We start from the raw sequence: 455,392 nt of genomic DNA, 5'->3' as shown, positions 1-455,392 counted from the left end.
GCCGGAACCGCAACCAGCGGCGTGCCACGATCCTGCTCGGTATCCTTCATGGCAATACGCTGAACGCTGTCGATCGCGCCGCCTTCGAAGTCCGGCGGGACCGAGAAGACAAGTTCGATCAGATGACTTGCCGGCAGTGACGCATCGGTATTGCGCTTGAACGTGACCAGCGCCGTCAGACCACGACCCGGAATGTTGATACGCGCCTGAACGGTCGGTTCCTGGCGGCCGTTTTCACCCGGCTCGTTCTGAAGCGACCATGAAACATTGCCTTCGACGGCGGTCGGAGCCGGCTGACCGAGACGCTCTTCGTAAAGAAACATCTTTTCGCCGCTGACGGCAGCCGTATCGGCCGGGTTGACGGCAGGCGCATTTGCAGCCGGCGTACCACCTGCAACCGGTGCCGCTTCATTTGGCGTTGCGGCCGGTGCGCCAGGAGGGCTGTTGAGCTGGGCAACCGACTGGCCACCACCCGAGGCTGGCGGACCACCGGCACCTTCGTCGACTTCAGTGCCGTTCGACAGCAGGCGCTGCGTGAATTTCTGACCGGCCGCGGTACCGTCGGCCGCAGGCGGTGTCGTACCGTTCGCGGCCTGACCATTGGCAGGCGTCTGCGCCGGTGCCGTGTTGCCACCTGCCGGCGGCGTCTGGCCAGCCGGCGGCGGCGTTGTCGCCTGCTGCGTAGGCTGCGTTGTGTTCGTGCCCGAGGTCTCGGATCCGGTAACGCTTCCGATCAGCTCATCGACCGCATCCCAGTTGGACCACGCCACGTAACCGCCACCACCAACGATGACGAGACCGAGGACGGCAAGAATGAGCGGACCAAAGCTGCGCTTCGGTTTTGGCTTGGCGCGATACGGACGCACCGGCGGCGGCATCATGTCATCATGAAGCTCATCGTCCTGCGTCGCCGGCGCCGTTTCGGCAGCAGCGGCGGCCGCCTTGTTGTAGCCGATCAGCTCTTCGAGATCGTTCCATGGATCGGGATCGGCAGGCTTTGCCTGTCCGGTCGTCGCAGCGGCGGCAACGCCTGCGGCACCGATGGCAGCAACGCCGGGAACGGCTGCCGCATCCGGTTGGCCACGAAGATATTCCGCGAAGGGATCGTTGTCGTCGGGGAAAGCCTGCGCCGGTGCGGCATCGGTCTTCGAGCCGAATTCCGGCAGTTCCGATACCGAAGGCATTCTGGCATCGGCAGCGGCGTTGACCGGCGTTTCGAAATGCGCGTCAAAACTCTCCGCCGCAGGGCGGTCGTCAAACGTCCGCTCGCCAAATGCTGCCGGGGCAACATCGTCCGAATGGCGCGGCAGCTCGACAGGATTGGCCCAGGCTTCAGCCGAGGACAGATCGGGACCGTTGTTAGGCTCAACGGCCTGGAACCAGCTTGGTTCTTCGGCTTTTGCAGGCGTCTCGGCGAAATCCGCCATCGGCTCCACAAGGCGTGACGTCGCATGCTGGGTGTCGCGCTCGCCACCGAAATCCTGCTCGTGAACCTCGTCAAGCGGGCGATGCGGCGCATCCGGATCTTCCGGCCAGATCGAAGTCTGCTCCGGGAAAGTCGGCGCATGGGAAGGGATCAGGCGATCCTGATCATCCGCATAAGCGACAGTTTCCGGAAATTCCGGTTCGCGACGAAACGGTGGTTCGTCGGGATAAGGTGCGGCAACCGGCTCTGCCGGCTCATCCCAGCGTGGGATTTCGGCGGGCGGCACCGCAGCTTCGTACACATCGTCGCGGCGCTCGTCGGCCGTGGCGTCATGTTGAGCGTAGGGCTCTGCGCGGTCTTCCTCGACCGGCGCATCGTAGCGATCCGCATCAGCATAGGCATCGACAGCAGGCGCCGGCTCGTAAACCGGCGGTTCATACGCGGCAGGCTCGTATACAGGCGGCTCGTAGGCATCGTCTGCCCGCTCGGCATGCTGATAGGCACTGTCCGAATAGGACGAAGCGGCATCATCCACGATCGGCGCGGCGGCCGGCTCAGGCTCGCGAACCGGATCGACGGTTTCCTGCGCAAATGCAGCCGGGGCCAGAACGGGCGCGTCAGCCGGCTCCGATGCCGGCAATGCTTCCGCATGCTCGGCCTCGACGGAGGTGATCGCCGCTTCCAGCTTGTCCATCTGGCGGCGGAGCATGTCGTCCGACGGGCGCGGCTTCATGTTCTCGAGCTGCCGCTGAACAGCACCGCGCGCCTTGTCATACACCCGCAGCCGCATCTCGGGAGTATTGTTCGCCAGACCGTCTACGGTCCGGCGAATAACCGCTACAAAATCAGCCATCGATACTTTCTCTTGATCACCGACCGACAAGGCCCGCGTGAAAGATGTGTCAAACTAGGATATTAGTCCTCAAACGGGTCCGTCACAAGTATGGTGTCGTCCCGCTCCGGACTGGTGGAAAGTAGGGCGACGGGCGCGCCGATCAATTCCTCGACCTGACGGACGTATTTGATCGCCTGCGCCGGCAGATCGGCCCACGAACGGGCGCCGACAGTCGACTCTTTCCAGCCTTCCAGCGTTACATAGATCGGCTCGACACGGGCCTGTGCAGCCTGGGCTGCCGGCAGGTGGTCGATCCGCTTGCCGTCGAGCATGTAGCCGACGCAGATCTTCAGTTCTTCCAGACCATCGAGCACGTCGAGCTTGGTCAGCGCGATGCCGGTAATGCCGTTGGTGGCAACCGACTGGCGCACCAGTGCCGCATCGAACCAGCCGCAACGACGCTTGCGCCCCGTGACGGTGCCGAATTCATGGCCCTTTTCACCCAGGAACTGGCCGATTTCATCGTTCAGTTCGGTCGGGAACGGACCTTCGCCGACGCGGGTCGTGTAAGCCTTGGTGATGCCGAGGATGTAACCCAGCGCACCCGGACCCATGCCCGAACCGGCAGATGCCTGACCGGCAACGGTGTTGGACGAGGTAACGAACGGATAGGTGCCGTGGTCGATGTCGAGCAGCGAGCCCTGAGCACCTTCGAAGAGAATACGCGAACCCTGACGACGCTCCTTGTCGAGCAGTTCCCACACGCTTTCCATGAAGGGCAGGATGCGGTCAGCCACGGAGGTCAGTTCCTCCATGATGTCCTTGTGCTCGACTTCGGCAGCGCCGAAACCGCGACGAAGCGCGTTGTGATGGTTGAGGATACGCTCGACCTTGGCTTCCAGCGCATCGGTGTCGGCCAGATCCATGACGCGGATGGCGCGACGGCCGACCTTGTCTTCATAAGCCGGGCCGATGCCGCGACGGGTGGTGCCGATCTTGGTGCCGCTATTGGAGGCCGCGTCTTCGCGCATGCCATCGAGTTCGCGGTGCAGCGACAGAATCAGCGTCGCATTTTCAGCGATTCGCAGATTGTCCGGGGTCACGATGACGCCCTGCGCCTCCAGACGGCCGATTTCAGCAATCAGCGCATGCGGATCGACCACGACGCCATTGCCGATAACGCCCTTCTTGCCCGGACGCACAACACCCGACGGCAACAGCGAAAGCTTGTAGCTGACGCCGTCAATGACGAGCGTATGGCCGGCATTGTGCCCCCCCTGGAAACGGACAACAATATCCGCGCGCTCAGAAAGCCAGTCGACAATCTTGCCTTTGCCCTCGTCACCCCACTGGGAACCCACTACCACGACATTCGTCATTTCACGATATCCTGCCTTGCGGCGCAAGCCGTTGCGCCTACTCAAACCGGCGCATCTATACTGTGCCGATCCGCGGAAAGCGACCGCTTTATCAACGTGCTTGTGGTTTTTACGTGACAAATCGCCCGCGGGGCCGATAACTGCACGGCCAAAACGACCGGAAGGCAGCGCACTTGCCGGACATTCACGGAGGACGCGCGTGCACGGCAGGGCCTATCTTTTTCTGATCATTGCTACGCTTTGCTGGGGTGGAAACGCCGTTGTTGCCAAGCTGGCGGTCGGCCATATCAGCCCGATGACCTTCACTTTCTTCCGCTGGATGGTGGCGGTGATGGTGATTCTCGCCATCTCGCTGCCGCAGATCAGGAAGGATTGGCCGGTCGCGAAAAAACATCTTCCGGTGCTGATCTTCCTCGGCGTGGTCGGTTACACTTTCTTCAACGCCCTGCTCTATTCCGCCGTGCATTATACGACGGCGATCAATGTCACGATCGAGCAGGCAGCCATCCCCTTCCTCATTTTCGTTGCCAATTTCGTGCTGTTTCGCATCCGCGTCTCTGCCGCACAGATCTTTGGCTTCTCCCTGACACTGGTCGGCGTCGCGCTGACCGCCGCGCATGGCGATCTCAGCACGCTGGTGGCGCTGACGGTCAATTATGGCGATGGCCTGATGATTTTTGCCATCATCGCTTACGCCGCCTATACGATCGCACTGCGCTGGCGCCCGCCGGTGGACTGGCGCACGCTGATGGCCATTCCGGCATTGGCCGCTCTCGCCTCCTCCGTGCCGTTGATGGCGTGGGAATATCAGGCCGGAAACCTGCTGCTGCCGGACCTTACCGGCTGGGCCGCAACCCTCTATACCGGCCTCTTTGCCTCGCTGGTGGCGCAGATCCTCTATATCCGCGGCGTCATCGAACTGGGCGCCAACCGGGCCGGCCTGTTCATCAACCTCGTGCCCGTGTTCGGAACACTGTTGTCGGTGGCCATCCTCGGCGAGCAGCTTTTCGCGTTCCACATCATCGCGCTGACGCTGGCGCTCGGCGGCATTGCCATTGCGGAACGCTGGAAGCCGAAAGAGACGGCGGCGGCCTGATCTATTCGATCGGGTATTCGAACCCGTTCAACAGGTCGCGAACGGCGGCGGGCGCGTTTCGGTACTTTTTCTTCAGCCCGTCGAGGCGGGCATCCGTGCCACGGCAATAACGGTCGAGTGCTGCCTCGATCTCGCGTCGGCGATCGGCATCATAAGGCTCCTCGCCGCGAAAATGATCGCAGTTTTCCCGCTCGCTCACAAAGGTCTGCACGTCGGACGGCAGCGAGGCGGCCGAAACGGGAACGCTGGCAATCAGCACGATGCAGGCGGACGTCAGACGAAGCATGTCGGGTCTCCCCCATGACAGCGCCTGACGAAAAACCTCAGTCGCTGTGCTTGTTGCGAATGCGCCGAACCGTCAGCCAGATGCCCAGCACCACGAACGGCACTGCCGCGCCCGTCAAGGTTTCCGGCGCGATATGCACGCCGAGATTATGCGCGAATTTTGCCAGATATCCCACAAGACCGATGACGTAATAGGAAATCGCCGCGACCGACAGGCCTTCGACGGTCTGCTGCAGGCGCAATTGCAGATGCGCGCGCTTGTCCATCGAGGCAAGAATTTCGGTGTTGAACTTCTGCAGATCGACATCGATCCAGCTGCGCAGAAGCGCGGTGGCGCGCGTCAGCTTGCGTGACAGGTTGGCCTGACGCTCCTCCACCGACTGGCAGGTACGCATGGCCGGCGCCAGGCGGCGCTGCAGAAAACCTCCCAACGTTTCCGAACCGGGTACTGCCTTTTCACCCAGCGTCGAGACACGGTCGAGCACGATATTGTTGTAGGCGCGGCTGGCACCGAAACGATAAAGGCTGAGCGCCGCGTTTGCTTCCAGTTCAGCGGCCAGCGCCGTGATTTCGGCCAGCATGCTGTCGGCCTCGCCGCGCGCATGCTGTTTCATGCGCTGGGTGATGCCGGTAAACTCCGCCTCGATTTCGCGGATTTCCGGTGACAGGTTTTGCGCCAGCGGCAGGCCCATCATGGCCAGCGTCCGGTAGGTCTCGATATCGAGAATACGCTGGGCCAGCATGCCGCGCGCCGCTTCCGTCATGCCGTGATCGAGGACGAGAAACTTTGTCAGCCCGTCGCCATCCTGACGGAAATCGGTGACGACAGTGGCCTGCCCATCCGCCACCACGCTCTGACAGAGACTGGTCTGATCGAAACCGACGATGACGTCCGTCATGTCCTCATGCGAAGGGCGAATTTCGATGCGCACGCCGGAGATGAACGCGCCAGGTGCTGCAAACCGTGCGCCAAAAGGATTGACCGGAATTTCGGCGCCGAATGTGGCGGGTGCCGGCGTATCCCAGAAATAGGTGGAGAATTCCGTGTGCCGCTCCCAGCGCAGAGTGCCGCTTCCCCAGGTCATGGTGTGGTGGCTGGTATCGGGCGCCGGCGCCGGTATGCCCTGCCCCAGCGACAGTTCGGCCAGGATTGCCTGATCGCCTGCAAAATTTTCCTCGGTCAGGAAGGCGACCTGAAAGATCACCCGCGGCAGGGGCAAAAGCGTGTAGGGCCGCGAATGGATTTCCCCGAGCGCACGCGCCCGAACATCTGCAACCGGAAACGAAAAACTGCGCTTCGACAAATACCTGGCTCCCCGACTGTGCCCCATCGGCCAGTTCTTGACCTTGGCTATTATCAAATCACGGGGCTGACGCGAGGTGACGCTTTGCCGCAGAAAAATAACATTGTCCTGCTCTTCACAGAACCGCGATCTCAACAGGCAAATCACCCGCCGCCGGATTACGTAAACTTTTCATTAAATTTTAAGGAGCATCACTTTTCTCATGACCCGAGTTTCTGCGATGCGTATTGCGTTTTTCATCGCGCTTTTGGCTCTGACCGGCTGCGCCAGTGCGCCGAGCCGGATCAACAATGCCTGCGCCATTTTTGACCAAAGAGACGGCCTGTTCAACAACTGGGCCCGTGACGCCAAGCGCGTCGAGCAGGAATTCGGCGTGCCGGTTCCGGTGCTGATGGCAACGATCTATGTCGAATCCAGTTTCCAGCCCTATGCCAAGCCGCGCCGCAAATACGTGCTCGGTTTCATTCCCTGGGGCCGCATTTCTTCCGCTTACGGTTATGCGCAGGCGCTCGACGGCACGTGGAAAACCTACCAGAAGGACACCGGCCGCTGGAATGCCCGCCGCAGCAATTTTGGCGACGCCGTCCATTTTGTCGGCTGGTACCATAACCGCTCGAGCCGCCTGAACGGCATCGCCCGCACCGACAGCCGCAACCTCTATCTCGCCTATTATGCCGGCCATAAAGGGTATGAACGCGGCCAGTTCACCACAGCGATCCGCGGCGCGGCGCAGAAATCAGCCAACATGGCGCAGCGTTACGAAGCACAGCTGCGCCAGTGCGGCTACTGATTACCGGCTGACCGTGATGCGCGTATTGGCGAGCCCGTGACGGCTCGTCAGCGCAAAAAAGGCGGCAGCGTTTTCCGGATGAAGGCGAATGCAGCCATGCGAGGCGGGTCGGCCCAGCCGTTTTGTCTCGAACGTGGCATGCACCGCATAATCACCATTGAAGAAAACCGCGTAAGGCATTGGCGCATTATCGTATTTGCGCGAGCGATGATTCTTTGAGAGCCATTTGGCCGACCAGCTACCCTGCGGCGTGACATAGCCTTTGCGCGCCGTCGACACCTTCCACTGGTAGCGGACGGAGCCGTTTTCGGAAACGGTCATCGTCTGCGTGGACAGGCTGATATTGGCGATGAGATTGGAAGCCGCTGCAGGCTGTAGCGACATCAAAAGGGTGACGATCGCACCCGAAACAAGCATGCGCATGAATTTCCCCTTCGCTCCAGACCCGGATGCGTGCCCCCGCACCACCCGCAAAGGGATTAGAATTTATAATTCAGCGCGATGTAAATGGAATTCGCCCGGAGCAACCGGAAATCAAGAAATTCAGCAAATGAATTTTGAATAACTATTGCAGATTTGCAGCATATTTTACGAATAAGCTTGGGAGCTCCACGTAAAAACACCCTTTCGGGCATTTTGATTGCTTGGGTGCCATGAAAAAAGGACGCCAAAACATGACGCCCTTTCACGTATCAAGCCCCATATGGCTCGAAAAACCGCTTCACCGCCTCGATCTCGTTGGGGCGGATTTCGTGGCTGCCGGGGTGCCATTCAAGCTCCACCGTATCGCCTTGGCTGCGGAGATACTCGGCAAGCCCGTTGGTCAGCGGCACCGGGCAGATCGGATCGCGTTCACCGGCGGTGATCAGCACGCGCGCCTGCGCATCGCCCGCCCTCGCCTTCGGCTGGAAAGGGATCAGCGGATGCATCAGCGCCCCGGCATCAAACAGGCCGGGCTGCTCGATCATCACATTGGCGAGAATGTTGGCGCCATTGGAAAAGCCGAGGCCAAGCACGTTGGATGCGCCATATTTCTCCTTGTTGGCAGCCACGAACTCGCTCATCCGCGCTGTCGCACGCGCCAGATCGACAAGGTCATAAACGCCTTCGCCCGTCCGTCTGAAAAAGCGGGGCGCGCCGTGTTCCGAAACATCGCCAAGCGGCGAGATCACCGTCGCCTGCGGCAGCAACCGGCTGCCGAAATCGAAAAACTGGTTCTCGTCACCGCCTGTGCCGTGGAAGACGAAGAGGATCGGTGCACCCGGCGCGCCAGCGCGGACACGATGCAGATAATTTTCAGTGCTCATCGTAAAATTCCTCTCAATGTGGAAGCCGGGGCCGCCAGCCATCACCGGCGGCTCCATCAAGGGCGTGTCAGCCTTCCAGCGGCTCCAGATGCTCTTCCAGCGTCTTGCGCAGATGCGCATGCTGGCTCGGCAGCTTCAGTGCTTCGCCGAGATGGGCGGTATCCTCGTCGCGGTCGAAGCCCGGTTCATTGGTAGCGATCTCGAACAGCACACCACCCGGCGTGCGAAAATAGATCGCCCAGAAATAATCGCGGTCGATCACCGGTGTCACCTGATAACCGGTGTCCATCAGCGCCTTGCGCACTTCGAGCTGCTTTTCGCGGTTCTCAACGGCAAAGGCGATGTGGTGAACCGAACCGGCGCCGAGACGAGCATTGGAAATGTTCGGCATGGTTTCGATGTCGATGAAATCGGCGCCATTGCCGCCGGGCAGGCCAAGCCGCAGCACGCCGTCCTTGTTGTCGACTTGGCTGTAACCCATGAATTTCAGAAGCTCGGCCGTCGCTCCTTCATCACGAAGGCGCAGCGAGGCCGAATGGAAGCCACGGATCGCATCGTCGGCGCCGACACCATTGCCGGTGAACTGTGCGCGGGCATCGTCCTTGACCTCCACCAGTGCAAAACCATCGCCATCGGGGCCGGCAAAATGCAGGCGCTTTTCGCCGAATGCTTCATCAGCCTTCAAGCCTTGCGAACCGGCCTTGGTGAGACGATCGGTCCAATGGCCCAGCGAACCTTCCGGCACGGAAAACACGGTCGTGCCAACTTCGCCGGTGCCCTGACGGCCCTGAGCGATATGCGGAAACGGGAAATAGGTCATGACGGAACCGGGCGTGCCGACCTCATCGCCGTAATAGAGGTGATAGACATCGGGCGCGTCGAAATTGACGGTCTTCTTGACGCGGCGCAGGCCAAGCGTGTCGGTGAAAAACCGGTTGTTGGTGCGGGCGCTGCCAGCCATCGAGGTGACGTGGTGAAGCCCTTTGATCTGGTCGAGCATGGAAATATCCCTTCTCTGAAGGGTTCGTCTGAACCCGTTTGATGCAGGGAAGATGGTTGATGGATCGCAATTTGGATAGAGGATCGGGTTCGAACGCATTGTTCGATAAATGACGACGGAAAAGATCCGTCGTTCACTGAAGCGCCATCAAACGCTGTCCGGCAATTGCCAGTCCACCGGATCCTTGCCGATCGACAGCAGATACTCGTTGGTCTTGGAAAACGGTCGCGAACCGAGAAAACCGTTATGCGCCGAGAGCGGCGACGGATGCGCCGATTTCAGCACCAGATGCCGTTCCTGATCGACAAAGGCCGCCTTTTTCTGGGCGTAGGAACCCCAGAGGATGAAGACCACGCCATCGCATTCGTCGTTGACGGTGCGGATGACGGCATCGGTGAACTTTTCCCAGCCCTGACCCTGATGGGCGGCGGCCTTGCCCTCTTCCACCGTCAACACGCTGTTGAGCAGCAGCACACCCTGCTCGGCCCAATGCTCGAGAAAACCGTGTTTTGCAGGCGGGGTATCAAGATCGGCCTGCATTTCCTTGTAGATATTGACCAGCGACGGCGGTGTGCGCACGCCCGGCTTCACGGAAAAACACAGGCCATGCGCCTGCCCCGCACCGTGATACGGATCCTGCCCGAGGATCACCACCTTGACCTCGTCGAGCGGGGTCAGGTCAAGTGCGCGAAAATACTCTGAACCCTTTGGAAAGATACGTTTTCCCGCCTGCTTTTCAGCGACGAGAAACTGTTTGAGATCGGCCATATAGGCACTGCCGAATTCCTCTTCGAGCGCGAGCTTCCACGTCTCTTCGAGCCTGATGCCGGTGTCCGCCATGGCCGATCCTCCCTGTTTACTGAAACCGTCCGCCGCGCTGGATGACTTCGGTCTTGTAGCCATCCGGATCGGTGACGAAGAAGAATTTCGCGAACGGCTTTCCGTCCCGCGGCATCTCCACCAGCTTGCCGACGGTGAGGCCGAGATCGGTGAAGCGCTGGTATTCCGCCTCGATGTCCGCAACCGTCACCGCCAGATGACCGTAACCATTGCCCAGCTCATAGGCTTCGGTCTTGCCGTCATTGACGGTCAGTTCCAGCTCGAAACCGGTTTCCGGGTTGGAAAGATAGATCAGCGTGAAACCGTCAAAGGGCACGCGTTCGGCAATCGTCAGGCCAAATGCCTTCTCGTAAAAATCGACCGACCGCGCCTCTTCGAGAACGCGGATCATCGAATGCACCAGTTTTGCCATGAATGAAAATCCTCAAGTCAGTATGTGGTTGCTGCGCGAATGCCAGTCCCAGGCGGACCGGATGATATCGTCCAGCGTATATTGCGGTTCCCAGCCGAGCACGGCCTTGGCCTTGTCGTTATTGGCGACGAGCGTGGTGGAATCACCATCGCGGCGGCCGACATATTCCACCGGAAACGGCTTGCCGGAAACAGCCGAAATCGCGCCAAGCAGCTCTTTCACGGTCGTGCCGGTGCCTGTCCCCAGATTAAGCTCGACAGTCTCGCCACCGGCCAGCAGATAATCCACCGCCCGCACATGCGCATCGGCCAGATCCAGCACATGGATATAATCGCGCACGCAGGTGCCGTCGCGTGTGTCATAGTCATCGCCAAACACCTTGAAGCCCTGACGGCGTCCGAGTGCGGCCTCGATGGCGAGCGGAATGGCATGGGTTTCCGGCGTATGCCATTCGCCGATGCGGCCTTCGAAATCGGCGCCTGCCGCATTGAAATAGCGCAGCATGACGGACTTCAGGTACTTGTAGGTGCCGTAATCCTTGAGCGCCTGCTCGACGATAAATTTCGTGCGGCCATAAGGGTTTATCGGCGCCTGTTTGTGCGTTTCATCCATCGGCACCGAATCCGGCAGGCCATAGGTGGCGCAGGTCGAGGAGAACACGAACGCTTTTACGCCGGCATCCATGGCGGCCGACAGCAGCGTCAGCGCGCCGATGACATTGTTGTCGTAGAAGGCGACCGGGTTTTTCACCGATTCCCCCACCTCGATCAGTGCCGCGAAATGCAGCACGGCATCCGGCTTGTGCTTGGCAAACACCTCATCCAGCCGCGCGCGGTCACGGATATCGCCCTGTTCGAGCGGTCCCCATTTGACGAATTCGGAATGGCCATTGGAGAGATTGTCGAAGACGATCGGCTCATAACCCCTTTCCGCCAGAAGCAGGCAGTTGTGCGAACCGATATAGCCGGCACCGCCGACCACGAGCACTTTCTTCTTCGACATCGACACCTCGAGTTTTCAGGTTGCAGTGTTGCGGCGCAATATAATGAGCAGGACTCAAATATCCAGTACCGCCTCCCCCTTCACAAAAGTGGAGATTTGCGGAAAGGAATTGCGACCTTTGATGCAAGCGCATATCGTCGCGCCCGATTGGAAACAGGATTTTGGAATGCGCATCGTCTTTCTCTGTCTCGGATGGTTTTTCGTCGCGCTCGGCGTGATCGGGGCATTCCTGCCGGTCATGCCGACGACACCGTTCCTGCTGCTCGCCGTTGCCTGTTTTACCCGCTCATCGCCACGGTTGGAAGCCTGGCTCCTGAACCATCCGACCTTCGGCCCGCCGCTCAGGAACTGGCAGGAACATGGCGGCATATCACGCCGCGCAAAAATCATGGCCATCTGTCTGATGGCGGCCAGTTATGTCGGCTTCTGGTTCGGCAGCCATCCGGCGCCGTGGCTGGCTGTACTGGTTGCCGTCATCATGCTCGGCTCATCCGCCTTCATCGTCAGCCGGCCCGACGGCCGTGCCTGAACAAAAAACCGAAATCACTAGAGGAGATAATCAATGTATATCGCCATGAACCGCTTCCGTGTCGTCCCCGGTTTTGAAGAGACTTTTGAGGGCATCTGGAAGAACCGCGAGCGCCACCTCTCCACCTTGCCCGGTTATCTCGAATTCCACATGCTGAAAGGCCCGAAGGCAGAAGACCATACGCTTTATGCCTCGCACACCGTCTGGGAGACCCAGGAGCATTTTGTCGCCTGGACGAAGTCGGAACAGTTCCGCGCGGCCCACGCCAATGCCGGCGCCAACCGTGGCAAGGTCGAATATCTCTCCGGCCCGCATTTCGAAGGTTTTGAAGTCATTATCCACGAAGACAAGACCGGCGCCCGCGCCGAAGTCGCTTGAGGTCTTTTCACATGGACGCCCAATCCGAAAATAGCACCGAGCGACGCGCTCGCGCCTCTGCCGCCCTTGCCGCCAAACCCGATGACATGGTCGAGACGATCGCCACCGAAGCACGGGTGACGCCGGCCGAAATCCTCGAACTTCTGCCGGAGGGCGTCGCCGTTACCGCGCCCAAGGATGCGTTCGATTCAATCTGGACCGAGCTCACCACCTGGGGCGAAGTTCTCTATGTCGTGCAGACCGAAGATGTCGTGGTGGAAGCTGCGGGCGCATTGCCGGTGGGATCCGAGAGCCATGGCTGGTTCAACATCCACAGCGACAGCCCGATCGGCGGCCATATCAAGAAGGATAACTGCGCCGGCGTCAGCTTTGTGGACCGCGCTTTCCACGGCCGCCGCTCCTGCTCCGTATGGTTGATGAACAAGAAGGGCGCGGCCATGCTGAAGATCTACGTCCGCCGTGACGAAAATCGCGAGCTGAAAAGCGAACAGCTGGCAAAATTCGAAGCCCTGCGCGACAGCTACAAGGCTTGATCCGAAAAGATCTCCACCCGGCTTCCAGAGATTGGGCCGGGTGGGCGATCGCAATCGCGGTTCACATCGCCGGCACCCATTTCCACAACACGGCTTCCCGCCGTTCCGGATAATATTTGAACTCGCATTCGAATTTTCGGCCATAGGCTTCCGCTGCCTTCAGCGCCGCTTCGCTTGGCGGGTTCATGCCGGTGCCCGGCGCAAACCAGTCCTCCAGAAGATCGTCGGGAATATATACCCCCACCCTCAATGGCAGGATCTCCAGCGTCTTGGCGAGCTCATCCGGCGGCATCGCGTTCTCCATCGAAAATCTCCGGTCAAATGGCGAATGACGGGAGGTTACCGGATCAAACGACAATCAGGAAGGGCGATGCTCCGGCTTGCCCTTGTGTTTGGTCGCGGCAAGGTCGCGCAGCTCCTTTTCGGTCATGGATTTTTCCATCTCCTTCGAAGCGCCCTTCAAATCCTTTTTGGCTGTGTCGCCGCGCTTGGCGGACAGGGCCGCACCGGCGGCCTTCTGTGCTTTCGATACTGCCGGCATTTTTGAAACTCCCTTTTGCTCGACGCCACATGCGCCATTCCACCTAACCGGCAGATGTCACCGGAAGTTCCGAAAATCGACCGGCTTGGAACCACAGCCAGCCGCACGTGTTGTCCTGTCGACGCATGAAACCCGAAAGGCCAAAATCATGGACAACGATCAGGACAAGAAGCTCGACCAGTCGATCGAACAGGAAACCCTCGACACCACCAACCCGCAAGCCCTGCGTGAAGCGGCAAGGCTCGGCACGATCGACACCTTCCTCGTCAAATCCGACCTCGAGGATGCCGACCAGCGTGAAGGCACGGACGGTGACGATGGTCGCCCCAGCCCGCTAGCCAATGCCGACAATCCCGAAAAGTAACCCGAGCTTGCCCGCCGCTTTCGGGGAACCGAAAGCGGGTAGACGGGTTGTCCCGCGCAACCATTCTGGAGGAAACGCATGAACGCCCAAAAGAAGGCCGTGCAGGATCAGGCGCTGGCAGACATTCGCGACACCACCCCGGCGTCGGAGACAAAATCCGCTCCGCCACGCGGCGAACCGCGCGTGTCAGCCGATGAAAGCGCCGGCAACGAAATGAACATCGAGGCCAAGGCCTCACCAACTTTGGCGGACGCCGAAGCGGAAGCCTTTGCGGCGGAAGCCATCGAAGAGCTTGTCGCCTGCCACATCCCGTTTCTTGTCGCCGGCACATTTGCCGTCAGTGCCTATACCGGCATATCGCGGCCGACCAAGGATCTCGACATTTTCTGCAAGGCCGGCGACTACGCTCGTATCCTTGCCCATTTCAAATCCAAGGGCTTTGAGGTGGAAGTGGAGGACGATCGCTGGCTCGGCAAGGTCAAGCGCGGCCGGCATTTTCTCGATGTCATCTTTGCCGGCTCGAACGGCACAATGCCGATCGGTGATCTGTGGCTCGACAATGCCCGCCAGATGGAGATGCACGGTCACAATGTCCGCGTCATCGCCCCGACCGAACTGATCTGGTCCAAGTGTTTCGTGCAGCTGCGCCACCGCTACGACGGCGCCGATGTCGTGCATGTCATCCTGAAAGCCCATGACCAGATCGACTGGGAACGCCTGCTCGGCCATATGGAGGTGCATTGGGAGGTGCTCTTGATCCACCTCCTGAATTTCCGTTGGATCTACCCGACCGAGCGCGACAAGGTGCCGGAATGGCTGATGGACGAGCTGCTCGACCGCCTTGCCGCCCAGCGCCAGCTCCCGCCCCCACAGATGAAGATTTGTCGAGGCCGGATGTTCTCGCGCATCGATTTCGAGATCGACGTCAAAGAATGGGGTTTTGCCGATGTGGGTGGCGAAGGTGACCTCCGCGACGAAGCCCAGGAAGGAGCACTGCTGTGACAGACGAAACGATCCACCAGAGCGCCAACAATCCGCCGCAGGACCTGCCCGAGGCTGAAGCCGCCCATAAGCCGCTGCGTGTCGCCGCCGTTGCCGATCTGCATGTGAAGGAAAGCGGCAGCCAGTCCTACCGGGAACTGTTCGCCGAGATTTCCGGCAAGGCCGACGTTCTCGTGATGGCCGGCGATCTGACCGATCTCGGCAAACCGAAGGAGGCGGAGCTTCTGGCCGCCGACCTGCGCAGCTGCACCATCCCCGTCGTAGGCGTCCTCGGCAATCATGATTACGAATGCGGTTCGGTCGAGGAGGTGAAGGAAATCCTGAAGGATGCCGGCGTGCATCTACTCGAAGGTCAGGCTGTGGAAATCGGCGGCGTCGGCTTTGCCGGGGTAAAAGGGTTTGCCGGCGGTTTCGGCCGCCACATGCTCGGCTCCTTCGGCGAACCGGCGATCAAGGCCATGGTGGCGGAAAGCGTGGAGGAATCCATGCGGCTGGAAAATGCACTGCGGCAGGTGCGTTCGCACCGCGCGCTGGTGGTGCTGCATTATGCCCCGATTGCCGAAACCGTGGCCGGTGAACCGGAAGCCATCTACCCCTTCCTCGGCTCGTCACGGCTGGCGGAAACCATTGACCGTTTTCCGGTCACCGCCGTCGTACATGGCCATGCCCATCGCGGCACCTATGAGGGCAAGACGCCCGGTGGCGCGCCGGTTTACAACGTAGCCGCCCATATCGAAAAGCCGACCGGACGCCCTTACGCGCTGCTTGAACTGTAACGGCAGCAATTTTAGCAAAACCCTTCGGGACGACGGGAACCCGAAGGCCGGATGGCCCGTTGAGGGCGTCATGATCACATGGGGATTTTGATGCCTGCAACCGACATCACTGCCAAGAATGACAGCGAATTCCGAACCTTTCCAAAGACATGGGGCGCCGAATATGTCGCCGCCGGAGAGGTGCGTTTTCGCCTCTGGGCACCGGGCCAGAAAGAGGTGCAGCTACGCCTGAACGGCGAGGACACAGCGATGTCCGCAAGCCAAGATGGCTGGTTCGAAATCCTTGCCACCGGCGTCGAACCGGGTGCCGAATACCAGTTCGTGCTCGATGACGGCCTGGCCATCGCCGACCCTGCTTCTCGCGCCCAGAAGGGCGACGTGCACGGCCCTTCCCTCGTCATCGACCCGACCGATTACCCCTGGCACACGACCGGATGGAACGGCCGCCCCTGGGAAGAAGCCGTCATCTACGAACTGCATATCGGCACGTTTACCGCTGGCGGCACCTTCCGCTCTGCCATCGAGCGCCTGCCCTATCTCGCGAAGCTCGGCATCACGGCTGTCGAAATCATGCCCGTCGCCCAGTTCGGTGGCACCAGAGGCTGGGGGTATGACGGCGTGCTGCTTTACGCTCCCCACAGCGCCTATGGCCCGCCGGAGGATTTTAAGGCCTTTGTCGATGCGGCCCACCAACATGGGCTGATGGTGCTGCTCGACGTCGTCTACAATCACTTTGGCCCGGACGGAAACTACCTGCCCGCTTGTGCGCCGGAATTTTTTCATCCCGACACGCCTACCCCATGGGGCGCGGCGATTGCCTATGACAAACCTGCCGTGCGCAGCTTCTTCCTCGAAAACGCGCTTTACTGGCTGGAGGAATTCAACCTCGACGGCCTGCGTTTCGATGCCGTCGACCAGATCCGCGATGACAGCGAAAAGCATTTTCTGATCGAGGTGGCGGAAACCATCCGGGCGGAAAATCCCGGCCGCCACATCCACCTCACCACCGAGGACAATCGCAACATCACCAGCCTGCACGAACGCGGCGAGGATGGCGCGGTGCCGCATCACACTGGCGAGTGGAACGACGATTTCCACAATGTCATCCATGTCATCGCGTCCGGCGAGACCGATGCCTATTACAAGGATTTCGCCAAAAATCCGCACAAACATCTGGCCCGCGTGCTGGCCGAAGGGTTTGCCCATCAGGGCGAAGTCGCGGCCTCCACCGGCAAGAAACGCGGCAGTACCAGCACCCACCAGCCACCCACGGCTTTTGTCGATTTCATCCAGAACCACGATCAGGTCGGCAATCGCGCGCTCGGCGAGCGCCTGCTGACCTTGGCCGGCGAAGACAAGGTGAAGGCTCTCATGACCGTTCTTCTGCTCTCCCCGCATATCCCGCTTCTGTTCATGGGCGAGGAATTCGGCGAAGACCGCCCCTTCCTTTTCTTCACGGATTTCCATGGCGATCTGGCAAAAATTGTCCGCGAGGGCCGCCGCAAGGAATTTGCCGGCCATGCCGGTTTCCGCGAGGGCGAAGGCGACACGTCCGACATCCCGGACCCCAACGCCAAAAAGACATTCGACGCCTGCAAGCTCGATTGGGACAAACTCGAAAAGGACATCGGCCGCAACTGGACCGGTTTTGTCGAGGACATGCTGACCCTGCGGCATGAGAAGATCGTGCCGCTTCTGGGCGAGGCACGCGGCCATGCCGGCAAAGTGCTGAGCGTCGAAGGCGGTACCATCGCCGTCAGCTGGAAGCTCGGCGATGCCACCCTGTCGATGGCCGCCAACCTTTCGGACGAAGCGGCACAACAGCCGCAACTCGCCGGCAAGATCATCCACGAAACCACCAGCGGCAAGGCCGGCAACAGAGCCGGCGCCAATGACGGGCTGCTGCCGCCCTGGAACGTGGTGGTGACGATCGATGGCGCGGAGGGCTCGGAATAATGGCTCTGCCCACCTCCACCTATCGCCTGCAATTTCGCAACGGCATGACATTCGAGCGCGCCACGGCGCTGGTGCCGTATCTGAAAACTCTCGGCATCAGCCACCTCTATGCCTCGCCGATCTTTACCGCCACCAGCGGCTCCACCCATGGTTATGACGTCACCGATGCCAACGAGATCGATCCCTCGCTCGGTGGCCGCGAAGGTTTCGACACCCTGTCGGCCGCCCTCAAACAGGCCGGCCTCGGCCTCATCCTCGATATCGTGCCCAACCACATGGCCGCCTCGCTGGAAAACCCGTGGTGGCGCGATATCATCGAATGGGGTGCCGACAGCACTTACGCCCGCCATTTCGATGTGGACTGGGCACTTCCGCTGACCCTGCCCTTCCTCGGCGACGATTTCGATACGGTGATATCGCATCTGTCCATCACCGCCGATGCGCAGACCGGCTGTCTGGCGCTTGCCTATTACGACAGCCGCTACCCGCTGCATCCATCGAGCTACGCCGCCGTGCTGGGCGGCATCGGTCTGCCGGTCGCAACTGAGATCGCAGCCCTCGCCGCAAAGGCGTCCCCGGAAAATGCGGGGGATTTCCACGCCAGCGTGCGTGCTCTTCTGTCCACCGGCAGCAAGGCCAGTTTCAGCCCGACCGATACGATGGCGCTGGCATCCGTCCTCGAAAAATTCTCCGCCGATCCCGATAACCTGCGGAAAATACACGATCTTCAACCATGGCGACTGACCTCGTGGCGCACCGCCGCTGACAGCCTCAGCTATCGCCGTTTCTTCGAGATTACCGGCCTTGCCGGCCTTCGCGTCGAAGATGACGCGGTGTTCGAGGATGCCCATCGCCTTGTGCTCGACCTCGTGCGCGACGGCACCGTCGATGGCCTGCGCATCGACCACGTCGACGGTCTGGCCGACCCGAAGGGTTATCTCGACCGGCTGCGCGAAAAAATCGGCCCGGACACCTATCTGATCATCGAAAAGATCCTCGGCTATGGCGAGGAACTTGCCGCCGACTGGCCGGTTTCCGGCACCACCGGTTACGAATTCATCGCCGAACTCACCGATGTGACGACCGACGGCGCGGGCCTGAAATCGCTCGGCCAGACCTATGACCGCCTGCGCGGCCGTCCCACCCACATCGTCTCGGAAGTCCGCGACGCCAAGGGACTGATGTTCGACCGCAATTTTGCCGGCGAGGTGTCCACCCTGCTGCGGCTGGCAAAGGAACTCGGCACCTCTATCGGCGGCACGGTCCAGGTCGCAGATGACGCCTTGCGCACGGCGCTGCGGGAGATCATGCTCGCCTTCCCCGTTTATCGCACCTATGGCACCGCAGACGGCCTGCCGGATGCCGACAAGAAGCTGTTGTCAAACGTTCTGGAAGACGTGCGCCGCAATGAGAGCGCCAATGACGACGCACTGGCCTTGCTGGAACGGATCATCCTCGGCGACGTGTCGCCCGCAGAGGCGGAAAAGGCCACCACATTCCGCATCCGCCTGCAGCAGCTGACCGGGCCGCTGACGGCGAAATCCATCGAGGACACGCTGTTCTTCCGTATCAACCCGCATCCGGTTCTGAACGAAGTCGGCAGCGAGCCTTATCCGCGCGATTACGGTCTCGAGCATTTTCATGCCGCCATGCAGGCACGGCTGCAAAGCCAGCCTTTTGGCCTGTCGGCCAGCTCCACCCACGATACCAAACGCGGCGAGGATGCACGAGCCCGGCTGCATGCGCTGACCGAGGCGCCGGACCTGTTTGCCGAAGCCGTCACCCGCTGGCGCGGCCTCAACGCCGCACATATCCAGTCGTTGACCGATGGCGCAGCACCCGAACCGGCGATCGAATGGCTGTTGTATCAGGCGCTCGCCGGTGTCTGGCCGGCCGAACTTGGCCTGCATGATCACGATGGTATCGAGGCATTGCAGGAGCGCTTTCTCGGTTATGTCGAAAAGGCATTGCGCGAGGCGAAACTGCGCACCAACTGGGGAGACCCGAACGAGGCCTATGAAAAGGCCATCGCCGATTATGCGCGCGGCCTGTTCGCCAACCGCATCTTTCTCTCAGATTTTATCACCACCATGCAGCCCTTCTGGTCGGCGGGCGCCGTCAATGGCATCACCCAGACGCTGATCAAGCTGGTCGCACCCGGCATTCCGGACATCTATCAGGGCAGCGAGACACTCGATCTCAGCATGGTCGATCCCGACAATCGCCGCGTGCCGGATTTCGCGGCGCTGGCCGAACAATTGTCGGCCACCACGCATCTTCCTGTCACCGATGAGGACTGGCTGAGCGGCGCCCTGAAACAGCAGATCATCGCTCGCGCGCTGCGCCTGCGCCAAAACAAGCCAGCGCTTTTCGGCAAGGGAAAATACATCGCCCTCAACGCCAGCGGAAAGCGCGCCCGCAACATCGTCAGCTTTGCCCGCGCCGATGATGCCGATGCGATGGTGCTGATCGCGCCCCGCCTCGTGCTCAGCGCCTTCGCCCACCACCCCTCACCCGCCGGCCTGCCATCGGTGATGGACGGCTGGCACGAGACGATCCTGCCGCTCGACGGAAATCTCGCCAACCGCCGGTACCGTGACCTGTTTTCCGGACGCACGATCACGGCCGGCGAAAAGCTTTCCGTTGCTGAAGCGCTGGCCGGCCAGCATTTCACCCTTTTGGTTGCCGAGGATTGATCCGCGGCACCAATCCTTGGGCCCAGAACGCAAACAGGGCGCCGATCCAGCCGATCGGCGCCCTGTTTGATTCCGTGTCCTAACCGCTCCAGGTGTCAGGCAATGCCGACGAAGGACAGGACGGCGAGAACGATGACCACGGCTCCGACGAGCCAAACGATGCTGTTCATGATGATTTCCTTTCCTTTTTTAAATCAGGTGTTTGGCGGCTTATGCAAAACCAACCAGATTGAGAACGGCGATGACGATGACGACGGCGCCGACAAGCCAGACGATGCTGTTCATGATGAAGTCTCCTTTTTATTTGTTGTGAAGCGAACGGTTTAAGGCGTGAAAAGGTTCCGCTTTTGGGACACTGTCGAAAGCCTTTGTTTTTAAGGCTTTCCGTATCCCCCGGATCAGGCGCCCGGCGTCGCCATGCCATCACCGCGGCGCAGCTTGCGGATCTGTTTCATGACCCTGATCGAACTCGACGCGCGCGTGGCAGACCCTTGCGAACTGCTGGAGATGACCCGCAGCATGTCTTCCGCCTCGTCCACGGAAATCGTGCCGCGCGAGGCCAGTCCGTCGATCAGCAGCATCAACGCGCCTTCGACGGCGAGTGCACGCCGCTGGTGTTCGTTTTCGATGACTTCCGCATCCGACATGATGTGCTCCCTGATTGCACGAGACGAATGAGTTGAGCGACCGCTTTGTTCCGTCTCGGGCCAGCGAAAGCTGGAAATCAGGGAGATTTGGGAGCATCAGCCGCATCGCGCCGTGCCAGCTCGCCCTGTTGCGCCTTGTAGAAATACTGGCTGGCCACCAGCCAGCCTTTCAGCGGCCGCAGTGGCGGTATGCAGGTGAGCAGCATGAAGGGAAGCGAGGTGAACAGGTGGACCCAATAGGGTGCCTGCAGCGCCACCTCGATCCACACGGCCAGCGCCACGCTCGGCACGCAGCCGAAGCAGATAACGAAAAAGGCCGGGCCATCGGCCGGATCGGCAAACGAATAATCCAGCCCGCAGACTTCGCAATCGGGGCGCAGCGTCAGAAACCCGTTGAACAGATGTCCCTTGCCGCAACGCGGGCAGCGGCCGCGTATGCCGGTTTCGAATGGCGGCAGTGGCGTATAATGCCGCTCGTCGGTTATCTCTCCCACCATGACGGCATTCCTCCCGCGCGCATGACTTGACGATTGCAACTATCGCCGAATGCACGCGAGGAGCAAGTGCTGGACCGTGAGGCGCGGCAATCTGCCCCGCCTTGTCGCGGTTTCAGGCGCGAAAAATGAACGACGCGCCGATGGCGATCATGGCAAAACCGATGACATGGTTGATGGTCAGGTTTTCACCCAGCCAGAACACCGAAAAGCCGGCGAAGACGATGAGGGTGATGACCTCCTGGATCGTCTTCAGCTGCGCCGTCGTATAGACTTCCGAGCCCATGCGGTTGGCCGGCACGGCTAGGCAATATTCGAAAAAGGCGATGCCCCAGGATGCCGCGATAGCGATCCAGATGGCGCTGCCCTTGTGCTTGAGATGGCCGTACCAGGCGAAGGTCATGAACACGTTGGATGCGACCAGCATGACAATGGGCCACACGGCAGCAGGGCTGAGCGAGAAAGGCATGGAAGACTGTTCCTGTGGAGACGGAAGGGTGTGGACAATGGACCGGGCGTTGGCGGCGCTCAAGCGGGCTCTGCCGTCATCCCATGGAAAAAGCCCCGCCGGGTCGGCAGGGCTTCATCGAACGTCATAGGAGCCGGGATCAGATTTCCGGGCAACCACGTTCATTGGCGAAGGTGATGCGGTCAGGACCACGACGGGTCATACCTTCGACGGTGATGCTGCGACGGGTGACGCGGGTCACTTCGGCATCGCGCAGACCGGATTCGCGGGCGGCACGGCGGGCATCGCGTTCGCTGCAGCCGCCAGCACGGCGGTCATCGCGGCGGTCGTAACGATCACGGTCGCGATCCGGCACGACCGGGCGAATGCCATCGGGGCCGATACGCAGCTGCACGTCCTGCGCCTGTGCGGTGGTGACGGCACCGGTCAGGGCGCCTGCGCTGATCGCCAGCGCCAGACCGGCGGTCGAAATGAACTTCAGCATTTGCTCCTCCTTGGCGCCGCCCCATCCTGAGCCGGTCGCACACAATTGTCTGACGGCGGAGAAACGCATACTCACGCTTTTTTGTTCCAGCTTGAGCGCACAGGACGTGAAATAAAAGCTGATACAATGAAGCAAAAGACAAGTTCAGAGCGTCTTGAACATGACCTCAGAAGATGTTGGCAAGTGTTTTGGCTGAACGATCAGAGTTTTGCCCTGTGGCCCGCAAAAGTTTTTGGCGGCGGCGCGGCTTCATGAACCTTTGCCAAGGCCTCAAGCCATGTTGCCAAGCCCTCCGGAACCTCTTCGTTTCCGGCCTCCAACGCCTCGATCCAGGAGAGATCGCATTGCAATGCTGAAGCGATATTGATGGGCGTCCAGCGAATGACACGCAGACATTCGTTGAAGCGTTTGGAATTCATACCGGTTTCGAGCTCCCCTTATGATGCTGGACAGGATGCACGGAATCGCACGCCTGCCCTGCAAATTAGGGATAACACTGCCAGACAGGGCCCAAGGATGCAATCAGCAGCGCCCGAATTCGTGATGACAATGATAGTATGAAGAAAATTTGGTAGCGGGAAACATTCAGTGACTGAAATGCGTCGCCGGTTGGCGCAGCCGTTGATCGAGGAAACGACCCGCTGGTCATTATTTTCCAAAGCGGAGAAATAGTGAATCTGGACGGGGCCGCATCGTCATTTCAGGGCGATCAGGTCTATCTGCTTGCCATGCTTTCCATCCGCAGTGAGGCGCTTGATGTCCAACTCCTGTACCGGTCCCGTGTTGAGATAAAACCGCGTAAAGTGGCGCTTTAGAATCTCTTCGAGTGCCGCAAGTCCCTCTGCCTTCAGTATCGATGGCGTTACTTCAACGCAAAGACCCTGCACGCTTTCCGCAAGGTGGCGCTCTGCTCCCCGCAAAACGTGAACCTCGTATCCTTCCGTGTCGATCCAGAGGAAACTTGGTACCGGTTCGATCGCATCATCCAGCCGAACGATCTCGACCTCTTCGCCGCCATCTCCATAATCTCGCATGAACGAGTTCATGCCGGTGCTTCCCCGGTTGAGATGGATCGTGAGGCGACCGTTTTGATCGCCGACAGCCTGATGGCGAATATCGGCTTCGATGGACGCGAGATTGTGGGTGAGCAAATGGAAATTCCGGCCAACCGGCTCGAATGCCACGATATCACGAAAGCCAGCTTCATAAGCGTTCAGACATGAGGTCCCGATGTTTGCGCCAATGTTGATGAAACGAACATCGCGTCGCGGGTAGATATCAGCAAGGGTTTCGAACAGGTCGAACTGGAAATGGCCATGTCTCAAAACCGATTCCGGGATGCTTTGGCCGTGAACATCGAGCAGGACAGGATATTTTCCGAGATATCGAAACCCGAGCGTATCGATACCGGCCGAAATGCAGCCGGTGACCACCAGACCGGGATCTATCGTGCCCCTCTGTTTCCAGAGGCGCGTGAGATAACGATCTCGCTTTGAAGGGAAAATAAGCGCCTTGAGAAGATTGAAATTCATGTCTGCATGCCCCCATACACTGACGTACTGGTCTCATAGCGAGGGGCTAGGCATGTGTCATCCGCTTATATCCGTTATCCGAAGGCTATGGCGGAAACCACGAAAAGGCGGCTCGACACTTTCGTGAACCAAAAAACCTTGTATGGATCGGATGTAAAGAAAGGGAAATTTGGTAGCGGGGGGCGGAATTGAACCGCCGACCTCAGGGTTATGAATCCTGCGCTCTCACCAACTGAGCTACCCAGCCACACCGGTTGGCAAGATCGTTTTCGATCGTCCCGCCGTTTGATGTGCGGCTTATAAGACCCGTGTCACCAAAGTGTCAAGCAGGCTTTCGGCAAAAATTCGGGGAGACTAGGATCGTTCTTTCCTCCCCTGCCGATAAGCCCGGATTTCAGGCCGCAACAGATGTGGACAACAATGCCTTCAATGCCAGTTCCGCCTCGGCCGCGCGTTCCGACCGTTCGATGAAGCCGCCGCCATAAACGCGCGAATCGGCACCTTCGCCGGAATAGAGGACGCAGGCCTGCCCCGGCGCGACACCCGCTTCGCCGATGGCCAGATCGACATAGATGCCGTTTTCATCGGCACGAAGCACCGCCGGTGCCGGCGGGCGTGTGGAGCGCACCTTGGCAAAGCAGGCAAAACCGTCCGCCGCGTCGGCGGCAAGCGAGCCGTCGCCGATCCAGTTCACGTCGCGCAGGTAGACGCGGTGCGTATCGAGCGCTTCCTTCGGGCCGACGATGACACGGCGCGAGCGGGCATCGAGATAGACCACGTAAAGCGGTTCGCCGGTGGCGACACCGATGCCGCGGCGCTGGCCGATCGTGTAATGCAGGATGCCGTCATGGCGGCCGAGCACGCGGCCGTCCATATGGACGATATCGCCACCCAGCGCCGCATTCGGCTTCACCTTGTTGATGATATCCGCATATTTGCCGGCCGGCACGAAACAGATGTCCTGGCTGTCGGCCTTCTTGGCGACGACGAGGCCCATTTCTTCGGCAAGTTCGCGCACCTGTGCCTTGCCCATGCCACCGAGCGGAAAGCGCAGGTAATCGATCTGCTCCTGCGTGGTGGCGAACAGGAACCAGCTCTGGTCGCGATCGGCATCGGTCGGGCGATAAAGCGCGCGGCGGTTCGGATTTTCCGGCGAAGGATTGAGCGCCGAGCGAATGTAATGGCCGGTCGCCAGCGCATCGGCACCGAGTTCGCGCGCCGTCGCCAAAAGATCGGCGAACTTGACCGTCTGGTTGCAGGCAACACATGGGATCGGCGTTTCGCCCATTGCATAGGCTTCGGCGAACGGATTGATCACCGCATCGCGAAAACGCTTTTCGTAATCGAGCACGTAGTGCGGAATGCCGAGCGTTTCGGACACACGGCGGGCATCGTCGATATCCTGTCCTGCGCAGCAGGAGCCGGCACGGTGGACGGCAGCGCCATGGTCGTAAAGCTGCAGCGTGATGCCCAGCACGTCATAACCCTGCCGCTTCAGAAGGCCGGCCACGACCGAGGAATCCACGCCGCCCGACATGGCGACGACAACGCGCGTGTCTTCCGGCCTCTTGTCAAAATCCAGCGTGTTCACGAAACTCTCTCGATATGGTTTGGCGCTCGAATGGGAGCGGCTGATGTTTGCCGGGATGCGGGATCGACCGCAACCGGGCTTAATTTCATCTGCCGGATATAGAAAGGAATGCGTGTCTGCGCAAGACGAGCCGGCGCGGGGCAGTCTGGCGGCATATGCAAGGCTGCTTTTGCCTCCGGAGTTCGGATGGCAGTGGCCTCACCTCAATCGCCCTGCCCGTCATCCGTCCAGTAATGGGCAACGATGTTCTGCTGATTGCGGATGAGATGGCCGGCAAGAACCGGATCACCGCCCGTCATCGTCTCCGTATCGGCACCGCACAGAAGCAGAAACATCTTCTGATGCACCACGGCGGCGAAATATTCGTAAGGTGGCGGAGCAAGCGTCGGATCACCGGCCGGCCACTCCCCGGCGGCTTGCTGCGTCGCCTCTTCCAGTGCCCTCTGGACCGCCACCGTCAGTCCTTCGCCGACACGCTGAAGGGTATCGGCCACCTGCCGTTCGGCCGGCGTGACGACGGGACAGGAATTGCTCATGTGACGATCTCCCACCAATGCGCATCAGCCTGCGCCCGCAAATGATGACAGGAGATTGTGTCGGCTTTGGGCTGGCAATGTTTCAACGCGCCGGCCAGGTCCAGGCAGGCGCGTCGATCCCTTCTGCCACAGTCTCACCAAGCACCTTGGTCAGCGTCACCATCAGAGCGCCGCCATCAGCGCCCAGTTCCGACACCAGTTCACCGGCATGGGACACGACGATCATCTGCGAGCGCTTGCAAGCCTGCGCGATCAGGCGGGATAGAGGCGCAAGCAGGCTCGGATGCAGACTGGTTTCAGGTTCGTTCAACACCATCAGGGCTGGCGGCCGGGGCGTCATCAAGGCCGCCACGAGCAGCAGATAACGAAGGGTGCCATCGGACAGTTCGCCGGCCGATAGCGGCCGCAACAGGCCCCTTTGCCGCATCAGAAGCTCGAAGCGGCCGCGATCCTCGATGATTTCGACGGAACTGCCGGGAAAGGCGTCCTCGATGGCGTCGTGGAAAGCCGAAACATCACCGATTTCCAGAATGGTGGCGACGGCGGCCGCCAGATCGGCACCATCGGACGACAGGACCGGCGTTCTGGTGCCAACCTGCACCTGACGAACGGGCGCCTGTGGGTCGGTGCGGAAATGATCGTAAAAGCGCCAGCCGTTCATCTGAGCGCGCAGATAAAGAAGCTCGGGCAGGTTTTTCGGATCGGCCGATTGCGTCATCATGCTTTCGAACGAAGCCAGATCATGCAGCAGCACCTGCCGCTGGGCACTTGCCGACAATGCGGTGACGACCGGGCCTCTGCGTTCCGCGAAAACGTTGCGACGGCTCAGTTCCTCGCCCGCCCAGACCGCCTCTGCCTTTATTTCGGGATCGAGCGCAAAATAGACTGGCGGCGGCGGTGATGGCATCGGCGGCGGCGGCAGACCCAGATCGATCGCATAACCGTAATCTTCCGAGGCAAATCCCAGTTTCAGCGCCACCGGATTTTTCCGCATCGTCCCCTGCACGGGCACGCTGCCATCCTTCATGCCGCGTGAAAAAGCCTCCGGCCCGGCCCAGATCGTTGATTGAAGCCCACCTTCTGCCGCAAGCGATGCGATGGCCCGCCCCTGCGCAACATCGCTAAGCAGTCGCAGGGCGCGATAAAAACTCGACTTTCCCGCGCCGTTTGCACCGGTAACGACAGTGAGCTTTTCGAGTGGCAGAACGAGGTTGCGAAGGGAGCGGTAGCCCGAAATGGCGATGGTCAGGATCATGCGCCAAAACTGTCACGGATTGCCAAGGCAAGGCAAGCACTCCGAAGCGCCGCTATTCCCCTCACGCCCGCCTGTTCGCGCCAACCTCCTCAGGCCTCTGCGCCGAATGCCGCAAAAGCACCGCCGCGGCATCGCGATCGACCGCCTTGGAAAACAGGTAACCCTGCCCCAGCGCGCAGCCGAGATCCATCAGCTGCACCGCCTGCGCATTTTCCTCGATGCCTTCCGCCACCACGCGGATGCCGAGTTTTCGGGCGATATCGATGATACCCTCGACGATGAAGGCAGCCGGATCGCGCGGGCGCAGTCGGTCGGTAAAGGATTTGTCGATCTTGATGATATCCACCGGCACCGTCAGCAGATGCGTCAGCGAGGCAAACCCGGTGCCAAAGTCGTCGAGCGCGACGCGCAGGCCGCTTGCCCGCAGACGTCGGATCTCGTCGCCGATATCGAACCCGCCCTGCCCGAAATAGACGGATTCGGTGACTTCGACGATCACGTGTTTCAGCGGAACGCCGGCATCGGCGAACACGGTGCAGATGCGCTCGTTGAGATTGCCGCCGGCAAGGTCGGCAGCCGACAGGTTGACGCCAACATGTTGCAGCGGCAGCCCCTCGTCCAGCCAGACGCGCATGTCGCGTGCCACCTGCTCCAGCATGCGCTGGGTGAGTTCGGCGGCCACCTGCGCATCCTTGGTGGCTTCGTGAAAATGCCCGGCCGAAACGATATCGCCGCCCGGCGTGCGCATGCGGGCCAACGCCTCGAAACCGACCACCCGACGCGTGTCGAGCCGCACGATCGGCTGGTACCAGGCATGCATGCGGGCCTGCGCCAGCGCCAGCCCGACATCGCGGATGGCACGGAAACGGCGGGTGATGGCGGTGCCCAGCCCCTCGGAAAACTGCAGATACTGGCCGCGGCTGCGCTCCTTGGCATGGTAAAGCGCCAGATCGGCATTCTGCAGCACGGTGTCGGGCGTCTCGTCCTCGCCGGCAAGCGCGCCGCCGATCGTGGCTTTCGGGAAAACCACATGGCCGGCACAATTGCAGGCCGCGGACAGTGCCGACAGGATGTCGCTTGCCATCCTCTCCAGATCATTCGGAGCATTGCCCCGATAGACGATGATGGCGAACTCGTCGCCGCCGAGCCGGAATGTGCTGTCCGGCCCGCCAAGGGCCGATGCGCGGCTGGCAACCGTCTGGATCAGGCCATCGCCGGCGGCATGGCCAAACGTGTCATTGGCCAGTTTGAGATTGTCGATATCGACGAGAAGGATGCCCCATGGGCTGATGGCATTGTCGAGTCCTGCCAGCACCTTGTTGAAACGCGCCCGATTGGGAAGGCCGGTCAGCGCGTCGGTATAGGTCAGCCGCTCGCGTTCCATCACCCGTTCGTTGCGCTCTATGGCGATCGAGCAGAGATGCACGCAGGCCTCGACGATCTGCTTTTCGGTTTCGTTGGGGCCGCGGTTTTCGCGAAAATAGAAGGCAAAGGTTGCCGCCACCCTGTCGCCCACCATGATCGGCGAGGACCAGCACGCAACGAGACCAAGCGGCAGCGCCAGAAACTTGAATTCACTCCAGCGCGGATCGGTGGCAATATCATCGACGACAACAGGCTGGCCGATAAAGGCGGCGGTGCCGCAGGACCCGACCGCAGGGCCGATCGGATGGTTATCGACAGCCGCGGAAAAATGCGGCGGCAGCGACGGGCCGGCCAGCGGATGCAAAAGCCCTTCCCGGACGGAAAGAACCGAGCACACGATATCGGGGGCGATCACCTCCACCTCGCGGCACAGAAGATCGATGGTCTTTTCGAGCGGCTCACCGCGCGCGATCATTTCGAGAATGGCATTCTGCAGTTCAAGGATCATGATGAGGCCCGGATAAGACGCAACCCCTGTGTAAATCACCGAAATTGCTAGGGCCTTTTATATATCGCTAAATTCTAATCTAACGTTTACGGGGCCGTTTCATAAGAAAACCCGGAAAGCGGGCTGCGCTGTCCGGGTTGGGTCGTTTTTTGTCTCGTGGACGGCAGCCTACCGCACTATCTGCACCGTCTGCGCCAATGCCTTGAACACCGGTCGAGCGGCACTCATGGCCGCACGCGTCGTGGCGCAGGAAAGCGTGATGCGGCCGGTCGGCGTATCCGTGAAGGCGGCGTAATGCAGCACGTTTTCAAAATCAGGGCCGGATGTCGGCGCCGCGACGATCTCGACCGCCTTTGCATCCTTCATGTCGATCGTCTGCGTGTCCTCGATCACCTTGCCGGCCGTTTCCAGCTGGCTGCGCAAGGTCGTGCCCAGTTCGCCGAACATGGCATCGCCATTGAGCTTTTCCTGGGACCAGCCGTAACGCGGATGATCCTTTGCCCAGGCACGAAAACCGAGTTGGCAAAGCGCCGATCCCGGAGCATTGGGAATGCGATCCGGCGCGGTGCTGATGAGATTGTACTTGACCGTTTCCGTACCCGGTGGATCGACCTTGCCGGTGCTTTCCAGCTCCGCCGGCGTGGTGAAGGTCAGGCCGGTTGCGTCATCCTTGGTGGTTGGGTTCGGCAGGATCATTTCCATGCGGATCGGCACCACCACCTTTTCCGTTTCGCCCGTCATGTCGGGAGAAAAGGCGGTAACCGGCGAACTCCGAAGGATGGCCTGTCGGGCGCCTTCATCGACCTGCGGCACGCCGGAACTTTCCTGGACGACCACATCCGTGATCGTACCGTCCCTATGCACGACAAAGGCGATCTTGGCCGTGTGGAGGCCGCTGACGCCCTTGATCGGACGGGGAAGACGCACGCCGCGCTGGATTTTTCGAGAGATAGCGGAAGCCCATTCCTGTTTGCTGGCAGGCTGCGGCTCCGGCCGCGATCCCTTGGTCTGCGCCATCACGCCGGTTGCGGCGCACAGAAGCGCCACCAGCAAAAGTCCCGTCCGTTTCATGTCATCCCCATGCATGCGATATGTCCGGCGAAAACTAGCGTCTTTGCCTCATATTTCAAGCGGATAAAGGAGATGGGGATGCGTTGGATCAGCCGCGCTTGTTCATGTCGCGAACGACCCAGCGGAAGAAGAAATAAATGGCAGCAGACGCAATGAACAAGGGAAAGAGATTGTGGATTGTATCCATCTGCAAATATCCGGCGGATGCCCGAGGATTCGGGACTGTGGTGACAATGCACGAAAACCATTAATTGCAAATTAAGTAAATACTGAACTGTTCGCAGACGCAGCAAAAGTCTGTGAAACCCAAAAATGGTTCTGCCGCCCATCGACGAAATGCACCGCCACCGTCCGCAGCCATGCCGGGGAGCCCTGTTATACGCCTGCAAAAGCAGGCATAATGGACGTTTGATCCCTGTTTTCGTTTGCCCCATGGAGTTTTGATGTGAGCGTCGCCTTCACCAAGGAAGAAAGCGCCGAGACGGCCGCCGAAACGTTTTTGCCCGAGCGGCCGATCTCGCAACACGCTAACCTCGTCACCGAGGCGGGGCTGAAGGCGCTGGAAAGCCAATTGGCAGACGCACGCGCCGCCTATGCCGCGGTGGAAAATATCGATGACGTCAACGAGAAGCGGCGCCAGACGGCCGCCCCCTTGCGCGACATCCGTTATCTGTCCGAGCGGCTGCGCACGGCGCAACTGGTCCCTGCCCCGGCCTCCACCGACGCCGTTGCCTTTGGCAGCCTCGTCACCTTCGAGCGTGACGATGGCCGGGTACAGACCTACCGCATCGTCGGCGAGGACGAAGCCGACCCGAAGGCCGGCTCGATCTCGTACGTCTCGCCGGTGGCGCGTGTTCTCCACGGCAAGACAGTGGGCGATGTGGTGACGGTCGGCGGACAGGAACTGGAGATCGTCAGGATCGGGTGAACCTCAGTTCTGAAATGCATGCTGGCGAACGCCGTCCATCACAGCGGCGCCATTGGCATTGGCTACCCCTTCCGCCCGCACCCGCGGCAGAGCGGCGGGATAATCGCGCTGGATGAAATCGATGATCTTTTCACGCATCTCGCAGCGCATGTCGAAGGTTTTTGGCGCGCTGGGGGCGGAGATCAGGATGCGGATCTCCATCACGCTTTCCTTGAAATCGGTCACCTGCACATTGACCACCTTGCGGTCCCAGATTTTTGATTCGTTGGCAATTTCCTCGACCTTTTTGCGGATGGCCGAGACCGGCACCGAATAATCGAGATATATCATCACCGTGCCGATCAGCGCCGAACCTTCGCGGGTCCAGTTCTGGAATGGTGTCTCGATGAAATAGGAGAGCGGCAGGATCATCCGTCGCCAGTCCCACAGTTTGACCACCACATAGGTCGAGGTGATCTCTTCCACATTGCCCCACTCGCCTTCGACGATCAGCGCATCATCGATGCGGATCGGCTGGGTGATTGCGAGCTGTATGCCGGCAAAGATGTTTTTCAGCATCGGCTGCAGCGCCAGACCAAGCACGATACCGGCGACACCGGCCGACGCGAGAACGCTGACGCCATATTGCTGCACGGCCGGAAAGGTCATCAGCATGGCGGCAATCGTCAGCGTCACGATCATGAAACCGCCGACCCGCTCGCCGATGCGAGACTGGGTGACATGCGTGCGGGCCAGAAGATTGTCTTCGGCATCCAGCTTGAAGCGACGCAGATAGATCGTCATCCAGATATGCAGCGCCGCCTTGGCTGACCAGCCGAGCACGAGGATGAATCCGAGCAGCAGAAGGTGGCGTATGAAATTGGCCGGTCCCGGCGCAAGCGGCGCGATGGATGCGGCAAAGGACAAGGTGAAGGTGAGGATGGCCAGCTTCAGCGGCCGCTTGCCGCGTGAGACGATCGAACGCCAGAACAGATCCTTGTTTTCCACCACGCGCGTAAAAATGCGGAAGGCGAGACGGTGGATCGCCAGCCCGACGAATACGGCGACGACGAGCACGCCGATGCTGACCACCCAGTTTGGCAGCCAATCGGTATAGGCGCGGAAATCAGCGATAAATTGGTCCATCCCTCCCAGCTAGGGTGCATTGCAGCATAAAAAACCCCGATCGCGAAAATTTCACGCATTTGTCAGCACCGGGGCGAACCGATTGCGTTTTTACCCGTTGGGAGGGAAAGGAAGGAGAAAAGCATGGTACAGACACTGGCAAACCAGCCGCCCGAGCAGACGCGCGGATCACAGCCCAGTCAGACACAATGGCACGATGACTTTTATCTCGGCCGCTTTCTCGCCGCCCAGCAGGCGGTGTATCCGAACGTGCTCGAAGAACTGCGCGACGGCTTCAAGCAGAGCCACTGGATGTGGTTCATCTTTCCGCAGGCAAAAGGGCTTGGGCGCTCGCCGATGGCGCAGCGTTATGGCATCGCCTCGCGTGCCGAAGCGGAAGCCTATCTCGCCGACCCCATCCTGGGAGCGCGGCTTGCGGAATGCACGCAAGCGATGCTGTCCCATCCGGGCCGTTCCGCCCATGACATTCTCGGCTCACCCGACAACATGAAATTCTGCTCGTCGATGACGCTGTTTGCAGAGGTCGCAAATAAGGGCTCGCCTTTCGAGCAAGCCCTTGAAGAATTCTGCGATGGCAAGCGCGACGAACGCACGCTTGCCTTTCTCAATTAGGTGAAGACCTCTCCGGGGCGCTTATGCGCCCTGGATGGCCGACAGCTGCCATTCGCCCGCGGTCTTGCGCACGAAAGTCCAGACCTCGACCGTTTCGGTCGGGGTATGTTCATCACCCTGAACGACGGCGCCGGTATTGCGGTCACGCATGACGTCGATGCTGGAGTAACGCATGGCAACGGTTGCGTATTCCTGACCGTTTTCGCGCCAGGCTTCCGAAAGGTCACCCTGCAGAAGCTGAATGTCCTTGACGTCGTTCTTGACACCGGCCGTGGCATTTTCACCGAGTTCTTCGGCGAGATAGGACATGGCTTCCGGTGTCGTCAAAGCGCGCAGCTTGGCATAATCTTCGGCGCCATAAGCACCCTGCACGTCCTGCAGCAGCTTTTCGAACTGTGTCAGGTCACGGTCGGTGATGCCTATTTCGTCGGTATCCGAACCTGCCTTGCGCGGCGCAGCCGTTGCTGCAGCCGCCGCAGCACCGCCACCCATGGTCGGGATGCGGAAGCCCGGCTGACCGCCGTTGCCGCCAGCATTGTTGCCATTGCCGCCACGCGGGGCGTCATGGGCATTGCGCTGCGAACCGTAACCACCGGCCGGACCGGCCGGCTGCTGGCGACGTGCGAAGAAGCGGAAAGCCAGCATGGCGAGACCGGCGATCAGGGCGATCTGCAGAAGCATGCCCATGAAGCCTGCCATGCCGCCAAAGCCGTTGCCCATCATCATGCCGAACAGGCCGCCAAGGGCCAGACCGCCGAGAAGACCACCGGCCATGCCACCGAACATGCCGGGACGACGCTGCTGCTGGGCAGCCTGCGCGCCGGCTGCGCCGTTTGCAGGCGTTGCGGCGTTCTGCTGGGTGTTGGGGGTCATCGAACGGTTGATGCCTGTTGCGGCACCGGGAGCGGTATTGGTGGTGGCGGGCGCGGAATAGGTGCGCGAACCACGGCTGCCAAAACTGCTGCCGCCGCGACGGGCTTCAGCAAAATCCACGGCAACCAGCGAAACCGCAACGCCGAGAGCGGCGACTGCGAACACATGCTTGAACCGCTGAATTTTCGATAACATCAAACTCTCCTTCCGATCGCACAATTGCGATCTGTCCCGCATCATATGGCGATGGCAGACTTGCAATGTTAGAGGCGCCACCGGAATTTCCCGTGATCGTAGATAGTCAACAGATCGGGAACCGCCAACTGAACTTCACTCACATGGATGTGATAAGGCAGCCGAACTATTTGATCGGGCGGGAGAATTTACGGCCAAGTCTATTTCGGAGCCGGCCAGGCCGACAGCGCCTGATCGGCCACGGCCCGCAGCGTTTCGCGGCTGAAACCGGCCTTGGCCTGCACCGCCATGCCGTGCAGAATGGCCAGCAGGAATGCTGCAAATGTCTGGGCACTGGCAGCCTGCGGCAAATCGCCCTCCGCCTTTGCCCGCTCGAAACGTTCGACCAGCATCGCCTCGCCTTCCGCACGCGCCTCGATCAGCGCCAGCCGCACCGGCTCCGCCTCGTCAGAGCCCGCCAGAACACCGTTGATGCCGAGGCAACCCGTGTGTTCGGGATAACGGGTGTTGAGATCGATGGCGTTGTACAGGATATGCGCGGCAACTTCGCGCGCCGTCGGCAGAGCCAAGGCGACCGGAATGTAATCGAGATGGTGCTCGTAATAGCGCACCAGCACTTTTTTGAAGAGCGCCTCCTTGTTGCCGAAAGCGGAATAGAGCGCAGGGCGTTCCACGCCGGCCGCTTGCGTGAGGTCGGCATAGGACGCCCCCTCATAACCCTTGCGCCAGAAAACGCACATGGCGGCATCCAGCGCTTTTTCAACATCGAATTCGCGATGGCGTCCCATCAGTTCGTGCCAATCCATTTCATAACGACCATTATTAAAACGCTTGACGCTCTCTGTCAAATTTCATACCGATCGTTACGCAATGACCGTTATGAAATTTAAATCAGGGCCTCGTCCCGGTTGAGAGAAGAGAGAACGAACATGTCGAATTCATTGAAGGGCAAGGTGGCGCTGGTGACTGGCGGATCGCGTGGTCTTGGCACCGTCATTGCCGAAACGCTGGCCGATCTCGGCGCCGATGTGGCGATCACCTACGTCGCCTCAGCGGAAAAGGCCGAGGCGGTCGTGGAGAAGCTGAAGGCAAAGGGCGTGCGTGCGCTGGCAATCCAGAGCGACCAGGCCGACATGGCGGCCGCAAAGCCGTTGATCGAAAAAGTGACCGCGCATTTCGGAAGGCTCGATATCCTTATCAACAATGCGGCCGTGGTCGCGAAGGGCCAGACGGTCGATGACCCGGACTTGGACACGGCGGCACTTGACCGCCAGTGGCAGATCAACGTGATGGGCGTCATCGCCACCACCCGCGCCGCAGCGCAGGTCATTTCCGATGGCGGCCGGATCATTTTTATCGGCTCGCTCAATGGCACCCACGCCCTCATGCAGGGCGTCGCGGATTATGCCGGCACCAAGGCCGCCATCAATGGATACGCAAGGGGCGTCGCCCGCGACCTCGGCCGACGCAACATCACCGTCAACGTCGTACAGCCGGGCGCGATGCCCACCGACATGATGATCGAAGCGCTGGGCAGCACGACGGCACCGGACGCGTTTCTCGACATGCACGCCATTCGCCGCATTGCCACGCTTGAGGAAGTCTCCGCCCTGGTCGGTTTTCTCGCCGGCCCGAATGCCGGTTACATGTCGGGCAGCGTCATCGACATGGCCGGCGGCCTCGCCAGCTGACAGCGATTCCAGACACAAAAAAGGGGCCACGAAGGCCCCTTTTCCAAAAATAATGCGGCAGGATCAGAACTTGACGCCCAGACCGACCTTGACGACGCTCTGGTCGAGATCGGCGTTCAGGCCCGGTACGATGTCCTTGTCGCCGAAATCGTTGTAGCGGTATTCGCCACGAACGAACAGGTTGTCGGTGACGGCGAAATCGACGCCGGCGCCAACGGTCCAGCCGTTGAAGACTTCGTTTTCATCGATGCCAGCGCCCTTGACGTAGCCGTTGGTGAAGGTCCAGCCGGCTGCACCGTAAACCAGTGCGCGGTCGAATGCGTAACCGACGCGGCCGCGAACCGAACCGGCCCAATCAGTGCCGATATCGATGCCAGCAGCGCTTTCCTCGTTGAAGTTATAGTCGAGGTCGCCTTCGATACCGGCAACGAAACCGTTGCTGAACTGCCAGTTGTAACCAACGAAGCCGCCAACCACGCCACCGTCGAAGTCCTGCTTGGCGCTACCGACGCCAGCCAGACCGAACGTGCCGTCGAGCCAGCCTGCGCCGCCCTGTACACCGGCGTAAGCGCCGGCCCAGGTGAATGCCGGAGCGTCAACGGCAACCGGAGCGGCCGGGACTTCATAAACGGCATCAGCAGCCATGGCCGATACGGAAGCGGAAAGTACGAGGGCCGAAGCCAGGGCGATGGTCTTGAACATGTGGTACTCCTTAAACTGTGGAGCGGCAGATAGGGAGTTTCACACAAAGAGTCTGTAGCAAAATGGCAACAACAACGGGGAGTCTAGATCGTTATTCTACCGACAACCCAAAGTGCAGGCGTATTTTGGATAAGTGTTCTCAAAAACGTGATCACACGCTGCGGCACTATTTCAACATCAAATACTTCCACAGTCAGCACAGGCGCGTGCGGATGCCGGCATTTGTGATGATCCGCACAATTCCGCTTGACTGAAAATCTCATCGGGAATATCTCCGACGGCGGGACACCTCTCCCCAACGAGAGGCTAATTACCTGTGAGGGTATACATATGGCCAATGGCACCGCGAAGCCGGACGTACGTCCGAATAATGCTCATTTTTCTTCAGGCCCCTGCTCGAAGCGCCCCGGTTGGTCGCTAGACGCTCTCTCCGATGCCCCGCTCGGTCGTTCGCACCGCGCCAAGGTTGGCAAGGACAAGCTGGCACAAGCCATCAATCTCACCCGTGAAGTTCTGAACGTTCCTGCCGATTACCGCATCGGCATCGTTCCCGCATCCGACACCGGCGCCGTTGAAATGGCGATGTGGTCGCTGCTCGGCGAGCGTGGCGTCGACATGGTCGCCTGGGAAAGCTTTGGTGCCGGCTGGGTCACCGACGTCGTCAAGCAGCTGAAGCTCAAGGACGTCCGCAAGATCGAGGCCGATTACGGCCTTCTGCCTGACCTTTCCACGATCGACTTCGACCGTGACGTGGTCTTTACCTGGAACGGCACCACTTCCGGCGTCCGCGTGCCCAACGCCGACTTCATCCCGGCAGACCGCAAGGGCCTGACCATCTGCGACGCGACCTCGGCCGCCTTCGCGCAGGACATGGACTTTTCCAAGCTCGACGTCGTCACCTTCTCCTGGCAGAAGGTTCTGGGCGGCGAAGGCGGTCACGGCATGATCATCCTGTCGCCCCGCGCCGTCGAACGCCTGACAACCTACGTTCCGGCATGGCCGCTGCCGAAGATCTTCCGCCTCACTTCGGGCGGCAAGCTCTCGGAAGGCATTTTCAAGGGCGAAACGATCAACACGCCATCGATGCTCTGCGTCGAGGACTATATCGATGCGCTGGAATGGGCAAAGACGGTTGGCGGCCTCGAAGGCCTGATCGCGCGCGCCGATGCCAATGCCAAGGTCATCTTCGATTTCGTCGAGGCCAATGACTGGATCGCCAATCTGGCCGAAGTCGATGAGACCCGTTCCAACACCTCCGTCTGCCTGAAGATCGTCGACGCCGATGTCGCCGCTCTCGATGCCGACGCGCAGGCAGCCTTCGCCAAGGGCGTCACCTCCATCCTCGAAAAGGAAGGCGTCGCTCTCGACATCGGCGCTTACCGCGATGCGCCGTCGGGCCTACGCATCTGGGCTGGCGCCACCATCGAAACGGCCGACATGGCCGCCCTGATGCCGTGGCTGACCTACGCGTTCGAAACGCAGAAGGCCGCGCTCACCAAGGCCGCTGCCTAAACTTCCAGTGCATGATTTCGTCATCCTCGGCCCTGTGCCGAGGATCTGACCACACCAACAGGACCGATCGGTCGCAGATACTCGGGACAAGCCCGAGCATGACGGCGGAGAGGTTTCAGTCAAAACCCCTTTTAAGGAGCCCAAACATGGCACCTCGCGTACTCGTGTCCGACGAACTGTCGGAAACCGCCGTCCAGATTTTCCGCGATCGCGGCGTTGAAGTGGATTTCCAGCCGAAGCTCGGCAAGGATAAGGACAAGCTCGCCGAAATCATCGGCAATTACGACGGTCTCGCCATCCGCTCCGCCACCAAGGCGACAGAAAAGCTGATCGCCGCTGCGACCAACCTGAAGGTCATCGGCCGCGCCGGCATCGGCGTCGATAACGTCGATATCCCGGCCGCCTCCAAGCGCGGTATCATCGTCATGAACACCCCGTTCGGCAACTCGATCACGACGGCCGAACACGCCATCGCACTGATGTTCGCCGTTGCCCGCCAGCTGCCGCAGGCCGATGCGTCCACGCAGGCCGGCAAGTGGGAAAAGTCGAAATTCATGGGTGTCGAAATCACCGGCAAGACGCTTGGCGTCATCGGCGCCGGCAATATCGGCGGCATCGTCTGCAAGAAGGCCATCGGCCTTGGCATGCATGTCATCGCCTACGACCCCTTCCTGTCGGCTGAACGCGCCCAGGAAATGGGCGTGGAAAAGGTCGAGCTGGAAGAACTGCTGCCACGCGCCGATTTCATCACCCTGCACGTACCGATGACCGACAAGACCCGCGGCATTCTGGGCGCTGAAAACCTTGCCAAGACCAAGAAGGGCGTTCGCATCATCAACTGCGCTCGCGGTGGCCTGGTCGATGAGGCAGCGCTGGCCGAAGCCATCAAGTCCGGCCACGTTGCCGGTGCCGGTTTCGACGTCTTTGAAGTCGAGCCCGCCACGGAAAGCCCGCTCTTCGGCCTCGATAACGTCGTCTGCACGCCGCATCTGGGCGCGTCGACAACGGAAGCCCAGGAAAACGTTGCCCTGCAGGTTGCCGAACAGATGTCGGACTACCTCGTCAAGGGTGCCGTCTCCAACGCCATCAACATGCCGTCGATCACCGCCGAAGAAGCACCGATCCTCAAGCCGTTCATTCGTCTGGCGGACGTTCTCGGCGCCTTCGTTGGTCAGGTTTCCGATGATCCGATCAAGGAAATCGAAATCCTGTTCGATGGCCAGACCGCCGGTATGAACACCCGCGCGCTGACCTCCGCACTGCTGGCCGGTCTGATCCGTAACCAGGTTTCGGACGTCAACATGGTTTCGGCACCGATCATGATCAAGGAAAAGGGCATCGTCCTTTCCGAGGTCAAGCGCGACAAGACCGGCGTTTACGACGGCTATATCAAGCTGACGGTCAAGACCGAGAAGCAGACCCGTTCTGTCGCCGGCACCGTCTTCTCCGACGGCAAGCCGCGCTTCATCCAGATCAAGGGCATCAACATGGATGCCGATGTCGGCGCCAACATGGTCTACATCTCCAACACCGACGTTCCCGGCATGATCGGCTTCATGGGTACGACGCTGGGTGACGCGGGCGTCAACATCGCCAACTTCCAGCTCGGCCGCGAAGTCGGTGGTGGCGATGCCATTGCGCTGCTTTACGTGGACGCACCGGTTTCGCAGGCCGTTCTCGACAAGCTGACCGCCAACCCAGCGATCAAGCAGGCCCGTCCGCTGGTCTTCAACGTCGAGTAAATCGACACGAACAAAACAAAGACAGAATAAAATCCTCTGAAGGGTGACGAAGACAGGCCCGGTGCATATGCACCGGGCCTGTCTTTTTGCGTTGTTACCACCCCGAGGCCTCCTGCTCCCGGAACGCGCAAAGAGCATGCATGAGCACCTGCAATGCCGCACAGATTCGCCACCTCCCTTCGAATGGTGCGCGACTCACGGGCCATTCCCAGCCCTCAAAACGCAATTGTGGCAAGACGCCTTAAAAACAACATAGATCAAACAAGATTAGATCGTAAATACGCCGTCGTAAAAACAATAAATACCCATGATTATACTTTAATTATAAATAATAGATTCGTAAATTTCACATTATCGATATATTCAATCAAATTCATGCTGAACATTTTTGAAGAAATACACATTTAATCGCTCGTTAATCGTAATTTTACCTTCGTTTTTCTTCAAAATCCGCACTACGAATTCCCCTATCAAATGAAGGGGTTTCAAATGCTTAAGAAAATCATGCTGGCTTCGGCCATTCTTCTCTCCACCTCCGCCATCGGCCTCTCAGCCGACCTCACCGAGAGCAACCCGGTTCCGCCGATTGCCTTGGAGACCCCTGCCTTCACCTGGACGGGCGCCTATATCGGTATTTCCGGCGGCGCCGGCTGGCTGAACGGCTCGACCACCAAGATGGGCCGTTATCACGACCAGCAGGATTTCGACGGCACCGTGTTCGGCGGTTTCGCCGGTTATAACTGGCAGTTCAGCAACGGCATCGTGGCCGGCATCGAAGGCGACATCGAATACAATTCCAATGACGAAAAATTCTTCGGCTATCGCACGTTTGGCACCGACTGGCAGGGTTCTGCCCGTGGTCGCCTCGGTTATGCCTTCGATCGCCTGATGGTGTTCGGCACCGCCGGCTGGACGATGGCCAAGGGCCATATCGAATTCCCCGGCGCCAGTGAAAGCGAAACCTTCAGCGGCTGGACCGCCGGCGCCGGTGTCGATTACGCCGTCACCGACAAGGTCTTCCTGCGCGGCGAATATCGTTACAGCGATTTCGGCAGCAAGGAGATCGTGCGCGGCATGAACGTCGATTTCGACCAGAGCGTCGTCAAGGTCGGCCTCGCCGTAAAATTCTGATCGGCCGGATGGCATGATCAAACCAGTTACAGCGCCCGCAGTTCAGGCCACACCTGGCGGCGCGCTGTAAGATCAAGGTCAGCCTCGCCCGCCGCCGAGGCTTACCTTGAGGACGGCGAAAAGGGGCCCCGCCGGCCCCTTTTTGTTTGTCTGCATTTCACATGACGGCAAAGATCACGGTCTAGCCGGCATTCTTCTTCAGCAGTTCAGCAAACACAGCCCGACCGATCGAGCGCGCACTTTCCAGATTTTTCGACTGATCCGGCGCATCCGATTCCAGAAGCAGTTCCGACCGGCTGACCGGCGCACCGCAATAATCGAAAATGCCGTGATCGATCTGGGTTTTCATGGCATCGACATAGCCGTGCCGCTCATAGGTGCCTATATCGGCACCACCGATACCAACGAGGTGGATCGGCAGATGTCCGAGCTTCTTGATCACCTTGTCGCCGCTGTCGTCATAGGCCCAGCCGTTGGAAAAGACACGATCGATCCAGCCCTTCATCAAGGCCGGCATCGACCACCAGTAGACCGGAAACACCAGAACCAGCGCATCCGCCCGTTCGATGCGGACCTGTTCCGCAACGACATCTGCCGGCCGGGATGCCTGATGGTGATGTGCGGCACCGTCACCTGCCGAATAGCGGGGATCAAACCCCTCCGAATGCAGGTCGGCGATCTCGAAACTGCTGCCCGCTTCGACAAGCCCCTCCCCGATCCGGGTGGCGACGGCGTGCGTCAGCGACGCGGTGTCGGGATGAGAGAGAACGATGAGAGCGTGCATGACAAGCCTCCTGTTTGCGACGGTCGGCAAAACCTGTATGATGAAATTACCTTTAGTAAGTTACCTTTGGTAAGTTAACATGTCAACCGCGACAAAGGGCACCTCTGCGCCCGTTCAAATTCCCTCGGCTTCACAGCGCAGACTGCCGAAAGAGCACCGGCAAAAGCAGCTCGTCGAAACGGCATGGGCTCTGGTCCGCCAGGAAGGCACCGAAGCTCTGACGCTCGGCCGACTGGCAGAGGCGGCGGGCGTGACCAAGCCGGTCGTCTACAATCATTTTGGCACGCGATCCGGCCTGCTGGTGCTGCTCTATCGGGAATTTGACGCACTACAGACCGACCGCATGGCGCAGGCCCTGCAGACAAGCGCACCGACGCTTGAAGACAGGGCAGCGATCATCGCCTCGGCCTATATCGGCTGCGTCATGGCCCAGGGCCGGGAGATTACCGGCATCATCGCAGCGCTTGCCAGTTCGCCGGAACTGGAAGCGGTGAAACGCGAATGCGAGAACGTTTTTCTGACGCATTGCCGGGATGCGCTTGGCCCTTTCGCGCCGAGGATCGGCCAAGCCGGCCTTCTCGCCATGCTCGGCGCCGCCGAGGCTCTTTCTGCAGCCGCAGCCAACGGCGAGTTGCAGCAGGAAGAGGCGCAGGACGAACTGTATGAAACCATTGTCGCCATGGTGAGACGGCATCGGCAAAGAGCGAGTAGCGAGTAGCGAGTAGCGAGTAGCGAGTAGCGAGTAGCGAGTAGCGAGTAGCGAGTAGCGAGTAGCGAAAAAACTATGCGCCTACCGGCCGCAAGCCCCCCTCTTCTAAGCGCGATGAGAACGCAAAAAGCCGCCCCTTGTCGGAGCGGCTTTTGTCATTTCGGTGGATCGCGAAAACTGAACCGCCAGGCGGCTTATTTGTAGACTGCCGGCTGCAGCGGCATGTCTGCCGGTTCGCTGTAAGCTGCCTGCTCGCAACCATTGAAGGCATAACGGGCGCCGAGGCGGGCTTCGTGGCTGTAAAAGCCCTTGTCGCGGCCAGGGCCGCCATTGTCGGCATAACCGAACATGTTGCCACCGTCGACATAACGGAAGCGATAGCCCAGATCGGCCTTCAGGTTGCAGGTGATATCGACGGACGCACCGGCCATCAGAGCAGCCGTGGCGCGCCACTTGCCCTTGCCGCCGTGCTCGGTCGTGTAGCAGCCGCCGGCATCCGGATCGTCGCAGATCGTGTTGCGCAGTCTGTCCCACTTCACATAGGTCGCACCGAAACCGGCACCAACATAAGGCGTGATCGAAGCATAGGTACCCAGATCGACATACATGTTGGCCATCAGCGAATAGGCGCGCATCGCCGTGCGGTCATCCGAGGTGCAGACAGTACCGCCCGGGCAGGTGCCGATCGTACCGCCGCGGAAATCGGTCTTCGTCATGTGGTCGAAGGTGACGTCGCCGCGCAGATAGTTGTTGAACTGGTAACCGACACCGCCGCCGAGCATAAAGCTGTCATCAACGCGCGCCGAGGCGAAATCGACCTCGTCAGCCGACGAACCGCCCTGATAGAAGCGCGCGCCGCGCAGCTTGTTGAAGGAATAACCCACATCGCCACGCAGGTACCAGCCGCCGGACGACTGCTGGATCTCGACTTCCGGCACATCCTGCGGGATCGGCTGGGGCTGATAAAGGTCGGCAGCGTTGACAGCAGTCGTCGCCAGCAGAAGGGCGACCGCACCGCTCAGAATTTTCTTCATGGCTTCCACTCCGGGGCTAGAATCTTTTTTGCCGGGCTTTACTCCCGGCTTGTTTCATCCCCGATCATTAACGATAAAGGTTAAGGAGCCATTAAGCATAACAGACAATGAGTTATATTTGAAATCGAAGTAATCACCGCCAAAACGACCAAGTAGAATAAAACAAAAACGGCGACCAAGTATGGCCGCCGCAATATATTTCAGTTTATGCGAATTTAGAAATCAAGCAGCCGAACGAACATTGCCGATGATGCCGATCAGACCATTGACGATACGCTCCACCTGAGCGCGATCATCACCTTCGGCCATGACGCGGATCAGTGGTTCGGTACCCGACGGGCGAATGACCAGACGGCCCTTGCCGGCAAGCTCCGCTTCCGCATCGGCGATCGCCTGACGCACGATGGCCTCCTCCAGCGGCTTGCCGCCGGCAAAACGCACGTTTTTCAGAAGCTGCGGCACCGGCTCGAACCGGCGGCAGATTTCGCTGACCGGACGGTCCTGCTTCTTCACGCAGGCAAGGATCTGCAGTGCGGCCACGAGGCCGTCGCCGGTCGTGCCGAAATCCGACAGCACGATATGGCCGGACTGCTCACCACCGACGTTGAAATCGTGGTTGCGCATATGCTCGACCACATAACGGTCCCCCACCTTGGTGCGGGCAAGCGACAGGCCCTTGTCGCCTAGGAAACGCTCAAGACCGAGATTGGACATGACGGTGGCGACAATGCCATTGCCGCGCAGCGTGCCGGCATCGGCCCAGCTCTCGCCGATCACCGCCATCAGCTGGTCGCCATCGACGATCTGGCCGTTCTCGTCGACGATAATGACGCGGTCGGCATCACCATCGAGCGCGATGCCGATATCGGCGCGCACTTCATGCACCTTCTGCTGCAGCGCCTTCGGGCTGGTGGAGCCGCAATCGAGATTGATATTGGTGCCATTGGGATCGTTGCCGATGGTGACGACCTCGGCCCCCAGTTCCCACAGCGCCAAAGGGGCGACCTTGTAGGCGGCGCCATTGGCGCAGTCGATGGCGATCCTCAGACCCTGAAGCGTGACATCGCGCGGCAGCGTGCGCTTGGCGTGTTCGATATAACGGTAGATATCGCCCTCGACACGCTTGGCGCGACCGATCTCGTGCGGCTTGGCAAGCTGCGCATAGATATCCTTGTCGAGCAGTTCCTCGATCTGCATTTCCAGATCGTCGGAGAGCTTGTAGCCATCCGGGCCAAACAGCTTGATGCCATTATCCTCGAAAGGATTGTGCGAGGCGGAAATCATCACGCCGATATCGGCGCGCAGCGAACGCGTCAGCATGGCCACAGCTGGCGTCGGGATCGGGCCGAGCAGGAAAACATCGAGACCGGCGGCGGTAAACCCGGCGACCAGCGCGTTTTCCAGCATGTAACCCGACAGACGTGTATCCTTGCCGATAACGACGCGGTGGCGGTGACTGCCACGGCGGAACAGCGTGCCGACGGCAATACCGACGCGCATCGCCAGATCCGGCGTCATCGGAAACACGTTGGACTGGCCGCGAATACCGTCAGTGCCGAAATAGCGACGTGTCATGGAAACTCCTTGGGGTTCGCGCAGCTTTTTGGAGCGCGCTGTCTTTGTCTTGGCCGTTGCGGGCTTCACCGTTTTTGGCTTGCCTGAGTTTGGCTGGGGCGTCATCTGCGACTGCTCTTTTCGCGTGCATGGCCTCAAAGCTGGCTCATGCCACACTTCATGGATTCAGGCACGTAAAATAGCGTCAAAAAGGATTACATCTTGTTACCGCGTTGGACGGCATTCTGCTCATGGCCGGCTTGGCGTCAGAATTTGATCGGAGAAATCCTGCGGCTGCGCAATTCGATGCTGCCATCCTCGTTCACACGGTAACGCTCGCTGACGCGGCTTCCGAAGCTGCCGATGAACTCGCGGGTAAAGGTATAGCCCACGGGCATGTTCCGGTAACGCCCCTTCGATTGCGGCCCATATTTGAGACTGCCGGCGATTGGCGGAATGCCGGGCGCAAAATCAATGGCAGCAAATTCCGGATTGGCCTTGCTGGTGCAACCGGCAAGCACAACTGCCAACAGAGATAGAGCCACGAGCTTTTTCATAACAACGCTTTCTTTGATATCGGTGCGGGTCGCAACGAGGTCCGATCGAGCAGACCACCTTCCTGATATACGAAAAAAAGCCACCCTCACTCGCGCAAGGGTGGCTCCATCTCAATAACCGTCACACCCGCTTAGTGCGGCTGCGGCTCCAGTCCGCCTTCGGAAGCGTCGCCTTTAGGCTCGTCCTTCTTGGGGCCGGCAGAGGGCACGGCCGAACCGCGGTTCGGGGTCGAGTCGTCACCCAGATCACGCGACGGCTTTTCGCCACGGATCAGCGACTTGATCTCTTCGCCGGTCAGCGTTTCGTATTCCAGCAGACCTTCAGCAATCGCCACAAAGCCATCGTGATGGTCGGTGAGGATCTGACGTGCTTCGGTATAGGCTTCGTCGATCAGACGACGCACTTCCTGGTCGATCTTCTGGGCGGTCGATTCCGAGACATTCTTGGACTGCGAAACCGAGTGGCCCAAAAAGACTTCCTGCTGGTTTTCACCATAGGCGACCTGACCGAGGATATCGGAAAAGCCCCACTGGGTAACCATGGCGCGGGCAAGCTTGGTGGCCTGCTCGATATCCGAAGATGCACCCGAGGTGATGTTTTCCTTGCCGAACGTCAGTTCTTCGGCAACGCGACCGCCCATCATGATGGTCAGGCGCGATACCATCCACTTGTAGCTCATCGAATAGCGGTCGCCTTCCGGCAACTGCATGACCATGCCGAGAGCACGGCCGCGCGGGATGATCGTTGCCTTATGCAACGGATCGGCAACCGCGACCTTGAGCGCCGTAATGGCGTGGCCGGCTTCGTGATAGGCGGTGAGCTTCTTTTCGGCTTCGGTCATGGCGGACGAGCGGCGTTCCGCACCCATCATGATCTTGTCCTTGGCGTCTTCGAATTCCTGCATGGTGACAAGGCGCTTATTGCGGCGCGCAGCCATCAGGGCGGATTCGTTGACGAGGTTCATCAGGTCGGCACCGGAGAAACCGGGCGTACCGCGGGCCAGAACCTTCAGATCCACATTCGGTGCCAAAGGCACGTTGCGGGCGTGAACCTTGAGGATGCGCTCGCGGCCGACGATATCCGGGTTCGGCACCACGACCTGACGGTCGAAACGGCCCGGACGCAGCAGCGCCGGATCGAGAACGTCGGGACGGTTGGTGGCAGCGATCAGGATGATGCCTTCATTGGCTTCAAAGCCATCCATCTCGACGAGCAGCTGGTTGAGCGTCTGTTCGCGTTCGTCGTTACCACCGCCGAGGCCTGCGCCACGATGACGACCGACGGCGTCGATTTCGTCGATGAAGATGATGCAGGGCGCGTTCTTCTTGGCCTGCTCGAACATGTCACGCACACGCGATGCACCGACACCGACGAACATTTCGACGAAGTCCGAACCGGAAATCGTGAAGAACGGCACATTGGCTTCACCGGCAACCGAGCGGGCAAGCAGTGTCTTACCCGTGCCCGGAGGGCCGACAAGCAGGACGCCGCGCGGAATACGGCCGCCAAGACGCTGGAACTTCTGCGGATCGCGCAGGAATTCGACGATTTCCTCGAGATCCTGCTTGGCTTCGTCGACGCCGGCAACATCGTCAAACGTGACGCGGCCATGCGCTTCGGTCAAAAGCTTGGCCTTGGACTTGCCAAAGCCCATCGCGCCGCGCGATCCACCCTGCATCTGGCGCATGAAGAACAGCCAGACACCGAGGATCAGCAGCATCGGCAAAAGCGTGCCGAGATAGCTCAAAAAGCCGGAGGAACCATCCGTTTCGGGGCGCGCAGACACCTGAACATTCTTTTCGGTCAGGCGCTGGATCAGCGAGTCGTCGATGACGGGGGAATAGGTCTGAAATCCCGGGCTGCCGTCCGTGTAGGTGCCGAGAACACGGTTGCCGGTGACTACCACGTCACGGACCTTGCCGGAATCGACATCAGTCAAGAACTTCGAGTACGGGATTTCTCTCGAGCTCGTTTGCGAAGGCGCCGTCTGGAACATGCTGAACAAAGCGATCAGCAACAGAGCAATCACCGCCCAAAGAGCAAAATTACGAAAATTTGGGTTCATCGAACTCCCCGATATGCACGACAGCTTTAGGCCGCCGCCTTTATTGACCCCTAACATAGGATTGTGGCAGGCCGTTGCCAAGGCAAAGCGCCGGTAACCTTCACGTTTTCCGTGCGAAAGCGTTAAACGGGTGGCAATAAATAGGCCCCACGCCCCATAAGGGCGGCAATCCGGCTGGCAAGCGGCAGGTCGTAGACCGGCAAAAAGCGGTCGAACACCGCCAGATGCGGCGATATGGCAAGCGCGCCCTCCCCCTGACATGCGGCATGAGGCAACACGCGGGCGGCAAGTTTCGCAAGGCCGGACGCCAGATTTTCGAAACCATCGGTGCTCTGCCGCCCCGGCAGCACCTCGATCGGCGTCGCGACATGGCTGGTGACGGCAAGGCGACCGTCCCAAACCACTGTTTCTCCCGGCGGCACGGTGACATGCGGCAGATTGCGGTTTTCCCGCAGCATGAACAGGCCGTCGCGGCGCAGATCAAAAACCACTCTTCCGGCAGTCATCCGGCCACGGCTGCCGGTGATAAATGCCATCAACCGATCGGCGCTTTCGCGCGAAAGATTGTGCGGGCGCCCACCGAGAACGGCCGCAAGGGTTGAAAGGGCGTGGCGAACCACAATGGGGTTTTCGCGCAGGCCGTCGAGGGTTATCTTTGCGATGACGGCATGTTCGATCGTGGCACAGGCGGCAAGCCAGTCGGCGCCGTCCTGGGCAAGTTTTTCCCGCGCCTGTGCGGCTGTGGCAATGATGGCCGGATCGATGGCTGGTTCGAAAGCCAGCGCCTGACGGATGCGCACCCGCTCGTAATGCGGATCGACATTGCTGGGATCATCGACCCAGCCGACTGCATTGTCGGTGAGCCAGGCACGGATATCGGCGCGGCGGGTATGGAGTAGCGGGCGCAAAATCCAGTGGCGGGTATCGAGCAGCGTGGCTGGGGCCATGCCGGAGAGGCCGACTGAAGAGCGGGGCGGCATAGCCCCTTCGATCTCCCCCGTTGAGGGGGAGATGTCAGCGAAGCTGACAGAGGGGGGTGGCAACGTCTCGCCGGAGCGTCCCGCCCGCATCACCACCGTCTCGATCTGATCATCCAGCGTATGGCCGGTGACGATAGCGGTCGCGCCGATCTCGTCGGCGATGGCCGATAGCAACGAATAACGCGCCTCGCGGGCGGCGGCGGAAATGCCGGTTGCCGGCTTTTCGCCTTGCCAGCGGCGGGTCACATGAAAAATGCGGAGCTTTTCGCAAAGCGCTGCCACCGCCCGCGCCTCTTCAGCCGCTTCGGGGCGCAGCGCGTGGTCGATCGTGGCAGCGGAAATGCGGATATCGGGAAAGGCAGAAAGTGCCGAATGCAGACCGACCAGCAGGCCGGTGGAATCGCTGCCGCCGGAAATGGCGACAAGCAGATGCGCGGGCTTTTTGAAGTCAGCCAGAAAACCGGAGAGCGCCGACATCAGCGGCAGGCTGCGATCCGGATGACCGGCGATCGTGGAATGGGGCGGCGGCGTCACGGCGCGGGCCGCCGCATCAGCAGCCGAGGCGTTTCTGTTCGGTGCCGACCTTGGTGGTCACGGCGCGCTGGGCATTCGGATAACGGCGCGTCACTTCTTTCAGCGTTGCGCAGGCCGTGTCCTTGTTGTCGAGCGCGGCAAGCGACATGCCGAGCTTCAGCAGCATTTCCGGCGCTTTCGGAGAGGTGCCGAACGCCTTGTGAGCGTCGAGGAAGGTTTTGGCCGCCTCATTGTATTTGCCCTGCGAATACTGCGCTTCACCAAGCCAGAAATGAGCATCGGCAGCACGATCGGCCTTGGGATGGGCGGCGATATAATCGTTGAATTCCTGTTCGGCGATCTTGTAGTCGCCCGAAAGGACATGGCCGTAAGCGGCGCGGTACGCTTCGCTTTCGTTTGTAAGCCCTGCCGTCTGCTGGCCGCCACGGCTGCCGGACGAACCGCTATCGACACCCGGCAGGTTGCGCGAACCATTGTTGGCGCCCTGGTTCATCGTGGCGCCCTTGGGCAAGCCAGACTGGTCCATTTCGATCGAGCCGAGCGTGGTCGGCGGCGGCGCACCGGTGCCGGAATTCTGGCCAGGATTACGGGCTGAAGGGGCCGGCGAAGACCCGCCCTGCCCGTTCATCCCCGGATTTTGTTCGATGATCTGGCTGAGTTCATCGTTTTTTTTTGAGCCATCTGCCGGAGCGGCAGCGACTGCGGGACGGTTACCAGAACCGCCGCCCTCGGATTTTTCGAGTTCCTGGAAACGGAATTCGTTGTCTTCCTGGGCTTTGCGGATCTGTTCCTGCATCTGCAAAAGCTGAAAGCTCATTTCCTCGATGCGGCCGTTCAACTGGCGGATTTCTTCCTGCAGCTGCTGAACGCGCACGGCGTCGTTGCCGGCCTGGGCCAGCACCACCGGTGCCTGCTGCGTCTGTGGTTTTTCAGCCTTGCTCAGAAACGGCAGCGTGAAAGCTTCCGCCTGGCCGCCTGCAGCGGCAAGCCCCAGCATCGCTGCCAAGACAAGTTTCTTCATATCGTCGATCCCGAATCATCTGAAGCTACGCCGGATTGGCGCAAGCAGACATTTTGTTAGTTGCCGTCAAAAAACAAGTGAAACTCGGCCAAACTAAGGAGAAACGAAAAAGGCGACCCGCGGGCCGCCTTCAACTTTTCGTGCCCCGAAACTGACGGGGCAATTCGAATTACATGCCGGCGCCGCCGAGAACGGTAACGGCGCGACGGTTCTGCGACCAGCACGAGATGTCGTCGCAAACGGCGACCGGACGTTCCTTGCCGTAGGAGATCGTGCGCATGCGGTTGGCCGGTACGCCACGCGATGCGAGGTATTCCTTGGTGGCGGCAGCGCGACGTGCGCCGAGAGCCAGGTTGTATTCGCGGGTGCCGCGTTCGTCGGCATGGCCTTCGACGGTGATGGCGTAGCGCGGGTAACGCTGCAGCCACTGGGCCTGACGGTCGAGGATCTGCTGGGCATCGGCGCGAACCGAAGTGCTGTCGGTGTCGAAGAAGATGCGGTCGCCGACGTTGACGGTGAAGTCCTGGGCGGAGCCCGGGGTTGCTGCACCACCGGCGCCGCCGTTCAGGCCGAGATCACCGGCATTGTTCGGCATGTTCTTCTTGTTGGCGCAGCCGGCCAGAGCAAGAGCGAGCGTCAGTGCGATGACGGCCGGGTTGCGGGCAAGTGTCTGCATGCGGCTCATCGCCTGGGTCTCAATGCGGCTCATGGCCGGTTTCTCCTTGGATAAACTTTACGGTTGCCGGACCCTAACCTTTCTCGGTTAATCGACGGCAAACGGTTATGGTTAACGAAACGTCACCAATGTCCCTTTCTGCGCTTTTTCAGGACATTGCGGCAGTAAAGAGGCGGTCGCCTGCCTCCGGTCTCACAAAGCAAAAGAGGCGGTCACCCGCCTCTTGTCGCTCTCATGCTATTCCATCAACGGCGACCACGCCGGGTCGGACGCGAATGTCGGGGTCTTGATGGCCTGCTCGTTGTAACCGGTCAGGTCGATCGAGTAGAGCTGCGGACCACCGGAGCCGGCGGCCTGACGGAAGAACATCAGCACGCGGCCGTTCGGCGCCCAGGTCGGGCCCTCGTTGTGGAAGCCCGAGGTGAGGATACGCTCGCCCGAACCATCCGGCTTCATCACGCCGATCGAGAACTTTCCGCCCGACTGCTTGGTGAAGGCGATGAGATCGCCACGCGGAGACCAGACCGGCGTCGAATAGGAGCCGTCGCCGAAGGAAATGCGGTTCTGGCCGGAGCCATCGGCATTCATGACATAGATCTGCTGACGACCACCACGGTCGCTTTCGAACGTTACCTGTCGGCCATCCGGAGAATAGGACGGTGCGGTATCGATAGCAGCAGTGTTGGTCAGCCGTGTCGTGGTGCGCGAGCGCAGGTCCATCGTATAGATATTGGCATTGCCTTCCTGCTGAAGGCTCATGATCACCTTCTGGCCATCCGGCGAGAAGCGCGGAGAGAAGGTCATGCCCGGAAAATTGCCGACGACTTCGCGGCGTCCACTTTCTAGCTGCAGCAGGTAGACGCGCGGCTGGTCGCCTTCAAACGACATGTAGGTGACTTCCTGACGGCTCGGCGAGAAGCGCGGCGTCAGAACCAGATCCTTGCCATTGGTCAGCGCACGGACATTGAAACCATCCTGGTCCATGATGGACAGCTGGCGCTGACGGGCCGTTTTCGGGCCGCTTTCGGAAACGAACACGACGCGGGTATCGAAATAGCCCTTCTCACCGGTGATCTGCTGATAGATCGCATCGGCAATGATATGGGCGACACGGCGCCAGTTGTCCGGCTGGGTGTAAAACTGCTGGCCGGTCATCTGCTGGCCGGCAAACGTATCCCACAGGCGGAACTCGGCGCGCAGACGGCCATCGGCTTCACGCGTGATGCGGCCGGAGACCATGGCCTGCGCATTGATCGCCTTCCAGTCTTCAAAACGCGGGGTCTTGTTGGGATCGGAAATCTTTTCGATGAACGCAGCCTTGTTGACCGGCGCAAAAAGGCCGGAACGCTGCAGATCGGCAGCAATGACCTGGGAGATCTGCGGACCGAGCGCGTCGTTGGACAGGAAATCCGTGATCGCGATCGGCAACGGCTCGACACGACCCTTGTTGACGTTGATCGTCACGGCCGCCTGGGCCGAGGTTGAGAACATCACGGCCATGCCCGCCAGAGCGATCACGAGACGGATGAAAGAACGTTTCATCATGGTATTAAAGCCTTTCAGCTACGCTTTCAGCTGTTTAGAGCGCGAAATCGGAGGGATCGAAATTGACGATGACCTCGCTCCACGTGTCATATTTATCGGCCGGAAGGCCCTGGAAGGGTTGCGACTTCATAACGGCGCGGCGGGCACTGGCTTCCATCGTCCGGCGTGCGGTATCCGATCCGCCCGTCGATGAAACCTTGGGACTGCCAACGATATTGCCACCCTCGTCGAGACTGAAGCTGACGGTGATGATCATGCCCTGAAGGCCTTCGATACCGGCGAAGGTCGACCAGTTGTTCTGGATCTGGCCGCGCAGTGCGTCCATTTCCGACATGCTGAGGCTTTGGCCGCCCGTCGTCTTCTTGCCGCCAAGGGCTGCCGTCTGCGTCGAAGCCTTGGCACCGCTGCTCGGCGCATCCTGCTTGTTGAGGAAATTCTCGATATCGTCCGGGTTGAACTTGCTGTCCCCCGCCTTGGTGGTCTTGGCGGTTTCCTGCTTCTTTTCGGCAACCTTCTTGTCAGCCGGTTTTTCAGCCGTCTTCGTTTCGGTCTTTTTCTCGACCGGCTTTTCCGGCGGTTTTTCGACGGGCTTTGCCTGTTCTTTCGGCGGCTCCGGTTTCGGGCGCGCGGCCGGCAACGGCACGCTGGAAGGCAGCGGTGTTTCCTCGACCTTGGTTTCCGTCGGCGCGGGCGTCGGCTCCGGCGGCTTTGGCGTCGGCTGCTGAATTTCAGGTTTTGGCTGCGGCAGCGATGCGGTTTCGACCGGCTTCGGCGCCGTCTCTTCCTTCACCACGTCCTTGACGTCATTGTTCTCTTTCGCCGTCTCCGGCAGCGGCTTGTCCACCTTCGGCGGTGCTGCAGCAGATTCGGTCTTGACCGGCCGCTCGACCGGAACAGGCGCACTTTTCAGGTCGACGCTATTGTCTCCGGTGTTCTGGGCATCGGGAACGTTGGTCGGCTTTTTTGTCGGGGTCGGGGCGGATTTTTCGGCCTTGGGGGCCTTCTTGTCGCCTTCCTGGATCTGGGTAATCGATTCCACCGGAACGATATCGACCGGCAGCGCCTCGACCGGCGCCACTTCCATGGGCGCAGGCGCGCCTATCGACACCAGCGCAAAGGCCAGTGCCGCGGAGTGAAGAGCAAAGGATGTGCCGAGACTGGTCTTCATGGCACCCCGATCACTTTGTTTCCTGCAGGGTGACCAGACCGATATTCTTGAAGCCGGCCGCGGAAACGCGGGCCATGACCTTCATCACGACGCCATAGGCTGCAGCGGTATCGCCGCGCACATAGATGCGTTCGTTATAACCGGTCGTGGCAATGGCTTCGAGCTTCGGCACGACTTCGTCGATACCGATCGGGGTTTCCTGCAGATAGATTTCGCCAGCCGGGTTGACGGAGATCGTAATCGGCTGGGTATCGGAGTTCATGGCGCTGGCCTGCGTCTCCGGCAGGTCGATCGGCACGCCGACGGTCATCATCGGTGCGGCAACCATGAAGATGATGAGCAGAACGAGCATGACGTCGACAAGCGGCGTCACGTTGATTTCGCTGATGGCACCGCCACCTGAACGGCGACGACGTCCACCGCGACGACCGCCACCACCACCTTTTGCACCGCCGGCCGACATGCCCATGGGTTATGCTCCTAGAACGCGTTTCGCCGTTGGATTTACTGCGCAGCCTGCTGACGCGGCTGCAGCTTCTCGTCGATCTGGCGCGACAGGATGCCGGAGAACTCGTCGGCAAAACCTTCCATGCGCGAAGACAGCTTGCCGGCATCGCCCATGAACTTGTTATAGGCAATAACGGCCGGGATAGCGGCGACCAGACCGATCGCAGTCGCGAGCAGCGCTTCGGCGATACCCGGTGCGACAACGGCAAGGTTGGTCGACTTCGAACCGGCGATCGCCTGGAACGAGGTCATGATACCGATGACCGTACCGAACAGACCGATGAATGGTCCTGCCGAACCGATGGTGGCAAGCGAACCGAGGCGCGCTTCAAAACCTTCCGCTTCGCGGGCAAGCGTGACGTCCATGGCGCGGTCGATACGCATCTGCAGGCCGATCGGCGAACGGGCGCCGCGCTCAAAGCTCTTTTTCCACTCGCGCATGGCGGAGACGAAGATGGCAGCGAGGCCGACATTCTGGCGATCGGACAGCGTGCGATAAAGCTCTTCAAGCGACTGGCCAGACCAGAACACCTGTTCGAACTGGTCGAACTGGCGTTTTGCCTTGGCGAAGTTGATGTACTTGTCGATGACGATGGCCCATGTCCACACGGACGCCATCAGGAGGCCGATCATCACCGCCTTGACGATAAACCCGGCCTGCATGAACAGCGCCCACAGACTGACATCGTGTGTCGCAGCTTCCAACGCTACCTGTTCCATGTAACTCTCAATCCCCGAATCCAAACGCCCGGCTTGTTCAAAGACCGGGCGGGTTCAAAAGCGCGCTCTCGCGAGTATGTGTCTGTTCGCTAAAGAAACCGACTGACCCCAGATGTCCTAGGTTTTCAGCTTGGCTTCTCGCCTTGAAATTTGGTCAAAGGAAGGCGTGCGTTGCACAAATTCCTCACGCCTGAGTAAGACATGATTATCGTTAATAAAGGGTTATGATCTTTCGTGATCACGAAGGTCGAGCGCAGATCGGCTGTGCTTTTGCCATCGCGAATGTTATGATGCGCGCGAGCAATATCCGGCGGAGAAAGCCATGACGGATAAGACCTTTACCTTCGCAGTCGACGACGAACTGATGACCGCATTTGACCACGCGGCAAAGGCACAGGATACGAGCAGTGACGAACTCCTGCGCCAGTTGATGCGCGATTTCGTGATCGAACGCGAGGCAGACCCGGCCTACGACGCATGGTTTCGACAACAGGTAGAGGAAGGAATTGCTCAAGCTGATGCCGGCAATGTGATCTCGTCCGAAGAGGTTGAGAGACATTTCGCAGAGCGGCGAGAACGGACACTTCGCAAAATTGGCGGCCTAAGATGAAAATCATCTGGACACCGCTCGGAAGCAGAGACCGTGACGATGTCTATGATTTTATTGAAGCTGAAAATCCGTCAGCAGCGATCACCATGGATGCGAGTGTAGAGAAGCAGCTTTTGCATCTCGCCTTACATCCCAAGTTAGGACGACCCGGGCGCGTTGCGGGCACGCGAGAGTTGGTCATACATCCCCGCTATATGATCATCTACGATATAGAAGCTGATCATATCCGCATCTTGCGCCTGCTTCACACCGCACGGCAATGGCCGCCGCGAAAGAGTTGAAACGACTCGGAAATCGCCCTACTCGGCCTTCCCCAAAAACTTCTCCGCAATCGTCTCCGGCAAGCGCCGCGGGCGACCGTTTCTGTTGATCACCGCGATCACCACCTTGGCCGAAATCAGCAGCGTTTCGCCACGACGGATCTCCTGATTGAGCACCATCTTGGCGCCACCGGCCTTTTCCGTGATGGTCTGGATGGTGATGACGTCGTCCATGCGGGCCGGCTGTTTGAAGTCGATTTCCATGCGGTGGACGACGAAAACCAGCCCCTCGTCATCGACGGAAATCAGTGCGCTCTGCTCGCAGCCGAGGCAGCGCAGATAGTCGGATCGGCCGCGCTCGAGAAAATGCAGATAACGGGCGTGATAGATCAAGCCGGAGAAATCCGTGTCCTCGTAATAGACCCGCTGAACCAGACGATGACCGTTTTCGATAAGTTCGCCGGAAAGAGAAAAACTGTGCTCAGTCATGGATATGCCTTGGAAAATTCATGTTGCGCCCTTCATAAAGGAGGGACCACGCACCACGCCTTATTGCCTGTCATGAAACTTCCCTAACAGGAAATTTCTCGAAAACCAGCGGAGACATTACCATGAAGATTGCAGTTCTGGGCGGCGACGGATTTGTCGGCTGGCCGACTTGCCTTCACCTGTCGGATGCCGGACACGATGTCCATATCCTCGACAACCTTTCCCGCCGCTGGATCGATACCGAGCTTGGCGTGCAGTCGCTGACGCCGATGGACTCGATACAGGAGCGCACCCGCATCTGGCATGGTGAGACGGGCCGCCGCATCCATTTCAACCTGATCGACATCGCCAAGGATTACGAGCTTCTCAAGGGCTGGCTGGCCAAAAACCGCCCAGACGCCATCGTGCATTTCGCCGAACAGCGCGCCGCGCCCTATTCGATGAAGTCCGACCGCCACAAGAACTACACGGTCAACAACAACGTCAATGCCACGCATAACCTCTTGAACGCGCTGGTCGAACTCGATCTCGATGCCCATCTCGTGCATCTCGGCACGATGGGCGTCTACGGGTATTCGACCGTCGGTGCCGCCATCCCGGAAGGTTATCTGCCGGTCGGCATCGAGACAATGGACGGCCGCACGGTGTCGCAGGAAATCCTCTATCCCGGCAATCCCGGCTCGATCTACCACATGACCAAGGTGCTGGATCAGCAGCTGTTCGCCTTCTACGCCAAGAATGACGGGTTGCGCATCACCGACCTGCATCAGGGCATCGTCTGGGGCACGCATACGCAGCAGACCCGCCGCCACGAGCAGCTGATCAACCGTTTCGACTATGACGGCGATTACGGCACGGTCCTCAACCGCTTTCTCATCCAGGCGGCGATCGGTTATCCGCTGACCGTGCACGGCGTCGGCGGCCAGACGCGCGCCTTCATCCACATTCAGGATTCGGTGCGCTGCATCGAAATCGCGCTGAACAATCCGCCGGCGAGAAACAGCCGCGTGGAAATCTTCAACCAGATGACCGAAACCCACCGGGTGCGCGATCTGGCCGAGATGATTTCAAAAATGAGCGGCACCGAAATCGCCTGGTTGCCCAACCCGCGCAAGGAAGCGCCTGAAAACGATCTGGTCGTGAAAAACGACAAGTTCCTCGGCCTCGGCCTGGAACCGACAACGCTTGGCGAAGGCCTGCTGGCGGAGATCGTCGACGTTGCGAAGAAATACGCCTATCGTGTTGATCGCACACGCGTTCCGGCCGTTTCCGCCTGGACGAAGGATATTGCCGCCAAGATCGAGCATGATCCGGAAGGCAAAAGGCTGAAGTCGGTTTCCTGAGACGATCACTGGGTAAGAATGACACCTCCTCTCCCGTCATCCTCGGGCTTGTCCCGAGGATCCAAGCACGCCAGCGATCATTCAACGGTAGCAGATCCTCGGGACAAGCCCGAGGATGACGGCGGAGGGGGGGGGGGCGTTAAGGAACAGCAACCATGAACCACGCTTTCGTCACACTCGTCACCAATGCCGATTATGCCATGGGGGCCACGGCGCTGGCCCGCTCCATCCTGCGCACCGGCACGGATGCCGATATCGTCGTGCTGCACACGGCCGCCGTCTCCGGCCTCGACCTGTTGACGCTGACCGCGCTTGGCTGCCGCCTCATCGAAGTCGAGCACCTGCCGCTGTCTGACACCTTCAACGAACGCCATGCCCGCAAGAACCTGCATGGTGCCGCCCCCTTCACCAAGGGCCGCAAGCCGGATTTCCACACACCGCTCGACAATTTCTGCAAGCTGCGCCTGTGGCAACTGACCGAATACGAGCGCGTCGTTTTCATCGATGCCGATGCGCTGGTCCTGAAGAATATAGACAAGCTGTTTGACTACCCGGAATTCTGCGCCGCCCCGAATGTCTATGAAGGGCTTGGCGATTTTCACCGGATGAATTCCGGCGTCTTCGTCGCAAAACCCTCGCTCGAAACTTTTGGCGCCATGCTTCAAGCGCTGGACGTGCCGGACGCCTTCTGGCGGCGCACTGACCAGACGTTTCTCGAACACTTTTTCCCCGACTGGCACGGCCTGCCGGTGACGATGAACATGCTGCAATATGTCTGGTTCGCCATGCCGGACCTGTGGGACTGGAAGAGCATCGGCGTGCTGCATTACCAGTATGAGAAGCCGTGGGAGACGGATCACCCCAAGGCGGAAAAACTGCGGCCGCTGATCGACCTGTGGCACGCCTTCCATGAGGGGCGCGAGGTGCCGGAAATTTCGACGCTCGCCAACCCGACGGATGCGCCGGCATGAAGGTTCTGGTGTCCGGCGGAACGGGGCTGGTCGGGCGTTATGTCGTCGAGGTGCTGGTCGCTGCCGGGCATGCGGTGACGTTGGGCCGTCGCCACTTGCCGATCTCCCCCCTTGTGGGGGAGATGCCCGGCAGGGCAGAGGGGGGTAATGCTGGCGCAAATGCCGCTTTCCCGCCATCTGCCTCACCGTTGCTCACCCCCCTCTGTCACCTTACGGTGACATCTCCCCCTCAAGGGGGGAGATCAGAGGGAGCCAGCCGCTCCATTGCTGCTCAAACAACAGCGTTATCCCTCACCCTCGACCCCACACTCGACCAGCGCCAACACTTCGCCGGCATCGACGCCTTCATCCATCTCGCCTTCGATCACCTGCCCGGCCGGTATCGCGGCGGTGAAGGCGATGATCCGGTGCGGTTTCGAAAACTCAATCACGAAGGCAGCGTCAAACTGTTCGAGGACGCGAAGGCGGCCGGCGTGAAACGCTGCATCTTTCTCTCAAGTCGCGCCGTCTATGATGGCGTGCCACCCGGCACCCTCTTGAGGGAAGATATGGCCTTGGCGCCCGACAGCCTCTACGGCCAGATCAAGCTTGAGTCTGAACAGGCACTTGCAGCGCTTTCTTCCAGCAGTTTCATTACCACCAGCCTGCGGGCCACCGGCGTTTACGGCCATCACCGGCCGAACAAATGGGATGCGCTGTTTGAAGATTACTGCGCCGGAAAACCGGTGGCATCGCGGGCCGGCAGCGAAGTTCATGGCGACGATCTGGCAGCGGCAATCCTTTTGCTGCTGGAACATAACCCCGACGCGGTAAACGGCAAGGTGTTCAACATTTCGGATATCGTTACAGACACATACGAAATCCTGTCGCTCCATGCCAGGGCAAGCGGCGTGTCACATCCCCTGCCCGCACCGGCTGATCATTCAATGGTCAGCATAATGGACACGACGCAACTCAAAACTTTGGGCTGGCAACCCGGCGGGCGAGAGCGGCTCACAGGCACGTTGCACGCGCTGGCGCAAACCGCTCAGCCATCGTCACCCTAATGCGACTTTACAGCAGGCCTCTGCAGACGCGACTGCCTCTGCCCCTCCACCCAGGTTTTCCCCGCATCGCCACCCCACATCAGCCACGCGACATAACCGGGGGACGGATCCTCGTCATTGCCGAAATTTTGCGCGCGCTTGTCGATATCGTGGCGGGCGAAATAGGCGGCCATACGCTTCATGATGTCATCGGATAGCGGCGTGCGGTTTTTCAGATCTCGGGCGCGGGCAACGCCCACCATCGTACCGCCACGGTGAAATTTCTGCCGCAGCGCCAGCCCCTTGCGGGCGGCCGCCGAAACCGGTTCGGGCGGAATGTACTGAAGGTCACGGGATGCCTGCTTACCTGACATTGGCCGCCCTCACTTCCGAACGGCTTTTCAGAACACGGCCGCCATCTTCATGACGGATCAGCAATGCGGGCTTTTTGTCATCAGCCTTGCGTTTGATCTGCTTGCCCTTGATCCTGACGCTGGCATCGTCGGTGAAAGTCTTTTCCACCTTGCCATCGGCCTCATGAGCACCCCAGGTCCATTCAACCTTGGTTCCGGCGCGGATTTTTCGCATGTCTCGCCTCCTTGGTTCTGAAGACGAAACAGGCCCCGACCGGGTTTGTTCCGGTCGAGGCCCGATCAATCGAAAGGTTTCCGGATCAGTCGGAGATTTTCCGCATCATCGACAGTCCGCCAAAAATCTCCACCGAACGCAGGCGCGCATCGAGATCGTGGATCGGCATGGAGACGATCAGTTCGTCCGCCGCCGTGTCGGTCAGGAATTCGCCGAGCTGTTTTTCCAGCGTGGCAGCCGAACCGACGGCGGCGAAACGCAGCGTGTGTTCGACATTGATCTGCTCGACCTGTGACCAGTGCGCATCCATGCTGTCCACCGGCTTTGGAAATTTTGTGCGGATATTCTTGCGCAGGTTGACGAACTGCTGCTGCGACGAGGTGAACAGGCGTTTTGCCTCCTCATCCGTTTCCGCACCGACACCCATGACGCCGACCATGACATAAGGCTTGTCCAGCGTCGCAGACGGCTGAAAACGTTCGCGGTAGATGGAAAGCGCTTCGAACAGCATGTCAGGCGCAAAATGCGAGGCGAAGGCGTAAGGCAGGCCGAGTGCGGCCGCCAGATGCGCGCTGTAGACGCTGGAGCCAAGCAGCCAGACAGGCACGTTGGATTCTATGCCCGGAATGGCAAGGATCGCCTGATTTTCCAGCGGCGTGCTGAGCAAGTGCTGCAACTCGAGAATGTCGTTGGGAAAATTGTCGACGCCGGCCTCCATGTTGCGGCGAAGCGCCTGCGCGGTGCGCATGTCGGTGCCGGGAGCACGACCGAGGCCAAGATCGACGCGGCCGGGAAACAGCGCGTCCAGCGTGCCGAACTGTTCGGCCACCACGAGCGGCGAATGGTTGGGCAGCATGATGCCGCCGGAGCCGACGCGGATGCGTTTTGTGGCCTGCCCGATATGGCCGATGACGACGGCGGTGGCGGCACTGGCAATGCCCGGCATGCCGTGATGTTCGGCAAGCCAGACACGGTTGAAGCCCTCCTCCTCGGCCTTGATGGCCAGCCGGCGCGACTCGTCGAGAGCCTCGGAAGCGGTCTTGCCCTCACCGATCGGCGAAAGGTCGAGAATGGAAAAAGGGATCATCGTGAAATCCTGCTGGCGAACATGAAAATGCGGCAGACGACGATCCACCGCACCCTCCATGTAGGAAACCTTAGCGCAGATGCTAAGGTCCCCGAATTGTTTTTTGCCAGGCCGACATCACATAAATGCCTGCGCGGCAGGCGGCTATTTGACGCGGCGAAGATAAGGCCGCGGCCCCGTCGGGCGCGATGTGTTGGCCGGTGCGTGCATCGGCGGCATTGCCGGTGCGGATGGCGCCAACTGGCGGAACAGACCGAGCTTCAATTCCAGACGGCCAAGGCTGCGGGAAAGAGCGCTCATCGCCAGCACCGTCTGTTCGACCGTATTGGCATGGCCGCGTGCACCTGCTTCCAGTTCACGCGCCACCAGTTCGACTTCGCCGATGATGACCGCATCCTCATGGCCGGCGCGGGCAAGCGTTGCGGCGCGATCCTCGACGGCTTCGATCTGCTGACCGACTGCCTCGATATCGGCCAATGTCTTTTCCACCGCGGTTGCGGCCGCAGTCATTCTGGCACTGCCCGGCATCGTCGTGCCCGTGAGTTTGCTGGCAGCACGCGCCGCGCGGTCGGCAAGCGCCCTCACCTGTTCAAGCAGAGCCGGCACATCCTGACCTGCTTCACCGGACTGGACGGCACCGATACCCAGATTGAGCGAGGCAAAGCTGGTTTCCCGCAGGATGTCGCGAACACTTTCCGCCGTTGCATTCATCTCCGCAGAGGTCTTCGCGGCCGTATCGACAGCGGTTTTTGCCGAAGCGATCGTCTGTGCGCATTGCATGATTTCGGTGCGCGCCCATGCGGCCAGGGCTGCAAGCTCCTGCGCCTCTTCGGCACGCACTGCTGCGCCATGGCCAAGCATCGAGGCCGAGCGGCGCAGCTCGACAATGCCGCTTGCCTGATCGGCGCCCTGTTTGGCGAGGTCCGTGCTGGCGGCCAGTGCGATCCCGGTGTCACGCAGGATAGCCGTATGGCTGCCGTCACCGCCGATGCTTTCGGCGATCATCATCGAGGCACGGTTGAAGTGAATGCGCACCGGCTCCAGTTCCGCCGGCATCGCCAGTTCCAACTGCATGCCGAGTTCGCCATTGGCGAGGCGGCGCAGGCCATCGGCTAGTTCGGCGACGGCGCCATGACGCACCTGTTCGTCGGCAGTCCGCTTCAAAAATTCGGACGCCAGCAATTCATCGACATTGCGGCGATGCTGGATGTCCTGCTCCGCGCGGCGGTTGCGATCCGAAACAACCTGGCGCAGACGCAAAAGGGAGCGGGTGGAGGCCGTCAGATCACCACTGCAGGCAAGCGGCAGGCCAAGGCCGGAAACCGGATCACCGCCACGCGCCACTTCCGCACTGACCGAGCGCAGGGCCGTTTCCAGCCGCTCCAGCGGATCGCGCACCAGACGTGCAAGCGCAATCAACGATGCAAGCGTTGCCAACAGCGCGCAAGCGCCCAGCAATGGAACCAGAACACCTGTCTCTGCCGCCTGATCGACCGGGACCGCCTGCGCCATCATGGCGCCGACAGCCAGGCCGTTGATCATTAACAGAACGGAAAGGACCTGCACCGGCCGCGCCCGCAACTGCTTCACTATCGTCATCATGACCTCCTCTTCCCCATAGTTCTGACGGGGATATTTCAGCAACGACTCATATGCGGAGGTAGTTTCAAAAACCGTTGGAAGAGGATTAACCGGGCGTTAACGTGGCATATGTTTTTGGTTTGTTCGCATTTCACTGGCTGCTTTTACGGCCCCACGATAGGATAACCGCCATGACACAGACGATTCGCATCATCGGCATCGATCCGGGGCTTCGCCGCTGCGGCTGGGGTGTTATCGAAACACTCGGCAATTCGCTGCGCTTCGTGGCATCGGGCACCGTCACCTCGGATGGCGACATGGATCTCGCCTCGCGCCTGTGCCAGCTGCATGACGGCCTCGCCGAAGTGGTGCACAGCTACCAGCCGAATGAGGCCGCCGTCGAACAGACATTTGTCAACAAGGATGCGGTGGCGACGCTGAAACTCGGACAAGCCCGTGGCATCGCCATGCTGGTGCCGGCCCGCGCCGGATTGCCGGTTGCCGAATATGCGCCCAATGCGGTCAAGAAGTCGGTGATCGGTGTTGGCCACGGCGACAAGAAGCAGATCCACATGATGCTGAAGATCCTGATGCCCAAGGTGGAATTCAAGGGCAATGACGCGGCCGACGCCTTGGCGATCGCCATCTGCCACGCCCACAATCGCGGCGGTAACCGCATGCGCCAAGCCTTGGCGGGGTGAGTGTCGTACGGTTTGTTCTTGACTTGTTCCAATTCGGTCGATAAGTAATACTTGAGAGGTATTACCATGCGTGTCACCGAAAAAGGCCAGGTCACGATTCCCAAAACCGTGCGTTCCAATCTCGGGATCGAGGCTGGAAGCGAGGTTGAGTTCGAATTGCGTGATGGCGAAGCCGTGCTGCGGCGCGTCGAACCATCCCATGAGGAGCGCGACCGGCATATCCGCCAATTGACCGACCACCTTCGGCGCCATCAGGGCACGATGTATCTCGGGGACCTCACGGGCGACGAATTCTATCGGTTGCTGAGGGACTGAGTCGGTGGCAACGCTCGTAGATACAAATGTGCTGATCGACGTATTTCACACACGAAGCGCCTTCACGGATTGGTCGATGGCGCAGTTGGCGAATGCTGGAGCCGTCGGACCTCTGCTGATCAATCCGCTTATCTATGCGGAAATGGCAGCTGGATACACCACGCGCGAAGAAGTGGAGGCGGCGCTCGCGCCAAATCTCTTCCGCCGCGAGGATCTGCCTTGGGAAGCGGCTTTTTCAGCCGGGCACGCCTTCCTTCAATATCGACGATCGGGTGGAGACCGGCGATCGCCGCTACCGGATTTTTACATCGGAGCACATGCGACGATCCGCGGATACCGCCTGCTCACCCGCGATGTCTCAAAATACCGGACGTATTTTCCATTGCTGTCCATCATCGCACCCGACACTCACCCAATTTCAGGACCGCAAACATGATCGGCAAGCTCAAAGGCACTATCGACGAGATCGGCGACGACCATGTGCTGATCGATGTGCACGGCGTCTGTTACGAAGCCTTCTGCTCGTCGCGCACGTTGTCGCGTATGGCCATCGGCGAGGCGGCGATCCTGTTCATCGAGACCTATGTGCGCGAGGACCAGCTAAAGCTGTTCGGCTTCGTCTCGGCCTTGGAGCGCGAATGGTTCAACCTCTTGCAAAGCGTGCAGGGCGTCGGCTCGAAAGTGGCGCTGGCGGTTCTCTCCACCCTCACCCCGTCGGAACTCGCAAACGCAATTGCGCTGCAGGACAAGACGGCGGTATCGCGCGCGCCGGGCGTCGGGCCGAAGGTAGCGGTACGGCTTGTGACCGAACTGAAGAACAAGGCCCCCGCCTTTGCCGGCGACGCCTCAGCTAATATCGGCCTCAAGCAGGAGCTTGGCGAAGGCGTAGCCTCCGCACCGGTATCGGATGCCGTCTCGGCCCTCACCAATCTCGGTTATTCGCGCGATCAGGCCGCCAATGCGGTGGCCGCGGCGATGAAGACGGCCGGTGAAGGTGCCGACAGCGCCAAGCTGATCCGGTTGGGGTTGAAGGAACTGGCACGATAAAATCCGACAAATAGGCATGTGTCGGAAATTCTGCTATTCTTCGGAAGGAACATGCGAGCGGTCCAATGAAAGCATGGGAAGCGACATTGTCGGCCAAGGGACAGGTCACCATTCCGAAAGAGATGCGCGAGGCGCTGAACCTGCGCGCCGGCGACCAGCTGATCTATAGCGTGATGGATGGCGAGGTCATCGTTACCCCGAAAAACATCGACTTCAAGGATCTCGCCGGTTTCCTCGGTGATGCACCAAATGGCTCAGCGACATTGGAAGAAATAGACGCAGCGGTGATCAAGGCCGCAGGCGACAGCGCTCTCGATACCGATGATGACGGCAAATCCGATGTTGCCGCATGGACATGATCGGTCTTGATACCAACGTCGTCATCCGCCTGTTGACAAATGATGATCCGGCGCAGAGGCGAGCGGCATTGCGGTTTGCGGAAGGTCTGGGCGCAACCCACACCGCCTACCTGACGCTCATCGGTATCGTCGAACTCGATTGGGCGTTGAGGTCGCGACTTGGTTTTTCCAGACAGGCTTCCATGGAAGCCATCGGAAAATTGCTGCAGACGCGCGGACTGACGATCGAGCACCATGATCTCGTGGTAAAAGCGCTGCGACTCGCCACACGGGGACGGGCTGATTTCGCCGGTGCCCTGATCGCCGCCCGCTCGCTCGACGCAGGCTGCACCTCGATAAAAACCTTCGACCAAAAGGCCGCCAGCCGCGTGCCCGGAATGGAACTGCTCGCATGACAGACGAAACCCGCCTCATCACGCCGGAGAAACGGGGCGAAGATCTCGACACCGCGCTGCGCCCGCAGTCGCTGGACGAATTCACCGGTCAGGCCGAAGCCCGCGCCAACCTGAAGATTTTTATCGAAGCGGCAAAAAACCGTGGCGAGGCGCTCGATCACGTCCTGTTCGTCGGGCCTCCGGGTCTCGGCAAGACCACGCTGGCACAGATCATGGCCAAGGAACTCGGCGTCAATTTCCGCTCCACCTCCGGCCCGGTCATCGCCAAGGCCGGTGACCTTGCCGCCCTTCTGACCAATCTCGAAGAACGCGACGTTCTGTTCATCGACGAAATCCACCGTCTCAACCCGGCCGTCGAGGAAATCCTCTATCCCGCCATGGAGGATTTTCAGCTCGACCTGATCATCGGTGAAGGCCCGGCCGCGCGCTCGGTGAAAATCGACCTTTCAAAATTCACGCTCGTCGCCGCCACCACCCGCCTCGGCCTGCTGACCACGCCGCTGCGAGACCGCTTTGGCATTCCTGTCCGCCTCGCCTTTTACACGGTCGAGGAACTGGAAGGCATCGTGCGCCGTGGCGCCCGGCTGATGGGCCTTGGCATGACCGATGACGGTGCCCGCGAAATCGCCCGTCGCGCCCGTGGTACACCGCGTATCGCCGGCCGCCTTTTGCGCCGCGTGCGCGATTTCGCCGAAGTAGCCCGCGCCGAAGCCGTCACCCGTGAAATCGCCGACGAGGCGCTGACAAGGCTCAACGTCGACAATATGGGTTTCGACCAGCTCGACAAACGTTACCTCAACATGATCGCCGTCAACTTTGCCGGCGGCCCGGTCGGCATCGAGACGATCGCCGCCGGCCTTTCCGAACCACGCGACGCGATCGAGGATATTATCGAGCCCTACATGATCCAGCAGGGTTTTATCCAGCGCACCCCGCGCGGCCGCGTGCTGACGGCTAACGCCTGGAAACATTTAGGATTGCAGCCGCCAAAAGATCTGGAAGCCGCACAGTTTCGCATGAGCCTGGAAGACGAGTGATCCCCGCATGCTGACAAGGCGAACCCTGATCAAAGGCGCCTTGACCGCCGCGGCCGGCCTTCTGGCATTGGTCGCCTATCCCTTTGTCGAGGTCATGGCGCAACAGCGAATAACCCGCCATGCTTTAAGGCCGAATGGCTGGACGCCCGGCCTGAAATTGCGCATCGTGGCACTTGCGGATGTTCACGCCTGCAATCCGTGGATGACCATCGACCGGATCAGGCAGATATGCGCTACGGCCAACGGGCTTGATGCAGATATCATCCTGCTTCTGGGAGATTATGTTGCCGCCACCGATATGGTGACCGACCACGTCGCGCCGGCAGAATGGGCATCTGCGCTGGCCACGCTTAAGGCGCCGCTCGGTGTCCATGCGATTCTGGGCAATCATGACTATTGGCATGACGACACCTTTCAACAGTATCCGCAGGGGCCGAGTCTTGCGCATGAAGCGCTGAAAAGCGTCGGCATCGCCACCTATGTCAATCAAGCCGCAAGGCTGGAGAAGGATGGCAAACCGTTCTGGCTGGCCGGCCTTGGCGACCAGATGGCACTGCGCGGCAGACGGCTTGCCGGGCTGGACGATCTGCCGAAAACCGTGTCGCAGATTACCGACACCGCCCCTGCCATCTTGATGGCGCACGAGCCGGATATTTTTACGCAGATGGACGACGCGAGCAAAAACATTGGCCTCGTGCTGTCAGGCCACACCCATGGCGGCCAGATCAACATTTTTGGCTGGCGGCCTGTGGCGGCTTCCGCCGGCTCACGTCGATATCCCGCCGGACACTATCGCGAATTCGGGCGCGACCTGATTGTCTCACGCGGGCTGGGCTGTTCCGTATTACCAATCCGGATCGGTTCGCGCCCAGAAATAAATGTCATAGAATTGGGGTAATCCATGCCGCAGGACCTGCGCATCCGCAAAAAGTTCAAACCGGGACGCCTCTTCCAGATGCGCATCGCCGGCCTCGCCTTTCGCAACGATCATGTTCTGGTCCATCGCGCCGTGCACGAAACCTTCTGGACCTTTCCGGGTGGCCGCGCCGAAATGGGCGAAACATCGCAAGAGACGTTGGCGCGGGAAATGGTGGAAGAGCTTGGCGTGACGGCGCAGATCGGCCCGCTTCTCTGGGTAGTGGAAAATTTCTTCCATTACGAGGACAAGGACTGGCACGAACTCGGCTTCTATTACCGCATGGAATTGCCGGAGAGCTTTCCCTTTCATCCGACGGACATCGTCCACCGCATCGTCGATACGCATGAACTCGAGTTCAAATGGGTGCCGGCAACGACAGAGGCACTGAAGGCGCTCGATATCCCGCCCTATTTCATCGCCGACGAGATCGAGACCCTGCCGACATCACCGCGCCATGTGGTCTGGCGCGATGGCGATCTGGATGTGAAGGGGTAAAGCCCAAACGCAAAACGGGGCCTTCCGGCCCCGCTCGCAATCTCAATCAACCAGAAAGATCAGGCCGAAAGCTTGGCCATCACTTCGTCGGACACTTCGAAGTTGGAATAGACGGCCTGCACGTCGTCATCGTCTTCGAGCGTGTCGATCAGCTTCATGATCGAGCGCGCCCTTTCCTCATCGACTTCGATCGGCGTCTGCGCCTTCCAGATGGCCTTTACGGTTTCGGCTTCGCCGAGCACCGCTTCCAGCGCCTTGGACACTTCGTTCATGTCCTCGAAACCGCAATAGATGGTGTGGCCGTCTTCATCGGAAACGACGTCATCGGCACCGGCTTCGATCGCCGCTTCCATGACCTTGTCCGCATCGCCGACGGAAGCCTTGTAGGTGATTTCGCCGACGTGATCGAAGGAGAAGGACACCGAACCGGTTTCGCCGAGTGCGCCGCCGGCCTTGGAGAAGGTCGAACGCACGCTCGATGCGGTGCGGTTGCGGTTGTCGGTCAGCGCTTCGACGATGACCGCCGTACCGCCCGGGCCGTAACCTTCGTAACGGATCGCGTCATAGGTCTCGGCGTCTGCGCCCGAAGCCTTCTTGATGGCGCGGTCGATATTGTCCTTCGGCATCGACTGTGCCTTGGCGTTCTGCACGGCAAGGCGCAGCGCTGCGTTCATGGTCGGGTCAGGCAGACCCGTCTTTGCCGCAACCGTGATTTCGCGCGCGAGCTTGGAGAACATCTTTGAACGGATACCGTCCTGCTTGCCCTTGCGGTGCATGATGTTCTTGAACTGTGAATGGCCAGCCATGGCACCCCTGCATCATTTGTAATGGAATGGCCGCCTTATAGTTTCGATGGCTGTGCTGTTCAAGAGGGTGCGGCCGTTGCCTTCTCGCAGATCCGCTCGGAACAAAGCACAGCCCCCGCCGTTTTCTGCACCGAGCCCGAATGACGAGAAGGAGAATGTTCATGGCAAGCCTGACCGAAGCACGCGAAGCCCCCGCCCGCCAGCTCTGGGACGAGATCGCCGAGATCCATGCCGGCATGCTGGGCATCGAAGGCGCACATGGCCACATGCAGCCGATGGCGCCGCATGCGGACCCGAAAACCAACACGATCTGGTTTTTCACCAAGACCGATACGGATCTGGCCCAGTCGATCAAACCCGGCACCCGCGGTTATTTCTGCGTGGTCGGCAAGAACCACGATTACCATGCCAGCCTCGGCGGCACACTGGATCTGCGCGCCGATCCGGCCAAGATCGAGGAATACTGGAGCAGCGTCACCGCCGCCTGGTACGAGGATGGCAAGGCCGATCCGAAACTGACGATGATCGCCATGCATGTGGACGATGCCGACATCTGGGCATCCACCGACAGCAAGCTGAAATTCGGCTGGGAAATCGCCAAGGCGAATTATTCGGATGAAAAGATGCCGGAAGTGGGTGTGAAGCAGCATCTGGCGTTTGCGTAAAACTGCGGTTTGATCACCGAATGACTGGAGCCGCGAGTGAAAATTCGCGGCTTCTTTTATGGGTATTGCCCCCGCCTTTGTCATCCTCACCCTCGGGTTTAACCCGAGGGTGAGGATGACGACGGAGAGGTTCTACAACCCCTTCGGCACCAAAATCGTCGGCTTTTTCGGCAAACTCCGCATTGACACCGAAATCACATCGTCCTTGGCATAGGCGATATCGAATTTCTGGTCGAACATGGAGAGAAACGCCTCCAGCGGCGGGCCAAAACGGTGCATCGGCAGGATCAGCGACGAGCGTAACCTTTGCACCACCCGGCTCATGCTGTCGGCGCCCATGGTCAGCCCGCCATCCACCGGCACCATCAGAATATCGAGCCTACCGATCTGCGTATATTGCTGCTCGTTGAGCTCGAAATGCAGATGGCCGAGATGGCCGATGCACAGTCCCGCCACTTCGAAGATGAAGATGGAATTGCCGTTTTCCTCGATGCCGCCGCCCCAGTTGCGGATATCGGAGGCGACATTGCGAATATAGGCGTCGCCGACCATGACATTGTGCTGCGCCTTTTCACCGGGCACATCGCTCCAGCCGGGCAGCACATGTTTTATGCCGGGATCGGGTGTCAGCGTATAGTGAGTGGAATGCGCCCGGTTCATGGTGATCACGTCCGGCAGGCGATAGGGCTTGTAGACGCCGCTGTAATCGGTTGCGATGCCGATGCCGCCGGGCGTTTCGATAAAATAGGTGGAATGGCCGACAAAGGTGATTTTCACCTGCTCCTTGTCCGCCATGCTCAGCGTGGTTTTCGCCTGCGCCTTCCAGACGGGCAGAGGCAAAGAAGGCGTGAAATTTGCGTAAGTGGCGCCGGGAACCGCTTGCGCGATCGCCTGGCACTGGCTGACCGGCAACCCCTCGCCCGAACCGGGCGATTGCGCCGATGCCGACACGGCCGAAGTCAGCACGCCGGCCAAGATGGAAGAAACGAATGCGACTGTCCGCAGCATCATGCCACTCCCCGCCCGGTTCATGCCGTTACCGACGGCCCGTCCATGCGGGAAAGATGCGGGAAGCGTGACGACCGGTCCAGCCGGTTATGACGGGTTGATCGTCACGATTTAGTCATTGCCGCGGTGCGGTCAGCCGCCCGCGCCCTGATAACGCCGCTGGCAGGCCTGCCAGACCAGCATGGCGACCACGACCAGGACCGGGCCGGCAAGCACGGCGGCATAAGGCGCGGCATCGCCGATCAGCGGCACCGGTTTGCCGAGAAGTGCTGCGACCGGAACGTAGGCCATGTAACCCAGTGGCATGATCGACAGCAGCACGAATTGCAACGGCAACGCAAAGATGGTCAGCGGATAGCGCGACAGTTCCCAAAAGTCGAAATAGAGGCCGAACAGGTAACGCGATCGGGTCAGCACCAGCGCCATGGCGCCAATGGTCGTCACCACAGACGCCGTCAGCAACGCGGCACTGATCAGGCTGGCGGCAAATTGCAGCACAGTCAGCAGAGTCCAGTCGATGCCAAGCTGCGGCAGCGCCCAGACGATCATGCCGATGCCGAGCGCGATGTGACCGCCATATTCGATATTGATGCCGGAAAACACCAGAAAGGCCCAGGGGCTGACCGGCCGCACCAGCAGCGTGTCATAGGTGCCGAGCCGCACCAGCTCCTCCATGCGGCGCAGCTGCACGAAGGTGAACAGCGCACCGAGCGCATATCCCAGAACATGAAAACCGAGCATGAGGGCGATTTCCGGCCACACCCAGCCGCCGAGCCGCTCGAAACGGCTGGCAACGATCCAGATCGCGCCGTAAGCGCTGGCATAACCGAATGCCTGCGCCACCCAGCCGATCAGGAGATTGGCGCGATATTGCAGGCGGGTGCGCACCTGCAGGCGGATGAGATACAGATAAAGCGACAGGCTGTGGCGCATGGCTTACCCTCCCTGCACGACCATGCGGCGGCAGGCGGCACGCCACATCACAGCCACCAGCGCCGCCAGAACGGCCGCCCAGCCAACACCGTAAACAAGCTGCAGCGCCGCCGCCGCAAGATCGAGCTGGCCGAGATAGATGGCCAGCGGATAAAAGGTGATCCAGGCGAAGGGCAGGTAAAGCACGGCTTCAGCGATGATGTCGGGATAAAACCACAAGGGCACCAGCCCGCCGGAAAACAGCGCCAGCGTGCCGCGCATGAACCATTCCAGCGCCAGCATGTCCATCACCCAGAAGCCGATCATCGACACGGCAATGGACAGGCTGAACAGCAGAAACAGCGACAGCATCAGCGCCAGCAGGAACAACGCCGCATGGCCGACGCTGGCCGGCGGCTGAAACCCGTAGACGCAGCCCATGACGACGGCCACCGGCAGGCCGAGTATCAGCATGTCGTGGGCACGCACGCCAAGCTGGCGGGCAAACAGCGAGACGGGATAGCTGTATGGGCGCATCAGGTGACTGACGACATTGCCGCTGCGGATATCGGCACCGATCTCGCGCAGGATCTGCGTGGCATCCCAGGTGGAAAAGATCGTCGCGCCCAGAATGGCATAGGTCACCATCTGCGGCAGGCTGATATCGGTCGAACCCGCGCCATGCAAAAACACCGATTGCCAGATCGACACGCGGGCAACAACGTTCAAGACGCCGCTCAGCAGCTTGAACCAGAACTGCGCACGAAAACTCGATTCGATGCGAAAACCAGCGGATGCAAGTGCCAAAAACATCGCCCTACCCCACTCGTTTTGCCGCTAGCGACGGCACGGGCAACGAAACCGCCTCGCGCGACTGGTAATAGGTGCGGATAACCTCCTCGATATCCGGCTCGTGCAGATGCACATCCACCAGTTCGGCATCGGATTTCAGTGCGGTGATGATCTCCACCAGCGAACGTTTTCCATCCGCCAGCAGAAACGTGCGGATCACGCCCTCACCGCCGGCAGGTTCGGCACCCGCGAGTGTGACCGTTCCCGGTTCCGTCGCAAATTCCAGCGTCAGTTTTTTGCGGGCACCAAAGGTGGCGTTGAGGTTGGCAAGCGGCCCGTCGAACAACAGTTTTCCGTCATCGACCATGATCAGCCGCGGGCAGATTTCCTCGATGTCGCGCAGGTCATGGGTGGTGAGGATGATGGTCGTGCCACGCTCCCGGTTGATGCGGGCAAGCAGCTTGCGCACCACATCCTTGGCAACGACATCGAGGCCGATCGTCGGCTCGTCGAGAAACAGGATTTTGGGCTCATGCAGCAGCGTCATGGCGATTTCGCCGCGCATGCGCTGGCCAAGGCTCAACTGCCGCACCGGCCGCTCCAGAAAAGGGCCGATCTGCAGCATCTCGATCAGTTCGGCCCGCACTTGGTCGAACCGCGCTTTTTCCACGCGGTAGATGCGCCGGTGCAGTTCGAAGCTTTCGAACAACGGCAGGTCCCACCACAGCTGACTGCGCTGCCCGAACACCACACCGATATCGCGGGCATTGGCAATACGCTCCACATGCGGCACGCGGCCAAGCACGCTGACGGAGCCGGCGGTCGGCACCAGCACGCCGGTCAGCATCTTGATCATGGTGGATTTGCCGGCACCATTGGGGCCGAGATAACCGACCGCCTCGCCCGCCTGAATGGCAAAGGAAATGCCATCCACCGCCTTCACATCGCGGGTGACGGGGGAAAGGAAATTGCGAAATGCGCCGGCAAGCCCGGACTGCGGCACTTTCTGCGCAAACCATTTTGTCGCGCCGTCGGCGTGGATGATGGGAGGCATGGCGGGAATTCCGTCTGAGGGAGCCGAATCCGATACATGCCCAGTATGACGGTCACGCGACAGGTGCCAAGGGGTGAATTGTTGGGGGATGGAGATAGGAAAGGTGCGGCGAGCAGAAAAATTCCACCGTCATTCCTGTGCTTGTCACAGGAATCCAGCCAGCCCAAGTCTTTGGGCTGAAAGAGGTCTTTTGTCGCGCAGACGCACGACTGCTGGATCCCGGCACAAGGCCGGGATGACGCATGCGAAGAAAACTACCGCCAGAAGCTCGGAATATTTTCCGCAAGCCGCGGCCCGATGCGCAAGGGCTCGATCTTTTCCGCCAGTCCCGTCGCATCGGAAATCTCGACGCCGACACCGCAGATCGTTGCCGGACCCGATGCCGCCTCGAAACGGCCCTTTGGCATTTTCGAAATGAAGCGGTTGAGCGGCTCTTCCTTTTCCATGCCGAGCGAGGAATCGTAATCGCCACACATGCCGGCATCCGACATATAGGCCGTGCCGCCGTTCAGGATCTGGTAGTCGGCGGTCGGCACATGTGTGTGGGTGCCGACGACAAACGAGGCGCGGCCATCGACGAAATGGCCAAAGCACTGCTTTTCGCTGGTGGCTTCCGCATGGAAATCGAAAACGATGACGTCGACCTGATCCTTCAGCGGTGCGGCTTCGAGGATCGCCTCGGCAGACTTGAAGGGGTCGTCGAGTTCCGGGTGCATGAACACGCGGCCCATGATGTTGGCGACGAGAACGCGCGCGCCGTTGCGGGCGTAAAATACGCCGGAACCCTTGCCGGGCGTTCCCGCGGGATAGTTGGCCGGGCGCAAAAACTGGTCGTGGCGGCCGGAGAAGCTGACGGCCTCCTTCTGGTCCCAGACATGGTTGCCTGTCGTCACCACGTCGGCGCCGGCATTGATGGTTTCCAGAAAGATGTCTTCGGTAATGCCGAAACCGCCGGCGGCATTCTCGCCGTTGACGATGACAAAATCGAGCTTCAGGTCGGAGACGAGGCCGGGCAGCTTGTCCCAGACGGTCGTGCGTCCGGTCTTGCCCACCATGTCACCGAGAAACAAAAGGCGCATGCTAATCCAATCTGTGCCTGCAAGGACAAAACGTACCGGGTCCGCCTCAGGCGAAGGTCCGGTAGCCGCTTTCCGTCAGGATCGCGTCCAGTCTGATGTCGTGAGGTTCTGCAGGCACTGATGCCACTTCCTGGCAGTCGAATGCAATGCCGATCAGCCGCGGATTTCCGCCTTTTTCGCGCATTTGGTGAATGGCGCGGTCGTAATAACCGCCGCCGTAGCCGATCCGGTTGCCAAAAGTGTCAAAAGCGGCAAGCGGCACCAGCATGATATCGGGCTGCAGAACCGCTTCGTGTTCGGCCGGGCCAAAGGTGCCGAAGCCCATGGAAATCAGCTCGGCATCGAGCCTGTATTCACGAAAAACGATGGTTTCCCTGTCGAGAATGGCGGGCAGACAGAGCCGCGCGTCTTCGTCGGCAAACGCCGTCATCAGCGGCCTGAGATCGACTTCCGAGCGGATCGGCAGGAAAACGGAGACAGTCGTGCCGGCAGGAACCGATATGGCACCAAGGCCATGCGCGGTGAGCGACCGGTTTTTCTCCAGTCGCTCGGCTGGCGGTATCGCGTCACGGGCGGCAAGCCGCCCGTTGCGTAAGTTCGCTTTTTCAGGCGTCGTCGCCATCAGTCCTGATCCGACGCCCGCGTCACCAGCAGCTTGTCGATGCGGCGGCCGTCGAGATCGATGACCTCGAAGATCCAGCCATGGGTGGTGAATTTTTCACCCAGTTCCGGCAGGTGCTTCAGTTCGTCGATGACAAAACCGGCAACGGTCTCGTAACCCGGATCCTCGTCGATCGAGATGCCCATCTGATGGCCAAATTCATCGACAGGCATCCAGCCGGCAACCAGATAGGAGCCATCGTCGCGCGGCACGATGGCCGGCTCATCGACTTCATCTTCCTGGAAGACACCGGTGATCGCTTCCAGCACGTCGCCGGAGGTGATCACGCCTTCGAAATGGCCGTATTCGTCATAAACGAGAACCATATGCGCCGGCGCCTTGCGCAGCGCCTGGATGACATCGAGCGCACCGGTAAGGTCGGAGACAACAGGGGCATCGCGCAGGATGGTCTTCATGTCGACGGCCTTGCCACCAGCCATGAAATCATAGGCATCCTTCACGAACAGAACGCCGATGATCTCGTCGGAACTGCCCTTGCGCACCGGCAGGCGCGAACGGTGGGTTTCGCGCAGCTGGGCACGGATCTCGTCCGGATCGTCCTCGGTGTCGATTACCTCGACATCGCGGCGCGGCGTCATCAGGCCGCGCGCGGTGCGGTCGGCGAGACGCATGACGCCGGAAATCATTTCGCTTTCGCCGCTTTCGATCACGCCTGCACTCTGCGCTTCGGCAAGAACGGTGCGGATTTCCTCGTCGGTGACGCGGTCTGCGCTCTCGCCGGTCTGGCCGAGCAGTTTCAGAACCGTCCGGCCGGAAAGATCCAGCAGGAAGACCAGAGGTGCGCCGATCTTCGACAACAGCCACATGGCCGGCGCGACACGCGAGGCGACGCCTTCCGGATTGCGCAAGGCGATCTGCTTGGGCACTAGCTCGCCGACGATCAGCGACAGGTAGGTGATGATGACGACGACGGTACCGACGCCGAGCCAGTCGGCGGCGTTTTCCGACATGCCCTGAAGTTCGAGCCAGCCGGTCAGGCGCGCGCCAAGCGTTGCGCCGGAAAAGGCGCCCGACAGGACGCCGACAAGGGTGATGCCGATCTGGACGGTGGAGAGGAAGCGGCCGGGGTCTTCACCCAGATGCAGCGCCGTGGCAGCGCCCCGGTTGCCCTGCTCGGCCATCACCCGCAGGCGGACAGGGCGCGAGGAGACGACGGCAAGTTCCGACATGGCGAGAACACCGTTCAAAACCGTGAGGCAGACCACGATGAGTATTTCGGTTAACAAGAGAAGCTCTCTTTTTTGAATGGAAGAATTGGGGATTGAAGGTTCCGGCTGAGGCGCGTGTGGTCTTGACCGCAGCAATCGTCACGCCGGAATGGAAAAAACTCCTGCGCAAAAGCGCAGGTCCGGCGTCTCAGCAATGTCGCACACAGCGTTCGGAAAACCGTCGCCGGTTCAGGGATGTCATGGTCCTGTATCCGTCAATATGGCGAGAACAATAGGGTTCCCGCACACGCTTGGCAATGGCTGGAGCGACACATGGTGTTTTTAGGAAAGATGATCAGCCCTGCAACGAGATCGGCAGCTCTGCGCGCGTCCCCACCGCGACCGGCACATAGGTCACGCCGGAGCCCAGAGTCGAGGCCATCGACTTGATGATACGGGTGCCAAGCCCGGTGCCTTTCGGGGCATCGCCATCGAGGCAGCCAATGCCGTCATCCTCGACTGCGAGCAACGCATGGGCATCGTCGGATTTCTTGAAAATCACCCGCACTTCGCCCTCCGAACCAGTCGGATAGGCGTATTTGATGGCGTTGGTCAGAAGCTCGGTCACGATCATGCCGACAGAGACGGCGCGGTCGGAGGACAGCGAGATCGCCTCGGCCTCGAGGCGGATCGACGGGCCCTTGTCACCCATCTCGACCGAGCGCTGCACTTCCTTGACCAGCGTTTCGAGATATTTGTCGATCTCAACGGTGCGCACGTCATCGGACGTGTAAAGGCTGCGATGCATGCCGGCGATGGCGGAGATACGCGCCTGCGTTTCCGTCAGCGCTTCCTTCACCTCGTCGCTGCGGCTGCTCGTCACCTGCAGGCGGATAAGGGCCGCCACCAGTGCGAGACTGTTGGCGACGCGATGGTTGACCTCGGCCAGCAGCACTTCGGCGCGTTCCTTGCCGATGCGGATCTCGGCCTCGGCCTTTTCCTTGGCGCGGCGCAGTTCGGCATTGGTGATCGACTGGCGGATGGCATTTTCCATCAGCGACCAGAACTCGTCGCCCACCGTCTTGATGACGTAATCGGCGGCACCGTTCTTGAGCGCATCGATGGCGATCGTCGCCTCGCTGGACCCGGTGACATAGATCACCGGCAGTTCGATGCCGCGTTCCTTGAGTCCGCGCAGCACATCCTGCCCGGTTTCAGCGCGCAAATAATGGTCGAGCACGATGGCATCGACACCACCGGCTTCGGCAAGCGCCAGACCGGTGGCGCCATCGACGGCATGTTTCAGCACATAGCCGGCGCGGCCGAGATACCGTTCCGCGAGCCGCCCGAGGGCGACGTCGTCATCGATGTAAAGAACGGTCTGCGGCATCGGCGCGATGGCCTTTTCATTCAAGGGATTTCGGGGATTTCAGGGGATCTGCATGACCGAGAAGAACAGTCCGAGCTGCCGGATGGCATTGGCAAAGCTCTCGTATTCCACCGGCTTGGTAATATAAACATTGGCGCCGAGATCGTAACAGCGCTGGATTTCGCGCTCGTCATCGGTGGTGGTGAGGATGACCACAGGCAGGCGCTTGGTGTGCTGGTTGGACTTCACCTTTTCCAGAATGTCGATACCCGACATGTCCGGCAGGTTGAGGTCGAGAAGGATGAGCAGGTAACGGCCCTGCGACGGATCGCCGGAACGGTCGGCACCGAGAATGTAGTCGAGCGCGGCCGTGCCATTGGTGAACGGCACGATGTCGTTGTTGACGCCGGCGCGGCGCACGTTCTTTTCGATGAGGCGGGCATGGCCTTCATCGTCCTCGATCATGACGATGGTGACTTCCTTACCGGCAGCTTTCATGACCCGTTGCTCCTGACATACTGGGACAAATCCACGGGCAGGCGGATCACGAATGTCGAGCCGCCCCCGAGCGTGGAGGTGACCGTAATGTCCCCGCCTAAATTTCTGACTAACGATCGCACGTGCGCAAGACCAATACCCTCACCGGACTGATCCTGCAAACCGGATCGGCGGAACAGCTCGAACACCCGCTCGTGATCTTCCGGCGCAATGCCGCGGCCATTGTCGGCGACCTCGATGCGAAGCGCCGAGCGGCCGACCGGATAGGCCCGCACCGACAGCGCCAGCGGCTTTTCCGGGTTGCGGTATTTGACGGCATTGTCGAACAGGTTGCCAAAAACCTGCTCCAGCGAAAAACGATCCGACACCAGATTTTTCGCCGCGTTGACGGCTATCTTGATCTCGCCGCCGGCATCGACGACCTGATGGTTGATCGACGCCGCCGTCGCTTCCAGCATATCGGAAAGATCGATCGGCTCTGGCTTCAGTTCGCGGCGTCCGTCGCGCGAGATTTTCAGGATGGCGTTGATCAGCCCATCCATCTTTTTCGTCGAAGACCGGATGAAGGATATCGCCTCGGGCAGATCTTCCTCGACGGCATACCGCGCCTGTTTGATCTGGTCCTCGCCCGGCATGCCCTCGGCCATCACATAGGCGCGGATATCCTTCAGCGTCGTCTCAAGCTCGCTGGTGAAGCCCATGATGTTGACGAGCGGCGCCCGCAGGTCGTGAGAAACGATATAGGCGTAACGCTGGATCTCGCTATTGGCGCGCATCAGGTCCTCGGTGCGCTCGTCGACGCGTTCCTCGAGGCCGGCATTGAGGGCTTCGACCTGTTGGCGCGCGCGTTGCAGGGCACGCACATGCTGGGCAACGATGAAGATGGCGCTTCCGACCAGCAAAACGATAACGAGACCACCGCCGATGCTGACCCATTGCAGGCTGGTGGATGACTGGCTGAGTTCGGCAATGCCCTGCGTCAGCCGCGTATCCATCACGCCGATAATGCCGGTGAGAATGCTCGACAGGCGATCCATGATCTGGCGGCCGGAATCGTTGCGGACAATGGCAACGGCACCGCGCACGTCATTATTGTTGACCCGCTCGAAGGTCGATTCCATCTCATTGATTTTTTCATCGATCAGCCTGCGCAATTCCCCAACAGGAACAGGCGCATAGGATTGCGCATTGCCTGCACGCTCGAGCTTGGCGAGCTGCTCGGGAATAGCGTCGCGCGCCTCGTTGAAACTGGTGAGAAAAGCCGGCTCGCGGGTGATCAGATAACCGCGCTGCGCAGTCTCGGCCGCCTGCACGCGCAAAAGAAGGTCGGCGGAATTGGTGCGCACGGCGCGCAGCCGCGTCACTTCGTTGAAATAGTCCGTGGTGTTCTGCGCCAGGAAAAACGACGACAGGACAATGCCAAGCATGATCACGCCACCGACCAGCAGCATGAGCAGCGACGAGCGCGCAAAAGTATTGTTCAGAATGGCCATAGTGTCGGTGGATCTCCCCGATCCCACAAATGGGGAGGATGGCAGGGAAGTCAAGCAGTTAGGGGCAGCAGGAGCAGGCATGCACCAATATCAGCGCACTTGATCTCGGCCGGAGGCTTTTTCAGCGAATTTCCTTGATGCATCCATGGTCACGGCAGAGTGGGTATTCGAACACCAGTGGATTTCGTCATTCATATGAATTACAAATACTCCGGAAGGAGATCCCCATGGCAGCGAACGCACTCATTCAGACACGCATTGATGCCGATGTGAAGGATCGCGCTGCGGCAGTTCTTGCCGGCATGGGCCTGACCGTTTCGGATGCGGTAAGAATTCTTCTCACCCGTACGGCGAATGAAGGTGCCATGCCTCTGGAACTCCTCAGCAATAGCGAGGCTTACGACAGCTGGTTTCGAGGCAAGGTCATGGAGGCATTGCAGGACCAACGCCCCGATATCGATGACGAAGAGGTGGAGGCTGTTTTTCGCCAGCGACGGGCAGCTGCACTCCGTAAGGCGGAGCCACACGACCGATGAAACTCGTTTGGGCGCAGTATCACGACAGAAACTTCCGCACGATATCGTCCTCCGGCTCCGAGCCGGTAAACTCGCTCAACAGCCGCTTGGCGATCTGTTTGCCTTCCCCGCTGACGAGTTCGATGCCACGCATGGCACATACCCGAACATGAGCGTTGTAGATGCGGTGCAATTGTTCCGGTGTGTATGTCCTGCCCTCTGTCATGATGGCGACATAGGGCGAAACCGCCTTTGACGCAGGGCATGGTCGGATAACATTTTTGGCAACATCTTCGGCTAGCGGCAAATACAGCCCGGCGAACCCGCCCCCAGAAGGAACGGGTACGTGCGAGCACGCAAAAATGGAAAATCAGGTGCGATCCACGGCAACCGATGGATGTTTACGATCCTGGGTGCCTACAAACGTAGGTGGGCGCCATATGTCCAAGCCCACGGGCCTGGCCAGGGACAGCTCCCTTTGGATCGAGTATGGCCCCAGGGATTGTGGTTCCTGTCGGGAAGCGCAGAACGCAAATGCAATATAGGCGGTCTGCGACGACATCGCCAGTGGCGGAAAGCGATTGCGCGCTGTTTTTATTCAAAGGCGGAAAACGGTCGCCACCGCCCTCGCCTCGCGCAAAACTCAGCCTTCGGCAGGCTCCGGCTGGCGCGACAGAAGTTTTGCAGAAATCGCCTGCAGCCGCGCCGTCAGTTCCTCGACGGCAGACACCATCAGCGCCTCGTTGCGCGCCTTGTCCTCGGCTGCGCCCTCACCGCTTGAACGCAGCGTGGTGATCTCACCCTGCAGGCTGTCGATCTTGCGGTTGAGTTCGTTCAGTTCGTCCATGATCATGATGCCGGCCATCACGGTGATCCTCAGATCGCCGATCTCGCCGAACTGGCTTTTCAGATGCCCGACATACTGGTCGAACCGGCCGGCCAGCATCTCGAGATGCTGTTCCTGGCCTTCTTCGCAGGCCATTCGGTAGGCCTTGCCGTCGATCGTTACCGTGACTTGCGCCATTGATGCTCAATCCCACTCTTTACCGATCGAGCACGGCGCGGATGGTTTCCATCGCCGTGACCAGACGCCGCGACACTTCGCGATTGACCTCTTCGAGCCGGTTGGCACGAAACTCCGACTGGTCGAGTTCCTGTGCCAGTCGCGCCCGATCGGCATGCACGCGGCGCACCTCGCCCTCGACTTCCGCGCCCATGCGTTGCCGCTCGATGCGTGCGTCGATTGCGTTCTCCAGCCCGCCAATGGCGGACTTCAGATCTGATATGGCAAATTCCAACGACTTGTCCGTCGGCATCTTCCGTCTTCCCGGTGCATGCAGGAAAGCGACGAATCGCAAGGTCCTGACTGTCCAACAGATATGAGAGATTATGCACCGGCTCGATGCGGGTCAATAAACCAGTGCCTTTACCAACCCGTCTATGTTGTGGATCGACAAGTTCTTTTAGCATCCGAAAACGACTGCACGACATTGAAGCAGGCTGCGTCGAAATGCGGCACTTGCAGGATTTCGCTATGCCCCCATTTGTTGACTTGCGCGATGCACCTGCTAAGGATCAGGCGCTCCCTTTACAGGGCCCGAAGGGCCTGCTGACCGACACTCGGACGATAGTGGATAAGCCATGACTTCTCGCGAACAAAATGACCGGATGGCAAATGCGATCCGTTTCCTTGCCATGGATGCCGTCGAAAAGGCGAATTCCGGCCACCCGGGCATGCCGATGGGCATGGCCGACGTGGCAACGGTGCTGTTCTCCAAATATCTGAAGTTCGACCCGTTGAAGCCGAACTGGCCTGACCGCGACCGTTTCGTGCTGTCGGCCGGCCACGGCTCGATGCTGCTTTATTCGCTGCTTTATCTAACCGGTTACCCGGACATGACCGTGGAAGACCTCAAGGGCTTCCGCCAGCTCGGCTCCAAGACCGCCGGTCACCCGGAATACGGCCATGCCACCGGCATCGAAACCACCACCGGTCCGCTCGGCCAGGGCATTGCCAATGCCGTCGGTATGGCGATCGCTGAGCGCAAGCTCGCTGACGAATTCGGCTCCGACCTGCAGGATCACTACACCTACGTGATCAACGGCGACGGCTGCCTGATGGAAGGCATTTCCCACGAAGCCATCGCGCTTGCCGGCCACCTGAAGCTCAACAAGCTGGTCCTCTTCTGGGACGACAACTCGATCACCATCGACGGCGCCGTATCGCTGTCGGATTCGACCGACCAGATCGCCCGCTTCAAGGCCGTCAACTGGAACACCATCCAGATCGACGGTCATGATCAGGCAGCGATTGCAGCCGCGATCGAAGAAGCCCACAAGTCCGACCGCCCAACCTTCATCGCCTGCAAGACCGTCATCGGTTTCGGCGCTCCGAACAAGGCCGGCAGCCACAAGGTTCACGGCTCGCCACTCGGCGCCGAAGAAATCGCCGCCACCCGCAAGGCACTGGGCTGGGAATACGAACCCTTCGTCGTTCCCAACGACGTCCTGTCAGAATGGCGCGCCGCCGGCACCCGTTCCGCTGACGCCGTCAAGGCATGGGAAGGCCGTCTCGAAAAGGCAGAAAACAAGGCCGAGTTCTCCCGTCGTTTCGCCGGCGACCTGCCGGAAGGTTTTGACGCCGCGATCCTCGACTACAAGAAGAAGCTGGCCGACACCAAGCCGACCGTTGCCACCCGCAAGGCATCGGAAGACGCGCTTGAAGTCATCAACGGTTTCCTGCCGGAAACCATCGGCGGCTCTGCCGACCTGACCCCGTCCAACAACACCAAGACCAGCCAGATGGTCTCGATCACGCCGTCCGATTTCGCCGGTCGCTACATGCACTGGGGTATTCGCGAACACGGCATGGCATCGGCCATGAACGGTATCGCGCTGCATGGCGGCCTGATCCCTTACGGCGGCGGCTTCATGATCTTTTCCGATTATTGCCGCCCGCCGATCCGCCTTGCCTCGTTGATGGGCATCCGCGTCATCCACGTGCTGACGCATGATTCGATCGGCGTCGGCGAAGACGGCCCGACTCACCAGCCGGTCGAGCAGATGGCATCGCTGCGCGCCATCCCCAACCTGATGATGTTCCGCCCGGCAGATGCGACCGAGACTGCCGAATGCTGGCAGATCGCCGTCTCCACCAAGGATCGTCCGTCGGGTCTGGCGCTCACCCGCCAGAACCTCACCGCCGTTCGCACCGAATATTCGGAAGAGAACCTGTCGGCCAAGGGTGCTTACGTCCTGTCCGGCAAGGCTGACGCCAAGGTGACGATCTTCGCTTCCGGTTCGGAAGTCGAGCTGGCCGTTGCCGCTGCCAAGACGCTTGAGGAAAAGGGCACGTCGGTTCGCGTCGTTTCCGTTCCCTCGACCGACCTGTTCTTCGAACAGCCGGACGCCTACCGCGCCGAAATCCTCGGCAAGTCGCCGGTCAAGATCGCCGTCGAAGCCGGCGTGCGCGACGGCTGGGATGCGTTCATCGGTCCGGAAGGCACGTTTGTCGGCATGAAGGGCTTTGGCGCTTCCGGCCCGGCCAAGGATGTCTTCAAGCACTTTGGCATCACGGCGGATGCCGTCGTCGCTGCCGCGCAAGCCAAAATTTAATTTCGAATGCCGCCCTAAATCAAAAAGGGCGGCATCTCTTCGGCCTATACAAAGGCCCCACCATTCAGGGAGAAAGCTTCATATGACTGTAAAGGTTGCCATTAACGGCTTTGGCCGTATCGGACGTAACGTGCTGCGCGCCATCGTCGAATCCGGCCGCACCGACATCGAAGTCGTTGCCATCAACGACCTCGGCCCGGTTGAAACCAATGCCCATCTTCTGCGCTACGACAGCATCCACGGCAAGTTCCCGGCCGAAGTGAAGGTCGAAGGCGACACCATCACCGTTGCCGGCGGCAAGCCGATCAAGGTCACTGCCGTTCGCGACCCGGCCCAGCTGCCGCATGGCGAACTCGGCGTCGATATCGCGCTCGAATGCACCGGCATCTTCACGAGCCGCGACAAGGCCGCTGCCCACCTGACGGCTGGCGCCAAGCGCGTCATCATCTCGGCGCCTGGCGACAATGCCGACCTGACGGTCGTCTTCGGCGTCAACCACGACCAGCTGACCAAGGACCACCTGGTCATCTCCAACGCTTCGTGCACCACCAACTGCCTGGTGCCGGTGGTCAAGGTTCTCGACGACGCCGTCGGCATCGATCATGGTTTCATGACCACGATCCACTCCTACACGGGTGACCAGCCGACGCTCGACACCATGCATAAGGACCTGTACCGCGCCCGCGCCGCAGCCCTGTCGATGATCCCGACCTCGACCGGCGCCGCCAAGGCCGTCGGCCTGGTTCTGCCGCACCTCAAGGGCCGCCTCGACGGCACCTCGATCCGCGTGCCGACCCCGAACGTTTCGGTCGTCGATTTCAAGTTCGTTGCCAAGAAGGCCACCACGGTTGCCGAAATCAACGACGCCATCAAGGCCGCCTCCAACGGCGCGCTGAAGGGCATTCTCGGTTACACCGAAGAGCCGCTGGTATCGCGCGACTTCAACCACGACAGCCATTCCTCGATCTTCGCGATCGACCAGACCAAGGTGCTCGAAGGCAATTTCGTGCGCATCCTGACCTGGTACGACAACGAATGGGGTTTTTCCAACCGCATGGCCGACACCTCGGTCGCGCTGGCAAAGCTTATCTGATCGAGCGACTTTGGATGACGAAAGGGGCGCGAAAGTGCCCCTTTTTTTATGCGCGGATTGCTGCGTTCCGAAGCGCGTCGATTTGAGAGGAAGCAAGCCCTCCTTCGTGACTATCACATGTGTAGTGTGGCGGTGCAGCGCACTCCCTTCGATCTCCCCCCATGTGGGGGAGATGTCACGATAGTGACAGAGGGGGGTGGCGACGTTGCGGCAAAGGCTGGAAAAGCGGCTGTTGCGCCAGGATTACCCCCCCTCTGCCCTGCCGGGCATCTCCCCCACAAGGAGGGAGATCGGCTGAACGGCACACTCTGCACTCCATATGCGCGTCCCGCTCTTTCGTAGGTCATCCTGCTCATATGCCAAGGCAGACCTCAGCCACCGCCCTCACCCGCACCTCCGCATACCCGCAAGCAGCAACACCACTGCAAAGCGCCGACCATTCACAACCGAGACAGGCCTTTCGCGTCACCCCCTCGGCAAAAGCCTTGCGCATGCGGGCGAGAAGTGCCGGATGCAGATCGATCCGCGCACCCGCCGACACCGTCATGTCCAGCAGCTCGCCGACATCGGCCGCCGCCTGCGCATCGCGCACCCGCACGCTGTCGCGAAAACAATGGGCATCCGGCGCACAGAGCAGCGCCGCACAGACATCGTCCGGCCCGTCGACAACCACGATACCCTCGCCCTCCGACAGCCGGCGGGCGATGCGATCGTAATTGTCGACGAAGGCCGGCGTGTATCCCTTGCCCACATAGGTGAGCAGGCAAAGGAGATGATGCGGACGAAGCCGAACCGTCATGCTGCGGCGCGCGCGCCTTTACGGGCCAGCACATGCAGCACTGCCGCACCCAGCGCGGATTTCAGCGCCGCACCGATCAGGAAGGGCAGCACGCCGAACAGAAACGCCTTTTCCGCGCCGATCATGAAGGCGAGCACGACACCACCGGTGGCAAGGCACAACAGGTTGGCAAACATCATCGCGACGAAGGCGAAAACCGGGCGGTGACCATTCCAGCCCTTTTCCGCCAGAAAGCCCGTCAGCGCTGCGATGATCGGGAAGGAAAACAGATAACCAGAGGTCGGCCCCATGAAGGGAAGCAGACCCGAAGCACCACCCGCCAGAACCGGCATGCCCATTGCAGCCTCGACAAGCCATGCAACAACCGTCGCCGCTCCCAGACGCCAACCATACAGCGCACCGATGAGGGTCACGGCAAAGGTCTGCATGGTGATCGGCACGGGCACCATCGGCACCTCGATATAGGACGACGCCGCCAGAATACCGGTGCCGAGCAGCACTGCCAAACCGCGCCAGACAAGCGAGGCATTCTGCAGATCAAGCGGGCTAAAAGCTGGGCGGGAGGTGTCGGTAGAAACGTAGCTCATATGGATCTCCAAATTATAGATAATTATCATAATCTATAGCTAATGAATCCACAGGTCAGCCGAATTGGCAAGCCGCAAACAATACGGTCAAAAGAACACTTTGAAATAACAACGAAAAATCAGGATTTACGCGGGTTCTTGCCAACCCATTGCACATGCCGCGCCAGGACGGATGCGGCCTGATCGACATCACCGGCCCTGAGCGCCACCAGAATGGCGCGGTGATCGCGATCTGTCGGCGCCTCCCATTCGGCCCGCCAGCCGGAGAACAGCAGACGGGCGCTGGCCATCTGCAAATCATCGATCGCTTTCAGCAGACGCGGCATGCCGCAGGGCGCAAGGATCAGCTTGTGAAACGTCCGGTTCGCTTCTTCCCAGGTCTGCACGTCGGCCGCCTTGTCGCCGGCATGCGTGGCCGCCTCCGCCGCATCGAGAATGGCGCGCGTCAGATGCGGCGCCGCATGGCGCAAGGCCAGCACTTCCAGCGCCGCCCGCATCTCCGCCACTTCCTTAACCTCATCGAGACTGAAGCTTGCCACCCGCACGCCGCGACGCGGCTCACTGACGACAAGCCCCTGCGATTCCAAGAGGCGAAACGCCTCACGCACCGGCACATGGCTGGCACCGAATTCCTCGGCGATATGATCCTGCCGCAGCTTTGCCCCGGCAGCGATCGCGCCGGCGATGATGCGCTCGGCAAGCGTGCGGCTGATGCGGGAAGCAATCGTGTCTGATTTGGCTGTCGTCATGGAATTATAGATAATTCATGCGAGCTTACGCGTCGAGCAATCAATGATTTGCCGCACCCGCTTTCAGGACATTTCCGCACCGGAAACGGCTTTGGAAATACGGTCGCGCATTTTCTCCGTAAAAATCCCCTCATCGCCCTTCTCTTGCCCCTTTTGCCCATGCCTAATCGGTGACTGCCTGATTCCCGCCGGCGCGAGCCGGACCCACGCGCATTGCAAGTTTTTCGTCTATCATCGGACGAAGCCCGGCCCGCTTCTGCGGATGCCGCAACGCAGATGCCATAACCGGAAACCCGACAGTGATGTGAAGACGCGGACATTGGAAAGCGGACAAGGGAACAGACGCAGTGGAGGCATTTTATCTCATCCTGCTGGTCAGCACGGTTCTGGTGCTGGCAGCGGCATTTTCCAGCCTCATCGCCTTCCGCTTCGGCGCGCCGCTTCTGCTCGTTTTCCTGATGATCGGCCTTGCAGCCGGCACCGATGGCCTCGGCATCCATTTCGACAACAACCCGCTCGCCTACATGATCGGCTCGCTCGCCCTGGCGATCATCCTGTTCGACTCAGGCTTTGGCACCTCTGTGCATTCCTTCAGGATCGCCGCCTTGCCGGCTTTGGCACTCGCCTCTGTCGGCGTGGTGCTGACCGCCGTCATTTTTGCCTTCGCCGCCTCGCTTCTGCTCGGCTTCACATGGCTTGAAGGCCTGCTGCTCGGCTCGATCGTCGCCTCCACCGATGCCGCCGCCGTATTCTTCCTCCTGCGCATCGGCGGCATCCATATCCGCGACAAGGTGCGCTCGACGCTCGAAGTGGAATCCGGCACCAACGACCCGATGGCGATTTTCCTCACCCTGTCGTTGGTGCAGGTCGTCAGCCTCGGCAAGGGTTATGACGGCCTGAACGTCGAACTGCTTGCCGAATTCGTGCAGGAAATGGGCCTCGGCCTGATCTTTGGCCTCGCCGGCGGCATGATGATCGTCGCCATCGTCAACCGTTTTGCCGCCGACCGCGGCCTTGCTCCCATCTTCGTGCTCGGCCTTGCGCTGCTCGTCTTCTCCTTCACCGGCACGCTCGGCGGCAGCGGATTTCTGGCTGTTTATGTCGCCGGCATTTTTGCCGGCAGCCGGAAAATCTTTGCCAAGGAGGCGATCCGCCGTTTTCAGGATGGGCTGACATGGCTGGCGCAGATCATCATGTTCCTCGTGCTCGGCCTGCTCGCCACACCCTCGCAATTCGGCGACATCGCTCTGCCGGCGATCGGCCTTGCGCTCTTCCTGATTTTTGTGGCCCGCCCGATCGCCGTCTGGCTGAGCCTTCTGCCCTTCGATTTCACCCAGCAGGAAATCGGCTTTTTCGCATGGGTGGGCCTGCGCGGCGCCGTTTCCATCCTGCTCGCCATCCTGCCTGTGATGGGCGAGGTGCCGCATGGTCAGGTCTATTTCAACACCGCCTTCATCATCGTGCTGGTGTCGCTTCTGGTCCAGGGCTGGACGATCAAGCCGGTTGCCCAGAAACTCGGGCTGATCATTCCGCCGCGTATCGGCGAAGTCGACAAGCTGGAACTCGACCTGCCCGGCCGCGCCAACCACGAACTGATCTCCTACCGCGTGGCGAAGGACAGTGCCGTGTTGCGCGGCGAGCGCATTCCCCGCTGGGCCACCCCCTCGCTAGTCATCCGCGACGGCCGCAGCATGCGTTATCAATATGCCGGCCGGCTGAAGGAAAACGACCAGCTCTACATGTTCATCGCGCCGGGTTATTCGCGCCTGCTTGACCGGCTGTTTGCCAGCCGCCTGCCGGTGGAAGAGGATGACGCCGACTTCTTTGGCGCCTTTGCCATCTCGCCGTCACGTCCGGCAAAGGAACTCGACGCCGCCTACGGCCCCGGCCTGATCACCGCCGCCGAACAGGGCATGACGGTGTCCGAACTCATCCTCAACCGCCTGAGCGGCCACGCCGAATATGCCGACCGCGTGCGGCTCGGCTCGATCATCCTGATCGTGCGCGATCTCGATGAACAGAACCATATCAGCGGCGTGGGCATATCGCTGGAACCGGTGGAGCCGGCAACCGTCCTGCCGATCTTCATCAACATGCGCGAAATCGCCCACCGGATCAGGGATGCGCTGCGACGGTATAGGGCACGGGCAAGGGAAAAGACGGCGACGGGGGAGTGAAGGCTGGACTGCGTTAGCCGGCCGGGGCGATCAACGTAAGGGTTGGGAAATAGGTGCGGTAGCGACCGATATCGCGTGTCAGCACTGGCAATCTCTCAACCGCCGCATGGGCACCGATCAGGAAATCAGGAAGAACACCGGTGCGAGAGCCGCCTGCACGGCGGTACCGCGTAAAAACCTTCCCGGCCAGAAACAGCGCCGCGCGCGGAATCGGCCTGATGATCAATTGTGCACTTTCGAGAAAAGCATCGAGATCCTCGATACGCTCGTAACGAACAGCGAGTTCGGCATAAACGATGTCGTTGATCAGCAGCGGACCGACAAGACTGGCCGCTTCCAGCTGTCCGATCGACCAATCTGCCCAAACGCGATCATCGGTCACAAGATCCAGCAAAACATTGGTGTCTATGAGCGTCACGATTCACCGCGGGTCAGCGCCATGATCGCATCGGTATCAAGCCCCTCGCCCGCGTGTCCGCGCAAGCTCTCAAAACGGCTGACGGGCTTTTCCCTGCCTTCCGTTTTCAGGACGACGCTACCATCGGCGGTTCTCTGAAAATCGACCTTGCTTCCGGGCACGATGCCGAGCAGTTCGCGCACCGCTTTCGGGATCGTTACCTGCCCTTTTGCCGTGACCGTCGTGCTCATGCTTGTCACTCCGTAATACCAACTGAAAAACAGGTATTACTTTTGGTTTCGGCTTTCAAGCTTGATGAAGTCAGTCAGAAACCTCACCCAGCCCGCCAGGTATTCTTCCCCGCCGCCTTGGCGCGGTAAAGCCCGCCATCGGCGCGAGCGAGCGGTTCCTTCAGGCCCGCGGGCCAGTTCGGATACCAGACGGTGCCGATGCTGCTGCCCACCTTCACCTCGCCATAGCTGATGATCATGGTCACACCCATCAGCTCGATGATGCGGCTGCTGATGGCATCCATCAGCGGCTCGTCGGCATCCACCAGCACCACCACGAATTCGTCGCCGCCGGTGCGGCAGATGAGGTCGGTGTCGCGCACCGCCGCACGCAGGCGCCGCGCCGTCTCAATGAGAACCTCGTCGCCGGCATCGTGGCCATACCGGTCGTTTACCAGCTTGAAGCCGTCAAGATCGACGGCCAGCACGCCGCAGCCATGGCTGGCGCGGCCAAGCGCGAACGCGGCCTCCAGCCCACGGCGGTTCAACAGCCCGGTCAGGCTGTCGCGATTGGCCTGCTCCTGCGTCTGCCGCAACTGCTCGCGTTCCCGCGAGATGTCGAAGGCGACGCCCATGATCTTGATCGGCCGCTCCTCTTCATCACGCAGGAGTTTGCGCTCGCAGCGCATCCAGCGTTCGCCGGTCACGGTCTGCAGACGGTATTCCGCCGTTTCGCGGTCGGTCTCGCCGGCCACCAGCCGCTCGAACCCTGCGCCAGAGCGATCTTCCGGGTCCATGCGCTGGATATAACCGGAAAGATCGAACGGCACAGGTCCCGGCCCGACGATGAATGTTTTCAAACCATCGGAAATGCGGAAATCATTCTGGCCGATATCGAACTGCCAGAATCCGCCGCTGACGGCGTCCATCGCGACCGCCAGCTGAGCGTTGATTTCGCTCATCGCCCGCTGCGCCTGTTTCTGCTCCGTCAGATCGACGATCTGCGAGATGAACCGCACGATCTCGCCGGCATCGTTGCGCATGGCGGTAACGGACAGGTTGGTTTCGGTAATGCCGCCATCGGGCCGCAAATAACGTTTGTCGATCTTGTAGCTGTCGCGATGGCCGGCCAGAACCTGCCGGAACAGGAAAAGGTCGGCATCGATATCGTCGGGATGGGTGATGTCACCGAAACCGATGCCGGTAATATCCGCAACGCTGCGGCCGAGCATCTCGGCAAAACTTCGGTTGGCGCGCAGGATGATGCCGGCAGTATCGACCAGCGCCAAGCCGATCGGCGAGTGCTGGAAGGCACCTTCAAACAATGCCTGGCTTTCGGCGACACGCTGGTGCAGGTCCACCTGCCGGCCGAGATCGGCCACATGCGCGAGCACACCACGCACCTTGCCGTCGGGGTCGAAATCCGGAACGTATTGCGCCTGCACACGGCGCTTTTTCCCGCGTGACATCAGGTCGTATTCGAAGGAGACGGCTGTGCCTTTCTGGGCGGCTTCCAGCCGGTCGCGAATGGCACCGTAGTTTTCAGGTCCCACCACTTCGCGCGCATGTTTGCCGATCACCGTTTGCGGGTCGATATTGCGCCAGTCGGCATAGGTCTTGTTGATGTAGAGAAGACGCAGGTCGGCATCCATGTAGCCGATCAGCGCGGGAAGGATATCGAGAAGACGGCGATCGTCGAACTCACCGGCAACCGTTCCGACCGGCGCTGCATCGCCGGCTGTATCCTTCTGATTTGACCGACCGGCCATTAATACCTCGCTTGGCGCGCCTTGCCTTGTGAACCGTCGTCCTGCACAGCGACTGCTGCACCATTCCGATCCGGCCCGCACTTGCGCCATCCACCCCATTACACACCGGTTTCATGGGAATTCCGTTAACGGCCCTGTGCGACAAAAATGCACATCCCGCATACACGGCAGATTGTCGGCGCTCGCGCGTGATTTTACGCTGCCGAAGCTGGCACCGGCTTGACCTGGCTCCTTGCGTCCGTCTCCAAGGATAGTATGGTCCGCGTCGAAATTCCAACCCGTAAACATATGGATTGACGATATGGCGGCCTTCAAGACTCTCGACGACCTCTCCGACATCGCAGGAAAACGCGTTCTTGTGCGCGTCGACCTCAACGTGCCGATGGCAGACGGCAAGGTCAGCGACAAGACCCGTATCGAGCGCGTCGCGCCGACCATTCTGGAACTGTCGAAAAAGGGCGCCAAGGTCATTCTGCTCGCCCATTTCGGCCGCCCGAAAGGTGAGCCGGTTGCCGACATGTCGCTGTCGCTGATCGTTTCCGCCGTCAATGAAGTGCTGGGCGACAAGATCCTGTTTGGCGCCGATTGCATCGGCCCGGATGCCGCAGACGCCGTCTCCTCGATGAAGGACGGCGATATCCTGCTTCTGGAAAACACCCGCTTCCACAAGGGCGAGGAAAAGAACGATCCCCTCTTCACCGAGGAACTGGCCAAGAACGGCGACATCTTTGTCAACGACGCGTTTTCCGCCGCCCACCGCGCCCATGCCTCCACCGAAGGCCTCGCCCGCCACCTGCCCGCTTATGCCGGCCGCACCATGCAGGCCGAGCTTGAAGCGCTGCAGGCCGGCCTCGGAACGCCGGTGCGCCCGACTGTCGCCATCGTTGGCGGCGCCAAGGTTTCCACCAAGATCGACCTGTTGCAGAACCTCGTGAAGAAGGTCGATTGCCTCGTCATCGGCGGCGGCATGGCCAACACCTTCATCGCCGCGAAAGGCATCGATGTCGGCAAGTCGCTGTGCGAACATGATCTCGGCGAAACCGCAAAGGCGATCATGGCGGAAGCCGAATCTGCTGGCTGCGCCATCGTGCTGCCGGTCGATGTCGTCGTCGCCCGCGAGTTCAAGGCCCATGCCGCCAATGAAACGGTCGCCATCGACGCCATCCCGGCCGATGCCATGGCCCTCGACGTCGGCCCGAAGACGGTGGAAGCCATCAGTGAATGGATCGGCAAGGCCAAGACGCTGGTCTGGAACGGCCCGCTCGGCGCCTTCGAAATCGCCCCCTTCGACACCGCGACCGTCGCGGCCGCCAAGTTCGCGGCAACCCGCACCAAGGCCGGCGAACTGACATCGGTTGCCGGTGGCGGTGATACCGTGGCCGCCCTGAACCATGCGGGCGTGGCAGACGATTTCACTTACGTGTCCACAGCCGGTGGCGCATTCCTGGAATGGATGGAAGGCAAGGTCTTACCCGGCGTCGAAGTCCTCAAGAAGGCCTGAGCCCAAGACTGGCGCAAACGCCATCATGATGGGCGGATGTTCGCAGCCATAGCGAGCAGGAGAGCGGCTAAAATAGGCTGCTCTCCTTTTTTAACAAGCACATTCAAAAATTTTAGATATTTTAAACGATTGAAATAATTTTAATCGTTTCAAACAATTAGCTCCCTGTTTTTCCTGCCCTATTCTTCTGTTATGGCCGAAATATCAGCTTTTATCAGCCCCGGGAGACTAAGATGACCGAACGCCTCGAAGACATTGCCGTACAGATGGTTGCAAACGGCAAAGGCCTCCTGGCCGCCGACGAAAGCACATCGACGATCAAGAAGCGTTTTGACTCGATCAACCTTGAGTCGACCGAGACCAGCCGCCGCGATTACCGCGAAATGCTGTTTCGCACCGATGCGGCCATGAAGAACTGCATCTCCGGCGTCATCCTTTACGAAGAAACGCTGTTCCAGAAAGCAGCCGATGGCACGCCGTTCGTTGACCTGATCAAGGCTGCCGGCTCCCTGCCGGGCATCAAGGTCGATATCGGCGCCAAGCCGATGGCCGCGCATCCGGGCGAAACCATCACCGAAGGTCTTGATGGCCTGCGCGAACGCCTTGCAAACTATTACAAGGCCGGCGCACGCTTTGCCAAATGGCGCGGCGTCATCGCCATCAACACGGCTGAAAACCTTCCGACGCTGAGCTCGGTCAAGGCCAATTCGCAAGCGCTCGCCCGTTACGCGGCTCTCTGCCAGGAAGCCGGCATCGTGCCGATCGTTGAGCCGGAAGTGCTGATGGACGGCAAGCCGGGCAATCACTCGATCGACACCTGTGCCGCCGTGACCGAAAACGTGCTGCGCATCGTCTTCAACGATCTTTATGACGCCCGCGTCAATCTCGAAGGCATGATCCTCAAGCCGAACATGATCATCGACGGCAAGAATGCCCGCAAGGCGTCGGTCGAGGAAGTGGCCGAAAAGACCGTCAAGGTTCTGAAGGCCACCGTGCCGTCGGCCGTGCCGGGCATCGCCTTCCTGTCGGGCGGCCAGTCCACCGAAGAGGCGACTGCGCATCTGTCGGCCATGGTCGCCGGTTACGACATGCCTTGGGCTCTGACCTATTCCTACGGCCGCGCGCTGCAGGAAACGGCACTGAAGGCCTGGGGCGGCAAGTCTGAAAACGTCGCAGCCGGCCAACGCGCCTTCCAGCACCGCGCCGAGATGAACACGCTTGCCGCCAAGGGCACGTGGAAGCTCGACCTCGAAAAGGCAGCGTAAGCCCAAAAGTTTCCCGGGAGAGGAAAATGGCATGGAAGCCGCCCGGCAACGGGCGGCTTTCGTGTGTTTTGGGGAGAGCGGCGCGCCAGCCTGCCCGGCGCGCTTTCAGCCGATCACCACTTGTATGTCAGGCTACCGACGATCGTGCGGCCTTCGCCATAGAAGCAGCCGAAATTGCAGCTTGCGGCATAACGCTTGTCGGCGAGGTTCTGCACGGTCAGCGAAGCCTTGATGTTTTCCTTCTCGAAGGAAACAGAAGCATCGAAGACGGTCGTATCCGACAGCTTGATCGAATTGGTGTTGTTGCCATAACGCTCGCCAATGTAACGCGCGCCGGCACCCAGTTTCAGACCTTCGAGCGCCGTATCCTGCGGGAACGTATAACCCACCCAAAGCGCTGCCGAATGCTCGGGGATATTCGCCAGCTGGTTGCCCGTGGTCAGAACGGATGTAGAGGTAACGCTATCGAACTCGAAACCACCGGTGGTGATCTGGCTGTCGCTGTAGGTGTAGCTCGCAAGCAGATCCAGCCCTTCTGCAAGGCTGGTCGTGGCTTCAAGCTCGAAGCCACGCGATTCCGCCTCGCCGACCTGCTGCGTGACGCGAGCCCCGCTTGCGTCACGCACGGTGCCGGTGATGTTGGTCTTCGTCAACTGATAGACACTGGCGGTCAACATGCTGTTCCAACCCTCGGGCTGAAACTTGAGACCGGCCTCGATCATCTCGCCTTCAGAAGCAGCGAGCAACTCGCCGGTTGTCGTGTTGGCACCGGGCTGCGGGTTGAACGAGGTCGAATAGCTGATGTAAGGCGCCAGACCGTTATCAAAGAGATAGAGTGCTGCTGCACGGCCGGTCAGCGCGTGGTCCTTGTTTCGCGTGATCGTCGTCGTGTTTCGTCCGCCATCGAAAACATTACCCCGGATGTCCGACCAGTCCTGACGAAGACCAAATGTCAGGCGAAGCCTGTCGACCGCAATCTGATCCTGCGCGTAGATGCCGACCTGTTGCAGGCGATGGTCCATGTAATCAGTCAGCGCCACATTGTAATTCAATGGCGAGCCGTAGACCGGATTGAAGACGTCGATCGAGCCGACGCTATCGAACAGCGATGACCGGTCCTGAGTATAATAACGGTAATCAAGGCCGAAGATCGCCGTGTGCTCAAGCGCACCGGTTTCGAATTTTGCCTCGATCTGGTTGTCGATGCCAAAGCTGTCGGTGTTTTCCGACTGGACGCTCACGCCGCGATTGACCGTGCGCATATCGGCACCCAGCGACGAATAGTAGAGGTTGTTGAAATCGGCATCGAACGACAGGTACTGCGCGTTCTGGCGGAACTCGAAGGTTTCGTTGAAACGATGCTTGAACTCATACCCCACCGTCGCCAGCAGGCTCTTGTTGTCGTTGAAATCGGGCTCGCCGATGTAACGGTTGACCGGAATGATACCGTTCGGGTTGAAATCCAGCGTGCCGGCCTGTGGCAGGCCGAGCGGCGACGTACCGGTGTCCCGCTGCAGCGAGCCAAGAAGCGTCAGCGATGTATCCTCGTCCGGTGCCCAGGTGATGGAAGGCGCGAGATACAGGCGGTCATCGCTGGTGAAATCCTGCTGGCCATCGGCAAGGCGGCCGAGCGCAGTGATGCGATAGGAAACGACGTCGTCATGCACATCGCCGGCATCCAGCTTGATCTGGTAGCGGTTGTTGCTGCCGAACTCCACGCCGACCTCGCCGAACTTTTCGAAGGTCGGGCGTTTGGCAACCAGGTTGATTAGACCGCCCGGTTCACCCTGACCGTAAAGCACCGAAGCCGGCCCCTTGATGACTTCGATGCGTTCCTGGCCGTAAGGCTCGAAGGACAGCGCGCCAAAATCGCGGATGAAGCGGAAGGAGTTGATGTAGATGCTGTCTACCGCTTCAAAGCCACGCATGAGCGGATTGAAATAGCGCGTGTCATTGCCGAAAGGCGCGGCGACGACACCCGCCGTATAGCCCAGCGCTTCGCCCAGATTCTGCACGCCGCGATCTTCAAGCTGCTGCGTGGTGATCACGGAAATTGACTGCGGCGTTTCGATCAACGGCGTCGTCGTTTTGGTGCCGGCTGTGCTCTGCGTCGCGACGTATCCCTTCACAGGACCTGTTGCGGCAGCACTTTTTTCGCGAACGGATGTGCCCGCCGTGCCTTGAACCTCGATCGTTTCAAGAACAGTTCCCTGCTGATCCTGTGCCCGCGCTGCGGCGACAAGGACGAGAGAAGAAACGGAAATGCCAAGAAAAACCTTAAAAGAAAGCGATCGTGCCATGAACAAATAAACCCCACCTGATCAAACTGGGGCCCTTATGTCAGCCTAAAGTCGACAAGAAACTCCTGTTTCCTTACCGTTTCTGTACAGGGGTTAGCTCTCTCATCGATTGTGGCGGAAGCGCCACAATTTTAGGCAGCCGACAGAATGCTCGACGTGGCTTTACGTAAAATCCCGCAACAGCAACGTCACCGCCCACAACACAAATGCAAGCACCGCCAGTTTCCAGAAATCGGCGCGGCGCTTCAGCCCCGGAAGGCCGAGCGGTTTGATGACCTGCACCACCATGGCGGCCAGCAGCAGCAGTCCGATAATCTTTGTCATGCGGATCCGGCGTGTTTCTTATGTGTCCGCCACAGGCTGGACATTTTTTAGATCGACCACAGATAGGCTGAGGCGGCGGGATTCGGAACGAATTTTTTCATAACTCTCATCCTATAGTCCGGCGGCCTTCCATTCGCTGCTCGATCACCGTTCAAGGTCGGGCGTGCTGACACACGAAATTACGGTCGAACATACGCATGAGACGCAATCTTCTGCCTGTCCTCGCCCTTCTCTCCGGCACGCTTTTCCTCTTTCTCGGCAATGGCCTGCAAGGTCTTCTGCTGCCGCTGCGCGGCTCTCTGGAAGGCTATTCCAACGAAGCGCTCGGCTTTCTCGGCACGTCCTGGGCCGCCGGTTTTGTGATCGGCTGTTTCGTGGCGCCGAATGTGGTGCGCCGCATCGGCCATGTGCGGGCCTTTTCCGGTTTTCTCGGCCTCATCTGCCTCAACGTGCTGCTGACCGGCATCATGGTCGATCAGACCGCATGGCTGACCCTGCGCGCCATTACCGGCTTCTGCACTGCCGGCACCTCGATGATCATCGAAAGCTGGCTGAACGAGCGCGCCACCAATGAGAGCCGCGGCGCGATCTTTTCCTTCTATATCGCCATCACCCTGTTCGGCGTGGTCGGCGGCCAGATGATGGTGATGTTCGCCGATGTCTCGACGCCGCTTCTGTTCATGCTCTGCGGCATTCTTTACTGCGTGGCGCAGCTGCCGACCACGCTGTCCAAGGCCGCCTCGCCGCAACCGCTCAAACGCGTGCGGCTGGATCTGCCCGATCTCTACAGCCACTCGCCCATCGCCTTTATCGGCATCCTGCTGATCGGCATCGCCAACGGCGCCTATGGCACGCTCGGCGCCGTGTTCGGCGCCCGCGCCGGACTGGATCAGACCTCGATCGCCACCATGGTATCGATCACCATCTTTGCCGGCGCCATCATTCAGTTTCCGGCCGGCCGCCTGTCCGACCGCATGGACCGCCGTTATGTTCTGGCTGGCCTTTCGGCCGCCGCCGCATTTGCCGCTCTGATCATGCTGCTGGTGCAGCCGACCAATGTCACCGCCATCATCATCATCGTCGCCGTCTATGGCGCCATGGCCAACGCGCTTTATCCGATCGCGGTCGCCCATGCCAACGACTTCGCCGCGCCCGAAGACTTCGTGAAGGTTTCCGGCGGCCTGCTGCTGCTTTACGGTATCGGCACGATCATCGGCCCGACACTGGGCGGTTCGGTCATGACGGTACTCGGCCCGCACGCGCTGTTTGCCGTCACCGCCGGCGCGCATATACTGATTACCGTCTACGCGATCATCCGCAGCCGCATCCGCGCAGCCATACCGGCGGACGAGCGCGACAACTATACGACCGCGCCTGCCGGCAGCGCCCTTCTCGGCACACCGGAAGGTCTGGCGCTCGATCCGCGCGCCAATACCGAAACGGACACGGCGACCGGTGAAAGCGCGGAGGAGCAGCGCCGCACCACGGCCTGATTGTTTGGCGAACGCAGATGACGACGAGGTCAATACGGGAGGAAACCATGACCTTTCTTGACGACGACCGTCCGAAAAAACCTGTTGCCCATGAAATCGGCCAGGATCTCTCCACCCTGTCGGTCGATGAACTCGACAAGCGGGTCACTTTGCTGCGCGAGGAGATCGCAAGGCTGGAGGCGGAGAAGGCGACGAAGGCATCCGGCAAGGCAGCTGCGGAAAACCTGTTCCGATCCTGAAGCAGAGTGACTGCCAGATCACAGAACAATGGATAAAAACAACATCAAATGCTGCGGCTTTAACCGAACATTAAGCATTATAATTCATTACTGTGCACATCCAGTTCTTCTGGTGTCAGGCAGTTTTTACCAACCGGTGAAGTGGTCTGATTTTCTCCCTGTTTTACCTTGAGAGCCGCCTTTGCGGCTCTTTTTTTTGGGTTTGCGCACCTATCCTGTGGGAATTAACCCTTCCTTAAGAATTGGCTTGCGGATTTAAGCTATCAGTACCATCTTGATGCGGAAGACAGACGACAGCGGAACCTTTTTACTGCTTTCGTCATTGCCTGATCAAGTTGATGCGTTAGCAGGATGAATCCCATGTCAGAACAGGTATTGAATACCGTCAGTTTCGCAGGCCGCGCGGCGTCTTCGTCGCAGTTCAAGGCTCTGTATTCTGAAGGCATGTCGCTGGTGGAAGAAACCGCCGGTTACCTGGATGGCACGGGCCGCGCCGCATCCAAGGTTCTGCCGCGCATGGCATCGGTGCTTTATGCAGCCGAATCCATGCGGCTGACCACCCGCCTGATGCAGATGGCCTCCTGGCTTCTGCTGCAGCGTGCGGTCAACAACGGCGAGATGAGCCGCGATCAGGTCATTTCCGAAAAGAGCAAGGTTCGCCTCGACGGCTTCAACGTCGATCGCAACGCTCCGGGCTGGAATGATCTTCCGGAAGGTTTCCGTGATCTGGTCGAACGCTCGCTGCGCCTGCAGAACCGTATCGCCATTCTTGATCGCGAGATCTACCGTCCGGGCGAAGCCAAGCTGCCCGATAACGAAAACGGCGTGCGCGCCCAGCTGAACCTGCTGAGCACCGCCTTCTCGAGCTGATCTACTTTCTACGCATCCAAGCACAAATTTTTCAAAGCGGACCTCGGTCCGCTTTTTTTTATGCTGAATCGGGTCTTAATCCGCCAGCGGCTAGGAAGGCCCGCCACTCTCGGCGATATCGGCAAAGATGCCGGCCATGTTGCGCAAAGCCGATTTCGACAGCGATCCGAGCACATGTTCATTGGGTGCATGCTGGCAGCAGCCGCCATAACTGTGCGGCACCCAGACCGTCGGCAGGCCGAGGATTTCCGAAAACGCATCATTGGGCAGCGAGCCGGCAAGATTGGGCAGAACGTGCGGCGGCCTGCCCTCCGTCCGCTCCAGCGATCCGGTGACAAGCCGGACCCAGGGGTGGTCGGGCGAAACACGCGTAGCCTGAAAGATGTCGTTGTTGACGGCGCGAATCACAACGCGTTCAAAACCGGCCGCATCGAGATGGCGCCGAAGGGCCGGCAGAATTTCATCCGCGTCGGTACCGACCACGAAGCGCAACTGGCAGGTGGCGCGCGCCACGCCGGCAATGGCATTGAGCGGGCAGTCCGGTACGCCGCTGGTCATGGCAAGCACGGCAAAACTGTTCCAGCCAAAAGCACGCTCGGCCGGCGTCAGACCCTCCTCGCCCCAGTTTTCCTCCACCGGCGGGCCATCGCTGCCCATCGGCAGACCGGAAAGCGCGTCACGCACGTCCGGTGTCAATGAGGTCGGCCGCCATTCCGGCACATGGATCTGCCCGCGCGCATCGGTGATCGAGGCGATGGCATGCAGCAAAACGATCGCCGGATCGGAGATCAACCCGCCAAAATTGCCCGAGTGATAGGCACCTTCGCGAAAATCGGCGACAAGTTCGAAATTGATGGCACCACGCGACCCCATGAACACGGTGGCAGTATCAGCCTGCAGGCGGGGACCATCGGAGGCGATCAGCACATCGGATTTCAGCAGATCCTTGTTGGCGCGAAAAAACTCGCGAAGACCGGCCGACCCGGTCTCCTCCGACATTTCCACGATCACCTTGACGTTGAAGCCGAGCTTTCCGCGCTCCGTGAGGAGAAAGCCGAGGGCACGAAAGTTGATCAGGTGCTGCACCTTGTTGTCGGCCGTGCCGCGCCCATAGATGCGGTCGCCTTCAACGACGATATCGAACGGCGACAGCCCCTCGCGCCAAAAACCTTCCTGCGGATTGCAGACATCGCCATGACCATAGATCAGCACGGTTTTCAGCGCCGGATCTTCGATGCGCGAGCCAACCAGAAGCGGCGCACCGCCGGGCAGCGGATTGTCAAAGATCTGCGTCTGAAAATCCATCTCGCGCAACATCGGTTCTATCGCGTCGGTCAGGTACTCCATCAGATACGGCGCTTTCGCGGGATCCTGGCTTTCGCTGCGGATGGCGACGAGACGGGTCAGGTCCGCGAGGAAATCACCGTCGTCGAAATAACGTTCGGCGCGGGCAAGAACAGCCGCCCGTGTATCGACATGTGATTGATCCTGAACCGTATTTTCTGCATCCATCGTCCCGCTCCGTGTTGTTTTGATTGCAGGAACTGTAGCCCTGCGAAAGATGCGGAAGCTAGGATAAAATTGCCTCGTTTGCGGATTTGGGGCCGGCCCGGCGCAGACCGTCGGCAAAATTCGCCAGCCAGCTGCCCACGTCATTGCGGTCCAAAAGCCGGAATTTCGGCCCCGCATAACGCTCGAACATCGCTAGATGGCGCTCATAGGAGTTCCAGTTGTTCTGGCGCACGCGGTAATCGGCAACCCAGACAATCAGCTCTTCGAGCGCTGCCTCGCTCTCGCTATATTGCGGGCCACGCTCACGAATATTGGCGATACAGGCCTCTTCCGGCAGGTCGAGCCAGACAACCAGTGTCGCCCGGGTAAGCGCGATATCGATATAGCGCCCATACACCCCCTCGATCAGCCAGCGATCCAGCCCCACCACCGATTCGACATCGGCAATCACCTGTTGCCGGTCACGCGCCACACCACAGCCGCCCGGCTCCCAATGGATGTTGTCCAGATGCGCGGGGGTGCGGTCGAGCAACAGACCAAGTTCTCTTGCAAGCCATGTCTTGCCGGAACCACCATTACCCATGATCAGCGCGCGCAGGTTTTGCGAGGATTGATGCAAACTGTCCAAGTTCATAACCTCCCGAGATCGCCTGCAGCCGCCGCGGCGCCAGACTTGCCGAAAACCTGCTCTGCGCTTATATTGCTGGAGGAGGAGACAGGGCGAAAACCCTGCCTCCCCGCTCTCACACGATGAATTGAACCCGCGCGGTCATTAGCCAGCTCGTGCGGGTTTTTCGTATCGTGAGAGTGATACTAAATGGTATCAACCACATAGATCATCTCCAGTTCAGCAGCGAGGCCTTCGCCTAAAGGCCGGAGCGGCCCATCCTCCCCGGTGCGCCCTGGCAATGCGCATCTGCTTTCGCTGCGGAAGACGAGCCGACAATCAATCACAATTTAAAATTGCACTCAAATGCAATTGCCAAGCCAGTCATGCTTTTGGTGAAATCCCAAACGCAAAAAAGCCCGGCTTCCGCCAGGCTTCTTGCATTCAAGTAACAAGCAGAAATTAGAGGCCGAGGCCGCCGAAACGCTTGTTGAACTTGGAAACGCGGCCGCCGCGGTCCAGCATCTGCTGGTTGCCGCCGGTCCAGGCCGGGTGCGACTTCGGGTCGATTTCCAGGTTCATGACCTGACCTTCCGAACCCCAGGTCGAGCGGGTTTCGTATTCGGTACCGTCGGTCATGACGACCTTGATGACGTGGTAGTCGGGATGGATGCTGGCCTTCATGACACTCTTCCTGATAGAGGGCTCATTTGTCACGGTGAAGCGCCGAGCCCTGAACGATAAATTGAAGCCAGGACCGACCTTCGATCCGAGCTTCCCAATTTGATGCGGAGCCTATACAGGAAGGTCACCGAGAGTACAAGTGCCTGCAACCGACCGTCGGCACCTGACCATCCAAGAGGACGATCGTGGCCGATATTCAGGAAAACCAGACCAAAACCCGCCGTTCGCCGCAGCCATTGATGCGCCTCATGCCGCATGTGCTGCGCTATCGCGGCATGGTTTGCGCCGCCATCGTCTTCCTCACGCTTGCAGCCGTTACCACGCTGGCGCTGCCTTTGGCCGTGCGCCGCATGATCGACCACGGTTTTGCCGCCGCCGATGGCGGATTCGTCAACAACTATTTTGGCATGATGCTGGTTCTGGCCGCCCTGCTCGCGCTCGCCAGCGCCATGCGCTATTATTATGTCATCACCATCGGTGAGCGTGTCGTTGCCGATATCCGCCGCGAAGTTTTCTCTCGCATCACCGCGCTCTCCCCGTCCTTCTTCGACGTCAACCAGTCGGGCGAACTGGTCTCGCGCCTGACGGCGGACACCACACAGATCAAGTCCGCCTTCGGTTCGTCCGCCTCACAGGCGCTGCGCAACATCATCCTCTGTCTCGGGGCAATGGTGATGATGATCTACACCAGCCCGGCGCTGTCGGGCATGGTGCTTGGCGCCATTCCGCTGATCGTCTTCCCGCTCGTCGCCTTCGGCCGCTCCGTGCGCCGCCGTTCGCGCGCAGCCCAGGACAGGCTGGCCGAAACCTCCGCCTTCGCCTCTGAAACCATAAGCGCCGTGCGCACCATTCAGGCCTTCAACGGTCAGCACGAAGCCGGCACGCGTTATGGCGCCACCGTCGAATTCGCCTATGATGCCGCCCGCAATGCCATCCGCTCGCGCGCGCTTCTCACCGGCGTCGGCATTCTTCTCGTGTTCGGCAGCATTGTCGGCGTCTTGTGGTATGGCGCACAGAACGTGCTAGCCGGCACAATGAGCGCCGGCACGCTTGGCCAGTTCGTGCTTTACGCCGTGCTGCTGGCAAGCTCGCTCGGCCAACTGTCGGAAGTCTGGGGCGATCTTTCGCAGGCCGGCGGTGCCGCCGAACGGCTGATGGAACTGCTGCATGAAGTCCCGGCCATCCGTGATCCGGAGGCCCCCGTCGCCCTGCGTTCGCCGGCACGTGGCGAGGTCGAGTTCGACAATGTCTCCTTCGCCTATCCGAGCCGCGTCAGCGCGGTCACGCTCAACAGCCTGTCGCTGAAGGTGAAGGCGGGCGAAACCGTCGCCATCGTCGGGCCTTCGGGCGCCGGCAAGAGCACCATCCTGTCGCTGCTGCTGCGCTATTACGATCCGGTCGCCGGCAGCATCAAGCTTGATGGCGTCGATGTGAAACAGACACGTTTGGCTGATCTGCGGTCGCGCATGGCGATCGTGCCGCAAGATGTCACCATCTTCGCCGCCTCCATCCACGACAACATCGCCTTCGGCAAACCCAACGCTACCCGCGAAGAGGTCCGTGCCGCAGCCGTGGCAGCACAAGCCGACGGCTTCATCTCCGCCCTCGACAACGGTTACGACACGCTGGCCGGCGAACGCGGCATCACGCTTTCCGGCGGCCAGCGCCAGCGCATCGCCATCGCCCGCGCCATCCTGAAGGATGCGCCGGTGCTGCTGCTCGACGAAGCCACCTCCGCGCTCGATGCGGAAAGCGAAACGCTGGTACAGAAGGCATTGGACGGGCTGATGAAGGATCGCACCACGATCGTGATCGCCCACCGCCTCGCCACAGTGCTGAAAGCCGACCGCATCGTTGTCATGGAAAACGGCCATATCGTCGAGCAGGGCACGCATCACAGCCTTGCCGCCGATGACGGCCTTTATGCCAAGCTTGCCCGCCTGCAGTTCGATCGCGGACTTGAGCGCCCGAACGGCCTGACGCACTGAAAAGCCCAATAACACACTGCTAACACAAGTCATGTTAGCTTCACCTGACGATCATCCCTTTGCCGGATTCTCCCGGCAGGGATGACCGGTGGCTTTCCGCCTCCGGGAAACGGGCGGAAAGACATGCAACGTTCCGATTCTCAGAAGGGCTTTACGCGTTTCGGCAGCATGGATGTCACCAATCAACTGGCCCGCGAGCCAGCCTCCCTCCCCCTCGATGCACTTCTCGATGAAGTGCAGTACCGCACATTTCTATATTTCTGGGAGGGCGCCCATCCGCAGACCGGCCTGCCCTTCGAAAAACGCCGCGCCGACGGTTATATGGCAACTGATGCGGTGGCGATGAGCGGTGTCGGCTTTGGCCTGATGGCGCTTCTTGTCGGTACCGAACGCGGCTGGATCTCGCGCGAAGAATCGCTCGAGCGCACCGCTCTTATCGTCAAAAATCTTTTTCGCGCGCCGCGATTCCATGGCGCGTTTTCGCATCTCATCCACGGCACGACCTGCAAAGTCCTGCCCTTCTCGCAGAAGGATGATGGCGGCGATCTGGTCGAAACCGCGCTTTTGATACAGGGCCTGATCTGCGCGCGCGAATATTTTGCCGGCGACAGCAAGACCGAGGCGAAACTTCGGACCGACATCACCCGCCTCTACGACGAGACCGATTGGCGCTGGTACACGCGCGGTGACGATGACGGCCCGCTCTACTGGCACTGGAGCGAAAAACACGACTGGATCATGAACCTGCCGATCACCGGCTGGAACGAATCGCTGTCGGCCTACATCCTCGCTGCCGGCTCCAACACACACCCGATCGATCCGCAGAATTACCATTCCGGCTGGACGCGCAATGGCGCCTTCGTCAACGGCGAAAGCTATTTCGGCACCCGCCTGCCCTTCGGCGAGCCGCTGGGCGGGCCGCTGTTCATGTCGCAATATTCATTCTGCGCGCTTGATCCGCGCGGGCTGGAAGACCGATACGGCGATTACTGGGAGCAGGTGGTGGCGCACGCGCGCATCAACCACGATTATTGCCTCACCGTGCCGGAATATCTCAAAGCCAACGTATGGGGCCTGACGGCCTCGGAAATCCCCTATGGCTACGCGGCCAATTCACCGACACAGGATGTCGGCGCCATCGCCCCGACGGCGGCGCTGTCGAGTTTTCCCTTCCTGCCGCGTGAGGCGGAAAAGGCTTTGCGCGCTTTCATGGCCTTCGACAACGGCGCTCTTTTTGGCCCGCTCGGTTTTGTCGATGCGTTCACGCCGACCGGCGACTGGACGGCCCCGCATTACATCGTCATCGACCAGGGCCCGATCGTCGCGATGATCGAGAATTATCGCTCCGGCCTGTTGTGGGACCTATTCATGAAGGCGCCGGAAGTGCGGCGCGGGCTTGAGAGGCTGGAGTTCGAAGTGGGCAACCAGCATTCGGGGTGAGTGCCACGGGCCGCGTGAAAACAGCGCTCGCCAAAAGAGTAACCGATGACCGAAACCACCCGATCTCTTCCCTTTATGGACGCCCCTATTGTTCCGGCCAAATCTGCGGCAGGCTTCACCATCGGCATGAGTTTCTCTGAAGCAATTACCGCAATAAGCCTACATTCTGAAACCGGAGATCAAAATTTTTCAGACCGATTGAATGGGGAATTTCATATCAAATGTAAAAGAGGCGTGTGGACTGGACGCACGTCAACCGTCTCAGAATCCAAAAATCAACAGAAGCGGCAAATAACGACCGTTACGTTCGAAGACAATACAATCATTCTGTATTTTTGCACGAATGATAGACTGCACATGATCCTTGCTGGAGAAGGTTATACAACAAAATACGGCGGCGTAGGAATTGGCGATTCTGTAGACAGCAATTATCTCGGACATGCGCTCGAATTCGATTCAGGCGACGACATGCTTTACTTCACGCGAAACGGACAGATCATTCCCGGAATAGCTTTATTAACGCAAGAAATGTCCAGTTTCGGCGATTTCCCTCAGCAAACGACAATTTTTTTCGCGGTGCACGATTGGTCTATCATGTCGTCGGATTAGAATATTATACGCCGATATTAGGAAAGCGGTAATCCCTGCACCGAATGCGGAGCATCACCGCTCCGTCAGCTTCAGCTCAATGCGCCTGTTCTGCGAGCGAACCTCCGGCGTATCGCCCTCGGCGATCGGCTGGAACTCACCAAACCCTGCGGCGACAAGACGATTGGCCGGCACGCCTCTGGTGATCAGGTATTTCACCACCGAGGTCGCACGCGCCGAGGAAAGCTCCCAGTTGTCGCGGTAACGACCGGTGCCGGAAAGCGGCGCATTGTCGGTATGACCATCAACGCGCAGAACCCAGTTGATCTCCGCCGGGATTTCCTGCGCCAATTCCAGCAGCGCCGAAGCCAGCTTGTCCATTTCCACGCGGCCGGCATCGTCCAGTTCGTTGCCGCCGACAGGGAACAGCACTTCCGACTGGAAGACAAAACGGTCGCCGACAATGCGGATGTTTTCGCGATCCGACAGAATTTCCCGCAACCGGCCGAAGAAGTCCGAACGATAGCGGTTGAGTTCCTGCACACGCTGCGCCAGCGCCACATTGAGGCGGCGGCCGAGATCGGCAATGCGCGCCTGTGACGACTGGTCTTTTGCCTCGGATGCCTGCAGCGCCCCTTCGACGGCGGCGATCTGCGCACGCAAAGCGGCGATCTGCTGGTTGAGCAGCTCGATCTGGCTGGTGGCGCGGGAGGAAATCTGCTTTTCCTGGCTGAGTTCGTCGGTCAGCGCGCCAACGCGGGCATTGGCGGCATCGCCGGCGCCGGCGCCGCGATCGAGCAGCGATTGCAGCCGCGAACGTTCGTTTTCCGAAGAAGCGAGCGAGGATTGCAGGTTGGCGAGCGTGTCTTCGAGATCGGTCTTGCCGCTCTTTTCCAGTGCCAGCAGTTCCGTCAGTTCGGAAATCTGGCTGTTGAGGCGGTTCAGCACCTCATCGCGGCCGGAAATTTCGCGGGACAGGATGAACTGCGCCAGCACGAACACGGTGAGCAGGAACATGATGGACAGCAGCAGCGTCGACAGGGCGTCGACGAAACCGGGCCAGTAATCGACCCCACGGTCGCTGCGGCGGTGCCTACCGAGCGCCATCGCTTACTTGCTCCCGCTTTTGTCGATCGCCGCCTTGTCTATCGCCAGCTTGTCTGTCGCCAGTTTTTCGCTCAGCCGGTCGAGCGACTTGCGCATGGCCTTGGATTCCTCCTGCTGCGCCTCGATCCAGTCACGCAGCATCTGCTGTTCGCTGCGCATGTTCTTGACAAGCCCCTGAATGCCTTCGGCGAGATTGGCCATGGCCGACAGCGACCGTTCCGCCTGCGGCCCACCCTGTGCCTGCGCTTGCGCAGCGGCCAGCTTCTGCAACTGTTCGGTCAGCGCCCGCAATTCGTCGGCGGAAGCAGCCGCAGCCGGCACGACGCCGGGCGTGACCACATGACCCGGGCCATCATCGGTGACCGAAGACAGCCAGTTTTCCAGCTCGGTGTAAAAACGGTTCTGGGCGCGGCCGGCCTGCAGGTCGAGAAAACCGAGGATCAGCGAGCCGGAAAGACCGAGCAGCGAGGACGAGAACGCCGTGCCCATGCCCGAAAGCGGCGCGGTCAGGCCGCTTTTCAGCGCCTGCAGGATGTCATTATTGTTGCCGGAGGCCGGGTCCAGCCCCTGGATGACCTCGCTGATCGAGCCGATCGTTTCGATCAGGCCCCAGAATGTGCCGAGCAGGCCAAGGAAAACCAGAAGGCCGATCAGGTAACGCGAGGTGTCGCGCTTTTCATCCAGACGCGTACCGATCGAATCGAGGATGGATTGCAGTGTCGCGGTCGACAGTGCCACCTTGCGGCGACGGCCAAGCAGCGCGCGCATCGGCGCCAGCAGCTTTGGCTCGCGGCCAACCTTGTCGGCGCTGCCGGCGGCGCGGAAGGAATTGAACCAGCGAACCTCGGGGATCAGCGAGATGATCTGGGCAAAAACCAGAAACACACCGATCAGCAAAACGCCGAGGATCAGGCCGTTCAGGCCCGGATTGGTCATGAAAGCATGCTGCGCCTGCCGGAACAGAATGGCGGCGATAAAGCCGATGATGATCAGAAAGATCGTCATCGTCCACAGGAAGGGGATCGGGTTGGAAAGCTTGTGGCCGTAATCGCGCGGAGCCGATTCCGAAACGTCCACATCCCCCAGAGATTCATTCGTCATAAATGCAGCCTCCGCATATCGTGAACGAAGGCTAGTTTAAAATTGCGACGAATTGAAGTGCCGAAGCACTGGAAAAGCATGGGGATTTTACCTCACCCCGGCAAATCGACGGAGTGAGGCAGCATATCTCTCTACGCTGTTTTAGCGCGCCGGAATCGGGCGGTTGGAGACTTCGAGCAGCGCCTTCTGGATCAGTTCGTTGCCGGCGACCACGGTGCCGGTTTCGAACATGTTCTGGCCGCCCTTCATGTCGGAGGCAAAACCACCGGCTTCGCGGATTAGGATCAGGCCGGCAGCGACATCCCACGGATGCAGTTCGGCTTCCCAGAAACCGTCGAGACGGCCGGCAGCAACATAAGCGAGGTCGAGAGCTGCCGCACCCATGCGGCGCACGCCGGCAACTTCCCCCATGACGTGGCGCAGTTCGACCAGGAACTTGCCGTGATTGCCGCGGCCGAGATGCGGAACACCGCAGCCGATCACGCAATCGGAAAGCACGCGGCGGGCAGCAACGCGCAGACGACGGTCGTTGAGGAAGGCGCCACCGCCCTTTTCGGCGGTAAAGAGTTCATCGGTTGCCGGGTTGAAGATCACGCCGGCGACGATTTCGCCATTGCGCTCCAGCGCGATCGAGACAGCGAACTGCGGAATACCGTGCAGGAAGTTGGTGGTGCCGTCGAGCGGATCGACGATCCAGCGATGCGCACCGTCGGTACCCTTTTCCTCGCCGCCTTCCTCACCGAGGAAACCGTAGGTCGGGCGGGACTTCATCAGCTCGTCATGAACGATCTTTTCGGCCTTGAAATCGGCCTGCGAAACGAAATCGCCCGGTCCCTTGACGGAAACCTGCAGGTTCTGGACCTCGCCGAAATCGCGGGTGAGCGACTTGCCCGCCTTGACGGCAGCCTGGACCATGACGTTGAGAAGGGCGGAGCGTGCCATGCGGGAAATCCTTGGGGATTGAGTCCCGCGCATTCGTCGGCCGGGACGTCTATTTTGTCAGTTTGTCGTGATGTGCGGCTTCATGACCATAAAACCGAGGGAAATTCAAGTGAGCCGCGACATAGTTGATACTTGCCAGTTCTCATCACCTTTGCGACAAGCGGCAAAACGGGGCCGAAACCTTGAAGGTTGCGCCTCAGCAGCAGGAGTATAAAGACTTGCCCATCGCATTGCCGCTGTTTGTCAGCCTTGGCCTGCTGATCACCATGAGTTCTCTTTCGATCGGCCTTGCGGTCGCGCTGCCGGCGGGCACGCAATTGCCGCTTCATTTCGCGCTCTGGGCTGAACCCGGCACCTTCACTTCGGCCGGCTTTGCATTGTCATTGCTGCCGGGTGCCGCCGCGTTGGCGACACTGCTTTTCGCGCTGGGGCCGAAAATCAACAAGGGAATAGCAGCCATTCAGGGCCGCTACCTCGCCCTGTGGCTATTCACCGTTTTCATCCTTGCCGTCGCTCACGGCTTTATCATCCGCGGCGCACTATATGCTCTCAAAGCATCGATGAGCTGATCAGCTGCGGCGGAAACGGTTGGCGGCTTCGACCGCCTTTTTCTGCACTTCCTCGTTGATGCCGAGATAAAAATCCTCGAGCACCGGATCAGGCAGTCCGGCACGGCGTGACAGCACATACCATTTTGCCGCTTCCACCGGGTCCGGCCGTGTGCCGAGCGCGTTGATATAGAGATGCGCCAGCTTGTTCTGCGCAACCACATTGCCGCGCACGGCAGCGACCCGCAGCCAGGTAAAGCCCTGATCGAAATCGCGATCGCCACCAACGCCGTTGACCAGCCAGATGCCCATGTCGAGCTGCGCCGTATCGAAACCGGCCTTGGCGGCCCGCTCCAGAAATTCACGTGCTCTTTTGGTCTTTTCAGCCGGCAGATCCCTGATCGACACATAAAGCTGGGATACCGCATATTGCGCATCCGCCAGCCCCTGCACAGCCGCCTTCTCATAAAAAGGCAACGCCAGCTTCATTCCCTTTTCACCGGGGTTCTGGGAAATCAGGATCTGCCCCCAGTTGAATTGCGCGGACGAATTGCCGGCTTCGGCTGCCTTGCGCATATATTCATCGGCCTTGGCCTTGTCGTGTTTGACGCCACGCCCGGAAATCAGCATCAGCGCATACTGGAACATCGCGGCCGGATCACCACCCTCGGCGGCACGGCCGAACCAGAAGGCGGCGGAATTGATATCCTGCTTGATGCCCTGCCCGCGCATGGTCATTTCCGCGACCAGCGTCTGCGAAGCAGCATCGCCCTTTTCCGCCTTGGGCAAAGCGATCGACAGCGCCGTGATGTAAAGACCGCGCTGATAGGCACCATAAGCCTCGTCGATCTTGCCAGTGAACGGCTTTTCCGGCGGCAGCGCCGGCAACTCGGTGCCCATGCGCTGATAGAGCGTCACGCCGCTGGACGGGATCTCGCCGCCCTGCCCGTTTTCGCCTGCATCGCGGGCACCACGAAACGACTGTGCGCCGGTTTCAACGGGTCGCGAGACCGCACGCGGCGTCGTTTTCGACTGCTGCGCCTCGGCTAAAGTCGGCGCAAGCGCCGAGACGATGGCCATGGCGGGCAGAAGGCTTTTAAGAATCGGTGACTTGGGGGCGCGGCTCATGAAACCCATCAAGCGCCAAACCGTGGCGCTTTTTCGTCCAAGGCAGCGTTGATTTCCGCAACGGCCGCGCGCGGGCCACCGGCATGCGAAAACACGCCCAGTCGCATGGCCACGAATTCCGAACCCGACTCGGCCACGGTGACGGCAGATGCGGCATCCGTGCCGCCCATGACGATGCAGGGAATTTCCACCATCGACGACCACCATTCGCCAAGTGCGACATTTTTCGGATGCGCTTCCGGCTTGATGTCACCCTCCAGCTTGCCGAAGAAAATATAGTCCGGGCGCAATTCGCCAACTTCGAGCGCCTTGTGGCGATCGGCCGCCGCACCGGCACCGACCATCAGTTTCGGCGTGAACTTTTCGATCGCTTCGCCGAGTTCCTCGAGCGGACCGACGATATGCAGACCATCGGCCTTGGCACGGCCGGCCACGCGGCTATCGCCGGAGATCATCGCAGCGGCGCCGGCTTCCTGAATGATCGGCACCAGCTTTTCGGCACGCGCCTGAAACGCCTGCTCGGCGAGTTCATATTGCGGCACGATCACCGAAGCGACATCGCCGCCTTCAAGGGCGGCGGTGAGCTGTTCCACGAGTGCCGCATCATCCGCCAGATCGGGCAGGATCAGCACGAGGCGGCAGCGGTCTTCGGATGCGGACATGGTGTTTCCATTTCTTCGAGTTGCGAGGCGAACCGTTTGCCGGCATCGCGCCCTCGTCCATAGTCTCCTTTGTGCGCCATATTTGGTGAACAAAGGAGACTATGGACGTTTAGGAGCTGCGCATCGTACTTTCCGAAAACCTAATCCGGTTTTCGGGTCGATGCGCCTGTTCTGGCAAATCCGATAAACCGGAGCGACACAAGGATCAACACCGCTTCATGTTTCTCCCTTCGCTCGATTTCTTTCTCGCGGCGGTTCCGGCCGTGATTCTCGTCGGTCTGTCCAAAGGCGGGCTCGGCGGCGCGCTGGCGCTAATGGGTGTTCCGCTGATGGCTCTGGTGGTCGGCCCGGTCGAAGCGGCAGCGATCTTTCTGCCGATCCTGATCGTCATGGATATCGTGGCGCTGTGGGCATGGCGAAAATTCAACGACCGCAAGACGCTGCTGATGATCCTGCCCGGCGGCATTGTCGGCATTGCGCTCGGCTGGGCGACATCCGCCATGGTCTCGGCCGATGCGCTGCGTGTCGTCATCGCGGTCGCCACCATTCTCTTTGCCCTGCGTTATTTCCAGCAGAAATGGATGACGCCTGCCGATCACGAAACACAGCCACTGCCGCATCGGCCTGTCGCCGCCAATTTCTGGGGCATGCTGTCCGGTTACGCCAGTTTTGTCGCCCATGCCGGCGGGCCGCCCTTTCAGATCTACGTCATGCCGATGCGGCTCGATCCGCGGGCCTATACCGGCGCCAGCGTGCGCTTTTTCGCGCTGGTGAATGCGGTCAAGGTCATTCCCTATTTCGCGCTCGGCGCCTTCGATACGAAAAACCTCACGGCCTCCGCCACGCTGCTGCCGATCGCCTTTCTGGCGACGATGGCCGGCGCGGCGCTTGTGCGGCGCATGAAGATCGAACTCTTCTATCCGCTGATGTATGCGCTGGCTCTGGCGGCCGGCCTGAAACTGCTTTGGGACGGCCTGATGTAACCACACGACACTGTGACGGGAACAAACCTCGCTGCACTGCACAATGTGTCTTGATGGGACAGGACCCATGACATAGCCTGCCCGCCATGACAGCCATCGACCCCTTCACCGCCATCGCCGACCCGAACCGCCGGCACCTGCTCGAAGAACTTCGGCGGGCGCCGAAAACCGTCAACGAACTGGCAAAAGGCCTGCCGATCAGCCCCCGGCGGTGTCGCAACATCTGAAGGCGCTGCTCGACTGCAATCTGGTGACGGTGACCTCCGAAGGCACGCGACGCATCTATGCGATCAATGTCGGCGGTTTCGACAGGCTGAACCTCTGGCTCGACCAGTTCTGGGGCGAGAACGCCTGAGGCGCACACGTTCAACAAACGCTTCAGGTCGGAGAACTGATTTGTCAGATCATGCCAGTCAAGCCGTTGTTTGCATTGCAATTACACGTCGCGACAAATGAAAAGGCCGCCGCTTGAACCACATATTGGTGATCCGGCGACGGCCCGAAACTCGTTACTGAAAAAGGATCAGTGACGCGTGGAACCCTTCAGGCGTTCCAGCTCATCTTTGATACGCAGCTTGCGTCTTTTAAGGTGCACGATCTCCTGATCGTCCGTGGAGGGAGACGCAAGAACACTCTGAAGTTCATCCTCAAGAACCTCGTGTTTCTTCTCAAGCGATGCAATATGAGCCTGTACGGTCATGTGGCATATCCTTCCTTCTTATACCTGCCTCCAGCCATCCATTCGGTTGGAGGCCTCAGGTTTGCGAAGGAAGTGTGACACGATCAAAGCCCGATGTCGAAGGTGAAATCTTGATAACTGAGTGGCAAAATCGTGGCATTGATAACGAATTATGATCGATCTCTAAAATAAAATTGCGTTCCGTTATCCTGCTACCGCCAAGGCTGCAAAGCGGCCCAGTATGAAACCATCAAGACAGCCGGATTCGGCAACAGTGGTTTACGCCTCCCCACGGAAGTTGTGTTCAGCGGTAACCGTCACTTCATTTGGCGTTGTGCAAGGCTAGTCGTTCCCGTCGTTTGATGGTAGGAGCTTGCGCGATAATTGAGGGTCCATAGAGACCCGGAATGGAATGGGGACAAAGGGTATGGCCGATCAGGAGCAGGCGGATGTCAGGCTCGCGCTGGCGAGGTTGCGTCAGGAGCACGAAGATTACGACGTCGCCATCAATGCCATGATCAAGGTCGGCGCCGATGCCCTGCGCGTCCAGCGCATGAAAAAGAAGAAGCTGGTCATCAAGGACAAGATGACCCAGCTCGAAGACCAGATCCTTCCCGACATCATCGCCTGAAAGGTTTTGCCGTGACCGACAGACCCGCCGTCGCCATCATCATGGGCAGCCAGTCCGACTGGGAAACCATGAAGAACGCCGCCGATACACTTGATGCTCTCGACATCGGTTACGAGGCCCGCATCGTTTCCGCCCACCGCACGCCGGACCGGATGTACGAGTTTGCCAAGGGCGCGCGCGACGAAGGTTTCAAGGTCATCATCGCCGGTGCCGGTGGTGCAGCGCATCTGCCGGGCATGACCGCATCGCTGACGCCGCTGCCGGTTTTCGGCGTGCCGGTTCAGTCGAAAACGATGAGCGGCCTCGACAGTCTTTATTCGATCGTACAGATGCCGGCCGGCATTCCGGTCGGCACGATGGCAATCGGTCGCGCCGGCGCCATCAATGCCGCCCTGCTCGCAGGCGCCGTTCTGGCACTGTCCGACGAAGACCTCGCCGACCGGCTTGACGCTTACCGCGCCGAACACACCGAAGCGGTCGCAGAATACCCTATCGACGAGGCACCCTGAGCCGCATGACACCTGAGATGAAGACGATCGGCATTATCGGTGGTGGCCAGCTTGGCCGCATGCTGGCCATGGCGGCTGCCCGCCTGAACTTCCGCACCATCATTCTGGAACCGCAGGCCGATTGTCCTGCAGCCCAGGTGGCGAATGCACAGATCACCGCAGCCTATGACGATCCGGCCGCACTCGAGGAACTCGCCCGCCTCTGCAATATCGTTACCTATGAATTCGAAAACGTGCCGGTCACCGCCGCCGAAACGCTGGCGCGCACCGTGCCGGTCTATCCGCCCGCAAAGGCGCTGGACGTGGCGCAGGACCGTTTGACCGAAAAACGCTTCCTCAACGGCTGCGGCATCGAGACGGCCAAATTCCACGCGGTCGACAGCCAGGCCGACCTTGAAGCAGCGCTTGCCGATTTCGGCGGACAGGGCGTGCTGAAAACCTGCCGCATGGGTTATGACGGCAAGGGCCAGCGCGTGTTCCGCGGCGGCGAAAACCTGACCGGTGCCTTCGATTCGCTCGGCGGCGTGCCGCTCATCCTCGAAAGCTTTGTCGCCTTCGAGCGCGAAGTGTCGATCATCGCCGCTCGCGGCATCGATGGTGCTATCGCCTGTTACGATCCGGCCGAAAACGTCCACCGCAACGGCATCCTGCACACATCCACCCTGCCCGCACGCGTGCTCGACACGACGGCGCAGACAGCACGTCAGGCAGCCGAAAAGCTGCTCGCCGCGCTCGATTATGTCGGCGTCATCGGCATGGAGTTTTTCGTGATGCCGGATGGCGCCCTGATCGCCAACGAGATCGCCCCGCGCGTCCACAATTCCGGTCACTGGACGGAAGCCGCCTGCATCATCTCGCAGTTCGAGCAACATATTCGCGCGGTCTCGGGCCTGCCACTCGGCAATCCGCACCGTCATTCCGATTGCGTAATGACCAACCTGATCGGCGACGACATCAACGACCTGCCGGAATGGCTGAAGCGCAAGAATGCTTACGTCCATCTCTATGGCAAGGCCGAAGCGCGGCCGGGCCGCAAGATGGGCCACGTCACCCAGCTGATCGGTTAGGCCAAAAGCTCATAATTCACGCAAAGCCTGAACTTTCCACCAACCCTGCCAACTGTTCGCTCCACGACATGGACACTGCTGATTTTCTGACGCGTATACGCAACCACTATGTCGATCAATTTCGCGCCTTTATGGAGCAGCAACAGGCAGCCTGCAGCCAAGGCGCATCCGAGGTGAAGTTGCAGTTAGGCGAGCAAAGCGAGTTGTTTGAGCGTCTCTATTGCGTTGACTTCATTAAGAACGACGGTCGTCACGAGATTGTAGACTTTCAAGCGGAGAACGTTCTCACTTTCGATCCAATCGTCGGAACGCTCGGCAAGACTTCTCTGTCGATCAAGTGCCTGCAGTGGGATGATGTGCTCATCCGCCATGATCTCGAGGGCCTGCCGCCCGATCAATTGTCTCACTGGTTCCGTTTCTGGTTCGATCCAGAAGATTCACGCCGTGACCCCAACGCCGAGTTGTCGGAAACCATTCACTCCATGCTGATCGAGTCCAACTGCATCAGTGTTGACTTCGGAACGGCCAACTCTGGAGCTTTCTGGGAAATCCTTCAACTGCTTGAGAATGCTGGCGCTACTCGTATCGAAGTCAGCAGTTCTCGCGCAGAAACGACAATCTCTCATTGACGATTTCAGCACCTGAAAACTATCCCGCCTTCGGCGGTTTGATGAAACAGGTGGCCGAGGCGCTGGCCAGCAGATGGCCATCCGCATCCTTCAACGTCCCCTCGGCAATCCCGATCGACCGCGACAGATGCGTCACCCGCGCTTCGGCGACGAGATCCTGATCGCGCGGCACCGGCCGCATCATCTTCACCCCAAGATCGACCGTGCCGAAGCCGATTCCGGCATCGAGCATGCTGTGCACGGCGCAGCCCGTGACCGAATCGAGCAGCGTCGCAGCAAAACCGCCATGCACACCGCCGAGCGGATTGAGATGACGGCTGTCGGCGCGGGCATGGATGACGACTCGGCCCTTTTCCACCTCCATCTCCCTCATTCCCATCGTTTGCGAAATGCTGGCGGCGGGAATCAGCCCCGCGGCCGAGGCCTGCAGCAGTTCCAGACCCGTCATGTTCGTGAGATCCACCACCTTCCCTCCCGTCAAACCGTGCATGAGGGCCAAGAGTTGCACGCATGCAGGCATTGTCAATCACCGCAAAGCGGCATTAACCTGTGGCAAAGCTGCGAAAAATCGGCGGTGACTGCGCGAGAAGCCCCGGAAAACCGCGTCATATGGTTGACATGCGCCAACGCTGCTTGTATCTCGACGCCAACCTAAAGGCGCGCCTTCCTTTGACAAACAAAGCGGTGCGCTTTTGATTGATAGAGACAAGCGGCTTAACGGCCCACAGACTGCTGGATCAAAGCAATGAAGATCAAGAATTCGCTTAAGGCGCTGAAGGCTCGTCACCGCGACAACCGTCTGGTTCGCCGCAAGGGCCGCATCTACATCATCAACAAGCTGAACCCGCGCTTCAAGGCTCGTCAGGGCTGATTGTGGCTGGCGGCTTTCATGCAAGGCCGCTGCGGATCACATTGTTGATAAAAGACCGATTTCGGTTTGATATTGAGCGCATGCGGATTATCTTTTCCGCCATGCGCTTTTTCCGTTTTGCCTCACCGCTCGCCCTCGCTCTCGCCACGATGCCTCTGGTCGGCCTTTCGCCGTCCGCTGTCGCGTTGGCGCAGGAAACGCCGAATGGCGCTGCTCCGGGCAATGATACGCTGCCGGGCGTAACCATCCCGCCAAAATCCCCTGCCCCCGCCCAGCCGCTGCCGCCCCTGCCTGAACGGCATGTCGATACGCCGGCAGCGCCGCAGACCAGGCCGCAGGAACAGGCCAAGGCCGCACCGGCACCGGCCGAGAACCTGTCACCCTCCGCGAAAATAGACAGCCTTCTGGCCCAGCTGAAACGCGAGGGCGACCCGGACAAGGCCAAGAACCTCGCCGAAGAGATCCAAACCGGCTGGACTGAGTCTGGCAGCGCCACCGTCGATCTTCTGCTGCAATGGGCATCCGAGGCGGTAGAAAAGAAGAATAACGGCGCCGCCCTCGATTTCCTCGACCGTGCCACGCTGATCGATCCAGACTTCACCGGCGCATGGCAGCAGCGCGCCACGCTGCATTACACGATGGGTGATCGCCGCAAGGCCATGGCCGACATCAACGAAGTGCTGAAACGCGAGCCGCGCCATTTTGGCGCCATTGCCGGCATGGCGGCGATCCTGATGGAAGCGGAGGAAGATGCGCTCGCCGAAAAGGCGCTGGCGCAATATCTGGCCATCTACCCGGCCGACAAGGAAGCCCGCGAGCAGATGGAAAAGCTGTCGGAAAAAATTGCCGGCAGCCGTACCTGATCGGCCGGGCGTCGGAAACTTATCGGGCGCCTGAGCCGTTATCCCGTAAATGCACCATCCGCACCCCGCCCGCACGAACCTGTCCAGACCCCTCCGCCTGATGATCACAGCTCTCGCCGCCCTTGCCCTCCTCCTTGCCGCCGCCTTTGGCTTCACCGCATGGCAGGCAGCCGCCATCGAGCGGCGTTTTCCCAATATCGGCACGCTGACCGATATCGGCGGCTACCGCATGAACGCCCTGCATGTGCCGGCCGGAAAAAATGCCGACCTGCCGCCGCTGGTCTTCATCCACGGCGCCAGCGGAAACTTGCGTGATCAGGAGGCAGCCTTTCTCGCTCCCTTGCGCGGCCGTGCCGAAATGCTGTTCGTCGATCGCCCCGGCCACGGATATTCGCAACGCGGCGGGCACGAAAACGACACGCCGGACGGACAGGCAGCCGCCATCGCCAAGCTGATGGACGCCTATGGAATGCAGCGCGCTGTCATCGTCTCGCATTCGTTCGGCGGCGCCATCGCAGCCAGCTTCGCTGTCTTCCACCCCGAAAAGACGGCTGGGCTGGTGTTCCTCTCCCCCGCCACCCATCCCTGGCCGGGCGGTGTTGACTGGTATTACGGACTGGCATCACGGCCGGTGATCGGCTGGCTGTTCACCCGCCTTGCCTCGCTGCCGGCCGGCCTGCTGCTGATGGATGGCGCCACAAAATCCGTCTTCAGCCCCAACCTGCGCCGCGAGCGCTATGTCGACGAAGGCGCCCCCGCCCTCGTCCTGCGCCCATCAACGTTCCGCGCCAATGCCACCGACGTCTTTAATCTCCACGACTATGTTGCCCGCATCGCGCCACGTTACCGGGAGATCAAGGCACCGACGGTCATCATCACCGGCGACAGCGACCCGATCGTTCTCGAAGAAATCCACTCGCAAGGGCTCGCCCGCGATATCACTGGCTCCGAACTGGTGATGGTCCACGGCCTCGGCCACAAACCGGATTACGTCATCACCGACCTGTGTATCGCGGCAATCGAAAAGGTGGCGGGGTTCGAGCGCGATTTGCAGGCGACCGCCAAGGTGGTGGAGACAAGACTGCAGCAGAGCGGCGTGCCCGCGCAGTCGGCGATGGGCGCGTCGATCGAAAGAAACTAAGCGGCAGCCATCGATGCCGGATGCCGATAGACCAGATCGGCAGGATCATGTCGCGCCGCATCGGCATCCAGCACCGCGCCCAGCCGTTCCGCCAGACGGCAGGACGCCGTATTTTCGGGATGAATATAACTCACCAGCGTCTCAAGGCTGAGCGCCCCAAATGCCCAGTCGCGCATGGCGTTGGCCGCCTCGAATGCATAGCCTCTACCCTCGAAACCGAGATAAAGCAGCCAGCCGAGTTCGTGTTCGGGAAATAGTGGCCCGGCATTGATGCCGACCTGACCGATACATTGTCCGGCAGCGGCATCGCCTTCGCGCAGCTCGATCATCAGCGAGCCGTGCCCCAAGAGATGCCATTGCGCCACGTCATGGCAGAACATGCCCCAGGCGATCGCCTGCTCATGCGGCCCGCCCATATAGATGGAGCGGTCGGTGGCCATGAAGGCCGCATAGGACGGCCAGTCTTCCATGCGCGGGACACGTAGTGTCAGGCGCTCGGTAACGAGTGTCGGGATCGTCGGCATTGGCAAAGAGGTCATCAGACACAGTCCTGGAAAACAGAAACGGCCGGATTTCTCCGGCCGCTCGAAAGTCATGGCAATCTCTGCAAAACCTCAGACGGCGCTCTGGCCGTCGGCGCCGATATAGGCGATGCGCACCATGTTGGTGGCGCCCGGCGTGCCGAGCGGAACACCGGCCGAGATGATGATGCGGTCGCCCGGCTTGCCAAAGCTTTCTTCGGCAACGATGCGGCAAGCGCGGTTGACCATGTCGTCGAGATCCGTCGCGTCATGGGTGACGACGCAGTGCAGGCCCCAGCAGACCGACAGGCGGCGTGCCGTCTGTACCTTCGGCGAAAGAGCCAGGATCGGAACGTTCGGACGCTCGCGCGAGGCGCGCAGGCCCGTCGTGCCCGACGAGGTATAGGTGACGATGGCCGCCAGTTTCAGCGTTTCAGCGATCTGGCGGGCAGCCAGCGAAATCGCATCGGCGCCGGTTGCTTCCGGCGTGGCGCGCTGTGCGTAGATGATGCTCGGATAAAGCGGATCCTGCTCGACCGTATGGGCAATCGACGCCATCATCGACACGGCTTCGACCGGATACTGGCCGGAAGCCGATTCGGCCGACAGCATGACGGCATCGGCGCCTTCGAACACGGCGATCGACACGTCCGACACTTCGGCGCGGGTCGGCACCGGTGCGGTGATCATCGATTCCAGCATCTGCGTGGCGACGACGACAGGCTTGCCGGCGCGGCGGCAGGCGCGGGTCAGCTGCTTCTGGATGCCCGGCACCATTTCGATCGGCATTTCAACGCCAAGGTCGCCACGGGCCACCATCAGCGCATCGGAAAGCTCGATGATTTCTTCGATGCGCTCGAGAGCCTGCGGCTTTTCGATCTTCGACATCAGGCCGACGCGGCCGCCGGAAATGCGGCGAACTTCGACCAGATCTTCCGGGCGCTGCACGAAGGAAAGCGCAACCCAGTCGACATCGTCGGTGGCCAGAACGGCGTCAAGGTCGGCGCGGTCCTTGTCGGTCAGAACGCCGACTTCCAGCAGCGTGTCGGGCAGGCTGACGCCCTTGCGGTCGGAAATGCTGGTGCCGGCAACGACGGTACAGACAATCGACTTGCCATCGACCTTGGTCGCCTTCAGCGCCAGCTTGCCGTCGTCGATCAGCAGGCGGTCGCCAACCTTCACCGATGTCAGAATTTCCGGATGCGGCAGGAAAACGCGATTTTCATCGCCCGGCGCTTCGTTGTTGTCGAGCGTGAAGGTCTGGCCGGGGGTCAGCGTAACCTTGGTATCGGCAAACTTGCCGACGCGCAGCTTTGGTCCCTGGAGGTCGGCGAGAATGCCGATCGGGCGGCCCGAACGGGCCTCCACCGCGCGGATGCGCGTGATCAGCGTGCGCATCATGTCGTGGCTGGCGTGGCTCATGTTGATACGAAAGAGATCGGCGCCCGCTTCGTGCAGCTTCTCGATCATCGCCTCTTCGGACGACGCCGGACCGAGTGTTGCAAGAATTTTTACTTTGCGATTACGCTTCATCAGTTCTGGCCTTCCTGCGTGCCTGTATTGTCGGAGAGCTGGACCATCCAGCTTCCCTGACGGCCTGTGTCATATTCCTTGAAGCCCATTTTCTGGTAACCGCGGGCAAAGCAGTCTCCGACGCCGGTGATCTTGAACTCGTTTTCGGCGACGCACATGCTGACTTCGCCGGTCCAACGGCCACCACGGGCTGAATCCTCGGCATAGAGATAATAATAACGCGATTGCAGCTCACCCTCGATCAGAGTGGCGCAGCTTGAGGCAGGGACCTGCCACCAGCCTTCGGAAATCCAGCCCTCCTGGGCGCGGTAACCAATACCGACACCGACGAGGTTCTGCGTGCCATTGCACACACGGAAATCAGCGCGTGCTTCGCCTGCCGCAAACAGCGGCACGGCAGCGGCAAGCGCCAGCCCGAAAAGAGTTGGTGACAAAAGAGCGGTGAAGGAAAACAAGGATGGTTTCGACACGGTTTCCGGCGGATCCCCTGCTAAATCAGATGCACTGTTCTTGGCGCGGCCACGATCGAAAGTCAAACGAAAGTCTAATCGTTTAGCGTCCGCCTTCGGGCCGATTTCCTGCGATTATGCCCCCTTCGCCTTGCCTATCCGCAAACTGCGTGCGATCACACGCCGGGTTAAAAATCAGCCAGAACAAACAATTGGTAAGCCGGGCAGCGGGCAATGCAGGATTTCAGTTCCTACGAAATCGTACAGGGTAATTATGACGCCGGGATGGTGCTTCTGGCCGATCACGCCATGAACCGGTTGCCGCCCGGTTACGGCACGCTCGGTCTCGATGAAGCAGCCTTCAGGCGCCACATCGCCTATGATATCGGCATCGAAGGCCTGACCCGCAGTCTGGCGTCCATGCTCGGCATCCCCGCCGTGCTTTGCGGTTTTTCAAGACTGCTGATCGATCCCAATCGCGGCGAAGACGATCCGACCTTGATCATGCGCATCTCCGACGGCGCAATCATTCCGGGAAACCACCCGATCACCGACAGCGAATGGCAGCATCGGCTGAACAGTTTCCACCGGCCCTATCATCAGGCCGTGGATTTGACGATCGTCAAAGCTGCAAGGGAAAGCGGCAAAACGCCGCTGGTTGTGTCCCTCCACTCTTTTACGCCGGCCTGGAAGGGCGTGCCGCGCCCATGGCATGCCTCGGTGCTGTGGGACAGCGATCACCGCGCCGTCCGGCCTCTGCTGGATATGCTGCGCGAAAACCCTGCGCTTCTGATCGGCGACAATGAGCCTTATGATGGCGCCTTGAAAAACGACACCATGTATCGCCACTGCATGCGCCCCGGCATTGCGCACGCCCTATTGGAAGTGCGCCAGGACCTGATCGGTGACGACAATGGTATCGCGGAATGGGCGCAGCGGTTGGCGCCGATTTTCGCCAAAATGAATGCCGACCCGGCCTTGCACGAGCAACAGATATTTCCGTCGCGCACCGGCCCCTACCCGGCCTGAGCGAACACGAGACAAAGGAGATCGCCCGATGAGCGACCTGACCGAACAGCAGAAAACCGAACTCGAGGCCGCAGCCTTTCGCCGCCTCGTCAGCCACCTGCGCGAACGTTCCGACGTGCAGAATATCGACATGATGAATCTGGCCGGTTTCTGCCGCAACTGCCTGTCCAACTGGTATCTCGATGCGGCGAATGAAAAGGGCATTGCCCTGACCAAGGATGCATCACGCGCAATCGTCTATGGCATGCCCTATGAGGATTGGAAAAACCAACATCAGGCGGAAGCATCCGACGCTCAAAAAGCCGCATTCGAGAGCAACAAGCCCTCGCATGGGTAGCCCGGAGCCATTCACTATTGAATGGCTCTCACGTAAATTGGCTTGACCTTGCCCGCACTTCGCGGCAGGTGACACCACCCGCAAAATTGTCGAGACTATTTTAGGAGGCCCCGATGTCTGATGCCCATGGCGTCGCCCGCGACCAACTCCGCGCCTTTATCGAGCGCATCGAGAGACTGGAAGAAGAAAAGAAGACCATTGCCGACGACATCAAGGATGTCTACGGCGAGGCAAAGTCGATGGGTTACGACACCAAGATCATGAAAAAGGTCATCGCCCTTCGCAAGAAGGACGATCAGGAGCGCATGGAAGAGGATCTCATCCTCGACACCTACCTCTCCGCGCTCGGCATGATCCCCGGCGCCGGCACCGAGGAAGAAGCAGCAGCCTGATAGGCAGCCTTCATTCCCGAATTATCAAAGGGCGACAGCGCAAGCGGGTCGCCCTTTTTCGTATCACGGCAAGGTTTTGGGCAAGCGCGCGGTTCGGGGCAACAGCTTATGAAGCAAGTCCCCCTCTGGCCTGCCGGCCATCTCCCCCACAAGGGGGGAGAAAACCTGCGGCACCCGCTTTGCCTCAATTGAACTTCGGCGGATCAACTGGGTTAAGCCCTCCCCCTTGTGGGGGTCCGAAGGACGGGCGGGACCGGTGGCCCGCCCCGGTTAGTTGGGAGGGGCCTTTTTTTCCCATCGGGCATCACCCCATCTTCTCATTCTCCGCCAGCGCCTTCAGCCCCGCGACATCGCGCACCAAGAGCTTTTGGCGCCCGCCGCTCACCAGCCCCCTGCCTTCCCAGGCACTCAGGATGCGCGACACGGTGTGAAGCGTCGTGCCGGTCATTTCGGCAATGTCCTGCCGGGTGATCGGAAAGTCGATGCGCACGCCCGCCCCCTCCGCGCGACCCGCCTGTTCGCTGAGCCGCAGCACCGCATGCGCCACCCGGCGCTCCACTTCCTCGGTAGAAATTTCGCGGATGCGCGTATGCGCCTCCTGCAGGCGTTGGCCGATCGTGGTCAGCGCCGTCGCTGCCAGCTGCGGATTTTGAGAGATCATCTGTGACCAAAGCTCCATCGGCCAGCACAGGGCCACCGCTTCGGACACGCACAGCGCCGTGCCGGGATAATCGCTTCGCTGCAGAGCCTTGGCGATGCCGAACAGATCACCCGGATTGACCATGCGCACGATGATCTGCTGGCCCTGCGGCGTCACCTGACTAACCTTCAGCCGACCATTCAGAAGCAGAAAGAAATGCGTGGCAGGCGCGCCCTGTTCGAACACGGCATCCCCCGCCGCAATTCGCCGCGACACCGCATGCGACAGCATGGCCTCGATATCGCCATCGGCCATCTCGGCAAACAGCGCAAATTTTTTGACGAGACTGATATCGAGCTTCACGCCGAACCTCCATGCCGGCCAAAGAACGCCAGCGTCTCACCTGACTAATCGCTGAAATGCGGATTTATTTGCGATTCATCAACGAAAGCCGGATTTTTTCAAGCCATCTGCAGCGAGCGCTTAAGGAGCCTCGCCATGCCCACGATCGAACAGCCTCACCCAAGCCACCGCGGAGCCGTTCCCCGCGGATTGCTGCAGACCGGACCGGTGCTTTTTTCCTACGGTTTCCGGCCGTTTTTCCTCGGCGGCGCCATCTGGGCCTGCGTCACCATGGTGTTGTGGATCGCCGCGCTGAGCGGCCAGATCGGCATCGGTGGCGACTACGGCCTTTATGCCTGGCATGCGCATGAAATGCTGTTCGGTTTCGGCAGCGCCATTCTCGCCGGGTTTTTCCTCACCGCCGTGCCCAACTGGACAGGCCGCCTGCCGGTCTCCGGCTGGCCTCTGGCCGGGCTGTTTTCGCTCTGGTGCCTTGGCCGGCTCGCCATGCTGTTTCCCGGTTGGACCGGCGCCTCGCTTGCCGCCGTGCTCGATGCGCTTTTCCTGCCGGCCCTTCTCGTCATCAGTGCGCGCGAAATCATTGCCGGCAAACAGTGGAAGAACCTGAAAGTGCTGATCGGCCTCGGCGTGCTGACCGCCGCGAACATCGGCTTTCATTACGAAACGATCGCCATTGGCGCACCGGACTACGCGTCCCGCTTCGGCATCTCCGCCTATATCGCGCTGATCACCGTCATCGGCGGCCGGATCATTCCGAGCTTCACCCGCAACTGGCTGGCAAAACAGGGGGCGACACGGTTTCCAGCCCCCTTCGGCCGGTTCGATATGGTCACCATCCTTTGTTCGGTGATCGCCCTTCTCGTCTGGTCCGTTGCCCCCGAAGGCAAAATAACCGCGATCGTCTGCGGCATTGCCGCCATGTTCCAGTTGGTACGCCTTCACCGCTGGCGCGGCTGGACCACGACGCGCGAAACGCTGGTCACCATCCTGCACGTCGCCTATCTCTTTGTGCCACTGGGCTTTGTCGCCATCGCCGCCTCGGCGCTCGGCGCAATCGACCGGGCATCGTCCATGCATGTTCTGACCGTCGGCACCATGTCGGCAATGATGCTGGCGGTGATGACCCGCGCCACCCGCGGCCATACCGGGCGGCAGCTGACGGCATCGAAAGTCACCAATCTCTGCTACTTTGCCATTCTCGCCTGCGCGCTGGTGCGGCCGCTCTCGGGCATCCTGCCCGGCCAGCTCGACCTGATCTACGCAGCCGCCGGTCTGCTCTGGCTCATCGCTTTCGGCCTCTATCTTTTCGAATACGGGCCGATGCTGACGCGGGTCCGGCGCCAAACGATGGGCTGACGGATCCGGACCGCCAAAAGCAAAAGCCCGCCCGGAGCAATCCGGACGGGCTTTGTTTCTTTTTTCTGAAACGGCTTTCTTAGAACCGGCCCGGATCGATCTGCACCGGATGCGCCGGCTTGAAGCCATCGTTCATGGCGGTGTTTTCCGTGCTGAACGAACGCGACGACACGACACGCGGCGCCTTGGCGGACGCTTCCACCTTGCCCTTGGTCTGCGCCCATTGCGCCAGAACATCGCCGGTCAGCGACTTGTCGGCTGGTGCGGCCTGAGACGGCGCAGCATTGGCGGTCGGAGCCTGCTTCACCGGAGCTTTGGCCTTCGGCGCATCGAAACCGTCACCGAATGTACGGGCCGCAGTGTTGGCCGCAGCCGGGTTGGCAAGCGCCACCTGAACCGGGCGTTTGCCGGGAACAGGAACCGATGCCTCGGACGCGCGCGAATATTCGGCACCCTTGGCAAGCGCTGCAACCAGCTCCGGCGTCAGAGCCTGCGAACCTTCGGCAACCGCGCCACCGGATGCAAGATGCTGGGCCTGCGCATCAAGCGTGTTCGGCACGGCCTGCGGCGATGCGGCGGCCAGCTGCTGCGTTTGCTGCGACGGAAGCGATGCATTCATCGGACCGGCCGAGAAGGCCGGGCGATGGGCCGGAACCGGCAATGCGGTGCCGCTCATTTCGGCCTTGTTGATGGCAGCCGCATAGGCCGTCATCGTGCCGGTATCGGCATCACCCTTCATGCCGCGCGGGCCGAGCAGGGTTGGAACCGGAATGGTATATTGCTGCAGATCGGCAAAGTTCTCGCCGTTCTGCTGGGCCGGAAGGGCTGCCTGAAGCGCATCCTGCGCGGCGCTGCGGCCGCCTTGCGAATACAGCGCATTGGCAAGGCTGGTGCTGCCGTCCTGGCGGAAGGCCGGACGCGACTGCGGCACCGGCGCATCGATAGTCGGAGCCTGCGGTTGCGCGGACGCCACCATGACCGGCGCGCTGTCGCTTTCGCCGTCGTCTGCGGTGGCCGGAGCCGCCGGACGGCCCGGAGCGGCAGGTGCCGGCGTGGTGATGGCTTCGGGATCTTCATCCTCGTCGCCGCCGCCGAACAGCATGGCCAGCAGGTTCTTCTTTTTCTTCACGGTTGCCGAAGAGGCAGGACCGGCCGTGCTGGCAATCTCGATCGAATCGGCGCCGACGCGCTTCTTGTAATCGGCCAGCGCCTGATCATAACCCGGCAGAGGCTTGCCGTCTGACGGCAGATGGATGGTGTTGCCCTTCGGGAAAAGACGGGCAAGTTCGTCACGCGACATGCGCGGCCAGGCGCGCACGCCGCCGACATCGAGATGCACGAACGGCGAACCGGACGTGGGGTAGAAACCGACGCCGCCGACCTGCAGTTGCATGGCGGTTCCGCGCAGCGTCGAAAGTTTTACGCCGGGGATGAAAAAGTCCATCGCCTTGCCCTGCGTATGCTGGCTGTTCTTGGCGACACCCTTGGTGCGCGAACGCAGCATGCCGTTGGTGGCCGGCGAACGATAGGCGGAAACGATGTGGATGTAATCCTTGGCGCCGACGCGGCGATAGACTTCCCACACGAGGTCGAAGAGGCGCGGGTCCATCTTCGTCGGCTCGTTGCGGCGCCAGTCGCGCAGGAACTGGTTGAGCTGCGCCAGACCCTTGGGGTCGAAACGGCCATTGCGCTTGAAGACGATCTCGGCCTTCTCGCGGGTATGGGTGTAATAAAGCTTGAGGCTGCGGGTCTCGGCAGACGCTGTGGTTGCCGACACCGCCGACATCAGTGGCAGCGCTACCACGCAGAGCGAGGCGGCAGCCACAACGCGCTTGGAAAACGACAGGCAACGTGCGGCGAACCCGCTGCGCCCTGTCCCATTTCCGGGCGTGGTGTTTTCATTCTGATACGGCAAGTCGATCCCCGTCCGATTGACAGCACAGCCAGTGCTGCCTCACATGACTGTGAAATGCGGTGACAGCATGGCAAATCCGCCACATGTCCACAAGCAATTCTTTTATAGTCAACAAAGGACTTATAAAAGATTGACAGTGTTTACCAGCCCAGACTTGCGTCAGGATTAACAGGAAAGATCGCCAGGACGGCGATCTTTATCGAACAAAATTGGTCCTGATGCCTTTCACACACGCGTTACGCGCAGATCAGGCGGCTTCGCGCAGCGGATTGTCCGGATCGATTCCGTAATCCTTGAGCTTGCGATAAAGCGTCGAGCGACCGATTCCGAGCTTGCGCGCCACCTGGCTCATCTGGCCGCGGTAGAATTTCAGCGCGAAACGGATCAGTTCCTCTTCCACATCCGCCAGCTTGCGCACGTCGCCGGTATCATCGGTGCTGACGATGACATTGTCCGGCACATGCAACGGAATGTGATGCGCAGCAGTGTCCGACCGCTCGCCGTAGAGGCCGGCCTCATCGGCGCGACCAGAGCCGACCGAAGAAGGCTCCTGCATCTCGACGGCAATCGCCCGCAGTTCCTCCGTGCGGAATTCCGGCAGCTGTGCCGCGATCTGCGGAAAATCGTCTTCCGTCAGCTCGTCGCCGCTGGCCAGCACGACTGCGCGGAAAATCGAGTTTTCCAGCTGGCGGATATTGCCCGGCCAGTCATAGGCGGTGAGCAGCGCCAGGGCACCGGCATTGAGCGTCAGGTTGCGGTCGAGCTTCTGCTCGGCGGAAAACCGCTCGGTGAAGACGCGCGCCAGATGCGGAATGTCTTCCTTGCGGCGACGCAGCGCCGGAATGGTGATGGGGAAGACGTTGAGGCGGTAATAGAGATCTTCGCGAAAACGCCCTGCCCGGACTTCCTCGATCAGGTCCTTGTTGGTGGCCGAGATCAGCCGCACATCGACCTTGTGGGTTTTGGAGGAACCGACGGTTTCGATTTCGCCCTGCTGCACGGCGCGCAACAGCTTCACCTGCACGTCGAGCGGCAGATCGCCGATCTCGTCAAGGAACAGCGTGCCGCCATCGGCTTCCACGAACTTGCCGGTATGGCGGTCGATCGCGCCGGTGAACGCACCCTTTTCATGGCCGAACAGGATGCTCTCGACCAGATTGTGCGGAATGGCACCACAGTTGACGGTGATGAACGGTTTTCCCGAACGGTCGCTGCCGCTCTGGATGGCACGCGCCACCATTTCCTTGCCGACGCCGGATTCACCTTCGAGCACGACCGGAATGCCGGAATGGGCAGCCCGTTCGGCCAGATCGATAACCCGCAGCATGTCCGGGCTGGCAGAGACGATATCGGCAAAACCGATCGGCCCGTTGCGACCCTTGCGCACGGTGCGCGTCTTTGTTTCCTTTTGATCCAGCTTCAAGGCATTGGCGATGGAAGCAGCTATACGCTCAGGCGAAACCGGCTTGACGACGAAGTCGAAAGCACCGGCGCGCATGGCCTGTACGACCGTTTCGATCGAACCCTGCCCGGTCTGCACGATGATCGGAATATTGAGGCCGAGTTCGTTGGCGGCATCGAGGAAACCGAGGCCATCCAGCTCCGGCATCATCAGGTCGAGAACGACGGCGTTGAACTGCGCCCGGTTTCGACGAAGGAACTCAAGCGCGATCCGGCCGTTTTCAGCCAGATGGCAGGAGTGGCCATGACGCTCTACGGCGTTCTTCAAAAGACGGCGTTGTACCGGATCGTCGTCCACGACAAGAATGTGCGCAGTCATGCTCGCTCCCGAAATAGTGGGCAGTACCGTAATGGCACCTATAATGGAGGTTGTGTCATGAAAGGCTTGAACATCCCGTTTTGAGAAAGGCTTGCATTTTAACGGCATGGCCTCAAAACAGAGCACCACGACTGAAACCTGCTTCGAAAAAGACCGGAAACGGCACTTGAGACATCAACAGGAAGGAATTTTGCACGATGACGTCCCACGTTAGACCGAATGGCAAGGAGAACCGCCGCGGTATCGTGGTCGCAGCCGACAGAGCTGCCACTTCCGCCGCGACGACTGAACTCGGCGACCTCCCGACATGGCAGCTCGAGGATCTTTACGACAGCCGCGATGGCGCCGCATTGAAGGCCGATCTCGACAGCGCCGCCGAGCGCGCCAGAGCATTTGAATCCGCCTGGAAGGGCAAGCTTGCCACCGCCGCCGAGAAGACCGGCGCGCAGGGCCTGGGCGTGGCCATCGCCGAATATGACGCGCTTGACGACCTTTTCGGCAAGATCGGCTCCTATGCCGGCCTCACCTATTTTTCCGACACGTCCAACCCCGCAAACGGCAAATTTTATGGCGACGTGCAGGCCAAGCTCACGGATCTTTCCGCCCATCTGTTATTTTTCGCGCTGGAACTGAACCGCATCGATGACGCGGTGATCGACGCCGCGATTGCGCGTGATCCGGCAGTTGCCCATTACCAGCCATGGATCGTCGACCTGAGAAAAGACAAGCCTTTCCAGCTGGAAGACAAGCTGGAGCAACTTTTTCTCGACAAGTCGATGACTTCGGCTGCCGCCTTCAACCGCCTGTTCGACGAGACCATGGCGGATCTGCGTTTCGAGGTGGATGGCGAAAAGCAGCCGCTGGAAATCACCCTCAACATGCTGCAGGAGCCGGACCCGGAGGTACGCGCCAAGGCGGCGCAGGCACTGTCCGCCACCTTCAAGGACAATCTGCGCGTCTTCACCCTGATCACCAACACGCTGGCCAAGGACAAGGCGATCTCCGACCGCTGGCGCGGTTTCGAGGACATCGCCGATAGCCGCCACCTTGCCAACCGCGTCGAGCGCGAAACCGTCGATGCGCTGGCTGCTGCTGTAAAGGACGCCTATCCGCGCCTGTCGCACCGTTATTATGCGATGAAGGCAAAATGGCTCGGCATGGAGACTATGAATTTCTGGGACCGCAACGCACCGCTGCCGGAAACCCCGAATGCCGTGATCCCGTGGACCGACGCCAGGGACACGGTTCTTTCGGCTTACGGTGCGTTTTCTCCTGAAATGGCCGATATCGCCCGCCGTTTCTTCGACGAACAGTGGATCGACGCCCCTGCCCGCCCCGGCAAGGCACCGGGCGCATTCGCGCATCCGACCGTCCCGTCCGCGCATCCTTACGTGCTTGTCAACTATCTCGGCAAACCGCGTGACGTGATGACGCTCGCCCACGAGCTTGGCCACGGCGTGCATCAGGTTCTGGCCGGCGGACAGGGTGCGCTGATGTGCCAGACGCCTCTGACCTTGGCGGAAACCGCTTCCGTCTTCGGCGAAATGCTCACCTTCCGCGCACTTCTGGAAAAAACCAGGGACAGAAAAGAACGCAAGGCCATGCTCGCCCAGAAGGTCGAGGACATGATCAACACGGTCGTGCGCCAGATCGCCTTCTACGAATTCGAGCGCAAGGTGCATACGGCCCGCAAGGATGGCGAACTGACGGCTGAACAGATCGGCGAACTTTGGCTGTCGGTGCAGGAAGAGAGCCTCGGCCCGGCGATCAAAATCTCGGAAGGCTACGAGACGTGGTGGACCTATATCCCCCACTTCATCCACTCGCCCTTCTATGTCTACGCCTACGCCTTCGGCGACTGCCTGGTGAACTCGCTTTACGCGGTCTACCAGAACGCCGCTCCGGGCTTTCAGGAAAAGTATTTTGACCTGCTGAAAGCCGGCGGTTCAAAGCATTATTCGGAACTGCTGAAACCGTTTGGCCTCGATGCCTCCGATCCGGCCTTCTGGTCGAAGGGACTGTCGATGATCGAGAGCCTGATCGACGAACTGGAAGCGCTGGACGAGGCCTGAGCGCTTCCAGTGACGGTGCCTCTCAGCCGATCTCCCCCCTTGAGGGGGAGATGCCCGGCAGGGCAGAGGGGGGTGTCTCTGGCGCAAATACCGCTTGTTCCGTCTTTTCCGCACCGTTGCTTAACCCCCTCTGTCACTATCGTGACATCTCCCCCTCAAGGGGGGAGATCAGAGGGAGTTCATGGCGGCCCCTCACCTCCACGCACAGCTCCGCTCTTGATAGAAAACTCGTTGCGCGAACCATTGATGGGCATGGTAATGGACACCTGCATTCGCTAACGCAGAAAAAGGGTAATCGGGTTTTTCTCACTTATGGCAACACATGCCCCCTTCGCTCTCTTCCGCGATGACCGCACCGGCGAAAGCATGGTCTTCGACCACCCGCACGAAATCGTCATGGCCCGTACCGCCGACGACATCCTGCCCGCACTGGAAAAGCTGGAAACCGCCCGAAAAAACGGCTTCTGGCTGGCCGGTTACCTTTCCTATGAAGCCGGCCACATTTTCGAGCCCAAACTGCGGCCGCTGATCGAGGACAACCGTGAAACGCCGCTGATCGCCATGGGCATATTCGATGCCCCAACCGGCAACGACCATCCGCTGGCCACGCCACCCGCCGAGAATGACACCGCAGCGCTCACCGATTTCCGCGCCGGCTGGGATTTCGACACCTATGCCGAGCGGTTCGAACGCCTGCACCGCCATATCCGCCGCGGCGACTGTTATCAGGCCAACCTCACCATGCCGATCACCGCCCGCTGGGAGGGTGACGCCAAAACACTGTTCTGGTCGCTGATCGAACGCCAGCCGGTGCGTTACGGCGCACTGATCGATCTTGATGCAGAGACGGGCGGCCCAACCATCCTGTCACGCTCGCCCGAACTGTTCTTTTCCGTCGATACCGATGGGATAATCGAAACCCATCCGATGAAGGGCACCGCCGCTCGTGGAGCGAACGAGGACGACGACCGCGCCATCATCGCCACCATGCTGTCCGACGAAAAGACGCTCGCCGAAAACCGCATGATCGTCGATCTGCTGCGCAACGACATTTCCGCTGTAACGGAGGTCGGCACGCTGTCGGTGCCAAAACTGTTCGAAATCGAAACCTATCCGACCGTGCACCAGATGGTCAGCCATGTTCGCGCCAAATTGTTGCCCAAAACAGGTTTGCCGGAAATTCTGGCCGCGCTGTTTCCCTGCGGCTCGATCACCGGTGCTCCAAAGATGTGGGCGATGCGCATTCTGTCGGAACTGGAGGACGGCCCGCGCGACGCCTATTGCGGCGCGATCGGCTGGTGTGATCCGGCGGGGCCGATGCGATTTTCGGTGGCCATCCGCACGATCTCCCTTTTCAGGAGCGGGAATGCGGTTTTCAATGTGGGCGGCGGCATCGTGTTCGATTCCACCGCAGAGGCGGAGTATGAGGAATGTCTGCTAAAGGCAAGGTTCGCGGCGGGAAACCGGCCGATCTTTCGCTGATCGAAACCATGCGCTGGGAGCCGGATACCGGCTTTGCCCGCATCGACCAGCATCTGCGCCGGCTGAAGCGCTCGGCCGATGCACTGGGTTTCCGCGCCGGCCCCGACGACATCGTGCAACGCCTGAAAGGTGCGGCCGAAGGCGAAGCGCCCTTGCGCGTGCGCCTCGAAATGACCTTTCGCGGCAATATCGACATCACCACCACGGCCTTCAATCCGCTCTCGGAAGACACGATCTGGCGCATCAAAATTGCCGAAACCCGCATGCCGTCCGATGACCTGATGTACCGCCACAAAACCACCCGCCGCGAAGTCTACGAGGCGGCCCGCGCCGAATTTTCGATGGAAGAGGTGGACGAGGTTCTGCTGCTCAACGAACGCGACGAACTCTGCGAAGGCACGATCACAAATATCTTTGTCGAACAGGCCGACGGCACGCTGACGACACCGCCGATCTCGTCGGGCCTGCTGGCCGGCATCCTGCGCGGCGATCTGATCCGCGAAGGCCGCGCCAAGTCTGGTCTGGTGAAGCGCGCCGACATGGAAGGACGACAGATCTTTGTCGGCAACTCGCTGCGCGGGCTGATCAGGGCGGAACTGGTGGGCTGAGCATCGTGGCGGGGACGGATCTGCACCAACATCTCCTTGCGCTCGAAACCGAGCTACAAACCGCGACGACAAGAAACTCTGAGGCACGACTGCGGCAACTTTTGTCTTCCGATTTTCGTGAATTCGGCCGCTCCGGTCGCAGTTACGACTTTCGGCAAACCCTTGCAGGCCTGACGAGTGAGACAATAGCCGCGAAAGCGACGATCGAAGATTTCAGCATTTCTCTCCTGAGCGACACGATTGCCCTGGCAACCTATCTCGGCATTCGTTTTCTAGCGGATGGCAGCACCCAGCGGACAAATCGCAGTTCGATCTGGAGATTGGAAGCAGATGGCGGTTGGCGCATGGTTTTTCACCAAGGCACGCCAACCACCTAGGACCATTCATTTCCGCCGATAAAACACCATGCCGCCATGGTGCAGCACATCCGCACTCGCGAAATCGCCGTCAGCCGTAAAACCGGTATCGTCCCAATAGTCGATATGGCTGCCAGTCACTTCATACCGCCCCTGATAGGCGCTTTCGCGGCTGCCGCGCGCCTCGTCGTAACGGCCGTTGGGCAACAGCTCGTGGCGGATGCGGCCATCCTCTGTCACCCACATGCCAACATAGGGGTGGGTCTGCCGGGTCTTGTTCATCGTGTCCTCTGCAAAAACGGGATGGGCAAAAAGCGCCGCCAGTGAGACGGCGGCGCGAAGGGTGATCTGGCGGCGCGTCATCAGATCGCTCCTCAGAAAGCCGCCCGCGTCGGGCGCACGACGATCTCGTTGACGTCGACATCCTCCGGCTGCTCGATGGCAAAGCGCACGGCGCGGCCGATCGCATCAGGCTGAAGTGCTATGGCGCGGTAGGTCTTCATGCCTTCGACGGCGACCGGATCGGTGATCGTGTCGGCCAGTTCGCTTTCCACCACGCCGGGATGGATGCAGGTGACGCGCAGTTTTTCGTTTTCCTGACGCAACCCATCGGAAATCGCCCGCACCGCATATTTCGTGGCGCAATAGACCGCCGCCGTCGGCGAAACGGAAAGTGCGCCCACCGACGCGATGTTGATGATCTGGCCTGAACCGCGCGCCGTCATCTCCGGCAGCACGGCGGCAATGCCGTAGAGCACACCCTTGATGTTGACGTCGATCATGCGGTCCCATTCCTCGACCTTCAGCGAGGACATCAGTGACAGCGGCATGACGCCGGCATTGTTGACGATGACGTCCACCCGCCCGAATTCTTTTCGTGCTGCATCGGCAAAGGCCGCGACATCGGCGCGGTCTGTCACATCGAGTTTGCGGGTCAGCACCGTGGCGCCGGTGCCGCGCAGTTCTTGCGCCAGCGTTTCCAGCCGGTCGGTGCGGCGTGCACCGAGCACGACGGTCGCGCCGGCCTTCGCCAGTTCACGCGCAATGCCGACGCCGATACCGCTCGATGCGCCGGTGATGAGAACAACCTTGTCCCTGATCCTGTCCATGACTTTCTCCTCTGAACGACCCGCCTCATTGCGGTTGCCAGCAAGATATGTTTTCGCCATTGTCGCGATAAGCCACTCATTGATTTCCAGACTGGCAAGGAAAACTAACCAATGCTGCCCGACTTCAACGCGCTCGCCATCTTTGCCCTCGTCGCCGAGGAGAGGAATTTTCGCGCTGCCGCCGACCGCATGGGCGTCACCCGCTCCGCCGTCAGCCAGACGATCCGAAAGCTGGAGGAAACGCTTGGCATCGCGCTTGTTGCGCGCACCACCCGCAGCGTGGCGCTGACGGAGGCAGGAGAGCGGCTTTACGCGGAAACCGCCCCGGCGCTGGCCGAGATGCGCGGCGCCGTCGAAGCCGCCGCCAACCGGCAGGGCAGTCCGCGTGGCAAACTCAATCTGGCGGTATCATCGATCGCCGAAAGTTTTCTCTCCGGCCCGCTGCTGGCGGCCTTCGCCGAGGAAAACCCGGATGTGAAACTGCACATCACCGTCACCGACGAGGAATTCGATATCGTCGCCGAAGGTTATGATGCCGGCGTGCGGCTGGGCGAAGTGATCGCGCAGGACATGATCGCCGTCCCGGTCTCCGGCGATCAGCGGCAGTTGGCCGTCGCCTCCCCCGCTTACCTCGCGCGTTTTGGCACACCCGCACATCCGCGCGAATTGTCCGGCCACCGTTGCATCGGTTGGCGCGTCGCCCCGCATATTGCCCCCTATCGCTGGGAGTTTGCCGAAGCAGGCAAGGAATTTGTCGTCGCGGCCGCCGACACCATCACCACCACCGACATGACGCTGATGGTGCGGCTTGCCGTTGCCGGCGCCGGCATTTCCTTCGGCATGGAAGACACGTTTCGCGAACCGCTTTCGCGTGGCGAACTGGTTCCCGTTCTCGAAGATTTCTGCCCGTGGTTTCCGGGTTTTTATCTCTATTACCCGAGCCGGAGAAACATGGCGCCAAAACTGCGGGCATTGGTGGATCACCTGCGGCAATTTCGAAAATAATCAGCCTTCGTGCCGCTCGACCTCATAAACGCAGCAGTTTTTACCATCGATCTCGTAACGACCGCCCGCCTTCCACAGGGAATAGGCCGGTTCCAGATCGAGAGAGGGCGATTCCCGGCGCAGCCCCAGCCGGGAAATCAGGCCGCCACGCGGTCTGGGCTTGGGCTCCGGCAGATCGGGCTGCAGCAGAAACAGCATCAGCCAATCCTGCAGAACATAGTCGGCCGCAATGCCGTGACAGGCTTCCTTGAGGCCGTAATGCCAGCTTGGTCTTTTCGGCCCTGAATAACGCACCTCATCGGCAAAGGCGTCCAGCGCGTCACCGGCCTCCTCCCATTCGGGATGTTCCGGCTTGCCGGTGACAAACGTCAGTTCATCCAGGGCATCCGCATGGGTCGTCTTGCCACGTGCGCGCAAAAAGCCGGCCCGCTGGGCGATATCGCGGCGCGCGAGTTCAACGAGAACATCCAGTGGCCGCGCATTGCGCACCAGCGGACGGGCATGAAAACCAGCGTTTTCTCCCTCCGCTGCCGGCAAGGATTGCGTGGCCGGCCAGTGATCGGTGAACAGCCGCTTCAGCCTTTCGAGAAACCTGCCGCCATCCGGCAGATCTGCGAACAGCGTGTCGAAACGGTCGGGATGCGCCTGGCCGATCAGCGCAATGAAATGGCTGTGGTCGTTTTCCTGTTCGCCCGTATAGGTCTGCCGCCAGAGTATTTCGAGATCATGCTGCTCGTCCGGAACCGCTTGCGGCGCCCGTTCGGGCTCAACCACCGACGCTGGAGGCGCTTCCGCCGACGGCTCCGGTTGCTGTTTCTCGAGGTGATCGGCAAAACGGCGAAGCGGCAGATAGATATTGGCCACTTTCATGCCGGCGGCACCGACAACAATAGCCGATCCCTCCGGCCACCACGGCCGGCTGTCGCGGCTCATGGTGGCCCCCATGACATTGTCCAGTCCCTTCCAGAGATCGGAAAGCCGACGCGCCCAGGCCTGATATTCCGGAGAATTCACATCCGCCTGCGGACGCGGAAATTCCAGCACCCAGGCATCAATCAGCCCTTCTCCCGGCCCGATATCGTCATCGGACGTGTGGCGGGTACCCAGAACATATCCCTTGCGCCACTCGCCCGCAAAAAACGCCAGCCTTGCATGGTTCTCACCGCCCGGCGCATAACTGCCATAGGCGATCAGCGCCGAGGCGCCGTTGTCTGCTTCATTCACTGTCATGGCTTTTGCATCAATGCGGAATCATGTCGTTTTGATGGGCGACACGCTGTGCGGTGTCAAATCGCACGCCTTGCGTTCCTCATCCGCCAATGCCGCTGCCATGTTGCAGCCGAGAAAAAACACCAGCCAGAAGGCCAGCCACAGTGCCCAACGCGGCAATTCCGACCCGCTTTTGACGGCAGCGATCACCCTGCCAGCCCGCACGATACCCATGAAATGCCCCTGCTTACACGCCGCGATGGCGAAACACCGCCAGATCCGCATCGTCAGTTACAGCGGCGACGACATAAGCCCTCAGCGTGAATTCGGTCATCCCACCATCTCGTTTCAAAACCCCATTCGCCCTGTTTCTAGGGCGCGCCGGACAAGTTCCAAGCCCCAGGGTGTTTTTACGACGCCCGCAACCGTTCGCTGAAACAGGAGATTGACAAGCGCCCGGCACCCGGCCAGCCTGCACCGCATGTCGCCGACCTACACACCCTATGACGGCTCATCGCCGCTTTTCACCATCGGCCTGTCGCCGCTCGACCCCGAATGCTGGATCGAGCCGGATACAAATCTCGTCTTCGAACTGGCGGAAAAGCGCCGCCTTGTCTCCGAGCATGGCGACAAGGTTCTTCGCGCAGAGCCGGGCACGGAAAATGCCCAGCGCGAGGTGCTGGAGCGGCTGGCGGACTATCTCACCACCCACCATCCCGATCTCTACCGGCGCGATGGCGACCGCATCCATATGGCCGGCCACACGGTCGATCTATCCGACGAAACCATGCTGCCGATCCACCGCGCCGGGCTTCTGGTTCAGGACGATCTGGTCATCATGAAAAAGGGTGAAAACGGCTGGCGTATTGCCGCTGCATTCCTGGCCTTCCCCTCCTCGTGGAAACTGTCTGAAAAATTCGGCAAGGTGATGAATGAGGTGCACGCCCCGGTGCCCGGTTTTCAGGACGGCAGCCGCAATGCCGAGCTGATCGCCCGCATGTTCGATCGCCTGCAGCCCGGCAACCCCGTGCGGCGGATGAACTGGTCGGTCAACTGGCGACACGCACTTTATCACCCGGTATCGCCACCAGCGGATGTGGTGCGCGTGACCCCGGCGGAAAACACGATCATCCGCGTCGAACGCCAGACGCTGACCAAGCTTCCGGTATCAGGAGACATCCTGTTCACCATCCGCATCTACCTCGATCCGGTGGCGGCGATCCTCGCCGAACCCGATGCTGAACGGCTGGCGCTCGCCATGGCGGATCAGCTGGAAAAACTGACGATCGACGAAGCCGAATACAAGGGCGTGCTGGAAAAACGGAACGAACTGCTGGCGCTGCTGCGGCAGCCGCAAACCGCTGTGATGGAGCCGCAAAAAACGCCTGCGCAATAGCGCCTTGTCCTTGCCGTGTTGCTGGAACAAACGCTTTATTGTGACGATGAAATATGATCTAGCGCACCGCATCAAAACACACGTCACAATATCCGTCACACTGGACCATTATGCGTGAAAAGCCTGACTGCGGCCAAACAACAGCAGTCGATCGTTAGGGAGCATGACATGACTGACCAGAACTACCCGGTTTATGCCGAAATCACCGGCCCGATCGTGATGATCGGCTTTGGTTCGATCGGTCGCGGCACGCTGCCGTTGATCGAGCGCCATTTCAAGTTCGACAAGAGCCGGATGGTGGTCATCGACCCGCGCGAAGAACCCGCCGACATGGAAATCCTTGCCAAGCATGGCGTGCGCCACATCAAGGAACACGTCACCAAGGAAAATTACAAGGAACTGCTCAAGCCGCTCCTGACCGAAGGCGAAGGCCAGGGTTTCTGCGTCAACCTGTCGGTCGATACCGGCTCGCTTGACCTGATGAAGCTGTGCCGCAAGCTCGACGTGCTTTACATCGACACGGTCGTTGAGCCGTGGCTCGGCTTCTATTTCGACACCAGCATGAAGAATTCCGAGCGCACCAACTATGCGCTGCGCGAAACGGTGCGCAAGGAAAAGGCCAAGAACCCGGGCGGCACCACCGCCGTTTCCACCTGCGGCGCCAATCCGGGCATGGTCTCGTGGTTCGTCAAGCAGGCGCTGGTCAACCTTGCCAACGACACCGGCCTGAAATTCGAAGAGCCGGATCAGCATGACCGCGAAGGCTGGGCCAAGCTGATGAAGAAGCTCGGCGTCAAGGGCGTGCACATTGCCGAACGCGACACCCAGCGCACCAAGCATCCAAAACCGCTGAACGTGTTCTGGAACACATGGTCTGCGGAAGGCTTCATCTCGGAAGGCCTGCAGCCATCCGAACTCGGCTGGGGCACCCACGAAAACTGGATGCCGAAAAACGCCAAGAAGCACAAGAAGGGCTGCCAGGCCGCCATCTATCTGGATCAGCCGGGCGCCAACACCCGCGTGCGCACCTGGTGCCCGACACCGGGCCCGCAATACGGTTTCCTCGTCACCCATAACGAGTCGATCTCGATTGCCGATTATTACACGGTCGAGAAGGACGGCGAAGTCGTCTACCGCCCGACCTGCCATTACGCCTACCACCCGGCCAATGACGCGGTTCTGTCGCTGCACGAAATGTTCGGCAATGGCGGCAAGCAGCAGCCCGTCCTGCACGTTCTGAACGAGGACGAGCTTGAGGATGGCGTCGACGAACTCGGCGTGCTGCTCTACGGCCACGAAAAGAACGCCTACTGGTACGGTTCGCGCCTGTCGCTGGAAGAAACCCGCCGCATCGCGCCTTACCAGAACGCCACCGGCCTGCAGGTAACGTCCGCCGTTCTCGCCGGCATGGTCTGGGCGCTGGAAAACCCGAAGGCCGGCATCGTCGAAGCCGACGAGGTCGATTACAAGCGTTGCCTGGAAGTTCAGACGCCTTACCTCGGCCCGGTCGAAGGCCATTACACCGACTGGACCCCGCTCGAAGGCCGTCCGGGCCTGTTCCCGGAAGACATCGACGAGAAGGACGCCTGGCAGTTCAAGAACATTCTGGTCCGCTAAGCCGCCCGGAACTGTAAATAGTCAAACGCCCGCCATCGTGCGGGCGTTTTTCATGTTGAAGAATTGGTAAAGGTCTCTGTCAAAGCGAGCATCTTGCTTTACATAGAGTGTGACAGCATGGTTCCGACAGGGAGCCGATTTGCGGAGATATGAGTATGAAGCTGAAACTGAGCCTGGCGCTGGTCGCCGTTGCCACCCTGAGCGCCTGTGTATCCTCTGCCCCGCCGCGCCAGATGGCATCCGCCCCGCCGCAGCCGCAGGGCGTCGAAGGCACCTGGTCGGATCCGAACGGCATCATCTCCACCTTCCAGGGCGGCACGTTCAACACCCGCTCGACCGACAACAACGCGCTGCTCGCCTCCGGCAACTATGTCACCCTGTCGCCGACGCTGGTCGAGATCAACATGACCTCGCTGGTGCGCAAGACCCAGTCCAAGGTCAATTGCGCACTGGTCAACATGAACCAGCTGAATTGCACCGCCGACAGCGGTTCGCAGTTCTCGCTGTCGCGCCGCAGCTAAACCCCTGGCGGCATGACCATTCCTGACATTCGGCAAGGGCCTCGCAGACGCGGGGCCCTTTGCTTTTGCGTGCATCGTGGACATCCTGCACCACTGTCATATTTCTCCTTGAACCTCCCTTCTGTTGATGAAAGCATGGGGCATTGAAAGCCTGTCATATTTTATAATTAAAACGAGGCGGAACAGGGTTTTGACAGCGCCCGCATTAGGAGAACAACGATGACGAAGAGATTGAGACTGGGCCTGCTGACGGCCTCGGTTCTGGCCCTTTCCAGCGGTGCAGCTTTTGCCGATTTCGAACTCAACATCCTGCACATCAACGATTTTCACTCGCGCATCGAGCCGATCAACAAATACGACAGCACCTGCACGCCGTCCGAGACCGAAAAGAACGAGTGCTTCGGTGGCATCGCCCGCGTCAAGACGGCGATCGACACCCGTCGCGCCGAGCTGCAGGGCAAGAACGTGCTGGTTCTCGATGCCGGTGACCAGTTCCAGGGTTCGCTGTTCTACAGCACCTACAAGAGCGCACCGGTTGCCGAGTTCATGAACGGCATCGGTTTCGACGCGATGGCGATCGGCAACCACGAATTCGACGATGGCCCGGATGAGCTGCTGAAATTCATCGGCGCCTTGAAATTCCCGATCATTTCCGGCAACACGATTGCCAAGCCCGGTTCGCTTCTGGCGGACAAGTACAAGGGTTATCTGGTGAAGGATTTTGGCGGCCAGAAGGTTGCCGTCGTTTCCGTTCTCGCCACCGACACCAACGAGACCTCTTCTCCCGGCCCGGACATCACGTTTGAAGACGAGATCACCTACCTGAAGAAGGCCGTTGCCGATCTGCAGGGCCAGGGCGTCAACAAGATCGTCGTTCTGTCGCATGTCGGTTACGTCAAGGATCAGGCGATTGCCGCGGCCGTGGACGGTATCGACGTCATCGTCGGCGGCCACAGCCACACCTATCTGTCGAGCACCGACACCAAGGCGGCCGGTCCCTATCCGACCTTGGTCAAGAACCCGGCCGGCGTCGAGGTTCCGATCGTCACGGCCTATGCCTATTCCAAATATCTCGGCGATTTCACCGTCGTTTTCGATGACAACGGCGCGGTAAAATCCACTTCGGGTGCACCAAAGGTTCTCGATGCCAGCGTGGCGCAGGACGAAGCCTTTGTCGCCAAGGTCAAGGAACTCGGCGGCCCGCTCGAAGAGCTGAAGAAGAAGGTCGTCGGCTCGTCGGAAGGCATCATCGATGGTGACCGCGTCAATTGCCGCGCCAAGGAATGCACGATGGGCAACTTGCTCGCCGATGCGCAGCTCGACCGCGTCAAGGATCAGGGCATTACGCTCTCCATTCAGAACGGCGGCGGCCTGCGTGCCTCGATCGACGCCGGTGACGTGACCATGGGCGAAGTTTTGACCGTGCTGCCGTTCCAGAACACCATCGCCACCTTCCAGCTCAAGGGTTCGGACGTCGTTGCCGCGCTCGAAAACGGCGTCAGCCAGATCGATGACGGTGCGGGTCGCTTCCCGCAGGTTGCCGGCATGAAGTTCTCCTTCGACAAGTCGAAGCCTGCCGGTTCCCGCGTCAGCGACGTGCAGGTCAAGGAAGGCGATGCATACGTTGCCATCGACCCGGCGAAGACCTACGGCGTCGTCACCAACAACTACGTGCGCACCGGCGGTGACGGCTTCAAGGTGTTCAACACCAACGCCATCAACCCTTACGATTTCGGCCCCAACCTCGAAAACGCGGTGGCCGATTACATCGCCGCCAACAGCCCCTACAAGCCCTACACGGATGGCCGTATCACCGACCTGACACCGGCAGACTACAAGCCGGCACCGAAGGCCGATGCAAAGCCCGCCGCTCCTGCGGCTGCCCCGACACCGGCCGCCACGGCACAGGCTCCTGCAGCCCCTGCTCCGGCTCCGGCAGCACCGGCAGCAACGACCACGGCTCCGGCCGCCGTCGAGGCTCCGGGCCAGACCGCTCAGCCGGCCAGCGGCCCGAGCAAATACACGGTCGTCAAGGGCGACTCGCTGTGGACGATTGCCGAAAGCGCCTATGGCGACGGCACCCGCTGGAGCGAAATCTCCAAGGCCAATGCACTGCGCCACCCGAACCTGATCCAGGTCGGCAAGGAACTTGAACTGCCGGCCAAGTAAGGCTGCCTGTTTAAGACGATTTGTCCTACGTTAAACGACGGCCCGGGGCTTTCCCGGGCCGTTCTTTGTTTCTACATAAGGCGCATCGGCCGGCATCATCAAGGATGCGGGTCCCACAACGTCCAGCCGGAAAGCCAGAATGACCGCTCCCACAGCCGTTTTGCCCGCTAACCACCCGAAGGTCTCACTCGGAAAAGTGGGCGTCCTGCTCGTCAATCTCGGCACGCCCGACGGCACGGATTACTGGTCGATGCGCCGTTATCTGGCGGAGTTCCTGTCCGACAGCCGCGTCATCGAATGGTCGAAACTCTACTGGTACCCGATTCTCTACGGCATCGTCTTGAACAAGCGCCCGCAGAAGGTCGGCAAGGCATATGAGGAGATCTGGAATAAGGATCTCGACGAAAGCTATCTGCGCACCTACACCCGCAACCAGGGTGACCTGATGGTCGAGCGGCTGAAGGACCTGCCGAACGTGGTGGTCGACTGGGCCATGCGTTACGGCAATCCGTCGATCGCCTCGAAGATCGATGCGCTGAAGGCGCAAGGCTGCGACCGTATCGTGCTGTTTCCGCTCTATCCGCAATATGCGGCGGCAACGACGGCGACTGTCAACGACAAGGCTTTCGAGCACCTGATGAAGATGCGCTGGCAGCCGGCCGTGCGCACCGTGCCGACCTATCACGACGACCCGGTCTATATCGAGGCGCTGGCGAATTCGGTGCGCAACACGCTTTCGACGCTCGACTGGGAACCGCAGCTGCTGATCACCTCGTTCCACGGCATCCCGCAGTCCTATTTCAAGGCCGGCGATCCCTATCAGTGTTTCTGTCAGAAGACGGCGCGGTTGCTGCGCGAAAAGCTCGGTTATTCGGAAAATCAGCTGCGCATCACCTTCCAGTCGCGTTTCGGGCCGGAAGAATGGCTGCAACCCTATACCGACAAGACGATGGAGGGACTGGCCGCCGAAGGCATCAAGCGCGTTGCCATCATGAACCCCGGCTTCGTGTCGGATTGTCTCGAGACGCTGGAGGAAATTGCCGGTGAAGCCGGCGAAATCTTCATGCATCACGGCGGCGAGAAGTTTGTCCATATCCCCTGCCTCAACGACAGTGTCGATGGCATGAACGTGCTGGAAGCGGTGGTGCGGCGGGAATTGCAGGGCTGGGTGTAAGGCGGGCTTTGTGAAAAAGTCCCCCTCTGGCCTGCCGGCCATCTCCCCCACAAGGGGGGAGAAAAAGTGTGGCAACCACCTGCCCCGATAGAAGCAAGACGGGTCGGCTGGGTTAAGCCCTCCCCCTTGTGGGGGTCCGTAAGGACGGGTTGAGACCCGCGGCTCAAGCCCGGCAGGTTGGGAGGGGGCTTCCTCAAGCATGCCGTCGTTTCGGCAAGGCCCGGAAAACCAAAGGAGCACACACCATGAAAAAAGCCATCGTCACCGGTGGTGCAGGCTTGATCGGTACCGGCATCTGCGAGGCACTCAGCCTGCGCGGTTTCGAAGTCGCCTCCTTCGATCTCACCGACAAACCACACCCGGTCGAGACCGTCCGCCACATCCAGTGCGATGTCGCCGATGAAGCATCCGTCGAAATTGCCGTCGCCGAACTCGGCTGGGACCGCATGGATCTTCTCGTCAACAATGCCGGTGCCACCGGCGGAGCACTCGGCACGCCTTTGCTGGACCTGTCGCTGACGGAATGGCGCCGCGTCATCGACAGCCACCTGACCGGCGCCTTCCTGATGACCCGAACAGTCACCCCGCTGATGCGCGAGGGTGGCGCGATCGTCAACATGGCCTCCACCCGAGCCTTCATGTCGGAGCCGAATTCGGAAGCCTATGCCGCTTCCAAGGGCGGGTTGGTGGCACTCACCCATGCGCTGGCCGTCAGCCTCGGCCCGAAGATCCGCGTCAACGCCATCGCACCGGGCTGGATCACGGCCGAGACGGAGCTTTCCGCCGAAGATGAGGCGCAGCACCCGGCCGGCCGTGTCGGCCGCGCCAAGGATATTGCCGACGCCGTGCTCTATCTTGAAAGCGCCGGCTTCGTCACGGGCCAGACGATCACGGTGGACGGCGGCATGACGAAGAAGATGATCTACGCCGAATAGGCATCACTTCATCGGCTAAGCACATAGTATGAGGAATGCAAAGAGTGCCGCTTGCTCCCAATGATCTCCCCCCATGTGGGGGAGATGTCACCGAAAGGTGACAGAGGGGGGTAAGCAACGGTGCGGCGAGTGGTTCGAAAGCGGCATTTGCACCAGCATTACCCCCCTCTGTCCTGCCGGACATCTCCCCCACAAGGGGGGAGATCGGATGGGCGCACCGTCGCAACTCTACATGCTTTTCACCCTAACCCGCCGCCGCCGGCAGCGTGATGCCATGGTCGGAAAAATAGCGCTCGAGCGCATCCGGCCGCGCGGCGTGAGCGGCACTGGCCACATAGCTGTCGGGCCGTATCAGATAGGCGGCATCGCGCCCGATCCCCGCCTCCTCGAATTCCGAGCACCATGGAAAGATGTGCAGCGGCAGGCCGCTTTCCCGGCACCAGTCCTCGACCTCGGGACCGGCATAACCATAAACATGCACCTGCCAGCAGAGATCGCGAAAACCGTCGTGGTTGCAGCGGCCATCACCGAGATCGAACCACGGCAGCCGGTCACCGCCATGCACGTCGCCCGCCTCACCCCGGCTGAGATAATCGCCCCGGTAATTGATCATCAGCTGCGAGACGGTGCGAAACATGAAATCCCTGACCGGCTCGATCTGCACCGCCATCGGCACGACCAGCGGCACCAGCCGTGTCCGCACGAACCGCGCCAATCCTCCATCGGCGGTCGCCAGCGAAAAAGCCTGATCGGTGGTGCGCACCAACTTTCGGGCAAAGGCGATGCGTTCTTCCTCGAACGTGTTCAGCAACCGGTTCGCCGCCGCGATATCGTGCACGCCGCCGAACAGGACCGCCTTCAGTTTCCACGCCAGATTGATGGCATCGCCGATGCCGGTATTCATGCCCTGCCCGCCGGCCGGGCTATGGATATGCGCGGCATCGCCGAGAATGAAGGCGCGGCCCTTGCGGAACCGTTCCGCCACCCGGTGATGCACCCGGTAGGTCGAGAACCAGTTGACCGCCGTCACCTGAATACCGAGATGCGCGATCGCCCGGTCGTTCAGATCCTCGAAACGCAAGGCGCCGGCATGCGCCGCATCCTCCTCCACCGTACCGACCAGACGCGCGCGCCGCCCTTCATCGAGCGGGAAGACGGCGAGAAAATCGGCACTGTCGAGCGCGATGTTGAGTTCGCCATTCATCGGCGGCCCGGAAGCCTCGACATCGGCGACATAAAAAGTCTGCTGATAGGTATCGCCGGGAAAACCGACGCCGATACTTTTGCGCACAGCGGAACCGGCACCATCGCAGCCGGCAAGAAAGGCGGCTTCGCATACCGTTTCATTGCCACCCGCCAGAACCAGCCGGGCGGAAATGCCATCCGCGGTTTCCTTGTGCTCGATGAAGGCGGTGTTCCATTCGACGGAAACGCCTTCTGCCGCCAGCCGCGACACAAGCAATGCTTCATGGGCATCCTGAGGATAGATATGCAGGAAAGGATAGGGCGTCAGATCCTCGCCGATATCCCCGAAAGCGGCACGCGCCTTCTTCTCGCCGCCCACCCAGAGATTGACGCCGGAGACGTGATGCCCCTTCGAGATCACCGCATCGGCCAGACCGACCTGATCGTAAAGTTCCAGCGTGCGGGCGTGGACGGCAAGCGCCCGCGAGGCGGTGCCCGGCCCTTCCGCCTTCGAGATGATGCGCACCGGCACGCCCATCTTCGTCAACCACAAAGCCAGAACCAGCCCGGTCGGCCCAGCCCCCACGATCAGGACGTTGTTATGCATGAGCTCCTCCTTCTCATCCGGTGACGAATTTAGCGCAACCGCAAGAAAGGCAAAGGAGGAAGATCAAACGCCGCGTTTGTTGCCCCAGAGCAGGACGTGAAGCTGCGGCAGCACGGTCGCGGAAAACCAGCGATCGTCGGTCACCTTGTCGACCAGCCACAACATCCGATCCATGATGCCGTCGAGATCGATGCGGGCATCATCGTCATCCGGCGGCGGCGGCGTGTGATTGCCGGGCTGCAGATAGACGGGAAGATCAGGGAAACGCGCCGCCGCATCCTTCGCAAACGCATAGTCCGCATCATCGAAGACCACGAATTTCAAACCGATGCGCGGGCCGCCAGCGGGAGAACCAGTGGCAGCCCTGAGACAGTCAGCCAGCACATCCCAATCCGTCTCCATGCAGCTCGAGGGCGGCTTTGGCGACAGGACTAGAAAATCCAGTTCGGCAAACCAGTCACGCGCGACACTGCCCTGCGTTTCGATGGCAAAGCGATAGCCATCGCGCTTGCCGCGGCGGATCAGGCTGCCGAGCGGCTGGATGGCCGGATTGCCGCCAGACAGCGAGACGGTCAACGGTACATCGCCCGACAAATGCCGCACCTGCCCCCAGATCGTTTCCACCTCCATCGCCAGCCAGTTATGGCGATACTCGCTGTCGACGGCATGCAGCGTATCGCACCACGAACAGCGGTAATCGCAGCCGCCGGTGCGCACGAACACGGTCGGCTGGCCGATCAGCATGCCCTCGCCCTGGATGGTCGGCCCAAAAATCTCGCTGATGCGGATCTTTTCGGAAGCAGCACTCATGGCCGGTATTCCGCCCATGTCTTCGGTGTCTCGCTGACGCGCACGGCAGAGGTTTCCGGCAGCCGCTCTTTGCACCAGTCGTAAAAATGCTTCGCCAGAAATTCCGACGTCACCTTTTCATGGCCCAGCACATCGTTGAGATGCCGATGGTCGAATTTTTCATCGATATACTGCTTGAGCGGCTTCAGTTCGTGATAGTCGCGGACAAAACCATCATCATCGAGTTCGTTCGCCGAAAGCTCGACCACGACGATATAATTGTGCCCATGCAGGCGCGCGCATTGGTGATCGGCCGGCAGGTGCGTCAGCTGGTGCGAGGCGGAAAAATGAAACTCCTTGGTGATGCGGTACATCAGCGGATTTCCTCGGCCCTGAAACCTGCCGTCGCCGCCTTCCAGAAATCCGGGTCGGCATAATCCGTCGGGTCTTCCACACCGGCCAGATGAAACGCCTCGCGACGTTCGACACAGGTGCCGCAACGGCCGCAATGTTTTTCCCCGCCCTTGTAGCAGGACCATGTCTCGACGAACGGCGTCGCATGCTTGGCGCCGTCGCTGACGATATCGGCCTTGGAGCCATTGACGTAAGGCGCCAGCAGCTTCACGGAGGCATAACCATCCAGCGCATGACGCTGCATGGCATCGAAACTGTCGATAAAACCCGGACGGCAATCGGGATAGATGAAATGGTCGCCGCCATGCACGGCTATCGCCACGGCCTCAGCAGCCCGCGCCGCCGCCACGCCGAAGGCAACCGTCAGCATGATCGCGTTGCGATTGGGAACGACGGTGACGCGCATGGTTTCTTCGGCATAGTGCCCATCAGGCACATCGAGATCGTCGGTGAGTGCAGAGCCGGTCAGCTGGCTGCCGATTGCCCGCATGTCGATGATCTGGTGAAACACGCCCAACCGTTTTGCACAGGCGGCGGCGTATTCGAGCTCCTTCTTATGGCGCTGGCCATAATCGAAGGAGATCAGGCCCATCAGATCGCCTTGATCAGCGATGCGGTGGGCAAGCGAAACGGAATCGAGTCCGCCGGAGCAGACGACAATGGTCTTCATATCAGGTGTCCTTGTTTTGACCGGGTAGGCTGCGACCGGCATTTCTGGGCGGCTGTTTATCGCGTTGGATCGAGAATGGGAATGGGCTTCCTTGATATTGTGATTATCACAATAATTTCATCCATAGATTGCATTTTTTGCAAAACGACATTGAAATACACAACCGAAAAGAGGACACTCATAACAATACACGCAGGAGATGATTCTTTGCCAGGCCGGACACCCCAAAAAATCGACCGCGAGCGCGGCAAACGTCTCAGGCAGGCGATCGGTGCGCGTGGACCACAGAAAATGATGGCGCTGGCCGCAGATCTCGGCATCTCGCCGGCCGCTGTTTCCAAATGGATACAGGGGCACGCCATGTCGATCGATAATGCCAATCGTCTGTCCGAACTGCTCGGCATTTCGCTCGACTGGCTGTTGTCCGGCGACGCCCGGACGACCGATGTCATGGGATCGAAGCTGAGCGGGCAGGAAAAGGAACTGATCGAGCATCTGCGCGATCGGCCGGCGCATGTCCTGCCGCTGCTGACCCGGCTGGTTCGGGAAATACCTGTAAACCAGCCGCGAAGTTGATGAAATCACACCGGAAACTACCCTCCCCCGGCCAACCAGCTTGTTTATGCCATGCCGCTTGCATAGGATCGCCGCGATCAAATGTGAGTTGAAGGGGGATATCCCATGCTGGACCTGAGTGGGTTCGATATTTTTGTCATCGGCATCGTCATTCTGGCGATCCTGTTGCTGTTCGCCCTGGTGAAAACCGTGCCTCAGGGCTATTGCTACACCGTCGAGCGGTTCGGCAAATACACCCGCACGCTGCAGCCGGGCCTCAACATCCTGACGCCGTTCATCGAGCGCATCGGCGCGCGCATGAACGTCATGGAACAGGTGCTGCACATTCCGACGCAGGAAGTCATCACCAAGGACAATGCCAGCGTCTCCGCCGATGCCGTCGCCTTTTATCAGGTGCTCAATCCGGCGCAGGCTGCCTATCAGATCACCAATCTGGAAGTCGCCGTCCAGAACCTCACCATGACCAATATCCGCTCAGTGATGGGCTCGATGGATCTCGACGAGCTTCTGTCCAACCGCGACATCATCAACGACCGCCTTCTGCGCGTCGTCGACGAGGCCGTGCAGCCCTGGGGCATCAAGGTCACCCGTATCGAGATCAAGGACATCCAGCCGCCGGCCGATCTGGTTGCATCCATGGGTCGCCAGATGAAGGCGGAACGTGAAAAGCGTGCCCAGATCCTTGAAGCCGAAGGTTCGCGTAATGCGCAGATCCTGCGTGCCGAAGGCGCCAAGCAGGCCGCCGTGCTGCAGGCAGAAGGCGAACGCGAAGCCGCCTTCCGCGATGCCGAGGCGCGCGAACGTCTGGCCGAAGCCGAAGCGCGTGCAACACAGGTGGTGTCGGAGGCCATCGCTGCCGGCGACGTGCAGGCGATCAACTACTTCGTTGCCCAGAAATACACCGAGGCGCTGGTCGAAATCGGCAAGGCGAACAATTCCAAGATCGTGCTGATGCCGCTCGAAGCGTCGTCGCTGATCGGTTCGCTGAGCGGCATCGGCGCGATTGCCAAGGAAGTGTTCGGCGGTGACAGCAACGGCCAGACCTCCACGCCGCCACGCCAGCAGCAACCACGCCAGCCGGTGATCAGCCGCCCGCCGACCGTGCCGCCGTTCGGCTCGACCGAAAGCTGAAACCATGGTCATCGAACTCTGGAACAGTTTTGGGCCGTGGAGCTGGTGGATCGTCGGCCTTGTGCTGCTCGCCCTCGAACTCGTCGTGCCCGGCTTTTTCCTGATCTGGATCGGCGCGGCAGCCGTCGTGCTCGGCGCGCTGTCGCTGGCGCTGTGGGGCACGAGCTTCTGGGGCTGGCATGTGCAGCTTCTGCTGTTTGCCGCCCTGTCCGTTGCCTTCGCCATGGCAGGCCGCAGGTTCTATAGCGGCCGCGATGCCAAGACCGACGAACCCTGGCTCAACCGTCGCGGCGAAAGCCTTGTCGGCCGCACGGCAACGCTCGCCGAACCGATCCTCGAAGGTCGTGGCCGCATCAAGCTCGACGACACGACATGGTCGATCATGGGCCCCGACCTGCCGGCCGGCACACGCGTGAAAGTGACCGCGTCGAGTGGACGCGATCTCACTGTCGAGCAGGCCTGAATAAAAAAAGCGCGATCGGCGTCAGGCGACGCCGATCCGCAACAGATCGTGGAAATGGATCAGGCCGAGCGGCCGGTTATCCTCGTCGACCACGATCAGCGCGCCGATCTTGTACTGGTTGAGCAGCGCCAGCGCCGCCGTCGCCAGAACCGACGGTTTTACCGTCTTCGGCTGCCGCGTCATGATCTCGTCCACCGACAGTTCGGCAAGGTTGCGAGACAGGTTGCGCGCCATGTCACCCTCGGTGACGATGCCACACAGGCGCCCCTCTTCATCCAGCACGCCGACACAGCCAAAATGCTTGTGCGACAAGACGGTGATCGCCTCCACCATCGGCGTACCTTTCGGCACCAGCGGAACACGATCGCCGGTATGCATGATATCGCGCACATGCATCAGGCTCGCACCCAGTTTGCCGCCGGGGTGGAACACGCGAAAATCCGTCGGCGTGAAACCGCGTGCTTCCAGCAGTGCCACGGTCAGTGCATCACCGAGCGCCATCTGCAAAAGCGTCGAGGTGGTCGGCGCCAAACCGTGTGGGCAGGCTTCCTGCGCATCCGGCAGAAGCAGAACGATATCGGCGGCGCGTCCAAGTGACGATTCGGGATTGCCGGTCATGGCGATCAGCGGAATGGAAAAACGCCGGGTATAGGCCACGATGCTTTTCAGTTCGGCGCTTTCGCCGCCCTTGGAAATCGCCAGAACCGCATCGTTCTGGGCAATCATGCCGAGATCGCCATGCGCCGCTTCGGCCGCATGCACGAAAGAGGTCGGCGTTCCGGTGGACGACAGACTTGCTGCCAGCTTCACGCCGATATGGCCGCTCTTGCCGACGCCGGTGATGATGACGCGCCCGGTCGTTGCGAGAATGACGTCGATCGCCTTGCGGAAAGGCTCGGCCAGACCGTTCTTCAGCGCCGCTTCCAGCGCATCCAGCCCCTGTTTTTCAAAGGCGACGGTCCGCAGGGCGGATTCGATCACATCAGTTGCAGGAATGGTTTCGGCAGCGTTCTGGGTCATGGCGAGCATTTATCGCGGTTAGGGCGCGGTGTCCATCGGTCGCCGTGGTGCGACAACGGACGGATCGCCGCATCGGTGCTGCAACCATCAGCAACGCTTCATTAACCATGAGCATTTACCATTGCATAGGAACTCCCTCTTCAGGCGATGCGATGAACGGCACAGGACAACAGGCGCGATCGGGAGCGGCCCGCAAGCGGGCGGCTTCACCACGGGCAGCGACGATGCCTGACGCCATGCCGTCGGTCGCCCCGGCGCGCCCGCAGGCATACAGCCAACCGGCAACCCGCCGTGGCCCGCTTTTGATGCTTCTGGCGACAACCGTGCTCGTGCCCGGTGCGCTCTGGGCACAGACACCTTACACCGGTGCATCGGCCAATCGTCCGGCCTCCTATTTCACCTCGGCCGATGGCGGCACCGCCTATGGCACGCGCACGAATTCGGCCAGCGCGCCGACCGGCGCCCTCGGCTCCTCCAATGGCATCAGCCCCGTTTCTTCCGGCAATCCGATCCCGACCGGCGCGGCCGATCCCTATGGCGATACGAATGCGCAGGATACCGACGCCGACGACCCGAACCAGCCGCTGAACGGCCGACAGGCAAACACCGAGGACGGGCTTGTCGACGAGGCCGGTCAGCAGGCGGAACTCGACCTCAACCAGCCGGTCGAGGGCACGCTCAACCCGCCGGAACTCAACCGCGACGGTGCCGAAAGCCCGCTCGCCTCGACCGATGACGGGCTTGGTGTGCGGCTCGGCACATTCCGGCTGCGACCGAGCGTCAACCAGAGCATCAACCACGAGACCGAACGCACCGGTGCGGGCAAGGCCAGCCGCAACTATCTCGCCACCGCCATTCGCGGCACGCTGTCCTCCGACTGGTCGCGCCACGCGCTGACCGTCACCGGCGAAGGCACATTCGAAAAGACGCTCTCCGGCCGCACCAGCAACAGCGCCGATTTCGAGCCGGAAGGCCGCCTCGATGCCGATCTGCGGCTCGACCTCTCCAATGACACGATTGCCAACATTACCGGCAATTACGCGCTGGAACGCGAAAGCAACAGCGATCCGAACGCCGTTGCGGGCGCCAGCACACAATCGACCGTGCAGCGGTTTGGTGGCGGCGTTGCCGTCCAGCGCGATTTCGGGGTGATGCGCGGCACGGCAGCCCTCTCGGTGGCACGCTCCGTTTATGGCGATGTCGATCTTTCCGACGGCACCAGCGTCAGCCGTGGCGACCGCGACCGCACCGGCTTCGATGGCCGCCTGCGGGTCGGTTACGAACTGTCGCCGGCGATCATTCCCTTCCTCGAAGTGGCAGCCGGTCGCGGCGTCTATGACCAGCGTTTCGACTCATCCGGCTATCAGCGTTCGTCGAACAATTATGCCGCCCGCACCGGTATCGAATTCGATTTTTCCGAAAAACTGCGCGGCGAGCTGGGCGTCGGTTACGTGGTCGCGAAATACGATGACGGCCGCCTGTCCGATCTTGGCGCGGTCGCCTTCGACGGCAATGCCACATGGTCGCCCCGCCGTGGCACTGATATCGATTTCGGCCTGCGCACGACGCTTCAGGATGCGACGGCGGCCGGCGCAAACGGCTGGGCTGAATACCGCTTTTCCACCGCCGTACAGCATCAGCTGCGCAGCGACCTGATCGCCCGCCTGACGGGGGCCACGACCCTGCGCGACTTCCCCACCGGCAGCGACGAGAGCACCTACGAACTCGGCGCCGGCATCACCTATCGCCTCAACCGCTATCTCGACCTGACCGGCGACGTGACCTACGAACACGAGGAAAACGCCGGCAGTTCACCGACCAAGACGGTGCAGATCGGCGCGGGTTTGACGCTGCGGCGGTAACGACTTGCCTTTTCTCCCCGTGTTGACGGGGAGAAGTACGAATGCCGCCCCCTCCGCATTCCATCTTCCATCAAGACAAAAAAAGGCCCCGGAACACATCCCGAGGCCTCTCTCAATCACATCACCAAAACTCAGCCGAGCTTGGCAACCAGTGCCTTCAGGCCATTTTCCACGGTCGGACGGATATCCGCACGCTTCAGGGCAAAAGCAACGTTGGCGAGGATGAAGCCATCCTTGGCGCCGCAGTCATAGGTTTCGCCGGTGAACTTGTAGGCCGCGAATTCCTGGGATTTCGCCAGCGCCAGCATGCCGTCGGTGAGCTGGATCTCGTTGCCGGCACCACGTTCCTGGGTTTCCAGGATATCAAAGACTTCCGGCTGCAGGATGTAGCGGCCGTTGATGAAGAAGTTCGAAGGTGCGGTGCCCTTGGCCGGCTTTTCGACCATCTGGGTGATCTTGAAACCGCCGCCGACAGCGTCACCGACGCCGACGATGCCGTACTTGTGGGCCTGTTCCGGATCGCATTCCTCGACGGCGAGGATGTTGCCGCCGGTCTTTTCATAAAGCTCGACCATGCCCTTGAGGCAGCCCTTCTCGGCCGACATGATCATGTCGGGCAGAAGGACGGCGAATGGCTCGTTGCCGACGATGTCGCGTGCGCACCAAACGGCATGGCCGAGGCCGAGCGGCGCCTGCTGGCGGGTAAAACTTGCCATGCCGGCCTGCGGCAGGAGATCGGAAAGAATGGTCAGTTCGGCATTCTTGTTACGCTCCTTCAGGAGCGATTCCAGTTCAAATTGAATATCGAAATAATCTTCAATAACGCCTTTGCCGCGACCGGTGACGAACACGAGATGTTCGATACCGGCTTCGATAGCCTCATCCACCACATACTGGATGACCGGCTTATCGACGACCGTCAGCATTTCCTTTGGCACAGCCTTGGTCGCGGGGAGGAAACGCGTACCCATGCCTGCTACCGGAAAAACTGCCTTACGAATCTTTTGGTGTCCCACTCATGCCTCCTAAAAGCACAATTTGTCTGTATGTCGGTCGCCCGTGAAAAGGTCTCTAGGGATATATTTCAGCCTTTTCGGGGCAATGACAGAGCGATGTTCTCATGGTAAAGAATTTATTTATTCTGATGTTCTACACTGACCGTAACCCGGCCGCCATCACCGGTGAAAACCCTGACTGGAAGAACAACGGATACGCCGTAATGACTATGTTCCGCACCCGTCGCTTTCAAGCGCTCGCACTCTCGATGATCGCAGGCATGACGCTCGCGGTCACTCCGATACATGCTCAGGCAGACCAAGGTTTCAAGGCTTTTGTCTCAAATTTCTATGAGACAGCAGCCCAGAGCGGCATTACACGCTCGACCTATAACAAAGCCTTTGCAGGCATCAGCACACCTGATCAGGACGTGTTGCAGAAGGCGCAGTACCAGCCCGAGTTCAAGTCAAAGATCTGGGATTATCTCGATAGCCGCGTGAACCCTTATACGGTCAAGGTCGGCCGCGAGATGAAGGCCCGCCATGGCCGTCTGTTGAACGCCATCGAGCGGCAATACGGTGTCGATCAGAACATCGTTCTCGCCATCTGGTCGATGGAATCCAATTACGGCGCGGCACTGGAAAACCCCGAGCGTCTGCACCACGTGCCGCAGGCGCTGGCAACACTCGCTTGGGCCGATCCGAAACGCTCGAAATTCGGCCGCACGCAGCTGATCGCAGCGCTGAAGATCCTGCAGGCCGGCGACGTCACGCCAAAGCAGCTGACCGGCTCGTGGGCCGGCGCCATGGGTCATACCCAGTTCATCCCGACCAGCTATCTGCTCTATGCAGTCGATGCCGATGGCAACGGCAAGCGCGACATCTGGCATTCGATCCCGGATGCGCTCGCCACCGCCGCCAACCTGCTTGCCAAGAACGGCTGGACCACCGGCAAGACCTGGGGTTACGAAGCGGCCCTGCCGGCCGGTGCAGCAAAATACGAAGGCCAGACCAAGACGATTGCCCAGTGGGCAGCGCTCGGCTTCACCCGCCCGAACGGCAAGGGTTTTCCGCGCGGTGCCGACCGCGCCACGCTGAAGCTGATGGCGGGCTCGGACGGCCCGGCCTTCCTGATGATGAAAAACTTCTTCACCATCAAGAAATACAACGCGGCTGACAGTTACGCGCTGGCCGTCGGCCTTCTTGCCGACCAGATCGCCGGTTACGGCGGCATGCAGCAGCGTTGGCCGCGCCCGCAGGGCACGCTCGACATCTCGGAGAAATTCGAGCTGCAATCGCGCATGAAGGAACTCGGTTATTACGACGGTGAGGTCGACGGCAATTTCGGCTCCGGTTCGAAGGCCGCCATCTCCGCCATCCAGAAGCGGCTCGGCATGCAGGAAGACGGCGAACCGTCGCATTCGCTGCTCAAGGCGATCCGCTGATCAAAGGCGGGATCGGCCGGTAATTGACTCTCAAGCCGGGCTGCGATCCACTCGCAGCCCGCACTGATATGGACGGCAGGGACATGAAGTCTGCACTTCTCCCCGTTTGGGAACGCATCAAGTCTTTCGGGACGCGCCTCGTCATCGCCATGACGGCCGTCACCATCGCCCTGCCCGCAATCGTGACGCCGGCATCGGCACAGGAACGGCGTTATTATCTGGAGGAGCGCCGTTATGAGCGCCCGCAGCGCCGCAACCTGATGGACATGTTTTTCGGTGAACGACGCGAGTACCAGCGCGACCGATCCGTCATCGACATGGAGCCCCGCCGCAAAAGGCGCGCGGCACCGCCGCCAGCCCCTCGTCGTGCGGTGCGCCCGGTACCGGCTGCCCCGGTGATTGCCGCCGAGCCGACGCCGGAACCCGTCCAGAAGCTGGAAAATGCCAAAAAAGTGCTGGTCGTCGGGGATTTCCTTGCCGGACGTCTGGCCGGCGGCCTTGAGGCGGCCTTTGCCGAAAATCCCGGCGTCGTCGTTGTCGACCATGCCGAAACCGCGTCCGGCCTCGTGCGTCAGGATCATTACGACTGGCCGCAGGCTCTGCCCGAACTGATCGCCAATGAAAAACCGGCGCTTGTGGTGGTGATGATCGGCGCCAATGACCGCCAGCAGATCGACAGCAGCGATCAGCGCGAGAAATTCCGCACGGAACGCTGGTTCGAGATCTACAAGCAGCGTGTTCAGGAATTTGGCCAGATTGCCCGCGACCACGACCTGCCGCTGCTATGGGTCGGCCTGCCGGCCTTCCAGTCGGCTTCGATGACGGCGGATGCCGTCACGCTCAACAGCATTTTCCGGACGCAGGCCGAAGAGATCGGTGGCGAATTCGTCGATATCTGGGACGGGTTTGTCGATGAGGACGGCAAATTCATCGTCACCGGCTCCGACGTCAACGGCCAGCAGGTGCGCCTGCGCAGTGCCGACGGCATCAACATGACCGAAGCCGGCCGCCGCAAGCTGGCCTTCTACGTGGAAAAGGTGGCGCGCCGCCATCTCGGCGATGTTCCGCCGGCCGAAATGATCAATCTCGACGGCAGCAATCTGCCGGCTCTTCCCGTACTTCCCGGCACGCCGATCACCGCAGTGGTCTCCACCCAGCCGATCGCGCTATCCGACCCCGATCTCGACGGCGGCAAGGACCTGCTGGGCGCGAGCGCACCGACACCGGCCAACACGCAGTCCCCGCGCGATCTATTGGTGACCCGCGGCGAACTGCCGGAGGCGCCGGCTGGGCGTGTGGACGATTACCGGATCAAGACGACGCAATAGCTGCGTCATCCCATCCTCCCAAGGGCGCGATCCTTGTTTGGCAGACATCGTCAGGTTATAACACACCACCGCAACTTTCGGTGCGAAACGATGTCTTCTGTAGCTGTTCGCGTTCTATCGACTGTCAACGCCCCTTATGGGACGGCGCTTTCCGCCGAACAGCTGGCAGCACGGATTGCCGATCCCATCAGTGCCGACCACTTCGACCCATCTGCTTTTTCCTTTTTCTCCGAGGTGGACGAGGAGCTTCAGCACGCCTTCCTGCACGAGATGCACATCGACGCGTCGATTGCCATCGATCTTGCGAAACGGTTTTCAGCGCTCGCGGGTTATAATCTGCCCTTGGCGAAAGCTGCGTAATTGGCAGCGCGCAGCCGGTGGGAAGACCTGTTCGAACTCGCCGTCAGCATCATCGACAAGACAAACGGCCAGTTCAGACTGATCGATAGCTGGAGTTTGGGGGGCGGCACCGCCCTTATGCTGCAGATCGATCATCGAGAAAGCTTCGATATCGATATCTTCCTTGATGACCCGCAGCAGCTCCCCTACCTAAATCCGTGGACGCAAGGATACGAACTCGATGTAACGCCAGACGCCTACGTGTCGGATGGCGCCAGAACATTGAAAGTCGTGTTCGAAAACATCGGCGAGATCGATTTCATCTGCGCTCTGCCCCTGACAGAAGCACCGGCGGTGGCGGCAACAGTGCGCGACAGAACCATTCTGCTCGAAACGCCGGCTGAAATCATTGCAAAGAAAATATGTTATCGCGGCGCATTGATGCAGCCTCGCGACATGTTCGATATCGCCTGCGTCATCCAGGTGCTTGGCATCGAATATGTCATGGCGGCCTTGCGGCCTTTCCGGCGCGAAAGCGAAAAGGCTCTTGCCACCGCGCGGCGGATGAACCCGCAGTTCACGCAGGCGATCATGGCGCAACTTCTCTACCGCAACGACTTCCGCGATATTCCCGGTCAGGCACAGGCAGTAACGGTGGACCTTCTTGAGAGGGTATGCACCTGATATTTGGGCGACCACAGCCAACGATGCTGTGGTCGCCCAATTCAAATTTCCGATTCAAAATTACCGTGGCAGAACCGAAGCGCCCATCAGCGCCTCATCCACGGCGCGTGCCACCTGACGGCCTTCGCGGATCGCCCAGACGACCAGCGACTGACCGCGGCGAACGTCGCCGGCAACGTAGAGCTTGTCGATCGAGGTCTTGTAGTCCTGCTCGTTCGCCACGACGTTGGTGGAGCCGCGGCGGTCGGTGTTCAGTTCCAGCTTGCCTTCCAGTTCCGACAGGACACCCGTCGTCATCGGCCCGGAAAAACCGATGGCGATGAAGGCGAGATCGGCCTTGATGATGAAATCCGTGCCGGCGATCGGCTTGCGGCGTTCATCCACCTGGCAGCAGCGCACGCCGGTCAACACGCCGTCTTCGCCGACGAATTCGAGCGTCGCCACCTGGAATTCGCGGTTGGCGCCTTCGGCCTGCGAAGACGAAGTGCGCATCTTGGTGGCCCAGAACGGCCAGACGGCGAGCTTGTCTTCCTTTTCCGGCGGCATCGGGCGGATGTCGAGCTGGGTCACCTTGACGGCGCCCTGACGGAAAGCCGTGCCGACGCAATCCGATGCGGTATCGCCACCACCGACCACGACGACATGCTTGGCGCCTGCGAGGATCGGTTCTGCCGGCCAGCCGGTCGAGTCGATGTTTTCGCGGCCGACGCGACGGTTCTGCTGCACGAGATACGGCATGGCATCGTAGACGCCGTGCAGTTCGACACCGGGAATACCGGCCGGACGCGGGGTTTCCGAACCGCCGCAATAGATGACGGCATCATGTTCGGCCATCAGCTCTTCGGTCGGCTTGTCGACGCCGACATTGACGCCGTAATGGAAGGTGACGCCCTCACCGGTCATCTGCTCGACACGACGATCGATAAAATTCTTTTCCATCTTGAAGTCCGGAATGCCGTAACGCAGCAGGCCGCCGGCCTTCGTTTCGCGTTCATAGACATGGACCTCGTGACCGGCGCGGGCAAGCTGCTGTGCAGCGGCCATGCCGGCGGGGCCGGAACCGATGATCGCGACCTTCTTGCCGGTTTTGACCGTTGCCGGCTGCGGCACGATGTAGCCCAGTTCATAGGCCTTGTCGGCGATCGCCTGCTCGACGGTCTTGATGGCGACCGGCGCGTCTTCGAGGTTCAGCGTGCAAGCTTCCTCGCACGGCGCGGGACAGACGCGACCGGTGAATTCCGGAAAATTGTTGGTGGAATGGAGGTTGCGGATCGCCTCTTCCCACTTGTTGTTATAGACCAGATCGTTCCAGTCGGGGATCTGGTTGTGCACGGGACAGCCCGTCGGCCCATGACAGAACGGAATGCCGCAATCCATGCAGCGCGCCGCCTGTTTGGTAACCTCGGCATCGGACATCGGAATGGTGAATTCGCGGAAATGGCGGATGCGGTCGGAGGCCGGCTGGTACTTGCCAACCTGCCGGTCGATTTCCATGAAACCCGTTACCTTGCCCATGTTTTAGTCCTCTTCAAAGAGTGGTGCCCGTAGGGCCCCAGTACCAGTAAGCAAATCCCATGGTTGCTCCCAGCACAATGAATTCCAATGCGACGTCACCGTTCGCCATGAACGCGGCCGCCGGAACAGCGACCGCGATAACCACCGAAATCAAACGGTGAAAAACAGCCAAAGGCTTACTCCGCAGCAACGCCCATCCGCATGCGCTCCATCTCCTCAAGCGCACGGCGGTATTCGACCGGCATGACCTTGCGGAATTTCGGACGGAACTCGCTCCAGCGATCGAGGATCTCCTTGGCGCGGTTGGAGCCGGTATAGTGCATGTGGTTGGAGATCAGCTGGTAAAGCCGCTCTTCGTCGTGGCGGGTCATGTCTTCTGACACGTCGACACGGCCCTTGTGCATGATGTCGCCGCCGCGATGGTGCAGCTTTTCCAGCATGTCATCTTCTTCCGGAACGGGTTCCAGTTCGACCATGGCCATGTTGCAGCGCTTGGCGAACGTGCCCTCTTCATCGAGAACGTAAGCCACGCCACCCGACATGCCGGCTGCAAAGTTGCGGCCGGTTTCGCCGAGAACGACGACGACGCCGCCGGTCATGTATTCGCAGCCGTGGTCACCCACGCCTTCGACGACCGCGATGGCGCCGGAGTTGCGAACGGAGAAACGCTCACCGGCAACACCGCGGAAATAGCACTCGCCCGATGTCGCACCGTAAAGCACGGTATTGCCGACGATGATCGAGTTTTCCGCCACCAGCTTGGAATTTTCCGGCGGACGCACGATGATGCGGCCACCTGACAGACCCTTGCCGACATAGTCGTTGCCGTCACCGACGAGATCGAAGGTGATGCCGCGTGCGAGGAAGGCACCAAACGACTGGCCGGCGGTACCGGTCAACGTCACGCGGATCGTGTCGTCCTTCAGGCCCTTTTCGTTCCAGCGCTTGGCAAGCTCACCCGAAAGCATGGCACCGGCCGAACGGTCGACGTTCTTGATCGGCACTTCGATGACCACCGGCTCCTTGCTTTCCAGCGCCGGCATGGCCTTTTCGATCAGCTTGCGATCGAGAATATCGTCGATCGGATGTTTCTGGCGCTCGGTCCAGTAGGTGGCGGCCTTCGGTGCCTCGACCTTGTGGAAGATCTTGGAGAAGTCCAGCCCCTTGGACTTCCAGTGGGCGAGCATGTCGTCCTTTTCGAGGAAGTCGGATGCGCCGATAATATCATCGAACCTGGTGAAGCCGAGCGATGCGAGGATTTCGCGTACTTCTTCGGCCACGAAGAAGAAGTAGTTGATGACGTGTTCCGGCGTGCCCTTGAAGCGCTTGCGCAGAACCGGGTCCTGCGTTGCAACGCCCACGGGGCAGGTGTTCAGATGGCACTTGCGCATCATGATGCACCCGGCAGCGATAACCGGAGCCGTTGCGAAACCGAACTCGTCAGCACCGAGCAGCGCGCCGATGATGACGTCACGGCCGGTCTTCAGACCACCATCGACCTGCAGCGCGATGCGCGAACGCAGACCGTTCAGCACCAGCGTCTGCTGGGTTTCGGCAAGGCCGATTTCCCAAGGACTGCCGGCATGTTTCAGCGAGGTGAGCGGCGATGCGCCCGTGCCGCCGTCGAAACCGGAGACGGTGATATGGTCGGCGCGCGCCTTGGCGACACCGGCAGCAACCGTGCCGACGCCCACTTCAGACACCAGCTTGACCGAGATGTCGGAGGTCGGGTTGACGTTCTTCAGATCGTAGATCAGCTGCGCCAGATCTTCGATCGAATAGATGTCATGGTGCGGCGGCGGCGAGATGAGGCCGACACCCGGCGTCGAGTGACGGGTCTTGGCAACGGTCGCATCCACCTTGTGGCCGGGCAGCTGGCCGCCCTCGCCGGGCTTGGCACCCTGCGCCACCTTGATCTGCAGCATATCGGCATTGACCAGATATTCGGTGGTCACGCCAAAACGGCCGGAGGCGATCTGCTTGATGGCCGAGCGTTCCGGGTTCGCCGAACCATCGCGGCGCGGCAGGTAACGATCGCTCTCCTCGCCACCTTCACCGGTGTTCGACTTGCCGCCGATCTTGTTCATGGCGATCGCCAGCGTCGTATGCGCTTCGCGGGAAATCGACCCGAAGGACATGGCGCCGGTGGAGAAACGCTTGACGATATCGACAGCAGGCTCGACCTCGTCGATCGAAACAGGCGTGCGGCCAAGCACCTCGGCGCTCTTGATCTTGAACAGGCCACGGATGGTGTTCATCCGAACGGCGCTTTCGTTCACAAGGCCGGCGAACTCGCGGTAGCGGTCCTGGCTGTTTCCACGCACAGCATGTTGAAGGGTGGCAACGACGTCAGGCGTCCAGGCATGGCTTTCGCCGCGCATGCGGTAGGCATATTCGCCGCCGATATCGAGCGTCGAGGCCAGAACCGGGTCCTTACCAAAAGCCGACGTGTGGCGCTCGGTGGTTTCCTGGGCGATTTCTTCCAGACCGATGCCGCCGATCGAAGAGGCGGTGCCGAAGAAATACTGCTCGACCAGTTCGGACGACAGGCCGACAGCATCAAAAATCTGCGCGCCGCAATAGGACTGATAGGTGGAAATGCCCATCTTGGACATGACCTTGAGAATGCCCTTACCGACCGCCTTGATATAGCGATAGACCACTTCCTGCGCATCGACTTCCTTGGGGAACTCGCCGCGCATATGCATGTCGGTCAGCGTGTCGAAGGCGAGATAGGGGTTGATGGCTTCGGCGCCATAACCGGCGAGACAGCAGAAGTGGTGGATTTCGCGCGGCTCGCCCGATTCCACAACGAGACCGACCGAGGTGCGCAGCCCCTTGCGGATCAGGTGATGGTGCACGGCAGCGGTTGCCAGAAGCGCCGGAATGGCCATGCGATCCGGGCCGATCTGGCGGTCGGAGAGCACGATGATGTTGTAGCCACCCTTGACGGCCGCCTCGGCGCGCTCGCACAGGCGATCCAGCATTTCCGGCATGCCTTCGGCGCCACGCTCGATCGCGTAGGTGAAGTCGAGCGTCTTGGTGTCGAAACGGTCTTCCGTGTGGCCGATCGAGCGGATCTTTTCGAGATCGCCATTGGTCAGGATCGGCTGGCGCACTTCCAGACGCTTGGCGTTGGCCGCACCCTCATGGTCGAGAATGTTCGGGCGCGGGCCGATGAAGGACACGAGGCTCATCACCAGCTCTTCGCGAATCGGGTCGATCGGCGGGTTGGTGACCTGCGCAAAGTTCTGCTTGAAATAGGTGTAAAGCAGCTTGGACTTTTCCGACATGGCCGAGATCGGCGTATCGGTGCCCATCGAACCCACGGCTTCCTGACCGGTGGTCGCCATTGGCGACATCAGGATCTTTGTGTCTTCGCGGGTGTAACCAAAAGCCTGCTGACGGTCGAGCAGCGACACGTCGCGACGCAGCGCGCGCGGTTCCACCGGCTTCAGCTCTTCGAGGATGAGCTGGGTGTTGTCGAGCCACTTGGAATAGGGGTGCTTGGTGGCAAGCTCCGTCTTCAACTCCTCGTCGGAGATGATCTGGCCCTTTTCCATGTCGATCAGCAGCATCTTGCCCGGCTGCAGGCGCCACTTCTTGACGATGCTTTCTTCCGGCACCGGCAGCGTGCCGGCTTCGGAGGCCAAGATGATACGGTCGTCATCGGTGACGAGGTAGCGCGCCGGGCGCAGGCCGTTACGGTCGAGCGTTGCGCCAATCTGCTTGCCATCGGTGAAACAGACGGCGGCCGGACCATCCCACGGCTCCATCAGCGCGGCGTGGTATTCGTAGAACGCCTTGCGCTCCTTCGACATCGACTGGTTGCCGGCCCATGCTTCCGGGATCAGCATCATCACGGCATGCGCCATGGAGTAGCCGCCGCGCAGCAAAAATTCCAGCGCGTTGTCGAAGCAGGCCGTATCCGACTGGCCTTCATAGGAGATCGGCCACAGCTTGGAGATATCATCACCGAACAGCGGCGAGGAAACCGAAGCCTGACGCGCCGCCATCCAGTTGACGTTGCCGCGCAGCGTGTTGATTTCGCCGTTATGGGCGACCATGCGGTACGGATGCGCCAGCTTCCACGACGGAAACGTGTTGGTTGAGAAACGCTGGTGCACAAGCGCCACGGCGCTCTCAAACCGCGGATCGGCCAGATCCTTGTAATAGGCGCCGACCTGATAGGCCAGGAACATGCCCTTGTAGACGATGGTCGAGGACGACAGCGACACCGGATAGAAACCCTGATCGACGCCGCCGAAGGCATCATAGATGCGGTTCGAGATGACCTTGCGGATCAGGAAAAGCTTGCGCTCGAATTCGAGATTGGTCGCGGCATCGCGCCCTGCCCCGATGAAGACCTGAACGTGATAGGGTTCGGTCGCAGCAATATCCGGCGCCTTGGACAGCGAGGAATTATCGACCGGCACATCGCGGAAACCGATGAACTGCTGGCCTTCCTCGCCGATGACGTCTCGCACCACCTGCTTGTAATGCTCGATCTCTTCCGGCTTGCGCGGCATGAACAGATGGCCGACGGCATATTCGCCGGCCTTCGGCAGGGTGATGCCTTGGCGTGCCATTTCCTCGCGGAAGAAACGATCCGGGATCTGCACCAGAATACCGGCGCCATCGCCCATCAGCGGATCGGCACCAACGGCGCCGCGATGCGTCAGGTTTTCCAGAATGAACAGGCCGTCCTTGACGATCTGGTGCGACTTCTGGCCCTTCATATGGGCGATGAAGCCGACGCCGCAGGCATCGTGTTCGTTGCGCGGATCATAAAGACCTTGGGGCCCAGGAATGCCCGACGCGATGAAGGGCACATGCTCTTCGGCTTTCGCCGAAGCTATGTCGGTGGGACAGTGCATATCCAAAATCGTCTTCGTCATCGTCAGTCCTCCAGTTGGCCGCTCGAGCGGGCAAGGTGGTATCGGTTCATTGCGCGAAACGAGGTGCGGGTGTCGCACATCAATCCGAAATTCATGCGACAGTTCTTAACTCATGCGACGGCGCCGCCCGGACAGTCCGCTGCTATTGCGCAGCAGCATAACCCGGATCGGCGCGGAGGTCATGACAGAAACCAGCCCATCGCCGACCTGATTTCCGGAAAGTAGGACAGTTATTCTGACCTATTTCTCATTTTATATGACACAGAAGTTAATGCGCCACAAGAGGCTGAAATGCAATTCAAACCGGACAAAACGACACAAGAAGGCACCAGAACGGCGCTGCGGCGCAACAAAATTACTCAAATCGACAGAATACATTGCTTAGATTGCCAGACGGATAGGCCCACCCGCACGGACTGGCTTTTCCATTGATTGCAGCAGCAAATTCCTTAAGTTCAGCATCTCTCCCGCAGCATCACGCATGACCTTACAGGACCCTCCATGTTCTTTGCTTCCGACAACTGGGCCGGCGCCCACCCCGCCATCAATGAGCGCCTCTCGAAAGAATCCACCCGCTTTGCCTCAGCCTATGGTTCGAGCGAACTCGACAAGTCGATCGAGGTGCGTTTCAACGAGATCTTCGAGCGCGAGGTCGCGGTGTTTTTCGTGGCGACCGGCACTGCCGCCAATTCGCTGTCGCTGGCCAGCATCGCCCGCCCCGGCGGCCTGACCTTCTGCCATTCGGAAGCACATATCATCGAGGACGAGTGCGGCGCGCCGGACTTCTTTTCCGGCATGCGCATGGTCGCGGTGGAAGGCCCGGATGGCAAGATGCTGCCGGAAAACCTGATCAGCCGTATCGCGCGTTATCCGCAGGACGCCATCCACCACGGCCGCGCCGCCGCCGTTTCGATGACGCAGGCCACCGAAGCCGGCACCGTCTATACGCTCGATGAAATCGACGCGATCGCAAAGATCGCCAAGGACAACGGCCTGCCGCTGCACATGGACGGCGCCCGTTTCGCCAATGCCCTGATGGCGCTCGGCTGCACGCCGGCCGAAATGACCTGGAAACGCGGTGTCGACGTGCTTTCCTTCGGCGGCACCAAGAACGGCTGCTGGTGCGCCGAGGCGATCGTGTTTTTCGATCCCGAACTCGCTAGGGATTTTGCCTTCCTGCGCAAGCGTACCGCCCAGCTGTTTTCCAAATCCCGCTTCATCGCCGCCCAGTTCGATGCCTATCTGAAGGACGACCTGTGGCTGGGTCTTGCCGGCCATGCCAACGACATGGCAAACCGCCTGCGCGCCGGTTTCGGCTCGCTCAACAGCGCCCGCCTCGCCTGGCCGACCCAGGCCAACGAAGTCTTCGCCATCCTGCCGAAATCCTCCGCCAAGGCGGCGCAGGACAAGGGCGCAAAGTTCTACGACTGGCTGGAACCGCGCGACATGCCGGAAAAGGTGGCCGCTGACGAAGTGCTGATCCGCATGGTGACGAGCTTTGCCACGACGGAAGAAGACGTTGACCAGTTCTTGTCTATATGCGCTTCGGCTTGAATAAACGCTAAAGCCACAGCCTTAAGAAAGTCCCCCTCTGGCCTGCCGGCCATCTCCCCCACAAGGGGGGAGAAAACTTGCGGCAAACGCCTACCTCAATTGAGTTTCGACGGAGCGGCCGGGTTAAGCCCCTCCCCCTTGTGGGGAGGGGTTTGGGGCGGGGTCTTTTTTTGCACATTCCATCGCGCAATCCACTCCCCTCACGGCACGATCCGCGCCGTGATCAAACTCGACACCGCCTCCACCAGCGCCGCATCCGCCCCGCGCCGCGGCACCAGCACGAATTCGATATCCTCCAGATCCGGCAAACGTCCCGGCGCGATCTCCCGCAAACCGTCCGGCGCCATGCTGCGCGGCTGCACAAGCACGCCCATACCGGCACGCGCTGCTGCCGTCAGCCCCGCAAGACTGCCGCAGGTACAGACGATCCGCCACGCGATCTTGTTCTGATCCAGCGCCTGCTGCGCCACCTTTCGCGTAATGCTCGGCGGCGGAAAGGCGATCAGCGGCACGGTCTCGACACGCGACAGCACATCCGCATCCCGCGCCAGCCAGACAAGCGGCTCGCGATAAAGCAGACGCCCATGCGTTTCGCCGATATGCCGCTTGGCCAGAACCAGATCGAGTTCGCCGACCTCCTGCATCTGAAACAGCACCCCGCTCAGCGCCACCGTCAGTTCCAGATCGACCCACGGATGCAGCCGGCTGAAATCCTCCAGAATGGCGGTCAGTCGATTGGCGACGACATCTTCCGACACACCCAGCCGCAACCGCCCGCGCAATCGGCTTTCACCGAACAGCGACGCTACCTTGCCGTTGAGATCGAGCATGCCGCGCGCATAACCGAGCAGTGCCTCGCCATCCGCCGTCAGCCGCACCTGATGGGTATCCCGCTGCACCAATTGCCGCCCGAGTGATTTTTCAAGACGCTGGATATGCTGGCTGATCGTTGACTGCCCGATGCCGAGCCGCTCGGCAGCAAGGGTAAAGCTGCCGGCCTGTTGCAGCATCACGAAACTTTCGAGATGATGGAGATTGAGCATCCTTATCCTGCTTCGTGATAACTGTTAATTCTTGCATCGCGGTTCATGATAAGAGAAGACGTCTCCCAACCGAAGTAAAATCAGTTTAAGGACATGCCATGAGCCGCTTCATGCCGGACCGTTTCACGATCATGCTGGTCTGCGCGGTCATCCTCGCCTCCTTCCTGCCGATTTACGGCGAACCCGCCTATTGGTTCGGTATCGCCACTGACATCGCCATCGGCCTGCTGTTCTTCCTGCATGGCGCCCGCCTGTCACGTGAAGTCGTGGTCGGCGGCCTGCTGCACTGGCGCCTGCATCTGACGATTCTGGCGACGACGTTCGTGATCTTCCCGCTTTTGGGTCTTGCCATCGGCTTCCTGCCGGAAAGCATCCTGCCCGCCCCGCTTTACGCCGGCATCCTGTTCCTCTGCGTGCTGCCCTCCACCGTGCAGTCGTCGATCGCGTTTACCTCGATGGCGAACGGCAACGTGCCGGCAGCCATCGTCTCGGCCTCCGGCTCCAACCTGTTTGGCATGTTCCTGACACCGATCCTCGCCAGCCTTGTCATGTCGACGACCGGCGAAGGCGGCGGCATTTCCGCCGATGCCATTGAAAAAATTGCGCTCCAGCTTCTCGCCCCCTTCGTCATCGGCCAGCTTCTGCAGCCCTTCATCGGCAACTGGATCCGGGCGCGCAAAAAGCTGCTGGCGCCGGTCGATCGCGGCGGCATCCTGATGGTTGTCTACCTCGCCTTTTCGACGGCCGTCATCGAAGGCATCTGGCGGACGTTTTCGCTCACCGATATCGCTGCCGTCATCGTCACCGACATGGTTCTGCTCGCCATCGTTCTGGTCATCACCATGTATGGCAGCCGCCTTCTCGGTTTTTCCAAGGAGGACGAGATCGCCATCACCTTCTGCGGCTCGAAAAAGTCGCTGGCATCAGGCGTGCCGATGGCCAACGCCATCTTTGCCGGCCAGTCCTCGATCGGCGCCATCGTCCTGCCGATCATGCTGTTCCACCAGATCCAACTGATGGTCTGCGCCGTGCTGGCGCAGAAATATGCGCAGCGCAAGGTGAAGGTGGAAGACAAGACGGCAACGGCTGCGGCGTAAAGCAAACACGCGGCGGCCCGGTTCACCCGAGCAGCTTTATCGCCTTCGCCCAACCTGTTTTAATGCTGCATCCGATGCCTGGCCTTTGCGCTGGGCATCGCGGCTTTTCCAGTCCAGGCTTTTGACCTGATCTGCGAGAGCAATGCTGTCCTCTCCCAAGACCACCTCGAATGGATAGCCCTTGCGTCTCGTCGTCATGGGACAACACAACATGAGACCGTGGCGATTGTAGCTGGCAGGGCTTAAAACGAGCGCGGGGCGACGGCCGGCCTGCTCATGCCCCATCTGCGGCGAAAAATTCAACCAGACAATGTCACCTGCGTCAGGGACATAACCGGCAGCCGCCATCAGAGCAGCTCGCGACCGACAGGTGCGCCAAAATCGACCTCGTCGTGACGATTGTCTGGCGTGATGCGGGCGATCATCTCATCGAGACTGAGATCACCCTCTCCGACCAATTCGACAATCACGCGACCGTTTTGCGCGCGGACATCAACCTCGGTGTCGACGGAGAGATTGGCCGCTTCCATGATCTCGGCGGGGATCGGGATTGAGGCGCTGTCGCCCATTTTTTTCACGGTCACTCGCATGACGGCCTCTCGTGCCAAACATCACGATCATAGTATGCTGGCCATCAAATCCCGTCAAACCTCACATAAAAACGCCCCCTCCCGGCTGGAAGGGGGCGCATGACGGGCCATCTGACGCGAAGGTCAGGACTGGAGGTCCGGCCTTGGGCGTTAGTTGATCTGCGGCTGGCTGACCTGCGCCTCGATGGTCGTGGGCGTATCGACCGGTTCGGCGGCAATGGCGATCCGGCGCGGTTTCATCGCTTCCGGAATGGAGCGCAGAAGATCGATATGCAGAAGACCGTTCTTCAGCTGCGCGCTCTGCACCTCCACGTGATCGGCAAGCTGGAAGCGGCGCTCGAAGGCGCGCTTGGCGATGCCGCGGTGGAGAAACTCGCTGGTTGAAGCGGCTTCGTCCTCGCTCTTTTCACCCTTGACGTGCAGCACATGCGCACGGGCCTCGATGCTCAGTTCCTTTTCGTCGAAACCGGCAACGGCCATGGTGATGCGATAGGTATTCTCGCCGGTCCGCTCGATATTGTAGGGCGGATAGGTCTGCGCCTGATCGGGCTGGCCAAGGCTGTCCAGCATGGTGAAAAGGCGGTCGAAACCGACGGTGGAACGATAAAGGGGGGAAAAATCGACGTGACGCATGATGTCCTCTCATGAAGCGACGTGTTGCGGTTTTTTAAGCCGGCATCCCGTTCTGGCGATGCCTGACCTCTCGTTGCGGACCCGTCATCGGCGCCCGCAGAACCAAGATGGGAATTGCATTTTCCCGCTTCAAGACCCTTTTTCGGGAATCCCGCATATGCGACCTTTGCGCGAATTTTAGAAATCCATGAAACAGCAAACACGATGCCGGAGAATGCAAAAACGGGCAAAAATAGCCATTTTGTCGCGGCCTGACAGTCTTCAATCCATTCGCTGATTGCCAAAAATCAAATAACCAGTCAGAAAATAAACTATCGTCAAAATTGCAGAAACGGATTGTCCGTATGCCTTCGCCTCGGCCGTTGCTGCGATATCGATAGGAACACCACCATGCATTCCGCTCATCGAGCCGGATGGCTCACGCTCGCCTTACCCCTTCTCGCTGCCGAACCCGCGTCGGCACATGTCAAATGGTTCGCGCCCTATATCGTCGGCGCCCCGCCGCAGCCGATCGGCGCAACACTTGCCAACACATGGTTCTGGGTCGGCATCGCTCTCGTGCTGGTCTTCTTTCTCGCCACCCGCGCCATTGAACGATCCAGCGCCGGCGAAAAAATCTTGCTCGGCATGGACCGCCTGACCGATCCCCTATGGAACCGCCTCGATGATTTCGTGCGCTGCGTGGTCGGCGCCTTTTTCATCGCCATCTTTGCGGTTGGCGGGGTTTATCTGACACCCGACCTGAAAACGCCCTCGGAAATCGTCTCATGGGGTCAGTTGCTGATCGCCCTGCTGATCTTTTTCCGCCGCACCCAGCCGCTGGCTGCCGCCGGTATCATCCTGCTCTGGCTGTTGGCGTTGCGCGATTACGACATCTTTCACCTGCTTGATTATCTCGCACTCGGCGTCGGCGTCGCCGCCTATCTGGTGATGGAGGCGTCTTCCAACGAGGAGATCCGAAAACACCGCTTTCAGGCGCTGCGCTGGGGTGTCGCAATTGCCCTGATGTGGTCGAGCCTCGAAAAATTCGCCTATCCCGACTGGTTCTATCCGCTGGTCGAGGAAAAGCCGTTTCTGACCTTCGGCATGCCGCGCGACGTTTTTATTCCCATGGCTGGCGTCTCCGAATTCACCATGGGGTTTGGCCTGTTGTGGACGCCGCTGGTGCGCCGTCTTTCGGCGGTCGCCCTGTTCGTCATCTTCAACGCCGCCGTTTACCCGTTCGGCCGCATCGACCTGATCGGCCATGCATTGATCATGGCGGTCATCGTGGCAATTGCCGCAGACCACACGCGCGACGTGTTTTTTGTCCCCAATTTCAAGAAATTACTGGCCGGCGTGCCGATCGGCATTGCAGCCGCTCTGGTGATTTTTGCCTCGTCCTATTGGGGCCTGCATATCGCCATCTATGGCCAGGAGGGCAATGTGGCGGCCATCCACCGTACTACCCACAGTCCTGATCCGGACCATCCGCACCCGACCGATGCGGCGGTTGCGGCGCCGGTGGTGCCGCATGATGGCGGCGGTGCGGAGCATAAGCATTGAGGCTTGCTCCCAACGATCTCCCCCCTTGAGGGGGAGATGTCACGATAGTGACAGAGGGGGGTGAACAACGGTGTGGCAAGTGGTGGGAAAGCGGCCATTTGCGCCAGCATTACCCCCCTCTGCCCTGCCGGGCATCTCCCCCTCAAGGGGGGAGATCGGCTGAACGGCAACCGCTACAATCGCTATTCGGCAGCCCCAAACCCCACCGAGACCATCAAGCCACTGCCCTGCCGGTTTTCGATCGACAATGTCAGCCCGTAAACCTCGCAGATTTCCTTGACGATCGACAGGCCAAAGCCGGTGCCGGGTGTCTGGCTGTCCAGCCGCACACCGCGCTCGGTCATGCTGCGGATCTTGTCGGGGTCCACACCCGGCCCGTCATCGGCCACCACCAGCCGACCCTGTTTCCAGCCGATACAGACTTCACCCGAGGCCCATTTGACGGCGTTTTCGGTGAGATTGCCGATCAGTTCGCGCAGGTCATGCGCATCGAGCGGCACGTGTGAGGGTTCACCGATCTCGACAGTCCATTGCAGAGCCTCGCCCTTCGGCGTGCGCTGCAGCGTTTTCACCACCTGTCCGACGATTTTTTCGATATCCGCATCGGTCTGGCGCATGTCGGCATTGGCAACGATACGGCTGCGCGCCAGCTCATGCTCCACATGCCCGCGCATCATCTGTACCAGATGCTCGATTTCATCGGCAATCTCGCCCTCACCCCGCTCGCGCAAGGTCAGCGCATCGTTGGAGAGCACGGTCAGCGGCGTCTTCAGCCCGTGTGCCAGATCACCGGCGCGCGCCCGCGCCCTGGCAAGCGACTGCGCCTGCGATTCCAGTAACCGGTTGACGGCCGCCTCCACCGGCACAAATTCCGCCGGCAGCGCGCCTTCCAGCCTGCCGCTGCGGCGCTCGCGAATGCGGTCCAGCCCCTTGGTGAGGTCCGCCAGCGGTTTGAGGCCAAAGATCACCTGCACTAGCGACGCGCCGATCAGGAACGCCGCAAGACCTGCCAGATAAGGCAGAATATCCAGCGCAAACCCGCGGCTCGCCTCATCCAGTGCACGGGTGTCCGATGCGACGGAAATCTGCACCGGCTTCAGGCCCGCCGGCGCGCTCACCATGATCTGCCGCTCCAGCACGATCAGCCGGGTGCCCTCAGGCCCATCGGCCTCGTACCGGTGCACGGCGCCATCATCGGGCAAATCGTCCGGGCTCGACAGGCTGGTGTCCCACAGCGATTCCGAACGGAACTGCGCTGACGTCGCGGCATCACCGATCTGCCAGTAAAGCCCGCCATAGGCCTGCGCAAACCGCCGGTCCATCAGGCTGAACGGATGTTCGATTTTTCCATCGATACCAAGCCGGATCGAGCCGGCAATTGTGTTGATATGGCCCTTCAATTCCTCTTCCAGCCGCCGTTCCAGACTGGCGGAAAACATCGAGGTCATGAACAGGGCGGCAAGCGCCAGTGCCGAGGGAACGGCAACCAAGGACACCAGAAGAAAACGGACGCGAATCGACAGCGGCCGCTTCATGCAGCACCGATCCGGTAACCGTAACCGCGGCGGGTGGTGATCAGCTCCTTGCCGAATTTCTTGCGCAACCGCCCGATCAGCACTTCCACCGAATTGCTCTCGCGCTCAAAATCCTGAGCGTAAAGCTGTTCGGTCAGCTCCAGCTGCGAGACATGCCGTTCGGCATTGGCCATCAGATAATGCAGGCAACGATATTCGAGCGGCGTCAGGTCTGCCGGTTCGCCATCCAGCGACACGGTGCGGCTGCGTGGATCGATCTTCATGCGGCCGGCGGACAGGACAGGACTGGCCTTGCCCTGCGAACGGCGGATGATCGCCCGCAGCCGCGCCAAAAGCTCCGGCATCTGAAACGGTTTTGCGAGATAGTCGTCGGCGCCGGCATCGATCCCCTCGACACGCTCTTCCCAGTTGCCGCGGGCGGTGAGGATCAGCACCGGCAATTCGCGCTCGGCGGCGCGCCAGCGTTTCAGCACGGAAAGCCCGTCCATGCTCGGCAGGCCGAGATCGAGCACGACGGCGGCAAATTCCTCGCTGTCACCGCGATTCCAGCCACTTTCGCCGTCACTTTCGTGTTCCACGAGATAACCCGCACGTGACAGGTGGTGCGTGACATCGCGGGCGATCAGCGGGTCGTCTTCAACAAGCAGAATGCGCATGGGCCTCAATCGTCATCATCATCGTCGACATCGAGAATGCGGCCATCCCTGGCATCCATCTCGATTTCATAAAGCCGGCCATTCGCCTGCAGCACCTTGAATTCGTAGATGAAACGATCGTCATCCTCATCAAGTTCGACGCGGATGATATCGCCCGGATAGGAGGCGCGCAGCTTTTCCTGCAGCACCGACAGCGGCAGCACATCGCCGCGCTTCACCGCATCACGCAGCTTGTCGAGATCGCGCGCAAGACCTGCCGCCGGTGCCGTGAACAACAGCGCAGAAACCAGCGACATTTTTATAAGGACATGGTGTGACATGGCGGCGAAACTATCATTTCCAAACTGAAATTTCGCTGACAGCTGCCGTCAGTTATCGATCAGTGGCCGTCACTTAGGGTGGCTTCATCGGCAGGGCAATGGTGCCCGCCACATCCGGGAAGGAAACCACCCATGAAGAAACTCGTCCTCGCCGCCACCATTGCCGCCACCACGCTGACCGCCCTTGCGCCGCTTTCCATCGCCCATGCCGATGACCGCGACGATCGCCGTTGCGGCAATATCCAGCTCGACAAGTGGATGAGCGAAGCCCAGATGCGCGACCGCGCCACCGGCCTTGGCATCGAAGTCCGCGAAGTGGAAATCGACGACGGCTGCTACGAAGTTTCCGGCCGCAACAAGGATGGCCGCCGCATCGAGGTGAAATTCAACCCGGAAACCGGCGAACAGGTCTCGATCGACAGCGACGATTGATTGCCACGCTTTCGGTTGCAAAGTCCCCCTCTGGCCTGCCGGCCATCTCCCCCACAAGGGGGGAGAAAACTTGTGGCAACCACCTGCCCCAATTGAGCCACAGCGGATCGGCCGGGTTAAGCCCCTCCCCCTTGTGGGGAGGGGTTTGGGGCGGGGTCTTTTTCGCATGCAATCCCCTTCCCGCGCGCGAAGAAGAAGCCCCAGCTCCCCCACTTTCCCCTTGACCCGAAAAACATTCCGCCTATCGCTTGTCTGCATGAGCGAAGCAGAAACCCCGCCCTTCGAAATCCTCCGGTCGACGCCTGACAACCCGGTGCCGCCCAACCATTTTGCCGGCTTTTTCACCGGATATCGCGGTGCAAAACTGCGCTACGCCGTGTTCCGCTCCGACATTTCGCCGGCGCGCGGCACCATCGTTCTGTTGCATGGCCGCAGCGAATCCATCGAGAAATATTACGAGACGATCCGCGATTTCAACGCCATGGGCCTGTGGGTGGCGACCTATGACCTGCGTGGACAGGGTGGTTCCGACCGGCTGCTGAAAAAGCCGAAAAAGGGCCATCTGCGCCGCTTTTCCGATTATGAGCGCGATCTCGATCTGTTTCTCGAACAGATCGTGCTGCCCGATGCCCGTCTGCCGTTTTTCCTCGTCGCACATTCCACCGGTTCGCTAATCGCGCTTGCCGCTGCACCTTATCTGGCCAACCGCATCGATCGCATGGCGCTGGCCGCCCCGTTCGTGGGCCTCACCGGACAGGCATTTTCCGAAGGGTTGATCCGTCTCATCGCAGGCTCATTGACGGCCATCGGCCTCGGCCAGCTGTCAGCCGGAACCGATCAGAACCGCCGCCCCTTTTCCGGTAATCCGCTGACATCCGATCCAAAACGGTTTGCCCGCAATGGTGCGATCGGCAAGGAATATCCGGAACTGGAAATCGGCCCGCCGACCATGCGCTGGCTGAAGGAAACGCTGAAGGCCGGACGCCGCATCGCGTCACAGGCGCATCTGACCAACATCACCATTCCGACGCTGATCCTTGCGCCGATGCGCGACGGCATCGTGCCCTATGGCGCCCAAGAGGAACTGGCCCGCAATTTCCGCGCCGGCCAGTTGGTCAACATCATCGGCGGACGCCACGAACTGTTCAGCGAGGCCGATATCTACCGCGCCCAGGCGCTGGCGGCGATCGAAGCCTTCATCCCCGGCAGCGACGCGACAGCGCTCGTCTCCGACGACGCAGCCGCCTGAAGCGGCTCAACGGCCAAGCAGCGCCCGCGCCTCGTCATACACGGCGCGGCTGCCGGCGGCGATGATATTGCCGCCCTCTTCCGGCCGGCCGCCATCCCAGGTGGTGATGATGCCGCCCGCCTGCTCGATCAGCGGGATCAGCGCGCCGACATCATAAGGCTTGAGGTTGTTTTCGACGACGAGATCGATATGGCCGCCGGCCAGCAGCGTATAGGCGTAACAATCGGTGCCGTAGCGGAACAGCCGCACCTTTTCCTCGACGGCTTTATAGGCGGCGAGATCAGCTCCCTCAAAGATATGCGGCGAGGTGGTGAACAGGATCGCATCGGCCAACCGACCGCAATCGCGCGTACGGATTTCATGCTCACCATCCGGGCCGCGATACCACGACTTTTCGCCATCGGCGAAATAACGTTCGCCGGTAAACGGCTGGTCCATCATGCCCATGGTCGCCCGCCCGTTGGAGCGAAAACCGATCAGCGTGCCCCAGACGGGCACGCCGGAAATGAAGGCGCGCGTCCCGTCGATCGGATCGATCACCCAGACATGCTCGCGGTCGAGCCCGATATTTTCGTGCTCCTCGCCCAGAATGCCGTGCTCGGGGAATTCTTCCGTGATCAGCGCCCGGATCGCCGTCTCGGCGGCGCGGTCGCCTTCCGTGACAGGATCGAACCCGCCGGCCAGCTTGTTGGTGACCGAAGTGCCGGTGCGAAAGCGCGGCAGCGTCTCGGCCTTGGCCGCATCGGCCAGCCTGTCGAAAAACGAACGATCTGGAAGCATGGTCCCCCCGAAAATTTGCGTGCGGCACCATAGACCACAGATTTCCGCCAAGGCCAATCGGGGCCGCCACTTTCAGCAAATGCCCATTATTTAGCCAATTTAAAAATATGCTTGACGATTGTGCAGTGCGGGAGTAAATTCAACCTCGCAGTCTTCGGACTGTAATACCCTCCTTGGGTGTTTCCTCCCTAGACTTGACCGCGCCTCGAGCGCGGTTTTTTTTGGCCGCAGAAAGCCGCCCTCCCCGAATGGAAGCCGGCAAAAATTTCGCAATGCCGTGGAAGGATTATTCGGCAGCCAACGCCGAATCAGGACCGAACTCGGCGGCATAATCCGCCATCGACCCCATGAATTCGGTGAGCGCGCGGGCCAGATCATCGAAATCCGGGCGCTTGCGCAGCGTCACTTCATCGATATAGAGCGCGCGATTGATCTCGATCTGCAACGCATGCAGACCGCGCACCGGCCGGCCGTAATGTTCGGTGATGAAGCCGCCCGCATAAGGCTTGTTGCGCACGGCGGTAAAACCGAGCCCTTCGAGGAAATACATCGCAGCGCGCGAAAGCTCGGCAGCAGCGCTGGTGCCGTAACGATCGCCGATGATGAAATCCGGACGGATATCGGAACCCGAAAGGCGGATATTGCCGGGCATGGAATGGCAATCGATCAGCACCGACATGCCAAAACTCGCATGGGTGCGGGCAATCAGCCGGCGCAGGCAGGCATGATAAGGCTTGTAGATCGTCTCGACGCGCGAAAGCCCCTCCTCGACACTCAGCCGCCGGCGATAGATTTCCATGTTTTCGGCCACGATGCGCGGAATGGTGCCAAGCCCGCCGGCCACCCGCATCGAACCGATATTGACGTAAGGCGGAAGCGCGCCATCGAACATGCGCGGATCAAGTTCGTAAGGCTCGCGGTTCACATCGAGATAGGCGCGCGGGAAATGCGCGAGCAGGAGCGGCGCCCCCAGATTTGGCGCATGCGCAAACAACTCGTCGACATAATGATCTTCGGAGCGACGAATACCCATCTCATCGAGGCGCGACTCACTAAGGAACTGGGCGGGGTAATGCCGGCCGCTATGGGGTGAATTGAAGACAAAAGGGATGGTCTGCGACGTCGGCTCCCTCACCTCGAATAGGTCGATCTCGCCCGTCACCCCGTCCATCCGCCTTTTAAGATGCCGCCTTTACCATAAAGGTAACTTGTTCGTAACGTCATGTTGCCAGTTGCCTGCAGCGAAGTCCATACTATGTACAGTCCCACCAATGGCATCCTGCTTGGCTTCACCGGTTCTTTACCGCGATTTGACTAATGTAGGACGAAGAGCCTAATTTTAAACACGACCCACTGACGGTTTTCCAAGACGATGCAAAAAATCCTTCTCGCTGAAGACGATAACGACATGCGCCGCTTCCTTGTGAAGGCGCTCGAAAAGGCCGGCTATAAAGTGTCGTCCTTCGACAACGGCGCCAGCGCCTACGACCGCCTGCGCGAAGAGCCCTTCTCGCTGCTGCTGACGGATATCGTCATGCCCGAGATGGACGGCATCGAACTGGCCCGCCGCGCCACCGAACTCGACCCGGATCTGAAGGTAATGTTCATCACCGGTTTTGCCGCTGTTGCGCTGAACGCAGATTCGAAGGCTCCGAAGGACGCAAAAGTGCTGTCCAAACCCTTCCACCTGCGTGACCTTGTGGAAGAAGTGAACAAGATGCTGGACGCCGCATAAGGCGAAAAGCTTGTGTCATAAGGGGTTTGAAAAAACTTCAAAAAATCGACACAAAACCGATTGACGGCGGCAAAGCCATATGGTTTATGCCGCCTCACGGAAGGGCGTGTAGCTCAGCGGGAGAGCACTACGTTGACATCGTAGGGGTCACAGGTTCAATCCCTGTCACGCCCACCATCCAGTTTTAAGCAAGGCCCTGTTTACGCAGGGCCTTTTTCTTTTCCGGGACCCGACCAACATAGCGACACGCAGGTTCTTTGAACTGTTGCCCTGTGTCGGCCCATGCGACGTTCACCGTCCTCAGCCCAAGCGCAAAAAAGGCCCGCAGCCTAGTCAGGGCGGCGGGCACAGACTGGATATGCGTGAAGTCTAAAGTATAGTGTGAATGTTTGTGGAGTGGAGACCTTGACTGCCATTTTCGCACGTTCGTCCTCATGGAAACACGCAGCGACATCCGCACACGACCCGGCCGGCGCCGCGCGCATATCCGCCGCGCGGGAGGTCAACTGCGCGACGAGATCAGCCCGCAACCATTCAATAAGGTGCGTGGACGATAAAACCGCCGTAAAACAGCACAAGTCCGCAGGCAATCGCAAGCCAGTTCGTCGCAAACAGGATACGTCCAAGCTGAGCCCGCGTCACCGCAGCCAGCCTCTCGCGGTTCTGCATCACCGGATATTCGATGGCGACATAGGTCAGGTGCGCAAGCAGCACCGTTGCCGGAATACCCCAAAGCCCCGCCACCAGCGGCGACAGCCCCGCCTTGGCCGAAAGGCCATACCAGATCGGAAAATGCCAGAGATAGGCGCCGTAGGATATGACGCCGAAATAGATCAGGATACGGTTGGACAGGACCCGCGTCAGCACATCCCGGTTGTCGCGAAAGCGCGCGTGACAGACGAGGATCAGCGCCAGCACGCTGACGACCAGCCCCGCAACGGCCGTATAGGACACCAGACACACCATGCCGAAATAGGCGAGAAGCGCGGCCAGCGCCATCCACGAGGGAAGCCGGACCTGCGGAAACACCGCAAGGCAGCAGCCCATGAAAAGCGCCGGACTGCGGGAATGCGCACCATTGTACAAATGCCCCTCGCTTGCCCCGATGCGGATCAGGAACATCAAGAGCAGCAACGAGCCCGTTGTGACCAGAAGCGTCGCCAAAACCTGCCTGTGGCGCCGGGTGGCGTAATAAAGAAGCGGCGGCCAGAGAAGATAGAACTGCTCCTCGACGGACAGGGACCAGCTATGCGCCATGAAATTCGGCCAACCGGGCGTCGGAAAGGCGCGCGTCCAGTTGGCCGTATAGAACAGCGCATTGGCCGTATTCAGCACGGCCCCCCATGTGCTCAGCCATGAGGACGGCAACAGAAACAGGCAGGCGCAGACAAGCACGAGCGGCGGCACCAGACGCGCGAACCTGTTCCAGTAGAAGGTGGAAAGAGGAGTGCCGCGCTCGGCGTAACCGATGATGATTTTCGAGATCAGATAACCGCTCAGGACGAAAAAGACATCGACGCCATAACCGCCGGCAACGGAAAAACCGGGCGCGCCGAAATGCCCGAGAATGACGGATATGACCGCAATGCCACGCAACCCGTCGAGACCGGCAACGTAACCGCTGACGGATATTGCCTTGCCGCCGGCCGGGCCGTAAATCTGCTGAACACCGGGCACAATGCTTGACGGGACAGAGGCCATGAACGTCCTTTCGCCAAAGTTGCAAAACTTTGGCGTTGATTTTCCAGATGAGGGTATGCACGTCGGCGGGAAGCCCGGCGGATTTCGCTGTTCTGCGGCAGACCGCTCAATTCAAAGGCCTGCCGGTCCATGCTGCATCGGCAGATGAGCCAGGCGATCGGTTCGAAGATCAAGGAACCCGTCTTATCCCGATGGATAAATCAGATACCGTCTCGTTTTAGCTCAACTTGCGGATGTCAATTAACAAGAACATCGCGGAAAATTCAACCCCCGCACTTAAAAAACACCCGCATGAATTGAATAATAAACGCCTTTTGCATGCGAATGGGGCATCCCTGCCCCTGGAAGCGTCCGAAAAGAATACGGAGACTGGAAAATGAATCGGCTCGAATGTGATCGGATGTTCGTCGCCGTGGCCGAAAGCGGCAGTTTTGCCGCCGCCGCCGCGAAGCTGGGCGCCAGTACCGGACAGGCATCGAAACTGGTGTCGCGGCTGGAAGCGGAACTCGGCGTGCAATTGCTGTCGCGCACCACCCGCGCTCTGTCTTTGACCGAAGCCGGCCGCGGTTATCTGGAGGGCATCAAGCCGCTGCTGGACGATTATCAGGCGCTGGACACCGTCACGCGCCATGCTTCCGGCGCACCTTCGGGACGATTGAGGATCAGCGCGCCGATCACCTTCGGCACCGCACAGCTGGCACCTATCTTAATAGAATTTGCCAAACAATACAGCGATATACAGCTGGATGTTAATTTTTCTGATCGAAACGTTAATCTGGTGGATGAAGGTTTTGATGCAGCCATCCGCGTCGGCCGGCCGATGGATAGCAGCCTCATCGCGCGAAAACTCTGCGACAGCCGCGTCGTGGTAGCCGCCTCCCCCGCTTACCTTGCTGCGCGCGGCACGCCCAAAACGCCGGCCGAGCTGGAAGGCCATGACTGCGTCATCGACACCAATTTTCGCGAACCGTTTCGCTGGCAGTTCGCCCACCCCGATGGCGGCACCGAAACCGTGGTGATGAAGGGGCGGCTGCAATTCTCAAATGCAGAAGCCTGCCTTGCCGCCACGCTTGCGGGTTTCGGCATCGCCCGTCTGCCGAGTTTTATCGCCGGCCCCTGCCTGCGGGATGGCCGGCTGACCTTGCTTCTATCGGAGCGCGGTTACGACGATTTCGGCATCTATGCGCTTTATCCACCGGGGCGACATCTGGCCTTGAAAGTGAGGGTGCTGGTGGATTTTTTGAGTGCAGCATTCCGGGGGCGGCCGGATTGGGACAAGGGGTGGTAGGGTACAGAACGGTGCGGGTCATCGAGCGGGCGACCACTATCGGCCTGATGCGGACTTTTGGTTGCCTCTGGTGCTGTGCCTGTTATGGACTCTCTGACCAAACTTCACTGCTGACCGACTGCCAATGAACGAACCTCATAACACGACAATCATTCAGACTATCATCGACGCTCTTGAGCAACTGGAACGAGATGACGATGTCATCCTTTTGGGGGCATCACCTCGAAAGGCCGCTGAAAAAATCGCCGTGGGGCTGAGATCAGTCGTGCCAAATCCTGGCCTCACTCCAGAGGAAATGCACGGTTTGCGACTGCTGATCCTACATGCAATCTCCAGCAAGTCTTTTTTTGACTGGGAGATGCCGACGCTTACGGGATTTACTGCTGCGCAGTTTCAAGAAATTGCAGAAAAGCTTCCTCGAGAATGACTGCGAATGGCGCAATAGCGCCCTCCAACCGTTTACGCCCACCATTCCTTCCAAATCAGAAACAATTATTCTCATCTTAACCGGATAATCGGCCGCACGGAAACGGTGCATAAGCGCAGCATTATTGCTCTTAGCCCCAAGGTTTTGCACCCATGATCGACGCCCGCACGGCCCCTTACGCTGCCCTCATTCTCCGCCTCAGCCTCGGCATCCTGTTTCTGGCCCATGCCGGCCTGAAGATCTTTGTGTTCACCCCCGCCGGCACTGCCGGTTTCTTTTCCTCGCTCGGTCTGCCGGGCTGGCTGGCCTATGTCACCATCGCCTGGGAACTGGTCGGCGCGCTGGCGCTCATCCTCGGCGTTCTGCCGCGCCTGGCCGCCATTGCCCTGATCCCGATCCTGCTCGGTGCGATCTTCACCGTTCACGGCGCAGCCGGTTTCTTCTTCAACAACCCGAATGGCGGCTGGGAATTCCCGGCGTTCTGGATCATCGGCCTGATCGCGCTGGCCCTGATCGGCGACGGTGCTTACGCCCTGCGCCCGACCCCGGTCGGCAAGCGCTAAAAATCCGGATGGCAGGGAATCCTGTGATACCCTGCCATCTACCGCAGACAGGAAGACAAAAATGCTCGTAGATGGAAAATGGACGGCCGAATGGCATCCGGTTCAGGCAACCGATGCCAAGGGCGGTTTTGTGCGGCAGGTCTCCGGCTTTCGTCATTGGGTCACGCCCCATGGCTCCGCCGGCCCGACCGGTGACGCCGGTTTCAAGGCCGAGGCTGGCCGTTACCACCTTTATGTCGCGCTGATCTGCCCCTGGGCGTCGCGCACGCTGATCGGCCGCAAGCTGAAGAAGCTGGAAGACGTCATTTCCGTTTCCGTCGTCGAGCCAAAACTGTCGCACGAAGGCTGGCAGTTCGGCAGCTATCCCGGCGCAGACTTGGACACGCTGAATGGCGCCACCTACATGCATGAAATCTACACGAAGGCCGACCCGCATTATACCGGCCGCGCCACCGTGCCTGTCCTCTGGGACAAACAGAAGAAGACCATCGTCAACAACGAATCCGCAGACATCCTGAAAATGCTCAACAGCGGTTTTGGCGATCTGGCGGATGACACGATCGATCTTTACCCCGCCGATATCGCCGCGCAAATCGACGCGCTGGCCGAGGCCTTTTACCCAAAACTGAACAACGGCGTTTACCGCGCCGGTTTCGCCACCACGCAAGGCGCCTATGAAGAAGCCTTCGCCGATGTCTTCTCCATGCTTGACACGCTGGAGACACGGCTGGCAGACGGCAGACAATTCCTGTTCGGCGACCGGGTGACGGCAGCCGATGTGCGCCTGTTCGTGACGCTGATCCGCTTCGATGCCGCCTATCACGGCATCTTCAAATGCAATCTGCGCCGCATCGCCGATTATGCAGCCCTGCAGGCCTATATGCTGCGTGTCCTGTCGCTGCCGGGCGTGCGCGAAACGGTCGATATCGACCATATCAAGCAGGGCTATTATTCGATCAAGGCGCTCAACCCGAACGGCATCGTGCCGGTGGGCCCTGATCTGCCGGGCGTGACGGATTGAAACTCAGCCGGCGCGTGCCAGGTCATGCGGCGGCTCCAGCGTCACGGCGTTGCGGCCGCCCGTTTTTGAACGGTAGAGCGCGGCATCGGCGCGGCCGAGCGTGGCTTCAAAAGTTTCGCCATCTCCAACCAGAGCAATGCCGAAACTGGCGGTAATGTCCCTGATCGGCACGCCGCCGCGCAAAGCATGCGAAACACCGGCGCGGATGGTTTCCACCAGCGCCACCGCCTCGTGAATATCCACATCCGGCAAAACGATCGCAAATTCCTCACCGCCGATCCGCGCCACCAGATCGCCCTTGCGACGCTCCGACAACAGATGCGCGGCAAAAGCCTTCAGCACCACATCGCCGCCGGCATGGCCAAGACGATCGTTGATCGATTTGAAACGGTCTATATCGGCCAGCACCACCACCAGTGGGCGTCCTGCCCGACCGCCGGAAGCAAAGATTGGCGTCACCGCCTGCTCAAGGCCGCGTCTGTTCAAAAGCCCGGTCAGCGGATCGGCGATCGCCTGCCGGCGCAATTCCTCAGCCAGATCGGCGGCAACGATCAGAAGCGTCAAAAGCCCGGTGGCGATCATGCCGGTCGGCGTGCCGATCGACAGCACGGCGATGAACACCGGATTTCCGATCATACCGCCATCGCGCGCCAACCATGCGGCGATGCCAACGCTGCAGATATAGGCGCCGTACACAACGAACAGCCAGCGCACGGTGGCAGCCAGCCGACTGGAAGAACCGATCGTGAAAACGATGATGGCAACCATGACGGCATCACCGGCGGCGGTGATGATGCGGTTCAACATCCGCCCCTCTCCCCCGCCGATGACGAAATAGCAGGTGAGCAAGGCCAGCGTCGCGATGACCCAGCAGCCGATAGTCAGGCGGTTGCCGCGCCCTGCCCGCAGCCGAAAACCCCAAGCCAGAAAGGCAAAGCTGGCAACCGATGCATGGCAGGCCAGCATGGCGAGAAAATCGCTATGACCGGACAGCGGCCCGCCGATGATGCGCGTACCGTGCCCGAGCGCCGCGGCCATGAAGGAAAACGCCCAGATCAGCGCATGGGTCCTGCGCCCGAACTGCCACCAGGCGACGAACAATGCAAAGCCGATCAGCAGGCTCGCGATGGCAAGGCTGGAGGAGGTTATAAGAGCTGACAACATGGCGGATACGTAAAGCTTTACTCATAAAGAAAGCCTTACATTGCCACAAAAGACGGTGACTATCCTCATCTGCATATCGGAAAGCGTAACCGGCAGACATGACACAGGCGTCATATGCCGGCTTTTGCGGCTTTGACGAAGGCCGATTGTACCGGCGCCCGAAACCGCCTTGCATTCTCTCCCCGCATTGCACAAACTCGCCTTAACGAAGATGCACCGGTCCATTCAAACGAGACCGGGCAAGGGGCGCCCGCAAAGGGCCTTAAGGGGAACGATGTCGATCAAGGCAAGCGTCTACCATCTTACTCACTATATCTATGACAAACCCGTCCGGCTCGGGCCGCAAATCATCCGGCTGAAACCGGCAGCCCACTCGCGCACGAAAGTGCTGTCGCATTCACTGAAGGTGACACCGCAAAACCACTTCGTGAACCTGCAGCAGGATCCCTACGGCAATTACCTCGCCCGTTTCGTGTTTCCCGATCCGGTCAGCGAGTTCAAGATCGAGGTCGATCTGATCGCCGACATGACGGTCTATAATCCGTTCGATTTCTTCGTTGAGGAAGACGCGACGCTCTGGCCGTTCAAATACCCTGAGGAACTGGCCGAAGACCTGTCGATCTACATGATCCCGGAACCGCCCGGCCCGGCGCTGATCGATTACCTTCGCGATTTCGACATGTCGCCCGACCAGCCGACCGTCGACATGGTGGTCGGCATCAACGCCCGCCTGCAGCAGGCGATCGGGTATGTCATCCGCATGGAACCGGGCGTGCAGACGCCGGAACAGACCCTGCTTTCGGCCATGGGGTCCTGTCGCGACACATCCTGGCTGCTGGTGCAGATCCTGCGCAATCTCGGTTTTGCCACCCGCTTCGTCTCGGGTTACCTGATCCAGCTGACGCCGGACCTGAAGGCGCTCGACGGCCCCTCCGGAACGGAAGTGGATTTCACCGATCTGCACGCCTGGTGCGAAGTCTATCTTCCCGGCGCCGGCTGGGTGGGTCTCGACCCGACCTCCGGGCTCCTGACCGGCGAAAGCCACATTCCGCTGGCCGCCACCCCGCATTACAGCAATGCCGCACCGATTTCCGGCGGGTATTTCGGCGAGGCCAACACCGCGTTCGATTTCGCCATGAACGTCACCCGCGTGGCCGAACATCCGCGCATCACCAAACCGTTTTCCGATGAAAGCTGGGAAGCGCTCAATGCGCTTGGCGAACAGGTGGATCGCGTCCTCGAAGCGCAGGACGTGCGCCTCACCATGGGTGGCGAGCCGACTTTCGTGTCGATCGACGATTTCGAATCCGACGAATGGAACACCGGCGCCGTCGGCCCCACCAAGCGCGAAAAGGCCGATGTGCTGATCCGCCGCCTGCGCGAAAAATTCGCGCCCGGCGGTTTCCTGCATTACGGCCAGGGCAAATGGTATCCCGGCGAAAGCCTGCCGCGCTGGACGTTTTCGCTCTACTGGCGCAAGGACGGCAAGCCGATCTGGCAGAACCCCGATCTGGTGGCCCAGGAAGGCGGCGATTACGGTGTCAGCGAAAGTGATTCGGAAAACTTTCTCACCGCCCTTGCCGGCGAACTCGGCATCGATGCCGAGATGGTGGTGCCCGCTTTCGAGGATCCGGCCGAATGGATCATCAAGGAAGGCTCGCTGCCCGAAAATGTCGATCCGTCCAATTCACAGCTGAAGGATCCGGAGGAGCGCAACCGCATCGCCCGCGTGTTCGAACGTGGCCTGACCAAACCGACCGGCCATGTCTTGCCGGTGCAGGCCTGGAACGCCCATGCCAGCGGCGCGCCGCAGACCCGGCGCTGGATCAGCGAAAAATGGAGCACGCGGCGCGGCAAGATTTTCCTTGTGCCCGGCGACAGCCCCGTCGGTTATCGCCTGCCGCTCGGCACCCTGCCTTTCATTCCGGCCTCGCAATTTCCCTATATCCACGAGGCCGACCCCTCCATCCCGCGCGCTCCCCTGCCTGAAGCCATCGTACCGATCGGCCATGCTGGCGGTCAGGGCCGCGCCATGCCGGAGTCCTCGTTCACGGCCAGTGATCCCGCCAATCTCGGACGCGTCGAACAAACGCTGAGTGAGATTGCCGGTGCGGTGCGCACCGCGGTTTCGGTCGAGGCGCGCGACGGCCGCCTGTGCGTCTTCATGCCGCCGGTGGAAAAGATCGAGGACTATCTCGAACTGATCGCCGCTGCCGAAAACGCCGCCGCCGAACTCGGCCTGCCGGTCCATATCGAAGGTTATGCGCCACCACATGACGAGCGCATCCACGTCATCCGCGTCGCGCCCGATCCCGGCGTCATCGAGGTCAACATCCATCCGGCCGAAAGCTGGAAGGAAACCGTCGACATCACCACCGCGATCTACGAGGAAGCCCGCCAGACGCGTCTGGGTGCCGACAAGTTCATGATCGACGGCCGCCACACCGGCACCGGCGGCGGCAACCATGTCGTGGTCGGTGGCGCCAATCCGGCCGACAGCCCGTTCCTGCGCCGCCCGGACCTCTTGAAAAGCATCGTGCTACACTGGCAGCGCCACCCGTCTCTGTCCTACCTGTTTTCCGGCATGTTCATCGGCCCGACCTCACAGGCGCCGCGCATCGACGAGGCCCGCCACGATTCCATGTACGAACTGGAAATCGCGCTTTCGCAGGTACCTGTCCCAGGTCAAGGCCAGCCGCCTTTGCCATGGCTGGTCGACCGGCTGTTCCGCAACCTGCTGACCGACGTCACCGGCAATACCCACCGCTCGGAAATCTGCATCGACAAACTGTTTTCCCCGGATGGCCCGACCGGCCGTCTCGGCCTCGTAGAATTCCGCGGTTTCGAAATGCCGCCGAATGCGCGCATGTCGCTCGCCCAGCAATTGCTGGTGCGGGCGCTGATCGCACGCTTCTGGAAAAATCCGGTGCAGGGAAAATTCGTGCGCTGGGGCACGGCACTTGCCGACCGCTTCATGCTGTCCCATTACGTCTGGGCCGATTTCATGGACGTGTTGCAGGACCTGCGCGAAAACGGTTTCGATCTGCGCCCCGAATGGTTCGCCGCCCAGCTGGAATTCCGCTTCCCATTCTTCGGCGAGGTGGAGCAGCAAGGCGCCAAGCTGGAACTGCGCCAGGCGCTGGAGCCATGGCACGTGATGGGCGAACAGGGTGCCATCGGTGGCACGGTGCGGTTTGTCGATAGTTCGGTCGAACGCCTGCAGGTGCGGCTCGAAACCGGCAATCCGGAGCGTTATACCGTTGCCTGCAACGGCCGCGCCGTGCCGCTCAAGGCAACCGATACCTCCGGCATTTCGGTGGCCGGCGTGCGTTTCAAGGCCTGGCAGCCGAGATCCGGCCTGCATCCGATGTTGCCGGTTAACACGCCGCTTACATTCGACATCTATGATACATGGTCCGGCCGGGCGATCGGCGGCTGCAGATATCATGTTGCTCATCCGGGCGGGCGCAATTATGAGACCTTTCCGGTCAACGGCAATGAAGCAGAAGCACGCCGACTGTCGCGGTTCGAACCATGGGGGCACACAGCCGGGCATTATCAGCTCGCAGCCGAAGTGCCCTCGCCCGAATTTCCGCTGACGCTCGATCTGCGCCGGCCACTTGGAGTATGACGACCTCTTATGTCCACCGGACCGGCAGCCGAACGCGTGAATGAAGATGCGATCGAAAACGAACCGGCCCTCGGTTATGCGGCGCTTCCGGGCGTCGCCGACGAGATGCTGGATAAAGACGGACAGATTAGGCCGGTCTGGCGCAAGCTGATCGCCCATCTCGACCGCATGCCGGCGCGCGAGCTGCACGAGCGTTTCGCTCGCGCCGACCGTTACCTGCGCGATGCCGGCGTATTTTACCGAACCTATGACGGTAAGGACAATGGCGAGCGCAACTGGCCGATCAGCCATGTGCCCGTGATGATCGACGAGCGCGAATGGGAAGGCATTTCCAAAGGTCTCGTGCAGCGCGCCGATCTGCTGGAAGCGGTGATCGCCGATATCTACGGTGACAACAAGCTGGTGCAGGAAGGTTTTTTGCCGCCGCAGCTGATCGCCAACAACCCGGAATTCCTGCGGCCTCTGGTCGGCGTCAAACCGGTTGGCGGCCATTACCTGCATTTCTGTTCCTTCGAGATCGGCCGTGGCCCGGATGGCAACTGGTGGGTTCTGGCCGACCGCACGCAGGCCCCTTCGGGCGCCGGTTTTGCGCTGGAAAACCGCGTCGCCACCACCCGCGCCTTTTCCGACATCTATGCCGAAAGCCATGTGCATCGCCTCGCCTCCTTCTTCGGCGCCTTCCGCGATGCGCTTCAGGGCCACCGTAAGAACCCGGATGATCGCATCGCCGTGCTCTCGCCCGGTCCCGCCAACGAGACCTATTTCGAACACGCCTATATCGCCCGTTATCTCGGCTTCATGCTCTTGGAAGGCGAAGACTTGACCGTGGTCAACGACCGCGTCATGGTGCGCACCGTGGCCGGCCTGAAACCGATCGGTGTGCTCTGGCGCCGTCTCGACGCGTCCTACGCCGATCCGCTGGAACTCGACCAGAATTCGCATATCGGCACGCCCGGCATGGTGCAGGCACTGCGTTCCGGCTCGATGACGCTGGTCAACGCGCTCGGCTCCGGCATTCTCGAAACCCGCGCCCTGCTCGCCTTCATGCCCACCATCTGCCGCCGTCTGCTCGGCGAAGAACCGCTGATGCCATCGGTTGCCACATGGTGGTGCGGCCAGAAATCCGAACGCGAACATGTGGCCAAGAACATCGACCGCATGGTGATCGGCCCTGCCTATTCGCGCATGCCGTTTTTCGAGGACAATGGCCAGTCGGTGCGCGGTTCGGCCCTGCGCAAGACCGCACAAGGCTCGCTGGGTGAATGGCTGGCAAGCGACGGTGCAAAGCTGGTCGGCCAAGAGGTCGTCACGCTGTCGACCACCCCGGTCTATGTCGACGGCAAGCTGACGCCGCGGCCGATGTCGCTGCGCATTTTCGCCGCCCGCACCGAAAAGGGCTGGCAGATCATGCCGGGCGGTTTTGCCCGTATCGGTTCCGGTGACGACGTGGCGGCCATCGCCATGCAGTCGGGCGGTTCGGCCGCCGACGTCTGGATCGTCTCCGACAAGCCGGTGCCGAAACCAACACTTCTGCCGCCGGAGGAAAGCTTTACCCGTAACATGCCGGGCTCGCTGCCGAGCCGCGCTGCCGACAATCTCTACTGGCTTGGCCGTTACATCGAACGCGCCGAAGGGGCGCTGCGCATCCTGCGCGCCTGGAACGTGCGTTACGCCGAATCCGCCGATCCGAATGCGCCGCTTCTGGCCGATGTCACCCGTTACATGAAGGGGCTGGACATCGACATGGTCGAGGAAGCCATTCCGGCCACCCTCATCCGCAATCTCGACAGCGCCATCTATTCGGCCAGCAATATCCGCGACCGGTTTTCGCCGGATGGCTGGCTGGCCCTGACCGACCTTGCGAAAACAGCACGCCGTTTCCACGAAGTGGTGAAACCCGGCGATGACGCAGCCCACGCCACCACCATTCTCCTGCGCAAGCTCGCCGGTTTTGCCGGTCTCGTGCATGAAAACATGTATCGTTTCACCGGCTGGCGTTTCCTGTCGATCGGCCGCCATCTCGAGCGCGGCCTGCACATGTCCGGCCTGCTCGGCCACATGTCCGGCACAGAAGCCCCCGATGGCGCGCTCGACATGCTGCTGGAAATCGGCGACAGCGTCATGACCCATCGCCGCCGCTACAATGTGGCGACCGCCCGCCTTACCATCAACGACCTGCTCGGCCTCGACCAGCTCAACCCGCGCTCGATCCTCTTCCAGCTGCACGAGATCCGCAACGAGGTGGAACAGCTGCCCAATGCCAAGCTCAACGGCCAGATGTCACCCTTCCTGCGCGAGGCCACCCGCCTCTACTCGGGCCTTGCGGTGATGACGCCGGAAGCCATGGACGGCGAGGTCTACGAACGGCTGGAGCAGGATCTCGGAAAACTCTCCGACATTCTCGGCCAGACCTATCTGCATTGAGGTCTTTTCGGGTGGCGTTCAGGCCATCAAACGCTGTTCATTGGCACCTTGACGTGACATCACATACGATATCATATTAAGGTCATGATGGTTGTGGACGCGAATGTTGTGCTTTCGGCCATGCGCTCGTCGGCAGGCGCGTCACACCTGCTTTTGCGGGAAATGCTTGTCGGCAAGGCTCCCTTTGCCGTGTCACCAGCCGTCGCCTTCGAATACGAAGATTTGCTGAAACGGGAAGGTATTTTCGGCGATGAACCGTGGATCCGCCCGGACGAGATTGACACGGTGCTGGATGCACTCTTCAGCCAGGCCTATCTCGTTTCTCCATGGTTTCGTTTCAGGCCGTTTCTGAGCGATCCGAAGGACGACATCTATATCGAATGCGCCCTGACGGCCGAGGCGACATTCATCGTCACGCATGACAGACATTTTCGCCATCCAGCCGTTCGTGCATTCGGGATGACAGTCGTGAGGCCGGCGGATTTTCTGGCGGAATTGATGACAAGGAGGCAGCCGAAATGACTACATATCCTCTCAGAATAGCAGATCACGTCATGGAGGAAGCCAAGCGCGCAGCGGCGGAAGACAACGTGTCGCTCAACCAGCTGCTTTCAGCTTTCATCGCAGACGGTATCGGCCACAGACGTGCGATCATGAGCCTTAAGGAACGGGCGGCCCGCGGAAATGTCGATGCGGCGCTTTCAATTCTGGATCGCACTCCGAATGTTGTGCCCGACCCCTCCGATGAACCGGCCGACGCGAGAACTGCATAAGGAGAGATACAGCCATGCTCTACGATCTCTCCCTGCACATGGGTTATGTTTATGACGTGCCGGCCTCCGGCGCGCGCCATGTCATCCGCGTTCTGCCGCTCTCGCTTCCCGACCGCCAGCGGCTGATTGCCGGTGCCGTGACGGTGACGCCGAATGCCGAGGAAAAGACGACGTTCATCGATTTTTTCGGCCAGCAGGCAACCTCGGTGTTTCTGCGCGCGCCGCATGAGCGGCTGGATATCCGCATGCATGCCCGCGTCTCGGTCGAAACCCCGGCGATCACCGCCGACCTCTCGCCGACGCTGGAGGTGCTGCGCGAAGAGCTGGCCGGCGTGCTGTCGGTGGATGCGACATCACCCCATCATCTGACGGGACCAAGCCCCCGGCTGCGCGACGATCCGCAGATCGCGGCCTATGCCCGCGAAGGTCTGAAACCTGGCCAGACGGTGCGCGAGATCGCCGCGGCGCTGTGTCGCCGCATTCACAAGGATTTCAAATACGATCCCGAAGCGACCACGGTGGACACCACGCCGGGCGAAGCCTTCAAGCTGAAGAGTGGCGTCTGTCAGGATTTTTCGCATGTGATGATCGTGGCGCTGCGCAGCCTCGGCATTCCGGCCGGTTACGTTTCAGGTTTCCTGCGCACCATCCCGCCACCGGGCAAGGAACGGCTGGAAGGCGCCGATGCCATGCATGCCTGGGTGCGCGTCTGGTGCGGCGAGACGACCGGTTATGTCGAACTCGATCCCACCAATGACATCACCGCCGGCAGCGACCACATCGTCGTCGCCTATGGCCGCGATTACGCCGATATCGCCCCGGTCATCGGTGTGCTGAAAACCTACGGAACCCACCAGACGGTGCAATCCGTGGATGTCGTTCCGCTGAAATAAACGAATTTGTATCATATTTCTCGAAATACATAAAATTCAGCGCAGTTTCTTAAGCCTCTCTCCACTCACAAAGCGATATGCACGCTATAGGGGTATAAATGTGAGCGGGGATCACAATGGGCATTTCAAGGCATCTTGCGCAGCTTATCCGTGACCGCGGCGGCAACTTTGGGATTATTACCGCATCAATAATACCCGTACTGGTAGGCGTCGCTGGCATTTCCATCGATGTAACGCGCGCCATGCAGGTCAAGGCCGAAATGCAGGGAATAGCCGACTCCGCAGTGCTGGCTGCGGCGACATCGCTATCCAACAAAAAGGACTTTACCGAAGCGCAGGCCAAGGATCTCGCCAACACATTCTACGCCACCCAGATCGTTCAGGTCAGCAGGAGTGGAAAGGAGACCGAGACAGAGCTCGCAGCTATGGTCAAAGCCATCAAGGACGCAACAACCACAACGATCGTGACCAAGGCAAACGGCGCGAAGGGTAAGATCTACGACGTCTCCATCGCCTCGAGCTATACGATGCCGGTCAATCAGATGACGGCGATCGTCACCGGGCCATCCATCACGCTCGGCACCAAGGCGGCCTCCCAAAGCGCGACCGAAAGCCAGAACGCCTTCTCCATGTATCTCGTCCTCGATCAGTCCGGGTCGATGAAATACAACACCAATACGAAGGAATGCATCAAGACCAACAACGCCGGCAAATGCACCAAAGAGGAATATGTCAAGAAGATCGATGCGTTAAAGGGGGCTGTAAAAGGTCTTCTTAAGGTTATCGCCGAAGCAGATCCGAACCAGATGTATGCACGCCTTGGTGCGGTTTCGTATAACGAAAAGATGCAGGACCCCGAGCCCATGTCATGGGGTACCGCTGCTGTCGGCGAATATGCCGCGGATCTGCCGGCAGACGGATCAACCAATTCCGGCGAAGCGACCGCGCTGGCTTACGCGACCCTTGCCGCCACGGGCAAAGGCTCCGAAAACGATGCCCATAATAAGAAGAATGGCCAGGTCCCAAGCAAATTCATCGTCCTGATGACGGACGGCGAAAACAATGTCGGCAATGCCGACGTCGTGACCAAGACCGCCTGCAACCTTGCCAAAGCCAAAAATATCACCGTGTATTCGGTGGCGTTCATGGCTCCGCCACCCGGCCAGACGCTTCTGAATTATTGTGCATCGACATCTGCCCATTACTTCAATGCCGAAAGCTCCGCCGAACTCGCGGCGGCCTTCAAGTCTATCGGTGAAGCCGCAGCGAAAGGGATAACGCGCCTGACGCAATGAACGTTTGCCGAGCCAGGAAAAGCCGGAATTACCTGAAAGAGGGTTGGGAAACTGTCCTAAATGAGGGCGGTTTTCCCGAGATTCTGCACATGCCTAAAATTCGATGGAATAATTTAGGCCCCTGTCTACGCATCGCCGATAAACCAGCCTCCATGGGTTCCAATGGATTGGGCTGGGGCAATGAAGATCTCTCACACTCTTTCGCGTTTCCTGAAGGATCGCGGCGGTAATTTCGGAATTATGACGGCAGTTATCGCGCCGCTGGCGATTGGTGCCGGCGGCATTGCGATCGACCTCACGCAGGCCATGCAGGTCAAGGGCGAGTTGCAGGCGATAGCGGATTCCGCGTCGCTCGCCGCTGCAAGGGCCCTGTCTGAAGAAGAGGACATGACCAGCGCCAAGGCAAAAGAGCGTGCCGAAAAGATCTATGCCGGCCAGATCGTCAATTTTCTGAAGACCGGCAAGGAAACCGACGGCGAGATCGATGCCATGATTGCCGCGCAGATAGCTGCGATGAAGGTCACGATCACCGAAACGGCCAATGGCAGCCGCGGCAAGAGTTATTCAGTCACGGTATCGTCAAACTACCAGATGCCGCTCAATGCGATGACCAGCCTCGTCGCAGGCAAAAGCATGACTTTGGCCGCATCGAGCACCGCATCCAGCGCCACCGAATCGACCAACGGCATTTCCATGTATCTGGCGCTCGACCGTTCGGGCTCGATGTCGTTCAAGACCTCGACGGTCATCAAGAACACCAGTTGCGTCAATTATACTGCATCGAACTGGGGATACAAAAACACAAAGGATAAGTATGGAAATCCTTATCTCAAGGCAGAGAGCCCCTGCTACGTCCGCAAGATCGATGCGTTGAAGACAGCCGGCGCCACGATGTTCACGGCGCTTAACACGGCCGACAAGAATTCCAACCTCGTTCGCGTCGGCGCGGTTTCCTATACGGACGAAACCCAGACAGCTTCGGCGCTCGACTGGGGCACGGCGAAGGCCGCTAAATACGTCGCCAGTCTACCCAGCCTGCCAGAGGGCGGTACCGATGCCAACGGCGCGATGACGGTTGCCTTCGATGCTCTCAAGAGCAGCAATTCGGCCGAAAAGGAAGCTCATGCCAAGAAAGGGAACAACAGCTTCTCGCGGTATATCGTATTGATGACCGATGGTGAAATGACAGGCTACAGCTCCGCCTTCAATAGCGGCCTCGATCAATCTGTTCGCGCCAAATGCGCGGCCGCCAAGAAGGACGGCATCCAGATTTTCACTGTTGCCTTCATGGCGCCGGCAACCGGCAAGTCGCTCCTGAATTACTGCGCCAGCGATAGCAGCTACTATTACGAGCCGGACGATATGAACGATCTGGTCACCGCCTTCGGCGAAATCGCCGAAAAAGCGGCAAAGGCAACGACCCGCCTGACCAACTGATCGCCAATCCGGCCCGCATTATTCACAGCCCTCGCTGCCCGCAGCGGGGGCTTTGTTATTTCTGCCGAATTTCCTTTTCCGATCTTGTCGAATAGACCATCGCCCCGATATTGCCAGTCCATCATAAGAATGCATAAACTGTGGTTTAGAGCATGCCAGACGACTGAATCGGACGACCCTCCCATCCGCTCCTCCAGCAAAGTTGGCGATACAATGAGCACTACCGTCTTTTCCAATGACCTTCCTCATCCCGCTCCGCGTTCCTCGCGCCCGGAGATCATGGCTGCGGAGATCATCGAACGTCTCACCTACCGCATCGGCAAGGATGTCCAGGTCGCAAAACCGCATGACTGGCTGACCGCCACCATTCTCGTCGTGCGCGACCGCATCATCGACCGCTGGATGGAAAGCACGCGTCAGGCCTACCGGACAGGCCAGAAGCGCGTCTATTATCTATCGCTGGAATTCCTGATCGGCCGCCTGATGCGCGATGCCGTTTCCAATCTCAACCTGATGTCGGAAATCCGCGATGCCCTGACGTCGCTCGGTGTCGATATCAACGTCATCGCCGGCCTCGAGCCGGACGCCGCCCTTGGCAACGGTGGTCTCGGCCGTCTGGCTGCCTGTTTCATGGAGAGCATGGCGACGGTGGAAGTGCCGGCCTATGGCTACGGCATCCGTTATATCCACGGCCTGTTCCGCCAGCAGATGGCCGATGGCTGGCAGGTGGAACTGCCGGAAACATGGCTTGCCCACGGCAATCCGTGGGAATTCGAGCGCCGCGAAAGTTCCTATGAAATCGGTTTTGGCGGCTCTGTCGAGACCGTCGGCGGGTATGACGATGCCCCGCGCTACGTCTGGAAGCCGGCCGAACGTGTCATCGCCATGGCCTATGACACGCCGGTCGTCGGCTGGCGGGGAAAACGCGTCAACACGCTGCGCCTGTGGTCGGCCCAGCCGATCGATCCCATCCTGCTCGATGCGTTCAATGCCGGCGACCATATCGGCGCGCTGCGCGAGAGCAACAAGGCGGAAGCGCTGACCCGCGTTCTTTACCCGGCCGATGCCAACCCGGCCGGTCAGGAACTGCGTCTGCGTCAGGAATATTTCTTCTCGTCGGCCTCGCTGCAGGACATTTTGCGTCGTCACCTGCAACAATATCCGGACTTCACCAACCTGCATGAAAAGGTGTCGATCCAGCTCAACGACACCCATCCGGCGATCTCGATCGGCGAGTTGATGCGCCTGCTTTGCGACGTGCATGGCATGGAGTTCGAGGAAGCGTGGGAAATCACCCGCCACACCTTCTCCTACACCAACCACACGCTGCTGCCCGAAGCGCTGGAAAGCTGGCCGGTGCCGCTGTTCGAACGCCTGCTGCCGCGCCACATGCAGCTGGTCTATGCGATCAACGCAAAGATCCTGCTGGAAGCCCGCAAGGAAAAGAACTTTGGCGAGAGCCAGATCCGTTCGATCTCGCTGATCGACGAAAGTGGCGATCGCCGCGTGCGCATGGGCAACCTTGCCTTCATCGGTTCACATTCGGTCAACGGCGTCTCGGCGCTGCATACCGAGCTGATGAAGGAAACCGTGTTTGCCGACCTGCACACTCTCTATCCGAAGCGCATCAACAACAAGACCAACGGCATCACACCGCGCCGCTGGCTGATGCAGTGCAACCCGGGCCTGACCTCTCTGATCCGCGAAGCGATCGGCGACAAGTTCATGGATGATACCGATGCGCTGGTGGAACTCGACAAGTTCGCCGACGACAAGGCATTCCAGGAAAAGTTCGCGGCCGTGAAGCGCGCCAACAAGGTGGCGCTCGCCAATCTGGTCGGCAGCCGCATGGGCATCCGTCTCGATCCGTCGTCGATGTTCGACATCCAGATCAAGCGCATCCATGAATACAAGCGCCAGCTTTTGAACATTGTCGAAGCCGTTGCTTTGTATGATCAAATCCGCTCGCATCCGGAACTGGATTGGGTTCCGCGCGTTAAGCTCTTCGCAGGCAAGGCAGCCCCCAGCTACCATAATGCGAAACTGATCATCAAACTCGCCAACGACGTGGCGCGGGTCATCAACAACGACCCCGCGGTTCGCGGTCTTCTGAAAGTGGTGTTCGTGCCCAACTATAACGTCACGCTGGCCGAGACCATGGTCCCGGCCGCCGACCTGTCCGAGCAGATCTCGACGGCCGGCATGGAAGCGTCTGGCACGGGCAACATGAAGTTCGCGCTGAACGGCGCGTTGACGATCGGCACGCTTGATGGCGCAAACGTCGAAATGCAGGAACATGTCGGTGCGGAAAACATCGTCATCTTCGGCATGACGGCTGAAGAGGTCACCAACCTGCGCGCCGGCGAATACAATCCGCGCGAAGTCATCGAGGGTTCGCGCGAACTGTCGCAGGCGCTGGCCGCCATTTCGTCCGGTGTCTTCTCGCCGGATGACCGCAACCGCTTCACCGCCCTGATGGACGGTATCTACAACAACGACTGGTTCCTGGTTGCCGCCGATTTCGACGCCTATGCAAAAGCACAGCGCGATGTCGACCAGATCTGGACCGATCAGACGTCCTGGTATTCCAAGACGATCCGCAACACGGCCCGGATGGGCTGGTTCTCATCCGACCGCACCATCCGTCAATATGCGACGGAAATCTGGAGAGCCATATGACCAAATCGCCCAAAGATCTCGGGGAAGCCGGCGCTCGCAACGAGACCCGCGCTCCCGGTGAGATTCCTCTCTCCGAGATCGAGGCGATCATCAATGGCAAACACACCAATCCCTTCGCCGTTCTGGGTGTCCACCAGATCGGCGAGGGATTTATCGCCCGCTGCTTCATTCCCGGCGCCGAGGAAGCCATCGTGCTCACCCTCGACGGCAAGGATCTCGGCGAGCTGAAACTGCGCCACGAAGCCGGTTATTTCGAAGGCATGCTGCCGCTCACCAGCCAGCAGCCGCTGCGCTACCGCGCCGCCCGCGGCGATGTCGAATGGGCGGTCACCGACCCCTATTCCTTTGGCCCTGTTCTTGGCCCCATGGACGATTATCTGCTGCGCGAAGGCTCGCATCTGCGCCTGTTCGACAGGATGGGCGCGCATCCTTTAAAACATGAAGGCGTCGAAGGGTTTCACTTTGCCGTCTGGGCACCGAATGCGCAGCGCGTGTCGGTGGTTGGCGAGTTCAACAACTGGGACGGCCGCCGCCACGTCATGCGTTTGCGGCAGGATACCGGCATCTGGGAAATCTTTGCGCCCGACGTACGCACCGGTTCCGCCTACAAATACGAGATCGTTGGTGCCGATGGCACGCTTCTGCCGCTGAAGGCGGATCCCTATGCCCGCCGCGCCGAAATGCGCCCGAAAACGGCTTCCGTCACCACGCCGGAACTCGAGCAGAAATGGGAAGACGCCGCCCACCGCGAGCATTGGGAAAAGGCCGACCACCGCCGTCAGCCGATTTCCATCTACGAAGTGCATGCCGGCTCATGGCAGCGCCGCGACGATGGCTCCTTCCTCTCTTGGGACGAGCTTGCCTCGCAGCTGATCCCTTACGTCACCGACATGGGTTTTACCCATATCGAATTCCTGCCGATCACCGAACATCCCTATGATCCGTCATGGGGTTACCAGACGACCGGTCTCTACGCCCCCTCCGCCCGCTTCGGCGAACCGGAAGGTTTTGCCCGTTTCGTCAACGGCTGCCACAAGGTCGGCATCGGCGTCATTCTCGACTGGGTGCCGGCGCATTTTCCGACCGATGCGCATGGCCTTCGCCATTTCGACGGTACAGCACTCTACGAACATGCCGACCCGCGTCAGGGCTACCATCCCGACTGGAACACCGCGATCTACAATTTTGGCCGCGTCGAGGTTCTGTCGTATCTGATCAACAACGCGCTCTACTGGTCGGAAAAATTCCACCTCGACGGGTTGCGCGTCGATGCCGTCGCCTCGATGCTCTATCTCGACTATTCCCGCCGCCACGGCGAATGGGTGCCGAACGAATATGGCGGCCGCGAAAACCTCGAATCCGTGCGTTTTCTGCAGAAGATGAATTCTCTCTCCTACGGCGCCCATCCCGGCGTCATGACCATCGCGGAAGAGAGCACGTCCTGGCCGAAAGTTTCGGCGCCGGTGCATGAAGGCGGGCTGGGTTTCGGCTTCAAGTGGAACATGGGTTTCATGCACGACACGCTGTCCTATATGGGCCGCGATCCGGTGCACCGAAAGTTCCACCACAGCGAACTGACCTTTGGCCTCGTCTACGCTTTTTCCGAAAATTTCGTGCTGCCGATCAGCCATGACGAAGTGGTGCACGGCAAGGGCTCGATGATTGCCAAGATGGCCGGCGACGACTGGCAGAAATTTGCCAATCTGCGCGCCTATTACGGCCTGATGTGGGGTTATCCCGGCAAGAAGCTGCTGTTCATGGGCCAGGAATTTGCCCAGTGGAGCGAATGGAGCGAGGAGCGCGCACTCGACTGGAATCTGCTTCAGTACAACATGCACGAGGGCATGCGCCGGCTGATCCGCGACCTGAACTTCTGCTACCGCTCGAAACCGGCGCTGCATGCGCGCGATTGCGAGGGCGAAGGGTTCCGCTGGCTGATCGTCGATGACGACGACAATTCGGTTTATGCGTGGCTGAGAATGTCGCCGGGAGAGAAGCCGGTGGCGGTGATCTGCAATTTTACGCCCGCTTACCGCGAAAACTACCGAATTCCCTTGCCGAATGCCGGCCGCTGGCGCGAAATACTCAATACCGATGCCGAGATCTATGGTGGCAGCGGCAAGGGCAATGGCGGACGCGTGCAGGCGGTCGATGCGGGAGGCACGATCTCTGCCGAAGTGACGCTGCCGCCCTTGGCGACGATCATGCTGGAACTGGAATAACGGCTGCCGCCGCAAGATCGTGTGGAGCGGTTTTGCGGCAAAGACAGAACAAAGACGTCTAGCGGACAAGAAGTCGAAATTTGGGGAGGATGAAATGACCACGAAACGCGTTCAACCACTCGCACGTGATGCCATGGCCTATGTTCTGGCCGGCGGCCGCGGCAGCCGCCTGAAGGAACTGACCGACCGGCGCGCGAAACCAGCCGTCTATTTCGGCGGCAAGACCCGCATCATTGATTTCGCGCTGTCCAACGCGCTCAATTCCGGCATTCGCCGCATTGGCGTCGCCACCCAGTACAAGGCGCATTCGCTGATCCGCCACATGCAGCGCGGCTGGGATTTTTTCCGTCCCGAGCGTAACGAAAGTTTCGACATCCTGCCGGCCTCGCAGCGCGTCTCCGAAACTCAGTGGTACGAAGGCACGGCCGACGCCGTTTACCAGAACATCGACATCATCCAGGACCATGGCGTCGAATACATGGTCATCCTTGCCGGCGACCACGTCTATAAGATGGACTACGAGTTGATGCTGCAGCAGCACGTCGATTCCGGTGCCGACGTCACCGTCGGCTGCCTGGAAGTGCCGCGCATGGAAGCCGTGGCCTTCGGGGTCATGCATGTCAACGCCAAGGACGAGATCATCGATTTCGTCGAAAAGCCCGCCGATCCGCCGAGCATTCCCGGCGATCCGGATCATGCGCTGGCCTCGATGGGCATCTACGTCTTTCACACCAAATTCCTGATCGAGGCGCTGAAACGCGATGCCGCCGATCCGAATTCCAGCCGCGATTTCGGCAAGGACATCATTCCTCACATCGTCGCCAATGGCAAAGCCGTCGCCCACCGATTTGCCGACAGCTGTGTGCGTTCCGATTTCGAGCGCGAGCCCTATTGGCGCGATGTCGGCACCATCGATGCCTACTGGCAGGCGAATGTCGACCTGACGGCCATCGTGCCGACGCTTGATATCTACGACAAGTCCTGGCCGATCTGGACCTATCAGGAAGTCACCCCGCCAGCGAAATTCGTGCATGACGACGAAGACCGCCGCGGCTCGGCAATCTCCTCGGTCGTTTCGGGCGATTGCATCATTTCCGGCTCGTCGCTGAACCGCAGCCTGTTGTTCACAGGCGTGCGCGCCAATTCCTATTCGCGCCTCGACGGTGCCGTAATCCTGCCGAATGTGCGTATCGGACGGCATGCCCAGCTTCGCAATGTCGTCATCGATGCCGGTGTAACCATTCCGGAAGGACTGGTAGTCGGCGAGGATCCCGAGATCGACGCAAAGCGTTTCCGGCGCAGCGAGGGCGGGATCTGCCTGATCACCCAGAAGATGATCGACAAGCTCGACATCTGAGACGAAACGGGGTTTTGAAGACGAAAATGCAGGTTCTGGCCGTCGCATCCGAACTCTACCCGCTGGTGAAAACCGGCGGGCTTGCCGATGTGGCCGGTGCGCTTCCGCTTGCGCTGAAACATTATCGCGTCGCCACCAGAACGCTCATCCCCGGTTATCCCGCCGTGATGGCCAAGCTACGGGGCGACACCACGCTGAGCCTGCATTTCGACGATCTGCTCGGCGTCTCCGCCGATATCATCGAAACCCGGATCGACGGCCTCGACCTTCTGATCCTCGACGCGCCGGAACTGTTCGACCGCCCCGGCGGCCCTTACGCCGATGCGACCGGCGCCGACCATGCCGACAACTGGCGCCGCTTCGCCGCCCTGTCGCTGGCCGCCGCGCGGATTGCGGCGGGCGAGATGGACGGCTGGCAGCCGGATCTCGTGCATGTGCATGACTGGCAGGCCGGTCTGGTTCCCGCCTATATGCGCTACAGTGACGGCCCGGAACTGCCGAGCCTGATCACCATCCACAACATCGCATTTCAGGGCCGCTTCGACGCCAGCATTCTGCCGCATATCGGCCTGCCGGCGCATGCCTATGATATCGACGGCGTCGAGTTTTATGGCGGCGTCGGTTACTTGAAAGCCGGCTTGCAGGCAGCCTGGGCGATCAACACCGTCAGCCCGACCTATGCCGAGGAGATCCTCACGCCGGAATTCGGCATGGGCCTAGAAGGCCTGCTCGCCGCCCGTTCCGAACACTTGTCCGGCATCGTCAACGGCATCGATACCGATGTCTGGGACCCGCGCGCCGACGCAGACCTGCCCACCCATTACAGCGCCTCGACCCTGAAGGCCCGCAGCGCCAACAAGCGCGCCGTCGAAGCCCGCTTCGGCCTCGACGAGGATGATGGTCCGTTGTTCTGCGTCATCTCGCGCCTGACCATGCAGAAGGGCATGGATGTGCTGGCCGACCTTGCCGACGAGATCGTCGCCATGGGCGCCCGCCTCGCCGTGCTCGGCTCCGGCGATCCGGCGTTGGAACAGGCACTCTCTGCCGCAGCCACCCGCCATCATGGCCGCATCGCCATCAACCGTGGTTATGACGAGCCGCTGTCGCACCTGATGCAGGCCGGCTCCGATGCCATTCTCATTCCATCCCGTTTCGAACCCTGCGGACTGACCCAGCTTTACGGCCTGCGCTACGGCTGTGTGCCGGTGGTCAGCCGCACCGGCGGTCTCAACGATACCGTCATCGATGCCAACCCGGCCGCAATATCGGCCGGAGCAGCCACCGGCGTGTCCTTCAACGCCGTCACCACCGATAACCTGCGCCGCGCCATCAGGCGCACTGTCGGTCTCTACCAGAGCCCCAAGATCTGGTCGGCCATGCAGAAGCAGGGCATGAAATCGGATGTCTCCTGGGACAAGAGCGCCGGCCTTTACGCCGACCTCTACGCCCGCCTCATTGCAAATAAAGGATGATCATGTTCAAGACCGTCTCCACCACGCCCTACAAGGACCAGAAGCCAGGCACCTCGGGCCTGCGTAAAAAGGTTCCGGTTTTCCAGCAGGAGAACTACGCCGAAAACTTCATCCAGGCGATCTTCGACAGCCTCGAAGGGTTTGACGGCAAGACGCTGGTGATCGGCGGCGACGGCCGGTATTACAACCGCGAAGTCATCCAGAAGGCGCTGAAAATGGCGGCAGCTAGCGGCTTCGGCAAGGTCATGGTCGGCCAGGGCGGCATTCTGTCCACCCCCGCCGCCTCCAACCTCATCCGCAAATACAAGGCGTTCGGCGGCATCGTTCTGTCGGCCAGCCACAATCCCGGCGGCCCGACCGAAGACTTTGGCATCAAGTACAATATCGGCAATGGCGGCCCGGCACCTGAAAAGATCACCGACGCGATCTTTGCCCGCACGCAGGTCATCGATACCTACAAGATCGCCGAGGTCGCCGATATCGATCTCGACAAGATCGGCACTTTCGATCTCGCGGGTATGACGGTGGAAGTGGTCGATCCGGTCACCGACTACGTCATCCTGATGGAAGAACTGTTCGACTTCCCGGCGATCAAGGCGCTGATTGCCGGCGGCTTCAAGGTCGTGATCGACAGTATGGGCGCCGTCACCGGCCCTTACGCCGTGGAAATCCTCGAAAAGCGTCTTGGCGCTCCGGCTGGTTCGGTGCGCAATTCCACGCCGCTGCCGGATTTTGGCGGCCATCACCCGGACCCGAACCTCGTCCACGCCAAGGAGCTTTATGACGACGTCATGAGCCCGACCGGCCCGGATTTCGGCGCCGCTTCCGATGGCGATGGCGACCGCAACATGGTGGTCGGCAAGAACATGTTCGTCACCCCCTCCGACAGCCTTGCGATCATCGCCGCCAACGCGACGCTGGCACCGGGTTATGCCAAGGGCATTGCCGGCATCGCCCGCTCCATGCCGACCAGCGCCGCCGCCGACCGCGTGGCGGAAAAACTCGGCATCGGCATGTATGAGACGCCGACCGGCTGGAAATTCTTCGGCAACCTGCTCGACGCCGGCAAGGCAACCATCTGCGGCGAGGAAAGCTTTGGCACCGGATCGGATCACGTGCGTGAGAAGGATGGTTTGTGGGCCGTGCTGTTCTGGCTGAACATTCTGGCCGTGCGCAAGGAAAGCGCCTACGACATCGTCACCAAACATTGGGCCGAATACGGCCGCAACTACTATTCGCGTCACGACTATGAAGAGGTCGACAGCGACGCCGCCAACGGCATGATTGCCGCCCTGCGCGAAAAGCTTAGCTCCCTTCCCGGCCAGGCATTCGGCAATCTGAAGGTCGCCGCTGCCGACGACTTTGCCTATAACGATCCGGTCGATGGCTCGGTGTCCAAGAACCAGGGCGTGCGCGTCCTGTTCGAAGGCGGCAGCCGCGTGGTTTTCCGTCTGTCCGGCACCGGCACCTCGGGCGCCACCATCCGCCTCTACGTCGAACGTTACGAGCCGGACGCATCCCGTCACGCCATCGAAACGCAGGAGGCTTTGGCCGACCTGATCGCGGTAGCGGACGAGATTTCCGAGCTGAAAAAGCGTTCGGGCCGTGATGCCCCGACGGTGATTACCTGAGGTTCTTGCTACTGAAAACGAAAGGTCGACGGATGTCGCTGCCCCCCTCTGCCCTGCCGGGCATCTCCCCCACAAGGGGGGAGATCGGACGTGGCGATGCCCCGCCTTTCTCTTTCCTCGGCGTCCGCGATAATCTCAGCGATCGAGATGAAACGAGGATCGTGCCCCCAGCCGATCTCCCCCCTTGTGGGGGAGATGCCTGGCAAGGCAGAGGGGGGTACACCTCATAATGCCACACACTTATCCCCTCGGCGCCACCCTCACCCCTGATGGCACGCACTTCGCCATCTGGTCCTCGACCGCCGAAAAGATCGAACTCTGCCTGTTCGACAACGACACCGAAACCGCCCGCCACACGCTCATCCGCGGTAATGAGGGCATCCACCACATCACCCTTCCCGGCATCACCGCCGGCCAGCGTTACGGTTTTCGCGCCCACGGCACTTACGATCCCGATCACGGCCTCTGGTTCGATCCGTCAAAACTCCTCGTCGACCCCTACGCCCGCGAACTCGACCGCCCCTTCCGCCACGATGTCCGGCTGATGCGTTTTGGCGAAGACACCGCCGATATCGTGCCAAAAGCCATCCTCACGCCGGCCGCCCCCATCAACGTCACGTCACCAAAATTCAAACCCGGCGGTTTTGTCTATGAAGTCGCCGTGCGCCCCTTCACCATGCTGCACCCGGATGTGCCGGAAGAACAGCGTGGCACCATCGCCGCACTCGCCCACCCCGCCATCATCGCGCATCTCCAGAAAATCGGCGTCGATGCCATCGAACTGATGCCGATCACCGCCTGGATCGACGAACGCCATCTGCCCCCGCTGGGCCTAACCAACGGCTGGGGTTACAATCCCGTCGCCTTCATGGCGCTCGATCCGCGCCTCTGCCCCGGCGGCATCACCGAGCTACGCGAGACGGTGGCGAAACTGCACGATGCCGGCATCGGCACCATTCTCGACCTCGTGTTCAACCACACCGGCGAAAGCGACCGTTACGGCGCGACGCTTTCCATGCGCGGCCTCGACAACCTTTCCTATTACCGCCATCTGCCGGATGCGCCCGATGTGCTGGTGAACGACACCGGCACCGGCAACATGGTTGCCTGCGACCATCCGGTGGTGCAGCGACTGATCATCGACACGCTGCGCCATTTCGTGTCCGAAGCCGGTATCGACGGTTTCCGTTTCGACCTCGCCCCGGTGCTCGGCCGCACGGCAAACGCTTTTGTGCGCGATGGCGGCACGCTTTCAGCCATCCTCGCCGACGACGTTATGACCGACCGCATCATGATCGCCGAACCCTGGGATATCGGCCCCGGCGGTTACCAGCTCGGCAATTTTCCAGCCCCCTTCCTCGAATGGAACGACCGCGCCCGCGACGATATCCGTCGCTACTGGCGGGGTGACCATGGCCTGACCGGCACGCTGGCGAGCGCTCTTGCCGGCTCCTCCGAGATTTTTTCCCGCCACGGCCTCACCGAAACCCGCAGCGTCAATTTCCTCGCCGCCCATGACGGCTTTACGCTGATGGATCTCGTTTCCCATCAGCACAAGCACAACGAGGCAAACGGCGAGGACAACCGCGACGGCCACGGCGAAAACCTGTCATGGAACAACGGCACAGAAGGCGCGACCGAAGACCCAAACATCCTCGACAATCGCCGCCGCGACGTGATCGCCCTGCTCTCCACGCTGTTTGCCAGCCGTGGCACGGTGATGCTGACGGCGGGTGACGAAGGCGGGCGCTCGCAGCGCGGCAACAACAACGCCTATTGCCAGGACAATGCCATCACCTGGGTCGACTGGGCAAAACTCGATCCGGCCATCATCGCCCATACCGCTTTTCTTGCGCGCATGCGCAGGCGTTTTCCGGCCTTTGCCGACACGGCGTTCCTGACCGGCGCAGACGATGTCGCATGGTTTTCCGCCAGCGGTGCAGCAATGACGGTCGAGGACTGGCAACGCGGCGATGCGGCAACGCTGACCATGGTGCTTGCCAAGCCGGACCGTGACAGCGGGCGCAACGTCCGTGTCGCCGTGCTGTTCAACCGTGGCCACGAAACGGTCGCTGCCGATCTGCCCGGAAACAACTGGAGAACGCTGGCATATGCCGGCACAATCACTAGAATGGAGCTGCCGCCACGGTCCGTCAGCTTCGCACTCGAGGCCTGATCCAGCCTGCGGCCAGCAAATCGCTTTTTGCGCCATGTGATGTGTGCAAAGCTTGGCGATACTTGCCGGGAATCACCTGCCATCCGAAAGAGAAATCCATGCCGCGTGAAATTTCGTTGAGGGATGTAAGCGATCTCGTCGGAACGGAAATCGGCGTGTCCAGCTGGATCACCGTCGACCAGACGATGATCGACACCTTTGCCGATGCCACCGACGACCACCAGTTCATCCATGTCGACCCTGAACGCGCCGCGAGCGAGAGCCCGTTCGGCGGCACCATCGCCCATGGGTTTCTGACGCTGTCGCTGTTGTCGACGATGAACTACGACAGCCTGCCGGTGATCCGTGAACAGACGATGGGCCTCAATTACGGCTTCGATCACATCCGCTTCGGCTCGCCGGTCAAGACCGGCAGCCGCATCCGCTGCCATTTCACGCTGAAGGAAGCGCGCTTTCGCGGTGCCGCCATGCTGATGACCACCTATGATATCTTGATCGAGATCGAGAACGAAAAAAAGCCGGCGCTGACCGGCAGCTGGACGACGATCGTGCAGTTCGATCCAAAGGACCGGCCCGAGGACGCCTGAGATAAGCAAACCGCAATTTTCTGATGCACGCCAAGCCATTGCGATGTTAGGCTCGGGATATTCATCCCCGGCTCAGGAGGCTGCATGTTTCCTCTCTCGCATATGATGAAATCCTTTATCCGCAAAGGCAAGCTGACGGTCATCGATGCCGACGGCAAGCGCCACATCTTCTCCGGCACGCCGGGTCTCGAGGTCACCATGCGGCTGACCGATCCAAAGCTTTACAAGAGCCTCGTTTTCAATCCCGAACTCGCGGCCGGCGAAGCCTATATGGACGGCACGATGCGCTTTGAGGAAGGCTCGACGCTGCAGGATTTCTTGACGCTGTTTTCGGTGAACCGCCTGTCGCTCGGCTCCTATCCACTGCAAAAGGCGCTGCGGGCCATCAAGATGAAATTCCGCAAACGCCAGCAGTCCAACCGCAAGGGGCAGGCCCAACAGAACGTCGCCCACCACTACGATCTCGGCAACGAATTCTACAAACTCTTCCTCGACGACAACATGCTGTATTCCTGCGCCTATTTTCGCGAGGACGGCGAAACGCTGGAACAGGCGCAACGCAACAAGCTGCGATTGCTGGCGGCAAAACTCGGCCTGAAACCGGGCATGAAAGTGCTGGATATCGGCTGCGGCTGGGGCGATCTGGCGCTCTATCTCGCGAGCCTCGAAGACGTGCAGGTTCTGGGCGTGACGCTGTCGAAGGAACAGCAGGCGCTGGCATCGGAACGGGCCCAGAAAGCGGGTCTGGCCGACCGCGTCAAATTCGAGCTGCGCGACTATCGCGACGTCACGGAAAAATTCGACCGCATCGTCTCGGTCGGCATGTTCGAACATGTCGGCGTGCACCACTACGACGAGTTCTTTTCCAAGATCAATACGTTGATGCCGGATGACGGCGTCATGGTTCTGCACTCGATCGGCCATATGAGCCCGCCGGGCATGGCAAGCCCATGGCTGCGCAAATACATCTTTCCGGGCGCCTATTCGCCGGCGCTCTCCGAAGTGTTCGAGGTTGTAGAACAGAACAGCCTGTGGGTGACCGATGTGGAGGTTCTGCGGGTGCATTACGCCACGACGCTCGCCCACTGGAACGCGCGTTTTCAGGCCAACCGCGACAAGGTGATCGCGCTTTACGACGAGCGTTTTACCCGCATGTGGGAATTTTATCTGATCAGCGCCGAGATGATGTTCCGCACCGGCAGCCAGATGGTCTTTCACATGCAGCTGTCGCGCAAGCGCGATGCCGCTCCGATCGTGCGCGATTACATCACCGACAAACAACGCGATTATATCGATCGGGAAAAGCGGCTCGACCTATCCCTTTAAGGACAGCAGGAAGAAACACATGACCCTTGAGATGGATCGTGAAAACGCCGTGCGCGATGCTTTTCGCAAGCAGGTCAAGGCTGCGACGGAGCTTGGATCACCCTTTGTCGCGCATCTGTGCCGCCTCGCCGCTGAACGACTGGACCATGGCACCGCTGTCGGCAGCGCTGTTCTGGACTGGCCGGGTGATGCCTCGATCAACAACGATCTCATACCCTTGCGGCTGGCCGGCTCCTTGCATGCACTTGTTCTGTCGGGTCAGGATGAAGCGCTGAAAGCCGTCTATCCGCCGCAGGAAACCGATGACGACACGCTCTGGCAGGCCATTACCGGCGCCTTCGAAGCGCATGGCGATTTCATCATCCAGCGGCTGCAATCGGCCCCGCAGACCAATGAAATCCGCCGCTGCAACGCGCTTCTGCCCGGTTTTCTCACCATCGCCGAAATCTTCGAAAAACCGCTGGATCTGCTGGAAGTCGGCGCAAGCGCCGGCCTCAACCTGCAATGGGACCGGTATCGCTACAATCTCGGCGGTTTCGAATGGGGCGATCCCGCCTCCCCCGTGCTGTTGCAACCCGACTGGCAGGGGCCGCCGCCACCCGATGCGGAGATCACCATCGCCAGCCGCCTCGGCTGTGACCTCAACCCGCTAGACGTGACATCCGCAGAAGACCGGCTGCGACTGATGTCCTATGTCTGGGCCGACCAGCCGGACCGTCTGCAACGCCTCTCGGCCGCGCTTGACCTCGCCGTCGGTGATCCGCCGCCGGTAGAACGTGCCGATGCGCTGGAATGGCTGCCGCGCGAACTGGTGAAACCACCGACCGGCGCGGTGCGCGTCATCTACCACTCGATCGCCTGGCAATATCTGCCGGCAGCTTTACGCGCCCGCGGCGAAGCCACCATTACCGAAGCCGGCAACCGCGCCACCAAAAGCACGCCGCTCGCCCGCCTGCAGATGGAAGCCGACGACAGACAAGACGGCGCGACAATCAGCCTGCAGATCTGGCCGGGCGGAGAAAAACGCGAACTGGGACGCGTCGATTTTCACGGACGGTGGGTGAAGTGGAAGGGGTGGTGACAAGCAAGATCATGCGGTCGCTCGCCCACATTTGACAGCACCCAAACACACCCTATGATTGCGTTTGTATTTTAGGGATGTAATGATGAGTAGACTTGATCCGGCAGAAATCGAGCAGACCAAGCTGCTGGCGAATGCGCTGGATCGCGCCTCGACAGCATGTTTTACTGTGGGAATAGCGACGCCACTTGCGGGTTACGCTTATAGCCTTGCAGTCTTCAGCACGTTGTCGACATTGCGCATGACCGTGACGCTCACAGCTTGGTTTCTCGGCGCGATAGCACTACATTATCGTGCGAGACGAATACTCAGGAGGCTTGCGTAATGGACTTCTGGTTTTTCTATTCGATCGTTCTACCTGCGGGAATTGTCGTATTGGCGTTTGTTGCAGCCCAACTGCACGAGTGGGATCTGGATCGCAGGCAAAGACGCAAGAACCGCCAACCCGGTGAGTGACCGTCAGCGGCGCCCTCAGAGCGCCGCGTCCCTCGCGCCTTCCGCCAGCATCCCAAACGCATAATCCGAAAACGACCGCCAGACCTCGACCCGGAAAGCATCTTCGGCGGTTCTCAGCAGAACGATCTCCACCTTGCCAAAGATGGTGCGCGAGCATGCACCGACAGGAAATGCCTGCAGCGACAGGTCCTGCGGGCAACCGGTATTGATGGCCGCAGCCGCTCCGGCGCCGGAGACGAGGATCGCCGTGTTACGATGGGACACGTCGGTGGCCGAATGCAACGCGCCGGATTTGGCGGCCGCCGCCACCAGCATGCTGCCGATATCCGTATTGCCTTCGGCAATCACCAGCCATTCATCCGGCCCGATCCAGAGCGCGGTGCGACCATTGGCGGATGCCGACGTCTTCGGCCTGACCGGCAGATCGACGCCAAGCGCTGCAGACAGCGCCGCCACGTCTTCGGCACGAACCCGCAGGTTGATGCGCGCGGCAGGTGCTGCCGGCTCCAGCCGCACCTTGGACGAACCGCCGTGAACGCCGGAAAGCGGAAGGGTTCTTGTTGCGACCTCAACCATTGATACGGCCTCCTTCCTTATCCACGAACACCACGTCGGTGACTTCGACCTCGATCACCTTATCCTTCATCGGCACGTAAAGCCGCTGCCCCATCTTGTCGCGGCCACCGGCCACCAGAGCGATGGCAATCGAGCGTCCGAGATTTTCCGACCAGTAGGAAGACGTGACATGCCCAAGCATGGTCATCGGTTTCGGCTGGTTCGGATCGGCAACGATCTGGCCGCCCTCCTCCAGCACCTCGTTCGGATCCTTCGTCAGAAGCCCGACCAGTTGCTTGCGACCGGTGCGCACCAGATCCGGGCGTTTCAGGCCGCGGATGCCGACAAAGTCGGTCTTCTTCTTGGAAACGGCCCAACCGTAGCCCGCATCGTCCGGGGTGACCGTGCCATCGGTATCCTGACCGACGATGAGATAACCCTTTTCGGCACGCAGCACGTGCATCGTCTCGGTGCCGTAAAGGCAGGCGCCGAGCGACTGCGCGCGTTCCCAGATCGCCGACCACACCGCCGGACCGAAATCGGCCGGCACGTTGACTTCAAAACCGACCTCACCCGTGAACGACACACGGAACAGACGTGCGGCCACACCCATGACCGTGCACTCGGCAACACTCATATGCGCAAAGGCTTCGTTGGAGATGTCGAGACCCTCGACGAACGGCGCGATGATATCGCGCGCCTTCGGACCCTGAACGGCGATGACCGCCCATTGTTCGGTGGTCGAGGTCAGCCAGACCTTGAGATCGGGGAATTCCGTCTGCAGATAATCTTCCATATGCTGCAACACGCGCGGCGCACCGCCGGTCGTCGTCGTCACATGGAAACGATCTTCGGCCAGACGCCCGACGACGCCATCGTCATAGATGAAACCGTCTTCACGGGTCATGATGCCGTAACGGCTTTTGCCCGGTTTCAGCGTGTCCCATGCATTGGTGTAGAGCAGGTTGAGGAACTGCGCCGCATCCGGCCCGACCACCTCGATCTTGCCGAGCGTCGAGGCATCGAACACGCCGCCGACATCACGCACCGTCTTGCACTCGCGGTTGACGGCAGCATGCATATCCTCGCCGCGCTTTGGAAAATACCAGGCGCGTTTCCAGTTTCCGACATCCTCGAATTCGGCACCTTCGGCCGCTTCGAGATGGTGCATCGGCGTCTTGCGGGCCGGATCGAAAAGCTCGCCACGCGAATGCGCCACCAGCGTGCCGTAGGTCACCGGCGTATACGGTGCACGGAACGTGGTGAGGCCCACCTGCGGGATCGGCCTTCCGAGCATTTCCGAGGCGATTGCCAAGCCATGCATATTGGACAGCTTGCCCTGATCGGACGCCATGCCATTGGTGGTGAAGCGCTTGATATGCTCGATCGAATGCATGCCTTCGCGCACGGCAAGGCGGATGTCCTTGGCGGTCACGTCATGCTGGAAATCGACAAAGGCCTTGACCGCCGTATCAGGCCCGGCCCCTTCGGCCGCACCGATCATGCCGCCCGTCCACTCATAGAGATTGGAGCCGGCAAAGGCGATGGCGTCTATGCTCGCCGCGCCCTTATGCCCGGCCATTTCGGCACCAGCCGACAGCGCCTCGCCGATCAGCGTCGAAAGGTCGTCGGTGCCGTTGCAGGCGCCGACCGAGATGCAGTCCTGCGCATAGATATCCGGCAGGAAGCGGTCGCTTTCGGCATCAAACCGCAGTTTTCCGCGCGATTGCGAAAACAGATGCACGGAGGGCGTCCAGCCGGCCGAGACCAGCAGCGCATCGACCTTGAGCTTGCGGCTATTCTTCTCGCCATTGCGGGCAACGGTGATCGAAGAGACGCGATGGCGACCCGCCGTATCGAGCACGGAATGCGACAGCAGAACCTCGATGCCGAGAGAACGGGCCTCGGCCAGCACCGCTTCACCGGATACCTGACGATTGTCGATGATGGCAACCACATCGATACCGGCACGTTTCAGGTCGAATGCCGCCTCATAAGCACTGTCATGCGCCGTGTAGACGGCCACCGCGCGACCGACGGCAACACCGTGATGGTTGAGAAAGGTCCGCGCAGCCGAGGCGAGCATGATGCCGGGACGGTCATTGTTGGCGAACACCATGTGGCGCTCGATCGAACCGGTCGCGAGGATCACCTTCTTTGCCCGCACCTGCCACAGACGTTCGCGCGGCAGCTCCTTCGAAGGCAGGGCCAGATGGTCGGTGACACGTTCGGCAAGCCCGAGGAAACCGTGATTGTAATAACCGAATACCGTGGTGCGATTGAGCACGGTGACATTCGGCATGGCCTTCAGCTTGGCAGCAACGCCTTGCGCCCAGTCAAAACCGTTCTTGCCATCGATCTCGGTCGATGAGTCGAAATGCAGCGCACCGCCCACTTCCGGCTGTTCATCGACAAGGATGACCTTTGCACCGGTCGCGGCAGCAGAGAGTGCTGCCGTCAGACCAGCCACGCCGGCACCGGCGATCAGCACGTCGCAATGTTCGTAGCGGCTGGCGTAATGGTCGGTATCGCCTTCCTTCGGCGCTTCGCCGAGACCGGCCGCACGGCGGATGATCGGCTCATAGAGTTTGTGCCAGGCTTCCTTCGGCCACATGAAAGTCTTGTAGTAAAATCCGGCGGCGAAGAACGGCGACAGCAGATCGTTGAAAGCGCCGATATCATGTTTCAGCGACGGCCAGCGGTTCTGCGAGGCGATCTTTGCGCCATCGAACACTTCCTGCACGGTAGCACGCACGTTCGGCTGACGGCGGGATGCATCACGCGACACGTCGAGGAGCGCATTCGGCTCTTCCGGTCCAGCCGAAAGAATGCCGCGCGGACGGTGATATTTGAACGAACGGCCAAGCAGATGCACGCCATGCGCCAGAAGCGCGGAGGCGACCGTATCGCCTTCAAGCGCCGTATAGGTCTTGCCGTCGAAGGTGAAACGAGCGGTGCGCGCCGGCGTCAGGCGACCAGCGCCCTTGATGCGGAATGCGCCGGAATTGGAGGATGCGCTCATCGGGCGTCTCCTTCCGTCTGTTCCCACGTTTCTACAGTCTTTTCCTCGGCAATCGCCTCGGCTTTTGTCGCAGCGGGGATAGGCTGTTTCGGAAGGCCTGCCTTGTAGGTCATCAGGAACTTGTCGCTCACCGTATCGCGCGCCGCGTTGAAGAAGCGACCGCAGCCATGGATATGCCGCCACCGTTCGTAGGTGACGCCTTTTTCGTTGTTGCGCAGGAAAAAGTATTCGGCGAATTCTTCGTCAGAAATAGCCGCGATATTTTCCGGCCGGGCGATATGTGCTTCGCCGGCCCAGCGGAATTCCAGCTCGGAACGCTCTTCCTCGCAATAGGGGCAATGGATCAAAAGCATCTGGTCTATCCCCTATTTATCAATGCGCGACGGCGGCAGCGGCCGCTTCGTCGATCAGGCGGCCGGTACGGAAACGGTCGAGGTTGAGGCCCGCAGCCAGACGATGCGGTTCGCCCTTGGCAATCAGATGCGCGAACAGGTTGGCAGATCCCGGCGTCGCCTTGAAACCGCCTGTACCCCAGCCGCAATTGACGAACAGGCCCGGCACCGGCGTCACGCCCTGGATCGGCGAACGATCCGGCGTGTTGTCGGTAATGCCGCCCCACTGGCGCATCATTTTCACGCGGCGGAAGATCGGAAACAGTTCGCAGATGGCATCGAGCGTATGCGTGATGATCTGCAGGCCGCCGGTCTGGCTATAGGAGTTGTACTGGTCGGTACCGGCGCCGATGACCAGCTCGCCCTTGTCGGACTGCGAGATATAGGCATGCACGGTGTTGGACATGACCACGCAGGGGAAGATCGGCTTCAACGGTTCGGACACCAGCGCCTGCAATGGGTTGGAATGCAACGGCACGCGTACCCCCGCCATTTCCATCACCACCGACGAATGGCCGGCAGCGGAAACGCCGATCTTCTTGGCGCCGATGAAACCCTTGGAGGTCTCGACACCCTGCACTTCGCCAGCCGGGCCGCGACGGATGTCGGTGACTTCGCAATTCTGGATGATGTGCACACCACGGTCGGCGGCTGCGCGTGCGTAACCCCAGGCGACAGCATCATGACGGGCGGTGCCACCACGGCGCTGCAGGGCTGCACCATTGATCGGGTAACGCGCCGTTTTCGAGATATCGAGAACCGGCACAAACGCCTTGGCCTGTTCCGGTGTCATCCACTCGTTGTCGATGCCGTAAAGCCGGTTGGCATTGATATGCCGCTTGAACGACTGCTGGTCGTGGATGTTGTGCGACAACATCATCACGCCGCGCGGCGAATACATGGTGTTGTAGTTGAGATCCTGGCTCAGGCCTTCCCACAATTTGAGGGAATGCTCGTAGATGTCCATGCTCTCTTCATAGAGATAGTTGGAGCGGATGATGGTGGTGTTGCGGCCGGTATTGCCGCCGCCGAGCCAGCCCTTCTCGATCACCGCGATATTGGTGATGCCATGTTCCTTGGCGAGATAATAGGCGGCTCCCAGACCATGACCGCCGGCACCGATGATGATGACATCATAAGCGGAGCGCGGTTCTGGCGAGGTCCATTGCTGGTCCCAGCCCTTATGGGCACGCATTGCCTCGCGTGCGATGGCGAAAACCGAATATCTGCGCATCTGGCCTCTCTTCTTTGCTCCACCTCAAGGGCCTTGCGGCCGCAATGACTTGGGTAGTGTCATACCCATCGCAAATCAATATGCGCCGCAATGGCTGTTTTGCGACGCATGAGAGGATTGTTTCGACACGGCGAAAAATCGATCGGCGATCAGCCCCGGATGAGAACCTTGCCCTTGCGGCCCGTTTCCCCCGCCGCAGCGGCCGCTTTCGCCACGTCCGACAGGTCGAACACGTCGGAAACGGTCAATTCCACCTCGCCCTTTGCGACACTCTCGACAATCTCGCCGATCATGCTCTTCAATTTTTCGACAGGCAGCGTCGGCGCGATCTTGGCAAGCCAGAACCCCTTGACCGTCGCCTGCTTGAAAATCATGTCGCTGGCCGAAAGCTGCATCGGCTGTCCGGACATCAGGCCGAAGGACACCAGCAGGCCGTTGTCGCCAAGCGTGGACACCAGTTCGCCCGAGGCCGGCCCACCGACACCATCGACACCGGCCTTGATCGGCGCGCCGCCGGTGATCGCTCGCACCGTCTCTCGCCAGCCTTCCTGCGTCGTCGAGACGACATCCTCGATACCCAGATCCGCAAGCTCGCTGACCGCGTCGTCGCGGCGCACGAGATTGACGACGCGGATGCCGCGCTTCTTTGCAAACATCGCCAGCGTCTTGCCAACGGCCCCATTGGCAGCGTTCTGGATCAGCCAGTCGCCCTTTTCGGCGCCGACGAAATCGAGCAATGTCAGTGCGCTGAGCGGCATGGAGATCAATTGCGCTGCAGCCGTGTCATGGATCGAGTCGGGCAGCGGCACCGCCATCGCAGCCGATGCGAGATAATAATCGGCCCATGTGCCCTTGCCCGACACAGCGACCCGCTGACCGATCTTCAGATGCGTCACGCCCTCGCCCAGCGCATCCACCGTCCCCGTCGCCTCGGTGCCGGCAACCGCCGGCAGAGCCGGCAGGCTGCCATACTTGCCCTCTATCGTCAGCAGATCATGGTTGTGGATGGCAGCCATTGCCATACGGATGCGCACTTCGCCGGGTCCCGGCTCCGGCACCGGCCTGTCTTCGATGGTCAAAACCTTCAAAGGCGTTCCGAATTGCGAATATATGGCGCTGCGCATGAAAAATCTCCAAAATGTTCAATAGTCTGGGAAGCTATTACCCGCGAACCGTCCACGGGGGACAGGTGCGTTCCTGAAAGAATATAGGGTATGGTAGCGGCTGCTGAAGCCGTTGATAACGGCGATTTTTCGCGTTAGCCCTGGTTAACATCTGGACTTTACCCCACCGCCCTGTTAAGAGCGCTGCCAAATCGCACGGTTAACGCCGCGCGCACGTAACTTTATCGCCGAAAATCCTGTCGAGGAACGGCGACACCAAACCAAAGGATCGGGATTTCTCGTGCAGGTACTAGTCCGCGACAACAACGTTGATCAGGCTCTCCGCGCTCTCAAGAAGAAGCTGCAGCGCGAAGGCGTTTTCCGCGAAATGAAGATGCGCGAAAGCTATGAAAAGCCTTCGGAAAAGCGCGTTCGCGAAAAGGCTGAAGCTGTTCGCCGCGTTCGCAAGCTGGCCCGCAAGCGCATGCAGCGCGAAGGCCTGCTGCCGCAGACCCCGCGTCCTGCGCGCCCGGCTCGCTAATCTGTCGTCTTTTCGACGTTTTCTCATGCTTAAGAGCGGCGGCGACCTCTAACGGACGCCGCCGCTTTTTGATTTCTGTCTGGATGTCCGCCGTGATTTTTTCTCGGGCCGGCGTCCCTGCTCATATGAGGACAAGCGCCTGATGGCTGCCATGACTGCCGCTCACTCCATTTCGAATGGTGTTTCGCATTCCACAGCCCGCAGGCGTCGCGGCATCGCCCCCATCGCCCTTATCCTGCTCGCCGCCAGCGCGCTGACCGCCTGCCAGTCGACCGTGACCTCGATGGACACGATCCGCGTCGATCGCGCCCAGGGCTCTGAACAGAACATCGCTTCGCTGACATCGGTCATCAACGCCAACCCGCAGGATCCGGAAGGCTACAACGTTCGTGGCTCCGCTTACGGCCGCGCCGGCGATTTCCGTCGTGCGCTTGACGATTTCAACCGCGCCCTGCAGCTCAACCCACAGTTCTATCAGGCCTATGCCAACCGCGCGCTGGTCTATCGCAACATGGGCAAGCCCGTTGAAGCAGCAAACGATTACAACGCCGCACTGCAGATCAATTCGAACTATGACGCAGCCTATATCGGCCGCGGCAACATCTATCGCCAGGCCGGCCGCACCAACGATGCCTTCAACGATTTCACCAAGGCTATCCAGCTGGAAACGACGGACGGACGCGCCTATCACGGACGCGGCCTGATCCTGCAGAGCCGTGGCCAGCACGCTCAGGCGATCGACGATTTCTCCAAGGCGATCTCGCTGTCCTCGACCTCGGCCGAACCCTATAACGGCCGCGGCGTTTCCTACGTGGCGCTGAACGACGACGAAAACGCATTCGCCGACTTCAACCACGCCATCGAACTGGATGACAAGCTCGCCGAATCCTGGGCCAACCAGGCACTGGTCTATGAGCGCCGTGGCGACAAGGCGCGTGCGGCAAAGTCCTATTCGCATGCGGCACGCCTCGATCCGAACTACAAGCCGGCCAAGGACGGCCTCGCCCGCACACGCGGCAGCGCTTCCTGAACATCTGCCGATTGAGAAATCGACATTGCGCTCGGCCCCGTATCAGCGGGGCCGAAGTCGTTTCAGGGCAATGACGTGAAACTCAGCGCAGCAGGAAAACGCCGGCGATATTGAGAACGATGAAGACGATCAGGCCGCCGAGGAAACCTCCGCCCGACAGAAACCCGACGGCCATGGCAATCAGCAGCACCACGACGGCCATGGAACCCCATTTGGATCCGGCCAGAAAACGGTCGTAAGTCTTTTCGTGTTCGCGATAATCCATCTCGGCACCGGTTTCGACCGGCCCGCTGTTATGATGTTCCATGCCCGCTCCTCCCAGATAAGCATCGGACGACCACCGCGTGTTCGCCCATCATTGATCGACTGTATTTGTCCGATGCGAACCGAACACCTGTCAAGACTACTGTGTCTTCGCCGCCGCAGCAACGAAAGTTGCATAAGCGCCGTCTTTCAATTTGACGACTGTTTTGTTACATCGCCTAAAGAGGAGAAGGATGGAAGAGGAACCATCCGGGGGGATAAATGGCGGTATTGCTTCGTTTCAGCAGCCTGGTCGACAGGCTCAGCGAGATCATAGGAAAATTTTCCGGGTATCTCGTGTTGTTTTGCTGCCTTGTCAGCGCCGGCAATGCTCTCATCCGCTATACATTCAACATCAGTTCGAATGGCTGGCTGGAAATCCAGTGGTATATGTTCGCATTCATCGTGCTTCTCGGTGCTGCCCATACGCTGCGGCTGAACGAACATGTGCGCGTCGACCTGATCTATGGGGCCGTTTCTGAAACCAAGCGGTTGTGGATCGATATCATCGGCCTCGTGGTCTTTCTCATCCCGGCCTGCGCCTATCTCGCCTGGATCTGTTTTCCGTTTTTCTGGCTGTCATGGCTGCAGGGCGAAGTCTCGTCGAATGCGGGCGGCCTCATCCGCTGGCCGGTCAAGCTGATCATCTTCGCCGGTTTCGCTCTGCTCGTATTGCAGGGCCTGTCGGAACTGGTGAAGCGCATCGCCGCGCTGATGGGCCTTGCCGCCGTCGACACGACCTACGAAAAACCGCTTCAGTAATCATACCGGGAGAGAGACGATGTTCGCTTACGGTGTGATGCCGCCCCTGATGTTCCTCGGCATGATCCTCTTCATGCTCTACGGTTTTCCCGTCGCCTTCTCATTGGCGGCGGTCGGCCTGTTCTTCGGCATACTCGGAGTGTTTACCGGCCATTTCGAGGAAGTGTTTCTGCAGGCCCTGCCCTTCCGCATCTTTGGCATCGTCTCCAACGATCTTCTGCTGGCCATTCCCTTCTTCACCTTCATGGGCGCCATCCTCGAGCGATGTGGCCTTGCGGAAGACCTGCTCGAAGGCACAGGCAAACTGTTCGGCGCCATTCCGGGCGGCCTTGCCTATGCGGTCATCGTCGTCGGCGCCATTTTGGGTGCCATCACCGGCACGGTAGCCGCCTCGGTCATCACCATGGGCGTGATATCGCTGCCGATCATGCTGAAATACGGCTACAACCCGCGTGTCGCGACCGGCGTTATCGCCGCATCCGGCACGATCACCCAGGTCATCCCGCCGTCGCTCGTGCTGATCGTTCTGGCTGACCAGCTCGGCCGGTCGGTCGGCGACATGTATCTCGGCGCCATCGGCCCCTCTATCCTGCAGGTCACGATCTTCCTGCTGTTCATTCTGGCGCTCTCCATCTTCCGTCCCAAGGACGTGCCGGCCCTGCCGCCGGAAGCGCGTGGCGAAATGAACATGGCGCTGGTCATGCGCGTGCTCTGGGGCATGATTCCCTCGATCGTGCTGATCTTTCTCGTGCTCGGCACCATCTTCCTCGGGCTTGCAACCCCAACGGAAGCCGGGGCGCTCGGTGTCGTCGGTGCCATGGGCATCGCCGCGCTGCATGGCCGCCTGACCTGGGATCTGACCAAACAGGGCATGCACACGACGATGCAGATCACCTCCATGGTGGTGTTCATCCTCGTCGGCGCCACCTGTTTCAGCCTGGTTTTCCAGGGCATGAACGGCGGCCTTTGGATCGAGCACCTGTTGTCTCACGTCCCCGGCGGCGCGATCGGTTTTCTGATCTTCGTCAACATCTTCATCTTTTTCCTGGCCTTCTTTCTCGATTTCTTCGAGATCGCCTTCATCGTCATCCCGATGCTGGTGCCGGTCGCCAATGCGCTCGGCATCGACCTGATCTGGTTCGGTGTGCTGATCTGCATCAACATGCAGACCTCGTTCATGCACCCGCCTTTCGGTTTTGCGCTGTTCTACCTGCGCTCGATCGCGCCCAAATCGGTAAAGACCAAGGACATCTATCTCGGTGCCATTCCATGGCTCGGCATGCAGCTGATCCTCGTCGCCATCGTGATCTTCTGGCCGGAATCGGTCACCTACTGGCTGGACAAGGCACCGGAAGTCGACCTCGATTCCATCAAGATCGAGATACCGGGCTTCGGCAACGGCGGCGGCAACCAGATGCCGAATTTCGGCCTGCCACCGATGGACGGCGCACCGGCACAACCGGGCGGCCTGCCGGGCATGCCGAACTTTGGCGAACCGCCAAAGATAAACCCGTAAAGGTTGCCCTTGCCGATAGAGGGTATCGGGGATATATTTGCGGAGTGAGGGCAGAGTTGGAGCTCTGCCCTCATTTACTACTTGATACGGAAGTTGATCCGGAACGCGACTGACCAGCCTGTCCGGGTCTTCCTAAAATGCAGTGTAATGCTCAGTGGTTTCCACATCGCATCACCTCCGGTTCGAGAGCAAGGCTTATGCCTAAGTCGGTGAAGCCCGTCTTCACCGACACTCCGGCTGGCCTCGGAGTATGCTGCTTCTGCTCTCCAACATTTCAACTGTATTTCATGATGTGGCGAACGCAATCGTTTGCACGCAAAAATTGTAATCGCGTTTGAAAAAATGCCCCGAGCTTTTCAGCCGGGGCATCACAGTTTCAGAGCGTGCGCGTGGTCAGAGCTTGCCGTTGCGCTGCTGGATCATCATGAACGTGTCATAGGTGTATTCCGACAGCTGCATCCAGAGGTAGCCTTCCTTCTTGAAGGCGACCTGATCCTCGTAGATCTTCTTGAACCATTCGTTCTTGGAGGAAATATCCTTGTAGACCTCCATGGCAGCGCCATAGCAGGCCTCGAGAATTTCCTGGCTGAATGGCCGCAGCACCGTGCCCTGCCCGACCAGTTGCTTGACGGCAATCGGGTTTTTCAGGTCGTATTTCGCCATCATGTTGGTATTGGCATAGGCCGCCGCATCCGTCAGCGCCGCCTGATACTGTTTCGGCAGGCTGTTCCACTTGTCGAGATTGATCAGCGCATGAATGGCCGGGCCGCCTTCCCAGAAGGCCGGATAGTAGTAATACTTGGCGACCTTGTAGAAACCGAGCTTCTGATCGTCATAGGGGCCGATCCATTCGGCGGCATCGATCGTCCCCTTCTCCAGCGCCGGATAGATGTCACCGCCGGCGATCTGCTGCGGCACCACGCCGAGCTTTTCGACGACGCGGCCAGCGAGGCCGGCAATGCGCATCTTCACGCCCTTGAGGTCGTCGACCGTATTGATCTCCTTGCGGAACCAGCCGCCCATCTGCGCACCGGTATTGCCGGCAATCATGCCGTAAAGCTTGTGGGTGGCATAAAACTCGTTGAGCAACGTGTTGCCGTTGCCCTCATAGAACCAGGCATTGGTCAGCCGCGCATTGAGGCCGAAGGGAATGGCCGTGCCGATCGCAAAGGTCGGGTCCTTGCCGACGTAATAATAGGAGCAGGTATGGCACATCTCGACCGTGCCGTTGCTCACTGCATCCGCCGCCTGCAGACCAGGCACGATTTCGCCGGCCGCATAGGTCTGGATGGTGAAATTGCCGCCGGTCGCCTCGCTCACCCGCTTGGCAATATCCTCGGCACCGCCCCAGATCGTATCCAGCGATTTCGGAAACGACGAGGTCAGGCGCCAGCTGATCTTAGGATTTTCCTGCGCGATGGCGGGTGCCGCCAGAACGCTTGCGGCAGCAGCGCCCGCCCCCGTGGCAGCCGCTTTTTTGAAGAATGCACGACGATCCATGTTCACCTCCCAGTGAGCTTCACGTTGAACCGGACCACGGGCCTCTCTCCAATCCCGCGACCGTATATGAAACAACCATGACGTTTGATCACTGGCAAGCGTGGCATCTGTATTTTCGAATGCAGGAACAGCCGCAGCACATGAGACTTTCGTCTTAGACGTCGCCGCACATTGCTTGGCGTCGACACACATGTGCCCGAATAGACTTTGCCCGGTACGGCGACCAAGGTTGCATCGGCGCGCTTGACTTCCATCCGTGAGCAGCGCCAAAAGGCTGATCCAGACCAGCCTTTCGGAGCCTCTCGCATGCCCAAGCCGATCGTTGCCATTCCCGCCGATATCAAGGAGATCGAAGGCGCTTTGTGGCATGCCACGCCCAACCAGTATGCCAAGGCAGCACTTCAGGTGGCCGGGGCCATGCCGATCATCGTACCCGCCTTCGAGGACGGTAACGATATCGATAGCCTGCTCGACCGCGTCGATGGCGTGCTGATTTCGGGCGCCGCCAGCAATGTACACCCGTCCCGCTATGGCCTTGAGGCAACGGACAAGGATGGCCCGTTCGATCTGGCCCGCGACGCCACCTCGCTAGAGCTGATCCGCCGCGCCATCGCTCGTGGCATTCCGCTTCTCGCCATCTGCCGCGGCATCCAGGAACTGAACGTCGCGCTCGGCGGCACGCTGGCCAGCGAAATCCAGGAGGAAGAAGGTATCTGGGATCACCGCAAGCCGGAACATGCCGATCGCGACGTGATGTATTCGATCCGCCAACCGGTTTTCGTCAGGGAAGGCTCCTGCATCGCCAATTATCTCGGCATGGCCGGCGAGGTGCAGGTGAACTCGCTGCACCGGCAGGCGATCGCCAGGACCGCACCGAGCCTGCAGGTCGAGGCAACGGCGGCAGACGGCACGATCGAGGCCGTCTCGGTCATCGATGCGAAAAATTTTGCCGTCGGCGTGCAATGGCATCCGGAATATTGGGCAGCTGTCGATCAGCCGTCACGCCAGCTTTTTGAAGCATTTGGTGATGCCGTACGGGATTATGCGGCGGGAAAAACCGCAGCGCCTGTGCGTAACCTCGCGGCAGAATAAGGCCCGGCCGTCAGGATCGGACGGGATGGTTGATCTCACCGATATAGCGCAAGCGGATATCGGTGAGCGCCAGATCACGCGGCTGGCGGATCTGCCGGCGATCGCCGAACTGCGGATCGCGATCGACGCCGAACATCACGAAGACATTGATGTCGGCAAGTTCCTCGGCAGATAGCGTGTCACGCAGAACCGGCGCCCATGCCTCGACCCAGGAATGTCCGGCAAAACGGCTTTCCAGATCGTCGCCCGGTTTTGCAAATCCGTATTCGAGAAAGTCGTGATCGTAGGACGGCTGACCCATCGCCTCCGCGAAGCCAGATAGAGCCATATGCTCCGGCGTATCCTCGCGTTCGGCATTGTCGTCCGAATAATAGCCGTCTCGCTCGGCCATCAGCGCGTGTAGCGCGCCTTCATTGGCGGCGTGGCCGATCCACATCTGCTGCGTCAGTTGGCTGGCCGGGCCGGGCTCGGAGGGGCCGATAGGAGTTCGCGCTATTTCCGTAAAATCGAGGAACCGCGAAACGCCCAGCAAGGTCCGCCACCACACCGGTGCAACCGCATGCAGCGACAGAACAAGGACATGCTCCGGCGGCAGAGCCATGCGCCGCGAAAAGCCGCGCCCGTCCGAGGCAGTGACGATGATCGTCGCATCACCCGGCTCGCACAGCGCAGCCTTCGTCTCACCCGCCTCGATATCGAACAGCGTCCTGTTGTCGATCGCGACGGTCAGCCGACCCCATGCCTCGCCGATATCAGGCGCTCGTCTGATCTGCAGCTTGCATCGGCTCATCGGGCACTCACCCCTTGACCGGTGTTTCCGGCACCGGCGCCAGCACCTTCTTATGATCGAACCACTGAATCAGGTTATCGACCACCAGATCGGCCATGGCATTGCGTGTCGGCACCGAGGCGGAGGCGACATGCGGCAGCAGTGACGCATTGTCGAGATCGAGGAAATCGGCGGCCGTGGTCGGTTCCTGGTAAAACACGTCGAGGCCGGCAGCGGCGATGGTGCCGTTGCGCAGCGCGGCAGCCAGCGCCTCTTCATCGACGCTCGATCCGCGGCCGACATTGATGAACACGCCGTTGGGGCCGAGTGCGGAGAGGATGTCGGCATTGATGATCTTGTGGGTGGCGGCCGTGCCGGGCACGATGCAGATCAGCGTATCGACCGCTTCCGCCATCTCCTTCAGCGAGGAAAAATGTGTGTAGGGCACATCCGTGCGGGCGGTGCGGGTGTGATAGCTGATCTTCAGCTTGAAGGCTTCCAACCGCTGGGCAATTTCCAGGCCGATTCGGCCAAGCCCCAGCAGGCCGACATGGCGGCCTTTCAGCGACAGCGGCGACAGCGTAAACGGCCCTTCCGCCTTCCAGCGACCGCTGCGCAACCAGTCCTCGGCCAACGGCAGGCGACGCACGGTGTTGAGCAGCAGGCCGATGGTCGTATCGGCCACTTCGTCGTTCAAAACATCGGGCGTGTGGGTGACGACAATGCCTTTGCTAGCCGCGTATGTCGCATCGACACCATCATAACCGACACCGAAATTCGAGACGATTTCAAGGTTCGGCAGCTTGTCCATCCACGGCTTTTGCAGCGTGCCGAACAGGGCGACGGCGCGCACCTTTGCGCGGGTCTCTTCATCCAGCTCCAGTTCGCCGCCCTGGCCCGCCACCTTCACCACGTCAAAACTTTTCTCCAACCGCTCCAGAACACGCGGATGAATACGTCCGGGAATGAGGACGGTGACGGGCTTGTCGGTCATGCTCTTTTTCCTGTGCTGATCTCTAAAAGGTGGGATGCGACTCAGCGCGGGCGATACAGGCCCGTCGACTGGCGGATACGCATTTCCGGCTTGATGAGATGGATGCCATCCGGCTCGTGGCTGCCGGCAAGGCGATCGAGAAGCGCGCGTGCCGCCAGACGGCCGACTTCGGCCTGCTGGTTGGATACCGTGGTGAGTGCCGGTACGGAGATGGAAGCCTGTTCGAGGTCATCGTAACCGGTGACGGAAATATCCTGCCCCACCACGAGTCCGGCACGGGCAATGCCATTCATCAGGCCGATGGCGACAAGATCGTTCCAGCAGACGGCAGCCGTCGGCTTCTGCGGCAGCGACAGAAAATTCACCGCCGCCTCGAAACCGCCCTGCATGGAGCGCGGGCCGGGAATGCGCAGTTCGGGATCGACCTCGATACCGGCCTTGCGCAGAGCGTTGACATAACCCTGATAACGGTCGCGACCGGTCGATGTCTGGTCGGTGCCGCCGATCATGGCGATGCTTTTGTGGCCAAGCCCGATCAGGTGATTGGTGGCGAGCGAAATGCCGTAGCTGTCGTCGCCGCGATAGGTCGGCAGCGCCGTGCCTTCCAGCGAGCGGGCCACGAGGATCAGCGGCATGCCGTTGGTTTCCGCCAGTCGCACATCCTCGATCGGCGTGCCGATGGCCGGCGACATGATGACGCCATCACCGCCGAGCTGCAGCAGCGTTTCGATGAAATTGCGCTGCTTTTCGACCGAATCGTAATGGTTGGAAAGAATGAAGGTCTGGCGATTGCGGTCGAGTTCGGTCTCGATGGCTTTGAGGATTTCGCCGTAGAACGGGTTCATGATGTCATGCACCACGACGCCGATAATGCCGGAGCGCGAGGTGCGCAGGCTGGCGGCACGGCGGTTATAGATATAACCGAGCGCGCGCGCCTGTTCCTTGATCTTTTCGCGGGTATCGGTGGCCACCAGCGGGCTGTCACGAAGGGCAAGGGAAATGGTTGCCGTCGAAAGCCCGAGGCTTTCGGCGATCGTCGACAGCTTGATCTTTTGGGCCACAAGTCCTCCGGGGTGAGACGCACCAAACGGAGGCGCAATCGGGATTTAAATTATTAAAACAATTTAATTCCGTTTCGCAAGCTTTGAAACGCGGTTTGCCTGCGACTTTCAGTCTTCGCCCGGCTGCAGGTTTTCATCCACCGTCCGCAACAGCTTGATCAGCGTCTTGACCTCCTTGTCGGACAGGCCCTTCGCCGCCAGCGCACCGCAACCGGCTGTCGAACGCTCGATCTGTTCCACGCTCTTGCGCCCGAGTTCGGTCAGATGCACCTTGGCAAGACGACCGTCGCTGTCATCGGAACGGCGCTCCAGAAACCCCTGTGCTTCCATTCGGCCGATCGTGCGCGTCATGGTCGGCGCCTTGACGCCCAGCTTGTCGGCCAGATGCCCCGGCGTCAGGCCATCCTCTTCGGCGAGCAGCATGATGACACCGTCCTGTCCCGCATAAAGCCCGCTTTCCGACAGCATGTGGCTGAGCGCTGTGCGCATGGAACGCGCGGCCTGGGTGATCGCCGGAGCGATATCGACGGCCTCATAGGCGCCCTTCTTCTTGCCGGTCTTGTTCTTCTTCTCGGCTTTTTTCTTGCTCATGCTCTCACCCGTCTTTGCCGTGGCGGCTTTGCCATGGAGATGCCTTCCCGGTATACGAAGCACATCCATAGCGAAAGCCGGGAACCATCACCAGATGCCCAATGTCGAGACGACGTCCGCCAGCCATCCCGCCCGTCATTTTGCCATCAACGATCCAGACCTTGCTCCAGAGGACCGCAGTACCTGGATCGCCGTTCTGCCGCTTGGCGCCCACGAACAGCACGGCCCGCACCTGCCGTTCGAAACCGATTCGCTGATTGCCGAAGGCCTTGTCGAGCGCATTATCCCGCAATTGCCGCGAACCCTGCCCGTAACGTTCCTGCCGGTCGAGCCGGTCGGTTACTCGATAGAGCACATGGATGTGACGGGCACAAAAACGCTTGGCTTTGCCGAAGCGGTCGAACGCTGGCTCGGCATTGCCGAAATGCTGCATGGGCAGGGCATCCGCAAATTGGTGATGCTGAACGCCCATGGCGGCAACTCGCCGCTGCTGACGATCGTCGCCACCGAGGCCCGCGTGCGTTTCGACATGCTGGCAGTGGCGACCAGCTGGACACGTTTCGGCCAGCCCGATGGCTGGATCAAGCCGGAAGACAAGGCACTCGACATTCATGGCGGAGACATCGAGACCTCGGTCATGCTGGCGCTGTGGCCGGATCGTGTGGACATGGCGAAGGCGGAACGATTTGGCTCGCGACAGGCGGATTTCGCGCGCGATTACAGGCACCTGCGCGCCTATGGGCCGCATGCCTTCGGCTGGAAGATGCGCGACCTCAATGACAAGGGCGTGGCGGGCGATGCGAGCGCTGCCACGGCCGAGCGTGGAGAGCAGCTGGTGGCGCATGCGGTGGCGGGGTTTATCGAATTGCTGGAGGATGTGGCGCGGTTTGATGTGGCAAGCTTGAATTAGCAACCTGCGCCACCAACGTAAAATCTGCAAAGCTCGGACGCTTGCCGCAGAAATCGCAATGCCTCATACTGCCGGAAGTTGTGATCGCCCAAAGGAGGCGGACATGCGCATATCCATTGCCGAAGCCCAAAATCAGCTTGAAGAATTGGTGAGGCGTGCCGAGCAGGGCGAAGAGGTTATCCTGACCCAGCCCGGCCTGCCATCCGCACGGCTGTCAATTGTGCATGCAGCAGCTGAAACGTCGCTCCAATCCTACGATGCCGTCGCCGAACTGGCAAAAGTTGGTCCTCTGACACCCAGACGTGAGCCTCTGAGCGCTGAAGAAAAGAGAAAAGTTTTCGAAAGAATTCGCAGGCGCGCATCTGAAAGAAACTCTTTTGATGATACCGATGCCGCGCATAGTCAGGATTTTCTTTATGATGAATTCGGTTTGCCCAAATGATCGTCATCGACTCGTCGGCAATTATCGCAATAGCAGCCAACGAGCCGATGGCGCGCGACCGTGAAAAGGTCTTGGCAACAGAGAAAGTGGTCCTTATTTCTGCAGGCACATTTGCAGAGGTCCTGATCGTGTCCGCCCGACGTAAACTTGTTCAGGATGTCAGCGATCTTCTGAATAGCGTTATTACTAAGACCATAGACGTGACGCCGTTTCGTGCCCAACGTGCAGCCGCCGCCTACTCCCGATGGGGCAAAGGCTTCCATCCCGCATCGCTCAATTTCGGTGATTGTTTTGCCTATGCCACGGCGCAGGAATTCGACTGCCCTCTGCTCTTCATCGGTGACGACTTTGCCCGCACAGACATCAAGCCGGCCATCGCCGCCTGATCATCCCCCCACCGTCATCTTATAACATTAAACCCTTTGAACTCGCTGCCGCTTGCTCTTATATGGGGCGGACCGGATGTCCGGGTCCCAAAATTCCGCGCGATAGCGCCACAAGATCTCTCGAGGTTTCCATGACCGAAGCAGCCACCGCAAAGCCCGTTCCCGTTACCGTGCTGACCGGCTATCTCGGCGCCGGCAAGACGACGCTCCTCAATCGCATCCTCTCCGAAAGCCACGGCAAGAAATATGCCGTCATCGTCAACGAATTCGGCGAAATCGGCATCGACAACGACCTGATCGTCGAGTCGGATGAAGAAATCTATGAAATGAACAATGGCTGCGTCTGCTGCACCGTGCGCGGCGACCTGATCCGTGTCGTCGAAGGCCTGATGCGCCGCCCCGGCCGTTTCGATGGCATCATCGTCGAAACCACCGGCCTTGCCGATCCGGTCCCGGTCGCTCAGACCTTCTTCATGGACGATGACGTGCGCGCCAAGACCGAGCTCGATGCCGTCATCGCTCTCGTCGATGCAAAGCACCTGCCGCTGCGTCTGAAGGACAGCCGCGAAGCCGAAGATCAGATCGCCTTTGCCGATGTCGTCGTCATCAACAAGACAGACCTCGTGACGCCGGAAGAACTGGCCGTCATCGAAGAAATCGTGCGCGCCATCAACCCGACCGCTCGCGTCTACAAGGCCACCCGTTCGGGTGTCGATCTGGCTCGTGTGCTCGATCAGGGCGCCTTCAACCTTGAGCGCGCGCTGGAAAACGATCCGCATTTCCTCGAGCACGGCCATGAAGACCATGTCTGCGGGCCTGACTGCGATCACGATCACGGCCATCATCATCATGATCACCACGATCACGACCACACCTGCGGTCCCGATTGCGGCCACGATCATCATGACCACAAGCATGATCATGGTCACGACCATCACCACCATTCGCCGGGCGCCGTTTCGGCCATCCATGACCTGACGGTGAAGTCGATTTCGCTGCGCGGCGGCGAGATGAACGCGGAGCGTTTCTTCCCCTGGATCCAGAAGATCACCCAGACAGAAGGCCCCAACATTCTCCGTCTCAAGGGCATCATCGCCTTCAAGGGTGACGAGGAGCGTTATGTGGTTCAGGGCGTGCACATGATCGTCGAAGGCGATCACCAGCGTCCGTGGAAAGATGGCGAAAAGCGCGAAAGCCGCCTCGTCTTCATCGGCCGCGATCTCGATTTCGCCAAGATCGAGCAGAGTTTCCTTGCCTGCCAGGCGACGAAAAAGACACCGGCCTGATAGCCGATACCGACCAAGCGGTCACTTACGAAATCCATGCGTGAAAGAAATGCCTGACAATGCCGACCGTTGCACCGCTTGATCTTGAAGGCCATGTCGTCGGGGTTCACTTCCTCGGCGACACCCCGTTCTTCGCCACCGCCGCCGGCACGATCCACCGCCTCGATGGCGGCGAAAAGGTGGATGAAGCCCATCAGGGCCTTCTCACCTTCGTTCGTGATCCTTTCAGCAATACGCTGCTGACGGGCGGCGAAGACGGCAAGGTTTTGCGCATTGCAGCCGACGGCTCGACCACGCTGGTGGCCGAAGCGCCGCGCAAGTGGATCAATGTCGTTGCCGGAGGCCCGCAGAACGCGGTCGCATACGCTTACGGCAAGTCGAGCTTCGTCAAGCTTGCTGATGGCACAACCAGGGAATTCACCGAGGAACGCAGCGTCGAGGCGATTGCGTTCGCGCCGAAAGGCATGCGCATCGCAGCGGCCCGTTACAACGGCGTGTCGATGCACTGGGTCGGCACCAATGCGCCGGCGCAGGATCTGGAATGGAAGGGCGCCCATACCGGCGTCATCTTCTCGCCGGATGGCCGTTTCCTCGTCACCATGATGGTTGAAAACGCTCTTCACGGCTGGAAGCTCGATGGCAAGGCGGGTGATGCCCGCCACATGCGCATGACCGGTTATCCGGCGAAGGTGAAATCGCTGTCCTGGTCACCCAAGGGCAAGTGGCTGGCCTCTTCCGGTGCGCCTGCCGCCATCGTCTGGCCGTTTGCCGGCAAGGATGGCCCGATGGGCAAGGCGCCGCAGGAACTGGGCACCCGCGCCAATATCATGGTCACGCAGGTTGCCTTCCATCCGGCCGAAGAGGTGCTCGCCATCGGCTATATCGACGGCATGATTCTGGGTGTGCGAATGTCCGATGGCAAGGAAGCGCTGTTGCGCCGTCCCGGCAAGGGCGGCATTACCGGCTTCAGCTGGAGCAGTGATGGCAAGCGGCTGGCCTTTGCCTCCGATGCCGGCGATTGCGGCGTCATCGACATCTCGGCCTGATCCCTCCGTCAGGCGGCTTGGTCGTCAGGCCGCCTGCAATTCTCCGACGAAAACATCGACACCGTCGCGGCCATCGCGTTTGCGACGGTACAGCGCCTGATCGGCCTTGTGCAGGATCGCTTCCAGCGTTTCCGGCTCCGTTGTCTGGCCGGTTGCCACACCAATGCTCAGCGTCGGCCTTGTGCTGCACTCCGTGGCCAGACCTGCTGTCGTGGTCGAAAATGCCTTGCGCATGTTTTGGGCCAGAGCGGCCGCCTCTTCCTGTGAAAGCCCCGGCAGCACGACGACGAACTCATCACCGCCATGACGCGCCACAAGGTCGCCGGGCCGGGTTACGGCATGTGCTGCAAATGCAAAGGCTTTCAGAACATCATCGCCCACTGCATGGCCGCAGCTATCGTTGAGCTGCTTGAAGTTATCGATATCGATCAGCAGCACGCCCAGCGGCTGGCGCGGCAACTCGCCAAAAGCACGGCTCATTCCGGCCCGATTGAGTACCCCTGTCAGCGCATCGTGATAGGCCGCACTCTGCAACTGCAGCTGCGTGCGTTCGGTCGCCATCATCATGATCACCATGCAGCGCAGCGTCAAAAGCAGCATCGCCACAAGCCCAAGTGCTGCATGCGTCTGGTCGCCATTGTGGAAAAGCGGCCCATCTCCCAGGCTGCCCCACCAGCCCATCATGGCGCGGGCCCCATAGAGCGTTGCCGTCAGCGCAAACAGACCGGAGGCAAGCTCTGCCGAGTACAATTTTTCCTCGCGCGCCAGCCGACGCGCTTCCCAGGCAACCGCCATATCAAAAAGGGCGCAGACGGCGGATGAGAACACGATGCGCGGCATCGAATGGGCAGGATCCGTGAAGACCGTAAAATAGGGAAGGCTCGGCAACCCGGCCATAAGAAGGACGATCCATGGGCTGGTCTTGCGTCCGGCAAATTCGCGGATCGCCACCGGCAACAGCGCGCAACCGACGATCGTCATCGTGTTTCCGACCGAAATCGACAGAAAATCCGGGGCAATTTCCCGCAACACGATCAGGCATGACGCCAACCCAAGCAGGATATTATTGACGCTCCACCATGCCAGCCAGCGCCCAAAGCGGCCGGTAAAAAAAGCGGCGCCCTGCACGCAGCCCAAAACCACACAGGCAAGCGCGGTCATCGCGTAAATCGTCCGCAGATCGAATGCCATCCCCATCACCCCATCGTCCGGCGCGAAGTCTAGACAACCTCTCCTTTATAAATGATGAGCAAGATTCCCCTAATGCGAGCATTAGTCTGCTGTTTGTTCAGTCTCGCGGCTAGTTCGTTTTTGCAGCTATGCATTTTTTCGACTGATTGCGATATGACGCCCGAACCGGCATAAGGCGGGTAACGGAAAGACCGCGTGCGGAGAAAACGATGATCCCCTGGATAGTGCTTGATACGGCCAAGGTGCCAGACGGTCGTGACGAACTGCGCCTGAAACAGCGCGGCTCCGAATTCTCCATCATGCTCGGCAGCAACGAATTGATGAACAGTCGCCTCAGCGGCTCCGAAGAGGCACTGGCCAAACTCTCCTGGGAGAAGATCAAGGGGCGGCCAAAGCCCAAAATGCTGATTGGCGGACTGGGCATGGGTTTTACCTTGCGCGCAGCGCTGAAGGAACTGCCGCAAGACGCGCAGATCACCGTCGTCGAACTGGTGCCGGCTGTGGTGGCATGGGCGCGTGGCCCGATGGCGGAGGTTTATGGCGACTGCCTGTCCGACCCGCGCGTGACGATCGAGGAAGACGATGTCGCCAGCTTCATCAAGGCCGGCTCGCAGGCATGGGATGCCATCCTGCTTGATGTCGATAACGGCCCGGAAGCGCTGACGCGCGATGAAAACGACCGCATCTACGACCAGCGTGGCCTGCGCGCCGCCAGAACGTCTCTGACGCCCGGCGGTGTGCTCTCGGTCTGGTCGTCGGCACCCGATACAAAATTCACCCGCCGCCTGCAGGGCTGCGGTTTTACAGTCGAGGAAGCCCGCGTGCATGCCAATGGCCGCGGTAAGGGCGGCGGCGCACGCCACATGATCTGGCTTGCGACGGCCTGATCTCAGGCCGAGCGCACGGCGCCGATGATATTGCCGAGCAACGCATGCAGATCGTCGCGATAACCGTTGCGTGCCGACGGGCCGCTTTCATTCGAGGTCATTATTACCGTCATCTGCAGCGACGGCACGATATAGACCATCTGGCCGCCATAACCCCAGCCGAACCAGACATTTTCGCCGCCGATAGTGCGGTTGAACCAGCCGTAGCCATAACCATCGCCGGAAAAGCGCGAGTTTGTGCGCACCTGCCATGAGGTGGCGATCCAGTCCGCCGGGATCACCTGCCGTCCCTCCGCTGTCTTGCCGCCATTGCGGTATAGCTCGCCAAAAGCCATCAGCGACCGCGCCGTCATCGCCATCTGGTTACCGCCAAGATAGATGCCCTGCGGATCACGCTCCCACGAACCGATGCGGAAATCATCCACCGGCGCGAACCACTCGCGCGCCAGTTCCAGCGTCGACTTGCGCCCCACACGTGTCAGGATGGCGGAAAGCAGATGCGTCGAAGCGGTGGAATAGAGCATGGCCCCGCCCGGATCCCCGTCGAATGGTTCCGACAGCGCAAACCGCACCCAGTTACCGCTCGACACCCAGCGCCCGTAATTCGGCCCCGACATGCGCGACAGCCCGGCCTGCATGGAGAGAAGATTGCCGATGGTGACTTCGGAAAGCCGCGGATCAGGATCGGATGGCAGGGCAGATTTGAGGATCGGTGCGATCTTCTGATCCGGCCCGTCCAGCAGCTTCTTGCCGATCGCGATACCGATCATGGCGGAGATGATCGATTTCGACGCCGACTTGATATTGGTGGAGCCATTGAGGGAATTGCCATTGAAAGCACGCTCGACGAGCAGTTTGCCCTCACGGTTTACCAAAACGACCTTCAGCGGAGACAGGTTCGACGCATTGTCGAGCACCGCCTTCAGGCCGGTACCGGCTGGTGCACCCTGCGCAAACGCTTGCGCGGCAGGGATGAGGAACGGCAGCGAAATGAGAGCGGAGCGACGTGTAAGCATTCAGCAAAGCTAGAGCAGCGGCTGGGCAGCGTCATGGCAAAGCAGCGGGATTCACGGCAAGGTGAAAGGCTGTGACGACCGAAAATGAAAACCCCGCCCCAACATCATGTCAGGACGGGGCTTCAGGGCATCATGCCCAAGTGTCCCCACGAGGACACAACATATTTGTACTTTCGAAAATATGATTACAAGTCGAATAAATGTCAAACGGTCGTGAACATCTTTTTTCTGCTCAGCAGAACGCAAAACACGAGGCCACCTTTCGGCGCCCCGTGTTCGATATTTTCAGAAAGAAAGTGGCCGGCGCCGCCTCCGTTGCGCCGGCCGGCCTCCTACCGGTTTGTTCTCGCGTCAGAACCGGTAGGTGACACCTGCGCCGATCAGCCACGGATCGATCTTGGCCTTGCCGGACAGCGGGCCGAGCGTATCGTGGGTGGCGGTCCATTCGGTTTCGAGGAAGATCTTCTTCACATCGAAGTTCAGGCCCCAATGCTCGTCGAACATGTAGTCGAAACCAACCTGCAGGACGGCGCCGAAATCGTCTTCAACGTCGACGTTGGAGAAGGCGCCCCTGTCTGACTGGTTATAGAAAAACGAGTAGTTCACACCGGCACCGACATAGGGCTTGAACGCGCCGAAATCGGTGAAGTGGTACTGCAGCATAAGCGATGGCGGCAGCAGCCACGTCTTGCCCACATCCAGATCGCCGAGCGCACCGGTGGTGTTGATCTTGGCATAGGTCGTGCCGAGGATCAGTTCGGCGGCAAAATTTTCGGTGAAGAAATAGGTGATGTCCAGCTCGGGAACGACCGTGTCGCTATATTCGAGACCGACACCCGACACACCGTTTACGGAACCTTCGTCTTCGGTAATGACGCCCAGCGCGCGAACGCGGATCTGCCACGGGCTTTTGGCCGACAGCGCATCATACGCAACGGGTGCGGCCTGCGGCGCCGCGAGATCGGCAGCAGCGGCGCCCATCGCGAAAAATGCAACGCTTGCGCCAGCCAGACAGCTGAGAACCCGTGCTCGATTGATGTTCATGTCCCTCTCCTTCAAATCAATGATGATCAAGGATTAGGCGCATGCGACAGAGTGACGTTTGATCCGGATCAAACACACGGGCGCGGCGCACCGACTGCGGCTAAAAAGTCACAGTCGGCGCTGCTTGCGGACATGATCAGTTGGCGGGAACGCCCTTCTGCCAGACAGACCAATCGGCAATGACGGCATCGGCAAACTTGGAACCCACCCGGTAGGCATTGACGGTGGATGGCATGAAACCGCCGGACTTGGCACTCAGCGATTCGGCCGCCGTCTTGTCTTCCGGCTCACGGTCGAAATTCGACGCGGTGCGCAGAACCGCAATGCGGTGGAATTGCAGAAGCCCGGCATCGCCACCGCGCTTCAAGGCCGTCAGCGTGGCATTGTCTTCCATCTGCGTCGTGCAGTAATTGCCCTTGCCCTCGGTCATCAGCGATACCCAGTCACCCATGCCCTCGGCGATCTTGGTGCCGTGCCAATAGGTGTCGGTGGACAGCGTATCGCAAATGCTGACGATGGGTGCTGCACTACCCGGCTCACCCTTTTTGTAGGCGGCACGATAGGCCTTCGAATCGTCGTTGTCGGAAAGCTCGGTATCCTTGCTCAGCGCAAACGCCCTCTGCAGCAGCGGCTCGTTCAGCTGGTAAACTTCGGTGCCCGAACCCCAGCTGGCCTTTTCGCCGGGCTTTTTTGCACCCAGCGCCACAACGCCATTCGGCCATTCTGCCGGCACCTGGCGCGGGTCGATTTCGTGACGCAGGCCACCGTCGATCACATACCGTGCCCAATGCGCGGACCCCAGCGTACCATCGCTCGGATCGACACCGGCAATGCCAGCAATCAGAAAATAGGTGTCCTTCAGATCGAATTTTTGGCTATAGACCAGCGCCGAAACCGAACTTGCAGCATTGGCAAACCCCATGGCGGTCGTCATGACGCAGAGCCCGGCCGCATCGCAGGCAATTTCGGGATATTCCTTGGAAAGGCCCGGAACCGCGACCTTGGTCTCCAGCTTGCGCCCGGTCAGCCACGGCTTCGCTTCGCCACCGAACATGGTGATGACCATGACCTTTGGCGCAATCGGCTCGGCCGCCGCGACCGGCAGCGCCGCCAATGTCATCGAAGCGGCAAAAACGGATGTGGTGAAAAATGCAGGAATACGCATGAACCCCTCTTATGATTTTGAAAAAATTGAACCCGAGGATGGGTCAGATCTTTTCAATCGATCATCAGGAGCAGGGTCAAGCGCCAAAACAAAACACCCCGCCTCCCTTTCAGGAGACGGGGTCGGGCAGGATCGGAGATACGCAAAGCTGAGAAGCCCCCCTCTTTCGAAGGATGTGCCGCCACACCGGCTTCCCTGTCTCATGTCACCATGCGCGAAGCCCGAAAGGCTGAACACCGCCGGTCTTCACTGTGACACGTGTCAGGCCAGCTTGCGTCCACTCGCCACGATCATGCCAGCGGCATCATCCAGCCAGCCGGCCTTCAGCTCCAGCGCCAGAAAACGGGCGCGATCGCAGGGGCCGGGCATGACAAGATGCCGGGTCTTTTCGGCCAGGAAGCCGAATTTCTGGTAATAGGGCGCATCACCGACAAGGATGATGGCGCCATGGCCACGCTTGCCGGCTTCCGAGATGGCGGCACGCATCAGTGCTGCACCAATACCCTTGCCTTCGCGGGCCGGATCGACGGCGAGCGGGCCAAGCAGCAGCGCATCGACCGGCGTACCATCGGCGGCAACGCCGGCCTCGATGTTCCACAGACGCACCGTGCCGATGACATGGCCGCTCGTATCGCGGGCAACCAGCGCCAGGCCTTCGGCCGGCAGACGGTTGTTGCGGATCTTTTCCGACGACTTCTTGCGGCGATCGGTGCCCATGGCGCGATCAAGCAGGTTTTCGCGGGCCACGATATCGGCCGCATTTTCAGCGGCGATCGTGAAGGATTTGGATTTCGGCGCAAGGAATGCGCGTACAGAATCAAGAACAGCGGCCATCTTGGCCTCCCGCACTCAAAACCATTTCAAATGGTGTCTTCGGATCATTGTGGATTTGCGGCCCCCGCCTGGAGGATCGGGAACCGCGAACTGTTTTCGCGTCAGGGACGCAAGGCTAAAAGTCTTTAGATGACGTAGGCCTTGAGCGGGTCAAAACCGTTGAAGGCAACCGCCGAATAGGTCGTCGTGTAGGCGCCGGTGCCTTCGATCAGAACTTCGTCGCCGATCGAGAGCGTGAGCGGCAGCGGATACATGTTCTTTTCGTACATGACGTCAGCCGAATCGCAGGTCGGGCCGGCGAGAACGCAAGGCTCCATCTGGTCCTGATCGCGCGTGGTGCGGATCGGGTAACGGATCGCCTCGTCCATGGTTTCAGCGAGACCGCCGAACTTGCCGATGTCGAGAAAAACCCAGCGATGGTTGTCATTGTCCGACTTGCGCGAGACGAGAACGACTTCCGCCTTGATGACGCCAGCATTGCCGACCATGCCGCGACCCGGCTCGATGATCGTCTTCGGCAGGTTGTTGCCAAAGTGCTTGCGCAGCGAAGCGGAGATCGCCTGGCCGTATTCCTCGGCCTTCGGGACGTCGCGCAGGTACTTGGTCGGGAAACCGCCGCCCATGTTGACCATCTGCAGGACGATGCCCTGCTTGGCGAGCGACGAGAAGACGCGCTTGGCATCGGCCAGAGCCGAATCCCAGGCATCGACCTTGGTCATCTGCGAACCGACATGGAACGAAACGCCGTAGCTTTCCAGACCCAGCTGGTGAGCATAGACGAGAACGTCGACGGCCATCTGCGGTACGCAGCCGAACTTGCGCGACAGCGGCCATTCGGCCCCTTCACCATCGGTCAGGACGCGGCAGAACACTTTTGCGCCGGGAGCGGCACGAGCGATCTTTTCGACTTCCTCGTGGCTGTCGACGGCGAACAGGCCAACGCCGAGCTGATGAGCGCGAGCAACGTCGCGTTCCTTCTTGATCGTGTTGCCGAAGGAGATGCGGTCAGCGGTTGCGCCGGCGGCAAGAGCCATCTGGATTTCGGCAACCGAAGCGCAATCGAAGCTCGAGCCCATGGAGGCGAGCAGTTCGAGGATCTTTGGTTCCGGGTTAGCCTTGACGGCATAGTAGATCGAGCTGTCCGGCAGCGCGTGGCGGAAAGCCTTGAAATTGTCGCGCACGACGTCGAGGTCGACAACGAGGCAAGGGCCTTCGGGACGCTCGGTACGGAGGAAGTCGAGGATACGTGCAGTCATCGTTCAAACCCTCTGGAGCACCACGCTCCGGCAAGAGGACAAAGGACGGATGAGGATGCGGCAGCAGCGGTTTTTGGAGACACCGCTGCCTTGCACGCTCAAACGCGCGATCGATGGACCAACGCCCTGCCAAGAGCTTTGATCCGCTTTGTCTGCCATTGATTGGAGGGTTGTCCCTACCGCACTTCCGGCAATTCAGGTGTGCCTCTACAGAATTGCATGCTGATGGAAAGCATGCAGAGACTTAAAAGGCCCGCACCGTCGTTGCTTCAGGCGTCCTCGCATTTCCCGGTTGGCCGGAATAGCGACTGGAGGGGTTAGTTCCAGGTACCTTACCGATGACCTCACCTTAGAGATAAATCTCAATTCGAGGGTCGGCGGACACCCATGGGCACGTGCGACTTTGGGCAAGCCGGGAGATAAGAATATTCGCCGTCATAATCAAGCGGTTTTTTGTACCTTGGCCAAAAATCTTAACACGACGCAGGCAAGCGGAATTTGCACGAGGAATGGGGCGGAATTAGACAGGCTTACGGAAAAGCGCCCCTTGTGTTTCCGGCGCGACTGACGTCTTTCTGGCTTCGAAAGCCAATTTGCGAACCGGAGCAAACACTTCGATGGATACACTGACCCGTATGCGCGCCTTCATCGACGTGGTCGAGGCGGAGGGGTTTTCCGCCGCTGCCCGCCGAACCGGCCGTTCCAAGGCGCTTCTGTCGAAATATGTACGTGAACTGGAAGACGATCTTGGCGCGCTTTTGCTCAATCGTACGACCCGCCAGTTCTCGCTGACGGAGGCGGGACACACCTATTTCCGCACCGCCGCCGATATCCTGAAAGAGATCGACAACCTCGCCGACCTCGTGCGCGAGAACAATGCCGATCTGAAAGGCCGCATTCGCGTCTCGGTGCCGCGCACCTTCATCGATGCGCCGGTCGGCCAGTCGCTGATCGATTTCGCCGCCGCCAATCCGGAAATTGCGCTGGAGATCGTCGCGGAAGACCGCTTTGTCGATCTGATCGAGGAAAGTTTCGATCTCGCCATCCGAATCACCAAGCTGGAAGATTCCGGCCTGATTGCGCGAAAACTGTCGGATTTCCGGGTTTATGCTGTTGCCACGCCGGATTTCGTAGCCCGCTACGGCCCGTTCGATCACCCGAGCGACCTCACCGGCAAACCCTTTATCGTCGATACCAACACCCGCTCGCACAACAATATCCGCTTTCAGGACCCGAATGGCGGTGCGCTGTCGGTGCCAGTCGCAGGCCCCATCGAGGTCAACAGCCCGCAGGCAACCTTGCGCGCGGCTCTGGCCGGCATCGGTGCTGCCATCGTGCCGGATTTCATCGTGCTGCCGTATATCCAGTCCGGCGCGCTGGTGACGCTGTTCGACGACTATATCGTCAAGGACCGCGGCATATATGCGGTCTATCCTCACCGCCGTTACCTGCCGGCCAAGGTGCGCAGTTTTGTGGATTTTCTTACCGCATGGTTCCGCAACAAGGGTGAGTGATCGGAGCCGAATGTCGCGCCCCTGACGACACTGTCATCAGGGAGCCGAAATTCCGTCTTATTTGCGGGTCACTTCCGCATATCGGTTACAGGGCAAAGAAACGCATCCATGAAATATCTTCGTTCTATCATCGCTGCCGCGGCACTCTGCGCCCTGCCCCTGCCCGCCCTGGCGCATCCGCACATCTTTCTCGATGCGCGGCTGGAAGTGATCGCCGGCGATGACGGCAATCTCGCCGAGCTGCGCAATGTCTGGCGGTTCGACGAAGTGTTTTCCTCCAGTGTGCTGCTCGATTTCGACAAGAATTCCGACCTGAAGCTCGACAATCAGGAACTGGCCGAACTCGGCGAGACCATGCGCGCCTCGATGGAAGATTTTCATTATTTCACGACGATCTCTGTCGATGGCAAGGATGTGCCGGTCACCAAGCCGGGCATCATCCACGTGTCATGGCAGCACGGCCAGATCCTCGTGATCTTCGCGGTCAAGCCATCGAAACCGGTGCCGCTCAAGGGCAAGCTCGCCTTCGGCATCTACGACCCGTCGATGTACACCGCCGTCAACTTTCCGACCGACAACGATCTCAAGGTCGAAGGCAAGGGTTTTGCCGCCTGCAAACATGCCGTCGTGCGTCCCGATCCCGACGAGGTGATCGCCTCCAACAAGGACACGCTGACCGACGCCTTCTTCAACGATCCGACCGGCACCGACATGACCAAACTGTTCGCAACCCGCATGGAGGTGACATGCTGAGCCTGCGACGCCTCGCGCTCATTATTGTCGGCACGCTGCTGCTGGCCACCGTCGCCCATGCACAATCGCCGCTCGGCGTCGGTTCGGCCGAACCCAGTTTTTCCATCGGCGGACCACTTGGCGGTTTTTTTCGATGGATCAATGAGCACCAGCAGACGTTTTACCGGGCGCTGACCAACGCGCTGAAGGCGATGCGTGAAGACCCCTGGGCGTTGTCGGGCCTGATCGGCCTGTCCTTCGCCTACGGTGTTTTCCACGCCGCCGGCCCCGGCCACGGCAAGGCGGTGATTTCGTCCTACATGATCGCCAATGAAACCGCGCTGAAACGCGGCATGGCGATCTCCTTCGTATCCGCCCTGTTGCAGGGCTTCGCTGCCATCCTGCTTGTCATCGTCGCCTATTTCGCCCTACGCGGCACAGGCATCACGCTGACGCGCGCCACATGGGTGATGGAAGTCGCAAGTTTTGCCATGATTGCGCTGTTCGGCGCATGGCTGCTGACGCGAAAACTCTGGTCGTTGCGTCGCCCCGCCGCGCTCAAGGGTCTCAGCATGGCGGCCCCGACCGGCCCGACCGGCCTGCGCTTCGAAGCCGTCGAAGTGCATGACCATTCCGATCTAGAGCCCGGGAATGTCTGCGTCGATTGCGGCCAGATGCACATGCCAGATGCGACCGCCATGGGAGGGAAGGATTTCAGCCTGCACGAGGCATGGTCGGCCATCCTGGCTGTCGGCATGCGTCCCTGCTCCGGCGCCATTCTGGTGATGACGTTTTCGCTGCTGAACGGACTTTATCTCGGCGGCGCGCTGTCGGTGCTCGCCATGTCGATCGGCACCGCCATCACCGTCTCGATCCTCGCAACGCTCGCCGTCACGGCCAAGGATATCGCAGTCCGGTTTGCCGGCGCAGGCTCCAACCGTGCGGAAAAGATCACGATCAGCGTCGAGATCATCGCCGCCATTTTCCTGATGCTGATGGGCCTGTCGCTGCTCGGCGCCTCGCTGCAGGCGTGACGCTCGATTATTTCCCGTCCCGTCGCCGCTGATACCGCGCCCGCAGCCAGAAAATCCAGAAAAACCCGAGGATCAGGACGGCGCCGACAATCACCGCCAGCACCGGCGAATAATTGCCGATCCACAGCACCAGCGACGGCAGAAAATAGATGACGACGCCCGCGCCGCCGAGAATGAGGGCGGCGGCTAGCGCCTGTGATTTCGCTTCCGGGGTCATGCGTCGGGTGTCCCGGCGATTTCGGCGCGAAGATCTTCGAGCTTGCGCTTCTGCTTGCCATCCGTGTCGAAATTGTCGGGCGAAAGCCAGGCTTCGAAGGCCTTGCCGATCACCGGCCATTCGCTGTCGATCATCGAGAACCAGGCGGTATCGCGGTTTTCGCCACGCGAAATCAGATGCTGGCGAAAGACGCCTTCGAAGGAAAAACCGTAACGCTTGGCCGTCACCTTGCTCGGCTCGTTTTCGTTGTGGCATTTCCATTCGTAACGGCGGTAATCGAGATCCTCGAACACGTGTTTCGCCATCAGGTAATGCAGCTCTGTCGACATCGGCGAACGTTTCATCGCCGCGCCATGGGCCACCGATCCCACCTCTACCACGCCGTTTTTCGGGTCCGGCCGCATATAGCTCGCCATGCCGACCACCTTACCGCTCGTGTTTTCACGCGCCACCAGCGTCACGAAACCGGAATTGTCGCGGACATTGTCCAGCCATGCACCAAAGGCTTCCGGTGTGTCGTAATGGTCGTTCGGAAAATAGCGGATCAGCTCGTTGATGGCATCCGCTCCGCCCAGCGCATCCCAGAGATCCGCCAGATGTTTTGCCCGTTCATAAGGTTCGAGGGCCACGAAACGGCCCTTGAGGGTGACGGGTGCCGGAGCGGCAGGCTTGTAGCTGGAAAGATCGCGCATGAATGCCTCTGCAATTGATTTTTCGAAGCTAAGCGAGGCTCCGGGCAAAGGCAACGACAAAGCTTGGCCGGCCAATTCAGGGTATTTTCCCGGGTCGTTTTGGGGTGGACAAACGGGGACAGAAACCTAATTTGCGCACCGTTGTAGAAAGACAATTTTTTGTCACCTTCGTCGGCGGCAACGACCGTGCGGCGCTCACGAAAGATTTTTTCGCCAATCCAATCAACAGAAACGGACGGGAAACACGATGGGACCAGGAGCACAAATGCAGGCGGCGAAGCTTGCGGCACAGACGACAAAGCAGCAGTCGAAAGCGCCTCAGGGCTTCCGTGAAATCAATCTCAACGTCAATCCTGTCCTCAGTGGCTGCGGTCCGGGGGCGACAGCAACAGGCCTGACCTTTGATGGTTCTTCCGCCGATGACAGCTACCTGAACAGCCAGTTCCAGTGCGGCGGTAAATATAGCCTGAAGGGCTCGCATTACGAAGGCGTGGCCGGCATTACGGACGACGGAACGACGATCTTTGCCGTCAACAGCCGCATCAATGGCGCGTATCGCACGATGATGGGCGCGTTCGATATTGACGGCAAGCCGAAAGCACCGAGCACGGCGCAGCAAAAAATCCTGGCAGGCCTTCTGAAAAATTCCGAACGCCGCCTCATGCCAGATGCAAAAAGCTCAGGCGTGCTTGGCGCAAAGACCAATGGCACCAACCCGCGCGCCGGCGTTTATGTCGGCGACAAGAAGATTGTCTACGATTTCGGTTTCCGCGTCGCCGATGACCCGGCCGCCAACAATCCCAACAAATACATCGATGTCAGCGCCAGCGTCGAAAGCGATTTCAACCACCGCGTGACCAAGCAGTCTTACGACATAAAAGGCCGCAACGGTGCGTTCACGGGTTTCGTGGGCATGGATCGCAACGGCAATGGCAGCCAGATGGGTTACCGGGCGGGCGCCGGTTACGGCGACTTTTCTGCCTCGGCACGCCATGCGAACAATAGTGGCGCCAAGACAAGCGAACTCGACCTGGCCTGGAACATCAACAAGGATATGACGCTGACCGCCTCGTGGCGTCCGGACAACCGTCCGCCGACCTCGCTGCCGGCCTCCACCTTGAAGAACCCCGGCGCGTTTCAGGATTTTTCGAACTATTCGCTGAAGCTCGAAATCAAACTGTAAGCTTTGTCACCCCAAACGAAAAAGGCCTCCCGCATCATCTGCGGGAGGCCTTTTTTATGTCTGGAATTTCAGGCGGTTCACGCCTGAACCTTGGCCGCCGAAACGGTCGCATCGATATGATCGAGCAATGCATCCGGCAGGCCGAGACGACCGGCGAGCAAGTCAAGATAACCTCGCTCGGCGCGCGTATCCGGCTCGATGGTCAGTCGGGTCGCGGTGTAAAGCTCGACCTTCTGTTCCTCTGTACGGGCGGCAGCGACCAGCTCGTCGATATCGACCGGGTTTGCCAGCTCGTTGCGGATAAAGGCTTCGGCCTCTGAGCCGAGATCAACCTCGTGCACCTTTTCCATGATGTTGGCACGTTCAGCCGCATCGATATGGCCGTCAGCCTTGGCGGCGGCGATCATGGCGCGGATCAGCGTCAGGGCAAAATCATTGGTCAGTTGCGGCGATTCCAGGCTGAAGGCGCTATCCGGCGGCGGCAGTGCGATCGGCTGGTTGCCAGCCGGGGTCGGCTGCGGAGCGGCCTGCGGCGACTGACCCGACTGATAATTCTTGTAGGCAAGGTAACCGAGGCCTGCGACGGCGGCGATACCACCAATCGTGGCGACATTGCCGGCCAGCTTGCGGCCGGTCTTGGTGCCGAGGATGGCGGCGGCGATGCCGGCGGACTTCAGGGGATTGTTCTTCGCAATGCCACCGAACTGGCCGGCCTTGTCACGGACGCTTCCCGAAAGGCCCGGCAGCTGCGAACCGAGGAACTGGTCTAGAAGCTTCTTGGCGTCGAACATTCAAATCTCCTGATCGTGAAACACTGACCCGGAGATAGGGATTGTCGCGGCAAAATCAAAAAGGATGACGAAAATGTCATGTGGCGGAAGCAGGAGCGACCGCCACATCGAAATCGACCGAATAACCGAGGCTCAGGCCTTCAGCGCAAAGGCTTCCGAGGCAAGCTTGGTGATGCCGGCCCAATCACCGGCGGCAACCAGCTCCTTCGGCGCGACCCACGAGCCGCCGACGCAGACGACGTTCGGCAGCGCCAGATAATCCTTGGCGTTCTTCAGCGAAATGCCGCCGGTCGGGCAGAAGAACGTGCCGGCGAGCGGCGAGGACCACGCCTTCAGCATGGCAGCGCCCCCGGCCTGTTCGGCGGGGAAGAACTTCATCACGTCATAACCGGCTTCGCGCAGCGTCATCACTTCGCTCGGCGTTGCCGTGCCGGGAAGCAGCGGAACCGGAGAATCGTTTGCGGCAGCAAGAATGCTCGGCGCGATGCCCGGCGAAACGATGAAGGTCGAGCCGGCCTTGACGGCAGCTTCGTAATCCCTGGAATTCATGATGGTTCCGGCACCGACATTGGCGCCTTCCACTTCATCGGCAACGGCCTTGATGGCGTCGAGCGCTGCCGGCGTGCGCAGCGTGATCTCGATGGCGCGCAGACCACCCGCGACAAGCGCCCTGGCAAGACCGACCGCAGATTTCGCGTCGTCCACGATCAGCACCGGAACGACCGGCTGCAGCTTGAGGATGGAAAGGACTTTCTCTGTCTTACCGCTCATCATCTTATCCGTTTGAAACGATTAAAGTGTGTTTTCGAATACGCCTCGCGATGGTTGATGTCGAGGGAAAATGCCATTGCGACACAATGCGGGGCTGGTCGAAAGTGTCGCATTGCCATAGGTTTGCTGTCAACGAACGGGGTATTCATGGCCAAGGAAATCGAACGCAAGTTTCTGGTGGCAAATGACGGCTGGAAGGCTGGCGTCAACGCGACCAGCGCATTCCTGCAGGCCTATGTCGCAACCGGCGACGATCGCTCGATCCGCGTGCGCATCATTGATGGCGCAAGCGCCCGCCTGACCATCAAGATCGGTCGCGATCTTCTGGTGCGCGACGAATTCGAATACGACATCCCGGTCGCCGACGCGGAAGAACTGATGCAGGCGGCGATCGGCATCGTGCTGGAAAAGACACGGCACCGGGTGGAATATCGCGGCTTCACCTTTGAAGTGGACGAATTTGCCGGTTTCTATCACGGCCTCATCGTCGCCGAGGTGGAGATGCAGTCCACCGAAGACCAGCCCGAACTGCCCGCATGGCTAGGCCGCGAAGTGACCGGCGATAAACGTTATTCCAACATGTCGATGGCGACCAACGAGAACCTGAGCGCGGAGTTGGGCCATGGCCTATCGAATCCGCCCCTCTGAGCCATTTGCCGGGGAAATCCGGCGCGTCACCGAAAAGCAGCTGAACAAGGCGATTGCTCTTCTGGAAGAAAAACCGGACGGGCAGCACAAGGCCATTCACGATGCCCGCAAGCGTTTCAAGCGGGTGCGCGCGCTTTATCGGCTGATCGAACCGGATGCGAAGGCTTTTCGCAAAGTCGAAAATGCCCGCATCCGTGACATCGCACATACCCTGTCCGCCGCCCGCGATGCCACGGCACTGGTCGAGACCACCGAATATCTGGTGAGTGCCGCGATCTCGGCCGAAGAAATCGCCGCCCTCACCTTCGCCTCCAACGCACTGATCGCACGACGTGACCGGATCGTGGCTGATGAAACCGATCTTGACGACAAGATCACCAACGCGATCGGACAGTGCCACGCGGCCATCGATGCGCTCCCGACACTCGATCTGGGCGACAGTGCCGGCAAAGCAGCAAAATGTCTCGGCAAGGCTTGGCGCAAGCAACGTGACGCTGCAGCATCGGCGCTCGCCGCCTGCCACGCCCACCCGGAAGCCGACGTTTTTCACGAGTTGCGCAAGGCCGGCCAAACCTACTGGATGCATCTGTCACTGCTGGGGGACCTCTGGCCATCTGCGATGCGCGCCAAGCATGACGATGCCAAATATCTGGTCGAAATCCTCGGCCATGAGCACGATCTTTCTGTACTGACGCAGCTAATCAACGAACAGCCGGAGCTTTTCGGCAATGGCGACACGATGGCACGGCTTCTGGGCGCCGTCATCGCCAAGCAGCAGATGCTGCGCAGCCAGGCGCTTGAGGTCGCCGACGCCGTGTTTGCTGACGATGGCGAACAGGAAAGCCGGATCATAACCCTGCTCTGGCAGGCGGCGGCAAAATCCTGATCGATTGTCGGAAGATAGGCCGTTGCGAAAGCGCGGCCAAGGTTGTATTTCGTGCCGCATGACCGAAAACCAGACCCTCCCACGCCCTGAAGCCACGGGCGCATTTCTCGTGGCTGCCCTGTATCATTTCGCCCGCTTCGAGCGCTTTGAAAGCGTGCAAAAGCCGCTGCAGGCTTTTTGCGATGAAAACGGCATCAAGGGCACGCTTCTGATCGCGCGTGAGGGGATCAACGGCACGGTGGCCGGAACGGATGCGGGCATCACAAAGCTGCTTGCGCATCTGCGCGCCATGTCCGAGTTTGCGGCGCTGGAGCACAAGGAAAGCCGGGCGTCGAAAATGCCGTTCGTGCGCATGAAGGTGAAGCTCAAGAAAGAGATCGTGACCATGGGCGTCGAGGATATCGACCCCAACCGCATCGTCGGCACCTATGTCGATCCAAAGGACTGGAACGCGCTGATCTCCGATCCGGAAACCATCCTGATCGACACCCGCAACGACTATGAAACGGCGATCGGCATTTTCAAGGGCGCGGTCGATCCGAACACCAAGACGTTTCGCGAGTTTCCGGACTGGGTGCGCAACAATACCGGCCTGCACAACAAGCCAAAAATCGCCATGTATTGCACCGGCGGCATCCGCTGCGAGAAGGCGACGGCCTTCATGAAGGAAGAGGGTTTTGAGGAAGTTTATCACCTCAAGGGCGGCATCCTGAAATATCTCGAGGAAGTGCCGCAGGAAGAAAGCCTGTGGGAAGGCGCCTGTTTCGTATTTGACGAGCGCGTCTCCGTCGAACACGGCCTGAAGGAAGGCAATCACAAGCTCTGCCACGCCTGCCGTAACCCGATCACCGCGGAGGAAGTGACCTCGGAAAAATACGAGGAAGGCGTGTCCTGCTCCAGCTGCTACGACAGCCGCACGGAAGAAGACCGCCTGCGTTACCGTCAGCGCCAGTTGCAGATCGCGCTCGCCAAGAAGCGTGGCCAGAAACATATCGGCGGCTGATGAAAAACGTCCTGTTCGTCTGCAGCCAGAACAAGCTGCGCAGCCCCACGGCCGAACAGGTGTTTTCCGACTGGCCGGGCGTGGAAACCGCCTCGGCCGGCACCAACAATGACGCGGAAAACCCGCTCTCGTCAGAACTGGTTGAGTGGGCGGACATCATTTTTGTGATGGAACGGACGCACCGCACGAAACTGCAAACGCGCTACCGTGCGGCAATGAAAAATGCCAAGCTGATCTGCCTCGATATTCCCGACAATTACCAGTTCATGGAGCCGGCCCTCGTCGAGCTTTTGAAGGCGAAGGTGGGGCGGTATTTGTGAGGGTGCGGGGACGGAAAAGTTCGTGCTATCCGCCCCTCAAAAAGACGGGTTGCAGGCATCTGTCTTTGAACACATAGTCGCATTCCAAGCTCTGTAACGCGTCGGATTGCGATAGGTGAAGCAAGATGAGTGCACAGCGTCCCAGTCAGCCAGCCAAGGATAACCCAACTCACCCGCTCAACGAGCAGATCATGCAGTCGCTGATGGAGATTCAGCGCGAACTGTCTTCGGTTGCGACGAAAACGGATCGCGTCATCACCGATATCGGCAGGCTGGACGATCGGCTCGACAAAGTCAGAAGCAAGATTTCCCGCTTCGAAGGTGTGACGTTTGGCACCGGGATTGTCATCGTGCTGTTTGCCAGCATGTTATGGTGGCTTGTCGGTGATCAGATGACGCAAATCAGGAACCAGTTGCACAGCTTCCAGCAGCAGCAACAAACCAACATCGCGCCCTGATCCTGCATCGTAAGGCTGAAACAGATCGACCGCCTGCCATCTATTGCTTGGCTGCCCCAACCACTTTCTGAGCGATCAAAGCACCCGCGGCGACCACGCTGAAAACACAAAAAACCTGCAAATACCGATCGCCAACGCCGAATGCAGTAAAGAAAAACTCACCACATTCCAGGCTCATCACCATCAGCGCCAGTGCACCGATACTCAGAGCAAAAAAAGCCACCACCTCGCCATTCGAGATCTCTCGGTTCCAGCGGAATAACCGCCAGAGAATGGACGGAACGACAACGATCGAAAAGAGCATTGCGACTTCGTCATCACCACCGGATGAAAACAGCTCGCTGCATCGAAAAAGTGTCTCGGTAGACCCGGCAAAAAAGCCGGAATAGATCGCAAAACCCAATGCAGATGCGACAGCAATCATCGCCGAGAGACAGAAGATCAATGAGACGATGGCATTTCTTGCTGAACCGGCAGGCATCAGCGTCCAACCTCCCGCTGCTCCCGCAGCATCCGCCCGATCGCATCCCCCGCCATCGGTCTGCCGAAGAAATACCCCTGCAGCTCGTCGCAACCGCTCAGCCGCAATATCTTGGCCTGATCCTCGGTCTCCACGCCTTCCGCCGTCACCGGAATGTCGAGCGCGCGCGCCAGTGCCACCGTGGCCTGCAAGAGATCGACGGCGCTGCCGCCTTCCGACACCGTCGCCACCAGCGACTGGTCGATCTTCATGCGGTCGAAACCGAACTGGCGCAGATACCCGACGCTGGAAAAACCCGAACCAAAGTCGTCGAGCGCGATTTTGACGCCGATCGCCTTCAAACTGTTGATCGCAGCCAATGCACGGGCCGGATTGCGGATGAAATAGCTCTCGGTCATTTCCAGCGTGATGCGGTTGGGATCAACGCCGATATCGCTGAACGTCGTCGCAACATGGCAGGCAAAGGCAGGATCGCGGAACTGGCCGGGCGAGATATTGACCGCCAGCCGCAGGTCCGGCCATTGCCGCACGGCCCGGCAGGCAATGCGCAAAACACTGAGGCCCAACTGATCGATCATGCCGGTCTGTTCGGCAACACCGATGAAGATTTCCGGGCTGACGGGACCATGTCCCGGCCGGTTCCAGCGGGCGAGCGCCTCCACCGACACCATCCGCCCGTCACGCGCATCGACGACCGGCTGATAAACGACACCGATCTCGCTGTTCTCGATCGCCTTGCGCAGGTCGATTTCCAGCTGGTTACGCTCTTCGCGCTCGGCATCCATGCACGGCGTATAAACGGTCCAGCGGCCTCGACCGGCCTCCTTGGAACGGTACATCGCCATATCAGCCCGCCGCAGCAATTCGTCACCCGATACCGTGCCACGCGCCGAAACGGCAACGCCGATGCTGGTACCGACCACGGCGACACGCTCGCCGATCACGAAAGGCTCGCCGAAAAAGCCGAGAATGCGCTCGCACAGTTCCGGCACCACCGCTTCCTGAGCGCGGGTGTTCATGGCGATGGCGAATTCGTCGCCGCCGACGCGGGCAATGGTCGCCTGCCCGCCGATCAGCGCCGAGAGGCCGGCAGACACGCCACGAATGAGGTTGTCGCCGGTACCATGGCCATAGGCATCGTTGACTTCCTTGAACCCGTCGAGATCGAGGTAAAGCAGAAGAACGTCGTCATTGCTGCTTTCGGCCTGAGAAACCAGTTCGCGCAGGTTCGCGAACAGGCCAAATCGGTTGGCAAGCCCGCTGAGCGGATCGAGCCGCGACAGTTCCACCGCCGCCGCCTCCTCCGCCTTGATCTGCCGCAGCAGCCGTGAGCCGCTGACGAAGAGAAGAATGAAATAGATCGCCACCATGGCGATCGCGCCGAGAACCAGCGGCTGCACCTGGGCGAGACTGGCATAACCCGGCAGACGCGATGTCCAGGTCAGTGAGCCGATCGGCTGGCCATTGCCATCGTGGATCTCGACGTGATGGGCAGGATTTTCGCCGGCAGCGACAGGCCGCAGACCGCTGACCACATAGGTCCTCGCCATCCCCTTGATATCGTTATCATGCAGATGCCGCAGCAACACGAGGTAACGACGCGCGGCCGGTTCGTGGTCGATGTGGCCGCTCTTCTGGCGCACCAGACCGATGGCGACGGCGGCGATGCCGCGCTCGGTGCGGATAAAGGCATTGGCCTCCGGCGTTGCCTCGGCGGCCGAATTGCGCACGCTGTCGAACAGCAGCGGAAACGACGCATCGAAATAGCGCTCGGTGGTCCAGTCCGCCGCGGTACCCGCCTCATAGGTCATCAAGGCGCGGCCCTGCGCATCAAGCAGAATGGCTGCATCGAAAAGATTGTTGTTGGCGGTCATGTCGCCGAAATTGCTGACCACCCAGTCCATGCCGTCGGCGGCGTAAACGTAACGGTTGGCATCATCCCAGGCGGCATAATCGTTCAACGTGGCGCCGAGATGGTTGCGAAAGGTCTGCAGCGCGCCGATCGTGGTTTCACGCGAGCGTTCGTCATCCAGCCGGTTGGCGTGATCGCCGACACGGTCGAGCGCGGTCAGCACCATGCTGGTGACGATCACCATGACAGCCGCGAAGATGACAAGCAGCGAGCGCACAAGCGACCGGCGCTGTGCGGCAGATGACTGCTTCGGACGCGAAGATAGAACCCGCATATTTTCCCCCGAACCCAAGATACGTTGCGAAGGTTCAAATTTTATTTATCGCGGCGAAATCGCGGGCGCAAACCCCGCCGACGAAAAAGGCGGCCCGACAAAGCCGAACCGCCCTTTATTATCGTGGAATACTTGCCCGGACTTACCAGGAAGCGATCAGAGCGCCCTTGTATTCATCATTGATGAACTTGCGGATGCTTTCATCATGGTAGGATTCCACCAGCGTCTTGGCCCAGGATGCATCCTTGTCGGCGGTGCGAACAACGATGACGTTGGCGTAAGGCGACTTTTCACCTTCGATGGCGATGGCATCCTTCTTCGGGTTGAGGCCCGCTTCCATGGCGTAGTTGGTGTTGATGACGGCGGCATCGACGTCATCGAGCGAACGCGGCAGCTGGGCGGCGTCGATTTCGGCAAACTCGATCTTCTTGGTGTTCTCGATGATATCGGCAGGCGTGACCTTGATGCCGGCATCGTCCTTGAATTTGATCAGGCCCTTGGAAGCCAGAACCAGCAGCGCGCGGCCGCCATTGGTCGGGTCGTTCGGGATGGCGACGGTCGAACCTTCCTTCAGTTCGTCGAGGCTCTTCACCTTCTTGGAATAGACGCCCATCGGGGTGGTGATGGTCTTGCCGATGCTGACCAGATCGAACTTGCGGTCGGCAATCTGGTTGTCGAGGTAAGGCTGGTGCTGGAACGAGTTGGCCTGGATATCGCCGTCGTTCAGCGCCTGGTTCGGCACGACATAATCGGAAAACTCGATGATATCGATGTTGAGGCCCTTGGTCTTGGCGACTTCCTTGACCTTTTCCATGATCTTGGCATGTTCGCCGGCCGATACGCCGACCTTGATGTCTTCGGCAAGAGCAGAGCCGGCAGCGAGAACTGCGAGCGTTGCGGCAATGATAAGCTTCTTCATTGGATGTTTCCTCACGTTTTTTGTTTGATTCTCATGGCGCCGCCGCTTGGGAGAGAGGCGGCGCAATTGGTCTGCCCGTTACCAGGTGGGCGTGATGGCGCCCTTGAATTTTTCCTCGATAAACGCCTTCACTTCCGGGCTGTGATAGCTCTCGACGAAGGTCTTTACCCAGGCGGCATCCTTGTCCTTGGCGCGCACGGCGATGATGCCGACGTAAGGCGCCTTGGTGCTTTCCTGGAAAATGCCGTCCGACTTCGGGTTGAGGCCGGCGGCAAGCGCATAATTGGTGGTGATGGCGGCAAGATCGACGTCATCGAGCGAACGCGGCAGCTGGGCGGCATCCAGTTCGGTGATGTTGAGGTTCTTAGGGTTGCCGGTGATATCGGCAACCGAAGCCTTCACACCGATACCGTCCTTCAGCGTGATCAGCTTCTGGTCGGCGAGCAGCAGCAGCGCGCGGGCGCCATTGCTCGGGTCGTTCGGGATGGCAACGGACGCGCCGTCCTTCAGTTCGGACAACGCCTTGATCTTCTTGGAATAACCGGCCATCGGGAAATTCACCGACTGGGCAACGTTGACGAGATCCAGCCCGCGCTCCTTCACCTGATTGTCGAGATAAGGCTTGTGCTGGAAGGAGTTGATGTCGAGATCGCCATCAGCCAGTGCCTGATTGGGCACGACGTAATCGGAGAACTCGACGATATCGAGGTCGAGGCCCTTCTTCGCCGCGACTTCCTTGACCTTTTCGACCAGCTGCGCATGCGGGCCGGGCGTGACGCCAACCTTCTTGGTTTCGGCCAAAGCCGCACCGGTGGAAAAGAGAGCGGCGAACGTGGCCGCGACAATCAGTTTCTTCATGATCTTACCCCTCTTGAAAATTCAGTTCTTGCGATTGCGTTTGTCGAAACTGCGCGCCAGCGCGTCACCGGCGCTCTGCACAAGCTGCACCAGCACGATCAGCACCACGACGACGGCGAGCATCATTTCCGGCATGAAACGCTGGTAACCGTAGCGGATGCCGAGATCGCCCAGGCCACCGCCGCCGACCGCGCCAACCATGGCGGAATAGCCGATCAGGCTGACCATGGTCATGGTGAGCGCCGCCATCAGCGAAGGACGCGCTTCGGCGAGCAGAACCTTGAAGACGATCTGCATCGGCGTGGCACCCATGGCACGCGCGGCCTCGACCAGACCCTTGTCGATCTCGCGGATCGCAGCTTCCACCAGACGGGCAAAAAACGGGATCGTCGCAATGGTCAGGGGCACGATCGCCGCATTGGTGCCGATCGAGGTGCCGGTGACAAAACGGGTGAACGGAATGATCGCCACGACCATGATGATGAAAGGCGTCGAGCGCGCGGCATTGACGATCAGGCCGAGAATGCGGTTGACGACCGGTGCCGGGAACAGTTCGCCCTTGCCGCTGGTGGCAAGGAAAATGCCGATCGGCAGACCGATCAGCGAGCCGAGCAGGCCGGCAATCGCCACCATCTGCAGGGTCTGGCCCAGCGATTTCGACATCAGGCTGATAAGCATATCAAGCGACATAACCGAGCACCTCCGTGGTCAGGCCGGTCTCGGCATAAAATTGATTGGCGCGGGCAACGACGGCCGGATCGGCGGAATAGGAGACGACCAGCGAACCAAAAGGCTCGCCGCCGATCTCCTCGATGCCACCGGCCAGAATGTTGACGTCCGACCCCAGCTCGGACACCAGACGAGCCGTCAACGGCTTGAAGGCGGTTTCGCCAAAAAACACCAGACGCACCAGAACACGATCCCCCTCGGAGGGAACCTGCTTGATGCTGTTGCGCAGCCATTCCGGCAGGTGCAGGGCCGAAGCCAGCAGCGTGCGCGTCGTTTCGTGTTGCGGATTGGCGTAGACATCGAATGTACGACCGGCTTCGACGATACGGCCGGCATCAATCACCGCCACGTGGCTGGCAATGGTTTTTACCACTTCCATTTCGTGGGTGATCAGCAGAACCGTGAGGTTCAGCTCGGCATTGATGCGCTTCAGAAGCTCGAGGATCGACTGCGTGGTTTCCGGGTCGAGCGCCGATGTGGCTTCGTCGGAAAGCAGCAGTTTTGGATCGGTCGCCAGCGCGCGGGCAATGCCGACACGCTGTTTCTGACCACCCGAAAGCTCGGACGGATAACGGCCCGCCTTGTCGCCAAGACCGACGAGATCGAGCAGCGGCCCGACCTTGGCCTTGATCGCCTTTTTATCGATACCGGCGATTTCCAGCGGCAGCGCCACATTGTCGAACGCGGTGCGCGACGATAGCAGGTTGAAATGCTGGAAAATCATGCCGATCTGGCGACGCAAACCGCGCAAACCGTCTTCGCCGAGACCACCGACCTCCACGCCATCGACCACGACTTTGCCGGTCGTTGCCTTTTCCAGCCCGTTGACGAGGCGGATGAGGGTGGATTTGCCGGCGCCGGAGCGGCCGATAATGCCGGTGATGGCGCCGCGTGCGACGGTGAGGTCGATATCCGCAAGTGCCGTGAAACCGCCGTCACCGGCCGGGCCAAAACGCTTTCCGATGCCTTCGAAGGCAACCATCGGCGCGGGCTGCGTGCCGGCCGACCGATCGGCCTCTGGCGCGCTGCGGCCTGAACCTCTAGCCACCGCTTGTTGGATTGTCATGTCTTACTCTCGGGTGTTGGTCTTCTTGAACTGGCGGCTCTATAACCGCTTGTGCACGTTTTAGCCAATCAGGCAGCACATTCGAAGACGGACACAGACGGGAAGCATTTTGACGGCTTTCGGTTCGGGCGGTTGTGAGCGAGGCTTTTGCACCTCTCTTGACCGAAACTTATGCCGTCAGCGCTGATCCCTGCACAGGGATGGTTTTCCGTTTGTGCAGTGCGGCAGGAAATAATCTTCCCTCTTTGCTCAGGCGACGCCTATTCGTTTGACGAACCGAAATTCGAGGCGAGCGCGCTATACCAGCTGCCGCTTTTCTTGATAGTCCGCGTCTGCGTGGCGTAATCCACATAAACCAGACCAAACCGCATGCGATAGCCTTCCGCCCACTCGAAATTGTCCATCAGGCTCCAGGCGAAATAGCCCTTCATCGGATACCCGGCCTTCACCAGATCGGCGACCACGCCCAGATGGTCGGCGTAATAATCGAGGCGCATGTCGTCCTCGATCTTGCCATCGACCAGTTCGGTATTGTCGCAGGCGCCGTTTTCGGTGACATAGCAGTCGGGCAGGTCGTAGCGGCGATAAAGATCCTCGACGAGAGACTTCATCGCCGGCGCATAGATTTCCCAGCCGATATCGGTGGTCTGTTCGCTGATGAAGGATGCCGGCTGAGTCGCAGGATAGGCTGCCCCTTCGGTCGTGTCGGCGAAAACGCGGGCGGGCGTGTAATAATTCAGGCCCCACCAGTCGAGCTTCTGGCTGATGACCGCGAGATCCCCCTCTTCCACCGGCGGCATACGGTCGCCCAGCGCCTCAAGAAGCGAGGCCGGGTATTCCCCCTTGAACACCGGGCCGAAAAACGCGCCATTGTGGAAATCGAAGGCACGCTCGACGGCGGCGGCATCTTCAGCGCTGTCGGATCCCGGCAAGATCGATTGGGCATTCAGCACCAGCCCGACCGGCATTTTTGGCGTGACGTGGCGGATTGCCTGAACCGCAAGACCATGCGCAAGATTGGTGGTGTGCATGGCGGCCAGCGCCGCCTCCATGTTGCGCTCACCCGGCGCATGCACGCCATAGAGATGCGAAAGCCAGACCGAGCACCACGGTTCGTTGAAGGTCGCCACCGCATCCATGCGATCACCGAGACGCGCCATCACCACCTTGGCGTAACGCTGGAATTCGTAAGCGGTCGAGCGCGCCGTCCAGCCGCCCTGCCCCATCAGCGAAAGCGGCAGGTCCCAATGGTAGAGCGTCGCGTAAGCCTTGATGCCGCGCGCCTTCAAACCGTCCAGCAGGCGGTCGTAGAAATCGAGCCCCTTCTCGTTGATGCGCCCAGACCCTTCCGGAATGATGCGCGGCCAGGCGATGGAGAAGCGGTAGGCCTCGACGCCCATATCCTTGATGAGATCGAGATCCTCTTCGAAACGATGATAGTGATCGCAGGCGACATCGCCATTATGGCGCTCGTACACGCGCCCCGGCATGTTGCAGAAAGCGTCCCAGATCGATGGCTTTCGACCATCTTCCTTCGCCGCACCTTCGATCTGGAAGGCGGCAGTGGCGACGCCGAACAGAAAGTCCTTGGGAAACCGCGCGGCAAGCTGCTTGGGGTCGGTCATGGGAACGCACCTGTTTCTTATGGGAAGATATCGGCGATCTAGGCAAACGGCAGCGGCTTGTACAGGGAAAGAACGGCAATTTTCCCGCGACAGGCAAGAGTCGTTCCGAAAGCCACGGACCGGCATCTTATTTCGCGAAAAAAGAGCAAAACTTCCAACGGATGCACCAGATAAGCACACAGTTTGCACCGTTTTTTGAATATGCGCAAAAGTTTACCTGCCAATAGATGTAAATACATCAATTTCAACCACAGCTAACTTGCCCTTCATCAAACTGCGGCGTAGAGCCGCAGCGTCAGATTGCCTCCTGCGCTAAAATGACGCGCCCCTCCCGACGCGCCGCGCAAGGCATTTCCAGCGGACGAAGGAGCAAAAAATGAGAGACGTTCCGGGCTTGCCATCGCGCCGAACCTTCCTGAAGGCATCGGCAGCGAGCGCAGCCATTGCAGGCATTGCGGCGGTTCCCGCCAAGGCCGAAGTCAAACCCGAACCGGTGGCGCTCACCGAGTACAAACCGGACTGTCTCAAGCCCAGTGAGTGGGCTTTCGTGATGGCAGCGGTAGCAAGACTGATCCCGTCGGACGGCGAAGGCCCCGGCGCGATCGAGACGCGTGTCCCGGTCTTCATCGACAAGCAGCTCGCCGGCGATTACGGCAAGGCTTCCGACTGGTACATGGTTGGCCCCTACCAGCCTGCAGCAAGCCCGCTGCGCGGCTGGCAGACACCCTTGGCACCGCTGGAAATCTACCAGCAGGCGATCCCCCTGTTCGACGACTGGTGCAAGACCACCCACGGCAAGATCTTTGCCGAGCTTGATGCGGAAACCCAGGACAAGGCGCTCACCTCGCTCCAGAAGGACGAGATGAAGATCAAGCCGGAACTGCGCGAATTTTTCGGCATCCTGCTGGCCAACACCAAGGAAGGTTATTTCTCCGACCCGATGTATGGCGGCAACCATGGCATGGCGGCGTGGAAATATATCGGCTTCCCGGGCGCCCGTGGCTCCTACAGGGAATGGGTCGGCAAGCATAACGTGAAATATCCGCTCGGCCCCGTCTCCATTTCCGGCGAAAGGGGTTAAGCACCATGGCACGGACAGAAAAGAAAAAAGACGTCGTCCTCGTCGGCTTCGGCTGGACCGGCGCGATCATGGGCATCGAGCTTGCCAATGAAGGCCTCGATGTTCTGGCGCTGGAGCGCGGTCACGATCAGGCGACCGTTCCGGACTTCCAGTATCCCAACATGATTGACGAGCTGAAATACGGCATCCGTTACGGCATGATGGAAAAGCCGGCCAACACGACGGTGACCATCCGCCGTTCGCTGGACGAAGAGGCCCTGCCCTATCGCAGCCTCGGCACCTTCCTGCTCGGCACCGGTGTCGGTGGCGCCGGTACCCACTGGAACGGTTTGAACTGGCGTCCGATGCAGTCGGAATATCGCCTGAAGTCCTACGTGACCGAAAAGTTCGGCGCAGGCGTCATGACGGAAGACATGACGATCCAGGACTATCCGATGACCTATGACGAGCTCGAGCCGCATTTCGACCGCTTCGAAAAAGTCGCCGGCATTTCCGGCACCGCCGGCAATGTCAACGGCAAGATCATCGAGGGCGGCAACCCGTTCGAAGCACCGCGTTCGGATGAATATCCGATGCCGGCCATGCCTTCTACCTGGGATGGCGTGAAATTCCGCGACGCCGCCAAGGCAGCAGGCTATCACCCGTTCCCATCGCCGGGCGGCATTGCCTCCAAGGACTATGTCAACGAATACAACATGCAGATGGGCCCGTGTAACCACTGTGGTTTCTGCGAGCGTTACGGCTGCTACAACTATTCGAAATCTTCCCCGCAGACGGCGATCATCGACGCCCTGAAGCGCAAGAAGAACTTTGAATACCGCGTCAATTCGGAAGTGCTGCGCGTCGAAAAGTCGACCGACGGCAAGACAGTCACCGGCGTCACGTACTTTGACCACAAGACCGGCGAAGAGGTTTTCCAGCCGGCCGATCTGGTCATCCTGACCGCCTTTGCGCTGAACAATGTCCACCTGATGCTCGTTTCGGGTATCGGCCAGCCTTACGACCCCAACACCAATGAAGGTGTCGTCGGCCGTAACTACGCCTACCAGATCACCGGTGGCTACACGCTGTTCTTCAAGGACGAGGACTTCAACCCGTTCATCGGCACCGGCGCCAACGGCTTCTGCATCGACGATTTCGGTATCGACAATATCGACTTCGCCAAGGAAGGTTTTGTCGGCGGCGCCTACTGGCGTGCGGGCCAGACGAACGGTCAGCCCGGCCACACCATGCCGCTGCCTTCCGGCACCCCGAGCTGGGGCGCTGGCTGGAAGAAGGGCATCGGCGAGTGGTACGGCCATGCGATGAACATCGGCGCCCACGGCTCTGTCATGTCCTATCGTGGTCACTATCTCGACCTCGACCCGACCTACAAGGACCGCCACGGCCGTCCGATGCTGCGCATGACCTACAACTGGCATCCGAACGAAATCCGCCAGACGCAGTTCATGAAGCAGAAAATGGAACCGATCGCCAAGTCGATGAACCCGACGACGTTGCAGGAAGGTTTCAAGAAGGAAGGCGCCATGTTCGACGTCCGTCCTTACCAGACCACCCACAACACGGGCGGCACGGTCACCGGCGACGATCCGAAGACCTCGGTTCTGAACCGTTATCTGCAGTCCTGGGATTGCCATAACCTGTTCGTCATGGGTGCCAACACCTTCCCGCAGAACACGCAGTACAACCCGACCGGCATGGTCGGCGGCCTCGCCTATTGGGCCGTCAACGCCATCCGCAAGGATTACCTGCCCAATCCGCGTCCGCTGGTGTGAGGAGAGAAACGATGAAAAAGCTTATTCGCGTTCTCGGCGTCCTCGTCGTTCTGGGCCTTGTTGCCCTTGCCGCCTTCATCTTCGTGCCGGTGCAGCGCACCGGCCCGGCCACCCAGTTGGCTGCCGACTTCAAGCCGGCCAAGGGTCAGGGTGAATATGTCATGCGCGCCGGCGACTGCATGGCCTGCCACACCAACGAAGGCGGCAAGCCTTTTGCGGGCGGCCGTGCCATCCAGAGCCCGATGGGCACGATCTGGACCACCAACATCACGCCCGACAAGGAAACCGGCATCGGCAACTGGTCGCTCGATGATTTTCGCGCAGCCCTTTACGATGGCGTGACCCCGAACGGTACGCATCTCTACCCGGCCATGCCGTACGAGAACTACCGCAAGATGTCGGAGGAGGACATCGTCGCCCTCTACGACTACTTCATGCATGAGGTTCAGCCGGTCTCCAACAAGGTCGAGGAAACCAAGCTCGCCTTCCCGTTCAACATGCGCTTCGGTCTCAGAGCCTGGAACTGGCTTGCCGCCAGCTACGCGCCCGGCTTCAAGCCGAACGCCGGCCAGGACGAACAGTTCAACCGCGGCAAATATCTGGTAGAAGGCGCCGCACACTGCGCCGCCTGCCACAGCCCGCGCAACCTGTTCATGGCACAGGACGGCATCGACGAAACGTCGAAGGCTTTCCTGACCGGCGGCGAAATCGACGGTTATACCGCACCTGACCTTCGTGGTCCGGAAAGCGGCCCGCAGAAGTGGACGACCGAGCAGACGGCAGCCTACCTCTCGACGGCCCGTAACGCCCATTCGACGGCAACCGGCGAAATGATGCTCGTCGTGCGTGACTCGCTCCAGTACATGACCAAAGAGGACAACATGGCGATTGCCGCCTACCTCAAGAAGATCGGCACCGGCGGCGAGAATGCGGCGGCGGCTCCGGCTTCACCGGTCGTCACCGAAACCCAGAAGATGCTGACGGAAGCCAAAGCGGATATGCCGCTCGGCCCCCGTCTCTATCTCGACAATTGCGGTGGCTGCCATTTCGTCACCGGCAAGGGTGCAGGCGAAACCTTCCCGGAACTCGACGGCAACTCGCTCGTCACCGCGAAGTCGCCGAAGGGCCTGATCAGCGTCATCCTGCACGGCGCGGAACTGCCCTCCACGGCAGACCGTCCGATGAAGATGCGCATGCAGGGTTACGACCAGCGACTGTCGGACGAAGAAATCGCAGCCCTTGCCACCTTCCTGCGTGAAGGCTGGACCAACAAGGCAGCGGCTGTTTCGGCGGCCGATGTGAAGGCCGTCCGCGACCTCGCACATCACTGAAAACAGGCCCCGCCGTTCCATCAATGGCGGGGCGAAAATGGCGTGTTTTTCATCGAAACACGCCATTTTGAACATGTTCAAAATGCATACCCTGAATTTAATTAGCACTTCAAAATCAAACAATTACGCGAAAATAATATGATAAGTTATAATAAAAACGATCACAAAAAGGCGAAAAATACCTTCTTTCGACACAACGTAAAAATGTGACCGCCTATTTAAGTAATTTATTTATAGTCTTGACTGCCAAATCACCTCGTAATTCGAGGAATGATTGTCGTGATACTTCGTTTCCCCAAAAATCTTGTTCAGGCCGGCCTTTATATTGAGGCCGTGGAGTGCCCGAGTGCCGAATTTCCACGGCGGCGGTTCATGCTGGAATCCGAGGAAGATCTGAAATCCATCCTGCTGTCGTCGGCGGTTGACGTGCTTGTCAGCCAGCAGAAAAGCCGGGTGGATGTCGCAGCACTTCTGGAGCGCGCGCCCGCCGGTTACTTCAAACCCGCCCCCTTGAGCGAACCCCTGCGGCTGGAAACAAGCGCTGCACTCGAAGGCGCCATGGACGCCATGCGGCAGGGTCTCGAAGCCATGGTCGATGGCAATATCGACATGGCGCATATCACCGAAGCGGCCATTGCCGCCCGTCGCGGCGTCGAAAGCGCCCCGGAACTTTTCGTGGAAATGACCCGCCTCAAGGCCAAGCACAAGGCCACCTACCTGCATTCGGTCGTCGTGGCCGGCCTGATGGCGCAGATGGCCGTGCTGCTGGAGATGGACGACGAGATGGTCGACGAGATCGGCCGCGCCGGCATTCTTCACGACATCGGCAAGCTTCTTATCCCCAACGCCATCCTGAACAAACCCGGCAAGCTGAACGCTGTCGAATGGCGGATGATCCGCAGCCATCCGGAAATCGGCTATCGCCACATGAAGGATCTCGGCGGCGTTTCCGACCTGATCCTCGACGTCTGCCGCCTGCACCATGAAGCGCTCGACGGCAGCGGTTATCCGCTCGGCCTCAAGGATGATCAGATCATCCAGGTCGTACGCATCTGCACCGTTTGCGACGTGTTTGACGCGCTGACCAGCGTGCGCCCCTACAAGAAGGCATGGACTACGGCCGACGCCCTGACCTGGATGTACGACCAGCCACACATGTTCGACCGCAAACTGATCCTGCGGCTGGGCTCGATGTTCCGTTAAGGACCATCGATCACCCAGCCATCGGGTTTCAGATCACAGCTTGACCCAGGCGCCATTCTTTTTCGAAGACGCCACACAGGCCTCGACGAAGGCGACGCCCTTCACGCCGTCATCGACGGTGGGATAGATCACCGCCTTGTCCAGCTTGGTGCCATTCTTCTTGGCGTGAATAGCAAGGGCTGCTTCGGAATAGATCGTCGCAAACGCTTCGAGATAGCCCTCCGGGTGGCCACCGGGAATGCGCGACACGCGGTTGGCGGCCGCCCCTGCACCGGCACCATTGCGGGTGATCAGCCGTTTCGGCTCACCAAACGGCGTGTACCAGAGCAGGTTCGGGTTTTCCTGCGACCATTCCAGCCCGCCCTTTTCACCATAGACCCGCAGCTTCAGGCCATTCTCGTTACCCGGCGCCACCTGGCTGCACCACAACATGCCCTTGGCGCCCTCTGCAAACCGCAGCATCACATGCGCATTGTCGTCCAGTCTCCGCCCCGGCACAAAGCTGTCGAGATCGGCGGCGAGGCTTTCCAGCGTCAGGCCGGTGACGAAAGAGGCGAGATTATAGGCATGCGTGCCGATATCGCCTGTCGAACCGCCCGCACCCGATTGCGCCGGATCGGTGCGCCACACCGCCTGTTTTGCGCCGGTCTGTTCGGCGGCTTCCGTCAGCCAGTCCTGCGCATATTCCACATTCACCACACGCAGCTTGCCGAGATCGCCATTGGCAATCATTTCGCGGGCCTGGCGCACCATCGGATAACCGGTGTAATTGTGGGTGAGGATGAACAGCGCATCGCTCTCATCAGCCAGCTTCTTCAGCTTCTTCGCATCGGCCAGATTGGAGGTCAGCGGCTTGTCGCAGATGACATGGATGCCGCGCTTCAGGAACTCGCGCGCCGCCTCGTAATGCACGTGGTTGGGCGTGACGATCGACACTGCCTCGATACCATCCTTCAGCCGCGCCTCGCGGATCGCCATGTCCTTGTAGGAGCCGTATGTACGCGCCGCATCCAGCCCCAGTTCGCGACCGGATGCCGCCGCTTTTTCCGGGGTCGACGACAGGGCGCCTGCGATCAGGTCGAACCGGTCATCCAGCCGTGCCGCCATGCGATGTACCGCGCCGATAAAGGCGCCCGAACCGCCACCGACCATGCCGAGCCGGATGCGCGGCTGCCGTGCCGCTTCCTGTTTGCCTTCGATTGCCATTAAAATCTCCCTTGAATATTTGCGCTTTGCGCCAAAGTCCCCCTCTGGCCTGCCGGCGTCCTGCGGACCCCACCACAAGGGGGGAGAAAACTCGCAGCAACTCGCCTGCCCCAATTGAGCCAAAGCGGATCGGCTGGGTTAAGCCCTCCCCCTTGTGGGGGTCCGTAAGGACGGGACGAGACACGTGTCTCGACCCTGGTTGGTTGGGAGGGGTCTTGCTAGAGCCCCAGCATCCGCCTGTTGGCCGCCTCGTCGGTACCGCCGGCGGCAAAGTCGTCGAAGGCGTGTTCGGTGACGCGGATGATATGCGCCTTGACGAATTCGGCACCTTCGCGCGCCCCGTCCTCCGGATGTTTCAACGCGCATTCCCATTCGACCACAGCCCAGCCGTCAAAGTCGTTGGCCGCCATTTTCGAGAAGATCGAACCGAAATCGACCTGACCATCACCCGGCGAACGGAAACGGCCGGCACGGTTCACCCAGTTCTGGAAACCGCCATACACGCCCTGACGCCCGGTCGGATTGAATTCCGCGTCCTTGACGTGGAACATCTTGATCCGGTCCTTGTAGATGTCGATATTGTCGAGATAATCGAGGCATTGCAGCACGTAATGCGACGGATCGTAGAGCATGTTGGCGCGGCGGTGGTTTTTCACGCGCTCCAGAAACATCTCAAAGGTGATGCCGTCGTGCAGGTCTTCGCTGGGATGGATCTCGTAGCACACGTCGACATCGTTTTCGTCGGCATGGTTGAGGATCGGCGTCCAGCGTTTCGCCAGTTCATCGAATGCGGTTTCCACGAGGCCTGCAGGGCGCTGCGGGAACGGATAGAGATACGGCCAGACCAGCGCCCCGGAAAAGGTCGCATGCGCCTTGATCCCGAGATGGCGTGACGCGGTGATCGCCATCTTGACCTGTTCGACCGCCCATTCCTGCCGCGCCTTCGGATTGCCGCGCACTTCCGGTGCGGCAAAACCGTCGAATACTTCGTCATAGGCCGGATGCACGGCCACCAACTGGCCTTGCAGATGCGTGGAAAGCTCGGTGATCTCGACGCCGTTACTCCGCGCCACACCGGCCAGTTCGTCGCAATAATCCTTGGAGGTCGAGGCCTTTTTCAGGTCGATCAGCTGGGTCGCCCATGTGGGCACCTGCACGCCGAGATAGCCCTTGTCCGCCGCCCATTTTGTGATGCCGTCCCAGCTGTCGAACGGTGCCGCGTCGCCTGCAAACTGCCCGAGAAAGATGCCGGGGCCCTTGATCGTCTTCATGAAAAATACCTCCGCTTATACAATTCAGAACATGGAACGGGCGCGCAGGTCGACAACCAGACGCGCCCGGAAAAAGCCGGTCAGAACGGCGAGTCAGGGAAATAGAAGTCCTTGGCGTTGTCCTTGGTCACCAGCGTGGCATCGAGAATGTAATTGCCGCTGACCGGTACCTGATCGTAAAAACCGCCGGCGGTGAGCTGCATGGCGGTCGCCACCATGGCCGGTGGGTAGAGCACGTCGACCGGCACCATCTTGTCGCCGTCGGCCACGCGCTTGATCATGTCCTTGGAACCGGCGCCGCCGACGACATATTTGATGTCGGTGCGCTTGGCCTGTTGGATGGCTTCCAGCACGCCGACAGCCATGTCGTCATCCTGGCACCAGACCACGTCGATCTTCGGATATTTGGTGAGATAATCCTGCATCACGCGGAATGCGTCATCGCGGCTCCAGTTGCCGTACTGGCGATCCAGCACCTTCACCTTCGAGCCGGCAATCCCCTTGTCGAAACCATCCTGACGCTGCTGATCGATCGGGATCGGCAGGCCACGAATGATGACGACCTCGGCTTCCGGCGTCGTCTTGGAGATATACTGGCCGGCGACTTCGCCGAGCGCCGGGTTGTTGCCGGCCACGTAGAGATCGCGGATCGTGTTGTCGTTGACGGAAGGTGCGCGGTCGACCAGCGCCACGAATTTTCCGTCGTCCTTGACCTGCTGGATGGCCGACACGAGCTGATCCGGATCGGTCGGCAGGATGACGAGCGCATCGATGCCCTGCACCGCCAGATCCTGCACGGCATTGGCCTGGCTGGCGGGATCGGCCGAGGTTTTCACGATGACATTGAGGCCCTTGTGTTCGGCCATGAGAAGTTTCGCGACACGTTCGGCATGGAAGACCACGCCGGCCGTCCAGCCATGGTCGGCGGCCGGAATGGACACGCCGATCGTTACCTTTTTCGCCTCCTGCGCCCAGCCGAGCGTCGGCGCCATCACCACCGATGCGGCAAGTGCTGCCGCGGTTATCCCAAAAGTTCTTCTACGCATGTTCTCTCTCCCAAGAAAAACGGGGTCTCTCCTCCCGACCGGACCCGCCCCAGATGGCCCGGCGTATTCTTAAGAACTCTCCTATTTCCGCATCAGCGTGCGCTGCACCAGCATGGCGATGATGATGATCGCCCCTTGGATCGCGCCGATCAGATATTCGCTGACAAAATTGGACAGCAGCATGATGTTGCCGACGATTTCCAGAATGAAGGCGCCACAGATCGTGCCCCAGATACGCCCGACGCCACCCCGAAGCGCCGTGCCACCGACCACGACGGCGGTGATCGCCTGCAGTTCCCAGAGAATGCCGGTGGTGGCCGAGGTCGATCCCAGACGCGGCACATAGATGATCACGGCAACGGCGACGCAGAGCCCCTGAATGACATAGGCAATGGTGCGCACCTTCTTCACCGAAATGCCGGAATAGCGCGCCACTTCCTCATTCGATCCGACGGCAATCACGTGCCGGCCATACCGCGTGCGGTAGAGCACGAAGGCGGCAATCGCGGCGGTGACGAAAATCACGATGATCGGGATCGGCACGCCAAACACATCGCCAAAATAGACCGGGCGATAAAGCTGCTGCAATTCACGGTCGCGCACCGTGATCGAGCCGCCCTGGGACAGCCATGTCGTCAGGCCGCGATAGATGCCCATCATGCCGAGCGTGGCGATAAACGGTTCAATCTTGCCGACCGTGGTGATCAGTCCGTTGGTCAGCCCACAGGCCGCCCCGAGGATCAGCGCCAGCATCATAGCCGCGATCAGCATCAGCATCGGATCGGCGACCGCGCCGGAATTCATGAACAGGATCATCAGGCTGGCGACAAAGGCCACCATCGCGCCGACCGATAAATCGAGCCCGCCCGACGAGATCACGTAAGTGGCCCCCAGCGCGATGATGGCGATGAAGGCGCTGCGGGTGATGACATTGGTGAGATTGGCGAGCGAAACGAAATTCGGATTGGCGAAATAGCCCAGCACCAGCAGCAGCGCCAGCGCCACGAAGGGCGCGATGGCCGCCATGTCCCAGTCTTTTGAGGTTTTGGGAGCCTTGGTCGTGTCTGTTGCGACTGTGCTCATGCTGCCACCCTCGTTGGGAAGATCGTGAGCGGTTGCGAGTCACTCCAACTATCTTCTCCCCCGCGGGGAGAAGGTGGCCCGAAGGGTCGGATGAGGGGGGCGACGCAACGATGAGCGCCATGCCATCTGGCCCCCTCATCGCCTCGCTGGCGCTCCGGCACTTCTCCCCGATGGGGAGAAGAGGGTTGTGGCACTGTCACCACCCCGCGGGCGCGGACACTGCTCTTTGGGCGAGAGGTTGGAGAAGGATCTTTCCTCACGCCGCCTCCCCCGCACCCGCATTCACACCCGTCGCCAGCTGCACGATCTCGTTTTCCGTCATGTGCTCCCCCTCCACCTCGCCGACGATCCGCCCCGCCCGCATCACATGGATGCGGTCGCAGATGCCGATCAGCTCTGGCATTTCGGAGGAAACGACGATGATCGACCGCCCCTCTTCGGCCAGAGCGGCGATGAATTTATAGATCTGTTCCTTGTTGCCGATATCGATGCCGCGTGTCGGCTCGTCGATGATGACGACCTGCGGATCGAGCAGCATCATCTTGGCCAGCAGCAGTTTCTGCTGGTTGCCACCGGAAAGCTGGCCGGCAAGGATATCCTTGTTGCCGGTGCGGATATCGAAATCCTCGATCGCCGTGTCGAGCGCTTGCGCTTCGCGTTTGCGGTCGATCTGAAACCCGCGAATGAATTTTGAAAGCGAGGCCAGCGTCAGGTTGGTGCGCAGGTCTTTTGTCAGCAGCAGGCCCTTGCCCTTGCGGTCTTCCGAGAGATAGGCGACGCCGGCTTTCAGGCTGGAATGGACATCGGTGAAAGCCACCGGATGACCGCGCAACGTCACCTTGCCCTTGCCCGGACGCAGACCCACCAGACCTTCCATCAGCTCGGTACGGCCGGCGCCGATCAACCCGGCAAAACCGAGGATTTCGCCTTTGCGCAGCGTGAAGGAAGCACCCTGCGCATAACCCGGCACGTCAAAATTTTCGACATTCAGCACGGTTTCGCGTGCCTCTGCCGCATGACGGTCGGGATAAAGTTTTGCCACATCGCGCCCCACCATCAACCGCGCCATATCGGCCGGTTGAAGCTCGGAGGTCTCGTGCGAGGCCACCAGACGACCATCGCGCAACACGGTGACGCGGTCAGCAATTTCCTTCACCTCCGGCAGGCGGTGCGAGATGTAGAGCACGCCGACACCCTTGGCGCGGATATCGCGGATGACTTTCAAGAGCGCCTCGGTCTCGTGTGGTGTCAATGACGCGGTCGGTTCGTCGAAGATGACGATACGGTGCGGCACCAGCAACACGCGCGCGATCTGCACCAGCTGCCGCTGGGCGATGGAAAGGCGCGAGACGATGGCGTTGGGATCGAGATCACCGCCGAGCTCGCGGATCGCTTTTGTCGCACCCTCGTTCATCACCCGGTCATCGAGCGCCAGACCCTTGCCGAGTTCGCGGCCGAGATAGATGTTCTGGGCAACGGTGAGATCCGGCGCCAGCAGGATTTCCTGATGCACCAGCACGATGCCATGGTTTTCAGCATCCACCGGCCCGGAAAAACTGACCGGCGCGCCATTGATGCGAAGCTCGCCACGGGTCGGCTGATGGTTGCCGGCGAGGATCTTCATCAGGGTGGATTTGCCGGCACCGTTTTCGCCGATAATGGCATGCACTTCGCCGGCGCGCACCGTCAGGTCGATGTCCTTCAGAACCTCGACAATGCCAAAAGTCTTGGAAAGCCCCGCGCCCTCAAGCAGCGGAACTGTATGAACGGTCGAAGCCACGGGCGCAGTAACGCTCATGGTCCGGCCACGCATTTAAAGTGCGTCGATACGCGTTCGAATGGAAACGCACATCGAACGCCAGCCTCCTCGCAAGCGGTCGAATGCATTGATAGTCCTCCTGATCGGGAGGCTAGCCAAGATTATGAGGTACGTAAAGCAAGATTTGCTGAAATAGCCGATCGCTGACTTTGTTGTGACAACCGCCCGGTTGTCGCAAGTCAGCCGCGGTTCTTTGCGATCAGCGCATCGAGTGCGTCGGCGTTGTCACGGCCCCAGCCATAGAGCAGTTCGACAGGCTCGACGAAGCGTGTTCCGAGCGGCGTCAGCGTGTAATCGACGGCAGGCGGCACGGTGCCATGCACATGCCGGGTCACGAGGCCGGCCGCCTCCATGTCACGCAGGGTCTGGGTCAGCATCTTCTTGGAAATGCCCGGCAGACTGCGCAACAGCACGCCGGTACGGGCGCAGCCATTCAGCCGCGTGTGCAGCACATGCAGGATCATGCTTGTCCATTTGCTGGAAAAGATCTCCAGCACGCGGCGCGGCGCGCAATCCTCGCGCCATTCATGATCGGGCGAACCGGGCTGCATCGGGCCTCTCCAGAGTGGTTACGTCAGGGTGTCTATGTCCCCAAAGGGTGCCTTCTGGCATGGTGGCGGCCAAAAGACTAGATGAAGCCGACAACGAAAGGATACAAGCATGAGCAAGACAGCATTGATCGTCGGCGCCAGCGGCATTGTCGGCAGCGCAACCGCAAAGGTTCTGGCCGAAGACGGCTGGCAGATCTTTGGCCTGGCCCGCAAGCCGACGCAGAAGCAAGGCGTCACACCGGTGGCAGCCGACCTTCTCGATCCGGCATCGCTGGCCACGGCGCTGTCAGGCATTACCCCATCGACGGTATTCATTTCCAGCTGGCTGAGGCAGCCGACGGAAACCGAAAACATCCGCGTCAATTCCGCCATGGTCCGCAACCTGCTCGACGCGCTGTCGCCCGCCGCTTCGGTGCGTCATGTCGCGCTTGTCACCGGACTGAAACACTATCTCGGCCCGTTCGAGGCCTATGGCAAAGGCTCGCTGCCGCAAACGCCGTTCCGCGAGGAACAGGGCCGCATCGATGTCGACAATTTCTATTACGCCCAGGAAGACGAAGTGTTTGCGGCAGCCAAGCGTGATGGCTTTGCCTGGAGCATCCATCGCCCGCACACCATCATCGGCAAGGCGGTCGGCAATGCCATGAACATGGGCACGACGCTGGCGGTCTATGCGACGATCTGCAAGGAAACCGGCCGCCCCTTCCGTTTCCCCGGCGCCGACATGCAGTGGAACGGCCTGACCGACATGACCGATGCCACCCTGCTCGGCCGCCATCTTCTATGGGCCGCCACCACACCCGCCGCCGCCAATCAGGATTTCAACGTCGTCAACGGTGATATCTTTCGCTGGAAGTGGATGTGGAACCGCATCGCCGAATGGTTCGGCATCACCCCGGCCGAGTTCGATGGCAGTGCGCAACCGCTCGAAACGCAGATGGCCGATGACGCGGAAATCTGGCGTGACATCGCCGCCCGCCACAACCTTGCCGAGCCCGACATTCACCGTCTGGCATCGCCATGGCACACCGACGCCGATCTCGGCCGGCCGATCGAAGTGGTCACCGACATGTCGAAAAGCCGCCGTCTCGGCTTTCTGGAATACCAGCCGACCGACGACGCCTTCTTCGCCCTGTTCGAGCAGTTGCGCGCCGACAGGCTCATTCCCTGAAAGTTCACGTTGACGATTTAGGTATTTCTAATATAAATTGCATTTGACTGAAATCGCAGCCATGAGCCTGGCGCGGCGGACCCCCTCAAAGGAGGCGTCGGGCTTCTGGCGCGGGTCACCTGCATGAAAGACTTCATAGGTTTACGGGCAGAAACGGAGATCGTTTCTGCCCGTAAATCCGTTTCAGGCAAAGCCTGTCATCGTCAAACGTAACGGTTGACGACATTTTCTAGAAATTCCTGACGGCCGGATTTCGGCTCAGGATTGATGTTTTCACGCTCCACCCTGGCGGTGATCTCTTCCAGCGTGTAATCGCCGCGCAGCAATTTTTGTGCTTCCGGGCTGTCCCACTTGGCATAACGCTCGGCAAGCGGCTTCGACAGCGCGCCATCCTCCAGCATTTTTGCCGCCGCCTTCAGGCCGCGAGCGCATGAATCCATGCCGCCGATATGGCCGATCAGCAGGTCTGCCGGATCGATCGACTGGCGGCGCAGCTTGCTGTCGAAATTGGTGCCGCCGGTGGTAAAACCGCCCGCCAAGAGCACCTGATAATAGGCCAGCGCCATTTCCGGCACGTTGTTGGGGAACTGGTCGGTATCCCAGCCGGACTGGTAATCGTTGCGGTTCATGTCGATCGAACCAAAGATGCCATGCGCATTGGCCAGTGCCAGTTCATGCTCGAACGTATGGCCGGCCAGAATGGCGTGGCCCTGCTCGATGTTCATCTTCACCTCGTTTTCGAGGCCGTATTTCTTGAGGAACCCGTATACCGTGGCGACGTCGTAGTCATACTGGTGCTTGGTCGGCTCCTGCGGTTTCGGTTCGACAAGGATCGCACCCTTGAAGCCGATCTTGTGCTTGTAATCGACAACCATGTGCAGCATGCGCGCCATCTGGTCGAACTCACGGGAAAGGTCGGTATTGAGCAGCGTCTCGTAGCCTTCGCGACCACCCCAGAGCACATAATTCTCGCCGCCGAGCTTTTTCGTCGCGTCCATGCAGGTCTTGATGGTGGCGGCCGAATAAGCAAACACATCCGGATCCGGATTGGTGGAAGCACCCGACATGAAACGGCGGTTGGAAAACAGGTTCGCCGTGCCCCAGAGCAGCTTGACGCCGCTTTCGTCCTGCTTCTGCGCAAAATAATCGACGATCTCTTCGAGGTTTCTGGTGTTCTCGGCAAACGTCTTGCCTTCCGGGCGCACGTCGGCGTCGTGGAAGCAATAATAGGGTGCGCCGAGCAGCGAGAACATTTCGAAGGCGACATCGGCCTTCAGCTTGGCCTTTTCCATCTCGCCGTCATACCAGGGACGATCGAACGTGCGGCCGCCAAACGGGTCGCCGCCTTCCCAGGCAAACGAATGCCAATAGGCGACGGCAAAACGAAGATGATCCTCCAGCCGCTTGCCGGCAACGATCTCGTCGGGGTTATAGAAACGGTAAGCCAGCGGATTGGTGCTGTCCGGGCCTTCATATTTGATTTTCTGGATATCTCCGAAAAAGCCGGTCTTCATATGGGTCTCCTCCCTGAAAAGATGATTGTGATGGTTTCTGCATTGACCTGAGGTACGTAAATCAGAATATGACGTACGTACCTCATTGCAAGGTAAAAATCGCCGCAGGGCAGCGATCTTCGGTTTTGAAAGTGGTGGTGGCGGGCTGTTGCGCACTCGCCGCCGAAAGCAGGCTAGTATCAGTTGGGCGATGCCTCTTGCTCCCAACAATCTCCCTCCTTGAGGGGGAGATGTCACCAAAGGTGACAGAGGGGGGTGAGCAACGGCGCGGCGAATGTTTCGAAAGCGGCATTGGCGCCAGAAACACCCCCCTCTGTCCTGCCCGACATCTCCCCCTCAAGGGGGGAGATCGGCTAGACGCACCCTTTGCATTCCACATCCTCCCGCCAACCCCGAGGATCACTCCTCCCGAAAAATCACCCCGCCAACGCGCGGATGGCCGGATAGGCCGCACGATACCGGCCATAAGCCGCCTCGTACGCTTCCGACAGACCAGCAACCGGATCGATCGTGGTTTCCGTCTTCGGTGCGGTGCAGACGGCAAGCGGATCGGCACCCGTGGCCGCGATCAGCCCCAGACGCGCAGCACCGAAGGCGGCACCGAAATCGCCATCGGCCGGGATATCCACCGGCACGCCGAGCGAGGTTGCAATGGAAGCAAGCCAGTAACGCGAGCGCGAACCGCCGCCGATGGCGGTAACGCGGTCGATCTGCGTACCGGCCGATTTCAGCGCTTCGAGATTATCACGGATGGCAAAGGTCACGCCTTCCAGCACGGCCTGCGTCAGCACCACCCGGCTCGACTCATGCTCCAGCCCGAGGAAGGCACCGCGAATGACCGCATCATTGTGCGGCGTACGCTCGCCGGAAAGATAGGGCAGGAAGGTGACGCCCGACGGTGCCTTCAGCTCATCGCCCAGTTCCGCCACCAGATCGGCGGCGGGCTTGCCGCTCACCTTCGAATGCCAGTTCAGCGCATCGGTGGCCGAGAGGATGACGCCCATCTGGTGCCACGTCTTTGGCAGCGCGTGGCAGAAGGCATGCACGGCACTTTCCGGCTTGGGCAGGTAGCTGTCGGTGGCGGCAAACAGCACGCCCGACGTACCGAGCGATACGAAAGCGCTGCCATGCGAAACCGTGCCCATGCCGATCGCCGAGGCAGCATTGTCCCCTGCCCCGCCGGCAACGACGACACCGTCCGCCATGCCCCATTCGGACAGCAGTTCGCCGCGCAGCTTGCCGGCCTGATCCGTGCCTTCCACCAGCGACGGCATCTGCTGTTCGGAAAGATCGGTCGCAGCCAAAAGCTCCGCCGACCATTTTCGCGCACCCGTATCAAGCCACGACGTGCCGGCAGAGTCGGACATTTCGGAAATGTGCTCACCCGTCAGCCAAAGACGCAAATAGTCTTTTGGCAAAAGCACCTTGGCGACCTTGGCAAAAATCTCCGGCTCGTTGTTCTTCACCCATGCCAGTTTTGGCGCGGTGAAGCCCGGAAAAACGATATTTCCGGTGAGTTTTCGAAAAATCGGGTTGGCGTCGAGCGCAGCTGCTTCCTTGTGCGAACGCGTGTCGTTCCACAGGATGCAGGGGCGCAAAACCTTGTCATCGGCATCGAGCAGCGTCGCACCATGCATCTGGCCGGAAAGGCCGATGCCTTTCACGGCCGCCAGCTCCTTGGGGAACTTCTGCTTCAGCCCGGCAACCGCTTCCTTCGTCGCGCGCACCCAATGCTGCGGATCCTGCTCCGACCAGCCGGGATGTGGGCGCGAGACATCGAGCGAACCATTGGCCGAACCGATGATCTTCTGATCGCCGTCGATAAGCAGCGCCTTGACGCCGGACGTGCCGAGATCGAGACCGAGATACATGCTGTTTCCTTTCCTCCCGCCGCCTTCAGGGCAGGTTGTCCTTCAAGAAAATGTCTATGCGAATACGTTCCTGCGCAGCGATCACAGGTAGGCCGTCGGCCTTTGCCTTCAAGACGCGGATGGCGCTGCGCACCTCGTGTCCGGCATCCTGATTGAGCACGGCATCGATCGTGCCATTGACCAGCGCGGCGCTGCTGGCCTCCGTCAATTCATGCAGGATGACGACCGGAGCGGGCGAAAGCGGCCGCTGTTCCAGAACCGGCAGCAGACCACGATTACCGGCACCGAGACTGTAGATGCCACAAATGTCGGGATGCTGGCGCAGGGTCTCACCGATCAGCCTTTCCACCAGAGCCGGATCATCGCGGCCCTCGACGGCCGGCAGCAGCGTGAGGTGCGAAAAATTCTGGGCCATCACTTCGGAAAAGCCATCGAGACGTTCGCGGTGGTCGCGCACCATCAGCGAGCCGGCAAGTGGCACGATCCTGCCCTGCCGTTGCCCAAGAAAACGGCCCATCAGCGTGGCGGCGGTGCGTCCGGCGGCGATATTGTCGATACCGGCATAATGATCGCGCAGCGACTGGCCCAGATCGGAGACCAGCGTCACCATCGGAATGCCGGCGGCGGCCACGCGGGCAGCGGCGTCACGCACGTCGGGCGCATCGACGGCGACAAAGGCGACACCGGCAGCATCACCGCCCGCCACCTTGTCCAGCGCCGCAACAAGTGCCGTACTTTCCAGCGCCGGCACATCGATCACCTCGATCCGCGTGCGCTCAGTGCTGGAACGCCCGATGGCCGCTTCCACCTCGCGGCGCAGGCCGAGCATGAACGGGTTTTCGTTGACCGGCAGAATGAAAACGAAGGGATAAACGCGGCTTTTGGCAAGATTGGCGGCGGCGACATCACGCACATAACCGAGGGCGGCAATGGCCTCTTCCACCCGCACCCGCGTGCCTTCACGCACACCTGGCCGCGCATTCAGCACGCGATCGACGGTGGCAAGGCTGACGCCGGCACTTCTGGCGATGTCATGGACCGTCGGCTTCATGCGCACTCCTCCGCTGCGTGTGGTAGCGAAAAAGCTGAGGTACGTAAATCAGATTTTTGATAACTCTTGCCTTGGAATACAACTTATGGAAGAATTAAGTAATGTCGCGGTGAATACGATGAAGATTGCATCAAGAATCATAATCACAGTGATCAGCTTTGCGAGTGTATTAATTACGCTCATAATCACTGCTGCCATCATTACATGGACGCTGTCCATTCTTATTCCAGAACAATTAGGAAGTAGGTTGGCGGAAGACGCTCTTAGATCACTAGGGTTGTCATACACCCGATACAGAGGGCCATCCGATGCAGACTCTGGAGTTATGAATCATGAGAAAGCGGTTGCCCGCATATTAACTTGCAGAAAAATTACTAACGAAAAGCAATTGGAAGAGAGCGACAAGCGCATACTCAGACCATCCATAAGAAATGAAGAAATTAATATTTCATATGCTATAATAGATCTAAACACAAGCGAAAGAAGAATATCATTCATGTCTGCGGAGATAGTTCAAAAAAGATATGAATTTCAAAATGAAAATGATCGAAATTATAAATATATGCAATATTCAACGTTCGCAACAATAATAATAGGAATGTTAACGACCGCATTCATAAGCTTGAGTTCATCAAAAATATTTAAAGACGAAAGTAATATTTCGGCAACAGTTCAAATTTTAGCAATATTACTTCCGGCAATAGGAACAGCTCTGGCAGCAGTAGTTGCATTTTACAATCCAACAGAAAAATATGCGAGAGCAAAACAGGCATCCACCAGCCTGGGTCAACTTCACAGGGACATTTCTACAGAAATATATAAAATTGACTGCATAAATAATTTAAATGATGAAAAACAAAGGCAACTATCAACAAAAATAGACGGGTGGGAATCACAATACGGAAATGTACTGAATATTGCTGCGGCACGCGACCTTACACAACAAGGAAACTCATCTTCCGGGACGGGAAACAGAGCAGAAGGACACTAAAGGGAAGAGGCCGCTGCTTATAACAGCGACCCCGATACGCGCGGTGGATCTTTTACAAATTCTCAGTGGCCGCCGCCACCGCCTCCGCCACCCTGCGGCGCAGGTTTGGCGATTGCGGCAACACCCAGGATCATCAGGCCAAACAGCACGGTGAGGATCATGAAGACGTCGCTGAACGACATCACCACGGCCTGTTTGGTCGCCAGCTGCACCATCTGCTTGATGGCGCCGGTCGCGCCATCAAGGCCATAGGCATTGAGGTTGGCGGCCATGCTGTTGAGCTGATCGACGGCGGCCTGATTGCCCCAATCGAGATTTTCGCGCAGCCGTTCGTAATGCACGTCTTGACGGTTGGACAAAAGCGTGCTGATGACCGCGAGGCCAACGGCGCCGCCGAGGTTACGCGTCAGGTTGAACAGGCCGGATGCGCCGCGGATACGGGCGGGAGACAGCGTGCCGAGTGCGATATTGTTGATCGGCACCATGCACATCATCAGCCCGAAACCGCGCAGGATCTGCGGAATGAACAGCTCGTAGAAATCCCAGTCGGCGGTAATGCCGGTCATGATATAGGTGCCGGCCGCAAAGCTGATGAAGCCGAGCACCATCATGGCCCGCAGATCCATGATGGTCGAAAGCTTGCCCGCAATCGGCGCGGTAAAGAACATCGCCAGACCCGAAACGAACATCGTCTCGCCGATCATCAGGCTGTCATAACCGCGGATACGACCGAGATAGACCGGATAGATATAGGTCAGACCGTAAAGCCCGATGCCCATGACGAAGGAAAAGATCGAGCCGAAGGCAAAGTTGCGGTTGGCAAAAGCGGTCAGATCCACCACCGGAAATTCCGAGGTGAAGGCCCGGTAGAAGAACACGACCGCACCGGCAACCGAAGCAACCGCGCCGATGACGATCATGTGGTCGTTGAACCAGTCGTTGGAATTGCCCTCTTCCAGCACATATTCCAGCGCGCCGAGAAAAATGCCCATCGCGGCCAGACCGGTCCAGTCGAATTTCTTGAACAGCGACAGTTCCGGCTTGTCGAAATCGATGAAATTCCAGGTGACGATCGACACGATAATGCCGGGAATGATGTTGACCAGAAACAGCCAGTGCCACGAAAAGGCATGGGACAGATAACCGCCGACGGTCGGGCCGATGGTCGGTGCCAGCGTTGCGATCAGGCCGATGATCGGCGAGACGATAGCGCGTTTCGACGGCGGGAAGATGGTGAAGGCCGCCGCGAACACGGACGGGATCATGCCGCCGCCGATAAAGCCCTGGATGGCGCGGTAGACGATCATCTGGTCGATATTGGTCGCCGTGGCGCAAAGCGCACTCGCGATGGTGAAACCGGCGGCCGAGAAGGCAAAAAGATACCGGGTCGAGACGATACGCGCCAAGGTGCCCGACAGCGGGATCATGATCACTTCCGCGATCAGGTAGGATGTCTGCACCCAGCCGATCTCGTCCGAACCGGCCGAAAGACCCGCCTGGATTTCAGACAGCGATGCCGACACGATCTGGATATCGAGGATCGACATGAACATGCCGAGCACCATGGCGAAGAAAGCGATCAGCTTTCTCCGGTCCATGGGGGCATCCGCCGGCATCGCTGCCGCGGGCGTCGATCCTGCAGTCGTCTTTGCGCTCCCAGCCATGGGACCACCTCCGCCCTTGATCAGGGCTGTTAGATCCGAACCGGGTTAGTTCTGCGGTGCCGTGCGCGTGTCGACATCGACGACGACGCTCAGGCCCGCCCGCAGACGGCCGCTATCAAGCGCATCCTGCGGCAGGGCGATACGCACCGGCACGCGCTGGATGATCTTGGTAAAGTTGCCCGTGGCGTTTTCCGGCGGCAGCAGCGAGAACACAGAGCCCGAAGCCGGCGCGATCGATTCCACAGTGCCGGTGATCGCATCGTCGCTATAGGCATCCACATGCACCTTCACCTTGGAGCCCGGCTCCAGATGCTGGATCTGCGTTTCCTTGAAATTGGCGTCGATATAGAGCTGGCGCGTCGGCACCAGCGCCATCAGCCGCTGGCCGGAAGAAACGAGATCGCCCTCCTGCACCGAACGATTGCCGACGACACCGTCATACGGCGCCTTCAGGATGGTGAAGGAAAGATCGCGGGCCGCCTTGTCACGCTGAAGTTCAAGGCCGCGAATCTGGCCTTCGGCCTCGCGCTTCTGGGCGTCGAGGATCTTGATATTGGCTTCAGCGCTGGCAATGCCGGCCTGGCCACCGACGAGGTTCGCCTTGGCCTGATCAAGCGCGATATTGGCGCTGTCGAGATCGGCGGCAGTACCGGCCGACTTGGCCTGCAATTCCGCCTGACGCTTCTGGGTGATTTCAGCACCGCGCACGGCGGCCTGCAGGGCAACCTGCTGGGCTTGCGCCTGTTCGACGCTGGCATTGCCGGCGGCAATCTGCGCATCGATGCGCGACAGCGACAGTTTTTGCGTTTCGATGGCGGCATTGGCCTGATCGAGCGCGTTCTGGTAATCGCCATTGTCGAGCGTGACGAGCGTATCGCCGGCCTTGACCTGCTGGTTGGCAACCACATTCACCTTGGAGACGAAAGCCGTCACCTTCGGCGTGATGGTGGCGATATCACCTTCGATATAGGCGTCATCGGTCGAAACCATGAAGCGGCCCGTCGTCCACCACTCGTAACCATACCACGCGCCACCGGCGAGAAGCGCCAGCACGACGATGGGCAGAACCACGCCACGCTTCTTTTTCTTCGGCTCGGCCTTCTGTTCGGCGGTCGCGGCAGCAGCAGCCGTCGGTGCAGTCGGCGGGCTTGCCGGCGCTTCCGTGCGGGCTTCGGCCTTGTCGTCTTCGACGGCTTCGAGCTTGACAGCGCGTGCAGCGCCGGAATTTTGAGATGCGTTCATGGTATCGACCATCTACATAGGGAGAGCGGGGCACCAATCGAACCGATCGGTTTAATCGGGCTTGACTTAGAACTTTGCAAACCACATATCAAGGGCCAATCGAACCGATCGGTTCGAAATGATGAAAAAAGGTAAAATGGACAGTTCCAAGACATTGCCGATTACCGAGACGTCTTCGCCCGCAGGCCGTTTTGCCGCCGGCGCGGACCCGGCAAAACGCGAGCAGATCGTCGACGGTGCTAAACGCGTCTTCATGCAGAAAGGTTTCGATGCCGCCAGCATGAACGATATCACCCGCGAGGCCGGCGTCTCGAAGGGCACGATCTACGTCTATTTTGCCAACAAGGAAGATCTCTTCATTGCCATGGTGGAACGCGAGCGCGCCGCCTTTCTGGCGGCACTGCGCACCGTTCTTGCCGGCAACGAGAATGTCGAGACGGGTCTCACCGAGTTCGGCATCAAGTTTTTAGAACATCTGACCGACGAAAAGATCGTCAACGCCATGCGCACCGTGCTGGGCGTGCGCGAACGGATGCCGGATCTCTGTGCCCGCTTTTTCCGTGGCCCGCAGAACCTGCGCACCGTGTTGCAGGATTTTCTCACCCTGCATGTCGAGGCGGGTTCACTCAAGATCGACGACATCGATCTGGCCTCCGGTCAGTTCCTCGATCTCGCCAGCGGCAGCTTTTTCAAGTTCCGCCTGTTCGGCACAATGCCGGAAGCACCGCCGCGCGAAGAGATAGAGCGCGTCATCCGCGGCGCCATCCATGTTTTCATGGCAGCCTATGGGACAAAAAAAACCAGCTGAGCTGCGGAATAATAGTCATGTCGCGCACGTATACCCCAGACGTGCGCTTGTTTCTCTGAAACCGGCGACAATATATCTTGTCCATAAAGCCCCGACGTTTCAGGAGAACACTACCCCATGCAAGACATCATGCTGCTCATCCAGGATCCGACCGCCTGGGTGGCGCTCGTCACCCTTGTCGTCATGGAGGTGGTGCTTGGCATCGACAACCTCATCTTCATCTCGATCCTGACCAACAAGCTGCCGCCGGAACACCGTGACAAGGCCCGCAAGATCGGTATCGGCCTCGCACTCGTCATGCGCCTCGGCCTGCTCGGCACCGTCGCCTGGATCGTGCAGCTCACCAACCCGGTCTTCGAAGTGTTCGGCCATCCCTTCTCGTGGAAGGACATGATCCTGATCGCCGGCGGCCTGTTCCTGCTCTACAAGGCGACCAAGGAAATCCATCACAGTGTCGATCCGGTCGACCACAAGGACGACATGGTCGGCGCTGGCGAAAAGGTCGTGCAGATCACCTTCGCCGCCGCCATCACCCAGATCCTCATTCTCGACCTGGTGTTTTCGATCGACAGCATCATCACCGCCGTCGGCATGACGCCGCACCTGCCGATCATGATCGTCGCCGTCGTTGCCGCCGTCACCGTCATGCTGCTGGCCGCAAACCCGCTCGCCAACTTCATCGAAAAGAACCCGACCATCGTCATGCTGGCTCTGGGCTTCCTGCTGATGATCGGCGCGACACTGATCGCCGAAGGTTTTGGCGTGCACGTGCCGAAGGGCTACATCTACGCTGCCATGGCCTTTTCCGCGCTGGTCGAGATCCTCAACATGGTCTCACGCAACGCCCGCAAGAAGAAAAAGAGCGGTGAGACGACGCTGCATTAAAACAAAATACAAAGGGCGCCGCGAGGCGCCCTTTCCTATTGCGGGATGAGATTGATCTCCAACCGCGATCCCGTCGCCTTTGCATAACGCCGCAATGTCGAAAGCGAGGGAGACACTCCACCGCCTTCAAGCCTGGCAATGGCGGACTGGGTCGTGCCGATCCGCTTGGCAAGCTCCGCTTGTGAGAGATTGGCGTTGCTACGCGCGCGGACCAGTGCTTCGATCAGGCTGAATTCGGCATCGGCCTTTTCATATTCCGCACGAAACTCCGGGTTAGCCATCAGCTTCTTCTTGAGTTCTGCTATCCGCGTCATGGCTTTATTTCCTTCATTCGTTTTCTGGCAATTTCCAAAGCGCGCATGGGTGTTTTCTGTGTTTTTTTGATAAACACATGCAGAACCAGAACTTTTCGCCCTGTCACTGTCACGTAGATACCGCGCGCAATGCCTTCCGACGCCTTCGCACGAAGTTCCCAAAGCTTGCCTTCGAGATGCTTCACATGCGGTTCGTGGAGATTATCCAGACCAACATTTTCGATTGCTTCGATGAGACGGATCAATCTGGCCTGAAGACCGGGCGGCAAAGCCTCGATCTCAGGATCAGCTGCCTTGTCAATTTCGACAATCCATCTCATTTACGCTATATAGCGTTATCGCTATAAATCTTCAAGAGCCGACTAGAATCTACCCCTTCGCCAGCTCCCGTTCCAGTGCCGACACAAGCCGGTTGTCCTGCGGCTCCACATCCGGTGCAAAACGGGCAACAATCCTGCCATCGCGACCGATCAGAAACTTTTCGAAATTCCAGACGATCTCGCCGCCATCCTTCAATTCCAGACCCAGAGCCCGCAATCTCTCCTTCATCGGCCCGTCGCCGGTGGTCGGCAATTCAACGGAGGTCAGCGCCTTGTAGAGCGGATGCTGGTCCCGGCCCTTCACCGAGATCTTTGAAAAGATCGGGAATTTCACGTCATAGGTCAGCTGGCAGAACTCGACGATCTCCGCATCCGTGCCCGGTTCCTGCTCCTTGAAATTGTTGGCCGGGAATGCCGCGATTTCGAAGCCTTCGCCACGCTTCTCCTCATAAAGCTTTTCCAGCCCCTCATACTGCTTGGTCAGCCCGCATTTGGAAGCGACGTTGACCACCAGAATGACCTTGCCCTTGTATTCGGACAGCGAAGTCTGGCGCCCGTCGGCCAGAGTGACGGGGATGGACAGAATATCTGTCATGAAATTCTCCTGATGCGGCGATGCGGATGACGCATCCTATCCCGCGCCCGGCCATTGTCCAGCATGGCAAAAACCGTTTAACCCGCCGCAGTTGTTTGAAACATTTTTGCGGCTGAGGCATTATCACGCAAATTTCCTACCTCCCCTCGCAGTCGCCTCCGGAGCCCCATGACCACGCAGCAGATCCTTGCCTTTGCCGTTATCGCGGCGATGATGGCCGTGTTCATCTGGGATCGCTTTCGCTATGACGTCGTCGCCTGCTGCGCGCTGGTTCTGGCCGTCACGGTGGGCGTGGTGCCGTTCGACCAGGCATTTTCCGGCTTTTCCGATGATATCGTCATCATCGTAGGCTCGGCACTGATCGTGTCGGCCGGCGTCGCGCGCTCCGGCATCGTCGATGCCGCCATCAAGAAATTCTTTCCCAATCTCAATTCGCTGCACACCCAGCTTGCACTGCTGATGATCGTGGTGGCGCTGTTGTCCGCCTTCATCAAGAACATCGGCGCGCTCGCCATAATGATGCCGGTCGCCTTCCAGTTCGCCAAGAAATCCGGTGCATCACCATCGAAATACCTGATGCCGATGGCCTTTGCGGCGCTGCTCGGCGGCTTGATGACGCAGATCGGCACCTCTCCGAATATCGTCGTGTCGCGCATTCGCGAGGAACTGACCGGCCAATCCTTCACGATGTTCGATTTCACGCCGATGGGCGCGCTGCTCGCCGTCGTCGGCATCACCTTCCTGCTCTTTTTCCACTGGCTGGTTCCGAGCCGGACCAAGCAGAACAATTCCCTCGAGGAAGCGGTCGAGATCAGCAATTACACCGCCGAAGTGACGATCACACCGCAATCGACCGTGCTAGAAAAACGCCTCGGCGAACTGTTGAAACTGGGCGATGGCGAAGTCATCGCCAATGCCGTTCTGCGCGGTCCCTCTCGTATGGCGCCTTTTCCGGACCTGACATTGCGCGACAACGATATCGTGCTGCTCGAAGGCCCGTCCAAGGCCCTTGATCGCATCGTCTCCGGTGCCAAGCTGCAGCTTTCCGGCAAGCCACTGATGGAAAACGGCAAGGATCAGGCCGATGTCATCTCCATCGAGGCGATCATCAGCCAGGAATCGTCCCTGCGCGGGCTCTCGGCAAAAGATCTGTCACTGTCCTACACGCGCGGCGTCAATCTTCTCGCCATCAGCCGGCACGGTGAGCGGCTGAAGGAGCGGCTGGGCACCCTGACGCTGATGGCCGGCGATATCATCGTGCTGCAGGGCAGCCGCAAGAACATGCCGACCATCATGCAGGACTTTTCGCTTCTGCCGCTGGCCCAGCGCGAAGTGCTGCTCGGCACGCGCCGCCGCGCCGTCATTCCGCTGATCATTCTCGCACTCGCCATGGCCGCCACCGCCGTCGGTCTCGCGCCGGTTCCGGTTGCGTTTTTCGCGGCGGCGCTTGGTATGGTGGTTTTCCGCGCCATTCCGCTCACCGATTTCTACAAGTCGGTGGATGGCCCGATCCTCGTCATGCTGGCGGCGCTGATCCCGGTGTCGGACAGTCTGCGCACGACAGGCGGCAGCGAACTGATCGCCGGATGGCTGGGTCAGGCGGCGGCCACCCTGCCGGCCTGGGGCGCGCTCGGCCTTATCCTCGTCACGGCCATGGCCGTCACGCCCTTCCTCAACAACGCGGCAACCGTGCTGGTCATGGGGCCGATCGCCGCCAGTTTCGCCACCAATCTCGGTTTCAGGCCGGAAGCCTTTCTGATGGCGGTGGCCATCGGCGCCGGCTGCGATTTCCTCACCCCTGTCGGCCACCAGTGCAACACGCTCGTTTTCGGCCCCGGCGGCTACAAATTCTCCGATTATCCGAGGCTTGGTCTGCCATTATCCTTCCTGATCATATTGGTGAGCATCCCGGCGCTGCTCTATGTCTGGCCAGTCAGTTGATGCTGGTAAGACACTGCTAGGGCCGTTAGGCCTAAAATTCTTGACGCTGCCAGCTGAATATGGCCTAAGCCTGCACCAATCCCTATTCCCGGAACAGGCTTGGCGCCGCCCTATCTCTACGGGTAGCGCGCCTTGAAAAAGAGCAGCACAATGATCCATCCGACCCCGCGCGTCCGTATCGCTCCCTCGCCGACCGGCGAACCCCATGTCGGCACCGCCTATATCGCCCTTTTCAACTACCTCTTTGCCAAGAAGCACGGTGGCGAGTTCATCCTGCGCATTGAAGACACGGATGCCACCCGCTCGACGCTCGAATTCGAGGAACGCGTTCTGGACGCGCTGAAATGGACCGGCCTGACCTGGGCGGAAGGCCCGGATGTCGGCGGCCCCTATGGTCCGTACCGCCAGTCCGAGCGCAAGGACATGTATCAGCCTTACGCGCAGGACCTGCTCGACAAGGGCCATGCCTTCCGCTGCTTCTGCACGCCCGAGCGGCTTGAGCAGATGCGCGAAGGCCAGCGCGCTGCCGGCAAGCCGCCGAAATACGATGGCCTGTGCCTCAGCTACAGCGCCGAGGAAGTCACCTCGAAACTGGCAGCCGGCGAGCAGTCCGTCGTGCGCATGAAAATCCCGACCGAAGGTTCGTGCGATTTCACCGACGGCGTTTACGGCGATGTGTCGATCCCGTGGGACTCGGTCGACATGCAGGTGCTCATCAAGGGCGACGGCATGCCGACCTATCACATGGCCAACGTCATCGACGACCACCTGATGAAGATCACCCATGTCGCGCGCGGCGAGGAATGGCTCGCATCGGTGCCGAAGCATATCCTGCTGTACCGCTACTTTGGCTGGGAAGCGCCGGTGTGGATGCACCTGTCGCTGATGCGCAACGCCGACAAATCCAAACTGTCGAAGCGCAAGAACCCCACATCCATCAGCTATTACTCCGCTCTGGGCTACCTGCCGGAAGCGCTCATGAACTTCCTCGGCCTGTTCTTCGTGCAGATCGCCGAAGGCGAAGAGCTGCTAACCATGGAAGAGCTGATCGGCAAGTTCGATCCGGAAGCGCTGTCCAAGGCCGGCGCGATCTTCGACCTGCAGAAGCTGGACTGGCTGAACGGCCGCTGGCTGCGCGAGAAACTCACGCCGGAAGAATTTGTTGCCCGCACGCTGGAATGGGCGCTGGAAAACCAGCGTCTGACGGAAGGCCTGAAGCACTCGCAGAGCCGTATCACCAAGCTAGGCGACCTGCCGAACCTTGCCGGCTTCCTGCTCGCCGCCGACGTCAACCTGACGCCGGCCTCGTTTGCGGGCCTGAAGACGTCTCCGGAAGATACGCTTGTGATCATCAACACTGTTCAGGCCGACATCGAAAAGATGATCGAATGGAACGTGGAAGCGATCGACGCCGAACTGCGCGCTGTCGCCGACAAGCTGGAGAAGAAACTGCGCGTCGTCACCCCGCCACTGTTCATCGCCATGTCCGGCTCGCAGCGCTCGCTGCCGCTGTTCGATAGCATGGCCATTCTTGGCCGCTCGGTGGTGCGCCAGCGTTTGAAGATTGCCGCAACGGTCGTCGCCTCGATGGTGGGCGACGGAAAGTAATTGCCCAGGCGGCGATTTTGCACAGACGCCGCTCCGCCCTCAGCCGTCATCCTCGGGCTTGACCCGAGGATCTGCAAGGTTAGCTAAGGGTGAGGCGAGGCGGCCTGGCGGAAATGTGATTAGATCCTCGGGTCAAGCCCGAGGATGACGGATGCGGAGAGGTTTCGTCCATACGGCGCCAGAATGCACCCAGTAAACCTAACGAACACAGCCCTAAAGGCGAACACGATGACCGACACAAAGACCGAAACCGCCCTCTCCTCCGACGCCACCGAAGTGCGCGCCCAGAAGCTTGCCAAGCTGCGCGAAACCATCGGCGACGTGTATCCGGCGCATTTCCACCGCACCATCACCAACGCGGAACTGGCGGAAAAATACAAGGATCTCGAGTCCGACGTCGAAACCACCGATGTCGTCACCGTTGCCGGCCGCGTCTATTCCTCGCGCAATTCCGGCATGTTCATGGATATCCATGACGCCGGCGGCAAGATCCAGATCTTCTCCCACAAGGATGTCACCCCGGAAGAAGCCCGCAACATGCTGGCGATGATCGACCTCGGCGACATTATCGGCGTCACCGGCATCGTGCGCCGCACCAAGCGTGGCGAGTTGTCGATCAGCGCCCGCGAAATCACCATGCTGACCAAGTCGCTTCTCCCCATGCCGGAAAAGTGGAACGGCATTGCCGATGTCGAAATCCGCTATCGCAAGCGCCACCTCGACATCATGAGCAACGACGAATCCAAGCTGCGTTTCCAGCAGCGTTCGAAGATCGTTTCCGGCATCCGTCGCTTCATGGAAGAAGACGGCTTCATGGAAGTCGAAACACCGATGCTGCATTCCGTCTATGGCGGTGCCACGGCTGACCCATTCAAGACCCACCACAACACGCTGAAGCAGGACATGTACCTGCGCATCGCGCCGGAACTGTTCCTGAAGCGCACGCTGGTTTCGGGCCTCACCGACAAGGTGTTCGAGGTCAACCGCAATTTTCGTAACGAAGGCGTCTCCACCCGGCACAATCCTGAATTCACCATGATGGAATGCTACTGGGCCTATGCCGATTACGAGGACATCATGGACCTCGTGGAGCGCATGTTCGCCGAACTGGCGGTCAAGATCCACGGCTCGACCGAGTTCATGTACGGCGACAAGGAAATGTCCTTCAAGGGCCCGTTCAAACGCGTGCCCATGCCAGACGCCGTCAAGGAAGTTACCGGCATCGATTTCCTCGCCATGAAGACCGACGAGGAAGCCCGCGCTGCCGCCAAGGCCGCCGGTTTCGAAATCGAAAAGGACTGGACCTGGGGCGAATGCCTAGCTTTCATCTTCGAGGAGAAGGTCGAGGGCACGCTCATCCAGCCGAGCCACGTCACCCATTTCCCGAAGGACATTTCGCCCTTCGCCAAGGAAGTGCCGGGCGAACCGCGCCTCGTCGAGCGTTTCGAGACCTATTGCAACGCCTGGGAACTGGGCAATGCCTTCTCCGAACTGAACGACCCTGAAGAACAGCGCAAGCGCATGGTCGAACAGCTGGAACAGGCCCATGCCCGCGGCGAAAAGGACAAGCAGCTGGACGACGAGTTTCTGGACGCGATCGACCAGGGCATGCCGCCGGCCGGTGGCCTCGGCATCGGCGTCGACCGTCTGACCATGCTCCTGACAAACGCCCCGTCGATCCGCGACGTCATCCTCTTCCCGGCCCGCAAGGCCAAGGCAGACTGATTTTCGTAAAGGCGCGCATCCAATGGGGCGCGCCGATCAGCCGTTTGTTTATAAAGCACCGCTTTCGATGGGGGACGTCATCCTCGGCCTTAAGCCGAGGATCTAAGCACGTCAATGATATCGGGCAGTTGCAGATCCTCGGGACGAGCCCGAGGATGACGGCGGAGACGTTTTCACCTCAACAGCAATAAGAGGATTGCCGATATCCGGCGATGTCTTCAATGACCGGCCGGAGCAGGTTCCGTCACCGGCGTATGATCGCCCGACGCCGCCGTCGTGCTACCGTCGATAGCAGGCGCTTCGTCCTTTTTGTCACCAAAGAACATGCCGGTAATGGAGCTAAGAAAACCCTTGTCCTGCGGCGTCGAGGCGACCACTTCGCCACCATCAGGTGTGCCATGCCCTTCGGCAACCGGTGCATCATGGCCTTCTGCCGGCGCGGCATCGTGGCCTTCGGCGGCAGGCGTTTCGCCATGTCCACCACCGTGGTCGCCAGCTTCCGCCTTGCCATGCCCGGCATCAGGGCTCTTGCCGTGAGCGGACGGTGCACCGCCATGCCCACCATCGGCGCCGGCAACGACCGGTTCGATACAATCGGCAAAATCGCTCAGGCTTGCCGCCATGCCATCGATATCTTCGTAAGGCAGATCGACACGCATGCCGTAATACTGGCCCGTACCATCCGCGCTGCCATCGAGATAGAAGGCCGCCAGCGGATGGTTCATCACGCCGTCCGGCACTTTCGAAGGATCGGGCGTATAAATGACCTGCGCCCCGATGGCGCGGCCGCGCATGGCGGCCCGGTCGGTCGGGCCCGCCTTGTCGAGAATGGCGATCTGCACCAGATCGGCCTTTTCCGCCTTCTGCACCGCCTTGGCGACACGCACGGCGGTGCGCACCCGCGCCATACCGTCACCGGTATCGGCAACAACGTATTTGCGCACCCAGTATTGATGATCGCGTTTGATCTTCACCGTCTGCACGGTGGAACAGGTAAGGCCGTTTAGGTTTGCAATGGAAGCGCCCAGATAGCCGGCATGGCTGGCGTAAAGCGCAGCCGCGCCGCTGCCACCGCCGAGCACGACGATGCCACCGAGGATCAGGGCAAGCTTGCGCGAGAGCCGGATCTTGATGCCTTTCACGTACCAAGCCCCGGCATGGTTTACCCCAATTACTCACTACACGTCTGGAATACAGGCCCGATACTCACTCATTCCTATTGAGGAAACTTTAATTCTCTAATGTTTTCCACGCGAAATTGCGGTCAATATTGGTTGCATCCGTATCAGAATGATCCAGATGCCCGCATTTCCCCCACCATGCCCACCGGCCGTTCTCACCATCTCAGTTCACAGCCGAACACTTTGCCATCCGCGGCCGCCACCCAGGCAGGATAGGATATCACTTTCTTATTGCGAATAATTCGCAATAGCATTGACAGTCATAAAATCTGCGCTAGTCTCTAATGCAAATGACTTGCAACAGCAGAAACGGTTTCCATGTCCCTTTTTAGAATTGCATGCCTCGTTACCGGTCTTTTCGCCCTGCCGCTGGCGGCCCACGCACAGGAAAAGCCGAAGGTCGTCACCACCTTCACCATCATTGCCGATATGGCGAAAAACGTTGCCGGTGATGCCGCCACCGTCGAAAGCATCACCAAGCCGGGTGCCGAGATCCACAATTACCAGCCGACGCCGCGCGATCTGTTGCGCGCCCGCGATGCCGATCTGGTGCTGCGCAACGGTCTCAATCTCGAACTCTGGTTCGAACGTTTCCTCAAAAACATCGGCGACGTGCCGAGCGTGACGGTCTCTGACGGCGTCGAGCCGATGTCGATCGCCGGTGGCGCCTATCAGGGCAAACCCAACCCGCATTCGTGGATGTCGCCGGACAATGCGCTGATCTACGTCGAAAACATCCGCAAGGGTCTGGCGCAGGTCGATCCGGCCCACGCCGACGTCTATGCCGCCAACGCAAAGGCCTATTCGGACAAGATAAGGGCAATGAGCCAGCCGATCCGCGATGAACTGGCAAAACTGCCGGAAAACCACCGCTGGCTGGTGACGAGTGAAGGCGCATTCTCCTATCTCGCCCGCGATTTCGGCCTCAAGGAACTGTATCTCTGGCCGGTCAATGCCGACAGCCAGGGCACGCCGCAGCAGGTGCGCGCCGTTATCGACGCCATGCGCGAACACGATGTAAAAGTGATCTTTTCGGAAAGCACCGTCTCCGACAAGCCGGCCAGGCAGGTGGCATCCGAAACCGGCGCGACTTATGGCGGCGTGCTTTACGTCGACTCGCTGAGTGAAACCGACGGCCCGGTACCGACCTATCTCGACCTGCTGCGCGTCACCTCCGAGACAATCGCAAAGGGTCTTGCACAATGATGATGGGCAAGGCCAAACCACCGGTGGACGGCATCCGCCTCGACAATGTCAGCGTCGCTTATCGCAACGGCCACACGGCGCTGAAACATGCCAGTTTCGAAGTGCCAAAGGGCACGATCACCGCCCTTGTCGGCGTCAACGGCGCCGGCAAATCCACCCTCTTCAAGGCCATCATGGGCTTTGTTTCCGTCAATGAGGGCACGGTCGAGATCCTCGGCATGTCGGCCCGCGAGGCATTGAAAAAGAACCTCGTCGCCTATGTGCCGCAGTCGGAAGAAGTCGATTGGGATTTCCCCGTCCTCGTCGAGGACGTGGTGATGATGGGCCGTTACGGCCACATGAATTTCCTGCGCATTCCTTCCCGCCGGGACCACGAGATGGTCACCGACGCCCTGAAGCGGGTGAACATGGAGGAATACCGCAAGCGCCAGATCGGCGAGCTTTCCGGCGGCCAGCGCAAGCGTGTGTTTCTCGCCCGCGCGCTGGCGCAGGAAGGTCAGGTGATCCTGCTCGACGAACCGTTTACCGGCGTCGATGTGACCACCGAAGAGCAGATCATCACGCTTCTGAAGGCATTGCGTGACGAAGGCCGCGTCATGCTGGTCTCCACCCACAATCTCGGCAGTGTGCCGGATTTCTGTGACCGTACCGTCTTCGTCAAGGGCACCGTTCTCGCCTATGGCAAGACGGAGGACACGTTCAACGAAGCCAATCTCGAAAAGGCCTTTGGCGGCGTTTTGCGCCACTTCATTCTCGGCGGCCGCGACCTGCATGACGATGAAGATCCACGCCATGTAAAGGTCTTTACCGACGACGAGCGTCCTTACGTGACCTATGGGAACGGCAAGGAAAAGAAGCAGACGGAGGCCGATAATGCTCCAGACGCTTCTTGAGCCCTTCACCTACGGCTACATGCTCAACGCCATCTGGGTGTCGGCTCTGGTCGGCGGCGTCTGCGGTTTCCTTTCCGCCTATCTGATGCTGAAAGGCTGGTCGCTGATCGGCGATGCGCTCTCGCACTCCATCGTTCCGGGCGTTGCCGGCGCCTATATGCTCGGCCTGCCCTTCGCCATCGGCGCATTTTTATCCGGCGGCCTTGCGGCACTCGCCATGCTTTTCCTCAACCAGCGCACCCGGCTCAAGGAAGACGCGATCATCGGCCTGATCTTCACCTCCTTTTTCGGGCTTGGCCTGTTCATGGTGTCGCTGTCGCCCACCTCGGTCGATATCCAGACCATCGTGCTCGGCAATGTTCTCGCCATCTCTCCCGGCGATACGCTGCAACTGGTCATCATCGGCACTGTCAGCCTCATTCTGCTGACGTTGAAATGGAAAGACCTGATGGTCACCTTTTTCGATGAAAACCACGCCCGCACAATCGGCCTCAAACCCGATGCGCTGAAGGTGATGTTTTTTGCGCTGCTGGCCGCCTCCACCGTCGCCGCCATGCAGACGGTCGGCGCGTTCCTCGTCGTTGCCATGGTCGTGACACCCGGCGCCACCGCCTATCTGCTCACCGACCGTTTTCAGCGCGTCATCCTGATGGCGCTTGCCATCGGTGCCGGCACCAGCTTTCTCGGCGCCTACCTGTCTTATTTCCTCGACGGCGCCACCGGCGGCATCATCGTCGTCGCCCAGACGGTGATTTTCCTGATCGCCTTCGTGTTTGCCCCCAAACACGGCATGCTCGCCGCGCGCCGCCGCCTCAAGGCCTCGCTGGAGGCAGCACAATGAGCGACATGATCGACCTCCTGATCTTCCCCTTTCAGATCGATTTCATGCGCACGGCCTTTGCGGTGACGCTGATGATCGCGCTGCCGATGGCGATCCTTTCCTGTTTTCTGGTGCTGAAAGGCTGGTCGCTGATGGGCGATGCGGTCAGCCACGCCGTACTGCCGGGCGTCGTCATCGCCTATATTCTGGCGATCCCGTTTTCGATCGGCGCATTCGTGGCCGGCATGATCTGTGCGCTGGCGACGGGATTCCTGAAGGAAAACAGCCGTATCAAGGAAGATACCGTGCTCGGCATAGTGTTTTCCGGCATGTTCGGGCTGGGTCTGGTGCTTTACGTCAAGGTGCAGGCCGATGTGCATCTCGATCATATCCTGTTCGGCGACATGCTCGGCATCCTGCCCTCCGACCTGATCGAAACCACCCTGATCGCCATCGCCTCGACGATCTTTCTGCTGATCTTCCGCAAGGATCTGCTCGTCCACGCCTTCGATGAACAGCACGCGAAAGCCATCGGCCTGCCGACCCGACTGCTGCACTACGGCCTGCTCGCCGTCCTGTCGCTGACGGTGGTTGGAGCATTGAAAGCGATCGGCATCATCCTCTCGGTCGCGCTTCTGGTCGCCCCCGGTGCCATCGCCTTCCTTTTGACCCGCCGTTTTACCACGATGATGATCACCGCAGTTGCGGTGGCGCTCGGCTGCTCGCTCGGCGGCATTTATCTGGCTTTCTTCCTCGACAGCGCCCCTGCCCCGACCATCGTGCTGCTGATGACGGCGATGTTCATTCTGGCGTTTATCAAAACGGTGGTTTCGGCGAAGAGAGTGTCTGCCGCTTGAACGCAGAAAGGCCCGCCAATGGCGGGCCTTTCGCAAGGCAGTTTTGTTCATTTTCGTCATCCTTGGGCTTGTCCTAAGGATCTAATCACATTGCCAAACAGCAACTGTATCAGATGCTCGGGACAGGCCCGAGCATGACGAAGGACGGATGTTTTAAGCAGCAGCCAGCTGCAGTTCCTTCTTGACCAGATCGCGCAGCGCGACGAGGTCCTTGGCGAACAGGCGAATACCGTCCGACAGCTTTTCCGTTGCCATCTGGTCTTCGTTGAGCATCCAGCGGAACGTCTTTTCGTCCATCTTGATCGGGGCGACAGCCTCGAACTTTTCAGGAGACAGCTTGCGCTCCAGCGTGCCTTCGGCCTTGTCCAGCTCGTCGAGCAGGTTCGGCGCAATCGTCAGGCGGTCGCAACCGGCCAGCGCTTCGATTTCGCCGACATTGCGGAACGAGGCGCCCATGACGATCGTCGAAATGCCGTTGGCCTTGTAATAGTTGTAGATTGAGCGAACCGAAACGACGCCCGGATCGGTTTCCGACGTGTAATCCTGGCCGGTCGCCTTCTTGTGCCAGTCGAGAATACGGCCGACGAAGGGCGAGATCAGGAATGCCTTGGCATCGGCGCAGGCGACTGCCTGGGCGTGGGAGAACAGAAGAGTCAGGTTGCAGTCGATGCCTTCGGCCTGCAGCTTTTCGGCAGCCTTGATGCCTTCCCAGGTGGAGGCCAGCTTGATGAGGATGCGCTCGCGCTCGATGCCGCGCGCCTTGTAGGCGGCGATGATCTCATGCGCCTTCTTGATCGAAGCGTCGGTGTCGAAAGAGAGGTCGGCATCGACTTCGGTCGACACGCGACCCGGAACGATGGCGGCAAGTGCTGCACCGACATCGATGGCCAGACGGTCAGCCACGGCTGCGGCAACGGCATCAGCATCGCCACCCTGGGTGCGGCCCCAGGCGACGGCTTCCTTCACCTTGTCGGCGAAGATGGAGGTGTTGATCGCCTTCAGGACGATCGACGGGTTGGTGGTGCAATCCACCGGCTTCAGGCGGGCAACGGCTTCGATGTCACCGGTATCGGCGACAACGGTGGTCATGGCGCGCAGCTGCTCTAGTTTCGATGTCATCCGGAAAATCCTCGCTTTTAAAACCCAACGCCCGACAGGCGTTTCTGATCCCTCGACAGTTACATGGATAACAGCCGGGACAGGATAAGAAGTCAAGACATTTGTCTTCTTGAATTGACATATGTTCCATCCATGACGATATCATGGCGTCGACAAGAGATAGTGCGCCTGCGGGCGAATGCGAGGATGCCTTGGTCAAACTCAGACGCGACACCCACACCGCCGCCTCAGATTCGGGATCGCAGCGGCTGCGCGCCGCCTGGCTCTATTACAATCAGGGACTTACCCAGAAGGACGTGGCAGAACGGCTCGGCATCAGCCGCTCAACCGTCATCCGCATGCTCGATGAGGCGATGAAACGTTCGGAAGTGCAGATCTGGATCAGCGAGGGCGTCGATAGCTGTCTCGAGCTGGCGACCCGGCTGGAACGCGCTTACGGGCTGGATGAGGCGGTCCTCGTGCCGGCTCCCAAAGACGACAGCGCCGAAGCCTTGGCCAGCGCCGTCGGCCTCGCGCTCGGGCAGTTCCTGTCGGAAGTCGTGCAGAACGATATGACGATCGGCGTCGGCTGGGGCCGCACCATGACGGCTTCGCTTTCGAGCTTTCGCCCGCCGCGCCGGGAAGGTTGCAAGGTCGTGTCGCTGCTCGGCGGCATCGTCGCGGTGCAGAAGACCAATCCGATCGATTTCACCTGGCGGTTTGCCGGCCAGCTGGGTGCGGAATGTTTCATGTTTCTGGCGCCGCTTCTGGTCGACAGCGTCGCCACCAAACGCGCGTTGATCGAAAAATGCGGCCTCGATGCCGTCTACAACCTCGCCGAAAACCTCGATCTCGCCGTGGTCAGTTGCGGCGATATCGGCCCGCATTCCACCTCGCTGTCGGAAGGTTTCATTTCGAAAGCCGAACTCGATCGGCTGATCTCCGCCGGCTGCGTCTGCGATACGATGTTCAATTTTTTGGATGCGGACGGAAAATCGGTCGATGCCAAGCTCAACGAGCGGGTGATGTCGGTCGATCTCGACACACTGAAAAAGGCAAAGCACGTCGTGCTCTCTTCCGGCGGCGCCCACCGCGCCACCGCCATCCGCGCCACCATCCGGCGGGTCGGCTGCAACACGCTGATCACGGATGAGGCAGCGGCAGTGGAATTGTTGCGGCTGGCGGAAAGCGGCTAGATTTCGTCAGGCCACAACCGGGCACCATGCTGCACGAACAGCACTTCAACTCGGTCATCCTTGATGCGGTAGGCGACTATATAGGGCGTTCCGGCCAGCACGAGTTCGCGCGTGCCTGATATTTCACCCACCCTGCCGATCAGAGGATTTTCGGAGAGAAGAGCTGCCGTTTTTGAATGAATGTCGCGAACGATACTCGCAGCAGCGCGCGGGTTTCTTTCCGCGATATAGTCGCCGATCGCCTCCAGTTCACACAGATAACGTTGCGACCAATATATCCGCACGGCTAGGCCGACGTATCGTATTTACCGAGAACATTCGCAATCTCGGCATCGGAGGCGAATTTGCCCTCGTCTGCATCCTGAATGCCGGCCTGCACGCCGGCCGCCCATTTTTCCTGCCATGCCAGTGAACGACCGTTCGACAGCGCGTCATCAACAATCTGGGCCGGCGTCAAACGGGTTCGCTCGGCCAGCCGATCGATCCGCCGTGACATATCCTCGGAAAGTTCAACACTGCTCTTCATGGCGCGATTTTGGCACACTCCCGAAAACCGGCAAAGAGAAATCGTGTCCGGCTTGAGCCACGGCCACGCCTCACCCATCGATCCCGTAATGCCGTTCCAGCTGATGCCAGCTTTCATCCATCGCGTAAGCCGCCGAAATCAACGGAATGCCCACATGGCCGAACAGGATGGACAATTGCCGTTCCGCCTGGTGTTCCGGCAATCCGGCAACCTGATTGCTGTAGATGACGGATACCAGTCCGGTTCGATCCGCACCCGACAGGCAGTGGATGAGGATCGGTTTAGGGGCATCCTTGAGCAAGGCCACCAGCCTGTCGGCTTCCGGGCCCGTCAATTGCTTGCGGGCCGACATGCGAAAATCGATATGGCGAATATCGAGCTTGCGGGCAGTGGCGACCTCATCCGTATACCAGGCCTGGCTATCGTTCTCGCCACGCAGATTGACGATGGTACGGATGCCATATTGCTGCGCATACCGCTCGATCTGGTCGGGCGTCGGCTGCGCCGAACGATAGAGTTCGCCGGAAATCACAGTGTGGAAATTGCCGCTGAGATGCAGCAGGCCGATGTAACCACCAGCGAAAAGTATCAGCGCCAGAAACCCGGCAACAAAATACCGGACAGACACCCGCCGCCACCCCGTTTTCAAGACCATCCGCTACACTCCTTCCGATACGCGGCAGGCTCATGCCCGCCATTGGAAATCGGATTAGGGAAGCAAGCTGACAGCATGCTGAAGGCGCAACATGGTCACCGGACAGGCCATCGGAATGTTACCGCCAGATGAAACCAAAAATAAATCGGCGAACAATACTTCAACCGGAAATAAATCCGAATTTAATTCACGCGAAATTCAGGGAATTCCAGGTTTATATCAAGTCGTCGAACTGTCTGATCCAGACAGGTGTTCGGCCCATTGTCCCCTCGGGAGGAAAACCACTTGATCAGGAAAATTTCAATTCTCGCTGCGCCCATGCTGGCGGCCAGCGCAGCCACCGTTAGCGCACAGACGACCGGCGACTGGGTCCTCGGCAACTACAAGGGCGCCGGCTACTGGTTTCCCGGCATCATCGACAAGATCGCCGGCGGCAAGGTGACGATCCGTTATGACGATGGCGACAAGGAAACCGTCGCGCTGGCCGATGTGCGTCCCTACAACTGGGCGATCGGCACCAAAGTCGAATGCAATTTCAAGGGCCAGGGTGACTGGTACCGCGGCACCATTTCCTCGCTTGCCGGCGAAAAGATCGGCATCGCCTATGACGATGGCGACAAGGAAGTGACGAAGACCGGCCGCTGCCGCTCGAAGTAAACCGTCTTGCTAAACCTCGACCCGAAAGCCGCATTCGGTTTTCGGGTCGACGCGCTTTACAGCGGGTGGATGCCAAACGCCCGGTCAGGCCAGCCGGAATTCAGCCTTTCTGGAATTCGACGCCGATGGCATTAATGCGGCGCCAGCGAACCTCGCAATCGAAATTGCGGCCATCGGAAAAAAGCAGGTTGAACTGTTGTGGAACAGCCAGCGCATTTTCGACCTTGATCTGCGCACCACCCTCGGACAATTCCTTGATGATACAATCATAAGACGAGTGGCCGTCGTTGAATAAGATCTTGGCGCCGAGAAACGCCCTCGATCGGGGAAACTTGCGCTCCTGCACCGGCTTGATCTCCATTGCTGCTGGAGACCCTGTAGACCTGCGAGCAACTATCGGAAAACCCCGGAAAAGCCCCCGTAACTTCTTGCAATATATGCGTAATTACTCATTTTACGACATAGAGCTTTCCCGCGCGCCTGGGGTTCCGGGCTTACGCCTGCCCCGCCTCCCAGCCGAGAATGGCGCGTTTACGGGTCAGACCCCAGTGGTAACCGGTCAGCGCACCGCTTTTGCCGACCGCCCGGTGGCAGGGCACGACAAAGGAGATCGGATTGGCGCCAACCGCCGCCCCCACCGCCCGGCTCGCGGTTGGCTGGCCGATATCGCAGGCGACATGCGAATAGGTGACCGCCTTGCCGAACGGGATTTTCAACAGACTGCGCCAGACCTTCACCTGAAAATCGGTGCCGATCAGCACCACCTGCAACGGACGATCGTTGGACCATTGCGCACGATCAAAGATGCGGGCGATATAATCCACCGTCGCGTCGGCGTCCTCGACATAAGCGGCATTCGGCCAGCGCCTTGTCATGTCGTCGAGACAGGCCTGCTGATCCTCGAAACCGTCAGCGAAGGCGAGACCGGCCAGACCACGATCGGTCGCCATCACCAGCGCCCGGCCGAAGGGCGAGGGATGGAAACCATAGCGGATCGTCAGCCCGCCGCCCTTTGCCTTCCATTCGCCCGGCGACATCGCCTCGTGGGTGACAAACAGATCATGCAGGCGGCCGGGGCCGGAGAGGCCAAGCTCATAGGAGGTTTCCAGCAGCGGCAACTGTTCCGCACCAAGTAACCGCTTGGCATGATCCAGCGTCACCGCCTGCAGAAACGCCTTCGGAGAAAGTCCGGCCCAACGGGTAAACACTTTCTGCAACTGCGTCGGCGACTGTCCGAGTTCGGCTGCGATGGTTTCGAGCGACGGCTGCGCACGATAATCCAGCGTGATCAACTCGATCACCCGGCGCACGATATCGTAATCCATGCCCTCGGGTGTCACATCGACCGGCTGACTGGAAATGTTGGCAAGAGCGTTCATCTCGTCTCTCCTTTGCCCGGAAGATGGCCGTGAACGAGCCTGCGCACCACCCGTTTCTTGCGATATGTTTTGGTTACCCGCTAAATTCGCCGTTTCACCGTAGCAAGAGCAGCCTTGAAGGCCTTGGCAAAACTTTCCCGGTCATCCGGGTTGAGAAGCGAGCCGACATCGGTGCGCCGGCCCTCACCCGACACATACATGGCGGTGATACCGAATTCCTCGTGACGGTTCACACCAAAGCGCGCCCAGAACGGATTGAACCGATGCTCGACTGCCCGCCCCGCCGGCGAGATTTTTTTGATCGACAGATTGCTGCGCGTCACCGTCACTTCTTCACGTGCACGGCCCGAGCGATAATTCAGCCGGAAGGCACCATAGAGCAACAGAAAATCCAGCCCGAAAAACAGTCCCACCGGCCAGGCACCGCTCACCATAAAAAACAGGCCATAGAACAGGCAAACCGCGCCCGACACGCACAGCAGCACGCGAAAACCCTTTCGTCCGAGCGAGCGATGGGCAGTCAGTTCAGCGGCAAAAACCGGCGTGTCGTCCCGATGATCAGGGTCGGCATCCACGTTGCTTTTCTCCGGGTCGAATGGCAGTAAAAGGCATGGCCATTCCCAAGCATAAATCCAGCGCGCAAACCTTGCAAACGTCAAATCCGACGCCGCCCAGCCGCCGCAAGAAGGTGCTGCCCCGTTCCGCCTATTCGAAAGAGGAGCGCGTGGAAATCTTTCGCCGTTTCTCCATCCAGCGGCCGGAGCCGATAGGCGAATTGGAACATGTGAACCCGTTCACGCTGGTCGTGGCGGTGGCGCTGTCGGCGCAGGCGACGGATGCCGGGGTGAACAAGGCGACGCGCGAACTGTTCAGAATTGCCGACACGCCGGAAAAGATGCTGGCCTTGGGCGAAGACGGCGTGATCGCCCATATCAAGACGATCGGGCTTTTTCGCAACAAGGCCAAAAACGTCATCGCGCTCTGTCGCATGCTCATTGAGCAGTTCGGCAGTGAAGTACCAAAGACCCGCGAGGAACTGGTGATGCTGCCCGGCGTCGGCCGCAAGACGGCGAATGTGGTGATGTCCATGGCCTTTGGCGTGCCGACCATGGCGGTGGACACGCATGTGTTCCGTATCGCCAACCGCATCAAACTGGCGCCCGGCAACACGCCGGACGACGTCGAAGACAATCTGATGCGGGTGATACCGGAACAGTATCTTTATCACGCGCATCACTGGCTGATCCTGCACGGTCGTTACACCTGCAAGGCCCGCCGCGCCGAATGCGAACGCTGCGTGATTGCCGACCTTTGCAAGTTTCCGGGAAAAAGCAACGACATCCCCGCGCCATTGGTGGAACTGCCGCCGCAGGTGATCGGCGGCGCCATTGCCGAGGCTCTGAGCGAGAGCTGAGTTACCCCACGAAACCGGGATCACGCTTCGACAGCGCCTTGTGCAGATGCACCATCAGGCCGGCCGCAAACAGCGGCGTCAGCAGGTTGACGAAGGGGATGGCCAGGAAACCGGCAATCAGCATGCCGGCGAGGAATACGGTTGAGGAATGTTTGGCGCGAAACGCCTTGGCCTCAGCCACCGGTCGAAAACGCATGGCAGCGAATTCAAAAAATTCGCGACCGAGCAGGTAACCGTTGACGAGGAAAAACGCGATCAGGTTGACGCCGGGAATGAACAGCATCAGCAGCGCGATGATGTTGCCGACGATAACGACGCCGAGAAACTGGATCGAGCCGATGATCGCCTGACCGAGCGGCAGTTCCTTGCCCGGCGCGTCGGTCGGATAATCCCGCTTTTCGATCACCTCTGCCACATCATCTAGAAACAGGCCGGCGATCAGCGCGGTGACCGGCGCGATCAACAGGGCCAGCGCAAGCGCAAGCCCGACACCGAACAGGATGCCGGCAATCAAGGCCAGAAAGCCGCCGAATTCCGGCATGGAGGGCAGGAAAGCCGCGAACCACGGCCACACATATGTCAGCAGGACTTCGCGCAGCCCGAACCACAGGCCGGCCAGAATGAGCAGCGTCAGCCCCAGCATTTTCAGAAAGACGGATCTGCTTTCCGGGGCGAAAAGGTTGGTCAGCGAGCGGCGTGCGGCGTCGAGGATCATCGGCGTCTCCTTGGTTCCGCGCAGATGTAGGATGCCACGCGAAATGCAGCAAGACGCCCGATACTGTTAATCCCGACGATCAACACGCGGCACGACGACATCCAGCGCATCACGCGGAAAATTGGCGGCAAGATGATCGATGAATTTGCGCACGGCCGGTGGCAGGCCCCGCCGGGTCGTGAACACAACATGCACGATGCCCCGGCGGCCGCGCCATGCCGGCAGCACGCGCACCAGCGTGCCGGCATCCAGTGCCTGTCGGCAGCTATGGTCCGGCAGCAAGGCCACCCCCAGCCCGCCGATGGCAGCGGCGCGCACGGCCGCAAAATCGGCGCAGCCGATGCGGGGCTGATGGTGCAGCACATGCTCGCGGCCGTCATCCGTCTCCAGTTGCCAATCCACTTCGCTGGCGTCATCGCTGCTGGAGAGTGTCGGAACCGACGCGAGCTGTTCGACACTGCCGATGCGGCTGGCCAGCTGCGGGCTGGCCACCAGAATGCGCACGGATACCCCAAGCGAACGCATGGTCAGCGACGCGTCACTGTCGAGTGAGATGCGCACGCGCAGCGCCACGTCTATACGTTCCTCGATCAGGTCCACCGGCCTGTCGATCGCCACGAGCTGCAACTGCACCTTGGGATGGCGGTCGAGAAAACCGGGGATCAGCCCGGAAATCGGCTCGACCATGCCGGTCGGGCAACTGAACCGCACAAGGCCATGCGGCTCGGATTGCGCCTCGGCCACCAGCGCCTGCGCCAATTCCGCCTCGGCCAGCATCGCCTTGCAGCGCAGGTAAAACACCTGGCCTACATCCGTGACGCGGAAACGACGGCTGGAACGCTCGATCAGTCGCACGCCGAGCCGTGTCTCCAGCCCGGCGATCCGACGGCTGAGTTTCGATTTCGGCTCGTGCAGCGCCCGCCCGGCCGCGGCAAAACCACCATGCGTCACCACTTCCGCGAAATAGACGAGATCATTGAGATCGACACGCATCATCGTTCCTCCAATGGAACGCTGAGTAGCACATTTGCGCACTTTCGCCATCATCGTTCCGGGCGCATCTCTATGGGGCGGACGTTGAGCCGCCAACACAAGGAGAAAGACAATGGCAAAAAGATTTGAGAACAAGGTCGTCATCGTGACCGGCGGCACCAGCGGCATCGGACTTGCCACCGCAAAAGCCTTTGCCGATGAAGGCGCGTCCGTCTTCATCACCGGTCGCCGCAAGGAAACGCTCGATGGAGCCGTAAAGACGATCGGCGGCCGCGTCACCGGCGTGCAGGGCGACATGAGCAAACTTGCCGACATCGACCGCCTTTACGATGCCGTCCAGCAGAACCACAGCCAGATCGACGTGGTCTTCGCCAATGCCGGCGGCGGCGAGTTCGCAGCGCTCGGCTCGATCACCGAAGAGCATTACCAGAGCACGTTCGATACCAATGTCAAAGGCGTGCTCTTCACCGTACAAAAGGCACTGCCGCTGCTGCGTGACGGCGGCTCGATCGTGCTGACCTCCTCGACCACCAGCATCTCCGGCACGCCGAACTTCAGCGTCTATTCCGCCACCAAGGCCGCCATCCGCAGTTTCGCCCGCAACTGGATCCTTGACCTCAAGGACCGGCATATCCGCGTCAACGCCGTCAGCCCCGGCGTCACCGATACGGCCGGTCTCAACGAACTTTTCGGTGGCGGCGAGCAGGCGAGCGGAACCAAGGATTACCTTGCCGGCCTCATCCCAGCCGGCCGTGTCGGCCAGCCGGAAGAGATCGCCAAGGCCGTCTTGTTCCTCGCCTCCGATGATGCGAGCTTCGTCAATGGCGTCGAACTGTTTGTCGACGGCGGTCAGGCACAGATCTGAGATCGGGCCTGACAGGGATAATGCACTGCTTTTCAAAACAGGAGATCAGTCATGCCAATTGACATCATCGCTTTGCTCACCCGCAATCTTCACGAAGTGTTCGGCGAGGGCGATGACGCCCGTCGCCGGGCGGTGGTCGAGGAGATTTTTACCGAGGATGCCGCGTTCCACGAACCGAGCGGCGTTCATCGCGGTCGCGACGACATCGCCAAAATCGCCGGGGTGATCCGGTCCTTTCATCCCGATTTCGTCTATACCGTCACACGTCCGCCCGAACAGCTGAATGACACGGCAGGACGCATCCAGTGGGTCTCAGGCCCGCCGGGAAAACCAGCCGCCTATGCCGGAACGGATATCGGGGTTGTCCGCGATGGACGGATTGCCGCCATCTATCTGTTTTTCGACCGTGCGCCACCGGAAGCAGGCTGATCCTGCCGAGGTCGGTTGAGCATCAAAGCTGCGCTTCGATCGCCACCTTGTCGAGCATGGAACGAACATCGGCGATGCGACCATCCTCGAAACGATAGAACACGTTTTCCGCAAACCGGATGCGGCGGCCGTTCACGTCGAGACCCAGAAAACTTGCCTTCGGTGAACAATCGAAGGCAAGCCGGCTGGCGACATGCGGCGGTTCGCAGACCAGAAGATCGATGTTGAAGCGCAAATCGGGAATCTGCTCGAAATCGTTGATCAGCATGGCGCGATATCCGGCAAGCCCGAGAAACCGCCCATTATGATGGGCGTTTTCACCGACAAAATCACCCAGATTGTCCCAGTCCTGCCGGTTCAGGCAGTCGATGTAAGCGCGATAGATGTCGGCGAGTTCATCAGGCGTCATCGTCGAGCCTGCGCAATTCTTCGCGATGCCGGACCATGGCAAGAAACCGCTTGTAATCGCGGCCATAGGCCTTGGTTCGCTCAGGATCGGCGGCATGTTCCGCCCAGCCCTGATCCATGGCACCGGCCGCCGCATGCAGGTTTTCATGCAAGCCGCCGGCCACTGCCGCCGCCATTGCCGTGCCCAGCAGAACGGCATCTTTCGTATTTGGCACAACCACCTTGCGGCCGGTCACATCTGCGTAGAGTTCCAAGAGAAGCGGGTTCTGCACATGGCCGCCGGTAATGTGCAGCGTCTCGAATCGATAACCGTATTGCGCCAGCGCCTCGAGGATGTGGCGGATGCCGAGCGCGATGGCCACGCAGGTGCGCCAGTAGACGCGGCAGAGGCCGTCGAAGGACGTATCGAGCGTCAGCCCGGAAATGACGCCTGTCGCACGCGGATCGGCCAGCGGCGAGCGATTGCCATGGAAATCCGGCAGGATATTGAGATCGGGCGCGAGATCGCTGCCCTCCTCTGCCCTGAGTTCGCCGATCCGCGAAACGATGCGGGCATGCAAGTCGAGCGTCGGTTCGCCGCCCGCCGCATGCATGCGCACGATATGATCGAGCAACGCGCCGGTGGCCGATTGCCCGCCTTCCACCAGCCAGTGGCCCGGCAGAAGCGCATCGTAATACGGCCCCCACAGGCTCTGACCCGGCTTGGACTGGCCGTTGAGAGCAACGATGCAGCTGGATGTGCCGGCGATCAGCGCCACGCTCTGTTCCAGCGCCCCGACATCTTTAGCGTTTTCATCCGCCGCCTTGCCGAGTGCACCAAGAGCGCCGGCATAGGCATCGATCATGCCGGATGTGACCACGCATTTGGTGTCGAGACCGAGGTCGGCGGCAGCGGCTTTGGTCAGATGCCCGATGACGCCACCGACCGGCACGGTTTCCTCCGGCAGGCTGGCCCGCTCCAGCAGGTCCTCAAGACCCGCTACGCCTAAAAAATCCGCCTGCCAACCGGGCTTTTCATGGGAAAGATAGTTCCACTTGGCGGTCAGCGTGCAGCGCGAACGCGCTGCCGAGCCGGTCGCCTTCCATGTGAGAAAATCGGCGAGATCGAAGATGAAGCCCGTCTTCGCCCAGGTATCCTGATGATGCCGCTTCAGCCACATCAGTTTTGGCATCTGCATTTCAGGCGACAGCGTTTCGCCGGAATATTTCAGTACAGGGTGGCCGGAGGCATTGAGGATTTCGGCTTCACCGATGGCGCGGTGATCGAGCCAGACGATGGTGTCGAACCGGTTTTCGCCACGCGGCGAAACCGGCAACGGCTTGCCTTTTTTATCGCGCACGACCAGCGAACAGGTCGCATCGAAACCCAGTGCCGCCACCTGTTTTGCAGCAATACCTGCTTCAGTCAAAGCAGCACGCACGGCGCCGCAACAGGCAGACCAGATGTTTTCTGAATCGTGTTCGGCGTGGTTTTCGCGTGGCCGGATCATTTCGATCGGCTGTTTGGCGCGCGCCAAAAGGTGCCCGGCGCGATCGAAAACCGCAGCCCGCGCGCTCGTGGTGCCGACATCCACCGCGACGATATGATCACGCATACGGATTGGTTTCCTGCCCCTTATGCCCCCGCCGAACCTTTACCGCTCAAAGCGAACGGCTGGCAACGGGTCCCTTGTGACCGTTGAATTGTTTTTGGACAAGGTGGAGCAAATCCGGCATGGCGTCAAATATCGCGTCGGGCTGAAGTGCTTCGATCCGTTCACGATATCCGGCAACGTGGGTGTGCGAGCCGCCCGTGAAGGCGAGCGCCGTCATGCCGGCCCGCTGTGCTGCCTCGATGCCGGCCGGGCTGTCTTCCACGACGATGCAGTTGGCAGGGTCATAGCCCATCTTCTCCGCTGCAAAGAGGAAGAGATCGGGCGCAGGCTTGCCGTTTTCGACCATCGAGGCGCTGAAAATGTTCGGCTCGAATTTGTCGAGAAGCCCGGTCAGCGACAGCGACAGGCGGATACGTTCCGGCTGGCTGGAAGATGCGACGCAATGGGCGCAACCGAGCCTGTCGATCGTATTGGCAATGCCTTTTATGGCCTGCAATTCGGTGTGGAAGCGCTCGTAGAGATCGACACGCAGGCTTTCGAGAAAGTCCGGCCCGGTGTGAAAACCGTATTCCTCGTCCATGACCTGGGTCATGGTGGCGAGGCTGCGGCCGAGGAAGCGGCCGTAAGCTTCCTCCTCGGCCATATCGATGCCATGGCGATTGAGCGCTGCGACGAGAACACGAACCGAAACCGGTTCGCTATCCACAAGAACCCCGTCACAATCGAAAATCACCAGCGGCAGGTCATTCATGGCATCGGCCCTTACTTGACCAGTTCGTCGGCGAGATAGAGTTCCAGCGTTTTTGCCGTACCCTCAGCCCACAGCGTCTTCAGCGCATGCGCAAAACGCTTGCGGAACAGCTCGTTGCCCGACACCTCGCCAAAGATCTCGTCGAAGACGAGGAAGGCATCCGGATCGTCCTTGGCCTTGATCGCAGCGGCCTGCAGCTTTTCGGCGCTGGCATCGTTGAAGACGATCTTGCGACCGCTGTCCGACGTGCCTGCGAAATAACGGCACCACAGGGCAGAGACCAGCGACAGGCCGATAATGTCGTCACCCTTGGCGAGGCGATCACGCGTCGAGGGCAGAATGAACTTCGGCTGGCGGTTGGAGCCATCCTGCGCCAGACGCGGAATGGTGTCGCCGATCTTCGGGTTGAGGAAACGGCGCTCGATCAGATCAAAGTAGTCGTCGAGGCTGGTATTGGGCACCGGCGGCACGATCGGGATGATCTCTTCCTTTTCCAGCTTGGCAAGGAAGGCGCGGATCAGCGGGTGTTCCATCGCCTCATGCACGAAGTGGATGTCCAGAAGCTCGCCCGGATAGGCGATCGTCGCATGGCCACCGTTGAGGATGCGCAGCTTCATCAGCTCGTAAGGGGCAACGTCGGGCACGAACTGCACACCGACCTCTTCCAGCGCCGGACGGCCGAGCGGGAACTTGTCTTCCATCACCCACTGCTTGAACTCTTCGCAGAACACCGGCCAGTTATCGTCGATGTTGAAATCGTTCTTCAGAATGTCGATTTCGCGCTGGCCGGTGGCCGGCGTGATGCGGTCGACCATGGAATTCGGGAAAGCAACGTCTTCATGGATCCAGTGGGCGAAATCCGCATCCGACAGCTTTGCCAGACCGATGACCGTGCTTTCCGTCACCTCACCATTGCCCGGAATGTTGTCGCAGGACATGATCGTGAAGGGGGCGATGCCGCGTTCCTTGCGAACCTTGAGGCCGGCGAGGATAAGACCGAACACGGTCTTCGGGGCGGTCGGGTTGTTGGCATCCTCCACCATGGCCGGATGCGCCGGATTGAAGTTGCCGGCAGCGTCGATGAAATAGCCACCCTCGGTGATCGTCATCGAGACGATGCGGGTGGCGGGGTCTGCCAGCTTTTCGATCAGCGCCGCCGTTTCGCCCGGTGCGATGATATCGATCATCGGGGCGGTGACACGGGCACCGGTCTTGTTGTTGTCCTGCTCGACAACGGTGGTGAGGAAATCCTGTGCCTTGAGCTTTTCGCGCATGGCGGCGTCGGACGGCATGACGCCGGCACCGGTGATCGCCCAGTCATGGCCCTTGCCGGTGTTGAACAGGTCGTCGAGATAGATCGCCTGATGCGCGCGGTGAAAGTTGCCAACGCCGAAATGCACGATGCCATGGCTCAGTGTCTTCGGATCATAGGCAGGAATGGCGGCTGTTGCCTTGGCCTCATTCAGCGTGGCCAGCGAAAGTTTTACGGTCATGTCTCGGTCCTCGAAGGTCCTTAAATATCAAATACATGCATGATCGCCACAAACGGGCGGTCAGCGAGAGCCTCAGCTCATCCAGTTGCCGCCATCGACGTTGTAGGTCTGGGCGACGACGTATTCGGCATCACGGCTGGCGAGGAACACGGCCATGCCGGTCAGGTCTTCCGCCGTGCCCATGCGGCCGAACGGAACGGCCTCGCCCACCAGCTTCTTCTTTTCGCCGCGCGGACGGTTCTCATGCTTGGCAAACAGCGCATCGACGCCGTCCCAATGCTCACCGTCAACGACGCCGGGGGCGATCGCGTTGACGTTGATGCCGTGCTTGATCAGGTCGAGACCGGCGGACTGCGTCAGGCTGATGATGGCGGCCTTGGTGGCGCAGTAGACGCCAACCAGCGCTTCGCCGCGACGGCCGGCCTGGCTGGCCATGTTGATGATCTTGCCGCCCTGCCCGCGCGCAATCATCGACTTGGCGACGGCCTGCAGCATGAACAGCGAACCGGCGACGTTGATCGAAAACAGCGTGTCGTAGCTTTTACGAGTGATCTCGACGATCGGCGCCAGATCGAACAGCGCCGCGTTGTTGATCAGGATATCGACGCCACCGGTCTTTTCCTCGACCGCGCGGATGGCCGCATCGATCGACGCCTGATCGGTGACATCGAGCTGGACCGCATAAGCATTCGGCCCGATTTCCTTGGCCGTCTGCTCGGCGCGTTCGATATTGATATCGGCGATAGCCACGGTTGCGCCTTCGCGCACATAGGCTTCCGCAAACGCCCGGCCAATGCCGCGCGCCGATCCGGTAATGATCGCCGATTTGCCTTCCAGTCTGCCTGTCACGGTCTTTATCCTTGATATGACAATTCTAGTCTCAGCCCGCGATCCGCAGGCCCTTGTCGTCGAAACGGTGCAGCCTCGTCTCATCCGGCGTCAGATAGACGGTATCGCCGTGATGGGCGCCGAATTCGCCGCTTGCGCGTGCCGTCATCTTGCCGATGCCATCGACATCGAGATGCAGGAACGTGTCGGCGCCGAGATGTTCGGCAACCGAAACCGTGCCCTTCCAGGTGCCGCTTTCCTTGGACAGCGTCAGGTGTTCGGGGCGGATGCCGGCGGTCTTGGCATTCTTCGCCTGTGCGTATTCACCTTCGATGAGGTTCATGCGCGGTGAGCCGATAAAGCCGGCGACAAACAGGTTGCGCGGCGTGTTGTAGAGGTCCATCGGCGAACCGACCTGCTCGATATTGCCGCGATTGAGAACAACGATCTTGTCGGCCATGGTCATGGCTTCGATCTGGTCATGGGTGACGTAGATCATCGTCGTTTTCAGCTGGTTGTGCAGATCGCTGATTTCCAGACGCATCGTGCCGCGCAAAGCCGCATCGAGGTTGGAGAGCGGTTCGTCGAACAGGAAGGCCGACGGTTCGCGAACGATGGCACGGCCGATGGCGACACGCTGGCGCTGGCCGCCCGAAAGCTGGCCGGGACGGCGCTCGAGATAGTCCGTGAGGTTGAGGATGCGGGCGGCATCGGCAACCTTCTTGTCGATGGCCGACTGTTCCATCTTCGCCATCTTCAGCGGGAAGGCGATGTTCTTGCGCACGCTCATATGCGGATAGAGCGCATAGGATTGGAACACCATGGCAAGGCCACGCGCGGCCGGTGCCGCTTCCGTCACATCCTTGCCGTCGATGGTGATCGAACCGCCGGAGACATCTTCGAGACCGGCGATGAGGCGAAGCAGGGTCGACTTGCCGCTGCCCGACGGGCCGACGAAGACGACGAATTCGCCATCGGTGATTTCCAGATCGACGGAAGGAATGACCTTGGCTTCGCCGAAATGCTTCTGGACGTTTTTGAGAGTAATGCTGCCCATGAGACGAATTCCTTACTTAACCGCGCCAAACGTGAGGCCGCGAACGAGTTGCTTCTGGCTGAACCAGCCGAGGATGAGGATCGGCGCAATCGCCATGGTGGAGGCCGCCGAAAGCTTTGCCCAGAACAGACCCTGCGGGCTTGAGAACGAGGCGATGAAGGCCGTCAGCGGTGCCGCATTGGTGGTCGACAGCTGGATGGTCCAGAAGGCTTCGTTCCAGGCAAGGATGATGTTCAAGAGCAGCGTCGAGGCGATACCCGGCACCGCCATCGGCGTCAGCACGTAGACGATTTCCTTCCACAGATTGGCGCCATCCATACGGGCCGCTTCCAGAATTTCGCCCGGAATTTCGCGGAAATACGTGTAGAGCATCCACACCACGATCGGCAGGTTGATCAGTGTCAGCATGATCGTCAGGCCGATACGGGTATCGAGCAGGCCAAAGTTGCGGAACAGGATGTAGATCGGCAGAAGCACCGCAACGGCCGGCATCATCTTGGTGGAGAGCATCCACATCAGGACGTCCTTGGTGCGCTTGGTCGGCGCGAACGCCATCGCCCAGGCCGCCGGAATGGCGAAGATCAGGGCAAGGATGGTCGAACCGATCGACAGGATCACCGAGTTCATGAACGGCTTGAAGTAGTCACGCTGCGTCTGCACCGTGATGTAGTTCTCGAACGTGCCCGACGGGATCAGGCTGAACCCGTCGATCGCTTCCGGCTCCGTCTTGAAGCTGGTGATGACCGCGTAGAGGATCGGGAAAAAGATCACCAGCGCCACGACCCATGCGATGACGGTCCAGACGATCTTGCTTTGCGTCGTTGTTTTGCGAGCCATGATCGTCTCTCCTACTTGTCCAGGTTCTTGCCGACGGCGCGCATCAGGAAGAAGGCGACGATATTGGCGAGAACGACAGCGATGATACCGCCTGCAGCACCACCACCGACGTCGTAACCGAGACGCGCGGTGCGGTAGATCAGGAAGGTCAGGTTGGTGGAGGCGTAACCGGGGCCGCCATTGGTGGTGACGAGGATTTCCGCATAAATGCCGAGCAGAAAGATCGTCTGGATCAGGATGACGACCGTGATGGCGCGGGAAAGATGCGGCAGCGTCAGGTAGATGAAGCGGTTGAGGAAGTTGGCGCCGTCCATTTCGGCGGCTTCCTTCTGCTCGCCGTCAAGCGATTGCAGGGCCGTCAGAAGGATCAGCGTTGCGAACGGCAACCACTGCCACGCGACGATGACGATCACCGAAAACAGCGGATATTGCGCGAACCAGTCGACCGGTTGAACCCCGAAGAAACGGGCGATATCGGCCAGCACCCCGTAGGACGGGTGCATGATCATGTTCTTCCAGATCAGCGCTGCCACCGGCGGCATGACGAAGAAGGGCGAGATCACCAGAATGCGCACGATGCCCTGGCCGAAGATCGGCTGGTCGAGCAGCAGACCGATGGCAATGCCGCCGATCACGGTGATGGCCAGCACACCGACCACCAGGATCAGCGTGTTCCAGATCGCCGTGAAGAAAGCCGGATCGGTATAGAAATACTGGTAGTTGAAGAAACCACCGAAGCTGACATTCTGGGGTGTCAGCAGATTGTAGTTCTGGAAGGAGTAATACAGCGTCATCGACAGCGGTATGACCATCCAGACCAGTAGGGCAATGACGGAGGGCGCCATCATCAGCCGCGCCAACGTCTTCGTATTCTGCGTTGCCATTTCAGCGACCCTCCCTTGAGTAGCCACACGTTCCGCTCCGGCGGGGAGCGCTCGCATGGTTTTCATCTTCTTGTTATGGCTTTGCCCGCAACCGGGGGCTCGGGGGCGACCGCCCGGCAAAACAGCCGGGCAGCCTTGGTCCTTGGGAGGACGTTACTTGATGTAACCGGCGCGGGTCATGTCGCGGGTTGCCGTTGCCTGAGCGGCGGCAAGCGCGTCGTCGACCGTGGACTGGCCGGCGATGACAGCCGAGAACAGCTGACCGACAGTCGTGCCGAGAGCCTGGAATTCAGGGATCGCGACGAACTGGCCACCGGTGTAAGGAACCGGCTTGACGGTCGGCTTGGTGATGTCGGCAGCATCCATCGCGGCAAGCGTCGGAGCAGCGAAGGCAGCGGCCTTCTGGTAATCCGCGCTCTTGTAGAGCGAGGTGCGCGTGCCCGGAGGAACGTTGGCCCAGCCTTCCTTGGAAGCGACGAGCGTGGTGTAGTCCTTGCTGGTTGCCCAGGAGATGAACTTCTGCGCCGATTCAGCCTTCTTCGAGGAAGCCGGTACGGCGAGGTTCCACGACCACAGCCACTTGCCATGGTTGTCGACGCCGTCCTTGTTCGGGAACATCGCGTAGCCAACCTGGTCGGCAACCTTCGAGTCCTTCGGGTTCGACACGAAGGATGCGGCGACGGTCGCGTCGATCCACATGCCGCACTTGCCCTGCTGGAACAGCGTCAGGTTTTCGTTGAAACCGTTGGAAGAAGCGCCAGCCGGGCCGGCATCCTTCATCAGGTCGGCGTAGAACTGAAGTGCTGCCTTCCACTCCGGCTGATCGAACTGCGGCTTCCACTGCTCATCGAACCAGCGACCGCCGAACGAGTTGTTCAGAGCCGAAACGAAGGCCATGTTTTCGCCCCAGCCGGCCTTGCCGCGAAGGCACATGCCGCTGATATCGGCCTTGCGATCGGTGGTCTTGCGGGCCGCGTCAGCGATGAATTCCCAGGTCGGCTTTTCCGGCATTTTCAGGCCGGCTTTTTCGAACAGGTCCTTGCGGTACATGATCATCGCGGATTCGCCGTAGAACGGTGCCGCATAAAGCTTGCCGTCAAGCGACAGGCCACCGCGGATCGCTGGCAGCAGGTCATCGATGTCGTACTTGTCGCCAAGGCCGTCGAGCGGCAGCAGCCACTTCTGCTTGGCCCAGATCGGAACTTCGTAATTGCCGATGGTGACGATGTCGTACTGGCCACCGCCGGCGGCGATGTCGGTCGTCACGCGCTCACGCAGCACGTTTTCTTCCAGAGTGACCCACTCGACCTGAATGTCGGGGTTCGCCTTGGTGAACTCGGACGTCAGGGCCTGCATACGGACCATGTCGCCATTGTTGACGGTTGCAATTGTGAGGGTTTCGGCAGAGGCCATGCCGGCAAACGCCAGCGCCGAGCAGGCGCCCAGCAGAACGGTCTTCAATGTCATATCTTCCTCCCGAGAAGATTGGATGCGAGCATTCGCTTTGCTCGTGGGCAATTACTTATCAGCGGATGACAGAAGTCAATGCGGATTCGTCGCTGCACTGCGATTAAAACGTTTTAAATAATTGATTTTGTTGTGATAAATTTTTGCTCACAGGGAGAGCAACTGCTCAGCAGCCGCTTCATCGGTGATCAAACCATTGATTAACTTGCCCTTCAGGGCTGCAGCCATGGCGGGAATCTTGCGTCGGCCTTGCGCGATTCCCACAACCGAACAGGTATCGCGCGATGGGATCGGCACGGAAGCGACGCGTCCGTTGATGGGGTTATCGAGCAGTTTTCCGTCATGGTCGAAGAACCATCCGCAGATTTCACCGGCGGCGCCACCATCAACCAGAGACTGCATTTCCTCGCGCTCGAGAAAACCGTCGAGGCAGAGCGGCCCATCCGGCCCGAGCTCGCCGATACCGACAAAAGTGACATCGGCCATGGCGCCGAGCTTGATGGTGGAGCGCACCAGGGCCTGGTCATGCAGCGTCTCGCGTTCCTCCACGGATGTGCACATGACAGGCAGCGGCATGGGAAAATGTCGCGCCTTGATGGCATCGGCCATGGAAAAGATGACGTTGTAATAGGCGGCCGATCCATCCGGCCCGATATTACCGGTCAGCGACACGATGCGATGTTGTGGACATTCCATCGGCGGCAACTGGTCGACAGCGGCTTTCAATGTGCGGCCAGTGCCGATGGCAACGATGATCGGGTCTGGCCGCTTCAGCCAGCGCTCGATTTCGGCGGCTGCCGCTTCGGCAATGCCGACCGTGGTCGACACGGCGGCCGGATCGCTCGGCACGATCTCGATATATTTCAGGTCGTGTTTGGCTTTCAGCGCCTCTGCCAGTTCCAGGCAGGCGGCGATCGGATGATCGAGCCGCACCTTGATCAGCCGCTCGGCAACGGCAAGCGATACAAGCCGCTGCGCCGACTGACGCGAAATGCCCATGGTAGCGGCGATCTCGTCCTGGGTGCGCCCCGCGACGTAATAAAGCCAGCCGGCACGCGCCGCATCGTCAAGCCGTCCCTGCGAATCCGACCGTTTTGCCATGACAGAAATCTCCTCTTGCGATTTGCTGACATGTTTTTGGAGGGCCTGTCAAATGCTGAAAGATAACAAGCATCAAGCGAGCCAGCATTGGCGCATCATCCCGATCTATGGTGTACGGGATAGTTCTAGAGCCACGTCATTTCATGAGTTCATCGAGATGGGTATTAGGCTCACCTTGATAGCCGCCTTGCAAGTCTGCGAGAATATCATCGGGCAGAGAGTGAACGTAGAAGGCCTCGCGCACGTCGATAACTTTCTTTCCCGCCGTTCGAGCGCGCTCAAGAATATAGGCCTGCTGCCGCTCCTTAGACCAGCTCTCCCGATCAAACATGTCGAACATGGCAAGCTGCTCAGCATCCAGCGGGTTGCCCTCGATCGCCTGCAGATGCGCGGCTTGCAGCGTGCGTTGGCGCAGCGTTTCCTTGTCTGTCATCTGCACCCTCCTTCGTCTCCGAGGTACAGATCTTATCAGAAGCGCGACCGGCCGACAAACATGTGGCCGGTCGGCACACTCGAAATACTTACGCCATCTGCACCAGATGCCCTTCGGACACCTCACGGTACTGCCTGATCGGCGGTACATAATCCACCGCGCGGATCGGGCTCTTGATCTCGTCGGTCGACATGTTGCGCTTGATCGAGCGGCGCGATGGATCGGGCACCGGCACGGCGGCGATCAGCTTTTGCGTATAGGGATGCTGCGGGTTCTCGAAGACCGCCGCCCGCGGGCCGATCTCGACGATCTCGCCCAGATACATTACCGCCACCCGGTGGCTCACCCGCTCTACCACCGCCATGTCATGGGAGATGAACAGGAAGGCCAGTTTCAGGCTCTGCTGCAGGTCGAGCAGAAGATTGCAGACCTGCGCCTTGATCGACACGTCGAGCGCCGACACCGCCTCGTCGGCCACGATTACTTTCGGATCGAGCATCAGCGCGCGGGCAATCGCCACGCGTTGGCGTTGGCCGCCGGAAAACTCGTGTGGAAAACGCCGCATCATGTCCGGCGAAAGCCCCACTTTGGCCATCAGGTCGGCCGCCTTTTCGCGTGCCTGTTGTTTGCTGCCGAGATTGTGCTCGATGAACGGCTCCATCACCGCAGACCCGACGCTCATGCGCGGGTTGAGCGAGGCAAACGGATCCTGAAAGATCATCTGGATCGACCGGCGCATGGTGCGCAGGGCCGAACGGTCGAGCTGCATCACCTCGTATCCGTCGAGCGTCACCTTGCCGTCGGTCGGTTCGATCAGACGGGTGATCGAACGGCCGGTGGTCGATTTTCCACAGCCTGATTCACCGACAAGCGACAGCGTCTCGCCGGCAAACAGCTGGAACGAGACCTTTTCCACCGCGTGCACGGCCCCGGATTTGCGTGCGAACAGGCCGGAGCGGATATCGAACCGCGTCGTCAGATCCTTGACGTCGAGGATCGGTGTCTTGCCCTTGGCCACCGTGTCGGACACGTCGGCGGTCGGTATCTGCTCGCCGGTGGTCGTGTCGATGATCTGAAACCGCTGCGGCAGTTTTCGCTCACCCATCGAGCCGAGTTTTGGCACCGCCGACAGCAGCGCCCGCGTATAAGGATGCTGACCGCGATGAAAAATATCGTCGGTGGCGCCGGTTTCCACCTGCTCGCCGCGGAACATCACGATCGTGCGGTCAGCCACTTCCGCCACCACACCCATGTCGTGGGTGATGAAGAGAACAGACATACCCTCCTCTTCCTGCAGAACCTTGATCAGATCGAGAATCTGACCCTGGATGGTGACATCGAGTGCGGTCGTCGGTTCGTCGGCGATCAGCAGTTTTGGTTTTGTCGCAAGCGCCATGGCGATCATCACGCGCTGACGCATACCGCCGGAAAACTGGTGCGGATATTCGTCGAACCGGTTCTTGGCGTTGGGAATGCGCACCTTTTCAAGAAGCCGGATGACCTCCGCCTTCGCCTCCGCATTGGAGATATCGCGATGCACGGTCAGCGCTTCGGCGATCTGCCGGCCGATCGGAAAGATCGGATTGAGCGAGGTCATCGGCTCCTGAAAGATCATCGAGATATCGTTGCCGCGCACACGCCGCATCTGCTCTTCCGGCAGCGAAAGCAGCTCCTTGCCGCCGAGCATAACCTTGCCCTCGATCTTGCTCGTCGCCTTGGGCAAAAGCCGCATGATCGACAGCGAAGTGACAGATTTGCCCGATCCGCTTTCGCCGACGATTGCCACCGTCTCGCGGGGCGCAACGTCGAACGAAACATTGCGCACCACCGATTTCCACTCGTTGTTCACACGGAACGACGTGGTGAGATTTTCGACCGACAGGACCGGCGTCACCGAAGACTGCATCCCAAATTCCCCTGTTTTTGTTTTATGTCATGCAAGCTGCCGGCCTCAGGCCGGAAGCGATGTCTCCGCCAATGTCACCCAGTAGCTGATGCCATAGGGCAAGGCCTCGTCGTTGAAGTCGTAACCGGCATTGTGCAGGCCGGCGGTGTCGCCATTGCCGATGAAGATGAAAGCGCCGGGTCGTTTTTCCAGCATGTAGGAGAAATCCTCGGCGCCCATATGCGGCGCCATGCCGGTATCGACGGCGTGATCGCCGGCCACCTTGGCCGCGACCCCAACAGCAAAATCCGTCTCCGCATCATGGTTGAACGTCACCGGATAACCACGACGGTAGTTGACCTCAGCCGTCGCACCATGGGCAATAGCGGTGCCTTCAGCGATTTCCGTGAGGCGTTTCTGCGCAAAATCGCGGGTTTCCGACAGAAGTGTGCGCACCGTTCCCGTCAGCTTGACGAAATCGGCAATGACATTGCTCGCCTCACCGCCATGGGTGGTGGCAACGGTGACGACCAGCGACTTCAGCGGATCGGTTTCGCGCGACACGATCGACTGCAACGCGATGATGATATGGGCAGATGCCACCACCGGATCGATGGAGCGATGCGGCTGCGCGGCATGGCTGCCGCGACCGTTAATGGTGATTTCAAACGTGTCGGCCGCCGCCATCACGCCGCCTTTTCGGGTGGCGAATTCGCCCACCGGCAGCTTTGGTTCGTTGTGCATGCCATAGACTTGGGAAATCGCATATTTGTCGATGAACCCGTCGTTGATCATCGCAAGCGCGCCCGCCCCGCCCTCTTCCGCCGGCTGAAAAATCACCGCGACAGAGCCTTTGAAATTGCGGGTTTCGGCGAGATATTGTGCGGCACCCAGCAGCATGGCTGTATGGCCATCATGACCGCAGGAATGCGCTTTGCCCGGCGTTTTGGATGCCCAAGGCTTGCCAGAGGTTTCGAAAATCGGCAGCGCATCCATATCGGCGCGGAAGCCGACAACCGGGCCGTCGCCATGCTTGCCCTTGATGATGCCGACCACGCCGGTCCGGCCGATACCGGTCTCCACGGTATCGCAGCCGAAGGATTTCAGCTTGTCGGCAACGAAGGCCGCCGTCTCGTGAACATCATAGAGAAGTTCCGGATTTTCATGCAGGTGGCGTCTCCATCCGGCCACGGTTTCCTGCATTTCGGCGACGCGATTGAGCACTGGCATTTCAGAGACCTCGTTGATTTATCGATATTTCCCACTCTGGCTGGCGGGGATATTGCGACGCGTCGGAGGCCTTTTGCAAGCTGCAAATTTCCATCTTGACCGAAAAATAGGCCCGTGCTTGGATGGCACAAAATTTGATCACTAACGAATGGGAACACGGTGATCATGCCACTGAACACAAGCCGGCAAGGAGGAATGGTAACGGCATTTCGACTTTAAAAGCAGAGGCTTGAACAACAGCCCCTTATGGTCGTCATGCATGCTGAATATACATCAGCACATGTTCATATTTGCAACTCATAAGAGAACAACAAGGGGAATGGCAAATGAAAAACGTGAAAATGCTTCTGGCCGGCACGGTGGCCGCGCTCGCCTTGGCGGGCGGAACGGCTCATGCCGAACGGGGCACGGATGGTGATCTGAAGATCCTGTTCTGGCAGGCCGTGTCGACACTGAACCCGTTCCTTTCGGCCGGCACCAAGGAAGTGCTCGCCTCCTCCATCGTTATCGAACCACTGGCCCGCACCGATGAAAAAGGCGAGCTGACACCGTGGCTCGCTTCCGAGATCCCGACCGTCGAAAACGGCGGCGTGGCCAAAGATCTGCTCAGCATGACATGGAAGCTGAAGCCCGATGTCAAATGGTCGGACGGCACGGCCTTCACCGCAGAAGACGTTATCTTCACCTGGAAATATTGCACGACGCCGGATGGCGGCTGCGCCCAGCGCGCCCAGTATGAAGGCGTGAAAAATGTCGAGGCCGTCGATCCGCATACGGTGAGGATCACCTTCGAAGAGCCGAAGCCATACCCCTATTCCGCCTTTGTCGGCCCCCAGTCTCCGGTCATTCAGGCCGCCCAGTTCAAGGATTGCCTCGGCACCAAGGCACCGGGCTGCACGGCCGCAAACTTTGGCCCGATCGGCACCGGTGCCTTCATGGTCACCGATTTCAAGCCGAACGACGTCATCACCTACAAGGCCAATCCGAACTATCGCGATGCCGCCAAGCCGGCCTTCGCCTCGATCACGCTCAAGGGCGGCGGTGACGCGGCTTCCGCTGCGCGCGCGGTTCTCGAAACCGGCGAATACGATTACGCCTGGAACGCCCAGGTGGAGCCGGAAGTGCTGGAAACCATGATGGCCGCCGGCAAGGGTCGCCTCGAAATCTCCTTCGGCACGCAGACCGAACGCATCAACCTCAACTGGACCAACCCTGATCCGGCGCTGGGCGCAAAGCGCTCCACCACGGAAGCCGGCCCGCACCCGGCCCTCAAGGACCCGGCCGTGCGCCGTGCGCTTTCGCTTGCCATCGACCGCGACATCATCGTCGAGGCCGGTTACGGCAAGTCCGGCAAGCCGACCTGCAACATCGTTCCCGCACCGGCGGCGGTCGCCTCCACCAAGAACGACAGCTGGTGCCTGAAGCAGGATCTCGAAGCCGCCAACAAGCTGCTCGACGATGCCGGCTGGGTAAAGGGTGGCGATGGCATTCGCGCCAAGGACGGCGTGAAGCTGAACTTCCTCTACTCGACCTCCACCAACTCGGTGCGTCAGGCAACCCAGGAACTGGTCAAGGCCATGTGGGCGGAGATCGGCGTCGGCGCTGAACTGCGCAACGCATCGGCTTCCGTCTTCTTCGGCGGCGATCCGGCAAGCCCCGATACGTTCCAAAAGTTCTATTCCGACGTCATCATGTACACGAACAATTTCGACGGCACCGACCCGGAAAAATATCTGGCGGAATGGCTGTGCGACAAGATGCCGGGACCGGCCAACGGCTGGCAGGGCCAGAACATTCCCCGTTATTGCAACCCGGAATTCGACAAGTTGGTCGGCACGCTCTCCAAGACCGCCGATCTGGAAAAGCGCGCCGAACTTTCCAAGCAGCTGAACGACATGCTGACCGAAGAAGGTGCGCATATCCCGCTCGTCCACCGTGGCGACCAGTCGTCCTTCTCCGTCACGCTCGAAGGCGTGAAGATGAATTCCTGGGACAGCCAGGTCTGGAACATCGCAGACTGGTCTCGCAAGAAGTAATGCTCGCTGCCGGGTCGCGCATGTCGCTGAAGGCCCGGCCGCACTCTCTCCGCACTGCCGCATCGTCATTGGATGATGCGGCGGTCTTGTAAATCTGCAGCCATGCCCGAGACGGCAACATGGCGTCGGCCGCGCTGCAGCCTGGAGACCCTGAATGTTCACATACACGTTGCGGCGATTGTTTTTTGCAATCCCGACCCTGCTGGTCATCAGCTTCGTGATCTTCGCGTTGCTGGATCTGGCGCCAAATGACCCGACCGGCGACCTGCCGCTCACCATTCCGCCGGAAGTGCGCGAGCAGATCCGCGCCTCGCTCGGCCTCGATCAGCCCTTCCTGATCCGCTACATGAAATGGCTGCAGCAATTCTTCATCAATGAACCGCTGAACATTTTTGAAAGCCTCACCGGCTGGCAGTTCGGCGATGGCGAACGCATGCGGGTTCTGTCCTGGGCGACGCGCAGCCCGGTGGTCGATCTCATCGTCCAGCGCCTGCCGCAGACGCTCTGGGTCGTCGGCCTCGCCTATCTGTTCGGCATCTTGATCGCCATCCCGATCGGCGTCATCTCGGCCTACAAGCAGTATTCGATCTTCGACCAGATCGGCACGTTCATCTCGATGGTCGGCTATTCTGTCCCGACCTTCTTCACCGGCGTGCTGCTGATCGTGATTTTCTCCTCCTACCTGCAATGGTTCCCGTCGGTTTACGACACCAATCTGCGGGTCACGGATTTTGCCAGCTTCATGGCGCAGATGAAACAGATGGTCATGCCCGTTGCGGTGCTGGCGCTTTACAACGCCTCGCAGATCACCCGCTTCGTGCGTGCCTCCATGCTCGACAACCTGCATCAGGATTATGTCCGCACGGCCCGCGCCAAGGGTGTCAAGGAAAGGGCCGTTCTGCTGGTTCACGTGCTGCGCAACAGCCTGATCCCGGTCGTCACCGTGATTGCGCTTGGTGTGCCGACGATCTTTTCCGGCGCCATCATCACCGAGCAGATTTTCCGCGTGAATGGATTGGGCCAATTGCTGATCACCGCCGTACAGGGTGCCGACATGCCGCTGGTGCAAACGCTCACCTTCATTTTTGCGGTGCTGATCGTCCTCTTCAACCTGATTGCCGACGTACTTTACGGCATTCTCGACCCGAGGATCCGTTATGACTGATGCAACAATCGCAACCACCACGCCGGTCACACCAACCGTGGCCTCTACGCCCGCCCGATCCGCTTTTGGCGATATCTGGCACCAGTTCCGCGCCCACAGGGGCGGTGTCATCGGGCTTGGTGTGTTCATCTTCATCGTTCTGGCGGTTTTCGTCGGTCCTTACATTCACACCGTCGCGCCCAATGCCCTCAATATCCGCGAGAAGAACCAGTGGCCGTCGCTGGCGCATCCGTTCGGCACGGACAATCTGGGCAAGGATATGCTGGCACAGGTTCTGGCCGGTGGGCGTATCTCGCTTGCCGTCGGTTTCACCGCCATGCTGCTGGCCTTGTTCCTTGGAACCATTGTCGGCCTGTTTTCCGGCTATGTCCGCCGGCTTGACGGGCCGCTGATGCGTCTCACCGACCTGTTTCTGGCACTGCCGCTTTTGCCGCTGCTGCTTGTGGTGATCATGTTGTTCCGCGACACCTTGCGCGGTGCCTTCGGACCAGAGACCGGCATCTTCTTTCTGGTGGTCTTCGTCATCGGCATCACCAGCTGGATGCACACCGCCCGCATCGTGCGCGGTGATGTGCTGGCGATAAAATCCCAGGAATTCGTGCTGGCCGCCAAATCCAGCGGCATGCGGGAATATCGCATCATCCTGAGGCATATCCTGCCCAATGTCCTGTCATCGATCATGGTGTCGGCGACACTTGGCATTGCCTCGGCGATCATCACGGAATCGGCGCTGAGTTTCCTCGGCCTCGGCTTCCCCTCCGACTTCCCGACCTGGGGACGTCTTCTGTTCGACGGTGCCAACTTCCTGCAGCTGACGCCATCACGCGTGCTGTGGCCCGGCCTTGCGATCTCGGCCACGGTGCTGAGCGTCAACTATATCGGCGACGCCATCCGCGATGCGCTTGATCCACGCGCCCTGAAACACTGAAGTCACACAGAACAAACAAAGGCCGTCCCTCGGGGCGGCCTTTTCGTATGCACAGTAGCTTTCGGGATCACAAAAAAGAACTGGCTCGGTTTCCGGGGGAAACCGAGCCAGATCGTCTCTTCGAGGGGGATGAAGAGTTTATCTGGAAGCTTGAAGGGCGGGGGACGGGGCGCTTCCAGATGTAGTGATAACGGACGTCCCCAATAATGGTTCCGCCGGTTCACAGAAAAAATTCGAGGAAGATCATTTTTTGATCGACGGCCGCAAACGGCCACCGAATTCATTCCGCGACGTCGAGCGGAAAAGTCAGGCGGTAGGAGATTTCCTGGTCGGAAATGCCATATTGCGCCTTGCCGTTGACCGAGGCGGGAACGACACGCTCCAGAACGGTACTGCCGAAATGACCCTTCAGGGTTTCCTCGTTGACAAGGCTTTCGTCAGTCGAAGGATCAAGTTTCTCATGCCACGAAACCTCGAGACTGTCCTGCCCGTCAACGAGCTTACGGCTACAGGTCACTTCGATGGCGCGGCGGCTGGTGAGCAGCGAACCATGGCTGACGGCGTTGACGATCAATTCATGCAGAGCCAGCCCGATATGCAGCGAGGCATTCGGCGTCAGCAGCACATCGTCGCCCTTGATGACGACGAGATGGGCGTTCTCCGGCAGGTATTTCTGGGTCTGCTGCTCGACCAGCTCGCGGAAATAAGCACCGCGCCAACTTGAATCGGTAATCAGGTCCTGGCTTTGCGACAGTGAATAAAGCCGGCCACGGAACTTGTGCAGGAAACCGTCGAGCGTACCGGAATAACGTGCCGTCTGCAGCGCGATGCTCTGGATGATGGCGAGAAGATTTTTCGAGCGGTGGCTCACTTCGCGCAAAAGCGCCCGCAAAAGCCGTTCACGGTGACGTTCTTCCGAACGGTCGATGATCGTCGTCACCAGATGCATCTCACCGCGTGAAATGCTGACGGCCTGAACGCGGAATTCGAAAACATCTTCCGAGCCGACCGCGATCTCGATATGCGACTTGTCGCCCGGCTTTTTGATCGCATCCTTGATGGTCGAAAGCTTGTCGGCAATCTCGTCACCGAAAAGACTGCGATCGTTCGGCGGCGTATCTTTGGAGATATGCCATGCGCCGGGCAGGTTGGTCACGAACAGATAGTCGCGCGCCGCATTCTGGATGATGATGCTGGCACCGAGATCCACAAGCGCGGGCATGAAGAAGCCATGGAGCTTGTCGTCACTCTCACCGGCCTGCTGCCATGTCAGCTGATGCGACAACTGCATCACCCCGCCTGCTTGTCTGACTGAAGGAAAGTACCGAATGCCGGGAGCCGGCATCCGTATGATAAAGCGAATTTCTTATAAGATGTCATGTTCGCCTGAACAACCCGAGCACCAGCGATATCAGGAGCAGAACCAGAAACAGGAAGAACAGGATCTGGGCAATGCCCGTCGCTGCTCCTGCCACGCCACCAAACCCGAGAGCGCCTGCAATCAGCGCGACCACGAGAAATACGAGAGCGTAATACAACATGGCGCTTTCCTTTCGATGCTTCGCGAAAGAACGTCGCCATGTCTTTATTGTTCCTGATCTGTCTCAATTCCCGCAGGCCGGTCAGGCTGCTGCCTTGACCGCCTCGTTGAAGAACAGCGCCTGGCTGATCAACGCCTTCACCATGTCCGGGTTAAACGGCTTGGTGACGAGGAAGGCAGGCTCGGGGCGTTCACCCGTCAGCAGGCGTTCCGGGAAAGCCGTGATGAAAATCACCGGCACGGTGGACGTGCGCAGGATTTCGTTGACGGCATCGATACCGGAGCTGCCATCGGCGAGCTGGATGTCGGCCAGAACCATCTTCGGCTGCGAGGTCTGAAACAGCGACACTGCTTCCTTGTGGGTACGTGCAACACCGGTAACCCGGTGGCCGAGATCCTGAACCATCTGTTCGATATCGAGCGCGATCAACGGCTCGTCTTCGATGATCATGATGTCGGTGGCGACCTGACGGGAAATCTCGCGCGATGCTTCGTCGAGAAGCTGGGTCGCTTCATCGATACCGATATCGAGAATTTCAGCGGTTTCCTCGATGGTGAAACCTTCGACCGAAATCAGCAGAAATGCGTGACGCGCCTTGGACGGCAGCGACGAAAGATTGGCGACGGCGCGCTGTTCCCATGCGAAAGGCGATTCGATCGGGCGGATTTCGATGGATGTGGAACCAAAGATCGCAACGAAAAGTTTATACAGCGAAACGCGATCCTTGGATGTCTCGGGAAAAATCGAGATATCGGCAATCAAGGCTTCCAAGACCGCGGCAACATAGGCGTCACCTGATGTCTGCGATCCGGTGACGGCACGAGCGTATCGACGCAGGTATGGAAGGTGAGACGCGACGCGCGTGGTGAGTGACATAAATAAATTCTCCCCTGAGCCCCAGCGGGCAACTAACTGGCTTTAAACGGTCGGCGACAAAAAAAGTTCCGACGGTAACGGAACTTTTTTGGTCGTCGCGCATTCTGTTGTCAGTGATATCGCAACAGGCTGCCCGAGTGATGAGTGAACAAGATAGCAGAAAAAAAGAAAAAACAATGACGACAGCACAAGCGAAAGATTTCAAGCCCGGCGCAATGCTTCCGAACTCGGCAATCTCGCGCAAGCTGCGTGACTTTTATGATGCTGTGCAGGAAGAAGGCATTCCCGACCGCTTTCTCGATCTCCTCGAGCGCCTCGAACAGGCTGAGAAAAACGCGAAATCGGCGGATGTAAAATGACTGAGCAGGAACTCGCCGACCGCGCTTTCAAGCGTGACCTCCTTGCCTCCCTGCCCAATCTCCGCGCTTTCGCCGTATCCCTGACGGGCCGCCACGACAAGGCGGACGATCTGGTTCAGGACACGATCATGAAGGCCTGGGCCAACCAGGGCAGCTTCACGCCCGGCACCAATATGCGGGCCTGGCTTTTCACCATCCTGCGCAACGAATTTTACAGCCAGATGCGCAAGCGCGGCCGTGAAGTACAAGACAGTGATGGCCTGTTTTCCGAACGTTTTTCGGTGCACCCGGAACAGTATGGTCGCCTTGACCTGCAGGATTTCCGAAAAGCCCTCGACAAGCTGCCGGACGATCAGCGCGAAGCCATCGTTCTCGTCGGCGCCGCAGGTTTTGCCTATGAAGAAGCCGCCGAGATCTGCGGTTGCGCCGTCGGCACGATCAAGAGCCGCGTCAGCCGCGCCCGTACCCGCCTGCAGGAATTGCTGGGTGTTTCCGGAGAAGGCGATTTCGGCCCAGATCCGGGTGACGCGGCGATCACGTCGCGCGCTTTCGGAAGCTAAGCCGGTAAAAGTTACGCAGGAGGAGACGAAACGTCGCGATCATTGGTCGCGGCGTTTTTTACTGCCTCGATCAGGGTTTTGTCGTCGAACGGTTTCAGAACGACCGGCGCTCCCGGCCATGCCGCAAAACCGTTGGCATTCACATGCGACAGGCTGGACAAAACCACATTCGCGCCTGCCGCAGCAATACGCTGCGCCGCATCGGCCACATCATCCTGAACGACACGAACGTCGATCAGCACCACATCGAAACGATGGGTCTCAAGTGCTGCGTGGTAATCGCGCGGCATGGCAATTTGCACGTCGCATTCCAACGCATCGGACAGAACCTGCTCGCCGTCGAGAGCAACGAGATATTCGGGATCGACAATGAGAACGAGCAAATTCCAGGTATCCTGATGGTGATTTGAGGCAAGGCCACATCACGGTCTAGATCACCCTAACGGGGCGGGTCTTTATAAAATGACACACTGGGCACATGTTGCGCCCCAAACGGCGACAAAAAAGGGACGCGGCAACCATGCCGCGTCCCTTTTCGGATCAGTGATTATAATGGGTCTCAGCTCTCGTCGGAGTGACCTGAACCACCCAGCGTCTTGCCGAGCACCAGCGCAAGACCACCTGCAATGGCAACGGCCGCCAGCGGTTTCGAGCGGATCACCATCGGCAGGGCAGACATCGCCGCAGTCAGCATCATCGCCTTGCCACTGTTGGCAGCGGCAGCCTGACGCCGGCGTTTCTGTTCAGCCCGGTTGGACAGCATGATCGCCAGGAAAAAGATCAGCGCCACGATGAAGGCCGCGAACGCAACCGCCGCTGCGGCGGCTGCCGGATGCATCATCGTTGCCAGGTAGATGCCGAGAGCCGTCACGCCTGCGGCATAGGCCGTGAGCATGAAAAATCCCGCAATCGCATACAGCACGGCATTGCGGCGCATTCGCTTGGTGAACGCGCCGATATCAACCGCAAGCAGCGATGCCAGGATAGGGGCCAGCCCCCCCATGATCAGCGACGCGCCAGGAGGGCGAACAGGAAGCCGGCGCCGGCGGCGATGGCAACCGACTGCAGCGGATTGGTGCGGATCTGGCGCTCGAGATCCTTTTCCAGCGACAAAGCTTGTTCACGCGCAGCTTCGACAATGTTGAGCGAAGCGTCGGCGGCTTCGTCGGTGGCGCGCTTCACGCGGCGGGTGACATTTTCGGCCTTCTGCGAACCGGCGGCTGCAACCGTGCGGGCAAGAACTGCGATATCTTCACGCAGCTGAGCCAGCTGCAATTCGATTTCCTGCGCGTAGACAGCAGATGCGGCTTCGCCTGGAATATCCTTGGTTGAATTTACGGGCGCCATATCATTCTCCTTTGACGATCTTCGCGTGGTCGAAAACGGAAAAGGGCGATGTCAGGAAATTTGCCGACAGGTGAAAACCCGCCGATACGTCCCCCGCGACGACCACCCCTTGCTGCCAGCCTGTATCGAGGCACGGCAATCCGGTCTTCGGTTCGCGCAGTCAACGCAGCGTGTCGGATTTTGTTCCAACGGCAGAGACGATAGCACCGATCAGATGGAAACGGGCGGCTCCGGCCATGCCTGCACGCCGCCGGTCCAGCGTTCGAAGGCTCTGGAGAGCCGCAGCACCGTCATATCGGCAAAACGTGGGCCAACGATTTGCAGGCCGATCGGCATGCCCGACGATGAAAAACCGCAATTGATCGAGGCGGCCGGTTGTTCCGACATGTTCCACGGCACGGTAAAGCCGATATGCTCGAACGGCTTGGCCGGATCATTGGTGGGCGAGGCCCATTCGGCCGGATAGGAAACGATCGGATTGGTCGGCGAAATCACCGCATCGACCATCGAAAACAGTTTTCCGCAGGCTTTTCGCATCTCGATTGTCTGATTGAAGCCGCGCACGGCATCGACACCGGAAACATCCGCCCCGCCCTCGGCCCATTCAAGGATATAGGGCAGGATTTTCGCTCGCCGCTCAGCCGACAATGCCTCGATGTCTCCCCAAAAACGTGCCCGCCAAAAGACGTCGAGACCGTCCAGCATGGTCCGCGTCATCACCGGTTCGACCGGAACGACGATGGCACCGGCCTCCTCGAAACGACGCGCTACGGCAATCACCGCATCGCGCACCTCCGCCTCTACCGCAAGGCCGACACCGGCATCCAGCATCAGGCCGATCTTCATGCCCTTCACGTCGATATCGAGATCGAACCAGTCGATGTTTTCCGGCGGCAGAGAGGTGCCGTCGCGCCAGTCCGGTCGCGACAGCGTTGCCATCGAGAAAGCGGCATCTTCAACGGTACGGGTCATCGGCCCGGCGCAACGGCCGACATAATAGGGATCGACGGGAATGCGGCCATGGCTCGGCTTGAACCCGAAAAGCCCGGTCCAGCCGGCCGGCAGACGCACCGAACCGCCGATATCCGTGCCGATATGCAAAGGCCCGAAACTGGCAGCACCTGCAGATGCCGCACCGGCACTGGAACCGCCGGGGTTCTGGCTCAAGTCCCACGGGTTGCGGCTCAAGGGATGAAAGCTGGAAAGACCGGAGGACAACATGCCGTAATCCGGGCATGTGGTTTTGGCAAAGATGACGGCGCCGTCTTCCTTCATGCGCGCGGCAATCGGTGCATCGGCCGCAGCGGGGGTCAACTCGATCGCCGCCGTGCCGAGCGGCACCGGCTGGCCTTCGGTGGCGATCAGTTCTTTCAGCGTCACCGGCACACCGTCGAGAGCGCCCAAAATCTCTCCCCTTGCCCAGCGCTCCGTGGACGCTTTCGCCTGCGCCCGCGCACCTTGCGGATCGTAGAGATAAAGCGCCTGCACATGCGGTTCAAAAGCATCGACGCGCTCTTCGACAGCGAGCCAGTATTCCGAGGGAGACAGTTTTTTCTCGCCGAAAAGCCCGACGAGTTCGCGAATGCTCAGTTTCAGAAGATCGTTCATGGCAATATCTTCGCTGTGAAAAGGATCAGTTTTGTTCGCTCAGTTCTGTTCTCTGGGGTCGAAAAGATCGCGCAGGCCATCGCCCAGCATGTTGAAGCCGAGCACCGCAAGCGCGATGGCAAGCCCCGGCAGCAGAGCCAGCCACGGCGCCTGACCGAGATAGGTCTGCGCATCGGCCAGCATGCGGCCCCAAGTCGGCGCCGGCGGCGGCATGCCGAGACCGAGAAAGCTCAGGCCCGCTTCGGTGAGGATGGCGAGACCAAGCTGGATGGTCACCTGCACGATGATCTGGTTGGAAATATTGGGCAGGATATGGGTGAAGGTGATGGCAAGCCCCGAACGACCCATGCCGATGGCGGCAGAGACATAATCGCGCGTCCAGATCTGCAGCGCCGCGCCAAATGTCAGGCGGGCGAAAACAGGCACCATGAAGGTTGCGATCGCCAGAATGGCGGTGAACCGCCCTGCCCCGAGAAATGCTCCCAGCATCATCGCCGACAGGATCGGCGGCAGCGCAAAAATGATATCGCAGATGCGCATGCCGATGACTTCCGCCCAACCGCGACGGGCAGCGAGAAACACACCGACCGCCGTGCCGATACTGGCGCCGAGCGCCACCGCAACCAGCGCCGTCGACAGCGAATTCCAGGCGCCGACCATCAGCATGGAGGTGAGATCGCGGCCGAACTGATCCGTGCCGAACAGGCCGGCAGAGAGCGGCGGTTTCAGCTTCAGCAGGATCTGCATTTTCGACGGCACGGCCGGCGTCCAGACCAGCGACAGAAGTGCTACCGCAACCAGAGCTAGCGTGATGACGAGGCCGGTGACGAGAACCGGGCGATACAAAAACCTTGCCATCATTGCGCCTTCGCCCTCAGTCGCGGATCGATCACCAGATAGGCGAGATCGACGAGGAAATTCATGACGATGACGAGGCCGGCGAAAAACAGCACGACATTCTGCATGACGATAATGTCGCGTTGCGACAACGCCTGATAGGCCAGCCGCCCCAGACCCGGCAGGTTGAAAACGTTTTCGACCAGAACCGCGCCGGCGACCAGAAAGGTGAATTGCAGGCCGAGCATGGTCACCACCGGGATGAGTGCATTCGGCACCGCATGCCGCCAGAGTGCGGCCCCCTCGCCCAGTCCCTTGGCGCGCGCCGTGCGGACAAAATCCTCGTTCATCACCTCGATCACGGATGTGCGCGCAACTCGCGTCAAAACACCCGCCTGCGCCAAGGCCAGCGACACGGCGGGCAGCACGAGCGCCTTCAGGCCTGCGCCGATACCGGCATCCCAACCGGGAAAACCACCCGCCGGCATCCAGCCGAGGCTTGAGGAAAACAGCAGAATCAGCAGCAATCCCACCCAGAAGGCCGGCATGGCGATGCCCGCATAGGAAAACAGCCCGACGATAAGATCCACCGGCCCATTGCGATAACGCGCGGCCGTGACGCCGAGCGGCACGGCAATGGCGACCGACAACACCACTGCCATCAGTGCCAGCGGCAGCGTGACGGCGAGACGCTCGACGATAAGGCCGGCGACGGGCACGCTATAGGTATAGGACGTGCCGAGATCACCCTGCAACATGCCGGAAAGCCAGGCGAGGTATCGCAGAGGCAGCGGTTGATCGAGCCCCATCTGCTTTTGCAGCGCGGCAAGCGTGTCGGGGCTGGCGGACGTACCAAGCATGATCGCCGCCGGATCACCGGGCAGCAGGTTCATGATGGAAAAGACCAGCAGCGAGACGGCGAGGAGTGTGATGATCAGACTGAGGATGCGGCGGGTGAGGATGGTGATCATGGGTGGAGCACCATAATTTTCGAGTTCGTCGAGTAGGCGATGTCAGCGAGGCAGGCGCGGGCTGGTCTCCCCCCTTGCGGGGGAGATGTCGGCAGAGCCGACAGAGGGGGGTGGCGACCGTTTTGCCGCTCCAGCAACGAGGGAGTCCGAGGATCCACCCCCCTCTGCCCTGCCGGGCATCTCCCCCGCAAGGGGGGAGATCGGCGTGCGGCGCCATCATCCCTCTGCCACAAACACTGCGGCATCACAGCCTGCCCCAACAACACCCTCACTCTACCCAATGCACATCCGTCAGCACGTTCGACGGGATCGGTTCGTTCTCCCAAAGCCCCTTCAGCTTCCCATCCCAGACACCCAGCTTCGGCATCACGAACAGGAATAGCGACGGCACGTCATCAGCGAGAATCTTCTGCGCCTCGCCATAAAGCTTGGCCTGTTCCGCCGGGTCGGATGTCTCCTGCACCTTCTGCAGCACAGCGTTATAGGCCGGGTTCTTGTAGTTGAAGTAATAGGGATCGCGGGCGTAGATATCGAGGTCCATCGGCTCGGCATGGGCGACGATGGTCATCTCGTAATTGGCGGCCTTCAGCACATCCGCCACCCATTTCGCCGGAAACTCGGTGGTTTCGATATTCATCGTCACGCCGATCTCGGAAAACAGCGCCTGCAGAACCTGCGACGTGCGCTGCGCATAAGCCATCTGCGGCGCCTTGATGGTAAAGGTCAGGCCGTTCGGATAACCGGCTTCCGCCAGCAGCGCCTTGGCCTTTTCCACGTCGTAAGCATAGGTGCCGGTCAGATCGATATAACCGGGATCGTTTGGGGTGTAATGACTGCCGATCGCAGTGCCGAGGCCGGACCATGCGCCCTCGATGACGGTGGCGCGGTCGACGGCCATCATCAGCGCCTGTCGCACCCGCTTGTCGTTAAAAGGCTTGGTGGCATTGTTCATGCCGGCAACCACCTTCAACTCGGTATTGCCGATCACCGTCACCAGTTTCGCATCGCCCTTGAAACTCTCCATCAGTTCCGGCGCACCGAATTCCGGAAAGGCATCGACATCGCCGGCCTTCAGAGCGGCGGCCTGCGCCTGCGCATCGCCGATGAAGCGGAAGGACGCCTTTTCCAGTTTTACCGAAACCTGGCTGTTCCAGTAGCCGGCATTCTTTTCCAGCTGCACCTGCGAGCCCTTGGCCCAGCTGACAAACTTGAACGGGCCGGTGCCGACAGGCGTCACCTTGTTGTTTTCCGCCGTTTTCGGCGCGACCATGACGGCGGACGGCCAGCCCAGCCAGTAAAGCAGGCTGCCGGTCGGCTGTTTCAGCTTCAACACCAGCGTCGTGGCGTCGGGCGTTTCGATCGTGTCGATGGTGGAGAAATAGCGTTTCTGCGGATTGACCGACTGGTCGCCGCGCGCCCGGTCGAGCGTGAATTTTGCAGTCGCGGAGGAGAACGCCTCGCCATCGTGGAATGTCACGCCATCGCGCAGCTTGAACGTATAGGTCAGGCCATCGGGGGAAATCGTCCAGCTTTCAGCGAGAAGCGGCACGACCTTGCCTTGCCTGTCGATCGTCGTCAGGCCTTCGAACACATTCTGCCATGTCACCTGACCGATGGCGACGGGTGCAGCGACGGTCGGGTCCAGTCCGGCCGGCTCGATCGCCATGCCGATGGTGACGTTATCCTTTGCCGCCTCGGCCCTGCTTTGCCCCATGGCAAGCACGCTGGCTGTCACCATCAGGCCGAGCGCCACTCGGCGGGTGATGGCACCGGATGCGGAGCCGATCATCGAAATCGTTCTGAGCATGCGTCATTCCCCCTTGCGCAGGTCATCCGGGAGATCAGGTCCGCCGCTGCCTGCAATTGACGAAAAGAGTGTCATGTTGCGAGTGCACACACAATGCAGATTTTTGTGGTCTCTGTGTAGCCGAAATCGCTACACAAGGCATTTTGTCAGGGCGTCTTTTTGGCGACCGACTTTTTCGGCACGACACCACGCATGAAGCCTTCGATGAAATCGACCAGCTTTGCCGTGGCATAGGACGGCTGCCGGTCCGGCGCAACGCAGAGTTCCATCGAGGTTTTTACCGCCTTGCCGCCACCGACCGGCACCGCCACCAACTGCCCGGCATCGATTTCGCGCTTGACCGACAGCGCCGGCAGCAGCGTCACGGCCGAACGCCGCAGCACCAGTTCCTTCAACATTTCCAGTGAACCGGTGACAAAGACCGGGTCAAGCTCCAGTCCGGCCTTGCCGAACACGTCCTCGAAAGCCTGCCGGGCGCTGAAACTCTTGTCCGGCAGAGCAAGTGGCATCTGCACCAGATCGCGCAGGGTGAATTCCTTGGCGCCCGCTGCCGGATGATCGGCAGACAGGATGACATCATAGGTGAGTTCGGAGCGCACACGCACTTTTAGGCCGGAATTTTTGGGCGCAAACAGCGCCACCACCAGATCCGCCTCGGCAGCAGCCAGCGCCTCCACCGCCTCGCGCGCGGAAGTGATCGCCACCTCGAACCGAAGCTTTGGATATTTCAGACTGAACTCGGCAAGCACCGGCGCCAGCAGGTTCGCCACCGTCGCGCCATTGGCGTAGATCACCACCTTGCCGCGCTGCAGGCCCTGCAGATCATCGATCAGCTGGTGCACATGTTCCAGCTCACGCAACGTCTTGCCCGCCCGCGCCGCCAGCAATTCGCCGGCAGCCGTCAGGCGGATGCCGCGATTGTTGCGCTCCACCAGCGGCGTGCCGAAATAGTGCTCGAGGTTCTCGATCTGGCGGCTGACGGCGGTGGCGGCAACGCCCATATTTTCCGCCGCCGCACGCATGGAATTGGTGCGCACCAGCTCGTCAAAATACATCAGGGCGCGAAGCTGCATGCGGAAAATCCAATATCTGTCGCGGCCAAAATCAGCCGCGACGAAACCCTTCGCTGGCGACCAGCAATTGCCGCGTATAATCGGCGGAAAATTCGCGCTTTTCCAGTGCCTCGACCGGTACCGTCTCGACAATCTTCCCGCTTTTCATCACCGCCACGCGCTCGCACATATGGCTGATGACACCGAGATCATGGCTGACCATGACGAAGGTGAGGTTCCGATCCTTGCGCGCCTGTTCCAGCAGATTGAGGATTTCCGCCTGGATGGAGGCATCGAGCGCCGAGGTCGGTTCGTCCAGCAGCAGGATCTTTGGCTCGAGGATCAGCGCGCGGGCAATGGCGATGCGCTGGCGCTGGCCGCCGGAAAGCTGGTGCGAATAACGGAAACGAAAACCCGCCCCCAGACCCACCTCATCCAGTGCACGGGCAATGCGCACATCGATATCGTCGAAACCGTGGATCACCAGCGGTTCAAGCAGCAACCGGTCCACCGTCTGGCGCGGATGCAGCGAACCGTAAGGATCCTGAAACACCATCTGCACGGTGCGGTAAAATTCCTTGTCGCGACGCCCGCTCGAATAGCTGCGACCATCGACAGCGAGCGCGCCACTGTCAAAGCGATTGAGACCGGCCACGGCGCGCAAAAGCGTGGATTTGCCGGAACCGGATTCACCGACGATGCCAAAGCTCTCGCCCGTCGCCACATCGACGCTCACGTGATCGAGCGCCACATATTCATCAAACGTCACGATCATGTCGCGGACGGAAAGCGCTGTTTTCTCTGTCATAATTCCAGTCATCACGCCGACCACTCCACCTTGCGCTCCAGAACTGGCAGCGGATGCCGATCGGTGCCGATGGTCGGCAGGCAGTTGAGCAGGCCTTGCGTATAAGGATGTTTCGCCTGCGCCAGATCGGCGGACGGCAGTTCCTCGACGATACGGCCGGCATACATGACGATGACGCGGTCACAGAATGACGAGACGAGCCGCAGATCGTGGCTGATGAACACCAGCCCCATGCCGCGCTCGGCCACCAGCTTGTCGAGGATCGAGAGCACGTCGAGCTGCACCGTCACATCGAGCGCCGAGGTCGGCTCGTCGGCGATCAGCAGTTCCGGCCCGCAGATCAGCATCATGGCGATCATCACCCGCTGGCCCATACCGCCCGAAACCTCGTTCGGATAAAGCCCGAACACGCGCTCCGGATCGCGGATCTGCACCTGCTCCAGCATTTTTAGCGCACGATCACGCGCCTCCGAACGACTGATCTTTTCGTGCGCCAGCAGCGTTTCGATGATCTGTTTGCCGATCGTCATCACCGGGTTCAGCGAATATTTCGGGTCCTGCAGGATCATGCCGATGCGCTTGCCGCGCAGGTCCCGACGCTGTTTCGGCGTTACCTTCAACAGGTCGATACCATCGAATTCCAGCTTCGATGCGGTGATCCTGGCATGGCCCGGCGTCAGGCCCATGATGGCGCGGCCGGTCTGTGATTTGCCCGATCCGCTTTCGCCGACAATGCCAAGGCGTTCCTTGCCGAGCGTGAACGAGACGCCGCGCACGGCCTGGATCTCGCCGGTGCGGGTGGGAAAGGTGACGCGCAGGTCGTCAACCGTCAGGAGAGGAGCCGTCATTGGCCGGCCTCCTTCGGATCGAGCGCATCACGCAGGCCGTCGCCCAACAGGTTGAAACCGAGGCTGACGATCAGGATGGCAAAACCCGGCATGGCCGCAACCCACCACTGGTCGAGAATGAAGCGGCGACCGGAGGCGATCATCGCACCCCATTCCGGCAACGGCGGCTGTGCGCCCAGCCCGAGGAACCCGAGACCGGCGGCGGTCAGAATGATGCCGGCCATGTCCAGCGTCACGCGCACGATCAGCGATGACAGGCAGAGCGGCATGACATGACGCAGCACGATGCGGAAAGGCGAAGCGCCCATCAGTTTTACAGCCGAGATGAACTCCGAATTGCGGAATGTCAGCGTTTCGGCGCGGGCAATGCGCGCATAGGGCGGCCATGAGGTGACGGCGATGGCCAGAATGGCGTTCTCGATGCCGGGGCCGAGTGCAGCCACCAGCGCCAGCGCCAGAACCAGCTTTGGAAAGGCCAGAAAGATGTCGGTGATGCGCATCAGGATCGCATCCACCCAGCCACCGGCATAACCGGAAACGGTGCCGACGATCAGACCGATCGGCGCTGCAATGACAGCAACGAGCACGATCACCATCAATGTGAGGCGCGAACCGTGGATCAGGCGCGAGAGAATATCGCGGCCCTGATCGTCGGTGCCGAGCCAGTAACCGGGCGATCCCGGGGCTAACAGCCGGGAGTTCATCAGATCGCCCTGCACCGGATTATACGGCGCCAGCACATCGGCAAAGGCGGCGACGAACAGCAGCAGGATGATGATGCCGAGGCCGAGCAGCGCCAGCCGATTCTCGGAAAACCGCCGCCATATCACATAGGCGCGGCCAAGCCGTGCCTGATGGCGCGAGGTGGGACGGTCGGAAAGCAGCCATTCCCGGCTGTAGGGTTTCAATGTATCGACCGTCGCGCTCATCGGCTGCGTGTCCTTGGATCAAGCGTGCGGTAAAGAAGGTCGGACAGGAGGTTGATGGCGATGAAGACGGAACCGACAATGATCGTTCCGCCCAAAACCGCGTTCATGTCCGCATTCTGCAGCGAATTGGTGATGTAAAGGCCGAGCCCCGGCCATGAGAAGATGGTTTCGGTCAGCACCGATCCTTCCAGCAGGCCTGCATAGGAAAGCGCGATCACGGTGATCAGCGGCACGGCTGCATTGCGCAGCGCGTGAAACCAGATGATCCGCGTTTCCGACAGGCCTTTGGCGCGGGCGGCAACGATATATTCCTGTTGCAGCTCGTTGAGCATGAAGGAGCGTGTCATGCGGCTGATATAGGCGAGCGAAAAATAGCCGAGCAGCGCGCCGGGCAGGATGATGTGGCGGAACGCATCCCAGAAGACGTCCCACTGGCCCAGAATGGCGCTGTCGAACAGGAAGAAACCGGTGATCGGCGTAAACGTGAATTCGTAGACGATATCGAGCCGGCCGGGATAGGCCACCCAGCGCAGTTTTGCGTAAAACAGCACCAGCGACAGAAGCCCGAGCCAGAAGATCGGCACCGAATAGCCGATCAACCCGACAACGCGGACGATCTGGTCGGCAATCGAGCCGCGCTTGACGGCGGCGAGCACACCGAGAGGAATGCCGATCAGCGAGCCGAAAATGGTGCCGATCGTCGCCAGCTCCATGGTTGCCGGAAACACGCGGCGGATATCGTCCATCACAGGATTGGTGGTGAGAACGGACGTGCCGAAATTGCCGGTCAGCGCATCGCGCACATAGAAATAGAACTGCTGGTAAAGCGGCAGGTTCAGCCCCAGCTGCTCGCGCACGCGTTCCACCACATGGGCGGGCGCCCGGTCACCGACAATGGCAAGCGCCGGATCGATGGGAATGACGCGGCCGATGAAAAAGGTGACGGCGAGCAGGCCTAAGAAAGTCGTGACGACCGTCACCAGGAAACGAAAGATCGCCTTTCCCGATGAGGAAGCACGGCGCCGGTTGCGCCGCGTCACGGCCGTCGTATCGGTGAGAGTCAAGAAGATCTCCTGAGTGTATTGCGAGGACTGCCGAATGCCCGTCGTCTGAACGTTAGGCGAATGGTCGATGGGACACGAAAGACTGCCGCCAGCATCTTCTCCCCACCGGGGAGAAGTGCCGGAGCGTCAGCGAGGCGATGAGGGGGCCACACGACACCACATATCAGTGGCTTCGCTCCCCCTCATCCGGCCCTTCGGGCCACCTTCTCCCCCTTGGGGAGAAGATAACTTCGCCAAGCCTTCCGCGCTAAAATCCCCCTACAATCAGTCCTTGGAGACCGTATACACAAAGTTCGTATCAAAGCTCGGGCCAAGCTTGTAGCCCTTCAGCTTCGACGAGAAACCTGCCACTTCCGTCTGCTGAAAGACGATCACGAACGGGCTGACCGCCGCCACCTTCTTCTGCAGGTCCTGATAGATGGCAGCGCGTTTTTCGGCGTCCTTTTCCAGAAGCGCGCCCTTGCCGGCGTCCGACAGTTCCTTCGGCACGTCCCAAGCATTACGCCAGGCCAGCGTCTTGTTCTTGCCTTCGTCGGAATTGTCCGGGTTGACGGTAAAGGTCTCGGCATTCGAGTTCGGGTCGAAATAGTCCGAACCCCACTGGCCGATATAGATGTCGTGGGTGCGGGCGCGGAATTTCGTCAGCGTCTGCTTGCCGTCGCCGGGAATGATTTCCAGCTTGATGCCGGCCTGCGCCAGCGTCTGCTGCACGCTTTCGGCAATGCCGGTCACCGGCTGCGTGTTGCGTACGTCCATGGTGACGGTGAAACCATCCTTCAGGCCGGCCTTGGCCAGCAGTTCCTTGGCCTTGGCAACGTCGAGCTTGTAAGGGTTTTCGGTGCTGGCACCGAGCTGGCCCTTGGGCAGAAAGTTCTGGTGGATCTCGCCGATACCCTTGATCAGCGTTGCGCCGATCGCATCGTAATCGACCAGATATTTCATCGCCTCGGCCACTTCCGGCTTGGCGAGGTTCTTGTTCTTCTGGTTGAGGCTGAAATAATAGATCGTGCCCTTCGGCGCCGATGTGCTCGACAGGCCGTCCTTGCCTTCGATGGCCTTCAGGTCGTTCGGCTCGAGGTTGCGGGCAACGTCGATATCGCCGTTTTCAAGCGCCAGGCGCTGGCCCGAGCTTTCCTTCATGTGGCGATAGATGACGCGCTTCAGCTTTGGCTTTTCGCCGTAATAATTCGGGTTGGCTTCCAGAATGACGGCCTCGTTGGCGCGCCATGTCAGCACCTTGAACGGGCCGGAACCGGCATAACCGGTCTTCAGCCATTCATTGCCGAAATCGGTATCGTATTTGTATTCGGCGCTCGGCGTTGCCGGCTTGGCATGTTCCGAAACCAGCTTCTTGTCGAGGACGGAAGCAACCGTTGCCGTCAGCACGTTGAGGACGAAGCTCGGCGCATAGGCCTTGTCGACGGTGAAGGTGAAGGTCGTGGCGTCAGTGGCCTTGGCCTTTTCGGTCACGTTGTCGCCGGTCAGGCCGAACTGGGTGAGCAGGAAGGCCGGCGACTTGTCGAGCTTGACGGCGCGTTCGAACGAGAAAGCCACATCCTCGGCGGTAACCGGGTTGCCGGAAGCGAATTTCAGGTCGGGCTTCAGCTTGAACGTATAGGTCAGGCCGTCATCGGATACGGTCCAGCTGGCGGCGAGATCACCGACGACCTTGGACGTATCTGCCGGATCGAGACCGACCAGCTTGCTGTAGCTGTTGGCGGTCACTTCGGCGGTCGAAAGCTCGAAGGCCTCGCCCGGATCGAGCGTGATGATGTCGTCGATGGCAAAACCTTCGACCAGCGTGTCGGCCGGCGTCGCGGCAAAGGCCTGCGGTGCGAGAAGCGTGATCAGCGAAAGGGCGGCGCCTGCGGACAGAATGCGCATGCGTGTGTTGAGAGAGTTCATCATGATGGTCGTCCCGTTGTTTTGTTGCCCGTTATTGTCTTTGTTTTTTTGGATCGAAAATCTCGGCTGGTCAGGCCTTCTCGTGCCAGGCTTCTCCCAGCACGCGCAACCAGTTCTCCCGGCACAATTTGGCAATTTCTTCAGGAGCGTAGCCCGCGTCCCGAAGGGCCGCAACCAGTTTCTGGTTGCCGGCCGCATCGTGAATGTCGGCCGGTACGGTTGCACCGTCAAAGTCGGATCCGAGCGCCACGCAATCGATGCCCATGCGCTCCACCATGTAATCGATATGGCGCACCATGTCGGAGAGCGGCGTGGCGGCATTGTCGCGCGCATCCGGCCGCAGCATGGTGACGGCGTAGTTGAGACCGGCGAGACCGCGGCTCTCCTTGATGGCGTCCATCTGCTTGTCGGTAAGGTTGCGGGCAACCTGCGTCAGCGCATGCGCGTTGGAATGGCTGGCGATCAGTGGCTGGTCGGTGGTTTTTGCCACATCCCAGAAACCCTTTTCGGTGATGTGGGCGAGATCGATCAGGATGCCGAGCCTGTTGCATTCACGGACCAGTTCGAAACCGAGATCGGTGAGACCCGGCCCGGTATCCGGCGACATCGGATAGGCAAACGGCACGCCATGCCCGAAAATGTTGTGACGGCTCCAGACGGGGCCGAGCGAACGCAGGCCGCTAGCGTAGAACACGTCGAGTTCGGCGAGATCGGCGCTGATCGCCTCGCAGCCTTCCATATGCAGCACGGCGGCAAACACGCCGTCTTCCATCGCCTTGCGGATATCCGCCGTCGAGCGGCACAAACGCCATGCACCGGCACGCTCCAGACGCAGCGCTATCGAGGCCTTTTCCATGGCGATGTTGAGCGATGGCAGATGGTCGAGCGGGGCCGCCAGCGGCGTTTCGTAATGGCCGTCGGCATCCGGTTCCTTGAGGATCAGGTCGCCGGAGGGAATGTAGATGGCGCAGATACCGCCGGCCAGACCGCCGATTTTCGAGCGCGGCGCATCGATATGCCCCTGGGAGGTTCCCTTGAAAAACTCGGCGACCGGATCGCCGCCCCCCTTCATGGTCCTCCAAAGCCGGAGAAGCACGTCGTTATGGCCGTCGAACACCAGTTCCATGAATTTTCCAGATCTCTGCTGCAAATGCGAAGCGCTGATCCTATTCAGAACTCCACACACTCGGCAAGCCGGAAAAAATCATCTTATTTGGTCCAGTGACCATCATCCGTTCGGCTAAGCATCGGCGTCTTGAACACGCCGACGATATGGTCGCGCCATTTGGGATCGATATCGGCGATCGTGTCGCGCCAGCGCTCCGATTGCAGCATGGCGGCACCGATGACGACCGGCTCGATACCGATCGCCGACATCAGCGACAGACCAGCGAGAATGGATGAGCCGCTGGAAATCACGTCATCGACCAGCGCGATACGGCTGCCACGCAAAAGCGGCAGCATGCGCGGATCGGCATAGAGCCGTTTGCTGTATTCCGGCGTGGTGATCGACGACATCGGCACCGAGAGCGCATCGTCGTACCAGAATTTTCGCGAGGTCCCGAGCGGCACGTAACGGCCATGGCCGAGACGGCGGGCAACGGCCGCGGCAAGCGTCAATCCCAAGGTCGGCAGGCCGACGATGATCTCCGGATCGAACGGTTTCAGCTTGGCCGCAAGCGCATCGGCCAGCGCATCCTGGACGGCAAAACTCGCCTGGTTGATGATCAGCGAGGCCAGCGCATTTTCGCCGTTGGACAGATGCCGGATCGGCAACATGATCTGCCGGCCATCCTCCAGCACCGCCGGATAAAAGGTGTCGAACGGGCCTGCCGGGTCAAATGTGTCGGCGGGATAGACTTCCTGCCAGAAATCGTGCGGCTGCATGCGGCTCTCCATCAACCGGAAAAACGGGTCACGCGAAATAGGGTTCGTCGCGGTAACGACCGATCTCCTCGACCAGCCATTCGCGAAAAACGCTGACAGGACGGGAATCGGTCTTGGCGACGGGTGCTACCGCATAATAGGCGCTCGGGCTACGCACCTGATGCGGAAATGCTTGCGTGATCTCGCCATTGCGCAATTCGGATGAGATCAGGAACAGCGGCATCAAGGCAACGCCAAGCCCGGCAATACAGGCCTGCGCGACGCTGGAAAACTGTTCAAACCGCATGCCCTGCGACGGCGCATCCCGAAGCCCGAGGCTCTGGAACCAGTGGTTCCACGCCCCCGGCCGCGACGCCATGTGCAGAAGCGGCAGCGCCCGCAGATCTTCCGCCCCCGTAACGGGATGGGCAGCCAGAAACGCGGGGCTTGCGACCGGCGCCACCATTTCGTCCATCAGAAAGGTGCATTCCGCCCCCGGCCAGTCCGGCAGGCCGATATGGATGGCCATATCCAGCCCATCCTTCTCGAAATCAAAGACACCTATACGGGTGGCAAAATTCAGCGTGATTTCCGGGTGGCGCTCGACAAAGCGCGGAATGCGCGGCATCAGCCAGCGCGTGCCAAAAGTCGGCAGGATGGCGAGATTGAGCTGATCATTATGCGTTTTCGTCATGGCCTTGAGAGAGGCCGAACGGATCAGCGACAGCGCATTGCCGATCGATTTGGCGTAATCCACACCCGCCACCGTCAATCCGACGCCACGGCTGCTGCGCTCGAACAGCATGACGCCCAACTGGTCCTCAAGCCCGGAAATCTGGCGGCTGACAGCCCCTTGCGTCAGGGAAAGTTCTTCGGCGGCTGCGGAAAAACTGCCGAGCCGCGCCACCGCATCGAAAGCGGCAAGCGCACCGGTGGAAGGCAGCAATCTGCGGCTCGCAGTGATCATCCGCCATTCCTATACCTCATGGCGAAATGAGTAAACAACGCTTGCCGATCATCAAACCCTCGCGGACAATGAAGCTCACAACGATATTGGAGGCATGATCGTGAGCACGCGTACCGCATTTTCCTGGGAAGACCCGTTTCTGCTTGACGAGCAGATCAGCGAAGACGAGCGGATGATCCGCGACACTGCCGCAGCCTTCGCGAAATCGGAGCTTCTGCCGCGTGTGCAGGAAGCCTATCTGGACGAAACCACCGACAAGGGCCTGTTCAAGCTGATGGGCCAGACCGGCCTTCTCGGCGTCACCCTGCCGGAAGAATTTGGCGCCGCCAACGCCTCCTATGTTGCCTATGGCCTCGTCGCCCGAGAGATCGAACGCATCGACAGTGGCTACCGCTCGATGATGAGCGTGCAATCCTCTCTCGTCATCTACCCGATCTTCGCCTACGGCTCCGATGAGCAGAAACAGAAATATCTGCCCGGCCTCGTCTCCGGCGATCTGATCGGCTGTTTTGGCCTGACCGAGCCGGATGCCGGCTCCGACCCCGGCGGCATGAAGACCCGCGCCGAAAAGATCGAGGGCGGTTACCGCCTGCGCGGTTCAAAGACGTGGATTTCCAACGCACCGATCGCCGACGTGTTCGTCGTCTGGGCCAAGTCGGAAGCGCATAACAACGAGATCCGTGGCTTCGTGCTGGAAAAGGGCATGAAGGGCCTGTCGGCGCCAAAAATCGGCGGCAAGCTTTCGCTGCGCGCCTCGATCACCGGCGAGATCGTGCTGGATGGCGTGGAAGTCACCGAGGATGCGCTTCTGCCGAATGTCTCGGGCCTCAAGGGTCCGTTCGGCTGCCTCAACCGCGCCCGCTACGGCATTTCCTGGGGTGTGCTGGGGGCTGCCGAAGACTGCTGGTTCCGCGCCCGCCAATACGGGCTCGACAGAAAACAGTTCGGCAAGCCGCTGGCCGGCATGCAGCTTTACCAGAAGAAACTCGCCGACATGCAGACGGAAATCACCCTTGGCCTGCAGGCGAGCTTGCGCGTCGGCGAGTTGATGGATGCGCACAAGATGGCGCCGGAAATGATCTCCATCGTCAAGCGCAACAATTGCGGCAAGGCGCTCGACATCGCCCGTCAGGCCCGCGACATGCATGGCGGCAACGGCATCCAGATCGAATACCATGTCATGCGCCACGCGCAGAACCTCGAGACGGTGAACACGTATGAAGGCACACATGATGTCCATGCGCTGATCCTGGGCCGCGCGCAGACGGGCATTCAGGCGTTTTTCTGATCCCGCAAACAGTTCCGGGCGCGATGGGCGCCCGGATTTTTTTCCATTCAGATCATGCGACAGGTGTCAAAATTCCTGCCACTCGTCCCTGGCTGTATCGATCGCGGCATTGCCGGAGAAGGCTGAGGCGATCTTGCGACCGAGTGCGCGCGCCGGTGATGCCACCGGTTTTTCGGCCGGGCGGGCAAGACGGGCGGATGCAATCATCTCGGAGCCAAGCTTGAACTGGCCGAGCAACTGGTTGAGCGACGCCACCTCGCGGGCCAGACCATGGCTTGCTGCCGTGGATTCTTCGACCATGGCCGCATTCTTCTGCGTATCCTGATCCATCTGGTTGACGGCGGTGTTGATCTGCTGAAGGCCTGACGACTGCTCCTGCGCACTTTCGACGATCGCCGCCACGTGGCGGTTGATCTCCTGCACTTCGACGACGATCTTTTCCAGCGCGGTGCCGGTCGCACCGACCAGGTCGACACCTTCCTGAACCTGTTCGTTCGAGGTGGTGATCAGCGTCTTGATCTCCTTGGCCGCATTGGCCGAACGCTGGGCAAGCTCACGCACTTCCTGGGCAACGACAGCGAAACCCTTTCCGGCTTCACCGGCGCGCGCCGCTTCCACACCGGCATTCAGTGCCAGCAGGTTGGTCTGGAAGGCGATGTCGTCGATCACGCCGATAATATTGCCGATCTCGCCGGAAGACTGTTCGATCTTTTCCATGGCGATGACGGCGCGGCGAACGACTTCACCGGAATGCTCGGCTTCCTGACGGGTGCGCGACACCAGCGCACCGGCTTCCTGCGCGCGCTTGGTCGAATCCTTCACAGTGGTGGTGATCTCTTCGAGAGCGGCAGCCGTTTCTTCCACGGCGGCGGCCTGCTGTTCGGTGCGCTTGGCCAGATCGTCGGCTGCAGCCTTGATCTCGTTCGTGCCGGCATTGATGCCGCGGGCATTCTGCGACACCTGCACAAGCGCTGACTGCAGCTTTTCGGCCGACTGGTTGAAATCGCCACGGACGCTGTCGAGGTTCTGCGTGAAGGGCTGGGTGATGCGATAGGCCACATCGCCATCGGAAAGCTTTGCAAGCCCGCCGGCCAGGCTGTCGACGGCGAACTGCACATCGGCTGCTTCCTGCGCCTTCTGCTTTTCGCGCTCGATACGTTCCTTTTCAGAGAGCGAACGGTTCGCCTCGGTTTCCCGCGCCAACTGCGCGCGCTCGACCGCGTTCTGGCGGAAGACCTGCACGGCCTGTGCCATTTCACCGACTTCATCCTTGCGGTCCATACCGTCGATCTCGGATGCCGTATCACCGGCCGCGAGGGACAGCATGCGCTCGCGAAGACGCACGATAGGCGTGGTGATACCCCGAGACGTCACGAACAGCGCCGCACCGATGACAGCCAGGAACATGGCGACGACGGCAACCAGCGTAGATATGATCAGCGAACTGTTGTTTGCGGTCAGCGCCTTGCTGCGGTCTTCGACATCGCTCATCCGCGCCAGCAGGAAGGAGAGGATATCGTCGCTGAGCGGATTGACCAGCGCGTCAGCCTTTTCCAGCGCCACTTTCGCCTGCGCATCCTGCGAACGGGCGGCAAAATCGATCGCCTGATCCGTCTGCGCGATAACGGCACGCATTCTGGTGATAAGGCCATCCAGTTGCTGCGCATGCTGCGGCAGCAGATTGCGTGCCCGACCAAGCTGCGTCAGCACATATTCCTTGGTGGAAACGTAGTCGTCGGCCGCAAACTTGTACATTGGGTGCTGCGGGTCATAAAACGTGGTCTGGTAGGCGGTCAGCGTCAGGCCGATAAGGTTGCGGTTGGCGCGCGCCACCTCCAGCGTGGCACGGTTATCCCGGCTGATGAAGTCGAAATAGGCTTCGTCGGATGCCTTGAACTCAGCGGACAGATAAGCGACGGCGCCAAGGCCGGCGGCACAGAGAAGAAGAATGATCGCAAGGATCTTCGTTCGAATTCCGGTCTTTTCCAAAATGGTCATTTTTGATCCAAAAGAGATGAGCCGTTCCCTTCCCGTGCCGAAGGTCATCGGTTTCAGATTTGGCAGAGCACGTTTTTACCCAGTCATTGGGAAGCGGCGCATCGTGTTTGACCGAGACAGAACGAGAGACGACCAAGGGCCGGTGTCATGAATCAAAATCGGATGTGCAGGCCGCAGCCTCGATATGATTCTTAGCGATAAACAATGTCTTACGAAATTAGTTGGATTGCTGATTATTTTGTGCGGCGCATCAAAAACTGCACTTTCTGTTCGGCATGGCAGCAGATTCGTTCGATGTCGCCTCGGTGAAATCATTTAGTATTACTTTTCATCAAGCTGTTGATTGTCGGTCCCATCTATCCTACCTCAAGACCGCTATTCCATTTGCCGGCCTAGCGCCGGCCCTTGCCGACCCTCCCTTCTGAGAACGAAAGTGGACACCATGACTACCTATCCCGACGTCAAGCTTTTCATTGCCGGCGAATGGCGCGATGCCGTCGCGGGCGAGACCATCGAAGTGACCGATCCGGCGACCGACGAAGTGATCGGCAAGATCGCCCATGCCCGCAAGGCCGACCTTGATCTGGCGCTGGAAGCTGCCGACAAGGGTTTCAAGATCTGGCGTGACACGTCGGCCTTCGAACGCTCGAAGATCATGCGCAAGGCCGCCGATAACCTGCGCGAACGCGCCGATGCGATCGCCTACATGATGACCCGCGAACAGGGTAAACCGCTCGCCCAGTCCAAGATGGAAGTGCTCGGCGCCGCCGACACGATCGACTGGTTCGCCGAAGAAGCACGCCGCACCTATGGCCAGATCATCCCGGCCCGTTTCACCGGCGTCTCGCAGATGGCGATCAAGCTGCCGGTCGGCCCGGTTGCCGCATTCACGCCGTGGAACTTCCCGATCAACCAGATCGTCCGCAAGCTTTCGGCTGCTCTTGCAGCCGGCTGCTCGATCATCGTCAAGGCACCGGAAGAGACGCCTGCATCGCCTGCCGAACTGATCCGCGCCTTCGCCGATGCCGGCGTTCCGGCCGGTGTCATCGGTCTGGTTTATGGCGTGCCGGCCGAAGTGTCGGAATACCTGATCCCGCATCCGGTCATCCGCAAAATTTCGTTCACCGGCTCGACGCCGATCGGCAAGCATCTCGCAGCGCTTGCCGGCAAGCACATGAAGCGCGCCACGATGGAACTCGGCGGCCATGCACCGGTGATGATTTTTGACGATGCCGATCTGGAAAAGGCAATCGAAGTCACGGCGCTTTCGAAATTCCGCAATGCCGGTCAGGTCTGCGTATCGCCGACCCGCTTCCTCATTCAGGATGGCATCGCCGACAAGTTCCTTGACGGTTTTGTCAAGGCGGCCGCCGCCATCAAGGTCGGCAACGGTCTTGAAGCCGACACGGTCATGGGACCACTCGCCAACGAGCGCCGCATCCCGGCCATGGAAGCCCTCATTCAGGACGCCGTCTCTGCCGGCGGCGAGCTGAAGACCGGCGGCAAGCGCATCGGCAACAAGGGCAATTTCTTCGAGCCGACCGTTCTCGCCAATGTTCCGACCTCGGCGAAAATCATGAACGACGAGCCGTTTGGCCCGGTCGCCATCGTCAACCGTTTCTCGACCTTCGAGGATGCCGTTGCAGAAGCCAACCGCCTGCCCTTCGGCCTCGCATCCTATGCCTTCACCGGCTCGGTCAAGACCGCGCACGAACTCGGCCGTCAGGTCGAGGCCGGCATGCTGACCATCAACCACAACGGCCTTGCCCTGCCGGAAGTGCCGTTCGGCGGCATCAAGGATTCGGGTTATGGCACGGAAGGTGGTTCGGAAGCCGTTCAGGCCTATCTCGAAACCAAGTATGTCAGCCAGATGAGCTGATCCACCAGCCTCATGTGAATGACGGGACGGCCGGAGTGAAAACTCCGGCCGTTTTGTTTTGGGCTTGTGTGCGTGAGGGGAATGGCATACGAAAACAAAGAGTGAACATTGGCGAGTTGGTGACAACAGCCTCTCCTCACTCTCGACGTCACCCTCGGGCCTGTCCCGAGGGTCTGCCGAGCTTCATTGTCAGACGTGGTTGGATCCTAGGGACAAGCCCTAGGATGACGGAGGAGAGATGGATAACGCCCCTTGCCATAACCTGCGGACACCTTGATGACTGACACCTCGCCCGAACCCGCCCCACTCCTCAAGGAAATCTTCAACCGCGACCGGTTGCAGCATTTTGCCAACGAGACAGCCGCCATCCATCCGGGCTTCGACCGCGAACGGTTTCTGGCGCTGGCATCCGAAGGGCTGGACGGTCTCAGCATTATGCAGCGCCTGCGGCAGATCGCCGTGTCCTTTCACGCCACCCTGCCCGGCCCTTACGAAAAGAATATCGAGATCCTGCGGGCACTGGCGCCACGCATCAACCACGGCTTTGCCTCGATCACGCCGCCGGAATATGTGGCGCTTTACGGTCACGATCATTTCGACCTCTCCATGCAGGCGCTCGCGTTCTTCACGCAGTTCGGCTCGTCGGAATTCGCCATCCGCCACTTCCTGCAAAAGGATTTTTTTCGCACGCTGAAAGTCATGGAAGGCTGGTCAAAGGATGACAACGAGCATGTCCGCCGCCTCGCCTCGGAAGGCTGCCGCCCGCGCCTGCCATGGTCGTTTCAGCTCAAGGAACTGATCGCCGATCCCGCACCGGTATCAAACATCCTTGAAAACCTGAAAAGCGACCCGGCGCTCTATGTCCGCAAATCCGTCGCCAACCATCTGAACGACATCACCAAGGACCACCCGGATTGGGTGCTGCAAAAGATTGCCGGCTGGGACCAGACGAATGTGCACAGCAATTGGATCATCCGGCAGGCCCTGCGCACGCTGATCAAGAAGGGAGATGCCCGCGCCCTGCATGTTCTGGGTGCCGGCCACAAGGCCGAGGTGGTGGTCGACAATTTCTCGGTGACACCGTCATCTCTGAAACTCGGCGGCGCGGTGAAGATTTCCACACATCTCGTTTCGACGTCGGAGGCATCACAAAAGCTCGTGGTCGATTACGCGGTGCATTACGTGAAGAAAGCAAGCGGCACCTCGAAAAAGGTGTTCAAATGGAAGGAGATCACGCTGCATGCTGGTGCCGGTATCGACCTTTCCATCAGCCGCGCCATCCGAGATTTCACCACGCGCGTGCATTACCCCGGCCGACATGCGGTGGAACTGATCGTCAATGGTGAGGTACTGGCGGAAGGGGCGTTCGAGATTTTGGGGTGAATCCAGAACCTGTAGGCAGCATCACTTGAACAGGGTGGAAAGGTCGCGCCGGCCATCCACGACCCGCACGATTTCCACCGTATGGACATCACCATCATCGGTATCGGGCCGGGTCTCGTAGAGAATGATATAAGGCGCTTCGACAATCATTCGCGCCGTTCGAAAAATCGACGGCTGGCGCGTGCCCAGGCGAGGATGCTCGGTCAACATCTGTGCCTTGTGCCGCAAATTGGCAAAGTAGCGTTCAGCGCTATCGGGCTGGTGCCTGCCGATATCGACGTAGATCTGCTTGACGTCGGCCCGAGCCTTCGGGGTCCACACCAGCTTAACGGCCATGGATCGCCGCAGCCAGTTCCTCACGAGCTTCATCCAGCGCGGCGTCGAGATCAAGTTCGACGGCCGGGCCGCTGTTCTTGCCTTCTTCCCACAGGGCCTGCAGTCTGGCCGTGGTCTCGCGCTTTTCGATCCATTTTGCCGACCAGTCGCGCAGGGCCTCACGCACCACTTCGCTTCCGCTCGCATAGGCGCCGCTTTGCACCGCATCGCGCAAAAGCTCGGCATGTTGCGGAGTCATGGAAATGCTGACTTTCTCGACCTTGGACATCGTCTGCCTTCTCAAGATGGTGCGAATTATTACCACCATCTTCGAAATCAGCCAACGGGATTGGGGTCGGTCTTTCCTAAACAGCAAACACCTTCGCCCGCCGCAGCGTCACAAAACCACCCTCACCCGCCGTCACCACCCGTTCCGGCTCGACATTGAATTCCAACTGTTCGCCGGCTGCTGTCACCGCCAGCACCCGCCGCCCATCCGGGCGGTCGAGCACGCGCGAAATCGTCGCGGCGATACCCGGCCCCTCAGCCGACCAGTCGAGATCGGCGGGGCGCGCGTAAAGCTCGGCCTTGCCGTCCACCACGCCGGGCGCCTCTACCGAAATATCACCGACATGGGCACGCCCGTCGCGCACCTCTGCCGCAATCACATTGGCATCCCCCAGAAACTTCATCACGAAGGCCGATTGCGGATCGCGGCAGACCTCCTGCGGCGTGCCCTGCTGCACGATCTGGCCATCCTTCAGGATCACCACCCGGTCGGCAAGATCGAGCGCCTCTTCCTGATCGTGGGTAACGAACAGCGTGGTGATCCCCAGTTCCGAGTGGATTTCGCGCAGCCAGCGGCGCAGGTCGCGGCGCACATTGGCATCGAGCGCGCCAAAAGGTTCATCGAGCAGCAACACCTTTGGATCGACGGCAAGGGCACGGGCAAGAGCCACGCGCTGCCGCTGGCCGCCGGAAATCTGTGCCGGAAAACGATCGCCGAGACCTTCGAGGCGCACCAGTCGCAGCAGATCGGTGACGCGGGCCTCAATGGCTGCCCTGTCGCGCTTCACCTTCGAAACCTTCATGCCGAAAGCGATATTGTTGGCCACCGTCATATGCGGAAACAGCGCGTAGTGCTGGAACACGAAACCGACGCCACGGTCGCGCACCGGAATGTCGGTGGCATCCTGATCGCCGAAATGGATATGGCCGCCATCGGCATATTCCAGTCCCGCCACCATGCGCAGGATCGTGGTCTTGCCCGAGCCGGAGGGGCCGAGCAGCGCCACCAGTTCGCCACTCTCGATATCCAGCGACACATCCTTCACGGCGCGAAAGTTCTCAAAGGTTTTGACGACATTTTCCAGGCGGATCTTCATGCGATTTTCTCTGCCGGGTTGGCGGTTTTGCGGACGCGGCCGGCGCCCTGTCTTTCGAGCAGGACCTTGGCGATGATGGTGAAGACGGCGATGGTCGCCAGGATGGAGGCGGAGGCGAAAGCACCCGCCGCCTGATAATCGTGGTAGAGCAGTTCGATATGCAGAGGCAGCGTGTTGGTCTGGCCCCGAATATTGCCGGAAACGACCGAAACCGCCCCGAACTCGCCCATCACACGCGCATTGCAGAGAATGACGCCGTACAGCAGCGCCCATTTGACATTGGGCAGCGTCACCGAAAGAAAAGTGCGGAAACCGGATGCCCCGAGCGAGGTGGCCGCCTCCTCGAGATCACGCCCCTGCGCCTGCATCAGCGGGATCAGTTCGCGCGCCACGAAAGGTGCAGTCACGAACATCGAGGCGATGATGATGCCGGGCACGGCGAACAGGATCTTGATGTCATACGCATCCAGCAACGGACCAAACAGGCCCTGCAGCCCGTAGACGAACAGATAGGCGACACCGGCAACAATGGGCGACACCGAGAACGGGATCTCGATCACGACCAGCAGAAAGCGTTTGCCCCAGAAATCGAACTTTGTGATCGCCCAGGCCGCGGCAATGCCGAAGGCAGTATTCACCGGCACGGCGATCAGCGCCGCCAGCACCGTCAGGCCGATGGCATGCAGCGTATCGGGATGGATGATCGTATCGCGGTAAACCACCCACCCTTTCGAAAATGCCTCGACGCCGATGATGATCAGCGGCGCGACAATAACGAAGGCGACGAGAACGAGCACGATACCGATCAGCGTGCGGCGAAAAATGGGATTGTCGCCGACACGCGGCGGCTTCTTTCGGGTAGGAAGCGTGCTCATGACCTATCCCTTCACCGTGTAACGCAGCGCCCGCGCCTGCAGCCAGTTGGTGATGCCGAGCATGAAGAAGGCGGTGAGCAGCAGCACCGAGGCGATCGCGGCCGCCGCCTGATAATCATATTCCTCCAGCCGGATGAAGATCAGCAATGCGGTGATTTCCGTCGACATCGGCTGGTTGCCGGCGATAAAAATGATCGCGCCGAATTCGCCGAGGCAACGCGCGAAGGAGAGCGATACACCGGCGAGAAGTGCCGGGGTCAAAAGTGGCAGGATGACTTTTCGAAAGATCGTCCAGTCGGAACCGCCGAGCGATTGCGCCGCCTCTTCCAGCGCCGGATCGAGATCCTCCAGCACCGGCTGCACGGTGCGCACGATGAAGGGCAGCGAGGTAAAGCACATGGCGATCATGATGCCCAAAGGCGTATAGGCAACCTTGATGCCCCAGCTTTCGAGCACCGAACCGAACCAGCCGTTATTGGCAAACAGCGCCGTCAGCGCGATACCGGCCACCGCCGTCGGCAGCGCGAATGGCAGATCGACCACGGCATCGACGATACGCCGGCCGGGAAAACGGTAACGGGTGATCACCCAGGCGAGCGACAGCCCGAAAAACAGGTTGAAGATGGTGGCACCCAGCGCTGACAGCACTGTGACGCGATAGCTCGCCACGGCGCGCGGCGACGAGACGATCTGCCAGTAATCCGCAGGCCCGAGGCTTGCCGCCTTGAAAACCAGCGCCACCAGCGGCAGCACGACGATCAGGCCGACATAAAACAGGGTCACGCCCAGCGATAGTGGCAGGCCGGGCAGGACATTGCGACGTCTCACGCACTCGGTTCCTTAATTGGCAAAAGCCGGCGGATGGGAAATCCGCCGGTGAGAGGAGTGATGGAGCCGGCCTCTTGCTTGCCGTCATCCTCGGCCTTGTGCCGAGGATCTACCGTGGCCTCCATTTGGCTCAGCAGATGCTCGGGACAGGCCCGAGCATGAAGGAAGAGTATGTGGTCAGGCTCAATGCTGGGAAAGAGTTACCGGCTGCCGTAGAGCTTGTCGAGCGTGCCGCCAGACGCAAAGTGTTCCTTCTGGATCTTCTCCCAGCCGCCAAACACGTCATCGACCTTGACGAGACGAATTTCCGGGAACTGATCCTTGAACTCGGCCGCAACCTTTTCGTTATGGACGCGGTGGCCGAACTCTGCGGCGATCTTCTGGCCCTCTTCGGTATAGAGGAAGTCGAGATAGGTTTTTGCCAGCGCTTCGGTGCCGTGCTTCTTGGCAACCTTGTCGACCACGGCGACCGGGAATTCAGCCAGCAGGCTGACGGACGGGATGACGCTTTCGACCTTGTCCTTGCCGAACTGCTTTTCGATGCCGCGGGTTTCCGCCTCGAACGTGATCAGCACGTCGCCCTGGCCACGCTCGACGAATGTGGTGGTGGCGGCGCGACCGCCGGTGTCGAACACCGGAACGTTGTCAAAGATCTTGGTGATATAGGCTTCGACCTTCTCGGCGTCGTCCTTGTACTCTTCCTTCGCCCATGCGGTGGCGGCGAGATAGGTGTAGCGTGCATTGCCGGAGGTCTTCGGGTTCGGGAAGACGGCGTGAACGTCGTCACGCGCCAGATCGGCCCAGCCCTTGATGTTTTTCGGATTGCCGGCGCGCACCAGGAAGGCCGGGAAGGAATAGAAGGGCGAGGCCTCGTTCGGGAATGCCTTGGTCCACTCCTTCGAAACAAAACCGTTCTTGGCGAGGAAATCGATATCGGTCGACTGGTTGAAGGTGACCACGTCGGCTTCCAGACCCTCAACGATCGAGCGCGCCTGCTTCGACGTGCCGGCATGCGACTGGTCGATGGTCACACCCGGATGGCCCTTCACAAAGGCCTCGTTGACGGCAACGAACAGTTCGCGGGCAACGTCATAGGAGGCGTTGAGCAGTTTCTGCTCCTGCGCGAAGGCGGGCTGCACGAAAAGGGCTGCCAGGGCGGTGCCGAGGATCAGAAGGCGCTTCATCAAAAGTCTCCGGTGGAATTTGCGATTGACGCAAACATATGCGGCGACATGAGGCCGCGCGAGAAATCCACCACTCACGCGCATGGGCGAGGGAGAATTTTCCACCAAAGGTAAGCCCAATTGGCGAGGCCCGTTCCAACATCGCGGAACGGGCCTCGCATTTGATTATTCCGCCGCCATCGGCAGGTCGAGCTGTTGCGGCTCGTTCTGCTGGTCCGAAGGCTTTTCCGTCTCTTTCGGCTCGCGACCGAAGAACAGCGCATAACCGGCCGGCAGCACGAAGATGGTCAGCACCGTGGCCACCAGAATGCCGCCCATCATCGCATAGGCGAGCGGCCCCCAGAACAGACCCCAAGAGATCGGGATCAGCGCCAGCACGGCGGTCATGGCAGTCAGCATGATCGGCCGGAAACGCCGCACGGCGGCCCCGACGATCGCTTCGGCTTTATGCATCCCCGCCGCGATATCCTGGTCGATCTGGTCGATCAGGATGATCGAGTTGCGGATGATGATGCCGAGCAGCGCGATGACCCCGAGGATCGCCACGAAGCCGAATGGCGCGCCGCTGATCAGAAGTGCGGCTGCAGCGCCGATGATGCCGAGCGGACCGGTGGCAAGCACCAGCATCGATTTGCCAAAGTGCTGCAACTGGATCATCAGCAGCGCCACGATCACAAGCAGCATGACCGGCGCCTTGGCGGCAATCGACTGCTGGCTTTCGGCCGCATCTTCCGCGCCGCCCTGGATTTCCAGCCTATAGCCGGCCGGCAGTTGCGCGCGGATATCACCCAGCTGATTGTAGAGTTTTGCCGAAAGATCGGTCGGCTCCACGCTATCCGGCACGGTCGCCTTGATGGTGATGGTCGGCAGGCGGTCGCGGCGCCACTCGATGCCGTTTTCCAGCACCGGCTCGACGCGGGCGATCTGCGACACCGGCACGAAGGCGCCGCTATCGGTCGGAATATAGACGCTTTCCACCGCCGACAGCAGTTTGCGGGTTTCCGCCGGTTCGCGGGCAACGATCGAGACCGTTTCCTCGCCATCGCGGAAATCACCCAGCGGCGCACCGGTCGTGGCGGCATAGAGCATCTGGCGCACACGCTGCGAAGAGACGCCGAGCGCACGGGCACGGTCCTGATCGATGACAAGCTTCATCGCCGGCACTTTTTCCAGCCAGTCGTCATGCACCGCGCCGAGAACCGGGTTCTGGTGGAAACGTTCCTTCACCTGATCGGCAATGCGGCGCACTTCGTCACGATCGGGTCCAAGCACGCGCATCTGCACTGCCCAGCCGACCGGAGGGCCGAGGAACAGGCGATCGACCTTGCCGCGTACCGTCGGGAAATCTTCCGCCAGCGTCTTGCGCAGTTTTTCGATCATCCGTTCGCGGGATTCCACATCCTTGGCCATGACGAGCAGCTGCGCATAGTTGGGGTTGCGAAGCTGCTGGTCGAGCGGCAGGAAGAAGCGTGGCGCGCCCTCGCCGATATAGGTGGCGACAAAACTCTTGTCGGGATCCGGCAGGATGCGGTCTTCCAGCGCCTTGGCCTGACGTTCCGTTTCTTCGATCGAGGTGCCTTCCGGCAGCCACATATCGACCAGAATTTCCGGCCGCGACGATTGCGGGAAGAAGCTTTGCGGAATGAACTGGAACGACCACAGGCTGCCGGCAAACACGCCGAGCGTCAGAAGCAGCACGATCACCCGGTGCTTGACCGCCCAGCCGACCGAGTGGCGCAGGCCGCGGTAGAAACGCGTGTCATAGGCATCGTGATGGGTGCCCGCATGCGCACGCTGTTTCAGCAGCATATAGCCAATCCATGGCGTGAAATAGACGGCGACGAACCACGAAACCACCAGCGCGATGCCCACGACATAAAACAGCGAGCGCACATATTCGCCGGCGGTCGAATCCGCGAAACCGACCGGAATGAAGCCCGCAACGGTGATCAGCGTGCCCGTCAGCATCGGGAATGCGGTGGAGGAGTAGGCGAAGGTGGCAGCCTCGAGTTTTGGCAGCCCCTCTTCCAGTTTTCGCTCCATCATCTCCACGACGATCATCGCATCATCCACCAGCAGGCCGAGCGCAATGATCAGCGCGCCGAGCGAGATGCGCTGCAATTCGATGCCGAGCGTGTACATGATGCCGAGCGTGGCGGCGAGAACCAGCGGAATGGCGATGGCGATGATGATGCCCGAGCGCCAGCCGATCGAGATCAGCGAGATGGCCAGCACGATCACCAGCGCTTCCATCAGCGCCTGCGTGAACTCGCCGACAGCTTCGGTCACCACTTCCGGCTGATTGGAAACCTGATCGACGGACACGCCGACCGGCATGGAGGCGATGAAGCGCTCATAGGTCGCCTCGACCGAGGTGCCGACATCGGTCACCTTGAAGCCGGGCGCCATCACGACACCGACCTGCACGCCGTCATGCCCGTTGAAGCGATACTTGCGCTCATAGGGTTCGACAAGCCCTGAGGACACGGTAGCGATATCGCCGAGACGGATCACGTCCGAGCCGGTACGCAGCCGCAGCTCGCGCACATCTTCCGGCGTCGTGACGCCGCCCTCCACCGCGATCCGGACGGAACGACTGGAGGTCTCAACATTTCCGGCCGGATCGACGGTGTTCTGCCCAGCAAGGGCGTTCTGGAGGTCTGTGAAGGTTAGATTGTGCTCGGCCAGAACCTTGGACGAGATGTCGATATAGATCTTTTCCGCCTGGTCACCGAGGATGACGGCCTTTTCGACGCCGGGTGTGGCGATCAGCATGTCGCGCGCCTGGATGGCGTATTTCTTCAGCTCCGGATAGCTGTAGCCTTCACCGCTGATGGCATGCAGGGTGATATAGGTATCGCCGAATTCGTCGTTGAAATAAGGCCCGAGCAGGCCACTCGGCAGGTCGGTAATGTCACCGACCTTCTTGCGCACCTGATAGAAGGCATCGGCCACCTCGGCGGCATTGGTATCGCCCTTGATCTGCAGGGTGATGATCGTGCTGCCGGCGCGCGAATAGGATTTCACCCAGTCGAGATGCGGGGTTTCCTGCAGCTTGCGCTCGATCTTGTTGGCGACCTGATCCTGCATTTCCTGAAGCGAGGCGCCCGGCCAGACGGCCTGCACCACCATGACGCGGAAGGTGAAATCGGGATCTTCCTTCTGGCCCATGTTCATGATGCCGAGCGCACCGATGACGATGATCAGGCCGAACAGGAACCGGCCGATGCTCGGATGGGCAATCGCCCAGCGCGAAAGGTTGAAAGGTTGCTTTTCCGGCGTCTTTTCGGGGCCGGAAGGTGTGTGATCGGAGGACGACATGATCTCTTTTCCCTCTATCCGGCGCCGTTACGAGCGATCAGCGCTGTGGGGCGCCGTCTGGGTGTTGCCTTCCGCTTCTGCCGTGGCAGCGCCCGGCACTCGCACCTTCATGTCTTCCGCCATGAACTGCGTTCCCGCGGCGACGACCGTTTCACCGGGCTTGACCCCATCGGCGATCCGCACGCCGTCATCGGAAAAACCGGCAACGGTAACGGGCCTCGCATGCACGGTACCCTTGGCCTTGTCGACGATCCAGACGATCGACTTGCCGTCCTTCTGGGTGACGGCGGCAAGCGGCACGGAATAGGCGGCAACCGCACCATCGGTGCGCGCCGTGATCATGCCGGTCATGCCGAGCCGCAACTGTTCATCATCCGGCAGGCTGACACGGACCATGAATGTGCGCGACTGGGTGTTGGCACTGCCGGACACTTCCCGGACTTTGCCTTCCAGCGTCAGGTCGCGATAGGACCAGAACGTCGCCGAAACCGTCTTGCCGGGGCGGAACTGGGCGATGTCGTTTTCCGGCACCGCGATCTCGACTTCCTTCTCGCCATCGACTGCAACGGAAATCACCGTCGTACCGGCAGCAACCACCTGGCCAGCCTCGGCGCTGACGCCGGTAACGATACCGTTCACGTCGGATTTGAGTTGCGCATAGGCAACCTGGTTGCGCGCCTGCTCCAGCGCAGAGACGGCCGACTGAAGGGCCGACAGCGCCTGATCGGCGGCAAGCACGCTCTGCTCCAGCTCGGCCTGCGGTGCGATGTTCTTGGAAGCAAGGTTTTCGGCGCGGCGGCGGGCAAGCGTCGAAATTTCCACCTGCTTTTCGGCGGATGCCAGATCGGCCTCGGCACGGCGGACGGCCAGTTGCAGATCCACGGCATCAAGACGGGCAAGAACCGTGCCGGGCGTTACCCGCTCGCCGACATCAACCAGCCTCTCGGTGATTTTTCCAGCGACGCGAAAACCCAGATCCATCTGTTTTCGTGCCCGGACGGAGCCGGAATAGACGAGTGCGCGTCCTTCATCGGCAGCACCGATTTCGGCAACCTTTACCGGTCGCAGGACCTCGGCCGTTTCCGGCTTTTTCTCTTCCGAACAACCGGCGAGAATGGTGAGCGTGGAGGCCAGAACAAGGCCGATGGACAATTTCGAAAACGACGACATGACCGCACTCCCATGCGATTGAAACCTGACGCACCTGCTTGCCCCTATGGGGATCAGCGGAGCGCCCTGATAGCGAATTCAACGAGATCTTCCGGCGTTGCCAGCCGGCTGTCAGCAAGGCAGTCTGCAATGATCTGAGGATGGCACAGCGCCACCGTCGCCTGCATGAAACAATCCGATGCGATTTCGACATTCTGCTGGCGGAACTCGCCGGCCTTGATGCCCTGATCAATCAGTTCCGCGACAAGAATGCGGATCCGCTCTATATGCTCTTCGATGACCTGCCACTGCTGCTCCATGGCAATCACAACCATTTCGTGCACCTTATTCTCATGCAGCATGGTTTCAAGCGTCATCCGATGCTGGCCAAGCGCATAGGCACGCAGACCGTCGGCAAAAGTCTTGCCGCTGTGGGCATTGGCGACTGCCAGATCATAGCTGGCGGCCAGCATGCGGCGCGCCAATGCCTGATGGATCTCCGCCTTGGAGGCGAAGAACCGGTATATGTTTGCGGGCGACATGCCGAGTTCCTTGGCAATGTCGGCCACATTGGTCTTGGTGTAACCGTAGTGCCGGAACAGGCGTTCGGCAGTGTCCAGAATACGCGCGATATTTTCCGACCGCACATCTCCTGCTTGGGCGCTGGCGGCGGCATGACTGGCCTGAAGGCTGTCGCTCATGTCTGCTCCGTTACGACTGACGAATTTTAATTTTCGTCAGTCGTAATTCGACAATGGGTGTTTGTCAATCGCTCGGCAACCCTTTCCGAAGGATTATCGGTTTCGGAACCAATTCCGTATTAGAGTATTCTTGTGAGACTCTGAGGGAGCGACGGGACGACCATGAACCTGGCCAAAGGCCATCCGCCAATGCTGACGAGCGAGGGGCTCTACCAGACGCTTCTGGATTCCATCACCGACTACGCCATCTACATGCTGGATGCGGATGGTCACGTTTCCACCTGGAATTCCGGTGCCGAACGCATCAAGGGTTATGGCGCCGACGAGATCATCGGACAACATTTCTCACTCTTCTATACCGAGGAGGAGCGTGGCCGCGGTGAACCGCAGCGCGCACTGACCATCGCCCGCCGCGAAGGGCGTTTCGAAAAGGAAAGCTGGCGGGTGCGCAGCAACGGCAGCCGCTTCTGGGCGCATGTCGTCATCGACGCCATTCATGATGATGCCGGCCATGTCGTCGGCTTTGCAAAGATCACCCGCGACAACAGCGAACGCATGGAAGCGCAGAAGGCTCTGGCCAAAGCCCGCGAGGAACTGTTCCAGGCACAGAAGATGGAAGCGATCGGCCAGCTGACCGGCGGTGTCGCCCACGATTTCAACAATCTGCTGATGGCGATCATGGGCAGCCTGGAAATGCTGCGCAAGCGCTTGCCGGAAGACCCGTCGCTTATGCCGTTGATCGACAACGCCATTCGTGGCGCCGAACGCGGCGCGGCACTGACACAGCGCATGCTGGCCTTTTCGCGCCGGCAGGAACTCAACGTCCTGCCCGTCGACGTACCGAAACTCGTCTTCGGCATGCGCGATTTTCTCAAAAGCTCGCTCAGCCAGACACTGTCCATCGAAACCGATTTTCCCGACGATCTGCCATTGGTTTTGACCGACCCGAACCAGCTGGAAACCGCGCTTTTGAACCTCATCGTCAATGCACGCGATGCCATGCCGCATGGCGGCAACATCACGATCTCAGCGGCAGCGCGAGAAATCGTCGAAACGGACGCCCGCCTCAAGCCGGGCCGCTATCTGTGCATCAGCGTGAAAGACGATGGCGAAGGCATGGACGCGGAAACATTGGAGCACGCAACGACGCCCTTTTTCACCACCAAGGGTGTTGGCCGCGGCACCGGGCTCGGCCTTTCCATGGTGCAGGGCCTGATCGAACAGTCCGGCGGCGCGCTCAGTATCGAAAGCGCGCGCGGCAAAGGCACGACGATTTTTCTCAACCTGCCGATTACCGGAGATGACGACGCTATCATCGAGCCGGAACTCCCGCTGCTTTTGCCCGAACAGAACACCCGCCCGCTCACCATCCTCGCGGTCGATGACGATGCGCTTGTGCTGATGAACACGACGCTGATGCTGGAAGATCTCGGCCACACCGTCATCGAGGCCTATAACGCCGCCGATGCGCTGTCCGTCGTCAACAGCGGCGAAGCGATCGACCTTGTCATCACCGACCATTCCATGCCGCAGATGACCGGCTCAGAGCTGGCGCTGGAAATCGCAAGACTGCGCCCCACCCTGCCGGTGGTCTTGGCGACCGGCTACGCCGAACTGCCGGCCGGCAACGATCAGCAGCTTCCGCGTCTGGCAAAACCGTTTACACAGGCGCAGCTGAAAGAGATCGTCGGCACGGCCATCCATTGAACCAAACCGCCCTCCCTCGCGTTGATCCTGCAGGACAACCGAAGGAGGACCGATCATGGTGTTCAAACCGCCGATGTTTTACGACAAGGAACCGACGATCGAGGTGGAAAATCCGCCCGTCGCCGAACTTGAAACCCGCGTCGCCGAGGCACTCGCCACCAGTTTCGGCGTCGATGCCAGCGATGTGACCGTGGTAGCGGACGGATCGGAAATCACCCTCACCGGCACGGTTCTGGATGACGGCGAGATTGCCCGCGCCACCGAGATTGCCGCCTGTGTGGATGGCGTCAGTCAGGTGCGCAATTTTATCCGCAGTGGTGGTTTTCTGCATTAATCGACAAATGTTTCCATTAAAAAGCCGGGGCGAAAACGTCCCGGCTTTTTTCGTTCAAGTGTGCCTCTTACCGCGGCAGCGCATAGGCAATCACATAATCCCCCGGCTTGGTGCCGACAGACCCATGTCCGCCCGCCACCATCACCACGAACTGACGGCCATCCTCCACCGCATAACTCATCGGTGTCGCCTGACCACCCGCCGGAAGACGGGCTTCCCACAATTGCTGGCCATTGGTGAGATCATAGGCGCGCAAGTAATCATCGACAGCTGCACCGAGGAAAGCGACACCGCCCTTGGTGATCATCGGCCCGCCAATGCCGGGCACGCCGATCTTGAAGGGCAGCGGCAGCGGCGTCATGTCGTAAACGGTGCCGTTCTTGTGCTTGTAGGCGGTTTCGCCGGTGCGCAGATCGACGCCGGTGACATAACCCCATGGCGGCGCCTGGCAGGGAACCTGCAGCGGCCCGAGGAACGGCCCCATCTTGACGCCGTAAGGCGCGCCGTCATTGCGGTTGAGGCCCTGTTCGCTGCCCTTTTCATCCTGTCCCTTCGGCGGCACCTGGTCGCGCGGCACGAGCTGCGAGGTAAAGGCCAGATAGGTCGGCATTCCGAACATCACCTGCCGTTCAGGATCGACCGCGACGCCACCCCAGTTGAACGTGCCAAAATTGCCGGGATAGACGATCGAGCCCTCCAGTGACGGCGGCGTGTACCGGCCATCGTAGCGCAGCGAGTGATAACGGATGCGGCAGACCATCTGGTCGAAGATGGTCACACCCCACATGTTGCGCTCTTCCAGTTTCGGCGGCTTGAAGCTGAGGCCCGAGGTCGGCTGCGTCGGCGCGGTGAAGTCACCGGCAATCGCGCCTGTCGGTGCAGGTTCTTCCGTGATCGGAATGATCGGCTCGCCGGTGCGGCGGTCGAGCACGTAGATATCGCCCTGCTTGGTCGGGCCAACCAACGCCGGAACGGTGCTGTTGTCGGGTTTCTTGATATCGATCAGCGTCGGCTGGGCCGGCACGTCCATATCCCAAAGGTCATGATGCACGAACTGTTTGACCCAGCGGTCGGCACCGGTGTTGAGATCGAGCGCGACGATCGACGACGAGTATTTTTCGACGTTTTCGCTGCGACCGATGCCAAGCTGGTCCGGCACCTGATTGCCGAGCGGGATATAGACGAGACCGAGTGCCTCATCGACACTGAAGACCGACCAGCTGTTGGGCGAATTCACCGTGTATTTCTGCCCTTCCGGCAGCGGCGTCGTCTGCGTCGGGTTGCCACTGTCCCAATTCCAGATCAGCTGCCCGGAATTGACGTCGAAGGCGCGAATGACGCCGGACTGTTCCTGCGTCGAATAATTGTCGTTCACCGCCCCGCCGACGATGATCTTGTTGCCGGCAATGGCGGGCGGCGAGGTCGAGTAATAATAACCGGCCGGGTTGAACGGCATGCCGGCTTCCAGATGCAACGTACCCTTATCGGCAAAGCTCTCGCAGATCTGGCCCGTACCGGCATCGAGCGCAATCAGGCGCGCATCGGATGTTGGCAGGTAGACGCGGGCAGCGCATGGCGTACCGGCGGCCGCAGCCGTATCGGAATAATAGCTGACGCCGCGGCAGGTCTGGTGCTGACGGTCGGGATTGAGGCCGACATTGGGATCGAATTTCCAGATCTGCTTGCCGGTGGTCGCATCCAGCGCGATCGCCCAATTGTGCGGCGTGCAGAGAAACAGCGTGTTGCCGACCTTGAGCGGCGTCACCTGATAGGTGGTCTCGCCGACATCGTCCGGCAGTTTCACGTCACCAGTCTGGAAACGCCAGACTTCGGTTAGCTTGGCGACGTTTTCCCTGTTGATCTGGTCGAGCGGCGAATAACGCTGGCCATAGGGCGTGCGGCCATATTGATGCCAGTCGGCCGGCGGCACGTTGCCGCCGAGGTTGGGCGCTGCCGCCACCACCTCTTCCGGCAGGTCGCCGGACTGGTCATGCGGATCGAATAACATCGATACCAGCGCCACCAGAACCGCAATGCAGACGGAGACGGCGAGCGGTCGCACATCGGCGCCGTAACGGAAACCGGTGGTCGGGCTGGAAAACCCGAGCGGCCGGCGGATCCACGGCGTCAGCAACCAGATGCCGAGCACGATGATGACACCACCGCGCGGCCCAAGCTGCCACCAGTCGAGACCGACTTCCCAGACGGCCCAGACAAGCGAGCCGATGACGATCACCGCATAAAGCGACAACGCCAGCGGACGGCGCATGAACAGCAGGATGGCGGTGAGCACGAAACCGATGCCGGTAATCAGATAATAGGCGCTGCCGCCGATCATCAGAAGGTGACCGCCACCCGCGGCCAGCGCGATCCCGATCAGAGTGAAAAGGATCGCGGTAATGGTGATCGCCATGTCGGCCTCCGGCTGGATAAGCGGTGTCTTGTTCTGCAAATTGCGCGTTTGCTCCGCCCGTCAAGCTGGCGAACTGTGAAAATTATTCGATGACGGCGCAGGCCAGCCTATCGCCGGCCGCACCGGAAGGCTGGGTCTTGTAATCATCCGGCTTGGCATGAACCATCAGGGCGCGGCCGACGATGCCCGTTTCACCCTTGTCGAGCGTCACCGCATCATTGATCACCTGCGCCCTGAGCACGCCACCGGCGCCGACATACTGGTTGGGCATGTCACCGGCATGCGGGCCGTTGGCGGCCTGATAACCGTGTTCCTTGCCATCCGGATTGAAGTGACCACCGGCGGATTCGTGGTGGGAGGCGGCATCACAACTGCCGGTCTGATGCACATGGAAGGCAACCCATTGCGAGGCCGGCAGCCCCTTGATCTCGACATTGATCAGAACGCCCGCTGGCGTCGTGCTCAGATCAGCCTTGCCGGCATCCTCACCTTTTGCGCCGACGAACTTCGCCGTTCCTGTGGCGGTCACGGGTGCCACCTGATCGGCCGCGACGGCAAAGGTCGCACTCGAGGCCAGCGCGACGGCTGCAAAAATGGCGATGCTTTTCATGGTGTCTCTCCCTGTTTTACCAGACGATGCCTGCGTCAGACGTGTGTCGTCCCGTTTTCGTTACCTTCGCCAAGCTCGATCAGGATCTGATGCCGCGCCCGGTTGAGGCGGCTCTTGACGGTGCCGACGGCGCAATCGCAGATTTCCGCAGCGGATTCGTAGCTTTCGCCCAGGATCGCCACCAGCGTCAGCACTTCGCGGTAATGCGGCGGCAGTTTTGCCAGCGCCCGCTGCACCTCCTTGGCGCGCGCCGCCACCTCCTGCGAGGCGGCGATCGGCGTATCACCCGAAACATTTTCCTCGATGCCCGGCGCTTCGCGACCCAACACCTTGGCGCGCGTGTAGAAAGTGTTGCGCATGATCGTGAACAGCCATGATTTCAGCTTCGTGCCCGGCTCGAATTTGTCGAGATTGCCGAGTGCCTTCATCAACGTCTCCTGAACGAGATCGTCGGCATCGCTGGAATTGCGGCAAAAGGTGCGGGCAAAGGCCCTGAGTGCGGGGATCAGCCGGACGATATCTGCGCGTGCAGGATCACGACTCAACTGTGATTCAGACACCGGGGCGCACCTCTTTCAAAATCTGCGGATGGTAATGACGGGTGCAAACGTCTGCTCTGTCCATTTGGTTCCGAACAAGCCGGCGCTGTCGCATTCGCGCATCAGCCATCCGATGAATCGTCCACCGACACCGTGGCAAGGGTGCAATGCACACACCGAGCATTGACTTGGGTCGCCATTATGCGCTTTCGAATAATTAAGCATGGGCAGATAAAATCGAATGCTGGGGGCAACGAGACCGTTGGCGGTCCAGTAAAGCCATGCGGCAGAGGCAAGAATGACGAAAGACAGCACGCTTGTTCCCGATGAACCCACAAAGCTTGGCAGCCGGGTATCGCAGGAAGTCGCCATTCTCCTGAGCGAGATCGAGAAGGAAGCAGTGCCGGATCGCCTGCTCAAGCTTGCGCAGGATCTGCAAGAGGCACTTCACGACAAGCTGGCCGACAAGACCTGACTTTACGCCATTTAAGGCAACACCTACTCCTTCAGTATTTACAGTTGCCCAATCCGGCTGCCTCCTGCGGTCGGCGCCAGATATTTTCCGATTTTACAGTTGCAGACATGCGGGAACAATTCGACACATTGTCGGTTAGCTCCTCGTCGATGAAACGCGACAATCCCAAAATATCATCCGCAAATCAGGAGGACGCCCGTTATGGCAACGAAGACGCTGGAAGACCTGTTTTACGAAACTCTCAAGGACATCTATTACGCCGAGCGGCAGATCGTGAAGGCGCTGCCGAAAATGGCGCGTGGGGCGCAGGACCCGAAACTCAAGCAGGCATTTCTGACCCACAAGGAGGAAACCGAAGGTCAGATCGATCGCCTGAAGCAGGTTTTCGAAATCATCGGCAAGCGCGCGCAGGGCAAGACCTGTGATGCGATCGAAGGCATCCTCTCCGAAGGCGAAGAAATCCTTGAAGAATTCAAGGGCACGCCGGCGCTCGATGCAGGGCTTCTTGCCGCGGCACAGGCCGTTGAGCATTACGAGATCAGCCGTTACGGCACGCTGCGTGCCTGGGCAAAACAGCTGGGCTTGAAGGAGGCCGTGACGCTTCTGGAGCAAACGCTTGCGGAAGAAAGCAAGACCGACGAGGCACTGACGACGCTTGCCACGACGGCCGTCAATTCCGCTGCAAAAAAGGCAGCGTGAACCAGTTGCAATGCAACAAGAAGAGGCCCGCCAATGGCGGGCCTTGCCGTATCATCCGGCTGTCTTTTCAGGAGCGTATCTGCGGATAAGGCGTTGTCACATTTTGATCGCAGGGCGCCATGCCGCCATCCAGTTCCTGGCGGCGGAAAACCGGCTTTTGCAGGCTGTTGCGTTCACGTTCGGCATGCAGATGTGCGGCTTTCAGGGCCAGAGTATAGCTTGGAAAAGACGCTGACGGCATGCCGTTGATCACATAGATCCACCCCGTCGAGTGGGGCAAGATATCGAAGTAGTTCTGCATGGTTTGTTTCCTCCCGGCACCCGAACGAGGAACTGTCAAAAAGGTTCCTGCAAAAAAAGAAGCACCGCACAAAAATTTGCCTTGCGTAACGGAACTTTTGCGCGTGTCATCTGTTGTGACAACCGGGCGAACGGAGACGTAATCATGGCGGAATCCGAACACGAGTGGATCAGTAAGCGTGCCTACACGTTGTGGGAAGAGGAAGGCTATCCGACAGGCAAGGATAACGAACACTGGGAAAGGGCGCGGCAGGAATACCAGCTGTTTGCACCGCTTGGTGTGACCAAGGGTCTGCCGAAAGGCAAGAAACCCAAGGCAAACGGTGCCGCAACTGAGAAGCCGGCAACAAAAAAGCCTGAAGCTGTCGCCAAAACGGCCAAGCCGAAAGCGGCAAAGGCTGCACCGGCAAAGTCGGCAGACGCAAAAACAGCTGACGCCACGCCGGCACCGGTGAAGCCAGCGACAAAAACTGCCAAACCTGCCAAGACCAAGGCGATTGCCGCCGAGGCAAAACCGGCAGCAAAAACGAGATCAAAAAAGCTCGCCGCGGATTAACCCGTTTCGGCTTTTCATATGCATTGGCGCTGCCGTGGACATCTCCGCGGCAAACGCATTCTTTTGTCTGTAATCGACGAGTTATATTGTGAAGCGATGGTTTCGTTTACCTTTTGCATGGAGATTTGAGGCGACCGAGGACGCCGACCTCCATTCAGGCATCAGGCAAGACTGCGAGAAGTGCCCGCGGCAGGCATATGGGAGGCAGGCACGATGATGAATGCACCTGTAACCTTCGAACAGACCGGCATGCGTGATCCGACACGCAGCGCCGTGATTGCGCGCAAGAATATGGGCCGCGATGGCGGCCAACTGTTTCGTCAGGGGGAAATGCAATCCATGCGCGTGCTTTCAGTGACATCCGAGGTCTTCCCGCTGATCAAGACGGGCGGGTTGGCGGATGTGACGGGATCGCTGCCCAAGGCATTGCTGTCTTCCGGCATCCAGACCACGACGCTTGTGCCCGGTTATCCGGCTGTGATGCGTGAAATTGGTAGCCACGTGCCGCTACTCGTGTTCGAAGACCTGCTTGGCGAGCGCGCTTCGCTGCTGCATGGCAAGGTCGGCGATCTCGATCTGTTCGTGCTCGATATCCCCACGCTCTATGACCGCCCCGGCGGCCCCTATGTCGATCAGCACGGCAACGACCACCCGGACAACTGGAAACGCTTTGCCGCCCTTTCGCTGGCCGGCGCCGAAATCGCCAATGGCCTATTGCCCGGCTGGCTGCCCGACCTCGTGCACACCCACGACTGGCAGTCCGCACTGACCTCCGTCTACATGCGTGAAAAAGGCTGTACGACACCGGTCGTGCTCACCATCCATAACCTCGCTTTCCAGGGCCAGTATGCCGCGAGCCTGCTGCCCCTGATGGGCCTGCCGGCGAGCACGATGTCGATGGATTGCCTCGAATATTTTGGCGATATCAGCACCCTCAAGGGTGGCCTGCAGACCGCCGATGCCATCATCACCGTCAGCCCCACCTATGCCCGCGAAATCCTGACACCGCGCTTCGGCATGGGTCTCGATGGCGTGCTGAATGAACGCGTCACGGTTCTGCGCGGTATCGTCAACGGCATCGACATGGATATCTGGGACCCGGCCACCGACGAACATATTCCGCAGAATTACGACACGACCAGCCTGCGCCGCAAACGCGCCAACCGCAACGCCCTGCTCGACCACTTTGGTCTCGACCGTGGCGATGGCCCGATCTTTTCCGCCGTCAGCCGTCTGACCTGGCAAAAGGGCATGGACATGTTTGCCGACACCGCCGACGAAGTGATCTTCAAGGGTGGCCGCATCATCGTTTTCGGTCAGGGCGACCATGATATCGAGCAGAAACTGCTGGAAACCGCCGCCCGCTTCCCCGGCCGCATGGCCGTGCATATCGGTTATGGTGAACCGACCGCGCATCTCATCCATGCCGGCTCGGATGCCATCGTGCAGCCATCGCGTTTTGAGCCTTGCGGCCTCACCCAGCTTTATGCGCTGCGTTATGGCTGCGTGCCTGTCGTCTCACGCACCGGCGGCCTGTCGGAAACCATCATCGACGCCAATGATGCGGCGATTTCCGCCCGCGTCGCCACCGGTTTTCAGTTCCACCCGGTCAATACCGACGGCCTGCGTCTTGCCTTGCGCCGCACGCTCGATGCCTATGCCGATCCGCGCAGCTGGGCGCGCCTGCAGAACCAGGGCATGAAGACCAAATTTTCGTGGGAACGCAGCGCCGACCAATATGCCAACGTCTACAACAGCCTCGTGCGCGGCGCGGCCGTCACGGACGAAAACGCCCGCCGTCAGGTCTACTGACGGCGTTTTTGCCGGCGTGCGGCGCGCTTGCCACGGATTTCGGTGATCGGCAGGCTTGGCGATGGACGGTTGTTCGCATGAATGAAAAGCCGCATGAGCAGAAACAGCGGCAGGGCAATGACGGCGACAAGAATGCTGCCCTCATGAATGGAGGCACGGTCGGCCCACACATCGACGCGAACGGGGCTGCCAAACATGCCGACGAGCAGCAATGCAAAACCCAGAACGGCAATAGCGACGGCGATGATGCCGCCGAACCATCCGAGCGACAGTTTTTCGCTCCAGTCGAGAAGCACCGCACCGACCCCGCCACTCGCAAAAATCAGGCCAAGCGTAATCAGATAACTGCGCAGAAAAAGCGTCATGGCTGGTCTTGGTCCCGGCTCACCTTCAGCCGCCGCCCCATGTGCCGCATATTGACATAGGCAAGGCAGAGCCAGCTGATCACATAACCCACCGCACACAGCGCCATATAGGCGAACAGCCGGCTGGAAAGCCCGTACCATTCCATCTGCTGCGCCACGATCCCCGACAGCATCAGCACGGCAATCGCCACCCAGAACGCAGCCGTAATTTTCCAAGATAGCGGCAGTGGTCGACACGCCCAACGAAAGAACACGGATTTCTGCTTGTCTTTGCCGGTCGGTATGACGCGTCTCCTTCGCGGAAGTCCTACCGAGAGGTGATCGCAAAATAAGGTGGACAGGGCAAGCCCACGCGCAACGTCATCCTCGGGCCTTCACCCGAGGATCTGATCACACGGTCACGAATTGAACGTAGCAGATGCTCGGGACAGGCCCGAGCATGACGTCGCGGAAAGGTTTAAGGCCGGCGGAACAGAACCAGGCTGCGGCCTTCCAGTTCAAAGTCCTTTTCCTTGGTGATCACCTGACCATGCAGTGAAAGATCCGCCGTGCTCAGTTCCAGCACCCAGCCGCCCTCGCCGAACTGCGGGATGCGGAACGGCACCGTGCCTTCGAACGGATTGAACAGCAAAAGCACATCGTGCCAGATGCCCTCTTCCTCCTTCAGGTCGCCACGGCCGAGATAAAGGCCAATCGTCGAGCCTTCCTCCCACTGTTCCGGGGTCTGGAAACCACCGCCAGCGTTGAACCATTTCACATCCAGCCCGTCGCGCCAGTTTTCGCGTCTGAGCAATGGCTGAGTCTGCCGGAGAGCGATGATCTGGCGCGTAAACTCGCGCAGCTCCTCGCAGCTCTCCGGCAGGTCCTCCCAGTGGACCCATGAAATGTCGCTGTCCTGGCAATAGCCGTTATTATTGCCCATCTGGCTGCGGCCGAATTCGTCGCCGGCCAGCAGCATCGGCGTGCCGTGCGAAAACAGCAGCGTGGCGAGAAAATTGCGCTTCTGGCGCTCGCGCACCGCATTGATGCCCTCGTCGTCGGTCGGACCTTCCTCACCGTAATTATAGGAACGGTTGTCGTTATGGCCGTCGTTATTGTCTTCGCCATTCGCCTCGTTGTGCTTCTCGTTGTAGGAAACGAGATCGTTCAAGGTGAACCCGTCATGGGCGGTAACGAAATTGACGCTCGACCACGGGCGACGGCCGCGCTGGTCGTAAAGATCGCCGGAGCCGAGAAGACGGGCGGCGAAATCGGTCGCCACGTTGTCGCCCTTCCAGTATTCGCGCACCGTATCGCGATATTTGTCGTTCCATTCGGCCCAGCCCGGCGGAAAACCACCGACCTGATAACCGCCCGGACCGATATCCCATGGCTCGCCGATCAGTTTTGTCTTCGACAGGATCGGGTCCTGCGTGACGGCATCGAAGAAACCACCGCGTTCGTCAAAGCCTTCCGGCTCGCGGCCGAGAATGGTGCCAAGATCGAAGCGGAAACCGTCCACATGCATGTGTTCGGTCCAGTAACGAAGACTATCCATCACCATCTGCAGCACGCGCGGATGCGAAGTGTTCACCGTGTTTCCGGTGCCGGTATCGTTGATGTAATAGCGATGCTGGTCCGGCAGGGTGCGGTAATAGGAAAAGTTGTCGATGCCCTTGAAGGACAAGGTCGGCCCAAGCTCGTTGCCTTCGGCCGTGTGGTTATAGACCACGTCGAGAATGACCTCGATGCCGGCATCGTGGAAGGACCGCACCATGTCGCGGAAACCGGCAATGCCGTTCGGCCCATAATAGCGCGAGGCCGGCGCGAAAAAGCCGATCGAATTGTAACCCCAGAAATTGTTGAGGCCCTTGTCCAGCAGATGCTGGTCCTGCGGGAATTCGTGGATCGGCATCAGTTCGACGGAAGTGATGCCGAGGCTCTTGATGTAATCCACCGTCGCCTTGTGGCCCATGCCCTCGAATGTGCCGCGCAGATTTTCAGGGATCGCCTTGTTGAGCTGCGTAAAACCCTTCACATGCGTCTCATAGACGATGGTCGCCGGCCATGAGATGTTGGGCGAAGCATCCTTGCCCCAATCAAAGCCGTAGGGGTCGATGACCCGGCATTTCGGCGTGTAGGGCGCGCTGTCCAGCTCGTTGAAGGTCAGATCCTTGTCTTCGGCAAGCAGGTCATAGGCGAAATGCGCCTCGTTCCACTTGAACTCGCCCACCAGTTCGCGGGCGTAAGGATCGATCAGCAGCTTGTTGGCATTGAAGCGATGGCCGGCTTCCGGTTCGAATTTGCCATGCACGCGGTAGGCATAAAGCTGGCCGGGCTTGAGGCCGGGGATATAACCGTGAAAGATCTCGTTGGTATATTCCGGCAGTGTCAGCCGGGCGATCTCGACGGAGCCGCTATTGTCGAACAGACAAAGTTCGACACGTTCGGCATGCGCGGAAAAGATCGCGAAATTGGTACCCTCACCATCGAAATTGGCGCCAAGCTGTGTCCACGATCCTGCTGTGATCTCGAAATTTTTCACTGTCATATCCATGCCGCGCCACTCTGGGTTCAAGTGAGGGGTTAGGGTCAAAACTCAATCAGGATAGCGGTTATGCAAGCCGTATTTTGTGCCTGAGTAGAAGGAGAGGTGCAGGAAATGCTCATCATTTTCAAACCTTTCCGACGCCCGCAGGCACAAAATACGGCTTGTCCGAAGGATTGGCGATGATGGGCCGACTGATCGCAAACAATGCTCGACAAGACCAAGAGGTCTTGTCTTGCGCTTGTTTGCTTCCATTCAATCCCATCATCGCCAACAGAACCGCTATCCTGATTGAGTTTTGACCCTAAGGTTCGGCCCAGTAATGATGCAGCGCGGCATTTCGTTCCGTCCGGAAATCGAAATACGGCAAAAAGCCGACGAGGCTTCCCTCGCCCGCCCTCTCCTCTATGTGCCGATGTGACAAACCACAGCCACAGGAGGACTGCCATGCCCGCACTCTCATCCGAAGAACTGGAAGGCCGGCTCAACGCCCACCGCGAATTGATGATCACCTGGCTGGCCGCCATGATGGGCGGCGAGGAAACAACAAAAGCGCTGCTGCACCGCCTGACCGAGGATGCGACCTTCAAGGATCACGAGGAAGATCCCGGCATCGCACCCGGCGAAGGTTTTGCCATCGAAACCGCGACGGCACGGGAAAGTCGCTCAATCGTGGAAACGGCGCGCGCCCGCATGAAGGCGCAGCAGAAACTCGACACGAGTAATTAGAGCGGTTCATTGTTAAATGGAATCGGTTCTGTTGGCTCAAACGGAGTTGGATGGTCGCATGGCTGGCGCGTGTCGTAGCCACAGCATACGGCCAAGCCGGCCATGCGATCAGCCGGCCCGTTTCAGCCAACCCGTAAGGGCCGGACATCTTTCCGCCGGGATCAGCGGCGATCGGCTCGCACGTACCCGGTGGTATGCACTTCGCCAATCGCCACTGCCCCGACGAAAACCTGCTCCGGCAGAACCGTTTCCATTTAACAATGAACCGCTCTAAGGCATTATTCACATATGTGGCAGCGCTCCACATATGTGGCGAATGTGTGGAACAGAAACGCGAGATCGTCGTTCTTTACTCACCAGTCAGGGAGTAAGAACAATGACCAAGGAATGGTTTGAAATCGCCAGCGTCGTCCTCGCAGTCGCCATGTGCGCCATGCTGGTCGTGCCGATCTGAGACATGCCCCGGCGATCCTTTCGATGGATCGCGCGCCGTTCCGATGGAACGTTTCTCCCGGCCCACGGTTAGCTCTTCATGGAAAAGGCATCAGACCTTTTCGGGCGACGGGAGAAACACCATGACCAATCTTTTTTCGAGCCATATCCTTTCGAGACTAACAGGTCTCTTAACTTTCGCTCGCACCCCGCGGCAGTTGAAAGCCGTGCCGGACCGTGAGCTTCATGTGGTCGTGCCGGAAGCAGTCAAGCTTCCGCTGCCGCGATCCTCTCGGGAAGAAATGAGCGTCCCGGCCTCCATCAACGGACGCGATCTTTCCACCGGCCGCCTTTGACGGCCGCAAAAACATAAAAGGAGAATTGCATGACGAAGATCAGTTCCGCCCGCATCCTCATTCTCGCGACCGACGGCTATGAGCGCTCCGAACTGCGCGTGCCACTCGAAGAACTGACGAGCAAAGGCGCTGAGGTGAAGATCGCGTCGATCAAGACCGGTGAAATCAAGAGCTGGGACAAGACAGACTGGGGTGACAGCGTCACGGTCGATCTTCAGGCCGCCAATGTCAACGCTGCGGATTTCGACGCGCTGGTTCTGCCGGGCGGCCAGATCAACCCCGACAAGCTGCGCGCCGATGCGAGCGCCATGAAGGTGGTGCGCGATTTCGTCAGAAGCGGCAAGCCGGTGGCGGCCATCTGCCATGCGCCATGGCTGCTGATCGAAGCCGACGCTCTGCGCGGTCGCAAGGCGACCTCCTACCCGTCGATCCGCACAGATGTGCGCAATGCTGGCGCATCCTGGAAGGACGAGGAAGTGGTGGTCGACAACGGCATCATCACCTCTCGCTCCCCGGATGATCTGGCCGCCTTTGTCGGCAAGATCGTCGAGGAAGTGCAGGAAGGTTTGCATAGACGCGCGGCGTGAAGCTGCCGCCAAGGTGAAATGAATGTAGCGCTCGCCGGTGATATGGCGGGCGTTTTTTTGTTTCGGGAGCACCCCAAACGGCCGTCATGCTCGGGCAGCGTCCCGAGCATCTGCTACGATGAGTGTGTGGTTACGGGGTCAAATCCCCGGGACAAGCCTCAGGAAGACGAAAGACCGGGACGTGCGCTCTCACTACTCACCATTCGCCCCCCTCACCCCACCAGCTTCAGAAACGCCAGCAATCGCCGCTCATCCGCCTTGAGGCTGCTGGTCTCCTTCTCCACCAGTTTTGGCGTCGCCATGATCTTTTCGAGTGGCGAAACATCCTCGGCCAACGCCAGAATGCCGGGGTGGATATAGCTGGAGCGGCACACGGCCGGCGTGTTCTGCAGCTCTTCCGATGCCGCCGCCGTCAGCATTTTGATCCGCACGATCTCGTTGGCCGACGCTGCCTTCCACGCCGCCATGAACGCGGCAAGGCTGCCGCCCCATGTGCGAAAAGTCTTGGCCGAAATCGGCAGGCCTGAAGCAGCGGCCAGATAGGCATTCAGTCGCCCGCTGTCGATGCCGCGCGGCACGCCATCGTCGTCCGGCCAGGAAAACAGCTGACGGCCCGGCAGGTCGGCAATGTCTTCGAGAATACGTTGCAGCCGCGGATGACGGATCGTGTGGCTGACGCGCTTGCCGCCCTTGGCGGTGAATTTCAGCACCATGCTGTCATCCGACAGTTTCATGTGCCGTTTCAGAAGCGTGGTGGCACCGTAAGTCTTGTTTTCCTTGGCATAGGCGCGGTTGCCGACACGCAGATGCGTGGCATCGAGCAGCGCCACCAGTGCGGCAATCACCGCCTGCGGACCATCAAGCCCTTCGGCCAGATCGCGTTGAACTTTCCTGCGGATTTTCGGCAAGGCCTCGCCGAACTCGATCATCTGATCGTATTTCAGCTCGCTGCGAAACAACTGCCAATCGGCATGGTAGCGATACTGTTTTCGCCCGCGGCTATCGAACCCGGTCGCCTGCAGGTGGCCTGTCGGATCGAGACAGATCCACACATTCTCATAGGCGGGCGGCAGGCCGAGCGAACCGATGCGCAGCTTGTGCGCCTGTTCGGCAAGAAGCGAACCGTCTGGCAGCTTGTAGGAAAAACCCTTGCCGCGCCGCAGACGCCGGATTCCCGGCTCGCTGTCGCTGACATAGGTCAGGCCGATGGTGGAGAGGATGGCGAGGCCCTCACCGGGCTCAGATACGGAAGTGGATGAATACGCGTCCATTCCCGCCAAACGGCGATGTCACCGGCTTGGTTCCGTCACATTCAGGTTAGCAGGCTGGCGATCGCGGCCGGTTGCTTATCCCAGCCGGGCCGCTTCCCGGCGACGATCTTCCGCGGTGCGCTCAAGCTGGTTGCGCGGTGCCGTCAGCGTCCATCGGAAACCCTCCACCGGATATTCCGCATCCGCCCTTCCGGCAAAGGCGGCAGAGGCATGACGTTTGATGATGGTGGTGCCGAAACCGGTCGATGATGGCGCACGAACCGGTGGCCCGCCGCTTTCCGCCCATACGAGTTTGAGCGTGCGCTCGCCGCTTTCCGAAGCCACATCGGACCACGAAATTTCGACACGGCCGTTCTGCGAGGACAGTGCGCCATATTTCATCGAATTGGTGGTCAGTTCGTGCAGGACGAGGCCAAGGTTCTGCACCGCCTCCGCCTTCAGCACAAAATCCTCGCCGCGCATGTCGACACGATCCAGCGTTTCGGAAAAATTCGCAAGATGGATTTCGACGACGCGGCGCATCGGCACACCGGCCCATTGCTCGCGCGCAAGCGCTTCGATGGAGCGGCCCAGTCCCTGCAGGCGTGTGCTGATCGCCTTCTGGAACTCTTCCATCGTCGTATCCTGCCGGGCAAGCTGGCGCATCATCGCCTGGATCAGCGTCAGAATGTTCTTGGTGCGATGCACCAGTTCATGCAGGATCAGGTGAATGCGGTCCTCGGCCTGGCTGCGATCGAACGAGGCGTTGGAAAGCGCAATCGCCACATGGTTCGCCTCGATGATCCTGGTTTCGACAGGCGAGACGATTTCCCCCTTGCCGATCCGGTCGGCCATCTCGGAAATCTGACGGATGGGAACGCGCAGCTGCCGCGCCACCAGCCAGGCGAAACCAAAGCCGATCAGCAGCAGCAATCCGCTGCCGGCGATCAGGTATCGCCATGTGCTGAGAATGCTCGCCTGCGCCGACGCAATCGGCCCCCAGACGATGACCCGCCATCCCCATTCGGGATGAATGTAAAAGCCATACATCTGCCGCGGCGAACCGCCGACATCCTCGATCGTGCCGTTCTGCCCCCTCATCAGCGACAGCGTATCGGCAGGGAACGGGCTTGCGACCGTCAAACCCGTCGCGCCATCCGCCACCACGATCTTGCCGGTCTGATCAAGCACCGCCACCGACCAGTCCTTTGGCAGGCCTTCGGTCGACAGCACATTCTTCAGGTCGGAAACATTCTGCGTCAGGATCAGCGCACCGATGTCACCGCGCGTGTCCTTGGGAAACGGCATGGTCACGTTGAAAACCCAGTTGCCGCTGGTCGCACCGCGAAAGACATCCGAAACTTCAGTGCGGCCAGAACGCAGAGCCGAGCTGAGTGCCGGCATATTGCCCATCTTGCCAAGCGCTGTTTCGAACGGCACGCGCGTATTCAAAAGAAGCTGGCCATCTTCGGCAACGAGAAGCGCGTAAAGCGAACTGCCGCGCAGGCTGGACTGGGTGCGACGATGGAAATCGGCAAACTGGCCGCGCTCGATCTCCGGCGAGGTGCTGAGCAGGCGCAATGTGGTGGACATGTCGCGCAGCTCGCGATCGATGGCACGACCGATGATCTGCGCATCTTCCGCGGTTTCGCTGTTGAGGATTTCGCGCTCGTTCTGCTCCAGCTGGAACATCAAAAACACGACGAAGGCGAGCAGTGGCAGAGCAATAACGGCGGCAAAAGCGATCAGGTAGGCGCCAATGGTCGCCTTGGGGAAAAGGTGTGAAAACCTACCCATCCAGTGCGCCCAACTCTTTCAAGCCAGACGAATGATTCGCGGCCCCCGCCATTCGCATTCCGATAGTCCTGACCCTCGTCCCGTCCAAAGAGGTTAACGTCTTCTATCCGAATTCGATCACGAGTCCAAGTTGGATTGTGTGCGATGCTCATGAAATTTGAATTTAGCGAAGAGACAAGCCTATAATTTGAAAGGATTTTTAGCGATCTCGCCCTGCACGGCCGGGCAAAACGCAAAAGGGAAGCCGCAGTATAACCGGCTTCCCATGACGGTCTACAAATACAGAAAAGACTAAAGACGCAACCCGCTCTGCGGATCGAAAACAACCGCCTTGTCGAGGTTGAAGGCAAAGCGGAACGTGTCGCCCGGCGCACAGGCCACTTCGGCACGGGTGCGGGCGGTAAAGTGTTTTCCGCCGAGTGCCGCCGTCACAAAGGTGTCCGATCCGGTCGGCTCGGTCATCGTCACCGGCGCCTCGATCTGGGCGACCGAGCGGGCCTGCGGATCGACCAGTCCGGTATCGGTGATCGCTTCCGGGCGAAGACCCAGCAGCACCGATTGACCATCCTTGAGCGCACCCGCAGTCACCGTCGGCGGCACCGGAACGCTGATATTCTGGTCGCCGAACAGCGTGATACGGGCCTCAGGCCCGGTGCCCACCACCTTGCCGTCCAGCATGTTCATCGCCGGCGAGCCCATGAAATCGGCCACGAACAGGTTGGCGGGCAGATTGTAGATTTCGGCCGGCGTGCCGACCTGCTGCACGGTGCCTTCCTTCAACACGACAATCTTGGTCGCCAGCGTCATTGCCTCGATCTGGTCGTGGGTGACGTAAACGATGGTCGCGTGCGTATTCTGGTGCAGAGACTTGATCTCGGCACGCACTTCAACGCGCAGTTTGGCATCGAGGTTGGACAGCGGCTCGTCGAACAGGAAGACACGCGGCTTGCGCACCAGCGCACGGCCCATGGCGACACGCTGGCGCTGGCCACCGGACAACTGGCTCGGGCGACGCTTCAGCAGGTGTTCGATCTGCAGCGTTTTCGCGGCAGCCTTGACCGATGCCTCACGCTCCGCCTTCGGCACGCCGCGCATTTCCAGCGCAAAGGCGATGTTCTCCTCCACCGTCATGTTCGGATAAAGCGCGTAGGACTGGAACACCATGGCGATATCACGCTGCGATGGATGCAGGTCATTGACCACCTGCCCGTCGATGACGATGTCGCCCGAGGTCAGCGGCAGCAGACCGGCAATGGCGTTGAGAAGCGTGGACTTGCCGCAGCCGGAAGGGCCGACGAGAACGAGAAACCCGCCCTTTTCCAGCTCGATATCGATGCCTTTCAGGACTTCGACAGTACCGATCTTCTTGCGCAGGTTCCTGATTTCAAGAAAGCTCATGGATTTATCCCTTGACTGCGCCGGCCATCAGGCCGCGCACGAAATAGCGTCCGGCGACGATGTAGACGAACAGGGTCGGCAGGGCGGCAAAGACGGCCGCGGCCATGTCGACATTGTACTCTTTCACGCCAGTGGAGGAGGCAACGAGGTTGTTCAGCGCCACCGTCATCGGCGAGGAACCGCCGGACGAGAAGGAGACGCCGAACAGAAAGTCGTTCCAGATATTGGTGAACTGGTAGATGACGGTGACGACGATGATCGGCCCCGAGGTCGGCAGCAGAATGCGCCAGAAGATGCGGAAGAACCCGGCACCATCCATCATCGCCGCCTTGATCAACTCGTCCGGAAACGCCTCGTAATAGTTGCGGAAAAACAGCGTCGTGAAACCGAGACCGTAGATCACGTGGACGAAAACGAGGCCGGTCGTGGTGTTGGCGATGCCCATCATGCCGAGCATGCGCGCCATCGGGATCAGCACCGCCTGAAACGGGATGAAGCAGGCAAACAGCATCATGCCAAAAATGATCTTGTGGCCCGGAAAACGCCACTTGGTCAGCACGTAACCGTTCAGTGCACCGAGCAGTGTGGAGATGATCACCGCCGGAACCACCATCTTGATGGAGTTCCAGAAATAGCCCTTGATGCCGGTGCAGGTGACGCCGATGCAGGCCTCGCCCCATGCCTTGGTCCAGGCCGCGATCGATGGCGATGCTGGCAAGGACAGCATGTCACCGCCACGGATCTCGTCGAGTGATTTCAGCGAGGTGGTCAGCATCACGTAAAGCGGCAGAAGATAGATGGCGGCGAGCAGGATGAGCAGGCCGTAAATCACCACGCGGGCGGTTTTGGCCGAGCCGCCGCTGACGGTTTCGTTGATGGCGCCGCTCATCAGCGTTTCTCCCGCAGTTCGGAATAGAGATAGGGCACGATGATCGCCGTGATCCCCATCAGCATCATCACCGCACTGGCCGAACCGACGGCCATCTGGCTGCGGGTGAACGTGTAGGAATACATGAAGGTGGACGGCAGTTCGGTGGCATTGCCCGGCCCGCCGCCGGTCAGCGCAATCACAAGGTCATAGGACTTGATCGCCATATGCGCGAGCACGATGAAGGCCGAGAGAAAAACCGGGCGCAGCATGGGAATGATGATGCGGCGATAGATCTTTGTCAGCGGCGCACCGTCGATCTGGGCGGCCTTGATGATCTCGCCATCGATACCGCGCAGGCCGGCCAGAAACATCGCCATGACGAAACCGGATGCCTGCCAGACACCGGCGATGACGACGGTGTAGATCGCCATGTCCGGGTTCACCAGCCAGTCGAATTTGAAACTCTCCCAGCCGAGATTGTGCATCGTGTTCTCGATGCCAAGGCCGGGGTTCAGAAACCATTTCCAGGCAGTGCCGGTCACCACGAAGGACAGCGCCATCGGATAAAGAAAGATCGGCCGCAATATCCCTTCGGCGCGGATGCGCTGATCCATCAGGATGGCGAGGCCAAGTCCGATGGAAATGCAGATGCCGATATAGAGCACGCCGAAAATGGCGAGGTTCTTCATCGCCATATACCAGTTCGGTTGCGACCACAGGCGCACATAGGCATCGAAACCAACCAGCTTGTAGACCGGCAGGATGCGCGAATTGGTAAAGGACAGATAGACGGTCCACAGGATGAAACCGTAGACGAACAGCAGGATCACCGCAAAGGACGGCGCCAGCACGAGCTTCGGCAGCCAGCCGCGCAGGCTGTCGGCGAAGTTTCGGCGCGGCGGCGAAGCGGTTGCCGGTTCGATTGTGGTCATGATGATCTCCGGCAGAGAAAATTTGCATGTTGGAGGGCGCGAAGAGAGCCCCTCACCAACAAAATCTGGCACTTAGCTGAAGCTAAGATGCCGATTTTGTATCCTCTCCCACAAGGGGAGAGGTAAATCGCTGATGGCGCGGCGCCCTTATCTCTCCCCTTGCGGGAGAGAAAGCGATTTCAGCACCTTAGCGTCAGCTAAGTGCTAGAAATCGCAAGTGAGGGGCTTCCCCCTCACCTGGATCCCAAACAGCCAATCACTTCGCAGCAGCAACCGCTTCCGGCAGACGCTTCAATGCCGTTGCCGTGTCGATCTGACCGTTCAGATGCTGGGTGATCACGTCGAACACGGCTTCCTTGATGGCGCCGGGCTGGGCGTAACCATGGGCCAGCGAACCGACCAGCGTGCCCGCCTTTGCAGCATCGGCGACATCCTTGATGCCCTTCTTGCCGCAATCGTCGAACTGGTCGCCGGGCACGTCGGTACGGGCCGGAACGGAACCCTTGACGGTGTTGAAAGCGATCTGGAAAGCCGGATCCTCAACAGCCGAAGCAAGCTTCATCTGTGCATCGCGCTTGGCGTCACCCACGTCGAACATCACGAACTGGTCGGCGTTGAACAGAACATTGCCCTGCGTGCCGGGGAAGCGCATGCACACGAAATCGGTGCCCGGCTTCTTGTTGGCGCGCAGCCATTCGCCCTTCGACCAGTCACCCATCTGCTGGGCGCCGGCCTTGCCTTCGATGACGAGAGCCGTCGACAGGTTCCAGTCACGACCGGAGAAATTGGGGTCGAAATAGGTGCGAAGCTTGGTCATCGTGTCGAAGACCTTCTTCATCTGGTCGCCCGAAAGAGCGGCCGGATCGAGGTCGATGACGGCTTTCTTGTAGAAATCCATGCCGCCGGTCGACAGAACGACGGATTCCCACAATGTGCCGTCCTGCCATGGCTGGCCGCCATGAGCGAGCGGCGTCAGGCCCTGTTCCTTGAACTTGTCGAGCAGCGCGATCAGCTCGTCGATGTTGGCTGGTTCCTTACCGCCAGCCTTGTCGAAGGCGGCCTTGTTCAGCCACAGCCAATTGGTGGAGTGCACGTTGACAGGTGCGGCGATCCAGTGACCGTCATATTTCGAAAACGCCTGCAGCGCTTCCGGGATGACCTTGCCCCAGCCCTGCTTTTCAGCGAGATCGTCGAGATTGCCAACGACGCCCTGTTCGGCCCAGTCGCGAATGTCGAAGCCGAGCATCTGCACGGCGGTCGGCGGATCACCGGAGGTGACACGGGCACGCAAAGCGGTCATGGCCTGCACGCCGGAACCGCCGGCAACCGGCATGTCCTTCCAGGAAACGCCTTCCTTGGCGAGGTTTTCCTTCAGCACGTTGAGCGCTGCGGCTTCGCCACCGGCGGTCCACCAGTGCAGAACTTCGACCTCTTCAGCAGCCTTGGCGCTACCGGCAGCCAACGCGATGAGTGCCGCGCCAGCTGCAAGCTGGGCGATAATACGCATATTCATGATCTCTCTCCCTCAAATCCGGGCTCCTCTCCGGATATGCAAATTTATAACGATACAACCATGGTCGCTGTCAACCCGCCAATTGCAGTTTGTCAAAAACCCGAAAAATGCCCCTAAATGTCTGAATTTCATCGAAATACACGGATCGACGAAAACAGAACTTGAAATATCAGTTGGCTTTTGCAACGTTTTCACAATGTCGTGCGGTCTCCAGCCAGCCGTGCGTCGTGGAGGAGGACTGCCTGATGCCGCTGGACGATCTTAAGGAGCGCCGTCCCGTACGTCGCGCAAAAGGCGCTGTGCGCGGAAGCGATGCCGCCAAACCAACATTGCGGACGATTGCCGACCTGACCGGCCTTGCTGTTACCACCGTGTCGCGGGCGCTTGCCGGCGCGCCGCAGATCGCGCTGGAAACGCGCCAGCGCGTGGCGCACGTGGCTGCCGAAATCGGCTATCTGCCGGATCGCGCCGCCCAACGCCTGCGCACCGGCCGCACGCAGGTGATCAGCCTGATCCTCGATCCGCACGAGGAAATTCTCGGCTACGCCACCTCGATGATCAACGGGCTGACGGCAGCGCTGCGCGGCACGCCCTACCACCTCGTCATCTCACCGCATTTTTCCGACAGTCCACAGATCGAACCGGTGGAACATATCCTGCGCAACCGGCTGGCCGACGGCATCATCTTCACCCGCACCCAGCCGATGGACGACCGGGTCAAACTGCTGATGCAGAACGATTTTCCGTTCATCTGTCATGGCCGCACAGAACTTGCGACACCGCATCCCTTCGTCGATTACGACAATTACGATTTCGCCTACCGGGCGGCCAAGAAGCTGATCGCCTCGGGCTGCGCAAAACTGGCGATCGTGCTGCCACCCGACACCTTCACCTTCTCTCACCACATGCGCCACGGTTTCATGACGGCGGTGCGCGAGGAAGGCGTCGGCTACGAGATCGCCACCGGCATTTCGCTGGACAGCAAGTCCGACGATATCCGCCGCTATTTCGACCAGCGCCTGCACCAGTCCTCGCCGCCGGATGGCTTTGTCTGCGGCGGCGAAGTGGTGGCCATGGCGATCATGGCAGCCTGCCACGACCACGGGCTTCTGCCCGGCCGCGAGGTGGATTTTGTCGCCAAGCAGACATCGGGTCTGTTCGACCAGATCCGGCCACGCGTGGAAACGATCTACGAGGATTTGTCCGAGGCAGGGCTGCTGATGGGGCAGATGCTGTTGCGGCGGATTGCTGGACCGGTGCCGGTGGAGGAACTGCAGCATTTGCAGAGGCTGGCTGAGGAATAAAAAATCGGACCTCGACGGCCAATCCGGCTCGCATGTTTTCGTCATCCTCGGGCCTGTCCCGAGGATCTGACCACGCCAAAAATATCAGGCGGTCGCAGATCCTCGGCACAAGGCCGAGGATGGCGGAGGAGAGGTTTTCGACCTTCCCGACCACCTGCGCCGAGCCAAACCCTCAATCCTCTTCCTGAAACACCGTTTCGCGCTTTGCCTTGACGCTTGGCAGGAAGACGATGACCAGAACAGCCGCAGCGATGAACAGCAATCCGGCGCTGATCGGCCGGGTGATGAAGGTCGTCGCATCACCGCGCGACAGGATCATCGCACGCCGCAGGTTCTCTTCCAGCAAAGGCCCGAGTACGAAGCCGAGCAGAAGCGGTGCCGGTTCGCAGCGCAGTTTTACCAGCACGTAACCTATGAAACCGAAAAAGGCGACGGCATAGAGGTCGTAGACATTGGACGAGACGCTGTAGACCCCGATCGAGCAGAACGCCATGATGATGGGGAAGAGCACGTAGTAGGGAATGGTCAGAAGCTTCACCCACAGCCCGATCAGCGGCAGATTGAGGATGACCAGCATCAGGTTGCCGATCCACATCGAGGCGATGATGCCCCAGAACAGAGCTGGCTGTTCGGACGCCACATTCGGGCCGGGTACGATACCCTGGATGATCATCGCACCGATCATCAGCGCCATCACCGGGTTGGCCGGAATACCGAGCGTCAGGAGCGGGATGAACGAGGTCTGCGCACCGGCATTGTTGGCGCTTTCGGGGCCTGCAACACCGGCAATCGCGCCATGACCGAACTCTTCCGGGTGCTTTGAGACCTTCTTTTCGATCGTGTAGGACGCGAAGGCCGCAAGGATCGCCCCGCCGCCCGGCAGGATACCAAGGATGGAGCCGACCGCCGTGCCGCGCAGCACAGGTGCGATCATCGCGCGAAAATCCTCTCGGCTCGGCATCAGTCCGCTCACCTTCGACATCAGCACCGTGCGGGTGCTTTCGTTTTCCAGATTGCGCAGGATTTCCGCGACGCCAAAGATACCGACGGCGACGGCGACAAAGTTCAGCCCGTCGGAGTATTCGCGAATGCCTAGCGTGAAGCGCGGCGTGCCGGAATAGATGTCGGTGCCGACAAGGCCTAGCAGAAGGCCGAGCGACACCATGGCCAGCGCCTTGATGATCGAGCCATGCGCCAGCGCGATGGAGGAGACGAGGCCGACCACCATCAGCGAGAAATATTCGGCGGCGCCGAATTTCAGCGCGATCACGGTGAGCGGCGGCGCAAAGATGGCGACAAGAAAGGTGGAGACGGTGCCGGCGAAAAACGAACCGATGGCGGCGATCGCCAGTGCCGCACCGGCCTTGCCCTTGCGGGCCATCTGGTAGCCATCGATGGCGGTGACGGCGGATGAGGATTCACCCGGCATGTTGATGAGGATGGCGGTGGTGGAGCCGCCATATTGCGCACCGTAATAGATGCCGGCGAGCATAATCAGCGAGGAAACCGGCTCCAGCTGGAATGTGATCGGCAACAGCATGGCGATGGTGGCGGTGGCGCCGATGCCCGGCAACACGCCGATCAGCGTGCCGAGCAGCACGCCGATCAGGCAGAAGAACAGGTTTTCAAGCGAGGTTGCGGTCGAAAATCCGAGCGCGAGATTGTCAAAAAGTTCCATGTCGCGCTGATCCTAATAACCGAGCCAGGGGCCGACGAGACGGAACGGCAGACCGAGCCCGTAGGTAAAAACCAGGATGGAGAAAAACGTCACAGCCACCGAAAGCGCCAAAGCCGGAAGCGGCTTCATCCGCGTCGAGGCAAAACAGGCGACGAAGGCGGAAATGAACAGCGCCGGACCAAAACCGAGGCCGCGCACGGTGATGCCGAACAGGATGGGAGCGGCGAGAATGAAGATCATGCCGCGCCAGGCGATACCGCTGATCGGCTCATGTTCCACCCGCAGCGACTGCACCAGAATGATGCCGCCGAACAGGATGAGCGCGAGCGCCAGGATGAACGGGAAATACCCCGGCCCCATGCGGAATGCCGTGCCGAGTTCCAGATCCAGCGACTGAAGCGCGAAGAAGATGCCGATGCCGACGAAGATCAGCCCGCAGATGAGATTGGTTCTGTCGAATTTCAGGGAATTCATGGTGTCTCCAAACTATGCATTGGACTGCACATCAGATCTCACCAGACCAAGGACCTTGCCCCTCACCTGCAATTTCTAACACTTGGCCTTGAGGCCAAGATGTTGAAATTGCTTCCTCTCCCACAAGGGGAGAGGTAATGCGCGGCGAGTTCGGCACCCCTCCCTCTCCCCTTGCGGGAGAGGTTACAAAATCACGGCCTTGGCGCAGCCAAGTCGTAGATTTTGTTGGTGAGGGGCTAGGCCACTTGGACGGGTCAGATGACCGAAACCGGCCCTCAGTCCGCGTACTGACCAGCCGCCTTGATGACCGGTTCCCAGCGGGCGATTTCGCTTTCCAGCTTTGCCTTCAGCGCAGCCGGCGTGCCATCGGCCTCCGGCGAAGGCAGCGTGCCGAGTTCGGCGAAACGCGACGCGATGTTCGGGTCCTTCAGAGCCACCTGCAACGCCTTGGACAAGCGATCATTGGCCTCTTTCGGCGTGCCCTTCGGCGTGTAGATGCCGTGCCAGATGCCCACCTGCATGGCGGGAACACCTTCTTCGGCAACCGTCGGGATATCCTTGAAAATGGCCAGACGCTCCGGCGAGGTGACGGCGTAAGCCTTGATCGTGCCACCCTGGATCTGCTTGGTGGTGTTGGTGGTCTGGTCGCACATGATATCGACCTGACCGCCCAAAAGGTCGGTCATGGCCGGGCCGGTGCCCTTGTAGGGCACGGTGACGAGCGGCGTTTCGATGGCCGACATGAACAGCATGCCGCAGAGATGCGAGGCAGCGCCGATACCGGCATTGGCCACCGTCACCTTGTCGCTATTGGCCTTGGCATATTCCACCAGACCCTTGAAATCCTTGACGTCGAGATCCTTGCGGGCAACGACGGTCATCGGCACGTCGGTAACGAGGCCGACATATTCGAAGGCGTTCAACGTGTCATAGGGCAGCTTGCGGTAAAGCGTGGCGCTGGTGGCCATGCCGATATGGTGCAACAGCACGGTATAACCATCGGCATCCGCATTGGCGACACGACCGGCACCGAGCGTGCCACCGGCACCGCCGACATTTTCGACGACGATCTGCTGGCCGAGATCTTTCGACATGGATTCAGCAACGAGGCGCGCCACCGTATCGGTCGGGCCACCGGCCGCGAATGGCACGACCATGGTGATCGAGCGTGACGGAAAAGTCTGCGCAAAGGCAGCAGACGCGATGACGCCAGCGGCGGCAAAAACCGTCGCGCCCAAAATCGTATTCAGGATTTTCATTGTTACCCTCCCAGATAAACCGAACCGGACGGCCACGGCTCCTCCCGCTTCGTCCGAATGGTTCATCTGTCCGCAGCTTGTTCGGCCTGCGCAATCAGCCGCTTCGCGCTTGCCGGTTTTTCAAGAGGTTCAGTGGGGGTAATGGGTGGAGTTTCACCCATAGCGCGCATGACATGGGTGGATTTCGACACATTTGGGATTAGCGGATCGACTGCCGAAAACAAATTGGGTGAACGAGGACGGCGCCACGGTCTCCCTTCTATCTCCCCCACATGGGGGGAGATCGGATGGGCGCACCGTCCCGGTAATGTAGCAAAACCGTATGCCCCCTACTCCGCACCCAGCAATTTCTTGTCCAGCCCATGCCGCTGCATCTTCTCGTAAAGCGTCTTGCGGGAAATGCCGAGCTGTTCGTAAACCGGTCGCAGCGCCCCGCCATGCGCGGCGATGGCATCGGCAATCACGGTGCGCTCGAACGCCGCCACCCGTTCCGCCAGCCGTCCATCCGGCGATTTAGCAGAGCCCGAAATATCACCTGGATTGAGATCAAGCCCGAGCACAAGCCGGTCAGCGGCATTGCGCAATTCACGCACATTGCCCGGCCAGTCGCGCTGCGAGACAGTAGAGAGCAGCTCGTGCGAAATCGGCTGATCCTCGCGACCATACCGCGCCGCCGCCTCCCGCACCAATTGCAGGAACAACAACGGAATATCCGCCCGCCTTTCCCGCAAAGACGGCACATGCACGGTCGCGACATTCAACCGGTAGAGAAGATCGGCACGAAAACGCCCGGCCAGCACCTCGGCCTCAAGATCGACCTTGCTGGTGGCGATGAAACGCACGTCGAGTTCCACCGTCTCATTGGAGCCGAGCCGGTTGATCACCCGCTCCTGCAGCACCCGCAGGAATTTTGCCTGCAGATCGAAGGGCATGGAGCCGATCTCATCGAGCAGGATGGTCCCGCCCCGGCCATGCTCGAATTTGCCGTAACGCGACCGAAGCGCGCCCGGAAACGCTCCCGGCTCATGGCCGAAAAGCTCGCTTTCGATCAGGTTTTCCGGCAGTGCCGCGCAGTTGATGGCGACAAACGGCCGGTTGGCGCGCGGGCTGACATCGTGAAGCGCCCGCGCCACCACTTCCTTGCCCGCCCCGGTCTCGCCGATCACCAGCGTATCGGCATCGGTCGCGCCGATGGCGCGGATGGCGTAACGCAGGTCCACCATGGCTTGCGTCCGGCCCGGCAGCCGGGCTTCGAGATCGTCGCGTTTGCCGGCCACAGCCTTCAGCCGACGATTTTCCAGCACCAGCGCGCGGCGGTCGAGTGCGCGACGGATGATGCCGGCCAGATGTTGGGCGGTGAAGGGTTTTTCGAGAAAATCATAGGCGCCCTCACGCATCGCCTTCACGGCCAGCTGCACATCGCCATGGCCGGTAACAAGGATGACCGGAATTTCCGCATCGAGTTCGCGGATGCGGTGCAGAAGTGTCATGCCATCCAGCCCCGGCATGCGGATATCGCTCACCACGATACCGTCGAAACTGAAACCGGTCAGTTCCAGCACATGATCGGCATTGGAGAAGGTCTGCACATGCAGGCCCGCCAGTTCCAGCGCCTGGCTGGTGGAGCGCCGCAATTCCTCCTCATCGTCGATCAGAAGCACACGCTGCTCGCTCATTCGGCGGCCCTCCCGATGGCGGCATCGGCAGAGGTCAGCTCAATGGCAAACACCGCGCCGCCGTCCGGATGATCGGTGGCAACAAGGCTGCCGCCAAAATCCTTGACGATATTGTAGGAGATCGACAGGCCAAGCCCCAGCCCCTTGCCGACACCCTTGGTGGTGTAGAACGGATCGAAGATGCGCTCGCGAATGGCGGCGGGTACGCCCGGACCGTGGTCACGCACGCAGATCACGACACGCCCGTCATCGCTGCGGGCAGCCGAAACGATGATACGCCGGTCCTCCAGCCCCTCGATGGCATCGGCGGCATTGGTGATGATGTTGACCAGAACCTGCTGCAACCGCACCGCGCCGGCCAGCACCACCGGCGGCGGACTGTCCATCTCGATCGTCAGTGCCGCATCGGCAGCGCGTAGACGTGCATCGACGATTTCCAGCGTGTCGCGCATCACGTCATCAAAGGAAACCACCGACAGTTTTTCCTCCGGCTTGCGGGCAAAGTTGCGTAAGTGGCGGCTGATCGAGGCCATGCGATCGATCAGCGCCGAAATGCGCCGCAGATTGTCGCTCGCCTCACCCGGACGCCCGCGCTCGATCAGCAGTGCCGCGCTATCCGCATAGGTTTTGGTGGCCGCCAGCGGCTGGTTGAACTCGTGGCTCAGCGCCGCCGACATCTGGCCTAGCCCCGCCAGTTTTCCGGCCTGGATCAGATCCGCCTGCGTGCGCCGCAACCGCCGCTCCGTCAGCCGCCGTTCGGCGATTTCCTGTTTGATCTGCCCGTTGACGCGGGCAAGATCGGCGGTGCGTTCCTCCACCCGCCGCTCGAGGTTTTCCTGCGCTTCCGCCTGCAGCTTGATGCGTTCCGCCAACCGCATGCGCCGCTGCACCAGAATGGCGCCGCCGAGAAAGGCGAGGCAGACGAGCAGGATAGCGACGATGGTGGAGTTCTGCGCCTGCGCCCTGACCGACGCCGTGTCCATCAGCACCGCAACAGTCCATCCCGCTTCCGGCATAAGCTGCGACAGAACCAGAAACTCCTTGTCGGCCCCCTCTTCGGAAATCGACAGCATGGCATGCTCGCCATCAAAGCCACGCTGCACCGGCAGTTCCCGCAGCACCGCATCGGAATACCGGCGGGACGCCTTGGTATTGGCCAGCCGCTCCGGCGTCAGCGGCAGAACACTGCTGTACAGCCAGCGCGGCGTGCCGGTCATGAAGATGATGCCTTCGGGGTCCGACACGACGATGCGGCTGTCGCCATCACCCCATGAGGCTTCGATGCCGTCGATATCCACCTTAAAGACGATGACGCCATAGATGGTGCCGCCGATTTCGATGGGCGAGGAGAAATAATAGCCGCGTTTCGCCGATGTGGTGCCGAGCGCATAAAAGCGCGACTGATGCCCGGCTGCCGCCTCCTGAAAATAAGGTCGGTAACTGAAATTTTCGCCGACAAAACTGGTGGCGCTGTCGAAATTGCTGGCGGCGACCGTGACGCCGTCCATGGTCATCACATAGATGTCCGAGGATTTCAAAAGCGCATTGATGTCCTTGAGATAGAGATTGGTGGCATCGCGCAGAGCCGGATTGGCGGGATCGATGATCAGCGCCTCGACATCCTCATGATCGGCGATCAGCGCCGGCAGCGCCTCGTAACGGCGCAGATGCCCGTCGAGCGCCGAGACGGCAAGCCGCAGCGTCGTGCCCGCCTGTTCGGAGGCCTCTCGCATGTAGCTACGGCTGGCGACATGGCTGCCGTGCAGGATCAAGGCCAGCACCACGGCCGCCAATCCGCCGAAGATCAGGATAAAACGTATCTTCAAGAAAGCCCGGGCTCCTCCTCCCGCACTCGTCAGAAACCGCATTGTAATGAAGACGTGACGATTGTCACCACACCCGGAAAACGACCGGAGATTTGACGATTGAAAAATGCAGCTTTCGCGCGAAGCTGAATGGTGGTTATGTTGGGCGAGTTTTCTTGGCCGTTGAGGGCCGACGCAATTGGAATTGAGGTGGTGGCGCTTGCTCCCGATAATCTCCCCCCTTGAGGGAGAGATGTCACGATAGTGACAGAGGGGGGTAAGCGACGGGGCGGCATATCGAGCGGCAAAGGTCTTGCCGAGACAGTACCCCCCTCTGCCCTGCCGGGCATCTCCCCCTCAAGGGGGGAGATCGGCTGGACGCACCCTCCCGCGTTCCATCTGCGATACGCGTGACCATTGCGGTGGGTCAGGACGCATAATCTTTTGAAACGGAGTGGTATCGCATGACATATCTGCTTGCGCTTCTTATCGGTGTGGTGGCTGGCCTCAGAGCCATGACCGCGCCTGCCGCCATCAGCTGGGCCGCCTGGCTCGGCTGGCTCAACCTGTCGGGCACATGGCTGTCCTTCCTTGGGTCGTTCTGGGCCGTCGCCATCTTTTCCGTGCTGGCCGTGGTCGAGCTGGTGACCGACCAGCTGCCCTCGACACCCAGCCGCAAGGTGCCGCAGCAATTCGGTGCCCGGCTTGTCATGGGCGCGCTGACCGGTGCTGCGATCGGGGCCGGCAGCGGCATGTGGATTGCCGGACTGGTTGCCGGCGTCATCGGTGCGGTGATCGGCACCTACGGCGGGGCGGCCGCGCGCGCAAAACTTGCCGCCGCCTTCAAAAAGGACCCGCCGGCAGCCTTCATCGAAGATGCGATTGCCATCATCGCCGCCTACCTGATCATTTCCGCCATCCCGGCAGCATTGGTCGCCGCATGACGCAACAATTCGATGCCATCATCATCGGCACCGGTCAGGCCGGGCCTTCGCTCGCCGGTCGCCTGACCGATGCAGGCCAGACGGTTGCCATCGTTGAGCGCAAACTGGTCGGCGGCACCTGCGTCAATACCGGTTGCATGCCCACCAAGGCGCTGGTCGCCAGCGCTTACGCCGCACACCTTGCACGTCGCGGTGCCGATTATGGCGTGACGGTCGGTGGCGAGATTTCCATCGACATGAAACGGGTCAAACAGCGCTCGCATCAGGTGACGCTGAATGCCCGCAACAACAACGAGACATGGCTGCGCGGCATGCAGCGCTGCACCTTCATCGAGGGCCATGCCCGGCTGGAAAACGCCAATACGGTGCGCATCGGTGACGAGGTGATCACCGCCCCGAAAATTTTCCTCAATGTCGGCGGCCGTGCCACCATTCCGGATTTTCCCGGCATCGATGAAGTGCCCTATCTCACCAACACCTCGATCGTCATGCTGGAACGGGTGCCGAAACATCTGGTCGTGATCGGCGGCAGTTATATCGGGCTGGAATTCGCGCAGATTTACCGGCGTTTTGGCGCAGAGGTCACCATCGTCGAAAAAGGCCCCCGCCTCGTCTCTCGCGAGGACGAGGACGTCTCCGATGCCATCCGCAACATTCTCGAAGCGGAAGGCATCACGGTGCGCACCGGTGCGGAATGCATCCGTTTTCGCCCGCATAAACAGGGTGTGGCGGTGGACGTAAACTGCACGAAAGGTGAACCGGAAGTGATCGGTTCGGAGGTTCTGCTCGCCGTCGGCCGCCGCCCCAATACCGACGACCTCGGCCTCGACAAGGCCGGCGTGAAGACGGATGCGCGCGGTTACATCAAGGTCAATGACGATCTTTCCACCAGCGTCGAAGGCATATGGGCGCTGGGGGATTGCAACGGCCGCGGCGCCTTCACCCACACCGCCTATAACGATTTCGAGATCGTCGCCGCCAATCTGCTGGATGGCGAGAACAGAAAAGTCTCCGACCGCATTCCCGGTTACGCGCTTTATATCGACCCGCCGCTTGGCCGTGTCGGTCTGACGGAAAAGCAGGCGCGCGAAACCGGCAAAAACATCCTCGTCGGGACAAGGCCCATGAGCCGCGTCGGCCGCGCCATCGAAAAGGGCGAGACGTCAGGTTTCATGAAGATCATCGCCGATGCCGACACGCGCAAAATTCTCGGAGCCTCCATTCTCGGCACCGGCGGCGATGAAGCCATCCATGGCGTGCTCGACATGATCAATGCCAGCGTGCCCTACGATACCTTGCGCTGGGCGGTACCGATCCACCCGACCGTCTCGGAGCTATGGCCGACGCTGATACTCTCGATGGCCAAGATTTAAGGATCGGGTAACTTAATTTTACGTCTGTCCGGGACGGTTTATTAAAATTAACCGGCCCTCCAGCCGGGTTTGCTTAAGTAAACTCTGGTGTTGGAGTAATGGTCATGTGCGGATTTGCCGGCTTTCTGGGTGATGGCGTGCCGATGGAGCAGTCGCAGGGGCTGCTGACGTCGATGGCGCAGGCGATTGCCCATCGCGGCCCGGATGAACGCGGCATCCAAACCCTCCCCGGTCTCGGCCTTGCCCATGTGCGCCTGTCGATCGTCGGCCTCGGTGATGGCCAGCAGCCGATGTCACTCACCGAAGGCGATGACGACCTCACCATCGTCTTCAACGGCGAGATCTACAACTATGTCGAACTGCGCGATGAGCTGAAGGCCGCCGGCCACCGGTTCAGAACCGGCTCGGACACGGAAGTCATCCTGCATCTCTATCAGGCTTTTGGTGATGACTGCCTGCAGCGCCTCAACGGTGATTTTGCCTTCGCCATCTGGGACGGACGCCGCCACCGCATGCTGCTCGCCCGCGACCGCATGGGTGTCAGGCCGCTGTTTTATGCACAGCGCAACGGCACGTTCTATTTCGCATCGGAAGTGAAGGCGCTGTTGCAGGTGCCCGGCATCGTCGCCGAACTCGATCCTTTTGCGCTCGACCAGATCTTTACGCTGTGGGCGCCGATAGCGCCGCGCACCGCCTTCCGCGATATCTTTGAACTGGAACCGGCGGGCCGTATCATCATCGAAAACGACCGTGTCGATATCCGCCCCTATTGGGCACCGCAATTTGCCGATGCCGGCGATCATGTCGCTATGAACGAAGACGAAGCCGTTGAGGAACTGCGCGCGCTTCTGACCGACGCCACGCGCCTGCGCATGCGCGCCGACGTGCCGGTCGGCGCCTATCTTTCGGGCGGGCTGGATAGTTCGCTGATCACGGCGATCGCAGCGCCGATGGCGCCGGCCGGCCTCAGCACCTTTTCCGTCACCTTCGACAGCCCCGAACATGACGAAAGCCTGCACCAGATGGCGGTGGCCATGGCGCTCGGCACGCTGCACAACGCCATCACCTGCGGCCCCGCCGAGATCGCCGGCAGTTTCCCGGATGTCATCCGCTTCACCGAGCGGCCGATCATTCGCACCGCCCCGGCTCCCCTCTTCCAGCTGTCCGGCCTCGTGCGCGAAAGCGGCATGAAGGTGGTGCTGACCGGCGAAGGCGCCGACGAGGTGTTTGCCGGTTACGACATCTTCAAGGAAGCCAAGGTGCGGCGTTTCTGCGCCCGCCAGCCCGGATCAAAAATCCGGCCGCATCTGTTCAAGAAACTCTATCCCTACCTGCCCGGCCTGAAACAGCAGTCGGCGGGTTATCTCTCTGCCTTCTTCGGCACCACCAAGGACAGTCTCGATGATCCGCTGTTTGCGCTGCGCCCGCGCCTGCGCAACACCGGCTCGGCCAAAAATTTCTTCTCCGACAGCCTGAAACAGCAGCTTGCCGGTTACAATGCAGCGGATGAACTCGTGTCACGCCTGCCTGCCGATTTCTCGCGTTGGCATGTGCTCAACCAGGCGCAATATCTGGAAATGCGGTTCCTGCTGCCGGGCTACATTCTATCGAGCCAGGGGGACCGTATGGCCATGGCGCATGGCATCGAGGGGCGCTTCCCGTTCCTCGACCATCGCCTCGTCGAATTCGCCAACCACCTGCCGCCCAGCCTGAAGCTCAAAGGGCTGGAGGAAAAGCATATCCTTCGCCGCGTCGCCCGCGATCTGCTGCCACCTGTTGTCGCCAACCGGCCAAAACAACCGTACCGCGCGCCCGACAGCGCCTCCTTCATGCCTTCCTCCGGCCAGACCTATGTTCCGGCCGTCATGAACGAAACGGCGATTGCAGAGGGCGGATTGTTTGATCCGCAAGCCGTTGCCATGCTCGCCCGCAAATGCATGGCCAAACCGGCCAGCGGCTTCCGCGACAATGCCGCCTTTGTCGGCATTCTTTCGACCCAGCTGTGGCATCAGGCTTTTGTCACGCCGGCTGTCGATGCATCGCAAGCGGCGTGATAAATCGGTATTTCAAAAGCCGACATATAATCGAATTTGCTAACTTAACCCTATTTTCATGAGGTTGGCTCATAGTTGGTGCATGTGAATTCTCCCTGCGATCATTGCACGGGATGGAGGATGTGTATGTTCCGGCCCAACGAGTCCGAAGATAATCGCCGACAGGTGCGGGCAAACGCCCCGCTCCGTCGTTCGTCCTCCGCCGGCTCGCTTCTCGATCAGGCCGGCCCGGACACCGACGAGGACAGAGCCCGCCCGCTCCATCGCAGCGAGCGTCCTGAAGCGTCGCGACCGGACACCGCCCCGCGGACCGAGGCGTCTTATCCCTCTGCATCCTTCGGCGATGACGAGTCGTCTGCGCTGGAAGCCCGATTGCAGGCGCAATGGCAAAGCGTGACGCAGATCGGCATCGGCCATGTCCTGCGCTGGCTGCAGCGCGGTTTCCTTCTCATCGTGGTGATGGCGATTATCGGCGCCGTATTGGCCTTTGGTTACGCCACCACGACGACGCCGCGTTACACTGTCTATACCGACCTGATCGTCGACCCATCCAACTTGAACGTCACGCCCGACGACCTGACCGCCGCCAATCCGCAGCGGGATTCGCAGCTACTCGAAGTCGGCAGCAAGCTGCGCGTCCTCACCTCCGGCAACGTGTTTCGTCAGGTGATCCGCGACCAGAAGCTGACGGAAGACCCGGAATTCTTCAAGCCCAGCCTGCTCTCTTCGCTTCTGGGCAGCAGCGGCGGTGAACTCTCGCAGGACCAACGCGAGCTTGCCGTGCAGCGCGCGCTTGAGGAACGTGTACAAGCGTCACGCGAAGAACGGTCCTTCGTGGTCATGCTGTCGGTGTGGACTGCAGATCCGCAAAAATCCATTCGCCTGTCGAATGCCATCGTCGAGGCGTTTCAGGCGCAGCTTTTCCAGTCGTCTTCGGAAAGCGCCGGCCGCATTGCCGCCAGCATCAATTCCCGTCTCGATGAACTGCGCGCCTCCGTCACCCTTTCGGAAGAAAAGGTCGAACAGTTCAAGCGCGACAACAAGCTTCAATCGAGCGCCGGCGAGCTGACCAGCAGCCGCATTTCCAGCGCCCTCGATACGCAGGTTCTGGATGCGCAGCAGCGGCTGATCCAGGCGGAAACGCGTTATAACCAGATGCGATCGGCCGTTGCCGATCGCCGCATCGCCAGCGCCACCATCTTCGATTCCGCCGCGATGACGACGATGCGCGGCAATTTCACCGCGCTCGAACAGCAGATCGGCGCAATGACCCGCACCTATGGCAGCCGCCATCCGCGCCTTGTCGCCATGCAGTCAGAACGCGCGACGCTGGAAAGCGCGATCGCCGAGGAAGCCGACCGCATCCTGCAGCAGGCACGACAGGATAGCGAACAAGCCCGCGCGACGCTGGCGCAATTGCGCAACCGTTCCGACAGCGAACGCGCCACCGTCTTCACCAACAACGACGCGCAGGTACAGTTGCGCGAATTGGAACGTGATGCCCGCGCCAAGGCTGCCGTTTACGAAACCTATCTCGGCCGCACCAACCAGATCAGCGAACGTCAGGAAATCGACACCAGCAATGTGCGGGTGATCTCCAATCCGGTAGCACCGAAAACCAAAAGCTGGCCGCCGAGCACACCTCTGCTGATGGTCGGTGGCACCATTGCTGGTGCAGCCATCGGCACAGGGCTGGCGCTTGTCTTCGGTCTTCTCGGTTATCTCCGAAACGCCCGCCCGCGCTACATTTCCGCCTGATTTGACAGGGTTTGCGGGGCCCTAAAACCGGTTCTCGCAAATTTGTGAAAGCGCGCGAGCCGGCGCGCCAACCGCGATGCACAAGCCGGAAAACCGTCAAAGGCTCATCAATAAAGATAATAATTTCAGCATGTTACCGATAGACAAAGATGATCGGTCATCACAGCCGTCTGATGTCATCCTTCGGCGCGGACCTTACGCCCAATCTCTTGCCGTACTGCAAAATGGATTTGCCTTGCAAAGCTTCAATCAGGGCGTAGGCTCGAGTTATCGACGGCCAGGACGAATAAAGGGCGGCCGCGACTGGAAGAACAGGCCGAACATGTTTGGCCTGGATCGCTTTCGCCCCCCGGTGTGGAGGCAGAAACATGAATTCATCCACGGCATATCCGACGCTCGATCCGAAAGAGCTCGCATTTCTGCAGAAGTTTTATAACGATACCTGCGCCGAGCATGGTTTCGAGGGAAAAAGCCTCGCCGCTCAGGACCTCGCAGCACGGATCATGCTGTCCTATCAGAAGGGCGCCCGTACCGAGAGCGATCTCGCGCGTCATGTCAACGCATGACCATCTGAACAGGACCTTTGTAAATCCGGCCGCCAGCCTTCCAACTGGCGGCTTTTTATTCTGTTTCCTTGAAAACGGTCAGCGTTTGGCCTGCAGATCGCGCTCGTCGCGCATCAGGTAGATGCGGGTCAGCACATCGAGATGCTCGTGCAGCCAGTTGGCCATCGCCACCTCCTGCTCCATGATGCGGGAAAGCACATCTTCCGCCTCCGCATCGCCGAGTTCATCGGCGGCCGCCATCAGGACCTGATAGCTGGCGATTTCGCCCTGCTCGAAAATGTAGGTCGCCATCGCACCCTTGATGATCTCGTCACCGGCCAGCATGCCGCTGATGCCCTGCGCCGCAGTGCCGAGCTTGCCGGCAACGGTTCTGATCAACGGGGGGCCGGCAGTGCGTTCCAACAGACCGCGCAAAAGCTCCTGCTGGGCCTGCGTCTCGACAAGATGATCTTCCACCCGTGCCTTCAGATCCGGATAATTCTGGATCCTTCTGGCCTGACTGGTGAGCATGGTGATCGACTGGCCCTCCGCGGCGAATGCATCGCGAAGCCAGGCATCGAAATGAATTTGGACATGGGTCATCGCTCAACCTCTCCTCTCTGCTCAAGCGTGCATTTCAATCATGCCGTTAACGCGGGCAAGTTTAAGGCGGTTCCGCATGGTGGGCATTTATGTCGGAACCTTCGGGCCGCTTTCCGGTTTCCGACTGAGGCTCCGCCAAGCAAATCAGGGAATATTTCATGCCAGACCCACGCGAACCGAGCGAACAGCCACCGATGCCTGCCCCCAACTGGATACCGGAACCGCCGATCGAGGAACCCGATCCGGACCTTCTTCCGGACGAGATACCGCTTCCCAATCCCGATGAAAGCGATGCTCCGCCATTGCATGCGGCCCAACATTAGGAAATTGCAGGATTTAAATGTCTGATGCTGCCTGTGGCGCGCAACCACGTCAGGGAACAAGCGGCGCGCCTGCGCGTTTATGGCCACGACCGAATTTTGGGGCGTGACCACGTGTATCCGATGAACAAGACCAGCAATCATTCCGCAGCGGAAACGCCGGAATCCATCATCAGGCATGGCCGAAATGCCTGGCGTACGGCAAACGCCGAAAAGGCTGCCTTTCTGGTCGATGGCGCCGATTATTACCGCCGCCTCGAACAGGTGATCCTCAAGGCAAAACGCGCGATCTTCATCATCGGCTGGGATTTCAACCCCGACATTCTGCTGCGCCCCGGCGAGGCAGACAGCCCGACGATCGGCGCGCTTTTGCGTCAACGCGTCGAAGAGGAGCCGGAGCTGCAGGTGCGCATCCTCGTCTGGGGCATGGGGCCGGTCTATTCGGGCAAAAGCTTTCGCATGTTCGGCGAGATGGAATGGAACGCCCACGAGCGCATCGCGCTGCGGTTCGATTTCCGCCACCCCTTGCGCGCCAGCCATCACCAGAAGATCGTCTGCATCGACGATGCCGTGGCCTTTCTCGGCGGCATCGACCTGACCGCCCGCCGCTGGGACACGCGCGAGCATGCCGTCGAACAGCCGCTGCGGATCTCTCCGGATGGAAAACCCTATGGCCCCGTGCATGACATGCAGGCAATCGTCTCGGGCGATGCCGCATCCATCGTCGGTGAAGTGGCACGCAAACGCTGGAAGCGGGCGACACGCCAGATCGTGCCCTTGCTGGATAACCAGCCGGATGGCCATGCCGACACGCTGTGGCCGGACGATCTCGCGCCTGCGCTGACCCATTGCCCGACCGGGCTGGCGCTCACCATGCCGTGCCGCTGGCAGGGCAAGCGCGGCCACCGCGAGTCGATCCGCCTGACCCATGACGCGCTGCGCGCCGCAAAACGCCATATCTATCTCGAATCCCAGTATCTCGCCTCCTTCGGCGTTGCCCGCACCATCGCGGCACGGCTGCAGGAAGAGGACGGGCCGGAAATCGTCATTCTCGTCACCCAGGAATCCCACGGATTTCTGGAGAAGGTGATGATGGGCAACAACCGCAACCGGCTGATCCGCAAGCTGAAACGCAATGACCGCTTCAACCGCCTGCGCATCTATTATGCCGTCACCGCCGATGCCGAGGGCCGCGAGCGGGAAATCATCGTGCATTCCAAGCTGATCGTCATCGATGACCGTTTGCTGCGCATCGGCTCATCCAATCTGAACTACCGCTCGGAAGGGCTGGACACGGAATCCGACCTCGCCTTCGAGCCGGTAACCGATGAAGGTCGAGCCGCGATCACCACCATGCGCGACGATCTGCTGGCCGAACATCTCGGCGTCACACGGCAGGAGATTTCGGCCTCGATGGCCGAGACCGGTTCGATGCTCGCGACCATCGACCGGTTCAATGCCGGCACACGTGGCCTACGCCCGTTCAATGTGGATATCAGCAAGGGCGAAACGGATTCGGTGATCGGCACCAGCCTTGCCGACCCCAAACGCCCGTTCTGGCCTTATCAGCAGGTGCGTTCGCTGTTTCGCCTAAGCCTCTCGCGGCTGACCCTGGGGCTGTTGCGCTGACGGCACCGGCCGACGGCGATAATAGGCCTCGCTGGCGATCAGCAACGGCACGCCGATGACGAGCGGCACGAAATAATAAAGCGCCCGAAACACCACCAGTGCGCCGATCGAGGCGCTGGCCGGCATCAGGCTGAGCATGGCGGCTTCCAGCACGCCGAGACCGCCCGGCACATGGCTGAGAATGGCGGCCAGCATGGCCGTCACGTAAGCCGCCGCCACTTCCAGATAACCGGCATCGGTAAACGCCGTCATCAACTGGTAGAGCGCTGCCGCCACACAGGCGAAATTGGCCGTGCCGACCGTGACCTGAGCAATGGCGATACCGGCCGACGGCGGCTCCAGCCGCCACGACCGCAGCCGGAGCGGCTTTCGGACCTTCGCGCAGAAACCGACATAAAGAACCGGCGCGGCCAGCAGAATGAACCCGAGCAGCCGTTTCGCGCCTTCGTCCAGCTCCAGCAGTTCCAGCCCCTGCCCCGGCTGCAGCACCAGCGCCAGTCCCGCCAGCGTCACCAGACCGAGCGCCACCGTGACACCGCAGAACAGGATGATTTTTGCCACCTGTTCGCCGGTGAGCCCCCAGCGCGCATAAAAGCGATAACGCACCGTGCCGCTGGAAAGCGCCGCGACGCCGATATTGTGGCCGATGGACAAGGCTGTGAAGGATGCCAGCGCCGCCCGCCGGTAAGCCAGTGGCTTTCCGACATATTTCAGGCCCAGCATGTCGAACCAGCTGAGGCAGACATAGGAGGCGATCACGAAGGCAAAACCGCTGGCGATGCGCACCGCCGGAATGGCATCCATGGAGGCGCTGATATCGGCGATGCTGTAGCGCCCTAACGCCCGATAAACCAGCCAGGCGGCAATGCAGACGGCAAGCGCGATAACGATCCTGATTAAATGGCGCTTCACCCTGTCTCGCTCCTGCAATTATGCTCTTGTGGATTTCGGTCGTGAAAGCGGAACGAAAACACTGCCGAAGGTGTTCCCTGCGTCATGAACGACCGCCCGACAATTTCTGCCCCGATCACGCCTGAAACACAGGCCCGCCAGCTCAGGATCCTGAGCTACAACGTGCATTCCTGTATCGGCACCGACAAGAAACTCGATCCGGCCCGCATCGCCGATGTGATCGCCGGGCTGGAGCCGGATATCATCGGCCTGCAGGAACTCGATGTCGGCCGCAAGCGCAGCGGCGGCATCGATCAGGCGCATGCCATCGCCTCGCTGTTGAAAATGGATTTTCATTTCCACCCGGCCCTGCGTGTCGAGGAGGAAAATTACGGCGACGCCATCCTCTCCGCCTTTCCGACGCGCCTGATCAAGGCCGATGCCCTGCCATCCTACGGCGAACCGCGTGGTGCCTTGTGGGCGGAAATCGATATCGGCGGACGGCCCTTGCAGGTGTTCAACACCCATCTCGGGCTGTTTCGCCGCGAGCGTGTGCGCCAGTCGGCGATCATCACCGGGCCGGACTGGATCGGCCACCCCGATGCGCTGGGAAAACCACGCCTGCTGATGGGGGATTTCAACTCCATCCCCTCATCCCCCGCCTATAGGCAACTGGCATCGACGATGCGCGATATCGGCGTCGAAACCGGCAAGGTGGCAAGCCGCACCTTTCCGTCTCGTTTTCCGCTGCTGCGGCTGGACCATGTGTTTGTTGCGGGCGGCCCCAAAATCATCGAAGCCAAGGCTGTCTCGACGCCGCTGACGCGGCTGGCCTCCGATCATCTGCCATTGCTGGTGACGATCGAATTCTGAGGCGGCGGAACCAAATCACGATAGGAAAGTTGACAGCCCGTGCCGACGCATCCAACCGCGGCGGCGCGTCATGGATACCTCCCCGTCTGGCGCTTCCCTTAGATGAGGGAAGCGCCTTTTCTTTGGGGACATCAGGCGCCGCGGTTGGGAACGCGGTTTTCCAGATAACGGAAGGCAACGACCAGAATGCCGGTCAGCACCAGATAGATCAGCGCCAGAAGCAGAAGCGGCTCGTAGGTCAGCAGCGTATCCGAGCGAACCTTGGCGATCACCGAATAGGTATCCATCACGGTAATGGTTGCGACGAGAGGGGTCGACTTCAACTGCAGAACGGTCTCGCCGTTCAGCGTCGGCAGCGAACGCTGGATGGCGCGCGGCAGCCAGATGCGGCGGAACATGGTGAAACGGCGCATGCCGAAGGCGCGTGCCGCCTCCAGTTCGCCCCTCGGCACACCGGCAAAGGCGCCGCGCATGACTTCGCCTTCATAAGCCGCGAAGGACAGCATCAGCGCCGTGAAACCATAGGGCCAAGCTTGGCGCAGATAAGGCCACATGAACGACTGGCGGATTTCCGGAAACTGCGCAAACAGAGAGCCGAGACCGTAATAAAGCAACCAGAGCTGCAACAGCAGCGGCGTGCCGCGAATGATTGTGCAGAAACCGTTTGCCAGCCATTTCAACGGTCGCGGCCCGGTGACCTGCACCAAACCGAGCGGTACGGCCAGCAGGAAGCCGAAGAAGGATGTGGTGGCAAGAAGCACCAGCGTCTGCCAGATGCCGGCGATCAGCCTGTCCTGATATTTTGGCAGCCAGTCCCAGCGCATGAAAACGACGGCACAGGCAAAGACGCCGACAAACACAGCCATCAGGAACAGCCGGTGCGGCTCCAACAGGCTGCGTGCCTTTGGCGGTTTGTAGGCAGGCAGGATGGTGGCTTCGTCCTTCATCATCACCGTCATGCCTCCCGCACCATGCCCCGTCGCGCCCGTCTTTCGATGGCGCCGATGGCGATGTTGGAGACCAGCGTCACGGCGAGATAGAGCACACCGGCAGCGAGGAAGAAGGTCAGGTAATGTTTGGTCGTGCCCGCAGCCTGTCGCGTCACCAGCGTCAGTTCACTGAAACCGACGACGGCGAGAAGCGCCGTATCCTTGGTGGCGATCAGCCAGAGATTGGACAGACCCGGCACGGCATAGGGCAGCATGGCCGGCAGGGTGATGCGCCGCAAAGTCATGAACGGCGACATGCCATAGGCGCGTGCCGCCTCGATCTGGCCGGCCGGAATGGCTTTGATGGCGCCGCGCAGAACCTCGGTCGAATAGGCTCCCTGCACCACGCCGATGACAAAAATGCCGGCGGCAAGGCCGCTGATATCCACCGACGGCAGGCCGAGCAGCGCCGTCAACTGGTTCACCAGATCGGTGCCGGCGTAATAGAGCAGCAGGATCAGCACCAGTTCGGGAATGGCCCGCACCAGCGTCGTGTAGATTTCCAGCAGGTCGCGAACGATCGGCCCGCCATACAGCTTGCCGGAGGCGCCGCCGATACCGATGATGAGGCCGAGCAGGTAACCGCCGACCGCAAGCTGCAACGAACTGAAAAGACCAGCCAGCAGAACGCCACCCCATCCGGGGGGAGATAAAGCAAGCAGGCTCAGGTCCATGAAATTACCGCCATTCGAGGATCGGCTCCGTCAGGAGGGATCAAAACAGAACGGTCCCGGCGACAGGCGCCGGAACCGCAAGCAATCAGGCAATCACTTGCCGTAGACGTCGAAATCGAAATAGGCCTTCGAGAACTTGTCATAGGTTCCGTTGGCACGGATCGCCTTGATGGCGGCGTTGAACTTGCCCTTCAGCTCGGTTTCATCCTTGCGCAGGCCGATGCCGACGCCGGCACCCAGAACGGCCGGATCATCGACGACATTGCCCTTGCTTTCGCAGCATTCCTTGCCCTGATCGGACGCGAGGAAGCTGTCGAGCGTGATCGCATCGGCCTGAACGGCATCGACGCGGCCGGCGGCGAGGTCGTTATTGGCCTCATCCTGCGTCTGGTATTCCTTGATCTCGGAAACCACGTCCTTGAAATGCTTCTGGGCATATTCGGCATGGATGGTGGAAACCTGAACGCCGAGGATCTTGCCCTTGAGGCCTTCAGGCGTTGCCGTGAACTTTTCCGACTTCGGACCGATGATGCCGGTCGGGGTGTTGTAATATTTGTCGGAGAAATCGATCGTCTTCAGGCGTTCGTCGGTGATCGACATGGACGACATGATGGCGTCGATCTTCTTGGTGGTCAGCGCCGGAATGATACCGTCCCAGGCGACCGGGGTGATGACGCATTCCAGCTTTGCTTCGGCGCAGACGGCGTTCATGAACTCGACTTCCCAGCCGACCCACTTGCCGCTGGCATCCGGCGAGGTGAACGGCGGATAGGGTTCTGCGGCAACGCCGACCTTGATCGGTTCGGCCGATGCGGCGCCGACAGCGGCAACACCAACCAGTGCTGCGAGCGCGACCGTCTTCAAAATGCTCTTCATGGTTTGTCCCCTTTAGGTTTTGCAGGTTTTTTGATTGCTTTAATGGATGGAGCTGATGAACTTCTTCAGCCGCTCCGATTTCGGATCTTCGAAAATCGCCTGAGGCGGGCCCTGTTCCTCGATGACGCCGCCATGCAGGAAAACCACATGGCTCGCCACCTGACGGGCAAACTTCATCTCGTGGGTAACGAGGATCATCGTGCGCTTTTCGCGCGCCAGATCGCCGATGACGGAGAGAACCTCGCCGACCAGTTCCGGGTCGAGCGCCGAGGTCGGTTCGTCGAACAGCATGACCAGCGGCTGGATGGCGAGCGCACGGGCAATTGCCGCACGCTGCTGCTGGCCACCGGACATGAAGGCGGGATAGGCATCGCGCTTTTCATAGAGCCCGACGCGTTTCAGGAGGGTCTCGGCCACCGCGATCGCTTCGTCGCGTGGCTGTTTCAGCACATGCACCGGCACTTCGATGACATTCTGCAGAACCGTCATGTGCTGCCAGAGATTGAAACTCTGGAACACCATGCCGAGCCGGGTGCGGATGCGCTGCACCTGACGGCGGTTGGACGGGATCAGCCCGCCATGACCGTCGGTTTTCATCTCGATTGTTTCGCCATGCACCGTTACCGAACCGGCACTGGGCAGTTCCAGCATGTTGATGCAACGCAAAAGCGTCGACTTGCCGGACCCCGAACCGCCGATAATGGCGATGACATCACCCTGTTTGGCCGTCAGGGACACACCCTTCAGGACCTCAAGCGGGCCAAACCGCTTGTGGAGGTCGCGGACCTCGATGGCTTGCGCCGTATCACTCATTCACACCGTCACCGCCGGGCGTTTGCCGCCCGATCTGCTGTTTTGACATGTTCCCCCAGCGCATATCTTCGGACCACCTGCTGGAATTGCAGCCCGATTTTGGGGCAAGTTTTGCACTTGTCCAAAAATTACTCAAGCGTATAATAAGCCAAACACACAACCTGACCGGGCCATTGTGTTGCCCGGAACAGATCAACCCATAGCTTTCGAGGGGTTTTTTACATGAGCGAATACGGCTCCCAGGCCATGTCTGAACGGCTGTTGCGGGTGATGATGCGCCGGCCGGGAAAAAGCCTTCTGGCTGCGGATGCGGCAAACTGGCACTACGGCCCGACCTTCGACGCAAACAAGGCGATCGAACAGCACAAGGTGTTTGCAGGCCTTGTGGAAAAGTCCGGCGCGGAGGTTCTGTGGATCGAGGATGACGGCGACGGCCTGGCCGACAGCATGTTCACCCACGACCCCTCGCTGATGACCGACAAGGGCGCCGTGATCCTGCGCATGGGCAAGCCGCTGCGCGCAGCCGAACCGGAATTGCACGAAAAGACCTATCGGGATGCCGGCATCCCGATCCTCGGCCGCATCCAAGCGCCGGGCACGGTGGAAGGCGGCGATTGCATCTGGGTGGATCACAAGACGCTGGCGATCGGCCGCGGCGTGCGTTCCAACCAGGCCGGCATCGAGCAGATGCAGACGATCCTTGCAGAAATCGGCGTCACCGTCCTCGGTTTCGACCTGCCGCTGTGGCAGGGCGAGGAAGCCTGCCTGCATCTGATGTCGGTGATGAGCCCGCTGGCGCCGAAACTGGCGCTGGTGCATGCGCCGCTGATGCCCGCCGCATTCTATATGCTGCTGCGCGAACGTGAGTATACGCTGATCCACGCCCCGGAAGCGGATTTTGCGGCCAGCAACGGCCTCAACCTCAACGTTCTACCGGTCACGCCGAACCATGTCATCATGGTCAGCGGCTTTCCGGACACCAAGGCGGCGATGGAAGCGCATGGCTGCAAGGTCGAAACGTTTGAGGCGGATGCGCTCTGCATCGCCTGCGAGGGCGGGCCGACATGCCTCACCCGCCCCATTCTTCGGGAGAAAAATTGAGCCGACGGACCTTTCATCGGGCAAGCGAAACGGAGCGGCGTGAGGATCTCATTGCCGCAACGCTCGACTGTATTGCCGAATTCGGCATACAGGGCGCCACAGTGCGCCAGATCGCAGCCCGCGCCGGTGTCACCGGCGGCCTGATCCGGCACTATTTCGACAGCAAGGACCAGATGATGCAGGCCGCCTATCGCGAGATGATGGCGGCCATGACCTCCGGCTCCATCGAGGCGGCCAACAGCGCCGGCACAGCCAAACAGCGGCTTGGCCGTTTCATCGATGCCAACCACTCGGCCAGCGTTACCGATCCGCGCATGCTGTCGCTCTGGGCGGCCTTTATCGGCCATATCAGGCACGATCCGACCTTTGCCGCCATCCACCGCGAAAACTACACGGCCATTTTGACCGCACTTGAAAACCTGCTCCGCGATTTCTTCATCGAAAACAATCGACCGGAAGAAGTCGCGCGCTGCCATCACCACACGGTCGCACTGACAGGACTTCTCGACGGGCTCTGGCTGGAAGCAACGCTGGCAGATGACCTGTTCGCCGAAGGCGAACTGCAGGCGCTGGCCTTTCGTTCGGTCGAGACGCTGCTTGGCTTGAAATCCGGCGACCTTTCGGTGCAGACAGACGACACACAGGGTGCAGATGGCATCCCACCCGCCGACCCACTGAAGAAAGACATTTGATGCGTTACGCCTCCATCACCGACCGCCTCGCCCATCTCGGCTCCGGTCGCTGGGCCCTTCACACCAATGCACGGCGCATGAAGGCGGCCGGCGAAGACATTATCGAACTGACGATCGGCGAGCCGGATGTGGCACCCGATCAGGCCCTGCTCGATGAAGCCTCGCGCGCCATGTATGCCGGACGCACGCGTTATTCCAACGGTCGCGGCGAACCGGCGGTGCTGAAGGCGCTGGTGGAAAAGTATTCGAAGCGCCGCGCCGGCATCAGCGAGCGCAATTTTCTCTGCTTCCCCGGCACCCAGACGGCGCTTTACGGCGTCATGACCGGTCTCGTCGAGCGCGGCGACGGCGTGCTGGTCGGCGATCCGCTGTATGCCACCTATGAAGGCGTGATCGCCTCCACCGGTGCGCACATGATCCCGGTGCCGCTGCGCCCGGAAAAGAAGTTTCATCTGCAGGCCGCCGATCTGGAACGGGCGATCACGCCTGAAGCGCGTGTACTTCTGCTCAACACCCCGCACAACCCGACCGGCGCCGTGCTGACGCAGGCCGAAATCGCCGCCATCGGCGAAGTCTGCCGCAAACACGATCTCTGGATCGTTTCCGACGAAGTCTATGAGGAACTGATCTTCGACGGCGTCAAATTCGCCTCGCCCTTCGATTTGCCCGAACTGGCCGACCGCACCATCGCCGTCTCGTCGATCTCGAAATCACACGCCGCACCGGGCTTCCGCAGCGGCTGGGCTGCCGGCCCGGAAGAGTTCTGCGAAAAGGTGCTGCCGGTTTCGGAAACCATGCTGTTTGGCGTGCAGCCGTTCATTTCCGACATGACGGCGCTGGCGCTCTCTCATCATTTCGACACCGCCGACATCATGCGCGGCAATTACGCCCGCCGCGCCGAAATCGTCGCCAAAAGCTTTGCCGGCAGCAATCTGGTCAAGCCGATGCTGCCGGAAGGCGGCATGTTCATCCTGCTGGATGTGACGGCCACCGGTTTGGGCGGCGAGGAATTTGCCTGGGAATTATTGCGCGAGGAAAAGGTGGCGGTGATGCCGGGGACGTCGTTCGGCGATCAGGCCGCCGGTTTCCTGCGCATTTCGCTGACGGTGCCGGAAGATGTGCTGGCAACCGCGATGGCGCGGATTGCCGCGCTGGCGGGACGGCTGGCTGCGAAGGCGTGATGCTATCGCGTGTAAATTAAGTCCCCCTCTGGCCTGCCGGCCATCTCCCCCACAAGGGGGAGAAGATTTGCGGCAACCATCTGCCCCAATTGAGCCACGGCGGAGCGGCCAGGTTAAGCCCCTCCCCCTTGTGGGGAGGGGTTTGGGGCGGGGTCTTTTTTTTCATATGAGGCTCACACTACTCCGCCTCATGGCTGCGTCGACGGGCATCGCGTTCGGCCGGGTCGTCATCCATGTCGACCTCGTAAGGCGAGACATAACCGCCGGAATCGCCGGCATCCACCACATGGGCGACATAACCGGGCGGCGTCTCGCCCTCCAACGCCTTCTTGGCACGCCGCATGTCCGCCATCACCGGGTCCGGTGCATGGTGCGGCTCACCGGTGCCGCAGCTGCGAGCGATGTTCGGCTGGCTGCTGCCGAACTTGCGGGCTTCATGATTATCACTTGCCGTACGATCCTGCATGACGGGTCCTCCTGCCGTTTCAGCCAGGATAACATGCCTTGAGAAGACTTGGTTCCGAAATAGATCAAATACCGAGATACCGGTCCTGCAGGTCGGCGTTCAGCGCATCCGGCGTCCCGGCCCAAACGCTGCGGCCGTTTTCGAGGATGACGCAGCGATCCGCCACCGGCAGCAGTTCCGACAGCGTCTTGTCGACCACGAGAATGGACAGGCCGTCCTCTTTCAGCGAGCGGATCGCCCGCCAGATATCCTGCCGGATGACAGGCGCCAGCCCCTCCGTCGCCTCGTCCAGTATCAGCAGACGAGGATTGGTCATCAGCGCCCGGCCGATCGCCAGCATCTGCTGCTCGCCGCCGGACAGCGATCTCGCCATCTGCGCATGCCGCTCGTCCAGCCGTGGGAACAGTTCGTTGATCCGCGAAAGTGTCCACGCGCCCGGTCGTGCGGCGGCGACGAGGTTTTCAAACACGGTGAGGTTCGCAAAACAGCGTCGCCCTTCCGGCACAAGCCCCAAGCCCAGCCGCGCCACCTTGTGCGGCGGCAGTTTTTCCGTCGATCGACCGGCAAAGGTGATGCGGCCGGATTTCGGCGGCATCAGGTTGCAGATCGACTTGATGGTGGTCGATTTGCCCATGCCGTTGCGGCCCATCAAGGCCACGACCTCGCCTTCCGCCACCGCCAGATCAACGCCAAAAAGCGCCTGACTGCTGCCGTAGAACGTGGTGATATTCTGAACATCCAAGAGCATCAGGCATGATCTCCGAGATAGGCGGCGCGCACCGCGGGATCACGACGGATGTCTTCGACCGTGCCGGTGGCGATGATACGGCCATAGACCAGCACCGAAATCCGGTCAGCCAGTGCGAACACCGCATCCATGTCATGCTCGACCAGCAAGATCGGCGCTTCATGGCGCAGGCCATCGAGAAAGCCGGTCAGCCGCTTGGAGCCTTCCGGCCCCATTCCGGCCATCGGCTCGTCCAACAGAAAAGCCTTCGAGCCAAGCGCCAAAGCGATTGCGATTTCCAGCTGCCGCCGTTCGCCATGCGACAGTTCCGCCGCTGGAATGTTGGCGCGCTGCGCAAGCCCAACGCGCTCCAGCATGGCCATGCCTTGGTCGATCAGGGCGCGGTCACGCATCACCGGCCTGAAGAACCGAAAGCTCGATCCGCCTTTGGCCTGTACCGCCAGCATGACATTGCGCAGCGCGGAAAACTCCGGCGCCAGCGATGACACCTGAAACGTGCGCCCAAGCCCCAGACGCGCCCGTTCGGAAACACCCATGCGGCCGATATCCCGGCCGGCAAAACGGATCGTGCCGCTATCCTGTTGCTGTGTGCCGCAGATCTGGTGGATCAGCGTCGACTTGCCGGCACCATTGGGGCCGATCAGCGCATGGATTTCACCGGCGCGCAGGTCGAGTGTCACGCCATCGGTGGCCCGCAACGCGCCAAACGTCTTGACGAGATCGGTCAGTTCAAGGATCGGGCGATCAACCATGCCGCGCCTTTCCGGCCAGAAGCCCGATCAGCCCGCCACGCGCAAACAGCACCACGCCGAGCAGGATCAGCCCGAGAAAGAACTGCCAGCGTTCGGTGATGCCGCCCAATGCAAACTCGAAGATGACGTAAAGCATCGCCCCCGCCACCGGCCCGAACAGACGGCCGGTACCGCCGAGAATGATCAGCACGATCAGCTCGCCCGACATGTGCCAGGAGAGCATGGACGGGCTGACGAATTTGTTGAGATCGGCGTAGAGCGCACCGGCCAATCCCGTCATCATCGCCGAGAGGACAAATGCCGTCAGCCTTATGCCATAGGGCGAGATACCGACCGAAGCGACACGCACCTCGTTCTGTCGCGCCGCCTGCAATGCCGTGCCGAAACGCGCGTTTCGCAGCAATGCAAACAGGCCGATGCAGACAATCAGCACGCCGTAGCTCAGCAGAAAGAAGCTCAGAGGCAGCATGGTGTTGATGCCGGGAAACTGGTTGCGCACCAGAATGGACAACCCGTCCTCGCCGCCATAGGCCGGCCAGGAAACCGCGAAATAATAGATCATCTGCGCGAAGGCGAGCGTGATCATGATGAAATAGACGCCGGATGTGCGCAGGCTGATCGCGCCGATCGCAAGACCTGCCAGACCGCAGGCCATCACGGCAAAAATCCAGATCACCGGCATCTGGTTGCTGCCTTCGAAACCGAAAGGCATCGGCTCGCCGGAGAAGACATGGCTTGCCAGAATGCCCGCCGCATAACCGCCGATGCCGAAAAAGGCAGCATGGCCGAAGGAGACGAGACCGCCCAACCCGAGCGCGATATTGAGGCCGGTCGCGGCCAGCGCCAGCACGGCGATGCGGGTGGCAAGTGTCACGGTGAAGGGCTGGCCCATCTGACTTGCCACGACGGGCACGATGAGAAGAGCCAAGGCCAGCACGAGATTGATGACGGTTTCGCGAGACAATGTCATGCCGGTCACGCCTTTGCCGGAAAAAGGCCGCGCGGCCGAAACGCCAGAACCAGCGCCATGACGATATAGATCAGCATCGCCGCCAGAGACGCACCGACCGTCGCAGCCGTGGAAGCCGGCATCACCAGCCCCAGAAGCGGCGGCAGCAGAAAGCGCCCGAGCGTATCGGTCAAACCCACGATCAGCGCGCCGACCAGCGCGCCCTTGATCGATCCGATACCGCCGATGACGATGACCACGAAAGCGAGGATCAGCACCGGTTCGCCCATGCCGACCTGCACCGATTGCAGCGCCCCGACCAGCGCACCCGCCAAGCCCGCCAGCGCCGAGCCGAGCGCAAACACGACGGTGTAGAGCGTGCGGATATCGACACCAAGCGCCGCGATCATTTCGCGGTCGCTTTCACCGGCACGGATGCGCATGCCGAGCCGGGTTTTCGAGATCAGCAGGTAGAGGCCGAGCGCCACCAGCGCGCCGACGCCGATGATGGCAAGGCGATAGAGCGGATAGGCCTCGATACCCGGCAGCGGCACCGCACCCGCCAGAAGCGGTGGAATATCGAGATAGAGCGGAAACGATCCAAACACCCAGCGCGCACCCTCGGAGAAGACAAGGATCAGCGCAAAGGTGGCGAGCACCTGATCGAGATGATCCCGGTCATACAGTTTTCGGATCACCAGAAACTCGACGATCGCCCCGGCGGCCGCAGCAGCGACAAGGCTTGCCGCCAGTCCGAGCCAGAACGACCCGGTGGCAGCCGCAACCACCGCGCAGGCAAAGGCGCCCACCATGTAGAGCGAGCCATGGGCGAGATTGATCAGGCCCATGACGCCAAAGATCAGCGTCAGCCCGGCCGCCATGAGAAACAGCATGACGCCGAGCTGCAGGCCATTGAGCAACTGCTCGAGGGCAAGAGACAGGATCACCAAAAATCCTTACATCTTGCAGTCTTTGGCATAGGCATCGCCATGATCGGTGAAGATTTTTGACACCGTCTTGTTGGTCAGCACGCCGTCTTCCTTCACCACTTCGGTGATGTAGATATCCTGGATCGGGTGCAGGTTGTTGTTGAACTTGAATTTTCCGCGCGGTGACTGGATGTCGGCGGCTTTCAGCGCAGCGGCAAACGCCTTGGTATCCTTGACACTGGCCTTGGCCGCAGCCGACAGGATCAGCTGTGCGGCATCATAGGCCTGAACCGCATAAACCGACGGCAGACGGCCATATTCCTTCTGGAAGGCCGGCACGAATTTCTTGTTCGCCTCGTTGTCGAGATCTTTCACCCACTGGCCGGAATTTTTCACGCCAAGCGCCGCATCACCGATCGCCGGCAGAACATCCTGGCTGAACGAGAAGCCCGGTCCCATGATCGGTGTCTTCACGCCAGACTGGGCATATTGCTTCATGAAGGCGATGCCCATGCCGCCGGGTAAGAAGGCGAAAACGCCATCGGCGCCCGAGGCACGTATCTGGGCGATTTCGGCGGCGTAATCGGTCTGGCCGACCTTGGTATAGACTTCGGCAGCCAGTTCACCCTTGTAATAACGCTTGAAGCCGGTCAGCGAGTCTTTGCCGGCCGGGTAGTTCGGCGCCATAATGAAGATCTTCTTGTAGTCCTTGTTGGCATATTCGCCGACGGCTTCATGAAGATTGTCGTTCTGGTAGGCGGCATTGAAATAGAGCGGGTTGCACTTTTCACCGGCAAGCGCCGCCGGCGCGGCATTGGTGGAGACGTAGATCTTGCCCTGCGCCACGGCACTCGGAGCAACCGCCATCAACAGGTTCGACCACACGATGCCGGTCAGAATATCGACCTGATCGCTCTGGATCATCTTGTCGGCGATCTGCACGGCCAGTTCCGGCTTCTGCGCGTCATCCTCGGTGATGACGGTGATATCCGTGTTGCCGGATTGCTTGATGGCCAGCATGAAGCCGTCGCGGGTATCGACGCCGAGACCTGCACCACCACCCGAAAGCGTGGTGATCAGGCCGACCTTGATCGGCTCGGCAACCGCGAGTGAGGAAACGCTGAGGCTGAGTGCCAGCGTGGCGGCGGACAGAAGAGTCTTCATGGCATGCTCCCGTTGGTTCGACTGTTCCATGGTCGTTGGCCGCCCGGCATTCTTTGTGCCGACAGGCTTTTGTCATCCCATCTCACGTTTATGGGAAAACTTCCACATGCCGGACGCGAGCTTTTGCGTTTCCACCCTCGCAGGACTATGGTTTTACAAGGGTTTGCGCCACAAGTTGCAAAATCCCGTGGCTGCCACCGTGACAAGGCAACCCGCTTAACCTTTTGACGGTATAAGGAATGGCGGAAACCCGCATCCAGTTGTTGTGACGGACCGATTGCATGGCACAGATATCCGAGACAGAAGACCCACTCGCCAAGCTCGACATCGCCCCCTCGGATTTCGGATTTTTTGCCCAGTTGCACATGATGCTCGGCGCCTTCTGGAACACGCAGATCAAGACCCGCATCGTTGCGCTCGCGGTCTCCCTCCTCGTCATCATTCTCGCCACCACCTATGGCCAGTATCGCCTCAACAGCTGGAACGCACCGTTCTACGACAGCCTGCAGCGCCGCGATCTCGATGCCTTTCTGGTGCAATTGGAAGTGTTTGTGATCATCGCCGGCGTGCTGCTGGTGCTGAATGTCATCCAGGCATGGCTGAACCAGATGACCGCGCTTTACATGCGCGAAGGTCTGACCCGCGATCTCATCGAACAGTGGATGAAGGCCGGCCGCGCGATGAAACTCGCCAATTTCGGCGCAATCGGCGTCAACCCGGACCAGCGCCTGCATGAAGACGCCCGCAATCTGGCGGAAATCACCACGTCGCTGTCGATCGGGCTTGTCAGTTCGTCGATCCTGCTCGTCAGCTTCATTGGCGTGCTTTGGGAAATTTCGGCGGATTTCGCCTTCAATCTCTATGGCCACCACATCGCCATTCCCGGCTACATGGTCTGGGCGGCGCTCATATACGCCGGCACCGCCTCGCTGCTAAGCAGTTTTGTCGGCCGCCGCCTGCCCACCATCAATGCCGAGCGTTATTCCAAGGAAGCCGAGCTGCGCTTCTCGCTGATGCATGCCAACGAAAATCTTGCCTCGATCACGCTGGCGCGCGGCGAAGACAGCGAACGCGGCCAGATCCAGAACGCCGTCACCACCGTGCTGGCCGTCATCAGGCGGCAGGCGCTCGCCATCACCAATCTCACCTGGGTCTCCTCCGGTTTCGGCTGGCTGACGCTGGTGGCACCGATCCTGATTGCCTCGCCGGTCTATTTCAACGGCATGTTGTCCTTCGGCTGGCTGATGGTGGCGGTCGGCGCGTTCACGCAGGTCAATGCGGCGCTGCGCTGGTATATAGACAATTTTCGCCAGATCGCCGACTGGAAGGCAGCGCTCTACCGCGTCTCGACCTTCCGCAAGGCGCTCTTGGAGATGGACAGGCCCGATGTCACCCGTTCCGACCTCACCCACGTTTACGGCGCGGACCAGAAAATCGTGCTGCGTGATCTCAGCGTCCTGCCAGGCCCTCCCGGCACACCGACGGATCGCGGCCTGAAAATCCCCGACACGGAAATCACCATCGCGCCCGGCGAACGGGTGATGGTCAACGGCGATGCCAGCGTCAATCGCCACCTGCTGTTCCAGGCGATGGCGGGCCTGTGGCAATGGGGCAAGGGCCAGATAGAGCTGCCGCCACAGGGTGACATCCTGTTCATGCCGCAGAGGCGCTATTTCCCCGATACGGCTTTGCGCGCCGCCGTGTCCTACCCGCGCGATCCGTCCACTTTCGATGACGCCGCTATTGGAGACGCTCTCAAGCGCGCCGGGCTGGAGCGCATGATCCCCGACCTAGACAAACACGAACGCTGGGACAGAATTCTTGAAGAAGACGATCAGGCCCGCCTGCGCCTCGCCAACGTGCTGTTGACCGCGCCAAAATGGCTGATCCTCGATGACGCGCTGGAAGGGCTGGAGCCGGAAACACAGGAGGAAATCCTCAAGGTGATGGACGAGATGAAGGACAGCGCCATCATCTATATCGGCCGCCAGGAACTGTTCCAGGAGGTCATGAAATCGCGGGCGATACACTTGCAGCCGCTGTGAGTGCGGCAGATCAGGCCAGTTGGATAAAGATCAAAGGCCCCTCCCCACCCTCCCCACAAGGGGGAGGGCTTAACCCAGCCGATCCGCCGACGCTCGATTGAGGCAGGCGGTGGCGGCATGTTTTCTCCCCCCTTGTGGGGGAGATGGCCGGCAGGCCAGAGGGGGACTTTCTAACAATAGGGCTCAGACCAGCCCAAACCTCAATCCAGCAGCGCCCGCATCTGCGCCGCCAGTTCCCGCGCCGTATATGGCTTTTTCAACCACGCCGAATGTTCGGCGAACTGCTGCAACGCCACTTCCGGCTCTGCAAAACCCGATGTGAACAGCACCTTGATATCCGGCCGCCGCTTGCGCACTTCCTGCGCCAGCTTGTCGCCCGACATGCCGGGCATGGCGACATCGGTGAACAGCAGCACGATATCCTGATGTTTGCCGAGAATTTCCAGCGCCTCCACGCCGCCGCCGGCCTGATGCACGGTGTAACCGGCCGTTTCCAGCCGTGCCACGGCAATGCGGCGCACGCGTGCATCGTCTTCCACCACCAGAACCGGCTCCTTGCCGCCGGTGATCGGCGCCTGATCGGCAATCGAAACGGCATCCTCGAGTGCCGCCGTCTTGCGCGTTACCGAAGGCAGGAAGACGCGCAGGCTGGTGCCCTGCCCGAGTTCGCTTTCCAGCTGGATATGGCCGCCCGACTGGCGCACGAAACCATAGACCATGCTGAGGCCGAGCCCCGTGCCACCGCCGCCATGCTTGGTGGTGAAAAACGGCTCGAAAGCGCGGACCTTCACATCCTCGCTCATGCCCATACCGGTATCGGTGACAGCGATCAGCACATATTCGCCTGCCCGCATTTCCGGGTACATCTGCGCATAATCCTGATCGAGATAAACGCGGCTGACCTCGATCGACAGTTCGCCACCTTCCGGCATGGCGTCGCGGGCGTTGAGTGTCAGGTTGAGCAGCACGTTCTGCAATTGCGGTCCGTCGACAAGCGCCTCGTTGGCGCCGCCGGTGACGACGGTCCGCAGCTCGATACGGTCACCGATGGTGCGGCGGATAAGCTCGGAAAAACTGGCGATCATCTGGCCGAGATCGGTCAGTTTCGGGTTGAGTGGCTGTTTTCGCCCGAAGGCCAGCAATTGCCCGGTCAGCTTGGCGCCGTCATCGGTCGCCCCCTGCGCTTCCCGCAGCAGGATCTGCACCTTGGGATCGGTGACCTTGGCCTCGGCGATTTCGAGATTGCCGCTGATGATGGTGAGCAGGTTGTTGAAATCGTGGGCAAGGCCGCCGGTGAGCTGGCCAATCGCTTCCATCTTCTGCGCCTGCCGCAGTTCTTCCTCTATCTTGTGGCGACTGGTCAGATCGCGCACGAAACCGGTGAAGACGCGCTTGCCGTTCGACAGCGCCTCACCGACGGCCAGTTCCATCGGAAAGGTCGTGCCGTCTTTACGTAAGCCTTTGACCACGCGGCCGATACCGATGATGCGGCGATGGCCGGTGGCCAGATATTTGCCGATGTAACGGTCGTGATGCTCGCGATCCGGGTTCGGCATCAGCATGGACACATTGCGGCCTTCGACCTCGCTCGCCTGATAACCGAACAGGTCTTCCGCAGCCGAACTGAACGACGTGATGATACCGAGCTCGTCGATGACGACCATGGCCTCCGGCACGGTCTGCAGGATCGAGCGGAAATGCGCCTCGCGCGCCGCCAGATCCTCGCGGATCGAGGCGGCTGCTTCAAAATCCTCATTGACCTGCATGATCAGCGGCGGCAGGCCATTTTCCTGCGGCAGATGCAGCCAGCGGCTGAGAACCGAAATCGGATGACCATCGCGATGGCGATAGACGAGATTGCCCTTCCAGCGGCCATACATGCGGATGACGGCATCAATCTCGGGGATGGACAGCGCTTCTTCAGGCGCCAGAATATCGGTCAGGGTACTGCCGACCGCCTCGCGCGCGGACCAGCCAAAAAGCCTGCCGCTGCCGGTGCTCCAGTTACGGATCACGCCGTCTCCATCGTGCACGACGATATGCAGCGGGTCGAGTGCAGAAAGTTTGAGGGCGAGGTCGCCCTCGCCCTTGTCGATGATTTGGTCGTCCATGCCGTATCCCAATCCCGGCCTTCAGTGTGGCCAGATCGCCTGTCGCATCTTTGGCTCGCGGTCGATCGTTTCTTCGTAACTATCGCCATCACCGCAGAGCGCAAGCAGTTTTCCTGGTTTGCAGATCGCAAAATCGTGGCGCCCTTCGGGGCTGATGACACCGCGTGCAACCAGCTTGGTGATGGTGCGCGATACCGTTTCGATGGTGAGGCCGAGATAATCGGCCATGTCGAGACGGCTCATCGGCAGATGGATGCGGCGGCCGATCGGGTGGCAGCCGTGCAGACGGCGGGCGAGCAGCATCAGGAAAGTGGCAACACGTTCCTCGGCGCTCTTGCGCGACAGAAGCACCATCTGGTCCTGGGCGGTCGCCATCTCGTCACAGACGCGGGCAAAAAACTGCGGGCGCAGGTCCGGCCATTTTTCAAGCGCTTCGGCAAAAGGCTTGCGGGCCAGACGACGCAGGCGAACCGGGGTGACGGCTTCGGCGCTGTAGAGATAACGATCCTTCAGCGACAGGCCGACCAGATCACCGGCATAAAGAAAGCCGGTAATGACACGGCGACCGTCAGCGATGATCTTGAACACCCGCAGCACGCCTTCCGAGACCTTGAAGACGTGGTCGGCCTGGTCGCCTTCCCAGAAGACACCTTCGCCGGCTTCAAAAGATTCGCGCGGCACCGCACAAAAAAGCTCTTCCAGCCGTTCCGGCTGCGGCGCAAGCCTTGCGGCCGTTACGTGTTTTGCTTCAGCACTATATGCAACCGACAGCATCGCGAAATCCCCTGAACCCAATAGCATTTGACAGGTTCTGTTTTGCTGCGTCGCGGTGACACGTTGATGCCGCGCATGTTACCGTGCGTTAAATCGTGTGACGGTGTGTAACAGAGACTTTGAGTCGGGCTGCGAATGGCGAAAATCGAGAAGCGTGCGGACCATATCCTGATCGTGGATGACGAGGCGAGAATTCGCCAGATGGTCCAGCGCTATTTCGAGGATGAGGGGTTTGTCGTGCATGGCGCCGCAGACGGCACCGGCATGCGCAAGCTGATGGCCGAGCATACGATCGACCTCATCCTGCTCGATCTCGTTCTGCCGCAGAGCGAGGACGGTCTGACGCTGGCGCGCGAAATCCGCACCACATCCGATATCCCGATCATCATGCTGACCGGCCGTGACGACGTGCTCGACCGTATCGTCGGGCTGGAAGTCGGCGCCGACGATTACATGGCGAAACCGTTTCATCTGCGCGAAGTGTTGGCACGCGTGCGCAGCATCCTGCGCCGCCGCCGTCCGGTGGAAAGCCATGCGGCGGAACCAACCGATGCCATCGAGTTCGATGGCTGGAAGCTGGAACAGTCACGCCGCCGGCTGCTCGATCCGACCGGGCAGGAGGTGGAACTGACGACCGGCGAATTCGACATGCTGACGGTGCTTGCCCGCAATGCCGGCCGTGTGCTTACCCGCGAAGTGCTGATGAACCAGACGCGCGGCCGCGATCTGGATGTGTTCGACCGTTCAATCGATGCCCAGGTGGCGCGTCTGCGCAAGAAGATAGAGGTGGATCCGGCCAAGCCGCACCTGATCCGTTCGGTGCGCGGCGTCGGTTACATGTTTGCTGGCGCTATGTCGCCGGAGACGAGGTCCTGACCCCCGTCCCCGGCGATAGCATCAGCGCAACGTCTCGATGACGGGTGTTTCCAGAAGCTTTCCGGTGATGACGTCTGCGACGCCCCGGTCAGTCTGGTGAGGCCCAGCATTACAGGCGAGCGTTGCGCCGAAGCATGCCTTGAAAATCAGATAGGGTGGCTGCCATTCGACAATCGTGTCCATGGCGGAACGGACGGCTGCAAAACCTTCCGCGACATCGCCAAGCGGTGCATCGGAAACCAGTCCCGACAACGGTAGCGGCAGGATGGCGATGACCTTGCCTTCCGCTGCAACAGCCAGTCCACCGCCCGCTTCAATGACGGCATTGGCAGCGACCGCCATATCAGCAGCATTGCCGCCGAACACGGTGAGGTTATGGCTGTCATGGGCAACGGTGGTGGCAAATGCACCGCGCCAGTTGCCCCAGCTGCCGAGGAAACCGACCTTGGTCGAGGTTTCCGCAACACCGTGACGATGTGTGACGGCGATCATCGTGGTGCCCGCTGGCGGCACGACATAACCATCAACGACATCGGCCTCCGCTTCGGCCCATTGCGTGAAGCGTGGACGGTCGATGACTGCCAGTTTCACCCGCGAACCATTCGACGCGACGCGAAAATCGTTTTCAGTCAGGTTCGAAAGCTTGACGGAATCGGTCAAAGGCCCGGTGTCGACCATAGGCGTTGCCACCGTCATTGCACCGTCTCTGGCAACTTGTGTGCCGCTGGCGAAAACGTGGCGGGCGCGGAAATCGGTGAGATCCTCGAAGATGACGATATCGGCACGACGGCCGGCAGCGATCAGACCGAGATCGGCGCGCTCGAGGCGGTTGGCGGCATTGATGGTCGCGGCCTTCAGCGCCCATTCCGGCTTCAGCCCGTAACGCACCAGACGGCGCACGACATCATCCAGACCGCCGGCTTTCAAGAGATCGTCCGGAAAGACGTCATCGGTGCACAACGTCACCGATGATGGCAGGTGACCGAGCGTATTCAGCGAAGCGACAAATTCCGGCAGAAGATGGTCGTGCGAACCGCGCAATTCGATCGTCAGGCCGGCGCGCAGTTTTTCCATCAGGTCGGCGGCGGAGGTCAGTTCGTGATCGGATGTGACACCGGCGATCATGAAGGCGGCAAGATCGCCACCCGTCAGGCCGCGGGCATGGCCGCAAACCAGCTTTTCCGACGTGAGGGCGACCTGCATGATGGCCGCCATGCGCGGCTCGCGGTTGATCACATCGCGCATGTTCATGACTTCGGCAAGGCCGCCGATCTTTGGCCAGAGCAGCAGTTCCTCGATCACCCCAGCATCGAAATCGGCGCCGGCCGTCTCATAACCCGGAGCGGACGGCACGCTAGACGGTGCCAGCACGACGGAGCGCAACGGCAGCGCCTTGATCGCCTCGACAGCCCAACGCACGCCATCGATGCCATGGACATTGCCGAATTCATGCGGATCCCAGACGATGCTGGTGACACCACGCGGCATGACGGAGGCAGCGTAGGTTGCCGGCGTCACCATCGAGCTTTCGATATGCATGTGCATGTCGATCAGGCCGGGCGTGATGAAGGCACCCTTGGCGTCGATGATCTCGGCCGCGTCCGAGCGGTGGCCGGGCGCATGAACGCTGGCGATGATCGGACCCACGAGACCGATATCGGCCAAACGGCGTTCCTCGGTCATCACATCGACCAGCGTGCCGCCGGTGATCAGGATATCGAAGGGCGCATCGCCGCGAGCGGCGGCAATGGCGCGGCTGCGCAGGTCGGGATCGGTGAATTTGTGGACGTTGATGATGATATCGTTCAACGGCTTGCCTCCCCATGCAATGTTTCCAGAATGATCGACCGCGCAGGATCGACCTTGATCGCCGCAGCATAGGCGGCGTTGAATTCAGCCTTGGCCGATCGCGTCTCCACCACGGTACGGCCGCGCGTGAAAGTTCCCGTCAGCTCGGCATCGATGCGCGCGGGACGCCAATCGACAAGGCTTTCGTCGATGAAGGCAACGGCCGCGACGGCATCGTAAAGCGCCATGGCGGCACGGCCACGGCTGGTGGCAATGGCGATGAAACCATCCAGCAGATCGGCGATCAGGGCCGCATTGCGGCCACCGGCGGCGCGCACCGGTTCGACATCGGAAGGCGCTGCCAGAACCTGACGGCAGAGATCGAGATCGACCATCCTGAACGGAATGCCATGCGCCAGCACGATGGCGATCGCTTCGGGATCGGCAAAGGCGTTGAATTCGGCGGAGGCCGTGTGATTGCCGGCCGTCACCGCACCGCCCATCCAGACGAGATCGGTGATACGGGCGGCGAGATCCGGTCTCGCCAGTGCAACAGCTGCAATATTGGTGAGTGGCCCGAGTGCGAGGATACGATGTGGCCCCTCGCCTTCCAGCCAGCGGCACAAGGCCTCGAAGGCATCGCCCATATCAGGCACGGCAACATCCGGCAGGCGCAGACCAGTTGTCGGCATGCCGTGGTCGCTGAGGATGGAGGTTGCGGTTTCCAGCTTGCCAAGCACCGGCAGCGCACGGCCGGAGTGGATCGGGAACTGCCAGCCGAAGGCATGTACCGCGCCTACGGCATTTTTCTTCACCTGATCGAGCGGCGCATTGCCGAGCACCAGCGACACGCCGTCGATGATAAGTTCCGGCCGCGTACGGGCTGCGGCATCCACCACCATGATGGCGGCGATGTCGTCAAAGCCCATATCGGTATCGATCCAAACACCCATGCCCGTTACCCGAACTTGCGCAATTGCGCGGCAGCGGCAACCGGCAGATCGAAAGCCAGTTCAGCGCCGAGTTCATGCGACGGCAGGGCAGCATCGACCTCGGCCTTGATGGGGCCGAGCGGCGTATCGAGCAGGTATTCGCGGCTGTTGCCGGCAAAGGATGCGCCGCGCACCGCTCCCTGGAAAGGACCTGAGCCCAGGGTGACCATGCGCGGCCGCCAGGCCAGTCCCGCCGCTATCGGGACCGGTCCGGAAATCTCGACCAGACCCTTGGGGGTCTTCAGTCGTCCGTCTGAAAGTTCAAAAATATTCTCGAAGCCAACGAAGTCTGCAACGAAGGCGGAAGTGGGGCGGTTATAGATATCTTCCGGCGATCCTATCTGTTCTATAGCACCACGCTTCATCACAACAATGCGATCAGCCAAAGAAAGTGCTTCGCCCTGATCATGCGTGACAAAAATCATCGTCACGCCGGTTTCCTTCTGCACGCGCTGCAGTTCCGAGCGCATGTCGAGGCGCAGGCGCGCATCGAGGTTGGAGAGCGGCTCGTCCAGTAGCAGAACTTTCGGCTCCATCACCATGGAGCGGGCCAGCGCCACGCGCTGCTGCTGGCCACCGGACAGTTCGGCCGGCTTTCGATCGGCATAATCCGTCAGGCCGACGGAGGTGATGCCGGCGCGCACGCGCTTGTCGAGTTCGGCCGCCGGCGTCTTCTTCAGGCGCAGGCCGAAGGCGACGTTTTCATAGACCGACAGATGCGGAAACAGTGCGTAGGACTGGAACATCAGGCCGACATTGCGCTTGTTGGCCGAAACGCGGGTGATATCGACGCCATCAAGCTTCACATGGCCGGAGGCAGGCGACAGAAGGCCGGCGATCGCCCGCATCGTCGTGGTCTTGCCGCAGCCCGATGGCCCAAGGAAAGCAACGAGTTCGCCCTTGCCGATGGTGAGGTTCAGATCCTTGACGGCAACGGTATCGCCATAGGCAAGCGTCAGGTTTTCGAGGGTGAGAAAGTTTTGATCAGACATAACGGGAGAACCCCAGAAAACGTTCGGCGATAAAAACGATGCCGATGGACATGAAGGCGAGCAGCGCCGAGAGCGCCGCGACGGAGGGGTCGAAGACGATTTCCATGTAGGCGATCATATCGACCGGCAGCGTGCGCACGCCGGGACCCGAGAGAAACAGCGAGACCGGCACCTGATTGAACGAGGTGACGAAGCCGAGAATGAAGGCGGACATGATGCCGCCGCGGATGTTGGGCAGCACCACCCGGAAGAAGGCACCAAGCCGCGACGAGCCGAGCAGTACTGCCGCCTCCTCGATATCGGAGCGCAAATTGCCGAGGCTGGCCGAGACGACGCGCACGGCATAGGGCAGGATCAGCGCCGTATGCGCCAGAAACAGCGCAAGCGTGATGCCGACCTGAAACGGCACGACGATGTAGCGCAGCAGCGACAGGCCGACGATGATGCCGGGCACGATGATCGGTGCCGAGACGATGGTGCGGATGGTTTCCGCCCCCGGCAGCTTGTAGCGCGACAGCGCGTAGGATGCCGGAATGCCGAGGATCAGGGCTGCCAGCGTGCCGCCGATGGCCAGGAACAGCGACATGAAAAAGCTGTCGCGAAAGCTTTCGACGGTGAACACTTTTGCGATCCAGCGCAGCGAAAAGCCCTGCGGCGGAAAGGCCAGCGTTTCGCCGGCCGAAAACGAGGCGGCGACGATGATCAGGAATGGGCCGATCAGGAAGGCGATAACCAGACCGAGCGTGATCGGGATGAACAGATTGCGGGCCATCATCACGCGGTCCCCTTTGTGTTGCGCGTTGTCTTGTTGCGCGCGGTGGCGACACGTTTCAGCAGAATGTTGGCGGCAAAGCTCATGACGATGAGGATCAGCGCAATGACGCTGGCCGCGACAAAATTGTTGGAGACCGAAACCTGCTGATACAACAGCGTTTCCAGCATCAGCACCTTGGAGCCGCCGAGAATGGCGGGGGTGATATAGGCGGTGAGGCAGCCGGTAAAGACGAGCGTTCCGCCAATGACCACACCTTCCTTGGTGAGCGGCAGGATGACCTTCCAGAACACCTGAAACCAGTTGGCACCGAGCACGCGGGCCGCCGGAATGGCGTCCTTCGGCATGTTTTCAAGCGCCGAGATCAGCGAGATGATCATCAGCGGCAGAAAAAGCTGCAGCAGGCCGATGAAGATGGCGGTTTCCGAAAACAGGATGCGCAACGGTGCTTCGCTAATGCCCAGCGCCTGAAACGCCTGATTGACGATGCCGGTGCGGCCGAGAATGACGATCCATGCATAGGTACGCGCAACCGGCGAAATCATCAACGGCAGCACGATCAGGCCGGTGACCTTGCCCTTGGCGCCGGGTTCAAGGCTGACGATGGCAAACGCCGCCGCATAACCGATGACGGCTGCCACGATGGTGACGAGCGCGCCGAGCTTCAGCGTACGCAGGAAGACGGCCTGATTGAGCGAGCTGGAGAAGAAATCCGTATAGGCGGAAATCGTCCAGCCGCCACCCGGCGCCCGAAACCCGTCGGAGAGGAGGATCACCACCGGCACGATGAAGACCGCCGCTGCAAACAGCGCGGCCGGCAAAGCCAGTGCGAGGGCCTCGGCCCTGTTTTGGAACATGTTTTATTAGTCTCCAACGTCGTCAGTCATTGCCCCTCACTTGCGATTTCTAACACTTAGCTAAAGCTAAGATGTTGAAATCGCTTTCTCTCCCTCAAGGGGAGAGATGAAGGGCGGCATTGCTGCGGGCCTACCTCTCCCCTTGAGGGAGAGGTTACAAAATCAGCATCTTAGCAAAGCTAAGTGCTAGATTTTGTTGGTGAGGGGCTCCGCCTAACCGAAAGCCTTGCTTCTTACTGCCCGACCTTCTCGTTCCAGCTCTTCAGCCAGCCGGCACGGTTATCAAGCGAGACAGCCGACGGGATCAGCTTCAGGCTCTTGGCCGTTGCCTCGCCATAGGTGAGGTTCTTGGCAGCCGCCTCGGAAACCTTGGCCTCGGAATTGGCCGGGCTGTCGATCAGCGCTTCGGCCAGCTTCGACTGGATGTCGGCCGACAGCCAGAAATCCATGAACTGCAGCGCCAGATCGCGGTTCTTGGAATTCTTGGTGACGATCATGACGTTCATGCCGCCGGTCTGGCCTTCCTTCGGCGTCGCCCAGGCAATCGGCATGTCGAGCTTGGCGAAAGGCGCCCAGGTGAAGCGGCCGATCGGCGCTGCCCAGATTTCTTCCTGTTGCATCAGCTGCACCAGCTGCGACGACTTTTCATAGAAGGTGACGATATCGTCCTTGGCAGCGCCAACGGCTTCGATCGGGGCAGCCAGATCCGGCGTATCCTTGCCGAGAGCAAGGCCCAGCATGTAGAGCGACGGCGGGCCCTGGTTGGTGGTGACATTCGGCCATGCGATATGCGCGGCATATTCCGGCTTCAGAAGGTCGGCCCAGCTATCGATCTTCATCTTGTCTGAACGATAGGCGATGGACGTCGCATAGAACGTGTAGCCGATGCTCATGCCGTCGCCGTTCGGATCCTTGGCGATATCATAGAGCTTGTCGTAGCTGGCGATCTTCGACGTATCGATCTTGTCGACCAGGCCGGCACGCGCTGCCGACAATGCGTCCGCCATCGAAACGACCGCCATATCGACGACCGGATTGGCCTTGTTGGCGTCCATCTTGGCGATGCGCTCGACGCTGTTGCCGGTTTCGACAACCAGCTTGCAGCCGCATTTTTCTTCGAACGGCGTGTAGACGATCTTCTTGTATTCGTCCTGCGCCAACGCATAGACGGAAATCGTCAGCGTCTTTTCCTGCGCGAACGCAGTGTGGGCAGCGCCCGTGGACAGCATCAGGGCGACGCCGGATGCAAGCATGACCTTATTCATTGTATGAGTTCTCCTGCTGTGAGGTTTTCGGTTTTATTATCTTTATGGGATGCGGAAGTTCTGGCCGGGCCTGTCGACTGACGAAGAACCAGCTCCATCGGCACTTTCGGTTGGCTGGCAGTAACCGTTTCACCGTCACCGCGCCGCGGCTCGGCGGATTTGGGCTGATTGATCGCCTCAAGCACGGCAGCAATGGCGATATCGGCAATGGTTGCGACATCCATGCGCATCGTCGTCAGGCCGGGCGTGACCACTGACGACCAGATCAGGTCATCGAAACCGGTGACGCTGACATCTTCCGGCACGGCAATGCCGGCGCGCTGCAATTCGGTGAGGGCGCGTAAGGCCACCAGATCGGAAACGGCTGCAATCGCCGTCACGCCACGCGCAACTGCCTCTTCAAGCCCAAGCGAGCAGCCCTGCCCGGCCGTTGATTCCAGCTTTTCGATCCAGACCGTTTCCACTCTGGCACTGCCAAGACCTGCCTTCACGCCACCGAGGCGATCGTTCTGCACATTCGACGACTGGTTGTTGCCAAGCAGAAGCACATGGGCGTGACCGAGCGAAACCAGATGAACCCCGAGCCCCTGCCCGCCGGACCAGTGATCGGCGGCAACCGTGTTGCCGGGCGTCGAAGGACTGTCGATGACGGCAACCGGACAGCTGGCGCCGGTGACCCAGGTACCACGACGCGGCACGACGATCATGCCATCGACACCGCGCTCGATCAGCCGTTCGATCGCCTGCGTCTGCGCCGCGACATCACCATGAGAGTCGGCAATCAGGATGCCATAACCGGCCTTGGCGGCAGAATTTTCAATGGCTTGCGCGAGTTTTGGAAAGAGCGGATTGCTGATATCGGCCAGCACCAGACCAAGAACGCCGCTGCGACCGGTGCGCAGCGCACGACCGGCAACACTCGGCACATAACCGAGTTCGGCAGCCGTTGCGCGAATACGCTCCGCCAGTTCCGGCGATACCCGGCCCTTTCCAGACAAGGCATTGGACACCGTGGCGGTTGAAACGCCAAGGCTGTCTGCGATCCTTGCAAGCTTAGGTTTCTGACGCGACATGAAAGCAACGTTGACCGGGTGGAAAGTAATGCCGTGATTAATCGTTTAACCGGTAACGAATGTAGGCGTTTTTGTCGAATCGAAAATGCAGGCCACTCGCGTTCTGCGACAGTTATGTGGGGATTGGTAAAGAACACGCCGGTCCGATCACGATCGGGAACCTCTGGCCGTTGCGTTGGTTGTCTCAGTGAACAGAGATAGAAGGAGACAGGACATGCCCAATCGCGATCCGATCCCGACACAGGACATTGAGACACCGCGCGGCCCGACATCGACTCCCGGCATTCCCGACCGCGTACAGGAAAAACCACCGGCGCCGCCGGTGAAGGATCCCGGCGACAGCAAGAACCCGAACGATCCGCCGCTCGACCCGGCCCTGCTGCCGATCGGCGATCCGGCCGGCGCCGCCTGACGACGAGACTTCACGGTTCAGAAACGAAAAAGCCGCCGGCTGCTTTCGCAACCGGCGGCTTTTCTGGAAGTCTTGGGAGACTTAAGCGGCAGCCGACTTGGCGAGCGGCACTTCCGAAATCGTCTTCAGAACCTGCGAAGCGATCTGGTAAGGGCAACCCTGCGAGTTCGGACGACGGTCTTCAAGGTAACCCTTGTAACCGTTGTTGACGAAGGAATGCGGAACGCGGATCGACGCGCCACGGTCAGCAACGCCGTAGGAGAACTTGTTCCACGGAGCGGTTTCGTGCTTGCCGGTCAGACGCTTGTCGTTGTCCGGGCCGTAAACGGCGATATGGGCTTCGAGGTTCTTTTCGAACTGACCCATCAGGGCTTCGAAATATTCCTTGCCGCCAACTTCGCGCATGTACTTGGTCGAGAAGTTGCAATGCATGCCCGAGCCGTTCCAGTCGGTGTCGCCGAGCGGCTTGCAGTGATATTCGACGTCGATGCCGTACTGTTCGGTCAGGCGCTGCAGCAGGTAACGGGCCATCCAGATCTGGTCGGCGGCGCGCTTGGAGCCCTTGCCAAAAATCTGGAATTCCCACTGACCCTTGGCCACTTCGGCGTTGATGCCTTCATGGTTGATGCCGGCAGCAAGGCACTGGTCGAGATGCTCTTCGACGATTTCGCGAGCAACCGGGCCAACATTGCTGGCGCCGACGCCGCAATAATAAGGACCCTGCGGAGCCGGGTAGCCCTGCTCCGGGAAGCCGAGCGGACGGCCGTTTTCGTAGAAGAAGTATTCCTGCTCGAAGCCGAACCATGCGTCTTCGTCGTCAAGAATGGTGGCGCGGCTGTTGGAAGCGTGCGGCGTGACGCCATCCGGCATCATGACTTCGCACATGACCAGTACGCCGTTGGTGCGGGCCGGATCAGGATAGATGGCAACCGGCTTGAGAACGCAGTCCGAGCTGCGGCCTTCGGCCTGCATCGTGGACGAACCGTCAAAGCCCCAGAGCGGCAGCTGTTCCAGCGTCGGGAAGCTTTCGAATTCCTTGACCTGGGTCTTGCCGCGCAGGTTCGGAACCGGGGTGTAGCCGTCCAGCCAAATGTACTCGAGCTTAAATTTCGTCATCTGTTCTCTCTACTGATGCTGTCTGAATGAGCGCAACATCCAATGGCCACCCACGTCATGGGGCGGGTCCATCATGGATGCCAAGAACAATGCATGGGGCGTGCCAGATTCGAAAAGGCCGCGAAAAAATCGATTCCGCAGCGCACACAAACACGACGCACGGCACCATTTCACACAGCGTAAAAAAACACCATGGCGCTTTCCGCGCCACTCCGTAGGCGGGAACAATCGGCAAACCTCAATCGTTGACCGAAATAACGCGCATTCTGCACGCCCCACAATCAAACAAACACGATTGCCTAAATAATGGTCTAAAAGCACAAATAATAATCTGATTCTTGACTTAATTTAAGGCTTATGGAATAAATGATAGGCAAATGCGGCCGTGCGGACGTAACCACACGACATCGGACGAAAATCATGACGACGAATTTCGAAAGACAGACAGCGACGGTTTTGCAGTTCCCGGTGGGCGGTCGTGCCGCCTGGCGCGCTGCGGGCACATCCCGCATCCTCACCCCGACGGCACCCGATACAGGCCCGAGCGTGGCGTTTTCCGACCTCGCTTTTGGTGGATCCTGGTATCATGAAGAGGCTCTCCATGATGATGAGCCGAAGCCGATCCTCACCAACTGAGCAAAAATAGCGCCGACTTTTTATGCAAAAAGTCAAATAATGGGCATTAGTGCTGAAATTTTGGACGGCGCCTCATCTTGGCGCCGACCAGTATGTGGGCAGATGGACTGATCCGGCCTCAGCGGCCGATCGCGTGTGCCAGCTTGTCGGCGATATAGATCTCACGCAGCTTCAGCGTTGCCACGCCCGGCTTGCCGTCGCCAACGGGCTTTCCATCGATCGAGACCACCGGCATGACGAAATTGGTCGCCGACGTCACAAAAGCCTCGGCGGCATCCAGCGCCTCCTCCACCGAAAACGCCCTCTCCTCGAATGTCAGTTCCGCCTTTTCGGCAAGCCCGAGCACAGAGGCCCGCGTGATGCCGTGCAGCAGCGCGTTGGAAAGGTGGCGCGTCACCAGCACGCCGCGCTTGGTGATGATATGGAAATTGGCCGAACTTGCCTCGGTGATGAAACCATCCTCGACGAAGATCACATCATCGGCGCCCTGCTTCTTTGCTTCCATCTTGGCCAGCGACGAATAGAGCAGCTGCACCGTCTTGATCTGCCGGTTCACCCAGCGACCATCCGGCATGCTCACCACCGTTATGCCGCTTTCGACCTTCGGATTGGCCAGAACCGGAAAGGCCTGCGTGAACATGGAAAATGTCGGCGTCAGGTCGGAGGCGTAGAGAAAATTGCGATCCTCGGCGCCGCGCGAAACCTGCAGATAGATCAGACCCTCATCGACGCCGTTTTTCGCAACGATCTCGTGATGCAGATCCAGCAGCACATCATCGCTGACCGGCATGGGTATGCCGATCGCTTCCAGCGAACGCTTCAGCCGTGCCGTATGGCCGGGATAATCCAGCAGCTTGCCGCCGATCACCGCCGTCACCTCATAAATGGCATCGGCAAAGGTATAACCGCGGTCGAAGATCGAAACCTTTGCTTCACTCTCGGGCAGCCACTGGCCATTGAGATAAACGATGCGCGACATGTGTGTTTTTCCTGACTGATGTTTCGGGCGAAGCAGTGATGCAAATCGATAACATCAGGACCAGTCGCGCGCTATATCATCATCCTATTGAAATATAACGTGCAATGATTGGAAGCTGTTTGCTTGCGTGCTAGAGGGTCGAAACGCGCCTGAACGCCCACAACCCCGGAAAGATGCCGCCATGCCAAAGCCGCTTGCCCTCGTCACCCGCATGGATGCAGCAACGGAGGCGGTCTGGAAGGATACGCTTGCCGATGCGCTGCCGGAGGAAACCATCCTTTCCTTCCGCGACATGAGTGCCGAGCAGCGCCTGCAAGCGGAACTGGCGATCGTCGCCAATCCCGATCCGGCGCATGTGGCGGAGCTACCCAATATAAATTGGATCCATAGCCTCTGGGCCGGCGTCGAGCGGCTGGTGGCTGAACTCGGGCCGGATGCAGCACCGATCGTGCGCCTTGTCGATCCCGAACTTGCCCGCGTCATGGCCGAAGCCGTGCTGGCCTGGACCTATTATCTGCACCGCGACATGCCGGCCTACCGCCTCAGCCAGAAGAAGGCGGAATGGGCACCGCGCGACTATCGCCACCCGCGTGACGTCACCGTCGGCCTTCTCGGCCTCGGCGAACTGGGCAAGGCAGCAGCCGATCGCCTGAAAGGTGCAGGCTTCAATACCATCGGCTGGAGCCGCAGCCCCAAAGTGCTCGGCGATATCGAGACGGTTTCCGGGGAAGGCGGTTTCGAGCACATTCTGGGCGCTGCCGATATTCTCGTCTGCCTGATGCCGCTGACGGCGGAAACCCGCGGCATGCTGGATGCGCGCCGGCTGAGCCAGATGAAGCCCGGCGCCGCCATCATCAACTTTGCCCGCGGGCCGATCATCGTCGATACAGACCTGATCGCTGCACTCGATGCCGGCCGCCTGTCACATGCCGTGCTCGATGTGTTTGCGCAGGAGCCGCTGCCGGCCACATCGCCCTTCTGGGCACATCCATCCGTCACCGTGCTGCCGCATATTTCCGGCCCGACCGACCGCTTTACCGCCGCCGGCATCGTTGCCGCCAACATTCGCCAATGGCGCCAGACCGGAAAAATGCCGAAAACCGTTGATATCAAGGCAGGTTATTAGGTCGCAACCTTTGACAATAACTGTCATTGATACATCAGGATGGTTTGGAGGAGCCTCGCCGCATGAAGAAAACCGGAGGACATGAACTGAAGATCATCCTGCGCGTGGATTTTCCGGGCGGCATCAGGCTCGGACGCGGCAAGGTTCAACTGATGGAATTCATCCGCGAAACCGGCTCGATTTCCGCGGCCGGCCGCGCCATGGACATGTCGTATCGCCGCGCCTGGCTGCTGGTCGATGAGCTGAACCACATGTTTCGCCAGCCGGTGGTGGAAAGCCAGCGTGGCGGCAAGCAGGGCGGCGGTGCAGCCCTGACCGCCTTTGGTGAAGAGCTTCTGGCCCGTATGCATGCCGTGCAGACAACCGTGATCAAGACCATAGACACTGATCTCGCCTGGCTGGAAAAACACCGCGCCACAATGACCACCAGCGAAAAGCCCGAGGATTAACGCCGCTCCAGCGCCGCCGTCTTGATGGCGGCGAATACCGGTTGGCCCGGCGCGAGCCCGAGCGTCTTTCCGGAGAATGCAGTAATCCGCGCCAAAATGATCTCGCTGCCACAGAGGATGCGCACGCCGATCAAGCCATCGCCATCGGCATCGATGCCTTCCACCGTGCCGGAGAGTATATTGAGGGCGCTCAAGCCTTCGGGTCGCGACGTGGCGATCATCACGTCGCGCGCCGGCACCAGAACACGCACAGTCTTGCCCACCTGCGCCTGCTCCACCGGCACCAGCAGGATGCCGGCGGCCGTTTGCACACGCGCCAGACGGTGCTCCTGATCCACGTCCTCCACCGTGCCGGCCACCACGCTTGCCGCCTCGCGCGTTTCGCTGCCGAGCCCGCGCAGCACTTCGGATGCACTGCCGGTCGCCTCGATGCGTCCGTCCTTCATCAGCACGACCCGATCGGCCAGCCGCGCCACTTCCGCCACCGAATGGCTGACATAAACGATCGGCAGGCCCAGCTCGTCGCGCAGGCGCTCCAGATAGGGCAGGACCTCGTTCTTGCGGCTTTCATCCAGCGCTGCCAATGGCTCGTCCATCAGAAGCAGGCGCGGCGAAGACAGAAGTGCGCGCCCGATCGCCACCCGCTGCTGCTCGCCGCCCGACAGTTTTCCGGGCCGGCGGTCAAGCAGACCATCGATGCCGAGCAGGTTCACCACCTGGTCGAAATTGTCGACCCGGCCGGATTTCGGCGCAAACCAGCGGCCGTAATTGAGGTTCTTGCGCACATCCAGATGCGGAAACAGCCGCGCCTCCTGAAACACGTAACCGAAGCGGCGCTTGTGGGGGGGCTGAAAAATGCCGCGCGCCGTATCGGCCAGCACCTCGCCATCCAGCACGACACGGCTGTTCTGGGCGCGCGTCAGGCCGGCGATGATGCGGATCATCGACGTCTTGCCCGAACCCGAGCGGCCGAACAAAGCCGTCACCCCCTGTTGCGAGGTGAAGGATGCATCGAGCTCGAATGTCCCGAGCCTGGTTCTGGTTTCCACCTCCAGCGTCATTCGGGCCGCACCTTCTTGCCGACCATATAGGCCATGAATTCCGACGCCAGCAGCGCCGCCATGGAAATGATCACTGCAACGATGGTGAGCCGCATCGCCCCGGCATCACCGCCCGGCACCTGCGTAAACGTGTAGATGGCGGCGGACAGCGTCTGCGTTTCGCCGGGAATGTTGGACACGAAGGTGATGGTGGCACCGAACTCGCCCATCGCCTTGGCAAACGACAGAATGGCGCCGGCAATGATGCCGGGCAGGATCAGCGGCAGCGTGACCGTGAGAAAAACCCAGGCGGGACTGGCGCCGAGCGTGCCGGCCGCCTCTTCCAGCTTGCCATCGACCGCCTCGATCGACAGGCGGATGGAGCGCACCATCAGCGGAAAACCCATGACACCGCAGGCGAGCGCTGCCCCGGTCCAGCGGAACGACAGGACAATGCCAAGATACTGGTCGAGAAAGGCGCCGATGACACCGCGCCTGCCGAACAGAACAAGAAGAATGAAGCCGGTGACAACAGGCGGCAGGATCAGCGGCAGATGCACGATGCCGTTGAGAATGGACTTACCCCAGAATTTTCCACGCGCCAGCGCCAGCGCCACCAGAATACCGAACGGCAGACTGACGAGCATGGCAATGCCCGAGATCCGCAGGCTCAAGCGGATCGCCGTCCATTCCTCATCGCTCAGCGTCAGCCAGTCCAAAACAACAAGATCCATCTCAAAAATGCGGCCCCCACCTTTCAGCAGGAGCCGCGATCCATCTCGAAAACTATAAAGCGCTTACTTCTTCAGAACCGTAAAGCCCTGCGCCGTAAAGAACGGCGCTGCCTTGTCCGACTTCAGGAAATCGAGATAGGCAGCCGCATCGGCACTTTTGGATTCCGACAGGAGGGCAACCGGATAGATGATCGCCGGGTGGCTGTCTTCCGGAAACGTGCCGACGATCTCGACACCCGGATCGGCAGCCGCATCCGTCTGGTAAACGATGCCATAGGCGGCTTCGCCGCGCGACACCAGCGCAAGCGCTGCACGAACGCTTTCGGCACCGGCAACCTTCTTTTCGACAGCCGTCCACGCGCCAAGCTTTTCGAGCGCGGCCTTGCCATATTTGCCGGCCGGAACGCTGTCGACCGCACCCATGGCAAGCTTGCTGTCACCGACCAGCGTCGAAAGGTCGAAACCGGACTTGATGTCCACGGTCTTCGCCTTGCCCTTTTCGGCAACCAGCACGATGCGGTTGCCGAGCAGGTTGGAACGCGTGTCGGCCTTGATCAGCGACTTCTTGGCAACGTAATCCATCCAGTCGAGATCGGCGGAGATGAACACATCGGCCGGAGCACCGGCTTCGATCTGTTTTGCCAGCGCCGAGCTTGCCGCATAGGACACGGTCACCGACTTGCCGGTCTCCTTCGACCACGCGGCATCGGCGGCATCCAGAGCATTCTTCATGCTGGCGGCGGCAAATACCGTCACCTTTTCCTGCGCTGCCGCCGGTGCGGCCATAACGGTAAGGCCGAGCCAGAGCGCCGAAGCCGTTGCTGCGGCGACCTTCAACCAGTGACGACGATGGGTTTGCATGGATGCGTTCTCCTCAAGCGAAATGTTTGAGGATATATATCGATGGATAGATGCTTTTGGCTAGAGTTATATTTTGAAAGATATAGCGAAAAACCGTAGTGATCAGCGCCTACCGCCATACATTGTAAAATTACTCAGCTAGTTCATTGAGCGCTCGCCGCGCAAGCATATGAAACGATAATGAGACCACAACACATATCGCGACGATTCCAGCCGTTCCCCAATTCACCGGACCAGGATTTGTTTGAACTCCAGTCAATGTCGGCGTCAGAGCACCAGCAAGGGCCACTGCGATAGCAATGCCATTTAAATATGCGGCGGTCAGCTTAGCTTTCTCGTTTCTCTGAATGCCCATCCAATACCTCCATTGAGAGCACCAAAACCACAAACTAAAGTTGCAGTAATAATTAAATCAACCCTATCGTTTGTCAAAGGCAGAAAATTCCTAGAGTAGCGATACATGTCGCGCCTCCTGACACCCTGAGAATACCTTTACCCCTCGCCGCCCGGCGCAAATTTTGCCACCAGCGCATGACGGTCACCCGGATAGGTAAGCAGCACGGATGTGACCGGCCCGGCCGGGCTCCATGTCCGCCGTTCGATGACGAGGCAGGCCGTGCCTTTTTCGATCCCGAGAAGGCCGGCAATTGCGGCATCGGCCGATGCTGCCGAGATACGGTGTTCGGCAGCGCTCCATGGCACCTGTTTCAACAGCCACGTACCGGGCGACACGGTTTCAAATGTTTCTGCCTCGGCTTCCGGCACGGTGGTCAGGCTGATCAGCCGCTCTTCCAGACAGAAGGGGGCAGAACCGGCGCGGTGGATGCAGGTGATATCCAGCACCGATGCGGCTTGCGACAATTCCAGTCGCTGCTTATCGCCGGCATTGGCGCGGCGTTTGGCGCGGGCGTGGATGGCATGTGTGTAGGCCAGCCGCAGCGACTGCACTTCCGCCTCGATTTCGGCAATCGTCAGCACCGCCGATTGCGCCCTCGGATGCGCGACAAAACTGCCGGATTTTTTGCGGCGTTCGATCAGCCCGGATTTGGCAAGCTGGGTCAGCACCTTGTTGGTGGTCATCCGCGAGCAGCCATATTCGGCAGCGAGATCCACTTCGAACGGGATACGGTGCCCCGGCGGCCATTCGCCCGAGACGATGCGGGCTTCGATATCGCCGAGGATACGCTGATGCAGCGTCGCATCCCTCAAAACTGTCATTGCGACAAAAGCTCCTTCATCGCCGCCTGGAAACGGCTGGAAATTTCCTGGCGGCGGTTATGCCGGCCACCGGACACCTGACGAATACCACGCGCCCAGACGCAATCGACAGACACGCCACCCGCAAACAGCCAATGATCGAGAATGTTATCCGGCGCAAGATAGGGCGTGGTCGAGACATCCAGCGAAACCATGTCGGCGGGATAACCTTCAACGAGACCTGCTGCCGTTCCAAGCGCCTGCGCTCCACCCGCAAGCGCGCCCTCGAACAATCTCCGGCCGGTCGAACCGCCGCTTTCCGCCACCACGTTTCGCGCCCGCAAACCAAAGCGCTGCGAATATTCAAAGGTCCGCAACTCTTCCGGCAGCGAGATGAGAATATTGGAATCCGAGCCGATGCCGAACTGCCCGCCCTCTTCCAGAAACGCGGGTGCTGCAAAAATGCCGTCGCCGAGATTGGCCTCGGTGATCGGGCAAAGGCCGGCCACCGCACGGCGCTTCGCCATCGCCCGCGTTTCGGTGTCCGTCATGTGGGTGGCGTGGATCAGGCACCAGCGTTCATCGACCGGCGCATTGTCCAGCAGCCATTCCACCGGCCGCGCGCCCGACCATGCGATGCAATCCTCCACTTCCTTGACCTGTTCGGCAACATGGATATGCACCGGCCCGCCCTTTGCCATCTGCAAGACGGCCGCCAGTTCTTCCGGCGTCACCGCCCGCAGCGAATGCGGCGCGACACCGAGCACGGCACCATCGAGACCGCCAATAAGATTGCCGCAGGACGACATCAGCTTTTCGAACGCATCGAGCGAATGGATGAATCGCCGTTGCCCTTCGGCGGGTGCGCCACCACCAAAACCGGAATGCGCATAAAACACCGGCAGCAGCGTCAGCGACAGACCGGTCTCGACGCTTGCGGCAGCGATGCGCGCCGCCAGTTCCGCCGGGTTGGCATAAGGCGTACCATCGCGGTCATGATGCAGGTAATGGAACTCGCCGACACGGGAAAAACCGGCTTCCAGCATTTCCATGTAAAGCTGCGCGGCAACGGCCTCGACATGTTCGGGCGTCATCGACAGGGCAAACTTGTACATGACGGTGCGCCAGCTCCAGAAGCTGTCATTCGAAGGTCCACGCACTTCCGCCAGCCCTGCCATGCCGCGCTGAAAGGCGTGGCTGTGCAGATTGGGCATGGATGGCAGCAAAACAGCATGACGCTCGTCGCCGGATTGCGGCTCCGCGCCGGCCTCGATCGCGGCAATGTGGCCGGCCGCCATCGTCAGCCGCACATTGCTCACCCAACCATTTGGCAACAAAGCCGATTGCGCAAAAATCGTCGTCATTCCGAAAACTCCTCGCTGCCTGCCTGACGGGCGACACGATAATCCCGAAAAATTCCGTATTGCCACGCTCTTCATTATGTATATACATTATCGCCAACTTGGGAAGGTGAAAATGACGGACAGAAACGCTCCAGACGTCGATTTCAAAGCCACTTCGGCAGGCTCCGGGGTCGCACGAACCCTGTGGCGCAATGCCCGCATTGCAACGCTTGATGAAACCCTGTCCGGCCTCGGCATCATCGAAGACGGGGTGATCGCCACCGAAAATGGCCGCATCACCTATGTCGGCTCCGCGGCAAATCTTCCCGCCCACCTCAAGGCGATCGAGACCATCGTCGATCTCGAAAACCGCTGGATCACGCCGGCTCTGGTCGATTGCCACACCCACCTCGTTTACGGCGGCAACCGCGCCCGCGAATTCGAGATGCGGCTGGAGGGCGCAACCTATGAAGAGGTCGCCCGCGCCGGCGGCGGCATCGTTTCTTCGCTCAAGGCCACCAATGCGCTGACCGTCGAAGGACTGGTCGCCGCTGCCCTGCCTCGCCTCGATACGCTGCTGTCCGAAGGTGTTTCGACCGTCGAGATCAAGTCCGGTTACGGCCTGAATATCGAGGGCGAACTCAACATGCTGCGCGCCGCCCGCACACTGGAAAAAATCCGGCCCGTCCGCATCGTCACCTCTTATCTGGCAGCCCATGCGACACCGGTGGAATACAAGGGCCGCAACGGCGATTACATTTCCGACGTCGTGCTTCCCGGCATGGACGCAGCCCATGCCGAAGGCCTGATCGATGCCGTCGACGGGTTTTGCGAGGGCATCGCCTTTTCGGTGGAAGAGATGCGCCGCGTGTTCGATCACGCCAAGGCACTTGGCCTCCCGGTCAAACTGCACGCCGAACAGCTGTCGAACCTCGGCGGCGCAAAGATGGCCGCATCCTATGGCGCGCTGTCGGCCGATCATCTCGAATATCTCGATGCCGAAGGCGCTGCCACCATGGCGGCTGCCGGCACCGTTGCCGTGCTTTTGCCCGGCGCCTTTTACGCCATCAACGAAACGCAAAAACCACCCGTTCAGGCACTGCGCAATGCCGGCACAAGGATTGCCATCGCCACCGACAGCAATCCCGGCACCTCGCCGCTCACCTCGCTGCTTTTGACCATGAACATGTCGGCCACCCTCTTCCGCCTCACCGTGGAAGAATGCCTTGCCGGCGCCACCCGCGAAGGCGCCCGCGCCCTCGGGCTTCTCTCCGAAACCGGCACGCTGGAAGCCGGAAAGTCGGCCGACTTTGTGGTCTGGAACATCGATTGCCCCGCCGAGCTGGTTTACCGCATCGGCTTCAACCCCATCCACGCCCGCATTTTCAAAGGCGCTCTAGCATGACCATCACGCTCCACCCCGGCTCCGTTTCGCTCAGCCAGCTCGAAACCATCTACTGGACCGGCGAACCGGCAAAACTCGATGCTTCCTTTGATGCGGGCATTCAGCGCGCCGCTGCGCGCATAGCCGAAATCGCCGCCGGCAATGCGCCGGTCTACGGCATCAATACCGGTTTTGGGAAACTCGCCTCGATCAAGATCGATGCCGCCGATGTCGCCACCCTGCAGCGCAATCTCATTCTGTCGCATTGCTGCGGCGTCGGCGCTCCCCTGCCGGAAAATGTCGTGCGGCTGATCATGGCGCTGAAGCTGGTGTCGCTCGGTCGCGGCGCTTCCGGCGTGCGGCTGGAACTGGTGCGGCTGATCGAGGCCATGCTGGACAAGGGCGTCATTCCGGTCATCCCGGAAAAAGGCTCTGTCGGAGCCTCCGGTGATCTCGCCCCGCTTGCCCATATGGCAGCGGTGATGATGGGTGAAGCCGAAGCATTCTTTGACGGCGAACGTCTTTCCGGTGCCGAAGCCTTGGCAAAAGCTGGCCTGACGCCGGTCGTGCTCGCGGCAAAAGAAGGCCTGGCGCTGATCAACGGCACCCAGACATCCACCGCGCTGGCACTCGCCGGCCTGTTTCGCGCCCATCGCGCAGCACAGGCGGCACTGATCACCGGCGCCATGTCCACCGATGCCGCCATGGGTTCTTCCGCGCCCTTCCACCCGGACATCCACACGTTGCGTGGCCACAAGGGCCAGATCGATACCGCCGCTGCCCTTCGCGCTCTTCTGGCCAGCTCGGTCATCCGCGAAAGCCATATCGAAGGCGACGAACGTGTGCAGGACCCCTATTGCATCCGCTGCCAGCCGCAGGTGGATGGCGCCTGCCTCGACCTCCTGCGCTCCGTCGCGCGCACGCTGGAAATCGAGGCCAATGCCGTCACCGACAATCCGCTGGTGCTCTCCGACAATTCCGTCGTCTCGGGTGGCAATTTCCACGCCGAACCGGTGGCCTTCGCCGCCGACCAGATCGCCCTTGCCGTCTGCGAGATCGGCGCGATTGCGCAGCGCCGTATCGCGCTTCTGGTCGATCCGGCCCTGTCCTACGGCCTGCCGGCCTTCCTCGCCAAAAAGCCGGGCCTCAATTCCGGCCTGATGATCGCCGAAGTCACATCCGCCGCGCTGATGAGTGAAAACAAGCAGATGTCGCACCCGGCCTCGGTGGATTCCACCCCAACCTCCGCCAATCAGGAGGATCACGTCTCGATGGCCTGCCACGGCGCGCGTCGTCTTCTGCCCATGACCGACAACCTGTTCGCCATCATCGGCATCGAGGCACTGACGGCGGCACAGGGCGTGGAACTGCGCGCGCCGCTGGTCACCAGCCCCGAATTGCAGGCCGCGATTGCCGCGATCCGCGCCGTCGTGCCGACGCTGGAGGAGGACCGCTATATGGCCGGCGACCTGCAGGCCGCCAGTGATCTGGTCGGCAATGGGACGCTGAACGCGGCGGTTTCGGCGGATATTTTGCCGGTGCTGGAGACGTGATGGTGGCGGGTGTGGCTCCCCCTCACTCGGCGCTTTGCGCCACCCTCTCCCCGCTGGGGAGAGGAGGGAGAATGCCGCGTTCTCAACGCCAACTTTTCTAGACACCGGGGCGCCACATCCCCTCTTCTCCCCGACGGGGAGAAGGTGGCCGAAGGCCGGATGAGGGGGCGGTTGCGACACACGAAAAACAATGAAGAGGGAAACGAAATGACCACCAATCCGCGCCACAACATTCGCGACGTCCGCTCCCCCCGCGGAAACGAACTCACCGCCAAAAGCTGGATGACCGAAGCGCCCTTGCGCATGCTGATGAACAATCTCGACCCGGACGTGGCGGAAAACCCGCATGAACTGGTCGTTTATGGCGGCATCGGCCGCGCCGCCCGCACCTGGGCGGATTTCGACCAGATCGCCAATACGCTGAAGACACTGACCGAGGAAGAAACCCTGCTCGTGCAGTCCGGCAAGCCGGTCGGCGTGTTTCGCACCCACAAGGATGCGCCGCGCGTGCTGATCGCCAATTCCAACCTCGTGCCACACTGGGCAACCTGGGACCATTTCAACGAACTGGATAAAAAGGGTCTCGCCATGTACGGCCAGATGACCGCCGGTTCGTGGATCTATATCGGCACGCAGGGCATCGTGCAGGGCACATACGAAACCTTCGTCGAAGCCGGCCGCCAGCATTATGACGGCAGCCTCAAGGGCAAATGGATCCTCACCGGCGGTCTCGGTGGCATGGGCGGCGCCCAGCCGCTCGCCGCCGTCATGGCCGGCGCCTGCTGCCTCGCAGTCGAATGCGACGAAACCCGCATCGATTTCCGCCTGCGCACCCGTTACGTCGATGCCAAGGCAAAAACGCTGGACGAAGCGCTCGCCATGATCGCCGAATGGACGGCGAAGGGCGAAGCCAAATCCGTCGGCCTGCTCGGCAATGCCGCCGAGATCTTCCCGGAACTCGTCCGCCGCATGCAGGCCGGTGGTCCGCGCCCCGATATCGTCACCGACCAGACGTCGGCGCATGACCCGCGCAACGGTTACCTGCCGCTCGGCTGGACGGTCGAGGAAGCCAAGGCCAAGCGCGAAAGCGATCCGAAGTCGGTCGAAGTGGCGGCCCGCGCATCGATGAAAGCGCATGTCGAAGCCATGGTCGCCTTCTGGGATGCCGGCGTGCCGACGCTCGATTACGGCAACAATATCCGCCAGGTCGCCAAGGACGAAGGTCTGGAAAATGCCTTCGCCTTCCCCGGTTTCGTACCCGCCTATATCCGCCCGCTGTTTTGCCGTGGCATCGGCCCGTTCCGCTGGGCGGCCCTCTCGGGCGAGCCGGAGGATATCTACAAGACCGACGCCAAGGTGAAGGAACTGCTGCCGGACAACAAACATCTGCACAACTGGCTGGACATGGCGCGCGAGCGCATCGCATTCCAGGGCCTGCCCGCGCGCATTTGCTGGGTGGGCCTCGGCGATCGCCACAAGCTCGGCCTCGCCTTCAACGAGATGGTCCGCAACGGCGAATTGTCGGCACCGATCGTCATCGGTCGCGACCATCTCGATTCAGGTTCCGTCGCCTCGCCCAACCGCGAGACGGAAGCCATGAAGGACGGATCGGACGCCGTCTCCGACTGGCCGCTGCTCAACGCGCTTCTCAACACCGCATCGGGCGCGACATGGGTATCGCTGCACCACGGCGGCGGTGTCGGCATGGGCTATTCGCAACATTCCGGCATGGTCATCTGCGCCGATGGCTCGGAAGATGCCGACCGCCGTCTGGAGCGCGTGCTCTGGAACGACCCGGCCACCGGCGTCATGCGCCATGCCGATGCGGGTTATGAGATCGCGGTCGATTGCGCCACGGAAAAAGGCCTGCGGCTTCCCGGCATTCTGGGCAACTGACATGCGGATCCTGCGCGCTGCCGATCACCGGCGCATGCCATGGAAAAACGGACGCGGAGAGACGGTGGAAATCGCCGTCTTTCCGCAAGGTGCCACGGTCGACACGTTCGACTGGCGCATCAGCATGGCCACGGTTTCGGAGGATGGACCGTTCTCGGTATTCGACGGCATCGACCGCACGCTGTCGATCCTCGAGGGTGCGGGCATGGCGCTTCTCGTGGACGGATGCGAGCCGGTTCTGCTGACACAGACATCCGCGCCTCACCCGTTTCCGGCCGATGCGCCGACGATGGCAAAGCTAGCGGACGGTACGATCACCGACCTCAACGTGATGACGCGACGCGGGCGATTTTCGCACTCGGTGGACAAGATCGTGGCACCGGTGACGCTGGGGCCGAGTGCCGGGGCGACGCTGGTTTTGTGCCATCGGGGCGCGATGCGGGTGCAGAACGAAACGTTGGCCGCACTTGATTGTGCCTTGCTGGAAACGGGCAAAGCCGTCGAGATTTCCGGCGATGGCGACGGGTTTGTGATCCGGCTTTTCTGACGGGAACCAAGGCTTTGCGAAAAGGGCGCAACAGACTCCAATTATCTTCTCCCCTTGGGGGAGAAGGTGGCCCGAAGGGTCGGATGAGGGGGAGCGAAGCCACATCGAGAGGTCATGCCGTGTCCCCCCTCATCGCCTCGCTGTCGCTCCGGCACTTCTCCCCGATGGGGAGAAGATGCTGAACGGCACCCTACCCAGAACATCCCCTCTCACAACCCCATCAACCCCGCCTTATGCTCATCCGCCGCCGCACGGCTGATGCGTTCCAGTTCCTCCGCCGCCCGTCCGCGATGGCGCTCCTTGTGCCGCAGAATGGCAAAATTGCGCGCCGGCAACTCGATCCCCGCGCGCACCAACAAACCCTGCCGCAGAAACGGTGCCGCCACCATGCCGGACACAGCCGTCGCGCAATCGCCCGAGCGCACCGCCGATACCACCGCCTCGTTGGACGGCAGTTCCAGCACGACCGAAATATCATTCACGCCGATGCCCATGCCCGACAGCGCCTCCTCGAAAGCCGAGCGTGTACCAGACCCCTTTTCACGCAAAACCCATGAGGTCACGGAGGTGATGTCCTCGCGCCCGATCGCGCGGCCATCGGCAAACGGATGCACCGGGCTTGCCACCACCACCAGCCGGTCCGCCACGATCGGCAGAACCGACAGCGCCGGCTCGTCGATCAGCCCCTCGATGAAGCCCACCTCGCCCAGTCCGTCGCGGATCGCATCGGCTACCATGCGGGTATTGCCGATCGTCAGCTTCAGCTCGACACCGGGATAAAGCCGTTTGAATTTCAACAGGATCGGCGGCAGCCAGTAGCTGGCGATCGTCTGGCTGGCGAAAACGCGGATCTCTCCGCGCGCCAGACCGCTCATTTCCGACAACATCAGTTCGGCGCTTTTCGCCCGCGCCAGCGTTGCCTTCGCCTCGCCCAGAAACATCCGGCCGGCTTCCGTCAGCTCGATACGCCGCCCCACCCGGTGAAACAGCTCGACACCGTAAAACCCTTCGAGATTGCGGATGGCGGAACTCGCCGCAGACGGCGTCAGCCCCACGGCCTCTGCACCCCGGGTCAAATGTTCGCGCTCGGCAACGGCGACAAAGATGGCAAGCTGTTCAAAGGTCATCGTTCGATTTTGCCGCATGAAACATCAGCTATTATACGATGGAACTGAACATCGTGGAAGCGCATCGTGACATTACACGATTGGAGAGCACGATGGCTCTTGCCACCCATACCGACCACAGCATGCCGCACGCCCTCACCCGCCTTTTGCCAGGCGTGCTGGCGACACTTGCCGTGTCGGCGGTTGCGATTGCTCTGGAAGCCGCCGAAATTCAGTTTTTGCAGGGTCGCTGGATCGAAAGCCTCGTGCTCGCCATCCTTGTCGGCATGGCCGTGCGCTCCTGTTTCGACCTGTCGCCGTCCTTGGATGCAGGCATCCAGTTCTGCGCAAAAACCGTACTGGAAGTGGCTGTCGTGCTGCTGGGCGCCTCGATCAGCATCTCCGCCATCGAGGATGCCGGCCTGACGCTGGTCGTCGCCATCATGGTGATTGTCGCCCTGTCGCTGATCGGCAGTTATGGCATCGGCCGCCTTGTCGGCCTGTCGCCCCGCATCGCGACGCTGGTGGCCTGCGGCAATTCTATTTGCGGCAATTCGGCGATTGCCGCCGCAGCCCCGGTCATTCACGCCAAACCGGACGAGATCGCCTCGTCGATCGCCTTCACCGCCGTCCTCGGCGTCGCCCTTGTACTAGCCCTGCCGCTGCTGCAGATGCCGCTGTCGCTGGGTGTTGCCGATTACGGCGTGTTCGCCGGCCTCACCGTTTATGCCGTGCCGCAGGTTCTGGCGGCCACCGCCCCTGCCGGCCTGATCAGCGTGCAGACCGGCACGCTGGTGAAACTCATCCGTGTCATGATGCTCGGCCCGGTCATCGCCACGCTTTCCGTACTGCATGGTCGCAATACCGGCGGCAAACTCTGCTGGAAAAGCATGGTGCCGTGGTTCATCCTCGGTTTTGCCGCGCTGATGGCACTGCGCTCCGCCGACATGATCCCGCAGGCAGCCCTTGCACCTACCTCGGCCACGTCGGGCCTTCTCACCATCGTCTCGATGGCGGCGCTTGGCTTGTCGGTGGATATCCGCAGCATCCGCCAATCCGGTGCCCGTGTCATCGGCGCCGCCATGCTGTCGCTGGCTTTCCTCTCCGGTCTTGCCCTGATTTTCCTCAAAGTTTTTGGCGGCCACTGATCCCGGTAAAACCGCCGCATTATGTATAGACAAGTCTGCGATCCCATGCCTAATATCACTTTATAGGCAGGCGACTGACCTGCTGAATAATGAAGCAGACAGGGGAACAGACCACATGAAAAAGCTTGCCACGATTGCCGCCGTCATGGCGACCCTTTTGGCGTCCACCGCCGCCAAGGCCGAGACTGCGGTCTCGATGGGCATTTCCGGCTGGACCGGTTTTGCGCCGCTGACGCTGGCCAAAGAAGCCGGCATCTTCAAGAAAAACGGCCTCGACGTCACCATCAAGAAGATCCCGCAGGGCAGCCGCCATCTGGCCCTCGCCTCGGGTGACGTGCAATGCGCCGCCACCACGGTGGAAACCTGGATCGTCTGGAATGCCGTCGGCATCGAAACCACGCAGATGTTCCAGCTTTCCGTATCCCATGGCGGTGACGGCATCGCCGCTAAGCCGGGCATCGAGAAGATCGCCGACCTGAAGGGCAAGACGGTGGCGGCTTCCGCGCCGGGCACCTCGCCCTACTTTCTGCTCGCCTGGATCCTCGGCAAGAACGGCATGACCATGAAGGACGTGAAAATCGTCAACATGGAGCCCGGCCCGGCGGCACAGGCGCTGCTCGCCGGCCAGAACGATGCGGCCATGACCTATGAGCCCTATCTGTCCTCGGTGCGCGCCGAACCCACCAAGGGCAAGATCATCGCCACCACCAATGATTACCCGGCCGTTCTCGACACGTTTGGCTGCACCAATGCCTTCCTGAAAGACAATCCGGACGCCGCCAAGGCGCTGGCCAAGAGCTATTACGAGGCACTGGAACTGATCAAGACGGACAAGGACAAGTCCTTCGAGATCATGGGCAAGGACGTCAAGCAGAGCGGCGCGCAGTTCGGTGAATCCGCCGCCTTCCTGACATGGCAGGACCGCGATGCCTCGCTGAAGTTCTTCGAGACCGGCTTCAAGACGTTCAACGACGAGGCTGCCGAACTGCTGCTGCAGGCAGGCGTCATCAAGGCGAAGCCCGACCTCACCAAGCTCGCAGACCCGGCTTTCATCAAGTAAGCTGAGCATCGCCATATCGCATGGAGCGCCGCACCGCCGGCGCTCCCTTCATGTCTGTAGAAGGGGCGCGTCATGCAACCTCTCCAACCGATCAGTGCGCGTGTGCGCATTGCCCTCGGCATCCTGTTTTTCGTGATCTTCTTTTCCGGCTGGGCGTTTGCGACGCTGGGCGGTTTTGTCTCGAAAACCTTTCTCGCCGATCCCATCACCATGCTGCGGGATGGTTATGACCTGCTCGTCAACCAGGGTTTTGCCGTGGATATCGGCATGACCATCTGGCGCGTCGTCGGCGGCTTTGTTCTCTCGGCGCTGATCGCCGTGCCGCTCGGCATCCTGATGGGCGCCTACAAGCCGATCGAAGCGCTGCTTGAGCCCTTCGTCTCCTTCGCCCGTTACCTTCCGGCATCCGCCTTCGTGCCGCTGCTCATCCTCTGGGCCGGCATCGGCGAGATGCAGAAACTGCTGGTTATCTTCATCGGCGCCGTCTTCCAGATCATCCTGATGGTCGCCGTCTCCGTCTCCGGCACCCGCCGCGATCTGGTCGAGGCCGCCTATACGCTCGGCGCCAGCGACCGGGGTGTCGTGCGCCGCGTGCTGATCCCGTCCAGCGCACCGGATATCGCCGAAACGCTGCGCCTCGTGCTCGGCTGGGCGTGGACCTATGTCATCGTCGCGGAACTGATCGGCGCATCCTCCGGCATCGGTTACATGATCATCAACAGCCAGGCGCTGCTCGCCACCGGCCAGATCATCTTCGGCATCATCGTCATCGGCATTATCGGCCTGATCTCCGACTTCGCCTTCAAGAGCCTCAACCGCAAACTGTTTGCTTGGAGGCTTGCATGAGCGAACTCATCGTAAAGGGCGTCTCCCGCATCTTTCCGGGCGTGCATGGCGGCAAGCCGGTGACGGCGCTGCAACCGACCGATCTCGACATCGCCAAGAACGACTTTGTCACCATCCTCGGCCCTTCCGGCTGCGGAAAGTCGACGCTGCTGCGCATCATCGCCGGGCTGGACAAACCGACGACCGGCACCGTCACGCTGGAAGGAAAAACGATCACCGGGCCGGGCGCCGACCGTGGCATGGTGTTCCAGTCCTACACGCTGTTTCCGTGGCTCTCGATCCGCGAAAACGTCGCTTTTGGCCTGCGCGAACGCGGCATTGGGGCGAAGGAGAAATGGGAGATCGTCGACAGCTATATCGACAAGGTCGGCCTGCGCGGTTTCGAAAACCACTGGCCAAAACAGCTGTCCGGCGGCATGCAGCAGCGCACGGCGATTGCCCGCGCGCTCGCCAACGACCCAAAGATCCTGCTGCTCGACGAACCGTTTGGCGCACTCGACAACCAGACGCGCGGGCTGATGCAGGAACTGCTGCTCGGCATCTGGGAGCGCGAGCAGAAGACCGTGATTTTTGTCACCCACGATATCGAGGAGGCCGTGTTCATGGCCAACCGCGTGGTGACGATGACGGCGCGTCCCGGCCGCATCAAGTCGATCACCCCGGTCGACCTGCCGCATCCGCGTCACTACACGGTGAAGGCCAGCCCGGAGTTTTCGGCGTTGCGGTTGAAGCTGACGGAAGAGATCCGTTCGGAGGCTATTGCGGCGTCACATGAGTGAGGGCGGCAGACTCTCTTTCTATCCACAGAGACATGACTATCGCATATGCAAGAAAGTCCCCCTCTGGCCTGCCGGCCATCTCCCCCACAAGGGGGGAGAAAATATGCGGCAACCGCCCGCCTCGATTGAGTTAAAACAGTGCGGCTAGGTTAAGCCCCTCCCCCTTGTGGGGAGGGGTTTGGGGCGGGGTCTTTTTCCATATGCTTGCCCTGTGGCCTGCGCGGATAAGACATGCGCCATTACAAAATCACTGCTTCCGTGCCGCCCGCACGTCCTTCATCGCATCCGCACAGGGCTTGGAAAACTCGCTCGCGTGTTCATGGATGCAGGCTTTCAGCTTTCCGCCTCCGGGCGAAATGCCGGGGCAAAGCCGCTGCATATCCGGTGCGCAGATTTCCCGCGCAGCCTGCATCTGGGCCTGACCGGCCTGCTGCGCATGGGCGCTACCTGCAAAAAGCACGATGGCGATGGTGAGTGTTTTTCTGATCATGATTGTCCTCGTTTGATTTTGGGGAAAATTACCAGCGGCTGATGGTGCCGTGGCGCACGATGTGGCCGCCATTCGGGCCGGTGACGACGCCGGTGCGGCTGCAGACGCCACCACCGCAGGAGCGCGTCACGGTGCGGTCGACATGGGGTGGGCGCGGGGGATGCGGCCCGACATGCGGCGGCACCGGGTAATACCGTCCCCAATGCCCGTACCAGGGGCGGCCAGCATAATGGTTGTGCCAATAGGCATGGTTGAAGGCGACGACCGCGATGCCGATGGCCGGCGCCACGGATGGCGTAATAACCACCGGACGCCCGGCATGGATGACCTGCAGATAGGCGGCCGATACCCAGCCACGCTGCCCGCCCCAGCCGATATCGCACCAGGAACGGTCGGCAAGGCAGCCATAGGTCGCGACCGAGGCGGAAGGCGGAAGCGTGGTGACCACCGGATAGGCGGTGCCCGGCCCGGCGCGCAGGTTGACGGCATTGGTGGTGACGGCGGGCGTCGCGGCACTGGCCTCCGAGGCCATGGCAAAACCGGCCAGCAGGATGGCGGTGGCCCAGAAAGACGGCGAAAGGCGTTTACCCGTGCGGATGATCGACATGGTCAGATCCTTTCCCATCACATCTGGCCGATCAGGCGCGGCAGGCGTGCGGCCTCGCGCTGTTCCGGGTTGAGTTTGGCGCGCAGGTCAGTGACGGCCCGTTTCAGCGTTTCGGCCTTGGCATTGCTGGCCAGCACCATGTCGGCGATCGCTTCGGAGCGGGCAAAGGAATCCGGCCCCTGGCTGTTCTCGTCATCCTTGCCGAGAAGGCTGGTGACGATCTCGCGTTCCGGCACCATGGCCAGAACCGCATTGGTATAGGCGCGCCAGACATCCTGCTGATCGGTGCGGATGCCGATTGCGGTTTCCTGAATGGACAGCCCGGTCGAGATGATCAGGCGCATGCGTTTCGGCGTGTAATGATCGCGCAGAAAGGCGGCGCGTTCGCCAAAGGCCATGCCACGCTCGAAGCCGGGATGGGGGCGATAGCCGTAGTCATAATCGTCGGCCCAGTCGTCCTCGTTGCGATCGGAGACGTTGGTCGCGCCGGTTTCGACGGCGTGGCGAAGCGTACCGTTCTGGGCGATGGCGGCGGTGGAAAGGCTGGCAACGGCCAGCACGATAGCTGCGGCGGGAATTGCGATTTTCATGTCGTGATCCTCTTCATGCGGTGGATGAGGATCAAATTGGCTGACGCAGTTTTCCTGAATGCGTCAGGTTCTTTTCATTTTGTAACAGCTGACGCCTTTGCCGCATCGGTACGCGGCAACGTCACCACCGCTTCCAGCCCGTGCGGCTGAAGATTGCCGAGCCGCACCGTACCACCATAGGCCTCGGTGATCTGGCGCACGATGGTCAGCCCCAGGCCCGAGCCACCGGTATCGCGGCTGCGCGAGGTTTCCACCCGCACGAACGGGTCAAACACCACATCCTGCATGTCGGGATCGATGCCCGGCCCACGGTCGCGGATCGCCATCACCACATGATCGGCCTCGCTCACCAGCGACACCCCCAGATAGCCCTCGCCATAGCGCTGGGCATTGTCGATGAGATTGTCGATCACACGTCTGAGCGCCGCCGGCTGGATGCGCACCATGGCGGCTTCCGGCCCGTCGGCGAGCGTGAGGACATCCGGCACGATGGCGCGTTCGGCCAGCACCGTTGCCAGCATGTCAGCCACATCAATCGCCTCCACCGCGTCCACCGCCAGCGCTGCCTTGGCAAACACCAGCGCATCGGTCATCAGCCCCTGCATGGTCTCGACATCCTGCAGCGCGCGGGCACGGTGCGGATTGTCCGGCATCATTTCCAGCCGCAGCCGCAGCCGCGTCAGGTTGGTTTTCAGGTCGTGCGAAATCGCGCCGATGACAAAGGTTCGGTTGTTGATCAGCGTGGCTATGCGCTGCTGCATGGCGTTGATGGCGCGAATGAGTGTGCGCACTTCCTTGGCGCCGGCCTCCGGCAGTGGTTCCGGCTGCAGCCGCGTGCCGAGCCTGTCGACGGAGCGCGACAAGGCGGCGATCGGCCGGGCCTCGCGCGCCACCGCCACCAGCGCCACGATGGCGACGATGAAACCGAGCGCACCGGCACCAAAGCCGATCGGCCAGCCGAGAATGCGCACGGTCAGCGTATCGTTCACATCGAACCGCGCCACCTCGCCCGACACCAGCCCGATCTGCACCAGAATGCGCCGTTCGTCGTCATTACCCTCTGCGCCGTCATCGCGATCCTCGGCATTGCCGACAGCGAAAAAGCGGTCTCCCAGCCCCTGCCTTTCCAGTTCATGCCCGACAAGGAAGGACAGGCGCACAAGGCCAGTGCCGAAATGGGAGGGCTGTTCGGCCGGTGGCGTTTGCGAAAAGCTGAGGTCTATGCCGTTGGTTCTTGCCAGCGCAACAATGGTCGGACGGCCGTCAGGCGGTGTCCGGTCGAGAAGCTGGACATAGGGCACGATCCGTTCGCCGACAGAATAACGGCGCTCCACCGTCGCATCCGCCTTGTGGCGGCGCACGCCCTCAAACACCACGACCTGTATGACGAACAGGGCAACCGCCACGATCAGCACGATACGCCAGAAAATCCCGAGCCGGGCCATCGTCAGGCGTCCGTAACCTGCGCCGACAGCATATAGCCGGCGCTGCGCACGGTGGTGATGAATGCCTGCCCCGGCGGCATCAGCGGTGTCAGCTTGTTGCGCAGCCGCGACATGGTGACATCGATGGTACGATCGAACGGATCGGCCACACGGCTGCGGGTCCAGTCCAGCAATTGATCACGTGACAGAACGCGACGCGGACGTTCGAGAAAACACATCAGCAGGTCGAATTCCGCCGAGGTCAAAAACACGCCCTCCTCATCGGCGGGACCGACGGTGCGCGCATCGAGATCGAGAACGAGGCCACAAAAAGCCTTGCGGCTGGGACCTTCGGCTGCACTGCCATTCACCTGTTCGGCCGCGCCGTTGCGCAGGCCACCACGCCGCAGGATGGCGCGGATGCGCGCCAGCAGTTCGCGCGGATTGAACGGCTTGCCGAGATAATCGTCCGCCCCCATTTCCAGCCCGACGATGCGATCGATCTCCTCGTCCCTGGCCGTCAGCATCAGGATCGGCAGATCGCTGTTTTTTCCACGCAGGCGGCGACAGAAGGAAAGCCCGTCCTCGCCCGGCAGCATCAGGTCGAGCACGACGAGATCCGGCTTGCGCAACACCATCAGCTTTTCGGCGGCACTGGTGGTTTCAGCGGCACTGACGGCAAAACCCTCACCGGTGAGAAACTCGGTCAGCAGCGTGCGGATGTCGCGGTCGTCCTCGACGATGAGAATATGGCGGTCGTTCATGGCCATCCATCTTCCATGGCCAGACGTGACAGGCAAGCGTTACGGGCAGGCTGTTACAAAATGCAAAAAATCTCGAGATTTCTGCAAAACGCCGGCAAATCGATAGCCGCATGCTTCTTCCCGTCCATCAACGAGGAAGGAAACACACCATGATCAAGACGCTCTCGATCCTTGCCACCACCGCACTTCTGCTTGGCGCCGCCACACAAAGCGCCAACGCCTGGACGCGTGACGGCCACGTCCACACCCCGCGCGGCACCTATTCAGGTCACGCCAGCGGCGGCTGCGCCGGCGGCACATGCTCGCGCAGCAAGGTGGTGATCGGCCCTTATGGCCATACCGCCAGCCGCTCCGGTTACGTCACCAAGACAGCGCCCGGCAGCTATTCCTATGGTCGCACGACGACGGGACCGCATGGCAATACCGTCACCCGCAGCGGCAGTGTTTCGCGCTACTGAGAGTGACGCAACGCCATCAGCTCTCGGCCACCAGATGGCCGGGAGAAACTTCCCGGTATTCCATCGGCACGATCTTGTAATCGACCGGACGGATCGGGCTTTTCAGCTCCTCCACCACAGCGGAATTCTTGATGCGCCGACGTTCCGGGTCCGGCACCGGCACCGCCGACATCAGCCGTTTCGTATAGGCATGCTGCGGATTGCCGAAGACCGAGGCACGCGGCCCGATCTCGACGATTTCCCCCAGATACATCACCGCCACCCGGTGGCTGACGCGTTCGACTACGGCCATGTCGTGGGAAATGAACAGGAAGGCAAGATCGAGTTCCTGTTGCAGATCGAGCATCAGGTTGATCACCTGCGCCTTGATCGACACGTCGAGCGCCGACACGCTTTCATCCGCAACGATCACTTTTGGCCGCAGCGCAAGCGCCCGCGCGATACAGATACGCTGGCGCTGGCCACCGGAAAACTCGTGCGGATAACGCTTGGCCATATCCGGTGTCAGGCCGACCTTGACCAGCATGTCGGCCACGACCTCCTTCGCCTGTTTCGCATCACCCATCCTGTGCTCGAGGAAAGGTTCGGCAATCGCCGCCCCCACCGTCATGCGCGGGTTGAGCGAGGCGAACGGATCCTGAAAGATCATCTGCACGGATTTGCGCATCTCGCGCATATCCTTTTTATCGAGCGCCAGCACCTCGCGGCCCTCGACCAGAACCGAACCGCTTTCCGGCTCGATCAGCCGCATGATGGCGCGGCCGGTGGTGGATTTGCCGCAACCACTCTCGCCCACCAGCGACAGGGTCTCGCCAGCCGCCAGATCAAAAGAAACGTTTTCGACCGCATGCACACGGCCACTGAGCTTTCCGAACAGGCCCGAATGGATGTCGAAACGTTTGGTGAGATTCTTGACCTGCAGGATCGGCTGGCCGGATGCCACGGTATCGGCAACCTCGACCGGCACATCGGAAAGACCCGTCGCGGCGTCGACCACCGGAAAACGTAGCGGCCGCTGATAGGCCTGCATCGAGCCCAGCACCGGCACGGCGGACAGAAGCGCCCGCGTATACGGATGCTGGCCGCGGTGAAAAATATCGGCGGTATCGCCGGTCTCGACCTGCTCGCCGCGATACATCACAACGGTACGGTCGGCGATTTCCGCGACCACGCCCATGTCATGGGTGATGAAGAGAACCGAGGTCCCCTCCTCTTCCTGCAGCATCTTGATGAGATCGAGGATCTGGCCCTGAATGGTGACGTCGAGCGCCGTGGTCGGCTCATCGGCGATCAACAGTTTCGGCTTAGTCGCAAGCGCCATGGCGATCATCACGCGCTGGCGCATGCCGCCGGAAAAACGGTGCGGATATTCATCGAACCGCGAGGCGGCCGATGGAATGCGCACCTTTTCGAGAATGCGGATGGTTTCGGCCTTCGCCTCGGCCTTGCTGATCGCGTTATGCGCAAGCAGCGCCTCGGAAATCTGGTCACCGATGGTGAAGAGCGGATTGAGGCTCGTCATCGGCTCCTGAAAGATCATCGCCACATCATTGCCGCGCACCTTGCGCATCTCGTGTTCCGGCAAAGCCAGCAGATCGCGACCGCCGAGAAAAACCTTGCCCTCGATACGGCTGGTATCGGGCTGCAGCAGGCGCATGATCGACAGCGATGTGACGGATTTGCCCGAACCGCTCTCGCCGACGATCGCCACCGTCTCTCCGGGCGCGACGGTGAAGGAAATATCGCGAACGACCGGCTTCCATTCTCCCTCGACCACGAAGGATGTCCGCAGCTTTTCGACGGACAGGACCGGATCGGTGGATGGAATGATCTTGGCTGCGGTATTCATCGGCGTTCCCTTGTTGTTTTGGTGTTCCCCTGCCGGGGATGGGCACAAAATCTCGGCGTACTGCCTCAGAAAAGTCCCCCTCTGGCCTGCCGGCCATCTCCCCCACAAGGGGGGAGAAAATATGCGGTAAACTCCCTGCCCAAAATGAACCTCAGCGGATCGGCTGGGTTAAGCCCCTCCCCCTTGTGGGGGTCCACAAGGACGGGCAGAGACACGCGGCTCTGCCCAGGTCGGGTTTGGGGCGGGGTCTTACTTCAACCTCAATCCGGCCACTTCAAAGCACCATCAAACCGATGGCGAGAAAGATCCTCGAACGGCGTCGCGATGATCTCATTAGACGCCCGCGCCTTGTCGAGCTCCTCGGCAAGACGCGAGGCCACCACGGTTTCCTGGCCCGGATGCAGGTTGCACGGGTCGAGGTAGAAATAATGATGCTCCACCTCATGATCGCGCACGATGACCGGCACCGGGCCGCTGCGCAAAACCGCCGCCAGATCCCATGCGGTGATATGCGCTTCCTCGGCAGAGATGATCACCCGCATGCGGTCGAGCGGGTTGTTGGTCGGGTCCGGCTCGATCAGCGCGGTGACACCCGGGCGGTTGTCCAGCGTCTGTTTCCAGAGATTCAGGTAACCCGTCTCGCGCTCGCGGATGCCGGCGTGATCCCGCTTCTCCCACGCTTCCAGCGCCGCCATGACGCCAAAAATGCTTTCCTTGCCGACCTTCATGCCACGGCCGATGCCCATGTTCTGCAGGAAGGCGTTGCGCACGAGTTCCTTTTTGCCGGCAACGATGCCCGAGGTCGGGCCGCCGAGAAACTTGTGGCCGGAATAGAGCGCGATATCCGCACCCTGCTCGAGAAAAATACGCAGATCATATTCCGAAGCCGCGTCAACGATGACCGGCACGCCCTTGGCATGGGCGATCTCGGCGAATTCCTTCAGGTGCAGAAGGCCGTAATTGACGACATGATGCGACACCACGAACACAGCCGCGGCCGTCTTTTCGGTGATGGCATTTTCCATGTGGTAGCGATGCGTCGAGGTCGCCTGACCGATCATCACGGCCTTGCCGCCGGCCAGCCGGATTGCCTGATCGACCGGTGCGCCGTAAGAAACGACATGGCCCATCTGCACCAGAACCTCGTTCTTTTCGGTCGAGACCTCCGGCAGCTTTTCGATCGCCAGAAGGTCCGGCCCGGTAATGGCGCCCGCCACCGCAAGGCTGATACCGGAAGAACAGGAGGCGGTGACGAAACCGGCCTCACCGCCGGTCAGCCGCGCGATGACGGCGCTTGCCTTGCGCTGCAGGTCGCTGACCTCGACGAATTGCGGCAGGATCTGCGTCATCGCGGCAATCGCTTCCGGCACCACGATCGAGGCGCCGAGCCCGGTCATCGTGCCGGAGACGTTGATCACCGGGCGAAGGCCGATCTTGGTGCGGATATCATCGGACATTGTCATTCTCCAGGTTGTATGCTGCGCATGGACATGCGGATTTCAGTTGCTCTCAACGCCTCTATGCCATAGTAATGAAATAGGTTCTTTAAGGCGCAGGAGCGTGGTTTTGGATACGAAGACATCAGCGGAAAACCTTTCCGACACGACGCCTGTTGACGGTGATGCCAAGGCGAAACGCTCGCGCGTCAGCGGCATAGACCGCGCCTTGCAGGTGATCGATTATCTCTACGAGACCGGCGCGCCGGCTGGTGCTTACGCGATTGCCAAGGCGGTGAAGGCGCCGCTCTCCACCGTCTACGTGATCATCGACGATCTGGTGGACAAAAACATGCTGGCCCGCAATGCCGACGGCACGTTGTGGCTTGGCGCTCGGCTCTATCACTACGGTCTCGCCTATGCCCGCTCGCTGGATTTCATGAGCGTCGCCACCCACGAAATGCACGATCTCTGCCGCGAGGCCGGCGAAACCGTGCAGGTCTGCGGCCGCGATGCCGAACATATGCTGGTTCTCGCCATGGCCGATGGACCGAGCCACTTTCAGGTCGCCTCGCGCGTCGGCACCCGCGTGCCGCTCAACTGGACAGCCTCCGGGCGCCTTCTGGTCGGCCACATGGCGGAAGCCGAACGGATCGATCTGTTCAAGCGCGGTGCGCGCATTTCGCCGACCGGCCGCGCGACGATAGACCCGACCGAACTGGCGCGCGCCGCCAAGGTGGCGTTCGAGGAAAGGTTGTCGATCCAGGCCGGTGAGTCCGACTATTCGGTCGCCTGCATCGCCTCGCCGATCGTCGATAGCAGGGGCGATTGCGTGGCGACGATTTCCATCGTTCTGCCGGAGCAGAAGGTGCTTGCCGACAAGTCCGGTTATGCCGACCGGGTGAAGGAGTCGGCAGCGCGGATCGAGAAGCTGATGGGCTGGCGCAACCACTGACCGTCTCCTCCCGACCTTAATCGTGCAATGCCACGATCGCTTCGATCTCGACCGTGATATTGCCGGGAAGCGAACCGAAACCGACCGCCGAGCGGGCATGCTGGCCCGCCTCGCCGAACACGGCGTTGAAGAGATCGGAGCAACCGTTGATGACCTGCGGATGATCGCCGAAATCAGGCGCGGCATTGACCATGCCCAGCAGCTTTACCACGCGACGAACGCGCGAAAGATCGCCCAGCGCATCATGCATCACGGCAAGCAGGTTGACGCCGGTCAGGCGTGCATCGGAATAGGCTTTTTCGGCGGTTACTTCCGTGCCCACCTTGCCGGTATGCATGAAACCGTCTGCCTCCCGGGGGCCCTGCCCCGAGAGATAGAGGATATTGCCTTCGATCACATGCGTGACGAAATTGGCGATCGGCGGCGGTGCCGGCGGCAGGGTGATGCCGAGCGCGGTTAGCCTGTCGTACGGCGTCGCTGCCGTCGCTTCGGCCTTGATCGGGGACTGGGTCACGCAAACTCCTGTGTCATGCAATGCGGGTCATGCGATATCGTCTGCCTCAGCGGCAGGGCTGAAAAAGACCCCTCCCCACCCTCCCCACAAGGGGGAGGGCTTAACCCAGCCGATCCGCTGCAACCCAATCGAGATGGGTGCCACGAGTATTCTCCCCCCCTTGTGGGGGAGATGGCCGGCAGGCCAGAGAGGGACTTGCTTTTATCTGCATTCCCACCGCCTCAACGGTAGGAATAACCATGGCTGTGGCGCACGAGTTTACGCGCCCGCGGGATATAGCGGCTGGCGGTGATCGCTTCCGAGCCGATGACCGAATAACGCGGCTCGAACAGCTGGCGCAGTTGCGAAACATCGCCGTTCGAATCGGTGGCTTCCAGATCGGAATCGACCACGTCGAACACGGTGAAATCGGCTCGCTGGCCAACCGACAGGCGGTTTTCCATGTCGAGCTTGATGACTTCGGCCGGCGCATGCGTAACCGCATTGACCACCTTGTCGAACGGCATGCCGACCGACAGCAGTTTCGACATCGTCGTTGCCAGATCCCAGACCGGAAAATTCATGGAATGGCCATGCAGGTCGGTCGAGATCGAATGCGGCAGCAGGCCGCGTGCGATCGCGGCTTCCGCAACCTTGAACGAGAAGGACGCGCCGCCATGGCCGATATCGAGGCGCACGCCTTCCGAGGCGCAGCGCTCAGCCAGGTTGAACAGGTCTTCGTCTTCCATGATGGAAGAACCGGCCTTGCCGTTGAAGCAATGGGTGACGACGTCGCCGGGGCCGAGGATTTCGAGAACCTCGTCATAAAGCGCCGGTGGTTCGCCGACATGCACCATCATCGGAATTTTGAGGATCTTGGCGATCTTCTTGCCAAGCTTGACCGGCGTCACGCCCCAGGAACCGGTGATGACGTGGCTGGCACGCACCTTCAGGCCGACGATATGCTCGCTGTTTTCGGCGTAGCATTCGATGATGCGGTCGAGGTCGATATCACGGATATCGCGCAACTCGGCAACGCGGTTGCAGGCCACGAGGCCGATCGAACCGAGATTGAGGAAGGCTTTGACGCGTTCCTTCGACGGCTCGATGATATATTCGCGAAAACCGTGAAAGTTGGCTTCACCGGCGGAACCGGCGTCGACCAGCGTGGTGACGCCGCGCTCGGCGCCGCATTCGGACGGACGGATCGAGATATCGGTGCCGCCATGCCAGATATGCACGTGCAGATCGACCCAGCCCGGAGAAACCCAGGCGCCCTTGCCGTCAACGCGGCGGGCATCGGCCGGCGCTGCAATCGACGGACCGATGGCGGCAATCTTGCCGTCACCGCCGACGAGAATGTCGGTCGTGCCAGTCTGTGCAGTCGCGCCAAAAGCCATCGGCTTGACGTTGGTGAGGAGGAGCGGTGTGTTGTTTTCACCGGTCATATCAAAGGTCCCTTCGCAGTCTTGGATCGAGCATGTCCCGCAACCCGTCGCCGACCATCTGCAGCGAGAGCACGGAAAGAATGATGGCAAAGCCGGGGAAATAGGTCATCCAGTCGGCCTGCCCGATATATTGGCGGCCGGCGGCGATCATGGTTCCCCAGGTCGGAATTTCAGGGCTGACGCCAAGCCCCAGAAACGACAGGCCGGCTTCCGCCAGCATGGCGCTGGCAAACAGGAAGGTGGCCTGAACGAGGATGGGCGACAACAGATTGCGCAGCACATGCCGCGTCATGATGTGGAAGGTCGAGATGCCGAGCGCCTGCGCCGCTTCTACATAAGGAAGTTCACGGATCACCAGCGTCGAAGCGCGCACGATGCGGGCCAGACGCGGCGAATAGACGATCGACAAAGCCACGATCACCGTCGTCAGCGACGGACCCAAAGCGGCCACCAGCGCGATAGCGAGCAGGATGTCCGGAAAGGCCATCATCGCATCGATCAGGCGGGCAATCGGCGTGTCGAGCTTCTGGAAGAAACCGGCCAGCAGGCCGAGCGTCACGCCGATGGCCGCCGACAGGACCACCACGGACGCACCGATCAGCAGCGACAGCCGCGCCGAATAGATCGTGCGGGAAAACACATCGCGGCCGAATTCATCGGTGCCGAACCAGAACAGCTCGCTCGGCGGCTTCAGCCGGTTGACGATCGACAGCTTTGAGGGCGAGTAAGGCGCGATCCACGGCGCCAGCACGGCCAGCGTCACGAAGATGACCAGCACGATCAGGCCGAAAGCCACCGTCTTGCGTTTGATGAACCGCTTGAAAAATTTCGAGCCTTCGCTCTCGGCGGGTTTGGTCTCGGTAACAGCGATATCCGTCATCCGTCGCCCCCTTAATAACGCACGCGGGGATCGATCAGCAGATAGAGCATATCGATCGCGAAGTTGATGAGAACATAGAGCGCGGCGATAACCAGCAGCGCTCCCTGAATGACCGGATAATCACGCCGCAGCACGGCCGAGACCACGAGGCTGCCGACACCGGGCAGGCCGAACACGGTCTCGGTGACGACCGCGCCTGAAATCAGCACGGCAGCGGTAAGGCCGATGACGGTGAGGATCGGGATCAGCGCGTTTTTGAGCGCATGTTTCATGATGACCCGGCGCTCCACCAGCCCCTTGGCGCGGGCGGTGCGGATGTAATCATCACCCAGCACGTCAAGCATCGAGGCACGGGTAAAGCGCAGGATAAGCGCCGATGAGACGATGCCGAGCGCAAAGGCCGGCAAGGTCAGATGATACATGCGATCCATGAAACTCGAGCCCGGCCCACCATAACCGGAGACCGGAAAGATGTTCAGCCGCACGGCAAAAAACTGCATCAGGATCAGGCCGAGCCAGAAGCTGGGAATGCTCGCCGCCAGCATGGCGATTGTCGTCGCCGCCTGATCCACAAACGAGCCACGGCGATAGGCGGCATAGATGCCGATCGGCAGCGCGATGATCGTGGCGATCGCCAGCGAAAAAATGGTGAGGAAAAACGTCGGTTCGGCGCGGTCCAGCAAGGCCGAAGTCACCGGCATATTGAGAAAGATCGACTGGCCGAGATCGCCCTTCAGCATCTGGCCGATATAATAAAAGTATTGAACGGCCAGAGACTGGTCGAGGCCCAATCGTGTGCGCAGGTCGGCAATATCGGCGGCCGACGCATCGGGCCCGAGCATGACGGCAGCCGGATCACCCGGCGTGACGCGCACGATGACGAAAACGATGGTCACGACGAGAAACATCACGACGATCATGCCGGCCAGGCGCTGGAGAATATAACGGATCATAGAGCTTTCTTCCCATGCCCCTCAGGAGGCACATTCTCGAAACCGGAGCCGCCCTCATGGGCAGCATCCGGCCTCCTCGAAAAGGATCACTTCTTGATCGAAGCATTCCAGAAGTAGGGCCACGGAGCAGCCTCGACACCTTCGACCGTCTTCTTCTTGGCGGCGACGGCGTTGAAATCACCGATCTTCATGTAGGGGATTTCCTCATACATGGCCTTCTGCACATCGGCCCACAGCGCCAGACGCTTGGCCGGATCGGCTTCGGCAGAGAAGGCCTCTACCGTCTGCTTGCGCAAAGGCGTATCCCACCAGCCCGGCGAGCTTGGCGCCAGCGAGCCGATCAGCGCCGGTTCCGGTAGGAACGGACTGTGGGTGATATAAATATCCCAAAGGCCCTTGTCGGCGCGGCGCTGGGTGAGTGTTGCCCAGTCCACCACCTGCATGTCGACCTTGAAGCCGGCGAGCTTCAGATATTCGGCCGCCACCTGCGCCATCTTGTAATGGAACTCGTACTGGCGGCTGGTGAGAATGCGGATCGGCTTTTCGCCGTCGTAACCGGCAGCCTTGGCAGCTTCCTTGGCGCCTTCCGGATCGGCGACATTGTAATTGCCCTCGACACCGGCATCGGTGCTCCAGACAAAATTCTTCGGATAGATATTGCCGTCGAGCGTGTAGAAATCAGTGCTGCCGAAAGCGGCTGCCAGCATGTCTTCCATGCTCAGCGCCTGACGGATCGCCTTGCGCATGGCGACATCCTTGGCGACACCTTCCGCCGTGTTGAACACGAAAACCGGATAACCGAACGGCTTCAGCACGACCGGTTCGACGGTCGAGGCGCCTTCCACCTTGGCAAAGGATTCGACCGGCAACTGATCGATATAGTCGTACTGGCCGGAAACGGCGGCCTCGACGCGGGTATTGGCGTCCGGCACCGGCACGAAACGGATCTCGTCGAGATACTGGTGACGCGCGCCACCGTAGCCATCGGCGTCACCGCCGCGCGACTTGTAGCCGTCGAAACGGGCAAGCTGGATATACTGGTCGGCCTTGCGTTCCTTCAGCATGTAGGGACCGGTGCCGATGAATTCCTTCATCGGTTCGTCCTGCTTTTCCGCAGGCAGAATGATCGCCGCCGAATTGTTGAAGGCCAGCAGCGACACGAGCGGCGCATAAGGCTGCTTCAGCGTGATCTTGACGGTCGAGGCATCGGTCGCCTCGATCTTGTCGAGGAAGGAGGCCGCCTGCTTACCGCGCGAGGCAACCTTTACCCAGCGGTTCAGCGAGGCGACGACATCGTCCGACGCCATGTCGGAACCGTCATGAAACTTGATGCCCGAGCGCAGCTTGATCGTGTAGGTTTTGCCATCGGCGCTGATTTCCGGCAGGCTTTCGGCCAGAAGCGGCGTGGTTTTCCAGCCCTTGTCGAACGTGTAGAGCGTTTCAAAAATGTGCTGGGTGACGATGCCGACCAGATCGGCGGTCGAGGCCATCGGATCGAGCGTCGGCGGTTCGCCGATTGTCGCGACATTGATGACGCCACCCTTTTCCTGGGCGAAAGTAAGAGTAGGCGCAGCGATCAGCGCCGTGGCAACAAGGAATGCGAGCTTCAGTCTCATGATAGGCTCCCGGTTTTTGTGTTCCATTATTATGTTATGTGCATTTTTATAACAGAATAACCCAAGCGACCGGTCTGTCAATCCTCCCTTTCCGTGCGCGGCGACGAAACGCGGCATCGCGGAACAGGCATCCCATCTGCGACAGCATCGGTCGCAGCGGCGGCTTCGTTGATCTTTCGCCACATTTACTTGGCTAGAGAGAGTGGCAACGGGCTTGAAAATGGCATTGACCGCCTAAGTCCTGCCTTATCCCGCCGCACATCCGTATTCGCATCCAATGGGCATAGCCCCAGGTTACCGTAATGACGCCGCCGCCCCAGCCACAGGTAGATTCCGAAATCCCGGCACCGGGTCAGGAACAGACTTCTCCACGAAATACGGGCATTTCGGATAGGGCGTCCCTGCGGTTGCGGATCCTTTGGCGATATCTGGCCGGCCTCGACCTGCG

The 455,392-nt window shown here is 60.3% G+C and carries 449 protein-coding genes, 2 tRNA genes, 1 other RNA gene and 2 pseudogenes (2 of these 454 cut by a window edge); 194 read left to right on the top strand and 260 right to left on the bottom strand.

The window, feature by feature from the left end:
- Nucleotides 1-2,279 carry the 5' portion of a hypothetical protein gene (locus EDF70_RS02695; RefSeq protein ID WP_132271696.1) on the bottom strand. 223 nt of this gene lie to the left of the window's left edge, so 2,279 of the gene's 2,502 nt are visible here — the first part of the coding sequence; its start codon is at nt 2,277-2,279; its stop codon lies beyond the left edge, outside the window.
- A 62-nt stretch (nt 2,280-2,341) separates the two neighbouring features.
- Complete coding sequence (locus EDF70_RS02690; RefSeq protein WP_132271695.1) at nt 2,342-3,640, bottom strand: adenylosuccinate synthase; 1,299 nt, start codon at nt 3,638-3,640, stop codon at nt 2,342-2,344.
- 199 nt (nt 3,641-3,839) lie between these two features.
- Between EDF70_RS02690 and EDF70_RS02685 the strand changes: the two genes are divergently transcribed.
- Nucleotides 3,840-4,736: a DMT family transporter gene (locus EDF70_RS02685; RefSeq protein WP_132271694.1), complete on the top strand. Its 897-nt coding sequence runs from the start codon at nt 3,840-3,842 to the stop codon at nt 4,734-4,736.
- A gap of 1 nt (nt 4,737) precedes the next feature.
- Here EDF70_RS02685 and EDF70_RS02680 read toward each other — a convergent pair whose 3' ends face one another.
- Together EDF70_RS02680 and EDF70_RS02675 are read right to left on the bottom strand one after the other, a co-directional pair.
- Nucleotides 4,738-5,022, bottom strand: coding sequence for a hypothetical protein (locus EDF70_RS02680; RefSeq protein WP_132271693.1), 285 nt, complete (start codon nt 5,020-5,022; stop codon nt 4,738-4,740).
- Nucleotides 5,023-5,059: 37 nt separating this feature from the next.
- Nucleotides 5,060-6,325 (bottom strand): DUF3422 family protein, encoded by a 1,266-nt coding sequence (locus tag EDF70_RS02675; protein ID WP_132271692.1) that lies wholly within the window; start codon nt 6,323-6,325, stop codon nt 5,060-5,062.
- 220 nt (nt 6,326-6,545) lie between these two features.
- On the opposite strand from EDF70_RS02675, the gene EDF70_RS02670 reads away from it, so the two are divergent.
- A complete protein-coding gene (locus tag EDF70_RS02670) occupies nt 6,546-7,115 on the top strand; it encodes a transglycosylase SLT domain-containing protein (RefSeq protein ID WP_132272544.1) in 570 nt (189 codons plus the stop codon).
- Here EDF70_RS02670 and EDF70_RS02665 read toward each other — a convergent pair whose 3' ends face one another.
- From EDF70_RS02665 to galE, 6 genes are all read right to left on the bottom strand, one after another.
- Nucleotides 7,116-7,538 (bottom strand): L,D-transpeptidase, encoded by a 423-nt coding sequence (locus EDF70_RS02665; RefSeq protein WP_132271691.1) that lies wholly within the window; start codon nt 7,536-7,538, stop codon nt 7,116-7,118.
- 269 nt (nt 7,539-7,807) lie between these two features.
- Nucleotides 7,808-8,422 carry an alpha/beta hydrolase gene (locus EDF70_RS02660; RefSeq protein WP_132271690.1) on the bottom strand — a complete coding sequence of 205 codons (615 nt, stop codon included), beginning with the start codon at nt 8,420-8,422 and terminating at the stop codon, nt 7,808-7,810.
- A 67-nt stretch (nt 8,423-8,489) separates the two neighbouring features.
- Nucleotides 8,490-9,422, bottom strand: a complete 933-nt coding sequence (locus tag EDF70_RS02655) for a VOC family protein (protein ID WP_132271689.1) — start codon at nt 9,420-9,422, stop codon at nt 8,490-8,492.
- Between the two features lie 147 nt (nt 9,423-9,569).
- A complete protein-coding gene (gene ung / locus EDF70_RS02650; protein WP_132271688.1) occupies nt 9,570-10,262 on the bottom strand; it encodes a uracil-DNA glycosylase in 693 nt (230 codons plus the stop codon).
- Between the two features lie 16 nt (nt 10,263-10,278).
- On the bottom strand, nt 10,279-10,674 hold the full coding sequence (locus EDF70_RS02645) for a VOC family protein (protein ID WP_132271687.1): 396 nt from the start codon (nt 10,672-10,674) through the stop codon (nt 10,279-10,281).
- A gap of 12 nt (nt 10,675-10,686) precedes the next feature.
- On the bottom strand, nt 10,687-11,676 hold the full coding sequence (gene galE / locus EDF70_RS02640) for a UDP-glucose 4-epimerase GalE (RefSeq protein WP_132271686.1): 990 nt from the start codon (nt 11,674-11,676) through the stop codon (nt 10,687-10,689).
- 166 nt (nt 11,677-11,842) lie between these two features.
- Here galE and EDF70_RS02635 point away from each other — a divergent pair, with 166 nt between their 5' ends.
- Genes EDF70_RS02635 through hutX form a run of 3 tightly spaced genes read left to right on the top strand, consistent with a single transcriptional unit; the run spans nt 11,843 to nt 13,116 of the window.
- Entirely contained in the window at nt 11,843-12,205 is a 363-nt protein-coding gene (locus tag EDF70_RS02635; RefSeq protein WP_132271685.1) for a YbaN family protein, read from the top strand.
- 33 nt (nt 12,206-12,238) lie between these two features.
- Entirely contained in the window at nt 12,239-12,583 is a 345-nt protein-coding gene (locus EDF70_RS02630) for an antibiotic biosynthesis monooxygenase (RefSeq protein ID WP_132271684.1), read from the top strand.
- An 11-nt stretch (nt 12,584-12,594) separates the two neighbouring features.
- The gene (gene hutX, locus EDF70_RS02625; protein WP_132271683.1) at nt 12,595-13,116 is read left to right on the top strand and encodes a heme utilization cystosolic carrier protein HutX; all 522 of its coding nucleotides are present in this window, start codon (nt 12,595-12,597) and stop codon (nt 13,114-13,116) included.
- A 61-nt stretch (nt 13,117-13,177) separates the two neighbouring features.
- On the opposite strand, the gene EDF70_RS02620 is transcribed toward hutX, so the two are convergent.
- A complete protein-coding gene (locus tag EDF70_RS02620) occupies nt 13,178-13,408 on the bottom strand; it encodes a hypothetical protein (RefSeq protein WP_132272543.1) in 231 nt (76 codons plus the stop codon).
- Between the two features lie 66 nt (nt 13,409-13,474).
- A complete protein-coding gene (locus tag EDF70_RS02615) occupies nt 13,475-13,657 on the bottom strand; it encodes a DUF3008 family protein (RefSeq protein ID WP_132271682.1) in 183 nt (60 codons plus the stop codon).
- 148 nt (nt 13,658-13,805) lie between these two features.
- Here EDF70_RS02615 and EDF70_RS02610 point away from each other — a divergent pair, with 148 nt between their 5' ends.
- The 6 genes from EDF70_RS02610 to EDF70_RS02585 all read left to right on the top strand — a co-directional run bounded on the left by EDF70_RS02610 (nt 13,806) and on the right by EDF70_RS02585 (nt 20,778).
- A complete protein-coding gene (locus EDF70_RS02610) occupies nt 13,806-14,021 on the top strand; it encodes a hypothetical protein (protein WP_132271681.1) in 216 nt (71 codons plus the stop codon).
- Nucleotides 14,022-14,234: 213 nt separating this feature from the next.
- Entirely contained in the window at nt 14,235-15,023 is a 789-nt protein-coding gene (locus EDF70_RS02605; RefSeq protein ID WP_132272542.1) for a nucleotidyltransferase family protein, read from the top strand.
- A 74-nt stretch (nt 15,024-15,097) separates the two neighbouring features.
- A complete protein-coding gene (locus tag EDF70_RS02600; protein WP_132272541.1) occupies nt 15,098-15,799 on the top strand; it encodes a metallophosphoesterase in 702 nt (233 codons plus the stop codon).
- A gap of 90 nt (nt 15,800-15,889) precedes the next feature.
- Nucleotides 15,890-17,755 (top strand): malto-oligosyltrehalose trehalohydrolase, encoded by a 1,866-nt coding sequence (treZ, locus tag EDF70_RS02595; protein ID WP_132271680.1) that lies wholly within the window; start codon nt 15,890-15,892, stop codon nt 17,753-17,755.
- The gene (treY, locus tag EDF70_RS02590; protein WP_132271679.1) at nt 17,755-20,451 is read left to right on the top strand and encodes a malto-oligosyltrehalose synthase; all 2,697 of its coding nucleotides are present in this window, start codon (nt 17,755-17,757) and stop codon (nt 20,449-20,451) included. Before treZ ends, treY begins: the two co-directional genes overlap by 1 nt.
- A 102-nt stretch (nt 20,452-20,553) precedes the next feature.
- On the top strand, nt 20,554-20,778 hold the full coding sequence (locus EDF70_RS02585) for a hypothetical protein (RefSeq protein WP_132271678.1): 225 nt from the start codon (nt 20,554-20,556) through the stop codon (nt 20,776-20,778).
- 71 nt (nt 20,779-20,849) lie between these two features.
- Here the strand turns inward: EDF70_RS02585 and EDF70_RS02580 are convergent, their stop codons facing one another.
- From EDF70_RS02580 to EDF70_RS02525, 12 genes are all read right to left on the bottom strand, one after another.
- Nucleotides 20,850-21,098 carry a hypothetical protein gene (locus tag EDF70_RS02580; RefSeq protein WP_132271677.1) on the bottom strand — a complete coding sequence of 83 codons (249 nt, stop codon included), beginning with the start codon at nt 21,096-21,098 and terminating at the stop codon, nt 20,850-20,852.
- 77 nt (nt 21,099-21,175) lie between these two features.
- A complete protein-coding gene (locus EDF70_RS02575; RefSeq protein ID WP_132271676.1) occupies nt 21,176-21,595 on the bottom strand; it encodes a DUF983 domain-containing protein in 420 nt (139 codons plus the stop codon).
- A gap of 112 nt (nt 21,596-21,707) precedes the next feature.
- A complete protein-coding gene (locus EDF70_RS02570; protein ID WP_132271675.1) occupies nt 21,708-22,061 on the bottom strand; it encodes a DMT family protein in 354 nt (117 codons plus the stop codon).
- 139 nt (nt 22,062-22,200) lie between these two features.
- On the bottom strand, nt 22,201-22,545 hold the full coding sequence (locus EDF70_RS02565) for a hypothetical protein (protein WP_132271674.1): 345 nt from the start codon (nt 22,543-22,545) through the stop codon (nt 22,201-22,203).
- A 200-nt stretch (nt 22,546-22,745) separates the two neighbouring features.
- Entirely contained in the window at nt 22,746-22,964 is a 219-nt protein-coding gene (locus EDF70_RS02560) for a hypothetical protein (RefSeq protein ID WP_132271673.1), read from the bottom strand.
- 276 nt (nt 22,965-23,240) lie between these two features.
- Complete coding sequence (locus tag EDF70_RS02555; protein WP_132271672.1) at nt 23,241-24,077, bottom strand: FkbM family methyltransferase; 837 nt, start codon at nt 24,075-24,077, stop codon at nt 23,241-23,243.
- A 170-nt stretch (nt 24,078-24,247) separates the two neighbouring features.
- Nucleotides 24,248-24,324, bottom strand: a tRNA-Met gene (locus EDF70_RS02550).
- 147 nt (nt 24,325-24,471) lie between these two features.
- Complete coding sequence (mnmA, locus tag EDF70_RS02545) at nt 24,472-25,668, bottom strand: tRNA 2-thiouridine(34) synthase MnmA (RefSeq protein ID WP_132271671.1); 1,197 nt, start codon at nt 25,666-25,668, stop codon at nt 24,472-24,474.
- Between the two features lie 203 nt (nt 25,669-25,871).
- On the bottom strand, nt 25,872-26,204 hold the full coding sequence (locus tag EDF70_RS02540; RefSeq protein ID WP_132271670.1) for a hypothetical protein: 333 nt from the start codon (nt 26,202-26,204) through the stop codon (nt 25,872-25,874).
- An 82-nt stretch (nt 26,205-26,286) separates the two neighbouring features.
- On the bottom strand, nt 26,287-27,459 hold the full coding sequence (locus EDF70_RS02535) for an AAA family ATPase (protein WP_132271669.1): 1,173 nt from the start codon (nt 27,457-27,459) through the stop codon (nt 26,287-26,289).
- A 61-nt stretch (nt 27,460-27,520) separates the two neighbouring features.
- A complete protein-coding gene (locus EDF70_RS02530; protein WP_132271668.1) occupies nt 27,521-29,332 on the bottom strand; it encodes an EAL domain-containing protein in 1,812 nt (603 codons plus the stop codon).
- A gap of 168 nt (nt 29,333-29,500) precedes the next feature.
- Nucleotides 29,501-30,403: a TonB family protein gene (locus tag EDF70_RS02525; RefSeq protein WP_165931925.1), complete on the bottom strand. Its 903-nt coding sequence runs from the start codon at nt 30,401-30,403 to the stop codon at nt 29,501-29,503.
- A gap of 445 nt (nt 30,404-30,848) precedes the next feature.
- Here EDF70_RS02525 and greA point away from each other — a divergent pair, with 445 nt between their 5' ends.
- Entirely contained in the window at nt 30,849-31,331 is a 483-nt protein-coding gene (gene greA / locus EDF70_RS02520; RefSeq protein WP_132271666.1) for a transcription elongation factor GreA, read from the top strand.
- 3 nt (nt 31,332-31,334) lie between these two features.
- Here the strand turns inward: greA and EDF70_RS02515 are convergent, their stop codons facing one another.
- Nucleotides 31,335-32,456 carry a mechanosensitive ion channel domain-containing protein gene (locus EDF70_RS02515; protein WP_132271665.1) on the bottom strand — a complete coding sequence of 374 codons (1,122 nt, stop codon included), beginning with the start codon at nt 32,454-32,456 and terminating at the stop codon, nt 31,335-31,337.
- Nucleotides 32,457-32,579: 123 nt separating this feature from the next.
- Between EDF70_RS02515 and EDF70_RS02510 the strand changes: the two genes are divergently transcribed.
- Entirely contained in the window at nt 32,580-33,068 is a 489-nt protein-coding gene (locus EDF70_RS02510; protein ID WP_132271664.1) for a DUF1810 domain-containing protein, read from the top strand.
- A 21-nt stretch (nt 33,069-33,089) separates the two neighbouring features.
- On the opposite strand, the gene EDF70_RS02505 is transcribed toward EDF70_RS02510, so the two are convergent.
- Both EDF70_RS02505 and EDF70_RS02500 read right to left on the bottom strand, forming a co-directional pair.
- Nucleotides 33,090-34,136, bottom strand: coding sequence for a Tim44 domain-containing protein (locus EDF70_RS02505; protein ID WP_132271663.1), 1,047 nt, complete (start codon nt 34,134-34,136; stop codon nt 33,090-33,092).
- A gap of 200 nt (nt 34,137-34,336) precedes the next feature.
- The gene (locus EDF70_RS02500) at nt 34,337-34,924 is read right to left on the bottom strand and encodes a TetR/AcrR family transcriptional regulator (protein ID WP_132271662.1); all 588 of its coding nucleotides are present in this window, start codon (nt 34,922-34,924) and stop codon (nt 34,337-34,339) included.
- 141 nt (nt 34,925-35,065) lie between these two features.
- Between EDF70_RS02500 and EDF70_RS02495 the strand changes: the two genes are divergently transcribed.
- A complete protein-coding gene (locus tag EDF70_RS02495) occupies nt 35,066-35,827 on the top strand; it encodes an SDR family oxidoreductase (RefSeq protein WP_132271661.1) in 762 nt (253 codons plus the stop codon).
- A 63-nt stretch (nt 35,828-35,890) separates the two neighbouring features.
- Here the strand turns inward: EDF70_RS02495 and EDF70_RS02490 are convergent, their stop codons facing one another.
- On the bottom strand, nt 35,891-36,529 hold the full coding sequence (locus EDF70_RS02490; protein ID WP_132271660.1) for an outer membrane protein: 639 nt from the start codon (nt 36,527-36,529) through the stop codon (nt 35,891-35,893).
- Between the two features lie 330 nt (nt 36,530-36,859).
- On the opposite strand from EDF70_RS02490, the gene EDF70_RS02485 reads away from it, so the two are divergent.
- The 3 genes from EDF70_RS02485 to EDF70_RS02475 all read left to right on the top strand — a co-directional run bounded on the left by EDF70_RS02485 (nt 36,860) and on the right by EDF70_RS02475 (nt 40,914).
- A complete protein-coding gene (locus EDF70_RS02485; RefSeq protein WP_132271659.1) occupies nt 36,860-38,041 on the top strand; it encodes a phosphoserine transaminase in 1,182 nt (393 codons plus the stop codon).
- Between the two features lie 146 nt (nt 38,042-38,187).
- Entirely contained in the window at nt 38,188-39,783 is a 1,596-nt protein-coding gene (serA, locus tag EDF70_RS02480; protein WP_132271658.1) for a phosphoglycerate dehydrogenase, read from the top strand.
- A gap of 489 nt (nt 39,784-40,272) precedes the next feature.
- The gene (locus EDF70_RS02475) at nt 40,273-40,914 is read left to right on the top strand and encodes an outer membrane protein (protein ID WP_245519011.1); all 642 of its coding nucleotides are present in this window, start codon (nt 40,273-40,275) and stop codon (nt 40,912-40,914) included.
- A 181-nt stretch (nt 40,915-41,095) separates the two neighbouring features.
- Here the strand turns inward: EDF70_RS02475 and EDF70_RS02470 are convergent, their stop codons facing one another.
- Nucleotides 41,096-41,698 (bottom strand): NAD(P)H-dependent oxidoreductase, encoded by a 603-nt coding sequence (locus tag EDF70_RS02470; RefSeq protein WP_132271656.1) that lies wholly within the window; start codon nt 41,696-41,698, stop codon nt 41,096-41,098.
- 79 nt (nt 41,699-41,777) lie between these two features.
- Here EDF70_RS02470 and EDF70_RS02465 point away from each other — a divergent pair, with 79 nt between their 5' ends.
- Nucleotides 41,778-42,416, top strand: coding sequence for a TetR/AcrR family transcriptional regulator (locus tag EDF70_RS02465; protein WP_132271655.1), 639 nt, complete (start codon nt 41,778-41,780; stop codon nt 42,414-42,416).
- Between the two features lie 185 nt (nt 42,417-42,601).
- Here EDF70_RS02465 and EDF70_RS02460 read toward each other — a convergent pair whose 3' ends face one another.
- The 11 genes from EDF70_RS02460 to tolQ form a co-directional block, all read right to left on the bottom strand.
- The gene (locus tag EDF70_RS02460; RefSeq protein WP_132271654.1) at nt 42,602-43,441 is read right to left on the bottom strand and encodes an outer membrane protein; all 840 of its coding nucleotides are present in this window, start codon (nt 43,439-43,441) and stop codon (nt 42,602-42,604) included.
- Nucleotides 43,442-43,663: 222 nt separating this feature from the next.
- Complete coding sequence (gene glmM / locus EDF70_RS02455) at nt 43,664-45,016, bottom strand: phosphoglucosamine mutase (RefSeq protein WP_132271653.1); 1,353 nt, start codon at nt 45,014-45,016, stop codon at nt 43,664-43,666.
- 245 nt (nt 45,017-45,261) lie between these two features.
- A complete protein-coding gene (locus tag EDF70_RS02450) occupies nt 45,262-45,636 on the bottom strand; it encodes a hypothetical protein (protein ID WP_132271652.1) in 375 nt (124 codons plus the stop codon).
- A gap of 47 nt (nt 45,637-45,683) precedes the next feature.
- Nucleotides 45,684-47,618 carry an ATP-dependent zinc metalloprotease FtsH gene (gene ftsH, locus EDF70_RS02445; protein WP_132271651.1) on the bottom strand — a complete coding sequence of 645 codons (1,935 nt, stop codon included), beginning with the start codon at nt 47,616-47,618 and terminating at the stop codon, nt 45,684-45,686.
- A gap of 122 nt (nt 47,619-47,740) precedes the next feature.
- Nucleotides 47,741-49,132, bottom strand: coding sequence for a tRNA lysidine(34) synthetase TilS (gene tilS, locus EDF70_RS02440; RefSeq protein WP_245519009.1), 1,392 nt, complete (start codon nt 49,130-49,132; stop codon nt 47,741-47,743).
- Between the two features lie 16 nt (nt 49,133-49,148).
- The gene (gene ybgF / locus EDF70_RS02435) at nt 49,149-50,153 is read right to left on the bottom strand and encodes a tol-pal system protein YbgF (RefSeq protein WP_132271650.1); all 1,005 of its coding nucleotides are present in this window, start codon (nt 50,151-50,153) and stop codon (nt 49,149-49,151) included.
- 169 nt (nt 50,154-50,322) lie between these two features.
- Entirely contained in the window at nt 50,323-50,862 is a 540-nt protein-coding gene (gene pal / locus EDF70_RS02430; RefSeq protein WP_132271649.1) for a peptidoglycan-associated lipoprotein Pal, read from the bottom strand.
- 204 nt (nt 50,863-51,066) lie between these two features.
- Nucleotides 51,067-52,374 (bottom strand): Tol-Pal system beta propeller repeat protein TolB, encoded by a 1,308-nt coding sequence (gene tolB, locus EDF70_RS02425; RefSeq protein WP_132271648.1) that lies wholly within the window; start codon nt 52,372-52,374, stop codon nt 51,067-51,069.
- A gap of 34 nt (nt 52,375-52,408) precedes the next feature.
- Nucleotides 52,409-53,542 (bottom strand): hypothetical protein, encoded by a 1,134-nt coding sequence (locus EDF70_RS02420; protein ID WP_132271647.1) that lies wholly within the window; start codon nt 53,540-53,542, stop codon nt 52,409-52,411.
- Nucleotides 53,543-53,552: 10 nt separating this feature from the next.
- A complete protein-coding gene (gene tolR, locus EDF70_RS02415; protein WP_132271646.1) occupies nt 53,553-54,011 on the bottom strand; it encodes a protein TolR in 459 nt (152 codons plus the stop codon).
- 35 nt (nt 54,012-54,046) lie between these two features.
- Complete coding sequence (gene tolQ, locus EDF70_RS02410) at nt 54,047-54,769, bottom strand: protein TolQ (protein WP_132271645.1); 723 nt, start codon at nt 54,767-54,769, stop codon at nt 54,047-54,049.
- Nucleotides 54,770-55,091: 322 nt separating this feature from the next.
- On the opposite strand from tolQ, the gene EDF70_RS02405 reads away from it, so the two are divergent.
- The gene (locus tag EDF70_RS02405; RefSeq protein ID WP_132271644.1) at nt 55,092-55,379 is read left to right on the top strand and encodes a ribbon-helix-helix protein, CopG family; all 288 of its coding nucleotides are present in this window, start codon (nt 55,092-55,094) and stop codon (nt 55,377-55,379) included.
- The gene (locus EDF70_RS02400) at nt 55,376-55,660 is read left to right on the top strand and encodes a type II toxin-antitoxin system RelE/ParE family toxin (protein ID WP_132271643.1); all 285 of its coding nucleotides are present in this window, start codon (nt 55,376-55,378) and stop codon (nt 55,658-55,660) included. Before EDF70_RS02405 ends, EDF70_RS02400 begins: the two co-directional genes overlap by 4 nt.
- 18 nt (nt 55,661-55,678) lie before the next feature.
- Here the strand turns inward: EDF70_RS02400 and ybgC are convergent, their stop codons facing one another.
- Nucleotides 55,679-56,128: a tol-pal system-associated acyl-CoA thioesterase gene (gene ybgC, locus EDF70_RS02395; protein ID WP_132271642.1), complete on the bottom strand. Its 450-nt coding sequence runs from the start codon at nt 56,126-56,128 to the stop codon at nt 55,679-55,681.
- Nucleotides 56,129-56,250: 122 nt separating this feature from the next.
- Here ybgC and EDF70_RS02390 point away from each other — a divergent pair, with 122 nt between their 5' ends.
- The 3 genes from EDF70_RS02390 (at nt 56,251) to EDF70_RS02375 (ending at nt 59,488) form a co-directional block, all read left to right on the top strand.
- Nucleotides 56,251-57,471: an NAD-dependent epimerase/dehydratase family protein gene (locus EDF70_RS02390; protein WP_132271641.1), complete on the top strand. Its 1,221-nt coding sequence runs from the start codon at nt 56,251-56,253 to the stop codon at nt 57,469-57,471.
- A 155-nt stretch (nt 57,472-57,626) separates the two neighbouring features.
- Nucleotides 57,627-58,442, top strand: a complete 816-nt coding sequence (locus tag EDF70_RS02385; RefSeq protein WP_132271640.1) for a glycosyltransferase — start codon at nt 57,627-57,629, stop codon at nt 58,440-58,442.
- Complete coding sequence (locus tag EDF70_RS02375; protein ID WP_245519002.1) at nt 58,439-59,488, top strand: NAD(P)-dependent oxidoreductase; 1,050 nt, start codon at nt 58,439-58,441, stop codon at nt 59,486-59,488. The genes EDF70_RS02385 and EDF70_RS02375 overlap by 4 nt, the downstream gene beginning before the upstream one ends.
- Here EDF70_RS02375 and EDF70_RS02370 read toward each other — a convergent pair.
- The 4 genes from EDF70_RS02370 to EDF70_RS02355 form a co-directional block, all read right to left on the bottom strand.
- Complete coding sequence (locus EDF70_RS02370; RefSeq protein WP_132271639.1) at nt 59,485-59,841, bottom strand: hypothetical protein; 357 nt, start codon at nt 59,839-59,841, stop codon at nt 59,485-59,487. The two genes, EDF70_RS02375 and EDF70_RS02370, sit on opposite strands and share 4 nt — an antisense overlap.
- Nucleotides 59,831-60,055: a DUF2945 domain-containing protein gene (locus EDF70_RS02365; RefSeq protein WP_132271638.1), complete on the bottom strand. Its 225-nt coding sequence runs from the start codon at nt 60,053-60,055 to the stop codon at nt 59,831-59,833. Before EDF70_RS02365 ends, EDF70_RS02370 begins: the two co-directional genes overlap by 11 nt.
- A gap of 85 nt (nt 60,056-60,140) precedes the next feature.
- Nucleotides 60,141-61,142 (bottom strand): LLM class flavin-dependent oxidoreductase, encoded by a 1,002-nt coding sequence (locus EDF70_RS02360; protein ID WP_132272538.1) that lies wholly within the window; start codon nt 61,140-61,142, stop codon nt 60,141-60,143.
- 144 nt (nt 61,143-61,286) lie between these two features.
- Nucleotides 61,287-62,741: a hypothetical protein gene (locus EDF70_RS02355; RefSeq protein WP_132271637.1), complete on the bottom strand. Its 1,455-nt coding sequence runs from the start codon at nt 62,739-62,741 to the stop codon at nt 61,287-61,289.
- A gap of 173 nt (nt 62,742-62,914) precedes the next feature.
- Here EDF70_RS02355 and ruvC point away from each other — a divergent pair, with 173 nt between their 5' ends.
- The 9 genes from ruvC (at nt 62,915) to EDF70_RS02310 (ending at nt 67,991) form a co-directional block, all read left to right on the top strand.
- Nucleotides 62,915-63,424 (top strand): crossover junction endodeoxyribonuclease RuvC, encoded by a 510-nt coding sequence (gene ruvC, locus EDF70_RS02350; RefSeq protein WP_132271636.1) that lies wholly within the window; start codon nt 62,915-62,917, stop codon nt 63,422-63,424.
- Between the two features lie 66 nt (nt 63,425-63,490).
- The gene (locus EDF70_RS02345) at nt 63,491-63,739 is read left to right on the top strand and encodes an AbrB/MazE/SpoVT family DNA-binding domain-containing protein (RefSeq protein WP_132271635.1); all 249 of its coding nucleotides are present in this window, start codon (nt 63,491-63,493) and stop codon (nt 63,737-63,739) included.
- 4 nt (nt 63,740-63,743) lie between these two features.
- Nucleotides 63,744-64,175 (top strand): type II toxin-antitoxin system VapC family toxin, encoded by a 432-nt coding sequence (locus EDF70_RS02340; protein ID WP_132271634.1) that lies wholly within the window; start codon nt 63,744-63,746, stop codon nt 64,173-64,175.
- On the top strand, nt 64,172-64,786 hold the full coding sequence (gene ruvA, locus EDF70_RS02335; RefSeq protein ID WP_132271633.1) for a Holliday junction branch migration protein RuvA: 615 nt from the start codon (nt 64,172-64,174) through the stop codon (nt 64,784-64,786). Before EDF70_RS02340 ends, ruvA begins: the two co-directional genes overlap by 4 nt.
- Nucleotides 64,787-64,851: 65 nt before the next feature.
- Nucleotides 64,852-65,145, top strand: coding sequence for an AbrB/MazE/SpoVT family DNA-binding domain-containing protein (locus EDF70_RS02330; RefSeq protein WP_132271632.1), 294 nt, complete (start codon nt 64,852-64,854; stop codon nt 65,143-65,145).
- Entirely contained in the window at nt 65,136-65,540 is a 405-nt protein-coding gene (locus tag EDF70_RS02325; RefSeq protein WP_132271631.1) for a type II toxin-antitoxin system VapC family toxin, read from the top strand. The genes EDF70_RS02330 and EDF70_RS02325 overlap by 10 nt, the downstream gene beginning before the upstream one ends.
- On the top strand, nt 65,537-66,577 hold the full coding sequence (gene ruvB / locus EDF70_RS02320) for a Holliday junction branch migration DNA helicase RuvB (protein WP_132271630.1): 1,041 nt from the start codon (nt 65,537-65,539) through the stop codon (nt 66,575-66,577). Before EDF70_RS02325 ends, ruvB begins: the two co-directional genes overlap by 4 nt.
- 7 nt (nt 66,578-66,584) lie before the next feature.
- On the top strand, nt 66,585-67,475 hold the full coding sequence (locus EDF70_RS02315) for a metallophosphoesterase (protein ID WP_132271629.1): 891 nt from the start codon (nt 66,585-66,587) through the stop codon (nt 67,473-67,475).
- Nucleotides 67,476-67,478: 3 nt separating this feature from the next.
- On the top strand, nt 67,479-67,991 hold the full coding sequence (locus EDF70_RS02310; RefSeq protein WP_132271628.1) for an NUDIX hydrolase: 513 nt from the start codon (nt 67,479-67,481) through the stop codon (nt 67,989-67,991).
- A gap of 59 nt (nt 67,992-68,050) precedes the next feature.
- On the opposite strand, the gene EDF70_RS02305 is transcribed toward EDF70_RS02310, so the two are convergent.
- Nucleotides 68,051-68,797 carry a YebC/PmpR family DNA-binding transcriptional regulator gene (locus EDF70_RS02305; RefSeq protein ID WP_132271627.1) on the bottom strand — a complete coding sequence of 249 codons (747 nt, stop codon included), beginning with the start codon at nt 68,795-68,797 and terminating at the stop codon, nt 68,051-68,053.
- A gap of 161 nt (nt 68,798-68,958) precedes the next feature.
- Between EDF70_RS02305 and EDF70_RS02300 the strand changes: the two genes are divergently transcribed.
- Complete coding sequence (locus tag EDF70_RS02300) at nt 68,959-69,462, top strand: pyridoxamine 5'-phosphate oxidase family protein (protein WP_132271626.1); 504 nt, start codon at nt 68,959-68,961, stop codon at nt 69,460-69,462.
- A gap of 132 nt (nt 69,463-69,594) precedes the next feature.
- On the opposite strand, the gene EDF70_RS02295 is transcribed toward EDF70_RS02300, so the two are convergent.
- The 10 genes from EDF70_RS02295 to EDF70_RS02250 all read right to left on the bottom strand — a co-directional run bounded on the left by EDF70_RS02295 (nt 69,595) and on the right by EDF70_RS02250 (nt 79,497).
- On the bottom strand, nt 69,595-70,473 hold the full coding sequence (locus EDF70_RS02295; protein ID WP_132271625.1) for an MBL fold metallo-hydrolase: 879 nt from the start codon (nt 70,471-70,473) through the stop codon (nt 69,595-69,597).
- 129 nt (nt 70,474-70,602) lie between these two features.
- Nucleotides 70,603-71,403, bottom strand: a complete 801-nt coding sequence (locus tag EDF70_RS02290) for an ABC-2 family transporter protein (RefSeq protein WP_132271624.1) — start codon at nt 71,401-71,403, stop codon at nt 70,603-70,605.
- 3 nt (nt 71,404-71,406) lie between these two features.
- Nucleotides 71,407-72,195, bottom strand: a complete 789-nt coding sequence (locus EDF70_RS02285; RefSeq protein WP_132271623.1) for an ABC-2 family transporter protein — start codon at nt 72,193-72,195, stop codon at nt 71,407-71,409.
- A gap of 4 nt (nt 72,196-72,199) precedes the next feature.
- Nucleotides 72,200-73,228 (bottom strand): ATP-binding cassette domain-containing protein, encoded by a 1,029-nt coding sequence (locus tag EDF70_RS02280; RefSeq protein ID WP_132271622.1) that lies wholly within the window; start codon nt 73,226-73,228, stop codon nt 72,200-72,202.
- Between the two features lie 254 nt (nt 73,229-73,482).
- Nucleotides 73,483-74,307: a TIGR00282 family metallophosphoesterase gene (locus EDF70_RS02275; RefSeq protein ID WP_132271621.1), complete on the bottom strand. Its 825-nt coding sequence runs from the start codon at nt 74,305-74,307 to the stop codon at nt 73,483-73,485.
- A 46-nt stretch (nt 74,308-74,353) separates the two neighbouring features.
- Nucleotides 74,354-74,929, bottom strand: a complete 576-nt coding sequence (locus EDF70_RS02270) for a 5-formyltetrahydrofolate cyclo-ligase (protein WP_132271620.1) — start codon at nt 74,927-74,929, stop codon at nt 74,354-74,356.
- Entirely contained in the window at nt 74,929-76,215 is a 1,287-nt protein-coding gene (locus EDF70_RS02265; protein ID WP_132271619.1) for a hemolysin family protein, read from the bottom strand. Before EDF70_RS02265 ends, EDF70_RS02270 begins: the two co-directional genes overlap by 1 nt.
- Before the next feature lie 277 nt (nt 76,216-76,492).
- Nucleotides 76,493-77,551, bottom strand: coding sequence for a histidine kinase dimerization/phosphoacceptor domain -containing protein (locus EDF70_RS02260; protein WP_165931924.1), 1,059 nt, complete (start codon nt 77,549-77,551; stop codon nt 76,493-76,495).
- A gap of 15 nt (nt 77,552-77,566) precedes the next feature.
- Nucleotides 77,567-78,004, bottom strand: coding sequence for a response regulator (locus EDF70_RS02255; protein ID WP_132271618.1), 438 nt, complete (start codon nt 78,002-78,004; stop codon nt 77,567-77,569).
- The gene (locus tag EDF70_RS02250; protein WP_207908212.1) at nt 78,001-79,497 is read right to left on the bottom strand and encodes an ATP-binding protein; all 1,497 of its coding nucleotides are present in this window, start codon (nt 79,495-79,497) and stop codon (nt 78,001-78,003) included. The genes EDF70_RS02255 and EDF70_RS02250 overlap by 4 nt, the downstream gene beginning before the upstream one ends.
- A gap of 227 nt (nt 79,498-79,724) precedes the next feature.
- On the opposite strand from EDF70_RS02250, the gene EDF70_RS02245 reads away from it, so the two are divergent.
- Nucleotides 79,725-80,033 carry a type II toxin-antitoxin system RelB/DinJ family antitoxin gene (locus EDF70_RS02245; protein ID WP_132271617.1) on the top strand — a complete coding sequence of 103 codons (309 nt, stop codon included), beginning with the start codon at nt 79,725-79,727 and terminating at the stop codon, nt 80,031-80,033.
- A gap of 353 nt (nt 80,034-80,386) precedes the next feature.
- Here the strand turns inward: EDF70_RS02245 and ssrS are convergent.
- The 3 genes from ssrS to EDF70_RS02230 all read right to left on the bottom strand — a co-directional run bounded on the left by ssrS (nt 80,387) and on the right by EDF70_RS02230 (nt 81,328).
- Nucleotides 80,387-80,545: non-coding RNA, 6S RNA (ssrS, locus tag EDF70_RS02240), on the bottom strand.
- Between the two features lie 110 nt (nt 80,546-80,655).
- Nucleotides 80,656-81,036: a cell division protein ZapA gene (locus tag EDF70_RS02235; RefSeq protein ID WP_132271616.1), complete on the bottom strand. Its 381-nt coding sequence runs from the start codon at nt 81,034-81,036 to the stop codon at nt 80,656-80,658.
- A 19-nt stretch (nt 81,037-81,055) separates the two neighbouring features.
- Nucleotides 81,056-81,328 carry a DUF4164 domain-containing protein gene (locus EDF70_RS02230; protein ID WP_132271615.1) on the bottom strand — a complete coding sequence of 91 codons (273 nt, stop codon included), beginning with the start codon at nt 81,326-81,328 and terminating at the stop codon, nt 81,056-81,058.
- A gap of 325 nt (nt 81,329-81,653) precedes the next feature.
- Between EDF70_RS02230 and tkt the strand changes: the two genes are divergently transcribed.
- Entirely contained in the window at nt 81,654-83,627 is a 1,974-nt protein-coding gene (gene tkt, locus EDF70_RS02225) for a transketolase (protein ID WP_132271614.1), read from the top strand.
- Between the two features lie 82 nt (nt 83,628-83,709).
- Nucleotides 83,710-84,720 carry a type I glyceraldehyde-3-phosphate dehydrogenase gene (gene gap, locus EDF70_RS02220; protein ID WP_132271613.1) on the top strand — a complete coding sequence of 337 codons (1,011 nt, stop codon included), beginning with the start codon at nt 83,710-83,712 and terminating at the stop codon, nt 84,718-84,720.
- A 352-nt stretch (nt 84,721-85,072) separates the two neighbouring features.
- Here gap and EDF70_RS02215 read toward each other — a convergent pair whose 3' ends face one another.
- The 3 genes from EDF70_RS02215 to EDF70_RS02205 all read right to left on the bottom strand — a co-directional run bounded on the left by EDF70_RS02215 (nt 85,073) and on the right by EDF70_RS02205 (nt 86,855).
- Complete coding sequence (locus EDF70_RS02215; RefSeq protein ID WP_132271612.1) at nt 85,073-85,519, bottom strand: DUF1284 domain-containing protein; 447 nt, start codon at nt 85,517-85,519, stop codon at nt 85,073-85,075.
- Nucleotides 85,516-86,106: a biotin transporter BioY gene (locus tag EDF70_RS02210; protein ID WP_132271611.1), complete on the bottom strand. Its 591-nt coding sequence runs from the start codon at nt 86,104-86,106 to the stop codon at nt 85,516-85,518. The genes EDF70_RS02215 and EDF70_RS02210 overlap by 4 nt, the downstream gene beginning before the upstream one ends.
- 119 nt (nt 86,107-86,225) lie before the next feature.
- Entirely contained in the window at nt 86,226-86,855 is a 630-nt protein-coding gene (locus EDF70_RS02205; RefSeq protein WP_132271610.1) for a GntR family transcriptional regulator, read from the bottom strand.
- Nucleotides 86,856-87,202: 347 nt separating this feature from the next.
- On the opposite strand from EDF70_RS02205, the gene EDF70_RS02200 reads away from it, so the two are divergent.
- Nucleotides 87,203-89,032 (top strand): potassium/proton antiporter, encoded by a 1,830-nt coding sequence (locus tag EDF70_RS02200; protein WP_132271609.1) that lies wholly within the window; start codon nt 87,203-87,205, stop codon nt 89,030-89,032.
- Nucleotides 89,033-89,045: 13 nt separating this feature from the next.
- On the opposite strand, the gene EDF70_RS02195 is transcribed toward EDF70_RS02200, so the two are convergent.
- From EDF70_RS02195 to EDF70_RS02185, 3 genes are all read right to left on the bottom strand, one after another.
- Nucleotides 89,046-89,450, bottom strand: coding sequence for a type II toxin-antitoxin system VapC family toxin (locus tag EDF70_RS02195; RefSeq protein ID WP_132271608.1), 405 nt, complete (start codon nt 89,448-89,450; stop codon nt 89,046-89,048).
- The gene (locus tag EDF70_RS02190) at nt 89,447-89,680 is read right to left on the bottom strand and encodes an AbrB/MazE/SpoVT family DNA-binding domain-containing protein (RefSeq protein WP_132271607.1); all 234 of its coding nucleotides are present in this window, start codon (nt 89,678-89,680) and stop codon (nt 89,447-89,449) included. The genes EDF70_RS02195 and EDF70_RS02190 overlap by 4 nt, the downstream gene beginning before the upstream one ends.
- 83 nt (nt 89,681-89,763) lie before the next feature.
- Complete coding sequence (locus EDF70_RS02185) at nt 89,764-91,428, bottom strand: GGDEF and EAL domain-containing protein (RefSeq protein ID WP_165931923.1); 1,665 nt, start codon at nt 91,426-91,428, stop codon at nt 89,764-89,766.
- A gap of 301 nt (nt 91,429-91,729) precedes the next feature.
- On the opposite strand from EDF70_RS02185, the gene EDF70_RS02180 reads away from it, so the two are divergent.
- Nucleotides 91,730-92,929 carry a phosphoglycerate kinase gene (locus EDF70_RS02180; RefSeq protein WP_132271605.1) on the top strand — a complete coding sequence of 400 codons (1,200 nt, stop codon included), beginning with the start codon at nt 91,730-91,732 and terminating at the stop codon, nt 92,927-92,929.
- Between the two features lie 233 nt (nt 92,930-93,162).
- Complete coding sequence (locus tag EDF70_RS02175) at nt 93,163-94,194, top strand: class I fructose-bisphosphate aldolase (protein ID WP_132271604.1); 1,032 nt, start codon at nt 93,163-93,165, stop codon at nt 94,192-94,194.
- Nucleotides 94,195-94,307: 113 nt separating this feature from the next.
- Here EDF70_RS02175 and EDF70_RS02170 read toward each other — a convergent pair whose 3' ends face one another.
- Nucleotides 94,308-96,494 carry a TonB-dependent siderophore receptor gene (locus EDF70_RS02170; RefSeq protein ID WP_132271603.1) on the bottom strand — a complete coding sequence of 729 codons (2,187 nt, stop codon included), beginning with the start codon at nt 96,492-96,494 and terminating at the stop codon, nt 94,308-94,310.
- Nucleotides 96,495-96,656: 162 nt separating this feature from the next.
- Complete coding sequence (locus EDF70_RS29885; RefSeq protein WP_165931922.1) at nt 96,657-96,818, bottom strand: hypothetical protein; 162 nt, start codon at nt 96,816-96,818, stop codon at nt 96,657-96,659.
- Between the two features lie 197 nt (nt 96,819-97,015).
- Here EDF70_RS29885 and EDF70_RS02165 point away from each other — a divergent pair, with 197 nt between their 5' ends.
- The 3 genes from EDF70_RS02165 to EDF70_RS02155 all read left to right on the top strand — a co-directional run bounded on the left by EDF70_RS02165 (nt 97,016) and on the right by EDF70_RS02155 (nt 99,420).
- The gene (locus EDF70_RS02165) at nt 97,016-98,311 is read left to right on the top strand and encodes an MFS transporter (protein WP_132271602.1); all 1,296 of its coding nucleotides are present in this window, start codon (nt 97,016-97,018) and stop codon (nt 98,309-98,311) included.
- Between the two features lie 47 nt (nt 98,312-98,358).
- Nucleotides 98,359-98,550 (top strand): DUF1192 domain-containing protein, encoded by a 192-nt coding sequence (locus EDF70_RS02160; RefSeq protein WP_132271601.1) that lies wholly within the window; start codon nt 98,359-98,361, stop codon nt 98,548-98,550.
- 360 nt (nt 98,551-98,910) lie between these two features.
- Nucleotides 98,911-99,420, top strand: coding sequence for a DUF1465 family protein (locus EDF70_RS02155; protein ID WP_132271600.1), 510 nt, complete (start codon nt 98,911-98,913; stop codon nt 99,418-99,420).
- A 90-nt stretch (nt 99,421-99,510) separates the two neighbouring features.
- Here the strand turns inward: EDF70_RS02155 and EDF70_RS02150 are convergent, their stop codons facing one another.
- The 3 genes from EDF70_RS02150 to rpmE all read right to left on the bottom strand — a co-directional run bounded on the left by EDF70_RS02150 (nt 99,511) and on the right by rpmE (nt 102,223).
- On the bottom strand, nt 99,511-100,932 hold the full coding sequence (locus EDF70_RS02150; protein ID WP_132271599.1) for a M20 family metallopeptidase: 1,422 nt from the start codon (nt 100,930-100,932) through the stop codon (nt 99,511-99,513).
- Nucleotides 100,933-100,990: 58 nt separating this feature from the next.
- Complete coding sequence (locus tag EDF70_RS02145) at nt 100,991-101,560, bottom strand: AAA family ATPase (protein WP_207908211.1); 570 nt, start codon at nt 101,558-101,560, stop codon at nt 100,991-100,993.
- 441 nt (nt 101,561-102,001) lie between these two features.
- Entirely contained in the window at nt 102,002-102,223 is a 222-nt protein-coding gene (gene rpmE, locus EDF70_RS02140) for a 50S ribosomal protein L31 (RefSeq protein WP_132271598.1), read from the bottom strand.
- Between the two features lie 239 nt (nt 102,224-102,462).
- Here rpmE and EDF70_RS02135 point away from each other — a divergent pair, with 239 nt between their 5' ends.
- From EDF70_RS02135 to EDF70_RS02125, 3 genes are all read left to right on the top strand, one after another.
- A complete protein-coding gene (locus EDF70_RS02135) occupies nt 102,463-104,211 on the top strand; it encodes an ABC transporter transmembrane domain-containing protein (RefSeq protein ID WP_132272535.1) in 1,749 nt (582 codons plus the stop codon).
- A gap of 123 nt (nt 104,212-104,334) precedes the next feature.
- Complete coding sequence (locus tag EDF70_RS02130) at nt 104,335-105,651, top strand: glucoamylase family protein (protein WP_245519000.1); 1,317 nt, start codon at nt 104,335-104,337, stop codon at nt 105,649-105,651.
- A 45-nt stretch (nt 105,652-105,696) separates the two neighbouring features.
- A complete protein-coding gene (locus EDF70_RS02125; protein ID WP_132271597.1) occupies nt 105,697-106,260 on the top strand; it encodes a hypothetical protein in 564 nt (187 codons plus the stop codon).
- A 54-nt stretch (nt 106,261-106,314) separates the two neighbouring features.
- Here the strand turns inward: EDF70_RS02125 and EDF70_RS02120 are convergent, their stop codons facing one another.
- The 3 genes from EDF70_RS02120 to EDF70_RS02110 form a co-directional block, all read right to left on the bottom strand.
- Complete coding sequence (locus EDF70_RS02120; RefSeq protein ID WP_132271596.1) at nt 106,315-107,346, bottom strand: peptidoglycan -binding protein; 1,032 nt, start codon at nt 107,344-107,346, stop codon at nt 106,315-106,317.
- 3 nt (nt 107,347-107,349) lie between these two features.
- Complete coding sequence (locus EDF70_RS02115) at nt 107,350-108,447, bottom strand: flagellar motor protein MotA (RefSeq protein WP_132271595.1); 1,098 nt, start codon at nt 108,445-108,447, stop codon at nt 107,350-107,352.
- A gap of 141 nt (nt 108,448-108,588) precedes the next feature.
- Nucleotides 108,589-109,389 (bottom strand): inositol monophosphatase family protein, encoded by an 801-nt coding sequence (locus tag EDF70_RS02110; RefSeq protein ID WP_132271594.1) that lies wholly within the window; start codon nt 109,387-109,389, stop codon nt 108,589-108,591.
- A gap of 218 nt (nt 109,390-109,607) precedes the next feature.
- Between EDF70_RS02110 and EDF70_RS02105 the strand changes: the two genes are divergently transcribed.
- A complete protein-coding gene (locus tag EDF70_RS02105; RefSeq protein ID WP_132271593.1) occupies nt 109,608-109,958 on the top strand; it encodes a hypothetical protein in 351 nt (116 codons plus the stop codon).
- On the opposite strand, the gene EDF70_RS02100 is transcribed toward EDF70_RS02105, so the two are convergent.
- Nucleotides 109,959-111,065 carry a tetratricopeptide repeat protein gene (locus EDF70_RS02100; RefSeq protein WP_165931921.1) on the bottom strand — a complete coding sequence of 369 codons (1,107 nt, stop codon included), beginning with the start codon at nt 111,063-111,065 and terminating at the stop codon, nt 109,959-109,961.
- 8 nt (nt 111,066-111,073) lie between these two features.
- The gene (locus EDF70_RS02095; RefSeq protein WP_132271592.1) at nt 111,074-111,727 is read right to left on the bottom strand and encodes a thiamine phosphate synthase; all 654 of its coding nucleotides are present in this window, start codon (nt 111,725-111,727) and stop codon (nt 111,074-111,076) included.
- 218 nt (nt 111,728-111,945) lie between these two features.
- Here EDF70_RS02095 and EDF70_RS02090 point away from each other — a divergent pair, with 218 nt between their 5' ends.
- On the top strand, nt 111,946-112,710 hold the full coding sequence (locus EDF70_RS02090) for a sulfite exporter TauE/SafE family protein (RefSeq protein WP_132271591.1): 765 nt from the start codon (nt 111,946-111,948) through the stop codon (nt 112,708-112,710).
- 86 nt (nt 112,711-112,796) lie between these two features.
- Nucleotides 112,797-113,065 (top strand): annotated as a pseudogene (locus tag EDF70_RS02085) (metalloregulator ArsR/SmtB family transcription factor).
- 168 nt (nt 113,066-113,233) lie between these two features.
- Here EDF70_RS02085 and EDF70_RS02080 read toward each other — a convergent pair.
- On the bottom strand, nt 113,234-113,410 hold the full coding sequence (locus tag EDF70_RS02080) for a DUF465 domain-containing protein (protein ID WP_132271590.1): 177 nt from the start codon (nt 113,408-113,410) through the stop codon (nt 113,234-113,236).
- A gap of 406 nt (nt 113,411-113,816) precedes the next feature.
- Here EDF70_RS02080 and EDF70_RS02075 point away from each other — a divergent pair, with 406 nt between their 5' ends.
- From EDF70_RS02075 to EDF70_RS02060, 4 genes are all read left to right on the top strand, one after another.
- Nucleotides 113,817-114,020 (top strand): DUF465 domain-containing protein, encoded by a 204-nt coding sequence (locus EDF70_RS02075; RefSeq protein ID WP_132271589.1) that lies wholly within the window; start codon nt 113,817-113,819, stop codon nt 114,018-114,020.
- A gap of 41 nt (nt 114,021-114,061) precedes the next feature.
- On the top strand, nt 114,062-114,529 hold the full coding sequence (gene purE / locus EDF70_RS02070; protein WP_132272532.1) for a 5-(carboxyamino)imidazole ribonucleotide mutase: 468 nt from the start codon (nt 114,062-114,064) through the stop codon (nt 114,527-114,529).
- 5 nt (nt 114,530-114,534) lie between these two features.
- Nucleotides 114,535-115,596 (top strand): 5-(carboxyamino)imidazole ribonucleotide synthase, encoded by a 1,062-nt coding sequence (locus tag EDF70_RS02065; protein ID WP_132271588.1) that lies wholly within the window; start codon nt 114,535-114,537, stop codon nt 115,594-115,596.
- A 68-nt stretch (nt 115,597-115,664) separates the two neighbouring features.
- Nucleotides 115,665-116,225: a hypothetical protein gene (locus EDF70_RS02060; protein ID WP_132271587.1), complete on the top strand. Its 561-nt coding sequence runs from the start codon at nt 115,665-115,667 to the stop codon at nt 116,223-116,225.
- A 19-nt stretch (nt 116,226-116,244) separates the two neighbouring features.
- Here the strand turns inward: EDF70_RS02060 and EDF70_RS02055 are convergent, their stop codons facing one another.
- Entirely contained in the window at nt 116,245-116,745 is a 501-nt protein-coding gene (locus tag EDF70_RS02055; RefSeq protein ID WP_207908210.1) for a PaaI family thioesterase, read from the bottom strand.
- 225 nt (nt 116,746-116,970) lie between these two features.
- Here EDF70_RS02055 and ykgO point away from each other — a divergent pair, with 225 nt between their 5' ends.
- The 3 genes from ykgO (at nt 116,971) to EDF70_RS02040 (ending at nt 119,100) form a co-directional block, all read left to right on the top strand.
- Complete coding sequence (gene ykgO, locus EDF70_RS02050; RefSeq protein WP_132271586.1) at nt 116,971-117,096, top strand: type B 50S ribosomal protein L36; 126 nt, start codon at nt 116,971-116,973, stop codon at nt 117,094-117,096.
- 80 nt (nt 117,097-117,176) lie between these two features.
- Nucleotides 117,177-117,959, top strand: coding sequence for a hypothetical protein (locus tag EDF70_RS02045; RefSeq protein WP_132271585.1), 783 nt, complete (start codon nt 117,177-117,179; stop codon nt 117,957-117,959).
- Nucleotides 117,960-118,059: 100 nt separating this feature from the next.
- Nucleotides 118,060-119,100 carry an alpha/beta hydrolase gene (locus tag EDF70_RS02040; RefSeq protein ID WP_132271584.1) on the top strand — a complete coding sequence of 347 codons (1,041 nt, stop codon included), beginning with the start codon at nt 118,060-118,062 and terminating at the stop codon, nt 119,098-119,100.
- Here EDF70_RS02040 and EDF70_RS02035 read toward each other — a convergent pair.
- The 3 genes from EDF70_RS02035 to EDF70_RS02025 all read right to left on the bottom strand — a co-directional run bounded on the left by EDF70_RS02035 (nt 119,097) and on the right by EDF70_RS02025 (nt 121,567).
- Nucleotides 119,097-119,639, bottom strand: a complete 543-nt coding sequence (locus EDF70_RS02035; protein WP_245518998.1) for a GNAT family N-acetyltransferase — start codon at nt 119,637-119,639, stop codon at nt 119,097-119,099. The two genes, EDF70_RS02040 and EDF70_RS02035, sit on opposite strands and share 4 nt — an antisense overlap.
- A gap of 75 nt (nt 119,640-119,714) precedes the next feature.
- On the bottom strand, nt 119,715-121,154 hold the full coding sequence (gene pyk, locus EDF70_RS02030) for a pyruvate kinase (RefSeq protein WP_132271583.1): 1,440 nt from the start codon (nt 121,152-121,154) through the stop codon (nt 119,715-119,717).
- A complete protein-coding gene (locus tag EDF70_RS02025; RefSeq protein ID WP_245519064.1) occupies nt 121,154-121,567 on the bottom strand; it encodes a DUF1036 domain-containing protein in 414 nt (137 codons plus the stop codon). The genes pyk and EDF70_RS02025 overlap by 1 nt, the downstream gene beginning before the upstream one ends.
- Nucleotides 121,568-121,837: 270 nt before the next feature.
- Between EDF70_RS02025 and EDF70_RS02020 the strand changes: the two genes are divergently transcribed.
- The 3 genes from EDF70_RS02020 (at nt 121,838) to EDF70_RS02010 (ending at nt 123,361) form a co-directional block, all read left to right on the top strand.
- A complete protein-coding gene (locus EDF70_RS02020) occupies nt 121,838-122,632 on the top strand; it encodes an N-formylglutamate amidohydrolase (RefSeq protein ID WP_132271581.1) in 795 nt (264 codons plus the stop codon).
- Nucleotides 122,633-122,660: 28 nt separating this feature from the next.
- Entirely contained in the window at nt 122,661-122,969 is a 309-nt protein-coding gene (locus EDF70_RS02015; protein ID WP_132271580.1) for a DUF1244 domain-containing protein, read from the top strand.
- A 113-nt stretch (nt 122,970-123,082) separates the two neighbouring features.
- A complete protein-coding gene (locus EDF70_RS02010; RefSeq protein WP_132271579.1) occupies nt 123,083-123,361 on the top strand; it encodes a DUF2312 domain-containing protein in 279 nt (92 codons plus the stop codon).
- A gap of 304 nt (nt 123,362-123,665) precedes the next feature.
- Here EDF70_RS02010 and EDF70_RS02005 read toward each other — a convergent pair whose 3' ends face one another.
- Nucleotides 123,666-124,364 carry a Crp/Fnr family transcriptional regulator gene (locus EDF70_RS02005; protein WP_132271578.1) on the bottom strand — a complete coding sequence of 233 codons (699 nt, stop codon included), beginning with the start codon at nt 124,362-124,364 and terminating at the stop codon, nt 123,666-123,668.
- A 135-nt stretch (nt 124,365-124,499) separates the two neighbouring features.
- Here EDF70_RS02005 and EDF70_RS02000 point away from each other — a divergent pair, with 135 nt between their 5' ends.
- Complete coding sequence (locus EDF70_RS02000; RefSeq protein ID WP_132271577.1) at nt 124,500-125,720, top strand: NnrS family protein; 1,221 nt, start codon at nt 124,500-124,502, stop codon at nt 125,718-125,720.
- 79 nt (nt 125,721-125,799) lie between these two features.
- Here the strand turns inward: EDF70_RS02000 and EDF70_RS01995 are convergent, their stop codons facing one another.
- Together EDF70_RS01995 and EDF70_RS01990 are read right to left on the bottom strand one after the other, a co-directional pair.
- Complete coding sequence (locus tag EDF70_RS01995; protein WP_132271576.1) at nt 125,800-127,635, bottom strand: DUF882 domain-containing protein; 1,836 nt, start codon at nt 127,633-127,635, stop codon at nt 125,800-125,802.
- A gap of 247 nt (nt 127,636-127,882) precedes the next feature.
- Nucleotides 127,883-129,415 carry a sigma-54 dependent transcriptional regulator gene (locus EDF70_RS01990; protein WP_132271575.1) on the bottom strand — a complete coding sequence of 511 codons (1,533 nt, stop codon included), beginning with the start codon at nt 129,413-129,415 and terminating at the stop codon, nt 127,883-127,885.
- A gap of 197 nt (nt 129,416-129,612) precedes the next feature.
- Between EDF70_RS01990 and EDF70_RS01985 the strand changes: the two genes are divergently transcribed.
- The 4 genes from EDF70_RS01985 (at nt 129,613) to EDF70_RS01965 (ending at nt 133,954) form a co-directional block, all read left to right on the top strand.
- Nucleotides 129,613-131,487: a M3 family oligoendopeptidase gene (locus EDF70_RS01985; protein ID WP_132271574.1), complete on the top strand. Its 1,875-nt coding sequence runs from the start codon at nt 129,613-129,615 to the stop codon at nt 131,485-131,487.
- A 312-nt stretch (nt 131,488-131,799) separates the two neighbouring features.
- Entirely contained in the window at nt 131,800-132,969 is a 1,170-nt protein-coding gene (locus EDF70_RS01975) for an aminodeoxychorismate synthase component I (protein ID WP_132271573.1), read from the top strand.
- Nucleotides 132,918-133,577, top strand: a complete 660-nt coding sequence (locus tag EDF70_RS01970; protein ID WP_132271572.1) for an aminotransferase class IV family protein — start codon at nt 132,918-132,920, stop codon at nt 133,575-133,577. Before EDF70_RS01975 ends, EDF70_RS01970 begins: the two co-directional genes overlap by 52 nt.
- Before the next feature lie 5 nt (nt 133,578-133,582).
- Nucleotides 133,583-133,954, top strand: coding sequence for a DUF4440 domain-containing protein (locus tag EDF70_RS01965; protein ID WP_165931920.1), 372 nt, complete (start codon nt 133,583-133,585; stop codon nt 133,952-133,954).
- 6 nt (nt 133,955-133,960) lie between these two features.
- On the opposite strand, the gene EDF70_RS01960 is transcribed toward EDF70_RS01965, so the two are convergent.
- Together EDF70_RS01960 and EDF70_RS01955 are read right to left on the bottom strand one after the other, a co-directional pair.
- Nucleotides 133,961-134,296, bottom strand: coding sequence for an Atu4866 domain-containing protein (locus EDF70_RS01960; protein WP_132271570.1), 336 nt, complete (start codon nt 134,294-134,296; stop codon nt 133,961-133,963).
- 11 nt (nt 134,297-134,307) lie between these two features.
- Nucleotides 134,308-135,042 (bottom strand): SDR family oxidoreductase, encoded by a 735-nt coding sequence (locus EDF70_RS01955; protein WP_132271569.1) that lies wholly within the window; start codon nt 135,040-135,042, stop codon nt 134,308-134,310.
- A gap of 111 nt (nt 135,043-135,153) precedes the next feature.
- On the opposite strand from EDF70_RS01955, the gene EDF70_RS01950 reads away from it, so the two are divergent.
- Nucleotides 135,154-136,047, top strand: coding sequence for a LysR family transcriptional regulator (locus tag EDF70_RS01950; protein ID WP_132271568.1), 894 nt, complete (start codon nt 135,154-135,156; stop codon nt 136,045-136,047).
- Here EDF70_RS01950 and EDF70_RS01945 read toward each other — a convergent pair whose 3' ends face one another.
- Nucleotides 136,048-137,277 carry a hypothetical protein gene (locus tag EDF70_RS01945; RefSeq protein ID WP_132271567.1) on the bottom strand — a complete coding sequence of 410 codons (1,230 nt, stop codon included), beginning with the start codon at nt 137,275-137,277 and terminating at the stop codon, nt 136,048-136,050.
- 34 nt (nt 137,278-137,311) lie between these two features.
- Between EDF70_RS01945 and EDF70_RS01940 the strand changes: the two genes are divergently transcribed.
- The 7 genes from EDF70_RS01940 (at nt 137,312) to EDF70_RS01910 (ending at nt 145,068) form a co-directional block, all read left to right on the top strand.
- A complete protein-coding gene (locus EDF70_RS01940) occupies nt 137,312-137,692 on the top strand; it encodes a hypothetical protein (RefSeq protein ID WP_132271566.1) in 381 nt (126 codons plus the stop codon).
- Between the two features lie 9 nt (nt 137,693-137,701).
- Entirely contained in the window at nt 137,702-138,652 is a 951-nt protein-coding gene (locus EDF70_RS01935; RefSeq protein WP_348639704.1) for a DUF3445 domain-containing protein, read from the top strand.
- A 168-nt stretch (nt 138,653-138,820) separates the two neighbouring features.
- Nucleotides 138,821-140,269 carry a homospermidine synthase gene (locus EDF70_RS01930; RefSeq protein WP_132271565.1) on the top strand — a complete coding sequence of 483 codons (1,449 nt, stop codon included), beginning with the start codon at nt 138,821-138,823 and terminating at the stop codon, nt 140,267-140,269.
- A 155-nt stretch (nt 140,270-140,424) separates the two neighbouring features.
- A complete protein-coding gene (gene omp10, locus EDF70_RS01925) occupies nt 140,425-140,790 on the top strand; it encodes an outer membrane lipoprotein Omp10 (RefSeq protein WP_132271564.1) in 366 nt (121 codons plus the stop codon).
- A gap of 219 nt (nt 140,791-141,009) precedes the next feature.
- Nucleotides 141,010-142,959, top strand: coding sequence for a 5'-nucleotidase C-terminal domain-containing protein (locus EDF70_RS01920; protein ID WP_132271563.1), 1,950 nt, complete (start codon nt 141,010-141,012; stop codon nt 142,957-142,959).
- A 139-nt stretch (nt 142,960-143,098) separates the two neighbouring features.
- The gene (gene hemH, locus EDF70_RS01915) at nt 143,099-144,133 is read left to right on the top strand and encodes a ferrochelatase (protein ID WP_132271562.1); all 1,035 of its coding nucleotides are present in this window, start codon (nt 143,099-143,101) and stop codon (nt 144,131-144,133) included.
- A 245-nt stretch (nt 144,134-144,378) separates the two neighbouring features.
- Entirely contained in the window at nt 144,379-145,068 is a 690-nt protein-coding gene (locus EDF70_RS01910; RefSeq protein ID WP_132271561.1) for an SDR family oxidoreductase, read from the top strand.
- A 244-nt stretch (nt 145,069-145,312) separates the two neighbouring features.
- Here EDF70_RS01910 and EDF70_RS01905 read toward each other — a convergent pair whose 3' ends face one another.
- From EDF70_RS01905 to queC, 4 genes are all read right to left on the bottom strand, one after another.
- Nucleotides 145,313-146,860 (bottom strand): FAD-dependent monooxygenase, encoded by a 1,548-nt coding sequence (locus EDF70_RS01905; RefSeq protein WP_132271560.1) that lies wholly within the window; start codon nt 146,858-146,860, stop codon nt 145,313-145,315.
- Between the two features lie 63 nt (nt 146,861-146,923).
- The gene (gene queE / locus EDF70_RS01900) at nt 146,924-147,670 is read right to left on the bottom strand and encodes a 7-carboxy-7-deazaguanine synthase QueE (protein WP_132271559.1); all 747 of its coding nucleotides are present in this window, start codon (nt 147,668-147,670) and stop codon (nt 146,924-146,926) included.
- Nucleotides 147,667-148,023: a 6-carboxytetrahydropterin synthase QueD gene (gene queD / locus EDF70_RS01895; RefSeq protein ID WP_132271558.1), complete on the bottom strand. Its 357-nt coding sequence runs from the start codon at nt 148,021-148,023 to the stop codon at nt 147,667-147,669. The genes queE and queD overlap by 4 nt, the downstream gene beginning before the upstream one ends.
- Complete coding sequence (gene queC, locus EDF70_RS01890) at nt 148,023-148,733, bottom strand: 7-cyano-7-deazaguanine synthase QueC (RefSeq protein WP_132271557.1); 711 nt, start codon at nt 148,731-148,733, stop codon at nt 148,023-148,025. The genes queD and queC overlap by 1 nt, the downstream gene beginning before the upstream one ends.
- Nucleotides 148,734-148,808: 75 nt before the next feature.
- Between queC and EDF70_RS01885 the strand changes: the two genes are divergently transcribed.
- From EDF70_RS01885 to EDF70_RS01875, 3 genes are all read left to right on the top strand, one after another.
- Entirely contained in the window at nt 148,809-149,309 is a 501-nt protein-coding gene (locus EDF70_RS01885; RefSeq protein WP_132271556.1) for a helix-turn-helix transcriptional regulator, read from the top strand.
- A 108-nt stretch (nt 149,310-149,417) separates the two neighbouring features.
- On the top strand, nt 149,418-150,440 hold the full coding sequence (locus EDF70_RS01880; RefSeq protein WP_132272528.1) for an SPFH domain-containing protein: 1,023 nt from the start codon (nt 149,418-149,420) through the stop codon (nt 150,438-150,440).
- 4 nt (nt 150,441-150,444) lie between these two features.
- On the top strand, nt 150,445-150,903 hold the full coding sequence (locus EDF70_RS01875; protein WP_132271555.1) for an NfeD family protein: 459 nt from the start codon (nt 150,445-150,447) through the stop codon (nt 150,901-150,903).
- Nucleotides 150,904-150,924: 21 nt separating this feature from the next.
- Here the strand turns inward: EDF70_RS01875 and EDF70_RS01870 are convergent, their stop codons facing one another.
- Complete coding sequence (locus EDF70_RS01870) at nt 150,925-151,923, bottom strand: KpsF/GutQ family sugar-phosphate isomerase (RefSeq protein WP_132271554.1); 999 nt, start codon at nt 151,921-151,923, stop codon at nt 150,925-150,927.
- A gap of 152 nt (nt 151,924-152,075) precedes the next feature.
- Between EDF70_RS01870 and EDF70_RS01865 the strand changes: the two genes are divergently transcribed.
- The gene (locus EDF70_RS01865; protein WP_165931919.1) at nt 152,076-153,785 is read left to right on the top strand and encodes an outer membrane beta-barrel protein; all 1,710 of its coding nucleotides are present in this window, start codon (nt 152,076-152,078) and stop codon (nt 153,783-153,785) included.
- 131 nt (nt 153,786-153,916) lie between these two features.
- Here the strand turns inward: EDF70_RS01865 and galU are convergent, their stop codons facing one another.
- Complete coding sequence (gene galU / locus EDF70_RS01860) at nt 153,917-154,801, bottom strand: UTP--glucose-1-phosphate uridylyltransferase GalU (protein ID WP_132271552.1); 885 nt, start codon at nt 154,799-154,801, stop codon at nt 153,917-153,919.
- A gap of 209 nt (nt 154,802-155,010) precedes the next feature.
- Here galU and EDF70_RS01855 point away from each other — a divergent pair, with 209 nt between their 5' ends.
- The 4 genes from EDF70_RS01855 to EDF70_RS01840 all read left to right on the top strand — a co-directional run bounded on the left by EDF70_RS01855 (nt 155,011) and on the right by EDF70_RS01840 (nt 158,576).
- Complete coding sequence (locus EDF70_RS01855; protein ID WP_132272527.1) at nt 155,011-156,225, top strand: lytic murein transglycosylase; 1,215 nt, start codon at nt 155,011-155,013, stop codon at nt 156,223-156,225.
- A gap of 83 nt (nt 156,226-156,308) precedes the next feature.
- A complete protein-coding gene (locus EDF70_RS01850; RefSeq protein ID WP_132271551.1) occupies nt 156,309-157,553 on the top strand; it encodes a DUF459 domain-containing protein in 1,245 nt (414 codons plus the stop codon).
- 90 nt (nt 157,554-157,643) lie between these two features.
- Nucleotides 157,644-157,913 (top strand): hypothetical protein, encoded by a 270-nt coding sequence (locus EDF70_RS01845; RefSeq protein ID WP_132271550.1) that lies wholly within the window; start codon nt 157,644-157,646, stop codon nt 157,911-157,913.
- A gap of 78 nt (nt 157,914-157,991) precedes the next feature.
- The gene (locus EDF70_RS01840) at nt 157,992-158,576 is read left to right on the top strand and encodes a nucleotidyl transferase AbiEii/AbiGii toxin family protein (RefSeq protein WP_132272526.1); all 585 of its coding nucleotides are present in this window, start codon (nt 157,992-157,994) and stop codon (nt 158,574-158,576) included.
- 60 nt (nt 158,577-158,636) lie between these two features.
- On the opposite strand, the gene EDF70_RS01835 is transcribed toward EDF70_RS01840, so the two are convergent.
- Genes EDF70_RS01835 through gltB form a run of 3 tightly spaced genes read right to left on the bottom strand, consistent with a single transcriptional unit; the run spans nt 158,637 to nt 164,968 of the window.
- Complete coding sequence (locus tag EDF70_RS01835) at nt 158,637-160,091, bottom strand: glutamate synthase subunit beta (RefSeq protein ID WP_132271549.1); 1,455 nt, start codon at nt 160,089-160,091, stop codon at nt 158,637-158,639.
- 13 nt (nt 160,092-160,104) lie between these two features.
- On the bottom strand, nt 160,105-160,263 hold the full coding sequence (locus tag EDF70_RS29880; protein ID WP_165931918.1) for a hypothetical protein: 159 nt from the start codon (nt 160,261-160,263) through the stop codon (nt 160,105-160,107).
- A 4-nt stretch (nt 160,264-160,267) separates the two neighbouring features.
- Nucleotides 160,268-164,968 (bottom strand): glutamate synthase large subunit, encoded by a 4,701-nt coding sequence (gltB, locus tag EDF70_RS01830; RefSeq protein WP_245519063.1) that lies wholly within the window; start codon nt 164,966-164,968, stop codon nt 160,268-160,270.
- 522 nt (nt 164,969-165,490) lie between these two features.
- Between gltB and EDF70_RS01825 the strand changes: the two genes are divergently transcribed.
- A complete protein-coding gene (locus EDF70_RS01825; RefSeq protein ID WP_132271547.1) occupies nt 165,491-166,543 on the top strand; it encodes a low specificity L-threonine aldolase in 1,053 nt (350 codons plus the stop codon).
- A 200-nt stretch (nt 166,544-166,743) separates the two neighbouring features.
- On the opposite strand, the gene EDF70_RS01820 is transcribed toward EDF70_RS01825, so the two are convergent.
- The gene (locus EDF70_RS01820) at nt 166,744-167,586 is read right to left on the bottom strand and encodes a LysR family transcriptional regulator (RefSeq protein WP_132271546.1); all 843 of its coding nucleotides are present in this window, start codon (nt 167,584-167,586) and stop codon (nt 166,744-166,746) included.
- 98 nt (nt 167,587-167,684) lie between these two features.
- Here EDF70_RS01820 and EDF70_RS01815 point away from each other — a divergent pair, with 98 nt between their 5' ends.
- The gene (locus EDF70_RS01815; RefSeq protein WP_132271545.1) at nt 167,685-168,683 is read left to right on the top strand and encodes a bile acid:sodium symporter family protein; all 999 of its coding nucleotides are present in this window, start codon (nt 167,685-167,687) and stop codon (nt 168,681-168,683) included.
- Between the two features lie 36 nt (nt 168,684-168,719).
- On the opposite strand, the gene mazF is transcribed toward EDF70_RS01815, so the two are convergent.
- The 3 genes from mazF to EDF70_RS01800 all read right to left on the bottom strand — a co-directional run bounded on the left by mazF (nt 168,720) and on the right by EDF70_RS01800 (nt 169,906).
- Nucleotides 168,720-169,031 (bottom strand): endoribonuclease MazF, encoded by a 312-nt coding sequence (gene mazF / locus EDF70_RS01810; protein ID WP_132271544.1) that lies wholly within the window; start codon nt 169,029-169,031, stop codon nt 168,720-168,722.
- Nucleotides 169,031-169,273 (bottom strand): PbsX family transcriptional regulator, encoded by a 243-nt coding sequence (locus tag EDF70_RS01805; RefSeq protein WP_132271543.1) that lies wholly within the window; start codon nt 169,271-169,273, stop codon nt 169,031-169,033. The genes mazF and EDF70_RS01805 overlap by 1 nt, the downstream gene beginning before the upstream one ends.
- Before the next feature lie 150 nt (nt 169,274-169,423).
- A complete protein-coding gene (locus tag EDF70_RS01800) occupies nt 169,424-169,906 on the bottom strand; it encodes an Hsp20 family protein (RefSeq protein ID WP_132271542.1) in 483 nt (160 codons plus the stop codon).
- Between the two features lie 390 nt (nt 169,907-170,296).
- Between EDF70_RS01800 and EDF70_RS01795 the strand changes: the two genes are divergently transcribed.
- On the top strand, nt 170,297-171,451 hold the full coding sequence (locus EDF70_RS01795) for a hypothetical protein (RefSeq protein ID WP_245518995.1): 1,155 nt from the start codon (nt 170,297-170,299) through the stop codon (nt 171,449-171,451).
- Between the two features lie 182 nt (nt 171,452-171,633).
- Here EDF70_RS01795 and EDF70_RS01790 read toward each other — a convergent pair whose 3' ends face one another.
- The 3 genes from EDF70_RS01790 to EDF70_RS01780 are packed head-to-tail and all read right to left on the bottom strand — an operon-like array spanning nt 171,634 to nt 173,938.
- Entirely contained in the window at nt 171,634-172,986 is a 1,353-nt protein-coding gene (locus EDF70_RS01790; protein ID WP_132271541.1) for a HAMP domain-containing sensor histidine kinase, read from the bottom strand.
- On the bottom strand, nt 172,983-173,642 hold the full coding sequence (locus EDF70_RS01785; protein WP_132271540.1) for a response regulator transcription factor: 660 nt from the start codon (nt 173,640-173,642) through the stop codon (nt 172,983-172,985). Before EDF70_RS01785 ends, EDF70_RS01790 begins: the two co-directional genes overlap by 4 nt.
- Before the next feature lie 5 nt (nt 173,643-173,647).
- Nucleotides 173,648-173,938 carry a PepSY domain-containing protein gene (locus tag EDF70_RS01780; RefSeq protein ID WP_165931917.1) on the bottom strand — a complete coding sequence of 97 codons (291 nt, stop codon included), beginning with the start codon at nt 173,936-173,938 and terminating at the stop codon, nt 173,648-173,650.
- Nucleotides 173,939-174,094: 156 nt separating this feature from the next.
- Here EDF70_RS01780 and EDF70_RS01775 point away from each other — a divergent pair, with 156 nt between their 5' ends.
- Together EDF70_RS01775 and EDF70_RS01765 are read left to right on the top strand one after the other, a co-directional pair.
- Nucleotides 174,095-174,394 carry a PepSY domain-containing protein gene (locus EDF70_RS01775; protein WP_132271538.1) on the top strand — a complete coding sequence of 100 codons (300 nt, stop codon included), beginning with the start codon at nt 174,095-174,097 and terminating at the stop codon, nt 174,392-174,394.
- Between the two features lie 256 nt (nt 174,395-174,650).
- On the top strand, nt 174,651-175,643 hold the full coding sequence (locus EDF70_RS01765; RefSeq protein WP_245518993.1) for an alpha/beta hydrolase: 993 nt from the start codon (nt 174,651-174,653) through the stop codon (nt 175,641-175,643).
- Between the two features lie 6 nt (nt 175,644-175,649).
- Here EDF70_RS01765 and hisN read toward each other — a convergent pair whose 3' ends face one another.
- On the bottom strand, nt 175,650-176,423 hold the full coding sequence (gene hisN, locus EDF70_RS01760; RefSeq protein ID WP_132271535.1) for a histidinol-phosphatase: 774 nt from the start codon (nt 176,421-176,423) through the stop codon (nt 175,650-175,652).
- Nucleotides 176,424-176,709: 286 nt separating this feature from the next.
- Nucleotides 176,710-177,594: an N-formylglutamate amidohydrolase gene (locus EDF70_RS01755; RefSeq protein WP_132271534.1), complete on the bottom strand. Its 885-nt coding sequence runs from the start codon at nt 177,592-177,594 to the stop codon at nt 176,710-176,712.
- A gap of 201 nt (nt 177,595-177,795) precedes the next feature.
- Here EDF70_RS01755 and cpdR1 point away from each other — a divergent pair, with 201 nt between their 5' ends.
- Nucleotides 177,796-178,158, top strand: a complete 363-nt coding sequence (gene cpdR1, locus EDF70_RS01750; RefSeq protein ID WP_112728645.1) for a response regulator CpdR1 — start codon at nt 177,796-177,798, stop codon at nt 178,156-178,158.
- A 102-nt stretch (nt 178,159-178,260) separates the two neighbouring features.
- Nucleotides 178,261-178,335 (top strand) — tRNA-Val (locus EDF70_RS01745).
- Between the two features lie 357 nt (nt 178,336-178,692).
- Here EDF70_RS01745 and EDF70_RS01740 read toward each other — a convergent pair.
- Nucleotides 178,693-179,859, bottom strand: coding sequence for an acyltransferase (locus tag EDF70_RS01740; protein ID WP_132271533.1), 1,167 nt, complete (start codon nt 179,857-179,859; stop codon nt 178,693-178,695).
- 376 nt (nt 179,860-180,235) lie between these two features.
- Between EDF70_RS01740 and EDF70_RS01735 the strand changes: the two genes are divergently transcribed.
- From EDF70_RS01735 to EDF70_RS01720, 4 genes are all read left to right on the top strand, one after another.
- On the top strand, nt 180,236-181,147 hold the full coding sequence (locus tag EDF70_RS01735; RefSeq protein ID WP_132271532.1) for a LysR family transcriptional regulator: 912 nt from the start codon (nt 180,236-180,238) through the stop codon (nt 181,145-181,147).
- Nucleotides 181,148-181,271: 124 nt separating this feature from the next.
- Nucleotides 181,272-181,574, top strand: a complete 303-nt coding sequence (locus tag EDF70_RS01730; protein WP_132271531.1) for a hypothetical protein — start codon at nt 181,272-181,274, stop codon at nt 181,572-181,574.
- A gap of 152 nt (nt 181,575-181,726) precedes the next feature.
- Entirely contained in the window at nt 181,727-182,137 is a 411-nt protein-coding gene (locus EDF70_RS01725; protein ID WP_132271530.1) for a DoxX family protein, read from the top strand.
- Between the two features lie 61 nt (nt 182,138-182,198).
- The gene (locus EDF70_RS01720) at nt 182,199-183,158 is read left to right on the top strand and encodes a glutathione S-transferase family protein (RefSeq protein WP_132271529.1); all 960 of its coding nucleotides are present in this window, start codon (nt 182,199-182,201) and stop codon (nt 183,156-183,158) included.
- A gap of 3 nt (nt 183,159-183,161) precedes the next feature.
- On the opposite strand, the gene EDF70_RS01715 is transcribed toward EDF70_RS01720, so the two are convergent.
- Nucleotides 183,162-184,322 carry a GGDEF domain-containing protein gene (locus EDF70_RS01715; protein ID WP_132271528.1) on the bottom strand — a complete coding sequence of 387 codons (1,161 nt, stop codon included), beginning with the start codon at nt 184,320-184,322 and terminating at the stop codon, nt 183,162-183,164.
- Nucleotides 184,323-184,596: 274 nt separating this feature from the next.
- Here EDF70_RS01715 and EDF70_RS01710 point away from each other — a divergent pair, with 274 nt between their 5' ends.
- The 18 genes from EDF70_RS01710 to EDF70_RS30580 all read left to right on the top strand — a co-directional run bounded on the left by EDF70_RS01710 (nt 184,597) and on the right by EDF70_RS30580 (nt 209,762).
- Nucleotides 184,597-187,953 carry a transglutaminase family protein gene (locus EDF70_RS01710; RefSeq protein ID WP_132271527.1) on the top strand — a complete coding sequence of 1,119 codons (3,357 nt, stop codon included), beginning with the start codon at nt 184,597-184,599 and terminating at the stop codon, nt 187,951-187,953.
- Nucleotides 187,954-187,962: 9 nt separating this feature from the next.
- Nucleotides 187,963-190,377, top strand: coding sequence for a circularly permuted type 2 ATP-grasp protein (locus tag EDF70_RS01705; protein ID WP_132271526.1), 2,415 nt, complete (start codon nt 187,963-187,965; stop codon nt 190,375-190,377).
- A gap of 87 nt (nt 190,378-190,464) precedes the next feature.
- The gene (locus tag EDF70_RS01700) at nt 190,465-190,899 is read left to right on the top strand and encodes a PIN domain-containing protein (protein ID WP_245519062.1); all 435 of its coding nucleotides are present in this window, start codon (nt 190,465-190,467) and stop codon (nt 190,897-190,899) included.
- Complete coding sequence (locus EDF70_RS01695; protein ID WP_132271524.1) at nt 190,896-191,150, top strand: hypothetical protein; 255 nt, start codon at nt 190,896-190,898, stop codon at nt 191,148-191,150. Before EDF70_RS01700 ends, EDF70_RS01695 begins: the two co-directional genes overlap by 4 nt.
- 14 nt (nt 191,151-191,164) lie before the next feature.
- Complete coding sequence (locus tag EDF70_RS01690) at nt 191,165-192,043, top strand: transglutaminase family protein (RefSeq protein WP_132271523.1); 879 nt, start codon at nt 191,165-191,167, stop codon at nt 192,041-192,043.
- A gap of 116 nt (nt 192,044-192,159) precedes the next feature.
- On the top strand, nt 192,160-193,338 hold the full coding sequence (locus EDF70_RS01685; protein WP_132271522.1) for a TadE/TadG family type IV pilus assembly protein: 1,179 nt from the start codon (nt 192,160-192,162) through the stop codon (nt 193,336-193,338).
- 180 nt (nt 193,339-193,518) lie between these two features.
- On the top strand, nt 193,519-194,775 hold the full coding sequence (locus tag EDF70_RS01680) for a TadE/TadG family type IV pilus assembly protein (protein WP_132271521.1): 1,257 nt from the start codon (nt 193,519-193,521) through the stop codon (nt 194,773-194,775).
- 213 nt (nt 194,776-194,988) lie between these two features.
- Nucleotides 194,989-197,454, top strand: a complete 2,466-nt coding sequence (locus EDF70_RS01675; RefSeq protein WP_132271520.1) for a glycogen/starch/alpha-glucan phosphorylase — start codon at nt 194,989-194,991, stop codon at nt 197,452-197,454.
- Nucleotides 197,451-199,676 (top strand): 1,4-alpha-glucan branching protein GlgB, encoded by a 2,226-nt coding sequence (gene glgB / locus EDF70_RS01670; protein WP_132271519.1) that lies wholly within the window; start codon nt 197,451-197,453, stop codon nt 199,674-199,676. Before EDF70_RS01675 ends, glgB begins: the two co-directional genes overlap by 4 nt.
- 94 nt (nt 199,677-199,770) lie before the next feature.
- Complete coding sequence (glgC, locus tag EDF70_RS01665) at nt 199,771-201,033, top strand: glucose-1-phosphate adenylyltransferase (RefSeq protein ID WP_112728652.1); 1,263 nt, start codon at nt 199,771-199,773, stop codon at nt 201,031-201,033.
- A 26-nt stretch (nt 201,034-201,059) separates the two neighbouring features.
- Nucleotides 201,060-202,505: a glycogen synthase GlgA gene (glgA, locus tag EDF70_RS01660; RefSeq protein WP_132272525.1), complete on the top strand. Its 1,446-nt coding sequence runs from the start codon at nt 201,060-201,062 to the stop codon at nt 202,503-202,505.
- A 2-nt stretch (nt 202,506-202,507) separates the two neighbouring features.
- Nucleotides 202,508-204,136 carry an alpha-D-glucose phosphate-specific phosphoglucomutase gene (locus EDF70_RS01655; protein ID WP_132271518.1) on the top strand — a complete coding sequence of 543 codons (1,629 nt, stop codon included), beginning with the start codon at nt 202,508-202,510 and terminating at the stop codon, nt 204,134-204,136.
- 229 nt (nt 204,137-204,365) lie between these two features.
- On the top strand, nt 204,366-206,312 hold the full coding sequence (gene glgX / locus EDF70_RS01645) for a glycogen debranching protein GlgX (protein ID WP_132271517.1): 1,947 nt from the start codon (nt 204,366-204,368) through the stop codon (nt 206,310-206,312).
- Nucleotides 206,313-206,410: 98 nt separating this feature from the next.
- The gene (locus tag EDF70_RS01640) at nt 206,411-206,899 is read left to right on the top strand and encodes a MaoC family dehydratase (RefSeq protein ID WP_132271516.1); all 489 of its coding nucleotides are present in this window, start codon (nt 206,411-206,413) and stop codon (nt 206,897-206,899) included.
- An 84-nt stretch (nt 206,900-206,983) separates the two neighbouring features.
- Nucleotides 206,984-208,225 carry a cyclopropane-fatty-acyl-phospholipid synthase family protein gene (locus EDF70_RS01635; protein ID WP_132271515.1) on the top strand — a complete coding sequence of 414 codons (1,242 nt, stop codon included), beginning with the start codon at nt 206,984-206,986 and terminating at the stop codon, nt 208,223-208,225.
- A gap of 19 nt (nt 208,226-208,244) precedes the next feature.
- A complete protein-coding gene (locus tag EDF70_RS01630) occupies nt 208,245-209,306 on the top strand; it encodes a DUF2332 family protein (protein WP_132271514.1) in 1,062 nt (353 codons plus the stop codon).
- Between the two features lie 85 nt (nt 209,307-209,391).
- Nucleotides 209,392-209,631, top strand: a complete 240-nt coding sequence (locus tag EDF70_RS01625; RefSeq protein WP_132271513.1) for a hypothetical protein — start codon at nt 209,392-209,394, stop codon at nt 209,629-209,631.
- Entirely contained in the window at nt 209,631-209,762 is a 132-nt protein-coding gene (locus EDF70_RS30580) for a hypothetical protein (protein ID WP_281033520.1), read from the top strand. Before EDF70_RS01625 ends, EDF70_RS30580 begins: the two co-directional genes overlap by 1 nt.
- Before the next feature lie 15 nt (nt 209,763-209,777).
- Here EDF70_RS30580 and EDF70_RS01620 read toward each other — a convergent pair whose 3' ends face one another.
- From EDF70_RS01620 to EDF70_RS01600, 5 genes are all read right to left on the bottom strand, one after another.
- Nucleotides 209,778-210,338: a sarcosine oxidase subunit gamma gene (locus tag EDF70_RS01620; protein WP_132271512.1), complete on the bottom strand. Its 561-nt coding sequence runs from the start codon at nt 210,336-210,338 to the stop codon at nt 209,778-209,780.
- Nucleotides 210,331-213,339 carry a sarcosine oxidase subunit alpha gene (locus EDF70_RS01615; RefSeq protein ID WP_132271511.1) on the bottom strand — a complete coding sequence of 1,003 codons (3,009 nt, stop codon included), beginning with the start codon at nt 213,337-213,339 and terminating at the stop codon, nt 210,331-210,333. The genes EDF70_RS01620 and EDF70_RS01615 overlap by 8 nt, the downstream gene beginning before the upstream one ends.
- On the bottom strand, nt 213,336-213,692 hold the full coding sequence (locus EDF70_RS01610; protein ID WP_132271510.1) for a sarcosine oxidase subunit delta: 357 nt from the start codon (nt 213,690-213,692) through the stop codon (nt 213,336-213,338). Before EDF70_RS01610 ends, EDF70_RS01615 begins: the two co-directional genes overlap by 4 nt.
- Before the next feature lie 19 nt (nt 213,693-213,711).
- A complete protein-coding gene (locus tag EDF70_RS01605) occupies nt 213,712-214,965 on the bottom strand; it encodes a sarcosine oxidase subunit beta family protein (protein WP_132271509.1) in 1,254 nt (417 codons plus the stop codon).
- Between the two features lie 149 nt (nt 214,966-215,114).
- Entirely contained in the window at nt 215,115-216,089 is a 975-nt protein-coding gene (locus tag EDF70_RS01600) for a zinc-binding dehydrogenase (protein WP_132271508.1), read from the bottom strand.
- A gap of 280 nt (nt 216,090-216,369) precedes the next feature.
- Between EDF70_RS01600 and rpsU the strand changes: the two genes are divergently transcribed.
- Both rpsU and EDF70_RS01590 read left to right on the top strand, forming a co-directional pair.
- Nucleotides 216,370-216,609 carry a 30S ribosomal protein S21 gene (gene rpsU, locus EDF70_RS01595; protein ID WP_132271507.1) on the top strand — a complete coding sequence of 80 codons (240 nt, stop codon included), beginning with the start codon at nt 216,370-216,372 and terminating at the stop codon, nt 216,607-216,609.
- A gap of 142 nt (nt 216,610-216,751) precedes the next feature.
- Entirely contained in the window at nt 216,752-217,639 is an 888-nt protein-coding gene (locus EDF70_RS01590) for a tetratricopeptide repeat protein (protein ID WP_132271506.1), read from the top strand.
- A gap of 82 nt (nt 217,640-217,721) precedes the next feature.
- Here EDF70_RS01590 and EDF70_RS01585 read toward each other — a convergent pair whose 3' ends face one another.
- Nucleotides 217,722-217,946 (bottom strand): aa3-type cytochrome c oxidase subunit IV, encoded by a 225-nt coding sequence (locus EDF70_RS01585; protein ID WP_132271505.1) that lies wholly within the window; start codon nt 217,944-217,946, stop codon nt 217,722-217,724.
- A gap of 218 nt (nt 217,947-218,164) precedes the next feature.
- Between EDF70_RS01585 and EDF70_RS01580 the strand changes: the two genes are divergently transcribed.
- Both EDF70_RS01580 and EDF70_RS01575 read left to right on the top strand, forming a co-directional pair.
- The gene (locus EDF70_RS01580) at nt 218,165-218,704 is read left to right on the top strand and encodes a TRAP transporter small permease subunit (protein WP_132271504.1); all 540 of its coding nucleotides are present in this window, start codon (nt 218,165-218,167) and stop codon (nt 218,702-218,704) included.
- A gap of 19 nt (nt 218,705-218,723) precedes the next feature.
- Nucleotides 218,724-220,220, top strand: coding sequence for a TRAP transporter large permease subunit (locus tag EDF70_RS01575; protein ID WP_132271503.1), 1,497 nt, complete (start codon nt 218,724-218,726; stop codon nt 220,218-220,220).
- A gap of 393 nt (nt 220,221-220,613) precedes the next feature.
- Here the strand turns inward: EDF70_RS01575 and EDF70_RS01570 are convergent, their stop codons facing one another.
- On the bottom strand, nt 220,614-221,720 hold the full coding sequence (locus EDF70_RS01570; RefSeq protein WP_132271502.1) for a TRAP transporter substrate-binding protein: 1,107 nt from the start codon (nt 221,718-221,720) through the stop codon (nt 220,614-220,616).
- Between the two features lie 306 nt (nt 221,721-222,026).
- Between EDF70_RS01570 and EDF70_RS01565 the strand changes: the two genes are divergently transcribed.
- The gene (locus tag EDF70_RS01565; protein ID WP_132271501.1) at nt 222,027-222,812 is read left to right on the top strand and encodes a gamma-glutamyl-gamma-aminobutyrate hydrolase family protein; all 786 of its coding nucleotides are present in this window, start codon (nt 222,027-222,029) and stop codon (nt 222,810-222,812) included.
- Nucleotides 222,813-222,822: 10 nt separating this feature from the next.
- Here the strand turns inward: EDF70_RS01565 and EDF70_RS01560 are convergent, their stop codons facing one another.
- The 4 genes from EDF70_RS01560 to EDF70_RS01545 all read right to left on the bottom strand — a co-directional run bounded on the left by EDF70_RS01560 (nt 222,823) and on the right by EDF70_RS01545 (nt 226,227).
- Nucleotides 222,823-223,602 carry an immunity 22 family protein gene (locus EDF70_RS01560; RefSeq protein ID WP_132271500.1) on the bottom strand — a complete coding sequence of 260 codons (780 nt, stop codon included), beginning with the start codon at nt 223,600-223,602 and terminating at the stop codon, nt 222,823-222,825.
- A 7-nt stretch (nt 223,603-223,609) separates the two neighbouring features.
- Nucleotides 223,610-224,575 (bottom strand): 2-hydroxyacid dehydrogenase, encoded by a 966-nt coding sequence (locus tag EDF70_RS01555; RefSeq protein ID WP_132271499.1) that lies wholly within the window; start codon nt 224,573-224,575, stop codon nt 223,610-223,612.
- Between the two features lie 41 nt (nt 224,576-224,616).
- Complete coding sequence (locus EDF70_RS01550; RefSeq protein ID WP_132271498.1) at nt 224,617-225,636, bottom strand: LacI family DNA-binding transcriptional regulator; 1,020 nt, start codon at nt 225,634-225,636, stop codon at nt 224,617-224,619.
- A gap of 108 nt (nt 225,637-225,744) precedes the next feature.
- The gene (locus EDF70_RS01545) at nt 225,745-226,227 is read right to left on the bottom strand and encodes a MarR family transcriptional regulator (protein WP_132271497.1); all 483 of its coding nucleotides are present in this window, start codon (nt 226,225-226,227) and stop codon (nt 225,745-225,747) included.
- 94 nt (nt 226,228-226,321) lie between these two features.
- On the opposite strand from EDF70_RS01545, the gene EDF70_RS01540 reads away from it, so the two are divergent.
- The 5 genes from EDF70_RS01540 (at nt 226,322) to EDF70_RS01520 (ending at nt 230,297) form a co-directional block, all read left to right on the top strand.
- Nucleotides 226,322-227,137, top strand: a complete 816-nt coding sequence (locus EDF70_RS01540) for a creatininase family protein (RefSeq protein ID WP_132271496.1) — start codon at nt 226,322-226,324, stop codon at nt 227,135-227,137.
- A 103-nt stretch (nt 227,138-227,240) separates the two neighbouring features.
- Entirely contained in the window at nt 227,241-227,579 is a 339-nt protein-coding gene (locus EDF70_RS01535) for a type II toxin-antitoxin system prevent-host-death family antitoxin (protein WP_132271495.1), read from the top strand.
- Nucleotides 227,576-227,965: a type II toxin-antitoxin system VapC family toxin gene (locus tag EDF70_RS01530; RefSeq protein WP_132271494.1), complete on the top strand. Its 390-nt coding sequence runs from the start codon at nt 227,576-227,578 to the stop codon at nt 227,963-227,965. The genes EDF70_RS01535 and EDF70_RS01530 overlap by 4 nt, the downstream gene beginning before the upstream one ends.
- Before the next feature lie 131 nt (nt 227,966-228,096).
- Nucleotides 228,097-229,251 carry a GTP-binding protein gene (locus EDF70_RS01525; protein ID WP_132271493.1) on the top strand — a complete coding sequence of 385 codons (1,155 nt, stop codon included), beginning with the start codon at nt 228,097-228,099 and terminating at the stop codon, nt 229,249-229,251.
- A 59-nt stretch (nt 229,252-229,310) separates the two neighbouring features.
- Nucleotides 229,311-230,297, top strand: a complete 987-nt coding sequence (locus EDF70_RS01520; protein ID WP_132271492.1) for a WD40 repeat domain-containing protein — start codon at nt 229,311-229,313, stop codon at nt 230,295-230,297.
- A 24-nt stretch (nt 230,298-230,321) separates the two neighbouring features.
- Here EDF70_RS01520 and EDF70_RS01515 read toward each other — a convergent pair whose 3' ends face one another.
- Nucleotides 230,322-231,488, bottom strand: coding sequence for a GGDEF domain-containing protein (locus EDF70_RS01515; protein WP_165931916.1), 1,167 nt, complete (start codon nt 231,486-231,488; stop codon nt 230,322-230,324).
- 209 nt (nt 231,489-231,697) lie between these two features.
- Here EDF70_RS01515 and EDF70_RS01510 point away from each other — a divergent pair, with 209 nt between their 5' ends.
- On the top strand, nt 231,698-232,375 hold the full coding sequence (locus EDF70_RS01510) for a hypothetical protein (protein ID WP_132271490.1): 678 nt from the start codon (nt 231,698-231,700) through the stop codon (nt 232,373-232,375).
- A gap of 2 nt (nt 232,376-232,377) precedes the next feature.
- Here EDF70_RS01510 and EDF70_RS01505 read toward each other — a convergent pair whose 3' ends face one another.
- From EDF70_RS01505 to odc2, 5 genes are all read right to left on the bottom strand, one after another.
- Nucleotides 232,378-233,391 carry a serine hydrolase gene (locus EDF70_RS01505; RefSeq protein ID WP_132271489.1) on the bottom strand — a complete coding sequence of 338 codons (1,014 nt, stop codon included), beginning with the start codon at nt 233,389-233,391 and terminating at the stop codon, nt 232,378-232,380.
- A 351-nt stretch (nt 233,392-233,742) separates the two neighbouring features.
- A complete protein-coding gene (locus EDF70_RS01500; RefSeq protein ID WP_132271488.1) occupies nt 233,743-234,435 on the bottom strand; it encodes an OmpW family protein in 693 nt (230 codons plus the stop codon).
- 136 nt (nt 234,436-234,571) lie between these two features.
- Nucleotides 234,572-235,555: a purine nucleoside permease gene (locus EDF70_RS01495; protein ID WP_245519061.1), complete on the bottom strand. Its 984-nt coding sequence runs from the start codon at nt 235,553-235,555 to the stop codon at nt 234,572-234,574.
- 306 nt (nt 235,556-235,861) lie between these two features.
- Nucleotides 235,862-236,434, bottom strand: coding sequence for an N-acetyltransferase (locus EDF70_RS01490; RefSeq protein ID WP_132271486.1), 573 nt, complete (start codon nt 236,432-236,434; stop codon nt 235,862-235,864).
- Between the two features lie 125 nt (nt 236,435-236,559).
- Complete coding sequence (odc2, locus tag EDF70_RS01485) at nt 236,560-237,690, bottom strand: ornithine/lysine decarboxylase (RefSeq protein WP_132271485.1); 1,131 nt, start codon at nt 237,688-237,690, stop codon at nt 236,560-236,562.
- A gap of 617 nt (nt 237,691-238,307) precedes the next feature.
- Between odc2 and EDF70_RS01480 the strand changes: the two genes are divergently transcribed.
- The 3 genes from EDF70_RS01480 (at nt 238,308) to EDF70_RS01470 (ending at nt 240,970) form a co-directional block, all read left to right on the top strand.
- On the top strand, nt 238,308-239,204 hold the full coding sequence (locus tag EDF70_RS01480) for a LysR family transcriptional regulator (protein ID WP_132271484.1): 897 nt from the start codon (nt 238,308-238,310) through the stop codon (nt 239,202-239,204).
- Between the two features lie 108 nt (nt 239,205-239,312).
- The gene (locus tag EDF70_RS01475) at nt 239,313-239,957 is read left to right on the top strand and encodes a DUF1007 family protein (RefSeq protein WP_132271483.1); all 645 of its coding nucleotides are present in this window, start codon (nt 239,313-239,315) and stop codon (nt 239,955-239,957) included.
- The gene (locus tag EDF70_RS01470) at nt 239,951-240,970 is read left to right on the top strand and encodes a nickel/cobalt transporter (RefSeq protein WP_132271482.1); all 1,020 of its coding nucleotides are present in this window, start codon (nt 239,951-239,953) and stop codon (nt 240,968-240,970) included. The genes EDF70_RS01475 and EDF70_RS01470 overlap by 7 nt, the downstream gene beginning before the upstream one ends.
- Before the next feature lie 7 nt (nt 240,971-240,977).
- Here the strand turns inward: EDF70_RS01470 and EDF70_RS01465 are convergent, their stop codons facing one another.
- On the bottom strand, nt 240,978-241,187 hold the full coding sequence (locus EDF70_RS01465; protein ID WP_132271481.1) for a hypothetical protein: 210 nt from the start codon (nt 241,185-241,187) through the stop codon (nt 240,978-240,980).
- Nucleotides 241,184-241,879, bottom strand: coding sequence for a GNAT family protein (locus EDF70_RS01460; RefSeq protein WP_132271480.1), 696 nt, complete (start codon nt 241,877-241,879; stop codon nt 241,184-241,186). The genes EDF70_RS01465 and EDF70_RS01460 overlap by 4 nt, the downstream gene beginning before the upstream one ends.
- Nucleotides 241,880-242,144: 265 nt before the next feature.
- Between EDF70_RS01460 and EDF70_RS01455 the strand changes: the two genes are divergently transcribed.
- Nucleotides 242,145-243,062, top strand: coding sequence for a hypothetical protein (locus tag EDF70_RS01455; protein WP_132271479.1), 918 nt, complete (start codon nt 242,145-242,147; stop codon nt 243,060-243,062).
- Nucleotides 243,063-243,139: 77 nt separating this feature from the next.
- Here the strand turns inward: EDF70_RS01455 and EDF70_RS01450 are convergent, their stop codons facing one another.
- Both EDF70_RS01450 and EDF70_RS01445 read right to left on the bottom strand, forming a co-directional pair.
- Entirely contained in the window at nt 243,140-243,853 is a 714-nt protein-coding gene (locus EDF70_RS01450) for a tellurite resistance TerB family protein (protein WP_132271478.1), read from the bottom strand.
- Between the two features lie 132 nt (nt 243,854-243,985).
- On the bottom strand, nt 243,986-244,624 hold the full coding sequence (locus tag EDF70_RS01445; protein WP_132271477.1) for a 2-dehydro-3-deoxy-phosphogluconate aldolase: 639 nt from the start codon (nt 244,622-244,624) through the stop codon (nt 243,986-243,988).
- Nucleotides 244,625-244,771: 147 nt separating this feature from the next.
- On the opposite strand from EDF70_RS01445, the gene EDF70_RS01440 reads away from it, so the two are divergent.
- The 5 genes from EDF70_RS01440 to EDF70_RS01420 all read left to right on the top strand — a co-directional run bounded on the left by EDF70_RS01440 (nt 244,772) and on the right by EDF70_RS01420 (nt 247,939).
- The gene (locus EDF70_RS01440; protein WP_132271476.1) at nt 244,772-245,272 is read left to right on the top strand and encodes a CYTH domain-containing protein; all 501 of its coding nucleotides are present in this window, start codon (nt 244,772-244,774) and stop codon (nt 245,270-245,272) included.
- Nucleotides 245,247-246,158 carry a CHAD domain-containing protein gene (locus EDF70_RS01435; RefSeq protein ID WP_132271475.1) on the top strand — a complete coding sequence of 304 codons (912 nt, stop codon included), beginning with the start codon at nt 245,247-245,249 and terminating at the stop codon, nt 246,156-246,158. The genes EDF70_RS01440 and EDF70_RS01435 overlap by 26 nt, the downstream gene beginning before the upstream one ends.
- 58 nt (nt 246,159-246,216) lie before the next feature.
- Nucleotides 246,217-247,161 carry a rhodanese-related sulfurtransferase gene (locus EDF70_RS01430; RefSeq protein ID WP_132271474.1) on the top strand — a complete coding sequence of 315 codons (945 nt, stop codon included), beginning with the start codon at nt 246,217-246,219 and terminating at the stop codon, nt 247,159-247,161.
- Entirely contained in the window at nt 247,161-247,481 is a 321-nt protein-coding gene (locus EDF70_RS01425) for a low molecular weight protein tyrosine phosphatase family protein (protein WP_132271473.1), read from the top strand. The genes EDF70_RS01430 and EDF70_RS01425 overlap by 1 nt, the downstream gene beginning before the upstream one ends.
- Nucleotides 247,482-247,672: 191 nt before the next feature.
- Complete coding sequence (locus EDF70_RS01420) at nt 247,673-247,939, top strand: hypothetical protein (protein WP_132271472.1); 267 nt, start codon at nt 247,673-247,675, stop codon at nt 247,937-247,939.
- A gap of 40 nt (nt 247,940-247,979) precedes the next feature.
- Here the strand turns inward: EDF70_RS01420 and EDF70_RS01415 are convergent, their stop codons facing one another.
- The 7 genes from EDF70_RS01415 to EDF70_RS01385 form a co-directional block, all read right to left on the bottom strand.
- Complete coding sequence (locus EDF70_RS01415) at nt 247,980-248,420, bottom strand: hypothetical protein (protein ID WP_132271471.1); 441 nt, start codon at nt 248,418-248,420, stop codon at nt 247,980-247,982.
- Entirely contained in the window at nt 248,420-250,606 is a 2,187-nt protein-coding gene (locus EDF70_RS01410) for a bifunctional diguanylate cyclase/phosphodiesterase (protein WP_132271470.1), read from the bottom strand. Before EDF70_RS01410 ends, EDF70_RS01415 begins: the two co-directional genes overlap by 1 nt.
- A gap of 142 nt (nt 250,607-250,748) precedes the next feature.
- Nucleotides 250,749-251,525: a MetQ/NlpA family ABC transporter substrate-binding protein gene (locus EDF70_RS01405; protein ID WP_132271469.1), complete on the bottom strand. Its 777-nt coding sequence runs from the start codon at nt 251,523-251,525 to the stop codon at nt 250,749-250,751.
- Between the two features lie 78 nt (nt 251,526-251,603).
- Nucleotides 251,604-252,383 (bottom strand): MetQ/NlpA family ABC transporter substrate-binding protein, encoded by a 780-nt coding sequence (locus EDF70_RS01400; RefSeq protein ID WP_132271468.1) that lies wholly within the window; start codon nt 252,381-252,383, stop codon nt 251,604-251,606.
- 21 nt (nt 252,384-252,404) lie between these two features.
- The gene (locus tag EDF70_RS01395) at nt 252,405-253,073 is read right to left on the bottom strand and encodes a methionine ABC transporter permease (RefSeq protein ID WP_132271467.1); all 669 of its coding nucleotides are present in this window, start codon (nt 253,071-253,073) and stop codon (nt 252,405-252,407) included.
- Nucleotides 253,063-254,094, bottom strand: a complete 1,032-nt coding sequence (locus tag EDF70_RS01390; protein WP_132272523.1) for an ATP-binding cassette domain-containing protein — start codon at nt 254,092-254,094, stop codon at nt 253,063-253,065. The genes EDF70_RS01395 and EDF70_RS01390 overlap by 11 nt, the downstream gene beginning before the upstream one ends.
- A 344-nt stretch (nt 254,095-254,438) precedes the next feature.
- Entirely contained in the window at nt 254,439-255,803 is a 1,365-nt protein-coding gene (locus EDF70_RS01385) for a GH1 family beta-glucosidase (protein WP_132271466.1), read from the bottom strand.
- A 376-nt stretch (nt 255,804-256,179) separates the two neighbouring features.
- Here EDF70_RS01385 and EDF70_RS01380 point away from each other — a divergent pair, with 376 nt between their 5' ends.
- From EDF70_RS01380 to EDF70_RS01365, 4 genes are all read left to right on the top strand, one after another.
- Nucleotides 256,180-256,884: a gluconate 2-dehydrogenase subunit 3 family protein gene (locus EDF70_RS01380; RefSeq protein WP_132271465.1), complete on the top strand. Its 705-nt coding sequence runs from the start codon at nt 256,180-256,182 to the stop codon at nt 256,882-256,884.
- A gap of 5 nt (nt 256,885-256,889) precedes the next feature.
- Nucleotides 256,890-258,659 carry a GMC family oxidoreductase gene (locus EDF70_RS01375; protein WP_132271464.1) on the top strand — a complete coding sequence of 590 codons (1,770 nt, stop codon included), beginning with the start codon at nt 256,890-256,892 and terminating at the stop codon, nt 258,657-258,659.
- A gap of 11 nt (nt 258,660-258,670) precedes the next feature.
- Nucleotides 258,671-259,990 (top strand): cytochrome c, encoded by a 1,320-nt coding sequence (locus EDF70_RS01370; protein WP_132271463.1) that lies wholly within the window; start codon nt 258,671-258,673, stop codon nt 259,988-259,990.
- 372 nt (nt 259,991-260,362) lie between these two features.
- Nucleotides 260,363-261,193 (top strand): HD-GYP domain-containing protein, encoded by an 831-nt coding sequence (locus EDF70_RS01365; RefSeq protein ID WP_165931915.1) that lies wholly within the window; start codon nt 260,363-260,365, stop codon nt 261,191-261,193.
- A gap of 33 nt (nt 261,194-261,226) precedes the next feature.
- Here EDF70_RS01365 and EDF70_RS01360 read toward each other — a convergent pair whose 3' ends face one another.
- From EDF70_RS01360 to EDF70_RS01335, 6 genes are all read right to left on the bottom strand, one after another.
- Nucleotides 261,227-262,399 (bottom strand): Gfo/Idh/MocA family oxidoreductase, encoded by a 1,173-nt coding sequence (locus EDF70_RS01360; protein ID WP_132271461.1) that lies wholly within the window; start codon nt 262,397-262,399, stop codon nt 261,227-261,229.
- A gap of 218 nt (nt 262,400-262,617) precedes the next feature.
- Entirely contained in the window at nt 262,618-263,670 is a 1,053-nt protein-coding gene (locus EDF70_RS01355; protein WP_132271460.1) for a sugar phosphate isomerase/epimerase, read from the bottom strand.
- Between the two features lie 80 nt (nt 263,671-263,750).
- The gene (locus EDF70_RS01350; RefSeq protein WP_132271459.1) at nt 263,751-264,716 is read right to left on the bottom strand and encodes a substrate-binding domain-containing protein; all 966 of its coding nucleotides are present in this window, start codon (nt 264,714-264,716) and stop codon (nt 263,751-263,753) included.
- A gap of 81 nt (nt 264,717-264,797) precedes the next feature.
- Nucleotides 264,798-265,799: an ABC transporter permease gene (locus tag EDF70_RS01345; protein WP_132271458.1), complete on the bottom strand. Its 1,002-nt coding sequence runs from the start codon at nt 265,797-265,799 to the stop codon at nt 264,798-264,800.
- A 256-nt stretch (nt 265,800-266,055) separates the two neighbouring features.
- Nucleotides 266,056-267,597 (bottom strand): sugar ABC transporter ATP-binding protein, encoded by a 1,542-nt coding sequence (locus EDF70_RS01340; protein WP_132271457.1) that lies wholly within the window; start codon nt 267,595-267,597, stop codon nt 266,056-266,058.
- A 200-nt stretch (nt 267,598-267,797) separates the two neighbouring features.
- Nucleotides 267,798-268,169: a helix-turn-helix domain-containing protein gene (locus EDF70_RS01335; RefSeq protein WP_132271456.1), complete on the bottom strand. Its 372-nt coding sequence runs from the start codon at nt 268,167-268,169 to the stop codon at nt 267,798-267,800.
- 109 nt (nt 268,170-268,278) lie between these two features.
- Here EDF70_RS01335 and EDF70_RS01330 point away from each other — a divergent pair, with 109 nt between their 5' ends.
- Complete coding sequence (locus tag EDF70_RS01330) at nt 268,279-269,340, top strand: SDR family oxidoreductase (RefSeq protein ID WP_132271455.1); 1,062 nt, start codon at nt 268,279-268,281, stop codon at nt 269,338-269,340.
- A gap of 203 nt (nt 269,341-269,543) precedes the next feature.
- Here the strand turns inward: EDF70_RS01330 and xylA are convergent, their stop codons facing one another.
- The 3 genes from xylA to EDF70_RS01315 form a co-directional block, all read right to left on the bottom strand.
- Nucleotides 269,544-270,854 (bottom strand): xylose isomerase, encoded by a 1,311-nt coding sequence (gene xylA / locus EDF70_RS01325; protein ID WP_132271454.1) that lies wholly within the window; start codon nt 270,852-270,854, stop codon nt 269,544-269,546.
- Between the two features lie 416 nt (nt 270,855-271,270).
- Nucleotides 271,271-272,725: a xylulokinase gene (gene xylB, locus EDF70_RS01320; RefSeq protein ID WP_132271453.1), complete on the bottom strand. Its 1,455-nt coding sequence runs from the start codon at nt 272,723-272,725 to the stop codon at nt 271,271-271,273.
- Nucleotides 272,726-272,750: 25 nt separating this feature from the next.
- Nucleotides 272,751-273,776: a LacI family DNA-binding transcriptional regulator gene (locus tag EDF70_RS01315; protein ID WP_132271452.1), complete on the bottom strand. Its 1,026-nt coding sequence runs from the start codon at nt 273,774-273,776 to the stop codon at nt 272,751-272,753.
- Between the two features lie 118 nt (nt 273,777-273,894).
- Here EDF70_RS01315 and EDF70_RS01310 point away from each other — a divergent pair, with 118 nt between their 5' ends.
- Nucleotides 273,895-274,767 (top strand): DUF4231 domain-containing protein, encoded by an 873-nt coding sequence (locus EDF70_RS01310; protein ID WP_165931914.1) that lies wholly within the window; start codon nt 273,895-273,897, stop codon nt 274,765-274,767.
- Between the two features lie 62 nt (nt 274,768-274,829).
- Here the strand turns inward: EDF70_RS01310 and EDF70_RS01305 are convergent, their stop codons facing one another.
- Together EDF70_RS01305 and EDF70_RS01300 are read right to left on the bottom strand one after the other, a co-directional pair.
- Nucleotides 274,830-276,431 (bottom strand): DHA2 family efflux MFS transporter permease subunit, encoded by a 1,602-nt coding sequence (locus EDF70_RS01305; protein ID WP_132271450.1) that lies wholly within the window; start codon nt 276,429-276,431, stop codon nt 274,830-274,832.
- 45 nt (nt 276,432-276,476) lie between these two features.
- Nucleotides 276,477-277,673, bottom strand: a complete 1,197-nt coding sequence (locus EDF70_RS01300) for an HlyD family secretion protein (RefSeq protein ID WP_132271449.1) — start codon at nt 277,671-277,673, stop codon at nt 276,477-276,479.
- A 136-nt stretch (nt 277,674-277,809) separates the two neighbouring features.
- On the opposite strand from EDF70_RS01300, the gene EDF70_RS01295 reads away from it, so the two are divergent.
- On the top strand, nt 277,810-278,481 hold the full coding sequence (locus tag EDF70_RS01295; RefSeq protein ID WP_132271448.1) for a TetR/AcrR family transcriptional regulator: 672 nt from the start codon (nt 277,810-277,812) through the stop codon (nt 278,479-278,481).
- A gap of 117 nt (nt 278,482-278,598) precedes the next feature.
- Nucleotides 278,599-279,366, top strand: coding sequence for a TerC family protein (locus tag EDF70_RS01290; protein WP_132271447.1), 768 nt, complete (start codon nt 278,599-278,601; stop codon nt 279,364-279,366).
- Nucleotides 279,367-279,401: 35 nt separating this feature from the next.
- Here the strand turns inward: EDF70_RS01290 and EDF70_RS01285 are convergent, their stop codons facing one another.
- From EDF70_RS01285 to EDF70_RS01275, 3 genes are read right to left on the bottom strand one after another with little or no spacing between them, the layout of a single operon-like run.
- Nucleotides 279,402-279,680: a helix-turn-helix domain-containing protein gene (locus EDF70_RS01285; RefSeq protein ID WP_132271446.1), complete on the bottom strand. Its 279-nt coding sequence runs from the start codon at nt 279,678-279,680 to the stop codon at nt 279,402-279,404.
- Nucleotides 279,677-280,000: a type II toxin-antitoxin system RelE/ParE family toxin gene (locus tag EDF70_RS01280; protein ID WP_132271445.1), complete on the bottom strand. Its 324-nt coding sequence runs from the start codon at nt 279,998-280,000 to the stop codon at nt 279,677-279,679. The genes EDF70_RS01285 and EDF70_RS01280 overlap by 4 nt, the downstream gene beginning before the upstream one ends.
- A gap of 49 nt (nt 280,001-280,049) precedes the next feature.
- Entirely contained in the window at nt 280,050-280,595 is a 546-nt protein-coding gene (locus EDF70_RS01275) for a glutathione peroxidase (protein ID WP_132271444.1), read from the bottom strand.
- Between the two features lie 168 nt (nt 280,596-280,763).
- On the opposite strand from EDF70_RS01275, the gene EDF70_RS01270 reads away from it, so the two are divergent.
- The 3 genes from EDF70_RS01270 (at nt 280,764) to lysS (ending at nt 285,869) form a co-directional block, all read left to right on the top strand.
- Nucleotides 280,764-282,536 (top strand): SLC13 family permease, encoded by a 1,773-nt coding sequence (locus EDF70_RS01270; protein ID WP_132271443.1) that lies wholly within the window; start codon nt 280,764-280,766, stop codon nt 282,534-282,536.
- Between the two features lie 150 nt (nt 282,537-282,686).
- The gene (gene gltX / locus EDF70_RS01265; RefSeq protein WP_132271442.1) at nt 282,687-284,144 is read left to right on the top strand and encodes a glutamate--tRNA ligase; all 1,458 of its coding nucleotides are present in this window, start codon (nt 282,687-282,689) and stop codon (nt 284,142-284,144) included.
- 228 nt (nt 284,145-284,372) lie between these two features.
- Nucleotides 284,373-285,869: a lysine--tRNA ligase gene (gene lysS / locus EDF70_RS01260; RefSeq protein ID WP_132271441.1), complete on the top strand. Its 1,497-nt coding sequence runs from the start codon at nt 284,373-284,375 to the stop codon at nt 285,867-285,869.
- 218 nt (nt 285,870-286,087) lie between these two features.
- Here the strand turns inward: lysS and EDF70_RS01255 are convergent, their stop codons facing one another.
- Nucleotides 286,088-287,011, bottom strand: coding sequence for a hypothetical protein (locus EDF70_RS01255; RefSeq protein ID WP_132271440.1), 924 nt, complete (start codon nt 287,009-287,011; stop codon nt 286,088-286,090).
- 357 nt (nt 287,012-287,368) lie between these two features.
- Here EDF70_RS01255 and EDF70_RS01250 point away from each other — a divergent pair, with 357 nt between their 5' ends.
- From EDF70_RS01250 to EDF70_RS01235, 4 genes are read left to right on the top strand one after another with little or no spacing between them, the layout of a single operon-like run.
- Entirely contained in the window at nt 287,369-288,256 is an 888-nt protein-coding gene (locus tag EDF70_RS01250; RefSeq protein ID WP_132271439.1) for a metal ABC transporter substrate-binding protein, read from the top strand.
- Nucleotides 288,257-288,258: 2 nt separating this feature from the next.
- Nucleotides 288,259-289,149, top strand: a complete 891-nt coding sequence (locus EDF70_RS01245) for a manganese/iron ABC transporter ATP-binding protein (protein ID WP_132272522.1) — start codon at nt 288,259-288,261, stop codon at nt 289,147-289,149.
- On the top strand, nt 289,130-289,990 hold the full coding sequence (locus EDF70_RS01240; protein WP_132271438.1) for a metal ABC transporter permease: 861 nt from the start codon (nt 289,130-289,132) through the stop codon (nt 289,988-289,990). The genes EDF70_RS01245 and EDF70_RS01240 overlap by 20 nt, the downstream gene beginning before the upstream one ends.
- Nucleotides 289,987-290,826, top strand: coding sequence for a metal ABC transporter permease (locus tag EDF70_RS01235; RefSeq protein WP_132271437.1), 840 nt, complete (start codon nt 289,987-289,989; stop codon nt 290,824-290,826). Before EDF70_RS01240 ends, EDF70_RS01235 begins: the two co-directional genes overlap by 4 nt.
- Nucleotides 290,827-290,979: 153 nt before the next feature.
- Here the strand turns inward: EDF70_RS01235 and tal are convergent, their stop codons facing one another.
- Nucleotides 290,980-291,945 (bottom strand): transaldolase, encoded by a 966-nt coding sequence (gene tal, locus EDF70_RS01230; RefSeq protein WP_132271436.1) that lies wholly within the window; start codon nt 291,943-291,945, stop codon nt 290,980-290,982.
- A 191-nt stretch (nt 291,946-292,136) separates the two neighbouring features.
- Between tal and EDF70_RS01225 the strand changes: the two genes are divergently transcribed.
- Nucleotides 292,137-293,120 (top strand): sugar-binding transcriptional regulator, encoded by a 984-nt coding sequence (locus tag EDF70_RS01225; protein WP_132272521.1) that lies wholly within the window; start codon nt 292,137-292,139, stop codon nt 293,118-293,120.
- On the opposite strand, the gene EDF70_RS01220 is transcribed toward EDF70_RS01225, so the two are convergent.
- From EDF70_RS01220 to EDF70_RS01210, 3 genes are all read right to left on the bottom strand, one after another.
- Nucleotides 293,117-293,404, bottom strand: coding sequence for a type II toxin-antitoxin system RelE/ParE family toxin (locus EDF70_RS01220; protein WP_132271435.1), 288 nt, complete (start codon nt 293,402-293,404; stop codon nt 293,117-293,119). The two genes, EDF70_RS01225 and EDF70_RS01220, sit on opposite strands and share 4 nt — an antisense overlap.
- Nucleotides 293,405-293,406: 2 nt before the next feature.
- Nucleotides 293,407-293,646 carry a transcriptional regulator gene (locus EDF70_RS01215; RefSeq protein WP_132271434.1) on the bottom strand — a complete coding sequence of 80 codons (240 nt, stop codon included), beginning with the start codon at nt 293,644-293,646 and terminating at the stop codon, nt 293,407-293,409.
- 70 nt (nt 293,647-293,716) lie between these two features.
- Nucleotides 293,717-294,301, bottom strand: a complete 585-nt coding sequence (locus EDF70_RS01210; protein WP_132271433.1) for a dual specificity protein phosphatase family protein — start codon at nt 294,299-294,301, stop codon at nt 293,717-293,719.
- Between the two features lie 285 nt (nt 294,302-294,586).
- Between EDF70_RS01210 and EDF70_RS01205 the strand changes: the two genes are divergently transcribed.
- Nucleotides 294,587-294,958, top strand: a complete 372-nt coding sequence (locus EDF70_RS01205; RefSeq protein WP_245518990.1) for a tudor domain-containing protein — start codon at nt 294,587-294,589, stop codon at nt 294,956-294,958.
- Between the two features lie 100 nt (nt 294,959-295,058).
- On the opposite strand, the gene EDF70_RS01200 is transcribed toward EDF70_RS01205, so the two are convergent.
- From EDF70_RS01200 to EDF70_RS01190, 3 genes are all read right to left on the bottom strand, one after another.
- A complete protein-coding gene (locus EDF70_RS01200) occupies nt 295,059-295,319 on the bottom strand; it encodes a PilZ domain-containing protein (RefSeq protein WP_132271432.1) in 261 nt (86 codons plus the stop codon).
- Between the two features lie 133 nt (nt 295,320-295,452).
- Complete coding sequence (locus EDF70_RS01195) at nt 295,453-296,337, bottom strand: bifunctional helix-turn-helix domain-containing protein/methylated-DNA--[protein]-cysteine S-methyltransferase (protein WP_132271431.1); 885 nt, start codon at nt 296,335-296,337, stop codon at nt 295,453-295,455.
- An 80-nt stretch (nt 296,338-296,417) separates the two neighbouring features.
- Nucleotides 296,418-296,912, bottom strand: coding sequence for a DUF2244 domain-containing protein (locus tag EDF70_RS01190; RefSeq protein ID WP_132271430.1), 495 nt, complete (start codon nt 296,910-296,912; stop codon nt 296,418-296,420).
- A gap of 35 nt (nt 296,913-296,947) precedes the next feature.
- On the opposite strand from EDF70_RS01190, the gene nth reads away from it, so the two are divergent.
- Complete coding sequence (gene nth / locus EDF70_RS01185) at nt 296,948-297,751, top strand: endonuclease III (RefSeq protein ID WP_132271429.1); 804 nt, start codon at nt 296,948-296,950, stop codon at nt 297,749-297,751.
- A gap of 1 nt (nt 297,752) precedes the next feature.
- Here nth and EDF70_RS01180 read toward each other — a convergent pair whose 3' ends face one another.
- Together EDF70_RS01180 and EDF70_RS01175 are read right to left on the bottom strand one after the other, a co-directional pair.
- Nucleotides 297,753-298,466, bottom strand: coding sequence for a sulfate transporter family protein (locus tag EDF70_RS01180; RefSeq protein WP_132271428.1), 714 nt, complete (start codon nt 298,464-298,466; stop codon nt 297,753-297,755).
- Nucleotides 298,467-298,532: 66 nt separating this feature from the next.
- A complete protein-coding gene (locus EDF70_RS01175; RefSeq protein ID WP_207908209.1) occupies nt 298,533-299,462 on the bottom strand; it encodes a LysR substrate-binding domain-containing protein in 930 nt (309 codons plus the stop codon).
- 109 nt (nt 299,463-299,571) lie between these two features.
- On the opposite strand from EDF70_RS01175, the gene EDF70_RS01170 reads away from it, so the two are divergent.
- Entirely contained in the window at nt 299,572-300,324 is a 753-nt protein-coding gene (locus EDF70_RS01170) for a glucose 1-dehydrogenase (protein WP_132271427.1), read from the top strand.
- Between the two features lie 51 nt (nt 300,325-300,375).
- Complete coding sequence (locus EDF70_RS01165) at nt 300,376-300,753, top strand: nuclear transport factor 2 family protein (RefSeq protein ID WP_132271426.1); 378 nt, start codon at nt 300,376-300,378, stop codon at nt 300,751-300,753.
- A gap of 22 nt (nt 300,754-300,775) precedes the next feature.
- Here EDF70_RS01165 and EDF70_RS01160 read toward each other — a convergent pair whose 3' ends face one another.
- From EDF70_RS01160 to EDF70_RS01100, 13 genes are all read right to left on the bottom strand, one after another.
- The gene (locus EDF70_RS01160) at nt 300,776-301,162 is read right to left on the bottom strand and encodes an ester cyclase (protein WP_132271425.1); all 387 of its coding nucleotides are present in this window, start codon (nt 301,160-301,162) and stop codon (nt 300,776-300,778) included.
- Entirely contained in the window at nt 301,152-302,756 is a 1,605-nt protein-coding gene (locus EDF70_RS01155; protein WP_132271424.1) for an FGGY-family carbohydrate kinase, read from the bottom strand. The genes EDF70_RS01160 and EDF70_RS01155 overlap by 11 nt, the downstream gene beginning before the upstream one ends.
- Before the next feature lie 46 nt (nt 302,757-302,802).
- Nucleotides 302,803-303,507 carry an HAD family hydrolase gene (locus EDF70_RS01150; RefSeq protein WP_132271423.1) on the bottom strand — a complete coding sequence of 235 codons (705 nt, stop codon included), beginning with the start codon at nt 303,505-303,507 and terminating at the stop codon, nt 302,803-302,805.
- Nucleotides 303,508-303,518: 11 nt separating this feature from the next.
- Nucleotides 303,519-305,000 carry a mannitol dehydrogenase family protein gene (locus EDF70_RS01145; protein ID WP_132271422.1) on the bottom strand — a complete coding sequence of 494 codons (1,482 nt, stop codon included), beginning with the start codon at nt 304,998-305,000 and terminating at the stop codon, nt 303,519-303,521.
- 72 nt (nt 305,001-305,072) lie between these two features.
- A complete protein-coding gene (locus tag EDF70_RS01140; RefSeq protein ID WP_165931913.1) occupies nt 305,073-305,849 on the bottom strand; it encodes an L-iditol 2-dehydrogenase in 777 nt (258 codons plus the stop codon).
- A gap of 31 nt (nt 305,850-305,880) precedes the next feature.
- Complete coding sequence (locus EDF70_RS01135; protein WP_132271420.1) at nt 305,881-306,885, bottom strand: ABC transporter ATP-binding protein; 1,005 nt, start codon at nt 306,883-306,885, stop codon at nt 305,881-305,883.
- Nucleotides 306,886-306,897: 12 nt separating this feature from the next.
- Nucleotides 306,898-307,722 carry a carbohydrate ABC transporter permease gene (locus EDF70_RS01130; RefSeq protein ID WP_132271419.1) on the bottom strand — a complete coding sequence of 275 codons (825 nt, stop codon included), beginning with the start codon at nt 307,720-307,722 and terminating at the stop codon, nt 306,898-306,900.
- Nucleotides 307,723-307,733: 11 nt separating this feature from the next.
- Complete coding sequence (locus EDF70_RS01125; RefSeq protein WP_132271418.1) at nt 307,734-308,606, bottom strand: sugar ABC transporter permease; 873 nt, start codon at nt 308,604-308,606, stop codon at nt 307,734-307,736.
- 153 nt (nt 308,607-308,759) lie between these two features.
- Nucleotides 308,760-310,073: a sugar ABC transporter substrate-binding protein gene (locus EDF70_RS01120; protein ID WP_132271417.1), complete on the bottom strand. Its 1,314-nt coding sequence runs from the start codon at nt 310,071-310,073 to the stop codon at nt 308,760-308,762.
- Between the two features lie 147 nt (nt 310,074-310,220).
- The gene (locus EDF70_RS01115; protein ID WP_132271416.1) at nt 310,221-311,174 is read right to left on the bottom strand and encodes a sugar-binding transcriptional regulator; all 954 of its coding nucleotides are present in this window, start codon (nt 311,172-311,174) and stop codon (nt 310,221-310,223) included.
- Between the two features lie 136 nt (nt 311,175-311,310).
- Entirely contained in the window at nt 311,311-311,607 is a 297-nt protein-coding gene (locus EDF70_RS01110) for a hypothetical protein (protein ID WP_132271415.1), read from the bottom strand.
- Between the two features lie 88 nt (nt 311,608-311,695).
- On the bottom strand, nt 311,696-313,513 hold the full coding sequence (locus EDF70_RS01105) for an ABC transporter ATP-binding protein (RefSeq protein ID WP_132271414.1): 1,818 nt from the start codon (nt 313,511-313,513) through the stop codon (nt 311,696-311,698).
- 45 nt (nt 313,514-313,558) lie between these two features.
- Complete coding sequence (locus EDF70_RS01100) at nt 313,559-314,722, bottom strand: M20 aminoacylase family protein (protein WP_165931912.1); 1,164 nt, start codon at nt 314,720-314,722, stop codon at nt 313,559-313,561.
- Nucleotides 314,723-315,048: 326 nt separating this feature from the next.
- On the opposite strand from EDF70_RS01100, the gene EDF70_RS01095 reads away from it, so the two are divergent.
- The 3 genes from EDF70_RS01095 (at nt 315,049) to EDF70_RS01085 (ending at nt 318,851) form a co-directional block, all read left to right on the top strand.
- The gene (locus EDF70_RS01095) at nt 315,049-316,758 is read left to right on the top strand and encodes a peptide ABC transporter substrate-binding protein (RefSeq protein WP_132271413.1); all 1,710 of its coding nucleotides are present in this window, start codon (nt 315,049-315,051) and stop codon (nt 316,756-316,758) included.
- A gap of 154 nt (nt 316,759-316,912) precedes the next feature.
- A complete protein-coding gene (locus EDF70_RS01090) occupies nt 316,913-317,923 on the top strand; it encodes an ABC transporter permease (protein ID WP_132271412.1) in 1,011 nt (336 codons plus the stop codon).
- The gene (locus EDF70_RS01085) at nt 317,916-318,851 is read left to right on the top strand and encodes an ABC transporter permease (RefSeq protein ID WP_132271411.1); all 936 of its coding nucleotides are present in this window, start codon (nt 317,916-317,918) and stop codon (nt 318,849-318,851) included. The genes EDF70_RS01090 and EDF70_RS01085 overlap by 8 nt, the downstream gene beginning before the upstream one ends.
- Before the next feature lie 280 nt (nt 318,852-319,131).
- Here the strand turns inward: EDF70_RS01085 and EDF70_RS01080 are convergent, their stop codons facing one another.
- The 3 genes from EDF70_RS01080 to EDF70_RS01070 form a co-directional block, all read right to left on the bottom strand.
- Nucleotides 319,132-320,142 (bottom strand): sensor histidine kinase, encoded by a 1,011-nt coding sequence (locus EDF70_RS01080; protein WP_132271410.1) that lies wholly within the window; start codon nt 320,140-320,142, stop codon nt 319,132-319,134.
- A gap of 85 nt (nt 320,143-320,227) precedes the next feature.
- Complete coding sequence (locus EDF70_RS01075; protein WP_132271409.1) at nt 320,228-320,392, bottom strand: DUF1328 domain-containing protein; 165 nt, start codon at nt 320,390-320,392, stop codon at nt 320,228-320,230.
- 81 nt (nt 320,393-320,473) lie between these two features.
- Nucleotides 320,474-321,268, bottom strand: a complete 795-nt coding sequence (locus EDF70_RS01070; RefSeq protein WP_132271408.1) for a response regulator — start codon at nt 321,266-321,268, stop codon at nt 320,474-320,476.
- 176 nt (nt 321,269-321,444) lie between these two features.
- Here EDF70_RS01070 and EDF70_RS01065 point away from each other — a divergent pair, with 176 nt between their 5' ends.
- Both EDF70_RS01065 and EDF70_RS01060 read left to right on the top strand, forming a co-directional pair.
- A complete protein-coding gene (locus tag EDF70_RS01065) occupies nt 321,445-321,627 on the top strand; it encodes a NepR family anti-sigma factor (RefSeq protein ID WP_132272517.1) in 183 nt (60 codons plus the stop codon).
- A complete protein-coding gene (locus tag EDF70_RS01060; RefSeq protein WP_132271407.1) occupies nt 321,624-322,187 on the top strand; it encodes an RNA polymerase sigma factor in 564 nt (187 codons plus the stop codon). The genes EDF70_RS01065 and EDF70_RS01060 overlap by 4 nt, the downstream gene beginning before the upstream one ends.
- 11 nt (nt 322,188-322,198) lie before the next feature.
- Here the strand turns inward: EDF70_RS01060 and EDF70_RS01055 are convergent, their stop codons facing one another.
- The 16 genes from EDF70_RS01055 to EDF70_RS00980 form a co-directional block, all read right to left on the bottom strand.
- Nucleotides 322,199-322,570 carry a hypothetical protein gene (locus tag EDF70_RS01055; protein WP_132271406.1) on the bottom strand — a complete coding sequence of 124 codons (372 nt, stop codon included), beginning with the start codon at nt 322,568-322,570 and terminating at the stop codon, nt 322,199-322,201.
- 176 nt (nt 322,571-322,746) lie between these two features.
- Nucleotides 322,747-323,190 carry a hypothetical protein gene (locus EDF70_RS01050; RefSeq protein WP_132271405.1) on the bottom strand — a complete coding sequence of 148 codons (444 nt, stop codon included), beginning with the start codon at nt 323,188-323,190 and terminating at the stop codon, nt 322,747-322,749.
- Between the two features lie 2 nt (nt 323,191-323,192).
- Nucleotides 323,193-323,534, bottom strand: coding sequence for a DUF883 family protein (locus EDF70_RS01045; protein ID WP_132271404.1), 342 nt, complete (start codon nt 323,532-323,534; stop codon nt 323,193-323,195).
- Between the two features lie 210 nt (nt 323,535-323,744).
- Complete coding sequence (locus tag EDF70_RS01040; RefSeq protein ID WP_132271403.1) at nt 323,745-325,142, bottom strand: amidase; 1,398 nt, start codon at nt 325,140-325,142, stop codon at nt 323,745-323,747.
- 39 nt (nt 325,143-325,181) lie between these two features.
- Nucleotides 325,182-326,000: an ABC transporter permease gene (locus EDF70_RS01035; RefSeq protein ID WP_132271402.1), complete on the bottom strand. Its 819-nt coding sequence runs from the start codon at nt 325,998-326,000 to the stop codon at nt 325,182-325,184.
- Nucleotides 326,000-326,950, bottom strand: coding sequence for an ABC transporter permease (locus EDF70_RS01030; protein ID WP_132271401.1), 951 nt, complete (start codon nt 326,948-326,950; stop codon nt 326,000-326,002). The genes EDF70_RS01035 and EDF70_RS01030 overlap by 1 nt, the downstream gene beginning before the upstream one ends.
- A gap of 268 nt (nt 326,951-327,218) precedes the next feature.
- Entirely contained in the window at nt 327,219-328,757 is a 1,539-nt protein-coding gene (locus EDF70_RS01025) for an ABC transporter substrate-binding protein (RefSeq protein WP_132271400.1), read from the bottom strand.
- 146 nt (nt 328,758-328,903) lie between these two features.
- Nucleotides 328,904-329,830 (bottom strand): LysR family transcriptional regulator, encoded by a 927-nt coding sequence (locus tag EDF70_RS01020; RefSeq protein WP_132271399.1) that lies wholly within the window; start codon nt 329,828-329,830, stop codon nt 328,904-328,906.
- Between the two features lie 31 nt (nt 329,831-329,861).
- The gene (locus tag EDF70_RS01015) at nt 329,862-330,617 is read right to left on the bottom strand and encodes an ABC transporter ATP-binding protein (RefSeq protein WP_132271398.1); all 756 of its coding nucleotides are present in this window, start codon (nt 330,615-330,617) and stop codon (nt 329,862-329,864) included.
- 11 nt (nt 330,618-330,628) lie between these two features.
- Nucleotides 330,629-331,465, bottom strand: a complete 837-nt coding sequence (locus tag EDF70_RS01010) for an ABC transporter ATP-binding protein (RefSeq protein WP_132271397.1) — start codon at nt 331,463-331,465, stop codon at nt 330,629-330,631.
- Nucleotides 331,462-332,394 carry an ABC transporter permease gene (locus EDF70_RS01005; protein ID WP_132271396.1) on the bottom strand — a complete coding sequence of 311 codons (933 nt, stop codon included), beginning with the start codon at nt 332,392-332,394 and terminating at the stop codon, nt 331,462-331,464. The genes EDF70_RS01010 and EDF70_RS01005 overlap by 4 nt, the downstream gene beginning before the upstream one ends.
- A complete protein-coding gene (locus EDF70_RS01000; RefSeq protein WP_132271395.1) occupies nt 332,391-333,458 on the bottom strand; it encodes an ABC transporter permease in 1,068 nt (355 codons plus the stop codon). Before EDF70_RS01000 ends, EDF70_RS01005 begins: the two co-directional genes overlap by 4 nt.
- 264 nt (nt 333,459-333,722) lie before the next feature.
- Nucleotides 333,723-335,366, bottom strand: a complete 1,644-nt coding sequence (locus EDF70_RS00995) for an ABC transporter substrate-binding protein (protein WP_132271394.1) — start codon at nt 335,364-335,366, stop codon at nt 333,723-333,725.
- 67 nt (nt 335,367-335,433) lie between these two features.
- A complete protein-coding gene (locus EDF70_RS00990) occupies nt 335,434-336,489 on the bottom strand; it encodes a dipeptidase (RefSeq protein ID WP_132271393.1) in 1,056 nt (351 codons plus the stop codon).
- 83 nt (nt 336,490-336,572) lie between these two features.
- The gene (locus tag EDF70_RS00985; protein ID WP_132271392.1) at nt 336,573-337,250 is read right to left on the bottom strand and encodes a phosphoribosyltransferase; all 678 of its coding nucleotides are present in this window, start codon (nt 337,248-337,250) and stop codon (nt 336,573-336,575) included.
- Nucleotides 337,251-337,278: 28 nt separating this feature from the next.
- Nucleotides 337,279-338,196: a LysR family transcriptional regulator gene (locus EDF70_RS00980; protein ID WP_132271391.1), complete on the bottom strand. Its 918-nt coding sequence runs from the start codon at nt 338,194-338,196 to the stop codon at nt 337,279-337,281.
- Nucleotides 338,197-338,296: 100 nt separating this feature from the next.
- Between EDF70_RS00980 and EDF70_RS00975 the strand changes: the two genes are divergently transcribed.
- Nucleotides 338,297-339,484 carry an acyl-CoA dehydrogenase gene (locus EDF70_RS00975; protein ID WP_132271390.1) on the top strand — a complete coding sequence of 396 codons (1,188 nt, stop codon included), beginning with the start codon at nt 338,297-338,299 and terminating at the stop codon, nt 339,482-339,484.
- A 66-nt stretch (nt 339,485-339,550) separates the two neighbouring features.
- Here the strand turns inward: EDF70_RS00975 and EDF70_RS00970 are convergent, their stop codons facing one another.
- Nucleotides 339,551-341,482, bottom strand: coding sequence for a HAMP domain-containing methyl-accepting chemotaxis protein (locus tag EDF70_RS00970; protein WP_132271389.1), 1,932 nt, complete (start codon nt 341,480-341,482; stop codon nt 339,551-339,553).
- A 442-nt stretch (nt 341,483-341,924) separates the two neighbouring features.
- On the opposite strand from EDF70_RS00970, the gene EDF70_RS00965 reads away from it, so the two are divergent.
- The gene (locus tag EDF70_RS00965; RefSeq protein WP_132272516.1) at nt 341,925-343,361 is read left to right on the top strand and encodes an NAD-dependent succinate-semialdehyde dehydrogenase; all 1,437 of its coding nucleotides are present in this window, start codon (nt 341,925-341,927) and stop codon (nt 343,359-343,361) included.
- A 276-nt stretch (nt 343,362-343,637) separates the two neighbouring features.
- The gene (locus tag EDF70_RS00960; protein ID WP_132271388.1) at nt 343,638-344,744 is read left to right on the top strand and encodes a DNA alkylation repair protein; all 1,107 of its coding nucleotides are present in this window, start codon (nt 343,638-343,640) and stop codon (nt 344,742-344,744) included.
- A gap of 21 nt (nt 344,745-344,765) precedes the next feature.
- On the opposite strand, the gene EDF70_RS00955 is transcribed toward EDF70_RS00960, so the two are convergent.
- From EDF70_RS00955 to EDF70_RS00915, 9 genes are all read right to left on the bottom strand, one after another.
- Complete coding sequence (locus EDF70_RS00955) at nt 344,766-345,080, bottom strand: type II toxin-antitoxin system RelE/ParE family toxin (RefSeq protein WP_132271387.1); 315 nt, start codon at nt 345,078-345,080, stop codon at nt 344,766-344,768.
- Nucleotides 345,070-345,348, bottom strand: coding sequence for a type II toxin-antitoxin system ParD family antitoxin (locus tag EDF70_RS00950; RefSeq protein WP_132271386.1), 279 nt, complete (start codon nt 345,346-345,348; stop codon nt 345,070-345,072). The genes EDF70_RS00955 and EDF70_RS00950 overlap by 11 nt, the downstream gene beginning before the upstream one ends.
- 76 nt (nt 345,349-345,424) lie before the next feature.
- On the bottom strand, nt 345,425-346,444 hold the full coding sequence (locus tag EDF70_RS00945) for a sulfate/molybdate ABC transporter ATP-binding protein (protein WP_132271385.1): 1,020 nt from the start codon (nt 346,442-346,444) through the stop codon (nt 345,425-345,427).
- Complete coding sequence (cysW, locus tag EDF70_RS00940; RefSeq protein WP_132271384.1) at nt 346,441-347,319, bottom strand: sulfate ABC transporter permease subunit CysW; 879 nt, start codon at nt 347,317-347,319, stop codon at nt 346,441-346,443. The genes EDF70_RS00945 and cysW overlap by 4 nt, the downstream gene beginning before the upstream one ends.
- Nucleotides 347,320-347,322: 3 nt before the next feature.
- Entirely contained in the window at nt 347,323-348,147 is an 825-nt protein-coding gene (gene cysT / locus EDF70_RS00935) for a sulfate ABC transporter permease subunit CysT (protein ID WP_132271383.1), read from the bottom strand.
- A gap of 200 nt (nt 348,148-348,347) precedes the next feature.
- The gene (gene cysP / locus EDF70_RS00930; protein ID WP_132271382.1) at nt 348,348-349,331 is read right to left on the bottom strand and encodes a thiosulfate ABC transporter substrate-binding protein CysP; all 984 of its coding nucleotides are present in this window, start codon (nt 349,329-349,331) and stop codon (nt 348,348-348,350) included.
- A gap of 165 nt (nt 349,332-349,496) precedes the next feature.
- Nucleotides 349,497-352,652, bottom strand: coding sequence for an efflux RND transporter permease subunit (locus EDF70_RS00925; protein WP_132271381.1), 3,156 nt, complete (start codon nt 352,650-352,652; stop codon nt 349,497-349,499).
- A gap of 27 nt (nt 352,653-352,679) precedes the next feature.
- A complete protein-coding gene (locus tag EDF70_RS00920) occupies nt 352,680-353,822 on the bottom strand; it encodes an efflux RND transporter periplasmic adaptor subunit (RefSeq protein WP_132271380.1) in 1,143 nt (380 codons plus the stop codon).
- A 53-nt stretch (nt 353,823-353,875) separates the two neighbouring features.
- Nucleotides 353,876-354,502: a TetR/AcrR family transcriptional regulator gene (locus EDF70_RS00915; RefSeq protein WP_132271379.1), complete on the bottom strand. Its 627-nt coding sequence runs from the start codon at nt 354,500-354,502 to the stop codon at nt 353,876-353,878.
- A 162-nt stretch (nt 354,503-354,664) separates the two neighbouring features.
- Here EDF70_RS00915 and EDF70_RS00910 point away from each other — a divergent pair, with 162 nt between their 5' ends.
- Nucleotides 354,665-356,209: a PAS domain-containing sensor histidine kinase gene (locus EDF70_RS00910; RefSeq protein ID WP_132271378.1), complete on the top strand. Its 1,545-nt coding sequence runs from the start codon at nt 354,665-354,667 to the stop codon at nt 356,207-356,209.
- A 55-nt stretch (nt 356,210-356,264) separates the two neighbouring features.
- Nucleotides 356,265-356,543 (top strand): BON domain-containing protein, encoded by a 279-nt coding sequence (locus tag EDF70_RS00905; RefSeq protein WP_132271377.1) that lies wholly within the window; start codon nt 356,265-356,267, stop codon nt 356,541-356,543.
- Nucleotides 356,544-356,610: 67 nt separating this feature from the next.
- On the opposite strand, the gene EDF70_RS00900 is transcribed toward EDF70_RS00905, so the two are convergent.
- From EDF70_RS00900 to EDF70_RS00890, 3 genes are all read right to left on the bottom strand, one after another.
- Nucleotides 356,611-358,956, bottom strand: coding sequence for a glucose/quinate/shikimate family membrane-bound PQQ-dependent dehydrogenase (locus EDF70_RS00900; RefSeq protein WP_132271376.1), 2,346 nt, complete (start codon nt 358,954-358,956; stop codon nt 356,611-356,613).
- A gap of 82 nt (nt 358,957-359,038) precedes the next feature.
- Entirely contained in the window at nt 359,039-359,566 is a 528-nt protein-coding gene (locus EDF70_RS00895; protein ID WP_132271375.1) for a superoxide dismutase family protein, read from the bottom strand.
- A 35-nt stretch (nt 359,567-359,601) separates the two neighbouring features.
- A complete protein-coding gene (locus EDF70_RS00890) occupies nt 359,602-360,126 on the bottom strand; it encodes a sigma-70 family RNA polymerase sigma factor (protein WP_132271374.1) in 525 nt (174 codons plus the stop codon).
- 277 nt (nt 360,127-360,403) lie between these two features.
- Here EDF70_RS00890 and EDF70_RS29875 point away from each other — a divergent pair, with 277 nt between their 5' ends.
- Both EDF70_RS29875 and EDF70_RS00885 read left to right on the top strand, forming a co-directional pair.
- Complete coding sequence (locus EDF70_RS29875) at nt 360,404-360,580, top strand: hypothetical protein (RefSeq protein WP_165931911.1); 177 nt, start codon at nt 360,404-360,406, stop codon at nt 360,578-360,580.
- 201 nt (nt 360,581-360,781) lie between these two features.
- Nucleotides 360,782-361,279, top strand: coding sequence for a ferritin-like domain-containing protein (locus tag EDF70_RS00885; RefSeq protein ID WP_132271373.1), 498 nt, complete (start codon nt 360,782-360,784; stop codon nt 361,277-361,279).
- 67 nt (nt 361,280-361,346) lie between these two features.
- Here EDF70_RS00885 and EDF70_RS00880 read toward each other — a convergent pair whose 3' ends face one another.
- Nucleotides 361,347-361,742 carry a hypothetical protein gene (locus EDF70_RS00880; protein ID WP_132271372.1) on the bottom strand — a complete coding sequence of 132 codons (396 nt, stop codon included), beginning with the start codon at nt 361,740-361,742 and terminating at the stop codon, nt 361,347-361,349.
- On the opposite strand from EDF70_RS00880, the pseudogene EDF70_RS30680 reads away from it, so the two are divergent.
- Together EDF70_RS30680 and glgA (EDF70_RS00870) are read left to right on the top strand one after the other, a co-directional pair.
- A pseudogene (locus tag EDF70_RS30680) lies at nt 361,725-361,835 on the top strand (DUF2934 domain-containing protein); the annotation flags it as partial. The gene EDF70_RS00880 and the pseudogene EDF70_RS30680 sit on opposite strands and share 18 nt — an antisense overlap.
- A 639-nt stretch (nt 361,836-362,474) precedes the next feature.
- A complete protein-coding gene (gene glgA / locus EDF70_RS00870) occupies nt 362,475-363,947 on the top strand; it encodes a glycogen synthase GlgA (protein WP_132272515.1) in 1,473 nt (490 codons plus the stop codon).
- Here glgA (EDF70_RS00870) and EDF70_RS00865 read toward each other — a convergent pair.
- From EDF70_RS00865 to glgX (EDF70_RS00855), 3 genes are all read right to left on the bottom strand, one after another.
- On the bottom strand, nt 363,941-364,312 hold the full coding sequence (locus tag EDF70_RS00865; protein WP_132271370.1) for a hypothetical protein: 372 nt from the start codon (nt 364,310-364,312) through the stop codon (nt 363,941-363,943). The two genes, glgA (EDF70_RS00870) and EDF70_RS00865, sit on opposite strands and share 7 nt — an antisense overlap.
- Nucleotides 364,309-364,566: a hypothetical protein gene (locus EDF70_RS00860; RefSeq protein WP_132271369.1), complete on the bottom strand. Its 258-nt coding sequence runs from the start codon at nt 364,564-364,566 to the stop codon at nt 364,309-364,311. Before EDF70_RS00860 ends, EDF70_RS00865 begins: the two co-directional genes overlap by 4 nt.
- Before the next feature lie 203 nt (nt 364,567-364,769).
- Nucleotides 364,770-366,842, bottom strand: coding sequence for a glycogen debranching protein GlgX (gene glgX / locus EDF70_RS00855; RefSeq protein ID WP_132272514.1), 2,073 nt, complete (start codon nt 366,840-366,842; stop codon nt 364,770-364,772).
- 444 nt (nt 366,843-367,286) lie between these two features.
- Here glgX (EDF70_RS00855) and EDF70_RS00845 point away from each other — a divergent pair, with 444 nt between their 5' ends.
- The 3 genes from EDF70_RS00845 to EDF70_RS00835 all read left to right on the top strand — a co-directional run bounded on the left by EDF70_RS00845 (nt 367,287) and on the right by EDF70_RS00835 (nt 368,943).
- Nucleotides 367,287-367,568, top strand: coding sequence for a hypothetical protein (locus EDF70_RS00845; protein WP_132271368.1), 282 nt, complete (start codon nt 367,287-367,289; stop codon nt 367,566-367,568).
- Nucleotides 367,569-368,143: 575 nt separating this feature from the next.
- Nucleotides 368,144-368,356 carry a hypothetical protein gene (locus EDF70_RS00840; protein ID WP_132271367.1) on the top strand — a complete coding sequence of 71 codons (213 nt, stop codon included), beginning with the start codon at nt 368,144-368,146 and terminating at the stop codon, nt 368,354-368,356.
- A gap of 29 nt (nt 368,357-368,385) precedes the next feature.
- Nucleotides 368,386-368,943 carry a type 1 glutamine amidotransferase domain-containing protein gene (locus tag EDF70_RS00835; RefSeq protein WP_132271366.1) on the top strand — a complete coding sequence of 186 codons (558 nt, stop codon included), beginning with the start codon at nt 368,386-368,388 and terminating at the stop codon, nt 368,941-368,943.
- A gap of 212 nt (nt 368,944-369,155) precedes the next feature.
- On the opposite strand, the gene EDF70_RS00830 is transcribed toward EDF70_RS00835, so the two are convergent.
- The 6 genes from EDF70_RS00830 to EDF70_RS00805 all read right to left on the bottom strand — a co-directional run bounded on the left by EDF70_RS00830 (nt 369,156) and on the right by EDF70_RS00805 (nt 376,698).
- Nucleotides 369,156-370,214 carry a DNA topoisomerase IB gene (locus EDF70_RS00830; RefSeq protein WP_132271365.1) on the bottom strand — a complete coding sequence of 353 codons (1,059 nt, stop codon included), beginning with the start codon at nt 370,212-370,214 and terminating at the stop codon, nt 369,156-369,158.
- Between the two features lie 75 nt (nt 370,215-370,289).
- Entirely contained in the window at nt 370,290-371,990 is a 1,701-nt protein-coding gene (locus EDF70_RS00825) for a sensor histidine kinase (protein ID WP_132271364.1), read from the bottom strand.
- Between the two features lie 291 nt (nt 371,991-372,281).
- Entirely contained in the window at nt 372,282-373,388 is a 1,107-nt protein-coding gene (locus EDF70_RS00820; protein WP_132271363.1) for an ABC transporter ATP-binding protein, read from the bottom strand.
- 4 nt (nt 373,389-373,392) lie between these two features.
- A complete protein-coding gene (locus EDF70_RS00815; protein WP_132271362.1) occupies nt 373,393-374,277 on the bottom strand; it encodes a carbohydrate ABC transporter permease in 885 nt (294 codons plus the stop codon).
- The gene (locus tag EDF70_RS00810; RefSeq protein ID WP_132271361.1) at nt 374,277-375,191 is read right to left on the bottom strand and encodes a sugar ABC transporter permease; all 915 of its coding nucleotides are present in this window, start codon (nt 375,189-375,191) and stop codon (nt 374,277-374,279) included. Before EDF70_RS00810 ends, EDF70_RS00815 begins: the two co-directional genes overlap by 1 nt.
- Nucleotides 375,192-375,447: 256 nt before the next feature.
- Complete coding sequence (locus EDF70_RS00805; protein WP_165931948.1) at nt 375,448-376,698, bottom strand: ABC transporter substrate-binding protein; 1,251 nt, start codon at nt 376,696-376,698, stop codon at nt 375,448-375,450.
- A gap of 251 nt (nt 376,699-376,949) precedes the next feature.
- On the opposite strand from EDF70_RS00805, the gene EDF70_RS00800 reads away from it, so the two are divergent.
- A complete protein-coding gene (locus EDF70_RS00800; RefSeq protein ID WP_132271359.1) occupies nt 376,950-378,008 on the top strand; it encodes a LacI family transcriptional regulator in 1,059 nt (352 codons plus the stop codon).
- Nucleotides 378,009-378,180: 172 nt separating this feature from the next.
- Here the strand turns inward: EDF70_RS00800 and EDF70_RS00795 are convergent, their stop codons facing one another.
- From EDF70_RS00795 to EDF70_RS00775, 5 genes are all read right to left on the bottom strand, one after another.
- On the bottom strand, nt 378,181-379,686 hold the full coding sequence (locus EDF70_RS00795) for a tripartite tricarboxylate transporter permease (RefSeq protein ID WP_132271358.1): 1,506 nt from the start codon (nt 379,684-379,686) through the stop codon (nt 378,181-378,183).
- A 12-nt stretch (nt 379,687-379,698) separates the two neighbouring features.
- On the bottom strand, nt 379,699-380,160 hold the full coding sequence (locus tag EDF70_RS00790; protein ID WP_132271357.1) for a tripartite tricarboxylate transporter TctB family protein: 462 nt from the start codon (nt 380,158-380,160) through the stop codon (nt 379,699-379,701).
- Between the two features lie 275 nt (nt 380,161-380,435).
- Nucleotides 380,436-381,419 carry a tripartite tricarboxylate transporter substrate-binding protein gene (locus EDF70_RS00785; protein ID WP_132271356.1) on the bottom strand — a complete coding sequence of 328 codons (984 nt, stop codon included), beginning with the start codon at nt 381,417-381,419 and terminating at the stop codon, nt 380,436-380,438.
- A 329-nt stretch (nt 381,420-381,748) separates the two neighbouring features.
- Complete coding sequence (locus tag EDF70_RS00780; RefSeq protein WP_132271355.1) at nt 381,749-383,095, bottom strand: sigma-54 dependent transcriptional regulator; 1,347 nt, start codon at nt 383,093-383,095, stop codon at nt 381,749-381,751.
- The gene (locus EDF70_RS00775) at nt 383,092-384,915 is read right to left on the bottom strand and encodes a sensor histidine kinase (protein ID WP_348639711.1); all 1,824 of its coding nucleotides are present in this window, start codon (nt 384,913-384,915) and stop codon (nt 383,092-383,094) included. Before EDF70_RS00775 ends, EDF70_RS00780 begins: the two co-directional genes overlap by 4 nt.
- A 449-nt stretch (nt 384,916-385,364) precedes the next feature.
- Between EDF70_RS00775 and EDF70_RS00770 the strand changes: the two genes are divergently transcribed.
- The 5 genes from EDF70_RS00770 (at nt 385,365) to EDF70_RS00750 (ending at nt 391,595) form a co-directional block, all read left to right on the top strand.
- Nucleotides 385,365-385,844, top strand: coding sequence for a DUF4126 family protein (locus EDF70_RS00770; protein ID WP_132271353.1), 480 nt, complete (start codon nt 385,365-385,367; stop codon nt 385,842-385,844).
- Nucleotides 385,841-387,217, top strand: coding sequence for an FAD-containing oxidoreductase (locus EDF70_RS00765; protein WP_132271352.1), 1,377 nt, complete (start codon nt 385,841-385,843; stop codon nt 387,215-387,217). The genes EDF70_RS00770 and EDF70_RS00765 overlap by 4 nt, the downstream gene beginning before the upstream one ends.
- A 104-nt stretch (nt 387,218-387,321) precedes the next feature.
- Nucleotides 387,322-389,271 carry an asparagine synthase (glutamine-hydrolyzing) gene (gene asnB, locus EDF70_RS00760; protein ID WP_132271351.1) on the top strand — a complete coding sequence of 650 codons (1,950 nt, stop codon included), beginning with the start codon at nt 387,322-387,324 and terminating at the stop codon, nt 389,269-389,271.
- A 126-nt stretch (nt 389,272-389,397) separates the two neighbouring features.
- Nucleotides 389,398-391,029 carry a GumC family protein gene (locus EDF70_RS00755; RefSeq protein ID WP_132271350.1) on the top strand — a complete coding sequence of 544 codons (1,632 nt, stop codon included), beginning with the start codon at nt 389,398-389,400 and terminating at the stop codon, nt 391,027-391,029.
- Between the two features lie 368 nt (nt 391,030-391,397).
- Nucleotides 391,398-391,595, top strand: coding sequence for a hypothetical protein (locus EDF70_RS00750; RefSeq protein ID WP_132271349.1), 198 nt, complete (start codon nt 391,398-391,400; stop codon nt 391,593-391,595).
- Between the two features lie 78 nt (nt 391,596-391,673).
- On the opposite strand, the gene EDF70_RS00745 is transcribed toward EDF70_RS00750, so the two are convergent.
- Nucleotides 391,674-392,177, bottom strand: coding sequence for a DUF892 family protein (locus EDF70_RS00745; protein ID WP_132271348.1), 504 nt, complete (start codon nt 392,175-392,177; stop codon nt 391,674-391,676).
- Nucleotides 392,178-392,335: 158 nt separating this feature from the next.
- Between EDF70_RS00745 and EDF70_RS29870 the strand changes: the two genes are divergently transcribed.
- Together EDF70_RS29870 and EDF70_RS00740 are read left to right on the top strand one after the other, a co-directional pair.
- Entirely contained in the window at nt 392,336-392,500 is a 165-nt protein-coding gene (locus EDF70_RS29870; RefSeq protein WP_165931910.1) for a hypothetical protein, read from the top strand.
- Nucleotides 392,501-392,524: 24 nt separating this feature from the next.
- Nucleotides 392,525-394,126 carry a phospholipase D-like domain-containing protein gene (locus EDF70_RS00740; protein ID WP_245518988.1) on the top strand — a complete coding sequence of 534 codons (1,602 nt, stop codon included), beginning with the start codon at nt 392,525-392,527 and terminating at the stop codon, nt 394,124-394,126.
- On the opposite strand, the gene EDF70_RS00735 is transcribed toward EDF70_RS00740, so the two are convergent.
- Nucleotides 394,088-395,038 (bottom strand): lysylphosphatidylglycerol synthase domain-containing protein, encoded by a 951-nt coding sequence (locus EDF70_RS00735; protein ID WP_132271347.1) that lies wholly within the window; start codon nt 395,036-395,038, stop codon nt 394,088-394,090. The two genes, EDF70_RS00740 and EDF70_RS00735, sit on opposite strands and share 39 nt — an antisense overlap.
- An 84-nt stretch (nt 395,039-395,122) precedes the next feature.
- On the opposite strand from EDF70_RS00735, the gene EDF70_RS00730 reads away from it, so the two are divergent.
- Nucleotides 395,123-395,890, top strand: a complete 768-nt coding sequence (locus EDF70_RS00730) for an endonuclease/exonuclease/phosphatase family protein (RefSeq protein WP_132271346.1) — start codon at nt 395,123-395,125, stop codon at nt 395,888-395,890.
- A 131-nt stretch (nt 395,891-396,021) separates the two neighbouring features.
- Here the strand turns inward: EDF70_RS00730 and EDF70_RS00725 are convergent, their stop codons facing one another.
- From EDF70_RS00725 to EDF70_RS00710, 4 genes are all read right to left on the bottom strand, one after another.
- Nucleotides 396,022-396,837 (bottom strand): ABC transporter permease subunit, encoded by an 816-nt coding sequence (locus EDF70_RS00725; RefSeq protein WP_132272511.1) that lies wholly within the window; start codon nt 396,835-396,837, stop codon nt 396,022-396,024.
- A gap of 8 nt (nt 396,838-396,845) precedes the next feature.
- Nucleotides 396,846-397,553, bottom strand: coding sequence for an ABC transporter permease (locus tag EDF70_RS00720; RefSeq protein ID WP_132271345.1), 708 nt, complete (start codon nt 397,551-397,553; stop codon nt 396,846-396,848).
- A gap of 93 nt (nt 397,554-397,646) precedes the next feature.
- A complete protein-coding gene (locus EDF70_RS00715; RefSeq protein WP_132271344.1) occupies nt 397,647-398,429 on the bottom strand; it encodes a transporter substrate-binding domain-containing protein in 783 nt (260 codons plus the stop codon).
- 39 nt (nt 398,430-398,468) lie between these two features.
- The gene (locus tag EDF70_RS00710) at nt 398,469-399,242 is read right to left on the bottom strand and encodes an ATP-binding cassette domain-containing protein (RefSeq protein ID WP_132271343.1); all 774 of its coding nucleotides are present in this window, start codon (nt 399,240-399,242) and stop codon (nt 398,469-398,471) included.
- A 222-nt stretch (nt 399,243-399,464) separates the two neighbouring features.
- On the opposite strand from EDF70_RS00710, the gene EDF70_RS00705 reads away from it, so the two are divergent.
- Genes EDF70_RS00705 through EDF70_RS00695 form a run of 3 tightly spaced genes read left to right on the top strand, consistent with a single transcriptional unit; the run spans nt 399,465 to nt 402,216 of the window.
- The gene (locus tag EDF70_RS00705) at nt 399,465-400,343 is read left to right on the top strand and encodes an arginine deiminase family protein (RefSeq protein ID WP_132271342.1); all 879 of its coding nucleotides are present in this window, start codon (nt 399,465-399,467) and stop codon (nt 400,341-400,343) included.
- Nucleotides 400,340-401,035, top strand: coding sequence for a TetR family transcriptional regulator C-terminal domain-containing protein (locus EDF70_RS00700; RefSeq protein ID WP_132271341.1), 696 nt, complete (start codon nt 400,340-400,342; stop codon nt 401,033-401,035). Before EDF70_RS00705 ends, EDF70_RS00700 begins: the two co-directional genes overlap by 4 nt.
- Nucleotides 401,035-402,216 carry a pyridoxal phosphate-dependent aminotransferase gene (locus tag EDF70_RS00695; protein WP_132271340.1) on the top strand — a complete coding sequence of 394 codons (1,182 nt, stop codon included), beginning with the start codon at nt 401,035-401,037 and terminating at the stop codon, nt 402,214-402,216. The genes EDF70_RS00700 and EDF70_RS00695 overlap by 1 nt, the downstream gene beginning before the upstream one ends.
- A gap of 178 nt (nt 402,217-402,394) precedes the next feature.
- Here EDF70_RS00695 and EDF70_RS00690 read toward each other — a convergent pair whose 3' ends face one another.
- From EDF70_RS00690 to EDF70_RS00665, 6 genes are all read right to left on the bottom strand, one after another.
- Complete coding sequence (locus EDF70_RS00690) at nt 402,395-402,682, bottom strand: hypothetical protein (RefSeq protein WP_132271339.1); 288 nt, start codon at nt 402,680-402,682, stop codon at nt 402,395-402,397.
- A gap of 64 nt (nt 402,683-402,746) precedes the next feature.
- Nucleotides 402,747-403,433, bottom strand: coding sequence for an ABC transporter ATP-binding protein (locus EDF70_RS00685; protein WP_132271338.1), 687 nt, complete (start codon nt 403,431-403,433; stop codon nt 402,747-402,749).
- Entirely contained in the window at nt 403,430-404,182 is a 753-nt protein-coding gene (locus EDF70_RS00680; protein ID WP_132271337.1) for an ABC transporter ATP-binding protein, read from the bottom strand. Before EDF70_RS00680 ends, EDF70_RS00685 begins: the two co-directional genes overlap by 4 nt.
- Nucleotides 404,175-405,146: a branched-chain amino acid ABC transporter permease gene (locus EDF70_RS00675; protein WP_207908223.1), complete on the bottom strand. Its 972-nt coding sequence runs from the start codon at nt 405,144-405,146 to the stop codon at nt 404,175-404,177. Before EDF70_RS00675 ends, EDF70_RS00680 begins: the two co-directional genes overlap by 8 nt.
- 11 nt (nt 405,147-405,157) lie before the next feature.
- The gene (locus EDF70_RS00670; protein WP_132271335.1) at nt 405,158-406,078 is read right to left on the bottom strand and encodes a branched-chain amino acid ABC transporter permease; all 921 of its coding nucleotides are present in this window, start codon (nt 406,076-406,078) and stop codon (nt 405,158-405,160) included.
- Nucleotides 406,079-406,087: 9 nt separating this feature from the next.
- Nucleotides 406,088-407,224, bottom strand: a complete 1,137-nt coding sequence (locus tag EDF70_RS00665; RefSeq protein WP_132271334.1) for an ABC transporter substrate-binding protein — start codon at nt 407,222-407,224, stop codon at nt 406,088-406,090.
- A 281-nt stretch (nt 407,225-407,505) separates the two neighbouring features.
- Between EDF70_RS00665 and EDF70_RS00660 the strand changes: the two genes are divergently transcribed.
- Complete coding sequence (locus EDF70_RS00660; protein WP_132271333.1) at nt 407,506-409,269, top strand: ABC transporter ATP-binding protein/permease; 1,764 nt, start codon at nt 407,506-407,508, stop codon at nt 409,267-409,269.
- Between the two features lie 200 nt (nt 409,270-409,469).
- Here the strand turns inward: EDF70_RS00660 and EDF70_RS00655 are convergent, their stop codons facing one another.
- Both EDF70_RS00655 and EDF70_RS00650 read right to left on the bottom strand, forming a co-directional pair.
- The gene (locus EDF70_RS00655; protein ID WP_132271332.1) at nt 409,470-411,380 is read right to left on the bottom strand and encodes a PAS domain-containing sensor histidine kinase; all 1,911 of its coding nucleotides are present in this window, start codon (nt 411,378-411,380) and stop codon (nt 409,470-409,472) included.
- Between the two features lie 21 nt (nt 411,381-411,401).
- Nucleotides 411,402-412,154 (bottom strand): helix-turn-helix domain-containing protein, encoded by a 753-nt coding sequence (locus EDF70_RS00650; RefSeq protein WP_132271331.1) that lies wholly within the window; start codon nt 412,152-412,154, stop codon nt 411,402-411,404.
- 135 nt (nt 412,155-412,289) lie between these two features.
- On the opposite strand from EDF70_RS00650, the gene EDF70_RS00645 reads away from it, so the two are divergent.
- Nucleotides 412,290-413,030: a response regulator gene (locus EDF70_RS00645; protein WP_132271330.1), complete on the top strand. Its 741-nt coding sequence runs from the start codon at nt 412,290-412,292 to the stop codon at nt 413,028-413,030.
- Between the two features lie 21 nt (nt 413,031-413,051).
- Here the strand turns inward: EDF70_RS00645 and EDF70_RS00640 are convergent, their stop codons facing one another.
- The 7 genes from EDF70_RS00640 to EDF70_RS00610 all read right to left on the bottom strand — a co-directional run bounded on the left by EDF70_RS00640 (nt 413,052) and on the right by EDF70_RS00610 (nt 420,769).
- A complete protein-coding gene (locus EDF70_RS00640) occupies nt 413,052-414,839 on the bottom strand; it encodes an adenine deaminase C-terminal domain-containing protein (RefSeq protein WP_245518986.1) in 1,788 nt (595 codons plus the stop codon).
- A complete protein-coding gene (locus EDF70_RS00635) occupies nt 414,836-415,771 on the bottom strand; it encodes a nucleoside hydrolase (RefSeq protein WP_132271329.1) in 936 nt (311 codons plus the stop codon). Before EDF70_RS00635 ends, EDF70_RS00640 begins: the two co-directional genes overlap by 4 nt.
- A gap of 5 nt (nt 415,772-415,776) precedes the next feature.
- Entirely contained in the window at nt 415,777-416,802 is a 1,026-nt protein-coding gene (locus EDF70_RS00630; protein ID WP_132271328.1) for an ABC transporter ATP-binding protein, read from the bottom strand.
- Nucleotides 416,795-417,574, bottom strand: a complete 780-nt coding sequence (locus EDF70_RS00625; RefSeq protein WP_132272509.1) for an ABC transporter permease — start codon at nt 417,572-417,574, stop codon at nt 416,795-416,797. The genes EDF70_RS00630 and EDF70_RS00625 overlap by 8 nt, the downstream gene beginning before the upstream one ends.
- Before the next feature lie 2 nt (nt 417,575-417,576).
- A complete protein-coding gene (locus tag EDF70_RS00620; protein WP_132271327.1) occupies nt 417,577-418,431 on the bottom strand; it encodes an ABC transporter permease in 855 nt (284 codons plus the stop codon).
- 233 nt (nt 418,432-418,664) lie between these two features.
- A complete protein-coding gene (locus EDF70_RS00615; RefSeq protein ID WP_132271326.1) occupies nt 418,665-419,696 on the bottom strand; it encodes an ABC transporter substrate-binding protein in 1,032 nt (343 codons plus the stop codon).
- On the bottom strand, nt 419,693-420,769 hold the full coding sequence (locus EDF70_RS00610) for a LacI family DNA-binding transcriptional regulator (protein ID WP_132271325.1): 1,077 nt from the start codon (nt 420,767-420,769) through the stop codon (nt 419,693-419,695). The genes EDF70_RS00615 and EDF70_RS00610 overlap by 4 nt, the downstream gene beginning before the upstream one ends.
- Before the next feature lie 214 nt (nt 420,770-420,983).
- Here EDF70_RS00610 and EDF70_RS00605 point away from each other — a divergent pair, with 214 nt between their 5' ends.
- Nucleotides 420,984-421,181 (top strand): hypothetical protein, encoded by a 198-nt coding sequence (locus tag EDF70_RS00605; RefSeq protein WP_132271324.1) that lies wholly within the window; start codon nt 420,984-420,986, stop codon nt 421,179-421,181.
- 81 nt (nt 421,182-421,262) lie between these two features.
- Here EDF70_RS00605 and EDF70_RS00600 read toward each other — a convergent pair whose 3' ends face one another.
- Entirely contained in the window at nt 421,263-422,297 is a 1,035-nt protein-coding gene (locus EDF70_RS00600; protein WP_132271323.1) for a glutamine synthetase beta-grasp domain-containing protein, read from the bottom strand.
- 420 nt (nt 422,298-422,717) lie between these two features.
- Between EDF70_RS00600 and EDF70_RS00595 the strand changes: the two genes are divergently transcribed.
- Nucleotides 422,718-422,933, top strand: a complete 216-nt coding sequence (locus tag EDF70_RS00595) for a DUF2735 domain-containing protein (RefSeq protein ID WP_132271322.1) — start codon at nt 422,718-422,720, stop codon at nt 422,931-422,933.
- Nucleotides 422,934-423,051: 118 nt separating this feature from the next.
- Here EDF70_RS00595 and EDF70_RS00590 read toward each other — a convergent pair whose 3' ends face one another.
- Nucleotides 423,052-423,912, bottom strand: coding sequence for a D-amino-acid transaminase (locus EDF70_RS00590; RefSeq protein WP_132271321.1), 861 nt, complete (start codon nt 423,910-423,912; stop codon nt 423,052-423,054).
- A gap of 181 nt (nt 423,913-424,093) precedes the next feature.
- On the opposite strand from EDF70_RS00590, the gene EDF70_RS00585 reads away from it, so the two are divergent.
- Complete coding sequence (locus EDF70_RS00585; RefSeq protein WP_132271320.1) at nt 424,094-425,038, top strand: glyoxylate/hydroxypyruvate reductase A; 945 nt, start codon at nt 424,094-424,096, stop codon at nt 425,036-425,038.
- Between the two features lie 62 nt (nt 425,039-425,100).
- Nucleotides 425,101-425,487, top strand: a complete 387-nt coding sequence (locus tag EDF70_RS00580) for a winged helix-turn-helix domain-containing protein (protein WP_132271319.1) — start codon at nt 425,101-425,103, stop codon at nt 425,485-425,487.
- On the opposite strand, the gene modC is transcribed toward EDF70_RS00580, so the two are convergent.
- The 6 genes from modC to EDF70_RS00550 all read right to left on the bottom strand — a co-directional run bounded on the left by modC (nt 425,484) and on the right by EDF70_RS00550 (nt 430,683).
- The gene (gene modC, locus EDF70_RS00575) at nt 425,484-426,548 is read right to left on the bottom strand and encodes a molybdenum ABC transporter ATP-binding protein (RefSeq protein WP_132271318.1); all 1,065 of its coding nucleotides are present in this window, start codon (nt 426,546-426,548) and stop codon (nt 425,484-425,486) included. The two genes, EDF70_RS00580 and modC, sit on opposite strands and share 4 nt — an antisense overlap.
- Nucleotides 426,545-427,246, bottom strand: coding sequence for a molybdate ABC transporter permease subunit (gene modB / locus EDF70_RS00570; protein WP_132272508.1), 702 nt, complete (start codon nt 427,244-427,246; stop codon nt 426,545-426,547). Before modB ends, modC begins: the two co-directional genes overlap by 4 nt.
- A 78-nt stretch (nt 427,247-427,324) precedes the next feature.
- Nucleotides 427,325-428,122, bottom strand: coding sequence for a molybdate ABC transporter substrate-binding protein (gene modA / locus EDF70_RS00565; protein WP_132271317.1), 798 nt, complete (start codon nt 428,120-428,122; stop codon nt 427,325-427,327).
- 130 nt (nt 428,123-428,252) lie between these two features.
- Nucleotides 428,253-428,477, bottom strand: a complete 225-nt coding sequence (locus tag EDF70_RS00560) for an amino acid transporter (protein WP_132271316.1) — start codon at nt 428,475-428,477, stop codon at nt 428,253-428,255.
- Nucleotides 428,478-428,614: 137 nt separating this feature from the next.
- Nucleotides 428,615-429,340 carry a histidine utilization repressor gene (gene hutC, locus EDF70_RS00555; protein ID WP_132271315.1) on the bottom strand — a complete coding sequence of 242 codons (726 nt, stop codon included), beginning with the start codon at nt 429,338-429,340 and terminating at the stop codon, nt 428,615-428,617.
- The gene (locus EDF70_RS00550) at nt 429,337-430,683 is read right to left on the bottom strand and encodes a formimidoylglutamate deiminase (protein ID WP_132271314.1); all 1,347 of its coding nucleotides are present in this window, start codon (nt 430,681-430,683) and stop codon (nt 429,337-429,339) included. The genes hutC and EDF70_RS00550 overlap by 4 nt, the downstream gene beginning before the upstream one ends.
- Before the next feature lie 112 nt (nt 430,684-430,795).
- Between EDF70_RS00550 and hutI the strand changes: the two genes are divergently transcribed.
- From hutI to EDF70_RS00530, 4 genes are all read left to right on the top strand, one after another.
- Nucleotides 430,796-432,067 carry an imidazolonepropionase gene (hutI, locus tag EDF70_RS00545; RefSeq protein ID WP_132271313.1) on the top strand — a complete coding sequence of 424 codons (1,272 nt, stop codon included), beginning with the start codon at nt 430,796-430,798 and terminating at the stop codon, nt 432,065-432,067.
- Nucleotides 432,064-433,599, top strand: a complete 1,536-nt coding sequence (hutH, locus tag EDF70_RS00540; RefSeq protein ID WP_132271312.1) for a histidine ammonia-lyase — start codon at nt 432,064-432,066, stop codon at nt 433,597-433,599. The genes hutI and hutH overlap by 4 nt, the downstream gene beginning before the upstream one ends.
- A gap of 207 nt (nt 433,600-433,806) precedes the next feature.
- Nucleotides 433,807-435,495, top strand: a complete 1,689-nt coding sequence (gene hutU / locus EDF70_RS00535; protein WP_132271311.1) for a urocanate hydratase — start codon at nt 433,807-433,809, stop codon at nt 435,493-435,495.
- Between the two features lies 1 nt (nt 435,496).
- Nucleotides 435,497-436,042 (top strand): HutD family protein, encoded by a 546-nt coding sequence (locus EDF70_RS00530; RefSeq protein WP_132271310.1) that lies wholly within the window; start codon nt 435,497-435,499, stop codon nt 436,040-436,042.
- A 209-nt stretch (nt 436,043-436,251) separates the two neighbouring features.
- Here EDF70_RS00530 and EDF70_RS00525 read toward each other — a convergent pair whose 3' ends face one another.
- On the bottom strand, nt 436,252-437,169 hold the full coding sequence (locus EDF70_RS00525) for a LysR substrate-binding domain-containing protein (RefSeq protein WP_132271309.1): 918 nt from the start codon (nt 437,167-437,169) through the stop codon (nt 436,252-436,254).
- 92 nt (nt 437,170-437,261) lie between these two features.
- Between EDF70_RS00525 and EDF70_RS00520 the strand changes: the two genes are divergently transcribed.
- The 4 genes from EDF70_RS00520 to EDF70_RS00505 all read left to right on the top strand — a co-directional run bounded on the left by EDF70_RS00520 (nt 437,262) and on the right by EDF70_RS00505 (nt 440,981).
- Nucleotides 437,262-438,296: a putative sulfate exporter family transporter gene (locus tag EDF70_RS00520; protein ID WP_132271308.1), complete on the top strand. Its 1,035-nt coding sequence runs from the start codon at nt 437,262-437,264 to the stop codon at nt 438,294-438,296.
- Between the two features lie 115 nt (nt 438,297-438,411).
- A complete protein-coding gene (locus EDF70_RS00515; RefSeq protein WP_132271307.1) occupies nt 438,412-439,356 on the top strand; it encodes an ABC transporter substrate-binding protein in 945 nt (314 codons plus the stop codon).
- Nucleotides 439,357-439,428: 72 nt separating this feature from the next.
- On the top strand, nt 439,429-440,202 hold the full coding sequence (locus EDF70_RS00510) for an ABC transporter permease (RefSeq protein ID WP_132271306.1): 774 nt from the start codon (nt 439,429-439,431) through the stop codon (nt 440,200-440,202).
- Nucleotides 440,199-440,981 (top strand): ABC transporter ATP-binding protein, encoded by a 783-nt coding sequence (locus EDF70_RS00505; protein WP_132271305.1) that lies wholly within the window; start codon nt 440,199-440,201, stop codon nt 440,979-440,981. Before EDF70_RS00510 ends, EDF70_RS00505 begins: the two co-directional genes overlap by 4 nt.
- A 247-nt stretch (nt 440,982-441,228) precedes the next feature.
- Here EDF70_RS00505 and EDF70_RS00500 read toward each other — a convergent pair whose 3' ends face one another.
- The 5 genes from EDF70_RS00500 to EDF70_RS00480 form a co-directional block, all read right to left on the bottom strand.
- Entirely contained in the window at nt 441,229-441,471 is a 243-nt protein-coding gene (locus tag EDF70_RS00500) for a hypothetical protein (RefSeq protein WP_132271304.1), read from the bottom strand.
- A gap of 28 nt (nt 441,472-441,499) precedes the next feature.
- Nucleotides 441,500-442,078: an SH3 domain-containing protein gene (locus EDF70_RS00495; RefSeq protein ID WP_165931909.1), complete on the bottom strand. Its 579-nt coding sequence runs from the start codon at nt 442,076-442,078 to the stop codon at nt 441,500-441,502.
- 17 nt (nt 442,079-442,095) lie between these two features.
- Nucleotides 442,096-442,668 carry a hypothetical protein gene (locus EDF70_RS00490; RefSeq protein WP_132271302.1) on the bottom strand — a complete coding sequence of 191 codons (573 nt, stop codon included), beginning with the start codon at nt 442,666-442,668 and terminating at the stop codon, nt 442,096-442,098.
- Between the two features lie 74 nt (nt 442,669-442,742).
- Complete coding sequence (locus tag EDF70_RS00485) at nt 442,743-444,113, bottom strand: ATP-binding protein (protein ID WP_132271301.1); 1,371 nt, start codon at nt 444,111-444,113, stop codon at nt 442,743-442,745.
- A gap of 2 nt (nt 444,114-444,115) precedes the next feature.
- Nucleotides 444,116-444,856, bottom strand: a complete 741-nt coding sequence (locus tag EDF70_RS00480; RefSeq protein ID WP_132272507.1) for a response regulator transcription factor — start codon at nt 444,854-444,856, stop codon at nt 444,116-444,118.
- A gap of 149 nt (nt 444,857-445,005) precedes the next feature.
- Here EDF70_RS00480 and EDF70_RS00475 point away from each other — a divergent pair, with 149 nt between their 5' ends.
- Nucleotides 445,006-445,314, top strand: coding sequence for a hypothetical protein (locus EDF70_RS00475; protein WP_132271300.1), 309 nt, complete (start codon nt 445,006-445,008; stop codon nt 445,312-445,314).
- A gap of 16 nt (nt 445,315-445,330) precedes the next feature.
- Here EDF70_RS00475 and EDF70_RS00470 read toward each other — a convergent pair whose 3' ends face one another.
- Together EDF70_RS00470 and EDF70_RS00465 are read right to left on the bottom strand one after the other, a co-directional pair.
- Nucleotides 445,331-447,163 carry an ABC transporter ATP-binding protein gene (locus EDF70_RS00470; RefSeq protein ID WP_132271299.1) on the bottom strand — a complete coding sequence of 611 codons (1,833 nt, stop codon included), beginning with the start codon at nt 447,161-447,163 and terminating at the stop codon, nt 445,331-445,333.
- A 260-nt stretch (nt 447,164-447,423) separates the two neighbouring features.
- Nucleotides 447,424-448,620: an aminotransferase class V-fold PLP-dependent enzyme gene (locus EDF70_RS00465; protein ID WP_132271298.1), complete on the bottom strand. Its 1,197-nt coding sequence runs from the start codon at nt 448,618-448,620 to the stop codon at nt 447,424-447,426.
- 109 nt (nt 448,621-448,729) lie between these two features.
- On the opposite strand from EDF70_RS00465, the gene EDF70_RS00460 reads away from it, so the two are divergent.
- Entirely contained in the window at nt 448,730-449,554 is an 825-nt protein-coding gene (locus tag EDF70_RS00460; protein WP_165931908.1) for an IclR family transcriptional regulator, read from the top strand.
- 16 nt (nt 449,555-449,570) lie between these two features.
- Here the strand turns inward: EDF70_RS00460 and EDF70_RS00455 are convergent, their stop codons facing one another.
- The 5 genes from EDF70_RS00455 to EDF70_RS00435 form a co-directional block, all read right to left on the bottom strand.
- Entirely contained in the window at nt 449,571-450,068 is a 498-nt protein-coding gene (locus tag EDF70_RS00455) for a RidA family protein (protein ID WP_132271296.1), read from the bottom strand.
- A gap of 221 nt (nt 450,069-450,289) precedes the next feature.
- Nucleotides 450,290-451,495 carry an amidohydrolase/deacetylase family metallohydrolase gene (locus tag EDF70_RS00450; protein WP_132271295.1) on the bottom strand — a complete coding sequence of 402 codons (1,206 nt, stop codon included), beginning with the start codon at nt 451,493-451,495 and terminating at the stop codon, nt 450,290-450,292.
- Between the two features lies 1 nt (nt 451,496).
- Nucleotides 451,497-452,375, bottom strand: coding sequence for an ABC transporter permease (locus tag EDF70_RS00445; RefSeq protein WP_132271294.1), 879 nt, complete (start codon nt 452,373-452,375; stop codon nt 451,497-451,499).
- An 11-nt stretch (nt 452,376-452,386) separates the two neighbouring features.
- Nucleotides 452,387-453,328, bottom strand: coding sequence for an ABC transporter permease (locus EDF70_RS00440; RefSeq protein WP_165931907.1), 942 nt, complete (start codon nt 453,326-453,328; stop codon nt 452,387-452,389).
- An 86-nt stretch (nt 453,329-453,414) separates the two neighbouring features.
- The gene (locus tag EDF70_RS00435) at nt 453,415-454,944 is read right to left on the bottom strand and encodes an ABC transporter substrate-binding protein (RefSeq protein ID WP_132271293.1); all 1,530 of its coding nucleotides are present in this window, start codon (nt 454,942-454,944) and stop codon (nt 453,415-453,417) included.
- 302 nt (nt 454,945-455,246) lie between these two features.
- Between EDF70_RS00435 and EDF70_RS00430 the strand changes: the two genes are divergently transcribed.
- Nucleotides 455,247-455,392: the 5' end (the start) of a chloride channel protein gene (locus EDF70_RS00430; protein WP_132271292.1), read on the top strand. Its footprint extends 1,726 nt past the window's final position; only the first 146 of its 1,872 coding nucleotides appear in the window; its start codon is at nt 455,247-455,249; its stop codon lies beyond the right edge, outside the window.

This window comes from Neorhizobium sp. JUb45 (genome assembly GCF_004343585.1).
Classification (GTDB): domain Bacteria; phylum Pseudomonadota; class Alphaproteobacteria; order Rhizobiales; family Rhizobiaceae; genus Neorhizobium.
This window is presented reverse-complemented; position numbering and strand designations above follow the sequence as displayed.

Bases quoted from the DNA above. Each gene is read 5' to 3' on its own strand.
- EDF70_RS02215 (WP_132271612.1), bottom strand. From the start codon at position 85,519: ATGACGGTTCGGCTTCGTCCGCATCATCTCCTTTGCCTGCTCACCTAT.
- ruvA (WP_132271633.1), top strand. From the start codon at position 64,172: ATGATCGGCAAGCTCAAAGGCACTATCGACGAGATCGGCGACGACCAT.
- EDF70_RS01100 (WP_165931912.1), bottom strand. From the start codon at position 314,722: ATGCCAGTGCTCAATCGCGTCGCCGAAATGCAGGAAACCGTGGCCGGA.
- EDF70_RS02555 (WP_132271672.1), bottom strand. From the start codon at position 24,077: ATGAATTTCAATCTTCTCAAGGCGCTTATTTTCCCTTCAAAGCGAGAT.
- EDF70_RS02620 (WP_132272543.1), bottom strand. From the start codon at position 13,408: ATGCCGCCGGATGAGCTCGCCAAGACGCTGGAGATCCTGCCATTGAGG.
- EDF70_RS02180 (WP_132271605.1), top strand. From the start codon at position 91,730: ATGGCGGCCTTCAAGACTCTCGACGACCTCTCCGACATCGCAGGAAAA.
- hutU (WP_132271311.1), top strand. From the start codon at position 433,807: ATGACCACCAATCCGCGCCACAACATTCGCGACGTCCGCTCCCCCCGC.
- EDF70_RS01040 (WP_132271403.1), bottom strand. From the start codon at position 325,142: ATGAACGATCTTCTGAAACTGAGCATTCGCGAACTCGTCGGGCTTTTC.
- EDF70_RS01945 (WP_132271567.1), bottom strand. From the start codon at position 137,277: ATGACAGTGAATGAAGCAGACAACGGCGCCTCGGCGCTGATCGCCTAT.
- EDF70_RS00980 (WP_132271391.1), bottom strand. From the start codon at position 338,196: ATGATCACTGCGAGCCGCAGATTGCTGCCTTCCACCGGTGCGCTTGCC.
- EDF70_RS02530 (WP_132271668.1), bottom strand. From the start codon at position 29,332: ATGATCCTTGAACTGCAGAATGCCATTCTCGAAATGATCGCGCGCGGT.
- pal (WP_132271649.1), bottom strand. From the start codon at position 50,862: ATGAGCCGCATTGAGACCCAGGCGATGAGCCGCATGCAGACACTTGCC.
- EDF70_RS00865 (WP_132271370.1), bottom strand. From the start codon at position 364,312: ATGACGCTTTTTCTGCGCAGTTATCTGATTACGCTTGGCCTGATTTTT.
- EDF70_RS01290 (WP_132271447.1), top strand. From the start codon at position 278,599: ATGCAAGACATCATGCTGCTCATCCAGGATCCGACCGCCTGGGTGGCG.
- EDF70_RS00900 (WP_132271376.1), bottom strand. From the start codon at position 358,956: ATGGCGATCACCATTACCGCGATCCTTTTCACTCTGATCGGGATCGCG.
- EDF70_RS00895 (WP_132271375.1), bottom strand. From the start codon at position 359,566: ATGAAAAGCATCGCCATTTTTGCAGCCGTCGCGCTGGCCTCGAGTGCG.
- EDF70_RS29875 (WP_165931911.1), top strand. From the start codon at position 360,404: ATGACGAAAGACAGCACGCTTGTTCCCGATGAACCCACAAAGCTTGGC.
- EDF70_RS01630 (WP_132271514.1), top strand. From the start codon at position 208,245: ATGACCCTTGAGATGGATCGTGAAAACGCCGTGCGCGATGCTTTTCGC.
- EDF70_RS02670 (WP_132272544.1), top strand. From the start codon at position 6,546: ATGCGTATTGCGTTTTTCATCGCGCTTTTGGCTCTGACCGGCTGCGCC.
- EDF70_RS01720 (WP_132271529.1), top strand. From the start codon at position 182,199: ATGCTCGTAGATGGAAAATGGACGGCCGAATGGCATCCGGTTCAGGCA.
- EDF70_RS29870 (WP_165931910.1), top strand. From the start codon at position 392,336: ATGCCAGACCCACGCGAACCGAGCGAACAGCCACCGATGCCTGCCCCC.
- EDF70_RS00470 (WP_132271299.1), bottom strand. From the start codon at position 447,163: ATGAATACCGCAGCCAAGATCATTCCATCCACCGATCCGGTCCTGTCC.
- EDF70_RS01885 (WP_132271556.1), top strand. From the start codon at position 148,809: ATGGGAATGGGCTTCCTTGATATTGTGATTATCACAATAATTTCATCC.
- EDF70_RS01495 (WP_245519061.1), bottom strand. From the start codon at position 235,555: ATGACATTGGCGGCGCTGCCGGTCGCGGCGGCCGAGCCGATTGCGCCA.
- EDF70_RS00810 (WP_132271361.1), bottom strand. From the start codon at position 375,191: ATGACCACAATCGAACCGGCAACCGCTTCGCCGCCGCGCCGAAACTTC.
- ykgO (WP_132271586.1), top strand. From the start codon at position 116,971: ATGAAGATCAAGAATTCGCTTAAGGCGCTGAAGGCTCGTCACCGCGAC.
- EDF70_RS01815 (WP_132271545.1), top strand. From the start codon at position 167,685: ATGAGCCGCTTCATGCCGGACCGTTTCACGATCATGCTGGTCTGCGCG.
- EDF70_RS01135 (WP_132271420.1), bottom strand. From the start codon at position 306,885: ATGGGCAGCATTACTCTCAAAAACGTCCAGAAGCATTTCGGCGAAGCC.
- EDF70_RS01245 (WP_132272522.1), top strand. From the start codon at position 288,259: ATGGGCAAGGCCAAACCACCGGTGGACGGCATCCGCCTCGACAATGTC.
- EDF70_RS02525 (WP_165931925.1), bottom strand. From the start codon at position 30,403: ATGAAACGGACGGGACTTTTGCTGGTGGCGCTTCTGTGCGCCGCAACC.
- EDF70_RS01635 (WP_132271515.1), top strand. From the start codon at position 206,984: ATGTTTCCTCTCTCGCATATGATGAAATCCTTTATCCGCAAAGGCAAG.
- EDF70_RS02345 (WP_132271635.1), top strand. From the start codon at position 63,491: ATGCGTGTCACCGAAAAAGGCCAGGTCACGATTCCCAAAACCGTGCGT.
- EDF70_RS01210 (WP_132271433.1), bottom strand. From the start codon at position 294,301: ATGGTCTTGAAAACGGGGTGGCGGCGGGTGTCTGTCCGGTATTTTGTT.
- EDF70_RS00715 (WP_132271344.1), bottom strand. From the start codon at position 398,429: ATGAAGAGCATTTTGAAGACGGTCGCGCTCGCAGCACTGGTTGGTGTT.
- EDF70_RS01195 (WP_132271431.1), bottom strand. From the start codon at position 296,337: ATGAACGCTCTTGCCAACATTTCCAGTCAGCCGGTCGATGTGACACCC.
- hisN (WP_132271535.1), bottom strand. From the start codon at position 176,423: ATGCTTCCAGATCGTTCGTTTTTCGACAGGCTGGCCGATGCGGCCAAG.
- EDF70_RS02080 (WP_132271590.1), bottom strand. From the start codon at position 113,410: ATGACCGTACAGGCTCATATTGCATCGCTTGAGAAGAAACACGAGGTT.
- EDF70_RS00805 (WP_165931948.1), bottom strand. From the start codon at position 376,698: ATGCGTATTATCGCCCAGCTTGCAGCTGGCGCGGCACTCATCGCGTTG.
- EDF70_RS01120 (WP_132271417.1), bottom strand. From the start codon at position 310,073: ATGACATTGAAGACCGTTCTGCTGGGCGCCTGCTCGGCGCTGGCGTTT.
- EDF70_RS00790 (WP_132271357.1), bottom strand. From the start codon at position 380,160: ATGAATTCCCTGAAATTCGACAGAACCAATCTCATCTGCGGGCTGATC.
- EDF70_RS00795 (WP_132271358.1), bottom strand. From the start codon at position 379,686: ATGGAACTTTTTGACAATCTCGCGCTCGGATTTTCGACCGCAACCTCG.
- gltB (WP_245519063.1), bottom strand. From the start codon at position 164,968: ATGCACTGTCCCACCGACATAGCTTCGGCGAAAGCCGAAGAGCATGTG.
- EDF70_RS01310 (WP_165931914.1), top strand. From the start codon at position 273,895: ATGAAGATTGCATCAAGAATCATAATCACAGTGATCAGCTTTGCGAGT.
- EDF70_RS01150 (WP_132271423.1), bottom strand. From the start codon at position 303,507: ATGAATGACCTGCCGCTGGTGATTTTCGATTGTGACGGGGTTCTTGTG.
- EDF70_RS02130 (WP_245519000.1), top strand. From the start codon at position 104,335: ATGCAACGTTCCGATTCTCAGAAGGGCTTTACGCGTTTCGGCAGCATG.
- EDF70_RS01505 (WP_132271489.1), bottom strand. From the start codon at position 233,391: ATGCTTACACGTCGCTCCGCTCTCATTTCGCTGCCGTTCCTCATCCCT.
- EDF70_RS01420 (WP_132271472.1), top strand. From the start codon at position 247,673: ATGCAGTCGCTGATGGAGATTCAGCGCGAACTGTCTTCGGTTGCGACG.
- omp10 (WP_132271564.1), top strand. From the start codon at position 140,425: ATGAAGCTGAAACTGAGCCTGGCGCTGGTCGCCGTTGCCACCCTGAGC.
- EDF70_RS01275 (WP_132271444.1), bottom strand. From the start codon at position 280,595: ATGACAGATATTCTGTCCATCCCCGTCACTCTGGCCGACGGGCGCCAG.
- glgB (WP_132271519.1), top strand. From the start codon at position 197,451: ATGACCAAATCGCCCAAAGATCTCGGGGAAGCCGGCGCTCGCAACGAG.
- EDF70_RS00450 (WP_132271295.1), bottom strand. From the start codon at position 451,495: ATGACCGGTGAAAACAACACACCGCTCCTCCTCACCAACGTCAAGCCG.
- EDF70_RS01365 (WP_165931915.1), top strand. From the start codon at position 260,363: ATGCTGGAATCCGAGGAAGATCTGAAATCCATCCTGCTGTCGTCGGCG.
- EDF70_RS00550 (WP_132271314.1), bottom strand. From the start codon at position 430,683: ATGACGACGATTTTTGCGCAATCGGCTTTGTTGCCAAATGGTTGGGTG.
- EDF70_RS00665 (WP_132271334.1), bottom strand. From the start codon at position 407,224: ATGAAGACTCTTCTGTCCGCCGCCACGCTGGCACTCAGCCTCAGCGTT.
- EDF70_RS02245 (WP_132271617.1), top strand. From the start codon at position 79,725: ATGGCAGCGAACGCACTCATTCAGACACGCATTGATGCCGATGTGAAG.
- EDF70_RS01975 (WP_132271573.1), top strand. From the start codon at position 131,800: ATGGCAACACATGCCCCCTTCGCTCTCTTCCGCGATGACCGCACCGGC.
- EDF70_RS02000 (WP_132271577.1), top strand. From the start codon at position 124,500: ATGCCCACGATCGAACAGCCTCACCCAAGCCACCGCGGAGCCGTTCCC.
- EDF70_RS01385 (WP_132271466.1), bottom strand. From the start codon at position 255,803: ATGACCGACCCCAAGCAGCTTGCCGCGCGGTTTCCCAAGGACTTTCTG.
- EDF70_RS01835 (WP_132271549.1), bottom strand. From the start codon at position 160,091: ATGGGCAAGGTAACGGGTTTCATGGAAATCGACCGGCAGGTTGGCAAG.
- EDF70_RS02660 (WP_132271690.1), bottom strand. From the start codon at position 8,422: ATGAGCACTGAAAATTATCTGCATCGTGTCCGCGCTGGCGCGCCGGGT.
- EDF70_RS01005 (WP_132271396.1), bottom strand. From the start codon at position 332,394: ATGAGCGCGACGGTCGATACATTGAAACCCTACAGCCGGGAATGGCTG.
- EDF70_RS02360 (WP_132272538.1), bottom strand. From the start codon at position 61,142: ATGATCCCTTTTTCCATTCTCGACCTTTCGCCGATCGGTGAGGGCAAG.
- EDF70_RS01590 (WP_132271506.1), top strand. From the start codon at position 216,752: ATGGCTGCCATGACTGCCGCTCACTCCATTTCGAATGGTGTTTCGCAT.
- EDF70_RS01125 (WP_132271418.1), bottom strand. From the start codon at position 308,606: ATGGCAACGCAGAATACGAAGACGTTGGCGCGGCTGATGATGGCGCCC.
- EDF70_RS01775 (WP_132271538.1), top strand. From the start codon at position 174,095: ATGAAGAAACTCGTCCTCGCCGCCACCATTGCCGCCACCACGCTGACC.
- EDF70_RS00905 (WP_132271377.1), top strand. From the start codon at position 356,265: ATGGTGTTCAAACCGCCGATGTTTTACGACAAGGAACCGACGATCGAG.
- EDF70_RS00970 (WP_132271389.1), bottom strand. From the start codon at position 341,482: ATGACCATTTTGGAAAAGACCGGAATTCGAACGAAGATCCTTGCGATC.
- tkt (WP_132271614.1), top strand. From the start codon at position 81,654: ATGACTTCTCGCGAACAAAATGACCGGATGGCAAATGCGATCCGTTTC.
- hutC (WP_132271315.1), bottom strand. From the start codon at position 429,340: ATGACAGTTTTGAGGGATGCGACGCTGCATCAGCGTATCCTCGGCGAT.
- EDF70_RS01850 (WP_132271551.1), top strand. From the start codon at position 156,309: ATGAAGTCTGCACTTCTCCCCGTTTGGGAACGCATCAAGTCTTTCGGG.
- EDF70_RS01360 (WP_132271461.1), bottom strand. From the start codon at position 262,399: ATGGCAATCGAAGGCAAACAGGAAGCGGCACGGCAGCCGCGCATCCGG.
- EDF70_RS02540 (WP_132271670.1), bottom strand. From the start codon at position 26,204: ATGAGCAATTCCTGTCCCGTCGTCACGCCGGCCGAACGGCAGGTGGCC.
- EDF70_RS01240 (WP_132271438.1), top strand. From the start codon at position 289,130: ATGCTCCAGACGCTTCTTGAGCCCTTCACCTACGGCTACATGCTCAAC.
- EDF70_RS00910 (WP_132271378.1), top strand. From the start codon at position 354,665: ATGAACCTGGCCAAAGGCCATCCGCCAATGCTGACGAGCGAGGGGCTC.
- EDF70_RS01455 (WP_132271479.1), top strand. From the start codon at position 242,145: ATGCAGGCGGCGAAGCTTGCGGCACAGACGACAAAGCAGCAGTCGAAA.
- EDF70_RS00615 (WP_132271326.1), bottom strand. From the start codon at position 419,696: ATGAATAAGGTCATGCTTGCATCCGGCGTCGCCCTGATGCTGTCCACG.
- EDF70_RS02560 (WP_132271673.1), bottom strand. From the start codon at position 22,964: ATGAATTCCAAACGCTTCAACGAATGTCTGCGTGTCATTCGCTGGACG.
- EDF70_RS00745 (WP_132271348.1), bottom strand. From the start codon at position 392,177: ATGACCCATGTCCAAATTCATTTCGATGCCTGGCTTCGCGATGCATTC.
- EDF70_RS02585 (WP_132271678.1), top strand. From the start codon at position 20,554: ATGCCGACGAAGGACAGGACGGCGAGAACGATGACCACGGCTCCGACG.
- EDF70_RS00560 (WP_132271316.1), bottom strand. From the start codon at position 428,477: ATGGGCATTCAGAGAAACGAGAAAGCTAAGCTGACCGCCGCATATTTA.
- EDF70_RS00645 (WP_132271330.1), top strand. From the start codon at position 412,290: ATGGCGAAAATCGAGAAGCGTGCGGACCATATCCTGATCGTGGATGAC.
- ruvC (WP_132271636.1), top strand. From the start codon at position 62,915: ATGACACAGACGATTCGCATCATCGGCATCGATCCGGGGCTTCGCCGC.
- EDF70_RS02285 (WP_132271623.1), bottom strand. From the start codon at position 72,195: ATGTTTTTGGCACTTGCATCCGCTGGTTTTCGCATCGAATCGAGTTTT.
- EDF70_RS01565 (WP_132271501.1), top strand. From the start codon at position 222,027: ATGCCCAAGCCGATCGTTGCCATTCCCGCCGATATCAAGGAGATCGAA.
- EDF70_RS02635 (WP_132271685.1), top strand. From the start codon at position 11,843: ATGCGCATCGTCTTTCTCTGTCTCGGATGGTTTTTCGTCGCGCTCGGC.
- EDF70_RS01405 (WP_132271469.1), bottom strand. From the start codon at position 251,525: ATGAAGAAGCTTATCATTGCCGCAACGCTCGCAGTTCTCGCTGCCGGC.
- EDF70_RS01080 (WP_132271410.1), bottom strand. From the start codon at position 320,142: ATGCAGTTGTCGCATCAGCTGACATGGCAGCAGGCCGGTGAGAGTGAC.
- EDF70_RS02460 (WP_132271654.1), bottom strand. From the start codon at position 43,441: ATGAAGAAAATTCTGAGCGGTGCGGTCGCCCTTCTGCTGGCGACGACT.
- EDF70_RS01640 (WP_132271516.1), top strand. From the start codon at position 206,411: ATGCCGCGTGAAATTTCGTTGAGGGATGTAAGCGATCTCGTCGGAACG.
- EDF70_RS00990 (WP_132271393.1), bottom strand. From the start codon at position 336,489: ATGGAACTGGTGTTCGACGGCCATAACGACGTGCTTCTCCGGCTTTGG.
- rpmE (WP_132271598.1), bottom strand. From the start codon at position 102,223: ATGAAGGCCAGCATCCATCCCGACTACCACGTCATCAAGGTCGTCATG.
- EDF70_RS01285 (WP_132271446.1), bottom strand. From the start codon at position 279,680: ATGACGCGGATAGCAGAACTCAAGAAGAAGCTGATGGCTAACCCGGAG.
- EDF70_RS00440 (WP_165931907.1), bottom strand. From the start codon at position 453,328: ATGATCCGTTATATTCTCCAGCGCCTGGCCGGCATGATCGTCGTGATG.
- EDF70_RS02390 (WP_132271641.1), top strand. From the start codon at position 56,251: ATGAAGATTGCAGTTCTGGGCGGCGACGGATTTGTCGGCTGGCCGACT.
- EDF70_RS00995 (WP_132271394.1), bottom strand. From the start codon at position 335,366: ATGATGAACTCTCTCAACACACGCATGCGCATTCTGTCCGCAGGCGCC.
- EDF70_RS00605 (WP_132271324.1), top strand. From the start codon at position 420,984: ATGCCCAATCGCGATCCGATCCCGACACAGGACATTGAGACACCGCGC.
- EDF70_RS02190 (WP_132271607.1), bottom strand. From the start codon at position 89,680: ATGAGCACGACGGTCACGGCAAAAGGGCAGGTAACGATCCCGAAAGCG.
- EDF70_RS02290 (WP_132271624.1), bottom strand. From the start codon at position 71,403: ATGCGCCACAGCCTGTCGCTTTATCTGTATCTCATCCGCCTGCAGGTG.
- glgA (WP_132272525.1), top strand. From the start codon at position 201,060: ATGCAGGTTCTGGCCGTCGCATCCGAACTCTACCCGCTGGTGAAAACC.
- EDF70_RS01305 (WP_132271450.1), bottom strand. From the start codon at position 276,431: ATGGCTGGGAGCGCAAAGACGACTGCAGGATCGACGCCCGCGGCAGCG.
- modA (WP_132271317.1), bottom strand. From the start codon at position 428,122: ATGCAAACCCATCGTCGTCACTGGTTGAAGGTCGCCGCAGCAACGGCT.
- EDF70_RS02115 (WP_132271595.1), bottom strand. From the start codon at position 108,447: ATGACGAATGAATCTCTGGGGGATGTGGACGTTTCGGAATCGGCTCCG.
- EDF70_RS01790 (WP_132271541.1), bottom strand. From the start codon at position 172,986: ATGAAGCGGCCGCTGTCGATTCGCGTCCGTTTTCTTCTGGTGTCCTTG.
- EDF70_RS01145 (WP_132271422.1), bottom strand. From the start codon at position 305,000: ATGACCGTAAAACTTTCGCTGGCCACGCTGAATGAGGCCAAGGCAACA.
- EDF70_RS00490 (WP_132271302.1), bottom strand. From the start codon at position 442,668: ATGAAAATCGCAATTCCCGCCGCAGCTATCGTGCTGGCCGTTGCCAGC.
- EDF70_RS01950 (WP_132271568.1), top strand. From the start codon at position 135,154: ATGCTGCCCGACTTCAACGCGCTCGCCATCTTTGCCCTCGTCGCCGAG.
- ybgF (WP_132271650.1), bottom strand. From the start codon at position 50,153: ATGAAGAAACTTGTCTTGGCAGCGATGCTGGGGCTTGCCGCTGCAGGC.
- EDF70_RS02665 (WP_132271691.1), bottom strand. From the start codon at position 7,538: ATGCGCATGCTTGTTTCGGGTGCGATCGTCACCCTTTTGATGTCGCTA.
- queD (WP_132271558.1), bottom strand. From the start codon at position 148,023: ATGTACCGCATCACCAAGGAGTTTCATTTTTCCGCCTCGCACCAGCTG.
- EDF70_RS01990 (WP_132271575.1), bottom strand. From the start codon at position 129,415: ATGACTGCGCACATTCTTGTCGTGGACGACGATCCGGTACAACGCCGT.
- EDF70_RS02575 (WP_132271676.1), bottom strand. From the start codon at position 21,595: ATGGTGGGAGAGATAACCGACGAGCGGCATTATACGCCACTGCCGCCA.
- treZ (WP_132271680.1), top strand. From the start codon at position 15,890: ATGCCTGCAACCGACATCACTGCCAAGAATGACAGCGAATTCCGAACC.
- EDF70_RS00950 (WP_132271386.1), bottom strand. From the start codon at position 345,348: ATGTCCAAGGTCGAGAAAGTCAGCATTTCCATGACTCCGCAACATGCC.
- EDF70_RS00600 (WP_132271323.1), bottom strand. From the start codon at position 422,297: ATGACGAAATTTAAGCTCGAGTACATTTGGCTGGACGGCTACACCCCG.
- EDF70_RS01970 (WP_132271572.1), top strand. From the start codon at position 132,918: ATGTCTGCTAAAGGCAAGGTTCGCGGCGGGAAACCGGCCGATCTTTCG.
- EDF70_RS00770 (WP_132271353.1), top strand. From the start codon at position 385,365: ATGACATATCTGCTTGCGCTTCTTATCGGTGTGGTGGCTGGCCTCAGA.
- EDF70_RS02610 (WP_132271681.1), top strand. From the start codon at position 13,806: ATGGACAACGATCAGGACAAGAAGCTCGACCAGTCGATCGAACAGGAA.
- EDF70_RS00690 (WP_132271339.1), bottom strand. From the start codon at position 402,682: ATGCAGGATCGTACGGCAAGTGATAATCATGAAGCCCGCAAGTTCGGC.
- EDF70_RS00680 (WP_132271337.1), bottom strand. From the start codon at position 404,182: ATGGTTGATCGCCCGATCCTTGAACTGACCGATCTCGTCAAGACGTTT.
- EDF70_RS01575 (WP_132271503.1), top strand. From the start codon at position 218,724: ATGTTCGCTTACGGTGTGATGCCGCCCCTGATGTTCCTCGGCATGATC.
- hutH (WP_132271312.1), top strand. From the start codon at position 432,064: ATGACCATCACGCTCCACCCCGGCTCCGTTTCGCTCAGCCAGCTCGAA.
- EDF70_RS02465 (WP_132271655.1), top strand. From the start codon at position 41,778: ATGTCAACCGCGACAAAGGGCACCTCTGCGCCCGTTCAAATTCCCTCG.
- EDF70_RS01855 (WP_132272527.1), top strand. From the start codon at position 155,011: ATGTTCCGCACCCGTCGCTTTCAAGCGCTCGCACTCTCGATGATCGCA.
- EDF70_RS00705 (WP_132271342.1), top strand. From the start codon at position 399,465: ATGAGCGAATACGGCTCCCAGGCCATGTCTGAACGGCTGTTGCGGGTG.
- EDF70_RS02605 (WP_132272542.1), top strand. From the start codon at position 14,235: ATGAACATCGAGGCCAAGGCCTCACCAACTTTGGCGGACGCCGAAGCG.
- EDF70_RS00785 (WP_132271356.1), bottom strand. From the start codon at position 381,419: ATGAAAATCCTGAATACGATTTTGGGCGCGACGGTTTTTGCCGCCGCT.
- EDF70_RS00485 (WP_132271301.1), bottom strand. From the start codon at position 444,113: ATGGCCCGGCTCGGGATTTTCTGGCGTATCGTGCTGATCGTGGCGGTT.
- EDF70_RS02310 (WP_132271628.1), top strand. From the start codon at position 67,479: ATGCCGCAGGACCTGCGCATCCGCAAAAAGTTCAAACCGGGACGCCTC.
- EDF70_RS00505 (WP_132271305.1), top strand. From the start codon at position 440,199: ATGAGCGAACTCATCGTAAAGGGCGTCTCCCGCATCTTTCCGGGCGTG.
- nth (WP_132271429.1), top strand. From the start codon at position 296,948: ATGGCCATTCCCAAGCATAAATCCAGCGCGCAAACCTTGCAAACGTCA.
- EDF70_RS02235 (WP_132271616.1), bottom strand. From the start codon at position 81,036: ATGGCGCAAGTCACGGTAACGATCGACGGCAAGGCCTACCGAATGGCC.
- EDF70_RS00740 (WP_245518988.1), top strand. From the start codon at position 392,525: ATGCTGCCTGTGGCGCGCAACCACGTCAGGGAACAAGCGGCGCGCCTG.
- EDF70_RS02630 (WP_132271684.1), top strand. From the start codon at position 12,239: ATGTATATCGCCATGAACCGCTTCCGTGTCGTCCCCGGTTTTGAAGAG.
- EDF70_RS01535 (WP_132271495.1), top strand. From the start codon at position 227,241: ATGCGCATATCCATTGCCGAAGCCCAAAATCAGCTTGAAGAATTGGTG.
- EDF70_RS02175 (WP_132271604.1), top strand. From the start codon at position 93,163: ATGACCGAACGCCTCGAAGACATTGCCGTACAGATGGTTGCAAACGGC.
- EDF70_RS01235 (WP_132271437.1), top strand. From the start codon at position 289,987: ATGAGCGACATGATCGACCTCCTGATCTTCCCCTTTCAGATCGATTTC.
- EDF70_RS02250 (WP_207908212.1), bottom strand. From the start codon at position 79,497: ATGGCCATTCTGAACAATACTTTTGCGCGCTCGTCGCTGCTCATGCTG.
- EDF70_RS01450 (WP_132271478.1), bottom strand. From the start codon at position 243,853: ATGTTCGACGCCAAGAAGCTTCTAGACCAGTTCCTCGGTTCGCAGCTG.
- EDF70_RS00885 (WP_132271373.1), top strand. From the start codon at position 360,782: ATGGCAACGAAGACGCTGGAAGACCTGTTTTACGAAACTCTCAAGGAC.
- EDF70_RS01390 (WP_132272523.1), bottom strand. From the start codon at position 254,094: ATGGTTGCCTTCGAAGGCATCGGAAAGCGTTTTGGCCCGGCCGGTGAC.
- EDF70_RS02355 (WP_132271637.1), bottom strand. From the start codon at position 62,741: ATGACGATAGTGAAGCAGTTGCGGGCGCGGCCGGTGCAGGTCCTTTCC.
- EDF70_RS01445 (WP_132271477.1), bottom strand. From the start codon at position 244,624: ATGAGCGGTAAGACAGAGAAAGTCCTTTCCATCCTCAAGCTGCAGCCG.
- serA (WP_132271658.1), top strand. From the start codon at position 38,188: ATGGCACCTCGCGTACTCGTGTCCGACGAACTGTCGGAAACCGCCGTC.
- EDF70_RS01875 (WP_132271555.1), top strand. From the start codon at position 150,445: ATGGTCATCGAACTCTGGAACAGTTTTGGGCCGTGGAGCTGGTGGATC.
- EDF70_RS01500 (WP_132271488.1), bottom strand. From the start codon at position 234,435: ATGAACATCAATCGAGCACGGGTTCTCAGCTGTCTGGCTGGCGCAAGC.
- EDF70_RS00520 (WP_132271308.1), top strand. From the start codon at position 437,262: ATGGCTCTTGCCACCCATACCGACCACAGCATGCCGCACGCCCTCACC.
- EDF70_RS01335 (WP_132271456.1), bottom strand. From the start codon at position 268,169: ATGCAGCCCGGTTCGCCCGATCATGAATGGCGCGAGGATTGCGCGCCG.
- EDF70_RS01615 (WP_132271511.1), bottom strand. From the start codon at position 213,339: ATGAGCGCATCCTCCAATTCCGGCGCATTCCGCATCAAGGGCGCTGGT.
- tolB (WP_132271648.1), bottom strand. From the start codon at position 52,374: ATGATGAAACGTTCTTTCATCCGTCTCGTGATCGCTCTGGCGGGCATG.
- EDF70_RS02110 (WP_132271594.1), bottom strand. From the start codon at position 109,389: ATGGCACGCTCCGCCCTTCTCAACGTCATGGTCCAGGCTGCCGTCAAG.
- EDF70_RS02160 (WP_132271601.1), top strand. From the start codon at position 98,359: ATGACCTTTCTTGACGACGACCGTCCGAAAAAACCTGTTGCCCATGAA.
- EDF70_RS01180 (WP_132271428.1), bottom strand. From the start codon at position 298,466: ATGATCCTCGACGCCGCACGCCGCTCGCTGACCAACCTTTTCGCCCCG.
- EDF70_RS01705 (WP_132271526.1), top strand. From the start codon at position 187,963: ATGTCCACCGGACCGGCAGCCGAACGCGTGAATGAAGATGCGATCGAA.
- EDF70_RS00915 (WP_132271379.1), bottom strand. From the start codon at position 354,502: ATGAGCGACAGCCTTCAGGCCAGTCATGCCGCCGCCAGCGCCCAAGCA.
- EDF70_RS01010 (WP_132271397.1), bottom strand. From the start codon at position 331,465: ATGACGGCTCCTCTCCTGACGGTTGACGACCTGCGCGTCACCTTTCCC.
- EDF70_RS00845 (WP_132271368.1), top strand. From the start codon at position 367,287: ATGCCCGCACTCTCATCCGAAGAACTGGAAGGCCGGCTCAACGCCCAC.
- EDF70_RS01280 (WP_132271445.1), bottom strand. From the start codon at position 280,000: ATGAGATGGATTGTCGAAATTGACAAGGCAGCTGATCCTGAGATCGAG.
- EDF70_RS00695 (WP_132271340.1), top strand. From the start codon at position 401,035: ATGCGTTACGCCTCCATCACCGACCGCCTCGCCCATCTCGGCTCCGGT.
- tolR (WP_132271646.1), bottom strand. From the start codon at position 54,011: ATGGGCATGTCGGCCGGCGGTGCAAAAGGTGGTGGTGGCGGTCGTCGC.
- EDF70_RS01355 (WP_132271460.1), bottom strand. From the start codon at position 263,670: ATGAAGACGATCAAGGGCCCCGGCATCTTTCTCGGGCAGTTTGCAGGC.
- odc2 (WP_132271485.1), bottom strand. From the start codon at position 237,690: ATGACTGCACGTATCCTCGACTTCCTCCGTACCGAGCGTCCCGAAGGC.
- EDF70_RS01730 (WP_132271531.1), top strand. From the start codon at position 181,272: ATGAACGAACCTCATAACACGACAATCATTCAGACTATCATCGACGCT.
- EDF70_RS01805 (WP_132271543.1), bottom strand. From the start codon at position 169,273: ATGCGAGTGACCGTGAAAAAAATGGGCGACAGCGCCTCAATCCCGATC.
- EDF70_RS01085 (WP_132271411.1), top strand. From the start codon at position 317,916: ATGACTGATGCAACAATCGCAACCACCACGCCGGTCACACCAACCGTG.
- EDF70_RS01960 (WP_132271570.1), bottom strand. From the start codon at position 134,296: ATGACGCGCCGCCAGATCACCCTTCGCGCCGCCGTCTCACTGGCGGCG.
- EDF70_RS01110 (WP_132271415.1), bottom strand. From the start codon at position 311,607: ATGACAGACAAGGAAACGCTGCGCCAACGCACGCTGCAAGCCGCGCAT.
- EDF70_RS02325 (WP_132271631.1), top strand. From the start codon at position 65,136: ATGGACATGATCGGTCTTGATACCAACGTCGTCATCCGCCTGTTGACA.
- EDF70_RS02305 (WP_132271627.1), bottom strand. From the start codon at position 68,797: ATGGCTGGCCATTCACAGTTCAAGAACATCATGCACCGCAAGGGCAAG.
- EDF70_RS01475 (WP_132271483.1), top strand. From the start codon at position 239,313: ATGAAATATCTTCGTTCTATCATCGCTGCCGCGGCACTCTGCGCCCTG.
- hutI (WP_132271313.1), top strand. From the start codon at position 430,796: ATGACGGACAGAAACGCTCCAGACGTCGATTTCAAAGCCACTTCGGCA.
- EDF70_RS02500 (WP_132271662.1), bottom strand. From the start codon at position 34,924: ATGGGACGCCATCGCGAATTCGATGTTGAAAAAGCGCTGGATGCCGCC.
- EDF70_RS02565 (WP_132271674.1), bottom strand. From the start codon at position 22,545: ATGCTGAAGTTCATTTCGACCGCCGGTCTGGCGCTGGCGATCAGCGCA.
- EDF70_RS01685 (WP_132271522.1), top strand. From the start codon at position 192,160: ATGGGCATTTCAAGGCATCTTGCGCAGCTTATCCGTGACCGCGGCGGC.
- EDF70_RS01555 (WP_132271499.1), bottom strand. From the start codon at position 224,575: ATGACCGACAAGCCCGTCACCGTCCTCATTCCCGGACGTATTCATCCG.
- EDF70_RS01165 (WP_132271426.1), top strand. From the start codon at position 300,376: ATGCCAATTGACATCATCGCTTTGCTCACCCGCAATCTTCACGAAGTG.
- EDF70_RS01480 (WP_132271484.1), top strand. From the start codon at position 238,308: ATGGATACACTGACCCGTATGCGCGCCTTCATCGACGTGGTCGAGGCG.
- EDF70_RS01740 (WP_132271533.1), bottom strand. From the start codon at position 179,859: ATGGCCTCTGTCCCGTCAAGCATTGTGCCCGGTGTTCAGCAGATTTAC.
- pyk (WP_132271583.1), bottom strand. From the start codon at position 121,154: ATGAAGCGTAATCGCAAAGTAAAAATTCTTGCAACACTCGGTCCGGCG.
- xylA (WP_132271454.1), bottom strand. From the start codon at position 270,854: ATGAAGACCGGCTTTTTCGGAGATATCCAGAAAATCAAATATGAAGGC.
- EDF70_RS02645 (WP_132271687.1), bottom strand. From the start codon at position 10,674: ATGGCAAAACTGGTGCATTCGATGATCCGCGTTCTCGAAGAGGCGCGG.
- EDF70_RS29885 (WP_165931922.1), bottom strand. From the start codon at position 96,818: ATGACAAAGATTATCGGACTGCTGCTGCTGGCCGCCATGGTGGTGCAG.
- tolQ (WP_132271645.1), bottom strand. From the start codon at position 54,769: ATGGAACAGGTAGCGTTGGAAGCTGCGACACACGATGTCAGTCTGTGG.
- EDF70_RS02405 (WP_132271644.1), top strand. From the start codon at position 55,092: ATGACGGATAAGACCTTTACCTTCGCAGTCGACGACGAACTGATGACC.
- EDF70_RS02230 (WP_132271615.1), bottom strand. From the start codon at position 81,328: ATGCCGACGGACAAGTCGTTGGAATTTGCCATATCAGATCTGAAGTCC.
- EDF70_RS01115 (WP_132271416.1), bottom strand. From the start codon at position 311,174: ATGGCAAAACGGTCGGATTCGCAGGGACGGCTTGACGATGCGGCGCGT.
- EDF70_RS01295 (WP_132271448.1), top strand. From the start codon at position 277,810: ATGGACAGTTCCAAGACATTGCCGATTACCGAGACGTCTTCGCCCGCA.
- EDF70_RS02090 (WP_132271591.1), top strand. From the start codon at position 111,946: ATGTTTCTCCCTTCGCTCGATTTCTTTCTCGCGGCGGTTCCGGCCGTG.
- EDF70_RS01465 (WP_132271481.1), bottom strand. From the start codon at position 241,187: ATGACCCCGGAAGCGAAATCACAGGCGCTAGCCGCCGCCCTCATTCTC.
- EDF70_RS00920 (WP_132271380.1), bottom strand. From the start codon at position 353,822: ATGTCGTCGTTTTCGAAATTGTCCATCGGCCTTGTTCTGGCCTCCACG.
- EDF70_RS00510 (WP_132271306.1), top strand. From the start codon at position 439,429: ATGCAACCTCTCCAACCGATCAGTGCGCGTGTGCGCATTGCCCTCGGC.
- EDF70_RS00595 (WP_132271322.1), top strand. From the start codon at position 422,718: ATGACGACGAATTTCGAAAGACAGACAGCGACGGTTTTGCAGTTCCCG.
- EDF70_RS00585 (WP_132271320.1), top strand. From the start codon at position 424,094: ATGCCAAAGCCGCTTGCCCTCGTCACCCGCATGGATGCAGCAACGGAG.
- queC (WP_132271557.1), bottom strand. From the start codon at position 148,733: ATGAAGACCATTGTCGTCTGCTCCGGCGGACTCGATTCCGTTTCGCTT.
- EDF70_RS01785 (WP_132271540.1), bottom strand. From the start codon at position 173,642: ATGCGCATTCTGCTTGTTGAAGACGACCCGCTGATCGCCCGCGATGTC.
- EDF70_RS02570 (WP_132271675.1), bottom strand. From the start codon at position 22,061: ATGCCTTTCTCGCTCAGCCCTGCTGCCGTGTGGCCCATTGTCATGCTG.
- EDF70_RS02385 (WP_132271640.1), top strand. From the start codon at position 57,627: ATGAACCACGCTTTCGTCACACTCGTCACCAATGCCGATTATGCCATG.
- tal (WP_132271436.1), bottom strand. From the start codon at position 291,945: ATGACATCGAAACTAGAGCAGCTGCGCGCCATGACCACCGTTGTCGCC.
- EDF70_RS02365 (WP_132271638.1), bottom strand. From the start codon at position 60,055: ATGCGAAAAATCCGCGCCGGAACCAAGGTTGAATGGACCTGGGGTGCT.
- EDF70_RS02125 (WP_132271597.1), top strand. From the start codon at position 105,697: ATGACCGAAACCACCCGATCTCTTCCCTTTATGGACGCCCCTATTGTT.
- EDF70_RS01395 (WP_132271467.1), bottom strand. From the start codon at position 253,073: ATGTCGCTTGATATGCTTATCAGCCTGATGTCGAAATCGCTGGGCCAG.
- EDF70_RS01070 (WP_132271408.1), bottom strand. From the start codon at position 321,268: ATGTCACTCACCACGCGCGTCGCGTCTCACCTTCCATACCTGCGTCGA.
- EDF70_RS00515 (WP_132271307.1), top strand. From the start codon at position 438,412: ATGAAAAAGCTTGCCACGATTGCCGCCGTCATGGCGACCCTTTTGGCG.
- EDF70_RS02165 (WP_132271602.1), top strand. From the start codon at position 97,016: ATGAGACGCAATCTTCTGCCTGTCCTCGCCCTTCTCTCCGGCACGCTT.
- EDF70_RS01065 (WP_132272517.1), top strand. From the start codon at position 321,445: ATGACGACAGCACAAGCGAAAGATTTCAAGCCCGGCGCAATGCTTCCG.
- EDF70_RS00750 (WP_132271349.1), top strand. From the start codon at position 391,398: ATGAATTCATCCACGGCATATCCGACGCTCGATCCGAAAGAGCTCGCA.
- cysW (WP_132271384.1), bottom strand. From the start codon at position 347,319: ATGAGCACGCTTCCTACCCGAAAGAAGCCGCCGCGTGTCGGCGACAAT.
- EDF70_RS01095 (WP_132271413.1), top strand. From the start codon at position 315,049: ATGAAAAACGTGAAAATGCTTCTGGCCGGCACGGTGGCCGCGCTCGCC.
- EDF70_RS01155 (WP_132271424.1), bottom strand. From the start codon at position 302,756: ATGCGTGATCATATCGTCGCGGTGGATGTCGGCACCACGAGCGCGCGG.
- EDF70_RS01675 (WP_132271520.1), top strand. From the start codon at position 194,989: ATGAGCACTACCGTCTTTTCCAATGACCTTCCTCATCCCGCTCCGCGT.
- EDF70_RS02040 (WP_132271584.1), top strand. From the start codon at position 118,060: ATGATCACAGCTCTCGCCGCCCTTGCCCTCCTCCTTGCCGCCGCCTTT.
- EDF70_RS01530 (WP_132271494.1), top strand. From the start codon at position 227,576: ATGATCGTCATCGACTCGTCGGCAATTATCGCAATAGCAGCCAACGAG.
- EDF70_RS01600 (WP_132271508.1), bottom strand. From the start codon at position 216,089: ATGCGCAGCGCCATATATTCGCAATTCGGAACGCCTTTGAAGGTTTTG.
- EDF70_RS01820 (WP_132271546.1), bottom strand. From the start codon at position 167,586: ATGCTCAATCTCCATCATCTCGAAAGTTTCGTGATGCTGCAACAGGCC.
- glgC (WP_112728652.1), top strand. From the start codon at position 199,771: ATGACCACGAAACGCGTTCAACCACTCGCACGTGATGCCATGGCCTAT.
- EDF70_RS01735 (WP_132271532.1), top strand. From the start codon at position 180,236: ATGAATCGGCTCGAATGTGATCGGATGTTCGTCGCCGTGGCCGAAAGC.
- EDF70_RS00495 (WP_165931909.1), bottom strand. From the start codon at position 442,078: ATGTCGATCATCCGCACGGGTAAACGCCTTTCGCCGTCTTTCTGGGCC.
- EDF70_RS00660 (WP_132271333.1), top strand. From the start codon at position 407,506: ATGGCACAGATATCCGAGACAGAAGACCCACTCGCCAAGCTCGACATC.
- EDF70_RS01755 (WP_132271534.1), bottom strand. From the start codon at position 177,594: ATGGACGGGGTGACGGGCGAGATCGACCTATTCGAGGTGAGGGAGCCG.
- EDF70_RS00985 (WP_132271392.1), bottom strand. From the start codon at position 337,250: ATGCAGCCGCACGATTTCTGGCAGGAAGTCTATCCCGCCGACACATTT.
- EDF70_RS00475 (WP_132271300.1), top strand. From the start codon at position 445,006: ATGATCAAGACGCTCTCGATCCTTGCCACCACCGCACTTCTGCTTGGC.
- EDF70_RS01715 (WP_132271528.1), bottom strand. From the start codon at position 184,322: ATGTTGTCAGCTCTTATAACCTCCTCCAGCCTTGCCATCGCGAGCCTG.
- EDF70_RS01545 (WP_132271497.1), bottom strand. From the start codon at position 226,227: ATGAGCAAGAAAAAAGCCGAGAAGAAGAACAAGACCGGCAAGAAGAAG.
- EDF70_RS01920 (WP_132271563.1), top strand. From the start codon at position 141,010: ATGACGAAGAGATTGAGACTGGGCCTGCTGACGGCCTCGGTTCTGGCC.
- EDF70_RS00530 (WP_132271310.1), top strand. From the start codon at position 435,497: ATGCGGATCCTGCGCGCTGCCGATCACCGGCGCATGCCATGGAAAAAC.
- EDF70_RS01050 (WP_132271405.1), bottom strand. From the start codon at position 323,190: ATGGGGGGGCTGGCCCCTATCCTGGCATCGCTGCTTGCGGTTGATATC.
- EDF70_RS02315 (WP_132271629.1), top strand. From the start codon at position 66,585: ATGCTGACAAGGCGAACCCTGATCAAAGGCGCCTTGACCGCCGCGGCC.
- EDF70_RS02275 (WP_132271621.1), bottom strand. From the start codon at position 74,307: ATGCGCCTTTTGTTTCTCGGTGACATGGTGGGCAAGACCGGACGCACG.
- EDF70_RS01270 (WP_132271443.1), top strand. From the start codon at position 280,764: ATGACCACGCAGCAGATCCTTGCCTTTGCCGTTATCGCGGCGATGATG.
- EDF70_RS02515 (WP_132271665.1), bottom strand. From the start codon at position 32,456: ATGGACCAATTTATCGCTGATTTCCGCGCCTATACCGATTGGCTGCCA.
- asnB (WP_132271351.1), top strand. From the start codon at position 387,322: ATGTGCGGATTTGCCGGCTTTCTGGGTGATGGCGTGCCGATGGAGCAG.
- queE (WP_132271559.1), bottom strand. From the start codon at position 147,670: ATGAGTGCTGCTTCCGAAAAGATCCGCATCAGCGAGATTTTTGGGCCG.
- EDF70_RS02205 (WP_132271610.1), bottom strand. From the start codon at position 86,855: ATGACGACAGCCAAATCAGACACGATTGCTTCCCGCATCAGCCGCACG.
- EDF70_RS00765 (WP_132271352.1), top strand. From the start codon at position 385,841: ATGACGCAACAATTCGATGCCATCATCATCGGCACCGGTCAGGCCGGG.
- EDF70_RS01510 (WP_132271490.1), top strand. From the start codon at position 231,698: ATGATCCCCTGGATAGTGCTTGATACGGCCAAGGTGCCAGACGGTCGT.
- EDF70_RS01440 (WP_132271476.1), top strand. From the start codon at position 244,772: ATGGCCAAGGAAATCGAACGCAAGTTTCTGGTGGCAAATGACGGCTGG.
- EDF70_RS01690 (WP_132271523.1), top strand. From the start codon at position 191,165: ATGCTCTACGATCTCTCCCTGCACATGGGTTATGTTTATGACGTGCCG.
- glgX (WP_132271517.1), top strand. From the start codon at position 204,366: ATGCCACACACTTATCCCCTCGGCGCCACCCTCACCCCTGATGGCACG.
- EDF70_RS30580 (WP_281033520.1), top strand. From the start codon at position 209,631: ATGGACTTCTGGTTTTTCTATTCGATCGTTCTACCTGCGGGAATTGTC.
- EDF70_RS01845 (WP_132271550.1), top strand. From the start codon at position 157,644: ATGTCTTCTGTAGCTGTTCGCGTTCTATCGACTGTCAACGCCCCTTAT.
- EDF70_RS00755 (WP_132271350.1), top strand. From the start codon at position 389,398: ATGTTCCGGCCCAACGAGTCCGAAGATAATCGCCGACAGGTGCGGGCA.
- EDF70_RS01215 (WP_132271434.1), bottom strand. From the start codon at position 293,646: ATGAAGAGCAGTGTTGAACTTTCCGAGGATATGTCACGGCGGATCGAT.
- EDF70_RS01020 (WP_132271399.1), bottom strand. From the start codon at position 329,830: ATGCAGCTTCGCGCCCTGATGTATTTTGACGAGCTGGTGCGCACCAAT.
- EDF70_RS02210 (WP_132271611.1), bottom strand. From the start codon at position 86,106: ATGAGCTACGTTTCTACCGACACCTCCCGCCCAGCTTTTAGCCCGCTT.
- EDF70_RS01415 (WP_132271471.1), bottom strand. From the start codon at position 248,420: ATGCCTGCCGGTTCAGCAAGAAATGCCATCGTCTCATTGATCTTCTGT.
- EDF70_RS01060 (WP_132271407.1), top strand. From the start codon at position 321,624: ATGACTGAGCAGGAACTCGCCGACCGCGCTTTCAAGCGTGACCTCCTT.
- glgA (WP_132272515.1), top strand. From the start codon at position 362,475: ATGCGCGTGCTTTCAGTGACATCCGAGGTCTTCCCGCTGATCAAGACG.
- EDF70_RS01795 (WP_245518995.1), top strand. From the start codon at position 170,297: ATGCATTCCGCTCATCGAGCCGGATGGCTCACGCTCGCCTTACCCCTT.
- purE (WP_132272532.1), top strand. From the start codon at position 114,062: ATGGGCAGCCAGTCCGACTGGGAAACCATGAAGAACGCCGCCGATACA.
- EDF70_RS01090 (WP_132271412.1), top strand. From the start codon at position 316,913: ATGTTCACATACACGTTGCGGCGATTGTTTTTTGCAATCCCGACCCTG.
- EDF70_RS01175 (WP_207908209.1), bottom strand. From the start codon at position 299,462: ATGATGCGTGTCGATCTCAATGATCTCGTCTATTTCGCGGAAGTGGTG.
- EDF70_RS00830 (WP_132271365.1), bottom strand. From the start codon at position 370,214: ATGGACGCGTATTCATCCACTTCCGTATCTGAGCCCGGTGAGGGCCTC.
- EDF70_RS00580 (WP_132271319.1), top strand. From the start codon at position 425,101: ATGAAGAAAACCGGAGGACATGAACTGAAGATCATCCTGCGCGTGGAT.
- galE (WP_132271686.1), bottom strand. From the start codon at position 11,676: ATGTCGAAGAAGAAAGTGCTCGTGGTCGGCGGTGCCGGCTATATCGGT.
- EDF70_RS02580 (WP_132271677.1), bottom strand. From the start codon at position 21,098: ATGTCGGATGCGGAAGTCATCGAAAACGAACACCAGCGGCGTGCACTC.
- EDF70_RS00590 (WP_132271321.1), bottom strand. From the start codon at position 423,912: ATGTCGCGCATCGTTTATCTCAATGGCCAGTGGCTGCCCGAGAGTGAA.
- EDF70_RS01870 (WP_132271554.1), bottom strand. From the start codon at position 151,923: ATGACCCAGAACGCTGCCGAAACCATTCCTGCAACTGATGTGATCGAA.
- EDF70_RS01985 (WP_132271574.1), top strand. From the start codon at position 129,613: ATGACGTCCCACGTTAGACCGAATGGCAAGGAGAACCGCCGCGGTATC.
- EDF70_RS00815 (WP_132271362.1), bottom strand. From the start codon at position 374,277: ATGAGCGGCGCCATCAACGAAACCGTCAGCGGCGGCTCGGCCAAAACC.
- gap (WP_132271613.1), top strand. From the start codon at position 83,710: ATGACTGTAAAGGTTGCCATTAACGGCTTTGGCCGTATCGGACGTAAC.
- EDF70_RS00620 (WP_132271327.1), bottom strand. From the start codon at position 418,431: ATGTTCCAAAACAGGGCCGAGGCCCTCGCACTGGCTTTGCCGGCCGCG.
- EDF70_RS00465 (WP_132271298.1), bottom strand. From the start codon at position 448,620: ATGTCCGATGATATCCGCACCAAGATCGGCCTTCGCCCGGTGATCAAC.
- EDF70_RS01350 (WP_132271459.1), bottom strand. From the start codon at position 264,716: ATGCGTAGAAGAACTTTTGGGATAACCGCGGCAGCACTTGCCGCATCG.
- EDF70_RS02615 (WP_132271682.1), bottom strand. From the start codon at position 13,657: ATGCCGGCAGTATCGAAAGCACAGAAGGCCGCCGGTGCGGCCCTGTCC.
- EDF70_RS01710 (WP_132271527.1), top strand. From the start codon at position 184,597: ATGTCGATCAAGGCAAGCGTCTACCATCTTACTCACTATATCTATGAC.
- EDF70_RS01605 (WP_132271509.1), bottom strand. From the start codon at position 214,965: ATGCGCAGATATTCGGTTTTCGCCATCGCACGCGAGGCAATGCGTGCC.
- hemH (WP_132271562.1), top strand. From the start codon at position 143,099: ATGACCGCTCCCACAGCCGTTTTGCCCGCTAACCACCCGAAGGTCTCA.
- EDF70_RS02490 (WP_132271660.1), bottom strand. From the start codon at position 36,529: ATGTTCAAGACCATCGCCCTGGCTTCGGCCCTCGTACTTTCCGCTTCC.
- cysP (WP_132271382.1), bottom strand. From the start codon at position 349,331: ATGAAGCGCCTTCTGATCCTCGGCACCGCCCTGGCAGCCCTTTTCGTG.
- EDF70_RS01540 (WP_132271496.1), top strand. From the start codon at position 226,322: ATGCCCAATGTCGAGACGACGTCCGCCAGCCATCCCGCCCGTCATTTT.
- EDF70_RS00835 (WP_132271366.1), top strand. From the start codon at position 368,386: ATGACGAAGATCAGTTCCGCCCGCATCCTCATTCTCGCGACCGACGGC.
- EDF70_RS00780 (WP_132271355.1), bottom strand. From the start codon at position 383,095: ATGAGCGAGCAGCGTGTGCTTCTGATCGACGATGAGGAGGAATTGCGG.
- lysS (WP_132271441.1), top strand. From the start codon at position 284,373: ATGACCGACACAAAGACCGAAACCGCCCTCTCCTCCGACGCCACCGAA.
- EDF70_RS01130 (WP_132271419.1), bottom strand. From the start codon at position 307,722: ATGGCTCGCAAAACAACGACGCAAAGCAAGATCGTCTGGACCGTCATC.
- EDF70_RS02150 (WP_132271599.1), bottom strand. From the start codon at position 100,932: ATGGATGCAGAAAATACGGTTCAGGATCAATCACATGTCGATACACGG.
- EDF70_RS01375 (WP_132271464.1), top strand. From the start codon at position 256,890: ATGGCACGGACAGAAAAGAAAAAAGACGTCGTCCTCGTCGGCTTCGGC.
- EDF70_RS02055 (WP_207908210.1), bottom strand. From the start codon at position 116,745: ATGCCTGCATGCGTGCAACTCTTGGCCCTCATGCACGGTTTGACGGGA.
- EDF70_RS00655 (WP_132271332.1), bottom strand. From the start codon at position 411,380: ATGGACGACCAAATCATCGACAAGGGCGAGGGCGACCTCGCCCTCAAA.
- EDF70_RS00500 (WP_132271304.1), bottom strand. From the start codon at position 441,471: ATGATCAGAAAAACACTCACCATCGCCATCGTGCTTTTTGCAGGTAGC.
- EDF70_RS01800 (WP_132271542.1), bottom strand. From the start codon at position 169,906: ATGCGTCACGTCGATTTTTCCCCCCTTTATCGTTCCACCGTCGGTTTC.
- EDF70_RS01725 (WP_132271530.1), top strand. From the start codon at position 181,727: ATGATCGACGCCCGCACGGCCCCTTACGCTGCCCTCATTCTCCGCCTC.
- EDF70_RS02655 (WP_132271689.1), bottom strand. From the start codon at position 9,422: ATGCTCGACCAGATCAAAGGGCTTCACCACGTCACCTCGATGGCTGGC.
- EDF70_RS01160 (WP_132271425.1), bottom strand. From the start codon at position 301,162: ATGACGCCTGATGAACTCGCCGACATCTATCGCGCTTACATCGACTGC.
- hutX (WP_132271683.1), top strand. From the start codon at position 12,595: ATGGACGCCCAATCCGAAAATAGCACCGAGCGACGCGCTCGCGCCTCT.
- EDF70_RS01940 (WP_132271566.1), top strand. From the start codon at position 137,312: ATGGGCGACACGCTGTGCGGTGTCAAATCGCACGCCTTGCGTTCCTCA.
- EDF70_RS00945 (WP_132271385.1), bottom strand. From the start codon at position 346,444: ATGAAGATCCGCCTGGAAAATGTCGTCAAAACCTTTGAGAACTTTCGC.
- EDF70_RS02100 (WP_165931921.1), bottom strand. From the start codon at position 111,065: ATGAGCCGCGCCCCCAAGTCACCGATTCTTAAAAGCCTTCTGCCCGCC.
- EDF70_RS01580 (WP_132271504.1), top strand. From the start codon at position 218,165: ATGGCGGTATTGCTTCGTTTCAGCAGCCTGGTCGACAGGCTCAGCGAG.
- EDF70_RS01910 (WP_132271561.1), top strand. From the start codon at position 144,379: ATGAAAAAAGCCATCGTCACCGGTGGTGCAGGCTTGATCGGTACCGGC.
- EDF70_RS01330 (WP_132271455.1), top strand. From the start codon at position 268,279: ATGAGCAAGACAGCATTGATCGTCGGCGCCAGCGGCATTGTCGGCAGC.
- EDF70_RS02300 (WP_132271626.1), top strand. From the start codon at position 68,959: ATGGCAAGCCTGACCGAAGCACGCGAAGCCCCCGCCCGCCAGCTCTGG.
- EDF70_RS01430 (WP_132271474.1), top strand. From the start codon at position 246,217: ATGACCGAAAACCAGACCCTCCCACGCCCTGAAGCCACGGGCGCATTT.
- EDF70_RS00435 (WP_132271293.1), bottom strand. From the start codon at position 454,944: ATGAGACTGAAGCTCGCATTCCTTGTTGCCACGGCGCTGATCGCTGCG.
- EDF70_RS01680 (WP_132271521.1), top strand. From the start codon at position 193,519: ATGAAGATCTCTCACACTCTTTCGCGTTTCCTGAAGGATCGCGGCGGT.
- treY (WP_132271679.1), top strand. From the start codon at position 17,755: ATGGCTCTGCCCACCTCCACCTATCGCCTGCAATTTCGCAACGGCATG.
- EDF70_RS01560 (WP_132271500.1), bottom strand. From the start codon at position 223,602: ATGAGCCGATGCAAGCTGCAGATCAGACGAGCGCCTGATATCGGCGAG.
- EDF70_RS02045 (WP_132271585.1), top strand. From the start codon at position 117,177: ATGCGGATTATCTTTTCCGCCATGCGCTTTTTCCGTTTTGCCTCACCG.
- EDF70_RS01625 (WP_132271513.1), top strand. From the start codon at position 209,392: ATGAGTAGACTTGATCCGGCAGAAATCGAGCAGACCAAGCTGCTGGCG.
- glgX (WP_132272514.1), bottom strand. From the start codon at position 366,842: ATGACAGTGAAAAATTTCGAGATCACAGCAGGATCGTGGACACAGCTT.
- mazF (WP_132271544.1), bottom strand. From the start codon at position 169,031: ATGGCGGCTGCCGGTTATGTCCCTGACGCAGGTGACATTGTCTGGTTG.
- EDF70_RS00825 (WP_132271364.1), bottom strand. From the start codon at position 371,990: ATGGGTAGGTTTTCACACCTTTTCCCCAAGGCGACCATTGGCGCCTAC.
- EDF70_RS01035 (WP_132271402.1), bottom strand. From the start codon at position 326,000: ATGGCAAGGTTTTTGTATCGCCCGGTTCTCGTCACCGGCCTCGTCATC.
- EDF70_RS02020 (WP_132271581.1), top strand. From the start codon at position 121,838: ATGCAGGATTTCAGTTCCTACGAAATCGTACAGGGTAATTATGACGCC.
- EDF70_RS01300 (WP_132271449.1), bottom strand. From the start codon at position 277,673: ATGAACGCATCTCAAAATTCCGGCGCTGCACGCGCTGTCAAGCTCGAA.
- EDF70_RS02015 (WP_132271580.1), top strand. From the start codon at position 122,661: ATGAGCGACCTGACCGAACAGCAGAAAACCGAACTCGAGGCCGCAGCC.
- EDF70_RS02485 (WP_132271659.1), top strand. From the start codon at position 36,860: ATGGCCAATGGCACCGCGAAGCCGGACGTACGTCCGAATAATGCTCAT.
- EDF70_RS02375 (WP_245519002.1), top strand. From the start codon at position 58,439: ATGAAGGTTCTGGTGTCCGGCGGAACGGGGCTGGTCGGGCGTTATGTC.
- EDF70_RS01015 (WP_132271398.1), bottom strand. From the start codon at position 330,617: ATGACAGAGAAAACAGCGCTTTCCGTCCGCGACATGATCGTGACGTTT.
- glmM (WP_132271653.1), bottom strand. From the start codon at position 45,016: ATGACACGTCGCTATTTCGGCACTGACGGTATTCGCGGCCAGTCCAAC.
- ung (WP_132271688.1), bottom strand. From the start codon at position 10,262: ATGGCGGACACCGGCATCAGGCTCGAAGAGACGTGGAAGCTCGCGCTC.
- EDF70_RS02270 (WP_132271620.1), bottom strand. From the start codon at position 74,929: ATGGCGACGACGCCTGAAAAAGCGAACTTACGCAACGGGCGGCTTGCC.
- EDF70_RS02060 (WP_132271587.1), top strand. From the start codon at position 115,665: ATGGACACTGCTGATTTTCTGACGCGTATACGCAACCACTATGTCGAT.
- EDF70_RS00710 (WP_132271343.1), bottom strand. From the start codon at position 399,242: ATGAGTGATACGGCGCAAGCCATCGAGGTCCGCGACCTCCACAAGCGG.
- EDF70_RS01610 (WP_132271510.1), bottom strand. From the start codon at position 213,692: ATGCTTTTGATCCATTGCCCCTATTGCGAGGAAGAGCGTTCCGAGCTG.
- EDF70_RS01955 (WP_132271569.1), bottom strand. From the start codon at position 135,042: ATGGACAGGATCAGGGACAAGGTTGTTCTCATCACCGGCGCATCGAGC.
- EDF70_RS02400 (WP_132271643.1), top strand. From the start codon at position 55,376: ATGAAAATCATCTGGACACCGCTCGGAAGCAGAGACCGTGACGATGTC.
- EDF70_RS01170 (WP_132271427.1), top strand. From the start codon at position 299,572: ATGGCAAAAAGATTTGAGAACAAGGTCGTCATCGTGACCGGCGGCACC.
- EDF70_RS01345 (WP_132271458.1), bottom strand. From the start codon at position 265,799: ATGAGCACAGTCGCAACAGACACGACCAAGGCTCCCAAAACCTCAAAA.
- EDF70_RS01315 (WP_132271452.1), bottom strand. From the start codon at position 273,776: ATGAAGCCGACGGTCCATGACATCGCCAGAAGTGCCGGCGTCAGCCTT.
- EDF70_RS01585 (WP_132271505.1), bottom strand. From the start codon at position 217,946: ATGGAACATCATAACAGCGGGCCGGTCGAAACCGGTGCCGAGATGGAT.
- cpdR1 (WP_112728645.1), top strand. From the start codon at position 177,796: ATGCAAAAAATCCTTCTCGCTGAAGACGATAACGACATGCGCCGCTTC.
- EDF70_RS01380 (WP_132271465.1), top strand. From the start codon at position 256,180: ATGAGAGACGTTCCGGGCTTGCCATCGCGCCGAACCTTCCTGAAGGCA.
- EDF70_RS00725 (WP_132272511.1), bottom strand. From the start codon at position 396,837: ATGAAGGACGAAGCCACCATCCTGCCTGCCTACAAACCGCCAAAGGCA.
- EDF70_RS01200 (WP_132271432.1), bottom strand. From the start codon at position 295,319: ATGGAGATCAAGCCGGTGCAGGAGCGCAAGTTTCCCCGATCGAGGGCG.
- EDF70_RS01045 (WP_132271404.1), bottom strand. From the start codon at position 323,534: ATGGCGCCCGTAAATTCAACCAAGGATATTCCAGGCGAAGCCGCATCT.
- EDF70_RS01470 (WP_132271482.1), top strand. From the start codon at position 239,951: ATGCTGAGCCTGCGACGCCTCGCGCTCATTATTGTCGGCACGCTGCTG.
- EDF70_RS01825 (WP_132271547.1), top strand. From the start codon at position 165,491: ATGTTCTTTGCTTCCGACAACTGGGCCGGCGCCCACCCCGCCATCAAT.
- xylB (WP_132271453.1), bottom strand. From the start codon at position 272,725: ATGTATCTCGGTCTCGATCTCGGCACGTCCGGCGTCAAGGCGCTGCTT.
- EDF70_RS00820 (WP_132271363.1), bottom strand. From the start codon at position 373,388: ATGAGCTTTCTTGAAATCAGGAACCTGCGCAAGAAGATCGGTACTGTC.
- EDF70_RS02010 (WP_132271579.1), top strand. From the start codon at position 123,083: ATGTCTGATGCCCATGGCGTCGCCCGCGACCAACTCCGCGCCTTTATC.
- ruvB (WP_132271630.1), top strand. From the start codon at position 65,537: ATGACAGACGAAACCCGCCTCATCACGCCGGAGAAACGGGGCGAAGAT.
- EDF70_RS01700 (WP_245519062.1), top strand. From the start codon at position 190,465: ATGGTTGTGGACGCGAATGTTGTGCTTTCGGCCATGCGCTCGTCGGCA.
- EDF70_RS02170 (WP_132271603.1), bottom strand. From the start codon at position 96,494: ATGGCACGATCGCTTTCTTTTAAGGTTTTTCTTGGCATTTCCGTTTCT.
- EDF70_RS02535 (WP_132271669.1), bottom strand. From the start codon at position 27,459: ATGATCCTGACCATCGCCATTTCGGGCTACCGCTCCCTTCGCAACCTC.
- gltX (WP_132271442.1), top strand. From the start codon at position 282,687: ATGATCCATCCGACCCCGCGCGTCCGTATCGCTCCCTCGCCGACCGGC.
- EDF70_RS01490 (WP_132271486.1), bottom strand. From the start codon at position 236,434: ATGGCCGCTGTTCTTGATTCTGTACGCGCATTCCTTGCGCCGAAATCC.
- EDF70_RS00840 (WP_132271367.1), top strand. From the start codon at position 368,144: ATGACCAATCTTTTTTCGAGCCATATCCTTTCGAGACTAACAGGTCTC.
- EDF70_RS01655 (WP_132271518.1), top strand. From the start codon at position 202,508: ATGTTCAAGACCGTCTCCACCACGCCCTACAAGGACCAGAAGCCAGGC.
- EDF70_RS01620 (WP_132271512.1), bottom strand. From the start codon at position 210,338: ATGGTTGAGGTCGCAACAAGAACCCTTCCGCTTTCCGGCGTTCACGGC.
- EDF70_RS01570 (WP_132271502.1), bottom strand. From the start codon at position 221,720: ATGGATCGTCGTGCATTCTTCAAAAAAGCGGCTGCCACGGGGGCGGGC.
- EDF70_RS02075 (WP_132271589.1), top strand. From the start codon at position 113,817: ATGGCCGATCAGGAGCAGGCGGATGTCAGGCTCGCGCTGGCGAGGTTG.
- EDF70_RS01695 (WP_132271524.1), top strand. From the start codon at position 190,896: ATGACTACATATCCTCTCAGAATAGCAGATCACGTCATGGAGGAAGCC.
- EDF70_RS02330 (WP_132271632.1), top strand. From the start codon at position 64,852: ATGAAAGCATGGGAAGCGACATTGTCGGCCAAGGGACAGGTCACCATT.
- EDF70_RS01105 (WP_132271414.1), bottom strand. From the start codon at position 313,513: ATGCAGTCTTCGGTGACGCCGGTCCTGTCGGTCGAAAATCTCACCACG.
- EDF70_RS00525 (WP_132271309.1), bottom strand. From the start codon at position 437,169: ATGACCTTTGAACAGCTTGCCATCTTTGTCGCCGTTGCCGAGCGCGAA.
- EDF70_RS00610 (WP_132271325.1), bottom strand. From the start codon at position 420,769: ATGTCGCGTCAGAAACCTAAGCTTGCAAGGATCGCAGACAGCCTTGGC.
- EDF70_RS02280 (WP_132271622.1), bottom strand. From the start codon at position 73,228: ATGCCTCCCATCATCCACGCCGACGGCGCGACAAAATGGTTTGCGCAG.
- EDF70_RS00960 (WP_132271388.1), top strand. From the start codon at position 343,638: ATGACTGACACCTCGCCCGAACCCGCCCCACTCCTCAAGGAAATCTTC.
- EDF70_RS01370 (WP_132271463.1), top strand. From the start codon at position 258,671: ATGAAAAAGCTTATTCGCGTTCTCGGCGTCCTCGTCGTTCTGGGCCTT.
- EDF70_RS00445 (WP_132271294.1), bottom strand. From the start codon at position 452,375: ATGACGGATATCGCTGTTACCGAGACCAAACCCGCCGAGAGCGAAGGC.
- EDF70_RS02420 (WP_132271647.1), bottom strand. From the start codon at position 53,542: ATGAAGACCAGTCTCGGCACATCCTTTGCTCTTCACTCCGCGGCACTG.
- EDF70_RS01515 (WP_165931916.1), bottom strand. From the start codon at position 231,488: ATGGCATTCGATCTGCGGACGATTTACGCGATGACCGCGCTTGCCTGT.
- EDF70_RS00965 (WP_132272516.1), top strand. From the start codon at position 341,925: ATGACTACCTATCCCGACGTCAAGCTTTTCATTGCCGGCGAATGGCGC.
- EDF70_RS01525 (WP_132271493.1), top strand. From the start codon at position 228,097: ATGACCGAAGCAGCCACCGCAAAGCCCGTTCCCGTTACCGTGCTGACC.
- EDF70_RS01410 (WP_132271470.1), bottom strand. From the start codon at position 250,606: ATGCGGGTTCTATCTTCGCGTCCGAAGCAGTCATCTGCCGCACAGCGC.
- EDF70_RS00720 (WP_132271345.1), bottom strand. From the start codon at position 397,553: ATGGACCTGAGCCTGCTTGCTTTATCTCCCCCCGGATGGGGTGGCGTT.
- EDF70_RS02470 (WP_132271656.1), bottom strand. From the start codon at position 41,698: ATGCACGCTCTCATCGTTCTCTCTCATCCCGACACCGCGTCGCTGACG.
- EDF70_RS02095 (WP_132271592.1), bottom strand. From the start codon at position 111,727: ATGTCCGCATCCGAAGACCGCTGCCGCCTCGTGCTGATCCTGCCCGAT.
- EDF70_RS02185 (WP_165931923.1), bottom strand. From the start codon at position 91,428: ATGGCCGGTCGGTCAAATCAGAAGGATACAGCCGGCGATGCAGCGCCG.
- EDF70_RS02155 (WP_132271600.1), top strand. From the start codon at position 98,911: ATGTCAGAACAGGTATTGAATACCGTCAGTTTCGCAGGCCGCGCGGCG.
- ftsH (WP_132271651.1), bottom strand. From the start codon at position 47,618: ATGAACCCAAATTTTCGTAATTTTGCTCTTTGGGCGGTGATTGCTCTG.
- EDF70_RS02295 (WP_132271625.1), bottom strand. From the start codon at position 70,473: ATGATGCTGCGGACAGTCGCATTCGTTTCTTCCATCTTGGCCGGCGTG.
- EDF70_RS00650 (WP_132271331.1), bottom strand. From the start codon at position 412,154: ATGCTGTCGGTTGCATATAGTGCTGAAGCAAAACACGTAACGGCCGCA.
- EDF70_RS01435 (WP_132271475.1), top strand. From the start codon at position 245,247: ATGGCCTATCGAATCCGCCCCTCTGAGCCATTTGCCGGGGAAATCCGG.
- ybgC (WP_132271642.1), bottom strand. From the start codon at position 56,128: ATGACTGAGCACAGTTTTTCTCTTTCCGGCGAACTTATCGAAAACGGT.
- EDF70_RS02135 (WP_132272535.1), top strand. From the start codon at position 102,463: ATGCGCCTCATGCCGCATGTGCTGCGCTATCGCGGCATGGTTTGCGCC.
- EDF70_RS01865 (WP_165931919.1), top strand. From the start codon at position 152,076: ATGAACGGCACAGGACAACAGGCGCGATCGGGAGCGGCCCGCAAGCGG.
- EDF70_RS02370 (WP_132271639.1), bottom strand. From the start codon at position 59,841: ATGTCAGGTAAGCAGGCATCCCGTGACCTTCAGTACATTCCGCCCGAA.
- EDF70_RS01340 (WP_132271457.1), bottom strand. From the start codon at position 267,597: ATGAGCGTTACTGCGCCCGTGGCTTCGACCGTTCATACAGTTCCGCTG.
- EDF70_RS01930 (WP_132271565.1), top strand. From the start codon at position 138,821: ATGACTGACCAGAACTACCCGGTTTATGCCGAAATCACCGGCCCGATC.
- EDF70_RS02065 (WP_132271588.1), top strand. From the start codon at position 114,535: ATGACACCTGAGATGAAGACGATCGGCATTATCGGTGGTGGCCAGCTT.
- EDF70_RS01030 (WP_132271401.1), bottom strand. From the start codon at position 326,950: ATGATCACCATCCTCACCCGCCGCATCCTCAGTCTGATCATCACACTC.
- EDF70_RS01075 (WP_132271409.1), bottom strand. From the start codon at position 320,392: ATGTTGTATTACGCTCTCGTATTTCTCGTGGTCGCGCTGATTGCAGGC.
- EDF70_RS02475 (WP_245519011.1), top strand. From the start codon at position 40,273: ATGCTTAAGAAAATCATGCTGGCTTCGGCCATTCTTCTCTCCACCTCC.
- EDF70_RS02680 (WP_132271693.1), bottom strand. From the start codon at position 5,022: ATGCTTCGTCTGACGTCCGCCTGCATCGTGCTGATTGCCAGCGTTCCC.
- EDF70_RS00800 (WP_132271359.1), top strand. From the start codon at position 376,950: ATGCCGCTGGACGATCTTAAGGAGCGCCGTCCCGTACGTCGCGCAAAA.
- EDF70_RS02505 (WP_132271663.1), bottom strand. From the start codon at position 34,136: ATGTTATCGAAAATTCAGCGGTTCAAGCATGTGTTCGCAGTCGCCGCT.
- EDF70_RS00955 (WP_132271387.1), bottom strand. From the start codon at position 345,080: ATGGCCGTTAAGCTGGTGTGGACCCCGAAGGCTCGGGCCGACGTCAAG.
- EDF70_RS00730 (WP_132271346.1), top strand. From the start codon at position 395,123: ATGAACGACCGCCCGACAATTTCTGCCCCGATCACGCCTGAAACACAG.
- EDF70_RS01425 (WP_132271473.1), top strand. From the start codon at position 247,161: ATGAAAAACGTCCTGTTCGTCTGCAGCCAGAACAAGCTGCGCAGCCCC.
- EDF70_RS01905 (WP_132271560.1), bottom strand. From the start codon at position 146,860: ATGCATAACAACGTCCTGATCGTGGGGGCTGGGCCGACCGGGCTGGTT.
- EDF70_RS01250 (WP_132271439.1), top strand. From the start codon at position 287,369: ATGTCCCTTTTTAGAATTGCATGCCTCGTTACCGGTCTTTTCGCCCTG.
- EDF70_RS02255 (WP_132271618.1), bottom strand. From the start codon at position 78,004: ATGAAAGCTGCCGGTAAGGAAGTCACCATCGTCATGATCGAGGACGAT.
- EDF70_RS02690 (WP_132271695.1), bottom strand. From the start codon at position 3,640: ATGACGAATGTCGTGGTAGTGGGTTCCCAGTGGGGTGACGAGGGCAAA.
- EDF70_RS01520 (WP_132271492.1), top strand. From the start codon at position 229,311: ATGCCGACCGTTGCACCGCTTGATCTTGAAGGCCATGTCGTCGGGGTT.
- EDF70_RS02120 (WP_132271596.1), bottom strand. From the start codon at position 107,346: ATGGCGCTCGGTAGGCACCGCCGCAGCGACCGTGGGGTCGATTACTGG.
- EDF70_RS02035 (WP_245518998.1), bottom strand. From the start codon at position 119,639: ATGACCTCTTTGCCAATGCCGACGATCCCGACACTCGTTACCGAGCGC.
- EDF70_RS01400 (WP_132271468.1), bottom strand. From the start codon at position 252,383: ATGAAGAAACTGATTGTCGCGGCCACGTTCGCCGCTCTCTTTTCCACC.
- EDF70_RS01460 (WP_132271480.1), bottom strand. From the start codon at position 241,879: ATGCGCGATCTTTCCAGCTACAAGCCTGCCGCTCCGGCACCCGTCACC.
- EDF70_RS02495 (WP_132271661.1), top strand. From the start codon at position 35,066: ATGTCGAATTCATTGAAGGGCAAGGTGGCGCTGGTGACTGGCGGATCG.
- EDF70_RS01025 (WP_132271400.1), bottom strand. From the start codon at position 328,757: ATGCTCAGAACGATTTCGATGATCGGCTCCGCATCCGGTGCCATCACC.
- EDF70_RS00925 (WP_132271381.1), bottom strand. From the start codon at position 352,652: ATGTCGTCCTCCGATCACACACCTTCCGGCCCCGAAAAGACGCCGGAA.
- EDF70_RS01780 (WP_165931917.1), bottom strand. From the start codon at position 173,938: ATGTCGCTGGTTTCTGCGCTGTTGTTCACGGCACCGGCGGCAGGTCTT.
- EDF70_RS01765 (WP_245518993.1), top strand. From the start codon at position 174,651: ATGAGCGAAGCAGAAACCCCGCCCTTCGAAATCCTCCGGTCGACGCCT.
- EDF70_RS00480 (WP_132272507.1), bottom strand. From the start codon at position 444,856: ATGAACGACCGCCATATTCTCATCGTCGAGGACGACCGCGACATCCGC.
- EDF70_RS00630 (WP_132271328.1), bottom strand. From the start codon at position 416,802: ATGTCTGATCAAAACTTTCTCACCCTCGAAAACCTGACGCTTGCCTAT.
- EDF70_RS00635 (WP_132271329.1), bottom strand. From the start codon at position 415,771: ATGGGTGTTTGGATCGATACCGATATGGGCTTTGACGACATCGCCGCC.
- EDF70_RS00625 (WP_132272509.1), bottom strand. From the start codon at position 417,574: ATGGCCCGCAATCTGTTCATCCCGATCACGCTCGGTCTGGTTATCGCC.
- EDF70_RS02510 (WP_132271664.1), top strand. From the start codon at position 32,580: ATGGTACAGACACTGGCAAACCAGCCGCCCGAGCAGACGCGCGGATCA.
- modC (WP_132271318.1), bottom strand. From the start codon at position 426,548: ATGACGCTGGAGGTGGAAACCAGAACCAGGCTCGGGACATTCGAGCTC.